The following is a 461,373-nucleotide window of genomic DNA, read 5'->3' as shown; positions in this document are numbered from 1 at the left end:
TTGCCTGCGCCACCGATCATTTGCTGGGCGAAATTCAGTCGGGCAGTTCGGAGACGCTGGCCGGCTCGCGACGCTCGACGCCGTTGCGCGCATGCCGGAAATCGCTGGAGGCGTCGTAGACCAGCTTCTTGAGACGGTTGATCGAGCCCAGCGGACGGTGCGCGGCCAACCCTCGCCACGAGTTGAACGAAAGCACGTCGTCGCCGTACTCCCGCCGCTCCTTGGTATCCGGGTTCTGGGCGGGGAAGGTGAGCTTCGCGACGCCGCGGTGAGGCGAGAGTTCCTCTGGCCAGTCGACGGACGCGTCCTCGACGGGCATGGCGTCGAGGTCGGTGCACAGCTGAACCTGAAACTCATACTCGGCCCCGTCGGTGCGGAAGTAGTCCACCACCATGTCGCGGTGGGCGTCGTCGCCTGCCATGGGCGGAACCACTTCGTGCTGAAGTAATTTCACCGCCTCCGACAGCGGGACCACGGCGAATCTGGCGATGTAGTCGCCGTATTGCAACGCCGATGACGAGAAGTACGACTCCCCGAGCACCGGTGTGTTCGGCCTGGCGAACAGCTGCAGCGCCATGGGCAACTCCAGCCCGACGCGCGGCAGTATCCGGTTGCCGAGGAACGCGAAGATGCGGCTCGCGAACTGCAGCACGCCGTCGGGGGTGCGCGCCAGCAACTTCGCCAACGGCATGCCGCGCTTCAGGTAGGCCGCGGCGTCGGCGAACGGAAACTCGCGGTGTGTGACGAGGATGAAGTCCTGAACGGCGGTGTCGTCGTCGGGCAGGATCTTGGCGCCGGGGACGCCGACGACCTTGATTCCAAGACCCCTGATGCCCTTGGTCTGATCGCTGCGCATCGCTCCCGCAGTGCTCGACAACCGGGCCACGACGGGGTAGCTGGCCGGCTCGGCGAACAACCCCTGCCTGAGCTCGTCGGGAAGGTCGGAGTAGACCGTCAGTTCGCCGCGCAGCAGCCCGTGCCCCTTGGCGTGGGCGTCGCGGATGCCGTGGCGGTACTTCTTGAATGCCCACACGTTGTTGCCATGCAACGAGGCTGCGATCGCGTCGACCAACCCCGCCTCGTCGACGCCGGGTCGTTCCACATCCTCGCGGTAGCGCACGTAGGTGGGCTTGCTCATGGCTGCTCCGTCCTTGCGGACCGCCGGGGTCCACGGCGCAAAGGGATTCTTCACTCCCGCCAGCGCGGGCTCCAGTTCGGGGAAGTGGCGCAGCAGCACGGTGCGCATCGAGTTGTGGGCGATCCAGTCCATTCCGGCCGGCGTGTAGACCTCGGGCCGGAAGTCCCTGGTGAAGAAGCGGTCGCTTTCCAGTCGACGTGACGCCATCAGGATGAAGACGCGAAAGGCGGTGTCGCTGAACCCGAATCCCGGTGGCTTCGGCTCGGCGTACATGCCGACGATGAGGTCGACTCGTTCGACGTCGCCGTAGACCTCCTCGAGCTCGCGGGCCCACACCGGGTCGTCGGTAAGATCGGCGAAGGTGGCGGCCGGCTTGAGCCGGAACAGGCGACGAAACTCGTTGTAGCGCGGCACTCCTCGCTCGCGGACCCGGAGTACGTCCACCGCGGCGAGGTCGATCTTCTGGTCGCCACGGGCCATATTGGTGAGTTGCACGGGGTAGTTGTGCAACGTGATGGCGCCGGGGTGCGACCGCCCGAACGAGTAGAGCAGGTCGGCCATCGGCGTCTCGGCCAGCCGTTCGCGGACCTTCGTGAACTCGAGGTCGACGAGTTGGTGCTTGGCGAGCACGCGATCATCGGTCGCAGAACGGAATTCGTAGTCGTCGGGTAGCAGGGGATGCATGCGGTACACCGCCACGAACTCCTCGGTCAGGGAGTAGGGGACGTCGTGGTGGTCGGTGGGCGAGCCGGGGATGCCGGTAAAGACCTCGTTGTCGGTGAACCGGCGGACGAACGGGTTGAGCCGTTCCCCAAAGATGCCAAACCAGTTGGCGCGCATCGCAAATGTCGTCGTGGGATGGGAGATGATCGCAGGCGTCCAGTCGACCGTGTGGATCTTGGCCATCAGCGCCGCGTTGACCAGGCGGGCCCTGTCGTACAACTCCTGATCGGTCAGATGGGGATAGTGCCCGGCGAGGACGTCGCAGATCGCGTTGTGTTCGCGCATGAACAACGAGTGCAGCAGTGCCAGCCCGACCCAGAAGTTGCCGACCACGCCGGAGGGGTCGAGGGTCGCCTCCAGCGCGGCGGGCGGGAGGCCTAACTCGTCGACCTGCAGTTTGCCGTTCTCCAACGAGCGCAGCGCGTCAGCGAAGTCGGAAGAGCCGCCGTAGATTTGGGATCCGTCCCACCAGTGGGTGTCGTCGGTGACGAAGGTCGGCGGGCCGTGGGGATCGGCGTCGGGATCGGTCTTGGTCCGCTTGATCTCCATCTCGTGCTCGTTGCCGTTGTCGTCCTGCGTCGCGATCCGCCAGGGGTCGTCGTCCGCGGTCGGGTGGCTCAGCCAGTCATGGACTTCGAACTGGATCCAGGCCGCCGCCAGCAGGTTGAGCGTCGTGGCCGGCTGAAACTCCTTGCGGCGCAACAGGCTGCGGCTGACCACACTGGGGCTGGGACTCAGCAGCGCGTCGTCGTCCTCCCGGTGCACCTCGGCGAGGGGCACGTTGCGCCCGAATCGGCAGCCCTGGGCGCCCATCAGCGGGTCGACCAAGTCGTTGTAGGTGCCGTCGACGGTGCGGGCGGTGCGGTAGCGGCCGTCGTGGACCGGTGGCGGCGCCTTGCCCGGGTCACGCCCGGTGTCGTACAGATTCTCTGCGCGCAGTCGGTAACGCAGACCCACCAATACCGGGATGCCGAGCGCGGTGGGCAGTCGCGACCACCCGATCGTGGCGTCGACCCGCTCGGCGGCGCGGCCCAGCAGCTGAGCCGAACGTCGTCGCAGAGGAGGCCTGGCACCTGCCATTCTCGAACGCTACTGCCGCTGGCCCCGTCGTCGGAGACTTTTCGGCCGCGTCAAGGGTGGGCGGGGTGCAGGGCTCGGAAGGTAGTCCGTGACACGACGCTCACGGCAGGGGATCCGCACCGCGGTGCGACGGGTCGGCGGTCAGGATCCGACCGCCGATCTTGATGTTCGGGGTGCGGAAGTAGGCCCAGCCGCCCATCAGGACGACGGCCATCGCGGTGAACGCGATCGAGCTCTGCACGTCCGGCCAACCCGCGGCGAACAACACCGGAATCGCGACGATCGTCGCGCCCCAGTAGACGCGACGCTTCACCGCACGCTTCGGCAGCGCCGCGGTGTCCCACCCCGGAAGGAACATCCCGACGAGGAGGATCGCCAGACCGGCGAAGAACAGACTCAGCGACAGGGTGCTCACGCCGCCCAGCCTATTCGGGGCCGCGAACCGCTAGCGCCAGTCCCGGAAGGCGTCCATCAGCCGGCTGCGGAACGCCGGGTCGACGTCGTCGCCGGTCTTGCCGAGGGTGTCCACGGTGACCCGGAACTGCTGCAGGTAGTTGTCGCAGCCGTCGCAGTCCAGCAGGTGCAGGTCGAACCGAGCCCGGGTGTCGGGGTCCAGCGAGCCGTCGAGATAGGCCGTGACCAGTTCGACGAGGTCACGGCAGTCCATCGGTTCGGTGCTCATCGTGCATCCCCCAGGTAGTCCTCGAGCTGGGCCCGGACGACGGCCCTGCCCCGGTGCAGCAGCACCCGTTGGTTCGCGACGCTGATGTCCAGCAGTTGGCACACCTCGGCCGAATCGAAACCGAGCATGTCGCGCATGGTCACCACGACGCGTTGGCGTTCGGGCAGAACCTCGAGTGCGCGTCGCGTCACGGCCACCAACTCCGCGCCGAGAGCGGAGCCCTCGGGTGTCTCCGGGAACGGCGACGGCTCCTCGGTCTCGCGCCAATGCCCGGACCACTGTTCCCCGTCGGCACGGAACCGGGCGGGGTCGACGGTCCCGCCGGTGAACGCCGCGATCGCGACGTCGGCGTCGCGGCGTTCGCGGACGCCGCGACGCTTGGCGATGTTGATCATCACGGCAAAGAGCCACGTCCGCAGCGACGATCGTCCTTCGAAGGCGTCGATCCCCTTGAGCAGCGCGATCCAGGTCTCCTGAACCACTTCCTCGGCGATGGCGGCGTTGGGCACGTACCCCCGCGCGACACTCAACATCGACGCAGTGTGGCGGTCCACCAACTCGGCGAAGGCCACCTCGTCACGGGCCCGCAACGCCGTGATGAGGGTGGCTTCGTCGGGTGGCGCGCAGGTCATCTGACGGAGCGTAGCCGTTCATCCGGGCTCACCGCCGCCGTAGCGCGTCACTGAGCGTCCACACCGAGATCCCCAGCAGGGCTGCGTCCTTGATGAGGAACTGACCCGTCGAGCCCAGCATCGGGAAGCCACCTTCAGACGACTCGAACACACCCGGTGCGGTGAACAGGAAGCTCAGCGTGGCGACGAACAGCCCGACGGCGATCACGCTGCCGACGGCCGAAATCCTCGGCCACCACGGTCCGAGGGCCAGCAGCACCGCGGCCGCCACCTCCACCGCCCCGAGCAGCGCCGAGAACGCGGTCACCGAGAACACGTCGTAGACCCAGCTCATCAGGGGGCTGGTGGCGACCAGTGGCTCGATGCCCTTGGCCTCGTAGGTGGTGAACTTCATCAGCCCGATCCAGCCGATCACGACGACGAGGCCGTATCGGGCCAACAGCCCGCCGACCTGGTCGATCCTCGCCACGGCGGACGCACGCTGCTCGCTGATGGTGGTCATGACTTGTCCCTTCGACGAATTGCACTTCTTTCGATGAAGGGGAGTGTCGGGACCGACGTCGACCGTTACGCCGCGGGCGGCTCCTCGCCAAGCATGCGGTGCAGGAACTCGTAGATCAGCGCCGACCGAAACGCCGTCTGCGCGTTGTCCGCTGCGCCGGCATGCCCGCCCTCGACGTTCTCGTAGTAGCGCACCCGGTGCCCCGCCGCCTCGAGCGCGGCCGTCATCTTCCTGGCATGGCCGGGATGGACGCGGTCGTCGCGGGTGGAGGTCGTCATCAACAGGGCGGGGTAGTCCCGGTCGGCCGAGATGTTCTGATAGGGCGAGTATTCGCGGATGAAGGCCCAGTCGTCGGGATCGTCGGGATCGCCGTACTCGGCCACCCACGACGCCCCGGCCAGCAGCAGGTGGTAACGCTTCATGTCGAGAAGCGGCACGCTGCACACCAAGGCGCCGAACAACTCTGGGTACTTCGTCAGCATGATGCCCATGAGCAGGCCGCCGTTGCTGCCGCCCTGGGCGCCCAGCTGGTCGACGGTCGTGATGCCGCGCTTCACCAGATCGGCTGCGACGGCGGCGAAGTCCTCGTGCACCAGGTGCCTGCCCTCGCGCATCGCCTGGGTGTGCCACGTCGGCCCGTACTCTCCGCCGCCGCGAATGTTGGCCAGCACGTAGGTGCCGCCCCTCGACAGCCACAGCTTGCCGAGCACGCCCGCATAGCCGGGCGTGTTGGAGGACTCGAAGCCGCCGTACCCACCGAGCAACGTCTTTCCGGGTCCCGTCGAATCGCGGTGGCCTACGACGAAGTACGGGATCATCGTGCCGTCGGCGGACGCGACGAAGTGCTGCTGCACCTCGACGTCCGAGGCGTCGAAGAACGCCGGTGCGCTCTTGATCTCGGTGAGTTCGCCGCCGACGTGGCCCCACAGGAGCCGTGACGGACTGTCGAAACCGCTTGAATCCAAGAAGATTTCGTCACCGAGCTCGTCGGCGTCGACGATCACCGTCGTCGCGTTGGCAGGCAGGCCCGCGATCGGCTCGCGGTGCCACGAACCGGGGGTGACGACCTCGACGCGGGTGGCGACGTCGACGAGGGTGCCCAGAATCAGCCGGTCCCTTGTCCAGGTGAAGGTGTCGAGGCTGGTGTGCGCGTCCGGCTCGAAGACCACGTCCAACGCGACTGTGCCGGAGAGGTAGTCGTCGTACTTCGCGGCCAGCAGCGTGCCCGCCGGGTAGGTCGCCGTACCGACCGTCCACGGGGAGCGCGGCCGGATCAGCAGCCACTCCCGATGAATCGAGATCCTGGCGTCGGTGGGGACGTCGATCCGCACCAGCTCGCCGTCGCGAATCTCGAAGTACTCGTGGTTGAAGAAGTCGACCGACCGCGAGGCGATCAGCCGCTCGAACCCCGGTGTCGGGTCGAATCCCACGCCGACGCTGACGTCGGACGGGACGCCCTCGAACACCGTCTGCGCCTCGGTGAGCGGCTGGCCCCGTCGCCAACGCTTCATGACGCGCGGGTAGCCGGACTCCGTCAGGGAACCCGGGCCGAAGTCCGTTCCCACCAGGACGGTGTCGTGGTCCTCCCAGGAGATGCTGGTCTTCGCCTCGTCCACCGTGAAGCCGTCCACGACGAATTCCCGTGTGGTCAAGTCGAATTCGCGCACCACCGTGGCGTCGGACCCGCCTCGGGACAGTTCGACCAGCGCCAGGGTGTAGTCGGGTTCGATGACATCGGCGCCCGCCCAGACCCACTTCTCGCCGTCTTCGGCGGCCAACGCGTCGAGGTCGACGATGACGTCCCAGTCGGGATCGTCGGTCCGGTACTGCTCCAACGTGGTGCGCCGCCACAGCCCACGGGGGTGGGCGCCGTCGCGCCAGTAGTTGTAGAGGAAGTCGCCGCGCCGCCGCACGTAGGGGATGCGGGCATCGGTGTCGAGGATCTCGAGGGCCTCGCCGCGCATCTGCTCGAACCGCTCACCGCCGAGCTCGTCGAGCGTTGGCTCGTTGTGGCGTCGCACCCACTCGAGCGCGTCGTCACCGGTGATGTCCTCGAGCCAGAGCTGGGGGTCGTCGTCCACGTGGTCCATTGTGACCGTCGGCGTACTGTGAGCTGTGTAACACCTGGTCGACGGACCGTGAGAGGGGAAGACGATGGTGGACGTACCCAACCGCGCACTGATCACCGAGGCTGCGGCCGAATTGCTGCGCACGCTGCAAGGTCGTCACGGAGCGTTGATGTTCCACCAGTCCGGTGGGTGCTGCGACGGGTCGTCGCCGATGTGTTACCCCGACGGCGAGTTCCTGGTCGGCGACCGTGACGTGCTGCTCGGCACGCTCGACGTGGGCGACGCGGACGCGAGGAGCAAAGGGACGTTCGGCGTGCCGGTGTGGATATCGGGCAGCCAGTTCGAGGCGTGGAAGCACACCCAGCTGGTCATCGACGTGGTGCCCGGCCGTGGTGGCGGCTTCAGCCTCGAGACGCCGGAGGGCATGAGGTTCCTCAGCCGAGGGCGCGCATACACCGAGGAGGAGAACCGGTTGCTCGACGGCGATCCGCCGGTGACCGGATCGCGGTACGAACGTGGCGAGCGGCCGCGTGACGGTGGCACCCACGTCGTCGCGGAGGCGTCCGACGCCTGCCCGATTCCCGCGGCCCGCCCCGCGATCGCGCACAGCTGAAGCATCGACCGCAGACGGCGTAGCCGCGACCATTAGGCTGGGGTCGTGACTCACTATGACGTCGTCGTACTCGGTGCCGGTCCCGGCGGTTACGTGGCCGCCATTCGCGCTGCCCAGCTCGGCCTCAACACTGCCATCGTCGAGCCGAAGTACTGGGGTGGGGTGTGCCTCAACGTCGGCTGCATCCCGTCCAAGTCGCTGCTGCGCAACGCCGAGCTGGCGCACATCTTCACCAAGGAAGCCAAGACGTTCGGCATCAGTGGTGACGTGTCGTTCGACTACGGGTCGGCGTTCGACCGCAGCCGCAAGGTGGCCGACGGCCGCGTCGCCGGTGTGCACTTCCTGATGAAGAAGAACAAGATCACCGAGGTCCACGGCAAGGGAGCGTTCACCGACGCCAACACGCTGTCGGTCGAGCTCAACGACGGCGGCACCGAGACCCTGACCTTCGACAACGCCATCATCGCGACGGGCAGCCGCACCCGGCTGGTGCCAGGCACCGAACTGTCGGAGAACGTGGTCACCTACGAAGAGCAGATCATGGAGGGCGAACTGCCCAAGTCGATCGTGATCGCCGGTGCCGGCGCCATCGGCATGGAGTTCGGCTACGTCATGAGCAACTACGGCGTGGACGTCACCATCGTCGAGTTCCTGCCCCGCGCCCTGCCCAACGAGGACGCCGAGATCTCCAAGGAGATCGAGAAGCAGTTCAAGAAGCTGGGCGTCAAGATCAAGACCGGCACCAAGGTCGAGTCGATCACCGATGAAGGATCGTCGGTCAAGGTCGTCGTCAGCAAGGACGGCAAGACCGAGGAACTCGTCGCCGACAAGGTGATGCAGTCCATCGGCTTCGTTCCCAACGTCGAGACCATCGGCCTCGACAAGGCCGGCGTCGCGCTGAACGACCGCAAGGCCATCGAGATCGACGAGTACATGCACACCTCGGTCCCGCACATCTACGCCATCGGCGACGTCACGATGAAGCTGCAGCTCGCCCACGTCGCCGAGGCGCAGGGCGTCGTCGCGGCCGAAACCATCGCCGGCGCAGAGACATTGGCGTTGGGTGACTACCGCATGCTGCCGCGGGCCACGTTCTGCCAGCCGCAGGTCGCCAGCTTCGGGCTCACCGAGCAGCAGGCCCGCGACGAGGGGTACGACATAAAGGTCGCGAAGTTCCCGTTCACCGCGAACGGCAAGGCGCACGGCCTCGGCGAACCGGGCGGCTTCGTCAAGATCATCGCCGACGCGAAGTACGGCGAACTGCTCGGCGGACACCTCATCGGACACGACGTGTCCGAACTTCTGCCCGAGCTCACCCTCGCCCAGAAGTGGGACCTCACGGTCAACGAGCTCACCCGCAACGTCCACACCCACCCAACGTTGTCGGAGGCGCTGCAGGAGTGCTTCCACGGCCTTGCCGGCCACATGATCAACTTCTGAGCGACGACACGTGAGAGGGACGGTCGTCGCGGGTGTCGGCGGCTTGATCATCGGTCACATGCTGTGGCTGACCGCGATTTCGTTCGCGACGAAGACGACGACCGTCGACGTGTGGGTACTCGTCATCGCGGCCGCGACGCTGGTTCTCGGCGTCGTCTGCGTGCTCTTGGGCCGGACGTTCCACCGCCGCAAGGCGTTCGCGAAGGCGGCGTTTCTGTGGTGTCTGCCCGTCTCGCCGTTTCTGTTTTCGCTCAGCGTGCTCGCGGTGACCTACCTGTAGCGGCGGTCAGTTCGGGAAGTCCAGCGGAATCTTCAGCGTCGCCATCGTGGCGGCCAACCCGTCGTATTGGCTTGCCAGCATGCAGAATTCGATCAGTTGCTTCTTGGTCAGGTACGTCGAGAGGGCCGTCCAGGTCTCGGCCGACATGGACCGCGTGATGACGAACTCGTCGGTCGCGGTGATCAGCACCCGCTGCCGGTCGGTGAGTCCCTCGGCGTCCGGGCCCTCGAAGATCCGAGCTTGAGTCTCGAGGTCGACGCCACGGCTGCGCGCGAGGCGCCGGTGCTGCTGTAGCTCGTACTCGCAGTCGCGGAGATGTCCGACCCGCAGGATGACCAACTCGGCTTCCTGGCGGGGCAGCTTGCCGAGGCCGAGCAGCATCCCCGAGTAGGGCAGCCAGGCCAGGAACAGCAGCTGGTGCTGCCCGATCACGTTGAACAGCGCGAATCGGGGGGCGCGGATCGCCCGCGCGCCCAGCTTGGCGATGATCCAGTTCAGGGGTCCGAGTTCGCGGAAACCTCCTGGCCGGATACGGGCGGGGACAGTCTCGGAGGCGCTCACCTCTTGGAGTGTAGGTGGGCTCAGGTGCGCCTGACCGGATACGGCGACACCGTGCTGCGGTGCTCGTCGAGATCGAGCGCCCGGCCGAGCGCGGGGAAGGCCCGTTGCGGACAGTTGTCCCGCTCGCACACCCGGCAGCCCGCACCAATCGGCGTCCCCACTTCGCTGGACAGGTCCAGCCCGTCGGAGTACACCAGCCGCTGTGCGTGCCGCAGCTCGCAGCCGAGGCCGATCGCGAAAGTCTTGCCCGGCTGGCCGTACCGCGACGCGCGGCGCTCGACGGTGCGGGCCACCCACATGTAGTGCCGGCCGTCCGGCATCTGGGCGATCTGCACCAGGATCTTGCCGGGGTTGGCGAACGTCTCGTAGACGTTCCACAGCGGGCAGGTGCCGCCGCTGGAGGAGAAGTGAAAACCCGTGGCGGACTGGCGCTTCGACATGTTCCCCGCGCGGTCGACACGGACGAACGACAGCGGAACGCCCCGCATCGACGGCCGCTGCAACGTGGACAGCCGGTGGGAGATGGTCTCGTAGCTGACCGAGTAGAACGCCGAGAGCCGCTCGACGTCGTAGCGGAAGTTCTCGGCCACGTCGTGGAACTGGCGGTACGGCAGGATCGTGGCGGCCGCGAAGTAGTTGGCCAACCCGAGGCGCGCCAGGGTGCGGGACTCGTCGCTGGTGAAGTTGCCCTCGTCGGCAAGGGTGTCGATGAGGTCGCCGAACTCGAGGTAGGCCAATTCGGCGGCGAGCTTGAACACCGTCTGGCCGGACGGCAGATGCCCGCCGATCTCGAGTGTCTTGGTGGCGGGGTCGAAGCGGTGCAGCACGGTGTCGCCGAGATCCATCCGCTTGACGATGTGAACGCCGTGCACCCGGACCAGCCGGTCGGACAGTTCGGCCGCGAGGTCGGCGCGGTTCATCCGCATCCGGACGGTGAGGTCCTCGGCGGCCGTGTCGAGCTCGTGCAGGTAGTTCTGCCGTTGGTAGAAGTAGTCCCGCACCTCCTCGTGCGGCATCGTGATGGATCCCCACCCGGAGCTCGGGCCGCTGCCGTCCGAGAACCGGCCCTCGGTGGCGCCCGCCAGCTGGGTGATCGTCAGCCGGTAGCGCCGGTGCAGGTTGACCATTGCCTGCGCCAGCGCGGGGTGGGCGTTGACGACGTCGGCGACCTCGGACGGGGCGACGTCGATGCCCACGTCGCTGTCCATCGTCACCTCGCGCAGTTCGGCCACCAGACGGGTGTCGTCCTGTGAGGCGAAGAACGTCGCGTCGACGCCGAACACCTCGGTGATGCGCAGCAGAACAGCGACGGTCAGCGGGCGGACGTCGCGCTCGATCTGGTTCAGATAGCTGGGGGAGATGTCGAGCATCTGAGCCAACGCGGCCTGGCTGAATCCGCGCTCACTGCGGAGCTGGCGCACCCGTGATCCGACATAGGTCTTGGCCACGCGACCAGCATAATGAGCCTGCGAAGACGTCCTTCGCAGGATTGGCACGGGCATCGCTCGTGGCATCATTTGGACCCGTGAGTACCACGGTCGGATTGGGCACCGGTCTGTCGAAGTCGATGATGCCGGTCCCCGATCCGCATCCCGACGTCTTCGACGTCGAATGGCCGCTGCGGGTCGCCGACGTCGACCGCACTGGCAGGCTGAAGTTCGACGCCGCGACGCGGCACATCCAGGACGTCGGGTCAGATCAGCTGCGCGAGATGGGCTTCGAGGAGACGCATCCCCTGTGGATCGTCCGTCGCACCATGATCGACATGATCGAGCCGATCGAGTTCAAGGACATGCTCCGGTTGCGCCGGTGGTGTTCGGGCACGTCCAACCGGTGGTGTGACATGAGGGTCCGCATAGAAGGTAGGCGGGCGGGCCTCGTGGAATCCGAGGCGTTCTGGATCAACATCAACCGCGAGACGCAGGGGCCGGCGCGCATCTCGGACGACTTCATCGCAGGGCTGCAGAAGACCACCAGCGTCGACCGGCTGCGCTGGAAGGCCTACCTGAAGGCGGGCGCCAGCGAAGATGCGGTCGCGGTTCGGGCATATCCCGTCCGCGTCAGCGACATCGACATCTTCGACCACATGAACAACTCGGTGTACTGGAGCGTGATCGAGGACTTCCTCCACGACAAGCCGGAACTGGTGGCCAAGCCGCTACGGGTGGCCATCGAGCACGATCTGCCGGTGGCGTTGGGGGACCAGCTCGAGATCATTCAGCACGAGTATCCGGCCGGCTCGACCGACAGGTTCGGCACGGACCTCGTGGATCGCACTGTTACAACGCTCACATATGCCGTCGGCGACGAGGTCAAGGCCGTCGCCAGTCTCTTCTCGCTCTGAATCGATCGGGTTTAACAGTACGAGCGTACTGACCTGCGCCGTTGCGTTACTCCGCGGTAACTTCTGAACCGTTTCAGTCAGCCGAACCTTCGCAATCTTCGCAAGATGCGCGTAATGCTTGGCGAAAATTGGCATGCGAAACGGGTGGACCTGCGACTATGCACTGTGTCATGGTCGTGTCAGCAGAAAAGCTAATGCGCGGTGGCGTTAACAACGAACGAAGGCAACGTCGCCGGCACTCGTAATCGAAGGAGCCCGATGTCCACCGTTGGCACGCCCAAGTCACCCGAACAAATCCAGCACGACTGGAACACGAACCCCCGCTGGAACGGCATCGAGCGCACGTACTCCGCCGAGGACGTCGTCGCTCTGCAGGGTCACGTCGTCGAGGAGAGCACCCTTGCCCGCCGCGGTGCCGAGGTGCTGTGGGAGCAGCTCCACGACATGGACTACGTCAACTCGCTTGGCGCGCTGACCGGCAACCAGGCCGTGCAGCAGGTCCGCGCGGGCCTCAAGGCCATCTACCTCTCGGGGTGGCAGGTCGCCGGCGACGCCAACCTCTCCGGCCACACCTACCCGGACCAGAGCCTCTACCCGGCCAACTCGGTGCCGCAGGTCATCCGCCGGATCAACAACGCGCTGCTGCGCGCCGACCAGATCGCCAAGGTCGAGGGCGACCGCTCGGTCGAGAACTGGCTGGCCCCGATCGTCGCCGACGGTGAAGCCGGCTTCGGTGGCGCGCTGAACGTCTACGAGCTGCAGAAGGCCATGATCGTCGCCGGTGTCGCCGGTTCGCACTGGGAAGACCAGCTGGCCTCGGAGAAGAAGTGCGGCCACCTCGGTGGCAAGGTGCTGATCCCGACCCAGCAGCACATCCGCACGCTGACCTCCGCCCGTCTCGCGTCCGACGTCGCCGACGTGCCGACGGTCGTCATCGCCCGCACCGACGCCGAGGCAGCCACGCTGATCACCTCCGACGTCGACGAGCGCGATCAGCCGTTCATCACCGGTGAGCGCACCAAGGAGGGCTTCTACCACGTCAAGAACGGCCTGGAGCCCTGCATCGCCCGCGCCAAGGCCTACGCGCCGTACTCCGACCTCATCTGGATGGAGACCGGCACCCCGGACCTGGAGCTGGCCAAGAAGTTCGCCGAGGGCGTCAAGAGCGAGTTCCCGGACCAGATGCTGGCCTACAACTGCTCCCCGTCGTTCAACTGGAAGCAGCACCTGGACGACGCGACCATCGCGAAGTTCCAGAACGAGCTGGGCGCGATGGGCTTCAAGTTCCAGTTCATCACCCTCGCCGGCTTCCACGCCCTCAACTACTCGATGTTCGATCTGGCCCACGGCTACGCCCGCAACCAGATGAGCGCCTACGTCGAGCTGCAGGAGCGCGAGTTCGCCGCCGAGGAGCGCGGTTACACCGCGACGAAGCACCAGCGCGAGGTCGGCGCCGGCTACTTCGACCGGATCGCCACCACCGTGGATCCCACCTCGTCGACCACCGCACTCGCGGGCTCGACCGAAGAGGGCCAGTTCCACTGAGCGCAGCGAAGGGAACCATCGGCGTAAGCCACTAATCCACTACCGCCGAGTGCACGGTTGTTGAACGCAAACGTCGAGAAGACGTGTCAACAACCGTGCACTCGGCGTATGTAAGGGTGACGGTATGACTATCGAGCGGGTGGGCGTCGTCGGCGCCGGACAAATGGGCGCGGGCATCGCGGAGGTCTCGCTGCGCGCGGGTGCGGACGTCCGCATCTACGAGCCCACCGAGGAGTTGGCCGCGGCGGGCCGCGACCGCATCACGAAGTCCCTCGAGCGGGGTGTCAGCAGAGGCAAGCTGACCGAAGCCGAACGCGACGAGGCGCTCGCGCGGTTGAGCGTCGCCACCGACATCGGCGATCTGGCCGATCGCGACCTGGTGATCGAGGCCATCGTCGAGGACGCCGCCGTCAAGGCGAAGGTCTTCGCCCAGCTCGACGAGGCGATCACCGATCCCGACGCCGTGCTGGCGTCGAACACGTCGAGCATCCCGATCATGAAAATCGCTGCGGCGACGAAGAATCCGGGCCGCGTGTTGGGGCTGCACTTCTTCAACCCGGTGCCGGTGCTGCCGCTGGTCGAACTCGTCCCGACGTTGGTCACCACCGACGCGGCCTTGGCGCGTGTCGAGCAGTTCGCCGGCGAGCGGCTCGGCAAGAAGGTGGTGCGCTGCACCGACCGTTCGGGCTTCGTCGTCAACGCGCTGCTGGTGCCGTACCTGCTGTCGGCGATCCGGATGGCCGAGGCCGGCGTCGCGACCGTCGAGGACATCGACACCGCCGTCGTCGCCGGGTTGTCGCACCCGATGGGACCGTTGAAGCTGAGTGACCTCGTTGGGCTGGACACGCTGAAGTTGATCGCGGACTCGATGTTCTCCGAGTTCAAGGAGCCGCTGTACGGGCCGCCGCCGCTGCTGCAGCGGATGGTCGAGGCGGGGCAGCTCGGCAAGAAGTCGGGTCGGGGTTTCTACACGTACTGACTCCGACGCCGAGACTGCAGAAGATGACGGGCATCAGCTGATCCACGTCATCAAGTGAAGTCTCGGCGAATCGCAAGGGAACCGATCGGCGGGCTGCTGCGCCTAACGGGGTGTGGAGCAAGTCGTGCTGGCGTCGGAAGCCCTCGCCTCTGGCGCCGTCACTCGACACCAGCTGCGGTCGGAATACGTCAAGCTCCATCGCGACGTGTACGCGCCGCGTGGGCTCGAGCTCACCGCACGCCATCGGGCAATAGCGGGCTGGCTGTGGTCACGCCGGGAAGCGGTCCTGGTCGGCAATTCAGCGGCGGCGCTGCTCGGTACCAAGTGGATATCAGCCGACGAGCCAGCCGAACTCGGGCGGTCACGATTCACCTCGGCGCGCGGCATCGTGGTCCGCAGCGGTGTGATCGCACCCGATGAGCTGTGCACGATTCGAGGCATCCCGTGCACGACGGCGCCGCGAACCGCGTACGACGTCGGCCGAACCATGTTGGCGGACAAGAGCATCGTGCGCATCGATGCGCTGTTGAACGCGACCCGCCATGTCGTCGCCGACGTCGAGACGATCGCCGGACGGTATCCGAAGGCCAGGGGGATCCGCCGCCTGCGGGCCGCACTCGCACTGGCCGACGGCGGCGCGGAGTCCCCGCCGGAGACCCGGTTGCGGTTGCTGCTGGTGCGCTCCGGATTGCCGCGGCCGACCACCCAGATACCGGTCGCCGGCGATCACGGCCGGATCGTGCGGCGGATCGACATGGGATGGCCGGAATGGATGGTGGGCGTCGAGTACGACGGCGCGCAGCACTTCACCGGCGCGGAAGACTATGCCGCCGACATCGAACGGCTGGAGTTCCTCGCCCATCGTGGCTGGCTCATCGTTCGCGTCGGCGGTCGCCACATGCGTGCTCCCGGTGTGGTTGCGGAGCGGGCGCGACGCGCATTGCTGAGCCGCGGTTATCGCCGAGACTGCAGAAGATGACGGAAATCAGCTGATCCACGTCATCAAGTGAAGTCTCGGCGCAACTAGGCGCCCTTCAGCCGCTTCTTCTCCGCCTCGACGTCGAAATCAGCGGTGGGCCAAGACAAGTCGAGCCCTTCGAGCGCCTCGATCAGCAGCTCGGTGACGGCGAGGCGGGCATACCACTTGCGGTCGCATGGGATGACGTGCCACGGCGCGATGTCGGTCGACGTGCGTTCCAGCATCGCCTGATACGCCTCTTGGTACCGGGGCCACAGCAGCCGCTCGTCGACGTCGGCGGGGTTGTACTTCCAGAATTTGTCCGGACGGTCGAGGCGCTCGGTCAGCCGCGCCTTCTGCTCGTCGAGCGACACGAACATCGCCACCTTGACGATCGTGGTGCCGTCGAGGGTGAGCCGCTTCTCGAAGTCGTTGATGGTGTCGTATCGGGTGCTCCACACCTCGGGGGCGACGAGATCGTGCACCCGCACGATCAACACGTCCTCGTAGTGCGAGCGGTCGAACACCCCGACGTGCCCCGGCGTCGGCACCTTGCGCTCGATGCGCCAGAGGAAGTCGTGTGCGAGTTCCTCCTCGGTGGGCTTGCCGAAGTTGGCGTACTGGATTCCTTGCGGATTGCCTGCTCCGACAACGTGTTTGACGATTCCTCCCTTGCCCGCGGTGTCCATGCCCTGAAGCACCAGCAGCACCTTGCGGTTGTCGCCGGAGAGGCTGTTGGCGTACAGCATCTCCTGCAGCTCGGCGAACCGCGCGGAGCGTTCAAGCAGCAGGTCGGGCGCATCGCCCTTGCTGCCCTTGAAGCCGGGCGTGGCATTGGTCTCGATGGCGGCGACGGAGTCACCGGGTTTGAACGCCAGGTGGACGTGGGGTTCGTGGGTCCACAGCTCGGGCAGATCCGGCGATTCGGAGTCGGTCACGACCTCAGTCAAGCAGGCGCGAGGGCAATATCGGGGAGGGATGCGGCGCCGAGTTGAACTTCTCCAGCGATCCGTTGGCTTCGACGATGCCCCGCAGCGCGTTCCACGACAGCATCGTCAGGTAGTCGATCAGCTCGTCGGCCGTCATCCGCGGATGCGACATCCACGAGTGGGTGGCCAACTGCACCCCGCCGACGATCATGAACGCCCACGGCTGCGCGCCACGGGTGTCCATCCCGACCGACGCCATTCGCCTGCGCAGCATCACACCGAGCATGCGCGCGATGATCTGCTCGGACTCCGCGACCGCCTTGCTCTTGCTCGCCGAGCTGTTCGCCATCACGAACGGGTAGATCTCCGGCTCTGCGGCCACGGTGGCGACGTAGACGCGGATGATCTCTCGCGTCAGGTCGTACCCGTCGAGGTTCGACGACAGCGCGGCAGCCATGTTGGGGATCAGGGTGGTCTGCGCGAACCGCATCATGACGGCGGTGGTCAGATCGTTCTTGTCGGCGAAGTAGCGGTACAGCACGGTCTTGGAGACGCCGATCTCGGCGGCGATCTCGTCCATGCTGACGTTGCTGCCGCGGAGCCGGATGGCATCCAGCGTCCCGTCGACCAGTTCGTTGCGCCGGTCGACTTTGTGTTGGTGCCAGCGCCGCTTGCGCCCGTCGGTCTTCACCGGTCCCGCCGGACCGTCCCCTGCCACTTCCGCCGTCATTCCATTCCCTCGTCCGGAGTAGATGATACGGCCGAATTCGGCGGTTGCCTCGACGGGACGGAGCTACCACTGGCGACATGCAGGATGATGGAGGTGTGGTGACCACGTCCGGCCAGCGGCCGAGCTTCGCAGAATCCATCGCAGGCGTCGACTCCGCGGCTGACGCCGAGCGTCGGCGCGGACTGCGCAGGATGAAGGTCGTCGCCGTCGGCTTCCTGGTTGGCGCGACCGTCGTCTTCCTGGTGTCGACGTGGGCGCAGTCCCAGGGTGCCCCGGGGTGGGTCGGTTACGTCCGAGCGGCGGCCGAGGCCGGCATGGTGGGCGCGTTGGCCGACTGGTTCGCCGTGACCGCGCTGTTCAAGCATCCGCTGGGCATTCCGATTCCGCACACGGCGATCATCAAGCGCAAGAAGGATCAGCTCGGCGAGGGCCTCGGCGACTTCGTGCGGGAGAACTTCATGTCGCCCGAGGTGGTCGCCACCAAGCTGAGTGACGCCCAGGTCGCCGAGCGCACCGGCAAGTGGCTGGCCGATCCGAGGAACGCCGAGCGGGTCGCGGCGGAGGCGTCGACCGCATTGCGGGTGCTCGTCGAGATGTTGCGCGACGACGACGTCCAGCAGGTGCTGGACAAGATGATCGTCAAGCGCATCGGGCAACCTCAGTGGGGCCCGCCGGCGGGTCGGGTGCTGTCCAGCCTGTTGGCGGAGCACCGGCAGGAGGCGCTGCTGCAACTGCTCGCCGACCGGGCGTTCGAATGGTCCCTGAACGCCGACGAGATCATCGAGCGCGTCATCGAGCGGGACTCCCCGACGTGGACGCCGCGCTGGGTCGACGGTTTGGTCGGTGATCGGATCCACCGGGAGCTGATGGACTTCACCGACAAGGTGCGCCGCAACCCCGACCACGAGCTGCGCAGGTCGGCGACGAAGTTCCTCTTCGAGTTCGCCGACGACCTGCAGAACGACGAGGCGACGATCGCCCGCGCCGAGAAGGTCAAGGACCAGATCATGGCCCGCGACGAAGTGGCGAAGGCTGCCGAGACGGCGTGGACCACCGCCAAGCGGATCTTCCTCGAATCCGTCGACGACCCGACCTCGACCTTGCGCACCAGGATCGCCGACTCCGTGGTGCACATCGGTGAGGCGTTGCGGGACGACGCGCACCTGCGCGAGAAGGTCGACAACTGGATCGTGCGGGCCGCACAGCACCTCGTCTCGCAGTATGGGACGGAGATCACAGCGATCATCACCGAGACCATCGAACGTTGGGATGCGGACGAGGCCAGTCGCCGAATCGAGTTGCACGTGGGCCGTGACCTGCAGTTCATCCGAATCAACGGCACCGTCGTTGGTTCGCTCGCGGGGTTGGTCATTTACTCGGTGGCGCAGATTCTGTTCTGATCCGCCAGCAGGTGCTAACAAGTGCTTGCAATAGCTAGCACCCCGTCCTACCGTTGTGTTCGAAGCAATTCCTTGGGCCGACGCGAAGGGGGACGGACATGCCGCAGGACGAAAACCTTGCCGCTGTCGTATCCACCGCAGCGCAGGACATCGGAGGCTTCATCCGTAGCCAGCGCGAATTGGCGCAGGTTTCGGTGCGGCAGTTGGCCGAGAAGGCCGGCGTCAGCAATCCCTACCTCAGCCAGATCGAGCGGGGACTGCGGAAGCCATCCGCGGAGGTTCTCAACCAGATCGCCAAGGCGCTCCGGGTCTCCGCGGACGTGCTCTACGTCAGAGCGGGACTTCTCGAACCCAGCGAGCCGAGCGAGGTCCGCGACGCCATCGTCATGGACACCGCGATCACCGAGCGGCAAAAGCAGGTGCTGCTCGACATCTACACCTCGTTCCGAGAGCAGAACGAAGCCCTGGACGAGGCGCGTGACGTGGATGAGGAGCCAGCCGCTGACTGACCTCCGATCAACTGCTGACCAGCCACACCCAACCCAAATTTCGAAGGGAAATGAACACCATGGCCGAGAAGAACCAGCCCACCGTTGAAGACCTGAAGGCCCCGCTGCTCGCCGCCGTCGGCGCCGCGGACCTCGCGCTCGCCACCGTCAACGAGATCGTGGCCAGCCTCCGTGAGCGCGCCGAAGAGGCCCGCACCGACGCGACCGCCCGTGTCGAAGGTCGTCGTGCACAGCTGACCAAGCTGCAGGAAGAGCTCCCGACGCAGGTCGGCGAGCTCCGCGAGAAGCTCAGCTCCGAAGAGCTGCGCAAGGCCGCCGAGGGGTACGCCGAGGCTGCCACCGTGCAGTACAACAAGCTCGTCGAGCGTGGCGAGGAGGCGCTGACCCGCCTGCGCAGCCAGCCCGCCATCGAAGACGCCGCCAACCGCGTCGAGAACGTCACCGATCAGGCCGTCGAACTCACGCAGGACGCGTTGGGCACCGTGGCAACGCAGACCCGCGCCGTCGGTGAGCGTGCCGCCAAGCTGGTTGGCGTCGAACTGCCGAAGCGCACCGAGCAGGCTGCCGCCCCCGTGAAGAAGGCCGCTGCCAAGGCGCCCGTCAAGAAGGCGCCCGCCAAGAAGGCTCCGGCCAAGAAGGCGCCCGCCAAGAAGGTGACCCAGAAGTAACGGTTCGCCACCGCTGCACCAAGGCAAGTCGACTGAGGGGACGTAACCCGCATAGGCTTGAAGCGTGATGCTTCAGGACCTGGCGAGTTACGTCCTCTTTGCCATTCAGGTGGGCGTACTTCTGATGGGGTTGTACGCTTTCGTCCATGCCGCGCTCCAGCGGACCGATGCCTTCCCCGCCGCCGAGAAGCTCAGCAAGCCCATCTGGTTGGCCATCCTCGGTGGCACCGCCCTGGTTGGACTCTTCCTACCGCCTCCGGTCGGTTCGGCGATCGCCGCGTGCGCCGTCGGCGTCTACCTCGTGGACGTGCGACCGAAGGTCCTCGAAGTCCAGGGAAAGTCGCGATAGCGGATGCGCAGACTGCTCGCCGCAACGACGGCTGCCGCGATCGTGGCGTGCACACTGGCGACCGCCGGAACCGCTGCCGCCGATCCCGTCCCAAGCCCGCCCTTCGTCGACCACGCGCAGTGGGCGCACTGGGGTGACCTCTCCAGCCTCCGCGTCTATCCCACCCCGGCGGGACGCCAGGCCTCCGGTCAGCTGAACAACACCGCCCAGGGCGGTGAGGCGTGGGGCGAGGTCCTCGCCCTCGCGCCCGACGCCGACATCCCTGGCATGCGTGACCAGTTCATGTGCCATTGGAGCTTCGCGGAGATCGCGGAGCCCGGTAAGACGAGCTGGAACCTGGAGCCGTGGCGGCCCATCGTCGACGACGCCACCATGGTCGACACCCGTTGCAATCCCGGTGGCACCGAGGAGCCGTTCTGACATGATCTGGACCCGAGACATCGTCGCAGGCATGGTCGACCACACGCTGCTCAAACCGGAGGCCACCGTCGACGACGTGGCCGCCCTCCTCGAGGAGGCGGCCGACCTCGGGGTGTACGCGGTGTGCGTCTCGCCGTCGATGGTCGCCGCGGCCATGCGAGCCCGGTCGGCGGGCACTTTGATCGCGACGGTCGTCGGATTCCCTTCCGGCAAGCACGTTTCGGAGATCAAGGCACACGAGGCCGCGCTTGCCGTCGCAGCAGGCGCCGCCGAGGTCGACATGGTCGTCGACGTCGGCGCGGCGATCCGCGGCAACCTGGACGCCGTTCGCTCCGACATCGAGGCGGTGCGCGCAGCCGTGCCCGATTCCGTGCTCAAGGTGATCGTCGAGTCGGCGGCCCTTCTCGAACTCGCCGGTGAACAGACCCTGGTCGACGTGTGTCTGGCGGCTGCCGAGGCGGACGTCGAATTCGTCAAGACCTCGACCGGATTCCATCCCGCCGGTGGAGCGTCGGTACGCGCCGTCGAGATCATGGTCGCGACCGTCGGACCGACCGTCGAGGTGAAGGCAAGCGGCGGCATCCGCACCGCCGAGGCCGCCGTCGCGATGCTGAACGCCGGCGCCACCCGGCTGGGGCTGTCCGGGACGCGCGCGGTGCTCGACGGACTGGCCTCAGTGGCCCCTTAGAACCCGGTGATGCAGGGCTGCCCCTCGTTGCCGCCGGGAATCGACGCGTTGCGGGCCGAGAGCTTCGTGACGACGCCGGTGTCGGTGACCTGGACGTCGTCCACCTTCAGAGCCAGGGGCGAGTTCGTCGTCAGCTGCGAGCTGACCGCGTCCAGCGCCGGCTGGACGGCCTCGCGCGGCAGTGTGAAGCCCAAGCCGGTCAACTTCTGAACCTGCAGCGACAACTTGTCGTCGACGATCTGTGGCTTGGTCACGATGCTGCCAAGCGGGCCCTCGATGTCGACCGTGCCGTCGGCGGCGTTGGTGGTGACCCCGCTGACCAGGCCGCCGAGCAGGGGAATGGCGTTCTGGATCGTCTGCTTCATGCCGTCGGTCGACCAGGTCGCCGTGACGTCGATCGCTTCGAGGGTGCCCTGCGAGCTGGGGTCGCTCGACGGGCGGGCGCCGTCGATGTCGATCTGGACCTTCATGCCCTTCATGTCGCGGATCTGGTTGCCGGCGGACGTGATGGAGACGTGCTGGTAGTCCTTCGTCAGGTGCTGCCACAGGAACGGCGGGAAGGCCCCGAAGGACACGGTGACGTCATCTTGGAGGACGCACTTCAGGGTGCCCTCGACGATCGTGGCTCCTCGCTGGCGCGCGTAGATTTCGCCGCCGACCAGGCCCGCCGCGGCAAGGGCGAGCACGATGACGAAGACCAGGGCGATCGACATCGGGTCGCGGACCAGGCGCCCGAACTTCGATCCCGACTGTTCGGCCGGTTCGCTGGGGTCGACGCCTGGTGGCGGTCCCTGAGGTGGTCCCTGAGGCGGCGGCCCCACGTACTGCGGTCCGGCCTGCCCTGGCTGGGGCTGATACGGCTGGGGCTGCTGCGGAGGCTGTTGGCCTTGGCGGGCCCAGGGATCGGAGGGGTCGGTCACCCCAGCGATTGTGCCCTACCGACGCGAGCGAACTCGGTTCGGTTGCGCAGCACGGCGACGGTGTCGCGGGCCTTCTCGACCGAATCGAGGTCGACGTCCACCACGAGAAGGTGCGGATCGGCACCCGCGGCGGCCAGCACGTCACCGGTCGGGGAGCAGACCAGGCTGCCGCCGACTCCGGTCGGTCCGACGGCGGCGACCTCGTCACCCGGATAGGCCTGGCCGACGGCTGCGACGACGCTGGTGGCGTCGATCGCGCGGGCCCTGGCGAGCAGGGTCCACTGGTCCAGCTTCCCCGGGCCCGACCCCCACGATGCGTGCACGGTGAGGACCTGGGCGCCTCGTTCGGCGAGTTCGACGTACAGCTCGGGGAACCGGACGTCGTAGCAGGTGGTGAGGCCGACGCCGACTCCGTCGACCGTGATCACGACCGGCTCGAAACCCGGTGCGACGGAGCGTGATTCGGTGAAGCCGAACGCGTCGTAGAGATGAATCTTGTGATAGTGCGCGTCGACGCCGAGGCCCGTGGCGACCAGCGTGTTGGTGACCCGACCGTCGTCGCCGGGGCAGAACATGCCCGCCACGACGACGATGCCGTATCGCTCGGCAACGGCGCGAACTCCCGACGCCCACGGGCCGTCGAGCGGTTCGGCGACGGGCTTCAAGGACACCCCGAAGCGGCACATCGTGGCTTCGGGGAACAGCACCATGGCGGCGCCCGCGTCGGCGGCCCGTCGGCTGTAGTCCTCGACGAGTTCGAGATTGGCCGACGGATCGGTGCCGCTCTGGATCTGCGCAAGGGCAATCCGCATGGCCACATCCTAGTGCCGCGAGCCTAGTGCCGCGCCTCGCTACAGGGGCGCGACCGCCGGCCACGGCACGGTCAGTACGCCGTCGCGCAGGCGGCGCCGTGGCGGCTCAACGGGATACCCGGCGGCGGCCAGCGACTCCACCATCGCCCGCCAGCGCACCCGTGGGCCGAACACCCCGTGCCCCGCGGCCGCGGCCCAGGCCCGGTCGGCCGCGGTCAGAAGGGCGTGGATCGGCTGGCCGGGCACGTTGTGGTGGATCAGCACCTTGGGCAGGCGCTCGGCCAGATCCGACGGCTCGTCGATCGCAAACGGATCGCACGCCAGCGTCAGGCTCACCGGGCCGGAGGCGTCGAGAAGTACCCAGCAGCAACGTCTTCCGAGTTCGTCGCACGTCCCGTCGAGGATCAGCCCGCCGGGCGCCAACCGCGTCCGCATCTGCGACCACGCATCGGCCACCTCGTCGACGTGGTACTGGCGCAGCACGTTGAACGCCCGCACCAAAACCGGTTGCAGCCCGGCCAATTCGAACCCTCCAAGCCCGAAGTCGACACCCTGCTGCGATGGCACGACGCGGTCGGGGTGAATCTCCAGCCCGACCACCCGCACGTCGGGCCGGACCGTCCGCAGCCGCGCCGCCAACTCCAACGTCGTCACCGGAAGTGCGCCGTACCCCAAGTCCACGACGAGGGGCTCGGCGGTCGAGAGCAGCGCCGCCCGCACCCGAGGCTCGTGCACTAGCCAGCGGTCGCTGCGGCGCAACCGGTTGTACCCGGTCGTCCCCCTGGTTGGCTGCCCGATGGGCACGTCAGGCGTTGGCCTTGATCCACGCCGTGGTGAAGTTCTGTTCGGCGGTCAACAGACCCACCAACTGGCCGCCGACGAAGCTCTCCACCTTGCCGCCGACGAGCGGGATGCGAACCTCCACGGTCGCGGTGAACTCCAGCCGCGACCCGCTGCCGGTGGGGGAGAGCACCGCCGTTCCCGACAGCGTCGCCGGGGCGCCGGGGATCGTCCCCTTGACGGTTGCGGTGGCCCTGCCGTCCCGAACCGGGGTCCAGACTTCCTCGCGTACGAAGCTCAGGTCGCCTCGGTGAAACTGCGCGACGACGCCGGGCAAGCGGTCGGCGCGCATCGTCTGGGTGGTGACGACGTCGACGCCGCCGTCGACGCCGGAGGTGATCGAATCCAACGTCGCCTCGTCGGCACCCGACTCGGCCAGTCGTTCGAGCCAATACCTCTGGTCACCGAAGGCGTGATGGATCTGTTCGACGGTGCCGTCATAGTCGGCTGCCATGTCGAAGGAACGCGGCATAGCCGACCACGCTACCGTTAGCGCCCGTGGTCAGTTCGGATATCGGTGGCGTCGAGGTGGCGGTGTCCGTTCCCGTCGCGCCCATGACCACGCTGCGGCTCGGACCCGTTGCCAGCAGGGTCCTGGTGTGCGACACCACCGACAAGGTCGTCGACGTCCTGCGCGAACTCCCCGCCGGTGACCCGAGGGAACGCACCCTGATCCTTGGCGGGGGCTCCAACGTCGTCATCGCCGACGACCTCGCCGACCTGACGGTCGTCCGGCTGGCCAACACCGAGATCACCGTCTACGACGACGTCGTGCGCGCCGAGGCGGGCGCGTCGTGGGACGACGTCGTCGTGACGTCGCTGGCCCACGGGCTCGGCGGCCTGGAGTGCCTGTCGGGAATCCCCGGCTCGGCCGGCGCGACCCCGGTCCAGAACGTCGGCGCCTACGGCGTCGAGGTGTCCGACGTCATCCGCCGCGTCCGGTTGCTGGACCGGCGCAGCGGCGAGGTGCGGTGGGTGGAACCCGACGCGCTGCGCTTCGGTTATCGCACCAGCGTCCTGAAGAACTCGGCGGACGCCGTCGTGCTGGAAGTCGAGTTCGCGCTCGACGCCGAGAATCGCAGCGCGCCCCTGAGGTACGGCGAGTTGGCGAAGGTGCTCGGCGTCGAACCCGGCACGCGGGTGGTGCCGACCCAGGTTCGCGACGCGGTACTCGCCCTGCGGGCCAGCAAGGGCATGGTGCTGGCCGACGGGGACGCCGACACCTGGAGCGTCGGCTCGTTCTTCACCAACCCCGTCGTGTCACCGGCCGAGTTCGCCAGACTGAGCGCGCAGGTCGACGGCCCGGTGCCCAACTACCCGGCGCCGGACGGGGTCAAGCTGGCCGCGGGGTGGCTGGTGGAGCGCGCCGGATTCGGCAAGGGATACCCCGGTGACGGTGCGTCCGCCCGCCTGTCCACCAAGCATGCGCTGGCTGTGACCAATCGGGGGACCGCGACCACCGCAGAGCTGTTGGCGCTGGCCAGAGACGTGCGGGGCGGCGTCTTGCGGGCATTCGGGGTACAGCTCATACCGGAACCGATTCTGGTTGGGTGCGAACTCTAGGTACCGTGTGTACACGTGACCCTCAATCGGCGCCAAGCGCTGACCGCCATCGCCGTGGGCGCCTCCGGCGTACTCGCCGCGTGTAGCGGTAGGACCACGACCGGTTCGCCGGCCTCCACCGAGCCCCCCGCCAAGGCAGAGGTGGCCTTCAAGCCCGCCAAGGACGCCACCAACGTGGCCCCGACCGACCCCGTGGGCGTCGAGGTCACCAACGGTTGGCTGCAGCGCGTGACGCTGACCAACGCCGAGGGCGGCGTCGTCCGCGGCGCGCTGAACTCCGACCGCACCGCGTTCAAGACCACCGAGCCACTTGGCTACGGCGTCACATACAGCTGGGGCGGGTCGGCGGTCGGACGCGACGGCAAGGCGATCCCGTTGAAGGGGAGTTTCACCACCGTCGACCCGCAGACCAAGGTCAACGGTCAGTTCCAGCTCGCCGACGGCCAGGTCGTCGGTGTCGCGGCGCCCATCATCATGCAGTTCGACGCCTCCATCGGCGACGATGCGAAGGCAGCCGTCGAACGGGCGCTGGTCGTCACCACCACCCCGCCCGTCGAGGGCAGCTGGGCCTGGTTGCCCGACGAGGTCGGCGGCTCGCGACTGCACTGGCGCACCAAGGACTACTACCCGCCGGGCACCAAGGTGCACGTGGCCGCCAACACCTACGGAATCCCGTTCGGCGACGGGGCATTCGGCGCCGCCGACTCCACCCTGGACATCGAGATCGGCCGTCGACAGGTCGTCAAGGCCGAGGCGTCGTCGCACCAGATCGAGGTGATCACCGACGCCGGCACGATCATGACCCTGCCGTGCAGCTACGGCGAGGCCGACCTGCCGCGCAACGTCACCCGCAGCGGAATCCACGTCGTCACCGAGAAGTACGAAGACTTCTACATGTCCAACCCGGCGGCGGGTTACACCAACGCCCACGAGCGGTGGGCGGTCCGGATCTCCAACAACGGCGAGTTCATCCACGCCAACCCGTCCAGCGCGGGAGCTCAGGGCAACACCAACGTCACCAACGGGTGCATCAATTTGTCCACCTCGGACGCCGAGCAGTACTTCAACACCGCCATCTACGGCGACCCGGTCGAGGTGACCGGCACGTCGATCGAACTGTCCTACGCCGATGGCGACATCTGGGACTGGGCCATCGGGTGGGACGAGTGGAAGTCGATGTCGGCGCTCAACGACTCGACGCCCCCGTCCAACGTCCCCAGCAGTGCCCCGGCGACCCCCACCGACGCCCCGACGCTGTCGGGTACGCCGACGACGACGCCGCCGTCTGCCGTGACCGTCACCCCGACGGAGACCACGGAGACCACGACGGCTACTCCGGGCGGGTGAACTTCCTCGTCGCGGTGGCTTGATCACGCGGCCGGATGACGATCTGGTCCAGGTTGACGTGCGACGGTCGTGACGCGGCGAACCCGATCACCTCGGCGACGTCCGCGGCGGTCAGCGGGGTCAGGCCCTCGTACAGTGCGTCCGCCCGGGCCTTGTCGCCGCCGAAGCGCACGACGGAGAACTCGGTCTCGACCATTCCCGGCGCAATCTCGGTGAGCCGCACCGGTTTTCCCAGCAGTTCGCCGCGCAGCGTCTGATGAAGCGCGGCCTGCGCATGCTTGGCCGAGGTGTAGCCGGCGCCGCCGTCGTAGATCTCGAACGCCGCGATGGAGGTCACGGTGACGATCAACCCGTCACCGGAGGCGACCAGCTTGGGCAGCAATGCCCTCGTCACGCGCAGGGTGCCCAGCACGTTGGTCTCCCACATCCAGCGCCAGTCGTCGAGGTCGGCGTCGGCAACCGACTGCACGCCCTTGGCGCCGCCGGCGTTGTTCACCAGGACGTCGACCCGGTCGAGCCCGGCCGCCAACTTCTGCACCGCGGCGTCGTCAGTGACGTCCGCCACAATTGCGGTGCCCGCGATCTCCGCTGCGAGGGCCTCGACGCGGTCCTGGCGGCGAGCTACGCACACCACGTGGAAGCCAAGTCCTGCAAGTGTTTTCGCCGTGGCCTCGCCAATGCCGGAGCTGGCACCCGTGACGACCGCGACGGGCTGAGGAGATTCGAGTGACGTCATTCGTCCAACATTAGTTGGCGTGCTAAATTCGCAACGTGTCCGTCAGTCAGGGTTTCAACGTCGCCGCATCGCGTGCGTGTTGTTGTTGTCGCAGCCAGCTTCGCCGCGCCTGACTGAACCCGGACACATCCGTCCTGCTGAGTCGCCAGGTGAGGCAATCACCCACCGGCCGACCTCACGCAAGGACTCCCATGAGCACTCCCACTGTCATTCGCAAGACCCCCGCCGTCATCGCGACGCCCCGCACCAAGCGGGCGCTGTTGGCCAGGCATCACATCGTCGCCCCCTCGCTGCGCGTCGCCGAAGCCGCGGCGGCCTCGGTCTTCGGCGCGGCCAGACTTCGCGGACCCATCGCCCGTGACGTCATCGCACAGACCACCGGCCTGAGTATTGCCACGGTGAACCGCCAGGTCACAGCCCTGCTCGACGCCGGCGTCCTTCGTGAGCGAGCCGACTTGGCCGTCTCCGGCGCCATCGGGCGACCGCGGGTGCCGGTCGAGGTCAACCACGAACCGTTCCTCACCCTCGGTATCCACATCGGTGCCCGCACCTCGATCATCGTGGCCACCGATTTGTTCGGCCGCACCCTCGACGTGGTGGAGACGCCGACGCCGCGGGGTTCACAGAACTCGGCGCTGGCGGCACTTGCCGGCAGCGCGAGCCGATACCTGAGCCGCTGGCATCGTCGCAGGCCACTGTGGGTAGGCGTGACCGCAGGTGGGGTCGTGGACAGCGCCAGCGGCCACGTGGACCACGCCCGGCTCGGCTGGACGGACGCCCCGGTGGGCCCCGTTCTCGCCGAGACCCTGGGGTTGCCGGTGTCCCTGGCCTCCCACGTCGACGCGATGGCGGGCGCGGAGCTGCTGCTCGGCGCGCGCCGAGTGAACGGTTCCGCCGCGTCCAACGCTGCCGCCAACATCGCTCCGGTCACCAGCCTCTACGTCTACGCCAGGGAAACCGTCGGCTACGCCCTGTCGATCGGCGGCCGCGTGCACTCGCCGACCAGCGGACCCGGCACGATAGCGGCCCTGCCCGTGCAGTCCGAAATGCTAGGTGGCAGTGGCCAATTGGAGTCGACCGTGAGCGACGAAGCGGTGCTGACCGCGGCGCGCCGGCTCCGGATCGTGCCCGCCGACGGCCCGTCGTCGACCATCGGCGCGGTGTTGCGCGCGGCGCGACAGGGCAACCAGCCTGCCGTCGACCTGCTCGGTGAACGCGCGCGCGTGCTCGGTGAGTCGGTGGCGCTGCTGCGGGACATGCTCAACCCCGACGACCTCGTCGTCGGCGGTCAGGCGTTCACGGAGTACCCGGAGGGCATGGCCGAGGTCGAAGCCGCCTACGCCAGGCGCTCGGTCCTCGCGCCGCGCGACCTCCGTCTGACCTCGTTCGGCAACCGGATTCAGGAAGCGGGCGCCGGTGTCGTGTCGCTCGGCGGTCTCTACGCCGATCCGATCGCCGCGATGCGGCGCGCGGCCCGCGACAAGACCGCCTGACGCCGTCCGGCGACCCGGTGTAAGTATGAAGTTGTGCGCGTAGCCGTTTTGTCGGTCCATACCTCTCCTCTGGCCCAGCCGGGGACGGGTGACGCGGGCGGCATGAACGTCTACGTGCTGCAAAGCGCGCTGGAACTGGCGCGCCGCGGCGTGGACGTCGAGATATTCACCAGGGCGACCACCTCGTCGGATGCGCCCGTCGTGCGGGTGGCACCTGGTGTGCTGGTTCGCAACGTCGTGGCGGGCCCCTTCGAGGGCCTCGACAAACACGACCTGCCGACGCAGCTGTGCGCGTTCACCGCAGGCGTCCTGCGCGCCGAGGCGACCCACGAACCCGGCTACTACGACGTCGTGCACTCCCACTACTGGCTGTCGGGTCAGGTCGGCTGGCTGGCGCGGGACAGATGGGCGGTGCCGTTGGTGCACACCGCCCACACCCTGGCCGCGGTGAAGAACGCGTCCCTTGCCATTGGTGACCAGCCCGAGCCGCCGCTGCGGTCGGTGGGTGAGCAACAGGTCGTCGACGAGGCGGACCGGCTCATCGTCAACACCGAATACGAAGCGCGCGAACTGGTTTCGCTACACCAGGCGGACCCCGACCGCATCGACGTCGTGCACCCCGGGGTAGACCTCGCGACGTTCACGCCCGGTGACAGGATGCAGGCCCGGCGGGCACTCGGCCTCGGGGCCGACGAGAAGGTGGTCGCCTTCGTCGGTCGGATTCAGCCGCTCAAGGCGCCCGACGTCCTGCTGCGCGCGGCGGCCAAGCTGCCGGACGTCCGCGTGGTGATCGCCGGCGGGCCGTCGGGCAGCGGACTGGCCAATCCCGACTCGTTGGTTCGGCTGGCCGAGGACCTGGGTATGTCCACACGCGTGACCTTCCTCCCTCCCCAATCCCGCGACCAGCTCGTCGGCCTGTACCGGGCCGCCGACATGATGGCGGTGCCCAGCTACGCCGAGTCCTTTGGTCTCGTCGCCGTGGAAGCCCAAGCCTGCGGGACGCCGGTGGTGGCGGCCGCGGTCGGCGGACTACCCGTCGCCGTGCGGGACGGTGTCACCGGCGTCCTCGTCGACGGGCACGACCCCGACGACTGGGCAGCTGCCATGCGGGGGTTGTTCGACCGCGGGCCGCAGACGATGCGTGCCGCCGCTCTCGAACACGCCGCGACGTTCTCGTGGGCCCACACCGTCGATGCGCTGCAGGCCAGCTACGGCCGGGCGATCACCGACTATCAAGCCCGCCACCAGCGCGCCGAGGTGCCGTCGCGGCGCAACGGTCGCCGGTTCTCGATTCGCCGCGGAATCCGGGCATCATGAGCGCGGGCACCGTGAATCCGGCACTCGACGTCATCGAAGCCACCCTCAAGGAGTCCGACCTCGAATACGCCTTCCACGAGGGCTCGGACGGCGCACCGTCCGGGGTGGTCGTCGCGGTTCCCGGTGAGCGGCGGTTGGTCACCAACACGATCTTCACGGTCGGCGACCATACCGTCCGCGTCGAGGCGTTCATCTGTCGCAAGCCCGACGAGGACTTCGAGAAGGTCTACCGCTATCTGTTGCGGCGCAACCGCCGATTGTTCGGCCTCGCATACACCCTCGACAACCTCGGTGACATCTACCTGATCGGCCGGATTGCGCTGGAGTCGGTGAGCCCCGACGTGATCGACGGCATCCTCGGCCAGGTGGTCCAAGCCGTCGAGGCCGACTTCAACATGTTGCTGGAGTTGGGCTTTCACTCGTCGATCCAGAAGGAGTGGGAGTGGCGGGTCAAGCGTGGGGAGTCGCTGAAGAACCTGAAGGCCTTCGAGCACCTGATCGACGACGGCGACGACGACTGAGCGTCGGCCACCGAGTCGGGGCCTAACCGTCGCGAACGCCGCGTCCTCGATCGCGGCGGGATAGCATCGTCGCCATGGCGACACTGGTGCTACTGCGTCACGGCGAAAGCGAATGGAACGCGCTCAATCTCTTCACCGGCTGGGTTGACGTCGACCTCACCGAGAAGGGGCGCGCCGAGGCCGTCAGGGGCGGCGAGCTGATGAAGTCCGAGGGCGTGCTGCCCGACGTGCTGTACACCTCGCTCATGCGGCGCGCCATCACCACCGCCAACCTCGCGCTCGACGCCGCCGACCGGCACTGGATCCCCGTGGTCAGGGATTGGCGGCTCAACGAACGCCATTACGGCGCGCTGCAGGGCCTCGACAAGGCCGAGACGAAGGCCAAGTACGGCGAAGAGCAGTTCATGGCGTGGCGTCGCAGCTACGACACGCCGCCGCCGCCCATCGAGAAGGGCAGCAAGTACAGCCAGGACGCCGACCCGCGCTACGCAGGCATCGGCGGCGGCCCGCTGACGGAGTGCCTCGCCGACGTCGTTGCCCGCTTCGTGCCCTACTTCACGGACACGATCGCGCCCGACCTGCTGGCAGGCAAGACCGTGCTGGTCGCCGCGCACGGCAACTCGTTGCGCGCGCTGGTGAAGTACCTCGACGGTATGTCCGACGCCGACGTGGTCGGCTTGAACATCCCTACGGGGATCCCGCTGGTGTACGAGCTCGACGAGTCGCTCAAGCCGACCGTGCCCGGCGGCAGATATTTGGATCCCGGTGCCGCCGCGGCAGGTGCTGCCGCCGTCGCCGCCCAGGGCGCCAAGTAGTCGACGGGGGCAGGCGGGGCGAACAATGGGTGAACTCCGGTGAACGGAGCCCGAACTCCTGTGTTTGTCTTTGTGACTTGTCCCGATTTGGCCGCACGCTGCTGGGATGACGTTCACCCAGTGCGTACGATTTTCGCGTGAGTGGGGTAGCGGCGCTGCTGTTGACGGCAGTCGTGTCCCTTGTCGCGTTGGGACTTGGCGTGGCGCTCGGATTGTCGCTGGCGCCTCGGATCGCCGAACGCCGAAAGCGACGGTCGACGGACCAGGACGGCATCACCGTCTCCCAGATGCTGCAGCGGATCGTGTCGCTGTCGCCGGTGGGAACCGTGGTCGTCGACAACTACCGTGACGTCGTCTTCATGAACGACAAGGCACGCGAGCTCGGCCTGGTGCGCGACCGACTGCTCGACGACAGGGCCTGGGCGGCCGCGCAGCGCACGCTGGCCACCGGTCACGACGTCGACTTCGACCTGGCCCCGGTGCGACGCCCAATCCCCGGTCGTTCCGGGTTGTCCGTCGGCGGGCACGTACGCCTCCTCAGTGAGGATGACCGACGTTTCGCGGTGGTCTTCGTCGACGACCAGTCGGAGTTCGCCAGGATGGAGGCCACCCGACGGGACTTCGTGGCCAACGTCAGCCACGAGCTCAAGACCCCGGTCGGAGCTATGGGCGTGCTGGCCGAGGCGCTTCAGGCGTCCACCGACGACCCGGCGACGGTCCGCCGGTTCGCCGACATGATGATCACCGAGTCCAACAGGCTGGCCAACATGGTCGGTGAACTCATCGAGCTGTCCAGGTTGCAGGGGGCCGCACCGCTTCCGGATCTGGAGGCCGTCGACGTCGACTCAGTCGTCAGTGAGGCGTTGTCGAGGTACAAGGTGGCGGCCGACAATGCCGACATCGCGATCACGACCGACGCCCCGACCGGCTTCAGTGTCCGCGGCGATCAGGGTCTGCTGGTGACCGCGATCGCCAACCTGGTGTCCAACGCAATTGCATACTCGCCCAAGGGTTCTCCGGTGTCGATCAGCCGGCGCAGTCGCGGTGACAACATCGAGATCGCGGTCACCGACCGCGGCATCGGCATCGCGCGCGACGACCAGGAGCGGGTCTTCGAACGGTTCTTCCGCGTCGACACGGCGCGGTCCCGGGCCACCGGTGGCACGGGGCTCGGATTGGCCATCGTCAAGCACGTGGCGGCCAATCACAACGGATCCATCCGGCTGTGGAGTCAGCCCGGTACCGGCTCGACGTTCACCCTGTCGATCCCGGCCCATCCCGAAACCGACGACGAGTCGGATGAACGAGAGGACCAGACGCAGCTATGACGAGTGTGTTGATCGTGGAAGATGAAGAGTCGCTGGCGGATCCGCTGGCGTTCCTGCTCCGCAAGGAGGGCTTCGAGGCCACCGTCGTCAGCGACGGGCCCTCTGCGCTCGCCGAGTTCGAGCGGTCGGGCGCCGACATCGTCCTGCTGGACTTGATGCTCCCCGGCATGAGTGGGACCGACGTGTGCAAACAACTGCGCTCGCGGTCTAGCGTGCCGGTCATCATGGTGACGGCCAGGGACAGCGAGATCGACAAGGTCGTCGGGCTGGAGCTGGGTGCCGACGACTACGTCACCAAGCCGTACTCCGCGCGAGAGCTGATCGCCCGCATCCGTGCGGTCCTGCGCCGAGGCGTCGACAACGACGATTCGGGGATCGGCGACGGCGTGCTCGAGGCTGGACCGGTCCGGATGGACGTAGAGCGGCACGTCGTCTCCGTCAACGGCACGTCGATCACCTTGCCGCTCAAGGAGTTCGATCTGCTGGAGTACCTGATCCGCAACAGCGGCCGGGTGCTCACCCGTGGCCAGTTGATTGACCGGGTGTGGGGCGCGGACTACGTCGGCGACACCAAGACCCTCGACGTGCACGTCAAACGGCTCCGGTCGAAGATCGAGGGAGACCCGGCCAACCCGGTTCACCTGGTGACGGTGCGCGGGCTGGGCTACAAGCTCGAGGGCTAGTCTCCCGATCTCACACTTACGTATCGCGGTGCAATTTCAGCAATTGCTCGCGGATTAGCCAACCGTGTTACGCTCCATCCCAAATCGTACTTTCGGTATGGAGCTGTCCGTTGTCCCACACGTTGCAGAGCATTGCCGGTCAACCGGATTGCGTGGTCCGCGCCGTCGGCGGCATCCCGTCATCCCTCGGTGAACCGACCCCAAACCTCGATGCGCTGAATCTATTGCAGCAAACGTTTCCCTTCATCTGCCGTGATACGTGGGGGCGCTCGTCATGCGGAAGGTGAGACTTAGGTTCGGAAGGTGTCCCCGTCGATGAAGGTGTTGGTCACCGGTCACCAGGGCTACCTCGGCACGGTCATGGTGCCGCTGTTCCAAGTCGCAGGCCACGACGTGGTCGGCTTGGACAACGGCTACTTCGCCGACTGCATTCTTGGCGTTGCACCGACCGAACCGCCCTGTCTCACAGTCGACCTGAGGGACGTCACCGTCGATCAGCTGCGTGGTTTCGACGCTGTCGTCCACCTTGCGGCGTTGTCCGACGACCCGCTCGGTGCGTTGGCGCCCGACATCACCTACGACGTCAATTACCACGCGGCGGTTCGTCTTGCACTGCTGGCCAAGGAGGCGGGCGTCGGCAGATTCCTCTTCGCGTCAACCTGCTCGATGTACGGCGCGGCGGGAACCGATTTGATGTTCGAGGACGCCGAGCTGCATCCCATCACGCCATACGCGATCAGCAAGGTGCGCGTCGAGGCCGACGTCGGCGCCCTCGCCGACGCCGACTTCGTGCCCGTGTTCCTACGCATCGCAACGGCTTTCGGCTTCTCACCTCGATTGCGGGCCGACACCGTGTTGAACAACCTGGTCGGTCAGGCCGTCCTCACTGGAGTGGTGCGAGTGGTGTCCGACGGCACGCCGTGGCGTTCACTCGTGCACGCACAGGACGTCGCGCGGGCCTTTGAAACGTGCCTGACCGCGCCTGCCGAGATCGTCAGCTGCCGCGCGTACAACGTGGGTGCCGAGGCCAACAACGTCACCGTGGCCGAAATCGCCCAGACCGTCGTTGACACGGTGCCCGGCTCGACCTTGCTGATCGCTGGGGATACCGGGTCCGACCCGCGTTCCTACCGGGTGGACTTCGGCCGCGCGCGGGACGAGCTGGACTTCGAGGCGACGTGGTCGGTGGCCGACGGTGCTGCCGAACTGTACGAGGCGTACCTGGCAAACGGTTTGAACGGCAACGACTTCGACGAAACCTTCACGCGACTCAAGAGGCTGGAATGGCTCGCCACCCACGGTGTCATCGACGAGACGATGCGCCGTCTCAGCGCAATTGCATGACCAACTGAGCCCCGCTGCCCACCGCGGTGGGCAGCGCTCGGAACCCGTGCAACACGCGGCCACGGTCGACGTGCCGCCTGGCGTCACTTCCCGCGGATGATTGCCAGGATCAACCGGGCGTTGCCAAGAAGGTGCTGTCGCCGAATTGGGCTGCCGGTGAACAACAATCGGTACGCCCAGGAGAGGCCGGAGTCTTCGATCCACGTCGGCGTTGGACGCACTGATCTGGCGACGGAGTGGAGATCGACACCGACGTCGATGTAGACGCCGGGTAAGCGTTCCGCGAGCGCTGCGACGGCGACTTCCCGCTCCGGGGAATCCAGGCCAACCCAGACGATGTCGGCTTTCGCCTCGGCGATGCGCTCGATGCAGTCGTGGTTCACGACGTTCCTCGCGGCGCCGAGTGGTGGTGCGTAGGCGCCCGCGATGGTGACGCCCGGGTAGCGAATCGTGGCGTCACCGACGACCTTGGTCAGCGCGCCGTCGCTAGGGCCGATCATGAAATGGCGTAGATCGTCGTCGCGTCCGTGATCGAGAACCTCGACGAAGAACGACGGCGCCCGTACCCGAGCACCCTTCCGAGGAGAGCGGGCTCGGAGGCGCATCGCCCATGCCAACGGTGCTCCGTCGGGAAGGCTGATGCCTGGTCTTGACACGAGTTCGCGGTACTCGTGATCTTGACTGGCCCGCGCCACGGAGTATGCGCTGAACAGACGCACCACGAGACCCCGGTCCGACGACCCCGCTGCGATCGTGACCACGTCGCGGACCGCTGTGTGAAGGTCCGTGACCTCGAACGGCAGGCCGCCGATCAGGACAGACTCCCGAGCGCTGCTCAAGTCGGTCTCTTTGAAGTCGGTCACCCTAGGCCTCGTCGATGCTCGTCATTCGTTGTTTCCGCAAACTCTGACACACGCGATGCTTGATCGGCAGGCTTCGGAAGCGTGGAACTAATCTGAGAACGACGAAGCACGCACGGATGTGCCGTAGTCGCCATGAGTATCTGTTTCTGCACCCCGACAGTCATTTATATGCCTCAATAATCGTTGCCAGCGGTGTGCGTGATCGTCCCGACTTCCTTGATTCGTACTTAGAGTATGGATCTCAAACTTAACGCTGTCCAGCAATTCTGGCAAACTCACAGTGACCAATGGGTGCTGGAGGTGATCGACCGTGAACCGACCGGACCACGGAGTGGCGGGTGACTCGACGGCCGGCTAAACCAGTCCTGCTTTCACATAGGCGGTCAGCGTCACGTCCACGTCGTCGGGTGTGAAGCCGACGGATTGGATTTTGGTCAGGTCGAGGGTGCTGTTGGTGGGTCGTGGTGCGACGGGGTGGGTGGCGTTGGCAAAGTACTGCGCGGTGCTGACCTTGGTGACTCGGGTGGGGTCGTGGCCGGTGAGGGTGAATACGCGGGTGGCGACGTCGGCCCAGGACATGACGGGTCCGGTTCCGGTCACGTTGTAGGTGCCGTAGGGCGGTCGTTCGTCGAGGAGGTGGCCGATGGCGCGGGCGAGGTCGGTGGTGAAGGTGAGGCGTCCGTATTGGTCGTCGACTACCGACGGGTCGACCCCTCGTCCAGCCAGCGATGCCATGGTCTTCACGAAGTTGGTGCCGTCGCCGATGACCCACGAGGTGCGCAGGATGTAGTGCCGTCCCACGGTGGCGACGATGAGGTCGCCGGCGGCTTTGGTCTGTCCGTAGACCCCGAGCGGGGACACCGGGTCGTCTTCGCGATACGGGCGTGGCGTGGTGCCGTCGAAGACGTAGTCGCTGGAGACGTGGACCAGCGTGATGCCGTGGGTGGTGGCGATCCGCGCGAGGGCGGCCACTGCGGTGACGTTGGTGGTCCAGGCCGCGGTGCGGCCCTCGGGTGTTTCGGCGGTGTCGACGGCGGTGAACGCGGCGGCGTTGACGATGGTGTCGTAGTCCTGCCAGCGGCGGGCGGTCTCCAGATCGGGGGAGCACAGGTCGATCTGGGTGCGGTCGGCGAATTCGACGCCCGGTTGGTCGGCGTAGGCGTCGCGCAGCGCGGTGCCGAGTTGTCCGCCGGCGCCGAGGATCAGGGTGGTGCGTGGCGGGATGGGGGTGACGTCGGCCAGCCGCGGGTGGTTGCGGTCCTTGTCGGACAACTCCGCATCCTCCAGCGGGATGGGCCACTCGATGGCCACGGTGTCGTCGGCGAGGTTGAGAAAGGTGTAGGACGCGTCGGGGGAGTAGTGGTCGTTGACCAGGTAGGCGTACGCGGTGTGGGGTTCCAAGGTTTGGAAGGCGTTGCCGACGCCGCGGGGCACGAACACCGCTCGTGACGGGTCGAGTTCGGCGGTGGCGACGGCGCCGAAGGTGGGGCCGTCGCGCAGGTCGACCCAGGCGCCGAAGATGCGGCCGGAGGCTACGGAGATCCATTTGTCCCAGGGTTCGGCGTGGATGCCGCGGGTGGTGCCGGCCGTGTCGTTGAACGAGATGTTGTTTTGTACGGGTGCGAAGTCGGGGAGCCCGGCGGCGATCATCTTGTCGCGTTGCCAGTTTTCCTTGAACCAGCCGCGGTTGTCGCCGTGGACGGGTAGGTCCCAGATCGTCAGTCCGGGGATGGCGGTGGGGTTGGCGTGCAACGGTTTTCCGTACTCGGTCACGGCGATGTCTTCCTGGTCCTGGTCTCCGTCATTGGCCGAGTTCGGCGTAGAACGCTTCGGTGGTGTCCTTGGTGGGGGCCCACCAGTCGTGGTGGTCGCGGTACCAGTCGACGGTGGCGGCCAGGCCGCGGGCGAAGTCGCCGTAGCGGGGCTGCCAGCCGAGTTCGGTGCGAAGTTTGGTCGAGTCGATGGCGTAGCGCAGGTCGTGGCCGGGTCGGTCGGTGACGTGGTCGTAGGCGTCGGCGGGTTCACCCATGAGCTGCAGGATCAGTTCGACGACGGTTTTGTTGTCCTGTTCGCCGTCGGCGCCGATGAGGTAGGTCTCGCCGATGCGGCCTTGCTCCAGGATGGTCAGCACCGCTGAGGAGTGGTCGTCGGCGTGGATCCAGTCGCGGACGTTGCGTCCTTCGCCGTAGAGCTTGGGCCGAACTCCCTGAAGGACATTGGTGATCTGGCGGGGGATGAACTTTTCGACGTGCTGAAAGGGGCCGTAGTTGTTGGAGCAGTTGGAGATCGTCGCGGCGACACCGAAGGACCGCACCCACGCCCGCACCAACAGATCACTACCGGCCTTCGTCGAGGAGTAAGGCGACGAGGGATTGTAGGGAGTGTCTTCGGTGAACCTGGCTGGATCGTCGAGCTCGAGGTCGCCGTAGACCTCGTCGGTGGAAATGTGGTGGAGCCGGGTGTCGTGCTTGCGCACCGTCTCCAACAACGTGAACGTGCCCACGATGTTGGTCTGCACAAAGGGGTTTGGATCGTGCAGCGAGTTGTCGTTGTGCGACTCGGCGGCGTAGTGGACGACCGCGTCGACGGAGGCGACCAGCTCGTCGACCAGGGGTGCGTCGGTGATGTCACCTCGGATGAATGTCACGCGGTCGGGGGGCAGACCGTCCAGTGAGGCGAGGTTGCCGGCGTAGGTGAGTTTGTCCAGCACTGTCACGTGATGGTCGGTGTGTTCCACGACGTGGTGCACGAAGTTCGACCCGATGAAACCCGCACCACCGGTCACCAACAACCGCATCATCGCGTGCTTCCGGATGGAGTCGCCAGTTGGGCGCCCCGGAAAGGCTTGCGCATCAGTGCTCTTCGATTTCGTCGAGAAGGCTGAGTAGGTAGGCCCCATACCCCGACTTGTATAGCAACTCGCCACGCTCCCGCAGTTCGTCATCGGTGATGAAACCGCGTCGCCATGCCGATTCCTCCGGCACTCCCACCTTCAAACCCTGTCGTTGCTCGATGGTCCGGACGTACGCGCCGGCGTCGAGCAGGGAGTCGAAGGTCCCGGTGTCCAGCCAGGCAGTCCCACGCGGCAAGACCTCGACCGACAACTTTCCTGCGTCCAGGTATGCCCGGTTCACGTCGGTGATCTCGTATTCACCGCGATCGGACGGTTTGATGTCCGCGGCGATGTCGACCACGTTGTTGTCGTAGAAGTACAGGCCCGGAACCGCATACTGCGACTTCGGCCGCTTGGGCTTCTCTTCGAGTGACACGGCACGGCGATTTTCGTCGAACTCGACGACGCCATACGCCGTCGGGTCTGCGACCCGGTAGGCAAAGATCGTTCCGCCGCTGAACTTACTGAATCGGCCGAGCTGCGTTCCCAACCCCGCACCATGAAAAATGTTGTCGCCCAACGCTAGTGCGACGTTCTCGGTCCCAATGTGTTCTCGCCCGATGGTGAAGGCTCGCGCCAGGCCATCTGGCACCGACTGGACGGCGTAGGTGATCGAGATTCCGAATTGGGACCCGCCGCCCAGCAGTCGCCGGAAAGCCGTCGCATCGGACGGAGTCGTGATGACCATGACGTCGCGAATTCCGGCGAGCATCAGGGTCGACAACGGGTAGTAGATCATCGGCTTGTCGTAGACAGGCAGCAGCTGTTTGCTGGTGCCAACGGTTATTGGGTGCAATCGAGAGCCGGTCCCCCCGGCCAGAATGATGCCGCGCATGGGTATGAGTGTGACCTGTAAAGCCCCCGGATATCAACTCCAGCGGAAAAAAAATACGTTTGCCAAACATTCGTCGGGCTACTTCATGGGCTTCCGGACAACATATCGGTCGAGGGTAGCCAGTCCGCCGTGCGTGCCGCGCTGAGGTGTGGGTCCCGCGTCGGGGTGTCGCCCGATCGGGTGACGAGCCCGTTGTTCGACCCGGTCCGTTCCTGGCATCCAGAGCAAAATCCGCTGGCAAAAATGTGCATCGCAATGCAGATCTAGTACACATTGATTTGGTCGGGCGAAGCATCAAAAGTCCAGCATAAGACCAGTACAAACCGCTTAAATCTGACATCACACGACAACAGTTGCCGATTTTGGCAAACTCGCGCATACTATGTGACGGCTGACCCGAGCGAGCGTGATCGCGTTGCGCGGAGTCGGCCGACGGGGGAGGTGGTGGGGAAGTGGGAACGTTCAGCGCGTCGGCGCGCGCTTCGGCTCGACCGCGCCAAGACCACATCGGCCACCGACCACATGGTCGACGACTTCAACACGGCGGCAGAGATTTAGTGAATCATTTAGCAATAGCTACACAAGGCCGCCTCGCAGGCGAGGCGAGACGCCGATGATGACGGATGCGGCCGGCTCCTCGGCGTCCACCAATTCGGGTGTGCGGACCAAATCAGGAAGGGTCCAATCGCTCAGCGTCGGCGCGACGTCGCAGATCTTGCCGCTGCTCGCCAGCTACGGCCTCAACCTGCTCGCGACCCCGTACGTCGTCAGTCGACTCGGACTACACGACTTCGGCATCTGGGCGCTGACCGGCGCGATGGCGCAGTACGCCGCTCTCCTGGACATGGGTGCGGCGCGAGCGGCGCAGCGATTCGTGGCGTTGTTCCACGCCCGCGGAGAAACCGAGAACGACCGTGCTGTCGTCGGAGTTTGCGTGAGCCTCGCGCTCGGGCTCGGCGCGGTACTGGGAACGATCGCCTTCTTCGGAGCGGAACTTGCCCAAGCCGTCCTGCACACAGGCGATGTGGCACTCACCCGCTTCTTGTTGCTGTGCTCGGTGTGCATCCTCACGTGCGGTCTGGTGGCTCGAGTACTGGCCGCAGCATCGTTTGGCCGAGGTCGCCAGCTCCCGCCGAACATCGGGCTGGCCCTCTTGGGTGTCTTGCAGATGACCGGCGGGGTCACGGGGCTGGCAGTCGAGGGCACCTTGCGCGGCTTTGCGGTCGGCACCGCCGGTGGGGCCGTCGTTGGGCTTTGTGCAGTCCTCATCGGGATCTACCTCGACGAAGGCCGAATCACCATCGGCAGGCCACGGATTGGTCTGACCAAGGAAGTCGTGATCTTCGGTGTGCACAGCCAGGTTGCCGGAGCCTCCGACGTCGTGCTGTTCCAGTCCGGCAAGCTGATCGCGGGCATCTTGATCGGGCCCGCCGCAGCTGGTGCCTATGAACTTGGAATCCGTCTGGTGCAGGGTGTCCAAGCCTTTGGCGGCGCGGTCTCCGTCGCCATCAACACGCATCTGACCCGGGCGTATGCCACGGCGGGAATGGATGGCATCCGGGAGCAATTCGCGCGGCTCACGCGGCGAAACGCGGCCGTCGCGATATTCCTGCCCTTCTTACTCGGTGCGACTGCGGTATCCGCGGTGCCGTTATGGCTCGGCGCTGGCCACCAGTCGGCGATAATCGTCGCCAGCGCACTCTCATTCGGCATCGCCGTGAACGTGGCAACCGGGGTATGTGCGGCAACGATGTACGCCATCGGACGGCCAGACCTCGCCGGGATTGAGGGTGCGGTATTTGCCGCCGTCTCCGTCGCTTTGGCTGTTCCCTGCGCGGTCGCGTTCGGATTCAACGGCCTCGTCGCCGCTTACGCCTGCTGGATTCCGCTGGGCAATTTGCTCGGAGTGTGGTTTCTGCAGTCGAGGGTCGGCATCTCGCTCAAGACCTTCGTCAGCGCCGTCGCCGGACCGTTCGGACTAGCGATATTCGCAACTGCGCTGTCGCTACCGATCAACCTGTGGGCGGCACCCGAAACTCGCGGTGAGGCAGTCGGACCGTTCCTGGCCTCGACGGTGGTGTTCTGCGTCGTCTACATCACCCTCGGAGCGAAGCTCGACTATCTGCCAAGTCTCCCTCTGCGAGCACTGGTGCTGCGATTCCGGGACAGGGAGCCAGAGCCGGAGGCCGAGATCGCCGTGGCTGCAGTGGATCCCGCCCTCACGTCGAACCTGGTCACCGACGCCACCCGTCGCGGAAATGGTGGGTGACGGCACATGCCCTCGTTACTCAGCATCAACAATTACCACTATCGCCGCGGTGGAGGCGACGGGGTCTACCTGGATCATGCCGCGCTCATGGAAGACCTTGGTTGGCGCAACGGCTTCTTCTCGATGCACCACCCAGAAAATCTTCCGACTCCGTGGAGTCGCTACTTCATCGACGAACTCGAATTCGGCGGTGCCTACTCGCTGCCGCAAAAGATCTCGATGGCCGCGAAGTCGGTGTATTCCTTTGAGGCGCAGCGAAAACTGCGAACACTGCTGCACGATTTCCAACCCGACGTGGCGCATTTGCACGGCATCTATCACCACCACTCCCCGTCGATCCTGCCGGTGCTGAGCGAGGCAGGAATCCCGGTCGTCATGACGGCGCACGACCTCAAGATCGCGTGCCCGAACTACAAGATGCTGAACCGAACCGGGGTCTGCGAGCGTTGCAAGGACGGCTCTGTGCTCAACGTGATTCGCAATCGTTGCGTCCGAGATTCGCTGACGGCCAGCGTGATCGTGGCGACGGAGAGCGGCTTGCAACGTTCGATGAAGACCTACCGCAAGCACCTGACGAAGGTTGTGGTGCCGAGTCGGTTCTATCTGGACAAGTTCGTCGAATGGGGTTGGCCACGTGAACAATTCGTGCACATCCCGAATTACGTCGACGCGCCACGGTTCACGCCCAAATTCGAGCCCGGCGACTACTTCCTCTACTTCGGTCGCCTGGCCCCGGAGAAGGGCATCGCCACGCTGATGCGGGCGGCCAAGCTGGCCGGCGTGAAACTGAAGATCGCCGGCTCGGGACCGATGGAAGCCGACTTGAAGTCTCTGCAGGTCGAATTGCGCGGCGACACGGAGTTTCTCGGCTTTCAAACCGGTTCGGCCCTGCATGACCTGGTGCGCGGAGCGCGTGCTGTGGTGCTGCCGTCGGAGTGGTATGAGAACGCGCCCCTGAGCGTGCTCGAGAGCTTCGCTCTCGGAAAGCCGGTGATCGGTGCCCGTATCGGTGGCATCGCCGAAACCATCGACGAGGCCGAAAACGGCTGGACCTTCGACAGCACGGACATTGCGGGCTTGGCGCAGGTGCTGAGCACGGTCCAGACGATGCCCGACTCCCGCGTCGCTCAGGCGGGGCGGACGGCCCGGGCGCTCGTCGAACAACGCTTCAACCCAGCGGGCTATGCGAACGCAACGCTCGCCCTTTATTCGAGCCTTGGTGTCAAGACGTCATCAACGCGATTGCTCAGTCAAGAGAGGAACAAATGAGAATCTATGTTGCCGGCAGTGGCGGAATGCTCGGAGAGGCGATGCATCGCGTTCTCTCGGAGCGCCACGAGCTCAAGTGCACGGACATCGATCTGAATGTGCCGTGGCTCGACATGTGTGACTTTCGGGACTTCGACGCATACAAGAGGTCAGTAGAGGCCTTCCGTCCGGACGCGCTGTTCCACTTGGGCGCTCACACCAGTCTCGAGTATTGCGAACAGAATCCAGACGACGCGTACCGGACCAACACGCTCTCGGTGGAACATGCTGCGACGTTGGCAAACGCTCACGGCATCCCGCTCGTGTACATCTCGACGGCAGGCATCTTCGACGGCGAAAAGCAGCTGTACGACGATTGGGATACGCCGGCACCACTCGGCGTCTACGCCCGCAGCAAGCACCTTGGCGAGATCCTGGTCCAGCGTCGGGTGGACAAGCACTTCATCTGCCGTGCGGGCTGGATGATGGGTGGCGGCCCCGGCAAGGACAAGAAGTTCGTCTCGAAGATCATGGACCAGCTCGCTGCCGGCGTCACGGTTCTCAACGTGGTCGACGACAAGCTCGGGACACCCACTTACACAGTCGATTTCGCCCGCAATCTGGAGACCTTGATCGGTACCGAGTTCTACGGCCTGTACAACATGGTGTGCGGTGGTGAGACGGGACGTTTGGAGGTCGCTCAAGAGCTCGTCAGCATTCTCGGTCTCGAGAACCACGTCGAGATCAGGGCCGTCGGGTCGGACTTCTTCGCCAAGGATTACTTCGCGCCGAGGCCGCCGTGCGAACGTCTGGTCAACAACAAGCTCAACCTGCGCGGGCTGAATCAGATGCGCGATTGGCGTATCGCCCTCGAGGACTACGTCACCGATTACTACGCCGATTACGCCGAGCACTTCGCGCCGGCATTCCAGCAGCGGCTCAAGGTGAGTTGATGCATCCGCTACGCATCGCGGCCTTCGGCTTTCGCAGCTACCCGCCCCGCGCGGGTAGCGCGGGAGCTGACAAGTTCGCGATGGAACTACTGCCCCGTCTTGCCGCCCGCGGGCACAAGGTGGTCGCCTACAACCGCCTCTATCCCGGTATGGAAGCCGACGTCCCGACCGACCCCCAGGGTGTGGACGTGATCTCGTTCCGTACCACGCAACGCAGCGGCTTCGACACGATCCTGCACTCCGCGAAGGTCACCTACGACATCATCAGGCACAACCGAGCCGACGTCGTTCACATCCAGAACGGTGGCAACAGCGTCTTCGGTGCGGTGTTGCGACTGTTCGGGAAGAAGACGTTCCTGAGTCAGGACGGCTTGGATTGGAAGCGCGACAAGTGGTCCTGGTACGCCAAGGTCTTCCTGTGGATGTCGTCGTTGCTGACGGCCCGAGTCCACAACGCGGTGATCTTCGACAACATCTACGCGCGGGAAGCTTTCGAGACTCGTTTCAAGAAGAAGTACGACTTCATTCCGTTCGGCGCTGACGTCAAGTACGACGAAGACGCCGAAAGAGTGCTCCAACGACTAGGTCTCGAGGCCGGTGATTACTACCTCTTCGTCGGACGTTTCATCCCCGACAAGGGACTGCACTGGCTCTTGCCCGCCTTCGAAGCGCTCGAGACCGAGAAGAAGTTGGTGCTCGTTGGTGGTTCGCCGAACGGGTCGTCCTACGAAGACCAGTTGAAGGCTACGGAAGATCCACGAGTCGTCTTCGCCGGATTCCTCTACGGCCCAGAGGTACACGCCCTCATGCACAACTCGTACGCGTACGTGCAACCGTCTGCCATCGAGGGCTTGTCGCCGGTGATCCTGGAGGCCGCCTACGTCGGAGCGCCCATCGTGTGCAGTGACATTCCGCAAAACCACTATGGAATAGCCGAATACGGCACGTACTTCGGTATGGGTGATGTCCAGGATCTGACTGCGAAGTTGAAGTGGACGTTGGATGATCCCGCAGAATTGGCACGCCTTGCCGCCGAGGGTTCAGCTCACGTCGCCAAGAACTTCAGCTGGGACACCGTGGTCGACAAGCACGTCGAAGTCTTTGGTCGATGACCGGCGCGGCTGACTCGCCAACTCGCTCCATGGCCGTCCTCATTGTCGCCTACCGCTCGGCGGACAAGCTGGCGCGCTGCATCGAGTCGGTGCAAAGATACCTACCGGATCTCGAGGTTCACGTCTGGGACAACTCCGGGCCGGAATGTTCGGATGTCCGTGACCTGGCATCCAGCATGCCGCACGCGCACTGGTATCTGCATGGGGCGAACATCGGGTTTGCAGCCGCGGTCAACAATCTGGCAGGAATGGTTCCCGGCCAAGACTTCCTTCTCCTGAATCCGGATGCCGAGCTCGTCGGACCGCTGTCGCTGACACGCGCTGCGATCGCCGAGCGAGGCACGGCCGCTGCTGCGCCGCTGATCTGGGATGACGACGAACTCACACCGTCGCGCCCACTGTCGCGCAGGCACCAACCCTGGGACGTCGCGCACCGTCGTCGAACGGTTCTCAATGCCCTCGGCGAGAGAGCCGTGGCTGCCGAGCGCCTGCGCGGCACGTGGCTGTCCAACCTCTACTGGTCTCGTCCAGGGGACGTCGAGGGATATCTGACGGGCGCATGCCTGGCGGTCCGGCGTGAGGCGTGGGACGCCCTCGGCTCGTTCGACTGCGAGTTCTTTCTGTACGGCGAAGAGGCCGACTGGCAGACTCGTGCGCTAGCCGCAGGCTGGCGGGTGCGCCTCGAAAACGAGAACGGCGTTCGTCACTCGGCACAGGGCACGGTTGCCGGTGACGCGACGGCGTCCACTCGATCATCAGATCTGGTCGATGCCAGCATCGCGCTCCAGGTGGAATACCGCCATGGAACGCGGACCGCAGAACTGTACATTGCCGGTACCTACGCGATCGACACCGTGAAACGTGCCATCCGCCGGGGCGGGCTGGGCCGATCGTCCTCCGACGTGGTGGTCATCGTCGACGGACCGCGATCGGTGTCGGCGCCCGAATTGATCTCCCGCGCTGCGGAGTTGGCTCGAGATGGCCACGGAGTCACGGTTGTGTCGCTTCGCGGACTTGGCGCCCTGCCACGTGAGTTGTCGCCGTCGATCCGCTTGCTGCGGAGACCATGGTGGTGGCCACGGACCTGGCCGGGCGACTCGTCGACCGTGCTCGTCACGGGAACGGCCAAGAGGGAACGAATGTCTGCACGGCTGTTTCGGTTCCGTCGTCACGACCTCCGCGTCGAAGCGGTCGACTGCGTCGGTCACCCAGACTTCCTCAGTTCCAATGTCATCGTCCAGAACCTCGATTTGGAGAGTATCTAGTGCGAATCCTCCTGTTGGCTCCATGGTTGCGGCCCTTGGCGCGGATACACGCCGAGAACCTGCAGTCGCTCGGCGCCGAAGTGATGATGGTGACCTCGAACCTCCACTTCGAGTCCGACCAGGCGCGTCCGTATGAGACCGTGCTTCTCGGTCGCCCCATTCCCTGGTCTGATTGGCTGCCGTTCATCGACGCATACCGCGCCGCGGAGCGCTTTGAACCCGACGTCGTCGTGACCGAGATGTTCCGCGATCCGCGGTGGCGTCTGCTCGCGGGGCTCGCTCCGCGTATCCGGATGCTGCATGACGACAAGCCTCACGACGACACCCACGTCCTGCCATGGTGGAACCGGCTCTTCTTCGATCGATGGGACGAAAAGGCCGACGCCACAATCGTCTTCAGTGAGTACGTCGCCGAAAGCCTACGTGCGCAGGGGCGAGCGGAGGCACCGCTCTACGTCGCCCCCCTGATCAGTGATCTGGCGCCCGCGATGATGCCCGGGTTCGTCCCTGCCGAGGAGCGGAAGAACTTCCTCCTGATCGGCAGACAGCAGCCCTACAAGAATCACGACGTGGTCTTCGCCGCGTGGGACGCACATACCAGTGGCCCCGCCTGGCAGGGCGATGAATTGGTGTTGCTCGGGGGCGGGGACCTCACCTGTCCGCTACCGAAGCACGTTCGGTGGCAGCAGTCGGAGTTCCAATACCGGGAAGTCATCGAGGAACTCGCGCGGGCGAAGGGGTCGATCTCGCACTATCGCACCGCCTCGCAGAGTGGGGTTCAAGTGTTGGCAATGCAACTCGGCGTTCCGACGCTGGCGTCCGACGCCGGCGCGCTGCCCGAATATCAACCGTACGGCGCCAGTGTCACGGGCATAGACGACGTTCAGGCGCTGTCCCAGGCGATGGATGCCTTGGCCAATCCCGAAGAGGCCGTTCTGCAGGGCAAGTTGGCGCAAGAGCATTACCGGAACCACTACGACTCGCCGGTCGCGGCCAAGCGGCTCCTCGAAATCTTCGAGGATGTGGCCGCCCACGCACCCGTGGGGTAGAAGTCAGGTAATTCCGGCACCGGCACGGCGACGGGTTCTGCGGCATGATGTATGTGACTGCGTGAATACCTGGGTGCGTTGGCTTTACGCCGGGCAGCCTCCCGACAGCATTACGATTCGGAGCTCGATCGATTTCCATGTCCGAGCATTCAAGGCCGCCGCGACGGCACCTTCGTAGCCTTCGATTCGGGTACGGCGTCTTCGCCGTCATCGTCCTCCTCCTGGGGCTCGCCATCTTCGCCTCCCACTCCACGCAGCACGCCACGGAGCCGACGCCCGCCGAGCCGACGGCTACCGCCACTCCCGCTCCGTTGCCGCCCCCAGGCCATACGGCCTACCACGTCTCACCGCAGGGCGACGACGACAATCCCGGCACGGTCGACAAGCCATGGCGGACGATCGCAAGGGCCATGGCGCAGACGTACACCGCCGGTGATCAACTGCTCTTCCAGCGCGGTGGAGAGTACTTCGGGATCATCGACCGAGTTCCCACTCCGGACGGACCGCGTCGATGGTTGATCGGCGCGTACGGCGAGGGCGAAAAGCCCGTCATCAGCAATGCGAAGATTCTGAACGACCCTGCCGCGTGGGCCCCGACCGCGCCGAACATCTGGCGAATCAACCTCAACGACGCGACGACGCACGGGGGGTGGGATGGCGACGGGACGAACGTCGGCTTCCTGGCCTCGGGAGACACCATTCGCTCGGCGAAGAAGACTGCAATCAGCGATCTTCGGACGCCGTGGGATTTCTTCGACGACAGCACGTACCTGTATGTGAGGTCGACGCAAAATCCGTCCGTGGCGGCCCCCGGTCTGCGGGCTGCTCCTGACGCGGTCCTGATTCGACTGCACTCCAACACCGAGATCGACGGCATCGAGATGAAGGACTGCGGCGGACATGCGATCCGCGGCGAAGACAACCCCGTCGTGAACGTGCGCGTGCTCAACAATTACATCCACCACATTGGCGGGTCGTTCCTGATCGGTTACGCCGACGACAAGGTCCGCTATGGCAATGGCATCGAGTGTCTGGACTCTTGCTCCGATTGGCTGGTGCAGGGCAACGAAGTTCACGACGTCTACGACTCGGCGTTCACGTGTCAAGGATCCGGCACGACCACCAACATTCGGGTGACGAAGAACTTCTTCCACGGCAACGCGCACAACTTGGAGTTCTGGACGGAACAGCCCGGCGGTGGCCTTCACCAGATTCTGATCGACGACAACGACTTCGTGGACGGCGGGGGCGGATGGGGCGGCCAGGCCCGACCCGACCAGGACAACCGGGCACAGTTCGTTTCCTACGGCTGGGTGCTTCCGGCGGACATCGTCGTGACGAACAATCGCGTGACCGGTGCGTCGGGTTCCTACGTCTATCACGACCCGGTGGCGCCGAACCCTCCGGGATGGGTGTTCACAGACAACGACGTCAAGCTCGAGTCGGGCACGTTGATGCAGAACGGTCAGCGCTACACGATCGACGACGCTGCCGCCTGGGCACGGGCGAACGAGACGGAGTCAGGCTCGACGTTCGAGGTCTTGGGTCGGCCCTGACGTCCACCAGGTACTGCAGTGCGCAACTCCTGGTGTGCGGAGCATGCGCGTGACTGGCGCTGGGCGTCGTCGCGAGCCTGTCTGGCCGCTGGCAAACGAGAACGGGTAGACCGGCGCACAGATCCGTCATATTCGTTGCTCATGCTGTTTCAGCAAACTAGCTGTCGGTCCGGCTACGTGTTATCGTCTGTGGTGAAACAGGACATCTAAGCTGATGAATGCACAGGAGAGCCATGAGTCTCAATACGTTGTGGCGACGACTGATACGGCGACCGTTCGTATTGGTGATCATCGCCCTCTTCGCTGCCACCGCAGGATATGCGGGATTCAAGAGCACCAACGGCGAAGCTCAGAGCCAAATGTCGGTCCTGGTGGTCCCGCCCTGGTACCTGGAAGACACAACGGCACCCAACCCGATGCTCAACCTCACCGACAGAACCACGCAGTTGGCCAGCACCTTGGTGGTCGCGCTCCAGGGCAACGACACAGCGACTTTCGTCGAGGGCGCTGGTGCGACCAGTTACTCGGTCACCAACCTCCGGGACAACCTGCGGTTTCCCGAGCCCTCGTCCGTGATCCAGTTCGACGTGACCGGGCCTGACGCAGCGAGTGCACACGCGGGAGCGCAGAGGTTGGCAATCAAGGCGGGCCAGATCCTCACCTCGCTGCAGATCGACGCGGCGGTTGGCCAACAGACGAACATGGCAAAGCTGCAGGAGATCGTTCCGCCGCAAGAAACGGTGTCGGCCGTTGCCAAGCAGCAGATTCGTGCGGCCGCCAGCTTCGGTGCGGCGACGCTGATCGCCGGATTGCTGCTGGCCTGGGGTATCGAAGCCATCTTCGATCGCCGACGCCGTTCCGGCACAGGCAATCTCGATGACAATAGTGCCGCACCGGGCCGTCACGAAGAACACGCGCACGCGCTCGAAAGAATCGACCCTCCTGTCGAGGAAGAGTCTCGCCCGCTGGTGAGGAACGGACACTCCGTGCAGGAATCAGCCAGCTGATCGAAGTCGGCGCGTGGACGAAACCATGGTCAGTTCATCGCATGGCGTCAATCCATGGCATGTCGCGATGGCCGTGGTCTTCACTCTCGGCTTTCTGTTCACCGTTGTTTTCGAAGTATGGCGCAGCACTCGAGGGGCAACTCTGCTCTCATCGATTCACGCTCGGCTGCAAGGGATTACAAAGATGTTGACGGCACCTGTGGGCGATACGGTCGACGTGCTGGCCTCCGCTGGTCGCTCACCTCGAACCGAAGTGGGCTCTTGGATAGTGGCGGTAGCCGCATTCCTGCTCATCGCGTTGCGGCAGACCGACCTGCTTCCACTCGTTCCCCTCGGGCTCAGCCCGGCGCGCTTCATCTTGATCGCAGGCGCCGTCCTGTGGGTGCTCACCCGTTTGATGGGGCAGCGGTCCGGTTACCGGGTGGCAGCGCTCGGCCCGATCCTCACGATCTATGCATTGAGCCTGATCGTGGCTTACGGCGCCCAAATGACGCGTCCGGCACAGGCACCCGACACCGATCCGATCTTCGCCGCCCAGATACTTCTCGTCTTGGTCGTCCCCTTCTTCGTCGCCGTCATTCACGGATACGACGGGTTGCTGCGAGTGGTCAAGGGATTGATCGCGGGTGGCGTCGTGAGCGCGACGCTAGCGGTTCTGACGAGTCTCACCGGCAATACGGATGGTCTTCATCTGCGCATTCCCGGGCTCGTCGACGGGGCCGGCATCCCCTTCACCGTCGACGACGTCTTTCGCGGAGGCATGATCCGGGCGCAGGGAAGCGCTTCTCACCCACTCGAACTCGCGTGCGTGCTGACGGTCATCTTTCCCCTTGCGCTCGCCGTCACGCTCAGCCTTCGGGCGGAAGGCAAGCGGTGGTGGCCCTGGGCTGCGGCTTCGGCCATCATCGTGGCGGGCATCGCCGTCACCCTCTCCCGGTCGGGTGCGGTCGGGTTGGTGATCGGGCTTGCCGTCATGGCGTCCTACTGGCCGATTCGTCGAACCTTGACCGTATTCGCCGTGGCCTGTGGGCTGGTCGCCGGTGCGGTCTTGTTGCAGGTGCCGTTCATCTCGAAGTACGTCACGATCTTCAGCGCGGACAGTTCGGTCGCGCAGCGCGCGGCAGTGACGAGTGCCCTGCCCTTCGACATCACACCGTTCGGCATGTACGCGCGTGCGGCCGGTGGAAGTTCCTCCGGCGCAGGGGTTCCGACGCTGGACGACCAGTACCTGAAGGCGCTCTCCGAGACGGGTGTCTTCGGTTTCGTCGCCTATTTGCTGGTCGTGGGGATGACCCTGGTTCTCGCGTTCCGCGCGTTCAAGAATGCGCGCAACTCGCAAGCTGGTCGACGACATGCCCAACTGTTCGTGGGCATCGCCGCGTCGTTCTCGGCGTTCGCCGTAGTCAGTCTGTTTCTCGACATGGCTGGGTTTCTCCAAGTCTGGACGTTGATGTGGGTGCTGATCGCCTTGTCGGCAGTGGCATACCGAATCTCGCGCACGACGAGTAGCGCAACCATGGCGGTGGGCAATTCGCAACCCGAGCCCGTTCGTGTCGGCTAGCGGGTCTGCCGTCACCGACCTACCTCGCTAGCGGCGATGCACCGCCCGCGCAATGAGTCGCGGGTTGACGTTGTGCCAGTGAGGCCTTCGCATGAACCGGACTTCGCCCGGCGTCGTGGGCTTCTCGGGTTCTCAGAGCAGGGTGATCCCGCAGATTGATCGCCAGTCGAGGAATTCACAGCCTGCCCGACGGGCCCAGGTGACGGTGGTCGTTCCCTGACACAGGGCTGGCGCCGCAGCAGGTCGTCTGCCGCCGGCGGTCAGCCCGTGGTCGGTTGAATCAATTGCTGCGGAGCATGTTTCGGAGCTTGCTCCGAGCGCCGCGCAGCTTGGCGCGGCCACGATCCTTCGTCCGCTTCACGGCCACGACGGCGGTGTCGGCCGCCATCGCCAGCTTGAACCCTCTCCGCGTTGGATCGACTGCCCGGTAGCAATTGGTGACGCCGGCAAAATTGTGGGTGCGGACGAAGCCGGCTGCTCGAAGGCGGTGGTCGACGTCGTAGAAGTCGTCGTACAGATGCCACTGGGAACCGTGGCCGTCGTCCTTGCGAATGTCGAAATTCGCCAGTAAATAGCCACCGCGCCGGATCGCGCGATGGAGGTCACGGGCGGTCGCGTCGAAGTCGGTGACGTGGACCAAGGTGTCGAGCGCGGTGATGACGTCGTAGGCATCGGTGGGTAGTTCGGCGGTCGTCAGATGAATCTGCTTCGCCTGGTCGCCATGCCGTTCCATGCGCCAGGCGGCGTACTTCAGCAGCGGGGCCGAGATGTCGGCCATCGTGGTACGGAAACCGAACCGCATGAACAACTGAGCCGTGGTGCCCGTGCCGGAGCCGAAATCCAAGTGGTCGCGGCCGGTCACCATGCTCTTGGCGAACCGCACGGCGATGACGGAGCCCGGGAAACCGTGACCGGAGCACTGCAAGTACGCGTACCACATGAGGTCGAACGCCCAAGATTCGACGGACTGGTAGAACTCTTGAATCGCCTCCGGTGTGGACCGATCGGCGGCGGACCACTCCTCGACGCTCCAGTCCTCCCAGTGCAGGCATCGCTCCAGGCATTCGTCCGGGGTGTAGCCGTGGTACTCCGCAAGCTCCTGCAGTACCGAGGTACGCACGTCCTGATCACCCACCGTCAGCACTGACCGAAAGGTTGCCATCTCGGGGCTGTCCACCGCCTCGGCGATGTCCGGATGCCATGCCGGCGATGCGGACGTGTTCAACGTCGGGTCGACATGAACGCCCTGTGATGCCAGCGTGTCGTTGATGGACAAGGCGGTTCTCCTAGCATTGGTGGTGCGCATGCGGCGGCACGCGACGAAGTTCAGGTCAGCTGAGTTCTTCGAGTCGAATACGTCGACCCGTTCCGACGTATCGCAGGTTGGCGAAGAAGCTGTGGACACACTTCGACCTGAGGTCGCGTGGTGTGTTGAGAATCAACTTGGGCAGCGCTTTGAGGGTTCTCAGCCAAAGTGCGAAGGCCCGCAGACGTAATTCCGAACCCAGCGCGTCGGAACGGACGAGGCTCGAGAGAACCCACAGTTTGTCGAGAGTCGTCGTCCCGGCGAACTGGTCCGTCGCAGAACCGGCATGGTGCCAACGCACCGACAGTTCCTTCTCGACGAACGCCGCATCACAGCGGCAGAGCACGCGCAGCCAGGTGTCGATGTCGGACAATTGCGGAACCTCCGGCGGGAGGCCACCCGCTGCGAAGAGCGTTTTACGGCGCAACATCACCGTCGTGGGTTCACCGATGGGGTTACCGTTTGCGCCTGCGTCGAGATACTTGCGTACGAGGTCGCGGCCCTCGTTCACCGGAGCGAGGGGCTGAAGTGGGCCGTCGAGAATGGTGAAGTGCTCCTTCCACCAGGTGTTCGTCGTCTCGACGCGTCGGCGGGCGAATGCCATTCCTACGGTCGGAGACTCGAAGGAGGGCACCAGCACCTCAAGGCATTGGGGGAGTAGCCAGTCGTCGCCACCGACGAACTGAATGAGTTCGCCGTGGGCGATGCGCACACATTTGTTGTGGTTGCCCACCATGCCAAGGTTCGTGTCGTTCCGGACGAGTCGTACGCGCGGATCCGTGAACGCCGCGACTGCCTCCGCCGTCCCGTCGTTCGAATGGTCGTCGACGACGAGGCATTCGAAATTCGGATACGTCTGCGCGAGAACGCTTTCGACGCTTCGTACGATCGTGTCCACACTGTTGTAGACGGGGATGCATACGCTCACCATCGGCGTGAAGACCTCGTCGCGGGCAATGGTGGACGGCCGGGCGTCGATGTTGCTTCGTCGGATCGTGCGTCCCCTTGCGCCCGTTGCCTCACTGGCTAGTGATGTGACCTCCACGGTGTTGCCCCTCCCCATCGTCTCGTCGACCAGCTTCCCCACACCGGCGGGACAATATTAAGCACATTGCCAAAAATGCGCAATACGTTGCGTTTGTGGGTGGTGGTCATCTAAAGATGCAGCTAGATATGGATAAATCGGCACGTGTGGATGACTGGGCAATGTTGCGAAAGCGTCGCGGTTGACAGCCGTAGCTAATTTTGACGCAGACATGTGGAAACTGCGAAGCGGATCGCGCGGCGTCAGATGGCCGGACCCGTCAACCTCGACAGCCCTGCGTTCCCGTGCAGGTAACGAAGCCCACAGGAACAGTTCAAGTCCTCGGGCAAGCGCAGGCCGCACTCGCAGGCCCACCCGATGATCCGACCCGGATTGCCGACGACGAAGGCGTGGGCGGGGACGTCCCGGGTGAGCACGGCACCGGCTCCGGCGAAGGCATGCTCGCCGATCGAAATCCCGCACACCACGACGACGCCCGCGCCGAGGGTCGCGCCGCGTCGGACCACCGTGGTGCTCAAGTCGGATCCCCCGCGCTTGATGGAAGCGCGGGGATGGAGGTCGTTGGTGAAGATGACGCCGGGGCCGAGAAAGACGTCATCCTCCACTGTGACGCCCTCGAAGAGCAGGACGCGATTCTTGATCGTGACGCGGTCGCCAACGGTGACGCCGTTCTCGACATAGGCGTGATCGCAAATGTTGCAGTCATTGCCCACCTTGGCGCCCGCGAGGACGTGAGCAAAGGCCCAAATCCTGGTTCCCGACCCGACATCCGCACTATCGCAAATTCCGTGCGAATGAACGAAGACGTCAATTGGGTTGGCCTCGGACACGCGGTCACCACCATCTTTTCGCTGGATAAGTCGAGCTCGAGAGCACGATATCACTCCAGGTGTTGTCGCGAGCCGCGCGAAGAGGTTATGCTTTCTACGCATCTGGACGCGGAGTTAGCGAATAAATACCGATGCAACGAATCGAACGGGGGAACATCGACGTGAAGCGGCGTTATAGCGTTGCCGTCATTGGCGCGGGTTACTGGGGACCGAAGCTGGTGCGCAACTTCAGTAGCTCGCCCGACTGGGATCTCGTCGCGGTATGCGACCTCGACGAACGTCGGGCCAGGAAGATCGTGGGGGCGCGTTCGACGGTGGAGGTCGAGACCTCAGTCGAGCGCCTGCTCGCGCGCGACGACATTGACGCCGTCGCGATTGCGACGCCGGCCGACAGCCATGCCGCGCTCACGCTGGCCGCATTCGATGCCGGCAAGCACGTCGTCGTCGAGAAGCCGCTAGCCCCGAGTTCTGCCGACGCGGCACGGATGATCGAGGCCGGAGCTGCCGCAGGTCTGACGCTGATGGTCGACCACACCTACTGCTACACCCCGGCCGTCGAGTACATCCACGACATCGTCGCCAAGGGCATCCTCGGCCACGTCCTCTACGTCGACTCGACCCGCATCAACCTGGGCCTCGTTCAGCCGGACGTGGACGTGTTCTGGGACCTGGCGCCGCACGACCTCGCCATCCTGGACTACGCCCTTCCTGGCGGATTGGTTCCGGACCACGTGTCTGCCACCGGTGCCGATCCACTCGGCGCGGGGAAGGCGTGCATCGGGTACGCCACGATGCCGCTTGCGAACAGAGGAGTGGCGCACGTGAACGTCAATTGGATGTCTCCCACCAAGATTCGGCGAATGGTCATCGGCGGAAGTCATCGCACCCTGGTGTGGGACGACCTCAATCCGCAGCAACGGGTAGCGATCCACGATCGTGGCATCGACCTTGCGGCAAGTCGCGATGTCGGGGACGTCGACAAGCGGCGTGCTTCCGCCGTGTCCTACCGGTTGGGAGACATCACCGTGCCTGCCCTCCCGGAGACCGAGGCACTGTCCTCGATGGTCACCGAGTTCGCTGCCGCCATCCGGGAGCAACGGCCGCCGCGCACGGACGGCGCCGCGGGGCTGCGGGTGCTTTCAGTGCTGGAGGCAATCTCCGAGAGTCTGGCCGCACATGGTCAACCGATGCGTCCCCAACATCCTGAGTTGCTGCTGAACGGAGTTCTGGCGTGAGTTCTCTAGCGGGCGCGTCCGTCCTGGTCACGGGTGGAGCGGGCACCATCGGGTCGACCATCGTCGATCAACTGCTCGACGCCGGTGTCGGCGACGTGCTGATTCTGGACAACCTGGTGCGCGGTCGACGTGAGAATTTGTCGGCGGCACTTGATGATTCGCGGGTGAAGTTGGTCGTGGGAGACATCCGCGACGTCGACCTGGTCCATGACGTGACCAAGGGCCGGGACCTCGTCTTCCACCAGGCTGCCATCCGAATCACGCAATGCGCCGAGGAACCTCGCTTGGCGCTGGAAGTTCTCGTCGACGGCACGTTCTCGGTGCTGGAGGCGGCAGCGCGGTACGGGGTGCACAAGGTAGTGGCGGCGTCGTCGGCCTCGGTCTACGGGATGGCTGAGCACTTTCCGACCGGCGAACGGCACCATCATCACAACAACGACACCCTCTACGGGGCCGCGAAGAGCTTCAACGAGGGCATGTTGCGTAGCTTCCACGCGATGAACGGCCTGCCCTACGTTGCGCTGCGGTACTTCAACGTCTACGGGCCGCGCATGGACGTACACGGGCTCTACACCGAGGTACTCGTCCGCTGGATGGAGCGAATCGTCGACGGACTGCCACCGTTGATCTTCGGCGACGGAAGTCAGACCATGGACTTCGCCTATACCGAGGACATCGCGCGCTCCAATATCCTTGCGGCGGAGAGCGATATAACCGAAGGCGTGTACAACATCGCGAGTCAGGTTGAGACCAGTCTCGACGATCTCGCCAAGGCGCTTCTGCGTGCCATGGATTCAGACCTGTCTGTGGAATACCTGCCTCCTCGGGCGGTCAACGGTGTCGTCCGTCGCCTCGCCGACACGTCTGCGGCCCGGAGCGACCTCGGCTTCTCCGCGCAGGTCTCGTTGGAGGATGGCCTGCGTCGGCTCGTCGAATGGTGGGCACCGCAACGCGATTCGATCGCGTTCTCGAGGTCGGCTACCGTCTGATGGATCGCATCAACGTCATGAAGCCGTGGCTCGGTGCCGAAGAAGTCGCTGCGGTCACTGCGGCGATAGAGTCGGGATGGATCGCCCAGGGCCCGCGTGTCGCCGAGTTCGAGACCGAGTTCGCTCGCGCGATGTCGGCCGAACACGCGGTGGCGCTGTCGAGTTGCACCACGGCACTGCATCTCGCGCTCGTCCTCGCGGACATCGGTCCCGGTGACGACGTCGTCGTTCCCTCCCTCTCGTTCATCGCCACCGCGAATGCCGTCGTCTACGTGGGCGCACGTCCGGTGTTCGCCGACGTCGACCCCGTCACGGGCAATCTCACGGCCAGTTCGGTCCAGGCGGCGTGGACGCCTGCGACGCGGGCGGTCATCGCCGTCGACCAGGGCGGTGTCCCAGTCGACCTCGCGCCGATTCGCGAGATATGTGACCCGCGAGGGATCGTCGTCGTCGAAGACGCGGCCTGCGGTGCAGGATCGCGCTATCGCGGCCGGCCCGTCGGCGCAGGCGCGGACATCGCGGTGTGGTCCTTTCATCCGCGCAAGATCCTGACCACCGGTGAGGGCGGGATGCTCACCACCAACAACGCCGAGTGGGCCGACCGGGCCCGCCGCTTGCGCGAGCACGGCATGAGCGTCGGCGCCGCCGAGCGTCACCGCAGCACGTTGCCGCCTGCCGAGCAGTATCTGGAGGTTGGCTACAACTATCGGATGACCGATCTTCAGGCAGCCATCGGCCTCGTCCAGCTGGGCAAGCTCGACACGGTGATCGCCCGTCGACGCGAGTTGGCCGCCACCTATCAGTCCCAGCTGGCCGGCGTCCCCGGTCTCCGCTGCGTCGTCGACCCGCAGGGAAGTCAGGGCAACTATCAGTCGTTCTGGATCGAGGTCGGGCCGGAGTATCCCGCTGAGCGCGAGCAACTGCTGGAAAAGCTTGCCGCGTCCAACATCTCGGCTCGTCGCGGAATCATGGCGGCACATCGCCATCCCGCCTACGCTGGTCGCGCCTACGGCGACGCCGACCTGTCGGTGACCGAACACCTCACCGATCACACACTGATCCTGCCGATGTTCCACGAGATGACCGACGACGAACAGCAGCGTGTCATCCACGAGCTGCGCCAGTACTGACGAAAGACGTTTGGGGGGTAGACGAATGATGAAGGTACCGCTTGTCGATCTGGTCGCACAGCAGCGGGAGATCGCAGACGACGTGACGCCGCGCATTCTCGAGGTACTCGAGCGCGCCGCATTCATCGGCGGCGCGGCCGTCGCCGAATTCGAGCGCAGCTACGCGGAATACGTGGGTGTCGAACACGTCATCGGCGTCGCCAACGGAACCGATGCACTCGAGTTGGCGCTCCGGGGCGCAGGCGTAGGGGTAGCCGACGAGGTGATCCTGCCTGCCAACACCTTCATTGCCACGGCAGAGGCGGTGAGCCGTATCGGAGCGAATCCGGTACTCGTGGACGTCGATTCCGAACGACTGTTGATCGATCCGCTGTTGGCCGAACAAGCGATCACGGCTCGCACGAGGGCGATCGTGCCCGTCCATCTCTTCGGTCAGACCTCGCCGATGGAAGCACTGGCGAAGCTGTCCGAGGAGTATGGCGTCGCCATCGTCGAGGACGCCGCTCAGGCGCAGGGTGCACGCAGGTCGGGAAAGCCGGCAGGCGGATTCGGCATCGCAGCGGCGACGAGCTTCTATCCGGGCAAGAACCTCGGGGCGGCGGGGGACGCCGGCGCGGTGCTCACGAACGACGCCGACGTCGCGGCCCGCGTCCGCATGACCTCGGCACACGGCAGCGATCGCAAGTACGTCCACGACGTCGTGGGTTTCAACTCGCGCCTCGACGCCGTGCAGGCGGTGGTGCTTTCTGCGAAGCTGAGCAGGCTCGAAGCCTGGAATGACTTGCGCCGCAAAGCCGCTGCCCGCTACTTCGAGTTGCTCGCCGACGTGCCAGGTGTGGGCATGCCGACGCCGGACCCGGCGAACCAGGACGTGTGGCATCTGTTCGTGGTGCAGGTCGACGAGCGGGACCGTGTCCTGGCGGAACTAAACGAAGCCGGGGTCGGAGCGGGTGTGCACTACCCGACCCCCGTGCACCTGACCGGTGCCTACGCCCACCTCGGCCTCCCTCGTTCCAGTTTCCCGGTGACCGAAGGGGCGGCGGACCGCATCCTGTCCCTGCCGCTCTACCCGCACATCACGCAGGAGCAGCAGGAGTACGTCGTCGACGTGGTGCGCCGCGCGTGCTCGGCGCGCCGCTGACGTGGCTGCTCTGAGGCGCATCGCAGGCAAGGTGCGGGTCCGGCGACATCACGTCGCCGCCGCCCGCATGTGCTGCGAACGGAACGTGCGCGCCGTCGCCAATCGCGCGCCGGGCGACGACCTCCCGCGAATCCTCGCCTACCACGCGGTGGGCACTCCGTACGTCGGCAACAACGATCTCGCTCCGCGTCGTTTCCGGGAGCAGCTCGAGCTCGCGCTGCGCGCCGGATACACCTTCGTCCCGGCACACGAGATCGTCGACGGGAGTGCCCCCGCCAAAGCGCTGGCCATCACGTTCGACGACGGAATACGCAGCGCGGCAACGACGGCGGCGCCCGTGCTGGCAGAACTGGGGATTCCCTGGACGCTGTTCGTCGTCAGCGGTTGGGCCGACGGCGACGCACGCGACTGGGCGGGCGACATGCTGATGGACTGGCGGGACATCGAATCCCTTGCCTCGCAGGGCGTTCGCATCGGCAGCCACTCCGTCACACATCCGAACTTTTCCCGAATCGACACTGGGCAAGCCACATTCGAACTAGAGGAATCTCGCCGGGTCATCGAGTCGCGGCTCGGCATTGCAGTCGACGAGTTCGCGATACCGTTGGGTCAGTCCCGGGACTGGACTCAGCACGCAGCCAAGGCGGCGAAGGATGCCGGTTACGCCCGGGTGTATTCGCAAGCCGAGGATACGAGGTTCGCGGGGACCGTCGCGCGTACCTTCATCACCCGTTGGGACAACCGCCTGGTCTTTCGTGCCGCGCTCGACGGCGTCTACCGCCGTTGGGAGGAGTGGTACTGATGCCGGTTCGGACCAACGCGACGCCGCGCTGAACGGAACCGGGGCTACTGCGCAGCGCGGGTGGCCGGATGAATCGCGATCAGGCCCAAGCTGCTGCGGCGCTTGCACATCGCCGCGAGCTCCGCATAGGCCTTGGCGCCGAGAAGCTCGGTCAGCTCGGGGGCGTAGGACTGCCACACCTGACGGGCCCCGACGTGGGCCTTGGGGTCGCCGGTGCAATACCAGTGCAGGTCGGCGCCGCCCTCACCCCAGCCACGGCGGTCGTACTCGGTGATGGTGGTCCGCAGAACCTGGGTGCCGTCGGGCCGCTCCACCCATTCCTGGCTGCGCCGGACCGGCAGCTGCCAGCAGATCTCGGGTTTCATGGTCAGCGGTTCCACACCCAGTTTGAGCGCCTTGGAGTGCAGTGCGCAGCCAATGCCGCCCTCGAAACCAGGCCGATTCAGGAAGATGCAGGCGCCCTTGTACTTCCGGGTCCGCAGGTTGTCCTTGCCCTCGTATTCGTCCATCTCGAGATAACCCTTGCGGCCCAAGCCCTTGTCGCGGAACTGCCAGTCCTCGTCGGTGAGCAGCTTGACCGCGTCGTCGAGCTTGGCAACGTCGTCGTCGTCGGACATGAAGGCGCCGTGGCTGCAGCAGCCGTCGTCGGGGCGGTTCTCGACAGTGCCCTGGCACGCGGGCGTGCCGAACACGCACGTCCACCGCGAACACAGCCACGTGAGGTCGGCCAAGATCAGATGTTCGGGGTTGTCGGGGTCGAAGAACTCCACCCATTCTCGGGCGAAGTCCAAGTCGACCTCACCGTTCTTGGCACCGGGGCGCGATCCGCTCACGGAACGCAACGGTAGACCCGTTAACGTGGGTCTCGTGCGATTGGGCGTGCTCGACGTGGGCAGTAACACGGTTCATCTGCTCGTCGTCGACGCCCGGCGAGGTGGACACCCGACTCCGATGAGCTCGACGAAGGCCGCGTTACGCCTCGCCGAGGCCATCGACGGTTCGGGCAAGCTGACCAGAAAGGGTGCCGACAAACTGGTCGACACCATCGACGAGTTCGCCAAGATCGCCGCCAGTTCGGGGTGCATCGAACTCATGGCGTTCGCCACCTCCGCGGTGCGCGACGCGACGAACTCCGAAGACGTGCTGGCGCGGGTGCTTGCCGAAACCGGGGTGGCGCTCAAGGTCCTCTCAGGCGTCGATGAATCCCGGCTGACGTTTCTCGCGGTCCGACGTTGGTACGGCTGGAGCCCCGGCCGCATCATCAACATCGACATTGGCGGCGGATCCCTCGAACTGTCCAGTGGCGTCGACGAAGAGCCCGAGGTGGCGCTGTCGCTTCCGCTCGGCGCAGGCCGGTTGACCAGGGAGTGGTTGCAGGACGACCCGCCGGGTCGTCGCCGGGTGGCGATGCTTCGTGACTGGCTGTCGACGGAGATGGCCGACGCCGGCGCGAGGGTGCTCGAGGCGGGCGCTCCCGACCTCACGGTCGCGACGTCCAAGACCTTCAGATCGCTGGCGCGACTCACCGGTGCAGCGCCTTCCGGCGCTGGGCCCCGGGTGAAGAGGACACTGACTGCATCGGGGCTTCGTCAGCTCATAGCTTTCATCTCTAGGATGACGACGGCCGATCGAGCGGAGTTGGAAGGGGTGAGCGCCGAGCGAGCGCCACAAATCGTGGCGGGAGCGCTGGTAGCTGAAGCGAGTATGAAGGCCCTTGCGATCGATACCGTGGACATTTGCCCCTGGGCGTTGCGAGAAGGGTTGATCTTGCGGAAACTCGACAGTGAGGCCGACGGGACCGCCTTGTTCGGAACGTCGGCGGGCTTGGCCAGAGCCAGAGGCGCGAGACGATGACTGATTCAGACGACACCACCTCCACTCGACCCATCTCGGTCGCGGAGCTCCTGGCCAAGAACGGCACCATCGGTGCGCCACCGGCTGGCGGCCGACGTCGCCGTCGTCGCGGGAACAGCGACGCCGTGACCGTCGCCGAGCTCACCGGTGAGATCCCGATCGTCAACACGGGTTCGATGCGCGCGCTGCGGGAGCCGGTCGCGGAACCCGTTGCGGAGGTCGTCGAGGCACCCTCCGCGAAAACTCCCGTGGAACGATCCGTCGAGCCGCCCGTCGAGGAGCCCTCCGTCGAGGAGCCGGCCGCCGAAGACGTAGCACCAGAACCCGAAGCCGAACCGGAGCCGGACGCCGAGGTCGAGGCAGAACTCGAACCAGAACTCGAAGCCGAGCCGGAAACCGAGCCCGAGGCAGAACCCGAACTCGAGCCCGAACCCGTTCTCACCGAGGCGGAGCTGGACTACCAGGCCCACCTCGACCGCCGTGACGTCGACCACGACCCCGTCGACTTCCTCCCGCGGCCCCGTCGTCCGAAGGCCTCGACCACCGGCGCGTTCGCCGCCCAGAGCGGCGCCGAGCAGATGAGCCCGGACCCCGTCGTCGACGACGACGAGATGCTGGACCTCGGGCCGGACGTCGACTTCGGCGAGGTCTTGGACAAGCACACCTCCGACGACGACGACGAACTGCGTCAGGAGACGCCGTCGTACCTGCGGTCGAACACCGACACCCTGTTCGGCGGTCAGTCCGTCGCCGACGACCTGGCTCGCCGGGGACGCACACCGGGCCCCGAGGACATCGATCTCGGTGACGACGACTCGTCCGTGGCGGAAACCGTTGCCGTCACCGTCGACGAGGGCACGGCACGGGAATCGGCAGAGGCGCCCACGCGGTCCGACGACGAGGGCTCGGCGTTCGTCAGAGGCGTGTGGGTGGTGGTGCAGTGCATCCTCGCCGTCGCGTTCGGCGCTGGCCTGTTCATCGCGTTCGACCAGCTGTGGCGGTGGAACACCATCGTCGCGCTGGTGTTGTCCGTGCTCGTCATCCTCGGCTTGGTGGTCGGCGTCCGCGTCGTCCGCAAGACCGAGGACATCGGCAGCACGCTGATCGCCGTTGCGGTCGGTGCGCTCGTCACGCTGGGACCCCTGGCACTTCTGCAGTCGCACTGACGCGTCACACTGTCGGCTAGTGCGCCCCGCAATCAAGGTCGGTCTCTCGACTGCCTCGGTGTATCCCTTGAGGACCGAGGCGGCCTTCGAGTACGCCGCCCGCCTTGGGTACGACGGGGTGGAACTGATGGTGTGGGCCGAGTCCGTCAGTCAGGACATCGCGGCAGTCCGACGAATGTCCGAGAGTTACGGCATACCGGTGTTGAGCGTGCACGCGCCGTGCCTGCTGATCTCGCAGCGGGTGTGGGGCGCCGATCCCGTCTCCAAGCTCGACCGCAGCGTTCGCGCCGCCGAAGAACTCGGCGCGCAGACCGTCGTCGTCCACCCGCCGTTCCGTTGGCAGCGGCGCTACGCCGACGGCTTCACCGATCAGGTCGCCTCCCTCGAGCAGTCCAGTGACGTCTTGGTCGCGGTGGAGAACATGTTTCCGTTCCGGGCCGATCGCATCTTCGGCACGGGCCAGCCGTCGATCTCACGGATGCGCAAGCGCGGTGGCACGCCGGGCATAGCGGTGTCGGCGTTTGCGCCGTCATACGACCCGCTGGACGGCAACCACGCCCACTACACACTCGACCTGTCCCACTCGGCGACGGCGGGCACCGACGCGGTGGAGATGGCGGGCCGGATGGGTGACGGGCTGGTCCATCTCCATCTGTGCGACGGCAGCGGCGCGTCGACCGACGAGCACCTGGTGCCGGGGCGCGGCACCCAGCCCACCGCCGAGATCTGTCAGATGTTGGCCGCAAGCAATTTCGCCGGCCACGTCATCCTCGAGGTCACGACCTCAGGTGTGCGAACGGCGATCGAACGTGAGCAGTTGCTGATCGAGTCGCTCGAATTCGCGCGGCGTCACTTGTTGCGTTAGGAGTTTGGTCGTCGTGGGTGAGTCAACGTCGTTCGTCGACGCGATGAAGCTGACGCAGGTGTCCTCGGGGGATGACGCCGCCGTCTCCTCCGTTTTCGAGGGGGAGCTGAACAGGCACTGGACGATCGGACCCAAGGTGCACGGCGGCGCGATGCTGGCGCTGTGCGCCAATGCGGCGCGCATGGCACTCGCTCTCGAGGGGGTCGAGCCGATCGCGGTGTCGGGCAGCTTCCTGTGGGCGCCCGATCCCGGACCCTTGCGCGTGGTGACCACGATTCGCAAGCGGGGACGCCGTGTCAGCCTGGTGGACGTGGAGCTGAACCAGGGTGACCGCACGGCGCTGCGAGCAGCCATCACCCTGGCCGAACCCGAGCACCACGCCCCGCCCTTGCTGTCGGTCAACCCGGTGGTGCCGCTGATGACGCCGGAGCCGCCGCCCGGGCTCGAGCCGATCGGGCCGGGGCATCCGATGGCCGACGTCGTGCATCTGGCGCACGGCTGCGACATCCGGCCGTCGCTGACGACGATGGCGCCGAGGGCCGACGGCGGGCCGCCGCGCACGCGAGGAGCAGATGTATCCCCCGTGATCGAGTACTGGGTCCGGCCGAAGGAGGGTTCGCCGGACGTGTTGTTCGCGTTGCTGTGCGGCGACGTCTCGGCGCCGGTCACATTGGGAGTGAACCGATCCGGTTGGGCCCCAACGGTTCAACTCACCGCCTATCTTCGCGGCATGCCCGCCGACGGCTGGCTGCGGGTGATGTGCACGACGATGCAGATCGGCCAGGAGTGGTTCGACGAGGACCACGTGGTGGTCGACTGCGAGGGGCGCATCATCGTGCAGACCCGACAGCTCGCGTTGGTGCCGCAGGCGCAGTGACCAGGCCGCCGAGTGCACGGTTGTCGCACCCAAACCGCGAGTAGGGGTGCGAACAACCGTACTTTCGGCGAGGCACCACGGTCGTCGGTTCTCCCACCTCCCGTGCAATGCTTGCCGACGTGGCGAGAATTGCGATCATTGGTGGCGGAAGTATCGGCGAGGCACTGCTTTCCGGGCTGCTCCGCTCGGGTAGACAGGCCAAGGACATGGTCATCGCGGAACGACACCGCGACCGTGCCAAGTATCTCTCCGAGACGTATTCGGTCTTGGTGACGACGGTGGCCGATGCCGCCGAGAATGCGGCCTACGTCATCGTGGCGGTGAAGCCGTCGGACGTCGAGCTGGTCATCGGTGACATCGCCGATGCCGCGGCGCGCGCCGAGAACAGCAGCGCGGAGCAGGTCTTCGTCACCGTCGCCGCAGGCGTCAGCACGGCCTACTACGAGGCCAACCTCCCGGCTGGCTCGCCCGTCATCCGGGTGATGCCCAATGCGCCCGTCGTCGTCGGTGGCGGCGTCAGCGCCCTGGCGGCGGGCAGGTTCGCGACGGCCGATCAGCTCAAGGAGGTCTCGGCGATATTCGACGCGGTCGGCGGTGTCCTCACAGTGCCCGAGTCGCAGCTCGACGCGGTCACCGCGGTCTCGGGTTCGGGTCCGGCGTACTTCTTCCTGATGGTCGAGGCGCTCGTCGACGCCGGTGTCGCAGCGGGCCTCCCGAGGGCCGTGGCGACCGACCTGGCGGTCCAGACGATGGCCGGCTCGGCGGCGATGTTGCTGGAGAGCCTCGACCGGGCCAACCCGTCGGGGGACGGCGCGATGGGCACGGCGATGGACACCAGCCCCGCCCAGCTGCGGGCCACCGTGACCTCGCCGGGTGGCACCACCGCCGCTGGTCTGCGGGAATTGGAGCGTGGTGGCCTTCGTGCCGCGGTAGCCGAGGCCGTTGCAGCGGCAAAAACACGCTCTGAGCAGCTAGGAATTACACCGGAGTAGTTAGGGCAATTCAAACGGATTAGCCCACACCCGTCGCAATAACCCCAGTGGCCACGCTATTCTCCCTGAGGTATGCGCGCTCCTGCGCCAGCGGTGGGGAAGCCGTTGGACAAGGCGTGCCTGATTGATTGGGTTGCGATGACGTCTATGAACGGGCCATCGGCACGTGATTCCGTTAGTGGTAAATCGTCGCGCGACGGCTCCGGTGGCGAGCCAGCACGACAGCAATTCCTCACCGTCGCCGAGGTGGCGAGTTTGATGAGGGTCAGCAAGATGACGGTCTACCGACTCGTGCACAACGGCGAATTGCCCGCGGTGCGCGTCGGTCGCTCGTTCAGGGTGCACGCCAAGGCCGTCCACGACCTCCTGGAGACGTCGTACTTCGACGCAGGCTAGGTTTCCGGTCGGTTCGACCACCCGGGTCGTCAGCATGGCGACCCGGGAAAACACGGCCGTTTTCGTCCGCCCGAGCATCCCGGGTAAGGTGACGAGTCGGTTCTCCTGGCACAAATGTCGGGAGCTGTCTTAGGTAGCGGAGTTCATGGGTTCAGTCATCAAGAAGCGTCGCAAGCGCATGTCGAAGAAGAAGCACCGCAAGTTGCTTCGTCGCACCAGGGTGCAGCGTAGAAAACTCGGTAAGTAGCCTCACAGGCTTCTGCCGTTAGTCTGTGCCGATGGATGCCACGGGTGACGCGAAGGATGCCGCCGAGCATCCGAAGGTCGTCTTGGTCACCGGCGCATGCCGGTTTCTCGGCGGATATCTCACGGCCAGGCTGGCGCAGAACCCGGCGGTCGACCGCGTCATTGCGGTCGACGCCGTCTCGCCAAGCAAGGATCTGCTTCGGCGGATGGGGCGAGCCGAGTTCGTGCGCGCCGACATCCGAAATCCGTTCATTGCGAAGGTAATTCGCAACGGGGACGTCGACACCGTCGTGCATGCCGCGGCGGCGTCGTACGCACCGCGAGCGGGCGGTAGGGCGGCGCTCAAGGAGCTCAACGTGATGGGCGCGATGCAATTGTTCGCGGCCTGTCAGAAGGCTCCCTCGGTGCGGCGGGTCATCCTCAAGTCCACGTCCGAGGTGTACGGGTCGAGTCCACGGGACCCGGTCATGTTCACCGAGGACGGTAGTTCGCGCAGACCTCCCGGTGAGGGCTTCGCACAGGACAGCGTCGACATCGAGGGCTACGCACGTGGTCTGGCGCGTCGTCGCCCGGACCTCGCCGTGACCATCCTGCGGCTCGCCAACATGATCGGTCCCGCGATGGACACCGCGCTCTCGCGGTTCCTCGCCGGGCCCGTAGTGCCGTCGGTGCTCGGCTACGACGCGCGACTGCAACTGCTGCACGAGCAGGACGCCCTCGGCGTGCTCGAGCGGGCGACCATGGCGGGAAAGTCCGGCACGTTCAACGTCGGTGCCGCCGGAATCATCATGATGTCGCAGGCAATTCGGCGTTCGGGGCGGATCCCGCTGCCGGTGCCTCGTTCGGCGTTGTCTGCCGTTGATTCGCTGAGGCGCGCGACCAGCCACACGGAGCTTGATCGAGAGCAGCTGAACTACGTGAGCTACGGGCGGGTGATGGACACCGCGCGCATGCGCAAGGACCTAGGTTACAACCCGAAGTGGACCACGGCGGAGGCTTTCGACGATTACGTCAGGGGCCGAGGTTTGCAGCCGATCCTCGATCCGCGCTGGGTACGCTCGGTCGAGAGTCGGGCCATTTCAGCGGCACAGCGGTTGCGGCGCTAGTCTTGTGCTTTGAAGCGGGGGGAAGGTAGGGACGTGGCGGGCGAGTCAAAAGCGAAAGTCATTCCGCTACATTCGAATTCGACGAGAGCGTCAGCTCAGCGGCGGGCCGCGGCGCGCGAGGGGGCCAGAAGGCATCCGTCGCTGCTCGACGATTCGGGGTCTCGAGCGTCAGCCGAACAGATTGCTGCGGTGGTCCGCGAGATCGACGACAGGCGAGGGTTCGCCGGTAGTGTCGCAGACGTCGACGAAGGCCCCAACGAGCTGGCCCAGCGCATCGCCTCGGTTGCCGAATTCGTTCGCAAACGGATGTCGGGCGATTACACCGTCGACGAGTTCGGCTTCGACAAGCACCTCAACGAAGCAATCTTCCTGCCTTTGCTGAGAGGGTTGTTCCGCAACTGGTTCCGGGTCGAGGTCAGCGGTATCGAAAACCTTCCGGAGACCGGTGCGGCCCTCGTCGTGGCCAACCACGCCGGCGTGCTCCCGATCGACGGGTTGATGGCGTCGGTCGCCGTCCACGACAACCACCCGGGCCACCGGGATCTGCGGCTGCTGGCCGCCGACATGGTCTTCGACATGCCCGTCATGGGACATGCGGCGCGCAAGGCCGGGCACACGATGGCGTGCACCGCCGACGCGCACCGACTGCTGGCCGCCGGCGAGCTCACCGCGGTGTTCCCCGAGGGGTACAAGGGGTTGGGCAAGAACTTCCGCGACCGCTACAAGCTGCAGCGCTTCGGCCGTGGTGGCTTCGTCTCCGCGGCGCTTCGCGCCGGCGCGCCGATCGTGCCGTGCTCGATCGTCGGGTCCGAGGAGATCTATCCGATGCTCGCCGACGTGAAGCTGCTGGCGCGCCTGTTGGGCCTGCCGTACTTCCCGGTGACGCCGCTGTTCCCGCTCGCAGGCCCGCTCGGCCTGGTTCCGCTCCCGTCGAAGTGGCACATCCAGTTCGGCGAGCCCATCTCGACCGACGACTACGACGAGTCCGCGGCCGACGATCCGATGGTTACCTTCGAGCTGACCGACCAGGTGCGCGAGACCATTCAGCAGACGCTCTATCAGCTGCTGGCCAACCGGAGGAATCCCTTCCTCGGGTGAGGTCCGTCAGGCGCCGGTCTTGCTTTGCCCGGCAATCATCCGCTTCATCGCGGCGTCGCGTCCGGCGGCGATCTGTGCCGTGACTTCGTCGTGCTCGTCGGTGTTGGTCGACTCGCCGAACAGGGTGACGATGCTCGTCAGGATCGGGGTGCCGTCGTCGTCGGTCACCTCGCCGCGGATCTCGGTGATGATGGCGCCGTGGGATTCGATGACCGAATCCAGGTAGGAGTCGAACCACAACTTGTCGCCGACCAGGATCGGGCGGTGGAAGATCAGCTTCTGGTCGCGGTGCAGTACGCGCTCCATGTTGATCGGCACGTCGAACTGGTTGAAGATCTCGTCCTGAACCCGACGTCCCGCGACGGCGACGAAGGTCAGCGACGCGATGAGCGCATCCTGGCCGCACTCGGCGGCGGCGGCCTCGGTGTAGTGGGCCGGGTGGTCGTCCTTCACCGAACGGGCGAATTCACGGACCTTCTCGCGGTCCACCAAGAAGTAGTCGGGATACCGGAAATGGGTCCCGATGATGTCTTGGGCGATGCTCATGGTTCGGTTCGGCTCCCCGGCTTGGTCCCTGGTTCTGCGGCGCGAGCCTATCAGCGCGCCGTCAGCCGCCATTCCCACGACGGGACACGACCGCGGCCAGCGCCCCGCCGGCGGCGCCGAGGGCCAACGCCGACGGCACCCCGATCCTGGCGGCCTTGCGGGCGGTGCGGAAGTCGCGGATCTCCCAGCCTCGCTTGCGGGCCACGTCGCGCAGGGCGGCGTCGGGGTTGATGGCGACCGCGGTTCCGACCAGCGAGAGCATCGGCACGTCGTTGATGCTGTCGGAGTAGGCGGTGCAGCGGCGCAGGTTGAGTCCCTCGCGGATGGCCAGCGAGCGCACCGCGTGGGCCTTGCCCGCCCCGTGCAGGATCTCTCCGACGAGCCGTCCGGTGAACACCCCGTCGACGGATTCGGCGACGGTGCCGAGTGCGCCGGTCAACCCCAGCTTCCTGGCGATGGTCGCGGCGAGCTCATACGGCGTCGCGGTGACGAGCCACACCTGCTGGCCGGCGTCGAGGTGCATTTCGGCAAGCGCACGCGTGCCCTGCCAGATCTTGTCGGCGATGATCTCGTCGTAGATTTCCTCGCCGACCTCGGTCAGCTCGGAGGTGGGTCGGCCCTCGATGAATGCGAGCGCCTTGCTGCGGCCGGCCGCGACGTCGTCGCTGTTCTCCTTGCCGGTCAGCTGAAACTTGGCCTGCGCGTAGCCGAACCGCGCCAGATCGCCGTAGGTGAAGTACTTGCGTGCCGCCAGCCCGCGCGCGAAGTGCACCAGCGACGAGCCCTGGACCAAGGTGTTGTCGACGTCGAAGAACGCGGCGGCCGTCAGGTCGGGCGGTGGTGGTTCGGTGGCGGACGCCTCGTCGGACACGATGTAGTCGACGGCGTCGGCTACCTCATGAGCCCAGTTGCCGGCCCCCGGATCTTCCTCAGCCCCTGACTCGGACACCCTTCAACAGTAGGGCACGGGATACTCGGTGCCGTGGAGCACGTTGCGAGCAGACACACCGTGGAGTTGTTGACCCGCGCCGGGTGCAGCATGTGCGAGAAGGCCGGGGCCGTCCTGACGCGGTTGGCGGGGGAGCTGGGCTTCGAATTCTCGAGCACCGACGTCGACGCCGCGGCCGCCGCCGGGGACCCGTCGTTGCGGGCCGAGTACGGCGATCTGGTGCCCGTCGTCATGCTCGACGGGGTGCAGCACGGTTACTGGGAGGTGGACGAAACGCGTCTGCGCGCCGATCTCGCGAGCTAGTGACCCTCACCTCGAATTTGGTCGGCGGACAGATGGCCGACTATCTTCGATGTCATCCGGGGCGGCGAGGCGACGGGAAAGTAGCACGGTGACGAGGCCATGAGCGTTCTTCTCTTCGGGGTTTCGCATCGCAGTGCACCCGTGTCCGTCCTCGAGCGTCTCAGCACGGACGAGTCCGATCAGGCCAAGATCGTCGACGAAGTGCTGCAGTCCCCGCTCGTCACCGAGGCCATGGTCCTCTCCACCTGCAACCGGGTCGAGATCTACGCCGTGGTGGAGGCCTTCCACGGCGGGCTTTCCGTCATCGGGCAGGTCCTCTCCGACCATTCGGGATTGTCGCTCGGCGACCTCACCAAGCACGCCTACGTCCGGTACGCAGAAGCCGCCGTCGAGCACCTCTTCGCGGTGACCAGCGGTTTGGACTCCGCGGTCATCGGCGAGCAGCAGGTACTCGGCCAGGTGCGCCGCTCGTATGCCTCGGCCGAAGCGCACCAGACCGTCGGTCGCACGCTGCACGAGCTGGCGCAACGCGCGCTGCAGGTCGGCAAGCGCGTGCATTCGGAGACCGACATCGACGCGGCGGGCGCCTCGGTGGTGTCGGTGGCGCTGGACATGGCCGACAAGAAGTTGTCCGGTTTGGCCGGTCGGTCGGCCGCGGTGATCGGCGCCGGGTCGATGGGATCGTTGGCCGCCGCCCATCTGGTGCGGGCCGGCATCGGGCGGGTGCACGTGGTGAACCGCTCGCTGCCGCGTGCCGAGCGGCTCGTCCAGAATCTGAGGGCTCAGGGCGTCGAGGCGCAGGCCTTCCCGTTCGACCACATCCCCGCCGTGCTCGCCGACGCCGACGTCGTCGTGTCGTGTACCGGGGCCGTGCGCCCCGTCGTCTCGCTCGCCGACGTGCACCGCGGTCTCGCGCACGGCCAGGAACCCAAGCAGTTGGTGGTGTGCGATCTCGGCATGCCGCGTGACGTCGACCCCGCGATCGCCGGTCTGCCCGGCGTCTACGTCGTCGACATGGAGCGCATCCAGCGCGAGCCAGCCGCCCGCGCCGCCGCGTCGGACGCCGAGGAGGCCCGCGCGATCGTCGCCGCGGAGGTTGCCAACTACCTTGCCGGGCAACGGATGGCGGAGGTGACGCCCACCGTGACGGCACTTCGGCAGCGTGCCGCCGACGTCGTCGAGGCTGAGCTGCTGCGGTTGGACAACCGGCTGCCCGGCCTCGAGGCGGCCTACCGCGACGAGGTCGCACGGACCGTGCGCCGCGTCGTCGACAAGCTCTTGCACGCCCCGACCGTCCGTGTCAAGCAACTGGCCAGCGCGCCGGGAGGCGACAGCTACGCCGAAGCGCTTCGCGAGTTGTTCGAACTCGACCCGCAGGCCGTCGATGCGGTCGCCGGTGGCGAATTGCCGCTTGTGGCAACGGATTTGATTCCGGGCAACACCCGGTTCGACCTTGGTCAGGCTGAGTAGACACTTGTCATTCTCGCGCGATACGGCCATCCGGATCGGCACACGGGGCAGCCTTCTGGCTACCACCCAAGCCGGCCTCATCAGGGACGCTCTGATCGCCAAGGGCCACGCCGCCGAACTCGTCATCGTCTCCACCGCCGGTGATCGGTCGAGCGGCCCCATCGCCGACATCGGCATCGGCGTATTCACCGCGGCCCTTCGGGATGCGATCGCCGACGGCGCGGTCGACGTGGCGGTGCACTCCTACAAGGATTTGCCGACCGCCGCCGACGACCGGTTCGTGATCGCCGCCATCCCGCCACGCGAGGACGCCAGGGACGCCCTGGTGGCCCGCGACGGGCTGGTGCTGGGGGAGTTGCCAGCCGGGTCGGTGATCGGAACGTCGAGCCCGCGGCGGACGGCGCAGCTTAGAGCACTGGGTCTCGGTTTGGAAATTCGCCCCCTAAGAGGCAACCTAGACACCAGGTTGAACAGGGTAAGCAACGGTGATTTCGACGGCGTGGTCGTCGCCCGGGCGGGGTTAGTCCGCATCGGACGTCAAGACGCCGTCACCGAGACTCTGGAGCCGGTGCAGATGTTGCCAGCGCCGGCCCAAGGTGCGCTCGCGGTGGAGTGTCGCGCGGGCGATTCGGAGCTCATCGCGCTGCTGGCGGAGATGGACCATTCCGACACGCGCGTCGCAGTCACCGCGGAGCGAGTCCTGCTCGCCGAGCTCGAAGCGGGGTGTTCAGCGCCGGTGGGTGCGATCGCGGAAGTGGTCGAGTCCATCGACGAGGAGGGCAACGTCTTCGACGAGCTGTCGCTGCGCGGCTGCGTGGCGACGCTGGACGGATCCGACGTGATCCGGGCGTCCGGTATCGGTAGCCCCGAACGGGCCAGGGAGCTAGGGCTCTCGGTCGCCGCGGAGCTGTTCGACCTGGGAGCACGGGAGTTGTTGGATCAGCGGACGACAGAGCGGGAGTGAAGGATGACGACCCGAGGGCGCAAGCTGAAGCCCGGCCGCATCACGTTCGTCGGTTCAGGCCCCGGTGATCCGGGCCTGCTGACGACGAGGGCGCGCACGGTTCTAGCCAACGCGGCATTGGTCTTCACGGACCCTGACGTACCCGAGGCGGTGCTCGCCATAGTTGGCTCCGAGCTGCCGCCCACGTCGGGGCCTGCGGAGGCGGCCGCACAGGATGACGCGGCGGCCACCGATGCCGCACCAGCGGCGGCCACGATCCCCGGCGGCGCGGATGTCCGCCCCGCACTGGGTGATCCGACCGAGGTCGCCAAGCTGCTGATGCACGAGGCGCGCACCGGTGTCGACGTCGTGCGACTGGTGGCGGGCGACCCGCTGTCGGTGGACTCCGTCATCACCGAGGTGAGCGCATTGGCGCGCACGCAGGCGCAGTTCGAGATCGTGCCGGGCCTCTCGCCCGCCGCCGCGGTGCCGACCTATGCGGGCCTGCCGCTCGGCTCGGCGCACACCGTCGCCGACGTTCGCGGTGACGTGGACTGGGCTGCCCTTGCGGCGGCACCGGGACCACTGATCTTGCACGCCACCGCATCTCACCTTCCGGATGCCGCGCGCACCCTGATCGAATACGGGCTGACCGAGTCGACGCCATGCGTCGTCACCGCCAATGGCACGACGTGCCAGCAGCGTTCGGTCGAGTCCACGCTGTCGGGATTGCTCGACAAGGCCACGCTGGTCGCCGCCGAGTCGACGGGGCCGCTCAACGGCCCGCTGGTCGTCACGATCGGCAAGACCGTGTCCAACCGCGCCAAGCTGAACTGGTGGGAAAGCCGGGCTCTGTACGGCTGGACCGTGCTGGTGCCGCGCACCAAGGACCAGGCAGGCGAGATGAGCGACCGACTGGTCGGCCACGGCGCCCTGCCCATCGAGGTGCCGACGATCGCCGTCGAGCCGCCCCGTAGCCCTGCCCAAATGGAAAGGGCCGTCAAGGGTTTGGTGGACGGCCGGTTCCAGTGGGTGGTGTTCACCTCCACCAACGCCGTGCGTGCGGTGTGGGAGAAGTTCAACGAGTTCGGTCTCGACGCCCGCGCATTCTCGGGTGTGAAGATCGCCTGCGTCGGACAGGCGACGGCCGACAAGGTCCGCGCCTTCGGGATCAACCCCGAGCTGGTGCCATCCGGCGAGCAGTCCTCGCTGGGCCTGCTCGACGAATTCCCGCCGTACGACGACATCTTCGACCCGGTGAACCGGGTGCTGCTGCCCCGTGCCGACATCGCCACGGAGACCCTCGCCGAGGGGCTGCGCGAGCGCGGCTGGGAGATCGAGGACGTCACGGCCTACCGCACCGTCCGTGCGGCGCCGCCGCCAGCGCAGACGCGCGAGATGATCAAGACCGGCGGCTTCGACGCGGTGTGCTTCACCTCAAGCTCGACCGTGCGGAACCTGGTCGGCATCGCGGGCAAGCCGCACGCTCGGACCATCGTCGCGTGCATCGGGCCGAAGACTGCCGAGACCGCAGCCGAATTCGGGCTCAGGGTCGACGTCCAGCCGGAGACGGCTGCCGTCGGTCCACTGGTCGAGGCGCTGGCCGAGCACGCCGCACGACTCCGTGCCGAGGGCGCCCTGCCGCCACCGCGCAAGAAGAGTCGCCGGAGGTAACGGAGGCCGGCATGCCGTACCCAAACCATCGACCACGTCGCCTACGCTCGACGCCGGCCATGCGTCGGCTCGTCGCGCAGACGTCCTTGGAGCCACGGCACCTGGTGCTGCCGATGTTCGTCGCGGACGGCATCTCGGAGCCGCGCCCCATCGGGTCGATGCCGGGAGTGTTTCAGCACACCCGTGATTCGCTGCGCAAGGCGGCTGCCGAGGCCGTCGCCGCCGGTGTCGGCGGGCTGATGCTGTTCGGTGTGCCGACCGACGGGGACAAGGACGCGACCGGGTCTGCCGGGGTGGCCGAGGACGGCATCCTCAACGTGGCGCTGCGCGATTTGGCGGCCGATCTCGGCTCCGACACGGTGTTGATGGCCGACACGTGCCTCGACGAGTTCACCGATCACGGGCATTGCGGCATTGTGGACGGGTCGGGCCGAGTTGATAATGACCTGACCAACGCGCGCTACGTCGAACTTGCCGTCGCACAAGCCAATTCGGGTGCCCACGTGGTGGGTCCGAGCGGCATGATGGACGGTCAGGTCGCCGCGATCAGGGAAGGTCTTGACGCCGCAGGCCACGCCGACGTGGTCATCCTGGCTTACGCCGCGAAGTTCGCCTCCGGTTTCTACGGCCCGTTCCGCGAGGCCGTCGGGTCGAGTCTGCAGGGTGACCGCCGGACGTATCAGCAGAGCCCCGGCAACGCGCGGGAGGCGCTGCACGAAGTCGCACTCGACATCGACGAGGGTGCCGACATGATCATGGTCAAGCCGGCGATGGCCTACCTCGATGTGGTGCGCGCCGCCGCCGAGATTTCGCCGGTTCCGGTTGCGGCGTATCAGGTTTCGGGTGAGTACTCGATGATCGCCGCCGCCGCCGCCAACGGGTGGATCGATCTTCAAACGGTCGCGCTCGAGACGTTGACCAGCATCCGCAGGGCCGGCGCCGACATCGTGCTGTCCTACTGGGCGGCCGACGTCGCGGACTGGCTGGCGTGACCGGACCATTCCAGGGCCCGCCGCCCGGCCCACCGGTGCAAGAGACCGGGCCCGTCACCCGTCCCGACGACGTCGACACCGGCTTCTGGCTGTGGCTGATCGCGACGACGGCGATGGTGATCGGCTACGTCGTGGACCTCGCGACGCTGCCCGTGGCCGGACCCGGCGCGTTGGTCTACGGGGTGTCAGGGATCTTCCTCTTCGTCGTCGCATCGGTCGTCGTGACGTTCCTGTTCCTGATGCGCGAGGGGTACCGCTTGGCGCGGACCGTGCTCACCGGTGGTGGGGCCGCGACGATCGTCTACGCACTCACGAACCTCTTCGGTGTCGACCGGCCCGCGGTGGCGGCGTTCGTCTTCGCGGTGACCGCGATCATCGGTGCGGTGTGCGTCGCGGGCGGCGTCTACCTGTTGCACCGCCAGGATGCGCACGCCTTCTTCACGCGCTGAGCGTGCCGCTAGGCTGACCCGACCATGCCCGACTCGCCTGTGCCAGATACCACTCGTCGTCCGCGCACCGTGACTGCGGCCTTTTGGTGCTGGATCGTCGCCGCCGTCTTCGCCGCGGCCTTCGGCATGCTGATCTCGACCTTCACCACCGCGGTCGTCTTCCAGGTGGCCGGGCTGATCCTCGTCGTCGTCGGCCTGGCGCAGGGCTTTCTTGCGGGGCGGGCGCGCAAGGGGTCGAAGCGTTTCGCAAGTGCCGCAGTGGGGCTGGCGATGGCGGCGGTGGCCTATCTCGGGGTGCTGCTGGTGTTCGCCGGCATCGCTCCCGTCGGCGTCCTCATCGTCGCGGTGATCATGGTCCTGTTCATCACCGGCTCGGCGATGAACCAGCGGCCAACGGCTCAGCAGTGGTACGACGCCCAGGACCGCCCGTGAGCGCCGATGCGGACGTCCTCTACCACGAGCCAGGTGCCACCCTGTGGTGGTTGGCGGCCGGTCCGGTGGCCGCGGCGACGATGATGTTCATCCAGGTGTCCTCGGGATACGGCTGGCAGCCGCTGCTGCCGGGAGTGTTCCTGATACTCGTCACGGGATTCCTTGGGCTGCAGGTGAAGGCGGCTCGCATCCACACGTCGGTGGAGCTGACACCGGAGTATCTGAGGCAGGGAGCCGAGACCATTCTCATCTCGGAGATCGTCAGGATCTATCCGGAGGCGGACGGCCCTGAACTGCCCGCGTGGCAGGCCTCCCGGGCGTTGGGGGAGCTGACCGGTGTGCCGCGCGGTCGCACGGGCATCGGCGTGAAGCTCACCAGCGGTCGCCGGGCGCAGGCGTGGGCGCGCAGGCACCGACAGCTGCGGATCGCGCTGGTCTCGGTCGTCGAAGGGGAGGCGACGTGAAGTTGCGCCCCGTGGTGGAACTGGTGCTCGCCGCGCTGGCCTTGGTGGGTTGCGTCCTGAGTTGGCTGGCGGCCAGGTCGGCTGCCGTGGCCGCCCCCGTCATCCCGTCGGAGCCGTCGATGCCCACGGTGACCTACGACGCGTCGTTCGTCGTGCTGTCGATGCTGTTGTTGACGGTGGCCGCCGTATTCGCCGTGCTCGGAATCGTGGGGCTCCGGCGCCGCTGAACTCGCGTGAGCCCGCCCACACCCGCATTGGTACAAAGTACGAAATCTGTAACACTGTGTCGTATGACCGAACTTGCCGAGAACGACGCGCTCGCCGACGCCCTTCCGCTTGGCCCCGAATCGCTGGTGTGGAAGTACTTTGGCGACAACCGGATGTACCTGATCGGTCCGCGGCCCGCCGTGCTGCAGAACATGTTGGCCGAGCTGGGCCAGGGCGTGCTCGACCACTCGGTGTTCTTCGACGACACGGCCGCCCGCGTCAAGCGGTCGATCCCGCCGATCATGATGACGGTGTACGGCGCGGAGGACTCGGGCGAGGGCACGCGCGTGCGCGACTTCCACAAGGACATCAAGGGGGACATGCCTGACGGCCAGCGGTATTCCGCCCTCAATCCCGACACCTATTTTTGGGCGCACGCCACCTTCGTCGAGCAGGTGCTGTACTTCGCGGACACGTTCGTCAAGCGGCTGACCTACGACGAAAAGGAACGCATCTACCGCGAATCGAAGACGTGGTACCGGCGCTACGGCGTCAGTGACCGGCCCATGCCCGCGGATTACGCTGGCTTTCAACAATATTGGGACCGCATGATGGATCAGATAGTCGTGGCCCATCCCACCGCCCGGTACGGCGTCGGCTACGTCACCAAGGGCTTCCCCCGGCCGAAGGGTGTCTCACCGCTCGCGTGGCGGCTGGTGTCCCCGGTGTTCAACCCCGTCGCAGCGTTCCTCACCACAGGCGGCATGCCGCCACGGGCCAGGGTTCTGCTCGAGCTCCCGTGGGGTCCGCGACGTGAACGCGCGTACCAGGCATTCGCGGCGGTGTGGCGGTCGAAGCCGGTCAACTGGGCGTGGGGTCGACTGCCGATGACGGTGCGCTACAACAAGTTCGCTCAGGTCGGCTATGGCCGCGGCTGAGTCGGCGACGGAAGCGATCCTCGACGCGGCGCTCGTCGAGTTCGAGCGGCACGGCTTCCAGCGGGTCGCACTCGACGACGTGGCCCGCCGGGCCGGGGTCAGCCGAACGACCATCTACCGCAGGTTCGCCAATCGCGACGAGTTGGTGGCTGCCGTCATCGAGCGCGAGAACGTCGTGCTGTTCGCCGACATCGCGGCCGAGTTGAAGCGGGCCGCCAAGCCGGCGAACTACTACGTCGAGGCGTTCACGCAGTCGATCCTGATGTTCCGTAGGCATCGGGTGCTCAACCAGATGATGACCGACGAGCCCGCGCTGGTGCTGGAGTTGGCCCGCAGGCACTACGGTGCGGCGATCGAGCGGATGGCCGACGCGTTGCGCGTGATCTTCCCTGCGGGGTTCGCCGACCGCATCGGCGCGGCCGCAGTCGACGACCTCGCCGACACGATCCTGCGCTACGCCGCGGTGGTGCTGTTGTTGCCGAGCGCGGAGCGGCTCGACACCCCCGATGAGCTTCGCGCCTTCGCCGAGCGGCACTTCGTCCCGAGTCTTCCGGCAGCGCTGCGCGCGGTGCCGGTGTAGCTGGCGACTGTTTCGCAGATCACACTTTTGGGCAGCCCATGGGCATGGGAGACGACGAGCACGGCACGATTCCGAAGCCAGACGTGACTGACGAACACCGCGAGAAGGCCAAGGAGATGGCCAAGGCCTACGAGGACGACCGTCCGACCATCGGTCTGCCCGGCTCGAGCAACACCGTGACGGGTCAGGCGGTCGCCGATTGGGTCGACGAGGACGGCAATCCCAAGTTCGGCGAGGTCGAGAACGGTGAAGGCGTCAAGCGCGAGGACGTCATGGGTGTCCGCCAGAAGAACATGGGTGACGACGACTGAGTGAGGACCCGATGGCACCGCTCGACCAGGTCGCTCCGGCCTTTCGCGACATGGCCCACCAAATCGTCTGGGCGTCGGTGGCGACCGTCGACCGCGACGGCCGACCGCGTTCCCGCATCCTGCATCCCTACTGGGAGTGGGACGGCACCGACCTGACCGGGTGGATCGCCACGGTGCCGACGCCGGTGAAGCGGGCGCACATCGAGGCGCATCCCGAGGTCTCGGTCAGCTACTGGGCGCCCAGCCACGACACCTGCAGCGCCGAGTGCGCGGTGCAGTGGCATCTCGACGACGACACGTGCCGGACTGTGTGGGACACGTTCGCTTCCGCCCCGGCGCCGGTCGGGTACGACCCGTTCATCATCCCGATGTGGAGTGACGGGCCGATGTCGGATCAGTTCGCCGTGCTGCGGTTGACGCCCCGTCGGCTGCGGGTGATGGCAGGCACCGTGATGACCGCGGGCGTCGGCCAGCCGCTGGTCTGGACGGCGTCCTAGCACCGCTTTGCCGTTTGCCAGCAATCCAGACCACAATGCCTCCCATGGTCGCGTCGGACGTCAGTCGACTCCCCAAGGTGCCGAAGAATCCGCTGTCGCTGCTGGAGCTGCTCGAGGCGGTGCGGGTCTTCAACACCGGGGGCGAGGTGCTCAGCGCGGCGGGCGGACCGGTCACCAGAATCGAGTTCGGCCCGAAGTGGCTGATGCCGCCGCTGGTGTTGGTGACCTCACCGGCCGGGATCGGCGACGTGCTTGCCCGCAACCACGTGCTCGGCGAGCGGTGCATCGTGCACGACGAGGTTCGCCACCTGGCAGGCGACAGCCTGTTCGTCCTTCCCAACGAGCGCTGGGTGCCGCGCAAGCGAGCCCTGCAGCCGGTGTTCACCAATCACAACGTGCGCCGCTTCGGTGGCCACATGTCCCGGGCGGCGCACGAGCTGGTCGACGACTGGCGCGCCGCCGGCCTGGACGACGGTCTGGACACCGACCTCGACCTGGCGTGCCGCCGCCTGACCATGCAGTCGCTGGGGCGTTCGATCCTCGGCGTCGACCTCAACGAGCGGGCCGACGTGATCGCCGAGTGCATGCACGTCGCCTCGGGCTATGCCGCCGACCGTGCGCTTCGCCCGGTGCGCGTGCCGCGGTGGCTGCCGACGCCCGCCCGCCGGCGCGCCCGCACGGCCGTTGCCACGATGCTGCAGGTCGCCGACGAGATGTTGCAGGCCTGCCGCGCCGACCCCGATCGCGACGCCCCGCTGGTCCGGGCGTTGATGGCGGCGACGGATCCGGTGACTGGCGCGGCGCTGTCGGATCGCGACATCTGCAACGACCTGCTCATCTTCATGCTCGCGGGGCACGACACGACGGCGACCGCGCTCACGCACTCGCTGTGGTCGCTGGGGCACCACCCCGAGCTGCAGGACCGGGTGGCCGCGGAGGTCGCCGCGATCGGTACCCGCGAGTTGACCCCCGCCGACGTGCCCAGGCTCACGTACACCCGCCAGGTGCTCAACGAATCGCTGCGGCTGTGTCCGCCCGCGGCCGGTGTCGGCCGGTTGGCGCTAGAGGACTTCGAGGTGGCCGGCTACCGGGTGGAGGCGGGCAGCATCGTCGCCGTCGGCATCCAGGCCGTACACCGCGATCCTGCGCTGTGGACCGACCCGATGACATTCGACCCGGAGCGGTTCGCCCCCGAGGCGGCGTCGACGCGTCAGCGCTGGCAGTTCGTCCCGTTCAGCGGCGGTCCGCGGTCGTGCATCGGGGAGCACTTCGCGCTGCTGGAGACGACGCTGGCGCTGGCGACGATCGTCTCCTCGGTCGAGATCCGTTCCCTCGACGACGACTTTCCCGTCGAGGTGCCCTATACGACGGTTGCCAAGGGCCCGATCCCGGTTCGACTGGCCACGCGGTGACGAAGTCCTCCTACACCCTGTAGTTGACGGCAGGGGACCGACTGGGACACTGGTTGGCATGCGTGCTGACCCAAAGACGGCCACCTCGGCACGGCTCTTCGCCGAGGCCTCCGCCGTCATTCCCGGCGGGGTCAACTCGCCGGTCCGTGCTTTCAACTCGGTGGGCGGGACGCCGCGGTTCATCACCAAGGCCGCCGGCTACTGGCTCACCGACGCCGACGACAACCGCTACGTCGACCTGGTCTGTTCGTGGGGGCCGATGATTCTCGGTCACGCGCACCCGGCCGTCGTGGAGGCGGTTCAGCGGGCGGCCGCCGACGGGCTGAGCTTTGGGGCGCCCACGCCGTCGGAGAGCGAGCTGGCCCGCGAGATCGTCGGCCGGGTCGCCGCGGTGGAGAAGATCCGGTTGGTCAACTCCGGCACCGAGGCGACGATGAGCGCGATCCGGTTGGCCAGGGGCTTCACCGGCCGGGCGAAGATCGTCAAGTTCTCGGGGTGCTACCACGGTCACAGTGACGCGCTGCTGGCCGACGCGGGCTCCGGCGTCGCGACGCTGGGACTGCCGTCGTCACCCGGTGTCACCGGTGCGGCGACCGTCGACACGATCGTGTTGCCCTACAACGACATTGGTGCCGTGGAGCAGGCGTTTGCCGAGTTCGGTGACGACATCGCCTGCGTCATCACCGAGGCCGCGGCTGGCAACATGGGCACCGTGCCGCCGCTGCCCGGCTTCAACGCCGCACTGCGACGGGTCACCGCCGAGCACGGCGCGCTGCTCATCCTCGACGAGGTGATGACGGGCTTCCGAGTCAGCCGATCCGGTTGGTACGGAGTCGATCCCGTCGACGCCGACCTGTTCGCGTTCGGCAAGGTGATGAGCGGCGGCCTGCCTGCCGCCGCGTTCGGCGGCCGCGCCGAGGTGATGGAGCGACTGGCTCCGCTGGGGCCGGTCTACCAAGCGGGCACGCTGTCGGGGAACCCGGTCGCGATGGCCGCGGGCCTCGCCACGCTGCGCGCCGCCGATGACGCCGTCTATGCGGCGCTGGACGCCAACGCCGACCGACTCGCCGGTCTGCTCACCGCGGCGCTGACGGAAGCGTCGGTGGCACACCGTATTTCGCGGGCCGGCAACATGCTCAGCGTCTTCTTCGCCGAGGGCGAGGTAGTGGACTTCGCCGGGGCCAAGGCGACCGAGACGTGGCGCTTCCCGCCGTTCTTCCACGCCCTGCTCGACGCGGGCGTCTATCCGCCGTGCAGCGCCTTCGAGGCGTGGTTCGTCTCGGCGGCGCTCGACGACGACGCGTTCGACCGCATCGCGTCCGCCCTCCCCGCCGCGGCCCGCGCCGCAGCCGAAGCGCAGAGGCCAGCGTGACCGACGTCGACCCCCGCAAGACCATCGTGCACGTGATGCGACACGGCGAGGTCTTCAACCCGGACAAGATCCTCTACGGCCGCTTGCCCGACTTCCACCTCTCCGACAAGGGCCGCGCCCAGGCGGCGCGGGTGGCCGACTGGTTGGCGACCCACGACGTCACCTACGTCGTTGCCTCGCCCTTGGAACGCGCGCAGGAAACGGCCGGACCCATCGCGGCGACGCACGGCCTGGCGATCGACACCGACGGCGACCTCATCGAATCGGAGAACGTCTTCGAGGGCGAGCGGGTCTCGCCGGGGGACGGCGCGCTGCGCAACCCTCGCAACTGGTGGCACCTGCGCAATCCCCGCAGTCCGTCGTGGGGCGAGCCGTACACCCACATCGCCGAGCGCATGCAGGCCGCGCTGTTCCGGGCCAGGGACAAGGCAATGGGCCACGAGGCGGTGTGCGTCAGCCACCAACTGCCGACGGCGACGCTGCGGCGCTCGCTGACCGGGCAGACGCTGCACCACCTGCCCACCGCGGCGAACCGGATGTGCAACCACGCGTCGCTGACGTCGTTCTACTTCCACGACGAAGCGCTGGTCGGCTGGAGTTATGCGGAGCTGGCTGGCCGGTGAGATGTCGCGCGGCTTCCCTGGTGGCCCCTCTGATGACGGCGGCCGTGCTGCTGACCGGATGCGCGACCGGTGACGACGCCGTCGCCCAGGGCGGCACCTTCGAATTCGTGGCGCCGGGCGGCAAGACCGACATCGTCTACGACCCGCCGGACAGCCGACACCGACCCGGCAAGATCAGCGGCCCGCTGCTGACCGACCCCGCCAAGACCGTGTCCGTGGACGACTTCGCAGGCAAGGTCGTCGTCGTCAACGTGTGGGGACAGTGGTGCGGGCCGTGCCGTTCGGAGATCCCCGAACTGGAGAAGGTGTACGAGGCCACCCGTGCCCAGGGCGTTGAATTCCTGGGCATCGACGTCCGCGACAACAACCGGGACGCCGCAGTCGACTTCGTCACCGACCGCAAGGTCACCTACCCGTCGATCTACGACCCGGCCATGCGCACCATGATCGCCTTCGGCGGCAGGTATCCGACGACCGTGATCCCGTCGACCGTCGTGCTGGACCGCAAGCACCGCGTCGCCGCGGTGTTCCTGCGCGAGCTGCTGGCCGAGGACCTGTTGCCCGTCGTGCAGAAGCTGGCTGCGGAGAAGTGACGGGCGAAGTGACCGTTCTCGCGGCTGGTCTCGACCAGGTTGGCACCCTGGTGTCGGCAGGGCCGTTGGTCCTCGCGGTTCTGGTCAGCGTGCTGGCCGGGTTCGTGTCATTCGCCTCGCCGTGCGTGGTGCCGCTGGTGCCGGGCTACCTGTCCTACCTCGCGGCCATCGTCGGGGTGGACGACCGTGACGCCTCCGCCGTCGCGGTGAAGACGGCGCGGTTGCGCGTGCTCGGGGCGGCCGCGCTCTTCGTGGCCGGGTTCACGGTGGTGTTCGTGCTCGGCACCGTCGCGGTGCTCGGGTTGACCACCACGCTGCTGATCAATCAGCTTCTGCTGCAACGCATCGGCGGGGTCGTCACCATCCTGATGGGGCTGGTGTTCATCGGCTTCGTCCCGGCGCTGCAGCGCGAGGCGCGGTTCACCCCCAAGTTGTTGTCCACGATCGGTGGCGCCCCACTGCTCGGCGCGGTGTTCGCCCTCGGGTGGACGCCGTGCCTCGGCCCGACGCTGACCGCGGTGATCGCCGTGGCGTCGGCCACCGACGGCAGCAACGTGGCAAGGGGCGTCATCCTCGTCGTCGCCTACTGCCTCGGGTTGGGAATTCCGTTCCTGCTGCTGGCCTTCGGGTCGGCGGGCGCGGTGCGGGGGCTTGGGTGGCTGCGCCGTCACACCAGGACCATCCAAATCTTCGGCGGCGCGTTGTTGATCGTCGTCGGCGTCGCCCTGGTGACCGGGGTGTGGGCTGACTTCATCTCCTGGGTGCGCGACGCGTTCGTCAGCGACGTGCGGTTGCCGATATGAGGGTGCTCAAACGCCTTGGCGCATATACGCGGAACACCTGGCGCGCCCTGACCTCGATGGGCACGGCCCTTGCGCTGCTATTCCTGCTCGCCCTCGCGGCCATCCCCGGCGCACTGGTGCCGCAGCGCAGCCTCAACGCGGCCAAGGTCGACGAGTACCTCGCCGAGCACACGCTTATCGGACCGTGGCTGGACCGGTTGCAGGTGTTCGACGTGTTCTCCAGTTTCTGGTTCACCGCCATCTACGCGCTGCTGTTCATCTCGCTGGTGGGGTGTCTGACGCCGCGCCTGGCCGAGCACGTCCGCAGCATGCGGGCAACGCCGGTCGCCGCGCCGCGCAACCTGGCGCGGCTGCCCAAGCATCAGACCCTCGTCGCGGCGGGGGACGTGGAGACTGTCGCGGCCGGGGTCGAGGAGCGGCTGAAGGGCTGGCGAAAGACGAGCCGCCGCGAGGGTGACGTCATCGAAGTCTCTGCCGAGAAGGGCTATTTCCGCGAGTTCGGCAACATCGTCTTCCACTTCTCGCTGCTCGCCCTGCTGCTCTCCATCGCCGCGGGCAAGCTGTTCGGTTACGAAGGCAACGTCATCGTCGTGGCCAACGGCGGTCCCGGGTTCTGCTCGGCCTCACCGGCCGCGTTCGACTCGTTCCGGGCGGGCAACACCGTCGACGGCACCTCCCTGAGTCCGATCTGCCTGCGTGTCAACGACTTCGACGCGGAGTATCTGCCGAGCGGGCAGGCGCTGAGCTTCGCGGCCAACGTCGACTATCAGGCCGGCGACGACCTGACCAGCGACACCTGGCGGCCCTACCGGCTCGAGGTCAACCACCCGCTGCGCCTCGCCGGGGACCGGCTGTACCTGCAGGGCCACGGGTACGCCCCGACGTTCACCGTCACCTTCCCCGACGGCCGCACCCGCACGCAGACGGTGCAGTGGCGGCCGGACGACCCGATCACGCTGCTGTCGTCCGGCGTCATCCGGGTGGACCCGCCCGCGGGCACCTACCCCGACGCCGGTGAGCGGCGCAAGAACCAGATCGCCATCCAGGGCCTGTTCGCGCCGACCGAACAGCTGGACGGCAAGTTGTTGTCGTCGAGCTTCCCCGCGCTGCGGGATCCCGCGGTGGCCATCGACGTCTACCGCGGTGACACCGGTCTTGATACCGGGCGCCCCCAGTCCCTGTTCACGCTCGACCCGCGTCTCATCGAGCAGAAGCGGCTCACCAAGCAGGTCCGAGTGAACCTCAAGGCGGGCGAGTCGACCCGGCTGAACGACGGCACCGTCGTCACCTTCGACGGCGCGGCACCGTTCATCAACGTGCAGGTCTCCCACGACCCGGCCCAGATCTGGGTGCTGGTGTCGTCGATGACGATGATGGCCGGGCTGCTGGTGTCGCTGGTGATACGGCGGCGCCGCATCTGGGTTCGGGTTTCCCCGGCGTCGCCGGGTACCGTTGACGTCGAGCTGGGCGGCCTCGCGCGCACCGACAACTCCGGTTGGGGCGACGAGTTCGAGAGGTTGACGGCGCGGCTGGTGCCCTCGGCGGAAGAAGGCGGGAGAGAGCGCGCATGAACGGTCCCCACATCGACATTGGGCTGGCCCGGTACTCGGATCTGGCGTTCACGTCCACGATCGTCGTGCTGGTCATCGCCCTTCTGCTGCTGGCGGTCGAGCTGGCCTACAGCGGCAGCCGCAAGGCCGACGCCCGCGAACTGGTGACCGCCAACTCCGCCGCCGTCACCGCGGACAGTGGCACGCCCGGTGTCGTCGTCGACGCCCCGAGGCGTCTCGTCGACGAGCGGATCGGACGGGCCGGCCTGGCGTTGGTGTACGTCGGGACGGCGATGCTGCTGGCGTGCATCGTGCTGCGCGGACTGGCGACCTCACGCGTGCCGTGGGGCAACATGTACGAGTTCATCAACCTGACGTGCTTCTGCGGGCTCGTTGCGGCGGCCGTCACGCTGCGGCAGCCGAAGTTCCGGGCGCTGTGGGCGTTCGTGCTGCTGCCGGTGCTGATCTTGCTTGCGGTGTCGGGGAAGTGGCTGTACTCCAATGCGGCACCGGTGATGCCCGCATTGCAGTCCTACTGGTTGCCCATCCACGTGTCGGTGGTCAGCCTCGGCTCCGGGGTGTTCCTGGTTGCGGGCGTTGCGAGCATCCTGTTCCTTGCCAAGATGTCACCGTTGGGCGAACCCGGCCGTACTGGTCGTCTGGCCGCCGTCATCGCACGGCTGCCCGACGCGCAGACCCTTGACCGAATCGCCTATCGCACGACCATCTTCGGGTTCCCGATCTTCGGTTTCGGCGTGATCTTCGGCGCCATTTGGGCCGAGGAGGCGTGGGGCCGGTACTGGGGCTGGGACCCCAAGGAGACCGTCGCGTTCATCGCCTGGGTCGTCTACGCCGCCTACCTTCACGCTCGTTCGACGGCGGGGTGGCGCGACCGCAAGGCCGCCTGGATCAACGTCGTCGGATTCGTCGCGATGGTGTTCAACCTGTTCTTCATCAACCTGGTCGTGACCGGGTTGCACTCCTACGCAGGGGTGGGCTGAGGTTGATCCGGGCGTCCGAACCACAGAGTTTCCGCGCGCAGCAGCGATTCAGCGATCCCTCGCAAGCGATCCCGCCGGAGTGGACCGCGCCGACCCCGCCGCACGGCATGCCCGTCGTCACGCTGCCGCCGGCGCAACCGGCACCGCCGCCCGAACCCGACGCGACGCCGCCGTACCTCGACCTGTCGACCGTGGCCCTGCTTGGCCAGCCCAAGCGCACGCCGAGTGCTGGCTGGCGGCGCTGGCTCTACCTGGGTTCGTTCACCCTGGTCAACCTGGGCGAGGGCCGTAAGGCCATCCGCCGCAAGGAGCTCACCGCACAGGCCAGCCGGCCCCTTCGCGGGTGCTACCGGATCGCCATGCTGTCACTGAAGGGCGGCGTCGGAAAGACCACGATCACCGCCACTCTCGGTGCGACGTTCGCCTCCGCGCGAGGGGATCGCGTCATTGCCGTCGACGCCAACCCCGACCGCGGCACGCTCAGTCAGAAGGTGCCGCTGGAGACCCCGTCGACCGTGCGGCACCTGCTGCGCGACGCCGAGGGCATCAACAGCTACAGCGACGTCCGCAACTACACCTCACAGGGTCCGAGTCGGTTGGAAGTGCTTGCCTCCGAAAGTGATCCGGCCGTCTCGGAGGCGTTCAGCAGCGACGACTACAAGCGCACCGTCGAGGTGCTCGAGCGCTACTACAGCCTCGTGCTCACCGACTGCGGAACGGGCATGCTGCATTCGGCCATGTCGGCGGTGCTGAACACCGCCGATGCGTTGATCATCGTCAGCTCGGGATCGGTGGACGGTGCCCGCAGTGCGTCGGCGACGCTGGACTGGCTCGACGCCCACGGCTATCAGCAGTTGGTGGTCGACTCGGTCGCCGTGATCAATGCCGTTCGGCCGCAATCGGGTCGGAATGGTTCGCGGGTCGACCAGAGCAAGGTGGTGGACCACTTCTCGCGCAGATGCAAGGCGGTGCTTCAGGTGCCGTTCGATCCGCATCTGGAGGAGGGGGCGGAGATCAGCTTGGAGCGGTTGAAGCCGGAGACACGCGACGCCTTCACCGAATTGGCGGCCGTCGTCGCGAGCGGTTTTCCCGGCGCCCACTAGGCACGCGCCGTCACCGCCGAAGACCGGGCGCTAGCGAGGATCCTTGCCGTGGTTGAGCCGATTGAGGAACTCGGGATCGTCGTCGGGCCCGATGGTCCTCGTTCTCGGCCGATTGGCAGTCGCGCGCACCAGGCGCCAGGCCCCGTAGGCCAGACCCGCCAGGATGACGACGAGGAGAACGAACTGAAGCACAAAAACCTCCTTGCAGTAAATAATACGCGTCGTCGGTAGGCTCGGGTTCGTGTCTGGTGCTGCAGAGGGTGGAAGCGACGCGACTCGGGCGGCGACGCGCCCCGGATCGCGTCTGGTCGTCGACGTCTTGGTCTACACGATCGCTCGGATCCTGCTGGTCGCCGTCCTGGCCGCCGCCATCTACTTCGGCGGAAAGGCCCTCGGCATCGGCGAGTTCCCGATCGTCATCCCCATGTTGTTCGCGATCGTCCTGGCGCTTCCGCTGGGAATCTGGCTGTTCGCCCCGCTGCGCAACCGGGCCACCGCCAGCATCGCCGTGTTCGACGAACGTCGCCGCCAGGACCGCGAACAGCTGCGCTCCCGCTTGCACGGTGACGACCCTCGGAAGTAGTGACCGAATGGTGACGACGACGCCCCGCTCCGCCTTTGGAGCTCAATTCGTCGGTGCGGCAGGTTTTCTCAACTCCTCGACCTACGGGCTGCCGCCCACGTTCATGTTCGACGGTCTCGCCGAGCGCATGGGGGAGTGGCAGGCGGGCACCATGGACGTCCCCTCGTTCGACCAGTCGGTGGACCGTGGGCGCGCCGCGTACGCGGACCTCGTCGGGGTGGCCGTCGACTCGGTGACCATGGGTGGCAGCGTGTCGGCCCTGCTGGGTCTCGTCGCGTCGGCGGTTCCCGACGGAACCAGCGTGGCCACGCTGACCGGCGAATTCACCAGTACCACCTTCCCGTTCGCCGCCCAGGCGGCCCGCGGCGTGACCGTCACCGAATTGCCCGCCGACGAGTTGATCGCCACCGCAGCGGACTACGACGTGGTGGCGGTGAGCCTGGTGCAGTCGGCTACCGGGGACGTGCTCGACGTCGACGGATTGCGCGCGGCGGTGACGGGCACCGACACCGTTACCGTGCTCGACGCCACCCAGGCGGTCGGCTGGAAGGTGCTCGACCTCGGTTGGGCCGACGTCACCGCGTCCGCGGTCTACAAGTGGCTGCTGGCGCCTCGGGGTACGGCCTGGATGTCGTTGAGCGACAGGGTGTCCGGGCTGATGACGCCGCACCTCGCCAACTGGTACGCGTGCGAGCAGCCGTGGTCGTCCATCTACGGTCTGCCGCTGCGGCTGGCCGAGGACGCCCGGCGGTTCGACACCTCACCCGCGTGGTTCGGCGTGTTCGGGGCGGGCCTGACCATGCCGTGGTTGGCCTCGCTGGATCGCCATGACGTCGAGGCGCACTGTCTGGGGCTGGCCGCCCGCTTGCGCGCCGAGTTCGACCTGCCGAGGGTCGACTCCGCGATCGTGTCGCTGCCGTTCCCCGACGCGGCGACGGCCGCGGGGCGGTTGACGGCGGCTGGCATCCGGGCGTCGGTCAGGGCCGGTGCGGTGCGGGTCGCCTTCCACCTCTACAACACCGAGGACGACCTTCAGCTGCTCCTCGACGCGCTGGCCGGTTAACGCGTTAGCCGTCGAGCTGTCCGGCGATCCCGCGCTCGATGCCGGCCCGCGTGGTGGGCGGCAGCACGACAAGTCCGTCGAGTTCCTTGGCCGCCAGTTCGTAGGCCTGCTCGCGCTCGTGCTGCGTTGCCGCGGTGTCCGACGCGACGCTCAGCAGGCTGCGCGCGCGGGCGATCCGCTGTTGCTGCTCGGCGGTGAAGTCGCTGCGGCGTCGACGGATGGCCTCGGTCTCGGCCGCCTCGAATGCCGTCGTGTAGTCCTCGACGGCCGCGAGGTACTGGGCGGCGGCTTCCCGGTCGTCGACCAGATCCTCGGCCTTGCCGGGGCGTAACAGGTCGGCACGCAGCTTGGCCTTGTGGAACTCCGTCGTCAGCGGGGCCCGCAGGTCGGTCATCAGCGGGAAGTCGAGCAGCTTGCCGGTGTCGAGCTCGTACTCCAGCCAGCGGGTGTCGGTGCGCGCGTGTTCTTCCAGCGTGCGGGTGACGATGCGCCACAGTGCCGCCGGATTGGCCGGCGCGGGCTGCTCCTCCTGCTGCGGGGCTGGTGCGGCCGAGGTGCCTTGCACCCGCTTCCACACGCCGATCCCCGCGAACACGACGCCGGCCACGGGGACGAGCATCAGCAGAAGCTCCGCCAACCGGAACACGATGCCCATGAAGCCAGGATGCCATCAGGGAGGAGTCAAGGCCCCAACGTCAGAGCCAACGCGACCGCGATCGACCACACCAGCATCGTCAGGCCGGTGTCGCGCAGCACGGGGATGAGGTCCTTGCCGCCGAGGCCGGACCGTACGGGGGCGGCGGCCCGCACCGCCAACGGCAGCGCCACCAGGCCGACCGCGCACCACGGCGTCGCGAGCATCAGCACCAGCGTCAACACGAAGGCCAGAGCGACGAGCACCTGGAACAGCAGCCGGGTGCGGCGATCACCGAGGCGCACCGCCAGCGTGATCTTGCCCGAATCCGTGTCGGTCGGGATGTCGCGAAGGTTGTTGGCCACCAGCACGGCCGACGACAGCGCGCCGGTCGCGACGGCGAGCGCGGCACCGACCCAGTCCACCCGCTGCGCCTGGGTGAACTGCGTGCCAAGGACGGCGACCAGACCGAAGAATACGAATACCGCGATCTCGCCGAGGCCGATGTACCCGTAGGGCTTGGACCCTCCGGTGTACAGCCAGGCCCCCGCGATGCACACCGCGCCGACGGCGATCAGCCACGGCTGGCTGACCAGCGCCAGCGCCAGGCCCGCGGCGGCGCCGACGCCGAGGCTGAGACCGGCTGCGGTCGCGACGGCGCGGGGTGAGGCCAGGCGGGAGCCGACCAGGCGCAGCGGCCCGGCGCGCACGTCGTCGGTGCCGCGGATGCCGTCGGAGTAGTCGTTGGCGTAGTTGACGCCGACGATCAACGCGAGCGACACCACCAGTGCGAGCAGCGCCTTCCACCACACCGCGTCCCCGAGCCACGCCGCTGCTCCCGTGCCCGCGATCACCGGGGCGACGGCGTTGGGCAACGTACGGGGACGGGCGCCCTCGACCCATTGCGCAAGACTTGCCACGCCGGTCATCGTCCCATGGGTTGCGTTCACCGCTCGGGTGGCAGGTGCTCGACGCCGCCGCTGCCCGGTACCAAGGTGCGGGTCACGGTGCGTCGGTACGCGTCGCGCGTCACGTCGCCGGTCAGCTTCACGGCGCCCCAGTCGACGTCGGGCCGGCCGACGAGCCTGCTGGGAATCTCGTGCAGGGTGCCGAACACCGTTAGGGCGGCGAAGACCCCGCCGATGTCCCGGCGCCGGTCCTCGGTGAGGAACGGCCGCGGTGACTCGATCACCGCCAGGGGCGTCGTGGCCACGCCGGCCCGCACCGTCGCGATGTCGTGGATGCAGGGAAACAGGAACGCCATGGGCCAGCTGATCAGCACCGGCCCCTTGTCCGCCAGGAACTCGGTGAGCCCGATGGACGACCTCAGCCTGGGGCCGGTGAAGGCCAGCCAGCCGAGGGCGTCGGTTCTGCCGTCGACTGCGTGGATGCGCATCCGGTCCGCACCGGCGGGGATGACGGTGGCGTCGACGCCGAGGGAGCGCCAGAGGGGGTGGGCCGGATCCTCGTCGGAGGCGGGTCGGTCGACGGGAGTGCGGTCACCGAGCGGGGCGACACCGCCGCCGCCGTCGGCCCGGCCGAAGTCGAAGGCCAACTGGTTGCCACCGTCGGTGCGACCAGCGACCGACACGGTGACTCCGCCATTGGCGGGCTGCGGGGGGAGCACGAACCAGGGGCTGGTCATGCTGCCGGTCGCCTGGACGTCGGGAGCGTGGCTGCCCCAGAGGAACGTCGACGCTCCGGTGCCCGGTGGGTCCGGTGGCGGGGCGTCGGCCGGGTAGCCGGTTTGCGGGTCGAAGCCGGCCAGTTGCTCGGCGGCCTCACTCGACGGGGCCAGTCTCGGCCCGTCAGGCAGTACGTCGACGTCGTCGGCCAGGCCGCACACCCGGGTGCCCGCGACGCGGTCCAGGTTGATCTTCGCGAGCGAGCCCTCGGGCCGTCGCAGCGGCGCGGCGACGAAGGAGCCCAGCAGCAGGGCGAGCACGACGCCGACGGCGATCAGCGTCGTGACCGCGGGGCCGGCCGCCGGGGCTTGCGAGAGGCGGCGGCGGTAGAGCAGTACCGAGACCACGACGACCGCGGCGAGCCACGGCCACGGCTGGTTCAACGGAAGGCCTAGCGGCCGTGGTGGTTCCGACGGCCACGGCACTGCGTAGACCACGGGCAGCCACCACGCGTTGGGCCCGTCGAGCGCCACCGCGGCGGCGCCGATCAGCAGCGCGGTGCTGGCGACGCCCACGACGGTGAGGTACCGGTTGGGAGTTCGGGCGCGGCGCGTCACCAGCACCACCCCCACCGTCAGCAGCGCCGCGATCGGCCCCGCCGCCGCCCCGAGGTGATAGGACCACTTCGACGGCGACACCGCGAACAACAGCAGTGCGACCACGGCCACCGCGGCCATCCGCAGCGCCGCGCGACCGACGAAGTCACGGTGCGCCCGTGGCAACGCCAGCAATCCGACGACGGGAATAATGGCCGCCGTCAACAGGATTGGCATCCGCTTCGCGACGCTGCCCTGCTGATCGGACCCCAGAAGGTAGCGGTACCGATCGGGCTCGTCCCACCACGGCAGCGCCGGGCCGAAGAAGGTGTGCCAGTCGCTCGCGATCAGCAGGGCGTCCCACGTCTGGTCGGCGAAGACGGCGGTGAGTCCAACGGCCGCAACGCAACTCAGCGCCGCGACGTGGGCGGTCAGCTGCCACCGGGTGGGAGAGGCGCCCCGCAGTGCCGCCAGCAGGCGGGGCGCGAACACCACGATGGGCGCCAGCACCAGGAGGCCGTTGGGGCTGATGGGCACCGTCAGGCCGACGGTCAGCGCCAACAGAGCCAGCTCGCGCAGGCCGCGCGCCCGCATCGCCAGCGACAGCGCCACGACGACCGCGAGCGCGACGTAGGACTCCGGCCGAGTGCCCAGGTTGAACGGCAGCCAGGCGGCGAGAAGACAGACCGCGGCGAGCGACCGCACCCGTCCCGTCGCCGCGCGGACCGGCAGCGCGGCGCCCAGCACGCCGCGGCTGAACACCAGCCAGGTGGCCACGGCCAGCAGCGTGCTCGGAAGCCGCAGCCACAGGGGTGCAATGCTCACCGCGGTCCACGGTGCGAGCAGTTCCTGGCTGAACGCGAACGGCACCTCGGCGGCGTTCCACCAGCGGTAGTAGTTCCCGGGGTTACCGGTCGCGGCGACGTTGCGCGCGATCGTCGACGCCCATCCGTCGTCGACGGCCAGCGGTCCGATCACCGCCCACGCCGCCAGCGTCGCGACGACGGCGACGTCGACCCACCACGACGGGCGCCACCGCACGCGGCGACGGCGGGCGCGGGACGGCCGGATCAGCAGCATCAGCACGCCGGCCGCGGCCCCGAGCTGAATGCCGATCAGGCCGTACTTCAGCGCACCCGGCGAGGTGCTGAACGGATCGGCGACCTCGATCGTCACGGCCAGCCCGACCGCGTCGGCCGGGTCGAGATCGGTGTGGAAGCCGAACACCTGCGGAACCGGCTCGCCGGGAAGGTCCGTGCGCCGTCCGTCCGGCGCGTCGACGCTGATTCCGTCCCGACCCGCCGTGATCACTGCGCGACAGTTGGGCGCGGTCGTCGGGCGCAGGTCGACGGTGGAGCCGCCGACCCGAGCGGCGCGGTCCGTGACCACCAGCCCGCCCGGCTCGGGCCCGGTTGCGAGCGCCACGGCGGCCGGACCGGCCGCCCGCAGCGCCGAGCACGGCACGGTGGCCGTCAACGCGTTGGGCCGGTACGGCGTCACGATCGCCGTACTCGAGGCGACCGGTGCACCGGCTACGGGCCAGGTGACGGTGGAGGTGTCGAGCCACGTCGGCGCGAACGGCAGCGCCACCGCGGCCAGCACGCCGAGCAGGCCCAGCAGCAGCGTCGGCCACGTGCGCGGGCTCCGGTAGTCAACCGTGGGGGACGTAGTCAGTGCATGCCTTGCCGGATCGGTGGGGGAGTGTCAACGACGAGGTTCTCAGCAGTTGCCGCGATGGGGCGAGCCTCCGGGCCGCTCGTCACAGCAGCGTCACCATGCGCCCGGCGACACTTCGTCGGGCGCATGGCCGACAATGAACCCATGCTCGCAGTGATCGGTGGCAGTGGCTTCTATACGTTCTTCGGCTCGGATGCGCGCAGCATCAGCGTCGACACCCCCTACGGCGCGCCGAGCGGTGCCATCACCGTCGGGACCGTCGGTTCGCACGAGGTCGCGTTCCTGCCGCGGCACGGCGCCAACCACGAGTTCTCCCCGCACACCGTGCCGTACCGCGCGAACATGTGGGCGTTGCGCGCGCTTGGCGTGCGGCGGATCTTCGCCCCGTGCGCGGTGGGCAGCCTGACCCCCGAGCTGGGGCCGGGGTCGATGGTGGTGCCCGATCAACTCGTCGACCGCACCAGCGCCCGCGCCGACACCTACTTCGACGCGGGCGGCATCCACGTCGGGTTCGCCGATCCCTACTGCCCGACCCTGCGTGCCAACGCCGCGGAGCTGCCCGGGGTGGTGGACGGCGGCACGATGGTGGTGATTCAGGGTCCGCGCTTTTCGACCCGTGCGGAGAGTCGCTGGTTCGCGTCGCAGGGCTTCACGCTGGTGAACATGACCGGCTACCCGGAGGCGGTGCTGGCTCGCGAGCTGGAGATATGTTACGCCGCAATCGCATTGGTCACCGATCTGGATGCGGGCATCGACTCCGGGGCCGGGGTGACGGCCGTTGACGTGTTCGCCGAGTTCGAGAAGAACCTGGTGCCGTTCAAGAAGCTGGTGCACGAGGCCATCGAGAGCGTGGCGCCGGATCGCACGTGCACGCACTGCCTTGCCCACACGGGTGTCACCCTGCCGTTCGAGCTGCCGTGAGGGTCCTCGTCACCGGTGCCGCGGGGTTCATCGGCTCACAGGTGTGTGCGGCGCTGACGGCGCGCGGCCACGACGTCGTCGCGGTCGACGCGATGCTGTCCGCGGCGCACGGGGACGCCACGACGCCGCCGGAGGGCGTTCTCGAGGTCGACGTCCGCGACGCGTCTGGCATGGCGGCGCTGCTGCCCGGGGTCGACGTCGTGTGCCATCAGGCGGCCGTGGTGGGGGCCGGGGTCGACGCCTCCGATGCGCCGAACTACGGCAGTCACAACGACTACGGGACGACGGTGCTGCTCGCGGAGATGTTCGCCGCGGGCTGCCGGCGGCTGGTGCTGGCGTCGTCGATGGTTGTGTACGGGCAGGGCGGCTACGACTGTCCGGTGCACGGCCCCGTCGACCCGCTGCCCCGCACGACGGCGGACCTGGACGCAGGCGTCTTCGAGCATCGCTGCCCTATCGGCGGTGAGGAACTGGACTGGCGACTGGTGCCGGAGGACGCGCCGCTGCGGCCGCGCAGCCTTTACGCGGCGAGCAAGACCGCGCAGGAGCACTACGCCCTGGCCTGGGCGGAGGCCACCGGAGGCTCGGCCGTCGCCCTGCGCTACCACAACGTCTACGGTCCGATGATGCCGCGCGACACCCCGTATTCGGGCGTGGCCGCGATCTTCCGGTCCGCCATCGAAAGGGGCGAGCCGCCAAGGGTTTTCGAGGACGGCGGTCAGATGCGGGACTTCGTCCACGTCGCCGACGTGGCTGCGGTCAACGCGGCGGCGGTGGAGGCGGACGCCAGTGGCTTCGCGGCGTTCAACGTGTGTTCGGGGCGGCCGATCTCGATCATGGACGTCGCGACGAGGATCTGCGAGGCCCGCGGCGGGCAGCCGCCGGTGGTCACCGGCCAGTACCGTAGCGGCGACGTCCGCCACATCGTTGCCGATCCCGCCGCTGCGGCCGAGGTGCTCGGTTTCCGGGCGGCGGTCGACCCGGCTGACGGCCTTCGGGAGTTTGCGTTCGAGCCGCTACGCGGATGAGTGTTGGAATTTGACACGCGTCAAGTAATACTGACGTGGTGAAGACCTCGATCTGCGACCAGTACGGTATCGACTTCCCGCTGTTTGCCTTCAGTCACTGTCGGGACGTCGTCGCGGCGGTCACCAACGCCGGCGGCCTCGGCGTGCTCGGTGGCACCGCGTTCACCCCGGAGGCGCTCGAACAGGAGCTCACCTGGATCGACGAGCAGGTCCGCGGCAAGCCGTATGGCGTCGACATCATCGTGCCAGCCAAGTTCGAGGGCAAGGGCGAGAAGCTCGCGGCCGGTGCCCTCGTCGACCGCATTCCCGCCGAGTATCGAGAGTTCGTCACCGAACTGCTTGCCTCCCATGACATTCCCGACGATCACAAGCGTCGCGTCGGCGGCAGCAGCCTCTCGGGTGACACCGGCGAGGCGTTGCTCGAAGTGGCGCTGCGGCACCCAATCAAGTTGATGGCCAACGCCCTTGGCGTGCCACCGCCCTACATGATCGAAGCCGGGCAGTCCTCCGGCGTCCCGGTCGCAGCGTTGGTGGGCGCCCGTGAACACGCCCTCAAGCAGGTGGCCGCCGGGGTCGACCTGATCATCGCCCAGGGCACCGAGGCCGGCGGGCACTGCGGTGAGGTGTCGACGCTGGTGCTGGTGCCCGAGGTGCTCGACGCCCTCGCCGAAGTCGGCAGCGACATCCCGGTGCTCGCGGCAGGCGGCATCGTCACCGGACGCCAGATGGCGGCCTGCGTGGCGATGGGTGCCGCGGGCGCCTGGACCGGGTCGGTGTGGCTGACCACCGAAGAGGCCGAGACCGCACCGCACACCGTGCAGAAGATGCTCACGGCGACCTCGCGAGACACGATTCGTTCGGCCGGGCGCACGGGTAAGCCGTCGCGGCAACTGGTTTCGGACTGGACCAACGCGTGGGCGCCGAATCCCGGTGGGCAGAAGCCGCTTCCGCTGCCGTTGCAGTCGATGCTGGTGGAACCGACCCTGCGGCGCATCGACAAGCTGGCCGCCAGCGGCCATCCCGGCGCGCAGGAGCTGGCGACCTACTTCGTCGGGCAGGGCGTGGGTCTGATGAACAAGGTGAAGCCCGCGCGCACCGTGGTGCTCGAATTCATCGAGGACTATCTCGCGGCGGCCCAGCGGCTGGGCGATTCCGTCCCCGACTGACACACTTCCTTCCCGCCGAGTGTGGAGTTTTGCTACGCCGCGGAGTATTTCGGCGTGACGAAAGTCCACGCTCGGCGGAGTGGTTATTCGCCCGCCAGCGGGAGTCGCACCTCGAAGCGGGCGCCGTTCTCCAGGTTGTAGGCCGACACCGTGCCGTGGTGGGCGTGCACCAGGCCGGCGGCGATCGCCAGCCCAAGCCCCGAACCGCTTGGCAACGAAGAATCTTCGCGTGGCACCCGGCCGTTGGACCCGCGGTAGGCGACGTCGAAGACGCGCGCCAGATCGGCCTCGTTGATGCCGACCCCGGTGTCGTCGACCCGCGCCCAGGCGCCCTCGCCGTCCGAACCGATGGCGAGTTCGACGGTGCCGCCCTCGGGGGTGTGGGCGATTGCGTTGGCGACCAGATTGGACAGCACCCGCACCAGGGCGCGGTCGCTTCCGATCACCCCGACGGGGGTGGCGGGCACCTTGGCGTGCAGTGCGACACCCGCGCGTTCGGCGGCGATGCGGTGCGCCGAGACCACGTCGTCGACCACCTCGTCGAGTGAGACCTTGTCGTAGGCGGGTTGGACGGCGCCCGCGTTGATCTTCGACATCTCGAAGAGGTCGTCCACCATTTCGGAGAGCCGGATCGTCTCGTGCTCGATGTGCTTGGCGTGCGAGCGCACCTCGTCCGGTTCGACGACGCCGTCGGCGATCGCCTCGGCGACGGCCCGGATCCCGGCCAGCGGCGTGCGAAGGTCGTGGCTGACGAAGGCGACGAGTTGGCGGCGCGATTGCTCGGCGGTCTCGTCGGCCTCGCGGATCTGTTGTTCCCAGACGGTGCGCCTGGCCTGGAACCGGGCCAGCATGATCGCGGCGGGGATCGTCACGACCGACACGATGACCAGCACGACGGCGATGCCCTCGTACCGCGGTGACAGCATGAACCCGCTCGCGCCGAAGACGCCGGTGAACGTCGCCACGGTGGGGATCAGCACCAGCACCACCATGCTGAGCGTCAGGGACCACGACCGTGCCAACCGAATCAAGACCGCGCCAGCCACCACGACCGGCACCGAGCACGCCAGCGCCAAGCCGGCGATTTCCCAGGTGTCAGTCGACGGCATACCGTTCCTCGCTCCACATGTAGCCGCGGCCCCACACCGTCTGCACCCGGTGCTCGGCACCCAGCTTCGAGCGCAGTCGCTTGACGTGGACTGTCACAGTGGACAGGTCGCCAAAGTCCCACTGCCACACCAGTTTCAGCAACTCTTCCCGGGTGAAGACGGTGCCGGTGTGGGTGAGGAAGAACAGCAGGAGGTCGAATTCGCGATTGGTCAGGCTCACCGGCTGACCCTTGATGGTCACCGACCGGGCCGCGGCAGACACCGTCATGTCTCCCACCGTGACGACGGCAGGTTGCGCGCCCGGGGATGAGGGCGCCCGGCGCAGTACCGACCGCACCCGCAACGCGAGCTCGCGCGGGCTGAACGGCTTGACGAGGTAGTCGTCGGCGCCCGCCTCGAGCCCGGCGATGCGGTCGTCCTCCTCGCCGAGAGCGGTCAGCAGGATCACCGGAACCGCGTAGCCGCCGCGCTCGCGGAGCACGCGGCACAGGGCGAGCCCGTCCGGTCCCGGCATCATCACGTCGAGGACGGCAACGTCGATCTGCTCGGAACCCAGCATGCGCAGGGCCTGGTTTCCGTCGCGCGCGACCAAGACGTCGAGGCCGTCACGCTCGAGGTATCGGCGGACGACGTCGCGGACGACGTTGTCGTCATCGGCGATCAGTACTCGGGTCACAACGTCCCAGACTAGTCCGGCAAACGTCGTACCTGCGTAGACGTCACTGATTCGTTAGCGTTGAGAGCGCGCCCTGCCAGCGACTGTGGTTAACCTCTAGCCCGTGGATCCTTCTCGCGTCACGGTGGTGATGCCGTGCCTCAACGAGGCGGAATCGTTGCCGGGCGTACTTGCCTTGATCCCGGTCGGATACCAGGCCCTCGTGGTCGACAACAACAGCACCGACGGCACCGCCGAGGTGGCACGACGTTGCGGGGCAACGGTCGTCGAGGAGACGGTGCCGGGATACGGCGCGGCCGTGCACGCGGGCATCGTCGCGGCGTCGACGCCGATCGTCGCGGTGATCGACGGCGACGGGTCGCTGGATCCACGTGAACTTCCCAAGCTCGTCGAGGACCTCGACCGCGGAGCCGACATGGCGGTGGGCCGTCGTCGCCCGCTGCCGGGGGTCGGCTGGCCGTGGCACGCGCGCCTCGGCACCCAGGTGGTGTGCTGGCGCCTGCGTCGGCGACACGGCATCGAGGTGCACGACATTGCGCCGATGCGGGTAGCTCGCCGAGACGCCGTCGTCGAACTGGGTGTAGAAGACCGCAGATCAGGGTATCCGCTGGAACTGTTGGTCCGGGCAGCCGCCGCGGGCTGGGTGGTTGCCGAGCGGGACGTCGCCTATGGGTCGCGGACCGGGGGGAAGTCAAAGGTCAGTGGCTCGGTTCGCGGCAGTGTCTTTGCAATACTTGACTTTTGGCGGGTGATTTCGTGACGGGGGAGTTGTCCGTTGCGGTGCTGGTCGTCGCGAAGGCGCCCGTGCCCGGGCTGGCGAAGACCCGCTTGGCGGCGACCGTGGGCGATGCGGCGGCTGCCGATGTCGCCGCGGCTGCACTGCTGGACACGTTGGACGCCGTCGCCGCCGCTCCGGTCGCCGCACGGGTGGTCGCCATGACCGGTGATCTGGCCGCCGCGAGCCGCAGCGCTGAAATCCGTTCGCGGTTGGCCGATTTCACGGTCCTCGAGCAACGGGGCGACGGCTTTGCCGAGCGGCTCGTCAACGCCCACGCCGACAGCGCGGCGGCGACCGGCGGGCTTCCCGTCATCCAGATCGGCATGGACACTCCGCAGGTGAGCGCCGAGCTGCTGGCTGAGTGTGGCACCGCGCTGCTGTCCACCGACGCGGTGCTTGGCATGGCCGTCGACGGTGGATGGTGGGTGCTTGGGCTGACCGATCCCCGCGGCGCCGAGTGCCTGCGAGACGTGCCGATGTCCACCGCCGAGACCGGCGCCGTAACGCTTGCCGCCCTTCGTGACACTGGGCTCACTGTGGGATTGGTATCAGAGTTGGCAGACGTCGACACCGTCGACGACGTCGAAGCAGTTCGCCGGGCGTGCCCGCCGGACAGTCGATTCAGCCGGGTGACCCTGGCTGTGGAGGTGGGACGTGCTGGGTAACCTGTATGACGAGGCGTTGACGGGCGAGCGATGTTGGATTCGCCGCGACGACGGCAGCATTCAAGGGCTTCCCGTGCACAGCTGGCTCCCGGGCGGCAAGCGGCTCGACAAGGCCTTCGACGCGGCGGTGCTCGACATGTGCGACGGGCCGACGATCGACTTGGGTTGCGGGCCAGGGCGTTTCGTCGCCCACCTGACCAAGCTCGGCATCCCGGCGCTGGGCGTGGACCAATCGCAGACCGCCGTGGAGTTGGCGCGCCGCAGCGGTGCCCCGGCCTTGCGGCGAGACGTCTTCGACCGGCTGCCCGGGACGGGCCGGTGGGGGACCGTGCTTCTGGCCGACGGCAACGTGGGCCTCGGTGGCGACCCGTTGCGGGTGCTCCGTCGGGCCGGTGAGTTGATGCGCACCGGGGGACGTTGTGTCGCCGAATTCGACCCCAACATCAGTGGCGTGCAGTCCCGCTGGGTCCGGCTGGAGTCGGCCACCACCGTCGGGCCGTGGTTTCCGTGGGCGTCGGTCGGAGTCGACTGCGCCATGCGGTTGGCCGAGGAGGTCGGGCTCGCGGTCAAGGAGGTCCTGCCGATCGGGCAACGGGTGCTGGCCAGCCTCGTCGCCGCCTAGCCAACTCTCCCGCGAGCGTGCGTGTCTGCGGCCGACACCCCGCTTCTAAACCGGAGTTCGTGCACGCTCGGCACGAGGTCTGGTTACCAGTTCGTCAGTATCAGGTGGTTAAGCGCCAGCGCACCAATCACGTTGAGGCCCAGCCACCATCGCTGAGACCGCGGCGGTAACAGGGCCCCGGCGGCGGTCAGCCAGATGGTGTACGGCAGCCAGATTCGTTCCACCTCTGCCTTGCTGAGCATGCTCAGGTCGGCGCAGACGATGGCCAGCAGTGCGCCGAGGACTACCAGGTGGACGCCGGAGCGGGCCTTGATGGGCGTCAGGTCGAAGGCGCGCGACACCCCCGCTACGGTGCCGAGACCGACCGCGCACACCACCGACGCGAAGTTGGCCCACGCCCAGTACTGGAACGGCCGGTTCATCGCGATGCCCTGCCAATACCGTTCCTGCACAAGGACGTAACCGTCGAACCACCAGAATCCCGCCAGTGCAAACACCCCGACGACGGCCAGCGCGGCGACCACCGCGGGAACCAGCCCTCGCAGTGCGGATCGGACGTCCTTGGCGGCAATCAGCACGGCCACCGCGGGCAGGGCGATCAGGCCGAGACCGTAGTTGAGGAAGATTCCCCACCCCAGCAGCAGCCCCGCACCGGCACCTGCCAGGAGGGACAGCCGCGTCGTGCCGCGGACGGCGAGTGCCAGCAGGGCCAGCCCCCATGCCGCCACCCCGGCGAAGTACCCGTCAGCCGACACCGCGATCCAAATGGCCGTCGGGGCCACGGCGACGAACGGTGCCGCGCTGCGGGCGATCTCCGCACCGGAGAGGGCCCGCAGCGCCACCACGATCGCCGCGGACGCACTCGAGCCGACGAGCAGGCACAGCAGTCCCGCCCACGCACCGCCGCTGAGCCCGATGCGGTCCAACCACACGAAGGTCAGTAGGGCGCCGGGCGGGTGGCCGGAGACGTGCGTGATCCACGAATCGGGTTGGAAGTCAAGAATTCTCGACGAGAAGGATCGAACCGCGTACGGAATGTCGGTCACCGACGGCACCTGGCGGAGGTACTCGTTCGACGTCTCGAGGCGGCGGGCAAAGCCGAGCGACCAGCCGTCGACCATGGCAAGGGCGAACGCCCACGCGCAGGCCGTCGCCCACGTCACCCAGGGCACGGCCCGCCACGGCAGCCGCCGAGCCACCGCGGGTCCCCACAGTGTGGTCCCGAGTCCGATCGCGATCGCCGGGATGGTGCCCCACCCCACGTGGGCGTCCCACCACCCGAAGATCGGTGCGGCCTCGGCGAACATCTCGATCTGGCGCGGCGTGCTGTTGATCAGCGGCGTGACGATCCCAAGATTCAGATGGGGGACCGCGAACGCCGCAGCAACCAGCACGACGGCCACGACGGCGGCGACGATCTCGCGGCGAGCTGACTTCACGCCTACCCACCCTAGGCGTGGCGGCTGTCGGGTTGCCGTGACGTGTCTCTGACGGCGGCCTCGGGCTACCTCAGTTGTCGCGCCACTTCACCATCTGTTCGATGGTCGTGAAGTCGTATCCGTCGGAGTCGGGGTGGATTTCGGTGGTGAACAGCGTGACGCCGGCGTCGCGGTAGGCGTCGGCACTCGCGACGTCCTCCCAGACTGACGAACGCTCGACGTCGGAGTCCTTGCGGCCGTTGGCTTCGGCCAATTCCCCGACGACGTCGCTGGCCTTGCGGAACCTCTCGACGGGCAGGAAGCTGTGCCAGATGTCGGCATGCTTGGCGACCGCGGGGATGGTGCGCTTGATACCCGATCCGCCGATCAGGATCGGAATGTCGCGTACCGGGGCGGGGTTCAGTACGCGCAACCGGCGCTCGATGCGGTCGAGGCTCTCGTCGAAGAGGTCGAAGCGCGACTTCACCGTGCCGAAGTCGTAACCGTATGTGGTGTAGTCCTTTTCGTACCAGCCGGCGCCGAGGCCAAGGACCAGGCGGCCTTCGCTGATGTGGTCGACGGTGCGGGCCATGTCGGCGAGTAGGTCCGGATTGCGGTAGCCGACGCCGGTGACCAGCAGGCCGATGTCGGCGCGCGAGGTGATCTCGCCCCAGGAAGCCAAGGCGGTCCAGCCCTCGAAGTTCGGGATGTCCGGCTGCACGTCCGAGAGCACCGGTGCGGCGTCGACCATGCCGTCGAAGGCCGGGGCGTGGAAGTGGTCGTAGCCGAAGATGACGTCGACGCCGATGTTCTCGGCGCGCAGCACGGCCTCCCGCCAACTGCGGTAGTCGGGTGCTCCACCCGGCCAGAGTTGGACGCCTACGCGGGTGGGTCGGGTCATGCGCGCTCCTGGGACTGGACGACGGGTCACCCAAGGCAAGGGGGCCCGTGGACCGTTTATTCCGAGATCGTCACGATGCCCAGACGTTCCACGAGGAACAGGAAGGCCGTCGCGAAGTCGTTGTCGGCGGTCGCGTCGCGGACCACGGCCCAGTCCACCTGCTCGCGGACGGCTCTGGTGGCAGGCAGGAGCGCGGCGAAGTTGCAGTGGTGCTCGTGAAGGGACTTGAGCTTCTGGCACATCACCACCGTCGCCGAGAGCACCGGCATGGCGATCGCGAGGACGTCGTGGCCGTCGGCAGTCGACGCCTTGAACAGCCAGTCCTCTGGGGTTCGTTCGATTGCGAAGCCTGCGTCGGCGAGGGTCTCGGCCGCTGCGCCGGCGTCCACCTCGGCGACGACGAAGTCCACGTCGTGGACCGGCTCTGGGGCGCCGTGCACCCATAGCGCGTAGCTGCCGGCCAGGGCGAAGTCCGGTCCCGCCGCCTTCATGGCGGACGCGGCACGTTTCAGCGCACCGCGCAGGGCATCTTGGTGGGTGTCCATATGGGGTATCAAGTACCCCATGCGGCTCGCGACATTCAACATCCTGCACGGCAGAACGGTGCATGACGGCGTGGTCGACGTGCAGCGGCTCCAAGACTGCGTGCGGGCCCTCGACGCCGACGTCCTGGCGCTCCAGGAGGTCGACGTCGACCAGCCGCGCTCCAACCTCGTCGACCTGACCGCCGCGGCGGCCGAGGCGATGGGTGCCGTCTCCCATCGGTTCGTCGCGGCGATCGCCGGAACGCCCGGCGCCACGTGGAGCGCCGCCACCGGTGACGAGCAGCCGGGCGCGGCCGCGTACGGCATCTCGCTGCTGTCCCGGTTCCCCGCGACGTCGTGGCAGGTGGTGCGCATGCCGCGACTCCCCGTCAAGGTTCCGGTGTATCTCCGGGACGCCAACCGGGTGATCGTCATCGACGAGGAACCGCGCGCCGCGGTGATCGGCTGCTTCGAGACCCCGCTCGGCCCGCTTACCGTCGCCAACACCCACCTGTCCTTTGTTCCGGGGTGGAACCGGCGTCAGCTGCGACGGCTCGTTCGCGACCTGCGCGGCCTGCCCGGCCCGCACGTACTCGCCGGCGACCTCAACCTCGGGCCGGCCGCGGTGCGGCGCTACTCGGGTATGCGGGCGCTCGCCGCGGCGCCGACCTTTCCCCATGACGCGCCGAGCCGGCAGCTCGACCATCTGTTGACTGACGACGACGAACTCATCGCGACGGGAGCCCTGGCGCCGGAGATGCCGATCTCGGACCACCGGCCGCTGATCGTGGAGATCGAGCGTCGGTAGGCCACGATCTGTGATTTAGTATGTGCGCATATTAAATCTGAGAGGGCCGTATGTGGGTAAGGGAAGTCACGGGTGAGTGCGCCGCTGCGCCAGCGGAGGTCTTCGCGGTGATGGCCCAGCCGAGTACGTGGTCGGAGTGGAACGAGGGTGTCTCGGACATTCGCGTCAGCGGGCCGTTCGAGGCAGGCACCACCGCTGTGATGATCTTCCCCGACGGGACCGAGCTGCCGTTCCACCTGGCCTGGGTCGACGAGGGGCGTGGATTCGAGGACGTCACGCCCATTCCGGATGCCGGCGTGACCGTGCGGGTCGTTCACGAGGTGGAGGCGACCGAGACGGGCGCCCTGATCACGTACCGGTGCATGGTCGAAGGCCCGCCTGAGGTGGCGGCCGAGGTCGGCGCCGAGGTGAGTGCGGACTTCGGCGAGGTCATCGCCGCACTAGGCGCGCGTGCGGAGCGGCTGCGTGGCTGACGCGCTGGAACCCGGACAAAGTCCCGGCCTGCAACTGTGGCGGGCAACCCTGAGCTGGCAGCGGTGCGTCACCGCCGCCCTCAAACCGTTGGGGCTGACCCACGTGCAGTTCGTGTTGGTCGCCAGCACCTGGTGGCTCAACCGGGTAGCCGGCGAGCGCCCCAGCCAGCGGCGAATCGCGGAGCACGCGAACACCGACCCCATGATGACCTCCCAGGTCGTCCGCGCCCTGGCCGCCAGGGGCCTGCTGCAACGCACCGCGGACCCGGACGATTCGCGCGCCCGCCTGGTCGACGTCACCGCAGAGGGTGCGGCACTCGCAGTCCGTGCGATCCGACTCGTCGAAGAAACCGACCGCAGTTTCTTCGCGGCCGTCGGCGACCAGGGAGCACTGGTGGAAATGTTGACGGCGCTCGGGCGATGACCAGGCCGGCATCCGCTCCCAAATGTGTTTGGAACCACATGGCGCGGGTAGGACGCCATGGCACGTTACGACAATCAGGAGCCCAGGTGCGGACGGACTTTCGACAGCAGCTCGAGTCGTTGCAGGCCGACCTTGGCGCGATGTGCGCATTGGCCGGCGATGCCGTCGGTCGGGCCACCCGCGGACTGATCGAGGTGGACGCCGAGGCGGCCGGCGAGGTGTCCCACGACATCGAGCGGCTCCGCTTCCTGCACAACGCGGTGGAGCGTCGCACCCTCGGAATCCTTGCGAAGCAGGCGCCGGTGGCCGGTGACCTCCGCAGGGTGGTGACCGCGATCCACGTCGCGGCCGACGCCGACCGCATGGGAGGACTCGCCGCGCACGTCGCCAAGGTCAGCCTGCGCCGTCATCCGGAATCGGCGATACCGCGGGAACTCCGCGCCCGGTTCGACGAAATGGGTTCGACGGCAGTGGGTCTCGCCGAGTGCTGCCGCGACATCCTGACCACGGGTGACTATTCGCAGGCGCACCGGGTCAGAGCCGAGGATCGCGTGATGGAGACGATGCACCGGGAGTTGTTCGGAGAGGTGATGGGTCCCGGGTGGGCGCACGGTGCCGTGGTCGCCTCCGACGTCGTCCTCCTCGGGCGGTTCTACGGCCGGTTCGCCGACCACGCCGACGAGATCGCGCGAAGGATGGTGTTCCAAGCCAGCGGTGAGGCGCTCGCCCGCGACCAGGCCATCTGACACTGCTTCGACTGCCGGCCCTAGGTTGCGGTTCGAATCGTCTCCACCGGCGCGGGTCGGCCGTCGGCGATCAACCCTTCGCCGAGGTCGTAGTCGTCGTCGGCGTTGCACGTCAACACCCCGACGGTCTTGCCGCCCGCTTCGTACCAGACCGTGAACCCGTCGCCGTGGTCTATGACCTGACTGGCGTCGTAGCCGTCGCCCCAGGCGTGGTATTTGACCGCCGTGTCGCCAATCGTCGACCAGAAGCCGGGCACCGCATGCCAGGTGGCGGTGACGCCAGCCGCCTGAGCGCCCGCGACCTCGCCGTGGTCGACGGCGTCCTGCCAGTGCTCGACGGCGACGTGCCGGCCCGCGGCGGTGTTGAAGGCGAACGCGACGTCCCCGGCGGCGTACACGTCGGGAGCCGAGGTCCGCATGTCCGCCCCGACGACGATGCGGGAGTCCCTCGTGTTGAGGCCGGCGGCGGAGGCGATCTCGCTGTGCGGCGTGACGCCGGTGGCCGCGAGCACCAGGTCGCAGTCGACGGTGACGCCGTCGTCGAGTCGCACACCCGACTCGTCGACCGACGTCACCGACGTTCCCGCGACGTACCGCACACCCGTTGCGGTCACCAGGTCGAGCAGGCGCCGGCCCGCCTCCGCGCCGAGCCGCTTCTCCTGCGGCACCTCGTCAGGGGCCACCAGGGTGACCGACAGGCCGCGCATGGCCAGCGACGCCGCAGCCTCGCATCCGATGAAGCCTGCGCCGATGACGACGGCCGACTTCGCATCGGCGGCGGCGCCGCGGAGCCGACGCGCGTCGGCGAGGGCGCGCAGCAGAAGCGCCCGTTCGCCGCCGGGCACCGTCAGTGGCGAGGGCCCGGCACCGCACGCAAGGACCAAAGCGCCGTAGGGGATTCGCTCGCCGTCGACTGTCACGGTATGTGCCTCGACGTCGATCTCGGTGACGGGCTTGCCGTGGCGGAGGTCGACGTCGCGCTCGACGAACCATTCCGGCGGATGAAGCGCGACGTCCTGGGTGTCACCGCGCAGGAAGTCCTTGCTCAGCGGCGGTCGCTCGTACGGCAGGTCGGGGTCGGCGCTGAACACCAGGACCGATCCGTCGCCGCCGTTGCGGCGATACGACTCGGCGGCGCTGATGCCCGCTGGACCACTTCCGACGACGATCAATCCGGCTGCGCTCATCCTGGGCTCATACCCACTCGCCGGCGCCACACACTCACCGCTGACGACGCTGCGGCCTGCAGCCCACCGGTTGTCGCGGCTCCGGCAGCGACGGTGTGCGTTGCTTCAACCGCACGGTGGTGGGCTGGTCGCTGCTCAGGTCGAGTTCGGCCCCGGCGTGGCGAATGGTCAGACTGCCGCTGTCACGACCGTCGCAGGGGGACAGGCCGTAGACCACGTCGCCGTGATTGGCGTCGACGGTGACGCGAAGGCCTCGCCACCGGACGCGGAACCGCAGCCGGGTGATCTGCTCGGGCAGGTGGGGGTCGAGTTCGAGCACGCCGTCGTCGTCGCGCAGGCCGCCGAAACCGGCGACGATCGCCGTCCACGCCCCCGCGAGTGATGCCATGTGTAGCCCGTCGCGAGTGTTGTCGTGCAGGTTGCGAAGGTCGATCAACGCCGCTTCGTACGCGTAGTCGTGGGCCAGTTCGAGGTGTCCGACCTCGGCGCACAACACGGCCTGGGTGGACGCCGACAGCGAGGAGTCGCGCACCATCCGCGGCTCGTAGTAGTCGACGTTGCGGGCCTTCTGCTCGGGGGTGAACGCGTGGCTCTGCCAGTGCATGGCCAGGACGAGGTCGGCCTGCTTGATCACCTGCGCCGGGTAGAGCCGTACGTAGGGTTCGTGCAGGAGCAGGGGATACGACGTGTTGTCGTCGAAGTCCCACTCGCGCAACGTGGTAAACCCCTCACACTGCTGGTGCACGCCAAGGCCTTCGTCGATCGGCACGTGCACGGCGTCGGCCGCGTCGCGCCAAGCCGCCGTCTCCTCGGTGGTGACGCCAAGGGCGCGGGCGCGCTCGGAATGGCGACCGCACGCCGCCGCCGCGATGCGCAGGTTGTCCGCGGCCATCAGGTTGGTGAAGACGTTGTCCCGCACCACCGCCGTGTACTCGTCGGGCCCCGTGACGCCGTCGAGGTGCCAGCGGCCGTGGCGGTCGTGGTGCCCGAGGGACACCCACAGCCGAGCGGTCTCGATGAGCACTTCCAGACCGCACTCCTCCTCGAGGGACTGGTCCCCGGTGACGACGCGGTAGCGCTCGAACGCGACGGCGATGTCCGCGTTGACGTGCCAGGCCGCCGTTCCGGCCGGCCAGTATGCCGAGCACTCCTGCCCGCGGATCGTGCGCCAGGGGAAGCTGGCGCCTGCCAGGTCCAGTTCGGCGGCCCGGGCCCGGGCCAAATCGAGGGTGGACGCCCGCCAGCGCAGCGCGTCGGCGGCGGCGTGTGGATGGGTGTAGGTCAGCACCGGCAGCACGAAACCCTCGGTGTCCCAGAAGGCGTGCCCGTCGTAGCCCGTTCCGGTGAGTCCCTTGCCGGGGATGGCTCGCCGCTCGGCCCGCGTGCTGGCTTGCAGCACGTGGAACAGCCCGAAGCGCACCGCCTGCTGAATCTCCGGATCGCCCTCCACCTCGACGTCGGCGTTGTCCCAGAAGTCGTCGAGGTAGGCGCGCTGTGCGTCGAGCAAGCCCTGCCATCCGGTGTACCGCGCCCCCGTCAGCGCCCCGGCGACCTGGTCGTGCATCGCCGGCCGCGAGCGCAGGCTGGACCAGCCGTACGCCAGATACTTGACGACGCGCAGTTTCTGGCCGGCGCGCAGGCCGCAGATCACCGTCGTGCGGGCCACGTCGTCCCAGCACTCGGAGTTCACCTCGACGCGGCCGGGGACCTCGACGTCGTGGTCCATGGCGGCGGCCATGGTCAGTTCGCTCTGCCGGGTGCCGTGGATCAGCACCGCCCGCGCGCCGTCGCAGTCGTGCGACACGGCCTGCAGTGGCCTGTCCAGCAGGGCCGCTGCCCGTGGGTCCTCCGACGTCTCGGGCTGGTCCTCGTTGGCCACCAGCTCCGATTGCAGTGTCACCCTGGTGAATTCGTCGACGGCCTCGACGACGTACTCGATCGCGGCGACCCCGCGTTGGGCCAGGGACACCAGCCGGGTGGTGGTCACGTCGACCAGGCGCCCCGCCGGTGAGCGCCACCGGACGCGGCGGGTCAACGTGCCGGCGCGGAAGTCGAGGGTTCGTTCGTGGTGCTGCAATTCGCCGTACCGGACGTCGAACGGCTCGTCGTCGACCATCAGGCGCAGAATCTTGCCGTTGGTGACGTCGACGAGGGTTTGGCCTTCCTCCGGATAGCCGAAGCCCGCCTCGGCGTAGGGCAGTGGCCGAATCTCGAAGAACGAGTTCAGATAGGTGCCCGGCGTGCCGTGCGGTTCGCCCTCGTCGAGGTTGCCGCGAAGTCCGATGTGGCCGTTGGACAATGCAAACAGCGACTCGGATTGGGCGAGTACGTCGAGGTTCAGCGACGTCTCCCGAAGGCACCACGGTTCCACCGGATAGGTGGCGTCAACCGTCATCGGTCACCGAGCAGGTCGGCGAGGTCGGTGACGACGACGTCGGCACCGTGTTCGCGCAAGGCGTCGGCCTGCCCGACCCGGTCGACGCCGACGACCAGGCCGAACCGACCCGCGCGTCCCGCCTCGACGCCGGAGAGCGCGTCCTCGAACACCGCCGCCTTCGCCGGCTCGACACCAAGTCGGCGGGCCCCCTCCAGATAGGAGTCGGGAGCGGGCTTTCCGGCGATGTTCTGCTCCCGGATGGTGACGCCGTCGACGCGCTGGTCGACGAACTTCGCCAGGCCGGTCAGCTCGAGCACCTCGCGGGTGTTGGCCGACGACGAGACCACCGCCACCGGAAAGCCTTGTTCAACAACGGCTTCCAGGTACCTGCGGGACCCGTCGAACACCGTGATGCCGTCGGCCTTCATGGTCTTCAGGAACGCGGCGTTCTTGCGGTTGCCCAGGCCGGTCACGGTCTCGGCGCCGGGTTCGGCGTCGTCGCCGTCGTCAGGGTCGCCCTCCGGCAGGGTGATGTCGCGGCTTTGCAAGAACGACCGCACGCCGTCGCCCCTGGTCTTCCCGTCGACGTAGCGCAAGTAGTCGGCGTCGGCGTCGAACGGCACGAAGTTCGGCCCGAAGCGCGACCGGAGGAAGTCGTCGAACATCGCCTTCCAGGCCCTGCGGTGGACGCTTGCGGTGTCGGTCAGCACCCCGTCGAGGTCGAACAGGCAGGCGTGAACTCCGTCGGGCAGGCCTAACACATGGCACCTCTTCACTCGCGGCTCGCGTTCGTGGCACCGGGTTGGGACCATCGCGGGACCGGGTACCCAATTTGGCAGATTGCTTTCGACTTGGTGACACGGCACTCTCGGCGGGGCGTTGCCAGGGACTCCCGAGACGGGGAGGCATAGCCTCTCGGGAGTAGTCGCAGAGATGGTCGGGCGGGGGCCCGCAGATTCGGAGGTTGGACAGTGAAGCTTGCGCTCAGTGACGACGAAGCCGCGTTCCGCGACGAGTTGCGGGAGTTCTTCACCACCAAGATTCCGGCGGACATTCGGGACAGGGTCCGCAACGGCGAGCTCAAGCTGCCCGACGACGTGGTGACCACGCAGCGGATCATGAACGAGCACGGTCTGGCCGTGCCCAACTGGCCCGTCGAGTGGGGCGGCAAGGACTGGACGCCCCTGCAGCGACAGATCTGGTCCGACGAGATGCGGCTGGCATGCGTGCCGGAGCCGCTGGCGTTCAACGCCAGCATGGTCGGACCGGTGATCGCCCGATTCGGGTCCCAGGAGCTCAAGGAACGCTTCCTCCCACCGACCGCCAACGTGGACATCTGGTGGTGCCAGGGGTTCTCGGAGCCGGAGGCCGGTTCGGATCTGGCGTCGGTCCGCACCACCGCCGTCCGTGACGGGGACTCGTATGTGATCAACGGGCAGAAGACGTGGACCACGCTCGGCCAGTACGCGGACTGGATCTTCGTCCTCGCTCGCACCGATCCGACCGCGCCGAAGCGTCAGGCGGGCATCTCGTTCCTGCTTGCCGAGATGTCGACGCCGGGCATCACGCTGCGCCCGATCAAGCTGATCGACGGCGGTTACGAGGTCAACGAGGTCTTCTTCGAAGACGTCCGGGTGCCCGCCGATCAGCTGGTCGGTGAGGAGAACAGCGGCTGGACCTACGCCAAGTTCTTGCTGAGCAACGAACGCACCGGCATCGCCAGGATCGGGACGACGAAGGTGTGGCTGGCGCAGGTGAAGGAGCATGCCGCGCAGACGGTCACCGAAGACGGCACGCTGCTTCAGGATCCGCTGTTCGCCGCCCGCGTTGCCGAGATCGAGAACGAGCTGCTGGCGCTGGAGATCACGCAGTTGCGGGTGAGCGGTTCCGAGGCGGACGGCAAGCCCAACCCGGCGTCGTCGATTCTGAAGCTCAAGGGCAGCCAACTGCAGCAGGCGGTGACCGAGTTGCTGGTCGACGTCGCGGGCCCCGACGCGCTGCCGTTCGACGCCGGGGACGGCATCGGCTCGCCGCCGTGGGCGCAGCACGCCGCCCCGAAGTACTTGAACTACCGCAAGGTGTCGATCTACGGCGGCACCAACGAGGTGCAACGCACGATCGTCGCGTCGACGATTCTGGGACTGTGAGGACGCCATGGACTTCGATCTGACCGACGAGCAGGACCTGCTGCGCAACATCACCAGCGAGGTGCTGACGCGCAACTACGACGTCGAGAAGCGCCTGAAGGTGATCGACACCGATCTCGGCTGGAGCCGCGAGGTTTGGGGGCAGTTGGCCGAGATGGGCATTCTCGGACTGGGCTTCGACCCCGACGAGGCGGGCCAGATCGAGCTGACGGTGGTGCTCACCGAGATCGGTAGGCGCCTCGCGCCGGAACCCGTCGCCGCCGCCGCACTGATTCCGGGCGGCGTGATCGCCGAACTGGGCGACGACGCGCAGCGGAAGCTCCTCGACGACGTCGCCGAGGGGCAGACGCTGCTGGCGCTGGCTCATCACGAGCCCGGCATGCGGGGTGTGACGATGCGGGTCGCGACTCGGGCTGAGCGCCACGGTGATTCCTGGACACTGACCGGTCGAAAGAACCCCGTGCTCGCCGGTGACTGCGCCGACGTGTTCGTCGTCAGCGCCGCGCTGCCCGACGACGGTGGTGTCGGACTGTTCGTCGTCGGCGCGGATGCGGTGAGTCGCACAGCCTTTCGCACGTTCGACGGGCAGCGGGCGGCGCAGCTCGACCTAGAGGCTGCACCGGCCGAACCGCTCGGGACCGGCGGTGACGCCACCGAGGGCCTGCAGAACGCACTCATCCGGCACCAGTCGGCGCTGTGCTCGGAAGCCGTCGGCGCGATGGCTGAGGCCCTGCGGCTCACCACCGACTACCTGACCAGCCGCAAGCAGTTCGGGGTGCCGCTGAGCACCTTTCAGACGCTGACCCAGCGTGCCGCCGACATGTACGTGTCCCTCGAATTGGCCCGCAGCATGAGCCTCTACGCGGCGATGTCGATCGCCGACGGCACCTTCGACCCCGTCATCGCCGCCCGCGCCAAGCTGCAAATCAGCCGGTCGGGCCGACACATCGCCGAGGAGGCGATCCAGCTGCACGGCGGAATTGGCGTCACCTCCGAATACCCGGTGGGGCACTACGCCGCCCGGCTCACCGCCATCAACCAGACGCTTGGCTCGGCCGACGACCAGTTGCGGGTGCTCAGCCGCGGCTTGGACACCTACGGCACGGTGTCGCTGTAGGGGCACTGATTGACCATGCCGTAAGTGGGGAATGTTCCGGGTCGCTCTTACCCCGGAAAGGTGATCGAACCCCCTTGGCGCTCGTGCTGCTATTGGTCATCGCGACCGTCCTCCTCGCCCCGCTTGCCGAACGGATGACGGTTCCGTATCCCGTCGTCATGTTGATGTTCGGGCTGCTGGTCGCCGTCGTGCCGGGGGTGGAGGTGCCCACGGTCGACGGCGATTGGATCTTGCCGCTGGTCCTTCCGCCGCTGCTCTTCGCGGCGGCGCGCCGGACGTCGTGGCGTCAGTTCCTCGACAACAGGCGCGCCATCGGCCTGCTGGCGGTAGCGCTGGTGGCGGTCACCGCGTTCGCGGTCGGGATGGTCGCCGTCGCGGTGGTGCCGGGGCTTCCGTTCATCGCGGCGGTGGCACTCGGAGCGGCGGTGGCCCCTCCGGATCCGGTCGCCGCCACCGCCGTCGCCCGAAAGCTGCGGCTACCCCGACGACTTCGCACGATTCTCGAGGGGGAGGGGCTCTCCAACGACGCCACGTCGCTGGTGCTGTACGAGGTCGCGGTGGCGGCGACGATGACCGGCGCCCTCTCCCCGGCGAAGGCAGCCGGGTCGCTGGGTCTCGCCGTCGTGGTCGGCATCGGGGTGGGTCTGCTGATCGCGGTCGTGGTCCGCTGGTTGCTCACCCGGCTGCCCGCCCATCCCGCGGGCAGCGGGCTCGTCCTGGTCTTGCCGTTCGCGGCCTACGCCGCGGCCGACGTCGCCCACGGCAGCGGCGTGCTCGCCGTCGTGACGGTGGCCCTCGGGTTGAGCAGGTACGGCGACGTGGAATCCGCCCAGACCCGACTGGTGTCCGGCACCACCTGGGAGATCGTCGAGCTGCTGCTGACCGGTGCCGCATTTGCGTTCGTGGGCTTGGAGATTCGCAACGTGGCCGGCAGTTTGTCCGGCCCGCTGAACGTGGCGATCTGGCAAGCGCTGGCCGTCACCGCGGTGGTCGTCGTCATCCGGTTCGCCTGGATCTTCCCGGTGGCGGCGATCGACGAACGGTTGCGGCGACGCAAGGGTGTTGACGGCGAACCGGTCGGCTGGCGGGAGATGTCGGTCGCCTCCTGGGCTGGGATGCGTGGCGTGGTCACGCTGGCCGCGGTCCTCGCGCTGCCCGCCGGGACGCCGGCCTTTCCGGAACGCGACCGACTCATCTTCATCGCCTTCGTGGTGATCGTCTCGACGATGGTGATTCAGGGGCTCACGCTGCCGCTGATGGTGAAGCGCCTCGGGGTCATCGCCTCGGACGACGAAAAGAACGATGCGACACAGGATCTCATTCGCCGTGCCAGGGATGCCGGTTTCCGGCGGCTCGACGAACTGCGCACCGACGGGAGTATGGATGCCGAGACCATCGGTCAGGCAGAAGACAACGCCGACCGCATGTGGCATTCGATCGGGTTCACCCCCGGTGAGCAGTCCGTCGAGGAAAACACCCGCCACGCCGACGCCCTGAACGCCGTCAAGGATCAGATCTTGGCGGCCGCGCGGGAGGAGATCAGTTCGGCGCGTGCGGAATCCGGCGTCGACCCCGTCGTGGTGGACGGGGTGCTCAAGCGGCTCGACACGCGCGGAACTCAGCCGGAGTAGGTCACCGTCAGGCGGGGGAGGGCTGGGGTTCGTCGGACCCCGCGTCTACCAAGGGCCCGTCCTCGTCGCCGAGCGCTTTGGTGCGTGCGCGGGGGTCGTCGGCGGACAGCACACGAATGAAGCTGTTGAAGAACGCGATGGCCGGCACGGCGAGAAGTGCTCCGATGATGCCAGCGAGCACTCCGCCCGCGGTGAGTCCGAGCACGACCGCCAGCGGATGGATGGACACCGCCCGGCCCATCACCAGCGGCTGCAGCACGTGCGCTTCCAGCTGCATGACCGCGACGATGACGCCAAAGGTGATGAGCGCGTAGATGAAACCCTTGGCCAGCAGTGCCACGATCACGGCGAGTAAGCCGGTGACCAAGGCGCCGATCACGGGGATGAACGCGCCAAGGAAGATCAGCGACGCCAGCGGCATCGCCAGGGGGATGCCCATGATGGCGAGCCCGCTGCCGATCGCGACCGCGTCGACGAAGGCGACCAGCGAGGTCGCGCGGGCGTACCCCGCCAGCGAGTGGAAACCGGCGGCGCCCGCATCGTGGACCCTGGCGCGGTGCTCCGGCGGGACGACCCGAATGACGAAGTGCCAGATGTTGCGCCCGCCGAGCAGAAAGAAGATGAGGGCGAACAGCAGAAGGAAGGCGCCGGCGAGGATTTCGACGATGGTGCCAGCGGTGGACAGTGCCCCGCTGGTTAGTTGAGCTTGATGGGTCCGCAGCGCCTCGGTGAACGTGTCCACGGCCTTGTTGATCTGGTCACCGCTGAGTTCGGCGGGCCCGTTTATCAGCCAGTCGCGGGTGCCCTCGATACTGCGGGTGACCTGCTCGACGAGTTGTGGTGCGCCCTCGATGAATTGGTTGACGACGAAGGCGAGGATGCCGCCGAAGACGGCGAGACCGAAGACTAGGACGAAGGCGACGGCGCCACCGCGGGCCGCACCGTGCCGGTCGAGGAAGTCGACTGCGGGAAGGGCGAGGGCGGTGAGTATGAGCGCCAATGCGACGGGTACGACTACGACACCGAAGAGTCGAAGGACTTCCAGGAGGACGTACGCGGCGGCGAGGAGGAGAAGGAGGCGCCATGCCCACGCCGCGGACGCACGGACGAGGGGACTGACCCATTTGTCGGTGTGGTCCGCAGCGAGGGGCACGGCGGCGTTACTGCGCTAGAACCAAACTTTTCGGCCACCGACGGGGCGGCCGACGGCACCGAGGATGAACAGAATGATGCCGATTACCAGGAGAATCCAGCCGATGGTGATCAGCAGGGGCAGGGGCAGCAAGTAGCCGGCGACGAGAAGGATGATTCCGAGGACGATCATGCTCAGTCCGATCAGTAGAAGCGAGTGAAACTGTCGGAGAAGGAATTGCCACATTCGTCAAAACCAAACCCCTTCAGCCTCACGAGTTCTTAATAAAGGACTTTTCGCCTGTTTCGCCGGGTCACCGGGTCAGTAGAGGATCTTCCGCATGTTGTCCTCGGCGTAGTACTCGTCGAGTTGTTGGTCACTCATGTCCGGCTTGATGGCCTTGGCCAGCTGCGCGACGGTGGGCACCGCGGTGGGGTTCCACGTCTCCGGCTTCCAGGCGTCCGAACGGAGAAAGGCCTTCGCGCAGTGGAAGAACACTTCGTCGACGTCGATCTCCAGCGCCAGGATCGGACGCTTGCCGTCGACGGTCATGGCGTCGAAGTACGGGGCGTCGGCCATGATTCGCGCGGTGCCGTTGATCCGGAGGGTGTCGCCGCGGCCGGGGATCAGGAAGACGGTGCCGACGCGGGGTCGCTGCAGGACGTTGACGAAACCGTCGACGCGCTTGTTGCCCGGCCGCTCCGGGATGGCGATCGTGGTGTCGTCGACGACGTGCACGAAGCCCGGCGGGTCACCCTTGGGCGAGACGTCGACCCGGCCGTCGGCGTCGGTGGTCGCGACGAAGCCCAGCGGCGAATGGGCGAGCCAATCCTGCTGGGCTTCGGACAGCCGGTCCTTCACCTTGTTGGCGGTGGCCGGTGCGGGGAACCCGACTATGGCGCGCAGATCCTCGACGGTCGTGACTTCACGGGACATGCCCCAATCATCCACCGGTGTCGAATCGTTTTGTGAGCTCTCGTCGGTCGAGCTTGCCGATGCCGCGCCGAGGTAGCTCGTCGACGACGTGCACCTCGCGCGGGGCGGCGGTGCCGTCCAGGGTTTGTTCGACGTGAGCCCGCAGGTCGGCCACCGTTGGCGACGCGACGGTGGCCGCCAGCACCACCGCGGCGACCACGCGCTGGCCCAGCCGTTCGTCGGTCACGCCGAACACCGCACAGTCGGCGATGGCGGGATGCGTCAGGAGGGCCGCCTCGACCAGCTGCGGCAGGACGGTCAGTCCGCCGGTGCCGATGGCGTCGTCGATCCGCCCCAGGATGCGCAGCGCACCCGAATCGTCAACCACCCCAACGTCATCGGTGCGGAACCAGCCGGATTCGGCGAACGGGTCGGGATCGGTCGGATGCCGGTACCCCTTCGCCAGGGTGGCCCCGCCGAGGATCACGCGGCCGTCGTCGACGCGCAGCCGGACGCCGTCCAGCGGCACGCCGTCGTAGACGCAGCCACCCGCCGTCTCGCTCATGCCGTAGGTCCGCACCACCCGGATGCCCGCCGCGGCCGCCGCCTCGCCGACGGTCGCGGGCATCGGACCGCCCCCGATGAGGACGGCGTCGAGTTCGGCCAGCGCCGCGGTGGCGGCCGGATCGCCGAGCGCCTTGGCCAGTTGCACGGCAACCAACGAGGTGTAACGCGGCCCCGAGCCCAATGCCGCCACGGCAGAGGGTAATTCGTCGACGTTGAAGCTCGGGTCGACGGCGACGGGAACGGTGCCGGCGAGAAGGCTGCGCACCATCACTTGCAAGCCGGCGACGTGATGGGCCGGCAGAGCCAGCAACCAGGTGCCTGGGCCGCCGATTTTGTCGTGGGTGGCCGACGCGCTTGCGATCAGCGCACGAGCCGTGAGCATGGCGCCCTTCGGTACCCCGGTCGTGCCCGAGGTGGACACCACCAGCGCCACGTCGTCGTCGATGTCCTCGCCGATCCCGAGCGACGACGTCAGCAACTCCGCCGACCGGACGTCCGCGGGAACCGGGAGGATCGCCGACTCACGACCGTCGAGCACGCCTTCGAGCACCGCGAGCAGTGGCTCGGGTGAGGGGATCGGTGGAACGACGACTGCGCGCAGTGGAGCTATGCGGATCCCTCGCCGTCTTCGGTGATCGCGGCGTCGTCGACGCGCGGGTCGTCGAGCGGCCAACCCTTGGCGGCCAGACGTTCCCTGATCCGTTCGACGTCTTCTTCCTGAGGCAGTTCGTCGGTCATCTGCGTGATGAACACGCCGATGTCGATCCGGTCGAACTCGCCTCGGTCCATCAGTCCCTGCGCCACGGCCTTGACCTCTTCATTGGAGAGGCGTCGGTTCAGCAGCGACATGAGCGGCACACGATCCGGGCCGGGCACGCCTTCGGGATACCCGGCCGTGATCCAGGCCACGATCTTTGCGACGAATGCGTTCACGTGTCGACTTCCCGTTGATGCCGCGGCGAGAACCTGACCACGGCGATGTATCGATGGTAGTTCCGCGCCGAGGCGATGTCGTTCCGGCGGGGCACCGTCGGAAGTTTTCGGCCTCGAAGGCGAACGCGCCCCGCCCATTGGATGAACACTGGATGAACAGCGCGGCGGGATCGCCAAACTCCCAGGTGAGGCAGACGATTGTGAGCTTCACCGGCTGGTCAAAACGTCCTGCGAAGCCCCACAATCTGAGCCATGGACACAACCATGATCATCTTGGTGCTGTTGATTGCCACCGCGTTGGCCTTCGACTTCACCAACGGCTTCCACGACACGGGCAACGCGATGGCGACGTCGATCGCCACGAACGCCCTGAAGCCGAAGACCGCCGTCATCCTGGCGGGCGTTCTCAACCTGGTCGGCGCCTTCCTCTCGGTCGAGGTCGCGATCACGGTCACCACCTCGGTTCTCAAGATTCAGGACGGCAAGACGGGGTCGCTGCTGGCAGGCATCGACCCGTCGACCGGCCTCACCATCATCTTCTCGGGCCTCATCGGCGGCATCCTCTGGAACTTGCTGACGTGGCTCTTCGGCATTCCGTCGAGCTCGTCTCACGCCCTGTTCGGCGGCCTCATCGGCGCCGGCCTCGCCGCGCTTGGCCTGGCGGGCGTCAACTGGAGCGGCGTCTTCGGCAAGGTCATCCTGCCCGCGCTGGCCGCACCGTTCATCGCCGGCCTCGTCGCTGCGTGCGGCACCTGGATGGTCTACCGCCTGACGCGCAACGTCGCGAAGAAGCGCCGCGAGGACGGCTTCCGCTGGGGCCAGATCGCCACCGCGTCGCTTGTCGCCCTCTCGCACGGCACCAACGACGCGCAGAAGACCATGGGCGTCATCGCCCTGGCGCTGATCACCACCGGACACCTCACCGGCAACGTCAAGGAAGACGGCCTCCCGTTCTGGGTCATCGCCTCGTGTGCACTGGCCATCGGCCTCGGCACCTACATCGGTGGCTGGCGCGTCATCCGCACGCTCGGCAAGGGCCTCGTCGAAATCGAATCCCCCCAGGGCCTGGCCGCAGAGGCGTCGTCCGCAGCGATCATCCTGAGCTCCAGCGCGGCAGGCATGGCGCTGTCCACCACCCACGTCGCGACGGGCTCGATCCTCGGCAGCGGTGTCGGCAAGCCCGGCGCGCAGGTTCGCTGGGCCGTGGCAGGCCGGATGGCGGCCGCCTGGCTGATCACCCTGCCCGCCGCCGCTCTGGTCGGCGCGCTCTCGTTCTGGCTGTCCAACGTCGTCAAGAACGCCTCGGGATCCGATCTGGCCGGCGACGGCCTGATCTTCGTCATCCTGGTCGGGCTGTCCGGCTTCATGTACTGGCGCGCCCAGCAGCAGAAGGTCGACCACAACAACGTCAACGCCGACTGGGACGACACCAGCAATTCCGTGGTGCCCGTCGACGAGCGCAACGCCAAGGTCGCCGACCAGCCCACGGCCTCGGTCTGATCCGGCAAGAGACATAGGGAACTGACATGAACTATCTGGAAGCCATTCTCAAGGTCCTGGCCGTCGGGCTGATCCTCGGCGCAGGTCTGCCTGCGGTCTTCGCCATCGGACTGGTCGCCTTCTCGAAGGGGTCGGGCGGAGTCGGCAACGACGGCACCACCACGGCACCCAATCCGGCGCTCAAGGTCGCCGGCCTGCTGCTGTTCACGCTCGTCGCAGCCGTGGTCGTGATCGCCATCCTCTGGATCACCAAGGGCACCATTCAGCACCACTTCGGTTTCAACCCCGTCGCCTTCATCCCGAGCTAGGACACTCATGCCCGAGAACAAGAGCTCCATGGAAAACGTCGTCAACTGGCTCGTCGCCGGATACCCCGAGGGCGTGCCGCCCAAGGACTACTTTCCGCTGCTGGCCCTGCTGAAGCGTTCGCTCACCGAGGACGAGGTCGTCAAGGCCGCACAGTCGATTCTGCGGTCCACCAACGGTGACACGGTGACCGAGGCCGAGATTCACGCCGCGGTCCAAGGTGTGATCGACAAGCAGCCCAACCCCGAGGAGATCCACCAGGTCGCATCGCGACTGGCCTCCGTCGGCTGGCCGCTGGCGACCGCGTCGCGCTGAAAGTACTTGCACTGCACGTCCCCTCGGCTCTCCGGAGTCGGGGGGACGTTTCAGTTTCTGGAGTCTCGGCGTAGGGGATGGGTCTCCGGCACCTGAACGAAGATCAGGGTGACGCCGTCCGGGTCGTCGACGTGCATCTCGTGCAAGCCCCACGGTTCCTCGGCGGCGGCCCTGGCGATCGCCACGCCTCGCTGCTCGAGTTCTTTCTGGGTGGCGTAGACGTCACGCACCTGCAGCCACAGCGCGCCGGGGAACGGCGGCGCCCCGGCCGGCGGCTTCCCGTGGCCGGCGAGTTCGATGAGCGACTGTCCGGCGTAGAACACCGTGCCCGCTCCGTAGTCGCGAGCGATGGCCAGGCCGATGTCGTCGCGGTAGAACGCCAGCGACCGCTCGTAGTCGGCGGGCCGGAACAACACACGACTCGCCAGGATCTCCATGCCACGGTTCTAACACGAGGCCGACGAGCCGCCGCCGGCTCCGTCCCGGGTGGGTGTCCGACATCGGCGCTACGCCCGTTCCCTGCATCACGGTCGTGATGTCACCTGCAGCCACGAAATTCGCAGCCCTGGTGCGGAAAACGCGCCTAGCGTCGCGCGCGGAACCATCCGGACAGACCCGTCCGGACAGACCCATCCGGACAGACCCATCTGGACAGACCACGTCCCGGACGTCACTCCTAGGTGGGTTGAATGTGCTGACGCTTCATCAGCGCGTCCACCGCGGCGGGCGCGAAGCTGTTCACCGCATGCGCGGTCACGGCCATCCGCGGGGCGATGCGCACCGGCCTGCGCCGGACTGCGGTGACCATCCAGTCCGCGGCCTCGTCGGCCGACAGCCCAGGCAACCCGTCGAAGGCCCGGGTCGGGGCGATCATCGGCGTCTTGACCAACGGATAGAACAGCGTCGTCGAATGCACGCCCTCGTTGCCCCATTCGGTCTCGACCACGCGACTGACCGCGGTCAGCGCGGCCTTCGAGGCGTTGTAGACGGCGAACAGCGGCGACGACTCGTTGAGCACACCCCACGTCGAAACGTTCACGATGTGCCCGTCGCGGCGTTCCCGCATGCCGGGCCCGAAGCCGCGGATCAACCTCAGCGGTGAGTAGTAGTTCAACGCCATCGTCCGCTCGACGTCGTGCCACCGGTCCAGCGACTCGGCCAGCGGGCGCCGAATGGACCGGCCTGCGTTGTTGATTAGGACGTCGACCCCGCCGAAGCGCTCGTCGACGTCGGCGACCAAGGCGTCCACGGCGTCGAGGTCGGACAGATCGCAGGCGATCGCGGTCGCGTCGCCACCGGCCGCCTCGACCCGCTCGACGACCGAGTCCAGCAGGTCCTTCCTGCGTGCGACGACGATCACCCGCGCGCCCTCGGCGGCGAGCTTCAGCGCTCCCGCTTCACCGATGCCCGACGAGGCTCCGGTGATCAGAATCCGTTTGCCTGCGGGGTCGACTTCGTGCCGGGGAGCGAACAATTGGGCGGCCAACGGTGGCCGCATGCTGGCGAGCACCAAGGTGTCGGCGAGGCGGCGTAGCGGGTTCTTACTCACGCCGAGAGCTTAGGGCCGGCGAATCGGCCCAGATTCGCGACCGCCAGCGTCTGCTGCTCGCCGAACTCCTCGAACGTCATGGCAGGTAGGAAACCGAGCCGTCGCGCGAGGTTCAGCGACCGGGTGTTGGCGCTCTGGGTGACGACGATGACCGGCTCGTCGCGCAGTTCGGCGGCTGCCGTCCGCAGCAGGGCGCTGGCAGCCTGGTAGGCCAGTCCACGGCCCCAGAATCGACGGTCGAGGGTGTAGGCCAGTTCGAGTTCCTCACCGGACGGTCCGAGGTGGCCTGGGTGGTGAAGGCCTCGACGGGTCAGCGACACCGTGCCGATGAACGCGTCGGTCTCCTTCTCGGCGATCAGATAGGAACCAGCCGAGTTCGTCGCCGCGGCGACGCCGGCTTCGTCGAGATCGCGGGTGACGGTGAGCCGGGGCTGAGGCCCGCCGAGGTGAGCGTGGACGTCCGGGTCGACGAGGTGCTCGATGATCGATCCGCGGTCGTCGTCGCGGGCCTTGCGGAGCACGACGTCGCCGGCGTCGATCCGCAGCACGGTGAGCGTGGTCATGCGTCCTGCCGGGGTGCAGGGCGGAGGACGCAGCGCGCGTATCCGATCCAGCACACGATGGTCGACGTCAGCCCGATTCCGAGCAGTGCGAGCGGTGCCGCCGCGACCTCGACGGCGACCGATCCGCTGCCGGGAACGTGCCGGTCGACGGCCCGCATGACGAGGAACGGCAGGATCGCCACCGCGAACGTGGCCATGGCGCCGACGACGGTGAGGCCGAACGCGCTGCGCACCGCGCCGTAGACCATCGAACCCGAGGCGGGGAGGACCAGCAGCGCCAGCGGAAGCGGCCGCAGTCCGGCGTCGACGTCACCCGTGGTGGTCCAGGCGCCCCATCCGGCCATGTCGGCCGACCCGCCTACCGCCTCCGCGGAGTACCACGGGAGGACGATGGCCACTGCGATGGCCAGCAGGCCGAGGGTGCCGATCGCCCACCTGGTGAGTGTGGCTTCGATGAGCTGTCCCCTCCCGAGTTCGGCGCGCCAACGATCGTCACCGAAACGTTAGCGCGCCCGAACCGGGCGGTCGCAGCTAGCCGACACCCTCCAGGACGTCGGTCTCGGTGTTGCCGATGTTGGCGACGATCTCGGGCCGCCGCGCCACCCGGAACCGATACCAGGCAACCGCCGCGATCATGGTGGCGAGGAACAGATAGGGGATGACGTTCAACGGCCAGGCAGGCACCGGCCAGACATTGGCGAAGAACACGTAGGACATGGCGAGCACGACGACGACGGCGCAGGTCCACACCAAGCCGTTGGGCATGCCTTCGCGCCGCGTGTAGACGACGCAGGCGATGGCCACCAAGGCGTAGGCGACCATGTATCCGTACGTGCCGTAGGTGTCGACCCACACGACGATCTGCATCGGGTCGACGCCCGACGCGAGCAGCACCAGGTTCAGCACGATGGCCGTCGGGCCTGCGATCAGCAGGACTCGATGCGGTGTCAGGTGACGCTCGTGGGTGCGGCCGAAGTGGTCGGCGACGACACCCTCCTTGCCCATCACGTAGACGATGCGGCCCACCACGTTCAGCGGTGCCACGACGACGGCGAAGAAGGACGCTCCGACGCCGAAGGTGAGGATCGGGGCGAACCACGACGGCATGCCGATGAGCGTCGCGATGTCCTCGAGCGGGCTGGCGCTCTCGGCGAGCCCGTCGCCGAGGACGGCGATCTGGGTGTAGGCGGCGAACACGTAGAGGACGCCGACGGTGACGGCGCTCCACATGATCGCCCGCGGAATCGTGGTGTACGGATTCTTGGCCTCCCGGCCGAGGGCGTCGGCCGAGGAGAACCCGACGAAGCCGAGGATGCCGAGGACCATTCCCGCGGCCACGCCCTGCAACGGTGCGCCCTCGAGGCTGAACTGCGCGGGGTCCCACGCGCCTGCGCCGGCCCAGACCAGGGCGAGCACCAGGAGGACGACGATGATCGTGACCGACACCAACTCCAACACCAGTGAGACGCGCGCCGAGAGCCGGATGCCGCGGATCGTGAACAGCGTCGCAAGACCGCCGAGCACGACGGCAAGGCCCAGCTGCCAACCGATTCCGGTGGCGGGCACTCCGAGTAGAACCAGGAACTGATTCATGTAGGACACCGCGCCGCCGAGCGAACCGGCCGTGATGCCCCAGCAGCCGACGACCAGTGCGACGCCGGCGAGATAGGCGCCGGTGGGGCCGAGCCCCTTGGCGACGTAGGTGTACAGCGATCCCGCCGAGGCGTGTTTGCGCGCGAAGACCAAGACGCAGTAGCCGACTGCCAGAATGACCAGCGTCGCGAGCAGGAATGACAACACGGTGCCGTTGCCGGCGCCAAGGTAGATGGCCGCCGCGGTGAAGGCGATGACCGCGCTCGGCGCGATGTTCGCGATCGCCTGGGCCGACACTTCCGGCGCGGACATCACGCCGCGACGCAATCCGGCGTCGGTCGGTGCCTGGGTCGAGGACCCGGCTGGCGTGGGTGGTGCAGACATGGGGTCTCCATTGGACGGCTGGATCGGGAAGGGAATTTGGTGAAGCGTTTTGATCAGGGGATGAGCAGGGTGCGCAACGCTTCCCCGGTCTCGAGGTCGGCGAACGCCTCGGCGGCCTCGATTAGCGGGCGGTGTGCGGAGATCAACGGGTCGAGCTTGAGCTGACCGTCCATGTACCGGTCGACCAACGCGGGGATGTCGATCGACGGGCGGACCGATCCGTAGTTCGATCCAAGGATGCGTTGGTCGGCTTCGGCCAGGACCAGAGGTTCGAACGACGCCTTGGCGCCGGTGGGCGGCAGGCCGACGATCACCGCGGCGCCGCCGAGGCCAAGCATCCGGATCGCCTGCTCGGTGGTCGACGTGCGGCCGATGGCGTCGAAGGCGTAGTCCACGCCGTCGGGGAGCAACTCGAAGAGCTGCTCGACGACGTCGCCGTCACTGGCGTCGACGCGGTCGGTGGCGCCGAATTGCATTGCCAATTGGGTCTTTGCGGGCAGGACGTCGACTGCGATGATGCGTTCGGCGCCTGCCAGCCGGGCACCCTGGACGACGTTGAGCCCGACGCCGCCGCAGCCGATCACGACCACCGTCGAACCGGGTTCCACGGCGGCGGTGTTGAGGACGGCACCCACACCGGTCGCGACAGCGCAGCCGACGACGGCGATCACGTCGAGCGGGGCGTCGTCGCGCACCTTGATCGCGCCTGAGGCTGGGACGACGACCTCCTCGGCGAAGGATGAGACGCCAAGGTAGTGGTGGAGCATTTCGCCGTCCTTGGACAGGCGCGAGGTGCCGTCGTACAGGACGCCCTTGGGGGCGACGACGGTGGCGACCTTGTGGCAGCGGGCCTCGTGGCCTGACCGGCAGTACCGGCATTCCCCGCACGGCGGCACCCAGCTGAGCACCACGTGGTCGCCGACGGCCAGCGAGTTGACGCCATCGCCGAGTTCGACGACGACGCCGGAGCCCTCGTGGCCCATCACCATCGGCGCAGGCGCGTCCCACTCGCCGCGTTTGACGTGCAGGTCGGAGTGGCAGACCCCGGCGGCGGCGATCTTGACGCGGACTTCGCCGGCCTTGGGGGCGGCGAGCTCGACGTCGGCGACCTCGATGGCCGTTTCGGGATCGCGGAAGACGATGGCTTTCATGCAGCTCCAGGGTCGGTGGTGGTCGGATCGGGGTGATCGTAGGCACGATGAGCCCTCGGAAGCACTGTGAATTTTGGTGGATGTGACGGTGCGGTTTCGACATTTCGTACACTCACGAGATGTCCCGGGATCTGACCGCCGTCGCCCGCGTACTGGGTGGGGACCTGTGCCTCGACGGTCGGGTGGACGCGTCGACGCCGGTGGACGCCGCCGTGCGGCTCGACGAGTTCGCCGTCGTCGGCCATCCGTCGTACGCAACCCTGGTGGTCGCGTCGGCATCGGCACTCGAGTCGACGATCCTGGCCGGCGGCGAGCACGCCGTGGCGCTGACCCACGCGGTTCTCGTCGTCGGGGGAGACCGCGACGGACTACGTGACCTGTTGTCCGACAAGGGCTTTTGCGCGATCGTCGTGGCCGAAGCCGACGAGGAGCTGCTGCACGCCAGGCTCGTCGCGCTGCTGGCGGCCGACCAAGCGTCGGAGGACCGGCTGGTCACCACGGGCACCAAGGTGCTCACCCAGGTGGCCCGCCGCGGCGGCGCCCAGGCCGTCGTCGCCCAGCTCGCCCATCGCATCGACGGCTGGGCGGTGCTGCTTGACGCCCACGGGCAGACCATCACCACCGCCGGTGCAGGCGGCCTGCACGTCAAGGACGCGGTGACGGTGGCGTTCCACCGGCCGGTGCGCCTACGGCACAGCGGCCTGCAGGTGCACGTCGTCGGCTCCGACGAGGACCTGACGGGCTACCTCGTCATCTCCTCGCGCAACGCCTCGACCAGTCGCAGCCGTGACCTTGCGTCGCAGGCCGCCGCGCTGCTCGACCTGGTGCTCCGCACTCACGACTACACGGGTACCGAGCGGCTGGGGCGCGAGGTCATGGTTGGGACGCTGCTCGCAGGCGGCGACCCCGCCGTGGCGTTGCTCCGCCGGTGGGGGGTGCACGAGCTGTCGTTGACCGCCTTCGTGCTGACTGCGCGATCGAGGTCGCTCGACTTGGAGCGTCTGGTGGTTCGGTGGCTCGACGAATTGGGCGCCGTGCACATGGTGACCGTGGAGCGCGGCACGGTGCTCGGCTTCGTCCGCGACGAGCAGACGGACGCTCTCGCCGAGCGGGTGCAGAACTCCACCGTTGCCCCACGGCTGCCGCTGCGGCTGGGCCTTGGCACCCCGGCGCCGACCGACGTGCTGACCCGCAGCGTGGCCGAGGCCCGCCAAGCGCACGAGGTGGCGGTCGCCGACGGCCGCGACGTCGTGCGCTACCGGGCGCTGCCGACAGTCGCCTACGTGCTCGACCGGCTCGACCCGGTCGACGGCGGGCGGCTGGCGGCGGTGCTGGACCCGCTTCGCGACGGCGACGGCTCGCATGGCGACCTCACGGCCACGCTGCGGACGTTCTTGGCGCAGAACGGAGTATGGGGGATGGCGGCCGAGCGCCTCGGCGTGCACCGGCAGACGCTGACCAACCGGATTCGTCGGGTCGAGGACCTGACTGGGCTGTCGATGGCGAGTCCTGACGACCGCGCCGCCGCGTGGCTGGCCCTGCGCGCGCTGGAGCGTGATTTCGGCGCGCAAACGTTCGCTCAGTGAACGTTAACGCGCCGAAATCGGTTGGGAGACAAGGGCGCGGGCGGCCGCTTCGATCTGGTTTTCGGACAGAAGCACCGTCAGCGCCGCGTCGCCGAGGGGGATGAAGCTGTCCTCGCTGGCCACCCTCGCCAGCGCACCCGCGTAGCCGTTGTCGACCAGCGCGGCGAGCACGCCCTCGGAGACGCCGCCGGAGGCCCTCGTCTCGTCGACCACCAGCGTGCGGCCGGTGGCGTTGGCTTCCCGCACCACGTCGGCGACGGGAAGCGGTGCGAGCCAACGTAGGTCGACGACCCGCGTCGCGATGCCGTCGGCCTCGAGACGACGCGCGACCCGCAGGCTCATCGGCACCCCGTTGCCGAACGTCACGATCGTCAGGTCGGACCCGTCGCCGTAGGTGCGGGCGCTGCCGATCGGCACGGCCTCCGTCGGGTACGGGGCCAACCACCCGTCGTCACCGCCGTCGTGGAGATCCCGAACATGGTACAGCGCAATGGGTTCCAGGTAGACGCACAGGGTGCCCGCAGTGTGGGCGGCCGCGGCACAGGTGCGCATCATGGCCGCGGCGTCGTCGGGCCGGGACGGTGAGGCGATCACGATGCCGGGAATGTCGCGCAGCGCGGCGACGGCGTTGTCGTTGTGGAAGTGCCCGCCGAAGCCCTTCTGATAGCCGTAACCGGCGACGCGGACCACCATGGGGTTGCGATACTGCCGGTCGGAGAAGAACTGCAGAGTGGCTCCCTCGCCGCGGATCTGGTCGGCGGCGTTGTGCAGATAGGCCAGGTACTGAATCTCGGGGATGGGCAACAGCCCTGCGAGCCCGGCGCCGAGCGCCAAACCCAGGATGGCCTGTTCGTCGAGGATGGTGTCGAAAACCCTTGCCGGGCCGAACTTCTGCGCAAGTCCGCGGGTGACGCCGTAGACGCCGCCCTTGCGTGCGACGTCCTCGCCGAAGACCAACGCCCCCCGGTGTTCGGTCAACACGTCGGCCAGCGCGCGGTTGACCGACTGTGCGACGGTCAGCGGTTCGCCGCCGGACGCGGCAGTTGGCGGTCGGGCGGCGACGGCGTCGGCCAACGCGTCTACCAACGGCCTCATCACCGCTGCGGCACTGGACAATTGGGGAAGCTCGGCGACCTCCTCGGCAAGGCCGATGACCTCGGAGCGCTTGGCCTCGTAACGGTCGAGGATCTCGGCGGGGGACAGGCCGCCGTGCTCGACCAACAGTGCCGCGGTTCTGAGCACCGGGTCGCGGTCGTAGTCTCCCGCGATCTCGCCCGGGGTGCGGTAGGCCGCCTCGACGTCGGAACCCGCATGCCCCATCAGCCGCACGGTGCGCAGGTGCAGGAACGCCGGCTTGCGGTGCTTGCGCACCCAGTCGACCGCACGGGTCGCCACCGCGTGGGCGTCGACGACGTCGGAACCGTCGGCGGCGAAGTACTCCAGACCCGCCCGGCTGCCGAAGCTCGCAGCGATCCACCCGGCCGGGGTCTTGGTGCTGATGCCGATGCCGTTGTCCTCGCAGACGAACAGCAGGGGCAGTGGAAGTCCTTGGTAGGAGGCATGAGTCGCGGTGTTGACGGCGCCGACGGCCGTCGAGTGATTCGCCGAGGCGTCGCCGAGGCTGCACACGGTGACGGCGTCTCGCGGCCACGGCGTGTCGATCCCGAGCTTGGCGGCCCGGCCGATCGAGAAGGCCACCCCGACGGCGCGCGGCAGGTGCGAGGCGATCGTCGAGGTCTGCGGGATGACGTTGAGGTCGCGGCGGCCGAACACCTTGTGCCTGCCGCCGCTGATCGGCTCGTCGGTCGCGGCGCAGAGCCCCAGCAGAACGTCGCGCAGCGGGTCGCTGCCGTCGACCTGACGGGCGCGTTGCAGGAAGAAGCCGCCCGAACGGTAGTGCAGCAGGGCGGGATCGGTGTACCGCAGGGCCGCGGCCACAGCGGCGTTGCCCTCGTGCCCCGACGATCCGATGGTGTAGAAACCCTTGCCGCGGGACCGCAGCCAGCGGGCAGCCAGGTCGAGGTGCCTGCTGCCGAGTTGCGAGTCGAACAGGTCGAGGACGTCTCGAACCGTCAGGGTCGACGTCGCCACGATGGGGGCGCCTCTGTCGGCCCGGGTTGCCCCGGCGGTCAGCGCACCCACCGCGTCGACGAAGTGCTCGTCGATCTTCTCGGCCATGGCGTCCCCTCTAGAAGTGGCGCGGGAAGCTCGACCAGTCGGGGTCGCGCTTCTCCAGGAACGCATCTCGGCCTTCGACGGCCTCGTCGGTCATGTACGCCAGCCGTGTCGCCTCGCCGGCGAAGACCTGCTGGCCGACGAGTCCGTCGTCGAGCAGGTTGAACGCGAACTTGAGCATCCTGATGGCCTGCGGCGACTTGCCGTTGATTTCGTGCGCCCATTGCAGCGCAACGGTTTCCAGTTCGGCGTGGTCGACGACCTCGTTCACCGCGCCCATGGCCTTCATCTGCTCGGCGGTGTACGGCCTGCCGAGGAAGAAGATCTCGCGGGCGAACTTCTGGCCCGTCTGCCTGGCGAGGTACGCACTGCCGTAGCCGGCGTCGAAGCTGCCGACGTCGGCGTCGGTCTGCTTGAAGCGGGCGTGCTCCCGGCTGGCCAACGTCAGGTCGCACACCACGTGAAGGCTGTGTCCGCCGCCGGCAGCCCAGCCGTTGACCAGACAGATCACGGGCTTCGGCATGAATCGGATCAGCCGCTGAACCTCGAGGATGTGCAGCCGGCCCGCCTGCGCGGGGTCCACGGTGTCGGCCGTCTCGCCCGCCGCGTACTGGTAGCCGGTGCGGCCGCGGATGCGTTGGTCGCCACCGGAGCAGAAGGCCCAGCCGCCGTCCTTCTCCGAGGGCCCGTTGCCGGTCAGCAGGATGACGCCGACGTCGTTGCTCATCCTGGCGTGGTCGAGCACGCGGTAGAGCTCGTCGACGGTGTGGGGGCGGAACGCGTTGCGCACCTCCGGCCGGTCGAACGCGATGCGCACCGTCGGCTTCGCGACGCCGTCGACGACGTGGCGGTGATAGGTGATGTCGGTCAGCTCGAAGCCCTTGACGGGCTGCCACACGGTCGGGTCGAACGGATTGTCAGAACTCACCCGGTTGACTGTAGCCAGGGCTACATCGGGTCGAACCGGAACACCGCGCACCGACCGGCGAGCGCCTCGAAATCGTCCGGATTGGGGCCGGTCACCAGCCCGGAGCGGGTCATGAAGCTGACGCCCGTCGGAACAAGGACGGGAAACTGGCGTAGCAACGGCCGCGCTTCGTCGGCGGACAACTCCACGACGCGCACCCGCTCGTCCTTGCGGCCCTGCGTCAGCGTCGCCTCACCGGCGGCGCGCAGGTTCTTCACCCAGTCGGCCTTGGGGAAACCGCCGACGACGTAGCGCTTTCCGTCGACGGTGAACGGGGTGATCGGCGTGGGGCGGGGAGTGCCGGAGTTGCGTCCGACCACGCTGAGGACCATCGGGCCCTCGCGCATCAGGCCCACCCGCATCGCGGCCATCATGACCTTGTTCATCGGTTTGAGCCACCAGGGCGGCCGAATGTCGTCGTCGCTGGTCATACCCAAAATTCTAGACCGCGAGACCGGCACTCTCGATGGCCTCGATCAGCCCGGTCGGACGCTGGTTCGTCGGCACCGGGTCGACGAGGGCGAAGCGACACCCCACCGCCAGGGCACCGCCGTCAGCCTCCTCGCTGTCGCCGACCATGAGCGCGTCCCCGGCCGCGACGCCGAGGCGTGACAGGGCGGTCTGGAAGATCTCGGCGGTGGGCTTCACGGCGCCCACCTCGTAGGACAGCACGAATTCGTCGACGTCGTCGGCGATGCCGAGCCGGGCGAACGCAGGCCTGATGTCGAACGCGATGTTGGACACCACCGCGGTCCGGATGCCCTGGCGGTGCAGGCCGGCGAGCACGGCGGCGGTATCCGGGTACGGCGTCCAGCTGGCCGGGTCGACGACCTTGTCGTAGAGCCGTTTCGCGTGGTGGTCGGCCACCCCGGATTCGCGCAGCACGTGCAGGTAGGCCTCGCGGTGCAGATGCGGTTCGAGGTCGCGGTTCGTCCAGGCGCGGTGGGCGGCTTCGTCCATGTCGACCGACGCACCCGTCGGTGCGGTCAGGCGTCGCATCAGCTCGGCCTGGACGTGGCCGTCGACCGCCTTCTCGTCGACCTGGATTCCGGCGAACCAGCTGTCGTCCTCCTCGAGTCGGAAGAGGGTTCCGGAGAAGTCGAAGAGCACGGCGCGGGTGTTGGTCACGGCATCATTGTGCTCGCGCGGGGTCAGACGTACCGATTCCGGCCCGCCAGTGCGCCGGCGACGATCTGCACCACGTACACCACGAGGAACATCGCGAACGGGATGGTCCAGCCGTCGGAGACGTCGTGCAGCAGTCCGAACAGGAACGGCCCGAGGCCGGCGAACAGGTAGCCGAATCCCTGCGCCATCCCGGACAGCTGGGCGGTGTCCTCGGCGTTGCGCGCCCGCAGCGCGATGACCGTGAGCGCGATGGAGAACGCGCTCATGCCGACGCCGATCAGCACGCTCCACACCCACGGCGCTGCGGCGGGCGCCACCAGCAGGCCGACCGCACCGCCGAAGCCGAGGACGCCGAGTGCGACGATCCATCCGCTCTGGTTCGCCGATCGGGCCGCCAGCGGAGAGATGATCAGCGCGACTGGAACGCCGATCAGCGACACCAGGCCGACGAGGATCCCGGCCTGCACCTTGCCGATGCCGTTGTCGATGAATATCTGTGGGAGCCAACCCATCACGATGTAGGCCAGGAATGCCTGGCAACCGAAGAACAGCGTCACCGTCCAGGCCAACCGGCTGCGCAGCAGGGACCTCGGCTTGCCGGTGAGTTCGGTCGACACGGCCCACGAGCTTCGGTGTCGACGGGATGCGGGCAGCCACGCCAGAAGGGCGAGCACCGCGATCGCCGCCCATGCCGCCAAGGCCATGCGCCAGCCGCCGAGCGGTTCTTCTAGACCGGGGGTGACGGCCGATCCGAGCGCGCCGCCGCCCTGCAACGCGGCGGTGTAGATGCCGGTCATCAGGCCGACCCTGGTGGGGAAGGACCCCTTGATGACGACGGGAATCAGGACGTTGATCAGCGCGATTCCGGCACACGCCAGCAGCGTCGCCCCGATCACGACGTGTGGCCCGTCGACGGTCCGCAGCACCAAGCCGGCGGTCAGCACCACCAGCGCCGCCGAGATGACGCGGCCGAGGCCGAAGCGGCTCGACAGCCGGGGTGCGGTCAGCCCGGCCGCGGCGAAGCACAACCCGGGCATCGTCGTCAGCAGGCCGGCCCAGGTGGCGGACGTTCCCAGTTCATCGCGCATGTCGCCGAGCAGCGGGGCGACGCTGGTGACGGCGGGCCGCAGGTTGAGGGCCACCAGGATCACCGCGACCGCCAGCAACGTTCCGCCTGCTACGAGAGGCACGCCGGCGGGTGCAATTGCGGCGGACTGGTCGAGTTGAACCGCCACCGCAGGTTCGGATCGTTCGTCTCGCTGGTCGCTGGGCACGCTGCTACATTGCCATACATCCCATGATTGGTTGAAAGGATGTTGCTGTGCCCTTGAGCACTGCCCGTCGGACCGGACTGGTCGACCAGGTCATCGACCAGCTCCGGCAATCGGTCGCCAGCGGGGAGTGGCCTGTCGGTCAGCGCATTCCCAACGAGACCGTCCTCGTCGAATCCCTTGGCGTCGGCCGCAACACCGTCCGCGAGGCGGTCCGCGCCCTGGCGCACGCCGGGATTCTCGAGGTTCGGCAGGGTGACGGCACCTACGTGCGGGCGACCAGTGAGGTGTCCGGTGCGTTGCGACGGCTGTGCGGCGCGGAGCTACGCGAGGTGCTGGAGGTCCGCCGCGGCCTCGAAGTGGAGGGCGCGCGGCTCGCGGCGGCCCGTCGCACCGATGCCGACGTCGCGGAGATGCGCGAACTGCTGGCCCGTCGGGACGCGTTCCTGGCGGCCGGCGACACCGACGACTTCGCCCGCGCCGACACCGAATTCCACCTCGCCGTCGTCCGCAGCTCGCACAACGTCACGCTGACGGAGTTGTATCGCGGGCTGGTCGAGGCCGTCACCGCCAGCGTCGCGACCACCCACGAGGCGCCGGTCGAGATCGTCGACCACGGCGTGCTGCTCGACCACATCGCCGCGGGCGACGTCGACCAGGCGGCCCGGATGGCGGGCGAACTGCTCGACCGCATCCTCGACGGCCTGGCTTAACCCCCTTTCCCGCGAGCAGACGCAAAAGGCCCACGATTGGCGCTATTCAGGGCCCTTTGTGTCTGCTCGCCGGGGAGGCGTTACCCGACGCGGCGGTCCGCACCCTCCCAGAACTGCGCGCGCACGGCCTTCTTGTCGGGCTTGCCGAGCGCGGTCACGGGCACCGAGTCGACGATCACGATCTGCTTCGGCGACTGCACCGACCCCTTGCGCTCCTTGACAGCGGCCTGGATCTCGGCGGTCATGGTGGCGATCGACGCGTCGTCGGTCGCCGCGTCCGGCCGCAGCACCACGACGGCGGTGACGGCCTCGCCCCACTTCTCGTCGGGCGTGCCGATCACGCACACCTGCGCCACCGAAGGATGTTCGGCCACAACGTCTTCCACTTCCCGCGGGAAGACGTTGAACCCGCCGGTGACGATCATGTCCTTGGTGCGGTCGACGATGAACCAGAAGCCGTCCTCGTCCTCGCGGGCCAGGTCGCCGGTGTGCATCCAGCCGTCGCGGAACGTTTCCGCCGTCGCCTCTGGCTTGTTCAGGTAGCCGCCCGCCAACAGCGGACCCGACACGCAGATCTCGCCGACCTCGCCGCGGGGCACCGGCTCGCCGTCCTCGCCGAGCAGCGCGGTCCGCGCGAACAGCGTCGGCCTGCCGCACGAGGTGAGCCGCTTCTCGTCGTGGTCGCCCTTGGCCAGGTAGGTGATGACCATCGGCGCCTCGGACTGCCCGTAGTACTGAGCGAAGATCGGCCCAAATCGGTTGAGCGCCTCCTTGAGTCGCACCGGGTTCATCGCGGACGCGCCGTAGTAGACGGTCTCCAGCGACGACAAGTCCCTGGTGTGCGAATCGGGGTGATCCATCAGCGCGTAGATCATCGACGGCACCAGCATCGTCGCGGTGATCTTCTGCTCCTCGATGGTCCGCAGCACCTCGGCAGGGTCGAACTTGGACAGCACCACCATCTCCCCGCCCTTGACGATCGTCGGCAGGAAGAAGGCCGCGCCGGCATGCGACAGCGGCGTGCACATCAGGAACTTCGGATTCTCCGGCCACTCCCACTCGGCGAGTTGGATCGTCGACATCGTGGTGGTCGCCTGCGACGTCATCATGACGCCCTTGGGCTTGCCGGTCGTGCCGCCGGTGAAGGCCAGCCCCGTCACGGTGTCGGGTGCGAGATTGGCGGCGACGAGCGGCTGCGGCGGGTACTTGGCCGCTTCGGCGTTGAGGTCGACCGCGACGTCGGCCAGCTCAGCGGGCACCGGCCCGATCGTCAGCACCTGCTTGAGCGACGGCACCTTCTCGAGCAATCCGACCGCGCGTTCGACGAACATCGGATTCGGGTCGACGATCAGCGACGTGACCCCGGCGTCGGTCAGCACGTAGGCGTGATCGTCCAACGAACCCAGAGGGTGTAGTGCCACGCGGCGGTATCCCTGCGTCTGCCCGGCGCCGACGATCATCAGCACCTCGGGCCGGTTGAGGGCCAGCAGTCCGACGACCGCGCCGGTGCCCGCGTTGAGCGCCTCGAAGGCCTGAACGTACTGGCTGATGCGGTCGGCAAGCTCCCCGCCGGTCAGCGTGGTCTCCCCGAGGAACAGCACCGGCTTGTCGCGGTGACGCTTCAGTGCGCCGACGGTGAGGTGGCCGGAGTGGATCGGATGGCGCAGCATTGCATCGCTCATGAGTCCAGATTAGAACGTGTTACAGAAATCCTGGCAAGGGGCGCGGATTGCGGCTTCACTGGAGGGCGTGAACCAGCGACTGCGCACCACCATCCTGGAGCTGGCCCGCGAACGTGGACCGGACAAGACCATCTGCCCGTCCGACGCGGCCCGGGCGATCGGCGGTGACGACTGGCGGGACCTGATGCACGACGCCCGTGACGTCGCGCGGGCGCTGGCCAGGGAGGGTCTGGTCGACGTCACCCAGAAGGGCGACGCGCTCGACCCGGACGCCACGTGGCGTGGTCCGATTCGCATCCGCATCCGCTGACAGATCGCTTGGACTTATGAAGCGAGATGGTCAATTTCCGGTGGGGATGGAGGCCACGTCGTCGGCTGGGACCTCGTAGCCGAGGTCGTCGATGAAGGCGACGTGGACGGGGCGGTCGGTGCGCATGGCCCGGCGCGTCATGGTCGGCCCCTCCGGTCGCGGTAGGTGCTTGTCGCCCCATTGTTGGTACGCGCCGACGATGACGTGCAACTCGCGTCCCGCGGGAGTCAGGTGATACGCAGGGCGGACGCGCTGACCTGGCTCTTGATAGGTGTCGCGGGTCATCACGTCGTACTCCACCAGCGTGGACAGCCGATCGGTCAGCACGTCGGGCGCGATGCCGAGGTTGGCTTGGAAGTCGGCGAAGCGAGTGGTGCCCAGCAGCGCCTCGCGCAGGATCAGCAGCGTCCACCGGTCCCCGAGGATCGTCGCGCTGCGGCCCACCGAGCACTGCCAGTCCTCCACCTGCTTTCGTGCCACCCGACGATGTTACGCCCTGGCTTGGTATTGCCCGGGTAGCTCGGGCGCCGACGGGCGACATGGTCCGTGGCGTGAACCGAACGCTCCGCCTGGACGACGGTGACTAGGAAAATCCTAGTTAGGTGGTACGGTCAGCGCCATGGTCTTCCTCGACGACTTCCGTCCATCCCATCTCCGGGTCACCGCGCACTCGCCGACCCTGTGGGAGGTGACCTTCGACAATCCGCCGGTCAACGTGATCGGGCCCGACATGATGCGCGACCTCAAGGATTTGTTGACCGAGTTGGAGTCCAACTCGACGGTCAACGTCGTCGTGTTCGACAGCGCCGACCCCGACTTCTTCCTCGCCCACTACGACCTCGGTTCGGACCCGGAGATCGCCGAGGCGCTGCCAAGCCCGACCGGATACGCCGCGTGGGTGGACATCACCGTCCGCATCAGCAAGCTGTCCGCCGTGACCATCAGCGCGATCCGCGGAATCGCCAGGGGCGCGGGAAGCGAGTTCGCGCTGGCCACCGACATCCGGTTCGCCAGCCGTGAGAAGGCGGTGCTCGGCCAGATGGAAGTGGGGTTCGGCGCGGTGCCCGGGGGCGGCGCCGCCGGCCGGCTACCCGCCCTGGTCGGTCGCGGCCGGGCGTTCGAGATCCTCTTGGGCGGAGAGGATTTCGACGGAGACACCGCGGAGCGGTACGGCTACGTCAACCGCGCGGTCCCCGATGCCGGATTCGTCGAATTCGTGCACGCCTACGCCACCCGGGTGTCCCGCTGGGATCATCGGGCGCTCGGCGAGATCAAGGCCTTCGTGAACAAGTACACCCGCCTGCCCGATTCCGAGTACCCCCTGCACTCGGACGCGTTCTGGGGGGCGGCGCGACGCGACGGCTTCCAGTCGGTCGCCGCGGCACTCTTCGCCGAGGGATTGCAGCAGCGAACACCGCTCGAGTACCACCTCGGCTCGGACATCGCCGACATCACCCAAACAGCAAGGAGCGCAACATGATCGTCACGGGAAAATCGCAATGGAACGGATCCTTCTTCGACGGCACCGGGACCCTGGAGACCGTCACCTCCGACACGGTGCCCAGCACGCCGTACACCTTCGCCAGTCGCTTCGAAGGTGCTCCCGGCGCCATTCCGGAGGAGTTGCTTGCGGCCGGCCACGCCGGGTGCTACAACCATGCGCTCGCCAATATCGCTCGCCAGCAGGGGGTTTCGGTCGACTCGATCACCACGACTGCCGAGCTGACCATGGGTGGCGACGAACGCGGCTACTCCGTCGACGGGATCCACCTCGTCGTGACGGCGACCCTGCCCGGTATCGGCGTCGAACAGTTCGACGCGATTGCGGAGGGTGCGCGCTCGGGGTGCGCAATCTCGAAGGCGCTACGTGTCCCCGTCACCCTCGACGCCAGGTTGACCGCCTGACGCGCGGAGTCCCTTCTCGAATCGGGTAGCGCACTACTCGCGCCCGCCGGTGTCTCCGTCAATAGCGTCGACGACAGATGTACTGGCACATGCCCTTCCGGGGGCATTCGAGGAGGAATGAATCATGCTTCGACAACTCGCGACAACGGCCGCACTCGCGGCACTCCCGGCGGCGGTGCTGACCGCACCGGCGTCGGCGGATCCGTTGCCCTACGGTCCGGACACCTGCATTCAGGGCTTCGTCTGGCGCGACGGCCGCGCAGGCGACCACGTGTGCGTCACCCCCGACGTGCGGAGTCAGACGGCGGCGCAGAACGCTGCCGCCGCGGCGAACCGGGAGCCCAACGGCGGCACCTACGGACCGAACACGTGCAAGCAGGGGTTCGTCTGGCGCGATGCGTGGGGCGGGGACCAGGTGTGCGTGGTCCCCGCGGTGCGCGACCAGGCCGCCACCGACAACGCCGCGGCGGCCTCGCGCAGGCAGACCAGCGTGCCCCAACCCGTACCGCCACCCCCGCCTCCGCCGCCGCCAGCGCCGCCAGCGCCGAAGCAAGGCCCAGGGGTGTCCTGGCAGCCCAGGCTCGGCGGACTGACCGCGCACATCACCGACCGCAGCGGTGTCGCGTCGCAGTGCACCTACACCTCGGACTTCTACCAGCGCAGCTTCTTCCTCCCCGCCAATGCGACGTTCGACCTGGTGATCGTGCCGGCGATCCCGAAGTTCCAGAATTGGAACGTCACCGTGAAGTGCGACAACGGCACCACGACCAACACCAGCGAGTTCTTCTAAGCGGCGCGATCCCTCGGAGGGCGGCGATTCGACGAATTCTCGGACGCCCTCTGCGAGGATGTCGGGATGCCCGCTGACCTGGCTTTCTTCGGTACCGTCCTGACCGTCGACGACGCCATGCCCACCGCCGGTGGGCTCGCCGTCGCCGACGGGCGCATCGTCGCCGTGGGCGACCGGGCCGCCGTCGAGAGCTGGGTCGGACCCGACACCGAGGTCGTCGAGCTGGCCGACGGGTGCGTCATGCCCGGCTTGATCGAGGCGCACGGGCACCCGCTGATGGAGGCGATCGTGCTGGCCGATCGCATCGTCGACGTTCGACCGGTCACGATGGGCGACGCGGATCGGGTCCTGTCCGCCATCCGGGCCGAGGTGGCCGCCCGCGGCGATTCGGGCGCCTACCTCAACGGGTGGGATCCGCTGCTTCAGGTCGGGTTGCCCGAGCCGACGCTGGCCTGGCTGGACGGGATGGCCCCCGGCACGCCGCTGGTGATCATCCACAACTCGGGTCACAAGGCGTTCTTCAACTCGGTGACCGCGCGCAACCTCGGGTTGAACCGCGACACTCCCGATCCGAAGGGCGCGAAGTTCGGGCGCGACGCCGCGGGCGAGCTGGACGGCACCGCCGAGGAGACGGGCGCGGTGTTCCCCTTGATCGGCGGTGCCATCGACCCGGCCGGGTACCCGGCGATGCTGCTCGCCGAATGCGGGCGGCTGAACGAGGCCGGTCTGACGACGTGCTCGGAGATGGCCTTCGACCCGATGTTCCGGCCGGCGTTGGACGCCCTGCACGACGACCTGACCGTGCGGCTGCGCACCTACGAGATGTCGACCGCCGCGATGTCGACCACCGAGGTGCTCGACAACGGTGACGACGTCGTCCGTCAGGTCGGCATCAAGATCTGGGTCGACGGGTCGCCGTGGATCGGGAACATAGACCTGTCGTTTCCGTATCTGGACACCGCAGCCACTCGTTCGATCGGGGTGACGCCGGGATCTTGCGGGCACGCCAACTACACCCGCGAGCAGCTCACCGAGATCGTCGCCGCCTACTTTCCGCTGGGGTGGCAGATGGCCTGCCACGTGCAGGGCGACGCCGGAGTCGACACCATCCTCGACGTGTATTCCCAAGCGCTGCAAGATCATCCGCGCGAGGATCACCGGTTGCGGCTCGAGCACGTCGGCGCCATCACGGACGAACAGCTGCAACGCGCCCACGACCTCGGCGTCACGTGCAGCATCTTCGTCGACCAGATCCACTACTGGGGCGACGTCCTCGTCGACGGTCTGTTCGGGCCCGAACACGGGTCACGGTGGATGCCCGCCGGCTCCGCCGTCGCCACCGGCATGCGCATCTCGCTGCACAACGACCCGCCCGTCACGCCGGAGGAGCCGCTGCGCAACATCAGCGTCGCCGCCACCCGTGTGGCTCCGAGCGGGCGAGTGCTCGGGCCGGAGGAGCGGCTGACGGTCGACCAGGCGATCCGGGCGCAGACGTTGGATGCGGCGTGGCAGCTGTTCTCCGACGACGTCATCGGCTCGTTGGAGGTGGGCAAGTACGCCGATCTGGTGGTGCTCTCGGCCGATCCGCGTGCGGTGCCGCCGGCGACGATCGCCGACCTGGACGTCCGCGCGACGTACCTGGCCGGGCGGCGCGTTTATTCGAAATCCGGCTAGCGGTCGGGTCGTCATGGCACGCTGGCGCTCATGTCAGAGTTGCCAACACCTCGCTTCCTCGACGAACGCACCGCTCACTGGGCCAAGACCAAGCCCGACGACGAAGCCGTCACCTTCAAGGACCGCACCTGGACCTGGTCGCAGTGGTACGACCGCATCCGGCACCTGGCGGGAGCTCTGACCGAGCTGGGGGTCAACCGCGGTGACGTGGTCGCGTTCCTCGACAAGAACCACCCGGCGTGTGTGGAAACCACCTTGGCCGCAGCGTCTTTGGGTGCGGCGACCGCGATCGTCAACTTCCGGCTCGCCGCCGACGAGCTGGACTACGTGCTCAACGATTCGGGCGCTAAGGTGCTGATCGTCGGAGCGGAGCTCAAGCCGGGCGTCGAGAAGATCAGGGACAAGCTGACCCACGTCGAGCGCGTGGTAGAGGTGACGGCCGACGGGGGCGACGGTGACGAGTACGAGGCGATGCTGGCCGCGGCGAGCCCGGTCGAGCGGTCGGAGGACGTCGAGCCCGACGACGTCGCGATCATCATGTACTCCTCCGGCACCACCGGCCGGCCCAAGGGCGTGTCGCTGACGCAGGCCAACCTGATCGCACACACCGAGAGCGCGTTCGCAGGCTGGGAGCTCGACGAGGGCGACAAGAACCTGGTCGCCATGCCGCTGTTCCACGTCGGCGGGTCGTCGTACATGCAGCTGGGGCTGCACACCGGGGTGGCGAGCTACATGACGCGCGACGTCGACGGCGCGCAACTGGCCGGCGGAATCTTCGCCGGGGCGAACCGGACCTTCCTGGTGCCCGCAGTGTTGGCCAAGGTGCTGGAGTCCGGTGAGGACGCGGTCAAGTTGTTCAGCGCGCTCAAGACCTACGGGTACGGCGCGTCGCCGATGCCGCTGCCGCTGCTGCGCAAGGCGCTCGAGGCGTGGCCGGACACCGACTTCATCCAGGCGTACGGGCTGACCGAGGTAGGCGGCGTCATCAGCCTGCTGGCACCGGAGGATCACCGCAACGGCAACGAGGAGCGCATGGGCAGCGCCGGCCGGGTCGTCCCCGGTGCCGAGGTGCGCGTCGTGGATCCGGACAGCCTTGAGGACGTCGAACAGGGTAAGCAGGGCGAATTGTGGTTCAAGTCAAGGCAATTGATGAAGGGATATCACAACAAGCCCGACGCCACCAAGGAGGCCATCACCGACGACGGATGGTTCCGCACCGGTGACATCGGCAGGGTCGACGACGAGGGCTACATCTTCGTCGAGGACCGGCTCAAGGACATGATCATCACCGGCGGCGAGAACGTCTACTCGATCGAGGTCGAGCGGGTCATCGCCGAACATCCCGCCGTTGCCGAGGTCGCCGTCATCGGCGTCCCCGACGAGAGGTGGGGCGAGTCGGTCAAGGCCGTCGTCTCCCTTGAGGGGGAGGCCACGGAGGCGGAGATCATCGCCTACGCCAGGGAGCGGCTGGCCGCCTACAAGTGCCCCAAGACCGTCGACGTCGTCGATGAGCTGCCCCGCAATCCCACGGGCAAGATCCTGAAGAAGGATCTGCGCCAACCACATTGGGAGAAGGCCGGCCGCAAGGTCTAAAAGGTCTAGGGCGAGGCGGCGGCGCTGCGCGCCCAAGGCGCCAGCTGACGGTAGGGATCGCCCGAGCGGATCTCCAGCAGTGCGGCCAGCTCACCCTCGAGTGCGGCCTTGGCCCGCTCGCGCACCGTGGCGGTCCACGTCTCGGCGTCCGCGCCCTTGGGTCGGGTGGTGTCGATCGGCGTGCCGAAGCGCAGATACGTGCGTTGTGGCCGCGGGATCATGGTCGGTCCGATGCCGCGCACCAGGGGCATCCCCATGTCCGTGGTGCCGGTCAGGCGTTCGGCGAGGGGCTTGGACCACCGTGCCCAGCGACCGTCGCTGGTGGTGAGTACGTGGTAGACGTCGTCGCCTCCCACCAGGGCGGCGGGGACGATCGGATAGTCGTGCTCCACTGCGAGCCGGGCAAACCCGTTGCGGCCCTGCCACATCAGCGTGTACAGCTGATCTCGGGCCTTTCCGACCTCGCGCCCGCCGCCGGGGAACACCAGGATCGGCTCCCCGGCGGTCATGAGTTCGCGCGCCGTCTCCGGCGTCCCGATCACCGCCCCCGCGGCGGCGAAGAGGTCTGCGGGCACGCCCTTGACGTTGCCGAACCTGCGGTCGGCGAGCGGCCGCACCCGGATGCCGATCTGGCGTCGCACCACGTACGGAATCAGCAGGGCTTCGGTGCCCGCCTGCGTGTGGTTGCCGACGAGGAGGAAGCGGCCGTCGCCCGGAAGGTTGTCCAACCCGTCGAGGTAGGGCTTGGAGGCGGCGACGAGAGGGTCGATGCGGTCCGCGACGTTCTCGATCCACCGCTGATACGTCGACACCTCGATGAGTGGCATCACCCGAGTGTAGGTTTCGAGCAGTGGACGACACCGACGTCTTGATCATCGGCGCTGGCCTTGCCGGCCTGCGCTGCGCCGCCGTGCTTCGCAGTGCCGGCCGCGACGTGCGCGTCTGGGAGGCCTCCGACGACGTGGGCGGTCGGATCCGCACCGACGTGGTCGACGGCTTCCTGTGCGACCGCGGGTTTCAAGTGCTCAACCCGGCCTACCCCGAGCTCGAGCACGCCACCGACGTGGCGGCGTTGCGTCTGCAACCGTTCGGTGCGGGTGTCGCGGTACGCCGCGAAACCGGCTCCGCGGTGTGGGTACATCCGCTGCGTTCGCCGACCAAGGTGCCCGCGATGCTGGCGAGCGGCGGCCTCGGCCCAAGGGACGTCGTGGCGGTCGCGCGCTGGGCGGCTGGCGCGCTGCGGCCGAATCGGCTGAAGGCAGCCGGTCACGGCGACACCTCGCTGCGGGCGGCGCTGGACCGCGCCGGCGTCTCCGGGGAACTGCGGCGGGTAATCGATCGGTTCCTGGCGGGCGTGCTCCTCGAAGACGACGGCGTCACGTCCAATGCCTTTGCGCTGCTGCTGATTCGCATGTTCGTCCTCGGTGTCCCCGCCCTGCCCACCGAGGGCATGCAGGCCCTGCCCCGACAGCTCGCGGCCGGTCTCGGCGACTCGATCACGTTGCAGCGCAACGTCACCGAGCTCGCCAAGTCCGCGGCCGGCTGGCAGGCAAGCGACGGTACTCACGTCATTCGGGCCCGGCACGTCGTCGTCGCCACCGACGCCGTTGCGGCGGCCGGCCTGATCGGGGTCACCGCCCCGCCGATGCACGGCGTGGTGACCGACTGGTGGGCGGCCGACGAGGTACCGCCAGGACCGCCGATGCTGTGGGTCGACGGTCGGGTGAATCCCCGTGGCCCGGTGCTCAACACCTCGGTGATCAGCGCCGCCGCGCCCAGCTATGCGCCCGCGGGCCGGCACCTGATCGCGGCGTCGGCGCTCATGGCCGCCGACGGCACGGCGCCCGACGAATCTGTCACCCGCGCCCACGCGGCCGGCATCCTCGGCGCCGACGCGACGCGATGGAGCCTGCTGGTGCGGCATCGGGTGCCCCGCGCGCTGCCCGAGCAGTCGGCGCCGTTGGCCGTCCGCCGCCCGGTGCGCACCGACGACGGCGCATGGGTGTGCGGCGACCACCGCGACACCGCCTCGATCCAAGGTGCACTGGTCAGTGGGCGCCGCACGGCAGAGGCCATCCTGAAGGCGGGCGGATGACGCCCACCCTTGACGATCTGCTGCAGCGCATGCACGTCGTCTCGTTGCCGATGCGAGTTCGCTTCCGCGGCATCGACGTTCGTGAGGTCGCCTTGATCGAGGGCCCCGCCGGCTGGGGTGAGTTCGGTGCCTTCGTCGAGTACGAGCCCGCCGAGGCGGCGTATTGGTTGGCCTCGGCGGTCGAGGCGGCCTGGGTCGCACCGCCAACGCCGCTGCGGCAGTGGATCCCGATCAACGCCACCGTCCCCGCCGTACCGGTGGCCCGGGTGCCCGAGGTGTTGGCCCGCTTCCCCGGTGCGCGCACCGCCAAGGTCAAGGTCGCCGAGCGGGGGCAGACCCTCGCCGAGGACGTCGCCAGGGTCAACGCCGTCCGCGAGCGGGTGCCGCTGGTCCGGGTCGACGCCAACGGCGGGTGGACGGTCGCAGAGGCGGTGGCGGCCTGCGCGGCCCTCACCGCCGACGGCACGCTGGAGTACGTCGAGCAACCCTGCGCGACGGTGGCCGAGTTGGCCGAGGTGCGAGCGCTGGTCGACGTTCCGGTGGCCGCCGACGAGAGCATCCGCAAGGCCGAGGACCCATTGCACGTCGTGAAGTCCGGTGCCGCCGACGTGGCAGTGGTGAAGGTTGCCCCGCTCGGTGGTGTCGCGCCGCTGCTGCACATCGCCAGCCAGATCGACGTTCCGATCGTGGTGTCCAGTGCGCTGGACTCGGCGGTCGGCATGGCGCGGGGCCTGCTGGCCGCGGCGTGTCTGCCCGAATTGCGGTACGCCTGCGGGCTCGGCACCGGCGGTCTGTTCGTCGAGGACGTCGTCGACCCTGCGCCGGCCGTGGACGGTCGGCTGCCGGTCGGAGCCGTGGCGCCCGACCCGGCGCGGCTGTCCGGTCTGGCCGCGTCGCCGGACCGGCGCCAATGGTGGGTCGATCGGATTAGGGCCTGCTACCCGCTGCTGTCCTCGGAGAACTGATCCAGATCGCGATGATGGGCCGCGACCTGATGAAACCCTGAGCGCCGGGACTCCCGCTTGGGTGTCCCGAACCGCGTCCTACGGCCGTTTTCTGCACCACGGTCGCGCGTCCGGGCCGCGGACCGCAACCCACGACCCTGATGCAGAAAATGCGCATAGCGCCTCATTCGGATGACCGCCCAGAGGCTCGCGCCGACCTGCGGCAGTTGGGACACCCCACACCGCCCCAAGTAGGGTCGGCCGGGTGAATCTGGCGTACGACGACCGCGGCTCGGGAGAGCCCGTCCTGTTCATTTCCGGCCGCGGGGGAGCGGGCCGGACGTGGCATCTCCATCAGGTTCCCGCGTTCCAGCGGGCCGGTTATCGCATCATCACGTTCGACAACCGCGGTATCGGCGCCACGGAGAACGCGCAGGGCTTCACCACCGAACAGGTGGTGTTCGACACCGCGAAGATGATCGAGAAGCTCGACGCGGGCCCCGTTCGGGTGGTCGGCGTGTCGATGGGGTCGTTCATCGCTCAAGAATTGATGCTGGCCAGGCCCGACCTGGTGTCCGCCGCGGTGTTGATGGCCACCCGCGGCCGCGAGGACCGCACCCGGGAGTTCTTCAGCGCCGCCGAATACGAATTCCTGCAGGCGGGCGTCGAGCTGCCGCCCAAGTTCGAGGCGAAGCTGCGGCTCCTGGAGAGTTTCTCGCCCAAGACGCTGAACGACGAGGCCGCCGTGCGCGACTGGATCGAGATGTTCACGATGTGGCCGACGAAGACGACTCCTGGCCTGCGCAGCCAGCTGAGAATCCGACCGGAGGGCAACCGGCTGCCTGCTTACCGGAACATTACGGCGCCTGCCCTGGTGATCGGGTTCGCCGACGACGTGGTGCTGCCGCCGCACCTCGGCCGTGAGGTCGCCGACGCCCTGCCCAACGGCCGCTACCTGCAGATACCCGATACCGGGCACCTCGGATTCATCGAGCGTCCCGACGTCGTCAACGCCGCCATGCTCGAATTCTTCGCCGCGGGGGTATGACAGGCTGTCAGAGTGAACCCGTCGACGATCCAGGCACGCATCGTCGTCGACGAATTGATCCGCGGCGGCGTCCGAGACGTCGTTTTGTGTCCTGGTTCGCGCAACGCTCCGTTGGCGTTCGCCCTGCACGACGCGGACCGCGTCGGACGGCTGCGGCTGCACGTGCGCATCGACGAGCGCACCGCCGGGTTCCTGGCGATCGGGTTGGCCGCCTCCGGCTCGCCGGTCTGCGTGGCGATGACCTCGGGTACGGCGGTCGCCAACCTCGGCCCCGCGGTGGTGGAGGCCAACTACGCCCGTGTGCCGCTGGTCGTGCTGAGTGCCAACCGGCCCTATGACCTCCTCGGCACGGGCGCCAACCAGACGATGGAACAACTGGGCTACTTCGGCACCCAGGTCCGCGCAACGATAAGCCTCGGGTTGGCCGAGGGTGCCACCGAGACGATGGCGGCGCTGAACGCCCAGTGGCGCTCGGCGACGTGCCGAGTATTGGTGGCGGCCAAGGGTTCTCGTAGTGCCAACGCTGGACCGGTGCAGTTCGACGTCCCGCTGCGCGAACCGCTGGTGCCCGGCGTTGACGAGGCGGCCGAGTACGCCCCGGCCGGCAGGCCCGACGGGCGGCCGTGGACGTACACGCCGCCGGTCACGTTCGACCAGCCGTTGGACGTCGACGTCACCCCCGACACGGTCGTGATCGCCGGCCACGGTGCCGGCGTCCACCCGAACCTGGCCGGACTGCCCACGGTCGCCGAACCCACCGCGCCGCCCACGGAGAACGCGCTGCACCCCTTGGCGCTCCCGTCCCTGAAGCCTCGCCAGGTCATCATGTTGGGCCGGCCCACGCTGCACCGCGGGGTGTCGGCGCTGCTGGCCGACTCGTCGGTGCCGGTGTTCGCCCTGACCACCGGCCCGCGATGGCCCGACGTGTCGGGCAACTCGCAGGCGACCGGGACTCGCGCGGTGGTCACCGGGACGCCCGACGAGGGCTGGCTGCGCCGCTGCGCGGACGCCAACGCCCACGCCGTCGCGACGGTCCGCACCCAGCTCAAGGCCCACCCGCTGACCACCGGTCTGCACGTCGCGGCCGCCGTCGCCGACGGGTTGCGCCCGGGTGATCAGCTGGTACTCGGCGCCTCCAACCCGGTGCGCGACGCGGCGCTGGTCGGGCTGGACGCCCACGGCATCAAGGTCCGGTCCAACCGTGGCGTGGCGGGCATCGACGGCACGGTGTCGACGGCGATCGGGGCGGCACTGGCGCATGACCGCGCCGGTGGGGGCCGCACGGTCGCCCTCATCGGTGACCTGACGTTCGTCCACGACAGCTCCGGACTGTTGATCGGTCCCACCGAACCGATCCCCGAGAACCTGACCATCGTGGTGTCCAACGACAACGGCGGCGGCATCTTCGAATTGCTCGAACAGGGCGACCAGAGGTTCTCCGACGTGTCCTCGCGCGTCTTCGGAACCCCGCACGACGTCGACGTCGGCGCACTGTGCCGCGCCTATCACGTCGAGTGCAGGCAAGTGGAGCTGGACGGCCTCTCCGCCGAGCTCGACCAACGCGTCGACGGTATGCGCGTTCTGGAGGTGAAGGCCGACCGCTCGTCGCTACGGGCGCTGCACGCATCGATCAGAGCAGCGCTGTGAGGACGGCGGTCGACCAGCTGGTGCGGTACCTGAAGGCGTTGTGGCAGGGGCTGATTCCACACCTGTACGGCGATCCGAGCGAGACGCGCGCGCAGCGCATCATCCGCCGGGTCCGGATCGGCGTCGTGATCGTGGCGTGCCTGGTGACGCTGCAGTCGGTCCTGCTGGTGCTCGGCGCGTGGCGCAACGATCGCCAGATCGAGGCTGACATGGGCGTGGCTGCCGCAGAAGTCCTCGACGCAGGCCCACGCCGGTCGACCATCGAATTCGTCACCCCCGACCGCGTCACCTACCGGCCCGAACTCGGCGTGCTGTACCCGTCGGAGTTGGACACCGGCATGCGAATCTACGTCGAGTACGACAGGTCCAATCCCGATCTCGTTCGCGTGCAAGACCGCAACGCGTCACTGGCGATCATTCCCGCCGCGTCGATCGCGGTTCTCGGTTGGTTGGCCGCCGCGGCCATCCTCGGTGGGCTGGCGGTTCTACAGCGTCGGCTGGACCGTCAGGACTCCATGATCTTGGTCAGCCAGTCGTCCTCGTAGATGTCGAGCTTCTCGCCGGCGTTGAGGTCGAAAACCGTTGGCGTGCCGGTGTTCAGCGGGTCGACCTCGTAGAGGAATTCGAAGTTCGTCGACTCCATGTCGGCCAGATCCGACGAACTCTTCTCGGTGGCGCCGGATTCGAGTTGGCGCACTTGGAAGGCGGGGACGTCCGCGGCGCGGGCGAAGTCGGCGATCTTCGAGTCGTCGGGTCCCGTGCCGCCGGGCTCCTGGTGGGCCCACAGTTGTTCGACGAAGTGCTGGAACTGCCGTCCGGTGGTGGCGACTTCGCCGCCGGGGGTGGCCGCGACGAACATGGCGTTGGCCACCCGGGCGGAGTGGCCGTCGGTGTCGGGGGTGTCGAGGAACGTCATCGGCCGGTAGGTGACCGCGAGCTGACCCGTGCCGATGTAGTACGCGAACTGGTCGCCGAAGTCGTGCTGTAGATCCGCGCAGTGGGTGCACTGCGGCTCGGTGTAGATCTCCAGCTGCACGGGTGCATCTTCCAGACCGGCGCGGATGCCGAACGCATCCTCAGTCACCGCGACACGCGGTGGGTTTGGATCACCAAGGGCGGTGCCGCTGACCGCGCGGGTGCATCCGCTCACCGCGCAGACGAGGCTCAGCGCGACGGCGGCCACGACGACGACGAGCTTGCTTCGCATTCACGCATTATGAGGCAGTTGCCAGTCTTCGCGCGTCGTATCCCCGCGCGCAACCTCCAGTACAACCGGAGCTGTCAGCCTTCTGGGGTGCGCGTTGCAATAGTCGCGGAGTCGTTCCTCCCGAATGTCAACGGAGTCAGCAACTCGGTACTCCGGGTGATCGAGCATCTCCGAAGGACGGGCCACGAAGCACTCGTCATCGCTCCGGACACCCCACACGGTCAGCCGCCCGCCGACCGGGTCCACGACGGTGTTCGAGTCCACCGGGTGCCGTCGAAGATGTTCCCCAAGGTCACCTCCCTACCCCTCGGGGTGCCGCGTCCGAGGATGGTCGGCGTGCTGCGCGGTTTCCAGCCGGACGTCGTCCACCTGGCCTCGCCCGCGTTGCTCGGGTACGGCGGACTGTTGGCCGCCCGGCACCTGGACGTGCCGACGGTGGCCGTGTTCCAAACCGACGTCGCGGGTTTCGCCCAGAGCTACGGCGCGGGGGTGATGTCACGGGCGGCGTGGGCGTGGACCCGTCACCTCCACGGCAAGGCCGACCGGACGCTCGCACCGTCCACCTCGGCGATCGAGAACCTCGTCGCGCATCACGTTCCGCGCGTGCACCATTGGGGTCGGGGCGTCGACGTCACGGGCTTCGTTCCGTCGGCACGCGACGACGCGCTGCGGTCGGCGTGGTCACCGGCAGGCAAGCCGATCGTGGGCTTCGTCGGACGGTTGGCACCGGAGAAGCACGTCGAGCGGCTTGCGGTACTGGCCAGACGCGACGACCTTCAACTGGTCGTCGTCGGAGATGGCGTCGACCGCGGGAAGCTCGAAATGCTCATGCCGTCAGCAGTTTTCACCGGGGCGCTCTACGGTCACGAGCTGGCCGCCGCGTACGCCAGCATGGACGTATTCGTCCACGCCGGCGAGCACGAGACGTTCTGCCAGGCCGTGCAGGAGGCGATGGCGTCGGGCGTCCCCGTCGTCGCCCCCGACGCCGGTGGCCCGCGTGACTTGGTGACGCCGATGCACACCGGGCTGCTGTTGGGGGTCGACGAGTTCTCCGACCGGCTGCCCGGTGCCGTCGACCATCTCCTCTCCGAGCGGCAGCGCTATTCGACCGCGGCCAGGCGCAGCGTATTGACTCGCACCTGGCCCGCGGTCTGCGATCAGCTCCTCGGCCACTACGAGGAGGTGCTCGGCCGGCGCGGCGCTAAGGCGGCCTGACAGACGCCGCCTCCGTTTGACGATCGGCTCTCGGAACTGCTTGCGTATCCGCACCGGGCCCGCCCACCACGCGGGTCCACGACAGGTGGGATACCGATGACGACGTCCAGTCCAGACCCGAAGCATGCCCACGACGGCGTGCAGGGGTCGGTGGTCGTCTGTGCGGTCGCCATCGTGGCGGGTGCCTTCATCGGATTCGTCGGTGGTGCGTTCCGGTGGTGTCTGGAGTATGCCGACGCCCTGCGAATCGACCTGTCCGACTGGGCACATCGGCTGGCTGGTCCGGGCTGGCTCGTCCCGATGGCGGCCACCGCCCTCGGGGCCGCCCTCGCCGCGTTGATCGTGCGGTGGCAGCCGTTGGCCTCGGGCAGCGGCATCCCGCACGTCGAGGCGGTGTTCCGCGGCGATGCCGCACAGCCGCAGTTGCGGTTGCTTCCCGCCAAGTTCGTCGGCGGTGTGTTGGGCATCGGCTCGGGTCTGGTTCTTGGCCGGGAGGGACCGACCGTGCACATGGGTGCCGCGATCGGTGCCGCCGTCGCACGGTGCGCCCGGCTCGGCGACGAGACGGTCCGGATGCTGCAGACGGCGGTGGGCGGCGCCGGCCTGGCCGTGGCGTTCAACGCTCCGATCGGTGGAGTCCTCTTCACCCTCGAGGAGGTGACGAAGGGCTTCCGTCTGCAAACCGTCCTCGCGACGGCCTTCGCGGCTGCCACAGGCGTCGGCTGTGCACGGCTCGTCGTCGGCGATCACCCCGACTTCACCCTGCCCGAGGTGAATTCACCCGGCCTGGGGTGGCTGCCGTTGTTCGTCGTCTTCGGGTTGGCCACCGGCTGTCTCGGTGTCTTCTACAACCGACTGGTGTTGGGCTTCGTCGACCACGTTGGGCTGGTGCCCCGGATACCGACGGTCGCGAAGGCCGCCGTCATCGGTGCGGTGATCGGCCTGCTGATGTTCGTGCAACCGTTGGCCACCGGTGGCGGTGACGACCTGAACCAGTCGATCCTCGGCGGGCGGAGTCTGGAGCTCTCCGTCGTCGTCGGCTTCCTGGCGTTGCGGTTCCTTGCCGGTCCGCTGTCCTATGCCGCGGCCGTCCCCGGCGGGTTGTTCGCGCCGCTGCTGGCCGTTGGCACACTGTGGGGTGTGCTGTTCTCCGGCTGCGTCGACGCCTTCTTGCCGGGAAGCCATGCGTCGCTTGCCATTCCGATGGCGATCGTGGGGATGTCGGCGTTCTTCGCCGCCACGGTCCGAGCTCCGGTGACGGGGATCGTGCTCGTCGTGGAGATGACGGCCACGACGTCGGTGTTGGTGCCGATGCTTGCGGCGACCGCAGCAGCAGTGCTGGCGGCCGAGCTGCTGGGGTCACCGCCGATCTACGACAGCCTGCGCGAGCGGATGCCTCCCGAACCCGCGTAGGTCAGCCCTGCGCGAGTTCGGCGACCGGCTGCCATTCCTCCCACGTCTTGATGCGGCTCTCGTAGTCGGCCTTGGCCAGCTGAATCGGCAAGCTGCCGAAGAAGACTCGCAGCGGCGGCTTCTCGGCGTCGACCACCTTGAGGATCGCAGCGGCTGAGGCCTTCGGGTCACCGGACGCCGACGTGCGCTGCGCGCGGGCCTTCCTGGCCGCCTCGTGAACCTCGGCGTAGTCGGCGATCTCCTCGGCGTGCTTGGCCGACGATCCCGCCCAGTCGGTGGAGAAGCCGCCCGGCTCGACGAGCGTCACGTGGACGCCGAACGGTTCGACCTCCTGTGCCAAGGACTGCGAGAAGCCCTCCAGCGCCCACTTGGATGCGTGGTACATGCCGACGTTTTGGAACGCGGTGATGCCGCCTATCGACGACACCTGAATGACGTGGCCGCTGCGCTGGGCCCGCAGGAACGGCAAGGCGGCCTGGGTGATCCACAGCGCGCCGAACACGTTGGTTTCGATCTGGTCGCGCGCCTCGGCCTCGGAGAGCTCCTCAATGAAGCCGAACTGGCCGTAGCCCGCGTTGTTGACGACGACGTCGAGGCGGCCGAAGTGCTCGTGGGCCCGTTGGACGGCGGCGAAGTCGGCGGCGCGGTCGGTCACGTCCAACGCGATGGGCAGTAGCGCGTCGCCGTACTTCTCGGTCAGGTCGTCGAGCGTCGAGGTGTCGCGGGCCGTCGCGGCGACCTTGTCACCTCGTTCGAGCGCGGCGATCGTCCACTCCCGGCCGAAGCCTCGCGACGTCCCGGTGATGAACCACACCTTTTCGGCCATGCCTTCTCCTCTGGTCTTCCCGCACGCGGTGGACTGCTCGCGAGGGGTCTCGAGTCGTACCAACGTCTCACCCGCTTACCCATTCCCGGGACGTGCACATTCACAGGTAGCGTCGGAGGCGTGAGCCGTGCGACGTTGGAGAAGAACCCCCGCGAAGTGGCGTCGATGTTCGACGGCGTCGCCCGTCGCTACGACATCACCAACACGGTGTTGTCCCTGGGCCAGGACCGCTACTGGCGGCGCGCGACGCGGGCCGCGCTGGAGATCGGTCCCGGCGACGCGGTCCTCGACCTCGCGGCAGGCACGGCCGTGTCGACCGTCGAGCTCGGTCAGTCCGGGGCGTGGTGCGTCGCCGCCGACTTCTCGGTGGGCATGCTGGCCGCAGGCGCGGATCGCCCGGTGCCCAAGGTGGCCGGTGACGCGACGAAGCTGCCGTTCGCCGACGGCGTCTTCGACGCGGTGACCATCAGCTTCGGGCTGCGCAACATCGTCGACCACGTCGAGGGGCTTCGCGAGATGGCGCGGGTCACGCGCCCCGGCGGCCGGCTGGTCGTGTGCGAGTTCTCCACGCCGACGAACCCGTTGTTCGGCACGGCGTACAAGGAGTATCTGATGCGGGCATTGCCGTCGGCTGCGCGCGCGGTGTCGAGCAATCCCGACGCCTACGTCTACCTGGCGGAGTCGATCCGCGCCTGGCCGGATCAGGCTGCGCTGGCTCGACGGATCGCCGACGCCGGGTGGTCGGCGGTGCGCTGGCGCAACCTCACCGGCGGCATCGTGGCCCTGCACGCCGCCACCAAGCCTGACGCCTAGAGCTCACCCGAGGCCAGCATCGCCGCGAGTTGGGCGCGCGACCGGATACCGAGCTTGCGGTAGATCTGCGTCAGGTTCGCCTCGACGGTCTTGAGGCTGACGTAGAGCGTCGCCGCCACGTCCCGGTTCGTCATCCCCGACGTGGCCAGCTCGGCGATCCGCTGTTCGGATGCGGTGAGCGTGGGCTTCTGCGGGGCCGCGACCTTGGTCCGGCCGAGTTCGTCGCGTACTCGGTCTGCCCACAGCGCTGCGCCGATCCGCTCGAACTCCCGTAACGCCTCGGCGAAGGTGTCGGCGGCCGCCTGCTTCAACCGTTGCCGACGCTGCACCTGCCCGAGCACGAGCAGTGTGCGGGCCCGTTCGAACGGCATCGGCAGCCGGTCGTGCTGCGCCAGCGCGTAGCCGAGGGCACGGGCGGCCTGGTCGAGCTCGCCCTTGGCGGTCAGCCACATCGCCCGCCCCCTGGCGCCGGTCGCCAGCAGCCACGGCCGATCCAGTCGGCGACCGTCGTTCTCCAGCTGTTCGATCATCGGCTCGGCATCTTTGGCCCGGCCGTTGGCGATGAGCGCCTCGATCGCATACGGCACGTACTCGAGGTTGCGCATCTCGCCGCGGGGCAGCACCCCGAAGGCGTCGATCAGCGGCTGCAGGGTGATCAGTGCCTCGGCGTGGTTGCCCACGGACAGTTCGACGAAGCCGAGAGCCGTCAACGCTCGAATCCCGAGCTGCGGTGCGCCCGTTCCCCGGGCGATTGCAAGCGCGGCGTTGGCGTCGTTGCGGGCGTCGGCCTCCTGCCCTTGGTGGGCAAGGACGGTGGCGCGGATCATGAGTGCCACGCCTCGAAGGTTTTGCGTGTCAATGTGTTCCGCGCGTTCGATGGCCTCCTCGGCGAGCACTTCCGCGGCGGCGAAGTCCCCTCGCCACACGTCGGCGAGTGCGGTGTGGGCGTCGAACATCATCACGTCGCTCTCGGCGCCGCGGGCCAGGCAGAGCTGCCGCACGGTGGCCGATTCCGCTCTCGCCGCTTCGAGTTCACCCGTCCACGCGTGCGTGATCGCCCTGACCGCGCAGGCCCGGAACTGCATGAGGGCGTCGGCGTCGAGGTCCTCCAATTCGAGGGCGCGTTGCAAGCTAAGTTCGTCGACGCCGTCGCCGCGCGTGCACTTCGTCAGGACCGACATCGCGAGGATCTGGCTGGTCAGCTCGGGCAGCGAGAGGCCTCGCGCCCGTTCCAGCGCCTCGTCGGTGCGTTCGACGGCGGCGTCCAACTGGCCCGAGTACATCAGCGCAAAGGACGACAGCAGAAGGATTCGCACGGTCAGTGCAAGGTCGTCCTCGGCGTCGTCGCGCGCTCGGTCGAGCAATTCGATGGCCTCGACGATGCTGTCGCTGTAAATGCGAATGGAGGCAAGCAGATTCAGCGCAACCGCCCGAAGCGAGCCCGGGGGGAGTTGGTCGACCGTCGGCACCAGCAGCTCGCTGGCGCGTTGAGCCTCCCCGGCGCGGAAGTGGTGGTCGGCGCAGCGGATTCGGCGGTCGGGCGTGTCGCCGCCGAGGTTGATGGCGAGGTCCAACAGTTCGGCGGCGGCCGCCGGGGCCCCTCGCACGCGGGCGGAGTCCGCCGCAGTGTCGAGGGCCAGCAGGGTCGCGGGATCCGCGCTCGAGGCGGCGAGCGCCAGGTGGCGTGCACGCATCTCCGGTTGTTCGACGATGCCGGCCAGGGCGCGGTGCATCTGTCGGCGGCGGGCGGGTCCCACCACGCTGTAGACGCCGCGGGCGAGCAGCGGATGGGCGAACCTCACCCGGTTTCCCGCGATGTGCACGATGCCGTCGGTCTCGGGCACTTCGAGGAGTTCGACGACGCGTTGTGGGGTCTGTTCGGTGACCTCGGCCAACAGGTCCACCGTTGGTGTGCCCACGCTGGCCGCGGCGAGCAGCACGGTTTGGGTGTCCTCCTTGAACTGGTCGAGTCGGGAACGGACCAGCTCGGCCAACGACCCCGGAAGCGCGGCGTCGGCGAGGCTGGACTGCCCGTCGATCGCCCGCGCCAACTCGAGGGCATAGAAGGGGTTGCCCCCGGAGAGCTCGCTGATTCGCCCGATCGTCGGCCGGGAGAACGAGCGGCCCAACTTGCTCGAGATGACTTGCCGCAACCCGCTGACGCTCAACGGCCCCAACGAAATTCGTTCCACGCCGTCGAGCCGGCTGAGCTTGAGCCAGTCTGTGCCGTGCAGCCCGTCGGCCTCGGTTCGTTCCGTGGCGAGCACCCCGATGCGGCCCTTGAGCCGACGGGTCGCGAACGCGACCACTGCCTGGCTCGAGGAGTCCAGCCACTGCACGTCGTCGAGTGCCACGATCACGGGCGCGTCGGCGGCCAGTCGGTCAAGCAGCGTCAGGAATGCCGAGGCGACCACCCGTTCGTCGGTGACCGGACCCGAGCCGTCACCTTCGAGCAGCACGCGGTCGACAGCCACTCGTTGGAGATGGGGCAGCGTGTCGAGCACCTCGGCGGTCACGGGCTCCAGAAGGTCGGCGAGGACCGCGTAGGTCAGCCCGGACTCGGCTTGGCCGCCGCGGGCCGACAACACGTGAAAACCGTTGTCCCTGGCCTGGTCCAGCGCAGCCAGCCAGAGGGTGGTCTTGCCGATGCCAGCCTCGCCCCCGATGACGAGTGCCGACGGTCGCGCCGCGGTGGACTCCAGAAATGCCGTCACCGCACGCGTTTCGGCCGTCCGTGAGCGCACCACCTACTGGGCCCCCCGTCGTCGGATTTCGCCCTTGGTCGCCTGTAACCACTGAGGGCAAATGACAAACCGATTATGGCTTACGTCAACGTAGATTTAACACGTAAGCGGTCCATACCCGCAGCGGCAAGTTTGGCAAACACGGTGCGCTCTGCTCAACTGAATGGTTTTCGGTCGTCGATTCGGCGTGATCCGGCCCCTGCCATGCGCCATGCCCTGGCAACCCAATCCGCGTCGTCGTCGGTCACCAGATTGCCCATCACACGGACGGCGACCTCCATGAGGAATGACGAGCGCATCGCGACGGGACCGACGGTCGGCAGGAAGCGGGGGATCGTCAGCAACAGAGCGAGCCGGCGCGCCACCGAGAACCCGCGGGCGTAGTGCCGGTGCAGTTCGGCGGGCCACGCCTTGGTCAGATCGCCCGTGCCCAGCATCTCGGCGGCCATTCGGCCGGTCTCCAGTCCGTAGTCGATGCCCTCGCCGTTGAGGGGGTTGACGCACGCCGCGGCGTCGCCGATCAGCATCCAGTTCGGGCCCGCGACACCGGAGACCGCGCCGCCCATCGGCAACAACGCCGACAGTGCCGCCCGAGGTTCGCCGTCGAAGCCCCACTCGTCGCGTCGCAGGTTCGTGTAGTGCGAGAGGAGCGGACGCAGGGCGGCGTCGGCGGGTCGCTTCGCCGACGCGAGGGCGCCGACGCCGATGTTCACCTCACCGTCGCCGAGGGGAAAGATCCAGCCGTAGCCGGGAAGGACCTCGCCGGCGGGGGAGCGCAGTTCGAGGTGCGAGGTGATCCACGGTTCGTTGGTGCGTGGGCTCGCGATGTAGCCGCGGATCGCGACGCCGTAGACGGTCTCCTTGTGCCATTCGCGGCCCAGCACGCGGCCCAGCGTCGAGCGGACACCGTCGGCGACGATCAGCTCTCGGCATCCGACCGTGGTGCCGTCCTCAAGCGTCACCGACGTCGCGCGACCAGTTGAATCATGTTCCACGTCAACAGCTTTGACTCCGAGAAGCATCTGTGCCCCGTCGTCGACGGCGACCTGACGGATGCGCTCGTCGAGCTCGGTCCGCGGGACGGCACTGCTGGTGGGCGGGAACGACGGGCCTGGCCACTCGATTTCCACGTCGGCGCCGAAGCCCGACATCCGCAGCCCGCGATGGCGGACCCTTCCGTTCAGCCACGGCCCGAGGCCGAGCAACTCGAGTTCGGCGATCGCGCGGGGGGTGAGGCCGTCGCCGCACGCCTTGTCCCTCGGGAAGTCTTGACCGTCGATCACCAGCACGTCGCGGCCGTTGCGGACCGCCCACGCGGCGGCTGCAGAACCGGCAGGTCCAGCGCCAATCACCACCACGTCATGTTTGAGGTCCACACCTCCCAGTATGTTGTAGCAATGAAGACACCAGCGACCGTGGTCGCCGGCGTGGAGTTCGGGGACGCAATCTTCGCTGCGAGTGTTCGCGACGGGGTGGCGCGCATCGAAGAACTCATGGCCACCGAGCTGGGCAAGGCCGACGAGCTCATGGCCGAGGCCGTTCAGCACCTCTTCCAAGCCGGCGGCAAGCGGTTCCGCCCGCTGTTCACCGTGCTCTCGGCACAACTGGGGCCCGAGCCCGACGCCTGGCAGGTCACCGTCGCCGGTGCCGTCATCGAGGCGGTGCACCTCGCGACGCTCTACCACGACGACGTGATGGACGAGGCTCAGGTGCGACGCGGCGCCGACAGCGCGAACGCGCGCTGGGGCAACAACATCGCGATCCTCGCCGGTGACTATCTCTTCGCGACGGCCTCGCGGCTCGTCGCCCAGCTCGGTCCCGACGCCGTCCTCGTCATCGCCGACACGTTCGCGCAGCTGGTCACCGGCCAGATGCGCGAGACGCGCGGTGTGGTCGACGGTGCGGACTCCGTCGAGCACTACCTCAAGGTCGTGTACGAGAAGACGGCCTGCCTGATCGCGGCGTCCGGCACGTTCGGCGCGACGTTCTCCGGAGCCGACGACGAGCAGATCCAGCGGCTCGGCAGGCTCGGCGGCATCGTCGGCACGGCCTTCCAGATCTCCGACGACATCATCGACATCGACAGCGACCCCGACGAGTCCGGCAAGCTGCCCGGCACCGACCTTCGCGAAGGCGTGCACACGCTGCCCGTGCTGTACGCGTTGCAGGAGACCGGGCCGGACGCCGACCGCCTGCGCCAGCTGCTCAAGGGGCCCGTCGAGGACGACGCGGACGTCGCCGAGGCGTTGGCGCTGTTGCGTTCGTCACGCGGCATCGTGCGAGCGAAGGAAACCGTCGCCGACTACGCCGCGCAGGCCCGCGACGAGCTGGCCAAACTCCCCGACGTGCCCGGCCGCCTGGCGCTGGCCAACCTGGTCGACTACACGATCAACCGACACGGCTGATTGGAACCAGACACGGCCTCCCGTGCGTTGGTTCAGCGAACGACTCCCAAGGTTTGAGTAGTCGGTGGTTTGAGTAGGAGGGCCAATGACTTGGCATCCCCACGCGAACCGGTTCAAGACGTTCGTGTTGCTCGCCGTCTTCTCCGGGCTGATCGTGTTCGTGGGCGCGCTGTTCGGCAGATCCATCATGTTCCTCGCCGTGCTGTTCGCGGTCGGCATGAACGTGTGGGTCTACTTCAACAGTGACAAGTTGGCGCTGAAGGCGATGCACGCCCAGCCGGTCAACGAAATGCAGGCTCCCGCGATGTATCGCATCGTCCGCGAGTTGGCGACGACGGCGCACCAGCCGATGCCGCGGCTGTACGTCAGCGACACCGCCGCGCCCAACGCCTTCGCGACGGGGCGCAATCCCCGCAACGCGGCGGTCTGCTGCACCACCGGGATCCTTGACATCCTCGAGGAGCGCGAGCTGCGGGCCGTGCTCGGTCACGAGTTGTCGCACGTCTACAACCGCGACATCCTGATCTCCTGCGTGGCGGGCGCAATGGCGTCGGTCATCACGGCGCTGGCGAACCTCGCCTTCTTCGCGAGCATGTTCGGCGGGAACCGCGAGGGTGGCACCAATCCCTTTGCGATCCTGCTGGTTTCGCTGCTCGGTCCCATCGCGGCGACCGTCATCAAGATGGCCGTGTCGCGGTCGCGGGAGTTCCAGGCCGACCAGTCCGGAGCCGAGCTGACCGGTGACCCGCTCGCGTTGGCCAGTGCGCTGCGCAAGATCTCCCGCGGCGTGGAGTTGGCGCCGTTGCCTCCCGAGACGCAGCTGGCCGACCAGGCGCACTTGATGATCGCCAACCCGTTTCGGGCCGGCGAGAAGATCGGCAAGCTGTTCTCCACGCACCCTCCGATGGAGGAGCGCATCGCGCGCCTTGAGCAGATGGCCGGCCGGGGCCCCGGGCAGTACTGACGCCACGGTTAACGTTTCGTCGGCGTCGACCGATGACCCCGGTGTGACGACTACTCCGTTTGGTAAGCCCGCACCCGAGGGACGCCTGCTCTACGCTGATCGCGTGCTAAGCAGACTTCTGATCGGCCTGGTCGCTGTGGGGGCAGCCGTGATCGGCGTGCCCGGAATTGCGGCCGCCGATCCGGAACCAGGGCCGCCGCCCTCGCCGCCGGCTCCCAACGTGATGGGCTTTGCGTCGGTCAAGCCGTCGGAGTTCCTGCTGCAGGACGGGTCGCTCTACGGCTTCGCCGTGCCGGGCGACGTCGCCTGCATCATCAACCGCAATTCCGGCAACTACGGCTGCAGCGGGCCCCTCCCGGCCGCGCCGAACGGCGCCAACGTGGTCACGGGTCAGCAGGTCGGCCCGGCGGGCTTCTCGAGCTCCGATCGTCCGCTGTACGTATTCGACACCTTGCCCAAGCGCCTCGAGCCCGGGACGAAGATCAGCTTCCGCAACGTCACGTGCGGCACCGACGGCACGACGACGACGTGCACCAACAACTACGACGGCGGCGGCTTCGTCCTGAGCCCGGCGGGAAGCTTTGCCGTCGACCCGAACAACCCGCTGATCGACCGGCCGCAGCCGTCGAACCCGTACGCCAACTGACGGGCCGCTAGAAGCCGGAGCCGTGCACCTCGTGGCCCGGCTTCTCGGCCGCGAGGCCGCGGTAGGCGTCCTCGACCGTCGACCCGTGGTTGATGACGCGGTCCACCTCGCGGGCGATCGGCATGTTCAGGCCGTGCTTGTCGGCGAATTCCATGATGACGCTGGCGGCCTTCACGCCTTCGGCTACCTGATTCATCGACGCGATGATCTCGTCGATCGACTTGCCGGAACCCAGCTGTTCGCCGACGTGGCGATTGCGGCTGCGCTGGCTGGTGCAGGTGACGATCAGGTCGCCCATGCCCGCCAGCCCGGCGAACGTGTCGCGGTGACCGCCCATGGCTTCACCGAGCTTCGACATCTCCCGCACGGCGCGCGCCATCACCATCGCGCGGGTGTTTTCGCCGATGCCGAGGCTGTAGCCCATGCCGACGGCGATCGCGTAGACGTTCTTGAGCGCGCCGGCCATCTCGACGCCCACCACGTCGTCGGTGGTGTAGGTGCGGAAACGCTGGGTGCGGAACAGGTTTCCCAGGTTTGCGGCCAGCAGTTGGTCGGGCATGGCGAGCACCGCCGCGGCGGCGTAGCCCTCGGCCACCTCGCGAGCGATGTTGGGGCCGGCGAGGATTCCGGCCGGGTGACCGGGCAGCACCTCGTTGACGATCTCGCTCATCCGCATGTTGGTGCCCTGCTCGAGGCCCTTCACCAAGGACACGACGGGCACCCACGGCCGCAGTTCCTTCGCCAGTTCCTCCAGCACGCCACGGAAGCCGTGTGACGGCACGCCCATCACCAAGACGTCGGCGCAATTGGCGGCCTCGGCGAAGTCGGTGGTGGCGCGAAGGCTCTCGGCGAGCTCGACCTCCTCGCCTAAGTATCGGGAGTTGCGGTGGTTGTCGTTGATGTCGTCGGCGGTTTGCTGGGAGCGAACCCACTGCAGGGTTGGGCCGCGGCGGGCGCAAATGGAGGCCACCGTGGTGCCCCAGGACCCTCCACCTAGGACGACGACGTTCGGTTTGCGCTGCGCAGGTGCCATGGCGAACAGGGTATGGCCGACGGCCTCGACGAGTGAATGCTTTGGCGACGCAAGGCTTTTCTTTCACGGTCAAGATCGTTGATTAGTACGTCAATTATGGTTGCCAGGCGGCCTGATGACGAACTTGCATTTTGGTGCGCTACTGAGGCTCTCAGGGGGTTATGCTATGGCGCATCGCACACGCGCTCGTTGCTCATACTTAGGAGAATCCGTGATTTCAAAGTTCTTGGCGGCTCTGGTGATCGCCGCCGCCGGTCTCTTCGCCGGCTTGTTCGCGGGGATGGCCGCGCCTGCGTCGGCAGCCTGCGCACCTGGACTCACGTCCATTCCGTGCACCATTGCGGACAACGTCGCTGCGGCGCCGGCGCAGCTCGCCGGTCAGAGTTGTGCGGAATACACCGCCGGGGGCAAGGGCACGGGCACCTTTTCCAAGTGTGGTCTTGCCAGTGTCGAGAACCTCGCAGGTGTGGGATGCCCGCCCAATGAGGATGGTTCGAACCCGGGCGACGGCAGCTGTGGTCTCGTAGCCGTGCCCGGACAGTTCGCCGCTGGCGTGGCGGGCCTTCCGAGCCAGTTTGCAACAGGCGCAGGCATCATCGCCACCTCGCCTGTGATTGCCGGTGGAGCTTTGGCTGCCGCGCCGGGAACCCTGGCCAACAGCCTCGCGAACGCCCCCGGCCAGTTCATCCGCGCGATCCAGAACGGTGGGTCGGACCCCGAGTCGTAATAGGCCTTACCTCGCCCTAGCGGGCGCTGAACCAACAACGAGCCCGGAGACGTCCAACGTCTCCGGGCTCGTTGCATTCACGGGTGCTGGGGCGGCTGGCCGTCGCCCATTGTGATGCCACTGCGAGAAAGCCGCGCCATTCTCACCGTGGCGTCACGTTCGGCGCGCTACCGGTAGTTGACGAACTGCAGAGCCACCTCGAGGTCGGCGCCCCGCAGCAGCGACTGCACGGCCTGCAGGTCGTCGCGCTTCTTGGAGCTGACGCGGATCTCCTCGCCCTGAATCTGCGCCTTGACGCCCTTGGGGCCCTCGTCGCGGATGAGCTTGGTGATCTTCTTGGCGTTCTCGCTGTCGATGCCCTGCTTGATGCTGCCGATGACCTTGTAGGTCTTGCCGGAGGCCTGAGGGTCGCCGGCGTCGAAGGCCTTCATCGAGATGTCGCGTCGGATGAGCTTTTCCTTGAAGACGTCGACGGCGGCCTTCACGCGCTCCTCGGTGGAGGAGACGAGGATGATGCCCTCCTCACCCTGCCATTCGATGGTGGTCTCGGTGCCGCGGAAGTCGAATCGGGTGGACAACTCCTTGGCAGCTTGGTTGAGCGCGTTGTCGACCTCTTGGCGATCGGCCTTGCTGACGACGTCGAAGCTGGAATCCGCCATGGATGGCTCCCTCCTATGTTGATGCGTTTTCGTGTTGGGACCATCCTCGTTGTACCCTGCTAGTCGCACCAAACCGGGGTTCCGGATTGGTGCGAATCCCGGCAGGTTGCCCGAGCGGCCAATGGGAGCGGACTGTAAATCCGTCGGCTAACGCCTACACAGGTTCGAATCCTGTACCTGCCACACCCAGCCAGGCCCCCTTTCGAGGGGGCCTGGCTGCGTTGTGGGGTCTGGGTCTTCGCGAACGGCTCGACCTACACGTGCGCAGCGGAGTCGCGTGGCAGAGCGCAGGTGAGGGTCTCCCGGTGACGGCGCGTAGGGCGTCCACGAGTCGGTGCGCTTCTCGGAGCTCTCGACGCAACTCGGACTGGTGACGGTGAACGTAGGCGATGCCGCGAGCGGACCTGGACTGATTTCGACGATCTCCAGCTTGCGAGACACCGTCTCGACCTGGTCGCGCAATTCCTTCAGGAGCGTTCGAGCCTGAAGGGCCTTCGCGTCTTCCGACCTCGTGCCGCTACTGGTAGAGCGCAGGGTTCGCGCCGACCTGGCAAACGTTTAGCTGGGAGCGGCGATCAGAGCCCATGGCGGGCAGGCCGTCAGCCGACCGCGCCGTACTCAGACTGGAACGAGTCGTAGGCGTGGTTGATCAACTCGGTTGCGGCTTCGGGATGATTGCGCGCGATCGCCTCGATCGCCGCCCAGGTGTTCGCGCGCAACGGACAACTTCTGCCAGGAAGGCGTCCATCGGTGATGGCGCACATCAACGCGTGCTGGAACGCCGACCGGACGTCACCGGTCGGTGCGTCGTAGGTCACTGTCGGCGGAGTCATTCGGCCACGGCGGCCGACGCGACCCGCGCCGGCAGCAGGTGACCCCAGACGAGGGCTGCCTCGGTCTGATGGGGAACTCCGTCGCGCTCGCCGCCGACCAGGTGCACCAGGGCCGTCGCCAGAGCGGCTGGGCCGATGCCGGTTTCGTGGACCGCCTTGACGAGGTCGTCGAAGGCGTCACGCTCCGAGCATCCGCGGAGTCCCATCAGCATTCCGGTGGCCAGGTCGATCATGCGTCGCGACGACGGATCCTCGCGTCGGCTCGGTGTGGTCATGGCATCGCTCCTGCAGTCTTCGTCGGCACGGATCCGGTGTACCTCGCGCAGATGAACGTCAGTTGACGTTCGCCCGCGCCCGGCACTGGCGGCTACTCCTTCGGGTGAATCGCGAGCACCTCGTGCACGGCACGTGCGACGTCGTCGGGGGTGAAGCCGAAGTGGCGGCGCAGATCCGCGGCGGGCCCGGAGGCGCCGAAGCCGGTGACCGCGATGATTCGACCCAGCGGCCCGACGTGGCGTTCCCAGCCGAAACCGGACGCCGCCTCGACGGACACCCGCGCGGTGAGGCTCGGCGGCAGGACCGAGTCGCGGTAGTCGCGGTCCTGGGCGTCGAACAACGCCCACGACGGCATGCTGACCACGCGGACGGCGACGCCGGACTCGGCGAGGAGCTCCCGTGCCTGCATCGCCAGTGCCACTTCACTTCCGGTGGCGATGATCAGCGCGACGGGCTGCGCACCGTCGGCCGGGTCGGCCAAGACGTATGCGCCGCGGGCCACGCCTGCCGCCGACCCGAGTGTCGTCCTGTCGAAGACGGGACCGTCCTGTTTGGACAGCACCAGCGCGACGGGCCCGTCGACGACGGACATGATGACCCGCCAGGCTTCGCGAATTTCGTTGGCGTCGGCGGGGCGCAGGTCGACCATGTTGGGCATCGCGCGCAGCGAGGCCAGCTGCTCGACGGGCTGGTGCGTGGGACCGTCCTCACCCATGCCGATGGAGTCGTGGGTGTAGACGTGGATCACCGGTTGGCCCATCAGGGCGCCGAGGCGCAGAGGTCCCCGCTGGAAGTCGGAGAAGACGAGGAAGCCGGCTTGGAAGGGGCGTAACCCGCACAGCGCCAACCCGTTCGCGGCTGCCGCGGCCGCGGCCTCGCGCACCCCGAAGTGCAGATTCCTCCCGGCGTAGTCGGCGGGACCGAAGTGCCCGCAGTCGTCGAGCGCCGTCTTGGTCGACGGTGCCAGGTCGGACGCGCCGCCCAGCAGCCACGGCACCGCCGTGGCCACCGCGTTGAGGACTTGGTGATTGGCCATTCGTCCGGCCATCGGGCCGTCGTCGGGGGTGAATTCGGGCAGGTCGGCATCCCAGCCGTCGGGCAGCGTCCGGCTGATCATCGAGGCGAGCCCGTCGGCCAGCTCGGGATGGGCGGTTTGGTATCGGGCGAGCATGGCGTTCCAGTCGGCGCGCTTCCTGGTGCCTCTGGCGGCGACTCCGAGCGCGAACTGCTCGTAAGCGACGTCGGGGACGAGGAACTGGGCGTCCACCGGCCACTGGTAGAAGCGTTTGGCAGCGCGCGCCTCGTCCGCGCCGAGCGGTTCACTGTGCGCCGACGCGGTGCCCTGCTTCGTCGGTGCGCCGTAGCCGATGATGCTGCGGACGATGATGAGCATCGGAGATCCGGTGTGCGAGGCGAATTGACCGAAAGCCCTTTGCAGCGCGCCGATGTCGTTGGCGTCCGCGACGTAGGTGACGGCCCACCCGTAGGCGCGGAAGCGGGTCGCCACGTCCTCGGTGAACGCCAGCGACGTCTCGCCCTCGATGGTGATCGCGTTGCTGTCGTAGATCCAGCAGAGGTTGTCCAGTTTGAGGTGCCCGGCCAGCGACGCCGCCTCCTGGCTGATGCCCTCCATCATGTCGCCGTCACCGGCCAGGGCGAACACGCGGTAGTCGAAAACGTCGAATTCCGGCCGGTTGAACTGTGCCGCTTGCCATTTGCCGGCCATCGCCATGCCGACGCTGGTGGCGACGCCCGTTCCCAACGGCCCCGTCGTGCACTCGATCCCGTCGGCCAGTTCGTATTCGGGGTGTCCTGCGCACGGGCTCCCGAGTTGACGGAACCGGCGGATGTCGTCGAGTTCGATCGTCAGTCGGTCGCGTTCGGCGCAGCGGACGCGAGCCAGGTGCAGCAGCGCGTAGAGCAGCATCGAGGCGTGCCCCGCCGACAGCACGAACCGGTCGCGGTTGACCCAGCGTGGATCGTCGACGTCGTAGGTCAGTGCCCGGTTCCACAGCGTGTATCCGACCGGAGCCAGGGCCATCGCCGCGCCGGGGTGCCCCGACTTCGCCTGAGCGACGGCGTCGATGACCAGTGTTCTGATCGTGTTGACGGCGACCGTGTCGGCGTCGAAGGTGACGGGGGTGGCCAGATCGGTCATGGGAATTCCTTTGAGTGTCATGGGTTGTCGAGCACGATGGGGTTGGCGGGAGTCACCAGATGTCGGAAATTCGCCCCGAGAACTGCCATCGCGGCGAACCCCGTTCCGCCGGCCGCGCCTGCGCCAGGGGTCAGCGTCATGTCCGTGCCGGTGGCGGCGTTGACCAGTTCGCTCCACCCGCGGAGTCGGCGCTCGAGGATGACGACTTGGGCGTGGGTGGCACCCTTCGACGGGCCGAAGGCCGTCGCGGCGCCGTAGGGGCCGAGCAGCGGGTTGGTGACGTCGGCGACGACGGTGAACGTCGTGTTGGCGACTCGCGGGTCCAACCCGGCCAGGTCCAGGTAGGCGGCGTTGCCGATCGCGTTGATCCCTAGTGTCAACGGGCGGCCGCGAAGAGAGTGCAGCATCGCGCCGAGCGCGTGCAGCATGCCTGCGCCGCCGTCGGTGCTGACGCTGCCGCCGAGCGCGAGGACGATCTCGGTGCACCCCACGTCGAGCGCGTGCTTGACCAGGTGGCCGAGGCCGAGAGTGGTTGCGTTTGAGCGGATTGTCGCCGCGTGTGACGCTTCCCACCGCGGTGGCGAGCTCGACGACGGCGGTCTGGTCCCTGACGGCGATCCTGGCTGCGCGGCGTCGGGTGTCCCAGGGCCCTGCTGCCGTCGCGGGGACCGCCGTGAACCCCTCGGAGAGGCTGCCCTCGAGCGTGTCGGGCGTGGCGATGACGGCGGTCACGGCGTCGGGTGGCCGGAGAGCCGCTCGACGAGCCGGAACAGGGCGGAGTGGTCCAGGTCGCCGTCGCCTTGAGCGTGGGCGGTCGACACGAGTTGGGCGACGACCGCACCGAGGGGGGTGGCTGTCCGTGACGTCCGGGCTGCAGCGGTGAAGATGCCGAGATCCTTGTCGTGCAGGGCAATTCGGAACCCTGGATTGAACTGGCGGGCGACCATCGTCCGTGCCTTGCGGGCCATGACGGTGCTGCCGGCCAGGCCTGCCTCGAGTACCGAGATCGCCTTCTCGGTGTCGACCTGTTGCGCTTCGAGGAACACCAGGGCTTCCGCCAGGAGTTCGATGTTGCCCGCCACGATGAGTTGGTTGGCGGCCTTGACGGTTTGGCCGGCTCCGACCGGGCCGACGTGGACGATGGTCGTGCCGACGTGCGCGAGGACCGAGGTGGCTTCGGCTACCGACTCTGCCGGTCCGCCGACCATGATCGACAACGTGCCGTCGACTGCGGCTTGCTCGCCACCGCTGACCGGGGCGTCGAGGAAGCGGAGTCCGCGCGTCTCGGCTGCCGCGCCGACGGCTCGCGCGGTGTCGGGTCGGATGGTGCTCATGTCGACGAACAGCGCGCCCGGCGTGGCCGATGCGAGGATGCCCGCGGACCCGAGCGCCACCGATTCGACGTCGGGAGAGTCGGGGAGCATCGTGATGATGACGTCCGCGTCGCGGACGGCGCTCGCGACGTCGTCGGCGGCGCGCATGCCCTTGGCCACCAGCGCGTCGTCCTTGGCTCTGGTGCGGCTGAAGCCGACGACGTCCAGCCCGGCGGCGCACAGCTTCGCCGCCATCGGCGAGCCCATGATGCCGAGTCCGATGAAGGCGACGGTTGGTTTGTCGGTTCGTGGGGTGGTCATCGGGTCACCTCGGCGACGGTCGAGGTGGCGTCTGCGCTCGGGCTCGAGGTCAGTTGGTGCAACCAGGTGAGTCCGGCAACGGTGTCACCGGTCGGGATGTACTCCAGGCCAAGCCTTCCCGTGTATCCGGATTGCGCGAGGAGTTCGACCAACTCGACGAGGGGGGCGTCTCCTGAGCCGGGCTCGTGGCGGCCGGGGGCGTCTGCGATTTGGACGTGTCCGATGTGGTCGACGTGTTCGGTCACCACGCGGCGGACGTCGTCGCCGTTGACGGTCAGGTGGTACAGATCGGCCAACAGCGCGATCCTGCCGCGCTGGGTCCGCTCCCGTACCCCGCGGATCACCGCGAGGACGTCACCGGCCAGCTTGAGTGGGTAGGCGTCCATGCCGCTGACCGGCTCGACGAGTACGGTCGCCCCGATCGAGTCGGCGTGCTCCGTGGCCGCGGCGAGGGCGTCGAGCGCGGCCTCGTCCTGCTCGGCGACGCTCAGCTCCGGCAAGCGGTTGCCGTAGAGCGCGTTGAATGCGGTGACGCCCAGGCGGGCGCCGACGTCGACGGCGACGGCGACGCTGTCGTCGAATTCGTTCCTGCGGTGCGGGTTCGACGCGATGCCGCGATCTCCGGCCGCCATGTTTCCTGCGAAGAAGTTCAGGCCGCGCAGCGTCACGCCCGCGTCGGCGACCGTCGCCACGAATGCGTCGACCTCGGCGGTGGGTGGTGCGGCGACGGCGAATGGCCACCAGCACTCGATCGACTCGAAGCCGGCGGCGGCCGCGGCTGCGGCCCGTCGTTCGAAGGGAACGTCGCCGAACAGCAGGGAGATGTTCGCCTGCGACGTCGCCCACAATGCGGAAGCCACCACGTCCTCTTTTCAAAACCGTTGGGCTGCATGGATGTCGCAGCGTCAACGACACTAGGTACCGGCGGGGCATTGAACAATGACGAACACCGTCGACGATTATTCGCCGATGACGAACAGTTGGGCGGCTGGCCGAGTAGTCTTTTGCCGCATGACGCAGCCCAACATCAACCTGCGCCAGTTGCGCGCGTTCCTGACCGTCGCGGAGCACCGCAGCTTCTCGCGTGCGGCCGAGCAGTTGTTGGTGTCCAACCCGTGGTTGAGCGAGACGATCAAGGACTTGGAACGCCAGCTCAAGGTGCAGCTGTTCGTGCGCACCACCCGGTCGGTGGAACTGACCGACGCCGGTGCGGTCTTCTCCCACCTCGTCGCCAGGGTCCTCGACGATCTTGACTCGGCCATCAAATCCGCGCAGCGGACGGCCGACCGGGACGGGTCGGCGTTGACGTTGGGGTACACGATCGGCGCGGGCCTGGAGGTCATCCCGTGGCTGTTGCGAACCTTCGCCGCGGAGTACCCGCAGCGGCTGTTGCGATCGGTGGAATACGACTTCGCCGACCCCACCGCCGGTTTGCGTGACTCCTCGGTCCACGCGGCGATCATCCGGCCGCCGACCGGTCTTGCCGGTCTGACCACCCTGGAATTGGTCAGCGAGGACCGGGTGGTGTGCCTTCCCGACGGGCATCCGCTGGCGAGTCAGGACACCGTGTGCGTCGCCGATCTGCTCAAGGAACCCATCATCGCCGCGCCGAAGGCGCCCGGCCCGTGGCGGGATTACTGGCTACTCAACGAATACCGCACCACCCCGGCCCTCGTCGTCGATGAGGCCAGCACTCGCGACGCCGAGCTGCACCTCGTCGCCCGCGGCGTTGGCATCAGCGTGACTTCTGCTGGAGCGCAACGCTTTTACTCCCGACCAGGGGTGGCGTTTCGGCGCATTCGCGACATCCCGCCGTGCGTGGTGGCGTTGGCGTGGTGGCCGGAGCACACCGCCAAGGTCGCCGATCTCGTCGCCATCGCCACCGGATTCAGTGCCATCGCCGAACAGCTCAAGGCGGCCAACCGGCTCGCCATCCCGTGAGCATCGTTCGGGACCACCGAACAATGGTCGGCCAGGTTCGTCATTGTGTCGGGCGGATCCCGGCCATACGGTCGACCCACTCCGATTGGTGGTTTCGGCGCAACGTCGTGTTGGCGTGACGGCCACCGAGTAGGTGTCAGCACATCCCCAGCCGCTACTAGATGCAGTGGCACTTCGGCCCGAGGGTCGCCGCACGAGAAATGGGAAGCATGACTTCACCAGCAGAATCACCTGGCACACAACCGAAGCTAAGACGATCGTTGGCGACCTGGGCGGCGATCTCGCTGTCCGTGGCCGCGATGGGCGCCAGCTTGGCCGTCAACATCAACCCGCAGGGCGCAGGTGCGACCGTCGGCAGGGCCGTCCCGCTGACGTTCATCCTGGCTACCGTCGGGGTGCTGCTGGTGGCCTACGGATTCGCGAGGATCTGCAGTCGCCTCAGCCACGCGGGCTCGGTGTTCGGCTTGACCGGCGTGACGATCGGTCCGCGGGCCGGTGTGGTGGCGGGGTGGTCGCTGCTGGGCGCCTACCTGAGCTTCATGCTGACCACGTCGATGACGGCGGGCATCTTCGGCGCTGAATTCCTTCGCGGATTGGGCCTTTACGAGACCACCCCCGACATCGTGCCGTGGGTCATCGCACTGGTGTCGGTGGGAATCGCGACTCTGCTGGCCATCTCGCCGGTGAAGAAGTCGATGGCCACCCTGCTGTGGGTGGAGATCTGTACGACCGCGGTCATCGTGGTGATCGCCGTCGTGGTCGTGGTCCGTGTGGTCGGCGGTACCGCTCCCGGTGGGCAGCGGTTCAACCTCGACATGTTCAGCGTGCCGCCGGGCATCTCGACCAGCACGCTCTTCCTGGGCATCGTGTTCGGCTTCCTGTCGTTCGCCGGCTTCGAAGCGGCCGCCGCCCTCGGTGAGGAGACGACCAACCCGAGGCGGGCCATCCCGATCGCCATCTTCGGCGTGGCCCTGTTCGGCGGGCTCTTCTACATCGTGGGCACCACGGTGGAGATGCTCGGATTCGGCACCGATGCCGCTGGCGTCGAGGCGTTTTCGAAGTCCGCGTCGCTGTTCGGCACGTTGGGTGAGCAGTACGTCAGCCCGGTCGTCGGAGATCTGGTGACGTTGGGTACCGCGATCTCCGCGATGGGGTGTGCACTGGCCACTGCGGTCGCCGCGTCACGGCTGCTGTTCGCGCTCAACCGCGGGGCCTTCGAACGTCGCGGTTTCACGAAGGTCTCGGCGAAGTCCGGCACCCCGATCAGCGCGACGCTGTTCGTCTGCGGGCTGGCCGCGGCGATCATCGTGCTGATGCGGGTGTTGGTCACCGACACCGCCTTCGACCTGTTCGCGTGGTCGGGAACGGTTGGGACGCTGGTGCTCCTGGTCGCCTACGCGTTGTTCTCGGTCGGCGCGTGGTACTACCTCTGCATCCGCGCCCCGCGGCTGGGGCACAAGGCCGCCGCGCTCGACTACGTGGTGCCGCTGCTGGCCATCGCCGTGATCGGCTACACCATGGTCCGCAACGTGTCGCCGTGGCCGGCGACGGGTGCGGGACGCGCCAACATCGTCATCGCGGCGGTATGGGTGATCGCGATCATCGTCGTCATCTTCGCTGCCCCCAAGACCACGCGCCGGATCGCGGAGTCGTTGAGCCGCGACGAGGGACTCACCACCGATGCGGGTTACCTGGCCGTCGCGGTCGAGGAAGTCGAGGAGCATGTGCACCGCGACTCGACGCCGCGGGTGACCGGTGGCTTCCATGGTGAGACTCCGGAGGTTGCCAAGTCATGACCCGTGGGACAACGCATCTCAGCATCGACGACGACTGGACCTACCACGGCATGCGGGTCGTCCGGATGCAGAACGAGCACCTGGCCGTCGACGTGTTGCCCGAACGCGGCGCCAACATCTTTCGGGTCGTCGACAAGAAGCGCGACGTCGACCTGTTGTGGAAGTCGCCACGGGTCGCCCCCCACGTTGCGGCGGTGCACTCGGACTTCGACGACCATTGGGCGGGTGGCTGGGACGACGCCTTCCCAGGGGGCAGGGCGTGCCGCAACCGGTACGGCGACCTGTTGCCGTACATGGGGGAGGTGTGGACGGCGCGGTCGGACTACCAAATCCGTTCCACGGCAGATGAAGTGGTGCTCACCACCACGGTTCGCACCCCGATCACGCCTGCCGAGCTGACGCGCACCATCACCCTGCGTGCCGGCGAGCAACGCTTCACCCTCGGCTACTCGCTGCGCAACATCGGCACGATGCCGTTCGACTACAACTGGGGCGTGCATCCGAGCCTGGCGCTGAGGTCCGGTATGCGCTTCGACATCCCGGCCACCAGGGGCCTCGTCGACGAGGCGGGTGGCGAGTTGCTCGGCCTCCCGGGCGACGAATACGACTGGCCGATGCTGCGCGGACACGACCTGCGCCGCGCCGACGACATCGACGTCGGAGCCTTTGCGTTGCATTATCTGACCGGGTTGACGGCGGGCTGGGTCGCGGCCACCGACGTCGCCGACCGGCGCGGCTTCGGGTTGTGCTTCGACCACGAGCTGTTTCCCGTGGTGTGGTTCTGTCTGGTCTACGGCGGCTGGCGCGGCTATCACCAGGCCCTCATCGAGCCCTGGACCGGTTATCCCAGCCCGCTCGACGAAGCGGTGGCCGCGGGGCGGGCGCGCCTGCTCGGCCCCGAGGAATCCGAGTCGACCGAGGTCGTCGCCGTCGTGTACGACGGCGTCGCCGAAGTCGCCGACCTGCAGGCCGACGGAACGGTGCGATAGATGACGGTGAAGGATCCCACCCGCGTCGTCCACGACACGATGGTGCGAGTCGGCAGAACCGCGCTGGAGGTGACAGCCCTCGGCTTCGGGGCGACCGCCATCGGTGGCATGTACACCGAGGTCGGCGACGACGCCGCGGTCGACACCGTTGCGGCCGCATGGGACGCCGGGCTGCGCTACTTCGACGCCGCCCCGCAGTACGGGCGTGGCAATGGAGAGGTCCGACTGGGACGCGGACTGGCCGGCCATCGGCGCGAGGACTACGTGCTCTCGAGCAAGGTCGGCCGCCTGCTGCGCGCCGACGCCGATCCGCACCCCGACGACTTCGACTCCACCGGTCGCCCCTATGACGCAGGTGCGCCGGATGTGGCCACCGTGTACGACTATTCGCGCGACGGCGTGCTGCGGTCGATCGAGGAGAGCCTCAACCGGCTCGGCACCGACCGTCTCGACATCGCGCTGGTGCACGACCCCGACGACTACGTCGACGAGGCGTTGGCGACGGCGTTCCCCACCTTGATCGAGTTGCGGGAGCAGAAGGTGGTGTCCGCGATCGGCGCCGGGATGAATCAGACGGCGGCGCTGGAGCGTTTCGCCCGCGAGAGCGATCCGGACATCTTCCTGCTGGCAGGCCGCTACACCCTGCTGGAACAGACTGCGCTGCAGTCGTTCCTGCCGCTGTGCGCCGAACGCGGAATCGCAGTGGTGGCCGGCGGCGTGTTCAACAGCGGCCTGCTGGCCGACGCCGGGCCAGGCGCGCGGTACGACTACGACCCCGCCCCACCCGAGATGGTGGCGCGCGCCCACCGGCTCTTCGAGGTGTGTCAACGGCACGACGTGCCCCTCAAGGCCGCCGCGTTGCAGTTCCCACGGGCCCATCCCGCGGTCGTCGCGGTCCTGACCGGTGCCCGCAGTCGGGCCGAGATCGTCGAGAACGCAGCGCTGTTCGACCGTCCGATCCCCGACGAACTGTGGGGCGATCTGGTGTCGGAGGGGTTGCTCGACGAGGGCGCCCCCGTGGGGAACGACGTCGAGAGTGATTGACGCACACCATCATCTGTGGGACCCCGACGTCGGCGACTACCCGTGGATGACGGGTGACTTCGCGGCTCTCCGGCGGCGCTACGACGTCGAGGACCTTCGTCCGCACCTGGTCGCCAACGGTGTGGCTGCGACGATCGTGGTGCAGGTTCGCGCGGATCTGGCCGAGACCGTCGACCTACTCGAACTCGCTTCGCGTACGGCAGAAGTCGTCGGAGTGGTGGGGTGGGTCGACCTGACGTCGTCGGACGTCGCGGGACAGATTGACCTGCTGCGCAGTGGTGTCGGCGGTGAGCACCTCGTCGGGGTGCGCCACGCCGCGGCCGACGAACCCGACCCCGACTGGCTCCTTCGCGACGACGTCGACGCGGGAATGCGGCTGGTGGCGGCGAGCGGGCTGTCCTTCGACCTGGAGATCACCGCTCGGGAGCTGCCCGCCGCCGGCGTACTGGTGCGCAGGCACGCGGGCGTCCGCTTCGTCGTCGACCATGGGGCCAAACCTCCCGTCGCCACGGGATGGTCCCAGGGATGGGCAGACGGAATCGCCGCCCTGGCAGCGAACGCGAACGTGTGGTGCAAGCTCTCGGGTCTGGTCACCGAGGCATCGTGGAGCTCGTGGACGGTCGCCGACCTGCGGCCGTACGTCGACCACTTGCTCGCCGCGTTCGGCGCCGAGCGGCTGATCTTCGGCTCCGACTGGCCGGTGTGTGAGCTGGCCGCGAGTTACGGCCAGGTGACGGCCGCCGCGACGGAGACACTCGCGGAAATCGACCCTGATGATCGACACAAAATCATGTACGGCAACGCATTACACGTCTACCGACCACCCGGCATCGGCCCGAAGGAAGATCGCTCATGAACGGCGCCACCACCATTCAGCAGGACCTCCAGGAACGCGCCATGCGGGCGCTGGCAGGCGGTGTCAGCAGCAACACCCGATTGCTCAACCCGCACCTCATCGTCGAACGGGCCAGTGGCTGCCGACTGTGGGACGTCGACGGCACCGAGTACCTCGACTATCTGCTTGGCCAGGGGCCCAACTTCTTGGGCTACGGTCCGCCGCGGGTGGTGGAGAAGATCGTCGCGGCACAACACGACGGCATCATCTACGCGGCGACCCATCGTCGTGAAATCGAAGCGGCCGAACGGGTTTTGAGCGTCCTGCCGTGGGCGGATCAGCTCCGGTTCGGAAGTTCGAGCAGCGAGATGATTCAGGCAGCCATGCGGATGGCGCGCAACGCGACCGGACGTCGCAACGTCCTCCGCTTCCACGGGCATTACCACGGGTGGTTCGACAACATTCAGATCCGCTCGGACGGTGACCGGGTCATGCCGGGGAGCCTCGGGCAGGTTCCGGACGCGCTCGATCCGATGCTGACCATCGAGTGGAACGACGCCGAGGCGTTCACCGCCGCGCTGCGCGATCACGGCGACACGGTCGCCGCGGTGGTGATGGAACCCATGATGCTCAACGCGGGAGCCATCGTGCCTGCCGACGGCTACCTGGAGCACGTGCGCGAGCTCTGCACTCGGCACGGCATCGTGCTGATCTTCGACGAGACCATCTCCGGCTTCCGGGTGGCACTGGGCGGGGCCGCCGAACGTTTCGGTGTGACGCCGGATCTCGCGGTCTACGGCAAGGCCATGGCGGCGGGCTGGCCGTGCGCTGCGTTGGTCGGGCGGGGCGAGCTCTTCGCGGACGTGGCCGTTGGCGCGCTGACGCACGCAGGCACCTTCAACGGAAACACCATTGCGACCGCCGCGGTGCTCGCGTCACTCGACGAACTGGAGGACCGCAGCGTCTACCGCCACGTCGAGTCGGTGGGCAGCGCTCTGGTCGACGGTCTCACCGAGCTGTTGACGCACCACGACGTGCCGATCAGGCTGCAGGGCTTGCCGATGGCCTTCCACGCGCGCTTCGACACCGGCACCGAACCCGTCACCAGGTACGCCCAGGTGCAGGCACTCGACGCTGAGCGCTACGGACGGTTCGCGACCAAGCTGATCGCCGCCGGGATCTGGGTGGCCTACCGCGGCATCTGGTACGTGTCGGCGGCCCACACCCTCGACGACGTCGACGAGACCGTCAAGCGGTTCGACACGGCGCTGACCGACGTCGAGTACGACTGAGCGGGGCGCTGCGCCTTCGCATCTGGGCCACTGTCGTCTGGCGGAGGCACTTCGTCGGCATACTGTCGCAGTGCAACTCGACGACTTGGACCGCAGAATCGTCGGGGCTCTTCAGGTCGACGGTCGCGCGTCGTGGCGGCGCATCGCCGACGTTCTGGAGACCCCGGTCAGTACGGTGACCCGACGCGGCACGGCACTGTTGAGCTCCGGTGCCGTCCGCGTGGTCGCGTTGCCGGGGACGACCACCACCGCGATCCTGGAGATCACCACCGTCCCGCAGCGAGTGGACGCCGTGGCGCGGGCGCTGGCCGCCCGTAGCGACACGATCTTCGTCTACGTGCTCAGTGCGCCCGCCAGGATCGTCGTCGAAGAACAACAGTTGACCAGTGGCGCCCTGGCCAGAGCGGTCATCGAGGAGATCCCCGCGATCGACGGCGTCACCGGGGTGTCGGCCAGCCCCATCCTCGACTACTACCGAACGCTCAGCTCGTGGATGCCCGGTCAGCTCTCGGAGGCGGAGGCCGCCGCGCTCAACGACGGGTTCGGGCGCCTACCTCCGGTGGGCACGGCGCCGCTCGTCGAGGTGGACCAGCAGATCCTCGCCATCCTCGAGCGTGACGGACGGGCGCCCTTGACCGACATCGCGGCTGCCGTCGGCCAGTCGGAGGCCAGTATCCGCCGGAGGCTTTACGGTCTGGTCGGAACGGGGGTCGACGTGCGCGCCGTCGTCGCCCCGACGCTGCTGGGCTTGGACGTCTCGGCGTTCCTGTGGATTCGTGCGACGCCGGGGGCCGTGCGGACCGTCGCCGCGGAGATCACCGAGTCGAACTACGTGCGCTACGCCGCGATGACGATGGGCGAGCACCAGCTGGTGATCGACGTGGCCGTCGAGACGCTCGAGGACTTTCGGCAGTTCGTCACCGAACAGCCCTGGACGGGGAAGGTGGAGTCGATTCGATCGTCGCCGGTGCTCTCGGCGTACAAGCGCAGCGGAGTGGCGGTGACGGAAATCAGCCCGTTCAACCGCTGAGGACTGTGAACCATTTACGCCAAAAAATTCGCACTGATGGTTCATTCGGTACTGCCTTATTGGTAGCGTGACTCATCACGTCACACCCGCCGCTGTCGCACGCTACGACTCGGGCAGAACTGGAGTTCCTCGATGATCCACTACCGCAACGGCCGCATCTTCACCACGGCTGAACCCGCATGGGCGGAGTCGATGGTGGTCGACGACGGCGTCCTGACGTTCGTCGGCGACGACGCCGCGGCCCAGGCCGCGGCCCCGGATGCCGAAACAGTCGACCTGGACGGCGCATTCGTGTTGCCCGGGTTCATCGACTCCCATACCCACCTGGTCGCATTCGGCGAGTCCTTGAGTCAGGTCGACCTCATGGGCACGGCGAATCTCGCGGAGATGCAGCCCCTCGTCGAGGCGGCCGCCGCAGCCGCCCCGGACGCGGTCCGCATTCTGGGTCGCAACTGGTTGCCGACCTCGATCCCCGGCGGCGCACCGGACCGTCACATGTTGGACGCGATGGAATCCGAGAAGCCGGTGTACTTGGACTGTTTCGATTCCCACTCGATGTGGCTCAACACCGCGGCGCTACGGGAGCTCGGGGTCGACGACGACACCCCGGATCCGATCGGCGGCCGCATCGCCCGTGACGCCGATGGTGTCGCCACCGGATTGCTCTACGAGACGGCATCGTTGAATTTCGCCGCACGCTTCCTGACCTCTCAGGTCACCGATGACGACCGGGATCGGGCGCTGCAGTCGGCGTTCTCGCAGTACCTGGCGTCCGGTGTGACCGCTGCCGTCGACATGTCCGTCGGCACGGCCGAATTGGATTGCCTCGAGCGGCAATTGGCGCACGGCAACGGAACGCTTCCGATCCGAGTCGCCGTCCACTGGCTGGTCGACCTGTGCGCCACCGAGGCCGAGAACGTCGCCCAGGTGCAGCATGCGGCGAAGCTCGCCGAGCGCCTGAACGGGCCGTGGCTCCGCGTCACGGGCATCAAGATCATGGTCGACGGTGTGATCGACAGTTGCACCGCGGCAATGAAGTTGCCGTACGCCGACGGCAGCAACGCCGGACCTATCTGGAGCCTGGATGCGCTCGGTCCCGTCGTCGCGGCCGCCGATGCCGCCGGTCTGCAGGTGGCCATGCACGCCATCGGTGACGACGCGTCCGACATCGCGTTGTCGGCCATCGAGCACGCCCACGCGGAAAACGGCCCCATTCCTCGCCGCCATCGCATCGAGCACCTGGAAACCGTGACGCCGGAGAACATTTGGCGCCTGGCGGGTCTCGGCGTGGTTGCGTCCATGCAACCCGTGCACGCCGATCCGGCGATCATCGACAACTGGGTGGCCATGCTCGGCGACGACCGTGCCAAGCGCGGCATGCCGTGGCCCGAGATCACCGCGGCCGGTGGCGTGCTCGCGTTCGGTACCGACGCACCGACCGCTCCTCATCGTCCGCTGCCGAACATGTACGTGGCCACCACCCGGTGCTCGGCGATCACGCCCGGGCTCCCGGCCAACGTTCCGGAGCTTTCGCTGCCCATGGCAGAGGCACTCGCCCACGGCACCAAGGACGCCGCCTACGGCGGGCGCTTCGACCACTTGACCGGTCAGCTGGTCGCGGGAAAGGCCGCCGACTTCGTCGTCCTGGATCGCAATCCGTTCACCGGCGAGGAGGTCGAACTGCTGACCACCAACGTGACGTCGACCTACGTGGCGGGCAAGCGCGTGACGGTCGAGGTCTGACCGATGACCGACTCGTTGGTGATGCGCAGCGCGCGGGAGCAGCTGCGCGGGCTCGAGGATCGCGAGTTCTCGGCCCGTGAGCTGCTCGACGCCCACGTCGAGCAGATGGACCGGTTCAACGGCACGTTGAACGCCGTCGTGTCGCAAGACCTGGATCGGGCGGTCGACGCGGCCGCCGCGGTCGACTCGGCGCGCGCCGCCGGTTCGCCGTGCGGGCCACTGGCCGGCCTACCGATGTCGATCAAGGACACGCACGCCACCGCCGGGCTGCGAACGACCTACGGCTCCAAGCTCTTTGCCGACAACGTGCCCACCGTCGACGACGAGATCGTCGCGCGGCTCCGCGCCGCCGGGGTCGTCGTCGTCGGCAAGACCAACGTCCCGGAAATGGCGGCGGGGTCGCACACGTACAACCCGGTCTTCGGAACCACCGTGAACCCGTATGACACCAGCCGTTCGGTCGGCGGAAGCAGCGGCGGCGGCGCCGCGGCGCTGGCCGCGGGGTTCCAGCCGTTGTCCGACGGCAGCGACATGGGCGGCTCGTTGCGCAACCCGGCGTCCTTCTGCAACGTCGTGGGTCTGCGACCGACCCCGGGCCGGGTGCCCGACCCCACCGACGGGCTGCCGTTCTTCCGGTTGGCGGTGGCGGGTCCGATGGCGAGGACCGTTGGCGACGTGGGCCTGATGTTGTCGGCGATCGCAGGCCGGCACCCGGGGGATCCGACATCGCTGTCGGAGGACCCGCGCCACTTCGCCGACGTCAGCCCCGTAGACCTGCGCGGCCTTCGGGTGGCGTGGGCGCCGACGCTGGGCGGACGGATCGCGGTGGAGCCCGAGGTCGTCTCCGTGTTGGAGGACGCGGTGGCGGTGTTCGAGGCCGGGGGTGCCCGGGTCGACGTGGCGTGCCCCGACCTCGACGGCGCGGACTTCGTCTTTAGGACGCTGCGTGCCGCGGACTTCGACCTCACCTGGGGTGACCTGCTCGAACGTCAACCCCATTCGTTCAAGGCGGACATCGCCTGGAACGTCAGGCAGGGCGGCAAGCTCGGCGGGCGACAGGTCACGCGAGCGGTGGCGGAGTTGGCTCGGCTTCACCGCGCTGCCGAGCAGTTCTTCGACGAGTACGACGTGCTGTTGGCGCCGGTGGTCCAGGTGGCGCCCTTCGACGCGTCGTGGGATTGGCCGCACCAGATCGGGGACACCGCGATGGCGACCTATCTGGATTGGATGGCGGCGTGCTATCTGATTACGCCGCTTGGGGTTCCGGCCATGTCGGTTCCCGCGGGCTTCACCGCGCAGGGGTTGCCGGTGGGTGCGCAGATGGTGACCAGGGCGCGCAGCGAGTCCCGGCTGTTGGGGATTGCGGCCGCGTTCGAGGAGTTGACGTGGCATGGGCGCCGCACCCCGCCGCTGCTTGACGTAACCTGATTAGCGGTACTACCTAGTCGAGTGCGAGGAGGACGCCGTGGATCTCGGTCTGTGGGGTGTTCTGACCGTTCTCGCGGCGGTGGCGGGGCTGTCGTTCGCCGCCTGCGTGTTCGTCTACGTGCGGCGGTTGGAGAATCGGACGCCGGCTCCACTGGGCGAGGAGGTCGGCGCCCACAAGGCGATCCTTGCCAAGGTGCGCAAGGGTGAACCGTTGTCGCGGGAGGAGTTCGACTACGCGACGGAGCTCGTCACCGACGCCAGGTCACCGCTGGCCCTCGCGATCCCCGCGACCCTGTTCTGCACGGGCTTCTTCTACGTGGTGGGTTGTCTCTACGAGCTCCACCTCTACGGTGGTGACCCGTCCTTCCGCACCTTCATCGGCGGCATCCCGATGCTGACGTCGATGAACATCGCCGTTCAGCTGCGCAAGGTCGCCCGGTTGAGGGGCCGACTACGCGAGGTCGTCCCGCTCACGCCCGAGGCCGCCAACACCTGACCCCTCGGAAGCTCCGCTGACCGCGCCGAGCACCTTGGGGCGCCCGAAGTGATAGCCCTGGCCGTATCCGCACCCCATCTGCCGCACCCGGGCCGCCGACTCCTCGGTCTCGATGCCCTCGGCGATGACGTCGAGTCCCATTTCGCCGCAGATCCCGATCAGCGAGCGGTACAACCTGACGTCGTTCTGGGGAGCTACCCACTCGGTCATGCTGCGATCCAGTTTGATGACGTCGACTGGCAACTCGTGAAGATAGTTCAACGAGTTGTACCCCGTGCCGAAGTCGTCGAGCGCGAGCCGGATCCCGAGGCTCTGTAGCCGCCGGATCGCCGCGGCCGCCTCGCCGAGATTGGCTACCGCTTCGGTCTCGGTGATCTCGAACAGCAGGCGTCCTGGTGGCACGTGGTGCGTCGAAAGTGTTTCCTGGACAGCCGATTCGAATGCCAGATCGCCGAGTCTGGCCGCTCCGACGTTGACGTGCACGGTGAGATGCGGCGGCAGGTCGGCGATCTCGCCGCAGACGGCGTTGACCACCATCGTGTCCAGGACGCGCCCGAGCCCGGCACGTTCGGCCGACGGTACGAAGATGCCGGGTTCGACGTCGCTGCCGTCGGCGGCCTTCCATCGTGCCAGCGCTTCGAAGCCCACCACCTCGCCGTCCAAGAGCCTGACCACGGGTTGATAGACCATGAAGAAGCCGACCGGCCGCTCGCCGAAGGCGGCGCGCAGCGCGCTGGGGAAGTCCGGTGCGTCGCCGAGCGCCGGCCGGTAGATCACCACGGTGTCCTTGCCCGTGCGCTTGCCGGCGTACATCGACGCGTCGGCGCGGCTGAGCAGCACGTCGCCGTCGAGGAACGGCTCGTCGACGTCCGGCAGCACCACCCCCATGCTGACCCGCAGCCGAACCTGGACGTCCTTGACGGCGACGGGGGTCCGGAGCGCGGCCCGAATCCTCGAGACCAGCTCGGTGGCCGTCGCCGGCTCGCCGACAACCAGGATGGCGAATTCATCACCGCCGATTCGGGCGACGGTGTCGCGGGGGCTGACGGTGGCCTGCAGTCGCGTGCCGACCTCGCAGAGCAGGCGGTCGCCCTCGGCGTGCCCGAACCGGTCGTTCACGTCCTTGAAGTCGTCGATGTCGACCAGCACCAGCGACAGCGGCTGATGTGACGCTAGCGCGCCGTCGAGGCGTCTGGCGAAACTCAGTCTGTTGGCCAGCCCGGTCAGCGAGTCGTGATACGCCAGATGCAGGAGCAGGTGCTGGTTGGCGTAGACGCGGTTGATGAGTCGTCGGTTGTGCAGGGCCGTGAGCAGCTGGTTGACGATCACCAGCGTCACCACGAGCAGTCCCGTGACCGTCGTGACGGGGTCGAGGTTGATCTCGTGGCCGGTGACCCACCGCCCAATCACGACTGCGCCGACGGCGGCGAGGCCAAGGTACGGAAGTCCCAGCGCCCACCTGTCGGCGTTCTCGACGGGTCGGACGGCTGCCCCGCCGCCAGATCCACGTTCGAGTACGGCGCAGGCGACGAGCAACGGCCCGATGACGAAGCCGGCGTTCTCCCACGGCGTCATCGTCGCCGCGTCGACGGAGATCAGGTAGGCGTAGATGCTGTCGGACGTCGCGAGGGCCACCACTCCTGCGATGAGGAACTGGAACCCGGCACGATCGGCCTCCCGGATGCGTCCGAACACCACCATCAGCACCGCGACGACGACCATGACGAGGTCGGTCACGGGGTAGGCGAGCGCCACCGCGAGGGTGACCCGGTCCGGTGCGCCGGCGGTGACGATCGTTCCGAGGGCCCCAGACCAGCTCAGGAAGAACAGCGACGCCGTGACGATCAGTCCGTCGAGGACGAGCTCGACGGAACGGTAACCATGGCGGCCTCGCTGACCGTCGACCGGTTGGGCGTTGCGAGCCGCGGCCCGTCCGAGGACGGACATCGCCGCCAAGCCGAAGACGGGGTAGGCCAGGAACCCGGCGTCGGCCAGCGACGGCGACGGCAAACCTTCACCGTCGACGATCTGGTACCAGGACCAGATGATCAAACCACCGGTCCACGCCGCCATTCCCGTAGCGATCAGCAGCCGCCACGTTCGCTCGGACCCGCGTCGGCGAAGTCCACTGATCACGCCCGTGACCACCGCTGTCGTCCCCGCGGCGAGCTGCATCGCGTTGTCGAGCGCGTTCGCCGTCGCGTAGCTCCACGGCGCCGCGCCGTTGACCAGCACCAACACCGCCGCCCCGGCCAGAATCGTCATCAGCGGAAGGCGCGTCGTCAAGGGCACCTCCGCGGGTTGCGGCACGACGAGCCCGGGATGGTCCGCTGCGCTCTAGCAAAGTTCGCACCAGCTTAACAACGGCGGATCGTCACAACCGAGCACTGGGCCAATTGCCAACCAACCCCAAGGGCGCGGCCTCATGGCTACCGACTGGCGCGGGCGGCCACCACGGGCTACGCGTCCTCCCACAGCGGTAGCTGACGACCGGCCTGGCGCGACTCGTCGGCCTTCGGCCAGTTTCGGGCGGGGCGGGGCCGGACCACCAGCGGCCACCAGAACCAGCGCCCGAGCAGCGCGGCAATGGACGGCGTCATGAACGACCGCACGATCAACGTGTCGAACAGCAGACCGAGGGCGATGGTCGTTCCGATCTGACCGAGGATCCGCAGGTCGGCGAACACGAACGACGCCATGGTCGCCGCGAACACCAGCCCGGCGGCGGTCACCACCGATCCCGAGCCGGCCATGGCCCTGATGATGCCCGTGTTCAGGCCGGCGTGGATCTCCTCCTTGAACCGTGAGATCAGCAGCAGGTTGTAGTCCGATCCCACCGCCAACAGCAGAATGATGGCCAGCGCCAACACGATCCAGTACAGGTCGATGCCGAGAAGGTCCTGCCAGATCAACACCGACAGGCCGAACGAGGCGCCAAGCGACAGCGCGACGGTGCCCACGATGACGAACGCGGCCACCAGCGAGCGGGTAATGAACATCATGATGAGCAGGATCAGGCTCATCGCCGCGATCGCGGCGATCATCAGGTCGTACTTGGCGCCGTCCTGAATGTCCTTGTAGGTGGCCGCGGTACCGGCGAGGTAGAGCTTCGATCCCGCCAACGGGGTGCCCTTGACGGCTTCCTGCGCCGCGTGCCTGATGCCGTCGATGTGCGAAATCCCTTCGGGCGTCGCGGGATCGCCCTCGTGGGTGATGATCATCTGCGCGGCCTTGCCGTCGGGGGAGAGGAACAGCTTGAGCCCGCGAATGAACTCGGGGTTGGTGAACGCCTCCGGCGGCAGGTAGAAGGAATCGTCGGTCTTGGAGGCGTCGTAGGCCTGGCCGAGGGCCGTCGCGTTCTGCAGCGACGCCGCGGACTGGTTGTTGATGCCCGAGTTGGTGGCGTAGTTCGTCATCGTCAGGTCGCGGTTGGTCTGTTGATTGGCCAACTGAGGGGGGAAGAGCGCGAGCAGTTTCGGCTGCAGTGCGTCGAGCTTGGCGATGCTGCCCGCGACGTCACCCAGCTGATCGGTCAGTGCGTCGATGCCGTCGAGCGCATCGAAGATCGACCGCAGCGCCGCGCACACGGGAATGTCGAAACAGTGTGGCTCCCAATAGAAGTAGCTGCGCAGCGGCCGGAAGAAGTCGTCGAAGTTGGCGATCTTGTCGCGGAGGTCTTGAGCGGTGGCGACCGTCTGCTGGAACGCCTTGGCCTGTTCGTCGGTGACCTCGGCGGACTGCTGCTGCAGGGCGTACTGCTGGCGGAGCACCCGGACGCCGTCGTCGATGGTGGCGACCTGTTTGAGGAGATCGTCGGCGCGGGCCTGTTGGAAGGGCAGGTTCTGGATTTGGGCCGAGCTGCCCGCACTGATCTGGAACGGGATCGAGGTGTGGTCAAGCGGCGTACCCAGCGGTCGGGTGATCGACTGCACCTGCGCGATTCCGTCGGTGTGGAAGACCGCCTTGGCCACCCGCTCGAGAAGGATCATGTCGGTCGGGTTGCGGAGGTCGTGGTCGGCTTCGACCATCAGCAGTTCGGGGTTGAGGCGGGCCTGGGAGAAGTGCCGCTCGGCGGCCGCGTAGCCGACGTTGGCCGGTGCGGTGGCGGGGATGTAGGGGCGGGCGTCGTAGCTCGTCTTGTAGGCGGGCAGGGCGAGAAGGCCGATGAGGGCGACGGCGATGGTCGCCACCAGGATCGGTCCCGGCCAGCGCACGATCGCCGTGCCGATGCGTCGCCAGCCCCGGGTGTTCAGCGGGCGGGCGGGTTCGAACAGGCCGAAGTGCCGTCCGATGGACAGCAGCGCAGGCGCCAACGTCAGCGCGGCCACGACGGCGACGAGGACGCCGGTCGCGGCGGGCACGCCCAGGCTCTGGAAGTAGGGCAGCCGGGTGAAGGTCAGGCAGAACACGGCGCCTGCGATGGTCAGACCCGACCCAAGGATGATGTGCGAGGTCCCGCGGTACATCGTCGCGTAGGCCGTCACGCGGTCTTCGCCGACGTGGCGCGCTTCGTGGTAGCGACCGAGGATGAAGATCGCGTAGTCGGTGCCGGCCGCGATGACCAACAACGTCAGAAGGTTGGTCGAGTACGTCGACAGCTCGATGATGCCGGCGTTGGCCAGGACGGCGACCACGCCGCGGGAGGCCGTCAGCTCGATCATCACGGTGAAGATCACCAGGAACACCGTGGTGAGACGGCGGTAGATGAAGAACAGCATGAGGGCGATCACCCCGAGGGTGATCAGGGTGGTCTTCAGGGTGCCTTGCCTGCCGACCTCGAACTGGTCGGTGACCAGGGGAGCGGCGCCGGTGACGTAGGCGTGCACTCCGGGCGGCGGCGTCGACCGGTTCACGATGTCGCGGATCGAGTCGACGGATTGGTTGGACAACGATTCGCCCTGGTTGCCGGCGAGGTTGACCTGAAGCAGCGCCGCCTTGCCGTCGGAACTCTGGGATCCGGCCGCCGTCAGCGGATCGCCCCAGAAGTCCTGGACGTGTTCGACGTGGGTGGTGTCCTGGGACAGCTTGCGCACCAGGTCGTCGTAGTAGTGGTGGGCGTCGGCGCCAAGCGGTTGGTCGCCCTCGAGGACGATCATCGCCGCGCTGTCGGAGTCGTACTGCTGAAACTTCTTCCCGATCTCCTTGCTTGCCTGCAGCGATGGTGCATCCTGCGGGCTCAGCGAGACGTTGTGGGCTTCGGCGACCTTCTCGAGTTGCGGGACGAAGACGTTGGTGGCGACGGCGAGCGCCAGCCAGAACAGCACGATGAGCGGTGAGAACCGCCGGATCGTGTGTCCGATGCGGTCGGTTCGGGTGGTGCCCTCGGCGTGGTGGGTGCTCATCCGGACTTGTCCAGGCAGTAGGTGTAGGCGTTCAGCGTGTTCACCGTTCTCTCGTCCTTCACCACGTCGTCGATCTTGATGCGGCAGCCGAGGGTGCTGCTGTCACCTTGGGCGGCGACGTTGACGAAGACCGACGGTTGGGTGGTCGTCGCGTCGTAGGCCCACGGCAGCGGGACGGCGTCGGCGCGCTGCGGTTGCGCGTTCACGTCCAGGTACGTGATGGTCGCGACCGTGCCGGGCGGGCCGAATACCTCGAGGACCACGTGTTTGGGGTTGAACGGGACGATTTCGTTGGCGCCCGCGCTGGGCGTCGAGACCACGTCCTGGGAGGCGAAGACGGCCTGCAGGCGGTACACCGCGAAGCCGGCCACCAACACGACGAGGACGGCCACCAGTGGCATCCACCGTCGACCCAGGCGCCTTCCAATCGAAATCCCGTGCAAGCGTGGGCCTTTCGGCGAGCGGGGACATGTGGACGGTGGTAGGAGCTGCCGACCACGCGGTCGTTAGATCAACTAGGTTGACAGTACGATACGGGACCGTACGCCGCAATGAATAGACGCACAGCGCATTCACAGCGGTATTTGGCAAAGGAATTCAACTGCAGATCACGATTGAATCTCGGAAAGATTACTGTTTAGGGGTCGAGACCTCGTAAAGTGCTCTCGTGGGCAGACATCAGCTGGTCAAGCAACGGCGTAAACCGCCGCTGCTCTTGGCTGCCGTGATGACCTCCCTCGCCGTCTTGGCGACTGCAGGCGCCAGTCCCCACCCCGTTGCGGTCGAGGTGGCGGCGGAATCGGCCGCGCCGGCGACGGCCTCGCCGTGCTGCCTCGAGGTCGTCCCCGCGTCGCAGGTCGACGCCCACTCGGCGCTTCCGGTCAGCATGGCGTTGTTCTCGTCGGCCGCACCCGCCCGCAGCGCTGCGGCACCCGTCGCGGCGTCGCGGTGGCGGGTCATCGACAGTCATCGGATCCTGCCAAAGGGGGTGGCCCCCGAGGCCGGGCTCCAGGTGAAGACGATCTTCCTGGCTCGCAGCCTGAGCGTGGTATTCCCCGAGATTCACAGCATCGGTGGCATGCGCGCCGATGCGCTCCGGTGGCATCCGGACGGCCTGGCCCTCGACGTCATGGTGCCCAACCCGAGTTCACCAGGGGGCATCGCGCTGGGGAACCGGATCGTCGCGTACGCGTTGCAGAACGCGGCCCGGTTCGGACTACAGGATGCGATCTGGCGAGGCGTCTACTACACGCCGAGTGGTCCGCAGAACTCCGGCGCCGCGCACTTCGACCACGTGCACTTGACGACGTTCGGCGGGGGATATCCCACCGGTGACGAGATCTATTACCGCTGAGGGTGATTGGGCCCGAACGTCAGGCGACGACGGCCACGGGGACGAGAATGGGAAGCTCCAGGCGCACCGGAGCGGCGGGGCCGATCGAGCTGATGCATGCGTGCGTCAGGTGCCCGAACGGATGGTCGCAGACCGAACAACCCTCGTCGCCGGTGCTGATCGAGGCGCCCCGTGTCGTGAACATTCCGGTGATCCAGCGCCCCATGCGAACTCCCCCGTTTAGCAAATCCATCCCAAATATGGGACAAACTTAGCTGTCAGCAACGGTGACGTCAATCACCGTTTGACGTCGGCCGTGACTCGAAACGGCGGCGCCCACATCAGCGCTTCTTGCGGATGGCGTCCTCGGTAGCCGAGGTGGTGTCGGCCTTGGTGCGCTTGTCGGCGCGCTTTTCCTTCAGCGACTTGCCGGCCTTCTTGGACATCGCGGATCTGGGGGACTTGTCAGACATCGGTGGCCCTTTGCATTGGGGGCCTGAATGGTCCCGATTCCACGACCATACGCCCGCCACGGGCAAGGCTACGGTGGCGGCGCCGAAACGCGTTCTCCGGCAACGGGTTTTGCCCACGGTTCGGGTGGCGCATCGGTGGGGGCGTCGCGGGCATAGTCTGGAGGTCGTTCTGCTGCGGTTCGCGGCACTCCACGGCTGGCAGGTAGGGCATGACGGAAGTCACGGCATCCGATGCCGACGTCGCCGACCTCCGGGCCGGAATAGACGCGTTGGCGGGTCTCCTCGCGGGCAGCCTCGGCTTGCCCGAATTGCTGGCGCAGGTGGCGGCGTTCACGTGCCGGGCCATTCCCGGGGCCGACGGCGCCGCGGTGACGCTGCTGCGGGTGGACGCCACCGACACCGCGGTGGCTGCGCTGGCGGCGAGCGCTCCGTTCGTCGCCGCGATCGACGAAATCCAGTACGTCACGCTTGACGAGGGGCCCGGAATCACCGCGGCCCGCGACCGGCGGCCCGTGCGTTCCGGTTCGTTGGGCGGGGAGAAGATGTGGCCGAGGTTCGGCCCCCGCGTCGGCCGGATGGGTGTGCACAGCGTGCTCGCGTTGCCGCTGCTGCTGCCGGACCGCGTGGTCGGGGCCATCACCGTCTACTCCTACGGCAAGGACGTCTTCGACGCCCACGCCGAAGAACTGGGTGAGCTCTTCGCGAGTCCGGCGGCCGCCGCCGTGCACAACGCCCAGGTGCTCTCCGAGGCCTTGACGCTCAACGCCCAGCTGCAGCGGGCCCTGTCGTCGCGCCCCGTCATCGACCAAGCCATCGGGATCATTCGGGCCCGGACCGGGCGGACTGCGGAGGACGCGTTCGTCCAGTTGCAGGGGATGAGCCAGAGCGAACACCGCAAACTGGCCGACGTCGCGGCGCACGTCGTGGACGAGGCGGTACGCCGTGCGCATGCCAGAAACAAGACGCCCTGAGGTTGCCCGTCAGGCCCTCTAGCTGTGGGAATGGGCAACACTGGGCAGGTTGGAGCACGTCGAAGGTGGTAAAGTCGGGGTCGTTGGGACCCCAACCAGTCCGGGATTGAGACAGCTGTCCGCCGCTGTTCTCTAGGAGCATCCGCTCACGCCGGGCACTTCGGTGTCATCCGCCAGTCGGGACCACCTTGAACGTTCCAACCCGTTTTCCGTCCTTCATCGGCCACATGGCGCCGGAACGACGCTTGAATCCGACCTTCGGCATTCTCACGAGCTTTCCGCCGACGCCATGTGGCCTCGCCACGTTCAGCGCGGGGTTGGCCAACGGTCTGTCCAGCAATGGATCAGACGTCGGAGTGATTCGCGTCGCCGATGGTGCCGAGCCGACGAGCAAGGCGGTCATCGGGGAGTTCGTCAACGGTTCGTCCGCATCGGTCAGCGCGTGCATCGAACTGCTGAATCAGCGTGACGTCGCCGTCATCCAGCACGACTACGACGTCTTCGGCGCCGAGATCCTCGACGTCGTCGAGGACCTGCGGGTCCCGACCATCGTCGTCGCCCACAAAGTACTCAAACACCCGACGCCGCAACAGCGTTCGGCGATGGAGACCCTGGTCGCCAAGGCAGACCGGGTCGTCGTCATGTCCCGCTCGGCCAACGAGCGCCTCTGCGCCGACTACGCGGTCGACGCCGGAAAGGTCGTCACCATCCAGCGCGGCGCGACGCTGCCGACGGTGGCCCCGCTGAAGCGCTCGGGCCGACCGACGCTCCTGACGTGGGGCCTGATGGGCCCCGGCAAGGGTGTCGAGCGGGTCATCGACGCCATGGGCGGGCTCAAGGACCTGCGCGGCCAGCCGCGCTACCTCGTCGCCGGTGCCACGCACCCGAACGTGCTTGCCGCCGAGGGTGAGGCCTACCGGGAAGCCTGCATCGAGCGGGCCAAGGCTGCCGGCGTCGCGAGCGCGGTGAGCTTCGACTCCATCTACCGCAGCACCGCGTCGCTGTCGGCGCTGATCCAGACGTCGGCCGCTGTGGTGTTGCCGTACGACTCCACCGATCAGGCCAACTCCGGCGTGCTGGTCGACGCGCTCGCCGCGGGACGGCCGGTCGTCGCCACCGCCTTCCCACATGCCGTGGAACTTCTCGGCAGCGGAGCGGGCATCGTCGTCGACCACGACGACCCCGAAGCGCTGGCAACGGCGTTGCGCCGCATGCTGACCGACCCCCGGATGACCGGTGACATGGCCGCGGAGGCGCGACGTTTGGCGCCGTCGATGGGCTGGCCAGAATCGGCGACCGCGTACCTGGCGCTCGCTCGCCGGGTCGTCGCCGATCGCGCGGCGATGGTGTGACCGAACCACATTCGACACCGCTTCCGGTCTTCGACCATCTGCTGCACCTCTCGGACCGGCGCGGCACGTTCGAACACGCGTTGCTGACCGAGCCCGAGCGCAGCGGCGGCTACCGCACCGACGACATGGCCCGGCTGCTGGTCGTCGCCACCCGTCAGCCGGACCCGGACGGCGCCGTCAACGGTCTCGCCGGTCTCGCGGTGCGCTACCTCAACGACGCGCAGTCGTACGCGGGTCCGTGCCGCAACCACATGGACAGCAAGGGCAACTGGGTCGACCAGCCGTCCCTCGAAGTGTGGTGGGGCCGGTGCCTGTGGGCGCTCGGCACCGCCGCCGCGCACAGCAGCGTGGGTCTGGTCCGTCGGGTCGCCGTCATCCAGTTCGAGCGCTCGGGCAAGGTGCGGTCGCCGTCTCCGCTCGCGATGGCGTACGCCGCACTTGGTGCCGCCGAGGTCCTCTCGGTGGAACCCGACCACGCGATCGCCCGCGCCCTCTTGACCGCCTTCGCCGATTCGGAGTCGTCGGCGCAGGCCCCCGGCGCGGCCGTGATGGCCGAGGCGATGATCGCCGCAGGCACCACGCTGGACCGGCCCGCACTGTGCCAGCAGGGGTTGGACCTGTTGAACGGCTTGCTCGACGACGAGGTGGTCGACCGTCAGCCCGCAGCGGTCGCCGAGATGTCGGACGCCTGCACCCGAGCGGCAGGCGTCGACGCCAGCCCGAAGTGGCCGGACGCCGTCCGCGCGGCTGCCGCGTGGTTCGAGGGCGCCAACGGCTCCGGCGAGCCGATGTGGGATTCGCTGACCGGCGGTGGTTTCGACGGTCTCGGCAGCGAGGGCGTCGACCGCAACCAGGGTGCGATGTCCACGTTGGCCGTGCTGTCGGCGATGCAGAACGCGCAACGCTTTTCGGCCGTCGCTGAATGACGGGTGACGTGATGCGGCGTGAGGTGGCCTGCGGGCTCGACGTCGACGTCACCGCGCCGACCACGTTGGAATTCCAGGTCGCGATCGCGCCGCATCCGAACACCGAGGTGTGGGAAGCGTTGACGTTCGTGCTGGACGGCGTTGCCGTGCCGGCCAAGGAGATCAGCGGTGAGCACGGCAACCGGATTCACCAGCTTCAGGTGGCCGGGGGCAATCTGCAGGTGAACTACTCGGCCACCGTCATCGGCCAGACCGATCCGGCTCCGGTGACCGACTACGACCTGTCGCGGTATCTCCGGCCGACCCGATATGCCGAGGCCGACAAGTTCTACGGTTTCGCCGCAACGGAATTCGGCGGTTACGCCGACTCGGCCACCGTGTTGGAACACGTGTCGTCGTGGGTGGGCAGCCGGCTGAACTACGTGCCGGGGTCCAGTGACCCGATCGACGGGGCGGTCGACACGCTGCTCGCCGGCGCCGGGGTGTGCCGCGACTTCGCCCACCTGGTCGTCGCGCTGCTGCGTGCGGTCAACGTGCCCGCCCGCATGGTCGCGGTCTACGCGCCGGGGCTCTATCCGATGGACTTCCACGCGGTCGCCGAGGCGTTCGTCGAGGGGCAGTGGCGCGTCGTGGACGCGACGTTGCTCGCGCCTCGCCAGAGTTTGGTGCGGATCTCCACCGGGGGCGACGCCGCAGACACGGCCTTCCTGGTCAACCACAAGGGCGCCATCACCCTGAACTCGATGTACGTCACGGCGATCGTCGACGGGCTCTTGCCACGCGACTCGATCGACCAGCTGGTCTCGATCCGCTGACGCGGATCATTCCTCGGTAGCGGGACGGCTCTCGCGCTGGGCGCGCACGTCGTCGCGATGCTGGACGACCGCCGCTTCGGCGGCCATTTCGCCGAGGACGGTGGCGCCACCGAGTAGTCGGCGATCGGAGCGGAACTTGCGCGAGAAGATCGCCACCACGCCGGCGAGGGCAAGCGTGACGAATACGGCGACGACGATCAGAACGATCGAATTGGTGGTCACGAACGGCGCCTCGAATTCTTGATAGGTCTCCAGTAGACGCGGATATCGGCGAGGTGTCAATTTCGTTGACACGTGGGCGAAATGGGATCGCCGACGGCTGGTCGAGTACGGTCTAATCACCGAGTCGGCATCCCGGCTTCGGGGATGACCATGCCTCGGGAGGGCCACGTGAGCGAACTCAAGCTCGGCGTCATCGCACGTACGCACAAGGAGAACGAGCACCGGCTGCCGATCCATCCGGAGCACCTCGACCGCATCGACAAGAGCGTCATCGGGCAGATCTATCTCGAGCGCGGCTACGGCGAGCACTTCGGCATCTCCGACAAGAAACTGTCGCGTTCGGTGGCGGGCGTGCGGTCGCGCGAAGAGCTGATCGCCGAGTGCGACGTCATCCTGTTGGCCAAGCCGGATGCCGGCGACCTCGCCGAACTTCGCGACGGACAGATCCTTTGGGGCTGGCCGCACTGCGTGCAGGACGCGGAGTTGACGCAGCAGGCGATCGACCGCCGCCTGACGTTGATCGCGTTCGAGGCGATGAACCTGTGGCGCAAGGACGGCTCGTTCAAGCTGCACGTGTTCCACAAGAACAACGAGATGGCCGGCTACTGCTCGGTCTTGCACGCGCTGGAGATCATCGGGTCGACCGGCACCTACGGGCGACGGCTGCGCGCCGCGGTGATCGGATTCGGCGCCACCGCCCGCGGCGCGGTGACGGCGCTGAACGCCATCGGCGTCCACGACATCGACATCCTCACCAACCGCAACGTCTCCGAAGTGGCGTCGCCGATTCACTCGGCGGAGATCGTGCAGTTCGAGTCCGACGAGCAAGGCTCGAGCTTCGCGCTGACCGACGACGGCCGGGTGCGGCTGGCCCAGTACTTGGCCGAGCACGACGTCGTCGTGAACTGCGTGCTTCAGGACCCCAACGCCCCGTTGGTCTTCCTGCACGAGGCCGACCTCGAAGCGTTCCGGTCGGGGAGCCTGTTCATCGACGTATCGTGCGACGCCGGAATGGGTTTCAGCTGGGCGCTGCCGACGTCGTTCGACGATCCGACGTTCATCGTCGGCAACAACATCACGTATTACGCGGTCGACCACAGCCCGTCCTACCTGTGGAACGCCGCGACGTGGGAGATTAGCGAGGCGTTGATCCCCTACCTGTCAACGATTCTGGCCGGGCCGACGGAGTGGGACGACGACGAGACGGTACGTCGTGCCATCGAGATCCGCGACGGCAACATCGTCAATCCGGACATTCTCGCATTTCAGAAGCGGTCGGCGGAGTATCCGCACGTGAGGTAACTTCTATCGACAGCCACGGGGGTGGCTGCCGCCAAGGAGTAGACGGTGGACGCGACGTCATTTGGTCACTATCAGCTGCGCGAGCTGCTGGGCCGCGGTGGAATGGGCGAGGTCTACCGCGCCTATGACACCAGAACCGATCGCGTCGTCGCGCTCAAGGTGCTCCCACCGCACATGGCCGAGGACAAGGTCTTCCAGCAGCGGTTTCGCCGGGAATCGCAGGCCGCGGCCAGTCTGACCGACCCGCACGTGGTGCCGATCCACGGGTACGGCGAGATCGACGGCCGGCTGTACCTGGACATGCGACTGATCGACGGCAAGACCCTCGGGGACATTCTCGCCGAGCGCGAAGGGCCCGTCGACACGACGCTGGCCGTCGAGGTGGTCGAGCAGGTGGCCACCGCACTGGACGCCGCTCACCAGGAACACTTGATCCACCGGGACGTCAAACCGTCCAACATTCTGCTCACCAAGCAGCAGTTCGCCTATCTGATCGACTTCGGTTTGGCGCGCACCGCGGGCGAGCAGGGCATGACGACGGCGGGCAACACCCTCGGCACGTTGGCGTACATGGCGCCGGAGCGGTTCGACGCGGGGCAGAGCGACCCGCGGTCAGACATATACGCGTTGGCCTGTGTGTTGTACGAGAGCTTGACGGGTTCTCGGCCCTTCCCCGCCGACAGCCTCGAGCAGCAGATTGCCGGGCACATGGTGCAGGCGCCGCCGCGGCCGTCGGCGTTCGACTCGCGACTGGCGGCCTTCGACGACGTAGTCGCCAAGGGGATGGCCAAGAAGCCGGCTCAGCGGTATCAGACCGGTGCCGAACTGGCCGCCGCCGCGCGTCGCGCGCTGAATGCGCCCGTGCGGGGCAGCGGCCGTTCCGGTCGGCATTCTGCGCGCCGGGTTCCGACCCGCGGCGTCTGGCGTCCCACCCGGACGATGGTCGCAGTCGTGTCGGCGGTGGTGTTGATCGCCGCGGTCGGCACGTTCGGAGTCGTGCAGTGGCGCAGCGGATCCGAGCAGGACGACCCCCGGCAGGCCGCCGTCGAGGACAGCACGGCGCCGCCGGATCCGAGTCTGCGGGCTGGCGCGGTGCCGTCGATCGCGGCCACGGTGCCGGCGGACATCCGGCAGTCCGGCCGGTTGGTGATCGGGATCAACGTTCCGTACGCCCCCAACGAGTTCAAGGATTCGCAGGGGAACATCGTCGGCTTCGACGTCGACCTGATGAACGCGATCGCGCGAACGTTGGGGCTGGAGGCCGACTATCGCGAGACGGCGTTCGCCAGCATCATTCCGTCGGTGCAGGGCGACAACTTCGACGTGGGGGCGTCGTCGTTCACCGACACCGCCGATCGGGAGCAGGACGTCGACTTCGTGACGTACTTCTCGGCAGGCAACCTGTGGGCCCGCCGGGCGGGGACGTCGGTGGAGCCGTCAGCGGCGTGTGGACTGAAAGTCGGTGTGGCGCAGGGCGGTTTGCAGGAGACCAAGGAGATCCCGGCCAAGAGTGACGAGTGTGCAGCGGCGGGGCTGTCGCCGATCGACATGGTCGTGTTCACCCGGCAGGACGATCTGACCAAGGCGTTGGTGGCAGGCGAGGTCGACGCGATGTCGGCGGATTCGCCGGTGACGGGTTTCGCGGTGAAGCTCAGCGCCGGTGTGCTGGAGACGGCGGGGGAGGTGACGGACTCCGCGTCGTATGGCTGGCCGGTGGCCAAGGGGTCCGGCCTGGCGGAGTCGTTGAAGCAGGGGTTGGAACAGTTGATGAAGACGGGTGAGTACCGGACCATCGCGACCCAGTGGGGCATCGAGAAGGGGCTGATCGACGCACCGGTGATCAACGGGGCCCGCTAGCGCCGGCCCAGACACGTTCTGGGAGTTGATGTCACGGGTGATATCGAGTCTGGCCGGGTGTGTCGACCTGGGTTTCCGGCGGCGTCGGATGGAGTTGTTGGCCCCTCGGTCTGCGGCCGCGTCAAGCCAGGGTGCTTGCCCCCAGCGGTAACGTGACCTTCATGGACCTCGTCCTCGGCTTGTCGCTCACCACGGCGGCGCTGCGCTGGGTGCTCGTCGAGGGGTCGACGGGCGAGGGCGACCCGATCGACCGCGGTGAGCTCGACATCCCCGCGATCGACGACGTCGACGCCGATCTGCTGGTCCACGCGGTGTTGAACCCCGCCGTCGTCGCCGAGGACCGGATCCGCGTCGTCGGCGTCACCTCCACCGCGGACGCCGGTCCGGCCGCGGCCGCCGTCGTCGACGCCCTGGTGGCGCGGGGTCACCGCGACGTCGCGCCCGTCTCGGACACTGCCGCGGTCGCCGCCCTGGCCAAAGGCGTCGCCGACATCACCGACTACGACGACGTCGCCGTGTGCATCGTCGAGCCGGACTCGGCCTTCGTGGCGGTGGTCGACGGCGGCGAGGTGACGGTCCACTACGTCGACCGCCCCGCGGACAGGGACGACGCGCTCGAACTCACCAGCAGCGTCATCGCCGTGCTGGACCGCGAGCCCGCCGCCATCTTCGTCATCGGCTCCGACGACGTCGGGGTCATCGTGACCGCCTTCGAGGCCATCACCGAGGCGCCCGTCTTCTCGGCCGCGGAGGCCGACCTCGCGCTGGCCCGCGGCGCGGCACTGGTCGCCGCCAGGACGCTCGACATGTCGGGCCCTCCGCTCGGGGACGTGCCGCCGCGGCGAGCCGGCGTCCTGTTCGGTGTGCTCGCCGTCGCGGTGGTGACGTTCGTCGTCTCGTTGTCGATCGCGATCGGACTCAACCTGAGTGAGGACGAGCCGGTCGAGAACCTCAGTGCCGCAGCGCAACCCGAACGCGTTGTGGCACCGCCACCGCCGGCCGGCCGCTCGGCCGTTCGATTCCCCGACATCCCGAACGTCGTCGCGAAGACGATGACCGTCGCGGTGCCGCAGGCACCCCCGCCCGCTGCCGCACCGGCGTACGTCCCGCCGCCCGCCGCCGCGCCGCCGCCCCCACCGGTCTACGTGCCCCCGCCACCGCCGCCGCAGCAGCCTCGGTTGCGCGACCGGATCATCGAACGCATCCCGATCATCGGCCGCTTCCACGAACCGGGTCAGTAAGTTTTGCGAAAGCGCGTGCGCAAGCGCTTGCCTAGCGCTTAGGCTCCCCAACATCGCGCGACGACCAGCGTCGCATAGAGGACAAGGGAGTCCACATGTTCGCAAGGCCCTCGCACGTCGTCGGAGCGGTTCTGATGGCAGGCACGCTGGTCCTCGGCCTCTCCGGGTGCGGCGGATCCAGCTCCGACGAGGTCAAGGTCGGCTTGATCACCAAGACCGACTCCAACCCGTACTTCGTCAAGTTGCGTGAGGCCGCCCAGGCCCAGGCCGACAAGGACGGCGCCAAGCTGATCGCGCTCGCAGGAGCGTTCGACGGCGACAACGAAGGCCAGGTCGCGGCCATCGAGAACATGGTCGGCCAGGGCGTCAAGGGCATCCTGATCACTCCGAACTCCTCGACCGGCGTGCTCGACGCCATCAAGAAGGCGCGCGACGCCGGCGTGGTCGTCATCGCGCTCGACACCGCGACCGATCCCGAGGACGCGGTCGACGCGACGTACGCCACCGACAACAAGGCCGCCGGCGTCAGCCAGGGCAAGTGGGTCAAGGCCGCGCTCGGCACCGCGGCGCCGCAGGTCGTCATGCTGGACGGAACCCCCGGCGGCACCGTCGACACCTTCCGTCACGACGGCTTCCTCGAGGGCTTCGGCATCGCCAACGGCTCACCGGAGATCGTCGGCCAGGAGAACACCAACGGCGACCAGACCAAGGCTCAGACCGCGATGGAGAACATCCTCCAGCGCGCGCCGGGCATCAACGCGCTGTACACGATCAACGAGCCGGCGGCCGCCGGTGCGTACCAGGCGATTCAGGCCGCGAACCGCGCCAACCAGATCACCATCGGCTCCATCGACGGCAGCTGCACCGGCGTCGCCGACGTGAAGGCCGGAAAGATCGGCGCGACCGTCATGCAGTTCCCGGCCAAGATGGCCGAACTGGGCGTGCAGGCCGTGGTCAAGTTCGCCAAGGACGGCACCAAGCCCAGCGGATTCAACGACACCGGTTCGCAGCTCATCACCGACAAGCCCGTCGCCGGCCTCGAGTCCAAGGACACCGCCTGGGGCGAGCAGAACTGCTGGGGCAAAGCGGGCGCATGACCACCGACGCTCCTGCGACGGCATCGCCATCGGTCTCGAGCCGGTTCAACGCGGGCAACCTCCTGCGTGAACCGTTGCTCGGCCCGCTGGTGGCGCTGTTCATCGCGATCATCATCTTCAGCTCGGTCTCCAACTCGTTCCTCAACCCGCAGAACGTGTCGCTGATCCTGCAGCAGTCGGTCGTCGTCGGCATCCTCGCCGTCGGCCAGACGCTGATCATCCTCACCTCAGGCATCGACCTCTCGATCGGTGCGGTGGCCGTCTTCGGCACCATCGTGATGGCCCAAACCGCCGGCGCGAACGGGCCTTTCATGGCCCTGGGGTCGACGCTGCTGGTGTGCGTGGTGTTCGGTGCGATCAACGGTGGACTCGTCACGGCACTGCGACTGCCGCCGTTCATCGTCACCCTCGGCACGTTCACCGCGATCCAGGCGGCCACCCGGCTGCTCGCGGGTTCGGAGACCTACCGCGTGGAGCCGGGCCTGCTCACCTTCCTCGGCACGTCCTTCCGCGTCGGGTCGTTCTCGACCACCTACGGCGTGGTCGCGATGCTCCTGGTCTACCTGGTGATGTGGTACGCGCTGTCCCAAACCGCTTGGGGTAAGCACGTTTACGCCGTGGGTGGCAACCCGCAGGCGTCGAACCTGTCGGGCATCAAGTCCCAGCGGGTGCTGTTCTCCGTGTACATCACGACGGGGGTGATCGCGGCCATCGCCGCGTGGGCCGCGCTCGGTCGGATCCCGAACGCCGACCCGAACGCGTACCAGAACGCCAACCTCGAGTCGATCACCGCGGTGGTCATCGGCGGCACCAGCCTGTTCGGTGGCCGTGGCGGTGTCGGCGGGACGTTGGTCGGCACGTTGATCGTCGGCGTCCTGCGCAACGGCCTCACCCAGGCAGGCGTCGACAATCTGTACCAAAACATCGCGACCGGCGTCCTCGTCATCGTCGCGGTCGCCGTCGACCAATTCGCTCGCAGGAGGTCACAGTGACTGGCGCACCGGTTCTGGAAGCCCGCGGACTCGTCAAGAAGTACGGCAACGTCACGGCGATCAACGGGGCCGACTTCGAACTGCGCGCGGGCGAGGTGCTCGCGGTCATCGGCGACAACGGTGCCGGAAAGACCAGCCTCATCAAGGCATTGGCGGGCGCGGTGGTTCCTGACTCCGGTGAGATGCTGATGAACGGCTCGCCCGTGTCGTTCAAGAACACCCGCGACGCCAGGGCGGCCGGCATCGAGACGGTGTATCAAGACCTCGCGGTCGTGCAGGCCCTCGACATCGCGTCGAACCTATACCTCGGACGTGAGGTGCGCCGAAAGGGTCTCGCGGGCAGCCTCTTCCGCAGACTCGACATGCCGAGAATGCGCGAGGAGGCCTCCCAGCACCTCGCCGACCTGAAGATCGGCATCAAGTCCGTGAACCAGGCCGTCGAGACGTTGTCCGGTGGGCAGCGTCAGGGTGTCGCGGTGGCGCGGGCCGCCGCGTTCGGCAAGGGCGTGATCATCATGGACGAGCCGACGGCAGCCCTCGGCGTTCGGGAGTCGGGACAGGTCATCGACCTGATCCGGTCGATCCGCGACCGCGGCATCCCCGTGGTGCTCATCAGTCACGACATGCCGCACGTGTTCGAGGTGGCCGACCGCATCCACATCCACCGGCTCGGGCAGCGCGCCGGCGTCGTCGACCCGAAGTCGCGGTCGATGTCCGAGGTGGTGGCGCTCATGACGGGTGCGGAGGAGCCGACCGATGAGGAACGCGCCGGGCTCTGAGAGGGCCGCGGTCGGGGTCTTCGTCGGGTTGGCGACGCTCGACGTGATCCACCGCATCGCGAAAGCGCCTGGGGCGAACCAGAAGATCACCTCGAGTGAGCAGTTCGTCTCCGCAGGGGGACCGGCCGCGAACGCGGCCGTCACCTTCGCGGCACTCGGCGGCGACGCGACCCTGGTGACCGCGCTCGGTGACGATCCGGTCGCCGACCTGATCCGAGCCGACCTCCTTGCGTACGGCGTGACCGTGGTCGACGCGGCGGCGGGTACCACCCGGGCGGTGCCGGTGTCGGCCGTGTCGGTGGTCGAGTCGACGGGCGACCGGTCAGTCGTCTCGCTGGACGCGGTGAACTCCGACGCGGTGCCACCGGGGGAGCTCGACGCCCTGGTGGCAGGCGCCGACGTGGTGCTGGTCGACGGGCACCATCCCCTGATGGCGCGGGCCGCCGCCCGGCATTCGCGGGACCGGTCGACCACGCTCGTCGTGGACGCCGGCCGGTGGAAGCCGGTGATGGGCGACCTCGTCGAGTATGCGACGGACATGGTGTGCTCCAACGACTTCCACACGCCGGGCGACGAGACGTCGGAGGCCACCGCGGCGACGCTGGTGGCTGCCGGGGTGCGGACCGTCGTCGTCACCCACGGCGGTGACCCCGTTCAGTGGTGGTCGGACGGCGAGTCCGGCTCCGTGCCCGCGGAACCGGTAGTGGTGGTCGACACACTCGGGGCCGGGGATGCCTTCCACGGTGCGTATTCGTACTTCGCGACGCGGGGCGACGGCAGTGTCGCCGAGCGCATCGAACGCTCCGCTCACGTGGCGGCACTACGGTGTTCGATGGTCGGGCCGCGGGCCTGGCTGAGTGAATTTTCCAGTGAACAGATTCGGAAGTGAGAACGGTGAGCATCGACCACGACGTGCAGGACGCCACCCTCGACCAGTTGGTCACCTGGGCCAGGGCGCTCGTCGTCGACGGCGAGCGCCGCATCCTCGGTCTCACCGGCGCACCGGGAGCCGGAAAGTCCACCGTCGCCGAGCAACTCGTCACCGCGCTCGGCCCCGACGTCGCCGTGCTGGTGCCGATGGACGGCTTTCATCTGGCCAACGAGGTGCTGCTCGACCTGGGGCGCCGGGACCGCAAGGGTGCCAACGACACGTTCGACGACGGCGGGTACGCCCGGCTGATCGCGGCGCTGCGGGCGCAACGCGTCGACGGCCCGGTCGAGTACGCGCCGCGGTTCCGCCGGGAGATCGAGGAGTCGATCGGCTCGTCCATCCCCGTTCCGCCGACGGTGCCGCTCGTGGTCACCGAGGGCAACTATCTGCTCCTGGAGTCCGACGCGTGGCCGGCGGCCCGGTCGTGCATCGACGAGGTGTGGTTCTTGGCCCCCGACACCGACATTCGGCACCAACGGCTGCTGCGGCGCCACGAGGCGTACGGAAAGTCACCGCAGGACGCGGCGTACTGGGCCCTGGGCCCCGACGAGCGCAACGCTCAATTGATCGAGTCGACTGCCGGTCGAGCCGATCGGATCGTGCGTCTCCGGTGACCACGATGGGCGACGTCGCCCGCCTTGCGGGTGTCTCCGCGTCCACCGTCTCGCACGTGCTCAACGGCACGCGCAAGGTCGACACCGCCACGCGGGTCCGCGTCGAGGCGGCCATCGTGAAGACCGGCTACCGGCGCAACGTCGTCGCGCGATCGCTCGCCGCCGGGCGCACGCACACGGTCGGGCTGTCGATCTCGGCGTTGACGAATCCGTACTTCGGGAGCCTGGTGCACGCCGTGGAGCGGGCCCTGTCGAACGCCGGGTACGTGCTGATCGTGGGGGACTCCCACGACGAGGTGGTGTCGGAGAAGCGCGTCATCGATTCGCTCCTTGACCGCCAGGTGGACGGGATGATCGTGGCGCCTTCGGCCGGCTCTGAACGCGGCACCCTTCCCGAAATCGCCAGGACGGGAACACCTCTGGTGCTGATCGACCGTGGCGTCGACGTCGAGAGTGACCAGGTCGTCCCGGAGAACTTCGCGTCGTCTCGATCGCTGACGGCGCATCTGCTCGACCTTGGCCATCGCCGGATCGGGGTGCTCCGCGGGCTGGCCGGCATCTCCTCGACCACCGAGCGGTTCGACGGTTACTCGGCGGCGCTCGCCGATCGTGGCGTCGCCGTCGACCCGGCGCTGGTCCTCGAGGGCGCATCCAACACCGACGTGGCCGATCGCGAGGTACGAGCGCTGATGTCGGGCGACGACCGCCCCACCGCGCTGGTGTCGCTGAACAACTCCATGACCATCGGGGCCATCAAAGCTATTCGCGGCCTTGGCTTGTCGATCCCGGCGGACGTCGCGTTCGTCTGCTTCGACGACTTCGAATGGTCGGACCTCTTCGAGCCACGGCTTACCGCCGCGGCCCAAGACGTCGAGACGATCGGCGCCACCGCGGCCGAGTTGCTTCTGGCCCGCATCCGCGGACACGACGGTGCCCCGCAACGAATTCACGTGCCGACCACGTTCCATCACCGCAACTCGTGCGGCTGCACCTAACCATTCAGCTCAACACCCACCGACAGGACGTTCGACCATGCCGATTGCCACCCCCGACCACTACGTCGCCATGCTGGACCGAGCCAAGGAGGGCGGGTTCGCGTACCCGGCGATCAACGTGACCAGTTCGCAGACGCTCAACGCCGCCCTGCAGGGGTTCGCGGAGGCGGAGAGCGACGGCATCATCCAGGTGTCGCTCGGCACGGCACTCTATTTGTCCGGCAACAGGGTTCAGAGCCGCTTCGCGGGGTCGAAGGCGCTCGCGCTCTACGCTCAGGAGGTCGCATCGCACTACTCGGTGACGGTCGCCCTGCACACCGATCACTGCCCCGCCGAGAACCTCGACGACTGGGTCCGGCCGCTGATCGCCGACGCGACGGAACGCCGCGCCCGCGGCCTCGACCCGCTCTACCAATCGCACATGTGGGACGGATCCGCGGTGCCGCTCGACGAGAACCTGCGCATCGCAGCGGGATTGCTGGAGGCGTCGGTGGCGGCGAACACCATCCTCGAGATCGAGGTCGGGGTGATCGGTGGCGAGGAGGACGGCATCTCCCACGAGATCAACGAGCAGCTCTACTCCACGGTCGACGACGCGCGGGCCACCATCGCGGCACTGGGGACCGGCGAGCGCGGGCGGTATCTGACGGCGTTGACGTTCGGCAACGTACACGGCGTGTACCACCCGGATTCGGTTCACCTGCGCCCGGAGATCCTCGAGGAGATCCAGACGGTGATCGGCGCCGAGACCGGCACGGCCAAGCCGTTCGACCTGGTCTTCCACGGCGGATCCGGTTCGAGCGCTGAGGACATCGCGTCGGCCGTGGCTAGCGGCGTGGTGAAGATGAACGTCGACACCGACACCCAGTACGCCTTCACCCGGTCCATCGCCGGTCACATGATCTCCAAGTACGACCAGGTGCTCAAGGTCGACGGCGAGTACGGCAACAAGAAAGCCTACGACCCGAGGTCGTGGGGCAAGCCTGCCGAGAATGCCATGGCTGCAAGGGTTGTCGAGGCCGCCCAGATGCTGGGGTCGGCCGGCCGGGCGATGCGGTAGGTCCACCGGCAGGAACTCTCCACGCAATCTCCAAGCTAGCCGGACCTTCGCGGGGCACCCTCGAGGTGAGGTCAACAGGTGGCCTCGCCGCACCGAAGGAGATCGAGTCGTGTTCGCAGAGAGTGAGAAGGGTGCCCTGCTGGCCGCGCTGGCCACCACCGCCCCGGGGCCCACGCTGGACTGCTACGGCGGCTACGTCGAGATCCTCAGCAAGTCAGCCGACTTCTGGGTACTGCGCGGCATCGTCCCGCCGGGCTCGGTCGTGCCTGCGCACAGCCACGAAGACCCCGAGGACTTCCTGATCCTGTCCGGCAGCCAGCAGGTCCTGGTCGCCGACGGGGACACGATGGTGTGGCGCGACGCCAGCGCGGGCGACTACATTCGGGTGCCGGGCAACGCCGTCCACGCGCATCGCAACGTGACCGACCAGCCGGCCGTCGACCTCATCATCACCTCACCGCGGCTGGGCCGCTTCTTCGAGGAGATCGGCAGGCCCGTCACCGCCGACCTGCAGCCGCCCACGCCCGAGGAGGTCGCCCAATTCGTCGCCAAGAGCGTGGAATACGGCTACAAGCTGGCCACGGTCGAGGAGAACGCCTCCTACGGAATCGATTTGCCCGTCTTCTCCGGTTGAGGCGGCTAACCGGTCACTCGTTGTCGCCGCCCGTGGACTCGGTGGCGCCCACGGCGCCGAACGTCGCGCCGTGGGCCGCCGGCCACACCCAGTCGCGCACCTCGGGGATGTCGTCGCCGTGGGTGCGCGTGTACTGCCGGGCTTCGAGTCGCTTGTCGACCATCTGCTGGCGCAGCGTCGCGTACGAGGCCTGCAGCGACGGCACGCGGTCGATGACGTCGATCACCAGGTGGTAGCGGTCCAGGTCGTTGAGCATCACCATGTCGAACGGTGTCGTGGTGGTGCCCTCCTCCTTGTAGCCGCGCACGTGCAGGTTCTCGTTGTTGGCGCGGCGGTAGGTCAGGCGGTGGATCAGCCACGGGTAGCCGTGATAGGCGAAGATCACCGGCTTGTCCCTGGTGAAGAGCATGTCGAACTCGCGGTCGGACAACCCGTGCGGATGCTCCTTCTCGTCCTGCAGGCGCATCAGGTCGACGACGTTGACGACGCGGATCTTCAAGTCGGGCACGTTCTTCCGCAGCAGATCCACCGCGGCCAGACCTTCGAGGGTCGGGACGTCACCGCACGTCGCGACGACCACGTCGGGCTCTTCGCCGAGCACCTCGCTGCCCGCCCACTCCCAGATGCCGAGGCCGCGGGTGCAGTGTGCGACGGCCTCGTCCATGGTGAGGAAGTTCGGGCTGGGCTGCTTGCCTGCCACGACGACGTTGACGTACTGGCGTGAGCGAAGGCAGTGGTCGTAGGTGGAGAGCAGCGTGTTGGCGTCCGGCGGCAGGTACACCCGGACCACTTCGGCCCGCTTGTTGACCACGTGGTCGATGAAGCCGGGGTCTTGGTGGCTGAAGCCGTTGTGGTCCTGACGCCAAACATGGCTGGACAGAAGGTAGTTCAGGCTGGCGATCGGGCGGCGCCACGCAATGTGGTTGGTCACCTTGAGCCACTTGGCGTGCTGGTTGAACATCGAATCGATGATGTGGATGAACGCCTCGTAGCAGTTGAACAGGCCGTGGCGTCCGGTCAGCAGGTAGCCCTCCAGCCAACCCTGGCACTGGTGCTCGGAGAGCATCTCCATGACGCGGCCGGCGCGGGCGAGGTGTTCGTCGACCTCGGGGTCGACGTACTCGGCGTTCCACTGTTTGTCGGTGGCGTCGTAGACGCCCTGCAGGCGGTTGGACGCCGTCTCGTCGGGCCCGAAGATGCGGAAGTTGTCGGGGTTGAGCCGCACCACGTCGGTGAGCCAGCTGCCGAGCACCCGAGTGGACTCGGCGATCGTCGCCCCCGGTGCCGGCACGTCGACGGCGTAGTCGCGGAAGTCGGGCAGGCGCAGGTCCTTCAGAAGCAGTCCGCCGTTGGCGTGCGGGTTGGCGCTCATCCGAAGATGGCCCGCAGGAGCGAGTTCGGCGATCGTCGGGTCGAGTCTGCCGTCGGCGTCGAAGAGTTCGTCGGCCCGGTAGGACGCCATCCAGTCGGCGAGCACCTTGAGGTGTTCGGGGGTGTCACGTGCGTTGGCGAGCGGAAACTGGTGTGCGCGCCACGATCCGGTGGTCTTCTTGCCGTCGATGGTGGCGGGTCCCGTCCAGCCCTTGGGGGTGCGGAAGACGATCATCGGCCAGCGGACGCGCTCGTCGTGGTCGTCCGGTAGTGCCTTGAGTTCGGCAATCCGGTTGAGCACCGTGTCGAGTAGCTCGGCGAAGTCGCGGTGCGCGTCGGCGAGGTCGGTCTCCTCGGTGGCCTCGAAGAAGTACGGCTCGTGGCCGTACCCGACCATCAGGCTGCGGAGTTCGTCTTGCGGAATGCGATCCAACACAGTCGGATTGGCGATCTTGAAGCCGTTGAGGTGCAGGATGGGCAGCACCACGCCGTCCTGCGTGCGGTTGACGAACTTGTTGGAGTGCCAGCTGGTCGCCAACGGGCCAGTCTCCGCCTCGCCGTCGCCGACGACGGCGGCCACCAGCAGGTCGGGGTTGTCGAAGGCGGCGCCGTAGGCGTGCGACAGCGCGTACCCGAGCTCGCCGCCCTCGTGGATGGAGCCGGGCGTCTCGGGGGCGACGTGCGACGGGATGCCGCCGGGGAAGGAGAACTGGCGGAACAGCCGCCGCAAACCCTCCGCGTCGGAGGTGATGTCGGAGTAGGTCTCGGAATACGTGCCGTCGAGGTAGGCGTTTGCGACCAGACCGGGCCCGCCGTGGCCGGGACCGGTGACGTAGATCGTCGACTGCGAGCGTTCCTTGATGGCCCGGTTGAGGTGCGCGTAGAGGAAGTTCAGCCCCGGCGTGGTGCCCCAGTGGCCCAGCAGGCGCGGCTTCACGTCGTCGCGGGCCAGCGGGGTCCGCAGCAGCGGATTGTCCAGCAGGTAGATCTGGCCGACGGACAGGTAATTCGCCGCCCGCCACCAGCCGTCGAGTTGAGCCAACGTGTAGTCGCTCAACGGTTTTGCTTCGGCCGAGTTCCAAGCCGTGGTCACTGCGCTCATGGAGACGTCCATTCCCTTGTCGTGACCGCCTCATCGTACGGCTGGTGCGCCCCGGTGACCTGGGCGTCGTCGAATGGCAACCGACTGTTGGTGTTGGCGTCGGCTACACCGGCAGCCCGACGAGCGCGCGACGTGCGGTGAGCCGCCCGGCGATGATGCGCATCGCCTCGCCCACCGAACCGGTGACCCTGATGTCGTCGGACGTGAGGGATGCCCGCCGCGCCGGGTCGAGGACCAGCGTTAGGTCGGCGACGGGACTCAGGCCACGCACGAACTCGTCGTCGACGCCGCCGGCCTCCAGCAGATCCAGCACCAGCGCGCCACCGACCAGGGTGAACCGTCTCACGTGGTTGGTTATCAGGGTGCGGTTGGCGGCGCCAAGGTGGCCCGTCACCTGAACGACGACGGCGACGCTGCGCAGCTGTGCGCGCAGCTGGACGCCGTGGCATTCCGTCACGGAACCGAGGGCTGCGAGCGACGAGGCGTTGCGGTTGGTGAGCACTAACGGGAGCCGATCTTTCGGTCGGGCGGACCTAGGATGTCGGCTGCGGGCTCAACCGTGGAGGCCAGCTTAGCCGGTACTGAGGTCTGCTGCCGGGTCGAAACTTCAAAGAGACTGCACGCCAACGGATTAACGTCGGCACACTTCGTTTGGTGGCTCGTCGCCCGTTTTGGGTGTCGGACTGTGGGTAACTCGTCGGTGTATTAGCCGCACACGAAGGAGCGACGATGACGCAGCCCGATCAGGACGACACCAACTCCGACGACGGCACGCCGGGGGAGGTGCCGCCCGCCAATCCGGCGTACGCCACGCCGCCGCCGGGAGGCATCCCCGACGCCGACGACGACTAGGTCGTCGCGCGGAGCGGGGCGGGGCTGGACCAACGGTGGACCACTGCTCCCGCAGCCACCGCTAACGGTCGCCGTTCTGGGCGTGGACCCGCTCGCGAAGTCTCTATCACCGGCGATATCACTGCATGAGTGATATCGCCGGTGATAACGAGTTCCAGACCGGGTGGGCATACCCCCGGCGACGATCCGGGCGATCCTGGCGAGAACGCACGCGGCCGTGCGGCCCTGTACCCTGGGCACGAATCAATTGGCTTGTGCTGCTTCGGCTTCGGTATCGCGCCAGGTCACCCAGGAGTGAGCCCCGAAACGAAGTGAGGGAAGGATCGGTTATGGCGTCCCCGGGTGCTGGACCGCGTCCGAGCACGCGATTCGGACCCTACGAGCTGCAAGAACTCATCGGCATGGGCGGCATGGGTGAGGTCTACCGTGCCTACGACACGGTGCGTGAGCGGACGGTAGCCCTGAAGATCCTGCGGGCCGACGTCGCCACCGACCCGAGTTACCGGGACCGGTTCCGGCGTGAGTCGCGCATCGCGGCCCGACTGCAGGAACCCCACGTCATCCCCGTGCACGATTTCGGCGAGATCGACGGGGTCCTCTACATCGACATGCGCCTGGTCGAGGGCGGCAGCGTCAAGGACGAACTGCGGGTCAAGGGTGTCCTGCCCCCGCAGCGGACGGTGGCGATCGTCAGCCAGGTCGCCGCCGCGCTGGACGCCGCCCACGCCAACGGCCTGGTGCACCGCGACATCAAACCCGAGAACGTGCTGCTGACCCCGGAGGACTTCGCCTACCTGGTGGACTTCGGCATCGCCAACGGCGGCGGCGAGGCGACGGTCACCAGGACCGGGATGATCATCGGGTCGTGCGCGTACATGGCCAGCGAGCGGCTCGGCGGCACACCCGGCGGACCGCCGTCGGACGTCTACTCGCTGACGTGTCTGTTGTTCGAGTGCCTGACGGGCCGGGCGCCGTTCGAGGCGGCCGACATCCGCCAGGTCATGAGCGCGCACATGTTCGCGCCGCCGCCGCGGCCCAGCGAGGTGCGGCCGGGCGTCAACCCCGCGTTCGACGCCGTGGTCGCCAAGGGCATGGCGAAGAGCCCCGGTGACCGGTTCACCACGGCGGGCGAGCTGGCCAGGGCGGCGGCCGCCGCGGTCCACGCGTCGCCCCCACCCGTCGCACCACCCCACACCAGGCAGTTTGCGGCCGAGCGGCCGCCGGCGTACGTGCCGCACCCCGCCGTCGCCACCCCTGCACCGGTGACCCGCTCGCGGTTCGGTCGCACCCAGAAGCTGCTGCTCGCCGGGACCGTCGCGACCCTCGGGCTGGCAGCGGGGCTGGCCGCGGCGATCGTGTTCACCGGGGGCAGCGCCGACCCGCAGCCGCGGACCCCCCTCGCAGCGCCGCCCAGCTCGACGTCGGAGACCGAGACGTCCACCGCCACGCCGACCACCACCACCGCGAAGCTGTCCGGGGTGTCCAACGTCGACGCGAAGGGCTTCGTCGGCGAGGCCGCCCGCTGCGACACGGGGACGGCGGTGGCGGCGATCAGGACGGCGTCGTCGCTGGCAGTCATCTGCCAGGAGTCGTCGGGCAGCTACTACTACCACGGCCAACGGCTGCGCGACGGCGCCAACGTGCGGCTCTCCAACGCGGTGCCATCCGGCAGCGGCTTCGACGCCGTGAACCCGGCCGACGGCGCCAGGTACCAGGTGCGACCCGACGAGCTGACCATCATCAGCAACGGGCACGTCGACTCGGCGGAGCCGGCGTTGGAGTTCGGTTCTACAGACTGACGGGATTACCGCAGGCGTTCGGCGGGTACATTGTTAGGTCGCGTAACTAACGCCGACATCAACTGACACCCGGAGCGAGGACCACTGCATGACGGCCACGATGACCGGTCCACCCCCACCCGCTGACGTCGAGGTCGCCGGTCCCAAGCGCAACCTGATCTTCACCGCCGTGGTGCTCGGCATGCTGCTTGCGGCGCTGGACCAGACGATCGTGGCGACGGCGCTGCCGACCGTCGTGGCCGACCTCGGCGGCGCGGGCCACCAGGCGTGGGTGGTGACCAGCTACCTTCTGGCCTCGACGGTGGTCACGGCGATCGTCGGCAAGCTCGGCGACCTGTTCGGCCGCAAGCCCGTCTTCATCGCGGCAGTGCTGTTCTTCATGGCCGGGTCGGTGCTGTGTGGCTTGGCCGGGTCGTTGCCGATGCTCGTCGCGGCACGGGCGCTGCAGGGCATCGGCGGCGGCGCCATCATGGTCACCGCCACCGCGGTGATCGGCGAGGTCATCCCGCTGCGTGAACGCGGCAAGTACCAGGGCGCGCTCGGCGCCGTGTTCGGCGTGACGACGGTGATCGGCCCGCTGCTCGGCGGCTTCTTCACCGACCACCTGAGCTGGCGCTGGGCGTTCTGGATCAACGTGCCCGTGGCCGTCGTCGTGCTGATCGTCGCCGTCATCGCCATCCCCAACCTGGGCCGCAAGGCGCGCCCGGTCATCGACTACGCAGGCATCGTGCTGGTCGGCCTCGGCGCCACCGGCCTCACGCTGGCCACCAGCTGGGGCGGCAGCGAGTACGCCTGGGGCTCGCTGATGATCATCGGCCTGTTCGTCGGGTCGGTGGTGGCGATCGCCGCCTTCATCGCCGTCGAGCTGCGGGCGAAGGAACCCATCCTGCCGATGCGGCTGTTCCGCGAGCCGGTGTTCGCGGTGTGCTGCGCGCTGTCGTTCGTCGTCGGGTTCGCGATGCTCGGCGCGCTGACGTTCCTGCCCACGTTCATGCAATTCGTCGACGGCGTCTCGGCCACCACGTCGGGGCTGCACACCCTGCCGATGGTGCTCGGGCTGCTGACGATGTCGATGAGCAGCGGCGTGATCGTCGGCCGCACCGGAAAGTACAAGATCTTCCCGGTCGTCGGCACCGCGGTGATGGCGGTCGGCTTCGTGCTGTTGTCGCGGATGGGCCCGGACACCTCCACCCTGGTGCAGTCGCTGTACCTGGTGGTCCTCGGCGCGGGCATCGGCATGTGCATGCAGGTGCTCGTCCTGATCGTGCAGAACACCGTCGACTTCGCCGACCTGGGCGTCGCGACGTCGGGTGTCACGTTCTTCCGGACCATCGGCAGCTCCTTCGGTGCAGCGGTGTTCGGGTCGTTGTTCAACAACTTCCTGAAGGATCCGCTCGCCGACGCCGTGGCCAAGAGCGGTGCACCGGCCGCGGCGACGCAGTCACCGGACGCGTTGCACGCGTTGTCCCCGGAGATGGCCGCCCCGATCGCGTCGGCCTACGCCGAGGCGCTCGACCAGGTGTTCCTCTACGCCGCCCCGGTGGCCGTCGTGGGGTTCGTGTTGGCGTTGATGCTCAAGCAGGTTCCGCTGCGCAGCAACGACGTCAGCATCGCCGCCGACATGGGCGAGGGCTTCGCGATGCCGACGACCGACTCGCCGGACCAGCTGCTGGAGAACGCGGTCGGCCGGTTGATCCGCCACGGCTCGGGCGCGCAGTTGCGGGCCATCGCGGAGCGGCCGGGCGGCAGCAAGCTCGACATCAGCAGGCTGTGGGCGCTGCTGCAGGTGTACCGGTTCGGCCAGGCCGCGGGGCAGGCCAAGCTCAGCGACATCGCCGAACACGTGCGCGTCCCTCGAGAAATCCTCGAACCGGCCTTCGACAGGTTGGCGCTGACCGGCTACGCCGAACGCACCCAGGACCAGTTCTGGCTGACGCCGGTCGGGGCTCGCGAGGTGGAGTTGGTGCGCGCGCAGACCTTGGAGTGGTTGACTAACGGGCTCACCCAGTCCGCCGGGCTGCACATCCAGCCCGACCGCACGCAGGTCCGGGAGGCCTTGGACCGGATATCGCAAAACGTGCTGGTGCAACGGGATTACACGGAGGACGCGACGCAGGCGATGCGGTTGCGGCCACCGCGCCGGGCGCCGCAGCCGCCGCGTCGACCCCCGGCGCCGAAGCCTGCTCGTGCGCAGCCGCCGCGCGGCCAGCAGCCGCCACGTTCGCAGCCGCCGCGTCCGCGACCGCCGCAGCAGCCGCCGCCCCCGTCGGGAGAGGCGCCGACCACGCGGTTCCGCCCGCCGGGGCCGCCGCCGCGTGGACCGCGGCCCCCGCAGCGTTAGGCGGCCGGAGCGGGAACCGGTGCGATGCGGTCCACCGCGTACGTCGCCGCCTCGTTGGTCATGCCGTTGAACCCGTAGGTGATGTGTGCGAACGAGGGCTGCCCGCCGGGCGTGCCGTCGCAGATGGTGTCGCCCTGCGCGCAGAGCTGAAGGGTCTTGCCCGCGTAGTTGGGCCCGATCGTCATCTGGGGCGCGTCGTACTGCTGCAGGAACTGGGGCGACGGATTGCCGAACAGCGTCACCGCGGCGACGTGGTCGGCGACGCTGGAAGGCAGGGGCTGCGGTGCCACCGCGGCGGGCACCCCGGCCGGGACCTCGTTGGCGGTGACGAAGCCGGCGACGATCGCGCCCTGCGAATATCCGCCGAGGACGATCTTGGTGGCGGGGCAGTTGGCCGCGGTGGCCTGCACGTGGTTGCCGGCGTCCCTGACACCGTCGATCACGGTGCTGGCGAACGCCTCTCGGTTGTTGAAGTCGTCGCTGGCGGCGTAGTTCACCGGGTAGACGTCGAGGGTCCGCGGGCCCAGCTGGGCGCGCAGCGCGTCGACGTAGGACTGGCCGACGCCGCCCACGCCGGGTGCCTCACCGGTGCCGCGCGCGAAGACGAGCTCGACGTCGGCGCAGGGTTCGGCCGTTGCGGTGGGTGCGGTGGTGGTCGCGAGAATCGCTCCTGCGGAGACGACGGCGGCGCTCAGCAGGCGTGGAAGGTTTCGAAGTGTCATTGGCCCGACGTACCCCGGGGTTTGCCAGCCAAACCCCGGGGTCGGCGGTGAACAGGCGCCAATGGGGGTATGACGAGCTGATGACCAGTGAAAACGCGCCACGCCCGTGACCGAGACCGACCGGCGCGACCTCGGTGATTCCGACAGCCCCATCGAGGACGAACTGGAGGACGCCTTCCAGCGGATGATTAGCGAGGGCACCCAGCGGCTGCACCGTCCGTGGCGTGAAGTGCTCACGACCGGCTTCTTCGGCGGCACCGAGGTGGCCCTCGGCGTGCTGGCCTATCTGGCGGTGATGAACCAGACCCACAACCCGTTGCTGGCGGGCCTGGCCTTCTCCATCGGGTTCCTGGCACTACTGCTGGGCCGCAGCGAGCTGTTCACCGAGGGCTTCCTGGTGCCGGTGACGACGGTGGTCGCCAAGCGGGCCAGCGTGGCTCAGCTGCTGAAGCTGTGGAGCGGCACGCTGGTGTCCAACCTGGTCGGCGGCTGGCTGGTGATGTGGCTGATCATGACCGGCTTCCCGAAGCTGCGGGCGCAGACCGTCGAGTCGGCGAGCCACTACATCGACGCACCGATCGGCCCGGAGTCCATTGCGCTGGCGGTGCTCGGCGGCATGGCCATCACCCTGATGACCCGCATGCAGCACGGCACCGACTCGATGCCGGCCAAGATCGCCGCCGCCGTCGCCGGCGCCTTCCTCCTGGCCGGCCTCCAGATGTTCCACTCGATCCTGGACTCGCTGTTGACCTTTGGCGCCCTCATCTCCGGTGAGGCGCCGTTCGGGTACCTGGACTGGCTGGCCTGGTTCGGCTACGTCGCACCGCTCAACGTGCTCGGCGGGTTGGCGCTGGTGACGCTGCTCCGTCTGATCCGCAGCAAGGACCGGTTGAAGGACGAGCGGGAGGACGCCGAGTCCTAGGTCTGGACGGCTTCGTCGACGAAGGTTTCCCGAATCTCCTTGGGGCCGAAGGGCCAGGTGGTTTCGGCCTTGGCGTAGATCAGGAAGGCGACGCAGCCGATGACGATCCAGCCCAGCGACAGCGCGATCGAGAGCCAGGTCGCCGAGTAGTAGACGTACACCCAGCCGACCAACGCGACGATCGTCGGCACCGGATACAGCCACTGCCGGTAGTGCCGTTGAAGATTGGGCTGGCGGCGGCGCAACACCACAATCGCGGCCACCTGCGCCAGCGACTGGATGATCACCAGCGTGGCGACCGCGGCGTTGATGATCGTGGTCAAGGTGAACAGCGACCCGATGATGGTGATGACGCCCATGGCGATCACGCCCGCGGTGGGCAGGTTCAGCTTCGGGTGCAGCTTGGCGAACACCGACAGGAAGACCTTGTCGCGCGCCGCTTCGAACGGCACGCGGGACCCGCCGAGTAGGCCGGCGAACACCGAGCCGATGGCGGCGATCACGATCAGCGCGGTAATGATCTGCGCCGCAGTCGAACCCCACGCCTGTTCGAGCACCGACGAGGCGACGGAGGTGGACGACTTGATCTCCTCGAGCGGCAGGGAGCCGAGCACGCCGATCTGCAGCAGGAAGTAGATGCTCATGATGCCGAGGATGGAGAAGACGATGGACCTCGGGATGGTGCGGCCGGGGTCGCGCATCTCACCGCCGAGGTAGGCGGTGGTGTTGTAGCCGAGGTAGTCGTAGACGGCGATGATCAGGCCGGCGCCGAGGCCCGCCCAGAAGGTGCCGTGGGACCCGAAGGCGCCGGGGGTGAAGTCGAAGGCCTGCGCGGCGCTGAAGTGGCTGTACGCGGCGATGATCGTGCTGAACACGGCGACGAGCATGACGACGAACAGGACGGTGGTGAGCTTGCCGATCTGGCCGATCTTCCGGAACAGCGCCGCCATGATCAGCAGCGTGATGCCGACGCCAATCAGCTTGCCCAGCGGCGTGTTTCCGCCGTCGCCGCTCACGCCGGGGATCAGGTAGCCCAGGTACTGGACCAGGCCGATGATGCCGGTGGACATGATCAGCGGGATGAACAGCACCGCGCTCCACACGAAGAGGAACGGCATGAGCCGGCCGGTGCGGTACTGAAAGGCTTCGCGGAGGTAGATGTAGGTGCCGCCGGCGCCGGGCATGGCGGCGCCGAGCTCGGCCCAGATGAGGCCGTCGGCGAGGGCGAGGAGCGCGCCGATGATCCAGCCGAACATGGCCTCCGGCCCGCCGAAGGTGGCGACCATCGCGGGGATGGTGACGAAGGGTCCGATGCCGCACATCTGGGTCATGTTGATCGCGGTGGCCTGCAGCGGGCCGATTTGGCGTTCCAGCGCCGGCTGCTGGGGCGTCGAGGCTCCGGTCGACGGTGAGCTCATCACGCACCTCCTTCGTTGTAGTTTGTTAGTAAAGTTTCTTAACATACTCGGCGCAAGTGTGCGAGAGTTCGTGTGTAAATTCTGGAGTCGACGAGGACGGGGAGGTGGCGGTGGACGGCCGTACGGCACCGCAGGCGGGGACCCCGGCGAGCATGCGCGCACTCAACCAGCGGCTGGTGCTCGACCGGCTGCGCGAGCACGGCGAGGCGACGCGGCCGGAGATCGCCGGCCACACCGGGTTGTCCAAACCCACTGTTGGACAGGCACTTCTCGACCTCGAACAGCACGGCCTGGTGCAGGCGATCGGCCGTCGGCTGGACCGTCCCGGCCGCGCCGCGGTGGTCTACCGCACCGCGCCGGACGCCGGTCACATCGTCGGAGTCGACGTCGGACGGCGAGTGGTGCACGTCGCGGTCGCCAACCTGGACGGTGTCGTCGTGTCTCGCGTCGAGCAGCCCAACCGGAGCCGCTCCGGTGCCATGCTGGTGCGCATCGTTGGCGAATCGGTCGCCCGTGCCGTCGCCGAAGCCGGGCTGACGGGGGACGACATCGTCGTCACCGTCGTCGGCACGCCGGGCATCCCCGACACCGAGACCGGCACCGTGCACCGCTCGCCGAACCTGCCCGGCTGGGAGCGGCGCGGACTGCTCGGGGAGCTGATGGCGTTGCTCGGTGCCAACGGCTCGACGGTGTTGGTGGAGAACGACGCGAATCTGTGTGCGGTCGGCGAGCACGCCCGCGGCGCGGCCCAGGGCGTCGACGTGGTGGCGTGCCTGACCGTGGGTACCGGCATCGGCATGGGAATCCTGGTTGGCGGCAACCTGTTCCGCGGTGCGCGCGGGGCGGCGGGGGAGATCGCCGACCTGCCCTACGGCCGCGTTCCGGCGGGAGTGACGTCGCACCGGCCCGGACCCGTGGAGGTGGTGGCGGCCGGTGACGCGGTGGTGTCGGCGGCCCGCTCGGCGGGGCTCAGCCTGTCCACGGCGAAGGCGGTCTTCGAGGCGGCCCGCGCCGGCGACGAGCGCGCGGTACGCGTGGTGGCCGACGAGGCGTCCAAGCTGGCGCGGGTGGTCTCGGTGATCACCGCCGTGCTGGACCCGGGGCTGATCGTGTTGGCGGGCGGCATCGGCCGCAACGTCGATCTGCTGGCCGACCCGATGCGCCGCGAACTGGCCGAGACGATTCCGTTGGTGCCCGACATCGTCGGGGGAGAACTGGGGGACGACGCCGTCCTGGTTGGGGCGATCGCCACGGCGATGGACACGGCGTGGGACTTGGTGTTCGAGCGAAGGGTGTTGGGGCGGTAGTGGACGTCATCGTTGAGCGGGACGAGGCGGCGTGCGGGCGCACGGTCGCGGACGTACTCGACCGGGCTGTGCGGTCGGGGGCTCGGACTTTGGGGTTGGCGACGGGGTCGTCGCCGCTGTCGGTGTACCGCGAGCTGATCCGGCGGCACCGCGAGGATGGGTTGTCGTTCGCGGCGGTCCGGGCGTTCCTGCTGGACGAGTACGTGGGGCTGCCGGCGGAGCATCCGCAGTCCTACGCGCAGGTGATCCGGACGGAGTTCGCCGACCACGTGGACCTGGGGGGTGTGTTCGGTCCGGACGGGAATGCCGGGGACTTGTGTTCTGCCGCAGCGTCATACGATGCGTTGGTCGTCGAGTCGGGGCCGGTGGACGTGCAACTGTTGGGCATCGGTGCCAACGGGCACATCGGGTTCAACGAGCCGGGGTCTGCCTTGGACTCGCGGACGCGGGTGACGACGCTGACGCCGCAGACGCGCCAGGACAACGCGCGGTTCTTCGCGAGCATCGACGAGGTGCCGCACCGCGTCATCACGCAGGGGTTGGGCACGATCAGCTCGGCCCGGCATTTGGTGTTGATCGCGACGGGGGAGCACAAGGCGGCGGCGGTGGCGGCGGCGTTGCAAGGGCCCGTCACTCCGGAGTGCCCGGCGTCGGTTCTGCAGTTGCATCCGCGGGTGACGGTGGTGGTGGATGAGAGGGCTGCGGGGAGGTTGGAGGGAAGCGGCAGACGGCCGGCTAACGGAGTAGACCATTAACTTCCCATTTGTAGTCACGACGTTTGTCGGACTGACGCTTCCCTTGTTCGCATCGACCAAGAACCCCCTACGTGGCCGACGGCTGTTCTGGTCGGGTCTGGCGATTGCGGTCGGATCGGCATTCTTCATCGCATACCCACCGGACTGGAAGTCGGGCCTGGGATTGTCGGCCTTTGTAGCCGCGATGATGTTGTTTACCGCGTTCTTCACGACTCCGTATCTCAAGATCGGTGGAAAGGTGTTCGCGTTCTTCACCGTTGACACTGAATCGGAGAAGAGGACGGGTGACGACGCTCAGGGCGCCGAGCCGCGAAGAAGTCCTGCACAGCCCACTGGTGTGCTCACATCGGCGCGCAGATTTTGGTGGCTCATGGTGCCCGCGATGGCCCTATGCGCTTTCAACGTCGGGCAGTACGTGGTCGCCGGAGAAAGCCCACGGCTGGCGGTGGCGATGGCCGCCGTCATCGTCGCCGTGGCGCTCACTCTTGGTTATGGCGATGGCCGAGCGAATTTCGGATTTTCTCGGAGGCAAACCCTCCAGTTCGTGATCGTGTCGGTCATAACGCTGGGCACGTTGACCGTTCTCTATGTCGGTGCTTATGCGGTGGGCCGACAGCTGTGGCGACGACACCAAGACCGCTCTCGTCAACCCAGGCTGTCAGGCTGACCGCCGGAACGCCAGGCCCGTCGACCGCGCGCAAATAGATTCCGTCCACCGAAGGATTTTGCTTCGGCCCGACGTTTATCAGAGCGCTAGCTTGAACTCGCCGAAGCGTTCCGCAAGCCGCTCTTTCGAGGGCCTGTCATTACGTCTCTTCGGCAGAGTGATCGGCCGCCCATCCATCTCCTGAAGCCCGTATCGGAGCATCGGTCCGTCGACCTCCTCCATGAGGTCGACGTTGATGCGCACGACGTAGTCCGGCGAAATCCCCAGGAGATTCGCATCGTATGCGGCGTGGTGAATCTTGCACATGCTGAGGCCGTTGTCGGTGACCGGAACGCCATGTGGCTTGTCGTCTCCGATGATGTGTGCAGCATCGAGTAGGCGGCCGTGCTTAAGTGAGCACACAGTGCAGCTTTGCCTGTACGCCAACATAATTCGCCCGCGAAAGTCTGGTTGGTGAAGTCGCTGTTTGATCGCGAATCGCGTATTCACGCTCGATTGGTTTGAGGTGAAGCGGATCAGACACAAACCGCAGGCCCTCGTCGAGAGTCAGCATAAATTGACGATTGTCGAAATCATCGTGCACGACGTATACGGGGAAGACTGGTACGAAGACACCTTGCCGAATGGATCGCAGCAAGATGATTGGCAATCCGAGCTCAAAAGCTCGCCGCATCTTCTTGTTATCGCCATCGGTGCTGCCCGCGCGGTAGTCGTAGGCAAAGAGGGAATCTCCTACGTCGGCGTCGGCATAGCGTCCGGATGGACTCGATATGACCGACAGGGTTGCGAGCATGCCGCGTGGATTCCAGATCCCGCGATTTCGATCGATGATTCGCCGGACTTCGTTGCCAACCTGAAGGGCTTCAAGCTCCGTTCGCGTAACCACGCCGTGTTCGGCAACGATCTCGGTGAGTCGATCAAAGATTAACCGGCGAAGGTGTAGCTCAACCTCGCTTTCCATGGGAGAAGTGTGCCACGGCGATGGCGATATAAAAGTCAAAACGCTCGTCGGCGTTGCAGAAGATGGCGACCTTGGAAGTCCGCCGAACGCCGCGAAGTTAGGACCGCAACAGGTCTCAAGACGTAGGGTGATCAGACCCCTCAGGTCCGTCCCGTGACGCAGTCCGGGCCATTTAGGAGAAACCGCAATAGAGCGCCGTTCGCGCCTCGACGAGCGCCTCAAACAGCGAATGCACCGAGAAATTGGCTATCGTCCACATACGAAAAATTGCTAAACTTTACCGCTTTAGAGTGTGTATTCAACTTCTTTGCGCAACGGGTGATGGAGGCCTACCCTACGTTCGATCCCGCTAGGAGCGTTTAAGGCGGTTTAAGCGGAAGGATGGTTGAGCGAGACCTACACACTGTCGGGCGAACCGTACATCGCTTAGCTTGGCCTGATTCCTGATCGCGGCACCTACTTTTGCGGTGTCAGCCTCATTTGTGGCCGCGACTCCAGTTGAGCTTCTCATTGATTCACCGCGCTGAAGCAACTTCGTCACTTCGTCTACCTTGGTTATTCCAGATCGGGCTAACTCTTCGACAAATTCAGAATATTCAGCATCGCTGCTTTCGCTCCTATGAACATAGAGTGCGCGCAATAAAGCTTTGAGCGTACTTCGATCGATCGTGATGGAAGCCGAGGTCGGCCCATCCTGTACGGGGCTCAGTCCTTTGGTAACTTCGAGCGACGCTTTGGCGACCACATCCTGTAGGAGTGCCGTATCACGAATTTGTTGAAACGTTTTATCAGCCAAATGGAATAGGCCAACGAGCGCGCCAAAATCGTTCTGAGACTCTGCCGGAATGCTGTTCAGGCCTTTATAGCCAAGATAGTGCTCGACGACAGCCCATGCGTCCTGAAGAATAGTGCGGACTTGTACCTCGAACACCAGCGATTTGATATGATCGTAGTAGGGTCCGCTATAGTTTGACCGAATCTGGCAATCATAATGAACCGAGCGGTATCCGAACCGATCAGGCGTAGATCCTTTGGTCTTATCTTCGTACTTTCGAACATCAAATTTCTCGCGGACGACTTTGTCGACGAGCTCGAGGTCACTGAGGAAAAGGCATACGACTCGAACTCCTACAATGTCATGCATTTCATCGAAAGGATCGGCATATCGTTTCTTTGCCGCCTTCTCGATAAAGCTTTCCTGCTCCTTAACCCTACTTTCGCATGTATGGAACTTTAAAGGAAGTGCTTCAAGGGCACTCCGTAATTCTTTCTGGGCCTCGAAGGCAAGATCCTCGTAGGTCTGTCGTTGGGATGCGAACTTGTCTTTCAGATTGGCGATCTCGCGGTCGGCGACGAATTCCGCGGGGTCGAAGTTGTTCATGATTTTTTTTTAGTTCTGGTATTACCGGCCGACAACCGCCAATTGGTGGATACCTCGCGAGTGCCGCGCGAAGGTTTGCCAGCACGAACGCCGTCCGGTAGGTACCCATCCAGGAAGGTGCGGGCAGGGTGGGCGATGTGCATTTGAGCGAGCAGGTTAAAGGCGCGGGGACGGCACACATCAAGAGCATAGCTGTCATCAGCTGCCTCTGCGTCAGGCGAACTCGTTGTTAGAACAAACCGGCGCAGTGCCGTCCGCGTCGTGTTGGAGATTGGGTGGAGTTGCGGGCCGCAAGCGCGTCGGAAGATCCGTGTGCCGGAGTCGCGCGACGCTTGACCGCGCTGGTGAAGGTGACCTGACGAAAGGGCGCTCATGATTGAAAAGTTGGTGCGGTTGCTGATACCGAGTGAGGGCCGTCGCACCGCCGAGGCCCGTTATAGCGACAGGCGATTCTGTAAGCGAGTTCCGGCTTGCCCACGGATGTCACCGCTTGGGCGCCGCGACTTCGATACGATGTTCTCGCCCTTGGTAGTTCGGGTCTGATTGGTATATCGTGCCGCCGATGTCGAATTGCTTTGACAGTTTCGTTAAGCACTGGACGTTAGTATTGTTCGACTGGGCTATAAGGAGATAAGAATGCACCTCGAGGTTCCTGTTCTCGAATTTCATCAGTACGGTTCCTCGGAACCCGATGACAGGCTGCTGATGTTCGCGGCAAGTGCGTCAGATCTGTGGTCATGGGCTGGCGTCCCTCGAAAAGGATGGCGTGTGCGTATGCTTTATCAGCGCTGGATCACTGAGTCTCGCCAACAAGAGGTGATCGGATTCTGGAATCAGGCTTCGAAACGCCGGAGTGACGAGCCGCGTAAGTACCTCGTTGGGCCGAACGCGATTACAGCGGCACTTTTCGACGATCCTATTATCGACAACGGCAAACTTATTTTGAGTTATGACAGACCGTTTCGCGACGAGGACTCACTGACCGACAAGTTAGCGGCATGCGCTGGTATTGTTATGAATCGAATGCGGCCTAGGCTGACTGTCGATGAGCTTTCGGTGCTATCATCAGGCCCGCCTTGGCCAGATCTCGCATTCGCCCATAACTATGTGCTCGAGTCGCTATGTCAGATTCAGTGGGCGTTTCTCGATCCCCAGGACTTCATCGACAAGAATGAAATTGAGGAGTCGAGTGTTCGACAGCTGGTCGAATCGCTCGAGGCGTTATGCCGCCCCGCGTTGATCGTCGATGGCCAGCATCGATTATTTGGAGCGGCGAATGCGGATGCGGAAATCCTCTTGCCTGTGGTGGCGATTCCTAGCAGCCCTTGGATGGAACAAATCTACCAGTTCGTTGTAATTAACGAAAAGGCGAAAAAGGTGGATTCGTCTCTTCTTACCGACATCTTCGGCAGTTCACTGACTCCCTCTGAACAGACATTGATTCGTCGACAGCTGGTGGCCGCCGGCGCGTCAGTAGACCCACGTATCGCGGCGGTTGTCGCATCAAGGGACGTTGGCTCGCCGTTCTATGGAATGGTGAAGATCAACCTCGACGGCGATCCCCCAGGCATTGCTAAAGGTTTTATTCCGGATGCGACGATCCGCCAGTTAATAGATGGGGGTAGTGGTAGCAAGGGGTGGCGGTCCGACGACAGCTTCTACGAAAAGTTTGTCAGCCCAACTTTTCCTGACAGGCAGGAGTGGGATTCATATTCCGATGGACTTTGGCGACCCTACTGGTTCGCTTTCTGGTCTGCGGTGAAAGAGTGGTACAACGCGGAAGCGTCACTCGACCTGTGGAGTGAGAAACAGTCAAATCTGACAAAGGCGGTGACGCTGAAACTATTTCAAAAGCTATTCATGGCGCAGGCCGCCACACGTGTTGAGGGAGTCCTAGTTTCACGTGCGACTCTGGTCGATGTGTTGGGTGAGGAAGTCGCGGACGAGAAACTGCTCGAAAGCATCGAGAAGGTCGCTATTCCACGGACGCCCGAAGAATTTGCTGAGATGGTTCGCTCATGGTTTCTGCAAGATGGGGTTCCCGTTCGGGTGTTCGAGTACCCATGGGTTTCGAGCCTCGATGATTCCTCGGGCCAGCAGGCGCTTTATGAAGAACTAGAAGAAGCCTTTAAGCACAGCAAGGATCCGCTGAAAAAGTATCGCGCCCAAAATAACAAAATATTCACCACTCCTGATAAGTAGAGGGCGCTCTGTGGACATGGATCGCCTTAGTTCTCAAATGACGGCGCTCAACAAGGTCGTAGATGATCGCTCTTACTCAGGTATATACGACAGCATTTCCTCATTGATTGACCGCGCGATCATTGGTCAGCTGGCCACTGACGCGAGCTTCATGCCAATCCGCGATTTTCCGGCGATTTACGCGGGTGAAAGTTTGCGCAGAATCGACGCCAGACTGCTCGAAATGGGAGTCGATGCCGAAACGAGACTGCGCCTGGCGCCGCAGGTGAAACGCATCTTGGTGCGCGGGCAGGCTTTGGGGTCGCGGTATGCGCCAGTAAGTGACGCGGTACTGAGGTCTGTGTTTGCGAGGTTCGCGGAGGAGGGTCGGAACCACCTGAGGTGCACGGCATGCGGTTATCACTTCACGTCTACCGACATGAGCGAGTCTAGGCGAAAAATTGTGGATGAATGTGGGCTCGCCCTCAGTCAGCGTATGCGCATGGAACGCGCGGCCGATCCTATTAAGACGTCATGGTTTACAGGTATGCATATCGACCACGTCGTCCCCCGGGCGGGATGGGGGTCAACGGATTCGGTTAATTTGCAAGTTTTGTGTGAATTATGTAATCAGGGGAAGCTAATTTTCCACAACGGTTGGGAAGCGCTCTCTGTCTTGTTAGCCGGAGCATATAGCCTTTACTTCTCCTGTGGCTACCGACCGAACAGAACTATCTTCTATGCCTGTATGGTGGTAAATGAGTCGCGATGTAAGCGATGTGAGCGTGGTGCTGTTGAAACCGAACTTACAGTACGCCCCGCCTCCGAGTGGTTCACGCCCTGGACGGCAGATGTTATTTGTTACGGCTGTGTAAGCGAGTCGGGTAATTTCAGATCGCTCGATTAGTCGCCGGAGGTTGTCCGGAAAGACTTATTGCTGAAGCGTTGTCAGCAGCAGATTCGTGAGCAGTTTAATGTCGTTGGGCGTGTTTTGCAGGCCGTTCCAACGGCGCTGATCATCTCGGCCCAGGTCCCAAGTACCGGCACACCACGCGGTTACGTCGGCTAGGACGAATAGGTGGTTGTCGAGTCGTGCTTCCGGCAACGCGTCCGCCACACGACCCTCAGTGAGCGCATCCATTACATAGCCCATTGATTGGATCCCGACCCCATGGGTCAATCGCGACTTCCGCGGGATCATCTTCCACTCGATGGGCCAGGTGGCCTCAACGAGATTCCAGAATATCTTGAGATGCAGAACCATCTGCTCGATGTCGCCGGTGCCGTCTTCGGGATCGCGGTACTGGTAGAGGGCCCCGTCGTAGAGGCTGTTCTCGATCATTCGGAGGACGCTGTTGTCCTTGATGTAGCCGTCCGGCGATGTCGGCGTCGCAATTGCGCCACGAAACGGGCTGTCAGAGTCGTGATTAAGTCGAACCATGACTTGAGCGGGTAACTGGCGTCTCGCATACTTGGGTGGTAGATGGCCAGTCGCGTCCGGTAGAAGCTCGTGGATGAGGCCCTTAGGCAACGGCTTGGTGTTGTTGACCAGGATGAACTGGGATCGCTGTTCGTCCGTGCCGGCCGCAATGAACGCGACTGCTGCTACAGGAAATTCGGCGACATCCGCGTCTCGGATGGCAGCGATCCGCTGCTGGCCGTCGACTAGCAACGCCGGCTTGTCCGCGTCGTCCAACGCTTCGTCCACGGGAATTACTAATTCGCCCATCACGGAGTACTCGACAGGGCTGCACTTACGTGCGGGAAGGAAGCGGACTCTCTCGTCGAACGCCAGGACGACGGCGTTCGGCAACATGGCATCTGGCGACTCGATGTAGCGCCGGATGGCCCGGATGTGGTTCATCACTTCTGGGCGTTGGTAGCCGTGGAGGTCACCGTTGTCGCTTCGCTTGACTCGGGAGACGGCGGTGAAGTCAAGGAGGTGCTTGCCGTCGACCGCAAAGCAGTAGATTCGTCGCTCTCCTTGACGAACCTCCAGCGCGGGAACTTTGATCTCGTAGCGGTCAGCCACTCGATGTCCTTTCAAGCAAGGCCGTCTTCGACGGGCGGAGTCGTTTCATCTTCTCTGCAAGGACCGACAGGTTGTGGAAGCCTCGCCGCTTGTTGCGCTCACTGGCACGGAAGATAATCATCTCGATTCCGTGCTTCTCACAGAGTCCGCATCCGCACCGCTTCCACGGGGAGGCCCGAAGCGTCTCGGCGTACTGCTCTCGGTAGGACTTCTTGGTACCGACGATGCTCTCGTACGCGATGACAGCGTCTAGTGTCTCGTCGAGGGATGCATCGCCACGATCGAATGCACGCAACGCCTGCAGACTCATCCGTTCGCCGTCGATGGCTGCGCGCTGTGACACTCGGCCGGACAAAATGGCTCGCTTTAATGACACGTTGCCGTCGACCTGGGGCACTTTGATGGCGGCGTATGTTCTCTCCAAACTGTGGTAGTTGTCCCGATCGTCCATGAACGACTGGCGGAAAGACGACGTGCTGTCGAAGCTTCTCACGCCGAGTGTCTCGAACTCGGCCATTGCGTCGATGCGAGTGATACCGAGAAGGTGCAGGCGCGTGCTCGGAAGCCGAATACGGTCGATGGTTAGTAGACAGGCGAGGATGTCGGTGGTCTTGAGCGGCACCATCCCGCCAAGTGCGATGTGGTCGTACCCCATGTCTTGAAGTTGACGGACGCTGTCGGCGTAACTCGCGGGGTCCCAACCCTGTGCGGCCCCATAGAGTCTGAGCGTTGTCCCGCGTTCGTCAGCAGCCGCCTTGCACTTCTCGGCGAGGGAGAGGGATATTCGGCGCCTCTCCTTCCACTCGTCGGGAGCATCGCTGAGATCCCGACGGAACCCAAGGATGATGTGGTCGATGCTAACGCCGGCATCGAACCCGCACTGCTCGTAGAAGTCGAGAACTTCGTTGACGTTGTATGGCGGTTCGGGTTCGTTGACGTAGTTGAATGCCCCGCAGTCGCCAAGGGTTTGGACATCCGACGGAAGGCGAAAGAACCCGCGGACACCGAGTCGGTACAAACGTTGTCGCTGGGGCATTGAGTACTTGCCCACGCCCTTGATGGAACCATCGACGATCGCCTTTGACACCAGGATGCCGTTGTAGGCCGGCACTGTCAGGACTTCGTGGGCGTATTTGTCGTCCCGTTGTCTCACCCTCAATGGGGAGTGCTCATCGTGAACGAAGTCGTACGTCGGACTAACCTGATCTTGGCTGTCAGGGAAGTAGAACTTCACGACTGTTCCTTACGCGCAGTCACATAGGCCCGTGCAAGATAGTTTGATAGCGCGGAGATGTGCTTAGAAACGTTCTGCAGTTCGTCCCATGGCAGTCCAAGTTCCTCCCATGTGCCACTAGTCCAATGGCACTTCGAAACGATGCGCGAGAGCTCCCTCTTAGTGTCGGCTTCGGCTGTCAGCGAAGTGACGTCTATGTGGACCATCACTCGATCCATGAGCCGACTCATGGCTCGTATTCCGACCCCGCCCATCAGCTTGGACTTAGTAGGTGGCTTGCCCCAGGCCTCGGGGAAGAGGTCGCGGACGGCATTCCAGTAGGTCAGAAGTACGCGCCGTATGCCGTCAGTGTCGGTCGAACCCGTCGCCATGTTGCGGTAGGGGAACAACACGCCGGAGGGCGATTCAAGGGACTCCTTGAGTGCCTCGACAAGACTCGTATCCGTCACGACACTTTGGCGTCGATCATCTACGTCGGTTGATGCACGCTTGACCAATCCGAAGAACGGTGAATCAGGTTCGCGGTTCAGCATGTCGACCAAGGCAGACGGCATGCGGCGTTGTGACAAGCGCGGCGACGGGGCCGAAATCACCTCGGGGAGAAGCTCAGTGACAAGATTCGACGGCAAGGGAGCAACAGTATTGACCCGAAGAAATTGATCTCGCTGCAGTTCTAGGCTCGGGGCCACGAATCCGGCCACCGGAACTGCCAGGCGGGTGTTAGAAGTGCGGGCCAGCGCGAGACTTCGTTGTTGTCCATCGACGATCCACGCCGGGCGCGGTTCGTCGGGGTCGCTGGGTATCGGAATCTCGAGCGTGCCCGAAGTTGCCAGACCATCAGTGGTAGTCGGCCCTCTGCTGGACCGGAATCGCACCGTGTCAGGCAAGGCGAGGATGAGGCCGTTGGGAAAGAGGACTTCCCCGGAGTTGAGGTAGTCGAGTATTTGCTTCACATGGCTACGTCGTTCTGGCCGTTGATATCCCAGAAGCTTGCCGGCCGCGTCGCGGGAGATGCGTGCGACGTCCGCAACAAGGTCGACTTCTTCGGCGGCCAATGCGAACAGATACAAGGGCATCTCGGAGTTTTGCTCGATGCGCAATGCGCGCCGTTCCAATACCCGGTCAGATTGATCGCTCATCCACGTGCCGCCTGTCGTCGGAACAAATCGCCAAATCGCTTCTGCTCGCAGGCAATACCGCCGTCTCGGAGCAGGCGCAGTGCGCGACTCGCAGAGATGGCGGGGTCGTCGACTACGATCCGCTTAATTAGCGCGCTGATGTCGGCGTCCGTCATGGGTGCTCTGTCGTACCTCTCAACCAGTGCGACCGATGAAGCCCACGTTGTCCACTTGGCTAACGCCTTCGCGTCGTGGAGGGCGGATCCGCTATGGCATTGCAGCCATCGGCGGGCCATCCGGATGGTGACACTGGACGCCGTCCCGCCCAGATTGGCTCGCAGCGATCGGTCGGACGGTAGTCGAGGCAATCCCTCGATGGATCGAGCCCCACCCACCAAGAGTAGGTCGCCTCCGCGTTGTGCGAGGCAGACGAGGTCGTCGTCCATACAGCGGGCGTATGTCTCTGAGAGGACGACCAGGACGCGATCGTTCGAATCCTGCGATAGGGATTTGGTGAAGTCGAGTGAACCGAGACGCTGCCACCAGTCCCGAAGGTTAGGCGTTCCCGAAGCCACTGAATCGGCGTGTCCGGCAGAGAATGTCGCGGCATAGGCCGGGGCGCGTGTGGATACGTCGCGTAGGCCGAGGCCCGCCGACGCCACAAGTAGTTGCACGGTGTAACCGGCGCGTCGTGCGTCGGCAGCAAGTCCACGCACCTGTTGCCAGGCCTCGCCTTGGTAGAGGTCGATTAAGGCGACTTGCGGTTCGGCGGTGGCGACACGCTGGTGCCATGTCTCGAACCGCGCCGCATTGTCGCCTGGGGGTAGAGAGCCGACTCGAAGGCGAGGTGCAGGAGCAGCCGATTTTCTGTCCGTGCAGTTCACTACGATCGTCAGTTTGTGCATGTTCCACCTCCCCTGTCGGGTTTCGAAACTACACACTAGATGTGTCGGCTCGCGACTGTAGTTTCGGTTACTATAGCCGCACACACCCACAGGGTCGGGAGGATGTCATGGAAACACCCGCAGTAGTTCTTCTTAGTGGGGGGCTCGACTCAACGACAGTCTTGGCTATCGCCAAGAGTCGCGGATTCACCCCTTACGCGTTGTCCTTCCGCTACGGACAGCGGCACGCCGTGGAGCTCGTCTCAGCGCAACGGGTTGCTGAGGCGCAATGCGTAGCACGGCACGTGGTGGCCGATATCGACCTCCGCGTCTTCGGTGGTTCGGCACTCACGGCAGACATCGAGGTCCCGAAGCACGACGCAGTCAGCGACCTCACCGATGACGACATTCCGTCGACCTACGTACCGGCTCGGAATACGATCTTCTTGTCGTTCGCGCTTGCGTACGCGGAAACGGTGGGAGCGAAGGACATCTTCTTGGGAGTCAACGCCCTCGATTACTCGGGTTACCCGGACTGCCGCCCTGAGTACATTGCCGCGTTCCAAGCTATGGCGGACCTGGCGACTAAGGCTGGTGTTGGCGGCGCCGGTTTGACGATCCATACCCCTCTCATCGACATGACGAAGGCCGACATCGTCCGCGCTGGAATTCAATTGGGCGTTGACTACGGTCTGACCTCGTCTTGCTATGACCCAAACTTAGCGGGACATCCATGCGGACGATGTGACTCATGCCTGCTTCGCCTGAAAGGATTCGAGGAAGCCGGCCTTCCTGATCCGCTTTCTTACCAGGCTGCGTAATGACCTACACGGTCAAGGAGATCTTCTACACCCTGCAGGGTGAGGGGCACCACACCGGCCGGCCGGCGGTGTTTTGCCGGTTCGCGAGTTGCAACTTATGGACGGGCCGTGAACGTGACCGCCCTCGAGCGGTTTGCCAGTTCTGCGATACCGACTTCGTCGGCACTGATGGCGTTGGGGGAGGGCACTTTCGAAGCGCAGTCGAACTCGCTCAGGCCGTTGGTCGGACGTGGCCGGAAGCTAGTCGAGACGATCGCATGGTGGTCTGTACGGGCGGTGAGCCACTCCTGCAGCTCGACTCAGAGCTCGTAAGTGCACTGCACGACGAGGGGTTCTACGTCGCGATCGAAACGAATGGCACTCGCCCTGCGCCGGAGGGGATCGACTGGATCTGCGTAAGTCCAAAGATCGGGGCGCCTCTCGTCCTCACGGCAGGTGACGAATTGAAGTTGGTATATCCCCAGGACGGCGGTGACCCGTCTCAGTTCGAGAAGCTCGATTTCAAGTCGTTTCGACTTTCGCCGATGGACGGCCCTGCTGTCCGTGAAAACACCGCCGCGGCGGTGGAGTACTGCTTGATGCGGCCGAAGTGGCGCCTGAATCTGCAAACCCACAAGTTCTTAGGAATCCCATGACCGACGTGATGGAAATTTTCTGCGAGTTCAAATTTGAAGCCGCACACCGCCTTCCGAACGTGCCGAGTGATCACAAGTGCTCCCGCCTGCATGGACACTCGTACCAAATTCAGGTGCACGTGAAGGGCCCGATCGAGGACCGGTCTGGTTGGGTGATGGACTTCGGCAACGTCAAGGATGCATGCAAGCCCGTCATTGGTCGACTGGATCACTACTACCTCAACGAGATCGATGGACTCGAGAATCCGACCAGCGAACACCTCGCCGCTTGGATCTGGAACGAACTGGCGTCGTCGCTGCCGATGATGTCCGCTGTTCAGGTGCGCGAGACTTGTACGTCCGGATGCGTCTACCGCGGACCAAGCAAAGACTGATTATGGGCGGGCTAGCCGACATACAGTCAGCACGGGATGCGCGTGGCGTAGACATCGACGAAGTGGGGGTGTCGAATCTGCGGTATCCACTCATTTTCGACGACGGCGACCTTGTCCAGTCTGGCATCGCGGAACTCGAGATGACGGTCGCGCTACCCGCAGATCGCCGCGGGACCCATATGAGTCGGATGGTGCTGGCAGTCGATGCGCACTTGGACCGTGTGAACCCACGCGAACTTCACACGGCGTTCAAAGCCATCGCGAATCTGCTGGACACCACAGATCTCCGCGTGGCGCTCACTTTGCCGGTAGCAACCAGGGTCGACTCGCCTGCAACGGCGAACAGCGGATATCAGGTCCATGACCTCAGTCTGCGTGGACGGCTCGCGAGCGATTCGTTCCTGCTCGAAACCACTGTGACTACTGAAGTGACAACCCTTTGTCCTTGCAGCAAAGCGATCAGCGACTACGGCGCGCACAACCAGCGCAGTAGGGTCTCGCTGGCGGTCGACGGCCACGACGACGCCGCATATCCATTGCCCGCGTCTGATCTTATTCAGCTGATACGAGATTCGGCGTCGTGCCCGGTGTATCCGGTTGTCAAGAGGCCCGACGAACGCGCAATCACCATGGCCGCCTACGACAACCCAAAGTTCGTCGAGGACCTTATTCGCGACCTCACCCTGAACTGCCGCGGCCTCGGGGTGCCGCATCGAATTGAGGCTCGGAACATCGAGAGCATCCACAGCCACGATGCCGTCGCAAGACTCGAATGGACGGGATCGGCCTAGACCGTCAGCGGCCCTCGGCGCGTTTCGCTGCGCTTGTCAGAGCAAGTTCGTAAGCTGAGCGAACTATGTCTGGAGCAGTTCTAGTATCTCAACAACGGTATCGACGGGTGCGCTACCTCAAGCGCGATGCGAATTCTTCCGCGCTTGCAACCCGGCAATGTGACCGTGAGTGGTTCGGGAGGTGAGCGGGGTTCGCGTTGGAGATCTGGTAAGCACGGCGACCTTCGGAGTCGGGAGGTTGCTAGCGGTCCAGGACGACGCCGTGAGGGTTAGATACTTCACCGGGCCGAACACATCGCCATACACCGAACGAGTGCACGACAAAGGCGCAGTTGCGAATGCTGTGCTTGCGCCGCACACTCGGGTCTACCTGAACGACGGTCGACGGTGGCGCATCGGTCGTATAGATGGACGGCCGGACGAGCAGAAGCGCTATACCGTCGCCTTTCCCAACCTCGAAGGCGCTGTGTTGGGAGTAGATGCGTTCGAGGTCCGGTGGAGCGTTGCGGCGGACGACCCGTTCCCCGTGCTGGAGTGCCTCGGGGGCGATAGTCCCATCGTGTACGAGTCCCGTCTCGGATTCGTTCGAGAGTGGACGAAGCAGCGAGCGGCCGCGATGGGCGTCGAGGGCCTACTTCTAGCTTCGGTCGAACTCCATCGCCACCAGTTGGCGGTGGTACGGCGAGTGGCGGGCGATCCCATCAAGCGGTACCTACTGGCCGACGAGGTAGGGCTCGGAAAGACCATCGAGGCGGCGGCGCTTATATGGCGCTTCCTAGCCAAGAATCGGAATGGACGCGTGCTCGTCCTGGTTCCCGAACACTTGCGCCACCAATGGGCGGTCGAACTGCTGGACCGATTCCGCACCGGCCGTTTCTCTGATGCATCGGTGCGGATACGGTCACTCGCTGACGATTCGCGATGGCCGGCGGATCCAGTCGACATGCTCGTCATCGACGAAGCGCATCGAGTGACGCGCAACGGATCGCTCCCCCTCGACTTGAGGAACCGAATAGCGGGCATTGCCCACGCCGCAGAGGAACTCTTGTTGCTTTCGGCGACACCGGTGAGGTCCAACGAGGCGGGTTTCCTCGATTTGCTCCACCTACTGGACCCGGCCCACTATCACCCAGACCAGGTCGAGGCCTTTACCCGTCGAGTGGAAGACCGCGACAAACTCGCCTTGATCGGTCAGGGCTTGACTTCAGACATCGACGAATTCGATCTGACGCTGTATGCCGAACAGTTGGAGACCGACTATCCCGAGGACACCCTGCTGGCCGACCTCCTCGCCTCGGCCACCTCGGCAGACGACGACCATCGGTCGACCGCGGTTGCCCGAGTGCGAGAACACCTTTCGGAGGCCTACCGCCTGCACCGGCGGGTACTCCGTACCCGCCGTACTCCCGAAGTGATGGCCAGTTTCGGCGTGCGCGGCCGAAAGCGCGCGAAGCCATTCGTCGTGTTCGCCAAGGACCCCACCGACGTCCATCGGACGGAGTTGCTCGATCAAATTCGCCTCGACCTCATGGCGGCGGTCGAGGGTGGACAGTTAGACCTGCAGGACTGCGTCGATCTCTTCCGCGAGGTAGCACAGCGATGCGGGTCGCTGCCGCAAGCACTGCTGCCACTGCGCTCAACAGAGCGGGGCAAGCAGTCGGGCTTAGTAAGTCGGCTAGGAGATCTGGTTGGTCGCGAAGTATTGACGAGCTTCGACTCGTTGCTTGACGCAATCTGCGCTGACCTTGAGGACCAAACCAAGTCCGTCGTCGATGCTCTGACACCGATCACCGGATCCAAGACTCAGTCGCGCGTGGTGATCGCCACGTCGTTCACCGAATCCGCGATTGCCTTGGCGGCTGAGATGACCCGTCGTTGGGGAAAGACGCGAATCGCTACGCATCTCAGCGCGAATGGTGAACAGGACAACCGTGACGCCATCGCGCGCTGGACGAACGGCGGATCCTGCTCAATTTTGGTGGTGGACGCGAGCGCTGAAGAGGGCGCCAACCTACAGATTGCCGACGCTCTGATTCATCTGGATCTGCCGTGGGAGTCCTTTCGGATCGAACAACGAATCGGACGCTGCGATCGGCATGCCCCCACGCCTATGGGACCTATCGAGTCCACCGTGGTCGCGTTCGGCGACGAACCGTATGCGAATGGCTGGTTAGAGTTCGCCGCCGACGGATGCGACGCGTTCACGAGATCGCTGTCTTCGCTGCAGTACGTGCTCGCCGATACGGAGCGCACGGTGCAGGCCGGGGCATTGCGCGAAGGGCCGGATGCATTGGGGGATGCAGTACAAGAACAGAAGGCAACGCTGCGGGCGGAGAAGACCCGGATCGTCGCTCACGATGCCCTCGACCAGTTGGAGGTGTCAGACGCGGTTGACGACGAGGGAGAGACTGTCGACGACCGCCTGATCAAGAGCGATCAGAATCCGGCGTTGACGCGCAGGCTTACGACGTGGCTCGAGGGCGTGGGCGCGAGCCTCAGTTTCGAAGAAAAAGACATCCTCCGGATCGGCAAACATCCTCGCCCGCAGGTCCCGTTCGCGCTCGAAACAAAGATCATGGGCGCATCCGGCGCACCCTTGGCCGTCGCGCGACCGGCAAGCGTGCAGCGTCGTCTGCCCATTCTGCGGGCTGGCCTTCCCATGGTCGACGCGGTAGGCGAACATCTACTGCGCGATGATCGCGGTATTGTCTTCGCGATGTTTCGGCCGTGGCCCGGGATGTGGCCTGTACAGGTCGCCTTTCGCGCCGAGTTCTTGATTTCGACGTCCTTTGGCGATGAGTTTGTCGACGAGGCGGACGCGCTCGGTTTGCTTCCCTGGATGGATCAGATACTCCAGGAAGTTTCTCCGCCTGTTGTCAAAAGGGTAGTAATGAACCCCGAAGGCGAGTTGGCAACGGGTGCTCAACTGTTGAGGCCGTACGAGCCGAAGAAAGGCGACCAAAATGTCGTTGCCAGGCCGCAACTTTTCGAACAACTCACCAAAGCGCTCGACTGGACTGCACTGTGCCGCAATGCTTCCGAGCAGACGCGGCGACTGGTCGAGGTACGTTCGTCAGTGATCGATAGACCGCAGGCAGCGGCAACTCAGGTTCGAGAGGCTATCGGGCGTCGAATCGACCGTAGTCGCGCCCGAAGATTGGCGGGACTGTCCGATTTCGACGGTGACGCCGGCAGTCTCGAGGCACTAGTGCCTGAGCGTTTGTCCTTGGAGATACTACCGCTCGGGTGCGGCGCCATCTTCATCGGTGATCCTTCAATGCTTGGGAAGTCGTGATATCAACGTCGGAGGCCCAGGTGATGCTGGACGCGTGGGCCTCTGGCACGCCCTTCGCCGTCACCAGTCGGTTCGCGTCGGCGTTATCCGACACTGCGCCAGGTGCTTCCGTCGGTGCCGCGGACGTCGCAGTCTTACTACGGCAGTGCCTGCGATCTGACGATGAATACCGCCTTGCTTCGATGGCAGACCACGGCTCGTTTGTCCGAGCGTGGCTCGAAGTCCCTTTCTGTCAACTGTTTCCAGAGTCCTTCGCTTGGTCGAACTACGGACTGCTCGCACAGTCCAGGGGAGAGCGAGGGGTGCGCATCAGCGCCGATGCGTGGCGCCCCGAGTGGCTCGACGTTTCCCCGGGCATAAGCGTCGACGGGGACTCCGCCGCCGGCGTCACGTGTCGCACCAATGAAAGTGTCCAGGGCGATCCCTTTCTGCTGGCCATCGATAGCGAATTTTTGATGTACAAAACGCCAGGGCAGCGCGCCTCTGTGCGAAGTGCCATGGTGCTACCGGCGGGGGCGACGCTGGTGGTGAACTTGCCGACCGGGGCGGGCAAGACGTTGGCGATGCTCACGGCGGCGGAGATGGCGGCCTCGGGAATGACGTCGGTCATCGTGGTGCCGACCGTCGCACTGGCTCTGGATCAGGAGCGTAGGTACCGGGCCCAGAACCCTGACTCCCCGGGGACGGCGTATTACGGGGGTCTGTCCGCGTCGGCGAAGAAGGGTTTCAGAGACCGACTCTGGGCGGGGGAACAGCGTGTCATCTTCACCAATCCCGAGGCAGTCGTTTCCTCACTTGCCCGACCACTCGCCTATGCCGCCGCAGGCGGTCGTCTGGCCCTCTTAGGCGTAGACGAAGCACACGTCGTGGGCTCTTGGGGGGATGCTTTTAGGCCCCACTTTCATAGCCTGGCCGGCTTGCGTCGGTTGCTGCTGCGAGCGGCAGAGGACGCCGGCCACCCGCCAATGAAGACCATCCTGGCCAGTGCGACGCTGACCGAGGACGTCCTGATCTTGCTCGAAATCCTGTTTGGCGAGCCCGGACCATTCCTGCACGTGGCGGCCGCGGCGCTGAGACCAGAACCAAGCTACTGGCAGGCCACCGACCTCGAGCCTGCTGCGCGGGAGGCGTACCTACTCGAGACACTGTGCCACGTACCCCGGCCAGCGATTGTCTACACCACCCTGCGTCAGGAGCAGCGATTTGGCACACTCACTCCTTCGCGGATAGCGGATCTCCTTCGTTTGCAAGGCTTTCGGCGTCTGGAGGTCGTCGATGGCGGCTCATCCACCGCCCACCGGGAGAAGGTGCTACACGGGTTGCGGGCGGAAGGCAACGTTCAGTCCAACATCGACGTGGTCGTGGCGACCTCTGCCTTCGGACTCGGAATCGATGTGTCCGACATCCGTTCGGTCGTGCACGCCTGCATCCCAGAGGGCATCGACCGCTTCTACCAAGAGGTTGGACGCGGCGGTCGAGACGGTAAGGCCTCGACATCCGTATTGCTAGCCACGCCCCAGGACGAGGATCTGGCACAACGTATGGCGTCACCCAAGTATCTGACATCGGAACGCGCGCGGGAGCGATGGACGGCGATGATGGCTGCCCGCCGAGACGTCGGCAACGGGCTTCATCGCCTTCCGTTGACGGCGATATCGGGCGACGTGAAGGTCAACAGTGAGTACAACGAGCGCTGGAATCTGTTCACGGTGATCTTGATGGCTAGGGCTGGCGCGATCGAGTGGGACTTCTCATTTTCGGGCCGCGACGCGGACGGCGAGTTGGAGTCCGACAGCGGATGGCTGACGATCAGAGTGATCCGGGGCGATCATCAGACCGATGATTTTTGGCGGGACGTCGTCGACCAGACTCGCCGCTTGATGGTCGAGAATTCGCACAAGAGCCTGCTTCAACTCCGCAATGCCATGAACGGCACCGGTTGTGCTGGCGTGTTGGTCGCTGAGAGTTTCACGATCGACGAACCGCCCGAGCTACGCACTACTTGCCTGGCGGCCTGCGGGGGGTGTCGCTGGTGTCGTGCACATGGCAAGCCGCGCTGGGCCTCGCCTTCACCCACCCCGGCTGCGATCGCAGTCGCCCCCACCGACAGACCCACGTTAGATCGGTGGGCCGTCGATGGCCTGTACGGGCGGCGGATCGCGATCTACCTGGACCTGTCGATTTACGCCAACCGTCGCGGCAACCTACTTAGATTTCTAAGCGCACTGGTCTCAGCGGCAAACATCGGTCTGATCGTCGCAGGCAGCAGCGTGGTCGAAACGGTGCGCGGCGTGGTCTCCAAGTCGCCGAGTCTCCGACGGTCAGTGATGGTAGATACGCTGCGCGACTATGACCCAACCACGGCGGTCGGGGTGCCGACGCTCATCCTCTTGTCCGAGGGGGAGGACGCCGAGGAGTGGCTGAATGGCAGTAGCCGCGCCCCCCTGACGGTCGTCTGCGGGGCGCCTGACTCGCCCGTAGGCCGCCGCAGTGGCCTCACCTTGCGTGATCATGATGGCTCCTACCCGGCCGCCGAAATTGAAGAACTTCAATAGGAGAGGACTGTCCATGGCTCTGATGAATCCACCAGAACTTCGGCCCAGTGGTGTGGTGTTAATCCTTCGGTATCTGGCCGAGCAGCGCGCCCAACAGGACGTTGTGGCACGACTGCTGGCCACAGTCGCACCGCCAAGCCTGAAGGGCGATGCACAATCCGACGTTAGCCACAATCTCCGGGCGGCCACAGACTTGGGACTCGTTGTCAGAGACGGAGAAAAGGTCGTCTTATCCGAGAACGCATGCGTGGCCGTCAAACGCAGCCAGGGCGCGGTGGTTGAACTTCTTCGGCAGCGGGTTCTCGACGACTCCCTCAACACCGCTCCGTGGCGAAGTCAAGCCGGAGCGAGGGACCTGACTAATGCACTGAGTTGGTACCTCACACTGGCGCCGAGTGGCGCTCCCATTCAGATGGAACGCGGGCCGCGCTCGGCAGAAGATCTACAACTCAAGGACTTTGGCCCTCGGCAGGAGGCGGACGGCGGACGATCTTCGAACTGGCCGATCAATAACAACACCCGGTGGGGTCCCTTTCGCCGCTGGGCGTGCTCACTCGGCTTTGCGTGGGTGAATCCAAACGGACACCTCGTCCCCGACCCGACGGTGGCGATTCGCGATTCACTGCGCGAGGTGTTTTCCGGTCAACCGGAACTGACAGCCAGGGACTTCGTCAAGAACCTAGGCGAAGCCTTGCCCGTACTGGACGGCGGCCGCTATCGCGAGTTCGTCACCAGCAACTGGCAGCGCCCGCCAACTGAAGAGCGAGGCTTGACCGCCCCGTTGTCCGACGCGCTGGAACGGTTGGCCGGGGAGCGGTCCATCACCCTATACGACCGCGCAGATGCCCCGCGCGTCGCGAAGGCGGACGGCACGACGTTCTCTCATGTGGAGGTGGGTGCGCGCGCATGACCGAGACGTTCCAAAACTTCGTTTGCTGGGATGATGCCGCGGTGCTGGCGGTAACTCCCCGTGACGCAGCCAGCCTCACCGACGGACGCTTCCAAGCAATCCACCATCCGCTGCGATTGCACGTGCGTCGCATCGACGCACGTGACGGCGAGCAATGGGCCACCGAAGCCGATGTCCTGGCGGCGCTGCGCGGCCCGTTGCGGTCAGACGGGTACCTGTTCATCCCGGTCGTCGGCGGGTCCGGTACCGGTAAGTCTCACCTCGTCCGATGGGTCAAGGATCAAATCGAAGGGGAACCCGACTGGGAAGTCCGTTATCTGCCGAAGAACCGCACCGGCCTGCGGCGTGCTATCGAAATAATCATTCGCGATCTCAAGGGACCACGGATCGACGAGGCCCGTGAAGCGCTTGAGTCGGCACCTGCATACACCGAGTCCGACGAAACTCTCGCACAGAGGCTCCTGGACGAGTTAGCCCTTCTCATCGGGAATTTGGATCAATTCCAACCCGAGCCGCCGAAGGACGCGCGGACCACCCAGTTGCGCGAGAAGGTGTCCCGTCAACTGCCCGACCTACTGCGCGACCCCGTCGTGCGACGAAAGTTGGTCGCTGACGGCGCCGTCGTGCAGCGACTGGTGGGTTTGGCGCTGCGCGGGCGCGCCGAAGGTGACGGTCTTGACGATGACGCAACGCATTTCCTTGCCAGCGACCTTCCGCTCAGCTTCGAGGAAATCGGGGACGCGACGACCGGAGCGAAGAAACTGTTGAGCCAACTCGCCGCGGTGCCGGCGCTCAAGGACACGGCCGTCGCGATGATCAACGAGGCCTTGCCCGAGGCGGAGAAGCGCATCGCAGTGTCCACTCAGGTCGACCTTGTGGAGGTATTCCGGGAGGTACGGCGGGCATTGCACACCGACGGAAAACAGCTTGCGCTGTTCGTCGAGGATCTCACCGTGTTGCACGGTGTCGAGCGAGAGTTCCTCGATGCAATCGTGGAACCGGTCCATTCCAGCGACGGCGACATGTGCAGTTTGCGGATGATCTTTGCCGTGACCGAAGGCCATTTCGACGATCTCGACACCGTGAAAACGCGCTGCGACGACGCGTATTGGCTCGATGCCCCCTACGGTGACGACGGCGTAGATGAGCAAGAGGCCGTGTCTTTCGTGGCGCGCTATTTCAACGCTGCGCGACTCGACCCCAAGGAAATCGACGGTGAGTGGGCCGGGCGGAGCAAAGACGACGACAAATGGCTTCGCAACGCTTGCAAGATTTGTCCTCAGCAGATCGTTTGCCATGAGACGTTCGGAGCCAGTCGCGAGGGTTATGGCCTATACCCCCTTAACGACGCCGCGGCAAGCAGATTCGTGCGGGCGCTGTCGACCGAGAGATTTGATCCGCGGGACATCGTGCGGGACGTGATTAGCCGACTCCTACGGCAAGGTTCGGCGGACATGCGACAGGGCCGGTTTCCTTCGACTTTGACGGTGTCCCCGTTCGAGCAGAACACTGCGCCGCTGGCTCCCTTGATCAAGGACACTGTCAGAAGATTGAGACCCATTGACTCCGAGCGGGTCAACAACGTTCTTCAGTACTGGTCCGACGAGACCTCTCCGGCTGATGTGAGCGGCGCCGTACTCGAGGCGTTCGGCGTGGGCGACTTCGCGACTGAGATGGCCTCGTTGCGAGCACTCGACGCTTCGGATGTGGACCCGGCCGAGACACCCACACCGGATGACAAACCCAAGCCCCGCCGGAGCGCCATTGAGGAACGTCTCAAGCTCGAACCTCGGAAGCAGTTCGCAGAGCTCGCAAAATGGTCCAGCAGTCAGAGCGAGTTGTCCGCCTCGACGTTCCGTGAACTTCGGAAATTGATTCTTGTCACCATCCAGCAGAACCTCGAATTTGGTTCCGTGCCGGTCAATTTGGGGGAGGAGTTCGATACTTACTGCCTGCGTGACATAGATATCTTCATCAAGGGCACGGTTACCCGACAGGCGGTTGGCACGCCAGTCATAGCGGTTGATCGCGACGAAGCGAGCGCACTTCAAGCGCTGATTCTGGCGAAAGAACTTGGGTCGGAAGATTTTCCGCAAGCTGCGGAGTTCCGCAGGATTCTCGCGGGCGCGATCGAGAGATGGACGAACGCCGTCACCGCTAGGTTGAGTCGCCCAACGACGCCATCGACGACGGCCGCGGTGTCAGCCACGATCGTCGCGTCCGCACTCACCGGTAACCTTAGTCGTGCAACCGCACCCGCCGACTATGTTTCGGCGCTGTTCTCGGTCGGCGACGCGCCAGCATTCTCGCCTGAGCGGTCGACGAAATGGACAGCATTGGTAGCCAAGGCCTTTGAGGTCAAGGCGCGCAACCAGAAGCAAATCGAGGCGGAATTCGGCGAAGCACGAGGACGAACCGGCGGTATCCGAATGGTGCAGGCCGATCGCTTGCTGCCAATCGTGAAGAGATTCACCTCCACGTGGGAAATCGACAGCAGCGATCCCGCGATCGCTGGTTTCATGCGCTCGGTTGCACCCGTTGTCGACCAGGAATGGCAAGCTCTGCAAGTACGAGTGACCGAGGTGCAACAACTGCTGGACCTTGAACGTCAACGGTCATGGACCGATCAAACAGGCAAGGTGTTGACCGTTTTACGGATAGCGCATCAAGCGGGGCGACTCAACGATCGCAACGCGGTGGAAGAACTGACCAGCCTCGCAGCACGCGATCCTGACAGCGTACTTCGCTCGTTCGCCGACGCCGCCAACCTGCTCACGGTCGATGCCACACTGCAGGACAAGCTCGCACTGTTGGCTAGCGACGCACCGGTGCACGTGGCGGTAGTTCATGGTTTCGCGGTTCGGGCTGCGACGGCTATCCAGAGCGTGGAACGCGACCTTGCTGCACGACAAACCCAAGCTGGGGGCGCCACCGATATGGAGAAGGCGGTTACACGAGTGCTGGAGGCCACTAGTCGGTTCGACGACGCAGTCAAGGGACTGCTCCAATGACCCTTTACGACCAGTCGGTTGAATTGCAGTTGAAGCTGGAAGCCACGCAGTCCGCGGATTCTACTTTGGAACTCGTCGCCGCGGCAGCCCGCTTCGTGCACGCCATGGACGCCGCCTCCGACCATCTGAGCGGTACCGCCAGATTCAGGGCACGGCTGTCCCTCACGGACTTTCCATCCATTGAAGTCAAGGCAACATCGGCGGCCATCGGCGCGTTCCGTGCTGGACTATCGCGGTACGGCCTCAAGGCTGTTCAACAACAGCCGGCCTCCAAACTCGCTGAGGTAGCCAAGGATCAAACTGCGCGGTCAACGAGATGGGCTACAGCGCGCTGGCGAGGCGTCTTCGACGTGTATCAGTCGCTACTCGAGGAAGCACAGTCCGGCCGACTGCTCGGCGGATCTAGCCATCGCTACGCGGCAGAAGGACGTGCCGCAAAGATGACCTTGCTGCAGCGGCAAGATCCCGTGGCCGACGAAGCGATGGTCACAGCTCAACTTTGCCAGGGCGACGAGAGCGCCTCATGGCTCGAGAGTCTCCATAAGCTAGGTGACGAACTTGCCAGCGCGCTGCAGGCGGTAAAGGACGAACGCGCAGCGCTCACACCAGAAGTGCAAAAGGCACTTGAATCGGCCGCATCAGAAGACGGGCTTTCGCTGGCTGATGTGTCCTCCACACTGCTCGAGTTGTTGCGCGCGTCCGGTGTCGATGACGACCTGGTGGTGCGTCGCCGATGATCGACGATGTCCTGCGCAATGTCCTTAACGGAATCGAAAGCCACGAGATGCCGTTGCTGAGTTGGGGCGTGACCAGTGGCTCATTGAGCGAGTCCGAATTGGAGCAGTTGGTCGAGCGTCATGCTCCGGGCGAAGACGTCGATGCGGTGATCGATGCACTGCTGGAACGCGGCCTCGTTTTTGCATCGGGGGTAACCGAACAGCGCTTTCGGAGTCGTATGGCCGAGACGGTGCGCCTCGCCGCGCATCTACGCCAATGGATGCATGGTCGGCCATGGACGGCCGCTGGGCAGTTGGTATCCGACATTCGGTTCCTCAGTCGACCCCGGACAGTCCCTCGACGCAACATCGGTGCCGCTGCGCTTTGCGCACGGGTACGCACCAGCGGCGCGGTGTGGACGGACCGCCACCAAGCTGTCGCAATAAAACTGCTTGGAACGCGCGATGTTTCGGAGTTCCAAGCCCGCTCGCTGGTTCGGCTGGCGCAGGGCCGCGGAGGGCAGCGGGGAACGGTTATCGCCGCTGGCACCGGATCGGGAAAGACCTTAGCGTTCTATCTTCCGGCGCTGACTCAGCTCGCCGCGACGCCACGCCCGGGCGGAGTGCCTCGGATCATCGCGATCTATCCACGCGTCGAACTGCTTCGCGACCAGTTGCGCAGTCTGCTGATCACCTGCAGCAGTCTGGGCGGGGAGACTCCCAATGTCGGAGTCCTCTACGGCGCGGTTCCAAACAACCGCACCGCTGCCGAACACTCGCCATATACGGCGTGGGAGAAAGCTTCCGATGGCCTGGCATGCCCGATCATCGAATGCCTCCAAGATGGTTGCCGCGGCCAACTCATATGGCCGAATTCAGCCGGGGCGACTGAACGTTTGGTCTGTGACAGATGCGCCTCGGTGATCGGGCCCGAGACATTGACGTTCACCCGCGACCGACTCAAGGCGTCCCCCCCGACGATCTTGTTCACCACCACCGAGATGGTCAACAGGGAACTCGGCTCGAAGGATTTCCGCCGAGTGCTCATAGGAGACGACACCCGGTCACCGGAGTTCGTATTACTGGACGAAATTCACACCTATTCGGGGACCCACGGCGCGCAGGTCGCGAATCTCCTGCGGAGATGGCGAGCCGAGGTGGCGACGCCGCCCCATATCGTCGGACTGTCGGCAACCCTGGCCGACCCGATCGGATTCTTCGCTGACCTTACGGGCCTACCCACCTCAAACATTGCTGTGGTGCACACCGAGAACGCGGAGATGGAAGAAGTCGGACGCGAATACTTCCTTGCGTTACGCGGCGACCCCGCAGCTCGAATGGCATTGCTGTCGACCACCATTCAAACGACTATGCTGATACGGCGGATGCTCGACCCAGCCCCCGACGGCCCTAGTGCTGGCGCCTTCGGATCGAAGCTTTTCGTCTTCATGGACGATCTTGACATCACCAACAGACTCCACTCCCAACTCCAGGACGCCGAAGGGTGGCGGTCCGGCGGAGTCAACCGCAAACCGGAGGGCAGTCTCGCCACACTTCGCGCCTCGACCGGACCCGACGTACGGGCGCGCGACGAAGCGGGACAAGTGTGGCAGATGGCCGAAGAACTCGGCACCCTCGACCGACCCGTACGCGTCGCACGGACGACTTCACGAGACGGCGGAGTCGATGCCCGTGCCGACATCGTGGTCGCCACCGCGTCACTCGAAGTAGGCTTCGACGATCCGTCAGTGGGTGCCGTCATTCAGCACAAGGCACCTCGAGATCCGGCACAGTTCATTCAGCGTCGTGGGCGCGCGGGACGTAACCCCGCCATGCGACCGTGGACGGTGGTGGTGTTGTCCGACTTTGGCCGTGATCGCCTCGCGTTCCAGTCCTACGAGGCACTCTTTGATCCCGTCGTGCCGCGGGTGGCGTTGCCGCTGAGGAACAGGAGCATCCTAAAGATGCAGGCGACGTGGTGGCTGTTGGATCGGCTGTCGCGCTTTGGTCCAGGTACCTCAATAGCCAGCGTCATCGACAAGCCGTGGAGCACCTCGTATCGGCAGAGCCAACGCGACCAGGCGACAAGACTATTGGGCCATGTTCGAGATCAGTTGCAGGCCACTTCCTTAGAGCGGATGGGGCGTCAGTTGCAAAGGGCGTTGTCGTTGACTGACGAGGACTTGCGTGCAGTCTTGTGGGATTACCCACGCGGGCTCATCCCATCGGTCTTTCCCACGCTGATTCGAGGCCTCGAGGTGGCGGCCTCCGAACTCCCGTTGAGTGAACACGACTGGCCGCGGCCCCTCGCGGACTTCCTCCCGCCCACATTGTTCTCGCCACTTCAGACACCGGCGATCGAAGTGTCGACTCCGTGGCAACGCGAGAGTCCCGAATCGGAACCGGTGTCGCAGGGGATGCGTCAGTTCGCGCCCGGCCGGGTCAGTTACCGATACGCCCACAACGGGCGGCGCGACCGTCTGTGGGTGGAACCACCGTTGCCGGAGGCACAAGCTCTCGACCTCGGGGCGTTCTGTGACGACTACGTGGACTTGGAACCACCGCCCAATAGGAGCGCCGCCCGACTCGTCCAACTGCGGGCACTTAACGTGATCAAACCTTCGGAGACGACGCCAGATTCATCGTTCGCCGAGTGGACGTGGGACGTGGCTTTTCGGCACGACGGAGATCCCGCCGTACTGGACATACCTGGCGGAACACCCTGGGGAAGGGTGGTCGCGGGATTCGAGGCGTTCACCCATCGCCATCGTTGCGCGCAGACCGTGTGGCGCTACGCGGACGCGTTTGTGGCGGAACGCAACCTTGCCGGTGCTCCGCCGAAAACGCGGCACTCGGTCACCGTCGACGGCCATGAGGTCAGCGTCGGGTTCGTGCTGGATGTCGACGCCGTGGCACTGACAGTCCGCTTGCCGGAGTCGCTTCCGGACAGTTTGGCGCTCGTCCGGTCATTGCGCGTCGCGCGCATGGAGTTCCTCATACGCAACGCCGGTCCAGTCGTCGACCTAGTTCCGTCGGTGTTCACTCGGGAGTGGCTACACCAAATCTTGCTGTCGGTGCTGGTCGTGGGGAGCGACGGGGGATCGATCGACGCCACCCTAGATGGGTTGTCCGACGAGGAACTGAGGACGTCGATGCTCCGCGGTGCGCGAGAAGTTTTTGGCGCCCTCGACATGAGCGAGCAGTCGGGCGGCGACGGACAACCGGACGCCAACCTCATCGGCGAAATTGCGGCAGCGCTGGACGTATCAGGCGTGACAGCGGAGTTGCGAGCGGCCGCAAGCGTTTTGTCGTGCGAACCGAACCCGGAGTGGCAAGCCTGGCTGGATGAGCGCTACCTGACGACGCTGGCGTCGGCAGTAGCGGAAGCAATTCAAAGCTCGTGCCCGGAAGTGGATGCGAGCGAACTTCGCATCGACATCGCTGCAGCGGCGGCGGGGGAGGGTGAGAGGGTCGCACGGATCCACATCAGCGAGGACGAACCCGGAGGACTCGGCGTGGTGGAGGCCTTGGTGGATCGCTACGTTGAGGACCCGCGCAACTTTTGGTCGCTCGTTGAGACCGCGCTCAGTGCTTGCGACGGCGAACGCGTTGACGAGAACATGCGGCGTTTCCTAGCTTTGGCGAGCAGCAGTCCGATCGCTGACCGGCTAGCGCACATCCGTGCCGCTGGGGATCTCGCCAGCCTGACCGAGGGTTGGCGTCAACTGCGCACCGTCATGTTCGAGGTGGGGTTGGCCTGCGATCACTCCATTGTGTCCGCCCTGTCGACCCGGTTACTTCGTCCTGGGAGCAGTCCAGCTCTCGAAGGGTTGGTGGCCGACCTGGTTGGTCGTTGGGACGCGATCGAATCCCGACTCGGAGTCGATGTCGAACTGAGAGTGTTCGCGTACGTTGCTGCATCTGATCCCGAGATCCGACGGCGACTTCAGGGCATTGCAATGGTCCGTGCCGGCCAACCCGGCTGGGAGATTGGTCAGATAGTTGGTCTCCTGTGGTCACGGGGGTACCGCCTGAGATCCTCTGCGTTGCAGTCCTACTCGCCGTTCCGAAATTACGAGCCCACCGATCGTCTCCTCTTCGCTGACGTAGTTCGGCCCCCTGAGTCGATAGTCGATTCAACCGACCCGCAGTGGCGCGATGCAGTCGACACGCGACTCCGAGAGGCCGCCACGGTGACGGTCCGTGCTCCCACCGACGATTCCGCGGCTGGCGTCATCCGCGAGTTCTTGACCGTGCCGACGAACGTGGATGTCCTGGAGTTCCACCCGCGGGTCGTTGGCTTGTCGCGATCGACTGACGGCATCGATGTCAAGATCGAGCTAAGGGAGGCACGCCAGTGACTTCGAGAAGCCTGCGTACGTCGGCGCTTTCGTCCCGTGAGGAATTGGCCGACATACTGCAGGCTATGTTCGTTGCGGAACTGCTCACACCCAGCGCTCCGATCTGGATCGTTACCCCCTGGATCTCGGACGTCGTTGTGCTCGACAACAGGAGTGGACTCTTCACCGGATTGCTGCCAGACCTGCCGAGGCGACCTCTCCGGCTGGCCGAAGTGCTAATCAATCAACTCCAGCGCGGCGGTTCTGTTGTCATTGCCTGCAGACCAGACGACCACAATCGTTCTTTCGTCGAGCAGCTTCAATTGAGCGTCGCCGCCGATGGTGAATTGAGTCGCCGACTGACGTGCAGATACGCCAGCGAATTACACGAGAAGGGGATTCTGTCCGGAAGGGTGTTGTTGAGCGGATCAATGAACTTGACCTACAACGGGATTCGCCGCCTCGAGGAGTCGATTCTGATCACAGATGAGTCCGATCCCGTCGCCCGCGCGCGCCACGCTTACCAGGACAGGTGGGGTGTCGCTTGACCGACCAAACCACGGCCTTCTTTGCCCCGCCCAACGAGATCGATTTGAACGTCCTGGACGTCGAGTCGACTCAACTGCTCGATCTGCTGCGCGGCCGCCTCGAGCGAGGCAATCAGCGGACATTACTCCCGGCCAATATCACGGGAATTACGCGTTGGTACGCGCTTGCGCCAACTCATCGAGACGGGCGACTGCTGCGCGAAGAAGTTCAATGCTGGCTCAGTCGACCCCTCATCACCAGCAGGGTCGACGTGTCCAGGACATCACCGGATCCGGTGGACCAGGCGGCACTAGGACTCGTCCATAATGGTTCGGTTCTACGCCTCGACGTTGCGCAGGGGTGGGTGGGCCGCGCACGGCAGAACGTCGATTCGCTGACTACCGTGTGGTCGATCGAACCTGACCGGGCCGTCGACCAACCGCGGCCCGTGGGCCGAATCCTTCGCCAGTTCTATGAGAGCCTCGTCGGACTCGACCGCGAGCAGGCGGACGCGGCCCTCGAGGAGTTGCGTGGGCGAGCACTGCTCAGCGCTACCAACCTGAGGTTCCTCCGAGTAGAGCTATTGAGCTCGTTGGGTGCGCCCCAAGACCTGCTCGATGACCCACTGCTGCAGGACGTCTCGTCTTTGGCTCGTCCTCCGGCAGTGACCGAGAGTTTGGCCGAAGCTGCCGATGCGCTGTTCATGAATCGTCACGCGACAGACGGGCTACTTAACGCAGCAGCGCGATTGGACGTTGCGTGGCCCGGCCTCGTAACCCAGGCCTATCAGGTAACTACTGCTGCTACGGCGCGTTGCTATGCACTGGGACAACTCTTGCTCGAGAGGCCTGAGGCCGCACAACTACGCGAGCTGTCGCTGCGCTATCCCGATGACGCAGTCATAACAGGAGTGCTGGCGACGACGGACTCCGAACAATCCTCCGCACCACCGTCTGCATCCCCGTTGAACTTGTACTACGACGGAAACTACGAAGCGGCGCTTGAGCTTGCGGCCACTCAGCCACCCGACAGGTCGTTCGCCGCCATTGCACTTGCTGCTGCCGCGAATCTTCAAGACTCACCATCGGCGGTCCGCGCACTGGGGGTGGTCGACCGGTTGTCTGAACCTGATCGGAACGGTCTACTGCAGAGTGTCGTTGAACGAAACTTCTTTGAGAGTCTGCGCGCGCTGACCGCCGCGGATCGCGTGCCCTCCGGATGGCTCGACTGGTTCACCGGTGACTGGCCGGATCGGCCGGACCTCCTCGCCGAATGGTCTCGAGCGTGGCGACGTACGCCGGACGCGCTCACCTCGACTGCAGACGATCTCGCGGTTGCTCTGATCGAGGCTCTGAACGACGCGAGACGCCCGCGAGTCCGCAACGGTATTCCGCTGTTCATCGACTGGCTGACGTCGGGCGGGGTTCCTACCTCGGGAGTGGGCCTGGCGACCACGACCTTCGACATCATGTTGTCCAGTGAGCCAGGAAAGAACGAACGTCAGGTAGCCCTCTCACTGCTCGACGGGGTACTCGCGGTCGGATGCTCTTCACCGGAGTACCGCGAGATGCTCGGCGCGGTAGCACGCGAACTGCCGATCATCGGACCCCGGGATGGCTCATGGTTGGCGCAGGTAGTCGACTTGCTTCTGCTATCAGCGTGTCCTGACCCGGTAGAACGGGCGACTCTGATTGCACGTGCAGCAGGCGTAGCCAGTTCTTGGGGCGATCGAATTGATTCGCGCGACGCAATTCTGCTCGGGCTGCTCTTCCGGAACGCGGGCGTTGACTTTCAGGGGCAGGACAATGAGTCCAGGGAGGACGCGCGACCATTCGACTCGGTCGGAGTGTACTCATTGATGGAAGGTGCAGTACGCGTCCTAACCAGTTGGATTGAGGAACGTTGGCCGGGCGTTACTGTGAGAACTTCTGCTGCACATGGCAATAGCGATGCACTAGCAGCGTTGGTCAAGGGTGTCGATGTCATGCTCGTTCAGACCAGTCATGCAAAGCATGCCGCCACTGGAGCCATCAGTATGGCTATCGTGGATCCGAGTCGACTTGTTCTGGTGAGTGGTCGCGGCGCTTCCGCGTTGATGCGGTCTCTGCTCACCTGGTCTGAGCAGGCGACCGACTGAGTCGTCTAATCCTGACTTGGCTCACGGTTTGAGTTTTGATCGGGCCGCGACGATGTGACCTGGTGTTTTCGTCGGCTGGTCGGCGAAATGTGCGCACGAAATGTTGGTTCTAAGCTGCGCTGGTGCCCTATGCGCGGACCGTGAAGACGGCTTCAGGGGCCACGGCGGTGCAGATAGTGTGGTCCCCGCGGCGCGGGTCATCTCGTTCGAGCACCTCGGATCCGCGTGTTAGATCGTTTTGGCGTCGGCAATTAACAGCAACAGCGTGTTTCGTGACTTGGGGTTGGCGCGGATCATCGAGCCGACCAGCAAGGTCAACAGTTTCCGTGTCCTCGGAGGGAGTCGGTGTCACCCCCGCGTCGCACGCCGCCACAAGCGTCGCCCAACCATCCTGCTTCCTGTTTTTAGTTGTGCCGAGCTTGGATTCGCCGCAATCACGCAACAGGCTCATCCCGATAATGTATTTACGAGGCACCTGAGCCAAGATCGCTTAGAAATCTATTCACGATGTAGCCGACACTGTCCACTGGCGATCGGCGCGTCACCTCGACCAAATCGGCTAGCAGATCACGTAATTCGACTTCATCTTGAGAGAGGCTGCTGTAGGTCAAGTCAAGGAAGAAGGGCGCAGAGGTCGTTGACAGGTAGCCGACGAGATCGAGAAATAGCTCTAGTTGACGCGCGGCCTCGGCTTGGAGGTCCTCCCGGTACGGTATCGCCAGCATCGGTACGACCTCTAAGTCGTCTGCCCAGAGTTCTTGCTCCAACTCATCGCGAAACAGCGTTAGGACAGTCCCTCTGCCTCCGTCGGCTGCAGGGCCGCCTCGAGCCGCCCGAACTTCGTGAACCACTTCGTGAAAGTCTTCGTCCTGCAACGAATAGCCGACAAACATCATGTGCCGCATGAGTAGGAGGCCCTGCACGAGGCCCATCAGTGCACCGTACTGACGAGGCATGTCGATGAAGTCTGATCTGCTCAACACGATTTTCTCAGGTTCGCTAACGGATCCGTGCAACTTGAGCAACCACCTGCCGTCTGTCTCCAAAGGGCTGGCCGGCAGGACTGCTAAATCCTGGCCACAGATCCGAGCAGCGGACTCAAACATGTTGTCAAAGTTGGTTGTAACGGCTTCCTTGCTCGATAAGGAGGCGAGGAGACCGTGTTGCAATGCGTAACGGCCGGGCCTGTCTAGATGGTCAGCCACCACTTCCCGCAGTTTGAGTCCGGCCATCGACAAACGTCGCTCGAGAACGGTAGCTTGATCTCGAAAGTCTTTCTTGGACAGGGCGTTCATTACATCTGAATCCATGCTCGCAGCCACCGCGAGGTCGCTAAGCAACTTGCTCCACGTGGGAAGGCCGGCGCCGGCACTCACTCCTGCTCCGATGAACAGCACAAGTTGGTTGTCGATTGCCGCCTTCGCCAGGCGTTGTGCTTGATCGACTAAGTCCTTCGACGACAGCTCATCGAAATTCCAGTAGTAGGCGATCCGAGTGTCGCCGCCGACCAGACGGCGCCGCGCCCTTTGCGCTGCGGCATAAGGCTTCTCGCCGAAGGCAACAAGAACGATATCCACGTCGTACTCGACGACAAGACCGTCGAGCGTCTCGACGAGCCCCTCGACAAGCTCGCCCTTCCTATTTGACCCGCCCCCGTCGCCGGAGCCGACCATGTTGACGGCAAGCCGGCGCTTGGGCCAGGGGTAGATGCGGTCGTCCTCACTGACAGTTCTAAGCTGCTCAACTGCCTGCTTCACGAACTCGCGGACGGTGGGCTTGAAGACCTCGAAGTCCGATTCACTACCTGCCTGGCCGACGTTGCCCAGCCAGATCTGCGGTTGTCCATTTCCGGAACGGATGTGCATCAACAGCTTCTTACCAAATGACTTCGGCGCGTGCTTGCCACGCATGATCAGGTTCCACGAATCGGTGATGTGGACAGTCCCGTCGGTGGGTATCAAAACGGCGTCACATGCGACCTGGTTCAGGTCACCGTTGATGATGAATAGGTGTCCACTCATTTTGTCCCCGCTCGATTCGTTGCTGTTCTCACGAAAGGCCTGCTGCGACGCTGACCGGTCTGGCTACGGCCACTCCGGGCCTTAGGAACAGCAGCAGTGCCCCAGCGACTTCACGGTCGACGGATGTGCGAACGGCGTCAGCGTAGGCCTGCAGCTGAACACTGTAGAGCTCGACCTTCGCATCGAGCTCGGTCTCAGTGCGCCATGCATCCGTCTTGTAGTCGACCACCACCAAACCTCCACCGTCCTCATAGAGCAGGTCGATGTACCCCTCGAGAACTCCAACTCCCCAGGGCACTCCGACGTAGACCTCGCGCCAATGGCGTTGCGTGGCAGCAAGCTTTATGACTTCCGAATCCAGTGCAGCCTGCGCGAGCGCTCTGATGACGTCCTCTTTCCCGAGGACACCCTCTGCGGCGGCTTGCGCTGCGCAGGCCGCGGTGAGGCCGGTGCCAGTTGCAAGGTCTACGGTCTGCAGCACCCCATGAACGGCACGCCCAATCGCACTGCCGTAGCGACCCTTCTGCCAGGGTGGCAGGTCTATGTCACGCGCACCCTTGGCGAGGCCTGGATCGCCCACGGCGGTCTTACCCGCGGCAGGGTCGAGGGCCTTCTCCGCGGCCCTCGCTCTAGCCAGCCTGGTGGCGGACGTCGCCAACGGACGTGACGCACTCGTCAACGCAGCATCGTGTACGGCCTGCCATCCATCGAGAGTCGGTAGGTCCCTAAGCTCGGAGCCGCCTTCGGGCTCTCGAGGCAGTCGCGGTGGCTCGCCTACCAGGTCGAGTTCGTTGGCCAGCGCAAGATCCCATCCCGCGTCGTGGAGAACTTCGGCTGAAGTCAGGGTGGTGCGGGTGCCCCGTTCCTTGCGATGAGCAGATATCACTAGGTGGTCGCGAGCACGGGTGGACGCGACGTACAGCAGCCTGAGCCGTTCATGGTGGTCCATTTGCTCTTCGACCGGTTGTGTGTCTTCGAAATCCATGGTGGACAACCGTTTCGAAAGCTTGACGGCCCAACCCGCTGACTCAGGAAACCTGACCTCGACGCCCCGCGGTTGGGGGTTCATCTGTGTCGTCAGGCCCGAGAGAATCACGATAGGGAACTCGAGGCCCTTCGCGCCGTGAATGGTGAGAATGCGGACTGCGTCGTCGTCGGTCTCGGGAAGTACGGTTTCGACCACTCTCGTTCCTTCCCCGGATTGGCCTTCGGCCCACTGGAGGTATTCACGCAACGTGCTGCCGCCAGCTTCCTCCCATGCGCGGCACTGGTCGACGACGAAGCGGAGTCTGCGCCACAGGTCGCGAGGCCGCCGTTCTGCTGCGGCGAGTTCGTAGAACCGCCTTTCGCGCAATATCCGGTCGAGTACTTGGCTGGGCGACAACCACTGGCGTTCTCGATGAATGCCGCTCAACCATGCGATGCCTTGTGCAACGGGGTGGGCAACGGGCGCCTCTTCGGGTATTGCTGCCTGGTGATCCCAGCTGCCGCGATAGCGCTTCTTCCAGACGAATAGATCATCGTCCCCGCATCCGAAAGCGGTTGTCCGCAAGGCGCTCACGACGGCGAGGGAATCGGTGGGGTCGTCCACGGCGCGAACCACCAGCATCAGCTCGCGAATCTCGCGAGTTCCGTACACCAACGAGGAGGTTTCGGCGCGGAAGGGGATGTGCGTCTCATCGAGCGCGCGTTCCAGGAAGGGCAGTGACGTGCGTGCTGGCAGGAGGACAGCGATATCGCTCCAACGCGCCGGGCGCCAAGAGTCGACGCGCGCGGATGTCCGATCCGCGACGGACCAAGCTTCACCAATCGCCTGCCGAATGGCCGCAGATACGTCGGCGGCCTCTTGACTTCGGAGCTCGTCGGCCGGCAGTCGGCGATCGTGTTCGCGGCCAATGAACGCAACCGGTGGCCCAATCTCGGGGCGCCCGCGCTCGGCCAGGAGCGCTTGATACTCGGGCTGTGAATTCCCGTCGCCGACAATGAGCTTGGCGAATGTTGCATTGACCCAGTCGATGATGGGTTCCCCAGTGCGGAAATTTCGGCTGAGTTGTAGAGACGCACCCACCAGTTCGTCCCGAGCGGTCATGAACATGCCAATGTCCGCTCGCCGGAACCGATAGATCGACTGTTTGGGATCTCCGACGAAGAAGATGCGCCCGGGCTCCGTCCGGATCGCAGACCAGTGCTTCTGACCCGCTTCCTGATCGTCCGATGCGATGAGCACCGCGATCTCGATTTGTACCGGGTCGGTGTCTTGGAATTCGTCGAGCAGTAGTCGTTCATACCGCTGTGCGAGCGCGCGTCGCACGTCCGGCCCCGTGACGTCGCTCCGGAGCATGTTTCGAGCAAGCACAAGGAGGTCGTGAAACTCGAGTTCGCCAGCCTCTCGTCGTGCCGTCGCACTTTCGGCGGTAAACTGAGCGAGCGACGTCGCGAGTCGCTGAAGCACGCTTTCGAGAATCTCAGAGCGCAAAGCCGCGCAAGCATCTTGAAGGTCACTGAGTCGGCCGCGGACAACGCCCACGCCGATGCTCGTCCAGTTCTTCGCTTGGCCGCGTTTTGATTTGAGCTTTGGTACGTCGAGCAGTTTCACGCGACCGTCATCGTCGATGGCTGCGCGCAGCCGCGCCTCGAAGTCCGTGACCACATCGGTGAGGTGACGAAACAGAAAGTCATCTTCGTCGGTGCAATGCTCGGCGAGGTCGATGACGGCTTTGAGATCCGTCAGTAGGTCGCGCACGTCCACCGAGGGGACGGCCGGTGGCGCGACGTCGATGCGATCGACGACTAGGTCCCAGTTGGCGTTGAAGGCCACGGCGACGTCGCGAAGGTGCTTGGGCTTGCCGCCACTCGCGAACAGGAGCCGGAGTGGCATCTCGAGACTTTGATCGTTGAGCAGTCCGTCGGCAAACAGCTCCCAGCGTGTTTCGAAGGCCACCTGCGAGGCGATCTCGTCGTGGACTATGAACCGCGGAGGTAGCCCCGCCTCGATCGCGTGTTCGGTGAGTATCCGCTGTGCGAAGGCGTGCAGGGTGCCGATTGCAGCGCTGTCGAGCGCCAGCAGCGCGTCGCGGCAGGCCTCGTTGTCCGGAGCACGACGGCGAAGCTCCGTTCGGATGCGATCGACCAATTCAGCGGCGGCCTTTTCGGTGAAGGTGATCGCGGCGATGTGGTCTGCGGGAATGCCGGATTCGACAAGGGCGATGAATCGGCCAACCAGGCAGGAGGTCTTGCCCGAGCCGGCGCCGGCCTCTAGGAAGAGGGTGCTGTCCAGGTCGTTGGCGACGGCATCACGTGCCGCCTGGTCTGTTTCGAGCTCAGTCGACGTCATCGTCGTCTTCCGCGTCGATGAGTGCGACGTATCCGGCCAGCGCGGGATAGTCCTTCTTCCTCTCCCATTCGCGTCGCACGTGTTGGTCGCTCTGACCGTCGGGGGTGCAGAACCAACAGTCGACCCAACCCCAGGTTGGTTGATCCGACGGATGCGCAGGGAAGACGCCCGAGCCGATGCCGGTTGCAATCGTATCGATGGCTCCCGTCACAAGTTCACGCACGCGGTCGGTGATCGGGTAGCCCCTGTGCTTGTCGTCTCTGGTGAACCAGTAGTCGGCGCGCACCTCGGGCGCCCCGGGGAATCTAGCCTGTGCTGCTTGCGAATACACGAAGAGTTGAAGTCGTCGACCGTGGTGATGCGGGTTTGATTCACTCAGGTTGTTGTACGAGCCCACACTTCCCGTCTTGTAGTCGATGACAGCTAGTGACCCGTCAGCGCCGCGATCGACGCGGTCGATCGAGCCTCGCATCCGGATGGTGTGACCGCCGGGAAGCTCAATTCCTAGGTCGTCGAACGCCATCTCGGCCGCTATGGGGCGGAGTCCTTCGGCGAGCCGCTGCGCGTCGGAGTCGAGCAGGCGGTCGAGGTCGTTCGCGAGGCGGATTCGTTCGGCGCGCCAGAGGATCGCGCGGCCGGTGTTGCCCTCTTGCTCCGCGCGATCGAACTGGAGGGCGGCAATCTCATGTAGACGGGTGTGGTCGTCCTGGGTCCACGTATCCAATGGATGACCTGATCCAATGGCCTCAAGAATGAACTCCTCGAGAATCTTGTGGACGATCGAACCGCGGGTGAGCGGGTCGATTTCGAAGCGTCGTTCGGGTTCTTCGACGCGTTCGACTCCGAGTACATGACCGAACAGATAGGACCGTGGACACTTCGCCCATGCCTCCAGCCTCGACGTCGAGATATGTTCGGGTAGGCCGATTTCGGCTGCGACACCGTCAAGATTGCCGTCGAACCGGGTGAACTCGCTGCTTCGTCGTGCCCGTACTACCTGCAAACCGACTTGCGTTCGTGCGTCCCCGCTCAGGAGTGGATGGTCGGGGGAGCGCCGTGCGATCGCGGCGAGACGAAGCTGCTGAATGCTCGAATACGACTGGGCGCCAGCTAATCCACCTGCAAAGGATGCGACGTGAGTGAACCACGGTTCGCTGGCGTGATCGACCAGATGGCCAGACTCGATGGTGTCGACATCGGCTAGCCGCGCGGCGTCGGCCAGTAACCACCGCGACGCAGGTCGATCCATCGATCGCCGCAAGTCACCCCGAGGATACGAGAGCAAGGCACGGTCGGCGCTCGCGATCGCGGCAAGTAGGTCGCGATGATCGTCCAGCACGCGATGCGCACGCAACTGCAGGTGCCCCGCTGCTGCGTCACGCTCCGCATCGGGCAACAGCGAATCCTCTAGCCTGCGCGGGGGAAAGCGGCCTTCCGAGAGGCCGAGTATTGCCGCACGATCGAACACCATCCCTGCGGCCACTGAAACGTGGCCGATGAGAACGCCGTCGCCAGGCCGACCCACTCGGCGCAGGGCCACTGACAGTTCACTGTCGAGCGTCCGTCGGAACAGGTCGATGCTTGGGGCGGTGCCGCTCAGGGCGTCCAATCCGGCAAGCCGGTCAATCGCTTCCTCGACACGGTGCGCAGCGTCAACCTCATCGTCGGGCCAGGCCGAACGGCGTTGATCGCTGCCGAGGTACTTCTGGGCGAGGTCCGTGAGCCAGGCGACCATCGCCGTCCATGATTGCGCGGGACCGTGGCCTTCGAGATTGCGTCGGAGCTCAATGATGAAGGCGGACAGTGCATCCGCGTGGTCGGCGTCGCTTCGGCGGTGCTTTGCGCGCCACTCCAATCCGGCAGCAAAATCGGCGTGGGCCAGCTCGCGCTGTGCAACGGCCCATCGCGGGAGTTGGGCGTCCCAATCGCTTCCGTGGACGACGCCCGCAGCGCGCGACACCCTCTCCCACGCGCGGCTGGGGACACGGTCGCCGTCGCTCAGGATCGGTGCGTCCGAAAGAAGCCCAAGCACGTCGGCCCGGCGGAAATCGCGCTCGGACAACTTCAGGAGATTCCGGATGGTGCGTCCGTACAGCATGTCGCCGATGTTGCGCACCGGGCTGCCGTTGAACGCAATGCCCGCCCCATCAAGCTGTTCCTGCAGCAGGCGTGCGTATGGATCCGCTGTCGGGTAGAGGACCGCGATGGTCCCGAGACGGACTCCCTCCTGCATCCAGCCTGTGATTGCTTGGATGACCGCCCGGACCTCGTCGTCCGGGTCGCTGGCGCTGATGATGTGGGTGGTCAGCGGCGGAGTGATCGGGTCATGTTGTGGGAGGCGGATTCCCGCGAGCTCGTATGCTGCGGCAGTGGCTGCGTCGACGTCGGGAACCCCGGTGATTCCGACGTTGACCGTGAGTTGACCTCCGTCGGCGAGCGCTTTCACCAACGCCGCCTCACCGACTGTGAATGATGACAGCAGGTGGATCACGACGGGATCGTTCTGAGTTGCTTCGCGGGATGCGAGAAGGCGGGACGCCGTGCTAAGAAGGTCTTCTTCGTCATACCAGTAAGCTACGAGCCTTTCGCGGGCAGCCCGCTGAATGCGTACGACGTCGGCGGCGCGAGGGGAACGCGCTGAGACTGCGTCAAGGCTTGAATCCGGCGCCTTCCTGAGTTCGCGATAGGCACTGGCGAGAGCTTGCTCGGTCGCGGAGTGGGCGGCGGCTGAAGCAAATATCCCGGGCTCCTCACCCAGGACTGCGCGAATCGCGGAGGCGATCAAGGAAGCGGATGTCGGCCGTCGATCGCCCTCGGCAAGACTGGGACCTGCGATCTGTTCTGCGAGGCGACGCAAGGTCAGGAAATTGACGTTGGCGATGCCGCCTGGACGCGCTGCCAAGGCCCGGCGGGTCGCTACGGACACGTGATTCGATCTGACAACCACGGTGACTGGTGCGAGTGGGTCCTCGCCCTTGAGCGCTGAGAGTTGAGCGCCCAGGTGTTTGATGGCGGGCCGTCCGTAAGCCGTTGTTGTCGTATCGATCTTGAGTTCCCCTCGGTAGCCTTCGGGTGCTCGCCCGTCCGCGCTCCTGTCGATTAAAGCGAATGAACACGGAGAGTGCGCCATAGTGGTCGACAGAGCGAGGGTCGCTACTGCAAGCCGCTGGCAGCCACATATCGGGCTCTCGGGCGCTGAGCAGCTGCGTTGGCTCAATATTTCAGTGGCCCTGTCGGACCAGAGCGGTAGTCTCTAGCTAACGTTCAGGTGGGCGCTCGCACTGGTCTCGCCGCAACTGCATCTAAATCGCGATGGGGACTATGTGACAGCGGACGGCAATGAACACGTACCTGCATTCGAACCGGGCGGGGCTGCGGTCGGGGAATCGCCAGCGTCCGCGCGCAACACCCATCAACTTATCTGGGATCGGGACGCGGCCCACCTCGACGGCGACGACTTCTTGGAGGCACAGGGTGACGATTGGAAATACACGATCTATCCAGTGTGCGGGCACGACGGCGAGACAATCGGGTATCACGTTTCGGGTGGGGACAACGACTCGCGCGACGATATCGGCTCAACACTTCTCTATGGCAAGAGAGGTGAGTTGACTCTGCCAAAGGCTAGGGCCGCGGCGGAGGCGAACTATGTGTCCCGTTATCGCGAGGCAGAACAATTCTTGGATGACCTTCTCGACGACTGGGAAGACGACGACGGTGATCCGCTAACCCGTCGAAATGATAGCGGCCGCATCGTGTGTCGGGTGGACGTAGCTGGCATCGACGAAGTCGAAGTGGTTGTCACTCTTCACGATTACGGAGACGGTTTCGACGCCACCAGCCGTCGCGCCACCGTCAGTTTGCGCACCGTATTGGCGTACAGCTACAACGGTGATCGCGAGGGGCTGATAGACGACCTGGGCAGACTCATCCGGCTCGAGAGTCGACGCTCCGACAAGTAGTCCAACGCTTCGGCGAGTTCAGATCGTGCTTGTGGATGCTGGCTCCTCATGGATGCGTCCTGCAGCCCCTATTGCCAAAAAATTGCCGGCTGCAGATTGAATGCGTACCGCGAACCGTTTGCCCATCACGCGCTGAGTAAGGGGCTGCTACGTGCTTTCGGAGAAAGGTTCTCTGGAACCTGAAACCTGCAGCGCTGCTCAGTGTTGGCCGCGCCAAATGCGGTATTGGACGGCAGCATTCATAGCCGTTTGCCGCTCGGCCCGGCGTCGCTCCGTCTCGCCGGGTGGAACAGCCGACCAAAAGGTGGTCTCCGCATACCCCGTGGTGAAATCCCAGCCTCGACCCGGTAACGCCGGCACCGGTGCCAGGCTCTTTGCGGTCAGTTCGTCACGCAGTTGTTCGCGAATAGTGCGCCAGGCCGCGGCAGTCTCTGGGCTCGCCGTTCCCCTAACGTAGGCCACAGCGGCGATCTCACCATCATTCGTCGTGGTTGCCGCAACCGCCGCTTCCGCGGCAACGACCTCGTGCGCCGCCGGTGCCGAGTCGACCTCGAGACCGGTGTAGAGGTCGGGGCTCACCTTCTGTCGATCACCGCCGGCGTACACGGCGTGGGTATCGAACGCCGTCGGGCCGACCACGCTGACAAGTACGTAATCCTGGTTAGATTGGTTGTCGCACAAAATGATTCCCTGGCTAAGCGTGGAACCGAGCTCATCGCCAACAGCTCCGACCAGCGCTGACATTAGCGGGTGGCCGGGCGCGATCAACTCAGGCGGGTCTGTCGAGAAGATCTGGTCGTCGGGGTATCCAAATGCCACCCTGTCGTAGCGGGTCATCAGCGATGAACCGAATACTTCACGCAACTTCGTAGGAACGTACGCAACCCGCCACGCGTCACCCTGTTCTGCTATGTCTACATGGAAGAGTGGCGCGGCACGCAACGTGAAGTCGCGCGCAACGTCGGGCTGGAAGCTCATCGCCTTCGCGATCTCCATCTCGCGGCGAAGCCCGGCTAGTTCATCGAGTGTCAGCGTGCTCACCGACGCGGCACGTTTCGTGACAGCCGATTCAAGACGTTCGGACACGGTGTCGAGTTCCGCTTCGATCTCGCCGTGGTCCGTCTCCCTGCCGACCGCCCGTGTGAGCAACTGACTGAGGCTGATGTCGGTCAGCACCTCTCCGAGCACGTCAAACACCTGATCACCGAGCGCCAGACGCTGCACCTCGACCTTCTCAAGCAGTTTCACGAAGACGTCACCTTCTCGCGTATCGGCCGCGACCAAGTTCCACAAGTGGCAGGTGTGCCGTTGGCCGATGCGATGGATTCGCCCGAATCGCTGCTCGAGTCGGTTCGGGTTCCACGGGACGTCGTAGTTGACCATCAGGTGAGCCACCTGCAGGTTGACGCCCTCGCCCGCCGCATCCGTCGCGATCAGGACAGAGCTGCTCGGTTCCGTGATGAATCTGGCCTGTGACCGGCGCCGATCCGGCCACGTCATCGCACCGTGGATGACTTGGACGTCAACGGTTTTAGCAAGCAGTTCGCCGAGACGGTCCTCGATGTAGTCGAGTGTGTCGCGATTCTCCGAGAAGACGATTATCTTGCGGCGCTGTCCATCTGCCTCGTACATGTCCTCGCTCATGAGGAGCTCGGCGAGCGCTTCCCACTTCGCGTCGACCTGCGCACCGTAAACCGCCTGGGCTCGCGCGACGAGCCCATCGAGCACCAGGATCTCCGTCTCGAGTTCCGCCAGCGTGCGCGCGTTCGTCGCGACATTGACCACCTCGTCCTGGTAGGTCTCGGCCCGGACACTGCTCATCTCATCGGGATCGTCGCTACCAAGCGCCAGCGTGGCGGCCAGGTCGGCGGCGAGTTTCCCGTCGGCATCGTGGGCCTGGTTCGCCTGTGCGCGGAGCCGGTCGCGTCGTCGAGTGAGCGACCGCAGGATCGCCTGCGGAGAGGACGCCAGTCGACGCTGGAGGACAACCAATGCGAATCCGACGCTGCGTCTGGTGTCGTCGTCGGAGACCTTGTTCATCTCCTCGCGTACGTACTCACTCACCGCCTCGTAAAGCTCGCTCTCCATCGAGCTGAGCCGGTATGGGACGGTGCTGGCGCGACGCTCGGGGAATAGGGGCGATCCGTCCAGGTGGACCAGCTGCTCCTTGACCAGACGACGCATCAGGCCGTCGTTCGCCGGGTCCTCGACCGCGGGCTCACCCACCGACCGCAGGAGGGTGAGGAACTCCCGGTAGTCCGCGTCCTTGCCGTTGTGTGGGGTTGCCGTCATGAGCAGTGTGCTCGGGACCGCGTCGCGGATCGCCTCGGCCAGCATGAATCGCTTCGTTTTGGTGATGGTGCTACCCCAGGCGCTCGCGGCTAGTTTGTGCGCCTCGTCGAAGATCGCAAGGTCGTACTGCCCGTCGACTGCCAGCGCCGTGAGTTCCTTGCTTCGGCTGAACTGGTCAAGACGAGCGATCAGGAACGGCAAGCCCGCCACTGACCCGTCTGACGAATCGCCCAGCAGCGACCTTTCGAAGACCTCGAAATGGAGTGCAAACTTCTCCCTCAGCTCGGTCTGCCACTGCTCGACCAGACTGCCGGGCACCATGATGAGACACCGCCGGACCCAGCCCCGTGCAAGTGCCTCCTTGATGAAAAGCCCTGCCATGATCGTCTTTCCGGCACCGGGATCGTCGGCGAGCAAGAATCGCTTCGGATAGTCGGTGAGCATGCAGTCGTAGACGGCTTGAACCTGGTGCGGTAAAGCCTCGACGTTGGACGACGACACGGCGAGCAGCGGGTTGAGTAGGGACGCGTGCCGCAGGCGCAAAGCTTCGATCGCGAGCCAGAACTCGTCTGGATTGGCGGCAAGTGTTGGGCCTCCTCCACCTACCGGCCGAACTTGCTTCAGCTCGTCAGCGGAGAGGAGTCGTGATTCCTCGATGCCGAAGTCGTCCCGGTAGCGGACGAACACAGCCGATCCGGCAGGCGTTATCTCGACGATCTCGACGACCGCGTCGAGGACCAATCCCTCGACCGTCGTTCCCGGTGTCAGGTCAGCGAACCCGTCCGGCATCGCTGTCTCCAATCTTCCGGGATGGCTACCCCGCATGATAGACAGCAAAGGGGAGGAATCAGGCCGTGGACATCATGATCGTGAGCGGGGTGCATCTCGACCACGCGTGGACTGGCCTCGGCACCCAATTCGGGTCCGCCTTGCGCGGTTGGTCACGCCACGTCCTCGCGCTCGTCGTCGAAGAGGCGAATCGGCGGAACGCGGGTGTCTTGCTGGTTGCGGGTGACCTCTTCGACCGTTCGTTTGCCCTACCCGCCACCGTCGATTACGCGTCCCAGATACTCGGTACGTTCAGCGGCGACGTCGTCATCGTTCCCGGCAGGACCGACTGGATAGACGGCACCAGCCTTTACAGCACTCAAGAGTGGGCCGCGAATACCTCGATCTGCTCGTCTTCCGACTACCAAAGCTGTTCGGCTGCATCCACTTTGTGGGTGAGCGCATGGACGGCGCCAGGCGGTTCCGCCCCGCGGGTTCCCGTCGCCACGGGGCCGCGTGTTCTCGTCCGCGCCGGGATGGCGGACGACGACGGGGTCCTGGCCGTCCCCGAACTCGTCCACGATCCACGCGAACCCGGAGGATCCGCCCTGCTGATCAACAGTGCGACGCCGAACGAGCCTGCCCGGCAAGTCGATCTGACCGGCCAACCCGGATCCCTGGTCGACGTCGACGTCACGGACCTCTTGGACACCGACGCGCTCGCCGATGCCATCGACGCAGTGCTGATGCCGGGAAATCCCTTGCTACTACGACTGCACGGCACGCTGGCACCCGGGGTGCTGTTGCCGGGCTTCGGCGACCCGGAACACAGCCTCCCGCCGGGGGTGGTGCTCGATCTCGATTCCCTCCATTTCGCAACGGCATCACTCGACCCGGCGGACCGCAGTGCCAGAGGAGAGTTCCTCCACGCGATGGCGTATGCGAACACCGCTGATTTGCAACGGCATCAAACAACCGCGCTGGGGCTTGCCGCCCTCGCTGCCTCCGCTCAGGGAACCTGAGACGTGTACATCACCAAAGTGATCGGAACCGCATTCGGGCCGTTCCGAGGCGAGGCCTTGGACTTCGCAACAGGACTCAACGTCGTGCACGGGCCTAACGAGGCGGGTAAGTCCAGTTGGTTCAACGCCATCTACACGGGTCTTGCCGGTCGGCGGAAGTACAAGGGAAAGGGCTTCGCCGCCGAGACCGACTTCAAGAACCGGCACAAACCGTGGTCTGGGTCGAAATGGGCTGTTGGGCTTGCCATCAGGACCGACGACGGCAACACCCTGGTGATTGAACAGGACCTGGCCAAGGGCGAATGGAAAATCGTCGACGCTTCGACCGCACAGGTCGTGTCCGACGCCGACTTGCTCACGGACGCGAGCCTCGACGGAACCAAGCTCCTAGGCCTCAACCGCCACTCGGCACGGTCCACCATCTTTACCGGTCAGGCCGACATCCTCAGAGTTCGCGACGACGCGAACGCGCTGCAGGAGCTGCTGGAGAAGGCCGCGTCAACCGGGGCCGCCGATGCGACGGCCGACGCGGCGTTGGCCTGGCTCACGGACCAGCGACGTGAATGGGTGGGCGTGGCACATGGAAAGAAGCCGCTCGCGATCGCTCACGCAGCTTTTGGCACCTCGCGAGCGCTGGCAGAGGCACGCAGAGACGATCTTGTCGAGCTACTCGAAGCCATCGGCAACCGTCAGAAACTTGCCGGTGTACTCGCAGAGGCGCGGGCGAAGGTCGAACTGTCCAACCGTCTGGTGCAGTGGCAGCACGTGTACGAGATGCGGGGCCGAGTCGAGAACGCCGTCGAGCTGTCAACGAAGCTGGCCGAAACAAGCGAGGCCGATCTGGTCGTCGATGAAGCGAAGCTGACAGCCGCAACGAAAGTCCTCGTCGTGTTCGACGGCGGGGCTGACGTCGTGCCACTGAGTGATGGCCCCACGGCGGCCGATCTGCAGACCCAAATAGACGAGCTGCCCCACGCGCCGGAAGGCGATCTCGAACCAACTCCAGAGATCGTCAATGCCCACAGTGAACTGGTCAAGGCTGAGACAGTGCTGGGCACCCACCTGGAGGCCGTGCCACCCGACGTAGCTCCTTCTCCGACTACGACACTCTCCGCGGACGAGTTGCGCACGCTCGCCGACGTTCTCGCGTCGACGCCGCCCGAAGTCGACGCAGCGGCCGTGACTGAATTCGAGCGGACTAAGGACGAGCGGGCGGCACAACTGGCAGCCCTGCAGCATGAGGTCGAGGCGGCCGACGCCGGCTACCGGCAGGCGAAGGCCGACTACGACGCCGCAGTGCAAAACGGTTTACAGGGTGTCGAACTCGCCCTTCTCCACAGTGCCGAACGATCGGCCGCCGAACAGCTCATTTCCGCCGTTCGCAGACAGTCCGACTTCCTGTTGGGCGCGCTTTCGGCACAGGAACTACAGGCGGGAGTGATGGCGCAGGAGGTCGCGCTACGCCAACATCAGGAACGCGTCGGCGCCGCGCGAGCGCAGGTGCTGGCCGAATCTCTCGAGCCCGAATCGCAAAAACTGAAGGAGTTCGCCCGGGCGATCGATGACGCCGTTACGGCGCGGAAAGGGGCTACACGGCACGCGGAACGTACCGCAGAATTTCAAGCCGCACGCGACGATCGCGCCCGAACTCTGTCCCGACTCCTCGGCCAGGCTGCGCACGCCGAAGTCACGGACGACATTGTGGCACAGGCATATCGGATGTTCGCTGAGTACGTAGACACTTGTAAGGTGCGTGCCGCGACCGCGCAACAGGCCGCTCGTCGTCCCGATCTCCTCGAGGCGCTCACTCAGCGACAGCAGCGCGAAGCGAGCCACCGGCAGGCGCTCTCCGCTCGGGAAGCTCAGAGTCGCGACGTCGTCGAGTTCGCAGCGACCATCGGCCTGAACGCCGAGCCACTTGAGGTCGCCGTCGACGAGCTTCGCCGGTGGGCGCGCGAGCAGGAGTCGCGGCGGGAAGCATTCGCCAAGCGGAAGACGGATGTCGCCCTGCTCGAACAACTGCTGGGCGGCCGCGAACTGTCCGACATGAAGTCCGAACTCGCCACGCAGTTGGCGGACCTTGGCGAAGAGCCGGACGTGCCAATGCCGCCAGATTTGAACGCATTCGGCGCGGCGGCCAAGGACCGCTACGACGGGGCGATCAGTGTCGACGGACAGCTCAAGGGCAAGATTCAGACACTCGGCAACGACCTCGGATCGGTGGCTGAGTCTGCCGAAGCCTACGCAGACGCACAGCGGGCAGTGGCACAGGTCGAGACACTGGCATCTTGTTTGGACGCGGCCACCCTAGAACTTAAGAACGCCAAGGAGCGGGCCAACGCCTCCATCGCGCCTGCTCTTGCGAACAGGATGCGTCCCTGGCTGCCCAGGGTGACCAACGGTCGATACCACGATGTCACCGTCGATCCGAGCGACCTCACGATGCAGGTGACCGAGACCACTGGACAAGTGCGCCAAGCAGATCGGCTGTCGCTAGGCACGACCGAACAGATCTACCTGCTGCTCCGCGTAACGCTTTCGCAAGTGCTCTCCGGTGGCGCCGAGACCGCACCGCTGATCTTCGACGACGTCACCACGCAGTCCGACAACACGCGCACGGTCGCGGTCATGGAACTGCTCCGCGAGCTCAGCGCCGAGCATCAGGTCATCCTCTTTACTCAGGAGGACGAGGTCGTCGACTGGGCGCATCAACACATCGATCCCAATCGCGACAAGATAATCCCGCTGGCTGCGCCGTGACCAACCCTGGCTGTAATCGTTAGCATCGCGAGTGCGTCAGCTTCGAAAGGCGCTCTGCTGACGTCGCTTTGCTTTTGTATCCCCCGTTTGTCAACAGCGGTTAGCCTCCGCCGTCACCGGAAAGCGGCCTGCGGCCAACTGCCGCGACCTCAACGATGTGTTTTGTGTTGTGCTGCTATTCGTCGCAGTTGTCGCATACGCCAGTCAATGACTGCTGCTGGCCGCAGCCACCGCAGAAGGCGGCCTCTCTCGTCACCTTGCGGCCAACCTTGCCTCGCTCGTCGAGGTGACCGTGTTCGGGGTGAGAGATAAACCAGGCGTTGTTCTTACTGCTCTGTCGAACGGTATCTGCGCCAACTCCTATACGTGTCGCTTCTTCCTCGGTGAAGCCGACCGTGTAGCCCGAGTAGATGCGGAGTTCCCCGCTTCCGTCCCGTCTGTAGGCGCAGACGTACCGACTTGACGCATCAATAGCAAGGCATCCGGAGATTCCGATGGCGTTTGTAATGCGTTGTATGTAGCCGTGGTTCGCCAATGGGATGCGCGCCTTAGTCAGGGCCGAGATGAGCGAGTCGTGCGACTCTTCTGTTGTCTCCATCGCTGCCAAGCGTAGGCGGAGCTCACTCACTCGTCGGACAAATCGGCTCGCTGCTCAGCCGTGAACGCAGGCATTCCCGCTACCGAATCGACCATCTTTGCGGTTCGGTACCCGCGCACGTTTTCAGACATCGCGACCATCGCCTCCCGCGACTTGCCCCGGCCATAGGTGACAGCTTGCTCTGCGGGGACACCGAGACCCTTGCCGACCTCGACGGCATCCTGATCGGCGCCCATGTACAGGAATTGCCAACCGAATTCAGCGGTCTGCTGCTCAACGAGCGATTTGATGGCAGGCCGATTCCACTCATGGCTTGCGTTCTCCAAACCGTCCGTCATGATCGCGACGATCACGGATCCGGGTTTGTCATCCTCTGGCAGCGCCGCGATTTCAGCCGCCGTGTCGGTAATCAGCCGACCCATCGAGTCCAGCAGTGCGGTGCTGTTGCGTGGATGCAGCACCAGGGTAGGCACATCAGCGACAGGAACGGCGTGATAGACGACTTCGTACTCATTGTCGAACTGTGCGAGGGTGACGCGGCATTCACCTTCGCCCGCGCGCTGGTCGCTCAGGAAGGCATCGAAGCCGCCGACGACGTCGGACTTGATCGACTGCATCGACCCGGACCGGTCGAGTAGGAAGTTGACGAGAGTGAGATTGAGGTTCGACACAGTGGTCATTTCCCTTCGGTAGTTGCTCAGCGAGGCTTGCTGTTTCGGCGTGGTCTGAACCGCATCGGCTCAGCTGCAGGCGACGGCGGGAGGGGACTGCTGGCGTGCTTGTCGTTTCGGGCGCGTTTCACGTCTTCGGCGGTGATCCGGTCACCGCTGGTGACGTACGGGTTCAATCGGGGTGTGCTGGCCAAGCGTGGACCGACAGCGTTCTCGGTGAGCCCGGCGCTCTTTCCCGCTGCTGCGATTGACATTTCGTCGTCGACCACGGCGCGGGCTAGCTGCTCGTCGAGCAGTTGGCCCACCTCCTCCAGCACGGACCGTAGGTGTCGTAGAGCTAGTTCGGCGGATTCGGCAGTCTCGGCTTGCTGGAGGTCTATGTGGATGCGTTCGTACCGGCTGGACACGTCTGACCATACCGCAGAAAGTGCGGACTCCCCAATAACTGCGGATAAAGATGTCAGCCGTTCGTCGCCCCCGAGCCTTCAGCCAGCCTCGAAGATCGGATCCCCACGAGTATCAGCTCGCGCCGCGGCGGAACGGCCAATACCGTCTTCGGCCCCTCGGCGACGTCGAATGCGACGGCTCAGCCGTTTTGGACGTTGGCCCGGGGTGCAGAAGTCTCAGCGTCTTGGGATCACGTTCGCCGCGGTAGTACCGGCGCAGCACCTCGACGAAGTCTTGGTCGTCCTCGGCGACTGATGCAAAGAGGGTCATCGATGACCGCAACTTCAGGTCGTCGGGGTATCCCATCAGAGTGTTGGCGTTGACCGCCCCGGACTGAATGACCAGTCGAGCACAGCGATGCAGGCGCTGACCGAGGACGTCGTGTGCCAGATAGGCGGCTGCCTCGTCCATGGAACCGATGCCGTAGCGCTCTGCATACGAGCTTCCGCCCAGCCCTCGCATTTGCGGGAAGATGAACCACATCCAATCTGACTGCTTCCGCCCGGCGCGCAGTTCCTTTGTGGCCCTGTCAAAAGTGAAGTCGGCATCTTGTGCGATGACGAAGCGCTCAAGTTCATAGGTATCAGTCATCGACTCTCGCCTTCCCAGCGATCCGGGGTTGTCCCAACTTGCTTCCTTGTGTGAGAACGGCGGTCGCAACGGATTCCCAACGTAGCGCTGAGGTGGACTCGGGTTGGCTCCGCGAAAGTCGTTGAGCCACTCTGGCCATGGGCGGTAAGCGAATCACAGCCGTTGTTGCCGACATCGTGACACGTCAGTCTTCACTCGGCTCATCGCCTTGGCTTGGCTTCTCGCGACGTAAAGACTTGGACTTCTCGCGTGCACGCCCGAGGAATCCGCCCAATCGGTCGATGCCCTCGCTCGCGGCGCCCAACGCAAGTGTCGCGGTCTCACTGGCGAGGCCATAAGCCGTCGTCGCAGTATCAGTCACACGGTCCAGGGCGGCGGTCGCGGCTTCCTTCGCACTCGGCGCCTTGAAATCGTCCCATTCGTGGATATGGGCACGGCGTGCCTTGGCGAACCGGTCAAGATCTGCACGCAGTTGGGGCAGGTCGCGCTGAAGCCCCTTGACCGACAGGAACCGGAAGCCGTCTAGCGCTTCGGTCTTGGCGACGGCTTCGAGAATTTCTCGCGCCCGCTGGAACAGCGCGTCGTCCTCGACCAGTTGCCGTGCGAGCAGTTCGCGTGCGTCGTCCATGACTTGCTGAAGATGCTCGGGTTGAGTCTCTTCGACGCGCGACAGGCGCAGACGCTGCCAGTTGAACAGCGACTCCTGTGCTACGACCAGCAGGCTGAGCGTTTCCCCGAGCTGATCGCCCTCCACCGCCTTCACGATGAACTCGGCGCGTTCCTGTATCGGCTTCGCCGGATCGAAAGACTTCAAAGTTCGGTCAGCGTGATGACGAAGTTGTTCGACGGTCCGGTTCAGCGCCGGGCCGATGCCCGCGATCGAATCCCAGTCTGCGTCGGAAAACGATCCGTGCCGGTCTAGGTAGGCGACCATCCGGTCGATGGTGACCCGGTCGCCGAGTACATCGCCCGACCTGTTCGCGTGAGCGAGCCGAAGCACTTCCTCGACCTTGCCCTCAACGCGTTGGACGGACTCCTCCACCTCGGCGATCGCTGTCTTCAAAGCCATTTGCACTGCCACCATTTGCATCGACGCCAAGCGCGCCGGAGTGACGTTGGTCTTCTGCCACTGCAATTGCTTGACGAATTTGTTGTCCGCGCCGCGGGTCATCATCCGGTAGAAGCCAGGATCGCCCGAGATCAGCCGGCCCTTTTCGATCGCCTTGACACTGTCGGGATGCAGCTTGACGAACGTCGCAGACTGCCCGAGAAACGCCGCGGCACCCGCCGCGAGTCCGGTGGCATTGCCGACCGTCGCTTTGTTCACACCGATGACATCGACGGCGTTGCCTGCAAGGCCGCGGATCCGGTCGACGTATGCCTCGATCTCCGTAGGATCACCTGCGACGAGCAGACCCTCTGCCTGCACCGAGACGGCGATTTCACCCTCTCGGAGAATCACTGCTGGCAAGGCTTCATCGGAGCCATCGTCTGGCCCGTCCATGTTCCCGTCGACCACGTTGGCCCTCCCCGTCGTTGCTGGCGCCAGTCTAGGCAGGAGTGCATACCCGCTAGGGGCGACTGCTTGAACCTCCCGAGCCAACACCACGGGGAGCGGGCGCGACCGGCCCGCCCCGGTATGGGGAGTGCAACTCATTCGCCGGCAACGCCGCCGATTTAGGGATACAGTCGCGCCTCGCTGATACAGGTTTCGGCGCGAAATCGGGAGTCGCACAGGGGAGGGCTTGCGTGTCCACGGTCGTGAGGAAGTTCTGGCGAATGGATTCCGGCAGCGTCGAGGCGGTAACGGACATCATCGACACGCCATCGCTCACGGTGCCCGCAGGCATGGACGACTTGCGTGCTGGACATGGCATTCTCGTCGCTACGTGGGATGAGGCTCGGTTACAGGGCCGCATCCATGCACTTGGCGTCGTCACCGCGGTCGACAAATCGACAATGGTCGCCACAGTCGAATGGCGACGCGCGAACTTCACGCTGCGGCCGAATCCGTCAGGACGTACCCAGTGGCGTACACGCCCGAACTTTGGGTTCAGCCCGGGGCCGGCGGAGCGCTACGGGTTGAAGAATTACTTCACCGAAGGTGACTCGGCGCCCGGCGATACCGCGGCACCCCCGACTCGGAACGGATCGACAGAAACTAGCGACGGTCCGTCGGTGTCGGGACCGGCAGGGCCTTCGGCGGCTGAGAAGTCCAGATCGACTGCACCGCAGTGCAACCGAGTGAGTCCAAGCGGAGAGCTCGTCGCCACCACCGCGCGTGGAACATTCATGGGGAACAGGGCGTACGGCAACAGATGGCTGGTCTGCGAATTGCACTTCGAGCGGCAACTTAGGGAGCCCCGGAAGTACGCGAAGCTCTTCTTCCTCGATGAGGCCGTCGCATTCGCCGCCGGCCACCGGCCGTGTCCCACGTGCAGACGACACTCCTACAAGCCCTACATGGATGCACTGAGGTTCGAGTACGCCGTTGACACTGCTGCCGAGCTCGACAACCTGCTCACCGGCCTACGGCGAGCGCCACGTCCGCGCATGGCCTTCGGCGCCTTACCCGACGGCGCGTTCTTCGAACTCGACGACGGGGACTACCGCGTTCTATGGCGAGGAGCGCTACACCGCTGGACGCCCGAGGGCTACACCGATCCTGTCGCGGTCGGCTCCTTGGACATCGATGAGGCAGTAGTTCTCACGCCAGATCCGTCAGTGGTCGCGCTCCGCCATGGTTATCCCATCGTTGTGCACCCATCGATTGGCGATGCATCGTGAGTGGGTCCGACCGCACATGTGAGCTCGATGACGAACTGCTGGAACGTATCCTGGCTGTGGTGGCTCCGGGAGACGAGATCTACACGTTGACTTCAACGGGTCTCGATAAGATCGTGTCGGCTACTTATGAGACGGTGCTGACGCACCCTGCGTGATCGGTAGCTCGGCGCGAATTTCGTTGACGGCCGTTCGGAGCGGCTCATGCTGACCGACCCGAAGGCCGCTGACAATCTCAGCGAGCGGAATTCCCAGGGCGCTAACTCGAACCTTTCGCGCACCGACATCAGTCGGGATGGTTAGTTCAACGACCACAGGTGACGTCATTCGTTTGGAGGCCGGGTAAATGAGGTAGGAGGTCGGGATCGCCGTGAACCCGGTGTAGCACTGTGCATATAGCAGTAGCTGGTAGACGTCTGACGCAGAGATGTCCGATTCGTCGTACTTCTTGTATTTGGCATCTATTGCGACCTTCCGTCCGGACTGCGAGAGGACCACATCGGGAGCTATGGATTGCCGATGGCGCCCGTTGACGGTGATGAGTGAGCGGTTGCGTTTCTGAGCCTGAAGATCAATGCCGTCTTCAGGGAAGGCAAGCGCGAGCAGCCAATCGACGAATCGTTCGAACAGTGCGTTCATGTTGATGAGAAATGTCTGAATCTCGGACGCGGCAGGTGCATCGACGTCATCGACCTGGCCTTGGCGCAGCAGAGATCTGCACCACGTGTGAGCCACGCGATAATGGCCGTTGCGACGCCCGTACACAATTGCAGTTGCCGAGATCAGTTTTCGACGGGAGGGGAGCGTTGGAGCAACGTCGGCCAGTCGGCGTTCCAGATCTGCTGCACGCCGTCGCACGCTCGCGGAGGTCGTCGTCCAGCGGGCGGCTCGCACTCCTGCCAGCAGGATGTGGTTTTCGATCGTGTCGCGATCGAATTCATTATATTCGCAAGCGAATTCGGTGAACTTCCCGAAGTAGACGGTCGCCTGCCGGTACGCATCGAGCCGCCCACGGAGATATGGCAAATCATCGGCGTGGCCGCGATAGTTTCGGACGAGTCCCCGACTGAGGACTTTCTCGGTGTGAGTCACGACGAGTCGGCACAACAACTGTGTCGCGTCCTCGTCGGGGTCGTCGGACAGACCGCGAAAATACTGGGGAAGGTCAAGCAGTGGGCTGCCATCGGTGATCGCAAGCATCGTCAGCACGCCCAAGCTGTTGCCGGCCAGCTTCGGAATGACTCGTACCTGTAGGTCCTGGGTGAGGTGGATGCTCCCCACCCATGAAGACGAGCGGATTTGGACTCGTTTGTCGGACAGCCACGTGATGCCGAGCCGGTTGCCCAAGACGTTGGCCATCTGCTCTTGTTGATCAACGGGAATGGTTGTTGTTTCGGAGATTTCGGTGTCGTGCTCGGGCAACTCGATCATTCGGGTGTCGACTGAATTATCAGGTTGTAGTCGTCGGCCAAGGCGGCTACTAGCTGAGCGTCGTCGTTTACGATGGGAGTGAGCCGCGACCCACCAGCATCGACGACGGCGCTGCCAAGGAATTCCTTCAGCTGGGTGTAGTCGTCGTAGACGATTTCTTGGAGCAGCGGAATGATGTCCGATCTGATGATTTGTCCGAAGGCCTCAGCGGACTCGATCGGCACCCCGTTGTCGAGGAAGAACGAGTGCCCGATTTGGCGCTCGCGCCCGGCGATGCGGACGATGCGTTGGTTGAGTGCCTGAAGGAACTGGTCAAGCGGCAGGCCGTCGATCGTCGCATCCAATACGTCCTCGTCCGGCATCAGCTCGATGAACCCAAAGCGTCGACGTAGTGCGGCGTCGAGCGATCGAATGCTCTGATCGGCGGTATTCATGGTCCCGAGCACGACGACGTTCTTTGGGATCGTCAGCGCCTCGCCGCTGGTGGGCAATGTGACCGACTCCCCGCGCCGTCCATTTTCCAGGACTGTCATCAGCTCTCCGAAAACCCTTGGCACGTCGGCACGATTTATCTCGTCGATGATGAGGATGAACAACTTGTGGGGATGGGCCAGTGCGGTCCTGGCCACTCGCTTCATGATGCCGTCCCGCAGTTCTAGCTTCAGTTCCCGCTCACCGCTGACAGGCCGAAAGCCTTCGATGAAGTCCTCGTAGGCGTAGGAGGCGTGAAACGTGACCTCGGTTAGGCGAACTGGAAAATCGTCACGCCCCGTGGATTCGCGGCGGAGCAACCAGGCCGCGAAGCCCTTTGCCGCGCGAGTCTTTCCGGTCCCCGGAGGCCCGTAGAAGATGACTTGGCCCTTTCGGTCGAGGATGTCCTTCCACATGATGTAGGCGAGCTCGTCGTCATCGGCCGCAGTGATTGTCGGCTCCGAGGCTTCCGACGTCCCCCCGGCAGTCGGGTTGAGCAGCTTGCCGACGTTGGTCGAGGCGATCTTGGAGACCGTCGTGGTAGCCCACCGCTTCACCGGTTCAGTGAGCACACGAGCAGCGCTGATGTCCCAGTCGACGTTTACGGTGTGCTGGTACTCGACCCGTTCCGGGCGATATTGGTACGCACTTGCAGTGACGGTGCCGACGCCGAGTATCTCGGTCGTGCCACGGTTGGCGATGATCTTGTCGCCCTCGGCCATTTCCATCATTCGCCAAAGTTCTTTTGACTTTTGCGTGATGGCCGACTTGTTGCCGTTGTACTCGTTGGCGTACGCCGCGGTGAAGGCGACCTTGAAGTCGTCTTCGGTATTGAATAGCGAGAGATCGCCGACTTCGTCCCATCCGACGCAGATGTAACCGCCGGCGAGGCACTCGTCCCACAGCCGTCCGCGCGCTCCAGGCGCAACCTTCCAGTACTTGACGGCCCGCGCTCCGGGCGGCGGAGACCAGGCGTACAGGAAGCCAGCCAAGGTCAGCGAATCGAGCCCGCCCAGGGCGGGGAGATTCGTCAAGTAGCGAAGGACCCGTCGGTTGATGTCTATGGCATCACCGGACGCATCGAGTCCGAACTTGTCCGCAAAGTAGGATAGGTGAGTTGTGCTGTAGATGGGCAGAACTTGATCGGGGAAATAGAGGAAGAGCGACTTCAGCCGGACCACCTTGGCTCCGCGCAGGATGTCGATTTCCGACGTCGAGGTCCAATCGCCTTGCTGTGCGAGTTCGAACATCTTCACGAAGGCCGAACGCAGACCGTCCCAAGCGGATTCGACGTTGCCGAACCCGCTCGGGTATGCCCACTCGCCACTGTTTCGTTTGAAGATGACGTGCTTCTGCGCGCTTCCGCCGGAAATGCTGCCGAGGTCTGGTGTCCCCCACTCCAAATAGTACGAGTAGCTGTTCCGATAGTCGGGGGAGTTCAACGCATAGGCGTCGAGCTCCAGCTGGGGCCACGCTGCGAGGGGAAAGCGGTTGAGGAAGGCCGACCGTTGCTGGTCTTGTTTTGGACGTAGCGCCGAACCGCGAGGGAGAAAAATCTTGAGCGCTTCCTCTAACTCCACTCGAACCCCTTCATCGCACACGCCGCAGTTAGCATCGTTACCGCCGTCGTTAGCCAGACTACGAGCAGACGAGAGCCCCGCCGACCTTGGTCGGCTATTCTGGCGCCAGGACCGCCTCGCTCGTTTGCCGCCGAGGCGGCAATGGCATCGATAGCATCGTTGAATCCGTAAACTCGCCTCGCGTCGAGCAGGAGGCGCGGACATGCAATCAGTGGAAGTGCCAATCAAGCAGGGCTGAGAGAACTTGACCATCACCGTCACAGAAACACCCCGCCTCAACAGCTCTGAACGCAGCACCTGGCGGGCGCTCGTCGATCAGCTCGAGGCCAACGACTTGGTGATTCCCGGTCAGCGCGTCACCGACCACCTCAAGGATCACGAGGTCGACTTCGCCGTCGCCATCGAGGGTGCCGGCATCGTGTGCCTCGAAGTCAAGGGTGGCGAGGTCTGGCACGACGGCGAGGGTTGGTGGCAGAAGCGCGGCGGTCGGGAGTTCCAGATTGAACCCGTCCGCCAGGCCAGGGAAGCTTGCTATGCCCTGCGGGACTTCATCGAGAAGGACCCGCGCTGGACACAGGGCCGACTGCGGTGGGATCACGTCGTCGTTCTGCCCAACACCGAACTGCCGGCCGACTTCGACCTCCCTGAGTGCCCGCGCTGGAAGGTCATCGACCGCACCGACCTGCCAAACCTCGTCGGCAAACTGCGCGAAATCTTGGTCCGCCAAGAGCTCGACCGCCCGCTGCTGACACAAGACGGTGTCGAGCAACTCAGAACATCGCTGAGCGGCAGAGGATTACCGCAACGCGACGTCGTCGCCCGCGCCCTAGCCAACGAGGATGCCGCCGACGCGCTCACCGAACATCAGGCCGTCATCCTCGACGCCACTCGTCTACTCACCCGCGTCGAGGTCCGCGGGGGAGCGGGCAGCGGCAAGACCTTCCTCGCCATGGAGCAGGCCCGTCGGCTGGCCCAGAAGGGACAGCGGGTCGCGTTGGTCTGTTACTCCCACGGCTTGGCGTCCTACCTCGAACGCATCGCCGCCACCTGGCCGCGGCGCCAGCAGCCGGACTACGTCGGCGAGTTCCACGACCTTGGCAAGAAGTGGGGTGCGCCTGCCGGCCCTGACGAGTCGCTCCGCAACGACGAGACGGTGCAGTTCTGGGAGCACGACCTGCCGCTCCAAATGGCCGACCTCGCAGCCCAACTCGAGCCCGGCCACCGCTTCGACTCGATCGTCGTCGATGAGGCGCAGGACTTCGCCGACGCCTGGTGGGACCCGCTGCTCGCCGCCCTCAAGGATCCCGTCGAGGGCGGTATCTACGTCTTCTCCGACGAAGGTCAGCGCGTCTTCAACCGACACGGCTCCCCACCCGTGCCGCTGGTCCCGCTCATCCTCGACCACAACCTGCGCAACACCCGTCAGATCGCCAACGCGTTCCAGCCACTCGTCGACCACCCCATGCGTTTCCTCGGCGGCGAAGGCCCAGCCGTCACCTTCGTGCCCTGTAGCCGTGACGAGGCACTGGGCGTCGGCGACGATCAGATCGACCTTCTCCTCGACGAAGGTTGGCGCCAACAGGATCTCGCGCTCCTCACCACGGGCAGCCGTCACCCCGAGCAGACCGAACGGCAGCGCGACGGGCACAAGGCGTACTGGGACACCTTCTGGGACAACGATCAAGTCTTCTACGGCCACGTTCTCGGCTTCAAGGGTCTCGAGCGGCGCGCAGTCGTGCTCGTCGTCAACGAGGATGCCAAGTTCGAGCGCTCCCGAGAGCGACTCTACGTCGGATTGTCCAGGGCCCGAGATCAACTGGTCGTCTGCGGAGACCCCGACTTCATCCGCGAGGTTGGCGGCCCGGAACTCGCTCGCCGGCTCAACGTCGACTGACTGTCGGCCCACCGCGCTACTCTGAATTAGCTTCACGAGACACCGTCGCCAAGCTCCGACTGGGCGGTGCGCCAACCCCACGCTCGTGGGTGGCTCGGATGACGAAGCGGCGGGCGCCAATCGGCGTCGGCAAGAGCGCCTCCCGGGCGGAGGCTCGCGCGAGGAGTTGACCATGACCGACGACGACGCCCGTGAGGTACCGCTGTACTGGGGCCCAGGCGGTCCGCCGGCGAAGCCAGAGCTCGTCGATTCCTGGACTCCGGGAAGATCAACAGCTCATTCGTGGGGTCCGTACCACGACGTCCTCTTTCCAGTGTGTAAGACGAGTCCATGGATCAGCTTCAAGATCATGACCACCGGTGTCAACGTTGCCCAACGCCTCTGGAACGAACGCGAGGCACTGCGCACCGAATACGAGGCAGCCTATGGTTTCAACCCCGAGAAGTGGCCGACGCGCCACCCCGGCATCGTGCTCGAATCGGTGGAGTCGGTCGCTCACGCAGCGTGCCTCGGGTGCCATTGGCTGAGGCATGAGGGGACGTCCATGGGTGCCGACGACTGGCGGAACACGGCAGTCGGCCACGCGACGGAACACCAGAACGGCGGATCTCGACCCTGACGCGCGTCGATGAGGCGTTGATGACCGAGAGACGCATCGCAGCGACTTTGGCCTCGGCGTCAGCAGCCCGCCAACCACTTCTAGGGCGCGGGCTCATACGCCACCGCTGATTGTTCCTGGCTACGTGAGGCAACGCCGAAATGTCATACCTTACTTGGAGAATGGGCTCATGGAGTTACCTCCCCACCATCGCTTGCACATCCTCAAGTCGACCGACTGGAAGGACGCGGTGATCACGCTGCTGGAGCCGCGATCGCCCTATCGGCCGTGGCGCGACTGGCCAGACGAGGGCCAGAAGGGCGACACCGTGGCGTTCGTCTTGAACACGGACCCGCCGTCGATCCTGGCCGACGTCGCGCATGTGGACGAGTCCCGCGAAATACGCCGAGCCGCCTTTTCTCGGACGCTCTGTAACCCCAACGTGGTGGACTTCTACACGCTCATGAGGGTGCTCGGGTTCGGGTTCGGTTCGCTTCCATACCAATTCGACGGTGATGACGCCGTCAAGGTCGAGCTCTCGCTGGATGAGTGCCGCTACGCCGGTGCTCCAGAGTCTCGTTTCGGCCACAACGCCATGGCCGAAGTGCGGACGCTTCTGCGGTTCAGCGGGCGGTGCGACGGCTGCAATCAAGTGATCGATCTGACCGGCGAGGAAGCCCGCGATCGGCTGTTCGTCCATACTGTCGACCCGCAGATGCAGAGCGAGTCGCCGAGTCTCGGTTTCCCCGACTGGCCGGCAGTGGTGTGCCGTCACTGTCGCGACCGCATGGCCGACGACGGCCATGCGACATTCGTCGACTACAAGTTCTCGCTCAACCCATCCTGCCCCCAGTGCCGTGGGCGCCGTGCGAGCGAGATCTTCTACGGCATGCCGTCGGATTACCCCAACATTCCGCCCTGGGAGCAAGCCGGTGGGTGCTGTGAGACGTCCGAGAACTGGTGGTGTGGAATCTGCTTCACCAGGTGGTGAGCGCGAGACATCAGCTGGCATTGCATGCGGCTGTGGAGGATCCGCTAACCCCCCCCGGATGCAGGGCAGCGGCATCCGGGGAGAGGCGGGCGGCGAACAGGACCCCTAGGCCCGCCGCTCGTATCCACCCACACCAAGCGGTTGCACCACCAGCCGGGTCAACACGTAGTGCACCAGACCCGCGACGAGGAACGCGGGGATCGACGCCGTGGTGTAGCGGAACAGCTCGCTGGGTTCGTATGAAACCGGGTTCAGCAGAAGCGAATACGTGACCGCACCGGCCGCGACCGCGACGAAGGCCGCCACGTTCACGCCCTTCCAATATCTGTAGCGCGACTCACTCGGCGGCAGGAACAGATCGCGGACGTGCAGCTGGCGCCGACGCAGGATGTAGTAGTCGACCAGCTGGACGCCACACAGCGGCGCCAGCACGACGGCGCCCCAGGACAGGAATCGGCCGTAGTTGTCGTACACCGCGGCCGGGAAGAAGACCAGGATCGCGGCCGGCCCGAGGATGACCGCGATCAGCCACGGCCACGCCGCGGTGCGGAACACCCGGCCGCCGCCGCCCTTGAGCGCCACCATCGACGCGTAGCCCTGCGACAGGATGGCGGTGACGTTGGCCAGGCACACGATGACCAGCGCCACCACGCCCAGGACGACGCCCGCGAGCGGGATCATCCACTGGGTCGGGTCGTCGATCTGCAGGGAGAGGGCGGCGAGCGCGCCGACGGCGGCGGCGACCACCGACGCGCCGAAGATGCCCATCCAGTTCGGCCAGAAGCCCGCGCGGGACGTGCGGCTCAGGCGGGCCAGGTTGCCCATGTTGGGCCACCAGGCGAAGCCGCCGGCGATGTTCAGCTCGATCGCCAGCAGGAAGCTGAGGTGGTTGTCGTCGCTGACGCCGCCCAGCGGTTCCAGCGCGGCGAGCTCGGGCCAGGTGTTGTGGGTGAACACGATGACGATGATGCCGACGAGGATGACCACCAGCATCGGGGCGATGATCCGGCAGACCGCTTCGACCGACACCGGCCCGCGGGCCAGGATCAGGGCCGAGACGATGATCGCGACGAGCGCGAGAAGGCTTGCGGCCGTTCCGGCTTGGGACAATTCGACCCCGAAGATCTGGTTGACGACGGTCACCAGTCCGTGGCCGAACATGATGGCCAGCACGGCCGACCATGCCGCGGCCAACACCGTGGACGCGGCGACCATCACCAGTCGTGCGCCGTTCTTGCCGAACGCGCTGCGCAGCCCGACGAACTGCTCGATGCCGTACTTCACCGACGGCATGCACGGCGCCAGCGAGATCAGCAGGACGCTGATCCCGTAGCCGATCACGATCGACGCGATGGCCTGCACGACGCCGACGTAGTAGGCGACGGCCGCGCCTTGCAGGAAGGCCCAGGTGGCCACCGCCAGGCCGATGTTGACCCAGGAGTGCTGCCAGAATCCCCAGATCCGTTCCTGGGGGAGCAGGGGGAGTTCGGTGAGGGTGGCGTCGAAGTCGTCGGTGGCGACGGCGGTCTTCGAGGCCTTGCCGCCGCGGAGGAGATGGGTCATCAGTATGCCCACCACATCAGTGCGGCGATGACGACGACGAGCGAGATGACCGCAACCAGAAAGTCTTTCAGCGGCAGGTCGGGCACGATGATCGTCGGCCCGTCCGGGTTGTCGACCAGGTGCAACCGTTCGCGGAGTTCCCGGTCGAACGTGACGTCGTCCATGCAGACCTCATTCTTGATTGGCGGACCAGTTTATTTACTTTGTGGCTCCAGTCACGTTCTGTCAAGCGGGAGAGGCAACTCACGGGAAATACTTGACTGGCGCGCCAGTTATGAATAGCGTCGACCGCATGTCGAATGTCGTACCGCCGCCGACGGCCACCGTCGTGGTCGTCGGAGCCGGGTATGCCGGTCTGTCAACAGCATTGGCGCTGCACGACGAGGGCGTCGACGTGCTGGTGCTCGAGGGCTCGGACCGCGTCGGCGGCCGGGTGCTGTCCGAACGCGTCGCCGGCGACCTCGTCGTCGACCACGGTGGGCAGTGGGTCGGCCCGACGCAGACCCGTTTTCTGGCCGCGGCCGAGCGTTTCGGCTGCACCACGTTCCCGACCTACAACACCGGCGACCACCTCGAACTGTGGTCCGACGGTGTCTGCCGCCCCTTCCACGGCGCCGGACCCGACGGCGCGCCCGGCGTCGACGCCTACGTGGCGGCCGCCGAGGTCATCGACGAGTGGGCCGCGACGATCGACCTGAACGATCCAACGGCGCACCCACGCCTGGTCGAGTGGGACTCCGAGACCGTGCAGTCCTACCTCGACCGCACCGTCCCCGACGAGGACGCGCGTCTGCGCCTGGCGCTCGCCGTGCAGGGTGTGTGGACCGTCGAACCCCGCGACATCTCGTTGTTCCACTTGCTGTTCTACGTCGCGTCGGCCGGCGGTTTCGACCAGCTGATGGAGACCGAGGGCTGCGCGCAGGAACGCCGTTTCACCGGTGGCGCCCAAGCGGTGGCGCTGGCGATCGCCGAGCACCTCGGTGACCGGGTCGTCCTCGAGACCCCCGTGTGGCACGTCGAGACCCTCGACGACGGCCGCGTCGGCGTCGACACCGACCGCGGGCAGGTGCTCGCCGACCGCGTGGTCGTCGCGGCGTCTCCCGCTGCCGCCGTACGCATTCGGTTCAGCCCTCCACTTCCGCAGGCCCGCAACCGGTGGATGGAGCGCACTCCGATGGGTGACGTCGCCAAGATCCACACCGTCTACGACACCCCGTTCTGGCGCGCCGACGGCTACTCCGGCGAGGCCACCGCCTACGGCGACAATTCGGTCGGCGTGGTGTTCGACAACTCGCCCGACGACGGCAGCGTCGGAGTCCTGGTGTCGTTCGTCTACGCCGACCGGCAGCACCGGTGGTCGGCGCTCGCCCCGGAGCAACGGCGGGCCGACGTGTTGGCGACGCTGACCGCCATCTTCGGTGAGCGCGCGGGAAACCCGTTGCAGTACCACGAAAAGGTGTGGCCCGACGACCCGTGGGCGCGCGGCGGCTACGCGGCCAACCCGGCACCAGGAGTCTGGACCGAGCACGGTGCCACCGGCTGGCGCACCGCGTGCGGACCCGTGCACTGGGCCGGCACGGAGACGTCAAGCGTGTGGAACGGCTACATCGACGGTGCCATCGGTTCCGGGCATCGTGCGGCGGCCGAGGTGACGGCGGCACTGCGGTCATGACCACCGATCTCGCCGTCTTCAGCGATCCGACGTCGGTGGCCGTCGTCGGTGCCTCCGACGATCCCGCCAAGTGGGGTTACTGGCTGGCCTCCGGGGCTCTCCAGGCCGAACACCGCCGCCGAATCTCGTTGGTCAACAGTCGATCCACGTCCGTTCTCGGACACCCCTGCGCGACGAGCGTCGCCGCGCTCGACCACACTCCGGACCTCGTCGCACTGTGCGTGCCCGCAGGCCACGTCGACGCCGTGGTCGACGAGTCCCTGGACCGCGGCGTGCGCGGCTTCCTCGGGATCACGGCGGGAGTCGCCGACGACGCCGCCCTCGCCCGCCGCATCACCTCCCGCGGCGCCCGACTGATCGGCACCAACAGCCTGGGGATCTACGACTCCACCACCGAGCTGCAGCTCATGTGGGGCAGGCCGACGCCCGGCCCGCTGGCCGTGGTCTCCCAGAGCGGGCAGCTCGGTTCGGAACTCGTGGCCGTCGGGCGCAGGCACGGCCTCGGGATCTCCCGGTTTGTGTCGATCGGCAACCAATCCGACGTCACCGCAACCGAATTGCTCGACGACCTCGCCACCCACGACGCCACCCGCGTCGTCGCGCTGTACCTGGAGAGCTTCACCGACGGCGAGGCACTGTTCCAGACCCTTGGCAGGCTGCGCGCGGCGGGCAAGCCGACGATTCTCCTGACGGTCGGCGCGAGCGCCGCGAGCGCGCGGCTGGCCCGCACACACACCGGCTCGCTGACGTCGTCGCTCGACGTGGTCGACGCCGCCTGCCGCGCCGCCGGCGTGATCCGCGTCGACACCCCCACCGAGGTCGTCGATGTCGCGCGGACCCTGCTCGCGGCACCCTGGCCCCGCGGCCGCCGAGTCGCCGTCGTCGGAGACAGCGGTGGGCAGAGCGCCATTGCGGCTGACGTGGCCTCCGCTGCGGGACTTGAGGTTCCGACGTTCCCGCCCGCGCTCACCGACGCCTTGACGGCCGAGTTGCCCGCCGGTGCCGCCTGTGACAACCCGGTCGACCTGGCCGGTGCCGGCGAGCGGGATCTGCAGAACTACGCTGCCTTCGTCGAGCGCGTCATCGCCGACGGAGACGTCGACGCGGTCGTGATGACGGGGTACTTCGGCTGCTACGGCGACGACACCGCGTCCCTGGCCGACGCGGAACACGCGGTGGCCAAACGGCTCGGCGCCGCGGTGAGCGCCACGGGAGTACCCGTACTCGTCCACACCATGGCGCGGCAGTCCGCGACCGCGATGGTGCTGGAGCAGTGCGGCGTCCCCGTCTTCGACCGCATCGAGTCGGCGATGCGCTCACTGGCCGTGATCGGCCGTGCGGCAACGGCTGTCCGCACCGACTCGATACGGACGATGACGTCGCACGCGCCCGTCGCGCCCGGCTACTGGGCCGCCCGTGCCCTGCTGGCCGACGCGGGGGTCCCGTTCCCGCGCGGTGTGTTGGTGCGCACGGCGGCCGACCTGGCCGAGGCGACGCGTCACCTGCAGTCGCCCTACGTGCTCAAGGCCGGTTGGCTGGAGCACAAGAGCGAAGTCGGTGGCGTCGTCGTGAATATCGCTGGGCCCGAACAGTTGTCGGCCGCGTTCGACGACATGCGGGATCGCCTCGGCGACGGCGACTACGTCGTCGAGGAACACGACACCCGGGCCGCCGCCGTCGAAATCCTCGTCGCCGGACGCCGGGATCCCCAGCTTGGAGCCGTGGTCGTCGTGGGGGCGGGCGGCACCGACACCGAGATTCACCGGGACGTCCGGATGGAGTGCGCACCGGTGACCCACGCCACGGCGACGTCCATGCTCGAAGGTCTGCGCTGCGCGCCGCTGCTTCACGGCTGGCGCGGACGACCGCCCGTCGACGTGGCCGCGCTCGCGGAGCTGGTGGTGTCGGTGTCCCACCTCGTCGCGCACCGCCGCGACATCGCCGAGATCGAACTCAACCCGGTGCGGGTGACCGCCAGCGGCGTCCTCGCCGTGGACGGACTCATCATGGGAGACAACGCATCATGACCCAGTTCACCCTGGACCTGTCGGCCGAGTTCGCCGGTCGCGTTGCTCTCGTCACCGGCGGCGGGTCGGGCATCGGACGCGCCATTGCCGAGCGGTGGGCCCGGGCGGGCGGCACCGTCGCGGTGCTGGGCCGTCGGCAGGAGGCCCTCGACGAGACGGTGCGACGCATCGTCGACGCCGGCGGATCGGCCGAGGCGGTGGTGTGCGACGTTCGCGACCACGCCGGAGTCGCGGCGGCCGTCGACGCCCTGTTCGACACCCACGGCCGGATCGACGCGCTGGTGAACAACGCGGCGGGCAACTTCGTCGTCCCGTCCGAGGACCTGTCGCCGGGCGGCTGGAAGGCGGTCACCGACATCGTGCTCAACGGCACGTACTACTGCACGCATGCCGTCGCCCGGCACATGTTGGCGCAGGGCAGCGGTTCGATCGTCAACGTCATCGCGAGCTACGCCTGGCACGGCCATCCCGGCACGGTGCACAGCGCGGCGGCCAAGGGCGGCGTCGTCGCGATGGCCCGCACGTTGGCCGTCGAATGGGGCGGCCGGGGAGTCCGCGTGAACTGCCTGGCTCCCGGTCCCACCGAGACCGAGGGCGCCGGGGCTGCGCTGTGGGGCAACCCGGAAGCCCGCCGCGAGGTCCTGGCCAGCGTTCCGGCCAACCGGTTCGCCGCACCGGAGGAGATCGCCGAGTCGGCGGCGTTCCTGCTCGGCGACCGCGCGGGCTACGTCACCGGAGAGGTGCTGGTCGTCGACGGCGGTCAGTGGCTCGGCAAGTCCCTCTACACCGATTCATCCAAGCGCACCTAGCACTTTCAGCACACCGAGGAGAACGAACATGGCCATCGCCACCAACCCCACCACCAACATCCCGGCCTGGCCGCTCACCGACGAGCAGCGCCAAATCGTGGAACTGTGCCACGACTTCGCGGCCAAGGAGATCCGGCCTCGGGGCCGTGAGGTCGACGAGGCCGACGTCGTGACCCCGGTCGACATCTTCGCCAAGGCCGCCGCCGTCGGCATCACCGACTTCATGATCCCCGAGGAGTTCGGCGGCGGCGGTTTCACCGACGTCTTCACCCAGTGCCTGGTGCAAGAAGAGCTGTGCTGGGGCGACCCCGGCATCGGAAACCTGGTGTGCTCCAACGGCTTCTTCTCCGACCCCATCATGGTGTTGGGCACCGAGGAGCAGAAGAAGCGGTGGCTGACACCGCTGACTGGACCCAAGGCCGTGATGACCTCACTGGCCACCACCGAACCCGAATCCGGTTCGGACGCAGCCTCTATCGTCACGACCGCCACCCGGGTCGACGGCGGCTACCGCATCAACGGGCAGAAGGCCTGGATCTCCAACGCCGGCGCCGCGGAGTTCTACGTGGTGTTCGCCAAGACCGACACCACCAAGCGCTCGGGGGGCATCTCGGCGTTCCTCCTGGACAAGGACACCGAGGGTCTGAGCTTCGGCGAGCCGATGAAGAAGATGGGCCAACGCGCCATCGTGTGCCGCGAGATCTTCCTCGACGACGTCTTCGTGCCCGAGGAGGACCGCCTCGGTGAGGAGGGGCAGGGCTTCTACGGGCTGATGGGGACGTTCGACATCTCCCGGGTGGTGCTCGGTGCGGCCGCGGTCGGCGCGGCGCGGGCGGCGTACGAATACGCCCTGGAGTACGCGAAGACGCGCAAGCAATTCGGCGTGGCGATCGTCGAGCACCAGGCCGTGGCGTTCCGGCTCGCCGACATGGCCACCCGCATCGAGGCGGCGCGCCTGTTGGTGTTGCACGCCGCTCGGATCATCGACAGCGGTGCCCCGGCCCGCGGAATCGCCGCGATGGCGAAGCTGACCGCGTCGGAGACGGCGATGTTCGTCACCCACGCAGCGGTGCAAACCCTTGGCGGATGGGGCTATTCACGTGAGTACCCCGTGGAGCAGTGGATGCGCGACGCCAAGCTGGAGGAGATCGAGGAGGGCACCAGCGACATCATGAAGCTGGTGATCTCCCGCAACCTGGGCTGAAGTTGACCGGCCCGCCAGTCAACGGACTTGTACGATCGGAGCGCCAGTAGCACCAGCCGACCGGAGGGCCCCGATGCCGCGTCCCAGCGTGGAAGCCGAGCGGCGACCGCAGATCCTCGCCGCGGCGTGTGCGGCGATCGCGTCGATGGGCGTGCCGGCCCTGCGATTGTCCGACGTCTCGAAGCAGGCCGGTGTGAGTTCGGGGACGATCCATTACTACTTCGAGACGAAGAAGGACGTCATCACCGCGGCGTTCGAGTTCAACCTGACGGATTCCCTGGCCCGGCGGCACGAGCTGCTGGCGTCGGGCAAGGACAGCCTGGCGATCCTGCACGACCTGGTCGACTCGTACCTGCCCAGTGACGACCTCTCGGTGCGCGCGTGGAAGGTGTGGCTCGCGCTGTGGGCGGAGGGCAGCCGCGACCCCGTGCTGCAGGAGATCAACGAACGGCTCTACGGCCAGTGGCGCGACGTCGTCGCCGGAGTGATCGGTGCGGCGCAGGGCGAGGGCACGGCTCGGGCCGGAGATCCGGTGTTGTTGGCCAACATGCTGATTGGCATGCTCGACGGGCTGGCAGTGCAGGTGCTGCTGGAGTCGTCGAGCATGACCCTGGCGACGATGCGCGAGACGTGTCAGGCATTCGTGAGTGGTGTGATCGAGGGGTAGGGTTGCCCCCGATTCTGTACCGCTGAAGTGCTCTTTCGCTTGCCAAGTGACGCGCGTCGGCCCGGGCACGCGCACTGCGCCTGGCAGTCGCCCCACAGCCGGCACCGGAATAAATCATAGCTTGGCTATGTAGTGTTTCTTTGGGTCGGGTGACTCGGAGCAACCGCTCCGGACTAAGGAGCAATGACGATGAACCTCAAGAAAGCCGTCGCAGGGGTGACCTTTGCCGGCGGGATCGGGCTGGCCCTCATCTCGGGCAGTTCAGGGGTCGCCTTCGCGGCTCCTGGCGGTGGTGGCGGAGGTTGCCAGCCGCCGTTCTGTGCGGGAGGGCCTGGCCCAGGTGGAGGTGGACCGGGTGGCCCGCAGGGACCCCGTGGCCCGGGTGGGCCGGGTGGAGGTGGTCCGGGTGGACCAGCTGATTTCCGCGGGCCGGGTGGGCCCGGAAACGACCGTGGACCTGGCGGCCCAGGTGGCCCCGGCGGACCTGGTGACTTCCGCGGGCCGGGCGGACCTGGAGACTTCCGTGGTCCCGGTGGTCCTGGCGACGACCGCGGGCCCGGTGGACCTCGTGGACCCGGTGGACCCGGCGACTTCCGTGGCCCCGGCGGACCGGGAGACAACCGTGGACCGGACGGTCACGACTGGGGTCCGCGGCCCCCGGACGCGTTCGGTGGCTGGCGCGACGCGCCGTGGGGTGGCGGACCAGCGCCGTGGGGATGGGGAGCACCGCCGCGGGCCGGCTGGGACCGGCCGCTGCCGCCTCCGGGTGCGTTCTGGAACTACGGGCCCGTCAACTACTGGGGTTATAACGAGACCCCGATCTGGGAGCCCAATTTCAACGCCTGGGGCTTCTACTTCTTCGGAATCTGGATCCCGCTGTAAACCGACCTGATTGAAGGGGCGGCCGTCTCGCGACTACGCGAGGCGGCCGTTCTGCCATCCGCCGCGGCCCTCACCTCACGTTCACGTAGTGATCCTCGCGGATCTCCCGCTCGCCGCTCCACCGGTAGGCGACCAGCGCGCCGGACTTGACCGCGCTGAAGTCCACACATGCGGTGCGATCGGTGAAGTCGACTCCGCGCTGCGGTCGTCCCTCGCGCCAGTAGTGGCCGTAGAAGACCGGCACGTCTCCGCGATAGGAGTAGGACTGATCGCCAGCCTCCACCTCGGCGTCGGGAAGTAGCGGATACGGCTCGCCGTCAACGGTTTTGAAGTTCGTGCCCATAACGGCCAGCGCGCGGAGGGTCGTGGCGCCGTCGTCCCACCACGCCACCCTCGCTCGGATGCGCCCGTTGCCGTCCTTGTCGAAGTACGGCTGCTGCCCATGCCCGACGAGGTCGATCTCCGGCCCCTTAAGGAGTACCTCGACGGCCTCGTAGAGGGGATCGCCCTTCGCCGTCGCTCGGACGAGCTGATCACGTGACGTGAACCGGTTCGCCCCCAGCACCTCCTCGATGACTCGCATCGACGGTTCGTGCCAGCAGGCGTGCACCACCCGCAGACCGCCGAGGTCCAGCCACAGCGGCAGTGTCGTGAACCAGTCGAGGTACTCGGTGCGGGTGTCGCCGTCGACCTGGTCGAGGAACGCCTGGTGTTGACCAGTGTTCTTCTCGGTGTGCGGCCGGAGAAACCCGCCATCGGGTGAAGGGGTGTCGTAGGCAATGGCGTTGAATTCGTGGTTGCCCATGACGATCTGGGCGCTCCCGGCGTCGACCATGCCCTTGACGATCCGCAGCACCTCCAGTTGGGCGGGCCCTCGGTCGACCAGGTCGCCGACGAAGATGGCGTGCCGGGTCGGATGCTCGTATGCGCCGCTCGACGGGTTCGCCCGATAGCCCAAACGGTCCAGAAGTACCGTCAGCTCGGTCGCGCAGCCGTGGACGTCGCCGATGACGTCGTAACCCTTCTCGTCGAACCTGGCGGTGGACTCTGCGGACGCGGGCATGGCGTCTCCTTCTGTTGGGGCCTCCGGCTCCGTCGCGCAGAGCACGTCGATCAGCAGCTCGCCGAAATCATCGGGCCGCGAACGGGATTGACGACTGGCTTACCGACGTCCGGGAACCGGTGGTCAACCCCTCAAACAGAATGTAGCGCAGAAGTGTGACAGTGCTCAGCCCTGGGCCCCATTCGCGTCGCACCGCTGCTGGTCCGCGCGCTTCCGGTAACGGTGATAGGCGTTACCGGAAGCGATTCCGAGGGTGTCACCGATCTTGGTCCAGCCGACACCCACGTCGCGGGCGGCGTCGACCGCTGATCTGAGTTGCCGCCGGGAGGCGGTGGTGTCGGCCTTCTTGACCTCGCTTGCGGCGTCTGCCAGTCGTCTCAGTGCTGTGTCGTGTTCGGCGGTCCATACGATGTGGGACTTGTTCTTTCGGCGTGGGGTATCCATGTCTGCTCCTGCGATTCCCCAGGCACGTGCCGGGGGTGACGTGGGCACCGCGGCAGCGGTGCTCGTAAATGGTGAGTGGGCGCGGCTCAGGACGAGGTCGACTGAGCGTGGGCGAATCGCCGACGACGGCGTTCGCGTGCGAGTTCTAGACGGCCGGCCGGATGACGGTCGGAGGGTCCTGAATGTAGGGCCAGAAGCGGCGGCCGATGCGATGCACCTGCGTCTCGAGCGTCACCGGACGAGCGGTGGCGGGTTCGTCGGGACGGAGTGCGTTCATGGCCTTCCTTGGGTCAACCCTGCGGTGCCGCAGAAGTTCTACCTCAAGGATGGTCGGTGGGGTACTGGCGCGTCTTGACGTTCTGCGACACACTTTTATCATTTCCCGACAAGGAGCGACGGGTATGGGCAGTCTCATCCGTGCGACCGCGCTGTGGGGATATCGCGAGTTGGTCCACCAACTCGGAGGTGACGCGAACCAGTTCCTGTCACGGTTTGGCATTCCCCGCGACGCCGACGCGCAGGAGGGCGCGTTCATCAGCTTCGACGCCTACGTTCACATGCTGGCGGCCAGCGCCGACGAATTGAGTTGCCCCGACTTCGGTTTGCGCCTGTCCAAATGGCGAGGGTTGGACGTCCTGGGTCCCATTGCGGTCGTCGCCCGCAACGCGCGCACCGTGCTCGACGCCGCGGATGCGATCGCGCGCTACCTCTACGTGCACTCACCGGCGCTCCGGTTGGCGCGGGCGCCGTGGTCCACGGGGCCCGACGTCGCGTTTGCCTTCGAAGCGACCGAATGTCAGCTCCCGGAGTTGGCGCAGGGCTACGAGGTTGGCATGGCAGTCGCCGTGCGCATCATCCAGACGCTGGGCGGCCCGGGCGCCGTGCCCGCCTCGGTGTCCTTCCTGCACGCGCAGATGGGTGCCGACGCGGCGTATCAGGAGGCGCTGGGGTGTCCGGTGCGATTCGGTCAAACCTGGTGTGGCTTCGAGCTTTCCGCTGAGCTTGCTGCGACGACCATCGAGGGTGCGGACACGGCAACCAGGCGGATTGCCAGGAAGTACCTCGACGCTCGCTATCTGCCGCCGGCGGCGCGGCTGTCCCAGCGAGTGGCGGATCTCGCCGGAAACCTGCTTCCGACAGGACAATGCAGCGTCGAGGTGATCGCAAGCGAACTCGCGATGCACCCCAGGACGTTGCAGCGCCGCCTCGCGGAGGAGGGCACGTCCTGCCAGCAGGTCATCGAGGCGGAACGGCGAGCACACGCCGGCCGGTATCTCGCCGAACCCGACCTGACTCTGGGGCACGTCGCCGGCCTCCTCGGCTACTCCGAACAGAGCGCGTTGAACCGTTCCTGCCGACGATGGTTCGGGATGACGCCGCGGCAGTATCGGGCCGGTTTGGGGAGTCAGCGGTTGCGGAGCGGCGCGTAGGACTGGCCGGGCTGCTCAGCTGAACCGCTCTTCGATCGCCCGGAACGAGTCGTGCACGCGGCCGTGGCTGACCAGCCGAATGTCCAACCCTGCGTCCGTCACGATCTCGATCGCCCGCACGATCGCGTCGTCGATCCACGCGTCGGCGTTGCCGAACACCCCGCCACCCAACCGGGTCAACAGCACGACGTTCGACTCTGCGCCGACGGCCGCGAGCACCGTCGCCTCGTACGCCGCCTCCAGGACGAGCCGCGCGAAGGCCTCCCATTCCGCCGGCCGTCCTTCCCCGTACGCCACCGGCAGCGCCGAGCAGAACGCCTGCGACACCCGACGAGGCTCGGCCACATCGGTCACCTGAACGTCGCGATGGAGGCCGATGGCAAGCCGCGCGCGAAGGTCGTCACGGTCCTGCTCGGTGCCGCGCTCGAGGAGATCGGTGATCACCCGCAGCCCCTCGCGCGTACACAACGCGTACCCGTTGCGCATCGCCCACAGCTCCGTCACGGGCCGGTTCAGCGTCGCCGACAACGCCTCACCCATGTTGGCCAGGGCGTCGATCTGGCGGTCCCGCGTCTGGCCGCACTCGTCGCCGACGGGAGCAAAGTAGTTGCGGTAGATCGTGGCCGCGCCCGCGGCGACCGCACAGGCCGGGCCCTGCGTGCGATCGGTGACGTACCGCGTGACGCCGTCCTCGGGGGTGACGCTCGGGCTGGTCATCTCCAGCAGGTTGAACTGCGACGCCACCTGGAACAGTGCGCCTGCGAGCTCGGGGTCGGCATGCATCGACCGGGCCTCTCCGGTCACGCATCGCACCGTGGAGCGTTGTGGGACAGGGAAAGTCGTGCCACCGCGTACCTGTGCCAGCGTCGGTACCGCCAGGGTCCCAATGCCGTGCCGTGCCCCGGTGACCGTCGAAACCAGCTGGTTGCCGTCAACCGTCAGCAAGCCGCGGGTGACGTCGTAGGCTCCCTCGGGGAATCCCGTGAGGCGTGTGAACCAATCGTCGGTCATGTCCTCGATGGTGGCACGCACGTCTGACAGATGAGTTTCGCCGACCGCACGGGTCTGCCCCACGTCACCCCATACGCTCTCCACCGGAGGACCCATGCCGCGCACCAATCTCTCGATGTCGATCTCCGCCGACGGATACGTCGCGGGTCCCGATCAGAGCGAGGAACATCCGCTCGGTGTCGGCGGCCAGCTGCTGCACGGTTGGCACATGGGGCCAGATGCGGATCACCCCGTCAACCGACAGGTGGTCTCGGAGATGCTCGACGGCATGGGCGCGACCATCATGGGCCGCAACATGTTCGGACCGGTGCGCGGTGAATGGGGCGACTCGGACTGGACCGGGTGGTGGGGCGACGAACCGCCGTACCACTGCCCGGTGTTCGTGCTGACCCACCACTCCCACGATCCGATCGCGCTGAAGGGGACGACGTTCCACTTCGTCACCGACGGCGTCGAGTCGGCCTACGCGCAGGCGCTCGAGGTGGCGGGGGACCGGCCCATCAGCATCGCCGGCGGCGCGTCGTGTGCTCGGCAGGCGATCCGCGCGGGCCTCGTCACCGAGATCGACCTTCAGGTCAGCCCCGTGATCCTCGGAGCGGGGGAGCGGCTGTTCGACGGCTTCGACGCGGGCAGCCCGCGGTTGGAGTTGGCGCGCGTCCTCGAGGCGCCCGGGGTGGCGCACCTGCGCTACCGCGTCTTCGGGTGAGCTCCTCACCCTGGGATTTGGAGTCGGAGGACCTGGACTTGCGCCGTTCGGTACGGGTGCGTGAACCCCAGGTGCGATGACCTGCTTCCGCCGCCGTCAACGCAAACAGGTCCTGTCCCCAGTCCGCCGATCGTCCCGAGGCTGAGGATTCAGGCCAAATCCGCGATGCCGGACGGTGACGTCGCCCCTCCGCGAGCGTGCGTGTTACTACGTCGGACGGGCTCGTCGCGGCGGGCAGCGCACGCTCCGCCGGCCATGCACGTCCTTGTCCGAGCTATGGCCGAGACGTGCGTGACGGTTGTTGTTTCGCGTTCAGTCGCGAAAACCACGACCGTGGCGTAGGTCTCGCGCTTAGGACCCGAGAAGGACAGTGGGGCCAGAGTCCCCGGCAGTCAACCGGCTTTCGTGGTGCTCGGCGCCCAGCACGAAGACATGCCACCTGTTCCCTCGCACCTCGCGCGCATCAGCTCATGCAAATGTGCATGTTATGATGCGCTTATGCCGAAGACCGTGCAGATTCGTGACATCGACGATGATGTCTACGCCGGTTTGGTGCGACGTGCCGCTGAGGACGGGATCACAGTCCCCGAGTTGCTACGCCGTGAGGCCACGCGCCTTGCTTCTCGGCCGTCTGTTGCCGAGTGGTTACGCCGCACGGGACGACGGCCGTCGCAGATCACCACCGCGGACGTACTGGCTGACCTGGACGCCTGGCGCGGCGAGTGGCCCGATGCTCGTCGTTGACGCGTCGTGCCTTTTCGAGGTCGTGGCCGATACCCGTCGGGCACCCGAAATTGCGGCTCGACTCGCGGCCGAACCCGATCAAGCGGCGCCCGAGGTCGTCGACGTCGAAGTCCTCGGCGTGATTCGTGCCCAGTACATGCGTGGTGGTCTCGACGGAACCGCAGCCGCGCAGGCGGTGGCCGATCTACGCGAGTGGCCGGGTGAGCGGCATTCGCATCGGTGGATGCTTGACCGTGTGTGGCAGCTGCGGGACTCGGTCCGAGGATGGGACGCCTTTTACGTCACGCTCGCCGAGGCGCTCGACGCCACGTTGGTGACCTTGGACGGCAGGCTGGCGCGTGCGCACGGACCCAAGTGCCGTATCGAGGTACTCGGCGGCCCAAGCTAGCCGTCGGTGCGCAACGCCCTTCGCGCCAATGCGGCCGCCGCCGGGCTGACGATCCTCGGGCCGGTCAGGGCGGCTGGTCGGTCGGTCACGTTGAGCAGGGCATGGTGGGCGGGCAGCTGGTAGAGGACTGATGCGTTGGGAGCTTGACCGCTCGGGTGGCGCCACCCGAGTTCGGCCAGTAGCGCCAAGATCGTGGGAAACGGAACAGCGGCACCGGGGGACGCCGCGGCGTACGCCAGCATCAGCAAGGTCGCTTGGACGTCGAACTCGTCACCGGACTTCGGAATCAGTCGGCTTGCCAGATGCTTGACGAGCTTGCCGGTGTCGCCGCGCGCCGCCTCGCCGACCTTCGTCAGCACCAGCGTGCCCTTGCTCTTGCGTAGCAGTCCCATCGACTGCACGCCTTCGCGGAACCGTAGCAGCGGGTAGCAGTGGGTCTCGCGATTCTTCTCACCGAACCAATCATGCATCGCAGGAACGACATTCGACACCACTTCGACGTCGGCCGGTTTCAAGTATCCGGCCGTCGTCAACGGAATGCCGCCGTCGCCGGCCCGGTCGAGGAACCACTGATAGGCCCGAAGATGCGCGGTCCAGTCGATGGCGTCCACCGGTTCCGGCCCGGCCAGTGCGAGCGCTGTCGTGGTCAGATCGTCGCCATACGTGGTGTACGTGAGCTGATGGACCATGTCGACCAGTCGGACGTCGACGCCTGCTTCGCGCAGAACGAAGTACGCATCGCCGAATCCCTTGTTCAGTCGCTCCGGCTCGAACAGCGCGGGGTCGGCCACTACCTCGGCGAGGCTCTCGGCGTCGACCAGGTGCCCACAGTCCTCGGGTGGCGCGGCACGCTCACCGTCGATGACGAGAGCTGCGAGACAGTCGCTCTCGGCGGGTAGTACTTCTTCCAGGCGAAGCGTCAGTTGCCAGTTGTCGCCGTAGTCATAGAGGTAGTGGAGAACGTCGCCCGGCTCGGTGAGGGTTTCGTCGAGTCGGGTCGCGGCGGCGGGTAGACCGTCGTCGTCCTCGTCCCACTCCTTGTCGTCGACGTCGTAGGGGCAGAGGAACAGTTGGCTGTCGTGGTCGAACGCGCCGCCACCGAGTGAGAAGCGATGCAGGTGCGAGTCGGTCCAGTCGAACGCCACCTGGAGCACCTGGTGTAGTAGATCCAACGTCAGGTTCGAGCGCACGTCTAGGCGTCGCCAGATCGGTGGGGTCGCATCGTCGATGTCTGCCCGGATCCGGTACACGACGACGTCGCGCCGTCGTGTTCGACGCAGATCGGGGCGCGACACCGGTTCCGGCACCAGACGGAGATACGGTCGCTCGCTCACCCCGCTCACTTTAGATCGGTTCGACTGGACCGCAGCCGCAAGCAGCTACCCCAACGCCGCGGTGATCTCCGGTATCGGGCGCAGGTGCTCGTCTAGCAGCACCGCCACCCCGTCCACGTCGTTGCGGGCCAGGGCGTCGACGATCGCGCGGTGCTGGCGGTCGATCTCGGGAACCCGCTGCGGCCGGATCTGCAACGCACGCACCGCCACCCGCTGTTGGCGCGACCGGAGCGCGTCGTACAACTCGGTCAGGACGGAGTTGTGGTGTGCCTCCACGATGGCGCGGTGAAATGCGCGGTCCAGTCGGGCCACGGTGAACCAATCCTGCTCCTGTCCAGCATCTTCCATCCGCTGAGCCAGCCCGTCCAGGGGCTCGGGAGCGCCGGATTCGGCCAGGCACAGCTCGCGCGCTGCGTGCCCCTCGATCAGCCGTCGTGAGGCATACACCTCTTCGAGTTCGCGCGAGGTCACGCTGCGCACCTGCGCGCCCCGCCGCGGCAGCAGGTCGATGAACTTCTCGGAGTTGAGTCGGTGAAACGCCTCGCGCACCGGGGTCCGGGACGTGCCGACCAGTTCGGACACCCACACCTCGTCCAGGAACCGGCCTGGAGGAAGCGTGCCCTTGATGATCTCGTCGCGAACCCACTGGTAGACCCGGTCGCGCGCTGACGGGGTCGCCCCCGACTCAGAGACCTCGACGGCCATGTCGACTCCTTCCGATGCTCGCAGACTACTGGACACTTGACGCACACCTTGTGTATACAAGAGATGTACAAGCGCTGCGCCCTTCGCCCCACCACTTCAGGGAGAGACCGTGGAACCGAATCGTCGCTACGCCGTCTGGCTGTCCGGCCCCAACGTCGCCGCCGCCGAAATCGCCCGCCAGATCGGCTACGGCGCCGCCGTCCTCGACATCGAGCACGGCACCTTCGACCTCGCCGACCTGGAACGCTTCATCCCGTTCCTCAAGGCCATCGGCCTGGAGGTCGTCGCGAAAGTGCTTGGACCCGAACGCGGCCCGATCCAACAGGCGTTGGACTTCGGCGCCGACGTCGTCGCCATCCCGCACGTCGAGAACGCCGCCCACGCCGCCGTCGTCACCGGGTACGCCAAGTTCCCGCCGCTGGGCGACCGCAGCTTCGCCGGCGGGCGCACCTCCTCATACGGCGGGTTCACCGACGAGTGGGTATCCGCCCAGGATGCCAAGACGCGGTGCTACCCGATGATCGAAGACGCCGGCGCGATCGGGGAGATCGACGCCATCCTCGCCCTCGACACCGTCGACGGCGTCTTCATCGGCCCGTCGGACCTCTCCCTGCGACGCGAACGCGGCGCCTACGCCCGCACCGACGGCGACTTCGCCGACCTGGCCCGCATCGCCGCGGCCGCCCGCACCGCAGGCAAGCCCTGGCTGCTACCCGCCTGGAGTCCCGAGGAGAAGCGGTTCGCCGTCGACCACGGCGCCGACCAGATGGCCCTGACCATGGAGCACGGCGCGCTGCTGGCCGGGCTGTCCGCCGCCCACGACGTGATGACCGGCATCGACCGCAGCCCCGCCCTGAACGGCAGCAACTGATGAGTGACGTTGAGGCGCAACAGCTCACCGACACGCCGACGACCAAGAGCCCGGGCCGCTTCCGCTGGCAGATCGGCGGACTGCTCGGCGCCGGAATGTTCGTCAACTACATCGACCGGGTGAACCTGTCGGTGGCCACCCCGGCCATCATGGACGACTTCGACATCAGCGCTGCCCAGATGGGCGTCCTCGCGTCGGCCTTCCTGTGGACCTACGCCCTGTTGCAGATGCCGATCGGCAGCATCATCGACAAGATCGGCGTGCCGTGGGTCAACCGCGTCGGCGTCTTCCTCTGGGCGCTCGCGTCGTTCCTCTCGGCAGCCGCGGGCGGCCTCGGCCTGATGATCGCCGCCCGCCTGATGCTCGGCGTCGGCGAGGCGCCCACGGTGCCGGCCGGCTGGAAGGCCATCGGCCAGTGGTTCCCCAAGCAGGAACGAGGCACTGCGACAGCCATTTTCGACGGCTGCGCGAAGCTCTCCAACGTCATCGGCATTCCCATCATGGCGTTCCTGGTGTCGACATTCAGCTGGCACGCGGCGTTCCTGTTCACCGGGGTGCTGAGCCTGGCGTACCTGGTCGCCTGGTGGCTGCTGTACCGCAGCCCGGCGCAAGCCGTCGCCGACGGCAAGATGTCGGCCGAGGAGCTGGCCTACCTCAAGGCCGGGGACGCCGAGAACGAAGAGAACATCACCGAGGGGTCCCTGCGCGGCATCGGTTACCTGTTGCGCCGTCGCAAGACCTGGGGGCTGGCGCTCGGGTACGCGTCTTACACCTATGCCTACTACGTGTTGCTGACCTGGCTGCCCGGCTACCTCAAGCAGGAGTTCGGCGTCAATCTCCTTCAGGGCGGCCTGTATTCGATGATCCCGTGGCTGGTCGCGGTGATCGCGCAGTTCCTGATCGCCGGACTGCTGATGGACTGGTGGATCAAGCGCACCGGGCAGGTCACCAAGGTGCGACGCATCGTGCTGGTGGTCAGCATGCTCGCCGCGCTTGCCGTCACCGGCGCCGCCTACGTCGACACCATCGGCATGGCCATCCTGTTCATCTCCATCGGCGCCGCCGGGCTCGCGGTGTCGGTGCCCGCCGGCTCGAGCATCGTCTCGCTGATCGCACCCGAGGGTCTCACCGGATCACTCGGCGGCATCGTCAACTTCATCGCCAACCTGATCGGCATCGCCGCCCCGATCGTCACCGGCATGGTCGTCGACGCCACCGGTTCGTTCGCCGGGGCCTTCATGGTCACCGGCGCGGTGCTGCTTCTCGGAATCGTCTGCTATACCGTCGTTCTCGGACGGATGGACCGCATGGCCCCGCCGCCCGTCCCCGCCTGACCCAACCCAGGAGGTCCCCATGGTCACATGTTCGGTCGCCCAGTTCGCCCCCGGCGACGACAAGGCCGCCAACCTGACGTCGATCCGCCGGCTGGTGTCCGAGGCGCGGGCGCAGGGCAGCGAGCTCGTCGTGTTCCCCGAGTACTCGATGTTCACCGTCCCGGCGATGGACGAGCGGTTCGTCGCCTCGGCCGAACGCCTCGACGGTCCCTTCGTCGCCGAACTCACCGCGCTGGCCGCCGAGCACGGGATTGCCATCGTGTGCGGTCTCAACGAGGCCACCGACGAGGGCGACCGCATCCACAACACGCTGCTGGCAGTCGACGGGTCGGGCAAGGTCGTGGCCACCTACCGCAAGCTGCACCTCTACGACGCGTTCGGCTTCACCGAGTCCAGCCTGGTGCGGCCCGGCGAGATCGAGCCGCCGCAGACCTTCACCGTCGGCGGCCTGCGCTTCGGCTTGCAAACCTGCTACGACCTGCGGTTCCCCGAGGTGACCCGGCGGCTGGTCGACGCCGAGGCCGACGTCGTGCTGGTGCCCGCCGAATGGGTGCCGGGCCCGCTGAAGGAAGACCACTGGACGACGCTGCTGCGGGCCCGCGCCATCGAGAACACCGTCTACCTGGCCGCCGCCGACCAATGCGGAAAGAACGGTGCCGGCAACAGCATGATCGTCGACCCGATGGGCGTCGTGCTGGCGTCGGTGGGGGAGGAGGAGGGGCTCGGCACTGCCACCCTCGACCCCGAGCGCATCGAGCGAGTGCGGGCCAAGAACCCGGCAATTCGGTTGCGGCGCTTCAGTGTCGTGGCGGCGACGGCCTGAGCGGGGGCCGTCACAGGAGTGTGTACTGCGCTCCAGCGTCGCGCATTCTCTGGGTCAATCCATCGACAGCCAGTGGTTCGCATGCCAGAACTGATTGAAAGGCCATCCGTCTTTCGCCGAGCGCGCTGAAAACGATCTCTTCAGCCCCGATGTGTCAGGCAACCGGTGCGGTCGCGGGCAAGAATGCTAAGGGGTGTCAGAGCAGCACCCAACTCGTGCCGGTGTTGTTGATCCTCGTCGCGAAAGCGTCAACCGCATCTGGGGCACAAGCGAAGACGGATTGAAAGGAAATCGGTTGGCGCCCATGCGCGCCAAAGTCTGCCGTCTCCTGATACCAGCGGTCATGTGCCTTTACGAGCACCTCGAGCAGCAGCTGGAACCCGCGATCAGATTGCGACAGGAGGTACTCGGATGAGTCGAACACAATAAGAAAGCTCGATCCCCTAAGCCAGTTGAGGTCTGTGACGCAGTCCCACACAGCGCTCCAGTTTTCGCCGAAGTAGTACGGAAATTGCAAGGCCGCGGCGATCTCGTCGAAGAAGTGAGCCTCGTCTATCGACTTGTGCCCGCGGACACGAAGGACATCCCACTCGGCATGCACCGGCGTCCAGTTCATAAGGCGTGTCGCCACCTCGAATGGGGTTTCTGCCAAGACGGAGACCGCCGGCCCGTCGGGATTGAAGAGTTGGTCGCTCATGGTGGTGATCCTCAGAACTTGGTGAAGGTCTTGTAGTGGTCGCTGGTGAAGTATCTGCTGCCGTCTGTGCCCATGACTATCCGATCGGAGTTTCGAGGAACGCCGGGCGTGTACGGAGCTCGGTCGTACTCGCGGTAGGCGATCGGCGAACCGGACGAATCAACTTGCGGCAGGTTGTTGAAGTTGTTCTCGAATGGGTCGCCGCCGATGTACTGCCTGTCGTTTATGAAGAAGGTTTGCTTCGTGGTTTTGCCGATTGTTACCGGTGGCCCCGCCGGCGCCTCAGGGATTTGACCAGCCAGATACTGCACGTCTGGCGGTACTTCCCCACTGCGCACCGGCCCGACCGGAATCTTCGGAATGTCGGCCTCGCTGGCGATCGCCGGACACGGGACCATTGGGTCGCCGACGTCTGTCAGCGCCGCACTGACAGAAGAATGGTATTGGGCCGCAGCCGTTTCCGCCTTCTTGTATAGCTCGGCGTACCGCTCAGTGGCTCGCTCGTACTGAATCATGCCGATCACGGGTGAAATGGCCATGAGCGCACCCGCGGCGACGACGTCGGATTCAGCATCGGTGAATTCGTCGGGAGTTGGCGTGTCTTCTTTCGCAACTTCGAAGGCGTGAGCGACCGCTTCGGCAGCTACCGACAGCCGCTCGGCCCACTTCGCCGCGGCGTCCAACCACTTTGCATGGCCGAATATGTTCTGGGCAGCCGTTTAACCAGTGGACCAGTGTTCGTTGACCTGGACACCTACTGCCCGCGTCTCGTCGGCGCATCGAGTGATGTCCTGGCCGTGGTCGTGCCACGTTCGCGAAAAGTCCCTCATGTCGCTGGGTCCCGGGCCTGAGTGTAGGTCGGCGGCAAACTGATCTGCGCCTATCGACGGCAGGGGCGGCAGCTCGGGAACGCTCGGGATCGGTGGCTGGTGAGTTGCCGGCGGCAGAGTTGGCATTTGCAGCAGAATCCCGGGCGATGCGATGGGTGGCGCACCAGTGTCGTCGATGCGGCGGATCGAGTCAGCACCGGCTCGATCCGCGAGTTCATACGTCACTGCAGCCGACCTGAGAACGGCCCCGCCGTACTCGCGGACCTGCTTCGCGTAGCGCATCATGTCGATGAGGGCCATCTCGTGGACGTTGAGCACTCTTGCGGCTCCGAGAGAAACCGGGTCGGAGCCAGGCGCCGCAGCGTTCGATTCCCTAAACGGATCTCCGATGGACTCGAGTCGCCGGCCATCGGCGTTCAGTGCATCGACGTCAACCTCAAGCACCGGTCCCGTCATGGCACCGGGTTCGCGTGACGGTGATGTTGCATTAAGGATCTACGCTCCCCCCGAGCGTCTGGCGCACCAATCTGGCCCTCGATCGCCTGGCCCGGGAATCGCTCGAGGACTGTCTAAGCGCGCTGTGATGATCGTCGACCCGATGGGCGTCGTGCGTTTGACCAAAATGTCACTTAGTGACACAGTGGTCCTGTCGCTAAGTGACAGGAGGTCCCCACATCGACACCGCCGAGACATCGAGCACCGCCGACGACAAGCAGTCGCAAGCGCGTCTTCGGGTGTCTCGTCATGCCTGCGAACTGTTCTGGGAGCGAGGCGTCCCCGCGACCACCGGTGACGACATCGCCGCTGCCGCAGGGCTTTCCACCAGAACGATTTGGCGCTACTTCCGCTCCAAGGAAAGCTGTGTGGAGCCGGTGCTGGCGCAGTCGGCGAATCGCTTCATCGCGTTGGCCGGTCGCTGGCCCGACGAGCTGTCCCTGGCCGACCACATGGCGGCCGACATGATCGAAAACCCCCTCACCGAAAGGGAACTCGCCGACGAGATCGCCTCGCTGCGGATCGCCACCATGTCGGCGACGGAGCCGGCCCTGCGCACCGCGTACCTCATGGTGCACGACGAGATGGAACGTGGTTTCGTCCCCGTCGTCGCCAGGCGGTTGCGACTTCCCGAGGACGACCTCACGGCGCGCTTGTGCGCTGCGGCGGTCACCGCGGCGTTCCGCGTCGTCGACGAGGACGTCGGCCGCCGCGCCATCGTCGAGAAGGAAAAGGTCAGTCAGCAAGAGGCTCTGGCGTTGATCGACCGGGCCATCAGGGATGCCACCAACGGCCGTCTCGGCGGGCCCGTGGAGCCTCTGACCTAGATCAAATCGCAATGGCCACAACCACATAGACCACCATCGTCATCGCCAGGAGGTCATCGCCTGGCGGCTCGTTCAACCATGCCCACAATCGCCCGTGAAAGGACCGTCATGGCACTGCCCGAACCCATTTCCGTAGAGGACTTCTTCCGCCCGCCGACCCGCGCGGCCGCCACGATCTCTCCGGACGGCACCAAGATCGCCTTCCTCGCACCGTGGAAGGAACGCCTCAACGTCTGGGTCCAGAGCCTCGACCCCGAGGCTGACGAGGCCCGATGCGTGACTGCCGACGCCAATCGCAGTGTCATGCACTTCGAGTGGACCGACGACCCCCGATGGCTGATCTACCTCCAGGACACCAACGGCGACGAGAACTGGCACGTCCACCGAGTGGACCTCGACGACCCCGATGCCGCCGCCGTCGACCTGACGCCGTTCCCGGGCGCGATGGGCTTACCTCTGCGGGAGGTCAAGAACGGTAGGACGACCGTCATGACCAATAACCGGGAGGCCACCCTGCTCGACGTTCACCAACTCGACGTCGCCACAGGTGATCTCACCCTGCGGGCCACCAACCCGGGACACGTCAACGGCTGGCTGTGCAGCGACGGCGGCGACCTGTTCGCCACCACGCTGACCCCCGGCGGCGACCTGGAGCTGTCCGCATGGGACGACGCCACCGCGACGCTGCGACCCATCGTCACCTTCGACGGCGGCGACTACCCCGTCGGCATTCACCCGCTGGTCGTCACCCCCGACGGCACCGGCGTGTGGATGGGGTCCAACCGTGGCACAGACCGCACCCGCCTGGTGCGCGTCGACTTGACCACCGGCGAGGAGACCGTCGTCGACGAGCATCCGGAATTCGACGTCGACCCGCGGGCGGTCGTCAGCCCCACGATCCCGGCCCCGCTCATCCAGGACCGCCGCACCGGTGAGTTGCTCGGCGTGCGCTATTTCGGTGAGCGCCAAGTAATCCAGGCCGTCGACGCCCGCTTCGGCGACGTGCTGACGAACTTGGAGAAGCTGTCCGACGGAGACCTCGGTCGTCTCTCGTCCGACGAGTCCGGCCAGCGATGGGTCGTCGGGTTCAACCACGACCGCAACCCCGGCAACACCTACCTGTACGACCACGGCACCGGGGAGAGCCGACTGTTGTTCCGCCCGCTGCCGCACCTCGACCCCGAGCAGTTGGCGCCCATGCGTCCGGTCACCATCACCTCGCGCGACGACTTGCCGTTGCACTCGTATCTGACGCTGCCGATCGGGGTGGAGCCGAAGGGGCTGCCGCTGGTGCTCGTCGTCCACGGGGGACCGTGGTACCGCGACAGTTGGGGTTTCGACGCGGGCGTGCAGTTGCTCGCGAATCGTGGATATGCGGTGCTGCAGGTCAACTTTCGCGGGTCCCTGGGATACGGCAAGGCCTTCCTCCGGGCGGCGATCGGTGAATTCGCCGGCAAAATGCACGACGACCTCGTCGACGGGGTGAACTGGGCGGTCGAACAGGGCTACGCCGACCCCGACCGCGTGGCCATCTTCGGCGGTTCCTACGGCGGGTATGCATCCCTGGTCGGTGTGACGTTCACGCCCGACACCTTCGCCGCCGCAATCGATTACGTCGGAATCTCCGATCTGGCCAACTTCATGCGGACGCTGCCGCCGATCGCGCGCCCGCACCTGGCCAACAACTGGCACAAGTACGTCGGGGATCCCGAGGACCCGCAGCAGTTGGCGGACATGATGGCCCGCTCGCCGATCACCAAGGTGGACCAGATCCGCACCCCGCTGCTGGTGATCCAGGGCGCCAACGACGTGCGGGTTGTGCAGGCCGAGTCCGACAACCTCGTCACCGCGCTGCGTGCTCGCGGGGTCGAGGTCGACTATCTCGTCCAGGCCGACGAGGGCCACGGAGCAGTGAACTCGGAGAACGTGTTCCGCATGTGGCACGCCATCTCGGGGTTCCTCTCTCGACACCTTGGCGGGCGCGCATGAAAGAGGCTGTCGCAGAACGGAAGCCCAGCGTACTGCAGCAGGTGGGAGGCGTGCCTGGGCTGATCTACGCCAGCGTGCCCAGTGTGGTGTTCGTGGTGGCCGAGGCCGTCACCGGACTGCACGCCGCGACGGCTCTGGCGGTCGGCGCCGGTGCGGGTATCACGATGCTGCGGCTGCTGCGGAAGGAGCCGTTGCAGCCAGCCGTGTCCGGTCTGCTGGGCGTGGCGATATCGGCGTTCATCGCCTACCAGAGCGGTGAGGCGAAAGATTATTTCCTGGTGGGCATTTGGGGGAGTCTGGCGTTCGCCGTGGTGTTCTTCGCCTCGGTTCTGGTGCGTTGGCCGCTGGTCGGCGTCATCTGGGGTGCGATGAGCGGAGGCGGCCAGGCGTGGCGCTCGGACAGGTCCGCACGCATGGGCTACGACGTCGCGACGCTCGCCCTGGTGGCGACGTTCGCGGCGCGGTTCGTGGTGCAGAACTGGCTCTACGATCTCGACGCGACGGGGTGGCTCGCGTTCGCCCGGATCGCCATGGGGTATCCGCTCAGCGGCTTGGCGCTGGTGGTCGTGGTCTGGGCGGTCCGACGGGCAGATCGGCGGATGGCGTTGCGAGTGAGCGACGACGGTCCGTACGTTCTACGAGAGTGACTCGACCAAGGCGGCAAGGTCGTCGGTGTGGAGGTCGAACCGATCGTCCGCCGACGGGCGTTGGGCGCCAGGCCGGGCAACGTACGCGGTACGGAACCCGTGCTCGGCCGCGGCGCGAAGGTCCCAAGGATGCGCTGCCACGAAGAGCGTCCGTGCCGGATCGAGGCGGAGTGCTTCGATCGCATACTGGTACGCGGCAGGGGCGGGTTTGAAGGTGCGCACCGACCCGGTGGACAGTGCAGCGTCCCAGCTGATCGCGTTGGTGTTCGTCAGTCGCGCAAGCGAATCCAGATCGCCGTTGCTGACCCCGGCGACGAGAAAGTCCTTGCGGAGCGCCGCCGTCGCGGGGGCCACGTCCGGCCACGCCGGGTATTCAGAGTCCAGGTTCTGCACCAGGGCCAAGGCGGCAGGCGAGGGGTTTCCGCCAGCCTGTGTGATGGCCTCTCGCGCGGAGTCGGTGACCAACTGTCGATGCGGCCGCCAGGACGTGGTGCCGTCGACGACGGCGTTCATGTGCCGTTCGAGGATCTCCGCCCACGCCGTGTAGAGAGCGTCACCATCGTCCACCCCAGCTTCGGTGGCGAGGCGCCTGGCGACCGTCGCCCATGTCCCGTCCTCGTCGACGAGGGTCCCGATGACGTCGAAGACGATGGCGTTCACTTGGTCGGCGTCCACGACTTCCACTGAAGCAGACTCGTCCGTCGGTTGCCGACCGACGGTCACTCGTCTGGGCCGCGCACCGTCGATCGTTGGTACCATGGCGGGGGTAGAAAGGTACCAACATGGCTATCAACATCAAGGATGCTTCGGTTCACGAGACGGTCAAGCGCATTGCCGGGATCACCGGTGAATCCCAAGCCGAGGTCGTCGCGAAGGCGGTAGACGAACGCTTGGCCAGGCTGCAACGGGACGATCTGGCGGCCCGGTTGCTGGCCATCGGCCATGAAACCGCGACTCGAATGACCCCGGAAGCCAGGCAGTTGGACCACGGCACGATGTTGTACGACGAGCAGGGCCTTCCGTCATGATCGTCGACACGTCGGCCATCATCGCGATCCTCAGGGACGAGGACGACGCCGAGGTCTACGCACGCGCCCTTGCGGCCGGCGACGTGCGACGACTGTCCGCCGCGAGCTACCTCGAGTGCGGGATAGTCCTTGACAGGCAACGGGATCCGATCGTCAGCCGGGGCCTGGACAATCTGCTTGAAGAGGCAGAGTTCGTCATCGAACCGGTCACCGAGCGCCAGGCCCGCCTGGCCCGGGTGGCCTACGCCGACTTCGGCAAGGGAAGCGGTCACCCCGCCGGTTTGAACTTCGGCGACTGTTTGTCCTACGCGTTGGCGCAGGATCTTCGCGAACCGCTCCTGTGGAAGGGCGATGACTTCGGGCATACGGGGGTTCGGTCGGCACTCGAAGGGCGATGACAACGGGTTTGCGGAACACAGAGTGGCGAGGACGTAGTCCATCCGCGCTGCCAACGTGTCATACGCCCGTCGTAGCGTCCGCGCCATGAACGAAGCACGTAGGCGGCGGGCCGCCAAGCAAGACCGGCGGGACGCCCGCCGTGCGCTCAAACGCCGGCGAGTCACCGTCGACGACAACGTCTTGATCACGACGATCCGCACCGTTTTAGCGGGTCATCCGCTGGACCTCCTCCAGTTGGCCAGCTACGTCATAAGCCTGTTCCCGGGGGAAGAACGTTCCTTGGCGGATGCCGTCAATGGTCTCGCCGCATGGCAGTGTCGCGAGACGACCGCACTGCTCGCCGTCGTCGGTGAACTGCTCGTCGACGACGATGCGCTTCGTGAGCGGTGCCGCCAGGAGGTCGTCAAGCGAGGTGACCATCTTCCGAAGTGGATCGTCGGGCTTCGGCAGGTTCAGGTGAATCGGGCGGCGCGTCGAACAGATGTACTCGGTGATGGTGACGAGCTGTTCGTTGGGCTGATGATGGCTGATGCGACGGAGCTGACGCTTGGAGTCATTCTCGACCACAACGTCCTGTCGTCGGTCACGGATTTCGTAATTCTTGCCGAACCGCTCGAAGAGGTAGTCGCACGTCAGCTCGAAACATTGGATTCAACAGCCTCTTTCGAACCAATGGACCTTGCGGACGCACGAACGTGGATCGACGACGGTCTGAGATGGAGTGCTCTTCTGCAGATGTCTGGGTCGGCCGAGGGGCGCGAAGCCCTGCTGATTGCGAAGTGGGTGCTCGCTCAGCTCCCGGGCGGTGGGTGCGGGTACCAGCGGCCCGAGTGGGAGGAGGACGACGCCGCCGACTTGCTCGACGGGTTCCTGTCGTCGCCGTCGGGTGCGCCGTTCGCCGACGTCGACTATCGAGTCTTGCTGCGTGAGCTGTGGGATACCGGCTGTGGTGATCCCCTGAGGTGGAGTTCGTCTCGGATATCGGACATCCTCCGATCCCGGTTCAACGACTACGACCTCCCACTGGAGATCGTCCTGGACGCCCCAGCCTTCCTGCGCGCCTTCGTTCCATTTGCCCACGAGCAGAGCGGAATTGCGCAACATCTGACTGACGAAGCCGTCGCGACGATCGACAGGTTGGGCCTTGGGTATCGGCGACAGCTTCTGGCCAACGCCATCGAACACGACGACGACGATGCGTGGCTCAGTTACCTCGACCGGGCGTCGTGATTACTGCTGGGGCGTTGGCTGCTGCTAGCTACTTGCTACTTGCTAGCAATACGATTGCTCCGCGCATACAATTGGCTCATGCGAACACTGCACTTGCGAAACGTCCCGGATGACGTGATGGACCGTCTTGAACGACTGGCCCGCGCTGCGAGTACCTCAGTCACCGCGGTGGCCATTCGCGAGCTGGATGCGGCGACGCGTCGAGTGGACAATGCGTCCTTGGTAGCGACGCTCCCTGACCTCAACCTGTCTACGGAGGACATCGTGTGGGCCGTTGACTCTGATCGCAGATGATCGTTCTCGATGCGTCTGCCGCGGTTGCGGCACTCCTCAACGACGGTCAGGCGCGCCGATACCTCGCCGACGAGCCGATCCACGCCCCGCACCTGGTGGACGTCGAGGTGGTCAGCGCCTTCCGTCGACAGGCGGGTGCGGGGCAGCTCGCGGAACGGCCTGCGCGCCAAGCGCTCTCCGCGTGGAAGCGCGTCGGCCTCATCCGGTACGCAACCACACCGCTTATGGAACGCATGTGGGAGCTCCGCGACTCGGTGACCGCGTACGACGCGGTCTACGTTGCGCTCGCCGAGAACCTTGGGTGCGCATTGGTGACGGCGGACGCCCGCTTGGCCGCTGCTCGTGGACCTCGGTGTGCTGTCGTCGTAGTCCCGAACTAAAACCATTCCGATCGCCCACCATCGGTGCCACCATGGAACGCATGGCTGACGAGATGACGTCCGAACGCGAGTTCAACGAGCGCAACATCGCGGAGTTCCGCGGCAACGGTGGAAAGGTAGGCGGGCAGTTCGAGGGCTTCCCGCTGCTGATCGTGACCTCGACGGGTGCCAAGAGCGGTGAGCGACGCGAGAACCTCATCGGCTACTTCGACATCGACGACACGATCTACGTCGTCGGCTCGGCGGCCGGCCGCGACGCCAGCCCGGGTTGGGTGTTCAACTTCCGCGCCGACCCGACCGTCACCGTCGAGCTCGGGGCAGATCCGCCGACGCAGATGGTCGCCCACGAACTGCCGAGGGCCGAGCGCGACCGCGTCTACGACCTCATCGTCGAGCGGGCGCCCGGCTTCGGTGAGTACCAGAAGAAGACCGACCGGGTCATCCCCGTCTTCGAACTCGCCGCCAGCTGACGCGGACTACTCCGATTCGAGGGTGACGCGGTCCCCGCTCCGAATGGTGCCCGCAGTGACGACCTCCAAGTACGCCCCCGCACACGGCAACACGCCCATGTCCAGTGCGGCAACTCGGTTTTCGGCTGCAGGGGTGCGTAGCGCCCCGGGATCCCGTGGCAACGAGCCGTGCTCAAGCGTCGGGATGACGCATCGCGGCGTCGGGCCGATGGCGCGTAACCGTACGTCGCCGACGACGAGGGTGCGACCCGTCCACTCGTTCTCGGCGTAGGCCGGGTAGCCGGGCGGCGTCGAGATCACCAGATTGGGGCGGTAGCGCTGCGCTTCGGTGCCGATCTGCTCGAGGGTCGCGGTGGTAATGACGTGCACTGGCGCGTAGTCGGTGAACGAGGTGCCCGGGGTGGCCTCCGCCAATTCCAGGATGGGGGCGTCGACCTCGGCGTCCACACCGAATTCGAGCACCTGCTCGGGATCGGCCCGCTCCACCGAGGCGCCCGCAGGTCGACTGCGCGACAGGCGAACCGGTCGGGCGACAAGTGCGGACAGCCGCGCGTCCACCTCGTCGGCATCGGCCGATACGACGGCTCCGTCGGGCATCTGGATGCTTACCCGGCCGGAATCGACTGTGGCGCTGCACGTTAGGAGGCTCCGCCACAGCCGCGCCTGCTTGGCGCTGGCCACCCGGCCGGTCTCCTCGTCGATCAGTGCCAGCCGGCGGTCGTTCTCGACCCCCTGCTCGTCGACGAACATGACGTCCACGGCTTCACCGAGCATCGACTTCACCGGATAGCGGTACAGGGTGCCAACCTTCATGTGCACGTCCACGGCGGCAGTGCTCATGTCGACACCCTAGTGTCGACGAACAGCTCGCCCCACTCGTCCGCCACGGCTGCGCCGGCGTCGGAGTCGGGGACGGGGTGGCCGCTGGCCGCCGCCACCAAGGCCCGGCCGAGTGCGAACGGCGACAGCCCGCGTCGGGTGCTCACGTCCACCAGCTCGGAGAAGGCCTCCTTGGCGTCGCACCGCCGCAAGCCAACCAGCACCCCCAGGGCCAGGTCGAGAGTCCGGGTTCCAGAATGCTCGTCTGCCCACGGGTCGGCGACGCGGCTACTGCCATTCACTAGCGGTTCTCCTCTTCGGCGACGGCCCGGAGCCTTACGCGAATGGGGCCGTTCTCCCAAACGATAGCCCCGGTCGCGGTCCCGCAGACGGCTTTTGACCTTGGAGATCGCTGTCCGATCAGGCCTGTCCGGTGGACATACGCGGCGCACGCCGTCAACGAACGATGACGATCGTCAACACGCGATGACGCCCCCGCCCGGGCCATGCCCAACCCTCGCGCCAACACATTGTGGGCGGATGAGCCCACCGTTTAGCGGCACGCCGTCGGCCCTGGTCACGCCAGAAACAATGGCCACACGGGTATCTTCGTATGCACGATGACCACCGCAGATGCGTCGGCGAACCGGAGTTTCACCGCGAAGGGGCTCGCGACGCGCGAGCGCATCCTGCGGTCGGCCGCCGACGTCCTGCTCGCCGACGGACTGACGACCTTCAACCTGGACAAGGTGCGACAAGCCGCGTCGGTCAGCGGTTCCCAACTCAACCACTACTTCGACGACCGGCAAGACCTGATCCGCGCCGTCGTGAAACGCCAGGTCGAGATCGTGCTGCAGTTCCACCGCCAGCCGAAGCTGGGGGGACTCGACACCTTCGAGGATTGGGAGCAATGGGCCACCCTCAACGTGCGCTACCTGCGCAAGGTCGGCTACCGCGGCACGGCCACCTATCACGCGCTGGCCGGTCAGCTGGCGAAGTCGGATGACGCCACCCGGCAGACGTTCGCCGACGGATACTGGCGCTGGGTAAACCTTCTCGAAGACTCGTTCGCCCGGATGAAGAGTCGAGGCCTCCTGGTCAACTCGGCCCAACCTCGACAGCTCGCGCTGGTGGTGGTGAGCCTGCACCAGGGCGCCGGGTTGCTGGCCTTCTCCTACCGGCAGGAGTGGCCCCTGGCGGACGTCACCAGATTCGTCGTCAACTACGTGCGCATGTTCGCGAAGGACCCCGACGAACGCGTCCCGCGCCCGGCACGCAAGTCCCGACCCCGCCGCCGCCCGCACCGCGTGGACCCGGACGCGGCCCCACGGTTCACCGCCAAGGGCATGGCCACCCGGGCCCGGATCATCGACGGCGCCGCCGAACTCATCTTCGAGCACGGGGTCAACGGCACCAGCCTCGACGACGTCCGCCGCGCCGTCGGCGTCAGCGGATCGCAAATCTCCCACTACTTCACGGACAAGCAAGATCTCACGCGTCAGGTGATCGCGGCGCGCACCGACTTCGTCGTCGCCTTCCACACCCAGGAGGCGCTCGGTCGCCTGGACAGCCTCGAGTCGTTGCGCGCCTGGGCCGATCTGTGCTGGACCCAGGCCGGCGAGAACTACCTGCGGGGCGGCTGCGTCTACGGCTCGCTCACCGGCGAACTGCTCGAAGCCGACGACGCGGTGCTCGACGATCTCGCCGACGGGTACGAGCGGTGGCTGCAGGTGTTCGAGGACGGCCTGTCCGCGATGTGCCGGCGCGGTGAGCTGACCGACAATGCCGATCCGCGTCACCTCGCCGTCGCGATGGTCGCCGCGCACCAGGGCGGCACGTTGCTCACCCACGTGACCGGATCCGTCGAACCCTTTCGAGCTGCCGTCGACGCGTCGCTCGACTACGTCGCCGGCTTTGCCGTGACGACGCGCAAGCGGCCCTCGAAGACGAAAAAGTCCTCCTAGCAACCCTTTCACAGCACATTGGTAGACATCGCTCTGGACGATATGGGTGGCATACCCCAGAATAATGGGACGTGACGCCCAATCAGTCGTAAGTCATTGGCCCGGCGTCGTGGATCGGTACGACGAAGGGGCTCATCATGGGACTGGCATGGCAGCAGGGGCCATTGGCCTCCCGTTCGGCCGGTCACTTCCTCACCCCCGAGCCCTTGCCGACGCTGTTGTTCGCCGAACCCTTGCGCCGTCGGATGCGGGTCCGATTCGGCGACGCCTGGATCGCCGACAGTCAGGACGTGGTGCTGTTGCACGAGCCCGGCCGTTATCCGGTCGCCTACTTTCCGCGCGAAGACGTGACACCGGGGGTGCTCGTCGACGACGGCCACGTCACCGAACACGCCGACCTGGGGCCGGTGACGTGGTTCGGCGCCCGGGTCGCCGACCGCGAGGCCAAGCGGGCGGCCTGGCAGTACGCGGCACTGCCCGACCATGCGAGCGCGCTCGGCGGGCGCGTCGCCTTCGCGTGGCGGGCGATGGACGCCTTCTACGAAGAGGACGAACGCATCCTGGGGCATGCCACCGACGCCTACCACCGAATCGACATCCGAAGCACTTCAAGGCATCTGGTCGTCCGCGACGGTGAGCGCGTCGTGGCGGACACCGCCCGCCCGCTGGCGCTCTACGAATCGGGCTTCGCGCCGCGTTGGTACGTGCCCCGCGAGGACGTCGACGAGACTGCGCTGCAACCGATGGAGGGGCAGACCTTCTGTCCCTACAAGGGATTGGCGAGCTACTGCGCCGTCGGCGACCGTCCGCGGGCGGCCTGGTCGTACCCGAACGCCTGGACCGAGGTGCAGCGCGTCAGCAACTTCGTCTCCTTCGAACCGGACAAGGTCGACGTCTTCCTCGACGGCGTGAAGCTCAACCCCGAGCCTGGGCAAACCGTAATCGCCCACGGGGTCGACCGCGGCCTCGACGCCGACGAAATCCGCGCACGAACCTAGAGCAAAGACGTTGGGAGAGAGCATGGCAAGGGTTTACGACGTCATCGTCCTTGGCGGCGGACCGGTGGGCATCAACGCCGCCGACCGTGCCCACGCGGAGGGTCTGTCCGTCGCGCTCGTCGAGCGTGAACTCGTCGGCGGTGAGTGCAACTTCTGGGGATGCGTGCCTAGCAAGTCGCTGCTGCGCCCGGTGCTGGCCGTCGCGGAGGCACGTAAGGTCGACGGCGCCCGCGAAGCCGTCGTCGGCGCGATCGACGCTAAGGGCGTCTTCGCCCGCCGCGACCGGTACGTCACCAACTGGGACGACGCCCCCGTCGCCGACGTGGTTCTCGGCATGGGCGTCGACCTGGTTCGTGGGCACGCCCGCCTCGACGGGGCACGACGCGTCGTCGTCACCACCGCGGAGCGACGGCTGGAACTGCACGCCCGCCACGCGGTGATCGTGTGCACCGGCAGCACCGCCGCGGTGCCCAACCTTCCCGGCGTCGCCGAGGCCAAGCCGTGGACCAACCGCAGGGCGACCGACAGCAGTACGGTCCCGGCGCGGCTGGCGGTGGTGGGGGCCGGGGGAGTGGGCGTCGAAATGGCAACCGCCTGGCACGGTTTGGGCTCGCGGGTCACGCTTTTGGCGCGTACCGCCGGGCTGCTTCCGAGGATGGAGTCGTTCCTCGGCGAGCACGTCCACCGGGGCCTCGTGGAGGCAGGCGTCGAGGTGCGTACCGAAGTGCTCGTCACCGAGTTACACCGCCCCGGTGGAACCGGACCGATTCAGGTCACCCTGGACACCGGCGAGCGGCTGGAGGTCGACGAGATCCTCTTCGCCACCGGTCGGACACCGAACACCGCCGACATCGGGTTGGAGACCGTCGGGCTCGCGCCCGGTTCGTGGCTCGACGTCGACGACACCTGCTTGGCCCGCGGGGTCGACGGCGACTGGCTGTACGCCCTCGGCGACGTCAACCATCAGGCGCTGCTGACCCACCAGGGCAAATACCAGGCGCGCGTCGCCGGTGCGGTGATCGGGGCCCGCGCCCACGGGCGAACGTTGGACTCAACCCCGTGGAGCGCGCACGTGGCCACCGCGAACGATCTCGCCGTCCCACAGGCCTTCTTCACCGACCCAGAGGCGGCGTCGGTGGGGCTCACCAGTGCCCAGGCGACGCAGCGGGGGCACCGGGTGCGGACGGTCGACGTCGACATGGGGCAGTCGGTGCCCGGCGCGAACTTCTACGCCGACGGCTACACGGGACAGGCACGCATGGTCGTCGACGAGGACGACCAGACGTTGCTCGGGGTCAGCTTCGTGGGGCCAGGGGTGGTGGAGATGTTGCACTCGGCCACGGTCGCCGTCGCGGGTCGGGTGCCGATCACCCGGCTCTGGCACGCGGTGCCGTGCTTCCCGACGATCAGCGAGGTGTGGCTGCGGCTGCTGGAGGCGTACCGGGACGGCGTTCCAGCAGGTCAGCGAGCTCGGTGATGTTGGTGGCCAACAGGTTTGGGCGGGGGACGCCGTCTGCGATCAGCGGCGCATTGCCGGGCCGGGTGATCAAGGCGCTCTGCATGCCTGCGCCTTGAGCTCCGATCGTGTCCCAGGTGTGCGCCGCCACCATCATGCAGTCCGAGGCGTCGACCCCGAGCTGCGCGGCCACCCTGCGGTAGAGGTGAATCGACGGCTTGAACACGCCGAGGGTGTCCACGGTGAACTGGTGCTCGAAGAAGTCTCCGAGCCCGGCGTTGTCCAGCGGCGAGGCCACGTCGGGGCGATGAGGCGAATTGGTCAGGGTGACCAGGCGGTAGCCGTCGGCCTGCAGGCGCGCCAAACCCGGGGCGACGTCGGGGTGCGCGGGCATCGTGCGCATTCGCTCGGCCAGTGAGTGCAGGTCGTCGCCGGTGGGCACCACGTCGCGGATCGTCGCGACCATCTGCAGGACCGCTCGGCCGAGGGTGAAGAAGTCGACGTAGTAGCCGGACAGCGTCAGCGTCATCGAGTAGGTGACGAGCTCGCCGAACCACGTGCGAAGGACGTTGGCGTCGCCAAAGATTCGCTCGAAGTGCGGCCCGAGGGATTCGATGTCGAGCAGCGTCTCGTTGACGTCGAACACCAACACCGACGGTGTGCCGGCAGCAGACGGGGAGTCGAAGTTCGTCATCATTCCACTATGGGTGGCGTCACCCAATTTTGCGAGTGTCAGGACCCGTTTATTTGCGTCGCCGCAGGTGGTTGACTGACGACGAGATGAAACCGAGTGGCTACGACCCCGACGTGCTGGCCCCTGGGCTGGACGTGGTGTTCTGCGGCATCAACCCGGCCTCCAGCGCCGCCGCCGACGGACACAACTTCTCGAACGCGAGCAATCGCTTCTGGCCGGTTCTGCACCTGGCCGGGTTCACCGACTCGCGCGTGCGGGCCGAGGACGAACGCCAGCTGCTGACCTACGGCTGCGGCATCACCGCGGTGGTGTCGCGCCCGACGCCGACGGCGGCCGAGATCAATGCCGAGGAGTTTCGCGACGCGCGGCCCGCCTTCGAGGCCAAGATGCGCCGGTATCGGCCCCGGGTCGTCGCGTTCCTCGGCAAGCGTGCGCTGTCGGCCATGCTCTCGACGCCTGACGTCGCCTGGGGCAGACGGCCAACGGCTTTCGCCGGTGCGACCGCCTGGGTCCTGCCGAACCCCAGCGGCCTCAACCGAGGCTTCACCCTCGACGCGCTCGTGTCGGCCTACACCGAACTCCGCACCGCCGTACCCCGACGCTGACGACGTCCCCAACGATCACCACGAGTCAAACCATCGTCTGAACACCGTTCTCTCCCTTACCGTCCTCCCACGTGACCACCGCCAACCTCAACCGCCGCCGCGCGCTCCAACTACTCGGACTCGCCGGCGGAGCACTGGCATTCGCGCCAGCTCTCGCCGCGTGCGGCTCCGAGGGCAGCACCGCGGCCCTGTCCACCACCGCCCCGACGGGCGGACGCTTCGACGGCGTCACCCTCAAGTTGCTGGTCAACCAGCCGCACGTGACGTCCTTCCGCGACGTCCTCGCGCCCAAGTGGAAGGACGCGACTGGCGGCACGCTCGAGGTCACCGCCGCGCCGTATGACCAGCTGACCAGCAAGCAGATCCTCGACGTGCAAAGTGGCACCGGTGAATTCGACGTCTTCGACTACTTCTACTTCGGCCTCGGCGATCTCGTCGACGCCGGCGCGCTCACCGACCTCACCGGGTGGATCGACGCCAACGGCGACAAGATCGGCACCAGCTGCTATCTGAAGTCCATCTACGACCCGTACACGCTGCTCGACGGCAAGCGCTACGGCCTGCCCTACGACGGCGACGTCCACATCCTCTTCTACAACACCGAACTCTTCGACCGGTACAAGGTGACCCCGCCGACCACCTGGGACGAGTACGACGACGCCGCCGCCAAGATCACCACCGACGCGAAAGGCGCCGCCTACGGTGCCATCGTCTCCGGCCAGCAGGTCCCGATGATCCTCGGCTGCTCCTACATCAACCGGCTCACCGGCTACGGCGGAAACCTGTTGGACGCCAAGGGAAAGCCGGAGCTCACCTCCGACGCCTCGGTCGCCGCGCTGACCCACCTCGTCAAGGTCAACCCCGTCGCGTTGCCCACCCCGCTGCAGATCGGCTTCGACCAGGCCAACACCGCCTTCCTCACCGGGCAGGGGGCGATGCTAGACACCTGGACCGACATGGCCCTGCGCGCCGAGGATCCGACGGCGTCCAAGATCGCCGGCAAGTGGGGCGCGCTCTCACTGCCGGTGGGCGGAAGCAACAAGACCCCGCGCACCGCGCTCGACGCCGGCTTCGGGCTCGGCATCTCCACCGCCACCAAGAATCAGGACGCCGCGTCGGCCTTCATCGCCTGGGCCACCGCCGCGCCGCAGAACCTGGTCATCTCCTCGACCGCAGGCGCCGGCATCGACCCCATCCGCGGCGAGGTGCTCGACTCCGACGGCTACGCCAAGGTGGTGACCAAGGCCATCGGCCCCATCCGCCAGGGTCTCAACGGCGACCCGCTGGTGTGGCCCAAGGAGGCCGGCGCGCCCCAGTTGTTGCAGGGCTTGGTCGACCAGCTTGCCTTGGCCGTCAACGGCACCCAGACGGTCCAGCAGTCGCTGGAGAACTCCCAGAATCAGTGGGACAAGGCCCTGGCCTAATCGTCGAGTTCGATTGCCGCCTCATCCCGCCCATACGTCCTCCACGTAGTGGTCGGACGCCACCAACCCCTCGAGCCATTCCTTCGCCGCCGCGTCATCTGCACCCGTACGTGCGCTGTAGATGGCTCGGAACGCCGCCCGCACCGCCGGCGCCATCCGACCCCCGTCACCACAGATGAACACGTGGGTGTTCTTCGCCGGATCGCCCAGCAACTCCCAGACGTCGTCCGCATCGGCGGCGATCCGATCCTGCACGTACTTGACCCCGTCCACGGGAGCCCGCGAGAACGCCGGACGCATCCGCACGATGCCCTGCCGCTCGCCCTCCTCGAACGCCTCGCGGAAGATGTAGTCCACGTCCGGATCGCGAACGCCGAAGAAGCACAACGCCGGTGAGAACGGTTCGCTCGCCTGCTTTGCCGCCAACCTGTCACCGAGGAAGCCGCAGAACGGTGCGACGCCCGTGCCAGCACTCACCAGGATCACGTTGCGGTTCGGCTCCGCGCCCGCCCGGAACGCCTGCCGCGCCGGGTCGATCCTCGCCCGGATCCGTGTACCGGGCGTGACCCCCGCCAGATGATTCGACGCCACCCCCTTGAACAGCCCGTAGCCCGACCGCGCCGGAGTGTCGAGCACGCTGACGATCAGCGCCACCTCGTGCGCCGACAACTTCGACGACGACGCGATCGAATAGTGCCGTGGCGTCATCGGTTCCAGTAACTCCAGCAGTTCGGCACCGGTCAGTGCGCACGCCGTGAACTGCGCCAGGCACTCCAGCGGGCTCAGCGCACACGGATCGTCCGAGTCGGCCAACGCCTCGAGCGCCTTCCGTTCCGGCTCGCAAGGGTTGACCGCCGCCATCTTCTTCAGTTGGCTGCGCGTCGCCGGCTTCCGCAACTCGACGAAGTGCGTCAGCAACTCGCGCACGCTCACCTCGCGGTCCAGCGCGATCAGCCGTCGCGACGTGCGCCGCGGATTGATCGACAGCCGCAGCTTCGGGTCGATCTGCAGCAGCTCCAGCACCGTGTCCACCACCTCGGGCGGATTGTCGGCCAGCACCGTCAGATGGTCACCCGTCGAATACGACACGTCCGCGGGAAGCGCCACCCGGACATAGTGTTTCGCCTGACCCGGCACGTTCACCAACTCGTCGTTCAGCGTGACCGTCATCGGCTGCACCGCGAACCGCTCGTCGATCGCCGCCGTCAGCGGGCCCCCGATTAAGCGCAGGTCGTACAGCGGCTCGTCGTTCGTGGTCAGCGATACGGCATCCGGATCGCCGTAGTGTTCCGCCAACGCCGACCACAACGCCGTCTCGAACTCCTCGAGCGTCCCCGTCAGGTCACCCGACGTGTCCGCCGCCGCCCTCGGCATCAGCTGCCGTCCACCGAGCGCCGTCAGCCGCTCGTCGTAGATCTTGGGCACGGCCTGGTACGTGTCCGCCCAGTTGTGATCGCCGACGCCCAGCACCGCGAACAGCGGCTCATTCGGGAGGACGGCATCATCGGACTGCAACCACGAGTAGAACTCCCGCGCGTCATCCGTCGGCTGACCGTTGTACGACGACGCGACGATCAGCACCGCATCGGCCTTGGGTAACCCGCCCACCGCCGTGTTCAATGCCGCTACCGTTGCGACGCAACCGATGTCGGTCGCCTCCTCGGCGAGCTGCTTGGCCAGTGCCCGGCAGGTGCCGAGATTCGAGCCGTGCAGCACCGCCAGCGTCGTCCCCGCCCGAACTGGCGCCGACGCCGACGTGGCGACCGCCGTGGCAGGAGCAGTCGCCACCACCACCCGCTCCTCCGACGTTCGCCGCACCAGCTCCACGGAGAACTCGACGGGACGTCGGCTCATCCCCTCCCACTGCAACACGTAGTGCTGCGAGTCGATCAGCCGGTAGCGGTGCACCAGCCGCGCGAGCAGCATCGCCGCCTCGTGCAACGCGAACTGCCGCCCGATGCACGACCGCTCCCCGGTGCCGAACGGCTTGAACAGCGCCGTCGACCGGCCCTCGGCGACATCGGATTCGAACCGGGACGGGTCGAACAGCTCGGGGTTGTCGCCCCACTCCGGCTGCCGGTGCAGCGCGCCGGTCAGGATCGTGACGGCCTCGCCCGCCTTGACCGGATAGACGCCGCCGATCACCGTGTCCGCCAACGCCATCCGATCGAAGTTCAGCACCGGTGGCGACAGGCGCAGCGTCTCGCTGATCACCTGACGCAGGTAGGCGAGCTTGCCGATGTCGTCGTACGTCGGCAGGTAGTCGTCGTCGGTACCGAAGACGGCGTCGACCTCGGCCTGCACGCGGGCCAGTACGGCGGGGTGGTGCACCAGGTTGTAGACGGCGTTCGGCATGAGCTCCGACGTCGTCAGCTGCCCGGCGATCAGGAACGTCATGATCTGGTTGCGGATGTTGTCGTCGGACAGGGCTCCATCGGCGCCGAGCATCACGTACAGCAGATCGCCGGTACCCCCGCCGGAGTGTCCGGCGATCAGCTCGTCGAAGTACCCGTGCAGGGTGGCCAGCTCCGCCTCGAACGCCGGGGACTCGCCGTTGGTGAAGACCTCGGTCAGCGCGTTGGTGAAGCTCTGCGGAATGGGTGCCAGGCCGTCGTAGTCGTACGACTCGAACTGCGCCCCGAATCCCGCCAACCCGACGGTGTCCATGGCCAGCTTCTGCAGATCGCCGGACACGTCGACCGGCCCCACCCCGACGCGCGCGTCCCACCGCGCGACCAGCTGCTGGTTGATCGCCAACATCGCGTCGTGGTAATTGCGCAGCCCGGAGTAGCTGAAACCGGGCATCAGAACGTCGTGTGCCGTCTGCCAATTGGGCTCGCCGTGGAAGGCGGTGAACAAACCGTCCCCGGCCAGCGGCCGGACCCGCGCCAGCGACGCCGTCAAGTTCTTGGCGAACCGGCTCTCGTCGCACAGCTCCTCGACGAGTTCTCCGGAGCACGCGTAGAGCTTGCGGCCGCCGCTCCAGTCCCCATAGAAGAGCGGGCCGTACGTCTCGGCGAGCACGTCGATGGGCAGGGCATAGGGGCGGCCTGTCAGTTCCGCGGTGGGCAGGGACGCGGTCGGGACGTCGGCCAGCATCGGGGGAGGGGACGGCGCGAACTCGGGCATTGGCGCAGCATAAGCGGGCCGGCCCGCCGATTTGACGACAACGTCACTAATTGCGGTGCGCGAGCCCCGCCTGGAAAGCCTGGTGAACAACCGTCGTGGGGAGCCGGAGTTCGTCGGCGCGACGGCAGGGAAAGCGGGTCCGCGATTCGCAGTGCTGAAATGCGTCGGAAGGGGGTACTCCCGCCTGCACACGACGGCAGCGAGAGACGGGGTCCGCCATGGTCCAGTGGCTGGACGGGTTGCAGCAGCGCAGCCGGGCAGCGGGGTTCGTCATCGGCGTCGTCTACAAGTACGTCGACGACCAGGGTGGCTACCTCGCCGCGCTGATCACTTACTACGCCTTCGTGTCGCTGTTCCCCCTGCTGCTGTTGCTGACCACCACGCTCGGCGTGGTCCTGGCGGGCCACCCCGAGCTGCAGCAGCAGGTGCTCGAGACGGCCGTCAGTCAGTTCCCGGTGATCGGTCAGCAACTCGGGCAGCCGCAGCAGCTGTCCGGTGGCACGGTCGCGGTGGTCGTCGGCATCGCGGGTGCCCTCTACGGCGGGCTTGGCGTCGGGGTGGCCGTGCAGAACGCGATGGACACCGTGTGGGCCGTGCCGAAGCACCGCCGTCCCGACCCGATCCGCGGCCGTGTCCGCAGTCTCGTGCTGCTGCTCGTCCTCGGTTCGGCGGCGATCGCCACGACGGCGCTCGCGGCGATCGGCCGGTCGGCGGAGTTCCTCGGATGGTGGGGCAAGGCGGGGTGCGTGGTGGCGGCGGTGGTCATCAACGCCGCGATCTGCCTCATCGCGTTCCGGGTCACCACCACGCGCAAACTGACTGTCCGACAACTACTTCCGGGTGCCGCCGTGGCCGCCGTGGTGTGGCAGCTGCTGCAGTGGTTCGGAGCGGCCTACGTCACCCGCACGGTGACGTCCGCCAGTGCGATCAACGCCGTGTTCGCCGTCGTGTTGGGGCTGTTGGCGTTCCTGTTCCTCATCTCGGTGACGCTGGTCATGTGCGCGCAGATCAACGTCGTCCGAGTGGACCGGCTGTACCCGCGCGCATTGTTGACGGTGTTCACCGACGACGTCGAGCTGACCCCGGCGGACCGCAGGATCTACGCGCGGAAGGCGAGGGCCGAGCAGGCCAAGGGCTTCGAAACGATCCGCGTCAGATACGAGGAGGACGCGGACGAGGAACGGTAATCAGTACACGTCGCGCACGTAGCGCTTCTCCCGCTTCAACGAGTTGACGTAGTCCGTGGCCGCGTCGTCGTCCATCCCGCCGTGCGCGGAGACGACGGTGTGCAGCGCGTGGTCGACGTCCTTGGCCATCCGCGTCGCGTCACCGCACACGTAGAAGTGCCCGCCCTCTTCGAGCCAGGCGAACAACTCGCGGCCGTGCTCCAGCATCCGGGTCTGCACGTAGATCTTCTCCGGCTGATCGCGAGAGAACGCCAGCTCCAACCGATTCAGCAGTCCCGACTCCTGCCAACCGGTGATCTCGTCGGAGTACGCGAAGTCGTGCGCGCGGTGCTGATCGCCGAAGAACAACCAGTTCCGGCCCTTGGCCCCTCGCAGGGCACGCTCCTGCAGGAACGCCCGGAACGGCGCCACGCCCGTGCCGGGGCCGACCATCACCATCGGCACGTCGTCGTCGGCGGGCACCCGGAAGGACTTGTTGGGCTGCAGGAAGATCTTCGCCTTGGCTCCGCGATCGGCCAGGAAGGTCGAGCAGACGCCACCGCGCTCACGGCCGTTGGACTGGTACCGCACGGCCGCGACCGTGAGGTGGATTCGATCTGGATGCGCCAGCGCGCTCGAGGAGATCGAATACGCCCGGTGCTGAAGCGGTTTCAGCAAGCCGAGGAATTCCTCGACACTGAGGTCGTCACCGGCGATCCGCAGTATGTCGAGCACGTCCTTGCCGTACAGCCAGCGGTCCAGCGTGTCCTTCACGCCGCCGCGCAGCACGTACGACAGCTCCTCGTTGTCGGCGCGGTTCTCGACCTCGCCAAGCAGATCCTTCGACGGCGCACTGATCTCGTACTTCTGGCTCAACAGCTTCCCGAGAGGTTCGCCGTCGACGAGCGTGCCGACCGACATCCGGAAGTGCTCGACGATCGCGTCCACCAGTTCCGGGTCGTTCTCCGGGATGACGGCCAACGCGTCGCCGGTCTCGTACTCGATTCCGCTGTCCGCCAACGCGAATTCGACGTGCCGGATCTCCTTGTCCGAACCCGGCCCCGACAGCAGCCGGTTGGTGGCGACCTCCGCGGTGAACGGGTTCTTGCGCGTCCACCCCGACCGGGCGACCGCACTCGGCGCAGGCGTGCTCGGCATCCCCGTCGCACCCGAGGTCGGCACTAAAGCGGTCAGCGCATGCTGAATCCACGCCGCGGCATCGGTCTCGTAGTCGACGTCGCAGTCCACCCGCTGCAACACCCGCGTCGCCCCCAGCTGCTCGAGGCGCATGTCGAACAGCTTGCCCGCCTGACAGAATCCGTCGTACCCGGTGTCGCCGAGGGCCAGCACTCCGAACGACACGCCCTCCATCCGTGGCGCGACGTCGGCTGCCAGTGCCTCCCAGAACAACTCGGCGTTGTCGGGCATCTCGCCCTCGCCGTAGGTCGACGTCACGATCAGCACGTACTTCAGGCCCGCGAACTCTTCCAGCTCGATCTCGTCGAGCCCGCTGACCGTCACGTCGAACCCCTGCGACTTCGCCGACGCGGCAGCATCGTTGGCGACACCCTCGGCGTTGCCAGTCTGCGTCCCGTAGAGAATCCGCAGCGACGGCCCCGGCTCAACCTGGTCGGCGACGGCGGGAGGCGGCGCGTTGACGCTCATCGCCAGCCGCGAGTGCAGCCCGGCCAGGAAGCCCGAGATCCACGCGCGCTGATCCTCGTTGAACGGCGCGTCCTGCGGGATGTAGGCGATCTTCGTCATGCGCTCTCCAACGACTCGAACGACGCCGCGACGTCTGGGATCGACTGTGCGGCAAACAACTCCTCGAACGACGGCAACCTGCCGATCCGTTCGACGTTCTTGCTGTCCTGATGCAGGATCCACCCGTACGTGCCGGGGCTGTCCGTCGACAGCACGTTGCGCTGGGTCAGGGCCGCCTTGTAGTCGGTGATCCGCTTGTTCGCGACGAACACCGCGAGGTTCTCGTCGGTGAAACCGTCGACGGCGTCGCGGGCGTACTTCTGCAGCTTCTGGATGAGGTAGAAGTCCTCGGTCAGCACCAGGTTGCGCACCGCCTTGCCGACGCGTGCGTCGGTGACGTCGGTGACACCCGGCAGGCGTGAAAGTGCCAGTTGCTGAGCCATGTTCAGCACCGTGTACGTGTTGAGCAGCGCATACATGTCCTCGGTGTCTGTGACGCCGTAACCGGGCACCGCGCCTCCGAGCACGTACTCGTCGGCACGGTAGGACCGCTTGAACTTCGCGACCTGATGGCCCGCCAGTGCAGTGGCCAACTCGTCGAGCAGCTCCTTGCGGGTCTTGGACGACAGGATCGCGTCGGCGTCCTGGTACTGCAACAGTGCCCGCGGCATCGCGTACACCACGTGCGTGCGAGTGGTCTCCCAGTCCGCCAGCAGGTCGGTGGCCTTCACCGAGCCGGTGGCCGCCACGTGCCACTCCAGCAGCGTGCGGGCGGCCACCTCGTGGAACGGCGCGTCGGTGATCGACCCCAGCTTCACCGAATCGGCGCTCACCTTCGACGGCAGATCGCCTGCCGGGTCGTACTGGTAGAGGAAGCCGCCGCTCATCCCGTTGGCGACGCCCTTTCCGAAGCCGCCGATGTTGAACACCGCGCCGTTGGTCATGTACTCGCACAGGAACTCGCCGACGCCCTCGACCACCGCGGTCGCACCCGAGTTGCGCACCGCGAACCGGTCGCCCGCCTCACCCTCGACGAACAGCCGCCCGCCCGACGCGCCGAACAGCGCGAAGTTGCCGATCAGCACGTTGCCGCCGGGATGCGCTGAGCCACCGCCGGGGGAGCGCACGGCGATGGTGCCGCCGCACTGGCTCTTTCCGACGCCGTCGTTGCAGGTGCCCTTGTGCGTCAACGTCATTCCGTCGTTGCAGAACACGCCGTAGCTCTGGCCCGCCGACCCCGTCGTGGTGATGACGACGCTGTCCGGCAGCAGGTAGCGCCGACCGCGGTCGTCGGTCGCCACGGCGAGACCGTCCGCAATCCCGTCCGGTCCAGGGTGATTCAGCATCCGCTCGATGTCGATCGCCAACTGGCCGCCGACGCTCTTGTTCATGTTGCCAAGTGCCACCGGGTCGGTGACGACGCCGTCCAGGTTCAGCTGAGCCAACAGCGCGTCGTCGACCGCGTAGTCCTTCTCCAGGTAGATCGGGTCCTCGGGCACGAAGCCGTGCGCGGACGCGAGCATGGCCCGCAGGTCCAGCTGGCCGATGCTGGAGGGGTGATCCAGCAGGTGCAGCAGATCGCTGCGCCCACGGGCATGTCGGAGCGACGGCAGCCCGAGCGTTGCCAGGATCTCCCGCACCTCGTGGGAAATGTTCAACAGGTACTGGGCCAGCGCGCGCGGATCGCCCTCGAACGCCTCGGCGTTGGTGGTCAACCCGGCCGGGCACTTGATGTTGCAGTTCTTGGCCATCACGCACTTGAGCATCATCAGCGCGGTGGTGCCGAACTCGTAGCTGTCGGCCCCCAGCAGAGCGGACTTCACGACGTCGCTTGCGGTCTGGTGTGCGCCGGACGCCCGCAGCACCACCTTCTGCCGAATCCCGTTGGCCACCAGCGCCTGATGAACCTCGGCGACACCGATCTCGGCGGAGCGGCCCGCGTACTTCAACGACGTGACCGCCGCGGCGCCGGTGCCGCCGGTGTTGCCCGCGACGTTGATGACGTCGGCACCCGCCTTGGCGACGCCAGCGGCGATGATGCCGATGCCTTCACTGGAGACCAGCTTGACGATGACGCGGACCCTCGCGGCCTTGCAGTCGTGGATGAGCTGCGCCAGGTCCTCGATCGAGTAGGTGTCGTGATGCGGTGGCGGTGAGACGAGCTCGACGCCGGGGGTGCCGCCGCGGGCCGCCGCGATCTGCACCGTGACCTTGGGTGCCGGAAGCTGGCCGCCCTCACCAGGTTTGGCGCCTTGACCGATCTTGATCTCAAGCTCACGCAGCATCGGATCGGCGAGGTAGCCGGCCCACACCCCGAACCTGCCGGAGGCGAACTGCTTGATGCGGGAGCCGCGAATGGTGCCGTAGCGGGTGAGGTGCTCGCCGCCCTCGCCGCAGTTCGACAGGCCACCGACCATGTTGGTGCCGTGCGCGACGGCCTCGTGGGCCGGCGCCACCAGCGCGCCGTGGCTCATCGCACCCGAGGTCAGCGTCGCGGCGATCTCGTCGGCCGGTTGCACGGACGGCAGCGGGATCGAGTCGGGCGCCGACCGCAACTGCCCCAGATACTTCCGTGCCCGGCCGCGTGCGGTCAGCCACAACCGGTCACCGACCACGTCGTGGTCGACGATCTCGTCGCCGAACCGGTGCACCAGCGAGTCCGCCAGCGCAGTCAGCCGCCCCGGCGAGTGAGTCAGCCGCAGCGTGAACTCGTCGCCGACCCGAACCAGCGTCAACCCCCGCACCAGATAGGAGTTGTTGCCGAACTGCGCGAACTGGCCCATCTCGGAACGGAATTCCTCGGCCGTGTGCACGAAGTTGACGTCCGCCGGAAACGCCAGCACGTCGCGAAGGGCAGCCGGGCGGCGCGTCCGCTCGGCGTTGACCGCGAACACGAAGCTGCGGTAGCCGGGCGTGATGTCGAAGCTGTTGATCGCCCGCGGCGTCATCTCGTCGAAGCTGTTGTTGCGATAGGCCTCGTCGTCGAGACCAAACGCACCCTCGAGTTGGTGCAGCGGCAGCGTCCTGAGGAACAGGGGATCGGCCATCTGCGCGTTCTTGGGCCTGGCCTCGTCGCCGAAGGAAATGGCTTCCTCCGTCATGTCGATGAAGCCACGCACCGCGGTCGTCCCGTAGGAGTGCCCGGCGCCCTCGGCCCGCTCCTTGAACAGACCGAGCAGCGGCACGTCCTTCTCGTCGCCGACTTCGACTGCGCGGGCGTGCCATTCGGCGGAGGTGTCGGACAGCGTGCGGAATCCGACGCCGCCGACGACCGAGATGACGTTGGGGAAGTACTTGTTCAGCACCGGCCCGTTGGTGTCGAGGTAACTGGGTTCGAAGAACTCGCCACCGATGTAGCTCTCCACCGTGCACAGCCCGACGCGACCCATGGTCTTCATCAGCGACTTCTCGGCCGCCTTCTTGAACCGCTTGAACGCCGTCGTGATCGCAGTCTCGTCGGAACCGAACTTCTCCTCCGCGCGCATCTGCACGCTGAGTGAGTAGACCGCCGACGCCCCGAATCCGAGGATCGTCGCGACGTGATGCGACGAGCAGACCTGCCCGCTCTCCACGATCACCGACACCCGGCGGCGGAGGCCCTGTTCGATGAGCCGCTGGTTGACCGCCGAGATCACGATGGTCATGGGCATCGCGGCGAGCTCGCTGGTGACGTGGCGGTCCGACATGACCGCGATGCCGCCGGATTCGCGGGCGAAGGCCTCGACCTCGTCGCATAGCTCGTCGATTCCGGCGATCAGCGCGGCGGCGTTGGCCGCCCCGTCGTCGAGCACCACGCGGTACCGACTGCCGAACCGCCGCACCGGCGTCTGCTTCTGGTCGCGGATCTTCAGCATGTCGAGATGGGTGAGGATCGGCGAGTTGATCACGATCTGCGGCGCTGGCGTCGCACCGCTGTTGGGCTTTGCGCCGAGCGCCACCCGCAGCGTCATCCCGTCGGCCTCGCGGATGCTGTCCAGCGGCGGGTTGGTCACCTGGGCGAACCGCTGCGAGAAGTACCGCGCAATGCCGCCTTCGTGATTGGACAGCGCGTTGATCGCCGCGCCGTACCCCATCGCGGAAATCTTCTCCTGCCCGGTGGCGAGCATCGGGTCCATCAGGAACTTGAAGCTCTCCTGGTTCAACGAGTACGCCACGTACCGCTGATAGCGGTTCAGGTCGCCGTTGTAGCGGGCGGGGGACAGCTGCCCTTCCGGCGGGACGGCGGGCAACTCGTCGAGGTTGACGCGGGACTCGGCCACCATCGCCGGGTAGTCGTGTTGCGCTGCAAGCATTTCCAGCGCCTCGACGGTGGTGAACGAACGCCGCCGGGAGTGGTCGTAGTACAGCATGCCGCCGGCCTCGATCCGGCCGCGCTTGGTCACCTCGTCGGGCTCGAAGTACAGCTGGCCGGCCTCCGACATGACGCCCAGATACTCGGCGGTCTCGACGGTTCGCAAGGGGCGCAACCCAAGTCGGTCGAGCCGGGCGCCGATGTAGCGACCGTCGCCGAAGATCAACGCCGCGGGCCCGTCGTTCTTCTCCTCGTAGAGGCTGAAGAACTCCAGCATCGCCCGCACTTCGGGGGACAGTGTCGGGTCGTTCTCCCACGCCGGCGGCATCATCGCGACGACGGCGGTGACGAGGTCGAGATCGTCCTCGAGGACGCGGTTCTGCAGCGTCTGGTCGAGCCGGCAGCTGTCGGACTGGCCGTGCGGCCGGATGATCGCGCGGTTGCGGGCCAGCGCGATGGCGTTGTCGGAGAGCCGGTTCTTCTTGTCGGTGTTGAGCTCGCCGTTGTGAGCCATCAACCGAAAGGGTTGGGCCATGGTCGCATTCGGCGCGGTGTTGGTGGAGAACCGCGTGTGGAAGAACATCGAGTGCACTTCCATCGACGGGTCCGACAGATCGCTGAAGTAGGGGACCACTTCGCCTGAGTTCAGCCGCCCCTTGAGCACCTGCGTGCGGGCGCTCAGCGACAGCGGGTACATGCCCTGAAGTTCGGGGCGGGTGTAGGCGACCTCTTCGATGGCCATCAGGGCGTCGTGGATGCTGCGGTCCGACAGCGGGCCGCCGTTCGACGTGGCGAAGACCCACTGGCGGATGGGCAGCTGATACTTGACCGCGGCCGGCCTGATGGCTGTGTCGTCCACGGGCACCTCGCGTTCGACGAGGATGTCGAAACCGCGATCGGCGAGTGCTTGTCGGACGACCTGCTCGGCCTCGGCGTGGAACGCCGGGTCGTTGGGCAGGAAGAAGTTGCCGACGCCGAAGACACCGAGGTCGAGGTCGGGGCGGCCGGTCACCCTGCGGAAGAACCGCAGCGAGAGGTCGAGGTTGACGCCAGCGCCGTCACCGACGCCCTCCGACGACATGCCGCCGCGGTGCGGGACCGCGCACAGCGCCTCGTGCAGCTTGCGGATGACCTCGTGGGTCTGGCGGCCGTCCTTGCGCGTCAGGAAGCCGACGCCGCAGCTGCTCTTCTCCTGATCCGGGTCATACAGTCCGACCACCGAGGCTCACCCCTTTGCACGTACGTGGCATGTAGCAACACCCGGGGCCTCGTCGTTGAGCATGGGCGAGCACAAACACCTTAGGGTACCCTGATCAGGCATTTAGCGCAGAGCTCGGCGTCTGTGACGGCCCCTCCTGGACTCGTCACGAGTTAATCCATCGCCGCGGGTGCGGTGCTGCGCATAGCGTGCCCCCACGTGACTCGACGCGTTCCTCCCTGGTTGGCCGCCCCTGCCGTCGCCGGACTGGCGCTGCTGTTGGTCTATCCGACGATCTGCCTGGTCGCGCTCGCTGTGACGAAGTCCTCACTCGCCAAGCCGCTCAACCGCTTCACCGGACTCGCCAACTTCACCGGAGCGTTCGCCTCGCCCGCGTTCACCCCGTCGCTGTGGAAGTCGACGATCTTCGCGGTCCTCGTCGCCGTCGTGACCACTCTGCTGGGACTCGGCATCGCGCTGCTCCTTCGCCATCGCGGTGGCGGCTTCGGTGTCGTCGGCGCGCTGTTCCTCCTGCCGCTGGTGACCGCGCCGGTGCTCGTCGGCGTCGCGTGGAAGCTGCTGCTGGCACCGGTCGGCGGCGGGCTCGCCACCGTCTTCAAGGCCGTCGGGTTGGCGGGCTTCAACCCACTGGGGTCCGACGTGGGGGCGTTCGTCGTGCTGGTGGTCATCCACGTCTGGCAGTGGACGCCGTTTGCGACGTTGATCGCCTTCGCCGCGCTCGGCGTCGTCCGCCCCGAGCTTCTCGAATCCGCCCTCATCGACGGCGCCACCGCGTGGCGGTCCTTCACCACGGTCACCTGGCCGGCGATCGCCCCGAGCATCTGGGCCGTCGCCGTGCTCGAACTGGTCATCGGCTTCAAGGTGTTCGACCTCCTCGTCGTCATCACCGCCGGGGGACCGGGCTTCTCGACGAGCCTGTCGCCGTTCGTGATCTACCAGACCGGCCTGCGCGGCAGCTTCGACATGGGCACCGCCGCCGCCCAGACGCTGGTGTTCGGCCTCGTCGTCGGGGCCGTCGCCACCGTCGTCACGACGCTGCGGGCTCGCGCGCTCAAGGCCGACGCGTGAAGGCTCGGGCCGTCCTCGTCGGCGCGGTCGTCGTTGCGCTGCTGCCGATCGCGTATCTGCTGTCGCTGGCGCTGCGCCCGGCAGGCGAGGTGCTCAACTCCAGCCTGCTTCCCGACACGGTGTCCTTCGACAACTTCGTCAAGGTGTTCGACACCATCGAGCTGGGCACCATGCTGACCAACTCATGGGTCTCGGCGGTCGGCGCCGCGGTGCTGGCTGTCGTGATAGCCACGCCTGCTGCCTATTTCACGGCGCGGCACGTGCGGGGCGAAAGACTGCTGACGGTCTTGCTGGCCAGCTACTGCGCGCCGCCGATCGTCGCGATCATCCCGCTGTTCTTCCTGTTGCGCTACGCCGGGCTGACCAACGGGGTGGCCGGACTCATCCTCGTCAACGGCATCGCGGGTGTGCCGGTCGCCGCCTGGTTGCTCGACGGCTTCGTGCGGCGCATCCCCGTCGAGATCGACGAGGCCGCCGCGATCGACGGGCTCTCCGTGGTCGCGACGCTGCGCAAGGTCGTCATCCCGCTGCTGTGGCCCGGCATCGTCGCCGCGCTGCTGGTCACGTTCTTCCTGTCCTACAACGACTTCCTGTTCGCCGTGTACCTCGCGGTGACGAAGGAAAGCCAAACCCTGACTGTCGGACTGTCCCTTTTCCAAGGCGATCGCAACGTGCAGTTCGGCCAGCAGGCCGCCGCCGGACTGCTCGGCGTCGCCCCCGTCTACGTGCTCGCGCTGGCCGCCCAGCGCTACCTCGTCGGCGGACTTACCACCGGAGCCACCAAATGAGCAGTGCCACAGGTGCGGTCGAGATCGCCGGCCTCACCAAGACCTACGACGACCACGCGGTCGTCGACGACCTCACCCTCACCCTCCCCGACGGCTCGTTGACGGTGCTCGTCGGTCCGTCCGGCTGCGGCAAGTCCACCACCCTGCGCATCGTCGCCGGGCTCGAGACGGCCGACGGTGGCACCGTGTCGATCGGTGGTCGTGACGTCACCGCCGAGTCTCCGCGGACCCGCGACGTCGCGATGGTGTTCCAGAACTACGCGCTGTATCCGCACTTGTCGGTGGCCGCAAACATCGCCTTTCCGTTGCGCAACAACGGAGTTGCCAAGGACGAGGCGGCGCGGCGGGCGCGCGAGGCCGCCGACCGGGTGGGCATCACCGCGCTGCTCGACCGCAAGCCGCGTCAACTGTCCGGGGGCCAGCAGCAGCGGGTCGCCATCGCCAGGGCATTGGTCCGCACGCCGAAGGTGTTCCTGTTCGACGAACCGCTGAGCAACCTCGACGCCAAGCTGCGCGTCGAGCTGCGTTCCGAGATTCGACGGCTGCAACAGGATTCGGGCATCACCGCGCTGTACGTCACGCACGACCAGGAGGAGGCGATGACGATCGCCGACCAACTCGTCGTCCTCGACGCGGGGACCATCGCGCAAGTCGGAACGCCCGAGGAGCTCTACCGTCGGCCCGCCAACACGTTCGTCGCGGGGTTCATCGGCTCGCCGAGCATGAACCTGCTCGCCGGCACCGTGCGAGACGGGACGTTCGAGGGTGACGGGGTTCGGTTCGCCGCCCCCGGTGCCGACGCGGCTGCGGTCACGTTGGGGGTGCGGCCCGAGGACATGCTCGTCGCACCGTCGGACCACGGCAACGGCACCGTCGAGATCGTCGAATTGCTCGGGCCGCGTTACGTGTTCATCGTGACGGCGGGTGCGCACCGGTTGACCGCGGTGGTCGAGGCGGCCACCGTCGCGGGTTGGGGCCGGACCCCCGCGCCCGGTGACGCCGTGACGGTCGACGTCCGGCCGGATCGAGTGCACCTGTTCGACGGGACCTCCGGCCGCCGGCTCGCGTAGCCCTCGCCACCCCCCGCGAGCAGTCGCAAAAATGCCGCGACACGCCGCATTTAGCGCACTTTTGCGACTGCTCGCGGGAAAGGGGGAGGGGGTATCGCGGGGGAAGGCGTGGATCCACTGCAGAACCTGATAGCACAGGCGATATCAAGTTCTGAGGGGTGTCATGGCCCTCCGGACCGGCACCGGAGTGACCGATGTGACCGCGTCAGCGTTGCGTGCGGCCGATGCCCCACGCGTACGGCGGGGGAGTGCCGTTGACCTGGAAGGCGCCCAGCACCTTCGCCTTGAGGATGCGCGGGTTGTGCGACGCCACCGTGCGGGCGTTGCGCCAGTGCCGGTCCAGTCCGCGAGCCGTCGAGGTGCCCGACGCGCCAAGGGTGTCGAAGAGATCCGACGCCGCGTCGATCGCCAACTGCGAGGCCGTCACCTGTGCGGCCGAGGACTCCAATTCGGCGCGCTCACTTGCCTTGTCCAAGCCGTCGACGTCCGTGGGATCCACCAACGCGGCGGCGTCGATCGCCTCGGCGACCCTCAACGCCAACGCCTCCGTCGTGTAGGCCGCCGCCCAGATCTCGCCGACGCGGGCCAGCACCTGCGGGTCGTCGCGCACCCGGGAGCTGTTGGCGTGGCTGAAGTTTCGCTCTCGCTGCTGCACCTCACGGGTGACGTCGACCAACACCGCGCGGGTGATGCCCGCCAGCGACGCCAGGTGATTCAGTTGGTAGAGCGCGGTCTGGTACGGGTGCCGCTGGCCGAACGGCACCAGGTCGTCGACGCGGGCGTCGTGAAACTCCGTCGTGCCGGTCCCGGTGCCCCGCTGCCCGAACCCGTCCCAGTCGTCGTGCACCACGACCCCGGGTTGGCGGGTGTCGACGATCGCGATCGCCGGATCCTCGCCGACGCGGGCGTACACGTCGGCCCACTCCGCGAAGATCGTGCCGGTCGAGTAGAACTTGCGGCCGTTGACCACCGGCTGGCCGTCGACGTGCGTCACCTCGGTCTGCACCCGGTCGATCGACGTCGAGCCCGTCTCGGTCCAGGCATTGCCCGCGATCTCCCCGTCGACGAATCGCTCGAACCACCGCCGCACGTCCTCGCCGCGACGGTGCCGGAACAGCACGTCCTCCGCGAAGACGAAGTGCCCGCGCAGCGCTTGCGCCAGGTTGGCGTCGGCGGTGGCGACGTCGATCCACAGCGCCGTCACCTCACGCCAGTCCAGCCCCCAGCCGCCGAACTCGGTCGGGACGCGCAGAGCACCGAAACCGGCCCTCTTCAAGGCGTTCACCGCCTCGACCGGCAGCTCGCGGTCGAGGTCACGCTGACGTGCCCCGGCCGCGATCTCCTCGAGCACGGGGGCGAAATGAGCGCGAGCGTCCTGGACACGATCTTCGGCGATGATGGTCACAACGCTGGATTGAACTGCGAAAACGCGAATATTGCGCGGCTTTGACTCTGCCAGAGTGCAACCCGACGGCCTCGAAGGTTGGCGTCTTAGGGTGGCGCGGTGACACGTACGCCCTGGACCACGCTGCCCACCGACGACGAGACCGACCGATGGGATGCCGTCGCCGACGAGACGGGCCGACTGCTCGCCGACGACGCGCTCGCCCGCGACCGCGCCAACGCCGAGCCAGCGGCCGAGCTAAAACTCCTCAAGGACTCCGGCCTCGCCAACCTGCTCATCCCACGTCAATTCGGTGGGCACGGCGGGCACTGGTCGACCGGGTTGCGCGCGGTGCGCATCCTCGCCAGGCACGACGCGTCGATCGCGCAGATCCTGAGCTACCACTACTGCAACCAGGCGGCCATCGTCTTCTTCGCCGAGCCGTCGCGCTGGGAGCACTGGTACGGGGAGTCGGCGCGGGGCAGCTGGTTGTGGGGCGACGCGGTCAACCCCGTCGACCCCGATCTGGTGCTCACCCGCGACGGGGAGGGCTACCGGCTCAACGGCCGCAAGCGGTTCGCCACGGGCGCCTCGACCGGTGACGTCACCCTCGCCATGGCCGCCGACGGTGAGCCCGGCGCCCGGATCCTCGCCACGGTGGTAGGCCACGATCGTGACGGCGTCGAGTTCAGCGGCGACTGGGATGCGTTGGGGCAGAGACTGTCTGCCAGTGGCAGCGTCGACTTTCACGACGTGGCCGTCGCCCCCGAGGACATTCTCGGCGAGGTAGGCGAGGAACCATACTCGACGCTCGTCACGCCGGGTGTGCAGCTGGGTTTCGCCAACCTGTACCTGGGCATTGCCGAAGGCGCGTTGGCGCGGGCCCGAGAGTTGACGCTGCAGCGCCGTGGGGCCTGGCTGCTCGGCACCGCCGAGCACTATTCGCGAGACCCGTTCGTGCAGCGCGTGTTCGGTGAACTGCTGGCGCGCACCGCGGCCGTCGAGGCGCTGGCCGACCGCTGGAACACCCGCTTCGACCGGGTGATCGCCCGCGGCGCCGACGTCACCGCCGACGACCGCACCGAGGCCGAGATCGGCATCGCGAAGCTGAAGGTCGTCGCCACCGAGACCACACTGGACGTCGCGCACCGCATCTTCGAGGTCACCGGCTCGAGCTCAGCACGCAGCGACGTCGGCCTCGACATCTACTGGCGCAACATTCGCACGCACTCGCTGCACGACCCCGTCGACTACAAGAAGCTCGAGGTCGGCGCCAACTATCTCACCGGCGACGTACAGCCGATCACGTTGTACACCTGATTCCCGCTAGGGTTCGCGCACCGCGAGGTAGTGCTCGGAGACCGGCACTCCTTCGGTGTAGCGCTCGACGGCCTGCTCGATCATGAGGTCCTGACCGGTGAGCCGCGTGTAGTGCTGGTGCATGTGCTCACCCCAGGAGCGCACGATGAACGTCTCCTTGAACGTGGACTCGTGTTCGACGCTGCGGAACAGTCGCCACTGCGAGGCGCCGGTGCGTTGGCGCGATCGGCCGAGCACCTTCATCGCGGCCAGGAAGTTCTCTTCGTCGGCCGGGTCGACGCGGTAGGAGGTCAGCACCAGCACCGGACCGTCGAGCGGTTCCGGCTCGAAGATCAGCGTCGGCTCGGGCCAGTGCGACGACGGCGTCAGGTCGAGGCTGCTGGTCTTCGCGTGCAGTGGCCACCACAACGACGACAGCGAGCACACCACCAACAGGCCCGAGCTGACCAGCAGGCTGATCGAACTGGTCGAGGCGCCTGCAACCAGGCCCCACACCACCGAACCCAGCGCCTGCCCGCCCATGAAGATCAACTGGTACACCGACAGCCCGCGGGCCCGCACCCACGCGGGCAGGCTCAGCTGCATCGAGGCGTTGAGCGTCGACAGCGACAGCAGCCACGACGCGCCACCAATGATCAACGCGAGCAACACGATCCAGAACACAGTCACCAACGCCAGCGTCACGGTGGCGACCGCGAACCCGGCCGCGCCTGCGGTCAGCAGGAGGTTCTGGCCGAAGCGGGAGCGCAGGCGGCCCAACAGGAACGCGCCCATGACGGCACCGAGGCCGAGCGCGCCGAGCAGCAGACCGTAACCCGACGACGACAACCCAAGACGGTTCGCCGCGATCACCGGCAGCAGTCCCCACAGTGCGCTCGCCGGGGCGATGAACAACGCCGCGCGCAGCAAGATCCGCCGCACGATCGGCGAACTGCGGATGAACCGTCCGCCCGCGCTCAGGGCGGCCAGCGCGCGCTCGGGTGGGTAGTCGCGTTCGACCGCGGGCCGGCGCCACCACACCAGCACGACGACGATCCCGACGAAGGACACGGCGTTGAGTGCGAAGACCGACGTCGGGCCCGCCACCGACACCAGCACGCCTGCGATGGCGGGGCCGATCGCCCGGGCCCCGTTCAAGCTCATGCTGCCCAACGCGGCCGCCGCCGGAATCTGCTGGGCGGGAACCAGATCGGGCTGAATCGCCTGCCACGCCGGGGCCGTCAGCGCCTGCCCGCACCCGATGACGAACAGCAGCATCAGCAGCACCGCTGGCGTCGTCAGCCCGAAGCCGGTCAACGTGGCGAGCAGCCCGACCCCCGCGGCCATCGCCCCCTGCGTCGCGATGAGCAGCCGGCGGCGGTCGACCAGGTCAGCCAGGACACCCGACGGCAACGCGAGCAGCAGCACCGGCAGCGTGGTCGCGGTCTGCACCAACGGAACCAGGATGGCCGCGCGTGGGTCGCCAACCAACATCCACTGCGCCCCGACGGTCTGCATCCAGGTGCCGAGATTGGAGACCAGTTGCGCGATCCACAGTGCACGGTAGACCGGTGAGCGCAGCGGCGCCCACGTCGAGATGGGCGCCGTCACTTAGCCCTTGACCAGAGTGAACTGCCCCAACTCGCTGATGCCACGCTTGAAGAAGTCGCTGCAGCCCACCAGGTACTTCATGTACCGCTGGTAGACCTCCTCGGAGGTGGCCACGACCGCTTCGTCGTGATGCTCCTCGAGCGCGGTGGCCCACAAGTCCAGCGTGCGGACGTAGTGCTCGTCGAGCAGCTGCTTCTCCGCGACGGTGAACCCGGCGGCCTCCGACAGGTTGACGATGTCGTCGTCGCACGGAACCGAACCGCCGGGGAAGATCTCCTTGGCGATGAAGCGCATGAACCGCAGGTCGGTCATCACGATCGGGATGCCCATCTCGGGCCAGCGCTTCAGCGGGTGTCCGAGGATCGCCTGGATCAGCATCCGGCCGTCAGCGGGCAGGATGCTGCTGCAGAACTGGAAGAACGGCGCGTACCGCTCCTGAGGGAACGCCTCGATGGCTTCGAGGCTGACGATGCGGTCGACGGGCTCGTCGAACTGCTCCCAGCCCATCAGCAACACCCGACGCGACCGCTGAGTGTCGATGCCGTCCAACAGTTCCTGCGCGAACTTCGACTGGTTCTTGCTCAGCGTCAGCCCGACCACGTTGACGTCGTACTTCTCGATAGCGCGCTGCATGACCGAGCCCCAGCCGCACCCGACGTCGAGCAAGGTCATGCCGGGCTTCAGGTCGAGCTTGCCGAGGGCAAGGTCGATCTTGGCCATCTGCGCCTCTTCGAGCGTCATGTCGGCACGCTCGAAGTACGCGCAGCTGTAGGTCCGCGACGGATCCTGGAACAACCCGAAGAAGTCGTCGGACAGGTCGTAGTGCGCCTGTACCTCTTCGAAGTGTGGCTCCATTGCCGTCGACTTCTTCGTCGATTCGGCCTTCGTCTCAACCATGTGCGACATTCCTTCACCCGATGGAGCGGACCAGGTCGCTACGGTCCTCGTTCAACAAAACTTCAGTGTGCAAAAACTACTACACCGCCGTCAATTACGCCTTCACGCAAGTGAATTGGACGACGTCGGTGTAGCCCTCGCGGAACAGGTCGGCGCAGCCGGTGAGGTACTTGAGGAAGCGTTCGTAGATGACCTCGTTGGTGATCTCGATGGCCTCGTCCTTGTTGGCTTCGAGATTGGCCGCCCAGGTGTCCAGCGTCTTCACGTAGTGCGGCTGAAGGTGCTGTTCTTGGGTGACCTTGTAACCGGCCTTGATGGCGTGGTTGGTCACCATCGACGCCAGCGGCAGACGACCGCCGGGGTAGATCTCGTCCATGATGAACTTGATGAAGCGCACCCGCGACATGGTGAGCGGCAGCTTCTTGGCCTTGATCTCCTCATCCTCGGGGATGGTGATCGTGTGCAGCATCTGCACGCCGTCGTCGGGCAGCCAGTCGTAGGTCTTCTTGAAGTAGTCGTCGTACTTGTTGAAGCCGAAGTGCTCGAAGGCGCCGATCGAGACGATGCGGTCGACCTTGCCGCTGAAGTCCTCCCACGGCTGCAGGCGGACGTCCATCGTCCGGTTGCCCTTGTAGTTGGCGAGCCAGCGCTCTTCGATGTGGCGCTTCTGGTTCTCCGACAGCGTCAGGCCGATGACGTTGACGTCGTACTTCTCGACGGCGCGGTTGATCGTGGCGCCCCAGCCGCAGCCGATGTCGAGCAACGTCATGCCGGGTTCGAGGCCGAGCTTGCCGAGCGACAGGTCGATCTTCGCCAACTGCGCCTGCTCGAGCGTGTAGTCGTCCTTCTCGAAGTACGCGCAGCTGTAGACCTGGTTCGGGTCCTGCCACAGCTTGAAGAACTCATTGCTGATGTCGTAGTGGAACTGGACTTCCTTCTTGTCCGACCCACGCGTCTGTGACGCCGACTTGGACAGCCACTGGGACTGCGCAGGTGACGGGGTTTGCGTCTCGCTCGAAGAATTCATGAACCAACCTGTCGGCTATCGATCGTGGCTTCGGGGCCGTGCCGCCCAGCGTCTTCTTCACCATGCCGGCCCATCGACTCTATCCCCGCGCCACCGCCAGTTCGACGCCGACGCGGCGAGGCGGGCGACCTTTTAGTCGGCCAGATCCACGGCGTGGTTTGCGGAACCGCGGCTGACGAGTTGCTGAAAATGCGTTCGCCGGACCCGAGGTGACACTCGGCGAGCGCGCGGCCCAGACTGAACCCATGACAGAACGTGAGGACACCCGCGTCGCGGTCTACCTCGATTTCGACAACATCGTGATCTCGCGATACGACCAAGTGAACGGTCGCAACTCGTTTCAGCGCGACAAGACCAAGGGGCTGGAGGTCGACCGGCTGGCCCGCGCGACGGTCGACGTCGGCGCCATCATCGACTTCGCCTCGTCGTTCGGGACCCTGGTGCTGACCCGCGCCTACGCCGACTGGTCGGCCGACGTCAACGCCGGTTACCGCGGTCAGTTGGTGAGCCGGGCGGTGGACCTGGTTCAGCTGTTCCCCGCCGCGGCGTATGGCAAGAACGGCGCCGACATCCGGCTCGCGGTCGACGCCGTTGAGGACATGTTCCGCCTGCCCGACCTGACGCACGTGGTGATCGTCGCCGGCGACTCCGACTACATCGCGTTGGCTCAGCGGTGCAAGCGGCTCGGCCGCTACGTCGTCGGCATCGGGGTCGCGGGCTCGTCGAGCCGGTCCCTCGCGGCGGCGTGCGACGACTTCGTCATCTACGACGCGCTGCCCGGCGTCCCGGTCTTCGAGCCGACCCCCGCTCCGGTCAAGGCCGAGGCCGACGGCGAAGGCACGGTCGAGGGCGAGCCGGAACCCGAGCCCAAGAAGCGTGCGCCGCGCCGCCGCGCCACCCGGCCGCAGGCCGTGGAGGAGGAGCCCGAGGCGCCGGACCCGCAGGCCGACGCGACGGGGTTGCTGCGACGCGCATTGCTGATCGGCTTGGAGAAGGACGACGTCGAGTGGCTCCACAACTCCGCGGTCAAGGCGCAGATGAAGCGGATGGACCCGTCGTTCAGCGAGAAGTCGCTGGGTTTTCGGTCGTTCAGTGACTTCCTGCGCTCACGATCCGACGTCGTGGTGCTCGACGAGAGCTCCACGACGCGGATGGTGAAACTGCGTAACGAGTCCTAACCCTGCCCGCCGAGTGTGGAGTTGATGCACGCGCCGAGGTGTCTCGGCGTGGAACGACTCCACACTCGGCGGAGGTAGCTAGCCGATGGTGCGGATGATGTCGGGCTTCATCACGTCGAGCTGCTGACTCCAGTACGCCCAGGCGTGGCTGCCGTTGGGTGGGAAGTTGAACGTCGCGTTCCGCCCGCCCGCGTCGGTGTAGGCATTCTGGAAGGCCTGGTTGCTGCCCTGGGTCAACCCTTCCAGCGTGGTCGCCGGCAGGTCGCCGCCGCCCAGCTCGTTGGGCCTTCCGTTGCCGGTGTAGACGTAGATCCGCGTGCCGTTGGAGGCGAGCCTGCCTGCCTGCAGCGTCGGGTCGTTGCGCTGCCAGTCCGGTCCTCCGCCGGGGCCCCACATGGCGCCCGCGTCGAACCCGCCCGCGTCGCGCATGGAGAAACCGACCAGCGTCGGCCAGATGCCCTGCGACAGGTTCAGGAAGCCCGACTCGGAACCGGCGAAGCTGAAGTTCCCGGGGTGGTAGGCGGCCAGGATCAGCGCGGCGCTGCCCGACATGGACAGTCCGACGACGGCGTTGCCGGACGGCGAGATGCCCTTGTTCTGCGACAGGTAGGCGGGAAGCTCCGAGGTCAGGAACGTCTCCCACTGATAGTTCTGGGTCTGGCCGTTGCCGACGGCCGGCTGCTCCCAGTTGGTGTAGAAGCTCGACATGCCGCCGACGGGCATCACCACCGAGACGCCCGAGCCGTTGAACTTCTCGAACGCGTTGGTCTCGATGTCCCAGCCGCTGTTGTCGTCGCGGGCCCGTAATCCGTCGAGCAGGTACACCGCGTGCGAGCCACCCGGCTGGAACCTGACGAGCACGTTGCGGCCCATGGCGGCCGACGGCACCTGCAAGTCCTCGACCGGCAGCCCCGGGGGTGAGTACGCCCCCGCGGTCGCCGATCCGCCGGTGATGCCGATCAGTCCGGGAAGCACGGCCGTGACGAGGGCGGCCACCGCCAGTCGTCGACGCCAATTCCGCAAGCTCTCAACCATCGTCACGTATCACTCCGTTCTCGGGACCCCCGGCGAACGCAGCTCTTTGGCCTCGCGGAGGTGTCGGCCGTCACCTTGTTCCTCGGCGTGTCTTACCCGTTCGTTACTCGTTGACACGTAACCGGATCGTGCCGTCACACATGTTGCGAATAGTGGCTTCCGACCACCTACCATTGGGGCTCGTCTTCTCGTCAGTTCGTGAAATCAATGGAGTTTTGTTGACGTCTATTCGTCGTGCCCGTGGAACGTGGTTGGCCGCCTCCTTCGCGGTGCTGGCCGTCCTCGGTGGTGTCGTGGTGAGCGGGTCGGAACGGTGTGTGCACGGCTGCCAGGTGCTGGCCGCGCCGAAGAACCTCGTCGAGGCGGCGCAGCCCGCCGCAGTGCCCAGCTCGGCGCCCGCCGAGCTGTCGGTCGTCCCGGCGCCCGCCGCCGGAAAGGTCAATCCCGCGAGCCCGGTGATGGTCACCGCCACGACGGGCACCATTACCGACGTCACCATGACCAATGACGGCGGGAAGGTCATCCCGGGTGTGTTGACGCCGGACCACACGACCTGGAAGCCGACGATTCAGCTCGGCTACGGTCGCGCCTACACGCTGACGGTGCTCGCCAAGGGCCCCAACGGCATGCCGTCGCGGCAAGAGTCCAGCTTCACCACGGTGTCGCCGAGCAATCAGACCCAGGTCTACTTCGAGACCACCGACGGCGGACTCCTGCAGGACGGCGCCACCTACGGCGTCGGCGAAGTGGTCGTCGCGCACTTCGACGAGGCGATCGACAACAAGGCCAACGCCGAGCGGCACCTCTCGGTCACCACCAACCCGCCGGTCGCGGGCTCGTGGAACTGGATCGACGACCAAACCGCGCACTGGCGGCCGGAGAAGTACTACGCGCCAGGCACCACCGTGACGGTGGCGGGCAACGTCTACGGCACGCCGCTGGGCGACGGGCTGTACGGCGAGGAGGACGAGCACGTCTCGTTCAAGATCGGCGATTCGCACGTCTCGATCGCCGACGACACCACGCACATGGTCAGCGTGTTCGACAACGGGAAACTGGTGCGCACCATGCCGACGTCGATGGGCATGGGCGGCATCCAGACCATCGCGGGCACCACGTTCTCGTTCTTCACCCCGCCCGGGGTGTACACGGTGCTCAACAAGGCCAACCCGGTGATCATGGATTCATCGACGTTCGGCCTGCCGACCAACTCGCGGCTGGGCTACAAGGAGTCGATCTCCTACGCCACCAAGATCAGCACCGACGGCATCTACCTGCATCAGCTGAACTCGACGGTGTGGGCACAGGGCAACACCGACACCTCGCACGGGTGCCTGAACCTCAACGGCGACAACGCCGCCTGGTTCTTCGACTTCTCGGTGCCCGGTGACGTCGTCGAGGTTCGCAACACCGGCGGCAAGCCCCTGCAGGTCTCGCAGAACGGCGACTGGACCGTGCCGTGGGATCAGTGGCTCAAGGGCAGCAAGCTGACGTAGTCGGCTCCCCACCGGGTCGGCGGCTCTCCTCTGGGTGTCACCTGATCCGGCCGCTACGCGCGTTTTCTGCACCACGGCTGTGCTCTGGCGCTGAGCCGCTGAAATTGCGACCGTGGTGCAGAAAACGGAGCTAGCGCCGGGAGTCGGACCCTCACCCGAGAGCCGCGTACGCACCCAACTCATCGACGAACCCTTCGGGAAACCGCAGCGAGCCCTTCTGCGTCCGCCGAATGAATCCCGTTGCGGCCCTGGCTGACAACGGCTTGCCCGGATACTGCAAGAAGTCCACCAACGGCAACCGCGGCTCCCACACCGGCCACGGTCCGACGTCCGCCACGTGTACAACGCCGTCGAGGTCGGCCCAGGCCGCCCGGCGCGACCACTTCGTGCCGTCCCACGGCAGGTCGGCCGACGAGTCGTAGCGTCCCGGGTGCCCGAGTCGACTGCCGATCCACGCCGCGACGGGCACGCTCACCGAATTGCCGACCATCCGCCACCGCTCGCCGGGTCGGGCGGCTTCCTCGGCGGGCAGCGTCCAATCGGCGGGAAATCCTTGCAGCCGTTCGGTATCCCGAAGATCGGGGGTCACGTACGCGCCGGACGGCAGGCGAATAGCCGGGGGAGAGGGCACCCCGATCGACGATCCGCACTTGATCGGCGGGACGGCGTCCACCGCCCAGCCGAAGGATCGCATGCCCTCGGTCCAGTAGAAGCCGCAGGCGACGTCCGGATACCCGTAGGCGACGGGCGGTTTCGCGCAGTCGTCGGCCAGCAGCACGTCCCGCGGGTCGCCGACCCGTGACCCGACCAGATACCAGCGGTTGCGCCGCTGCGGCAGGCCGAAGGCATGGGTGTCGACGACCCGGTAGGCCCACCGGTAGCCGAGCTCGGTCAACGCCGACGTCACGACCTTCAGCGCGGCGCCGCGGCCCAACGAGATGAGGAACGGCACGTTCTCCAGCACCACCCACGGCACGTCGCCGCCCTCGAGCAGTCGTAAGACCTCACCGACCAGACTGCTTCTGGCGCCGACGATTCCGGCCTTGCGGCCGACGCTGCTGAGGTCCTGGCAGGGAAATCCCGCGACGACGAGATCGGTGCCCTTCGGCAGCGCGGCGACGTCGCGGACGTCGGCCTCCAGCCTGGTGTCGGGGAACCGTCGGCGCAGCACGTGCATGGCGGGCGAGGAATTCTCGACAAGCAGGTGCGCGTGATGGCCGCTGGCCGCCATGCCCAACTCGAGGCCACCGATGCCCGCGAACAGCCCGGCGACCCTCAGGCTCACCGCAGCCATTCGACCGCGACGGCATAGCTCAGGCGCGAGGGCACTGCGTTGCCGATCATGCGGGCCAGGGCGGTGCGACGCGTGACACCGTCGAAGGAGAACCAGTCCGGAATGTATTGCAGCCGTGCGGCTTCGTGCGCGGTGATGGTCCGACGCCGGCTGGGGTGCACGTAGCGTCCCATGCACATGCTGTAGAAGCCGGTGGTGATGGTCTGCGACGGCCGGTCCCACGCCAACCGGCCGTAGATGGCCTTGTAGCTGTGACCGCCCGAGGCGTGGCATGCCGGACGCTGCCGGTCGGGCAGGTCGAAGTCGCCGTTCTCGAAGAGATAGTCGATGCGCTGGCGCGTCGCCGGTGCCGAGCGGGCGGCCTCGTCGACCAGCCGGCCCGACTCCGGAACCGATTCGAGGTCCTGGAAGGCCCACGCCACCGAACGGCCCTCTCTGCGATGACGATCGGTGACCTCGGCGACGGTCACCGAGTGCGTCAGGCTCGCCATCAAGACCAGTCGTCGTCGGCGTTGGGGGACGCCGATCTCGCTGAGGTCGACCACCCCGACGGAGACGTGATACCCGAGTGCGACGAGGGCGTCGGCGGTGCGCTGCACGACTGCCCTGCGGTCGTTGACGGCTCCCGGGACGTTCTCGATCAGAATGTGTTGCGGGGTAAGCACTTCGGCCGCCCTGACCATGGTGCGGTACAACTCGTTCTTGTCGTCGGAGTGGCGGGTGCGGTTGTTGAAGTCGCTGTGCCCCTGACACGGCGGTCCGCCGACCAGCACGTCGACGTCGGAGTGCCGCTTGGCCAGTAGGCGTTCGGCCGGGTTCAGCCGGGCGCCGACGCGTCCGGGGAACACGGCCTCCACGTCCTGGGTGAGTGTGGTGGCCGACGGGAAGTTGGCGGCGTAGGTCTGCGCGGCCACCGCATCGACGTCGACGGCGAGCACCGGGTCGAACCAGCGGTTCAGCGCGCGCGCCGCCTCGGCCAATCCGATGGACAAGCCGCCGCAGCCGGAGAACAGGTCGACGACGCGCAACGACGTCCTGGCGGAGCCGAAGGGCGGTGCGACGCTGCTTTGCAACCAGGCGCGCTCGGCCTCGTCGGCACACGTCGCCCTGGTCTCCGTGCCGCGATAGCCGGCCATCACGCTGGCGACTGGCCTGCCGTCGCGCCGGGACAGCACCCGTTCATAGCTGCCGTTGCGGGTCCGGAAGCGCTCGAGCCCGACGTCATGCGCGACGTCGGCGATGGTGCTCACCTGCCGATCGTATGCAGCGAGTTCGCCAATAGTGTGGAGGCATGGCCGAGTCCTGGGCGTCCTCACCCGAGGCGCGGGCGCGCATGCGGTCCAACAAGAGCCGCGACACCAAGCCGGAGCTGGCGCTGCGCTCGGCGGTGCACGCCAGGGGGTTGCGCTACCGGGTGTCGGCGAAACCGCTGGCTGGGGTGCGGCGGACGGCCGATTTGGTGTTCACGCGAGCCAAGGTCGCGGTGTTCCTCGACGGTTGCTTCTGGCATGGCTGCCCCGAGCATCACACCGTCGCGTCGGCCAACGCCACGTTCTGGGCCGACAAGGTCGAGGGCAACCGGAAACGCGACCGCGACACCGACGGTCGGCTGGCCGAGGCCGGTTGGGTCAGCGTGCGGATCTGGGAACACGAGGACGTCGTGGAGGCCGCCCGGCGCGTCGAGAGAATCGTCCGCGCCAGGGTTTGACGAGCCGCGGTGGCGGTGGTCACATCTGTCTCGCGGAATAGATCCGACATATGGTTAGTTGTGCTCGGTAGTTCTCTTCGAGCAACGGGGTGCACCATGATCGATCTCAAGGCCATTGCAGTTGGAATCGCCGCAGCGGGCGTTCTGGCGCTCGGACCCTTGGGCGCCGGCGTCGCCAACGCCGCACCCACCGATCCCAGCGCGCCGTCGGTGCAGGGCACCAGCAGCCAGACCGACGCTGTGACGCCGTCGCCGTACGCCGCCTACGGCGGATACGAGCTGTGCTCCATGCCCGGCATGTACTTCGCGAACATCTGCGTCTGAGCGGATCGCTCGCTACCGCAGTGAGTCGATGATCTCGCGCGTCGGGCGGTCGACGATGTCGTCGAAGTCGTGGTGCTTCTTGAGGTAGGCGGCGACCATCGGACACAGCGCGACGATGCGCCTGCCGTCGGCCCGGGTCGCGGCGCTTGCCCTGGCGATCAGCATCGTCGCCAGGCCACGGCCCTCGAAGGCTGGCTCGACCTCGGTGTGCACGAACACCCGGTGGTCGTCGCGCTCCACGAAGCGAGCCAGGCCGGCGCCCTCGCCCTCGACCTCGAGGGTGAACGTGTGCCCCGCACGAGCGATCTGGACCGGTGCTCCGGTCTTGTCCGTCAGCTCGGTCATCGCGCCCCCTTGGCTCCGTACGATCGCCCCGACTTTAGTCCCGACCGTGGCACTGTGACCCAGCTCACAATCGGCGTACGATGGGGCATCTCCCCTGGAAGGAGATGCAGATGAAGGGTGCCCATCGAGATCCCACCGACCATTGCCGCACGACCCAGCCGCATGCCGGTGAGTCGTTCATCGACACGCTCTGGTTGCCAGGACTCATACTCATCATGCTCGGCACCGCCACGATCGCGGGGTTCCTGGCGGCGACGGCGTACAACCGTCCCGAATGGCAACTGCCACTTGGCTTCATCGCCGGTGCACTCGTCACCGCGGGCGCAATTCTCATCACGTTGGAGCATCATCGCGTCAAGCGGGTCGAGGAGCGCTGGCTGGCGGACCATCCGCTGCTCCGCTAGGTCGAATTCGCTAGTTCGCACCGAACTGTGTTGCCAGCGGCAGGAACACGTCGTCGACGATCTCGACGATGGTCTCCGGCTTTGCCGCCGTCATCGTCATGAACAGTTCGTGCCGGAGCAGGTCGACCGGCAGCATGACGATGCGCGGTGACGGCATCGCGGCGATGTCACCGCGGGTGACGGCGCGCTCGAGCACGGTGTCCATCACCGACGGGCCGTCCGGCACGAACCACGCGCGAATCTCCCGTGGCGACCCGCCTGCCTCGTCGTAGAACGCACCGAGTCGCGCGGCGATCAGACCGATTATGCGCGAACGTCTTTCGTTGAATTCGGTCAGCGTCGCCAGCACGTCGCCGCGCAGGCTGCCGGTGTCCGGGGTGGAGATCGAGTCGATCGCGCCGCGGTGGTGGATGACCGCCTTGAGCAGGTCCAGCCGGGACGGCCATCGCCGGTACAGCACCGAGCGGGCCGACGACGAACGTTCGGCCACCGACTCGATGGTGAAGCGCTCGTAGCCGCCGTCGAGGAGCTGATCCCATCCCGCGTCCAGGATCGCGGTTTCGAGGGCGGCTCCGCGTCTGCGCAGCCCCTGCGCTTTGGCGGACGGTGCCTTAGAGGACATTTGCGTATCTTATCGCGGGCGTCTACCGTCGATAAGCAACACTCATGTAGCTAAAGCTCAGAGGACTTCCCATGACCACACGCAGCGCCCTGATCTCCGGAGCGAGCATCGCCGGACCCGTCCTCGCCTACTGGCTGGCCGAAGCCGGGTGGGACGTCACGGTCGTCGAGCGTGCCGAACACCTGCGCACCAGCGGCTACCCGGTGGACGTCCGTGGCACCGCGGTCGACGTCGTCCGTCGCATGGGCCTGCACCGCCAGCTGGTCGCGGCGCACTACCGTCACGTCCCGGTCCAGCTGCTGACCCCCGGCGGACGTCGTCTGTGCACGCTGGACTTCGGCAGCCTGCTCAACAGCTCAGCGGCGGGCGACGTGGAAATCACCCGCGGCGCGCTTGGCGAGATCCTCTACGCCGCCACCAAAGACCGGGTGACCTACGTCTTCGACGATTCGATCGAGAGCCTGACCCAAAACGACGACGGGGTCGACGTCACCTTCCGGCACGGCCAGCCCCAGACCGTCGACGTGGTCGTCGGCGCCGACGGCATCCACTCCAACGTCCGTCGACTCACCTTCGGAGACGAGTCGCAATTCGTCCGCCATCTGGGCCCGTACGCGGCGATCTGGGACCTTCCCGGCGAGATGTTCACGCCGGGGCAGGGCTTCATGCACTCACACGCGGGCCGCACCGCGATGGTCGAGCGTCCGGCCGACGGCGGTCCGACCCGGGCGTTCCTGGCGTTCGTCCACCCCGAGCCGGGCACCGTGGACCGGCACGACGAAAACGCCGTCCTCGCCGCGGTGCGCGAGGCGTTCGCCGAAGATCGTTGGCGCACAGGCGAGGTCGTCGACACGATGGCAGCCGCCGAGGACCTCTACTTCGACACCGTCAGCCAGGTTCGGATGGACGGCTGGAGCTCGGGCCGGGTGGCGCTGGTCGGCGACGCCGCGTACGCACCGGCGTTCCTGTCCGGGCAGGGCACCAGCATCGCCATCGCAGGCGCCTACGTGCTGGCAAGTGAACTCGTCCGCGCCGACCGGCCGGAGGCGGCGTTCGCAGTCTACGAACGCCGGCTGCGCGACTACGTGCAGAAGAATCAGGACCTGGCCTTGCGGAGCGACTCGTCGGTGATCTCGCGGACGCCCGGCCAGCTGCTGCGCCGCAACGCCAAGCTGGTGACGGTGCCGTGGCTGCAGCGCCTTGGCCTCGTGGATCTGCTTCAGGGCCAGCTACGGACGGCCGCCACCGACCTGTCGCTGGCCGACGACGACCTTCGGATCGCGAGCGCCTCGGGGGTCTAGCCGGAATCGCGAAGCCGCAGAGCCAATCCCGTCGCCCGGACCGCGCGCTTCTCGATTGCCGCCCGCACCTCGTCGGCGGACCCCACCACCCGAACCTTGGACTTGGCTCGGGTCACCGCGGTGTAGAACAGCTCCCTGGTCAGCAGGCGGGAGTCGACGGGCGGCATCAGCACCGTCACCTCCGCGGCCTGCGAGCCCTGACTCTTGTGGATCGTCATCGCGTACATCGTCTCCAGGTCGGGCAGTCGACTGGTGGCGAAGGCCCGCGGTTCGCCGGCGCCTGCGATCGCGGCGCGCAACCCGTCGGGCCCGTTCACCGTCACCCCGGTGTCGCCGTTGTACAGACCCAACCCGTAGTCGTTGGCCGTCACCAAGACCGGCCTGCCCGCGTACCAGTCCGACCAAATCGGCTCGCCGGTCGACTCGGTGAGCCACCGCTCGACCTGGTGATTCCAATGCTGCACACCGTGCGGTCCGCGGCGGTGGGCGCACAGCAGCCGATGCTCGTCGAGGATCTCCAGCGCCGTCTTGGCGTCGCCGAGGATGGCGGCCTGTCGTAGCGCAAGGGCTTGCGGCAGAACGACTTTCCGCAGCCCGGCGGACGGGTCGTCGTCGACGATCCACTCGACGTGGTCACCGCCCGCGGCGAGCACCTCGATCGCCGCGTCGGCGTCACCGTCACGGATCGCCGACGCCAGCGCCCCGATCGACTCGCCAAAGCGGTGCGACGTCCGCAGCGCGACCACCGGTGACCCCGTGCCCGCGCCGAGACCGTCGACCAGGTCGGCGAGGACGGCCCCGGCGTCGACCGAGGCCAACTGGTCAGGGTCGCCGACCAACAACAGCCGGGACTGCGGACGCACGGCTTCCAGGAGTCGGGCCATCATCGTCAACGACACCATCGACGTCTCGTCGACCACGATGACGTCGTGCGGCAGACGGTTGCCGCGGTGGTGCCGAAACCGCGACGAACTGTCGGGCCGGCTGCCCAGCAGGCGGTGCAGCGTCGTCGCCTGCAACCCCGAGAGCCGCCGTTGGTCGACGAGGTCCAACTTGTCGATCTCCTGGCGAACGGCCTCCTGGAGTCGGGCGGCCGCCTTACCGGTTGGCGCGGCAAGCGCGATCCGCAGCCGCGCTCCCGACGCCGCCTGCCCGGCGAAGAGGGCCAGCAGCCGCGCGACCGTGGTGGTCTTTCCGGTGCCGGGGCCGCCGGTCAGCACCGTGACCCGTTGCGACAGCGCGATTTCGGCGGCGTCGCGCTGCTCCTCGTAACCGACGGGGAAGAGGCGCTCGACGTCGGCCGCCGACACCACCGCGCCACGCGACACCATCGCCCGCAGGTCGTCGGCGACCTGCTCCTCCTCGCGCCAGTACCGGTCCAGGTACAGCAGGTGCTCCTGGCGGCGCAGCGCGTGCGGCGCCTCCAGCAGCGGGCTGGCCCACACCGCCGCCAACCAGCCGTCGACCGCAGGCCACGGCAGGTCCGCGACGTCGACCTGAGCCTCGACCGACCGCAGGTCCAGGCACACCGACCCGGCCCGCAACCCACGCACCACCAGGGCGAGGGCGAGCATCACGCGCTCGTCGTCCTCCTTGGCCAACGCGCTGAGCCGCTGGGCGACCAGCACGTCGGCGGCGTCGATCACCGCCGCCTCGTTGAACACCGCCAACAGGCCGGTGGCGCCGACGGCCCGCCGCCAGGTGGCGGTGTCGACCGGTTCGACCGAGGTCATGCGGTCACCGTCCCCTCGTCGAGCAGTTCGGACATGGCCACCACCAGTGACGCCGGCGGCTGCCAGTCGAAGACCCCCGCCGGATGCCCGTCGACGACCGGGGTGTCCGCACCGCACATGCCGCGGACGAAGAGGTACAGCACTCCGCCCAGGTGTTCCTCCGGTGAGTAGCCGGGCTGCCGCCACCGCAGAAAGCGATGCAGCACAACGCTGTACAGCAGGGCCTGCAGCGGGTAGTCGGAGTGCAGCATCGCCTCGACCAAGCGCGCGCGTTCGTAGTCCGCCGACGTCAACGAGCCGTCCCCGTCGCCCAGCCAGTTCGACTTGTAGTCGACTACCACGTAGCGATGACCATCGGGGGAGGGGATGCGCAGCACCGCGTCGACTGAGCCGTTGAGGTACCCGCGCAGCGGTTGGTTGCCGAGGGCGTCACCGGTGAGCCGCTCGGCGTAGCCGGCCAGCGGGTCGTCCTCGGGCAGGTGCTCGGCGACCAGGTCGCCGACGTCGCGCAGGTGTATCCGTGGCGCCGTCGCGCCCAGGTCACCTCCTGCCAATGGGAACTCGAAGTCCAACTCCCGCAGGCGGTCCCGCAGACCGATCTGGCGCAGCGTCAGATTTCCGGCCAGCGGACCCAGCGGGGTGTCGTTCATCGGCACCAGTGCGGCTGCCAGGTCGGCGGCGGGCACGTCCACCGGCCACCACACCGAATGCTCGACGATCTGGGCCTCCAGTTCGGCGGCGAGATCGGCCGCGAACGGATCGGCGGTCTCCAGCACCGCGTGCATCAGGGTGCCGAACTTCGCGCCCTTGGGCAGGTCGGCCATCGGAGACGGCAACGCGGGTCCGGTCGAGGGTTGCAGCAACGGAAGCTCGCCGACCTCGTCGTCGAGCGCGACGACCTCCGGTTCGCTGCTGACGCCCGACGTCTCGGCCACCCGGATCAGCCCGGAGTAGGAGGTGCGACGCCAGGTGGTGTCGATGGACCGGTGAAAGTGCCTGGCGTCCAGGCCCGTCGGCACCGGCTCGGCGGGCGGTCGCGGTGCCGGGGTGAGGACCGACTGCTCGAGCACCGGTCCACCGGCGGCCTCCCACTGGCGCAGGCGCGCGAGGGCGTCGTCGTCGGTGATCTTGCTCGGCACGCACCGGTTGGGCACCGCCGCGTCGCCGGGTTGCCTGCCGCGCAGCAGCCGCGACAGTCCACCGTTGGGTTCGTCGTTGGCAGGCGCCCACCACGCCACCACCTGGGACTGCGCCCTCGTCATCGCGACGTAGGTCAGCCGGCTGTCGTCGCCGGCGGACTCCTCGCGACCCAGGCGTTCGACGTCGCGGTAGTCGGGGCTTTCCTTGCCGCCGATGTGCAGGCAGCGGGTCGGCCCGTCGTGGAACAGGATCAGGTCGCGTTCGGGCACCCAGCGGTTGAACGCGAACGGCAGGTACACGATGGGGTATTGCAGCCCCTTGCTCACCCACACCGTCATGATCTGGACGGCCGCGGCGTCGCTGTCCAGTCGCCGGTTGCGCTCCGCCGTCCCGCCGCGGTCGTCGCGCTCGGTGCGCAACCAGTCGCGCAGGGCGGGCAGCGAATGGTGCTCCCGATGCGCCACGTCCTGCAGCAGCTGCGTCATGTGCGCCAGGTCGGTCATGTGCCGTTCACCGTCACGCCAGGACAGCACGCGTTTGAGCATGCCGCGCAGCTGGGCGGCTTCGAAGATCGCCGCGACCCCGCGTTCGCGAGCGTGTCCGGCCCACTCCCGCAACGTCTCCGCGATCTCGTCGGTGAGGTCGTCGCCGCCGTCGACCAGGTCCTCTGCGGTCTTGCCGAAGAACATCGTCGCCGCGGCGGCGCGCACCACCCCGGCGCGGTGCGGCTGGTCGAACGCCTCCAACAATGACAGCCAGTCGTCGGCGGCTTGGGAGGCGAAGATGTCGGAGTCGCCGGTATAGACCGCCGGGATCCCGGCCCGGCCCAGTGCGAGCTGACAGATCCTGGCGTCCTTGTGCGTCTCGACGATGATCGCGACGTCACCCGCCTGCACCGGCCGGCCGTCGAACGTGGCTCCGCTGGCGAGCAGCGCACCGATGTCTCCGGCGAGGTCCTTGCCGATGTGCTGGCGCAGGTCGTTGATCGACACGTTCTGGGTTCCCCTGCGCCCGAACGTGGTTCGCTCGACGACCCGCAGGCGGAACGGTTCGACGTTGGGTGCGCCGACCAGTCGGCACCCCTTGTTGTGCGCGTCCACGTCGTGCACGACGATCGCGGGGTCGCCGAGCTCTGCGCCCCTCAGCACGGCCTGCAGCCGGTCGACGAGCGCACTGTCGCTACGCCAGTTGGTGCCGAGGGTCTTCTTGGCACCCGCAGTCTCGGCGGCACTGAGATAGGTGACGATGTCGCCGCCGCGGAAGGCGTAGATCGCCTGCTTGGGGTCACCGATGAGGACGACGGTGGACCGGCCGCTGAAGGCCCTGTCGATCACCTGCCACTGGACGGGGTCGGTGTCCTGGAATTCGTCGACCATCACGATGGGCCAGCGCCGGTGCATCCGCAGCCGGGCGGGGGAGTCCTCGGCGTCGAGGGCCTCCGCGAGCCGGGTGAGCAGGTCGTCGTAGCCCAGGATGCCCAGCCTGCGCTTGCGCGTCTCCAGTTCGGCGAGAACGTGATTGGCGAAGCTCGTGCAGACTGCGGCCCGCGACTCCGGCGGCGGATCGATTGGCCGCAACTCGGTGGCCGGGTTGTTGACGACCTCCCTCGCGAGCTTCAGCGCGTCGGGGTAACTCAGCGCCGGGTCGTCGCGCTGCTGACCGAAGTGCGCAAGGTAGAGGTCGTCGACGACCTCGGTGACCAGATCGGTGAGACTCTCCACCAGCGTCACGTGAGAGTCGGAGTCGCCGGCGACGCCCAGCGACTTGAGCACCAGTTGGCAGAACTGATGGGTGGTGGCGATCGTCGCGGCGTCGAAGTCCGCCAACGCATCTCGCAGGTTTCGCTTGCGGTCGGCACGTTCGGACTCGGTACCCGTCACCAGGTAGTCGACCAAATCGTTGTCACCGACCGGGGGCGGGTCGTCGAAAGCCGCTGCCGCGTCGGTGATCTGGCGGCGGACGCGGTCGCGCAGCTCCTGGCTGGCCGCCCGGCCGAAGGTGATGAGCAGCATCTGGTCGAGCGTCGCCACCCCGTCGGCGACGTAGCGCGTCACCAATCCGGCCAGGGCGAACGTCTTACCCGTTCCCGCACTCGCCTCGAGCACCGTCGTGGATGCCGCGGCGGGGAGGTCGCCAAGGAGGTCGAAACGTTCCATCAGACGGTCACTTCCGCGCGCAGCATCGGCAACCAGAGCCGGGATGAGTAGGCGCCGAGTCGATGCGTCTCGCCGTCGACCTCCTCGCCGGGCCGCAGGGGTTGCATGAGCTCCTTGAGCCAGGCGTTCGCGCCCCAGGCCCGAACCTGGGCGGGGTCCTGATCCTCGGCGGGATACATGCCCGACTTCCACCTGAAGGAGGCCTCCCGTTCGGGGTCGCCACCCTCCAGGCGGGCGCTCGCCCACGCGTAGGACGTCTTCACGGGCAGCGGCAGGGGCTCGCGGCGGCCGGCGTCGTAGATCGCCACCAGGTCGCGAAGCAGGTCGGCCGCCGGCTGCCGCGGTTGCCCGAGACCCCGCTGGCTTGGCCGGGCCGACCGCCGAGCCCGCCCGATGCAGACGGCCGTCCAGTCCCGGTCGGGATGCTGGGCGTACAACGCCAGCAACGGAATCCACGACGCAAGTAGATGCTTGCCGTCCAGCTTGGAGTAGGTGACCGAGACCAGGTGGTCGTCGAAGACCGGCGACACGGTGCCAGTCAGCCGGCGGCCGGCACCCAGGTCGACGTCCACGTCGTAGGCCTCCGGGTCGGCCGTGCGATGGGCGAGTGCGGTGCTGGCGAGCACGGTCGCCTGCTCCCGCAGCTCCCCGGCCTTGCGCCACCCGAGTTGCCCCGGCGGCAGGGTGCCCCGGCGCCACTCGGCCTGCCGGGCGTCGTCGGGACTCATGCCACGCAGCATGTCGGTGAGCATCCGGTCGCCGACCGCCCACTGCTCGAGGGCGTCGATGTCGACCGAGATCTCGTCGGAGACGCCGTCGACGTCCCACGGCAGGGTGTACTCCAGCGCCCGGAAGAACCCCTTCACCGGATCCTTGAAGAAGCCGACCAGATCGGCCAGCGCGACGTCGTCGTGCGGCTGGGCGGGCAACGGACCGGAGATGAACTTCGGCTGCTCGGAGCGCTCGCTGCTGCTGGCTCTGGCGGCCTTGAGCACCGTGGAGTCGAAGGTGAACGGCACGCCGGGCACCAGCTTGCCGGGCATCACGTTGCGAATGTCGAAGGGCTGCAACGGGTGATGGACCACGACCTGCTCGCGGACGCGCTGCGGCGTGGTGGCGTCCAGGGCGTCGAGCAGCTCGGCCAGCGGCACCGCGGGCGGCCGCGGTTGCCCGGAGTTGGCGTTGGCACCGGTGTAGGTGACCACCAACTTCTCGGTGGCCGCGCCGACGGCGTCGAGCAACAGTTGCCGGTCCTCGGAGCGACTGTCCCGCTCACCGGTCAACGGATTGCGGGCCAGCACGTCGTCCCCGTCGGTGACGCCCTGGCGGGGGAAGACGCCGTCGTCGAGACCGACCAGACAGACCACCCGGTGAGGCACCGACCGCATCGGCACCATCGTGCACACCGTCAGCGTGCCGGTGCGGAAGTTGGCCCGGGTCGGCCGGCCCGCCAGGTGACGTTCCAGCAGCGCCTTGACGTCGGGCAATCGCAGCACGGTGCTCGCCCGCGGCCCCGCGTCGGTGAGCACCCGACCGAACTCACGCTGCATCTGACTGGTCTGCCACGCGTCGGCGTCGTCCACCCGGGTCATCATCGTGATGCCCTCGGTCAGCGCGTGCAGCCAGTGCTCGAGCGGATGGTCGCCGGTGAGCGCGACGACGGTGCGCTCCAACCGGTCCACGAACTCGGCGAGCTGCCCGGCGAGCTCCACGCGGTTGCTGCCGACGTCGTCCAGCGGCAGGGTGGCTCCGACCCAGGCGTGCGCATCGTCGGACATGGCCACCCCGGTGAGCACCCTGTCGACGCCGAAACGCCATGTGTTGTGGACGAAGTCGACGCCGTAGGGCTGACGGTGCTCCTGGTCGAACCCCCAGCGGACGTTCGCCTGGCGTACCCAGCGGGTGATGTCCTCGAGGTTGTCGTCGGTGAATCCGAAGCGGGCCCGCACCGGGGCGGACTGGGCGAGGTTGAGCACCTCGCTGGCGGTCACCCGGCTGCCGGCCAGCGCGAGCAGCTGGGATGCGACGCCCAGCAACGGATTCGTTTGCACCAGTGAACGATCCGCGAGCCGCATCCTCAGTTGGTGGGCCGGGTGGGCGCCGCGCAGCACGTCGCCGAGGCCGAAGTCGGCGTTGATCAGCGGCGCGTACGCCTCGACGTCGGGGCACATGACCAGGATGTCGCGGGGCTCGAGCGTCGGGTCGTCGGTGAGCAGGCCGAGGAGCACCTCGCGCAGCACGTCGACCTGCCTGGCCTGGCCGTGGCACGCGTGCACCTGGACGGATCGGTCATCCGCCGTCGCCGTCCGCCCTTGCGGCCGAACGGTATTCGCGGCGATGTCGGACTGCAGCCAGCCCAGCAGCGTGGCGGGATGTTCACGGCCGCCGAGGCTTTCGTCGGTGGCGAGGTCGGTGGGCAGGATCATCTGCAGCTCGCGCAGATCCCTTCCGAGGGTGGCGAGCAGCGGGTGGTGCACGGCGCGATGGCTGGCGTCGTCGCGACGGGGGACGGGACCGCGAGCCCCCGCCAGAGCGCGCCACATGTCGTCACTGGGATGCGGCAGCCACAGGTGCACGTCGTGGTGGGTCGACAACGCGTCGACGAGCTCGATCTCGGTGATCGGCAACCTGGTGTGGCCGAACAGGGACAGCCGCGGCGGCAGGTCGGACGGCGACTTACGAAGGCGGGCAACGGTTTCCCGATTTCGTACGTGCGGAGGGTCGGCGTCGACCCGGTCTACGAGCGCCTGCCACAGCGGAGGTTGCCAGCCGAGGTCGGCGTCGAGGTCGACGGTACCGGCGCGCCAGTCGGCGAGAAGCTGCGGGCGCTGGCGGGCATACGACGCGAACAGCCCCGCGATCCGGCGGGCCACGGAGTAGCGCCTGCCCTGCCGCAGCTCCATCTCCTCGCCGGTGGTGAAGTGGCCGAGGTGCGTGGCCAGCGTCCGGCACCACGGCTGGTCGAGGCTCTCGTCTATGACCTCGAGCAGCGGCCACACCATGGCGTCGGGTGACCAGGGATCGTCGTCGGCGGTGCCGGTGATCTCGGCAATCAGCGAGTGCGGGTTCCGGAACTGGACCCCCGCACACACGCCGTCGGCACCCGTACCGCGGCCGAGGACGTGGGACAGGCGCTGGCTCAGCCACCGCTCGACGCCGCGGGCGGGCACCAAGACCAGCTCCATCGCGAAGGGATCGTCGAGGGGTCGGCTGAGAAGGGCGCCAAGACCGTCGGCGAGGAGGTCGGTCCGCTCGGCACGGTGAAGGTGAAGCGACATTTGACGCCAGCCTAGGGGGCGCCACCGACAGAGGTCGCGGCAATTGCCATCGATCCAGGCGCCGCTTCACAGTAATTGCCCAGGAACACCGCATACCGTATGCGGCGGAGCTCCCCCCAGCTCCATAGATGGCTCGGCCCCGTCACGACCTCCCCCCCTGTAGTGACGGGGCCGACATCGTCTATAGGGTCCATGGCGATGGCCGACCAACAGCTCAGGGACCAAATCCTTCGGCGAGCCGCTGCCGACGACGACCTCGGCGCACGTGCGCGGCTGGTGGTGTCCGCCGCCTGGAACGACCTTCCCGCCAACGCCCCGCTGACCGCGGCCACGGATCGGGTCGACGCCCAGGTCGAGCTGCTGGAGCGACATCACGCCGCCGCCTCGACCGCACCGGATGCCGACGGAGTCGAACGAGCCTGTGCGGCAATGCGATCGGCGGCCAGTGGGCAGGCTGACGCGGAGCGCGTCGCGGACGCCCTCTCCGCCGACCGCATCCAGTTCCTCGAGACCAGCCTGGAATTCCACGCCAGGCACGGGACCCAGCCGTGCCCGGTGTGCGCGGCGAGCGCACTGGACGACGAATGGGTGGGGCGGGCACGCGCCGCGCTGGCCGCGGAGAAGGACGCCGCGAGCGCGTTGCGGGTCGCCAGGTCCGCGGCGCACCGGGCTCGCCAAACGTTGACCGCACTGGTCCGCGCGGTGCAGGCGCCACCCGCCGAGGACGCCGGGCTGTCGGAGATCGTCGCGGCCCGCGTCGCGCACCAGTCGTTCACCATGCTGCCGACCGACGACGACGGCGCGCTGGCCGATCACGTCGCCGGCGCATTACCTGAAATTTCCGCGGCCTACGACGCGCTCGGGACGGCCGCTGCGGCCGAACTACAAGCCGCCCGCCAGGCGCGGGCGTGGCTGCAGGGGTTCCCGTCACCGCGCGAGCAGACATAAAGGGCCCTCATTCGCGGCAAATGAGGGCCATTTATGTCTGGTCGCGGGAAGGGCTGGCTAGCTGCGGGTGAACTCCTCGGGCAGGCCGTCGATGCCCGCTTGGATCGCCGCGATCGCGTCCGCGCGGGCCTTGAGCTTGCTGGCCCGGTGGGCCTTGGGGTGCAACCCGGCGGCGGCCTCGGCGGCCACGTCGTGGGCGCGGGCCAGCACGTTGCCGTCCTCGACGATCTCGTCCAGCCAGCCGGCGCGCACCGCGTCCTCGCCGGTGAACACGGCCGCCATGGAGACCGCACGCTGAAAGGCCGCGCGCGTCAACCGGTTTCGCATGATCTCGATGGCCGAGATGGGCAGCACCATGCCAATGGCAACCTCGTTGGCCTGGAACCGCGAGCTGGGCGACCCGACCCGGTGGTCACCGGTCAGCATCAGGAATGACCCCATGGCGATGGCCGGACCCGTCGCCGCCATGATCACCGGTACCGGAAAGCTCAGCAGCCGGATCGACAGCTCGAACCCGCCGGAGAGCATGCCGAGTGCGGCGGCCGCGTCACCGGAGTTGAAGACGCTGAGGTCGAAGCCCGCGCTGAACACCCGCGAGTTGCCCGCGATGACGACGGCCTTGACCTCGCCGTCGCCGGCGGCCTTCTCCGCGCGGTCGAGCGCGGCGTTGACGTTCTGCTGCATCGCCGGCGACAGCACGTTGACCTTGCCGTCGTCGAGCGTGATCGTGGCGACGGATTCGGTCTGCTCGTAGGCAACGGTGCTTGTCATGAGCCGATCGTACTTAGCGCGAGTGCGCGGAATGACGGCCAGTCGACCCGTTCTTCTGGATCCACGGGAGGTCGAGCTCGGTGGTCTCGTCGAACTGCCGCGTGCGCCAGCGGTCCTGGGTTTCGGCCGTGGCCTTGTTCATCCGGTCGATCTCGGCGCGGAACACGTCGGGCTGGGTCTCCTTGGACGCGTAGTGGAAGTAGGACAGCACGCTGCGCAGCAGTTCGAGTTTCTGCTTCTCGCGCTTGGCCAGGTCGTGGGTGGTCATCAGCTCGATGCGCTGTACCGGCGGCAGGGTGCCCCAGTCGAGACGGAACTTCGTCTCGAAGGTCTCCCTCTTGTTCCACGGCCCGGGCTTCTTCGCCTTGGACTTGGGACGCGGTTGGTCCGAGTAGGTGAGCGTGCCCTCGAACCGGTCCTGGATGGCCCCGCCGAGCTCCGCACGACTGATGGCGGAGTCCCACACCGTCCGCCACTCCTGCCCCGGGGCTAAAGACAGCAGTTCGCTGGGCAGGTCGAGCTCGGCCACCTCGGGTGGGCCGTCGGGCCGGGCGTCTTCGTAGGCGGCGACTGTCGGATGAGTGACGAAGTCGAGGCGGATGTCGTGGGCGGCGGTCTGGCCGAAGTTGCGGACCACCAGCTCGATGACGTGCCAATCGGAGGCGTGCGGTTCCATGTACATCGAGACCTGGGGGCGCACCTGCTCGGTTTTGAGCTGCCTGTTGCGCTTGAGCTGCCGGTTTGCCCACACCAGCACGACGATGCCGAGCGCCAGGGCAGCCCACGCAGCGATCGCCAGCCAACCCCCGGATCCGAGGTTGCTCAGATCGGTGAGCCGATCGTTGATCCAGTCCACTGCGCCCCTGCCTCATTGCATTGCGTTTGCCCAAGACTTTAGTGCGTCACTGACGGTGGCGTAAACACGAAACGGCGAGCCTGTTAGCCGACTGTCAACTGTTCGAACCCAGCGGGGAGTCGGGCCGTGCGTCCGGAGCGCAATTTGCTCGGTGGGCCGGTCGGTGGAATGCCCCGGTGCCCGCCCGCGTGGGGGCGGTGTGCCCTGACCTCAACCGCCGCAGAATGCGTTGTGTGGCAAGCTCTTTCGATTCCAGGCGTTGCGGGGCGGCGACTTTTCGTTTCCGGCGGCAATTTACCCCCGTGCTGATAACATTGCTGCGCAAATGAGCAAGGCCGATTCTCAACCCCATGACAGCGGGCCCGCGCCCTTGCGTCTGGCTTTCCTGACCGAGCTCTACCATCCGCACCTCGGCGGTCAGGAAGTCTTCTTCCAGGAGCTTGCCGAGGCATTGGTCCGACGCGGACACGCCGTCGACGTCTTCTGCATCACCCACGACGCGGCCCTGCCGGCCAGCGAATGGCTGAACGGGGTTCACGTCCACCGCACCCAGGGCAGTGGCGTCTACCCGCGGCCGGTGATTCCGTTCCTCCGCCGCAACTGGTCCGACATCTTCCGCTACAGCGCCGAGGTGCGACGGATCGCCCGCGACGGCGGGTACGACTTTCACCTGTTGAACCAGTGGCCGCTGTTCCACGTGCCCGCGCTGAGCAAGCGCGCGCGGGCGCGCAGCGCCATCCACTGGTGCGAAGTGCGCACCGCCGACCCCGTGATGATCCTGCAACGGGTCTTCCCGCGGATGGTTGCGACCAACTTCGCCGTCGGGGAGGCCGTCGCCGCCGAGATCGGTCGCCAGTCCGGTCGGGACTTCACGGTCCTTCCGAGTGGCATCGAACTCGACCGCTACCGATCGGTCGACCGCAGCACCCGCTCCGGGGTGCTCTACGTCGGACGCCTGGCCCCACACAAGAACATGCCGCTGCTGGTCGACGCGTTCGACATCGCCGTCGCCCGCGGTCTGGCCGGCGATCTGACCATCGCCGGTGACGGGCCGTCGCGCGCCGACGTCGCCGAGTATGCGAGCCGCTCGCCCAACACCGCGCGGATCAAGGTGCTCGGTTCGGTATCCGAGGCGCAGAAGATCGAACTCCTCTCGCACGCTTCGGTTCTGGGGATGCCCAGCACCCGCGAAGGGTTCCCCCGGGTGATCGCCGAGGCCATGGCGAGCGGGCTTCCCGTCGTCACGCCCAGCTTCGAGGAGAACGGCGGCAAGGACGTCGTGGCGCAGTACGGCGCCGGCATCGTGTGCGGCACCTCGGCTGCCGACCTCGCCGAGGCCCTGCTGGCCGCCGAAGCCGGCTGGGACGGCTTCTCCCGGGCCGGGCTCGACGGTGCGACGTCGTTGGACTGGTCGGGCATCGCGGCGACGTTCGAAACCCGGGTTCGGCAGACGATCTCGACATGACCTGTGACGGAAAACGATTCGAGGAGTGCCCATGCGCATAGTGGTGACCGGTGGTGCCGGCTTCGTCGGCAGGGAGCTGGTGCGCACCCTGCAGCCCAAGGCCGAGGTGTTGGTGGCCGACCGCCTGCGTTACGGCATGCCCGACTGGCTCGCGAGTCCACCTGACGGGGTTCGCTTGAGCCAAGTCGACATTCGCGACGCCGCGGCGATTCGCGGGGTGGTCGAGGAATTTCGGCCCGACGCGGTGATACATCTGGCGGCGATCCACTACATCCCGGAATGCGACGCCGATCCACCGCTCGCGGTTTCGACCAACGTCGTAGGCACCGTGAACGTGCTGGCGGCCTGCCCGCCCGGGACCCGCTTCGTCTTCGCCAGCAGTGGTGCGGTCTACGAGCCCGACGAGGCGCCGCATCAGGAGCTGGTGTCGTCGTTGAAGCCGGCCGACATCTACGGCATCACCAAGCTGCAGGGCGAGGCCTACGTGCGCGCGTTCGCCGCGGACCACGGCCTGTCATGCGGAATCGTGCGCCTGTTCAACGTGATCGGTCCCGGTGAGACAAACCCCCATCTGCTGCCCGCGATCATCGCCCAGTTGCGCGAGGGGGCGACGTCGATCGACCTCGGCAACACGTGGCCCAAGCGGGACTACATCGACGTTCGGGACGCCGCGGCCGGATTTGCCGCGGTCGCGATTGGCACGAACCCGCCCGGGGTGGCGTGCGAGGTGGTGAACCTCGGTAGCGGCCAGCAGTATTCGGTTGACGACATCCTCGGACGCATGCGGTCGGTGCTGGGCTTGACGTTCGAGGTGCGCCAAGATCCGAAGCGCATGCGGGCGGTCGACCGCCCGTTCCTGGGTGCCGACATCTCTCGCATCAGGGACGTCTTCGGGTGGGCCCCGGCCAACGACGTCGACTCCACCCTCGAACGGACCTGGGCCACCCCCGACTTCCTGCCGGACCTGCAGGGGCGGCTGACATAGCTGGGCACGCTCGGGTCGACCTGCTGTTCGACGCCCGACACATCCGCCAGAGTGGGATCGGCACGTACATCAGTACCGAATTGCCGCATCTGGAGTACGTCTTCGCCGAACGGGGGTTGGCCCTGGCCGTGCTCGTCGACCGGGACAAGATGCCAGAACTGCGGTCGACCACCGTGGTCGTCGAGTCCCGTCCGGTGAACGCGCCGATGTACTCCAGGGACGAGCAGCGAGCCTGGGACGTCGCGCTGAAAGCCATCCGACCCCGGGCGATGTGGGTGCCGCACTACCCCTTTCCGCTTACACTGCTGCGCCCGCGCAACCGGCGCACACGACTCTTCGTGACGGTGCACGATCTGCTGCACGTGCAGGCGGGTCATGTCACCGGCCAGAATTCGGCGTTCCGGGCCTACGCGCGCACCATGCTGAAGGCCGACGTGCGCAGGGCCACCAGGATCTTCACCCCGTCGCACTCGACCGCCGCGTCGTTGTCGGCGGTGGCTCCGAACGCGCCGGTGACGGTGACGCCCCTCGCAGTAGACGAAGCGTGGTTTGCCCCGGTCGACCCCGCCGCGTCGCCGGTGCCGGGGCGATACGTGCTCTACGTCGGAAACACCAAGTGGCACAAGAACTTGACGGTGTTGCTCAAGGCGTTCGGCGAGGTCGCGCAGGGACTGCCGCAGAACCTGGTGATCGCCGGCGGGGGTGCGTTGGTCAAGAACTCGGATGCCCGGGTCGACCAGCTTGCCGGCGACCAGGCGGACCGGGTGCGGATCGTCGGGCGGGTCGACTTCGCGGCCTTGCGTGCGCTGGTCGCCGGTGCGGACCTGCTCGTGATGCCGTCGCTGTACGAGGGGGTCGGGCTGCCGCCGCTGGAGGCGATGGCCTCGCATACCGCCGTCCTCGCCTCGGACATCCCCTCGCTGCGGGAGACGTGCGGCGACGGGGCCGAATACTTCGGCCCCCAGGATCACCGCGCGCTTGGCGAGCTGCTGCGCACGTACTGCACCGACGACGCCGCCCGGGCCGACCTTGCCGACCGCGGTCGGGCGCGTGTCACGCAACGGCAGTCGGGCATCTCGCTCACCGCGGCCGCCGAGGCCATCTGCGCCGAACTGGCCGGAGCATCAACGTGACCCATCCGAGGATTGGCATCGCGGTCACCACCGTCGGCCGCTGGGACGACCTTCGTCAATTGCTCGGCGACCTGTCCCGACAGACCCGACCGCCGCACGCGGTCGCGATCGCACACCACGATCCGAGCGCCGCCGGCGAGCTCGACACACTCGTGAAGTCGTTCGCCGACACGTTGGCGATCAGCACCGTCGTCAGTCCACGCGGAATCTCCAACGGCCGCAACGCCGCTGCCGCGCTGCTCGGCGACGACGTCGACTGGCTCTACTTCCCCAACGACACCAGCCGCGTCGCCGACGACTTCCTGGAACGCGTCGGCCGCTATGCCACGCCCCAGGTGACGGCGTGTGCGGTGCAGCTGGTCGACCGCGAGGGTGTTCGAAATGCGCTGCCGGCCCCGGGTTCTCCGTTGACGAAGCGCAACGTGTGGGGAGCGATCGAGCCGGCCACGTTATTCGAGCGCTACGCGTTCTACCAGGCTGGCCGGTTCAGCCCCGCGCTGGGATCGGGTGCGGACACACCATGGCAGGCGGGGGAGGGCACCGACCTACTGCTCCGCATGTCACTCCTGGACGCCTTCGCCGTCGAGTGGATTCCCGACATCGAGGTGCGCGCGCACACCGAGTTCTCCCACCTGACGCCGAGGGAACGCCGCCGCAAGATCCGCTTCTACGGGCGCGGTAGCGGTTATGTGTACCGCAGCTGGGACTATCCGGCCTGGGACAAGTTTCGGCACGTCTTCGGCGCCGCGCTGGCGCCGCTGCTGAAGCGCGACAAGTTCCGGCCGCGAGATGGGTTGGCGCTCATGGTCGGCCGTGCCGAAGGGGTGCTCGGGCGCGTGGCCGGCGGCGATCGGGATCACCGGGCCGTCGTCCGGTGACGACGTGGCGGCGACGGCTGGCGCAGGTGGTGTCGGTGCTGGTGGTCGGCGTCGCCATGGTGTCGTGCCAGGCGGCACCGCCGAAGGTCGAGACCGGGATGACGGTGCATTTGCGCGGTGCGGACGCGGCGTCCCTCTCCCGGCAGTTCGACCTCATGGCGGACATGCACGTGACCTGGGTGCGGGTGGACGTCGACTGGTCGGTGGTGGAACCCGGCCGGGGACAGTTCGATTGGACCTACCCCGACACACTGGTCGACGCGGCCACCGCTCACGGCATGAAGGTGCTGATCGTCGTGGCGTTCAGCCCGGCGTGGACACGCGCGGTCGCCGCCGACCCCGGTGCCGAACCCGCGGCCAAGGCCAGCCACCTTAGGCCCGACCAGATCTCCGACTTCGCCGACTTCGCACGGCTCGCCGCCGAGCGCTACGCACCTCGCGGCGTGGGTGGGTGGGAGATCTGGAACGAACCCAACAGCACCAAATTCTGGCCGCCGGCACCCAACCCCGACGAGTACGGCGGACTGTTCCGGGCGGCGGCATCGGCCATTCGCAGCGTCGACCCGAAAGCCACCCTGCTGATCGGTGGGCTGGCTCCGTGGTACGCCGGCCCCGAGGCGGGCGTGACCCCCACGGACTATTTGGAACGGCTCTACGCCAACGGCACGGCGCAACTCGCCGACGCGATTGCCGTCCACCCGTACAGCTTTCCTGGGCTGCCGATGGACGCGAGCCCGAAGAACATCATCGGCGGGTTCGCCGACCTACCCGCGCTGCACGGGGTGATGGTCAAACACGACGACGGCGACAAGAAGATCTGGGTCACCGAGTTCGGGGCGCCCACCGGAACCGGACCGAACGCGGTGTCGGAGGCCGACCAGGCAAAGGCGCTGGTGCAGGCGCACGACCAAGTCCTCGGCTGGGAGTGGGCCGGACCGCTGATCTACTACGAATTGGTCGACGGGGGAACCAATCCGACCGAGATCGAGGAGAACTTCGGCGTCCTCCGCGAGGACCTGTCCCTCAAGCCGGCGGCCATCGCGTTGACCGACGACGAGAAGGAGTGACGGTCAGTCCGGGACGTTCAGGAGGCGTCGGGTCAGCGGCCTGAACCGCTGCGGCACCTTCCCGACGAGGCGGCTCATCAGCTCCGGGTCGATCAGTCGCGCGACCGAGAGCAGCCGCAGGACGATCAAATACACGACGATCGCCGCGGGAAGCGACACCAACAGCGACACCGCCCCGCCCAACTCCGCACCAATGGCGTAGGCGACCGCGCCCTGTGCCACGGCGGCCAACGTGATGGCGCCCAAGGCCCGGTACGGCGGGGAGATGCCCAACCGTCGTGTCACGTACCAGGTTTCGATGAGGACGACCATCACCTGAACCACCCCTCGCGACCAGGCGGCGCCCATCAGTCCGAAGTGGGGAACCAGGAGGAAGCCGAGGGCCACCGTGCCCACCAGGCCAATCCCGTTGGACACCAGCAGGAACCCGGTCTTACCCATGCTCTGCAGCAGATAGAACGTGGTGACGCCGAGGCTGCTGACCGCCGCGGCGATCAGCAGAACCGACGCCACGGGGCCGGCGTCGGTGAACTCCGCCCCGAAGAACGCGGGCACCAGTACGGGAGCGATCGCCGCGAGGCCGAGGCACAGCGGCAGGATTACCACTGCCAGTAGTGCGGTGATCGTGCGGTACAGCCGTTGCATGTGTTCGTGCGCGCCGAGCCCGAATTGCTCGCTGAACCGGGGGAGCAGCGCGGACAGCAGCAGGGGCGGTAGCTGCACCGCCACTTCGGCGATGGTCGCCGCCGCCGCGAACAGGCCGACGGCGGCGAGGCCGGTGTAGTGCTGGAGGAAGACGATCTCCGTCCGGCCGAACACCAGGCCGCCGATCACCGCGGTCGCCCAGCTGGGCAGGGCAAACCTGATGACCTGACGCCGAAGATCCTGGCTTACCGCGGGTTTGGTGCGCAGCAGCCCGAAGGCCCTTGCTGCCGGCAGGAGGTTACCCGCGACGTAACCGGCGAGTGCGCCGGGAATGCCGAACAGCCAGGCGCCGAGCCCGATCACCACCAGCTTGAGCAGCGCCGAGACGCCGGAGAGGCGGGCGAGTTCACCGAATCGCTGCTCGCCTCGCAGATAGAACAGGTAGAGGTCGGCGAGCTTCCAGCAGATGAACCACGTCACTGCGAGCGCGATCACCACGTCGTGGGACGAGGCGGACGCGCCGTCGGTCGCGCTGCGTCCCGGCCAGAACAGGTAAGCGAACAACAGCAACGCCCCGATGACGGCGGCACCGACCGACCACCGGGTGGTGGCGCCAACCAGCCCGTCCGCTTCGGCATTTCGGCCCTCGGCCCGAAGGTTCGGGATGAACCGTTGCTGAACGATGCTGATGCCGAGGCCGGCCAACATCGAGGCCAGCGTCACGCACCACACCACGTAGGCGAGCACTCCGAGCTGGTCGGGTCCGAGGAGTCGGGCCGTGATCGCGTTGCCGATGAAACCGGCGAGTGCGACGGAGGCGCCGGAACCGAAGCCGAGGAGGGTGTTGCGGACGAAGCTGGGGGACATCAGCGGAACACGGCCCTGAGCCGTCCCCGGCCCAATTTCAGGATCGACTTGGTGACGCTGGCCCACGCCAACGGGCCAGGGCGCCCACACCGCACGGCGGCGACAATCGAACGGGCAACGCCGCCAACGGAACCGGCCCCCAGGGCCGAGCCGACCGGCGAGGTCAACAGGTAGTCACCCCGCACGCGCTTCGACTCGTCGGCGAGTTCGCGGATGCCCCAGTCGATCAGCTCTTGGCTGCGGTCCACCCCGGAGCGGGACAGTGATCCCGCGGTCCATATGACGTCGACGAGTGGCTCGGGCACCTGGATGATCGGCAGGTCCGGGAAGGCGCGCCGGACTTCGATCAGCCATTTGGGGTCGTCGTGAATCGAGCCTGCGGCCACTGACATGGGCACCGTCCGCGTCAACGCGGCGGGAAAGATCAGGGTCGACGTCTGGACCATGTTGTACGCGCGCTGCTCGCGGAACTCGAACAGGAAGGGCGCCACCCGTTCGTCGCGGGTGATGGGGGTGCGCGGCCCGACGATCGGCTCGTCGTCGCCGACGTGCACGTGGAACCGGGACGCTACGATCCACTGGTCACCCGCCGGCGCGGCGGCCAGCTGCACTTCGAGTTTGTCGTCGTGCCACACGTCGTCGTCGTCGAGCAGCGCGATCACGTTGCCCGTAGCCGCCTGGACGCCAATGTGTTTGGCCATGCTGGCACCGACCCCGCCCGTCGTACGCACCACCCTTACGGCGGGGGACTCGGGCAGCGAAGGCTCGCAGTCGGCGTCCAGCACGACGACGATCTCCTTCGGAGGAAAGGTCTGCCGCAGGGCCGACTCGACCGCGTTCCGCAGGCTCGCTCGGCCGATGGTCGGAATGACCACGCTGACCTCGGGGGTCATGGCGTGAGCTCCTCGGCGCGGTCGCCGTGCCGATTCAGGATCAGCATCGCGAACACCATCCCGCTGATCGGAAAGAGTTGCACGTTCGGCAGCAGGGCCCACACGGCCTCAGTGGTCGCGACGACGAAGAATCCCATCAGGAATCCGAAGCAGGCGATCTGCTGGCTGGTGACGCGCAGCGAGCGCGCCGCGAGGATAGCGCCGAGCACGACGGGCACGAGCAGGGCGAACCCGACGAGACCCGACTTCACCAGGGTGTCGATCGCGAGGTTGTGACCGGTGCCGACGTAAGCCCAGGCGGCGACGTTGCCCGTCGACTGGGCGTCGGTCATGAACCAGTTGACGCCCAACCCCAGGATCGGGGACGTTCCCCACTCGACGATGCTCGCCGCCCAGATCCCCGCTCTGTCGGTGAATGCGCTTGGATCCCAAGGCAGGAAGGGGATGACCACCATGGCGGTCGCCCCCGTCAGGGCGCCGACGGTGCCCGCCAGCCGAACGGAGATCACGCGCCGGACTGCGCACGCCGCCCACCAGATCAGGACGACCAGGCAGGCCAACACCGCCGTCCGCGACGCCGACAGGACGGCGGTGGCGAAGATGATCGTCGCGCACACGACTCGCCACCGGTTTGCGTCGACCAGTGGAACCAGCGCAAACGCTGCGGCGCAATACATTCCGAGGACGTTGCCGTGGCCAAACGGGCCGGCCAATTCCCACCCGGGAACGATGGCCTTCACCGACACGACGTTGTACATCATGTAGTCGGGGATGACGAGGCCGCCGATGATCGAGTAGACGCCGATGCAACTGACGATGATCGGTAGCCACTTCAGCTGGGTGATCGAGGCGCCGGTGTTCCAGAGGGCGAGGACCATGGTGTTGGCCAGCACGACCTTGATGAGGTCTGCCGGCGCGGGCACCACCGGGCTGATCAGATAGGGCACGTTCACCGCGAGTAGCAGGACGAGCACCCCGGCGAAGTGCCGGTTCGGGTGGCCGCGTTTGACGGCGACGACCGAACTGAAGAAGAGCAGCAGGGCCGAGCCCGCCAGGCTGGCAAGGTGCGCGAGCGGGAATTTCGACGAGGCGGCTTCGTCCTCGAGTGGCGGCAGGTCGGGGGTGTGCTTGACGTTGAGATGGGTGATGACTTCTGGCACGACGGCCAGCCCGATCGCCACGATGATCAGTGCCGCCAGCACACGCCGGTTCTGTCGAACGGTGGGCGTCCCGGATGCGACGACCCGGGTCGGCGCCGCCAGAAACGTGCGGGCCGACGCCAGCCGACCTGGTGAAGAATTCACTCCCAGTTCGGCTTTCGGCGCGGCGGCTACGAACGTAGTCCCGGGCTGGTGTCGTTCGGATCCGTTGATGCGTCGACCCGACTACTTCTCGGGCCCACTATGACGCCCATGGGCTGCCGGCGGGTCGGAAGGTGCACCCGGAGCAGGGGCGGTCTTGGCGTAGTAGGAATCGGCCGAGCGTCGCTTCGGTGCCGGCGTCATCGTCATGACCGAGCCGAGCAGGGGCGCCCCGGCCCGGGTCAGCGCGGTGATCGCCGGGACGAGTTGCTTGGCCGTGGTGTGGCCGAACCGGGCGACGACGACCACACCGTGCGCGTTGCCCGCCAGAAGCGCCGCGTCCTTCGCCAGCAGCGACGGAGAGTCGACTACGACGTAAGCGAAGCGACCCCCCAGTTCGCGCAGAAGTTCCTTGGCGGCTTGGGAGCCGAGTAGTTCGGTCGGATTGGCCGGCACCACTCCGGACGCCATCACCGAGACGCGCGGAAAGCGGGTCTCCTGCAGCGCTTCGTCGACGGTTGCGGCGCCCGTCAGAACGGTGCTCAGGCCGACCTGACCGTCGACGCCTAGGCAGGAGGCAAGCTGGGGACGTCGGAGGTCACCGTCGACCACTACGACGTCGCCGCCGGTTTCGGCGAGCGCCAACGCCAGATTGACCGCCGTCGTCGACCGGCCCTCGCGCGGCATCGGGCTCGCGACTAGCAGGACGCGGGGCCCGTCGGCGACCTGGAGGACCTGCAGGTTGACCCGCAGCTCCCGAAAGGCGTCGGCGAGCGTGGGACGATCGCCGCCGAACGCGATCAGCGGTCCCTCTTGCCGCTGCCCGTCGGCGGGGATGTTGCCGATTTCGCCGACGCCGGTGGCCTTTTCGAGCGCCTCGGAGTTTCTGATTCTGTCGTCCAGGAGGTATCGGACGATGGCGATGAGGAGGCCGATCAGCGCACCTGCAACTGCCGCGATCGCAACGAGTTGAAGCGTCTTGGGCGCCACCGGGGTGTCGGGGATGTTGGCGCGCTGCTGGACGACCACCCGTGCGTTGGGGCGAGCGCCAAGGTCGGGAGTCTCCAGTCCGGCTGCCATGATGACGAATTCGTCGGACAGCGTGTTGGCGATGTCGCGGGCCCTGGCGGCGGAGGTGTCGCGCACCGTGACGTCGATGAGGACCGTGTCCGTCGGCGCGGTGGCGGTGATCTCGTGCTGCAGCTCGGCGGCGCTCATGTCGAGGCCGAGCTTGTCCACGGTGCGCTGAGCGAGGATCTCGCTCGTCAGGAGCTGGGTGTAGGACAGGACGCGGCGTTGGGCGAACAGACCGCCGTCGTTGGTCTGGGTGTTGGTCCCGTCCGACGTCGTCGACACGAACAGCCGCGTCGAGGCCACGTACTGCTTGGGCACGAGTTGGGAGTAGCCGACCGCGGCCAGCACGGCGATGACGATCGTGCCGATGATGACGACCCACCGAGTGCGCAGAATTTGTGCGAAGTCCTGAACAGTCAAGTGCGATCCTTCATCGCTGATTTCCCCCTAGAGATTGCTACCTGCACGCCAACCGGTCGGCAATCGCGCAAGTTCGTGTGCACGCTATCCCACGAGGCAGGCCATTGCCGAGGGCACCGTCAATATGGGCGCCGCCATTGTCGGCGAGCGACGCATTGGGCCGGCCGTCCCGGTGCCCCGATGGTGGACACCCGCGATGCCGGGGCGAAAGGCGCTTGGCGTCATCGGCGTTCGTCCCGCCCGGGGGCGCGGCCTGCGAAATGTCGAGGTGTCGGCACGCAGTTCGCTGGCCGTCGAATAACGCGCCCACCGACGGTGTCCGCCGGTATAGTCCCAAAGCCCATTGCGATTACGTTGCTCGAAGAGTCCGAAAGTGGAATAGCGTGCACCCGGTGAATTCAGTCTTGCTACCCATTCGACGGCGCCTCCGAGCGAGGGGCCGAGCGGTGCTAGTGGCGACTCTGATTCTCCCGGCCCTGCTCGCCGGTTCGGTTGCCGGCTCGGCGCATGCGGCGCCCGGCGACCCGCCCCCGGCAGACGGAGCAGGGGTGACGATGGCCTGGCCCACCCTTGGGCTGGCCACCGAGGTCTTTCTCGGACCCAACAGCAGTACGAGCTTTAGCGTGCCAGTTCCTTTGGGGCTCAACGCGTCCCGCTTGAGCGGGGTGTTTCACCTGCCGATGAACATCGGTGCCGGATACCTCGAGATCGACGACGGCGACGGCAAGCTCCTCGCCTCGGTCAACCTGCCGCCGGCGGGGGCCGCCGCGGTGGTCACTCCCTTCGACGTCGACGTTTCGGGGGCGCGGGTTCGGGCCTCGGCGGTTGACTTGTCGTTCACCGTCCGCCCGATCGACAGCGCAAATCAGTTCTGCGGCCCCCTGCAACAGCTGACCCTCAGTGATCTGGCGACCACGTTCACCGGGATCGAGCCTCCGGCGACGACGATCGCCAGCTTTCTGCCACCGGTTCTCGAGCAGGTGACGATCTACTCGCCCACCGACGCCGACGCCTCCGAACAGCAGTCCGTGCTGACGCTGGTCTCCACGCTGGCTCGGCTCTACAACCCGCAGCCGCTGAGGATCACCGTCGTCAGCCAGCGCCGCGGCTCGATCCCTCCGCCGAGTGCGCAGCTGGCGCGCTCGATCGTCGTCGAGACCGGCGACCCCGGCCTCAGCGTCGAAAAGCCCGGTGACCCAGGCGCGTTCCTCCGCGTCTCCGGTCATGGCGACGAACTGACCACCCAGGTGTCACTGCTCATCAACGAGCTCCAATCGCTGGCACAGGTGGCATCGGTCCGGATCGACCAAGCGGGATCGGACACTGAGCCGACGGGCGACACGGTGACGTTCGGTCAGCTGAAGCTCAATGGCAAGGCGGACGTGCTTCGGACCGCCAACTTCTCGATCGGTGTCGACCGCGCCACGCTCGGCGGTGGTCGCGTCGACGGCGTTTCGGTGCACCTGTTGGCCGACTACACGCCCGTGCCGCGCGACGACGCGGCAGCGGTGATGATTCGTTCCGGCGGAGTGGTCGTCCACCGCGCGACACTCGACGACACCGGAGTTCTCGACGCGACGTTCGACCTGGACGCCACGACGCTGGGCCAGGGGATCAACCTCGACTTCGCGCTGACCTACACGCCGCACGAGGCGTGTGGACCGCTGATGGCTCCCATCACCTTTCAGGTCAACCCGAAGTCGACGATGACGCTGCACCGCGGTGGTCCGCCGCTTGGCGGGTTCAGTGGCCTTCCCTCGGAGTTCAGCCCTGCCTTCCTCGTTGCCCTCGACGGCAGCAGCCCCAACCAACTCGGCTACGCCGCCCGGGTCGTCGGCGCCGTCGCGCGGCTCACCGGCAAGCAGTTGATGCCACAGGTGGTGGATGTCAAGACCGCCGCCGACGCGACCACGGGCGCGCTGATCGTCGCCAACGCCGAGGCCATGGGCAAGACGTCGCTGAATCCGCCGCTCAGCGGCAACGGCAAGGAGGTCGACGTCGCCCTTCCCACCGCGCTGCGGGCGGACGTCGGCGACGGGCTCGGTTCGATCCAGGCCTTCGCCGACGCGCCACGCAACCGGTCCGTCGTCCTGGTGACGACCACGGGGTCGTGGACACTCGTGGACCCACTGTTCACCTACCTCGGCGGGCTGGGCGGCGGGTGGTCGCAACTGACTGGCGACGTTCTCGCCGCAGGTGCGGCAGGCACCCCGGTCAACGTCGCGGTCCGCACCGCCGAGGACCCGACGGAATCGGCGCCGCCGTCGGCCGAGTCGCACGCGTCGGTGTCCAGTGGGACGACGATCGCGGTGGCCGTGGTGCTCGTCCTGGCGGTGCTGGCGGCGGTCATCCTGTGGCTGCGTCGGCGCCGGACCACGTAGGAGGGAAAATCGTCTTGAGCTCTATGGTCCTACGCAGTCGTCGATTTCGGATAGCGTGAACTGGTGGCAAGCTCTCTGACGGGGTTCGACGATTGGCTCAACCGCCAGCTCGAGGAGTGTGCGCGCGCGGCCGGGGAGGACGTTCGCACCTATGTGGCGCGGGCCGTCGCGTCACGCATGGTGGCCGAGCAGCGGGGGGTCGACAGCCCCGGCTTCATCGAACTGATGACGCACCTCACCGCCTCGGGAACGTTTGCTCTGCCGACGATGCCGGACACTTCGGCGACCATAAACGACCCCTCCCGGCTACGGGCCCTGTATGCCACCAACTTGTTGGACAGTCCGCCGGAGGAGGCCTTCGACCGGATCACCAGGGCTGCCGCTGCCGCCTTGGACGCACCGCATTCTGCGGTGTCGCTGATCGACGTCGACCGACAATTCTTCAAGAGCACTGTTGGAATGGGTGGGACGTCGCCAGAAGAACGGCAGACCCCCCTGGAGCGGTCGATGTGTCAGTACGCCGTGGCAAAGGGCACTCCGCTGCTCATCGAAGATGCTCGGGTCGATCCCATTTACAAGAATCACCCGGCCGTCGTCGACGGCAGCGTGGTGGCCTACCTCGGCATACCGCTCGTCGACGGCGAGAAGAACGCCATCGGCACGCTGTGCGTATTCGACGACGTGCCACGGCTGTGGACCACCGGGCACGTTCAGATCCTGGGCGACTTCGCCAGCCTCGCCGCCGAGCGAGCCTTCGGTCCTGGGGCTGGTTCTGCGCGCTGACGGCGCCGGTCGAATACTCTGGGACCCGTCGAACTGACGTTGTTCGGCAAACACGCGGCATTGTCTGGGAAATACCCTGCGGAAGCGTCAATACCCACTAGAGTCGCATTTTGAGATTTGCCCGGGGGGATCGAGGTGTTGTTGACGTGAACGTGACGACGCACGTCCCCAATGCGCCTGCCGCGGTGCCCCTGGCGGACTCCCCGGGGGCGGCTGTGCGCCGTGTCCCCATGAACGCGCCCCGCTGGATCGAACGTTTCCGCGCCGACCGCTGGCACGTGACGATCACCGTGGTGCTCGACCTGTTGGCGGCTTCGGCAGCGGTTGCTACGGCGCACGCGTGGCTACCCTCCACCGACGACCAGCGCTACGTTCTGGTGTACTCGTGGGCCTTCGTGCCCTTGATCGTGCTCGTCCTGAGTACCCGGTCGCTGTACATGCGCAAGTTGGACTTCAAGTTCCTCGACGACTTCGAACCGGTTGAGACGGCCGTCGCGGTGGCGGCGCTCGGGACCTTGACTCTGATCATGGTGTCGGTGCCCGCGCTTGCGCCGGGCGAAGTGGTCCAAAGCAGCGTCCGCCCAAGCGATCTCGTCGTCCGGTTGTGGGTGTGCGCAGCGATCTTGATGCCTGCCGTGCGTCTGGGCAGATCCCTGGTCTACCGCTATCTGCGGCGGAAGTACCGAGTCGGCGCACCGGCGCTGATCCTTGGGTCGGGTCCGATAGCCCACCAGCTCGTCGCCCGGATGCGGCAGGTGCCGGAGTACGGTCTGCATCCCGTCGGGATGCTCGACGACTTTCGGCCGCCCGACATGGAACTCGTCGACTTGCCGTATCTGGGCACGACCCTCGATCTCGAAACCGCTGCGCGAAGCGTCCACGCCGAAGACCTCATCGTGGCGCCGTCGTCGGTATCCGACGAGCAGTTGGCTCGCGCGGCGCAGTTGGCACAAACCCTCGGGCTCCGAGTGTTCGTGGTGCCTCGACTGTTCGACGCCGTCGGAGTCGGCACCCGCGTGGAGCACCTCGGCGGAATCCCGCTCTTGGTGCTCACCCGCGTCGACCCCAAGGGGTGGCAGTTCGCGCTCAAGCATGGGTTCGACCGGACGATGGCAGGCCTGGGACTGCTGCTCATCTCACCACTGTTCCTCGGGCTCGCACTGCTGGTGAAGACGACCTCGCCGGGCCCGGTGTTCTACCGGCAGGCGCGAGTTGGGCGTGACTCCAAGGTGTTCGACTGTCTGAAGTTCCGCAGTATGCGTCCCCTCGATCCGTCGGAGAGTGTCTTCGCGCCAAAGGCCGGGGACGCGCCCGGTGGGGTGGAGGGGGTCGACCGCCGCACTCGAATCGGCAAGATCATGCGCAAGACGTCGTTGGACGAACTGCCCCAGTTGCTCAACGTGCTCAAGGGCGACATGAGTCTGGTCGGGCCGCGTCCGGAGCGGCCGGCGTTCGTCGAGTTGTTCGAGATGCAGGTGCGCCGCTATGGGGATCGGCACCGGGTCAAGGCCGGCATCACCGGTTGGGCGCAGGTCCACGGCCTGCGCGGCCAGACGTCGATCGCCGATCGGGCCGAGTTCGACAACTACTACATCGAGAATTGGTCGCTGCGGCTCGACTTCCGAGTCCTGGTGCTGACCGTCCTGGCGGTGTTCCGTAGCGTAGAGGACTGACCGCCCGCCGCGGGTCGATTACCCTGCGCATCAAGCGTTTTCAGGAAGGGTCCGTCAATGGGTGATCCTCGCGAAGTGGAGTCACCGGCGGTCTACGACGTACCCGGTCACGTGGGCTTGATTCCCGACGGGATGCGCAGATGGTCCCGACTCAACGGCGTCGACCTCGCAGACACATACCTCAAGGGTGCCCACAAGGTCGTCGACCTCATGGCCGGCTTGCAGCGACTCGGCGTACGGACCGTGTCGGTCTACAACTTGAGCGGCGCCAATCTGTCGCGCCGCGACGACGAGTTGGAGGCAGTGTTCGCGGCCTCCGTGCAGTTCTTCACGACGCTGATCCCCGCCAGGTTCGATCCGGCCGTCTGTACCGTGCGGCTGCACGGTGACCGGACAGCACTGCCCGAGTCGTACCTCGCCGCCGCGGAGAGCGCCGAAAGCGCAATGAACGGACCGGATTTCACGATCAACGTCCTCGCCGCCTACGACGCCCGCGATGAGCTGCGCAACGCTCACGTCAGGGCTCGCGAACTCGGGTGTGACATCAACGACGCGTTCGACATCGGCGACGTGGATCTGGTCATCAGGACCACGTCCGAGCCGCTGCTCAGCGGGTTCCTGCCGATGCAGTGCCAATATGCACATCTGCTGTTTCTCACGACGCCGCTCAACGAGCTCGAAGTCGAGCAGGTCGACGACCTGGTGGCGAATTATCGACGATTGCCGCAGCTCCGTGGGAAGTGACGCCCGTGGAGTCCAGTCGTAGGCCCATCGTCATCGGCGCCGGTCCCGCCGGGCTCACCGCAGCCCTGCGGTTGGTGCAGAGGGGGGTTGAGCCCCGGCTTCTCGAGGCGACTGGCCACGTGGGTGGCTTGGCCCGCACGCCCCGTAGCGGCGACTGGTGCCTCGATCCCGGCGGTCATCGCTTCTTCACCAAATACGAAGAGGTGCTGGACCTTTGGAACTCGCTGCTGCCGCCGGATCAATGGTTGTCGGTGCCGCGGAGCTCGGCGATGCTGGTCGACGACGAGTACGTCAAATACCCGCTCGTCGGCCGTGACATCGTGACCAAACTCGGAATTGGCCGGGGGTTGCGTGGGTTGAGCAGTTTCGCCGGATGGCGAATGCTGCGGAGCGGCTCGCCCAGTGGACAACCCGCGAATTTCGAGGAGTGGGGTACCCACGAGTTCGGTCGATACTGGTACACCATCTTCTTCGACGGCTACGTTCGCAAGACGTGGCTTGCCGATCCCGCGGAATTGGCCAGCGACTGGGCGAACCAACGCATCAAGCCCATCGACTGGACGTGGCGGAGCAAGCGAAAACACCCCGGCGAGGACGTCTTTCGATACCCACGGCGCGGCCCAGGCCAGCTGTGGGACGCAGCCGCCGCTGCACTGGTCGACGCGGGGGTCACCCCGACGCTCAACGCCCGGGTGGAGCGGCTCTGGACCCACGACGGCACCTGGTACGTCGAGCTGCACGACGGTGAGGTGATCGAGGGTGACGCAGTGTTCTCCAGCATGCCCCTGCAAACACTGATCGAGGCGCTGCCGGAGGCGCCTCGACGTGTTCGGGTGGCTGCCTCGACTCTGCGTCACCGCGGGCTGATCACGGTCGCCGTCGCGTTGCGCGACCGCCACGACATCCCGTTCAACTGGGTGTACACCCCCGGCGGAGAATTCTCGTGCGGTCGCATCCAGAACTACGGCCGATGGTCGAAGGACCTGCAGCCAGCGGGCTGGGACGGCACCTTCTTGGGATTCGAGTACTTCGTCCGTCCCGACGGTGACCTCATGAACGCCGACGAGAGTTCCCTCAGCGACCTCGTCCAAGCCGACATTCGGGCGTTAGGCCTTGGCGACTCCCTCATCGACCAAGTCATGGTGCTTCGTTCTCAATGTGCCTATCCGGTCTACGACCCGGTGCGCGAACGCAGCGTCGGCCGCATTCGCGACTACCTGCGCCGCCGGTACCCCACCCTTCATCCGATGGGGCGCAACGGCATGCACCGCTACGACAACCAGGATCACGCGATGCTGAGTGCCATGCAGAGCGTGGCCAAGTACTTCGGCAAGGACGTCGACCCGTGGCAGGTGAACGCCGACCGGGAATATCACGAAGCGGGCCTGCTCAAGAAATGAATACCGGATGCACGTTTCTCATGATTCGCTCAGCTTGGCCAAGGGTTCCCCACAGAAGGCTCGGTTAGATTTCAGTTCGTGAGCCTCCCCCCGGGCTCCGAACGATCGGCCCCGCCACCCAACCCCCCCTTGGTGGCGGGGCCGAGTTCGTTTCAGCGGCAGCGGCGCCAAAGGCGTTGGCGCCCAGTCGTTTAACCCAGCAGCCACCTAACTCAGCGGCAGTTCGACGCCCGCCGTGACGGGGTCGGCCCGCAACAGGATGCCGGTGGGCACGGTGTCCACGGGCACGTCGTAGACGAGCGGGGTCTCCTTCGTTTCCCCCGGCTCGATCTGAGCGATGGTGCCCTCGAGGAGCGCGGTCGCCTGGTCGTCGAGAGGAAACGTCTGACCCGCCGCGTTGAGTTGTTGGAACGTCGCCACGAACGTGATGGGTGCGGCCCCGGTGTTGGTGACGTTGAGGTAGACGACGTAGTACATGCCCTGGGCGGTGCTCTGCACCGACTCGTTGACGATCGCCGTGACGGTGTCGCCGGTCTCGGTGCCGGCGACGGCGAAGGTGAAGTCGCCGTCACTGCCCTGCGCGCCCGGAGGGGGCGGCGTGAGGGACTCGGTCGGCGTGGGTTCGGCTTCGGTCTCCGAGGTGGTGGTCTCGCTGGAGGTGGTCGCTTTGTCCGTCGGGGTCGTGCCCTGAGACGTCACGGTCGGCTGGTCGGTACGCATCACCGCGAGGGTGACGACGACGGCGATGACCACCAGGATGACGGCGGCGCCACCGAGGATGCCGGCCACCAGTTTCATGTTCGGCTTGTCGCCGGACGGTCCCGTCGGCGTGGGGGAGGAGTAGTACCCCGGCGGCGGTCCGGATGGCGGCGCGAAGCGGGCCGGCTCGTATGAGGTCGTCTCGAAGCGGGCCGTCTCGAAGGGCGGTGGCTCGTACGAAGGCTGTCCCGACTGCGGCTCCGGTGCGTCGGCGGCTGGCGTCTCGGAATCCGGGGTCTCTGACGACGGTGCCTCGGACGTCTGCTCGGGCTGGGTGTACGTAGATGGCGAATCCCACGACGGCAGTGGCGGGTTCCACGGCGTGGAGTCGGCCGAGAAGGGCTCGTAGGACGCCGGCGGGTGGGTGTCGTACGGCTGGACCGGTTCCTGTTGAGCGCCCTCGGGCGTCGGCTCCTGCTCGACGGGCCGGGTGGCGTAGACGTTGGTCGCCTGCTCGTCGGCGGGAGGCGGCTCGGCGGGATTCTGTTCGTCGGCAGGCTGATCCGCGGGAGGCTCGTAGGCGGGAGGCTGGGCGGCGCCCGGTGCGGGGGCCCGATGTTCGGTCCAGCTGAAGCCGTCCCAGTACCTCAGACCGCCAGGATTCTCGGGGTCTGGATACCAGTCGGCCGGTGTAGGCGGTGTCGTCATCGCAGGGGCCTCCCGATCCTGCGCCCCGGTGGCGCGCTGCGCACCGAACTTAGCGCAGGCTGTGAGCCGTTGCGTTACTTCGGGGCACCGAAACGGCGTCGAAAGCTGCAGGGACGCCGAAATTCAGACGGACGCGGCGTCGTCGAGGGCGACATTCGCTACGAGGCGGGCCGCGCGCACATCTGCCAGGTCTGGGACCTACCGGGGCTCAGCCGCCCATCGCCGTGCGCCACTGGTCGAGGCTGCTGGCGCGGTAGACGTAATTGGTGTCGCGCACCTCGGACAGCGCGGCGCTCGGCTTGGCCGAATACCAGTGCCCCGGATAGACGGTCGGATCGCCGGGCAGCTGCGAGAGCGCCTGCAGGCTGCGGTACATGTCGTCGACGTTGCCGCCGGGGAAGTCGGTGCGCCCGCAGCCCTCGAGGAACAGGGTGTCGCCGGCGACGAGGCGGCCGTCGAGCAGGAAGCACTGACTGCCCGGCGTGTGCCCGGGGGTGTGCAGCAGCTCGATGTCCACGGCACCGACGGACACCTTGTCGCCGTGGGCGTGGGGGGTCAGGTCGCCGAGGGCGATGCCGGTGACGCGCGAGACCCAGTCGGCCTCGTGGGTGTTGACGTGGACCGGCACGCTGACTCGTTCGAGCAGCTCGGCCAGGCCCTTGAGCTCGAAGCCCATCATCGAGCCGCCGACGTGGTCGGGGTGGTGGTGGCTGACGAGCACCCCCGACAGATGCATGCCGTCGGATTCGAGGGCGTCGAGCAGGTCGTTGGCCGCATAAGCGGGGTCGACGACGACGCAGTCGCCCGTCTCGCGGTCGCCGATCAGGTAGGCGAAGTTGCGCATCTGCTGGGCGATCGCGTCGCTGGCCGCGAAGTCGGTGCCGGACAGCAGCTGCCTGAAGTAGAGGCGATCGGTGCCGGGGGAAGTCATCGTCGCAGCCTATTTCCCCGTCGGATATCCGATAACCGCAGGTGTAAAAACCGCACGTCAGGTGGTGTTTGAGCGCACATCGCAAAAACACGCATTCCCGCTGCATGTTTACTACCGTCAGTCGTATGCAATTGACGCGGTTCACCGATCTGGGCCTGCGGACGATGATGCTGCTGGCCTCCGGAGACGCCACCAACCGACGGGTCACCATTCGCACCGTCGCCACCGCGGCCGGGGCCTCGGAACACCACATCGCCAAGGCCGTCGCCCGGCTCGTCGACCTCGACATGGTTCACGCCAGGCGCGGGCGCATCGGCGGGCTGAGCCTCACCGACGCCGGCCGCACGGTGTCCGTCGGCTGGCTCATCCGCCGGCTCGAGGGCGACCAAGAGGTCATCGAGTGCGAAGGCGCCACGCCGTGTCCGCTGCTGGCCGGCTGCCGCCTGCGGCGTGCGCTCGCCGACGCCAAGGAGGCGTTCTACCGCGAGCTCGACCGCCACACCGTCGACGACCTCGTCAGGGACGCCACCCTCCCGATCGTCCACCTCCAGCTCCACACCACCGATGAAGGGATCACACGATGACCAGCACAACCGCCGTAGCCACCACGGACGAGCTGACACCAGCGCACGCCGAGATGGTGAGGGCGACGCTGCCGCTGATCGGCGCGAACATCGACGAGATCACGTCGGTCTTCTACGGTCGCCTCTTCGCCCACCACCCCGCGCTGCTGCGCAACCTGTTCAACCGCGGCAACCAAGCCCAAGGCGCCCAGCAGCGCGCCCTTGCGGCGTCGATCGCGACGTTCGCCAGCCATCTCGTCGACCCCGCCCTGCCGCATCCGGCGGAACTGCTGTCGAGGATCGGCCACAAGCATGCGTCGCTGGGCGTGACCGCCGACCAGTACCCGGTCGTCCACGAGCACCTGTTCGCCGCGATCGTGGAGGTGCTCGGCGCCGACGTCGTCACCGCCGAAGTCGCCGAGGCGTGGGACCGGGTGTACTGGATCATGGCGCAGACGCTGATCGACCTCGAGGTCGAGCTCTACGCCGAGGCCGGGGTGAGCCCGGGTGACGTGTACCGGCGGGCGCGCGTGCTCACGCGGGTCGACGACCCGTCCGGCGCGGTCTTGCTGACCGTCGCCGCCGTCGGCGGTAATCCGCTTGCGGCGCAATATGTTTCGGTGGGCGTGACGCTGCCCGACGGGGCGCGCCAGCTCCGGCAGTACAGCATCGTCTCCGCCGGCGGCACCGACGAGATGACCTTCGCGGTCAAGCCCGTTGAGGCGATCGGCGACGCCCCGGCCGGTGAGGTGTCCAACTGGATCCGAGACAACGTCCGCGTCGGCGACCTGCTCGACGTCACCCTCCCGTTCGGTGATCTGCCCACCCCGACGCCGGGCGCACCCCTGGTGCTCATCTCGGCGGGCATCGGCGTCACTCCGATGATCGGCATCCTCGAGTCGCTTGCGGCCGACGCCCCTGACACCCGGGTCCAGATCCTGCACGCCGACCGCAGCGCCGACACCCATCCCATGCGGCAACGCCAGCAAGAGCTGGCGGCCCGACTGCCCGGCGCCAGCATCGACATTTGGTACGAGGACGGCGGCGCCGACGGCGACCCGGGCGTCCATACCGGCCGGCTCGCGCTGGCCGCCAAGCACCTACCCGAGGCCGCGGAGGTCTACCTGTGCGGCGGCAACGGATTCGTCAGGACCGTCCGTGAGCAGCTCGAAGCCCGTGGCGTCCCCGCCGAGCGCGTGCACTGCGAGCTGTTCTCACCCGACGCGTGGCGGTTGTGAAGGGCCGCTCGAATTGGCCTTGATCACCTGCGGTTTGGTGACGCCTGCACCCGGGTTGTACCCTCTCTAAGTCCCACGGCGCGGAATTTTCCATGGCCGCGGGCGGTTGCCCCCTTAGCTCAGTCGGTAGAGCGCTTCCATGGTAAGGAAGAGGTCAACGGTTCGATTCCGTTAGGGGGCCCGGGTGGTACCCATGGCGGTGTAGCTCAGCTGGTTAGAGCGCACGACTCATAATCGTGAGGTCGGGGGATCGAGCCCCCCCACCGCTACAAAACGACAACGCAAGTGAATGAAGAAGGACGACTGACGTGGCCTCGAGTACAGACGTACGGCCCAAGATCACCTTGGCCTGCGAGGTGTGCAAGCACCGCAACTACATCACGAAGAAGAACCGGCGCAACGATCCCGACCGCCTCGAGATCAAGAAGTTCTGCCCGAACTGTGGGACGCACCGTCCGCACAAGGAATCGCGCTAACGGACGACTCCTGGGCCTCCGGCTCGGGGTCGACCGACAAGGGAACTGATTCGTGCCGCTGTCTCCAGAAATCGTTGGTATGCACTACCGCTATCCCGATTTCTACGAGGTCGGGCGCGAGAAGGTCCGCGAGTACGCCGTCGCGGTCAAGAACGACGACGCGGCCTATCACGACGAGGCTTCCGCCTCGGATCTCGGCCACGAGGCGCTGCTCGCACCGCTGACCTTCATCTCGGTGTTCGGCTATCAGGCGCAGACGTCGTTCTTCGCCAACGCCAACATCGGCATCACCGACGCGCAGATCGTGCAGGTCGACCAGGAACTGAAGATCCTGCTCCCCATCAAGGTGGGTGACCGCCTGTACTGCGACGTCTACCTGCACTCGTACCGGCAGGCACACGGCACCGACATCATCGTCACCAAGAACATGATCAGCAACGACCGTGGTGAGGTCGTGCAAGAGACGTATACGACCTTGGCGGGTCGTTCAGACGAGAGCGGAGAGGGCTTTTCAGATGGCGCTACGTGAGTTCAGCTCGGTCAAGGTCGGTGACGAGCTTCCGGAGCGTGTCATTCCTCTGACGCGGATGGACCTGGTCAACTACGCCGGTGTGTCCGGTGACCTCAACCCGATCCACTGGGACGACGAGATCGCCAAGCAGGTCGGCCTCGACACCGCGATCGCCCACGGCATGTTGACCATGGGCCTCGGTGGCGGCTACGTCACCTCCTGGATCGGCGACCCGGCCGCGGTGACGGAGTACAACGTGCGGTTCACCGCCGTCGTCCCCGTGCCCAACGACGGCGTCGGCGCCGAGATCGTATTCAACGGACGCGTGAAGTCGGTGGATCCCGAGGCGAAGTCGATCGTCATCGCCCTGTCGGCCACCACCGGCGGCAAGAAGATCTTCGGTCGCGCGACCGCGACCGCGAAGCTGGCGTAGAGGTGCCGCTCAAAGCCGACGTCCTGGGAATGGTGCATCACTATCCCGAGAGCTTCAAGATCGGCCGCGAACAGGTCCGCCAGTACGCGCGGGCGATCAAGGCCGACGACCCGGCGACGTTCGACGAGGCCGCCGCCGCCGAACTCGGCCACGACGACATCATCGCGTCACTGACCTTTCCGTCGATCCTCGCGCTGCTGGTTCAGCAGGACTTCTTCCGCAAGGTCGACGTCGGCTTGACCACCATGCAGATCGTGCAGGTCGACCAGAAGTTCGTGTTCCACAAGCCGCTCGAGGTCGGCACGACGTTGACCGCGTCGCTGGAGATCCAGTCCGTCGTGGAGCGGTTCGGCGCGGACATCGTCGTCACCCGCAGTGTCTGCGTCGACGCGAAGGACGAGATGGTCCTCGAGGCGTTCACCACGCTGATGGGCCACGAAGGCGACAACTCGATTCAGGTCCAGTGGGACGCGGAAAGCGGTCAGGTCGTCCGTACCGCGACCACGGATTAGTAACTCGCAACAGGGCCGTTGTACACTCGGTCCTCGGGGTTCCTCCCAATCACGCGCTGTCCGTCGGTTACTGATCGACCGATCGGGGAGCGCGTAAATTGTGTAAAACCCCGAAAAAGGATGGTGCTGCCAGCAGTTCCGTCTGTGAAGGGGCGTAGCTCAACTGGCAGAGCAGCGGTCTCCAAAACCGCAGGTTGCAGGTTCAAGTCCTGTCGCCCCTGCTGCATCGAATTGAAGAATGTGGACACTGGAAGGTGACCACCACCAGGAACCGACGAAAGGCATGCGGTGAGCGACGATCGCGACGGTGCCGACTCCCCAGTCGACGACATCGATTCTGACGTCGACTCTCCGGTCGACGCCGTGGACGCATCCGACGATGCCGCTGACGCGACGACCGGTGTAGCCGGCGCTCGCAGCCAGACCGCGGTGGCCACTCGGCCGCAGCGGCCCACCGGCAAGCGCACGCGCCGCGAGGTCACCGGCTCCGCCGCCGGTACCGCACCGGCCACCAAGTCGGATTCCGACGACACCAAGAACGGCGACGGCAAGAAGCCCAAGACTGACAAGAAGCAGTCGGGCCCGTCACGCAACCCGTTCCTCTTCGTCTTGAACTACCTCAAGCAGGTCATCGCCGAGCTCCGCAAGGTGATCTGGCCGAACCGCAAGCAGATGATCAGCTACACGACCGTGGTGCTGGTGTTCCTGGCTTTCATGGTCGCGCTGATCGGCGGAGTCGACCTGGGCCTGGCCAAACTCGTGACGCTGGTATTCGGCTGACGTACGTTGGCCCACCAGCCGTGAACGAGCGAAAGATTTAGAGAGGATAGACAACCGTGACGACCTTCGATGGCGAGACGCCCTCGGGTGAGTCCGACGTGTTCGCAGAGGCCGCCGATTCGGCGACCTTGACCGACGCCGAGACTGGCCAGACCGTCGAGATCAACGAGGAACCGACGCCTGAGGCGACGGACTCCGAAGCAGTCGCGGACGAGGATGCCGAGGCCGACGCAGAGTCTAAGGCCGACGCAGAGTCCGAAGCCCCAGCGTCTGACGCCCCCGCCGAGGAGACCCCGGAGGAGGACGAAGAAGACGTCGACCCCGCCGTGGCGTTGAAGAAGGACCTCCGCAAGAAGCCCGGCAACTGGTACGTCATCCACTCCTACGCGGGCTACGAGAACAAGGTGAAGGCCAACCTCGAGACGCGTGTTCAGAACCTCGACGTCGGCGACTACATCTTCCAGGTGGAAGTGCCGACCGAAGAGGTCACCGAGATCAAGAACGGCCAGCGCAAGCAGGTCAACCGCAAGGTGCTGCCGGGCTACATCCTGGTGCGCATGGATCTCACCGACGAGTCCTGGAGCGCGGTCCGCAACACCCCCGGCGTCACCGGCTTCGTGGGTGCGACGTCCAAGCCGTCGGCGCTGACCCTCGACGACGTCGTCAAGTTCCTGCTTCCGCAGGGCGCGGCGAAGAAGCCGGCCAAGTCCACCTCCGGCGGCGCCTCGGCGGCTGCCGAATCCGGTGGTCTCGAGCGGCCGACCATCCTGGTCGACTTCGAGGTCGGCGAGTCGGTCACCGTCATGGACGGTCCGTTCGCCACGTTGCCCGCGTCGATCAGCGAGGTCAACGCCGAGCAGCAGAAGCTCAAGGTGCTGGTGTCGATCTTCGGTCGCGAGACGCCCGTCGAATTGAACTTCACCCAGGTCTCCAAGATCTAAGAACAACGAGAACAGGAAAGAACACGTCATGGCCCCGAAGAAGAAGAAGGTCACTGGGCTGATCAAGCTGCAGGTCCAGGCAGGCGCGGCCAACCCCGCCCCGCCCATCGGTCCTGCGCTCGGTCAGCACGGCGTCAACATCATGGAGTTCTGCAAGGCGTACAACGCCGCGACGGAATCCCAGCGTGGCAACGTCATCCCCGTGGAGATCACGGTCTACGAAGACCGCAGCTTCACGTTCGTGCTGAAGACCCCGCCCGCCGCCAAGCTGCTGCTGAAGGCTGCTGGCGTGCAGAAGGGCTCCGGCGAGCCGCACAAGACCAAGGTCGCCAAGGTGACCTGGGATCAGATCCGCGAAATCGCGGAGCAGAAGAAGGAAGACCTCAACGCCAACGACATCGACGCCGCGGCGAAGATCATCGCTGGCACCGCCCGCTCCATGGGAATCACGGTCTCCTAGTTAGACGTTGTAACCAGCTAGAACGTGGGAGGGCCCGCTTCGGCCCGCACGAAGACCACGACCCAACGCATGTGATTGGAATCCAATGAGCAAGAACAGCAAGGCATACCGCGAAGCGGCCGAGAAGATCGACCGCGACAACCTGTACACGCCGCTCCAGGCCACCAAGCTGGCCAAGGAGACGTCGTCGAAGAAGCAGGACGCCACCGTCGAGGTCGCTATCCGCCTCGGTGTCGACCCCCGCAAGGCCGACCAGATGGTGCGTGGCACCGTCAACCTGCCGCACGGCACGGGTAAGACCGCCCGCGTCATCGTCTTTGCCGTCGGCGAGAAGGCCGAGGCCGCCGTGGCCGCCGGCGCCGACGAGGTTGGCAGCGACGACCTGATCGAGAAGATCCAGGGCGGGTTCCTGGACTTCGACGCCGCGATCGCGACGCCCGACCAGATGGCCAAGGTGGGCAAGATCGCCCGCGTGCTGGGCCCGCGTGGTCTGATGCCCAACCCGAAGACCGGCACCGTCACCCCCGACGTGGCGAAGGCCGTCAACGAGATCAAGGGCGGCAAGATCAACTTCCGCGTCGACAAGCAGGCCAACCTGCACTTCGTGATCGGCAAGGCGTCGTTCGACGAGACGAAGCTCGCCGAGAACTACGGTGCTGCGATCGACGAGATCATGCGTGCGAAGCCGTCGTCGTCGAAGGGCCGCTACCTGAAGAAGGTCGTCGTCTCGACCACGACCGGCCCCGGCATCCAGGTCGACCCGTCGATCACGCGCGGTTTCGCAGAGGCGTAGAGCCACAAGAACTTTCGCTATCAGAGCTCCCCGGCACCCAGGTGCCGGGGAGTTTTGCGTTAGCGGGTCGGCACCATCACGGTGGTGAAGAGTGCGCGGTGGTCGGTCCCCGGCAGCTTCAAGGTGGTGGTGGACACTGCGGTGGCGTTCCTGGTGAGGACGTGGTCGATGCCGAGCACCGGGGGAAAGGGTTTGTTCGCCGGGTAGGTGAAGTTGCGGCCGGAACCCGCTTGACGCGCGGCATCGGCGTAACCGTTGGTCAGCAGAGCGCGGAACGGCAGCATGTCGAACGTCGAGTTGAAGTCGCCGCCGACGATCACGGCGCCGTCGGCGGCTTCGGCCGCCACGTCGTCGAGGGTGCCGGGGAACTTCTTGATGTCCCTCTGCCAGCCGATGATTGGGCGCGGCCACGGGGCGTCGAGGTGGACGGTAAGCAGCGACACGTCGTGGGACACGCGGGGGACTCGTACGACGGCGCTGACCATCGCCAACTGGTAGCCCGAGATGCGGGTGGAGTCCTTGATCGGGTACCGGCTGTAGATGCCGACGCCCGCCGACTCCGGGCGCGCGTCGAGAGCCTGGTACGGGAAGGTCTTTTCGATGCCGGCCGCGGACAGTCCGCGGGCCGCTTTGGGGGTTAGTTCCTGGACCATGACGACGTCGGCGTCCTGCGCGGCTGCCCGGGTGAGGGCGCCCGGCTCGGCGAGGCCGTAGAGCATGTTGACCGTCATCGTCCTGACGGCGACGGACGAGGGGTCAGCGGTGGCGCTCAGGAACCACGGCACCTGCAGCGCCAGCAGCACGGCGGTAAGGAGGGCTGCGACGACGACGAGGAGGCGTCGCCGTGCCCACACCCCCAGGACGACGGCGACCGGTGCGCCCAGCATGAGATACGGCACCGCGATGACGACGTACAGCACGCCATGGGTGGGGATGGGCGTGAAGCTGACGACGAGGGCCGCCGCAGCCGCGAGGAGGAGAGCGACCCCCACGCAGGGGGCGACGACTCGGCGTGCGGTACTCAGGCTTCCCCCTCGGATGGCGCCAAGCCGTACCTACAGCGACGCGGTGTTCAGACCAGTATCCCTGCGTCCAGCCGGGCCGGCATTGCAGACTCGTACCGTGACCGTGCCCTCGAGATGGATCGCCGCCGTTTTGGGCGTAATGTGCGCCGCCATGACCAACGTTGCGTCGGCGTCCGCCGAGCCGCCTCCGGTGTCGGCGCAGGCGCAGGCGGCGGGTCTGGTCGACGTGCGGTCGGTGGTTCCGGACGCGAGGATCGACCTGCGGTATGCGACGGCCGACAACTTCGTCGGCGTGCAGCTATACCCTGCCGACGCGCGGTGTCTGGTGCACGAGTCGATGGCCGGGGGTTTGGCCACGGCGGCGAATCAGCTTCGCGCGCAAGGCAAGCAGCTGGTGTTCTGGGACTGTTACCGTCCGCACGATGTTCAGGTGCGGATGTTCCAGGAGGTCCCGAACCCCAATTGGGTTGCGCGACCGAGTGATTACGCCCGCAGCCACGAGGCGGGCCGCTCGGTCGACGTGACCGTCGCCGACGGGCACTACGGGTGGCTGCTCGACATGGGCACCGGTTTCGACGACTTCAGCCCGAAGAGCCTGGCCTACGCCACCGACGGGGTCACCGCCGAGCAGCAGTCCAACCGCGCGCTGCTGCGTACGGCGATGGAGGCCGGCGGCCTGACCCCGTATGCGGGGGAGTGGTGGCACTTCGACGGACCGGGCGCAAAGGATCCTCGGCCGATTCTGGACGTCCCGCTGTACTGAGCTGAACTAGCGCTCAGCAGGCGATCTGCTCGCCGCTGCCCAGGCAAGGGTGCGACAGATTTGCGAACGGAAAGTCGCAGGTCAGGCACGCACCGTCGGTGCGGATCGGTGGTGGCTCCGGCTTCTGGCCGGTGTGAATCCAGGCGACCCACGCGTTTCCGTGTAGTGCCAAAAGACCGTTGATCATGACTTCCCCCGAACTTCATCGGGCCAGCTCCCCCAACCCGATGGACAAACATTAGCCGATGGCAACGTCGGTGTGAATCGGCAACGACCCTAGAGTTCTGGCGCGATATGCGGCGCCGCAGCAGCCCAACGTCGCTGGTCAACGAATTAACGCTTGCGGTCAAACCGGTTGGCAAACCTCGAAAATGGGCGGCAGCAGGTGGGCGATCTGGGAACCGATTTCAGCAAAGACTTCGGGTGATTGCCCGATGGGGTCACGGATGTCCAGGGTCTCATCGACGGTCAGCAAGGAGCGGCGTTCCGCGAGATCGGCGACGGTGTGTGCGCCGTGCTCGGAGATCAGCCGGGAGGCCTCCGCCAGCGTGAACGTGCGATGAAGCCGGTGAGGTGCCAGCTCCAACACGGCGCCGCGGTGTGCCCTAGTCATGGTCAGGATGAGATCAGCGGACGACGCGATCTTCGCCGTGAGCTGGCGGGCGGCGAAGTTGGAGGGGTCACCGCCTAAGCGCTCGAGGACGGGAGCGGCTTCGGGGTGAATCGGGTGTCCGATCACGGCGCGGGTCCCAGCGCTCGATGCTGCGATGGTGACGTTGTGAGGTTGGGCGATATACGCAGCTGCAAGTCTCTCTGCGGTTGGCGATCGGCAGATGTTCCCAGTGCAAACGAACAGGACGTGCAATCAGAGCTCCTCACTTAGCCGTATCCGATAGTTCAGTTCTGTTGTACCTTTTGCCGGAAAGGTCGATGACAGTCTGTAACACGTACCAACATCGCGCGTCCGCCGTGACAACCTTGCACTTGTCGCGAAGCGCCCCGTGCAACATGTCGGCTGTGGCGGGATTCCAGCTAGGCCAGGGGTTCCGAGTCGGCGGCCTATGAGCGCTCTATGCATCCAAAGGGGACGAAATCCGTAGCCGGGCGGTGTCACGGTCAACCGGAATTCCCAATGTCAACAGCCCGTTCGAGAAAAAATCCCCGATGCAGCTAACCTTACGATCGCAGCTTCGTAGTGAAAAGTGGTGTTCGGAACGATCCAGGCGCTGGAAGGCGCGACATCCGCAAGCAGTCGTCACATCCGGTCAGGATCATTCGCACACCTAACTTGGGTGCTGCGGGATGCACAGAGCAGCCCGCTGGCAGCTAACGCTGAAGGTACCCCCCTATTCCCTTTGACGACTCACAGGAATACGCTGAGGAAGTTAAAACGGGGGTGCACAAGTTGCTGGCGGGAAACTTGCAACTGGCCATCGGGGGAAACGCTAGCTGGCATGGCGCTGATCGTCTCGCCACTGGTTAATCGCCTGGGCCTAGACATTCGCTGCCTGAAAGGACCGTCGAAGGGGCCGGTCGCACTTCAGTGATTGCTGGATTGGACGACGTGCGAGCGACTAGGGCTTACGGGCTCACCCAACTCGCGCAGGGGGGATATTTCTATGCGCTTGGCCGTCTATGGCACCGGCTATCTCGGCGCCACTCACGCAGCTTGCATGGCCGAACTGGGGCATGACGTCATCGGAGTCGAGATCGACCCGAGTAAGTTAGCGAAGTTGCGTGCGGGTGAGCTGCCATTCTTCGAACCCAGTCTTACCGAACTTCTGCAAGCACAGCTGGGAAACGGACGCCTGCAATTCACCGACTCGTACGCTGAGACGGCTAACTGGGCGGATGCGCACTTCATATGTGTTGGCACACCTCAGAAAAAGGGCGAGTTCGGCGCTGACATCTCGTATGTCATGACGGTCGTGGAAACGCTCGCTCCCTTGCTATCAGGAGACACTCTGATTATCGGAAAGTCGACCGTGCCAGTGGGAACGGCCGTGCGGCTTGCCGAGGTAGCGCAAGCTCTCGCTCCAGATGTCACCGTTGAAATATGCTGGAATCCGGAATTTCTCCGTGAGGGACATGCCGTGGAGGACACCCTGCATCCCGATCGCTTAGTTGTGGGCGTCGAAGCGGGCGGTCAGGCGGAGGCGGTCACGCGCGAAATATACGCACCGATTGTTGACGAAGGCGTTCCGTTTCTGGTGACGAATCTTCCGACGGCCGAGCTCGTCAAAGTGTCGGCTAACGCCTTCCTCGCGACGAAGATCTCGTTCATCAACGCGATCGCTGACGTGTGCGAGGCGGCGGACGCGGACGTTGAGGCCGTCGCCGACGCCATCGGGCACGATCCACGAATTGGACGGCAATTTCTCAACGCAGGCTTAGGGTTTGGTGGCGGCTGCCTCCCCAAGGACATCAGAGCCTTTATGGCACGGGCGGGTGAACTGGGCGCTGGTAGCGCGCTGACTTTCCTGAGGGAGGTCGACACCATAAACATGCGGAGGCGCACGCGTATGGTTGAGCTAGCGCGCCACGCATGCTCCAATTTCATTGGAGCGCGGGTTGCGATACTCGGCGCGGCCTTCAAGCCAGAGTCAGATGATGTTCGCGATTCGCCGGCGCTAAATGTAGCCGGGCAGATCCAGCTGCAGGGCGCTGCGGTCACTGTCTACGATCCACAGGCAATGGACAACTCTCGCAAGCTCTTTCCCACGCTTGACTACGCCACGTCGGCGCTTGATGCGTGTCGTGGCGCGGACGCAATCCTCGTCCTGACGGAGTGGAGTGAATTCACCGCGCTAACCCCTCAGGCGGTGGGAATGGTAACCGAAGGGCGCAACATCATTGACGGCCGACAATGCTTGAAGCGTTCAGTTTGGGAGAGCGCCGGCTGGACATACACGCGTTAGAAGGAAGAGGCTTAAGTACGCCAAAGCCAGTACTCTTGTCTAAATCACATTGACTCCGAATGTGTGGCATTCCAAGATGGCGACTGCAGGCCGTATTGATACGACTATGTGTTGGCGCGGCAAGGCAGTGGGCAGTTTGCCAAAGCGGACGCAGTTCACATCGCGGAAACTAGGGCGGGCGTCTGAGCAAGCGTCGGGACGGTCCGCCGCACTCCGGAAGGATCTGACACTGTGCGACCGCTCAACGCGGCCCAGCAAGTCTGGAATCCATAGGTCATTTCGACCGAGCGAGAATGGCGCGTGTCTCGTACCCATGGCACTGAGTGCTGGCGCGGCAGGATTGACCTCAGTCTGTATTCAACCTCCGCCGGTCATGGTCTCCGGCACGCGGCTGTCCTCTTGCTGTGGCAAGATTTGATTCGTCGGCGACCTGAAGTGTCGGCCGACCTGGGGGTCTAACGAGGGTGTGGCTTGTGATCGGCGAACAAAATGGGGGTAAGTTCATTGACTATTCTTGTGACCGGAGTCGCGGGTTTTATAGGCAGTACGCTAGCCGAGCGATTGATAGCCGATGGAGCTGAAGTCGTCGGCATCGACAACTTCAGTGACTATTACGATCGAGAGACGAAAGAGTCAAACCTGTCTCGAGTGTCGGGCGCTCCCGGCTTCACTCTGGTTAGAGACGACCTCAATACCGTCGACTTGAACGGCATCTTGGAGGGAGTAGATGTCGTATACCACCAGGCCGGACAGCCTGGTGTGCGAAAGTCATGGGGCGACGACTTCGCGCAATATATTTCCGACAATATATCAGCAACGCAACGCCTTCTTGAAGCAGTTCGTCACACCGCGCCACATCTGACACGATTTGTTTATGCGTCGTCGTCTTCGGTTTACGGCGATGCTGAACGTTATCCCACTCGAGAGTCTGACAGGCCGCAGCCGCGTAGCCCATATGGTGTCTCGAAACTGGCCGGCGAACACCTCGTCAATCTCTACGCAGCGAATTTTGGAATTCCTACTATAAGTCTGCGCTATTTCACCGTTTATGGGCCGAGGCAGCGGCCTGATATGGCTTTTAATCGGTTCATTTCCATGGCGCGCCGTGGCCAGCCGTTGCCGATCCATGGCGACGGAAATCAAATCCGCGAGTTCACGTACGTTGACGACATAGTCGAAGCGAACGTGCGCGCAGCCTCATCTCCTACCGAACCAGGGTCAGTTATTAACCTCTCTGGCGGCACGGCGAATTCGTTAAACGATGTTTTGGCGCTGCTCGAAAGGATACACGGAAAGCCTCTGACCCTAATTCGAGGAAAACCGTCCCTAGGCGACGTATTACGCACTGGCGGTAGCACCGAACAGGCGAGGGTCCTACTCGATTGGGAGCCAAAGGTTACGATTGAGGACGGCTTAGTACGTGAGTACGACTGGCTGGCGGCGCGGGATGGATAAGCGTACCGCCGCGACCGCGCTTCACTCGGAGATTGAACAGTCGGCACGTATAGGTCGGGCTTATCGGGCTCCTTATCGGGTGGTATTCGTAGTCAACAACGATCGATTGTTCCTCAGCCATAGAACCACTTGGGGGGCGGCTCTCAGGGCCGCCGGCGCTGAGGTGACGATAATTGCCGAAGACACCGGTGAGGCCGGGTCAATCCGCGATCTCGGGTTCGATTTTATAAATCTGCGTGTCGGGCGCGAAACGTCAAGTCGTCGCGTGCTTCTAGTATCGGCCTGTCGAATCTTAGTCACTCTGCTTAGCATGAGGCCACATGTGGTGTTCTTAAATGCGCAGGTTGCCTACACGCTCGGATGGCCGGCTGCACTTTTCTTGAGGAGGTGCAGGTTCATTCGGGTCGTTGGCGGCATGGGGCGGGGCCTAGACCCGGCGGTGCTAAAGACCGCAGCAAGCCGAATCGTTCAGTTGTCCGGAAAGCTAGCTTCTCGCCTTTCCAATGTATTCACATTATTCCAAGTTGATCATGACCGTGCTGAGTTCATCAGACTTGGGATCTTAGCCGAGGTTAGGCGATCGCTGGTGATTCCCGGCACAGGAATAGACGTAGACGCATGGCGTCGCGAGAATATGCGAAATTTCGAGGCTCCCATTATCTTATACGCGTCGAGGCTGTTCCGCGAAAAGGGAATATATGAATTCGTCGAGGCTGCACAGAAATTGGGCGGCCGGGGCTGGCGATTTCAGGTGGCAGGCGACCCTGACCGTGGTGTCGACAGCGCGGTGACTACAGACGAGCTAAAGAGGTGGAGTCAGGACGACGCTGTCGAGGTCCTTGGTCACCGCAAGGACATGGCAAGTTTATTGGCTAGCGCCACTCTGTTCGTATTGCCGACACGGCATCCCGAGGGAACGCCAAAAGTACTAATAGAAGCCAGCGCATCTGGGTTGCCTTCGGTAGTCTCCGGGCACCCAGGCTGTTCGGCAGTGGTAGAACACGAAGTCACGGGCATTGTATTGGACACGGACCCTTCCGTGGCGGAGCTGGCAACCGCTATAGAGACCTTGGCATCCGATCCGTCCAAGGCCGCCGCAATGGGCGCTGCTGCGAGCAGACGTATGGCGGCTTCGTTTTCGCTGGAGGCCGTCTTAGACCGTCTGTTGGAATGGGAAGCGGTTGGAGCGTCACGCTTGTGAGGATCGGATGCAGCGGTCGAGTGAGCGAGATGTCTGGCATAGGGATTGTGCAAAAACATCTGTATGCGTTTCTGGCCGAAGGTGGCCACGAATTGGTGTTCAGTAAGCCACGTGACGTCGGTGGGGCACCGTATGAGCGGGTAATGGGGCTTATGCGGGGGTTTCGACCGGCCGTCGGGTCGGTGGATGTCTACCTATCGGTAGTACCGCCACTTCCCTACGGTGTGGACGCCCCCTTGCTGACACTTGTCCACGATCTACGCTGGCTCCGCACTCGCTCGAAGATCGGCACGGCCTATCGAGCGTGGGACCTCCGCCGCACGGTCCGCACTAGCGATTCACTTATATGTATCAGCGAGAATACCCGCACCAATCTTGTCGAATTTGTACCCACGGCGTCAAAAAAGGCAACCGTGCAATGGCTTGGCGCTGGGCTGATCCCAGATCGTTCGTTCGAGGAGAGCGACTCCGGGCTGGTGATGCTCGTCGGTGGCGCCCCCCACAAGTGCAACGAGCTAGCAGCCGAGGCGCTCTCCCGAGCACGTCCGGCATGGGTTCAAGGCATCATCGGAGTTGGAGTTAGTGAGAGGGTCCGTGACACCCTCTCCAATGTCTTTCCATGCGAGTGGCCTCGCAAGGTCTCTGAATCGGACATGATTGCGCTATACAGACGCGCGCAGTTTTTCATGATGCTAGGAACTGACGAGGGCTTTGGGCTTCCGTTCGTCGAGGCGCTCGCTGCGGGCTGTCAAGTGATAGCCACCGATCATTCGCTTACTCGGGAGGTGGTTGGCAGCGCAGGGACATTGCTCCTCCCTGGCGACGCCGATGCGGTGGCCCGCCAACTGCAATTCCGTCCCAGCGTCCCGGTCGCCGAGCGAGTCGGCCACGTGCAGAACTTTTCATGGCGGTTGTTCGGCGAAGCCTGCGAGGCGGCATTGATCAAAATACTGCATGAGAGCGGATCTCCGACTGCTCGCAACAAAGCAAACTGAAGCAGTCCGTTGGCTCGATCGAGGCAGCACGGATGTGGAGCTTCGAGAAGGCAGCTAGATTGACCCGCGGTCTCTACGAACCGGTGTCACAAGTCGACGGGAAGGTAAGTAGCAACTATAGGCCCTTCAAATTCTAGGTACTATAAAGCTTTCGCTGACTGGGTATCGTTCCGAGCGCGACACATCGAATCGGATCTGCTTGAGAGGAAAGAGCGGTCTCTTGATGAAACATCCTTCGTCGTCAGTAGTGGTTCACCTTTTTGCGGCGGCGGGTGGGGTAAGTCCGTTCGGTGCGGTAACCATCGCGCTAGGCTGGGAGTCTTCACGCTGTGAGCGCCTTTTGGCAGATCCCAAGCTTGGTGCCGAAGCAGCACGAACGATCAGACTCGCCGCAGTCCATGGTCAGACGTGACCACCTTAGGTCTAATTTTCGTCGTTGCCTACGCGCTCGGATTCGTCTTCGGGCGGCGTGTGGGCTTGCTCGCTGTGGCGGCGGCTGCCGTGCCATTCAACGATTCTTCCGCGATAATCTTCGGCGATATTACAATTTCACCTTTCTACTTGGGCATGCTTGCCTACCTTCCGCTCACGTACCTGCGTAATGGCGTCCCTCGCCCAGGATCGAGCCTCCCTGTCTTGCTTGGCGTTTGGGCGACCGCCATCACACTCGTAGGCCCTGCGCTATTCGCTGGTATGCCGGTGGTCGCCTCAGGCATGGGCCTTGACGAGCAAGTGAGCAGGCTGTCAGAACTGGGGTATACAAGTTCTAATTTTGCCCAGGTGACGTATCTTTTATTGAATCTTGCCCTGCTTGTCGCGCTCGCCAGTTCTCAAGACACGAAACGCTGGATCCCGCCAATAGCGGCTGTGGTCGGGACGTTGGTCGCCACACTCGCATGGTCGTTCGAGAAGGCCGGTATGGAATGGCCTGACGAAATTTTCCATAACAATACCCGAAATGCCTATGCCTATGTGGCCAGCCCACGCCTAGCAGCCCAGTTTTCAGAACCGTCTCATCTCGGCGCCTTTGCGCTGACGTCGGCCGTTATGCTAACGGCTATTGCTCTACTGCAAGAAACCCGACCGGTCGCAAAAGTAGTACTCCTAGCGCTGGTAGCTGCGGACGTTGTGCTGATAGTTGAGTCTGCATCGGCGACTGCACTGGGTGGCGCGGGCATATTTGCTTTGATCGCTATTTTGTGGGGTCTCTACCGTATGACTATTAAAGGCGGCAGGGTCTCACCGACTGGAATACTCACGGTATTGGTATTCGCAGCGTTCACAATTCTACTTATGCCGCGAGCGGTTGCACTTATAAACGATGTCGTCGAGTACAAATTGGCCCGGGGCACCTCCATCCGGGGCCGCGGGTCAGCCGATGCGAGCGGTTGGCGCGTCTTTCTTGACTCCGGCGCCCTTGGCGTAGGTCTGGGGTCCAATCGATCGTCTTCACTGCTTATCTTGCTCCTCAGCGCCGGCGGTCTGCTAGGAACATTGTTGTTCTTGCTGATCATGGGCAGGGCCATCCGCGATGGGCTTCGCGAGCGAACGCGCATCCCTTGGGCAGCAGGACTTGTCGTTCTTCTTCTGGCGGAGTTCTTCTCGTACGCAGATTTGGTGTCTCCGATGATGTGGCTCCTGGCCGGCTTCTGTTGGAATGCATCGGCAGTGTTCGAGGGGAGACCAAAGCAAGTGAGCCGTGTTCAAGCTCGCTCACAGACGGATACGCAACTGGTAGCTGAGCCGTAGTACGAAGTGTTCTTGTGCAACCGGCTGTTGTAGGGGACGTTTGCTCTGCGCAATATTACTCGATTGCCGAATTAGTATGTGGACGTTTTGAGATTTCCTAAGGCTCCGGTCGATCCCCTAAGAATGAATTAATCCGAGACTGTCAACCCGCCATCAGATATTGACGTGCGATCTCCGTGATCCAGAAACACATCGGCAGGGCGGGGACCCGAGCCTATATTCGCCGCAACGACACTGTCGTCACTCGGCGGTTCGATCCTGATCCACGAACTCCCTCGGTCGCCTCGAAAGGTGTTGTCCCGAATAATTGTTTTGTCGCTAGATTGCACAAGTAGGTGCTCGACAGCGTCGGACGGAGTGAGCGCGTTGTTGAGGAGGCGGTTGCTATGCACAACAGCTGCCTCGGACTTGTAAATAAGGATTCCTTGATATTCGTTCATTTGCACCGTGACATCATTGACCTCAGGCGCTGTGCAGTTGGTCAAAAATATCCCGCGACCCTTTCCGAGTTCTACAAGCCCGCCGGTGACGACCGGTCGTTCAACCGATCGCAAGAAGATCTGGCCCGATTTTCCGTTAGGATCGTCGTCAAAACCGGAGCCCCGCACAGTGTTGCCGGAAATTAGTGGAGCCTGGATTGCAGCGATGTGAATGCCATTTGTCTGGTACGTTGTGAGCTTTTGACTAGTCAGGCCGCAATCGACGACTTCGTTATCGCTGACGACCAAGTTACTTACCGGGCCAGGATTGGCGGAAATATATATCCCGCAGCCGGCGGTCCCATGAATAGTGTTTTTCTCGATAGTTAAACCATTGACGTACTGGCCCTCATTCGGCTCGCAATCTATTCCGGACCCAGGTCCGTTCTCCGCATTCAAGGTCGAACCCGTATTGGATATCGTGCAATTTCGAACAACGCATCCATCAACGAAAAATGGTGCGATGCCCTCACGTCGACAGTCGTCGACATTTATTCCGTCTATGAGAACGTCGTAATTGACGCTCGTTCCGTCGCCGATGTAGATGCCATCGCCCCATGCCTGCTTCAGTAATAATGGGCCGAGCACTTTGATGTTCGATGACCCCCCCGTGATGTGTATCAAGTGGGACCATTCTCCGGTGGTCCCAGTGTGGGTGAGAACATCCCCAAGTAGAGTGCCGGAACCTTCGATGGTGACATTCTGAACGGGACCGTCGCGCCCGATGTCAATTAGTCGGCCAGTGCTGTTCCCGTTGGGTTTGACACTTAGCACAGCACCATCCTCAACTATGATGCGTGTGCCGGATCGAGGTGATATACCACCGATTCCAGGAGAAGGGTCAACTGTCCAACTCTGGCCCGACGTAAACACCACTTCGCCGGGTCCTTCATCCAGAATCGCCTGGATCACAGCGCTGTCGTCGACACCATTCGTCGGTGGTACGACCCGCATTTGGCCTTCTGCGCTTGCTCTGGCAACGATGGTCCTACCAAATCCCGCACCGGCCAACGCGAGCACGCCCAGAGCGCTATGCCTCAAGAATTGTTGACGGTCCATGAACCCTCTATTGCTGGAAAATGCCTCAGGCATACACATCCCTCACGGATTAATACTTCCCGTTGCTCCAGATGTTCGGGCTTCCGGTGCCGGCCCTGTAGGAGGCTTGATCGTCGCGTCAGGCATCAGACGTCATGGTCTGTTGCCAGGGTAGTTGTACGGGCGGCCGTCAGCAATGTGAGGAGGCTTGAGGGCGCTGTCATGGGCGGTCATCTGTCCTGCGACGTGGATGATGACAGAAACCTGTGAAATGCGGAGACAGAGCTTATGGCGGTGTCACTAAGCCACCCGGGGCTACATCGTTTGACAGGAGCGTGTTTTCCTCAGCACTCGCGTCTGCCAGCAACGCCGAACGGCCGCCCTTCAGTCCTGGATCTATGAAGCGCTGGGTTGCCTGCATGCACCTTGGCGACCTGGCGTGAGGAGCGCCCTTGGATGCGTCCGACAGCCCATCTCAGGATGAAATATGCCAATTTTGCTCAAAGTTATCCGCAATGTCCCCCTTACAGTTGACTTGGCAAGTCGCGTAGCCTGCAGTTCGACTCGAACGGACTTAGATAGAAGAGCCTTATCGTTCATGCTCCACGTGCTTCGGTCACCTCTGCCCGAACCGACCAGCGGCGTACTGGTTGTCGAAGACAAAGTGCAGAATCAAGTCAAAAGGTATGCCGAGAATGATCGTGCAGGACTGTGCAGATCGCGAGTCGCTTCCCACTTTTTAGAATTTGCATGTTTGCCGGCGCGGCGATCACTCTCAAATACTTACTGCGGCTGCGTCTGGCTTGCCCGGTAGCCGCAGACACCTCTGAGAAGCTGTGGGTTCCCTGATCCGTCATGACATTGGAAAGTGCTGATGCTAGGTTGGGACGGTCGTCACGCCTCATGCGCGACGTCGGGCTCACTTACAGATTGCCAAAGTGGGCGAGGGGGCGCTGCGAGTAACGCGCGCGTTGAATGGGGGGTTTTACTATGCAAAAATTCACCGTCCGTATTGCAGGCGTGCTCGTTGCACTCGTTGCGGCCGTTGCAACCTTTGGTGTGGGTACATCCGCAGCTAAAGATCCCTATATAGGCTCGACTTACGCGCAAGCATCAGGGAAGATTGCCGAGCGCGGCGGAAATCCTGTGATCTCTACGGTAGTAGGGGACCAACTCTCTACGGATGAGTGCATTGTAACGTCTTGGAGGAAGGCTACTTTCGCGAAGACCGACAATTTTGACCACGGCAAGGATTACTTGCTCTCGATCAACTGTTCCGCCAAAGTTGCAAAGGCTGGAGTTCCAGGCAACTCGCTGGCCTCACCGGAGGGGCAAAAACAGAAATCGCTAGACGAGCAGGCTGCGGGTATCAACCGGAATCATACATGGTGTGAAAAGAACCTCGATCGTTGTGAAGCATTCTGCGAGAAAAATGACGGACTCTGTTCTAAAGAGGTTATGGCGTTGTTCTGATTTTGTGCTCGCTGAAGGTCCTGACAATAGTAGGCGAAGCGACTCGCCTTCCCTAGCCGGCCTTAGCGGAGTTCAAGGCTGCGAGTTAGCCACGTTGATCAGAGCGGTGAGGTGACTACCTATTCGCCTGTCGATACGCGACGTGTGCACATCGACCCCGATGAATGGGTTCGCGCGGCTCGACGGCATCGCTAAACCTTGCTGTTCCGGCTTGTGGCCAGCGTCTGAGAGCGTCGCTTCTTTTTCGACTTTCCATATTGGTTTGGGAATGGGCGGAGGTCTGCCCCGAACGGATGGCCGTGGTTGGCTATTTGGTCCGATAGCTGCGCAACGCCATCGTCGCGCGATTATCGGCGACCAGTCCTAGCGTATTTGGGCGCCGAGCGGCGAGGGTAGGGACCCAACAACCCGAGACCTGCCGCACACGGCGGGTGCTTGGAGTCCAATGACCCCGGTCAAGCCTGCAATTTTGCAGTAGCAGCGGTCATCACGTCCGGCACGCGCCGCTTTCGCTGCGTGGTGCTGGAGCTACGGTCGCTTGGGCCAGCGGTCCGAGACCTTCGGGTGCCATTCTTTCCAAGCAGAACGAGGTCACAGAAATTCACTAGATCGCTGGGCGGGTAGCTTCACGCAGACGCTTCAGTCCGTATACGACAAACCAAATATTACCGACCAGCATCGCGGCGGTTGTGCCGCCGATAAACACATATACCTGCCCTGTCATTTCGGCAAAAATTGCCGACACGATACAGATGGCGACAGAGAGGCAAAGGTATGGCAGGTCAATCGTAGGAATGCCGATACCGTTCCCAACGAAGGAAATGGGTGCCGCGGTTGCTACTGCTCCGTGAGTTACCAGAAGCAGCAAGAATGCGGCCCATGCGATGTTGATGCCTGTGATCGACGGTAGTAATGCATATAAAAGTGCTGCACCGGCCGAGACTGCGGCGAGTAGAATGGCCGTGAAGCGCATCGAGTAAGTCACGCTAGCTGTCAGCTCCGCGTCTGAAGAGGCCCGCACTCTCGCTGCGTCGAGGCCGACAATGAACGTCAGATTCTCGGCAAGAAACCGCGGTAATGCCGCTACGCGCCAGGCGATCTCGTAGGCCGCCAAGACTGACGGTCCACCGATGGCCCCTACAATCCACCGGTCTGCCTGCATAAGAAAGCCGCGCAGCACGTTTGCTATCGTGCGAGCCCATGCGTAGGTCTTGACCGAAGCAACTCCAGCTGTTTCGATCTGCCAATCAGTGTCTAAATGCCTGTGGACCGGACGGATCAACACTACCGATCCAATCACGCATCCAGCCACCCCGGCTACCAGCCACGCTATTGGTAGGGCCCAGGCAGTGCGCTCTGTAATCAAAAGTAACAACGCAATTGCGAGTGCCGTAGCTGCGTGTACTAGAAGAAGCGTATTGCGCAAAACGAACCGACGATCGAATAGTGCCACCTGAGCCTGAAGCTGGATCACGCTCCGTAGTGCGGAGCCGCATGTGATCGTCGCGATAGCGCCCACGCCAGAGAGGAATGGAAAGGATTCGCCGGCATCCGTTCGGGAGAACGGGATCCAGGCGCACATACTAAGCAAGCCCACCGCCGCCGTCCCTATACAAGTCATAGCGGTCGCAGCTATAAATGGCTTGTTGCGGTTGCGCGGATCAAGTCGCGAGGCAAGATAGGCTGGTCCGCCGAAATCAAGTGATAGCGCGAGGGTCGAAATTGATCCGAGGATACTCCACATCGCGAACTGGCCAGACGGAAGTAAAGCTGCGCCAGCCAAAGGAAGCGCAAACAGCGGTAAGGCGCTCGTCACTGGGCCAGTTGCGCCCTTGACCATCTGAGCGACTAGGCCGCCGCGCTTCTGTTCAGATTTCGACTTCGTCAACTTCTCAAGTTTCGAGAGATGGGGGAGAACTGCCTACCTCCACGCTGCGGAGTACCACCGCATCAGCAACTACACGCTTCTGCGCGTCTGGAGCGGCCGCAGGTACGAGATGTGCTCGGCCAGTTTCGTAAAGACCGACGCCTAGGTTCCAACGTGGATGGCTCGAGAGCAACGCCTCCCAGTCGTGAATGGTCATTCCGTTCCCGCGCGAGTCGGCGTCCACCTCTGCGTCAAATTTGTCAGAAGGATCAAGGAAGCCGTAGGGGTTTTTCTCGAAATCGCGATGGTCACGTAAATCGACTTTATGTATCTGCGCTGCCTGACCATTTTCGCGGGATTTAAGCGCATCCAGTAGCGCGATCATAAGCGATGGCTGGATATGCTCCAACACACTCGTCGACACCAGTAGATCAAACTTCGGTACTAGAGACGGCGAGGCAATGACGTCGGCTGGGGCAATGTATCGGTAACCTGGAGGAAAGCCGTTGTTTCCGCCCTGTGCCCAGTCGGTCAGTTGAGTGAGTCGATTCGTTGAGTCGATCTCTAGTGTTTTAAGCTGTCGTGCTATGCGGCTTGCATCGGCTGCGCGTACGGCCCGGGCAATTTCGCGAGGTTTGGCAATGTGGTTGTAGTCGACTCCGTAGACTTCGCTCGCGCCCATTAACCACAGCGCCAGCCCGTCTGTCGGCACGTAGCCTGCGCCGAAGTCAATGCACGTTTTGCCCGCCACAGCTTTGGCCAGATCTAGGCCGAGCGTCCCAAGGATGTCGTCCAGCGCGCGGTCCAGTCGCTTTTTCCCTAGGGCATCTTTCCGAGCAGTGATCCCGTCAAATGTGCTACTTCGATGTCCCTCGGATTTGAGTGCCCGCTTGAGCGCGGTACGCCATGAAGGTGGTAAACGACGGAATCCCGAATGCAGTCCACCGTATAGGCTGCTCAATATACCGCTCCCATCTTCGTGAGCCTCATTCTACGGGGCCGCCGGGGGCAACCTGTGCGTTGCCCGTGTTCCGCGTGACGTGGCTTTGGGTGTCCTGCGTAGGGGACACCTGGCGACTGCTTGTCGACTTTGACGCTCCGCCATATCCGTAGTAGCCGTAGTTGTATGTGGAATGACCGCGTTCAGGGGTCATCGTAAATATCGCTCCAAGTGGCGTCGCACCGACATCGTCAAGGTTGCGCATCGCATGAGCCAATTGATCACGCTTAGTCTGACCAAATCGAGCGATCACAAGCACACCGTCGGAAATAGTGGAAATCACCGCGGCGTCGGTCACCGCGAGCAATGGCGATGAATCTATGATGACGTAGTCGAAATTATCACGCAGTTCGCGCAGAAGTTTTTGTGCAGCCTTTGACCCAAGAAGTTCGCTTGGATTGGGCGGTATTGCTCCCGAAGTCAATACCGTAAGCCCAGGAAAGGAACTCTTTTGCAGCACTTCGGCGAGGGGTGCGGCACCGCTAAGGACTGTGCTGAGTCCCACCTGGTCCACCAGGTTGAGATAGCTGCCCATCTTAGGTTGCCGCATATCGCCATCCACCAGCAATACGTTATGATCTGCCTCGGCCAATGACAGTGCAATATTTATAGCTGTTGTGGTTTTCCCCTCGTTAGGTAGGGAACTAGTAACGACAATTATTCGTGGCGGATTATCCACAGACAGAAACTGCAAGTTTGTTCGGAGTTTTCGGAAGGCCTCGGCTATTGCGGTGTTATCGGTCGCGAACGACACTGCAGGATTCTTACGCCGCTCTTTGTCGGCTGGGATGCTACCAACGACGCTTACGCCGGTAATTTCCTCGAAGGGCTGACGGTCCTTGATCGTGTTGTCAAGGAGGTCGCGGAGCACGGCGATGCCTACTCCCAGTAGTAGGCCGAAGGCCAGACTAATGGAAATGTTTCTAACCGGCTTAGGCGTGACCGGCCGTTCGGGAAGCGATGCCCGCTGTTCTACTACAACTCGAGAATCTGGAACTCCGCTTTGCTCAGGAGTTTCCAACTCTCTCACCATTACGACGAATTCGTCAGACAGGGCGTTAGCAATGTCGCGCGCTTGTGTGGGCGACACATCAGTGACCGATACGTCTATGAGAACCGTGTCTGGCTTCGCGCTCGCCTTTATGTTTTGTTGCAGTTCTGCAGAACTGATGCTTAAGCCAAGTTTATCGATTGTGCGCTGGGCTAGGGTTTCGCCTTTTAACAGTTCGGTGTAGGAAAGTACCCGCTCCTGGGAGTAACGATTGCCTTGATATGCTTCGTTCGCGGTTGTACCAGCAGTGGCCGAGACGAAGAGTCTGGTCGTCGCCTCATACAACGGGGTGGTCAAGAGCGTCACCGCGACTCCGCCAAGTATTGCAACCACTACCGTTGCGCAAATCGTCATCCAGCGCGAACGCAGTAGTTTTGCGAAGTCTTGCAGATTCAACGTTGGCCCCCTCATGACTGGTCGCCCAGCCTCCCGTGCTTCGGCATTCGACACCGCGGTTGCGGAGTTCCATCCTCGAAGGCTTCTGAACAGCCCTTAGAACAGGGTTAGAGCAAGTAAGACGAAGCCCCCCCAGATACTTCTCCGGCTCTAAGCCATTCAGCTTCTCAACTCCCGGCCCAAATACTACGGGAGTTGCAGCATCCGGCAACAACACAACGGAAGTTGCTTCGCTTGTGTTCAGGTTGCGTTCCGCGAGTACGGATTCGCCGAGTGGGAACCCTTACATCCCATCGCAGCGGAAGATCAGCACGCCCTTGATTCCATGGTCGGCGATACTCGCGCCTCCTTCGAAGGCCAGAGCACCGCTTCTTCCTCGGGCTGCAGCCAGGTACGGAGTACGTGCTCGATGGAGAATCGATCAGAGTCTTTCGGCACGACCGATACTTCTGACATACGACTTACGCAACAAACTTCACCGGCACGACTGTCTGTCGCGGGTTGCGCTCTATCCGGAGCAGGTTGGCACCAAAACTGTCGGAGTCACATTGTCGATCAACGGCTGAACCGGTACGCGCGCAGCACCCGGAGCCGACGGCTCGGAGAGCCGGAATGTTAGAACGGCAGTCTTGCCGGGCGGTATTGCCACTTGGGCTTCGAAGCTGGGGTGGCCGCGCTCCGCTGCCCCGAAGACACGGATCCTTGTGTCATTAGCGAGGACACCAATTAGTTGCGCACCCTTGGTAGCAAGAAGGCGGACCGAGGTGACCATTGTTCCCTTAGGAAGATCATCTGCGAGTCCCGTGAACAATCCCGCTCGACCTGCGACGTAATCCGACAAGGGTGTTGCATCGGCGAGAGTGTTAGTCAACCGAACCGTAACGGTTGACAGTCTTGTGTCGTCCTCGCATCCGTCGGCGACGTACTCGATCTGCCGCTTGAGGTAGTAGTCCATCTTGTTGCCGCCCAGGTTATTGATTACGACTCCGGCGTACGGCGCGGGATCGTCTGGAACCTCATGGGCAAGCGGCGTTTCCTCTAGAAGTGTTTGATTGGCAATCGACGAGCTCCAGACCGCAATTCGGCGCTCGCTAACTGCTCGACCCAAGGCATCGAACAGCTTGCGAGGAGACTCCACCGGACCGCTGACCTTCTTGACCACCTCACTAGCAACATCTTGAAGATATTGCTTCCGTGCGAGTTGGTCTGTAGGGAACCGGTCATACACAGTCGACTCGGTCAATTCGACAACATTGGCTTCAGTAATTGCTTCGCCACCTGGCATCGCCACAGGACCGGTAGCGCCAAGGATGTAGCTCAACGCGACCGGGTCGATAGCGATGACTCCGTCGACGTCCACTCCAGACTGTTGGGCCCACATCGACTTCCAGATCTGCGCCGCATAAGGAAAGTGCGAGCTCTGATTGCTGTTCTTGAAATCAGTGGTCGGTTTCGTGAACCCGTACTGCTGGTCGAAATCTTGGCCGAGGCTGATAGGTGTAAACGGCTTGTCGAGGTCGTTGTTCCGCCCCAGCGTGTCCACGCTAGGCTTTCCGTCGTCGAATCGTAGGATTCCGAATCCCCCGAGGAAGCCCCCGGTGCCTCGCGCTTCGGCGTTGGTCTGAAAACCCATGAAATAACTGCGCGGCCCGTCGGCGCCCATCATCGACGGCGCCAGTTTGGCAGCAAGGGCGGTGCCTCCGAGCAGGTGTGCGACGTCCGATGTCTGGGCTTGCAGCTTTGACCGAGCATCTCCGAGCGCGGATATGTACCGCGGGTCCGAAATCGCGTTGGCGTCAGCGTCGAGCCGGGCCGCGGCTGCCGCGATTTTGGCTAGCGCTGGCTCTTCTCGGCGCAGCGCCTCCACATCCAGCCGGCCGTCAGCCAACAGCTGACTCGGTGCGACGGTCGCGCCGGCATCCGCCGCGGGCGTCAACACCTCGGCTGTCAGCCCGAGCACCACGTCGGATATCTGCTGACCGGTCTTGAATGGGCTGCCCAACCACGGCACCACGGAAGCGATCTTCCACGGCAAGCTGTGCGTCGCGTTCCGAGCCGCCTGTGCGTGAGACTGCGCATCACCTGCAAAGCGCGTTGCGTCAGCCGTATTGCCCTGCAGCAGAGCATCTTTGGTCTGCTGCGCGCTTGTGCGGGCTTGCTCGAGATTGGTCTTGGCTGTTTGCGCTCGGAACCCGAGCCAGCAGCCGAAGGCGATGACGACCACCAGCACCGCAAGCCCTGCCCAGGCAACAGGGCGCCGCCTGAGTCCGCGCAGCCCCTCATGATCGTCGTCCGTGATCCCAGCAGCGTCGTCTGTGACCGAGTCGTCGTCAGACCGACGGCGTGAAAAGAGGCCCACTCAGTACATTCCCCGTGTTCCGGTTGCAGTCTGCACCAGTAGAACAGCTACAAAAGTTGGCCAATGAAAAACAACTCGCCAGATGCCCGCTGGCATTGACTGGCGAGTTGCCTTCCAACCTTGTTTCTACTGAGCGGTCTGGTATGGCCCGACCTGGAAGGTGATGGCGATCTGGTTCGCGAAGGCGCTCACGCCGTTGCCCACGTTGGTGAAGAAGGTGCCGATCGGACCCGGAAGAACGCTGCCGATGACCTTGAAGAGCTGACCGGTGCTCGCGGCCACGACGTAGGCGGTGGTTCCGATGAAGACGACCGCCCCTCTGATGATGGATTGCGTACCGGCGGCGAATCCCTGCACCGCGTAGCACCCGATCGAGAAGTCGACCGTCGCGCAATTCACCGGCGCCGCGGAGGGCGTGATGACCGGATCGACGAGCGCCGAAATGGAATTACCGACGTTCTGGCTGATTGTCGTGACGTTCGGAGATGCATAGGCCATGGTCGGCGCGAGTGCAGCCGGCGTGAGCACGGTGGCGGCGGTGAGTGCCGCTGCGGCGGCGCCTACCTGGAACTTTGTGTAGCGAGTGGCAACGGTCGACATTTCTCCCCCAGCTGTTTGACCAAGCTAATTGCGATAAAGATCCCAGACTGTGAGCCTCTTGTCAACAGGAAACGCGGGCTGAGGTGGGACGATGATGGGCACAATGTGGCCGGGAATCTAGAAAAGCGCTGTTCCGCAGGCCCGCTGTGCAAACGGAATTGGCGCTTGTCTTGCGGAGCAGTAGCGCAGGGTTAATAATCATCGAAGCTAGCGCCACCGGGGGGTGGTGTCCGTGGCCGGCGCAGGGGGACTCGAACGTGATTGCTTGGTTTTTCATCTACGGGGCCGGAATCTTGCCGGCGCTTGCAGCTATGTCGCTGATCGCATTTGTGCGTCGCGAATCCCATCAGATGCCGCCGCGCGCTGTAGCCCAACTGACGATGTCCGCCAGTCTCGTCTGGCCATTGTTGGCGGTCGCGGGAGTCCAAATCGCTGGGCTGCTGATTCTCAAGACTGCGCTCGGCTTGGTTCGTAGCGGTGGCGACAAATTGCCGCCGACCGCTGACACGGATGCCGCGCCGATGCTTCAACCTCTCGCCGCAGCTGCCGCCTGAGGCAACGCCGCGCTCGTATCTTCAGCAACTGCACAGGTTCCTGACACGACCGTCAATCGGCCCCTCTGGCGCCCAGCGCTGTGCGAGCATTCCCGATGGGTCAGCGCTCGCGAGGCCCTTGGGCGCGGTAGGTGGAGGTCGGTACATGCGTCGCACGGTTCGTTCAATTGGGGTCCTCTTCGTCGCGATGCTCGGGGCCGTCGGCCTGGTTATCGGCTCGGCCTTCGCGGCCGCGTTGGCCTTTGGTGCAACCGCACTGATCGTGCCCGGCACCGGAACCCACAACATCCTTCCGCCGAACGCGGTCATCGGCTACAAAGAGAACGCGGCCGACCGTTACATCAACGTCTCGGGCCAGCCTTGTACCTCGACCGACGGTTGCAACCTTGTTGGCGTCGACTATCCGGCGAGCTTCTTCCCGTTGGCCATCATTCCGGGGTGGTGCCCAGGGCTGAAGTGCGACACCTGGGACAAGTCGGTGGGAACTGGCGTCACCAACCTCGGCATTGCGCTGAATACGGCCCTCGGCCCGGACCCGTCGAGTACGGACCCGATCATCATCTTCGGGTATTCGCAAGGCGGAGCGGTGGTTTCGCAGGAGATGTACAACATCGCCGACGAGGACAAGGATCGCATTTCCGTCGTCACTATCGGCAACATCAACAACCCGCTTGGGGCGTGGTCGCGGCTGAGCTTCCTACCCCACATTCCGTTTTTGAACATTTCGTTCGGCCCGCAGCTGCCCACGGACATCGGCATCAAGAGCACCAACTACAGCTTCGAATACGACCCGGTCGGCGACGCTCCGCAGTACTGGGGCAATCCACTGGCGGTGCTGAACGCGTTGGTGGCGTTGGAGTACGTGCACGGCTACTACCTGGATCCGACGACCAACTCGCCGAAGGACTCGCTGCCGTACGGGTACGACGACGGGACGTTGGCGACCGCCATCAAAGACGCGCCGAAACGGGAACATGGCGACGCCACGTTCGTCCTCATCCCTCAGCAGGGGGCGCTCCCGCTGTACCTGCCCGTCCTCGACATCGGAAAGCAGCTGGGCATCAGCGGACTCGTCAAACCGCTTGTCGCACTTCTCAACCCGGTGACCAAGTTGCTCGTCAACCTCGGGTATGACCGGATCACCAATCCTGGCATCGCCCGGACGCTGTCGATACTCCCGTTCAACCCGCTGACCTTCAACCCGGTCGACTTCTCCGTGAAGTTCGTGGCCGCGATCGCACAGGGCATCCAGGATGCGATCGCCGGTGGCGCGTCGTTGACCCCAGCCAAGACACCGGCGACGACGCTCGCCGCCCGCAGCGCCGCCCCGCAGACCGTCGAGCCCGTCGAGACGAAGAAGGTCACCCAAGTCTCCTTGAACTCCAGCACGCCCGGTACCGACGTGCCGCAGGCGTCGGGGGAGAAGGGCTCCACGGATCTGGACGCCGACGCGAACGCAAAGGCAGCGGCGGAAAAGGCTGCGGCCGATGCCAAGGCTGCGGCGGAGAAAGACGCTGCAGACAAGGCTGCTGCAGAGGCGAAGGCGGCTCAAGAGAAGGCCGACGCCGACGCCAAGGCTGCCGCGGCGAAGGCCGCCAAGGAGAAGGCTGCTGACGAAAAGGCCGCTGCCGACAAGCTGAAGGCCGCTAAGGAAGCCGCCGAGAAGGAGCAGGACGCCGCGGCGAAGGCTGCCGCGGACAAGGCGAAGGAAGCGGCCGACAACGCCAAGGCAGCTGGTGCCGCAGGCGACAGCCCGACGAAGGTCACCGGCACAGACACCGGCACCACCGCCGCTCCCGCTCAGGACACGGGCGCCGGCGACACGGAGAAGCAAGCCGCCTGACCCGACGCGGATACGAAAGAAGCCCGGCACTCCGTGAGGAGTGCCGGGCTCTTTTCGTCCGTGACCGTCAGGCGACGGTGGCGGCGCCAGGCTTGAGGTAGGTGACCAGGCTGACGTCGATCGACTCGTCGACGAAGTAGTACTGGCACCCCTTGAGGTACTTCATGTACCGGTTGTAGTTCTCCTCGTCGGTCGCGGCGATCGCCTCGTCCTTGTGGTTCTCCAACGCGGCGGCCCAGATACCGAGGGTCTTGATGTAGTGGTTGCGCAGCGACATCGCCTCCGGCACCACGAAGCCGGCCTTCTCGCCGTGTTCGACCATCATCTTGGTGCTCGGGATGCGGCCGCCGGGGAAGATCTCGGTGATCATGAACTTGATGAAGCGGGCCATCTCGAAGGTCAGCTTGCGACCGCGCGCCAACAAGTCGTCGGGGTGGTAGCCGACGCTGCTCTGCAGCGTCATCCGGCCGTCGTCGGGCATGACGTCGAAGCACATCTTGAAGAAGTCGTCGTAACGCTCGAAGCCGAAGTGCTCGAAGGCCTCGATCGACACGATGCGGTCCACGGAGCTGCCGAACTGCTCCCAGCCCTCCAGCCGCACGTCGAACTTGCGGTCGCTGTCGAGCTTGCCCAGCAACTGTTCGCAGTAGGCCTGCTGGTTCTTGCTCAGCGTCAGTCCGATGACGTTTACGTCATACTTCTCCATCGCGCGCTGCAGCGTCAGACCCCAGCCGCAGCCGACCTCGAGCAGCGTCATGCCCGGCTTCAGGTCGAGGCGGTCGAGGTGCTGGTCGACGTTGGCGATCTGCGCCTCGGACAGCGTCGCGTCCGGGCCGGTGAAGAACGCGCAGCTGTACTTGCGCGTCGGATCCTGAAACACCCCGAAGAAGTCGTCCGACAAGTCGTAGTGAGCTTGAATGTCCTCGAAGTGCGGCGTCATGTCCTTGATGCCGGTGTTGTCAGCCATAGTTCCTGCTGGGCCTTTCTTCATCGCTGCAGCGGGTGCGCAGATGTGTCGTCGTCGTGGTCCCGTTGGTCGGACCCTACCCGCGGATAGGGTCCGCAACGCGCAAACTCGCCCCTGAGGCGCTACAGAGTATCGGTTAGTGGGAGGTCGACTCCAGGTCGACCGGAGCCTTCGTGAACGTGAACTGGTTGACGTCGGCCTGCCCCAGCTTGAACAGCCGGGCGCATCCCGTCAGGTAGTGCATGTAGCGGTCGTACACCTCTTGGGACTGCAGCGCGATCGCCTCGTCGCGGTGCGCCTCGAGCGCCTCGGCCCAGAGATCCAGCGTCCGCGCATAGTGCGGCTGCAGCGACTGGGTCCTGGTGAGCGTGAAGCCGGCCTCGGCCGCGAGCTCGCCGACCATCTCGGTCTTGCACAGCTGCCCACCGGGGAAGATCTCGGTCATGATGAACTTGATGAAGCGGACGAGCTCCATCGTCAGCGGGACGCCGTTGGCCCTGGCGTACTCCATGGACACCCCGCAAATGGTGTGCAGCATCATCACGCCGTCGTCGGGCAGCACCCGGTAGGCCATCTTGAAGAACTCGCCGTAGCGGTCGAAGCCGAAGTGCTCGAAGGCCCCGACGGACACGATCCGGTCGACGGGCTCGTCGAACTGCTCCCAGCCGTTGAGCAGCACCCGCTTGGACCGCGGGCTCGACGAGTCGGCGAACAGCTTCTCGACGTGAGCGTGTTGGTTCTCGCTCAACGTGAGGCCGACGACGTTGACGTCGTACTTCTCGATGGCGCGCATCATCGTCGCGCCCCAGCCGCAGCCGATGTCGAGCAACGTCATCCCCGGTTGGAGGCCGAGCTTGCCCAACGACAAGTCGATCTTCGCGAGCTGCGCCTCTTCGAGCGTCATGTCGTCGCGCTCGAAGTAGGCACAGCTGTAGGTATGCGTGTCGTCGAGGAACAACCGGTAGAAGTCGTCGGACAGGTCATAGTGCGACTGCACGTCGTCGAAGTGGGGAACGAGGTCGGCCATGAGATGGATCCGCCTTCCGGGTGATGGGACGCGAAACCAGGTGGTCGAGGGGAGTCGAACTTCCGCGATTGGGGGAGTTACTTTTCGAGCGTGAACTGACAGACGTCGATGTAGCCCTCGTGGAAGCCCTTGGCGCAGCCGGTGAGGTAGTGCATGTACCGGTCGTACACCTCTTCGGACTGGATGGCGATGGCCTCGTCCTTGTGTGCTTCCAGCGCCGCCGACCAGGTGTCCAGCGTCCTGGCGTAGTGCTTCTGCAGGGACTGCGTCCTGGTCAGGTTGAAGCCGCCACGGGTGGCGAACTCCTGAGCCATCTCGGTGGTGGGCAGGTAGCCGCCCGGGAAGATCTCGGTGAGGATGAACTTCACGAACTTCGCGATGCCGATCGTCAGCGGCAGTCCGGCGGCGGTCATCTGCGGCAGCGTGAGCGCGGTGATGGTGTGCAGCAGCATCACGCCATCGTCGGGGAGCGCCTTGTGCGCCATCGTGAAGAAGTCGTCCCAGCGGTCCTTGCCGAAGTGCTCGAAGGCGCCGATCGACACGATGCGGTCGACGGGCTCGTCGAACTGCTCCCAGCCCTGCAGCAGCACGCGCTTGGTCCGCGGGCTCTCGTGCTTGGCGAAGACGTTCTCGACGTGGGCCTTCTGGTTCTCGCTGAGGGTGAGGCCGACGACGTTGACGTCGTACTTCTCCAAGGCCCGAAGCATCGTCGAACCCCAGCCGCAACCGACGTCGAGCAGGGTCATGCCCGGCTCGAGGCCCAACTTGCCCAGCGCCAGGTCGACCTTGGCGAGCTGAGCTTCCTCCAGCGACATGTCGTCGCGCTCGAAGTAGGCACAGCTGTAGGTCTGAGTGGGGTCGAGGAAGAGACTGAAGAATTCGTCCGACAGGTCGTAATGGGCCTGGACGTCCTCGAAGTGCGGCTTGAGGCCACCCTTCTTGCGGGTAGTCGACATGGTGAAAAATGCCTCTCTTGGCTGATCAGTGGCTCGGGGATGTCGCCGATGACGTACCGAGCCGGCCGATGCGCTCAACACGGCACTCTACGCCGCCCTCCCGTGGGCAGCCGAATCGAGCGGGTGCCGGGCGATCGCGTCGTCCGCCCCGAATCAGGGAACTTCAGCAAACGTGGTCTTCAGCTCGCCGACGATGTCGTCCCACAGCGGTTCTGGCAGATCGTGGGCCATTCCGTCGAACAGTACGAATCGGGACCGGCGAATCGCCTTGGCGATCGCGCGCCCACCCGCCGGGCGCATCAGCTTGTCGGCCCGACCGTGGATCACCACCGTCGGCGCGGTGATCTGCTTGTCGTAGTGCAGCAGGCTGCCGCTGCCGAGGATGGCGCTGAACTGCCGTGCCACCCCGGCCGGGTAGTAGGAGCGGTCGTAGCTCTCCACGGCGTCGGCCGTGGCCCGATCCTCGGGCACGGGGTAGCCCGGGCTGCCGATGATCTTGCCGACCCGCACGGAGTTGGCGATCACGCCGTCGCGGGAGGTGTCCTTGGGGCGCGTCGTCACCGCGCGGAGTTGCTTGGGTCCGGGCGGGGGGAGCATCGCCTGGTTGTTGCTCGAGAAGATGACGGCCAGCGTCTTGGTGCGCTGTTGATACCGCGCGGCAAAGATCTGCGCGATCATCCCGCCCATCGACGCGCCGACGACGTGCGCCTTCTCGATCTGCAGGTGGTCCAGCAGCGCCGCGGCGTCGTCGGCCATGTGCTCCAACGTGTAGACCGCCGGATTGCGCAGGCCGAGCTGAGACCGCGCCATCCTGGGCAGCAGCTTCGCCCCAGTGTGGCCGCCCTCCACCTTGCTGGACAGGCCGACGTCGCGGTTGTCGTAGCGGATGACGCGCAGCCCCTGGTTGACCAGCAACTCGCAGAAACCCTTGCGCCAGAACACCAATTGCGCACCCAAGCCCATGATGAGCAGGACGGCGGGGTCGTTCACGTCGCCCATGTCCTCGTAGGCGATGTCGAGCTCACCCGACTTGGCGGTGCCGGCGCGGATGTCCACTAAGCGTCCAACTCGTCGGAGGTCTGACTCTCTTCGCGCAAGCGCTCATCGGTGTGCTCGCGGGACACCTCGACCATGAAGTTGGCGAAGTACCCCGTCAGCTGCGGGTCGGTCATCATCTGCCACTTCGGTGCCAGCAGCTTCATGTACCGCTCGACGTAGAGGAACTGCTTGCCGATCAGAACGAGCTCGCGCGGCAGCTTCACGTCATAGGCCTCGGCCAACGTCGAGAGCTGCTTGCCGATCTCGGCGTAGGACAGATCGCCGAGTGAGGTCATGGTGAGCGGAGTGGCAAATGCCTCAAGGTCTTTCGCGGCTGCGTCCCCCGGCGTCACGTTGCCGACGGCGCCCATCAGGACGACGATCTTGCCCGCCGCGGCATGGTCCTTCTTGACCAGCAGCGCGTACACCAACTCCCGCAACAGCCAACGGGTGCGGGGATCGATGCGGCCCATGATGCCGAAGTCGAAGAACACGATCTTGCCGTCGGGGTCGACGTAGAGGTTGCCCGCGTGCAGGTCGCCGTGGAACAAGCCGTGCCGAAGCCCGCCCTCGAACACGCTGAACAGCAACGCCTTCACCAGATCGGTGCCGTCGAACCCGGCCTTGCGGATGGCCGCGACGTCGTCGATGCGGACGCCCTGGATGCGCTCCATCGTCAGCACGCGCTCGCTCGTGAGATCCCAATAGACCTGCGGCACACGGATGTTCTTGCCCAGTGGGGAGGCGTGCATGTGCGCCACCCAGGCGTCCATGGACTGCGCTTCGAGCCGGAAGTCGAGTTCCTCGGCGAGGTTGTCGGCGAAGTCGGCCACGACGTCTTGCGCCGAGAGCCGTCGACCCAGCTTGGCCATCTCGACCAATTGCGCGCCGCGCTTGAGGATTTGGAGATCGGCTGCCACGCGCCTGCGGATGCCGGGCCGCTGAATCTTGACCACGACCTCCTCACCGGAGTGCAGCGTCGCGTAGTGCACCTGGGCGATGGACGCCGAGGCGAACGGCAGTTCGTCGAAGCTCTTGAACAGATTGGCGGGGTCGTCGCCGAGCTCTTCCTTGAACAGCTTGTGGACCTGCTCGGTGTTGGCCGGCGGCACCCGGTCGAGGAGGGTGCGGAACTCGCGGCTCATGCCCTCGCCGAACGCGCCGGGGCTCGAGGCGATGATCTGGCCGAACTTCACGTAGGTGGGGCCGAGGTCGGCGAACGTCTGCGGGATCTGCTTGACGATCTTCTGCTGGAGGGAGCCGCGGGCGGCGAGGTTCTTGACGACCCGCGCTCCGGTGCGGGCAATCTGCCATCCCGTCACTCCGACGCGGGCGGCCTCGACTGGTAACGGCACCCGATCCAGCCGGGCTACCTCGCGGTGCTTGGTGGTTGTCATACCTGCAGTGTCTCAAAGGTGCCGAGTGCGCGGAAATTTCGTGTGGTACGCGTCACAGCCGCCTCAGGCTTGCTGCGCCTCGGAATCCTCGGGCTCCGCCTCGGGATGCAACACCACCAGTCGCCCGCGGTGCGGCGTCGGGGGTGGCGGCGTCGCCCGGTTGATCCCCAGGACGTCGCCTATCTCGGTCCAGGTGGCGCCGGCACCGTGAGCGGCCTCGGCTGCAACCTGCACGGCGTACGCGGCGACCTCGAGCTCCGAGGCGGTGCTTTTCCGTCGCCACCGCGATTGCTTCTCAGGTTGCCGCCTGGCGCGTTCCAGCGCTGCCTGTGCCTCGGCGAGACGACTCATCTGATCGCTGTGAACGGTCACAGGCGGATCGACCGCGTCGTCAGCCTGACTGTGCCTACCCATTGAATTTGCCGCCCCCCGACTGGTGAAGATCATGATGTCAGGACGGGTCGCCCTAATCAAGCCGAAGGACGAGGTCAAGGCGTGTCATTAGGGAAGAAGTCGACGGACGATTGCATGTTTGGCAACGTTTTCGACCTGTGTTCGTGCGACACCGGACCTGTCGCGTTTATTCCCAGATTCGCTGGCAATAGCCTGCCGACTTGCGCCGGGGTTCCTTGAGAACTCTGTCGCAAGCCTGGTGGGCGCTACAGACTCCCAGCAACCACTCAACGGAGTGCAACCAACCGGCGAGGTTGGACGGCGAAGAACGACAAGGGGATTGAATTCACATGGCGCTGAAGCAGGTACACGGAATGCGCGTCAAGGCCGCTGCCGCAGCGGCGGGCGGGCTCGCCGTCGTGGCGATGGGCCTCATCGGCGTGATGACCAGCGGCGCCCCCGACGCGAGCGCATCCTCGGGAACGCCGGCGATGAACGTCGGCGCGACGACGACCATCACCACCCCCGGCGAGGACATGCCTGCGAAGGCGGTGCCCGTCGTCAAGGCTGCGCGCTACGGGAAGAGCTAGCGGCGTTCTCGACCACCGCGTCGACCACGGGCCGCCACACGGGCGCCGGCAGATCGTGGCCCATGCCGTCGACGACGATGAACCGCGCGCCCTTGATGGCGCGAGCGAGGTTGCGGCCGTTGCGAATTCGCATCATCGGATCGTGCGACCCGTGCACCACGACGGTCGGGGCGGTGATGCGGCGGGTGAAGCGCAGCAAGCTTCCGGTGCCGAGGATGGCGTCGAACTGCCGAAGGCCGCCCTGCTTGTAGTCGCTGCGCGCGGTCAAAGTCTCGACGCGATGCCGCAGCTGGTCGTCGGTCGGCAAGAAGTTGGGGCCGTTGATCACCGCGATGTTGCGCATCTCCACGGCGACCTTCGCGGCCCGTGGCGCGTCCTTGCCCGGCGCGTTGAGCGCCAGCCTCATCACCCGCCACGACGGCAGCGCCGACAACGGCTTGCCGGAACTGGTCATCAGCAGCGCGAGTGATCTGACCCGCTCGGGGTGCATGCCGGCCAGGATCTGCGCGATCATGCCGCCCATCGACGCACCGACTACGTGGGCGGCGTCGACCCCGAGGTGATCCAACAGGCCCTCGGCGTCCTGCGCCATGTCCACCAACGTGTACGGCACCGGGCTGGGCCGGCCCAGCAGATAGCGCCCGATCCGCGGCACCACCGAACCCTCGGCACGCTGACCGCTCATCTTCGTCGACAGCCCGACGTCGCGGTGATCGAATCTGATGACGCGGTATCCCCGTTTGACCAGCAGCTTGCAGAAACCGTCCGGCCACATCGGCAACTGCGCGCCGACGCCCATGATCAGCAGGACAGCCGGTGCGGTGCGAGGGCCGATGTCCTCGTAGTACAGCTCGACGGGAGCGGAGGGATCTCCGCAGATCGCTCGTCCTCTCCGTGCGCGCATCGTTCATTTCTACCGGGAACGCACAACGGGACTCGACGCCGCAGACGACGTCGAGTCCCGCTGGGTGCTGACTAGCGCTTATCCGGTGCCGGGGATCGGCGGGGTGCACACGCCGCCGGCGCAGGCCTGCGTGCCGTTGGGGCCGGCACCCGCACTGGCGCCTGGGACGGCCGCCGTCGCCCCGCCCGGGCCGGCACCCGCGCCGCCGCCGGGAACGGTTGCCGACGCGCCACCGGGGCCCGCACCTGCGCCGGTGTCTGCGCCGGGAACGCTGGCCGACGCGCCACCTTCACCCGCACCCGCGCCAGGAGCGCCCGACTCCGTGCCCGACGGCGCCGGCGCCATCGTGGACTCCGACGGAGCCGTGGTCATGGTCGTGGTGGTCGTCGTCTCCGTGCTGGTGCTGGTGGATTCGGAGGTGCTGCTCGAATCGGAACCGCTGCCGCTGTCACCGCAGGCCACGGTGAGCGTGCCCACCGCGAATGCCGCGGCGATGCCTGTCGCGACTCGGAAACGAACGGATCTGCGATCGGAGATCATGTGTGGTCTCGATTCTGTGTAGATGACTTCTCCCCAATGAGGACCTGAGGGGCTGTTACCCGCCCAGGCCGCAAATCAATCGAGATCGTTCGAGTTTGCCGGTGTGAACGGCTTGAGCCAGTCGGTCTCCGGCCACCCTTCGAGGCCTGCCAACAGCTCATACATCGTCGCTCCGTCGATGCTCTCCCTGATGACGTCGCCCTGACCGGCGTGCCGGGCCAACTCCTCGATCATGTGGAACACGACCCACCGCACCGACCACGCGTCGACGTCCTTGGGAAACCACGGCGCATCGCGCGGTACGGGCACCGCGGCGTCCAAGTCGGCCGTCTCGACGATGCGCAACGTCTCTGCGCTCTGCGTCGTGAACGCCTCGAGCAGCGACGCCAGCGTTTCGTCCGGCCGCATCGTGAATTCGTCGGCGTACTCCGCCTGGCGCTCCTCCATCGGGCGCTCGTCGGCCGGTGGCGGTTCGGGTGCAGCGGTGACACGCGCCATCCAACTGCGCTGACAGCCGGTGGCGTGCTTGACGAGCGCGCCGACCGACAGGGCGCTGACCGACGGCGTCGACCGCGCCTGGTCGTCGGTCAAGCCGAACGCCATCGCATGAAACGCGTACTGCTGCTGAAACAGGTAATCGCGCAACGCTTGACGTTCGTCGGCAACGGGACCGGGCATGGCGGGCATGGTCAGTTCTCCTTCGTGGTGGTGTGGGCGTACAGGTCTCGGAGTAGCGCAATCTCGGCGCCGTGGTGGATGACTTCGCGGTTGATGTGCAGGATCAGGTCGAGCATCGGACGGTCGGCCCATGGGCCTTCGGCGGGGCCGATCGGCGACTCGAGCTCGGCGGTCGTCACGGTGCGCACACCGGCGATCCAGTTGGCGTACGCGGCGTCGAGTTGGCTCAGTGCGTCCGCCGCGGTGGTCGCGTAGCTCCACGTCTCGTAGTCCGCGGGCGGCCCGCCGAAGTGGGAGTGAGCCCGAACCGCGAGGACGCCGACGATGACGTGAGCCAGCCGCCACGCGATGGTGGTGACGGGCTCGGGTTGCGGCGGCGGGTAGGCGAAGTCGACGGTGCCGTCCGGGTGCACGGTCCAGCAGTCGGGCACCGGCTGCCAGAAGTACTCCTCGTCGGTGAGTCCGTCGAACCGGGGGCGGAGCTGGTGTTCCCAGTGCCAGTCGAGTTGCTCGGAGAGCTGGGCTGTGAGGTTCATGCCGTTTACTCTCGCAGCCCCATAGGACTGTTTCAGTCCTAAGAGAACCGTCCGTTCAGGACTGTGGTCGGACGCGGATGCGCGTACCGACCAGAGCGACGGTCAATTCGGCGATGGACCGCGGATCCTGCAGCCGTTCACCGTAGGCATCGCGGAGTTGGCGAAGCCGGTAGCGCACCGTGGAGGGCGACACGTAGAGGTCGGCGGCGATCTCCTCTCGGCGACCGTGATGCACCAGCCACGAGCGCAGGGTGTCGGCGAGCCGCTCGCGAGCGGAGTCGCCAAGGCCATTCAGCGGTGCGAGCGCGCGCGCCCGGAGATCGGTCAACGCCTCGCCGTCGGCCCCGAGCACCAGCTCCATCAGGAGTTCGTCGGTGTCGAGCACCCCGGCCGGGTCCGTCGGCGCGAACTCGGTTGCGTGCAGGACGCGGTACACCGAGGACTTCACCCGCATCCACGCACGGGCGGGTCCCACCACCGCGCCCGAGTCGGCGATCGACTCGAGGAACGGGCCCCGGGCCTTCCCTCCGACGTTGGACACCAACAGGATTCGCATCCCACGCGGTAGCTCGACGGCGTCGTCGGGTACCTCCAAGGTCTGCGGGTCGGCCGTGAGAACTCCGCGGCTTTCGTGGTGACGACGGTGAACGGCGACCGCGGTCAGCGTCGCAGGAGGGGGCCACGACGCCTCGTCGGCGGCCAAGCGCAGGTCGTCGGCGGACGCGTCGCGCAGAAGGGCACGCACCAAGCGCTCCCGGTGTCGCTCGCGCGCCAACCCCAGTCGCGACAGTTCGTCGGCGTGACCCGCCACCCCCGCCGCCGAGATCCGGTCCAGGTAGGCAAACGACGTCTCGGCGAACACGCTGACCTCGTCGCTGCCGACGCCGTCGCGGACGGCCAAGGCGGACCAATCGCGCCAGATCTCCCGGACTCCGACGCGGTAGGCCGCGAGCTGCACTTCGGTGGGTCGCCCCTGGCGGGCCTCACGTCGGCCAAAGTGGTAGGCGGTGTTCAACACTTCCTGCATCGACACGTCCTGTACCGACGCTGCCGTCAACGACGCGGGATCCGCCGCCCCGCGCAGCTGCTCGATCAACGCGGTCAACAACTGATCCGCCGACGCGTAGATCACCGGTCGCCACGACTCGTCCGCGGCCAGCGCGAAGGCCGGAACTTCGTCGATCACCGCTCCGACCATGCGGTCCGTCAGCGCGGGCAGTCCAGCCCTCATCGCCTCCAACGTCCGTGCTGGCAACTTCGGCATGCTCGTCGGCGAAGGCGCAACGTTCGACATGGCCGTGATGATAGGACCGCATTGTCCGGAGCGGACAGTCTCGACCGGAATGTTGGCCCGCTCGAGGCGAGAAACTGGCCGCAGAAGTCGTCATGCTGGTCCCATGACCGCACCACCAACGACCACCCAGATCGGCCGCGACGAATTCGCCCTGCGTCTGCTCAAGGGTTCGGCGAAGAAGTCCTACGAGCCGATCGTCGACATCGACTGGGACGCGCCGCTTGCCGAGGACCGGTACTTCCTACCGCCGGAGATGGTGAGCCTCTACGGCACGCCCATGTGGGACGGGATGGACGACGGCCAACGCGTGGACTTGTCGCGGCAGGAATTCGCCAACTACATCTCCATGGGAATCTGGTTCGAGAACATGCTCAACCAGTCTCTGTTGCGGGCGATGATGCACTCCTCGCCGACGTCGCACGGCACGTTCTACGAGTTGACCGAACTCGGCGACGAAGCCCGCCACATGCTGATGTTCGGCAAGGCCATCGAGCGCGTGGGCGTCGAGCCCTTCTGGCCAGGCAAGCGTGGCGCCCGCAGGGTCAACACGATGGCGATGATCTTCCGAGGCCCGATGCTGTGGGTCGGCGCGCTCGTCGGCGAGGAGATCTTCGACGCACTGCAACGCCAAATCCTCGACGGCGGAGACGATTTGCAGCCGCTGGTTCAGCGCGTGATGCGCATCCACGTCACCGAGGAAGCCCGCCACATCCAGTTCGCCCGCGACGGCATCCGCCGAGACGTCGGCGAGCTGTCCGCACCGACCCGCTGGGCCGTCGCCAACCTGCACGGTTTGGGGGCGTCGCTCTACTTCGGGCACTTCACCCGCCGTGCCCTGTACGACCGCATCGGCCTCGACGGCCGGGAGGCGCAGCGTCAAGCCCGCGCCAACCCGCACTTCCACGCAGCCCTGCGCGCCGGGTTCGCGCCGTTGGCCGCCTTCCTCGACGAGGTCGGCCTCATGGGTCCCCTCGCGCGGCGCAGGTGGACGAAGTACAAGTTCCTGTGACTGCACACGACGACGGCGTCTACGCCGGCCCGGCGAGTCTGGTGGTCGACGACCAACGCCATCCGGTCCGCATTCGCCTCACCGGACACCTGAACGCGTTCGACGGCCACTACCACTGGCAGGGCACCGTGCACGACGCACCGGCGGAGGTCAAGGCCGGTCGGGCGGTCGTGCTGTGCATCGGCGATCGGGATGCCCCCGCGCGACTACTCGAGCACACCGCCGCTGGAGACCTGATGATCAGCGGTACGGGGTGCCCACCGTTCTGGCCCTGAGGGAAACGCTGCCGACGGCGTCGGCCAGGCGCGAGATCTCGTCGAGGTTGTCGGTGCCGGGGATGAAGACGATCTCGTCGACGTCGAGCTGTGTGTATTGGTCGATCAGCTCTCTGACCGTGGAGCGCGACGTGCAGACGACGACACTGCTGGCGATGTGGTCGGGCGCCACCTGGTAGAAGTGCCTCACGTTCGCCAAGCCGACCTCGGTGTCGGCCAGGGAGAAGTAGGCCAGCACAACCAGTTTGGGCTTGCCGGGGCGGTCCGCTTCGCGCCAGGCGCGCTTCGCCTCCGCAAAGGCGGGTGCCGTCATGCTCAGCGGAAGCGCACCGCCGATGTAACCGTCGCCCCAACGCACCATGCGGGGCATGGTCCTTGCGGAGTATCCGCCGATCAGCACGGGAACTTGTCGGGTGCCAACGGGCACAACGGGATTCGATCCCGCTGCGCTCCACGACTCGCGATAGGTGTCGAGGTCTGATTCCAATCGTCGGCCGCGTCCGGCGAGCCCCAGTCCTGGCGCGACGAACTCTTCGTCGCGGGAGCCCACGCCGACGCCCAAGGTGAGTCGGCCGCCAGAAACGCCGTCGATCCCGGCGATCTCCTTGGCCAGCAACGCGGCGGGCCACGTCGGGGCGAGCAGAACTGCAGTCAGTAGTTTGATCGTCGTCGTCGCTCCCGCGGCGGCGGCAAGCGCGACGGTGTCCATGACCCCGGGGTACGCGAACCGCCCGAGGGTGGCGAGCGTCGAGAACCCTGCACGCTCGGCGTCCGCGGCCCAGCGGGGAATGACGGACGCGTCGACGTTGCGAACCTGGTTGGGAAGTCCGATGCCGATGTCCACGAGCACGTCCTGTTCACGTTCGGTGGGTGGATTCGCGGGCGCGGCGCTTCACTGCCGGCGTCACGCATGACAGCATGTTGTCATGACGGACTATAGCGCCACACGACAGCATGCTGTCAAGTCTGGCGACCCGGCGTGCGTGGCCTTCGCCGAACTCATCGACGAAATCGGCAAGCTGGCGACCGTCATCGAGGCCATCGGCAACGGGCTCGCACGGCCGAGCGGTCAAAGCCTGGCGCGCTGGCAGGTTCTCGCCGCGGTCGACGCCCAGCCGGCTCCTGTCTCGGGCATCGCCGAACGCCTCGGGCACAGCCGCCAAAGCGTGCAGCGCATCGCCGACCTCCTCGTCGAGGACGGACTGGGTCTCTACCGTCCCAATCCGGCGCACAGACGGGCCAAGATGCTCGAGATCACGCCCGCGGGACTCACGGCACTGCATCGGATGCGGGCGTTGTTCGATCAGCTCGCCGAGCGGACGAGCGCAGGTCTGGAACCCGAGCACCTCGACCGCGCCCGCGACACCCTCGACGAACTCCGTCAACGTCTGGAGGCGGAGTTGCCAGGTCTCCCCAAGAGTTGAGCAACCGCGCGTTGGGGCGCGTCAGTGGTCGAGTCGAGCGGTCACGGCGCCCACTTCGCGAACGACGTCCATGACGATGGCCTCGAACGAGCGCTGTTCGCCCTCGGCGATCCAGTGCGCAAACGCGATGCCGAAGGCCATGACGGCGATCTGGGCCGCCACCTCGGCCGTCATGTCTGCGACGCCGCGGTCCCGTAGGGCACCGCCGAGGGCCTGGCCGAGCCCGACGAGCTTGAGTGCCTCCCGTTCCTGGAGCGCGGGATTGGCGTCGATGACGGACTGGCGCAGACGAGAGTGCGGCCGGCGCTCGTCGTCGAAAAACCCCGAGGACGACCGTAATGCGCTGACCGCCAAGTCGATTGGCGACGCATCGGGGGACGCGTCGTCCAGTCCGGCCAGGAAGGCGTCGGTCAGGGCCTGCTGGCCGTGGAAGAGCACCTCACGCTTGTCGGCGAAGTGGCGGAAGAACGTGCGCTCCGTGAGACCGACGGCCTGGGCGATCTCGGTGGCCGTCGTCTGCTCGTAGCCGCGGGCGGCGAACAGCTGGAGGGCGGCGTCCTGGAGCCGCTCGCGAGTTCCCGGCTCCCACCTGACCATGGGAGCAGTGTAGTGATGACAGGAACTGACTTCGCGTGTACGGTCGACTATGTCAGCAACTGACATCAACTGAGGAGAGTTCATCGTGCACGTCTTCATCACCGGAGCTTCGGGTTGGATCGGTAGTGCCGTCGTCGACGAACTGCTGGCAACTGGCCACGCCGTCAGCGGACTGGCCCGCTCCGACGCGTCCGCCGCCGCTCTCGAGGCCAAGGGGGCCGGCGTTCGCCGCGGCGACCTCGACGATCCGGACGCCATTCGAGCCGGGGCGCAGGAGGCCGACGCCGTCATCCACCTCGCCAACAAGCACGACTGGTCGGACATGGCGGGAACCAACGCTGCCGAGCGCGCCACCACACAGACCATCGGAGACGCACTCGTCGACACCGGCAAGCCGTTCCTCCTGGCGTCGGGGCTCGCCGGTCTGACCGACGGGCGGGCGGCGACCGAGGACGACGCGTCCCCGTTCCGCGGACCCGAGGCGCCGCGCGGGGGGAGCGAGAACCTTCTGCTCGACTTCGCCGACCGCGGAGTGCGATCGGTGGCGCTGCGCTTCTCGCCCACCACGCATGGCACCGGCGACCACGGTTTCATCGCCACCCTGTGCCAGGTCGCCCGCGACCGAGGCGTGTCCGGATACCCGGGCGAGGGCCACAACCGCTGGGCCGCAGTGCACGTCGCCGACGCCGCGCGCATGGTGGTGCTCGGCCTGGAGAAGGCACCCGCCGGCTCACGGCTGCACGCCGTCGGCGAAGAGGGAATCCCCACCCGGGTGATCGCCGAAGCGATCGGTCGCGCGTTCGACGTGCCCGTCGCGGCCATCCCTGCCGACAGTGTCCAGGAGCACTTTGGCTGGATCGGCGGATTCTTCGGCTATGACATGGCCGGCAGTAGTGCTGCGACGCAACGACTCCTGGGTTGGACCCCCACTGGACCCACTCTGGTCGACGACATCGACGGCGGTGCGTACGGGCGGGCGTCGTGACGACTGCCGCTGTTGCCCGGTTCGAACATCTGCACCTGGAGACGCAGCGCCATCGCTTCGCACTCGCTGGCGCCGGAAGCTGACGCGCGCATCGCGGTGCGGCCACCTTCGCCGACGACTCACGGCGCCGGTCCGGGCGGGGACCCACTCTCGAAGTCTCTATCACCGGCGATATCACTGCCCGAGTGATATCGCCGGTGATACCGAGTTCCAGACCGGGTGATGCCCGACCCCCGGGAAAGAGCAGTCGACGACGACGTAGTTCGTCGCGGGTGACCACGTGCAGCCATGCCATCGCGGGCGATTTACCATTCACTCGGTTCGGGGGTGGGGCAGCCATGGTGAGTGAGCGTGACGGGGTTCGAAGTCGGGCTTGCGGGTCGCGGGTGCTCGCCGGTGTCGCGGTGCTGCTCGCAGTGGCCTTCGTGGTCGCGCCCGTCGGGTTGGCAGGCGGCGGCCACGGCGGTGGCTTCTTCGGCAGTGCCGATTTGTCGAGTTCGGTCGCCGACGACTTCGTCGCGTTCTGGCGCTCGGGTGGACAGGCGCTTCCGGCGGGGATGAACGACCTCGTGCGGTACTGGCTCCGATATCACGTCGCGAAGGCCGCCTTGGCGGCTCTGTTGTCGATCGTGCTGGCGGCGTTGGCGACTCGGCTGTGGCGGCGACGCTCGGCTGGCGTAGCGGCAGCAACAGCCACCGTGGGCGCTTTCGGGGCTGCACTGTTGCTGATGGCCAACGTGCAGGGAGCGGTCGCTCCGTTGTCGTCGGTGCTCACGCTGCTGCCGTCGGCGGCCGACGATCCCGCCGTTGGACTGGTGAAAGCTCAAGTAGTGCAACAACTGCAAGCTCGCGGTACTCCTCGCCCCGCACTTGCGCACCTGATCAGTGATTTCGGCACCTACCATGCCGTCTTGGCGGTGTCGGCCGTCGTGCTGGCGTGTGTCACTTTGGTGGTCAGCGTCGTCGCCGGGCGGTCGTTCATGACGACCGCACGCCGCACGATGGGCCTGACGAGTGCGGTGTTCGCGATCGTCGGGATCTGTGTATTCATTCTGGCCGCGGCCAACATTGGCAGCGCCATCGACCCTGCCGACGCCCTGCTGCTGTTCTACGCCGAGTAGCGGGACGGTCGCGGTGACGTCGCCGGTCGTGTCGGACCTCCCCGCCACGATCAGTGCCATGAAGAATTACACCTACCGGGCACACTGGTCGATGGAGTCGGGCGACTACGTCGGCGTCTGCCTCGAGTTTCCGCTCGAGGAAACGCACGCCCCGACCGCACTCGAGGCAATGGCAAGGATCACGGAGAGAGTCACCGTCATCCTCGAGGAGTGCGAGAGGGACGACGCGGATCCGCCGCCGTCGCTCACCGACCGGCACTACAGCGGCAACTTCATCGTCCGCACCTCGTCGATGCTGCACGCGCGGCTGATGGTCGAATCGGCCGAGCAGGGCGTCTCACTCAACCACTGGGTGGTCCAGAAGCTGGCGGACCGTGGACCGGTCGCCACCACCGACCCGTTCTTCTGAGCGTGGTCAGCCCCGGACCTCGTTGAGGTAGTTGTAGATCGTGTAGCGGGTGACGTCCAGCTGACCCGCGACGTGGTCGACCGAATCCCGGATCAGGAAGAAGCCGGCTTCGTCGAGCTCGCGGACGACCGCGGCCTTGTGGTGCTTCTTCATCTCGGGGGTTTGGACGCCGACCTTCGCGATGGCGCGGTCCACCAAGAACCGCTGCAGGCTGTCGACGTCGGGCGGGAAGGACTCCTCACGCTGCGGCACCTCGACCGAGACCGCCTCGGGCTCAACACTGTTCACGCACAGGCAACCGATCGCGAGTCCGTCGGCGTCCCGCAGAAACAGGGTGGACGATCGGATCGGACGACCGTCGGGACTGTTGGTCCGGTAATTGATGAGGTCCTGGGTGGTCCCTCGACGGATCAATCCCAGCAGCAGGTCGGTCATCGGACCACCGACCGTGCGGTGCGTCAGATCGCCGGCGATCGCGGCAATCGAATCCGGCAACCGGGACAGGTCGTGCAACAGCACCTCGTTGCCGGGACCCAGCATCGCCGCAAGGCCGTGGACCGCCGGCACCAGTGACGCGAGCAGGTCGTGGGTGGCACCACTGGCGGTGACGGGAGCCGGCGTGGGATCCGGCCGCCTCGGCTGGGTCAGCGTGAGCAGCGCAGCGCCAAGGCGTTCGACGGTCTCCGCCGTGGTGGTGACGTGGGGCGAGAGTCGAATGTGTTCGGGCCGAACGGTTGTCGCGATACCCGCCGCGGTCAACGCGGCGCCAATTTGCTCGGGGGGATGCTCCGGCATGGTGAACGCCAGAATGCCCGCGCGCCGCTCACGGGCGGAGACGATCTGCGCGCCCCGAGACAGGAGCACCTCTTCGAGCTCCGCCACCCGGGCGGCGACGTGCGCGGCGATGACGTCGACGCCGGTCTCCTCGACCAGCTCCAGCGCCGCCGCGAAGGCACCGGAGGTCACCGGGCTCAGATTGGAGATCGACCAAGCCGCCGCGGTGGTCTCGGCGGGGTGGATCTCGTCGTCGAACAGACCGGGATCGCGCGCACCCGTCCAGCCCGACAGCACCGGGTCCATCCGCTCGAGCGCGCGGTCCGAGAGCACGGCGAATCCCGTTCCCCACCCGGCCCGCAACCACTTCTGGCCGCCGACCACCAAGATGTCGGCCACTTCCCACGGCGCCTCGATCACGCCGAAACCCTGGATGCCGTCGACGACCAGAATGCGGTCACCGACGACCTCGCGGAGCGCGGCGAGGTCGGCCCGGTAGCCGGTGCGGTAGTCGACGGCGCTGACCGAGACGATGGTGATCTCGTCGGTGAGGGCCTCGGCGATCCGGTCGGCGGTGACGTAACCGCCGGGCAGCCGCCGGACCGTCAGCCGGCCCGCCTGTTCGGCCCTGGCCCACGGGTACGTGTTGGCCGGGAACTCGGCGGCCGACACCAGCACGGTGCCCCCCGCCGCGTTGAACGCGGCCTGCAGCAGCCCGAGGCTGGTGTGCGGCTGCAGCACGACGTGGTCGACGTCGCTGTGGCACAACCGCGCCGCCGCCGCCTTCGCGCGGGTCTCCTCGCGCATCAACTCGTCGACGGTGGCCGGCCCGGCGTGCGTCGCCTTCTCCAACAGCCGGGCGGTGGTGTCCAGAACGGCGTGCGACGGCGGTCCGAAGCGCGCGAAGTCGAGGTAGCCCGCCGGCTCGGAGAACTGCATGCGGTAGCGCGGCGAGATCGGCGTCATGCGAGCACCCGCGCCAGGAACTGGCGTGTGCGTTCGTGTTCGGGGGATTTGAGGATGCGCTCGGGCGGGCCGGTTTCGACGACCGCGCCGTCGGCCATGAAGACGACTTCGTCGGCCGCCTCTGCGGCAAAGGCGATTTCGTGGGTGACGACGACCATCGTCATCCCCTCGGCGGCCAGGGAGTTCATCACGGCCAGCACCTCGCCGACGAGCTCGGGATCCAAGGCGGAGGTCGGCTCGTCGAACAGCATGAGCTTTGGCTTCATCGCCAGGGACCGGGCGATCGCGACGCGCTGCTGCTGACCGCCGGACAGCTGCGCCGGGTAGGCGTCGCCGCGTTGACCGAGGCCAACCCGGTCGAGCAGTTCGAGGCCTTCCTTGCGGGCGACGTCGGGCGCGGTGCCCAGCACCCGGATCGGGCCCTCGATCACGTTCTCCAGTGCGGTGCGGTGGCCGAACAGGTTGAACCGCTGGAACACCATGCCGATGTTGCGCCGCTGCTTGGCGACGTCACGCTCCCGAAGCTCGTGGAGCTTGCCGTTGCGCAGTCGGAACCCGATCGGCTCGCCGTCCACCCACACCTCGCCCTCGTCGACGGTCTCGAGGTGGTTGAGGCAGCGCAGGAAGGTGCTCTTGCCCGCGCCCGACGGACCGAGCAGGCACACCACCTGGCCGCGGTGCACCTCCATGTCGACGCCGCGTAGAACTTCGGTGTGGCCGTAGCTCTTTCGGACGCCGACGGCACGCAGCAGTGGCTCAGACACGGGCGCCTCTCGTCAACGGGATGGCTCGCAGCGCCTTCGCGGCCTGCGCGGCGACGCTACGCTCGGCGGAACCGAAGGTGCGCTCCAGGTAGTGCTGCCCGACGCCGGCGATCGTCACCACCACCATGTACCAGATGGCCGCGGCGAACAGTGTTTCCATGACCAGCAGGTTGTGCGAGGAGATGTTGTTCGACGCGTGCAGCAGCTCGGTCACGCCGATCACCGACGCGATCGAGGTGCCCTTCAGCATGTCGATGAAGTCGTTGCCCGTCGGCGGGATGATGACCCGCATGGCCTGGGGGAGCACCACCCGTCGCAGCGTCAGCCCCGGCGACATGCCGATCGACTTGGCGGCCTCGGTCTGTCCGCCGTCGACGCTGTTCAACCCGGCCCGCACGATCTCGGCCATGTAGGCGCTCTCGTTGAGGGCCAAGCCGAGTAGCGCGGCGGTGAACGCGCTGACGAGGACGTTGGTGGGCTCGTTGAGCAGATATCCGCCGAAGGGCAACGGAATGGAGATGGTCGGAATGACCAGCGCCAAGTTGTACCAAATGAGGATTTGCAGCAGGACGGGCAGACCGCGGAACAGCCAGATGTATCCCGTCGCAAACCATTTCGCGACGGGATTGGCGCTGCGTCGCATCAGGGCGATGACGATCCCGATCACGATGGCGACCGTCTGCGCGATGACCGCGAGCAGCACGGTGTTCAACAACCCGACGAGCATCACGCGATAGATCACGAAGTCGGGCACCGACGCCCACTTGATCCGAGCCTGCGACAGGACGACGAATGCTGCGACGAGCAGCGCCAGGATGACGACCGCGCTCACCCATCGGCCCCAGTGGCGGAGCCGGACGATCTCCAGCGGCTCCCGGGGAGCCTCGGCGACCTCAGGCGCCATTGATCGCGGATTCCTTCAGCGCGCCTTGCTCGACACCCCAGCTCTGCAGGATCTTGAGATACGTGCCATCGGTGATCAGCTCGCCCAGCGCCTTGTTCACCGAGTCACGAAGGGCGACATCGTCCTTGGCGAAACCGATGCCATAGGGACCGCCGTCGATCGGCTCACCGGGGACCACCTCGAAAATGCTGCCGTCACCCGCGGTGCGCGAGATGTACGCGGCGCTGGGGAGGTCGTTGAGGATCGCGGCGACCCGGCCGGTACGGAGCTGGTTCTGGTTCTGGGTGTCGCTGTCGGTGGCGGTCACGTTCACGGCGGGCTTGCCCTCCTTGACGCACTTGTCGCTCTGGGCGGCCGCGAAGGTCTGGTGGCTGGTGCCCTGAACGACGGCAACGTTCTTGCCGCACAACGCGTCTGCGCCGGTGATGCCCTCCGGGTTGCCCTTCTGCACCATGATGGTGATGCCGGAGGAGAAGTAGTCGACGAAGTCGATCTGCTGCTGGCGTTCCTTGGTGTCGTTCATCCCGGCCATCGTCATGTCGATGCGCCCGGACTGCAGGCTGGTGATCAACGAGCCGAAAGCCATGTCCTGGTAGGCAGTCTGGACACCGATCTTCTTGGCGATGGCCTTGGCCAAATCCACCTCGAAGCCGATGGGCGTCTTGCCGTCCTCGGCGTAGAAGTTGTTGGGCGCCGACTGGACGTTGGAGCCGACGTTGATGGTCTTGGACTGGGCGACCGCGGGAGGCAGTCCTGCGGCGAGGGCCTCGTCCGGCGTGATGGCCGCGATGAGGTCGGCATTGTCGGGGATCGCCGACTGCTTGTCGCTGGCGGCGGGCGATTCCGCGGTGTCGCCGCCGACACCGTTGCCGCAGGCGGTGACGCCCACGGCGAGGACTCCGACGAGCAGCAGGGAGAACCGGGTACGGACCGGCAGCGGTGAACGCATCATGACCTCCAAGGTGTGATGCGGGCGACGTTACAACATTTTGTTGAAGTCGTCTCTACAAACTGTTGAAGAAGTCTGAAGGCTGGCGACCGTGCCCGCGAGCAGGCCAAGGGTGTCCGCCGAGGGCGACCTGGGAGCGGTGGTGACGATGCACACCGACTGGCCGGTGGCACGGGCGACGACGAGATTGTGTTGGGTGACGGTCAGCGGACCCACCGCCGGGTGCTGCAGGTGGTAGGAGTCCGCCTCGCAGGGCTTGACTCGATGGTCACGCCACAACGTGACGAATTGTGGACTCTTCATGGACAATTCGCCGATCAGGGCCGCCAGGGCGGGGTCGTCGGGATGGCGGCCGGCGACGAGGCGGAGGTTGCCGACGACGGCGCGCGCCTTGCGCTGCCAGTCGACGTACAGGTCGCGGGTGTGGCCGTCGAGGAACAGCATGCGCGCCAGATTGGGCCGCTCCGCGGGGCGGTTCACTGCGTGGGGGTCCAGGTGACCCGCCAGGAGGGCATGTGCCAGCGGGTTCCACGCCAGGACGTCGAGCCGCAGACCCACCACCAAGGCGGGCAGATCGGACAGGGAATCGAGGAGGTCGCGGGTCAGCGGGTCGACCCGTTCGGTGACGGGTCGGCTCGGCCGCGCGGGCCGGGCCTGCGCCAGCGTGCGCAGGTGCTGCTGTTCGTGGTCGTCGAGGCCCAGCGCCCTGGCGATCGCATCCAGGACCGCATCGGAGGCGTTCACCGACTGGCCCTGCTCGAGACGGGTGTAATAGGACACGCTCACTCCGGCCAGCTGGGCCAGTTCTTCGCGGCGCAACCCGGCGACCCGGCGTCGCCCGCCCACCCAGGTGAGTCCGACCTCGTGTGGATCCACCTGAGCCCGCCGGGCCCGAAGGAACTCCCCGAGGCTGGTGTGGGTCATCCCTCCACTATGCGCCGAGGTGTCGCGGTCTGCCTGACCCTCTCAGTGGTAGGCACGACCGGGGCTGGTTGCCCCGTCGAAAGCGCCCGACGCTGGAACCCATGAACGACATCGTGTTGGGTGACGTCTCGGTCACCCGGGTCATGGAGTACTTCGGATCCGTCGAGCTGACGCCGGTCACCTTCTTCCCCGACAGCCGCCCCGAATCCTGGAAATCCAGCGACGATTGGCTGATTCCCGACTTCTACGACCCCGGCTCGGGGATGGTCGTCGCCGCCCTTCAGACGTGGGTCCTGCGCAGCGCGGGCGCGACGATCCTCGTCGACACCGGCGCCGGGAATTCGAAGCACCGTCCCGGCACCAGGTGGGACCACCTCGACACCGACTTCCTTGGCAACTTGGCGCGCGCAGGAGTCCACCCCGACGACGTCGACGTCGTGGTCAACACCCATCTGCACGACGACCACGTCGGGTGGAACACGACCCTCGACGACGGGCACTGGGTACCGACCTTCCCGAACGCCAGGTACCTGATGCCCCGGGCCGACTTCGAGTTCTGGAATCCCGCCAACGGCAACAGCTCTCGACTAGGCGTCGCCAGCCACGTCGTCTTCGAGGACAGCGTTGCGCCGGTGCACCAGGCCGGGCTGGTCGACTTGTGGGACACCTACCTCGACGTCGACGAGAACCTGCGACTCGAGCTCGCCCCCGGTCACACCCCTGGGTCGTCGCTGCTCACCCTCCAATCCGGCACGGACCGGGCGGTTTTCGTGGGCGACCTGTTGCACACCCCGCTGCAGCTGGGTGAACCGGACGTCAACAGTTGCTTCTGCGAAGACCCCGCCCAGGCCCGGACCACCCGTCGTCGTGTCCTCGGCCGCGCCGCCGACACCCACACCCTGGTGTTCCCGGCCCATTTCGGTGGTCACGGAGCGGCCGAGGTTCGCCATCGAGGCGACGGCTTCGCGGTCACGCAGTGGGCCGACTTCGCGAAGGCGACCCGTGGCTGAACCGGTCGTCGACACCACATCCGGGCCCGTGCGCGGAGCGAGCACGGCCGCAGGGGTGGTCTTCCTCGGCATCCCGTACGCCGCCCCACCGGCGGGTGCCGCCCGATTCGCCGGGCCCACAACGCATCCGGGCTGGACGGAGGTGCGCGACGCCACCAGTCCCGGTCCGGCCGCACCGCAGAAGGCTCGCACCGGATTCGGTGCGTTGAACATGGCCCCGTACTTCGGGACCCTGCGGACGGGCGAAACCGACTATCTCCGCGTCAACGTGTGGGCACCGAGAGACGCCACCCGACTGCCGGTGATGGTCTTCGTGCACGGTGGCGGATTCGTCTCTGGCGGCACCCGGTCACCGCTGTACGACGGGGCTGCCTTCGCCCGCGACGGTGTGGTGCTGGTGACGGTCACCTACCGGCTCGGCGTCGTCGGCTTCCTGGACGTCCCCGGAGCGCCACCCAACCGCGGACTGCTCGACGTGCAGGCCGCGTTGCAGTGGGTGCAGACCAACATCGCCGCCTTCGGAGGTGACCCCGACAACGTGACCCTGTTCGGGCAATCGGCGGGGGCCACCCTCGTCGGCGCGCTTCTCGCCACACCCGGCGCAGGAACGCTGTTTCACAGGGCAATCATGCAGAGCGGCAACGGAACCGGTGCATTCGATCCCGAACAGGCAGCTCGGGTCACCCGTCGGGCGGGCGTCGTCCTCGGCGCGGCGCCCACCCCCGCCGCGCTCGAGGCGCTGTCCGACGAAGCACTCGTCGAGCTGGGAGCCCAGCTGGCCGGCACCGACCTGCGCACGACCCGGCGATTCGATCCGCTCGTCGGGCTCAGCCCCTTCAGCGTGGTGTTGGAGCACCAGCCCGCCGACTCCGTCGCGTCCGGAGAGGGGGCGCAGGTCCCCCTCCTGATCGGTGTGAATGCCGACGAGGGCAACCTCTACCTGGCGCCGCAGGGTGACCTCGACGGCTCCTCCGAGAGTGGCGTGCGCGAACTGGCGGGCCGAAGTCACGCGAACCCCGACGTGGTGGTCGCCGAACTGCGCACCCGCCAACCTCGGTGGTCGTGGGGTCAGATGCGGTCCGCGCTGCTCGGCGACGCCCTGTTCGGCGCGGGCACGCGACGTCTCGTCGACGGGCACCGATCATGGTCGGCGTCCCCGCTGCACGAGTACCGATTCGATTGGCGCTCAGGGGCTCTCGGCGGTCGACTGGGTGCCGCTCACACCGTCGAGTTGCCGTTCGTCTTCGACTGCCTGGCCGAACCCACGCTTGGCGGACCGGTCGGCCTGCTCGGCCCGCAGACGCCGCCGCAATCACTGGCGACGGAGATGCACCAGGCCTGGGTTCGGTACGCGACCACCGGCAACCCCGGGTGGGCGCAGGCATCCCGCCACACGTTCGGCGGGTGAGTCAATCCGCGGCGCCGCACGCTGGGAGTCAACGGGTGCGTTGAAGGTCGGGTCCCGGCGTCCGCCGATCGTGCGGGTGACCGCCTGCGAATCGGCAGCGGCGGTGGGCGTCGGCCAATTAGAGTCGACCGGGCGGCGACACGATTGGGGTGATGTCGGTGGACGAACTGCCTGGGCGGTTGCAACACGTCGGACGCGACCGGGAACTGCCGAGTCGTGAAGACCTCCCGTCGATCTTCGACGAGCTCGACTACCAGATGGCGTGTCAGGCGTACCTCTGGGCGTTGCCCCTGGTGGCCTCTGCGCAGTGGCAGAAGGTGTCCGTCGAGATATTCGGGGCGACGGCTTCGGACCTCGTGGTGTACCGCACGTACCGCGACCGACTCGGCATCATCACCGCCAACGCCACCACGCCGTACATCCTCAGCTTCGTCGACCTGGGCGCGACCGGGCCGCTGGTGATCGAACTTCCCGCCGGTCCCACGGCCGGTGGAATTTCCGACTTCTGGCAACGGGAAATCGCCACCCTGGGCGAGATGGGCCCCGAGAAGGGCGCGGGCGGTAAACATCTCGTCCTTCCTCCCGGTGCCGAGGAGCCCGAGGACTCCGATGGATTCACGCGACACCGTGCGACCGGAATGAACATCCTGTTCGGCTTTCGCGCCCTCGATACGGACGCCGACCGAGCCCAGGCGCTCGTCGAGAACGTGAGGATCTACCCCCTTGCCGACCGACAGAACCCGCCGCCTACCCGACTGCTCTCGCCCGGTGGGCGTCCATGGTCGGGAGACCAACCCCGGGGAATGCAGTACTGGGAACTGTTGCACGACGTCTACCAACGCGAGATCGTCGACGAACGCGACCGGTTCTACCTCGCGATGCTCGCCGCACTCGGCATCGAGAAGGACAAGGCCTTCGACCCCGACGAGCGGCTCACCCGGATCCTCACCGCAGCCGCGGCCGACGCAGAACTGATGGCCCAGGCCAACACCTTCGCCAAACGCTTCCCAGGCTCTGCCTACTGGCCCGACCGCCGGTGGGATCTGGTTCTGGCCGTTGACGACTCGAGTCAGCGAGCGGTGCACTACGACCAGCTCCTCGAACGTGCCTCCTGGTTCTACGAAGCCTTCAGCTTCTCCTCCGCCATGAAGAGCCAAACTCCCGGGGTGGGACAGGCATACCTGAGCTGCTACACCGACCGTGACGGCCACTGGCTGGACGGCGGCCGGGAGTACACCTTGCACATCCCGCCCGATCCGCCGGCCAAGTTGTTCTGGTCGATCACGGTGTATTCAGCCGACACCCGCTGCCTGGTCGACAACCCCCAGCAGCGCGGCGACCGCGGATCGCGCAACGCGGACGTCGTCGACAACGACGACGGATCGGTCGACTTGTACTTCGGACCCAACGCGCCGGAAGGCCGTGAATCCAATTGGATACAAACGCTTCCCGATCAGCACTGGTTCGCCTACTTCCGCCTCTACGGACCGCTCGAGCCGTACTTCGACCGCAGCTGGCGACTCGACGACATCGCCGCCAGCGGCTAGGCGGAGTCATAGGACGATAACGGTCCTAAGACTGGGGCAGACTTGGGTCGTGTCCGAAACGACGAGCCGCGTGCTGCAACTGCTCGGCCTGCTGCAGTCGCGCCGGGTGTGGGGCGGCGAAGAACTCGCCGAACGCCTCGGGGTGACGGGGCGAAGCGTGCGCCGCGACGTCGAACGTCTGCGCGACCTGGGCTATCCCGTGCACGCCAGCAAGGGCCACGGCGGCGGCTACCAGCTGGGCGCGGGTGCGGCCCTGCCGCCACTGCTGCTCGACCCCGAGGAGGCCGTCGCCATGGCCGTCTGCCTGCGGGTGGCCGCGGGCGGGAGTGTGGCAGGCGTCGGTGAGTCCGCGCTGCGGGCGTTGTCCAAACTCGACCAGGTCATGCCGTCGCGGCTGCGCGCGCAGGTCGCGGCGATTCACGACGCGACCACCACGTTGGCCCCCGGCCAGACCGACGAGCTCGTCGACCCCGACGTCCTCATGACCTTGGCGCGCGCCACCCGCGACCACGAACACGTCGCCGCCGGATACGTCGACCGCGGTGGGACGACGACCGACCGCCGCCTCGAGCCGTATCAACTGGTCACGACGGGCAGGCGCTGGTACCTGCTGTGCTTCGACCGCGACCGCGACGACTGGCGCAGCTTGCGCCTGGACCGGATGTCCGACGTCACGGCGCGCGGCACCACGTTCCGGCCGCGGAAGGCGCCCGACGCGGCTCAATACGTGCGGCGCGCGATCACCGCGTCCCCGTACCGCTACGTCGCGCGGGTGCGGTACTTCGCGTCGAAGGAAATGGTGGCCCAGTGCTTTTCGGATGCCTCGGCCGAGATCGAGGCGGACGGTCCCGACGCGTGCATCATGACTGCGGGCGCCGACGACCCCGAGCGGATGGTGCCGTGGCTGGCGATGCCCGGCGTCGACTTCGAGGTGCTGGAGCCGCCCGAGGTGGTCGCCGCGGTGCGCACGGTGGCCGAACGCCTGTCGCGGGCAGCCCCCTGACCCCCGTCCCGCCGAACGTGTACTTCTGCCACGCCTGCGACGCTGCCGCCGTGGCAGAAGTACACACTCGCGGCGTGGTTAGTGGTTCGGCTTCCGTCAAAACGCGGTGCCCAGGGACAAGCGGATGTCACGGGCCTGCGCGATATGCAGTTCGGCCAGGGCGCCAGCGCCCAGTTCATCACGCTGCTCGACGAGTTCGATGATCTGACGATGCTGCTCGTGTGCTTGGTGCCAGCGACCGGGTGCGCTCAGGGTGGTGGCCGGCAACTGCGCAACCTGCAGAGTGAGACGAGCCTGGAGGTCTGTCAGGGCCGCGTTGTGCGCTGCGGCTGCCAACGCCTGATGGAACACCCGGTTGGCGATCATGAGGTCGAGCGGCGTCGCGTCGGTGGGATCGAGGCCGTCCTCGTTCTGCCACGCGGCGCGGAGTCGAAGCAGGTCGGTTTCCCGGTGTCGCGTGGCCGCGTCCTGGGCGATGGCACGTTCGAGCCAGGTCCGGGCGCGGTAGATGTCGTTGATTTCCTCAGCAGTCCGGACCCTGATGCGCGCCATGCTGCCCTGGCGCACGATCATCCCGTCCTGCTCGAGTCGGGTGAGCGCTTCGCGGATTGGGGTTCGGCTGACGCCGTAGCGTTCACTGAGCGCGTTCTCCGACAGTCGATCGTTGACGCCGAGGCGTCCATGAAGGATGTCCTCGGAGAGCTGGTGGTAGAGGGCCAACGAGCCTCCGGTCCTCGCCGTGCCGGGGATCTCGGTGCTCATCTCGCTCCTCTGCAGAATCAGCATGGCGCTGTATGCAGGCAATCTATATGAGTCGGCCGATGCCGACCGCGCCACGTGGCGGAGTCGTGATCATGGGCAATCCATCTCAAGACACGGGAAATTTGGCGTTCACTTGGACCGTCGTTAGGGTGTATACAAGACCATGGCGAGGGATACATCCGACGGTGAAGGAAGCCAGATGGCGGGATATACCGACGATCAAAAGCAGTTCGCCGCATCGATTCGCGCGTTCGCCCAGAAGCACCTTGCGCCAGGCGCGTTGAATCGGGCGCATGACCAGAACTACTCGTGGAGCACGGCCAAACTCCTCGCGGAGCAGGGTCTGCTCGGGTTGACCATCGCCGAGCGCGACGGCGGTCAGGGCGCCACGCTGATGGACGCCGTGATCGCGATTCAGGAACTCGCGATGGTCTGCCCGAAGAGTGCCGACATCGTGCAAGCCGGAAACTTCGGTGCCATCCGTACTTTCGCCGAGTTCGCCACCGACGAGCAGAAGGCCAAGTACCTTCCTGGGCTGCTCCAAGGCAGCGCCTTGATCGCCCTCGGGATGAGCGAACCCGAAGCCGGATCGGCGGTCACCGAGTTGAAGACCACCGCCATGGAAGACGGTGACGACTACGTCCTCAACGGCACCAAGATTTGGTCGACCCACAGTGCCGACGCCACGCTGTACCTGGTCTACGTCCGATTCGGGCCGGGCACCGACGGCATCGGATCGGTTCTCGTCGAACGCGACACACCCGGCCTCCAACTCGGCGAGCCCAGCGCCTACATGTCCGGAGAAGTCTGGTCACAGCTATACCTGGAGGACTGCCGGATCCCCAAAGCGAACGTGCTGCTGGGTGAGGGCGGTTTCAAACGGCAGATGAGCGGGTTCAACGTCGAACGGATCGGCAACTCAGCCCGCTCCATCGCAATCGGCCGGCTGGCCTTCAACCTCGCCCGTGACCACGTCAGCCAGCGTGAGCAATTTGGCCACACCCTCAACGAATTCCAAGGCCTGCAATGGAAATTCGCCGAGTCGGCAGTCGCCCTCGAAGGTGCACAACTCTTGCTCGAACGTGCCGTCGCCGGCGCCGTCGACGGACTACCTTCGGCCTACGACACGGCCGTGGCCAAGCTCGCTGCCAACGAAGCGGGCTTCTTGGCCGCGAACAATGCCATGCAGGCGATGGGCGCGATGGGATACAGCACGGAAACCCTGGTCGAATACTGCATGCGCCGTACCCGGGGATGGATGATCGCCGGGGGATCGACGGAAATCCTCAAGAACCGCATCGCAGAGTCGGTGTTCGGCCGCCGCTTCAGCCAGCGGGGTTGAGGTGGAATCAACGACGCGGGCGGAACTGTCGACGGCGCTGTTTGCCCCACGATCCATCGCCCTGCTGGGCGCGTCGTCGGATCCGGTAAAGGCCTCGTCGCGACCACTGGCGTTCCTTCGGGCCAGTGGCTATGCCGGCGCCGTGTACCCGGTGAACATCAAGGGCGGCACCATCGACGGCGCACGGGTCTATCCGACCCTCGACGTCCTGCCCGAGGTTCCCGAGCACGCGTTCATCATGACCCCCACCCCCTCGGTCCTCGAGGCCGTCGAAAACTGTGGCCGCGCAGGGGTGCAGGTCGCCACGATACTGTCCGGCGGGTTCGGTGAGGCGGGTCCGGCAGGCCAACGATTGCAAGACGAAATCTGTGTCGCGGCTGCGGAATCGGGACTCAGGCTCCTAGGACCGAACAGTCTTGGAGTCGTCAACACCCGCAACGGTTTGACGCTCACCGCCAACGCCGCCTTCGCGGAGTCCGACATCCCCCGCGGCGGACTCTTCGCGGCGTCGCAGTCGGGCAGCATCATCGGCGCATTGTTGTCGCGCGGCGTAGGACGAGGAGTGGGTTTCTCCCGCCTGGTCTCGGTCGGGGCGGAGATGGATCTGAGCATCGGCGAGATCTGTGCCGCCACGCTCGACGACCCCGAGGTCACCGGGTACGTCTTGTTCCTCGAGACCATCCGCCACGCCGAGCGTTTCCGGCAGTTCGCCCGTGGCGCGGCAGAGCGGGAAAAGCCCATCGTGGCCTACAAACTCGGCCGCTCGGCTATGGCCGCACAACTGGCGGCGTCTCACACGGGAGCCCTTGCCGGCGAAGACGACGTCGCCACGGAATTCCTGGCAGATCTAGGCATCGTTCGGGTGCGCACCCTCGACGCCCTGCTCGAAGGCGCTCCGTTGGTGGCCGCGGTGCCGCCAAGGCGGCCACTGCAACGCCGCCGCGTCGGCGTGGTGACGACGACGGGTGGCGGCGCTGCCATGGTGGTGGACCAACTCGGCGTCTACGGGGTCGAGGTCGTCGGGCCCACCGAGCAGACCCTGGATCGGCTTCGCGCCGGCGGAGCTGCCGCCGATCCCGGGCTGGTGACCGACTTGACTCTGGCCGGCACCCGACCCGAAATAATGCGGGCCGCACTAGACGTCCTGACCACGGCTCCAGAATTCGATCTGGTCCTGGCCGTCGTCGGATCTTCCGCCCGTCACGCGCCCCAACTCGCGGTGGCACCGATTCTCGACATCGTCGGTGATGCCACGCTATCGCGACATCCGATAGCGGCCTTCCTGGTACCCGATGCGCCGCAGGCTCTTTCGATGCTGTCCGATGCCGGAGTGCCCAGCTTCCGCACTCCCGAGGCCTGCGCCGACGCGATCGCGGGCAGTCTGGCTCGTCGACCGGCACGAGATGTCCGTCCGGTGGCCCTGTCGCAGCGGCCAGGACACCTGGTCGACGAGACCACGTCGTACGAGATCCTCGCCAACGTCGGGGTGGTAGCTGCCCGACATACGGTGCTCGGCATCGACGACCTCGTCGCCGGGACGGCCGAGACGACGCTGCGCTTCCCCGTTGTGGTCAAAGCACATTCGGATCACTTGGCACACAAGAGCGACGTCGGTGGCGTCGTGCTCGGTGTGCACACCGTCGAGGAGCTCACCCAGGCAGCCGTCGGCATCCGGGCCGACGTCGCGCACCGGGCGTCCATCGCCCTCGACGAGGTTCTGGTCCAGGAGATGTCCGACTCCGTCGGCGAGGTGCTGGTGGGCTATCGAGTCGACCCGGTTACCGGACCACTGGTGGTCGTCGCCGCGGGTGGTGCTCTTGCCGAGCTGTACGCCGACCGCAGTATCCGGATGGCCCCGTTGGATCGGGCCGCGGCCGAGGAGATGCTGGGGGAGATCCGCGGAGTCGACGTGCTGCGCGGCTTCCGTGGCGGCCCGCACGCCGACCTCGATGCCCTGGTCACCTTGATCGTGAACATGTCAACCCTGGTGCAATACAGCAACATCGAGGAAGCAGAGGTGAATCCCGTGCTGGTGAAGAAGCAGGGCGAAGGGGTGGTCGCCGTCGATGCGGCAGTGCGTGTCCGCGGCGAAACCAACGATCTGGACCAGAAGGAGGACGCAGTCCGATGCTGACCGTCGATGCGTTGGCTGACCACGTCAACACCCAGCCCAACCTCATCCGGCGTGGCCGATTCCTGACTGCCACCATGCTTCTGGATCTCGGTGACGCCAGCTACCTGATCCACTTCCGTGACGGAAGGGTGGAGACCGTCGATTCCACGCCGACCGTCATGCCCGTGTGGACCTTCGCCCTCCGCGCGCCCCGCGCGGAGTGGGACAAATTCTTCGTCGCGGACCCGGCGCCGGGCTCACACGACATCATGGCGCTCATGCGTCGTCGGGTGCTGACCGTCGAAGGCGATCTGCATCCCTTCATCGCCAATCTGCAGTACTTCAAGGATGTTCTGGCGACGCTCCGAGACCGGGAGGTTGACTGATGAGCGCACGAATCGAACCCGTCACCGGCCACTATCTTCACGTCGAGATCGACGGAGTGGAACAACGAATCTACTTCGAGGAGGCCGGCTCGGGCATCCCGTTGCTGTGTCTGCACACGGCTGGCTCCGATGGCCGCCAGTACCGTCATCTGCTCAACGACAAGACGGTGACCGACCGGTTCCGGGTCATCACCTTCGACATGCCGTGGCACGGCAAATCCTCTCCCGCGCCAGGGTGGCGCGACACCGAATACCAGCTCACCGCAGCTACTTACAGCGCGATGATCCTCGCGTTCGTCGACGCCCTAGACCTGCAGCAGCCCGCGCTCATGGGGTGCTCCATCGGCGGTCGTATCGTCCTCAAACTCGCCCGTGAGGCCCCGGAACGTTTCCGTGCCCTGATCGGCCTGCAGTCCGGCCCGCATGTGGCGCCTTACTACGATCGTGAATACCTGCATCGCCCCGACATTCACGGCGGCGAGCTGTGTGCGGCATTGATGTCGGGACTAATCGGTCCACACGTGCCGGCTGTCGATCGTGACGAAACCCTCTGGCACTACTCGCAAGGCGGCCCCGGCGTCTTCAAGGGTGATCTGCACTATTACAAGGACGACGGCGATCGTGACAGCGATCTGGCTGCCATCGACGTTCGCAAGTGTCCGCTGTACTTCTTGACCGGCGAGTACGACTACTCCTGTATGCCCGAGGACACCCTCTACCTGGAGAAGATGATCCCGGGGACCAAGGCCGTCATCATGACCGGGCTCGGTCACTTCCCGATGAGCGAAGATCACGAGCGGTTCATGACGTATCTGCACCCGGTGCTCGACGCCATCGAGGCGGCGGGCCCGACGCCGGTCGGTCCATGACTGTGACCACCGGGCAGTCGGCCACCGTGTCTTACGACGTGGTGGACACGGTGGCCGTGGTCCGATTGGACAACCCTCCGGTCAACGCCAGCACGGCTCAGCTGCGTGCCGAGATCATCGCTGCCGTCAGCCGGGCCGGTGCGGATCCCGAGGCCGCCGCAGTGGTGCTCATCGGCAATGACGCAGCATTCGTGTCGGGATCGGACCTGCGTGAGTTCGATTCGCCGGAGCTTCCTGAACCCCAACTCCCGCAGGTCATCTCGGCCATCGAGGACTGTGTCAAACCGGTAGTCGCCGCCCTCAGTGGTGTCGCGCTCGGCGGTGGACTCGAACTCGCGCTGGGGTGCGACGCTCGGCTGGGCACCGCCACGGTCACGGTGGGGCTACCCGAAGTCACCCTCGGGATGATTCCCGGTGCCGGCGGAACCCAGCGCCTACCCCGGCTCATCGGCGTCGCCGCCACCATCGACCTGGTGTGTAGCGGGAAGAGGCTGACCGGCACGCAAGCGCGGGACATGGGCATCCTCGATGCCGTCTGTCCGCCAGAGCGGGCCCTGCTCGACTTCGCGGTCGGCTATGCCAAGAACGTCGCCACCAAACGGGTCCTGATTCGGCTGGATACCCCCACCGGCGAGCCGGGTGCGATCGAGTCGGCTGCGGCCGCGGCGACGCGCGCGTACGGCGTTCGTCCGCAGGTTCTCGCCGCAATCGGCAGCACCATGTTGGCCGCGTCGGCGTCCGCGCGCACTGCCCTGAACCATGAACGACATGAGTTCCACCGGCTGCGGTTGGGCCGCGAAGCGCGCGCCCTCCGGCACCTGTTCTTCGCCGAACGCGCTTCCGGCCGAACGTATCGCGATGTGGCCGCCACCCAGATCCAGACCGTTGGTGTCGTCGGTGCGGGCACGATGGGCGCCGGGATCGCGCGGACATTCGTGGACAAGGGCTTCGACGTCACGCTGGTCGAGATCGATCAGGACCGGCTCGACGGCGGACTCCGACGACTGCGCCAAGGCTACGAGCGCGGCGTTGCCCGTGGCCAGATCAGCGCGGATGACGCGCAGCAACGACTCGCCCGGGTGACGCCGACGACCCGGTACGCGGATCTGCAGGCGTGCGACCTGGTCGTCGAGGCGGTGTTCGAAGACTTCGACGTCAAGACTCAGGTGTTGCGGCAGATCTCAGATGTGGTGCAGCCGCACACTGTGATTGCCACCAACACCTCCTATCTCGACATCGAGGAACTCGCACGGTCCATCGACGATCCGCACCGCATGATCGGTATGCACTTCTTCAGCCCGGCCCACGCGACCAAGGTGCTCGAAGTGGTCCGCGGTCCCTCGACGGATGCCGCGACCGTGGCCGCGGTGGTCGCCGTCGGACGCGGGGTGGGCAAGACCCCGGTGGTGGCGGGTAACGCCTTCGGCTTCATCGGCAACAGGATCTTCAACGCCTATCGGCAGCAGTGTGAACTCATGCTCGAAGAGGGTGCGCTGCCGCATCAGATCGACGCTGCCCTGGAGGATTTCGGCTTTGCCATGGGACCGTTCGCGGTCGCCGACCTCGCCGGGCTGGACATCGCATGGAGGATGCGACGCACACGGGCGGCCGCGCGTGATCCTCGGCTGCGGTACGTCGATGTCGCCGACCGGCTGTGCGAACAGGGACGCCTGGGCCAGAAGGCGGGACTCGGATGGTATCGATATGCCCCGGGATCGGTTGTGCGGCTTCGTGACTCCGCTGTCGAAGACCTGGTGGTCGCAGAGTCGGAACGCAAGGGTATTGCGCGCCAAGGCTTCACCGATGCCGAGATAGTGCGCAGGGCGCTGGTCGCGATGGCCAACGAAGCCGATCTCATCCTGGCCGAACAGATTGCGGAGCGTGCCTCCGACATCGATCTGATGATGGTTCTGGGTTACGGCTTTCCTAGGCATCGCGGTGGGCCTGCGTTCTGGGCTCAGCACGAAGAGGTCGAGGTATTGCAGACGGAACTGGTTGCCCTGCGCGACGCCACGGGCCCGACCTACCGTATCGGTGACATGACTCATCTGTTGGCTCGCTAGAGCTGCACACGTGAGCGAGAGAGAACAGGGAGCTGTGACGAAGGTGAGCAACCACACCGACGATTATCCGGAGATCGCGTCATTCATCGACGGTGTCTGGACTCGAGGTTCCGGTGACCAGCAGATCGCAGTACTCAACCCGGCCACGGGGGAGCAACTCGGTGTGGTCCCGGTCGCGGCGCCGTCTGACATCGCGTCTGCGCTCGATGCTGCCGACGCGGCATTTGCGCACTGGCGCAACGTTTCTCCATTGGTTCGATCGGATACCTTGCGCCGGGCCGCGGCGCTCCTGCGTCAGCGATCCGCTACCGTGGCCGGCCTGGTCACCTCCGAACTGGGCAAGCCGACGGCCGAAGCGCGCCAAGAGGTGATCACCGCCGCCGAGCACATCGAATGGGCTGCCGAGGAAGGCCGTCGCGGTTACGGCCGGACGATCCCGGCGCGCGCGGCGGGCAGCATGCAGAGCACCCGGCACGAGCCTCTCGGCCCGGTCGCGGGCTTTGCGCCGTGGAACGCGCCCGTCATCACCCCGGCACGCAAGATCGCCTACACCTTGGCCGCTGGCTGCACGCTGGTTCTGAAGCCGTCGGAGGAGACCCCTGCGTGCGCGGTTGCGTTGACCCAGGCGTTCGCCGACGCTGGGGTGCCCAGGGGCGTCCTGAACGTAGTGTTCGGCGATCCCCGGGAAGTCAGCGCCTACCTGCTGGGCGAATCACGAATCAAGGCAGTGACATTCACCGGGTCGACGAGCGTCGGACGTCATCTCGCAGTCCTGGCCGCGCTGTCGATGAAGCGGCTGGTGCTCGAACTCGGCGGTCATGCACCCGTCATCGTCACCGCGGACGTCGACGTGCAGCAGGTGGCGGAGTCCGCCGTCGGTGCCACCTACCGCAACTCAGGTCAGGTCTGTACCTCACCCAGCCGATTCCTGCTGCACGACAGTGTGCACGACGAATTCGTCGACGCGTTCATCCGGCGGGCCGAACAGTTGGTGGTCGGCGACCCTGGCGACGAGCGTACTCAGATGGGACCGGTCGCCAACGAGCAACGCATCACGGCGATGCGGCGGTTCACCGAGGATGCCAGGAACCGCGGCGTGAGCGTCCCGATCGGTGGCGATCGCATCGACCGACCCGGGACGTTCTGGCGTCCGACACTTCTCGCCGACGTGACCGACGACGTCTTGGCCGTCAACGTGGAACCCTTCGGTCCGCTGGCCACCACCCAGCGCTACCAGGACCTCGACCAGGCCATCGCGACAGCCAACCGGTTGCCGGTCGGATTGGCCTCCTATGCCTGGACCAACAGCCTCGGTGACGCCAGGCGCCTGCTGGACGGCATCGATGCAGGTTCCGTCGTCGTCAACCAGTGGCAGGCGTCGCTTCCGGAAACGCCCTTCGGCGGCTACGGCGACAGTGGAATCGGTACCGAGGGCGGCATCGAAGGACTCGCCGCCTTCCAGCGGATCAAGTACACCGCGTTGGCATGACGTCAGCGCGAAGGTCGGGGATTCGCATCGCTTTTTAGTTCCCGGGTTTCAGGCGACGAGCACGATTCGACCGTCGACGGTTCCGTGTTCGAGCGCGTCCAAGGCGTTGTCGATCTCACGGGGCTCAAGGTGTTCCGTCCTTATCGGAACTCGGGGGAGGTCATTCCGCCGCGCCATCTCGACCAGTTCGTTGAGATCGTCGATGCTCCCGACCAAGCTGCCGCCAATCGTGATGCCCATCAGCGCCACATAGGCGTTGGGGACGACCAAGTCGCCGCCGAACAAGCCGACCTGGACCAGTCGGCCGTTCTTGCCGAGCGAATCGAAGGCAAGCTTCGCGGTTGCTGCGCTGTTGACGAAGTCGACCACGGCGTCGGCGGGCCCTCCCAACAGCGACAGGAGTGCCTGAGCGGGGTCACCCTTGGTCGTGTTGACCGTTCCGGTAGCACCGAGACTCTCGGCGATGCGGAGACGATCGTCGTTGATGTCCACTGCGACGATGGCGCGGTGGCCACGTGCGACCAGGATCGCGATTGCCATCAGACCGACGCCTCCCGCACCGATGACGACCAAGGGAGTGTCAGCATCTCGAGGCAGGGCCTTGCTGATTGCCGAATATGAGGTAACGCCCGAACAGGCAAGCGTTGCAGCCAAATTCGGGTCAACACCGTCGATGTCGACTAAGTAGTCTTCGTGGGGAACGAGGGCCATCTCGGCGAAGCCGCCTTGGCTGCGCATACCCATTGCCCTACTTGCCTTGCAGAGGTGTTCATCGCCGCTGACGCAGAGCGCGCACACTCTGCAGCCCTGCCACGGGAACACCAAGCGTCTCTGTCCGACCTGTGTGGTGGTGACCGCATCGCCGACGGCCACGACGTCGCCAACCATCTCGTGACCGGCGACGATCGGATAAGACGAGCCGCGAGAGGTGACCTCGAGATAGCCCGCGCTGCCGAGGTCGTAGCCGCCTGAGCGCATGTGTACGTCGGTATGGCACACACCTGCATGGGTGATCCGCAGCAAGACTTCGTGTCGCTCAGGTTGCGGCGTCGCGACTTCTTTGGTGGTTACGGACGCCCCGGGCTCGGTGAACTCGTAGACGTGCATGTGGTCCTCTCAACCGGCGGGCAGCAGGCTCAGATGCCCGGTGAGTCCTGATCGCGCCGTAAACCGTCATTCGTCGTCGGCTACCGGGAGGGAACTGATTCCTGGACCCGACGGCGTGCGTCACCGGTATGTATACAGCACCATAGTGATGTGCACAACTGCGCTCTCGAGCCGCCGAATGTGGACTCGAGCCACGCCTGCGACTCTGACGCCGTGGCAGAAGTACACACTCGCGGCGGTGGTGAACCGTAGGGTGGCGACATGCACGTCACCTCGGCGGAGTCGACGGAGCTGTTCACGGGCCCGGCCGACCACCCACTGCAGGTGGTGCGGGTCTCCTACCGCTTCTGTTCCCACGAAACGCCGGTGCGCGTCGAGGGTCCCGGCTTGCACACGGAGGTTGACGCGACGGCGGTGCCACGTGGTCGGGTCGTCGAGGTGTCGGTCCGGGTGGCCAACCCCGTCGTCGGCGAGCGGCGGAGGGCGGAACTCGTCGTCGGCCGGCACATCACCGAATTCGACTTCGTCGTCGCCGAGCCCGGGTGGACCATGTACATGGTCAGCCACTTCCACTACGACCCGGTGTGGTGGAACACCCAGGCCGCGTACACCAGCGTCTGGACCGAAGACCCCCAGGGCCGCTGCCGGCAGACCAACGGATTCGAGCTCGTCACCGCACACCTCGAAATGGCAAGGCGGGAACCTGAATACAAGTTCGTCCTCGCCGAGGTCGACTACCTCAAGCCCTACTGGGACACCAACCCCGAAGACCGCGACGACCTGCGCCGGTTGATCGCCCTCGGCCGGGTGGAAGTGATGGGCGGCACCTACAACGAGCCCAACACCAACCTCACCAGCCCCGAAACGGCGATCCGAAACTTCGTCCACGGCATCGGCTTTCAACGCGACGTGATGGGAGCCGATCCGGCGACCGCGTGGCAGCTCGACGTCTTCGGTCACGATCCACAGTTCCCGGGGATGGCCGCCGACGCGGGGCTGACGTCCAGCTCGTGGGCGCGGGGCCCGTACCGCCAGTGGGGTCCGATGGCCGACGGCGGCGATCCCGAACGGATGCAGTTCGCCAGCGAATTCGAGTGGATGGCGCCCTCGGGCCGTGGTCTGCTGACCCACTACATGCCCGCCCACTACGCCGCCGGGTGGTGGATGGACTCGTCGGCATCGCTCGAGGACGCCGAACACCAGACCTACGAACTGTTCTCGAAGATGCGGAAAGTCGCGCTGACCCGCAACGTGCTGCTGCCCGTCGGCACCGACTACACCCCGCCCAACAAGTGGGTCACCGACATCCACCGCGACTGGAACGCGCGCTACACCTGGCCGCGTTTCGTGTGCGCGTTGCCCAGTGAGTTCTTTGCCGCGGTGCGGGCCGAACTCGACGAGCGTGGGGTGTCGCCCTCGCCCCAGACCCGCGACATGAACCCGATCTACACCGGCAAGGACGTGTCGTACGTCGACACCAAGCAGGCCAACCGTGCCGCCGAGAACGCCGTGCTCGAAGCCGAACGGTTCTCCGTCTTCGCCGGGTTGCTCTCCGGCGCACAGTATCCGGAGGCGGCGCTGGCCAAGGCCTGGGTGCAGCTGGCCTACGGTGCGCACCATGACGCCATCACCGGGTCGGAGTCCGACCAGGTGTACCTCGACCTGCTCACCAGCTGGCGCGACGCCTGGCAGCTGGGGACAGACGCGCGCGACGCCGCCCTCGGGCTCCTGTCCACCGCGGTCGACGGCTCGGTGGTCGTGTGGAACCCGCTGGCGCACAACCGGACCGACGTCGTCACCATGCACCTCGACGAACCGCTCACCGGTGCCGTCGTCGACGCCGACGGGGCGCCCGTGGACGTGCTCACCGAACACGACGGGCACTCGGTCAGCTGGCTTGCCCGCGACGTTCCGTCGCTGGGCTGGCGGTCCTACCGCTTCGTCGACGGCGCCCCGTCGGGCTGGGAACCGCTGCCGGGGGACGAGATTGGCAACGGGTTCTACCGGTTACGCGTCGATGCGGAACGCGGCGGGGGAGTGTCGTCGCTGACCGTCGACGGTCACGAACGGATCGCCGCGGGCCGAGTCGGGAACGAACTGGCGGTCTACGACGAGTATTCGGCGCATCCCAAGGCAGGTGAGGGGCCGTGGCACCTTCTGCCCAAGGGGCCCGTCACCACGTCCGCCGCCGCCCGCGCCACCTCGACGCAGCGCTACCGATGCGCACTGGGCGAGCGGATCGTCGTCACCGGCCGGATCAAGAACCTGCTTCGGTACACCCAGACCATCACGCTGTGGAACGGCGTCGACCGAGTCGACTGCCGCACCACGGTCGACGAATTCACCGGCGAGGACCGCATGCTGCGGTTGCGCTGGCCGTGCCCCGTCCCCGGCGCGATGCCGGTCAGCGAGGTGGGTGACGCGGTGATCGGCCGCGGATTCGGGCTGACCCATGACCGCGGGGCCACCAAAGCCGTTGACACCGCAAAGTTTCCGTCCACTCTAGACAACCCGGCATACGGGTGGTTCGGGTTGTCGTCGGCGGCACGGGTGCGGTTCCGCGGCGAGCAGCACCGTACCCGGGCGATCGCCGTGGCCGAAGTGGTGTCCCCCGGCGGGGACGCCGACCCAGTGGTCCGCGAGCTGATGGTGGCCCTTGCGAGGGCTGGCGTCACGGCCACCTGCACCGCCGCGGCGTCACCCCGCTACGGCGACCTCACCGTCGACTCGAACCTGCCCGACGTGCGAATCGCCGTCGGCGGACCCGACGACAACGCCTTCACCGCCGCGGTCCTCGGCGGCAGCGAGACTGTCGCCGAGCGCATCTGGATTCCCGCGGCCCGGCCACTCAAGGACGTCTGGGTGCCAGGGGCGGACCTCCGCCGCGTCGACGCGTTGCCCGTCCTGATCGTCGACCTGGCCGCGGTGGCCGCGCTGATCGCCGACCTCGAGGATGCGGAGATCATGGTCGACCAGGACGCGCCCGACGACCTCGAACGGTTCGAGCACCGGACCGTCGCCGTGTTCAACCGCGGCGTACCCAGTTTCGCGGTCGACGCCGACGGAACGCTGCACACCTCGCTGATGCGGTCCTGCACCGGCTGGCCGTCCGGCACGTGGATCGACCCGCCGCGGCGCACCGCACCCGACGGATCCAACTTTCAGCTTCAGCACTGGACGCATACCTTCGACTACGCCGTGGCCTGCGGCGACGGAGACTGGCGCGACTCCGCAATTCCGTCGCGCAGTGCGGAATTCGGTCAACCCCTGCTATGCGTCGCGGCCAACCACGACCCGTCGTCCGGCGGCCTGCCGTCATGGGGGTCGCTTCTCGAAGTCGAGCCGGAGCGTGACGTGGCGCTGGGCGCGCTCAAGGTCATGGGCAACCCGATCGCCGGCGGCAGCGGGCGACGGGTGCACGCAGAGGACGGCATCGCGCTGCGCCTGGTCGAGACGCGTGGCAGGACCACCGACGTCGTGATCCGCTCAGGCCTTCGCAACGTCTCGGCGCCGCAACGGCTCGACCTGTTGGAGCAGCCGCTGGTCGACCAGCGGGCGGGCCTGACGCTGCACGGCTACGAGATCGCCACCTTCGGGGCTCAGCTGAACCTGCCCCGGGTGCTCGACGCCGACTACGTGGTGCTCGGGCCCAATGCCGAACCGGCGCAACCGCTCTACGCCCGCTACTGGCTGCACAATCGCGGGCCAGCCCCGCTCGGCGGTCTCCCCGCGGTCGCGCACCTGCACCCGCATCAACTCGCCGTCGACCCGGGCGATCAGGTCCGCCTGCAGCTCACCGCCGTCAGCGACGCCACCGACGTTGCGCTGCACGGCAAGGTGCGGCTCCTCGTCGCCCCGGGGTGGACCGTCGAGATGGACGAGCTGCCGTTCGTGTTGCCGCCGGGGGACTTCCTGGAATCGATCGTCGACCTGACGATGCCGCCCGACACGCCGCCCGGTCTCTACCCGGTGCGCGCCGAGCTGGGGGTGACCGGAAGTGCCATCCCGGAGTCGTGGCGCCAGGTCGTCGAGGACGTGTGCGTCATCTCCGTCGGCGCGACCGACGACCGCGTGCTGCGGTTCGTCACCGACCCGGAGCCAGTCGTCCTAGCGGCGGGGGAGACCGCCACCCTGAGCGTGACCGTCGCAACCGACGCCCACGCCGACCTCGTGGTCGAGGCACACCTCATCAGCCCATGGGGTACGTGGGAGTGGATGGGGCCCAACATCATCGGAGCCGACCTGGCTGCCCGCGGGACGGTCGACCTGGAGTTCGAGGTCACCCCGCCGGCGTGGCAGGCGCCAGGCGAATGGTGGGCGCTGATCCGCGTGGCCTGTGCGGGAGAGCTGCTATATTCGCCAGCGGTCAAGGTCGTGGTGTCGTGAGCGTCGTCGCCACCGTCGGGGACGACGCGGTCCTCGTCGGCGACGTGGACGCCAGCGAAGACCGACTGCGCGCGACCCGGTTGGCCACCGCCCTGCCCCAACCGGGCACCAGCGAAGGCCGACAACTGCGTCGCTGGCTCGTCCAAGTACTCGTCACCGCACGCGTGGTCGCCGCCGAGGCCGCGTCTGCCGGCCTGACCGCCCACGGGGCGCCGACCGAGGAGGAGCTCTTGCCCGACGTGCCAGCACGACTCGAGATCGGCAGCGTTGCCGCGGCCGCGTTGGAGGAGGAGCTGGCGCGTGCGGTGTTCGTCCACGTCACCTCGGGCGTCGCGGTGACCGATCACGAGATTCGGGACTACCACGCCCGCAACCCCTTTAGATTCGGAGGCCGCGCCGTCGGTACCTGCGGTTGGCGGGGTCGCCCCGTCGAGGCGGTCTTCGAAGACGCCCAAGCGGAGATCGCCCAGCACCTCCTCGGCGTGGCCCGGCGCCGGGAGTTCCGCCGCTGGCTCGACGTCCGTCGCGCGCAGCTGGTGCACCTGTCGCCTGGCTACGAGCATCCCGGCGACCCCCGTCAACCCGACAACACCCACAAGCACTGATGGGCGACCTGACTCTTGCCGTCGACGTCGGCGGCACCAAGATCGCCGTCGGTCTCGTCGACTCCGACGGGAACCTGCTGCACCACGCCCAGCTCCCGACACCGCGCACGGACGCCGAAGCCATCTGGTCGGTCACCGAGGGACTCATCACCGACGCCATGGCGACGGCTACCGGCGACGTGCGGGGCGTCGGCATCTCGTCTGCCGGGCCCGTGGACTTACCGAGCGGCACCGTCAGTCCCATCAACATCACGGCGTGGCAACGGTTTCCGATCGTCGAGCGCGTGGCCGCGGCCACGGGGCTGCCGGTGCGTCTCGGCGGCGACGGGCTATGCATGGCGATGGGGGAGGGCTGGCGTGGCGCGGGCCGCGACGCCCAATTCCTGCTTGGCATGGTGGTGTCGACCGGCATTGGCGGCGGACTGGTGCTCGACGGCGCACCCTACGACGGGCGGACCGGCAACGCCGGACACGTCGGCCACGTCGTCGTCGAACCGGAGGGCGACCTCTGCACGTGCGGTGGCCACGGCTGCGCGGAGACGGTGGCGGCCGGACCACATCTGGCGCGGTGGGCCCGCGCCAACGGCTGGGACGCCCCGCTCGAGGCCAACGCGAAGGAGCTCGCCGACGCGGCCAATGCCGGTGACGCCGTGGCACTCCGGGCCTTCGATCGTGGAGCTAGCGCGATCGCCCGGATGATCGCATCGGTGGCGGCGGTGTGCGACCTTGACCTGGTGGTCATCGGCGGCGGAGTAGCGAAATCCGGTGCGCTGCTTTTTGATCCACTGCGCGAGGCGCTGGGCCACTATGCGGGACTGAGCTTCATCAAAGACCTGCGCGTGCTCCCCGCCGAACTCGGCGGGGACGCGGGGCTGGTCGGTGCGGCAGCGTTGTTCAACGCCTCCGCCTGAGCGATTTGGGCGCGTTCAACCGCGGTGACCGCGGATTTCCGCGCCGAAAACGGGGGTGGTGGGGAGGAGGTCGGCGGGCTTGGGCGCGGTGGCCATCACGGTGCGGTCAGGCCTGACGAGAGCGGCGGTGGTGCGACCCCGACGAAGCCAGCGGGCCAACTCCGAACCCGGCGCGGCGAAGAACACCGTGGCGCAGCGCTGGTCGGCCAACTCTTGCTGGGCGGCCGTGAACGGCACCGCGGTGACGATCGAAAAGCCCATCCCCAGAACGTCGTCGAGCCGGCGACCGTCCGGCAGCGCGGGGTTGGGGCACAGCGTCCCCGTCAGCGACTTGGGGCCCAGTCGACGCTGAACCAGAGACGACCGGTGCAGCGCGGGGGTCGACGAGTCCACGATCCGACTGCGCACGCCGGGAATCAAGCCCAGTCGCGGTACCACGACCCGACGCAGCAGGCTGCCCAGCTCACCACCGGCGGTCATGGCTCGACCGACCGCGAGAGCGAGCTGGATCATGGCTCGCGCGTGCGGCTTTCGCTCCTGTTGATAGCTGTCGAGAACCTCGGGCGACAGCTGGCCCCACAGCACGCCGGCCAACTTCCACGCGAGATTGTGAGCGTCACGAAGTCCGGCGCCCATGCCCTGGCCGATGAAGGGCGGCGTCAGATGGGCGGCGTCCCCGAGGATGAAGACGTTTCCCGCCCGCCACCGGTCGGCGATCTGTGCGCGGAAGGTGTACTCGGCGACGCGGATCAACCGCAGCTGGTCGGTGCGAATGCCGCGCGTCCACGGCGCGATCAACGGTTCGACCGCGGACAGCTCGGCGTACTGGTCGGCGGACTCACCGGGCAGCAGCTGGAACTCCCAGCGGTACCGCGTGCCCCCGACGCGCATGTACGTGGCGGCCCGAACGGGGTCGCACACCTGATGGACGCCCTCCCACTGCTTCAGATCCGCGTCGGTGTCGACGTCGACGACCAACCAGCGTTGGTCGAAGTGCATGTCCTCCATCCGGGAGCCGATGCTCGAGCGCACGAAGCTGTTGGCGCCGTCGCATCCCAAGACGTAGTCCGCGTCGACGCTCGTCGTGGTGTCACCCGCGTGGTCGTGGTAGGTGACGCGGACGCGGCCGTCGACCTGCTCGACACCGGTCACCTCGGCGTTGCCGCGCAATTCGACGCACCGCTGACGCATCAGCTCGTCGCGCAGCACGGCCTCGAGCTCGGGCTGGTCGAACATGTTCGCCTGCGGGTAGCCCTGTGCGCTGGGGGCGGTGTCACGGCTGAACTCGGCCAGCACGCGGTGGTGTTGGTCGCGGAGCTGCAGTCCGTGCGCCGGCCGTGAGATGGCCGCGAACCGGTCGGCGAGCCCGAGTCGCGCCACGACGCGGCACACCTCGTCGTCCATGTGCACGGCACGGGGTTGGGGATACACCCCGTCCCAGCGGTCGAGGACCAAACTTCTGATTCCGTACTGCGCCAACAGTATTGCCGCGGTGGCACCGGTGGGTCCGGCGCCGACGATGACGACGGGCGCACGGTGAACATCGCTGTGCTGCAGCATGTTCAACGTCAGTCCGTGATGGCGACGTGGTACGGCACCGCGTAACGCGACAGCACGCGGTCGACGTCGTCCCAGTGTGTCGGGTTCGTGATGCCGACGGTGAGCGCGGGAGACCCGCCCTCGACGTCGGCGTCCACGGTGACCCCCGGCTGCCCGGCGAGTGCCTCGACGACGACTCGGCGGGCGGCGTCTGCACGCAGCGGCAGCTTGTAGGGCTTGCCGATTGCGGTGACCGGCAGAGCGTCGAGGACGGTGACGGACTTCGGCGCGGCGGCCCGCTCGCTTACTTCGGTGGCGGCCCACGTGGCCAGCTCAGAGCCGCTGACGTCGGACCCGGGGTGCAGCGTGACGTAGGCGACCGGTACCTCACCGGAGTGGACGTCGGGAGCGCCAACGGCCGCGGCGGACGCCACCGCGGGATGTGTCAGGAGGGCGTCCTCGATTTGTGCGGGGTCGATGTTGTGGCCGCCACGGATGATGAGGTCCTTGGCCCGCCCCGTCAGGTAGACGAAGCCGTCGTCGTCCACCCAGCCGAGGTCGCCGGTGTCCAGGCGTCCGTCGACCAGGCTGCCGAGTCCGTCGAGTCGAAGGCCGTGCTCGTCACGGCCGGACACGTAGCCGGCGAACACGGTCGGTCCCTCGATCAACAGGGTGCCGATCTCACCGGACGGCAGATCGTCGTAGCGCCCCTGACCGTCGGGTCTGGCCGCGGTGATGCGTTGGTACGGAAAGCGCTGTCCCACAGAGCCCGGACGCCGATGGTCGGGGAAACTGCGGGCGCTCGCACACGTGGCCTCGGTCAGGCCGTACCCCTCGACCAGGGTTATGCCGGTGGCGGATTCGAAGTCCTTGCGCACGGCCTTCGGCAGGGCAGAAGCGCCGACGATGGCGATCTTCATGCTCGAGACGTCGGCGTCGACCGGGCATTGCGCCAGCACGGCGTACACCGTGGGGACCGCGCTCATCGCCGCGATTCGGTAGTGCTGCACCATCTTCCAGAAGTTCGCGTACAGTTGGGGATCCCGGTAGCCGAGCGGCCCGGCCCAGACCACCTGCTGGCCGCGCAACATCGGTGCGAGGAGCGTGACGATCACGGCGTTGACGTGAAAGAGCGGAAGTGCGGCGAAGGCCACCGACTCCCGGTCCAGCACCGTGTCGGCGGCGGCGACCATCCACGCGTCGACGACCTCGTTGGCGTGCGAATGGGCCGCGAGCTTGGGCGTGCCGGTGGTGCCGCCGGTATGAAAGATCGCCGCCACGTCACCGGCTTCAGGCGGCTGCCCGTCGAAGACGGCGCCGTCGTAACCCGACGCCATCACCGAGAGGTAGCCGACGCTGGCACCGTGGAGTGCGGGCGCGGGCTCGGTCGGTTCCGTTCCCGTCGGGGACAGCAGCAACACGGTGTCGATCAGCCCCGAGGACACCAGTGACTGCGCCAGATCCCAACTCGCGGAGTCGAATTCGGGCGACGCACAGATCAACGTCCGCGCACCGGAGCGGTTGAGCAACTCGGCGACGTGGGCAGCGCCAAGGCCGCTGTTGACGGGGGCCGCGATGCCGGCGAGCTGCGCCGCCAAGGTCGCGGTGATGAGACCCTCACAGTTCGGACAGAGCAACGCCACGACGCTGTCGCGCTGAACTCCGATGGCCCGAAGGAAGTTTGCACTTCGGCGCACCTCGGCGGCGAGCTCGGCGAATGTCCGGGAGACGCCGTGCGCCCACCGTGCCGCATCCGGGAGCACGGTTACCGCCGTGGCTTCGGGCCACAGGGCTGCGGCGCGCTCCAGGATGGCGTAGGTCGACGTGGGTAGCTCACGGTGCTCCAGCGGAACGCCTTCGACTGCGACGAGGTCGTCCGGACCGGTGTAGCGCGGCCACAACGACGCGTTGTCGGTCACGCGTAGACGACCTTCATCCGCTGCGCACCGAGGTCGATCGCGCCGTCGTCGGTGGCCACGGTGGCCTCCACGACGTCACCGTGCTGGAGGTACTTCTGATTTCCGGCCTGGCGCTTGAAGAACACCTTCCACTTCACCGCAGGCGGCAGGAGCGCGCCGATCATCTCGATGGGCTTGGGCGGCGCCTTCAACGCGGTGCCCGCCGGGGTGCCGGTCAGCACGAGGTCGCCTGCGGCGAGGTCCTGGAACCGGGTCAGCGACTGCAAGGCGGCCAGCGGCCGGAAGATCATGTCGCCCTCGACGACTGAGTTCTGCCGTTCGTCGCCGCTGACGCTCAGCGTGAGCCGCAGGTCGCCGAAGCGGGCGAGTTCGGTGCCGTCGAGCAGCACCAGTTCGGGGCCGACCGGGGTGAACGTCGGGTAGGACTTGGCCTCGTAGAACTGGGTCTGGGGCAGCTGAATGTCGCGTGCCGACACGTCGTTGGTGATGACCAGGGCGGCGACGTAGTCGCCGAGGTTCGCGTCGGTGAGGACGGTGCCCGCCGGCATGTCGCGTCCGATGACCAGACCGATCTCCACTTCGTAGTCCAGCAACTGAACGTGTTGGGGCTTGACGATGTCGTCGAACGGACCGCTGATCGACGCGGAGGATTTCCGGAAGAACGTCAGCGGAATCGTCTTGGGATCCATCCCCGAATCCCTCACGTGGGACTCGAAGTTGGTCATCTGGGCGACGACGCGACAGGGCCGCGTCACCGGGGATACGAGGTCCAGTCCGTCCACCGCGACGGAGTCGCCCGAGGCGGCGGCGGTGATCGCCGCGCGGTCGGCGAGAAGCTCCCCGGTGGTGACGGCGGTGGTGTCGATCTTGGTGGCACGGTCGGCGTTCTTGACCCACCAGGCGTCGGAGGTGCGGATGACGGAAGTGCTCATGAGCGGGCAACTTTCAGTAGGCCGATGAGGCGGTGGACGTCGAATTCGTTGCGTCGGGGCAGCGCTCGGAGAATGGACAGGGCTTCTTCGCGCGCCCCGCGCGGGCTGGTGCCGAGGAAGTCGCCGCTGACCGGCGGACCCCACTGGGCTAGGCCGCTGGCGGTGAACGGCGCCCAGCCCGGCTCGAGGGAGTCGTCGAACATGTCGCCGTCGGCGAAGTGCTCGACGAGGAACCCGTCGGGATCACGCCAGTAGTCGAAGAGCTGGCTGCCCTGAATGTGGCGGCCGATGCCCCACGACCTGAAGTAGCCACGGTCGCGCAGGTATTCGCCGCCGGCGGCCAGCGCGTCCAGGTCGCTGACTTGGAACGCGGAGTGCACGTATCGGTTGGCCGGGCCGAGCGCCATCGCCAGGGTGTGGTGGTCGGCGAACTCCGAGCCGCGGTCGCAGCGAATGAAGCTCATGGCCGGACCGCGCTCGCGCTGGCCGGGGAAGAACAGGAAGTCGCTGACGATCATCCCGAGGTTCTCGAGATACCAGTTCAACGCCGCGACGTACTTCGTGGATTGCAACACCACGTGCCCGAGCCGCTGAACCCGGGCCGGCGCCCGCGGGGGTCGCTGGGTGACGTTCGCGCGGATGACGTCGTGTCCGGCGTTGACCAGAAGTGGCTTCTGCGTGGGCAATTGGGGTAGGTCGTGGAGGCCCGCGACGACGCGTACCGGGATGCCGCTCGGGTCGACCAGCCGAACCTCGGACCCGCCGACGTCCTCGGGCACGGGTTGTACCGTCGCGCCGGTCTTGGCGGCGAGACGACGGACGTCGGCCTCGTCGGCGGCGCGGAAGGCGATACCGGTGAAGCGTGACCGGTCGCCGCGCCGAAGGAGCACGCAGGGAGCGCCGGAATCGGTTCCCCGTAGGTGCAATTCGTCGGGTCCGCGCGACGACGTCTGGAATCCGAATGCGCGGGCGAAGGCCTCGGCGCGAACCAGGTCGGGCTTGTCGAACTCGAGCCAGGCGATGTCGCGGATCTTGATGACGGGATTCACCGCGCGGCCGGGGTGGTCGCCGCGGACGGCACCCTGCTCGCTGTGCAAATCGCTGTGGCTACCAGCCATGGGCGGGTCGCTCCTCTCGCTTACTGATGAAATCGTCACATACGACGCCATGCTCAGTCAAGGTAGTTGACGAAATCCTCAATAATGAGCCGACTGGTATATTCACCGGGTAGCCCAGAGACGGTGAGGTAGTGATGCAGGAGTCGGCCGAGCCGGGCGTCAGTCGAGTAGAGCGACGCAAGCAACGCACCAGGGCGGCGCTCATCACCGCGGCGCAGGGATTCATCGCCCAAGGCAGGCTCAGCGTGCCGGTGCTCGACATAACCCAGGCCGCCGACGTCGGAATGGGCTCGTTCTACAACTACTTCGACAGCAAGGAAGAGCTCTTCGCGGTCGCCGTAGGTGAGGCGCTCGACGCCCACGGCGCGCTCCTGGACGCGTTGACCGCCGACATCGACGATCCCGCAGAGACTTTCGGCTGCCGGTTCCGGCTCACCGGGCGGCTGTTTCGCCGCCGTCCCCAGGAGAGTCAGATCCTGCTCGCCAACGGCGTCGCCCTGTTGACCTCGGACCGGGGACTGGCACCCCGCGCGCTGCGCGACATCGAAGCCGGCGTCGCCGCCGGTCGCTTCACCGTCGAGGATCCGCAGTTGGCGCTCGCCGTGGCCGGTGGAGCGATCATGGGCTTGGGCGCGCTGTTGAGCAACGATCCGAATCGCGACGACGCCGTCGCGGCCGATTCGGTCACCGCGGACGTGCTGCGGCTGTTCGGCATGTCCGCCGCCGACGCGGCCGACGTCTGCTCCCGGCCGCTGCCCGACCTGGACGCGATCGCCCCGGCTACTCCTCGTTGAGCAGGGCTGCAACGGGACAGACGTCGGCGGCCTCGCGGGCCGCCGGAGCCAAGTCGTCGGGCACGTCGGCGTCGGCGAAGGCGTTGGCCAGTTCCCCGTCGTCGTCGAAGGAGAAGATGGTCGGGGCGGCCTGCGTGCACAAACCGTGGCCTTCACAGCGGTCGTGATCGATGGTTACGCGCATGGGGTGGTCCCTTCTAGGCCGGGACCAGCTCGAGGGGCAGCTGGTCGTAGCGGTGGATGATGTTGTTGATCGCCCAGGTCGGCGTGCCCGTGAGTTCGATGCGATCAACCCGGGCGGCCAGTTCGCGCAGAATTGCCTGCGACTCCAACCGGGCCAGGCCCTGGCCGGCGCAGCCGTGGGTGCCGTAGCCAAACCCCAAGTGACGGTTGACGTCCCGGGTGATGTCGAACGTGTCGGGATCGTCCCACTCGCGCTCGTCGCGGTTGGCGGATGCGTAGACCACCAGAACCCGTGACCCCTTCGGAATTCGGACGCCACCAACGTCGGTGTCGGTGACGGACTTTCGGGTGAAGGCCCGAAGCGGGGACTCCAGGCGCACCACCTCGTTGAGTGCGTTGGCCACCAACGACGGGTCCTCGCGCAGGGCCTGCCACTGGTCGGGATGAGTCGCGAAGAGGTGCAGCGCCGAGCTGATGGCACTGATCGTGGTGTCGAGAGACGGCGCCAGGTAGTCGATCATCAAAGCCGAACACTCCGAGCGGGGGAGTGCACCGTCGTCGGCCGCGCGCAGCACGTCGTCGCCCATGCTGCCGGCCAGCACGCTGCGGTCGCGGACGACGCGTCGCGAGAAGCGCAACATCGACAGGGCAGCGGGCGTCGTCCGCAGCCACTGCCGGTTCAACGGTCCCAGCGAGTCGAACGTCGCCCCCGCCCACGTCAGCAGGTTGTCGCGGCCGTCCTCGGGCCACCCGACGAGGTCCGGCACCACGGCCAGCGGCAACGTCATCGCCACGTCGCGCACCCCGTCGACGTAGCGCCGGGCGACCGCGGCCTCGACGACCGCCTCGGCCTTGGCGTCGACGGCCTCACTCATCGCGCGCAGCGCCTTCGGGGTGAGGCGGTGGGCGAGCAGCTTGCGACGGCGCTGGTGGTCGGCGCCGTCGCTGTTGAGGGTGGTTCCGCGGGACAGCCGATTGGTCAGCCGATTCAACGCCACACCCTCGCCGGAGATGAAGTTGACGTCGTCGCGCAGCACCGCCTTGCACTCGGTGTAGCGGGGCAGCGCGTAGACCCGCTGGCGGCTCAGCCACACCACCGGGCCAAGCTCGCGGAGCGCTGCGTAGTGAGGGTAGGGATCGCGGATTCCGCTGCGGGAGAACATGTCCCGGCGGTATACCGGAGCGTGGGCGGCGTTCCCCATGGCAGGTCCTTCCCTCGAGCGTGTGGCGCTGACGAGGTCAACCAAACCAAAGAATGACGATATCGTCAAGTATGACTAAATCTGGCAGCCGTCGAGGTGCGGCCGGTCAGTCCGGCTCGTCGAGCACCGAGAACGGCTCGGTCGGCGTCTCCACCACCAACAACCGCGCCGCCGAATCGCTCGGTACGACCTCGTTCGCCAGGGCGATCAACGCCCGCTCGGTGCCCACGTCCCGACCGGCCTGCTCCGACAGCAACCACCGCACCTCGAGCAGATCGCAGTACGCCTGAATGGCCGTGCCCCTGCGCCCGACCGCCGCATGCGCGCGGTCCATCGTCGGCCTGACGAGTTCCATCAGCCACAGCTGGGCGGCAGTCGGCAGGTCGACGTCATGGCCGGCCTCGCTGCACAGCTGCGCCTGATAGGCGTGCAGATCGCCGAGCAGGTGCGTGGCCTGGCCCTCGCCGACCTCGACGCCGGCCAGCTCGCGCAACTGGGTGGCGTGGTAATTGCGATCTCCCACAGCCACTTTCAGCCGCAGCTGGTCGCTGCCCGCCTCGTCGTGGCGCAACGACACCTCGTCGACGGCAAAGCCCAACTCGTTGAGCTTGCGGATTCGGCTCTCCACCCGGTGGCGATCGGCGTAGGCGAACACCGGCTCGTCGTGCAGCAGCTCCCACAGCCCGACATAGCGCGTCCGCAGACTCAACGCCTCGCCAATCAGCTGGTCCCGCAACGCCGTACCGCCATCCATCCGGGCAGCGATGTCCATCAGGCCCGCCGCGACGTTTTCCACCATCACGTCGACGTCGAGTTCACGCTGCCCGTCCGACAGGTGCGGGTGGACCTCGCTGGTCTCCGCGTCGACCAGGGACGCCTGCAGCACCTGACCGTCCCGCGAGAACAGGGTGTTGGCCAGCGAGCAATCCCCCCAAAACACCCCGCGTCGATGCAGTTCCACCAACAACGAGGCCATGCCGTCGAGCAACCGGGACCGCTGCTTGGGCGCGTCGGGAGGCAGCCGCAGGAACAGCCGCCGATACTGCCAGGACCCCTCCAGATAGCGGGTCAGCAGGATCGAGGTGTCGAAGTCGGGCTGTCGCACCACACCGGCTCGCCGCACCGCGTTGAGATGCAACTCCTCGATGCGGCCCAACGCGTCGTACTCACGGACCGCGATGCGCGGCGGCAACTCCTTGAGCGCCCACAGCGCACCGTCGCACTCGACGAACTTGACCAGGTGCCTGCTTGGCCCGACCGCCATGTCGCGCAACGGAACCTCGGGTACCAACCACTCCGCGAGCGGCCGCTCCCACGGCAGGCCGAGGAGCCCCGGGGACGGGGTCCGTAGCCGCAGCTCGGGCGCGGCCACGACGGAACTCGGGTCAGCCCGCGGCGGCGGCGTGGCGACCCGAGGCGTCGCCGGCGTCGCTTGACGCCTGGACCCGGGTCAGGTTGTCGCCGGACGCGGGATCGAAGAGGTGGATCCGTTCGGCGTCCAGCCACAGCGTGGCCTCGTCGCCGTTGCGGACCCGGCTCAGCGGGTCGAGCTCGACGCAGATCTGGGTGCGCATCTGTTCGCTGTCCAGGTCGTTGGCGAGTTCGGCCAGCTGCGAGACGATTTCGGCAGGCGCCTCGAACGGGACGAACGCGTACTGCTCGTTGCCCAGCCACTCCGTGACGTCGATGGTGACGTCGAAGGTCACGCCACGCGACTTCTTGCCCGCGTCGACGAACTCGGCGTCCTCGAACGCCCCGGGACGAACACCCGCGATGTAGATCTTCCCGTCCTCGATCTTGTCGCGCCATTCGTCGCGCAGCGGGATCGTGACGAACGGCAGCTCGATCGAGTCGCCGTTGACGCGCGCGGGCACGAAGTTCATCGGGGGAGACCCGATGAACCCGGCGACGAACAAGTTGACCGGCTGGTCGTAGAGCTCCCGAGGGCTGGCGATCTGTTGCAGCACACCCTTCTTCAACACCGCCACCCGGTCGCCAAGGGTCATGGCCTCGGTCTGGTCGTGGGTGACGTACACGGTGGTGACGCCGAGGCGGCGCTGCAACCGAAGGATCTCGGTGCGCATCTGACCGCGCAGCTTGGCGTCGAGGTTGCTCAACGGCTCGTCGAACAGGAACGCGTCCGCTTGCCGCACGATCGCCCGGCCCATCGCCACTCGCTGACGCTGACCGCCGGAGAGGTTCGCAGGCTTGCGGTCGAGGTGCTCTCCGAGCTCGAGCGTCTCGGCGGCCTCGGACACCAGCTTGCGGATCTCGTCGTCGGAGTGCTTGCCCGACAACCTAAGTGGGAACGCGATGTTCTCGAACACCGTCAGGTGGGGGTACAGCGCGTAGTTCTGGAACACCATCGCCAGATTGCGCTCGCGCGGAGCCTTGTCGTTGACGCGGGTGTCGCCGATGATCATGTCGCCGGAGGTGATGTCCTCGAGACCGACGATCATCCGCAGCAGCGTGGACTTTCCGCAGCCCGACGGACCGACCAGAATCATGAACTCGCCGTCGGCGACGTCGATGCTGACGTCGTTGACGGCGGGAAAGCCGTCACCGTACTTCTTCACGATGTTGCGCATGGTGATTGCTGCCATGGTTATCCCTTCACTGCGCCGGAGGTGAGGCCGGCGACGATGCGGCGCTGAAAGACGAGAACGAGGATGACGACGGGGATCGTGACGATGACCGACGCCGCCATGATGTAGGGCACCGGCGACTCGAAGTACGAGGCACCCTGGAAGAACGCCAGCGCCGCGGGAACGGTGCGGGCACTGTCGGTGGAGGTCAACGAGATCGCGAACAGAAAGTCGTTCCAGCAGAAGAAGAACGTCAGGATCGCGGTGGTGAACACCCCTGGCGCCGCCAACGGCACGATGACCTTCCGGAACGCCTGCCACGCCGTCGCACCGTCGACCTGAGCGGCTTGTTCCATTTCCCACGGAATCTGCCGGAAGAACGCCGACATGGTCCAGATCGACAGCGGCAACGCGAAGGTCAGGTACGGGATGATCAGACCCAGCCAGGTGTCGTAGATGCCGAGCCCGCGCCACATGTCGAACAGCGGACCGACCAACGCCGCCTGCGGGAACATCGCGATGCCCAACGCCAACGACAAAAGCACCTTCTTGCCCGGAAAGTCCAGGCGCGCAATCGCGTACGCGGCGAACATCGCGACCACCACCGAGATCAACGTCGCGATGACCGCGATGCCGATCGAGTTGATCAACGCGCGCGTGAACAACGGGTTGGCGAAGATCTGGGCGAAGTTGTCGAGGGTGAAGGTGCTCGGCAGGAACTGCGGCGTCCCCGAGACGATGTCCGACGGCGGCTTGAAGGCCAGGCTGATCATCCACAGCAACGGCACGAAGCTGTAGAGCACGATCACGATGCCGGCGATCGTCCACCACCGGGCGCTCTTGGCGCTGCTCACTGGTCACCCCTGACTTGCGAGAGATCGGTCTTGAACACCTTGATGAAGATCCAGGCGATCGCGACGACGGTGATGAACAGCAGCACCGAAATCGCCGACCCCATCCCGAGATTCACCAGCGTGACGTTCTGCCGGTAGGCCAGGAAGGAGATCGTCTCGGTGTTGTTGGCACCGGCGGTCATGACGTACGGATTGTCGAAGATGCGCCACGCGTCGAGCGTGCGGAACAACAGCGCCACCATGATCGCGGCCTTCATGTTGGGCAACGTGATCTTCCACAGCCGCTGCCACGCCGTCGCCCCGTCGACCTTGGCGGCCTCCTGCATGTCCTCGGGCACCTGCACCAGACCGGCCAGCAGCAGCAGCGAGATGAACGGCGTGGTCTTCCAGATCTCCGAGAGGCAGATGACGAAGATCGCCGACCACCGGTTGCCGAACCAGTCGAAGTCGGTGAGGTTGAGCCACTGGTTGACGAAGCCGGAGTCGGTGGCGAAGGCGTACCGCCAGATGAAGGCCGACACCACGGTCACGATGCCGTACGGGATCAGGATTGCCGTGCGCAGCGGACCGCGGCCCCGGACGATCCGCAGCATCACGAATGCGAAGCAGAACCCCAGCACCAGTTCGATCGCGACGGTGACGATGGTGATCGCCAGCGTCGTCACGAAGTCGTTCCACCACACCGGGTCGGTCAGGATGACCCCGAAGTTGCCCAACCCGACGAAGGTGCGGCCCTCCGGGTCGGTGAGCCGGAAGTTGTACAGCGACAACACCAGTGCATAACCCAGCGGGTAGGCGGTGACCAACAGCATCACCACGTACGACGGCAGGGTCAGATAGATGCCGAGCCGCCGCTCGCCGCGGACCCGCTCACTGACGACCTTCTTGCCCGCGTCCTTCTTCTGGACGGGCGCGTCCTGAACCGCGGTCACAGCAGCCGCCTTCCCGCCAGCACGTCGGCCACGAATTGATCTGACTCCTTGGGTGTTTGCTCGGTCACTGACGCCGGCGGGTGCCACGTCTGGGTGATCGCTCCCGCGACGTCGGTGTAGTACGGCGTCACCGGACGGGGACCGCCCTCGCCGATGGACTCCCGAATCAGGTCGGCGTTGGCGTACTCCTCGCGGACCTTCGGATCGTCGTATGACGCGGCGTACGGCGACGCCTCACTCTCGTCGAGCATGTACTTGGTGGCCTTCGGTTCGGCGTTGATGCACTCCACCAACTGGACCGCCTGGTCGGGATGCTTAGAGTAGGCGCCGACGCCAAGGTTGGCCCCGCCGAGCGGGGGAGCGCTGGGGCGGTCGGCGAACACCCGTGGGTAGCGGGCCCATCCGATGTCGTCGACGATCGCCTGGTCGAGCGTCCCGGCTTCGGCAGCGGTGCGGGCGGCCGCCAGAACGTACGGCCAGTTCAGCATGAACATGCCCTGCTCCGACTGGAACGTCGCGCGGGCCTGCTCCTCGGCGGCGTTGGACAAGTCGACGGGCGCGGCGCTGGACCGCGCGAGATTGCCGACGATCTCGGCGGCCTTCTCACCGGCGGGACTGTCCAGCGACGGCTTGGCGTTGCGTCCCGCCTCGACGTCCTGAAGCACCTCGCCACCACCGGAGAGCACCAGCGCGTTGATCCACACCATGTAGCCCTCGTAACGCTGGCCCTGGGTGGAGATCTTCTTGCCTTGCCCCACAGCGGCTTTCATCATGTCGTCCCACGTGAAGTTCGGGCTGGTGGGATCCACGCCCGCCGCAGCCGCCAAGGACTTGCGGTACCAGAGCAGCTGGGCGTTCGACTTGTACGGTGCGCCGAAGAGCTTGTCCTCCCACATCCCGGTCTTCACCGGTGCCGGCAGCATCCCCGCGGTGAGGCGGGCGGTCTCCTCGGCGGTGTACGGCCGCAGGAAGCCGGCATGGGAGAACTCCGCGGTGAACACCACGTCGAGGCTCACCACGTCGATCGAGCTATCCCCGGCGGCCAGGCGCCGCACCATCTGCTCCCGCTGCGCGGTGGCGGTGCTGGGCAGCGACTCGATTCGCACCTTGTATGCGCCACCCGAGGCGTCCGCACACTGTTCGGCACGCGCCGCGGACCCGCCGTTGTCCGGCAGGATGTACCACGTCAGCGTCGGGGGACCGCTCTCACTCCCGCAGCCGGACAACAGTGTTGCGGCCAAGATCGATGCGCTGGCCAGCGCGATTGCCCGTCGTATCGGTGAATGGGCGAACTGAATTCGTTTCATGCATCCTCGTCTGTCGAGCAGCAGCCATCTCAACCTGCACACGAGTGTGGCACACCTCACAACGTCTTTGGGCAGGTTGCCTATGCTTGACGGCGATGGTCGTCGAAAGCCGTTGCAGAACTGAAACTCCCGACAGACCAGCGGTGGGGGGTATCGCCAGCCCGCTCAACGGGTAGTCCTCGACGACGTTCACCCAAACCCGATCCGAGGAGAGCCGTGGCACCCGCAGAATCCTGGTGGCAGACCGCCGTCGTCTACCAGGTCTACATCCGCAGCTTCGCCGACGGGAACGGCGACGGCGTCGGCGACATCGCCGGGCTTCGGGACCGCTTGCCATACCTGGCTCAACTTGGCGTCGACGCCATCTGGATCAACCCCTGGTATCCGTCGCCCCTGGCCGATGGCGGGTACGACGTAGCCGACTACCGCGACGTCGAGCCGCTCTACGGAACCCTGCCCGAGGCCGACCTGGTGATAGCCGAGGCGCACGAGGCCGGCATCCGCGTGCTGCTCGACATCGTGCCCAACCACAGCTCCGATCAGCACCGGTGGTTCGTCGCGGCACTTGCCGGTGACCCAAAGGCCAGGCAGCGCTACCACTTTCGCGATGGTCTCGGCCCCGACGGGGCGCTGCCGCCCAACGACTGGCAGAGCGTCTTCGGTGGGCCCGCTTGGACCAGGGTGCCCGACGGGCAGTGGTACCTGCACCTCTTCGCACCCGGCCAACCCGACTTCAACTGGGACAACCCGGAGGTGCGTGCCGAATTCGAGGACGTCTTGGCGTTCTGGTTCGACAAGGGCGTCGACGGCTTCCGCATCGACGTCGCGCACGGATTGGTGAAGGCCGACGGGCTGCCCGACGGCGGCCCCGGAAACGACGCCGCACCAGGGTTGGTTCAGCACAACGAGTCCCACCCCGCCTGGGACCAGGACGGCGTGCACGACGTCTACCGAGGGTGGCGCACGGTCGCGAATCGCTATGCGCCCGAACGGATCTTCATCGCCGAGGCCTGGGTGCCCAACAACGAACGCCTGGCGCGATACCTGCGCTTCGACGAGTTGCACACCGCGTTCCAGTTCGACTTCCTTCGGGCGCCATGGCGGGCGAGCATCCTGCGGACCGTCGTCGACGACGCCGTCAAGGAAGCGGCATCCGTCGGCGCCCCGCCGACCTGGGTGCTGTCCAACCACGACGTCACCCGCACCGTCACCCGCTACGCCCGGTCCCAACCCGACCATCTGATCGAGACGGACTGGGAGCGGAGCCGGTGGGCCGAGGAGCCCGCCGACTACGCGCTGGGTTTGCGTCGAGCCCGGGCGGCGGCCTTGATGCAGTTGGCGCTGCCGGGAACGGCGTACGTGTACCAGGGCGAGGAGCTCGGTCTCGAGGAGGTCGAGGACCTGCCCAACGAAGTCCGGCAGGATCCGATCTGGGAGCAGTCGGGGCACACCGACGTCGGCCGCGACGGCTGCCGCGTCCCGCTCCCATGGAGCGGCGACACCGCGCCCCTTGGCTTCTCGACCAATCCCGACGCGACGACGTGGCTGCCGCAGCCGCAGCACTGGGCGTCACGCACCGCCGCCGTACAAGACAGCGATCCCGATTCCACGCTGAACCTGTATCGCCATGCGCTGGCCGTGCGCGCCACGACGTGGGTGGGCGCCGGTGAGCTGGAGTGGATTCCCACCGCACCGGAGGTCGCGGCATTTCGGCGCGGCGATGCCCAATGCTGGGTCAACACGGGGGAGCAGACGGTGGAGCTTCCGACCGACGCGACGGTGGTGCTGGCATCTGCCCCGGGAACGGCGGGTCAGCTGCCGCCGGATGCGGCGGCGTGGCTAGTGACCGACTAGTTCGCGGCCCACTGCCTCTTCTCGGGGAAGAGGTGCTGGGCGGCGGTGACGACATGGTGATTCCGGTGCCGGGCGGGGTCGAGTTCGGTGACGACCTCGAGCACGGGCGCTGGTGCGGGACTAGGAGTTGGCACTGGTACGACGCTCGCGGTGGTCGGCTGCGGCATCGCGCGCTCGATCCCCAGGACGTCGCCGATCTCGGCCCACCCGATCCCCGCGTCGTGCGCGGCCAAGGCTGCCACCTGCACGGCATGAGACGCCGACTGCAGGTTCTTGCACTCGCGCTTCCACTTCGCATTGCGCCGGGCAAGGTCGAGTGTGGCCTGCGCGGCGGCGAGTCGTTCCAGCTCCGGGCTGTTCCGAGATGTTGAGCGAACCACTGCGTCCGCGTCATGACGACGCCCGTTGGAACTGTTCATGTGTTTGCCGATCCCCCAATCAGTGCACCAAGCATTACAGCCCCCAACTGCAATGGCAATGCGGAAATTATTACGTGTTACCTGCGATGATCTTGATTTATTGCGAGCGCCCGGCGTGCCGCTCCCGCGGACGATGGCTGCTCTGGCGGCGCACGAGGGTTAGCTGAGGAATGCGATTGCCAGCATTCGTCCAGGTTCGCGGCCGCGTTCGGTCCGTGCTCGACGTCGCCACGGACCGGGGGACGACGCCGCGTTTTGGCTGATCGGCGCACCGCGCGCTATTCTTTCCCACGTTCCACCGAAGACCGTCGGTCACCGAGCAATCGGTTGAAGGTCCCGGAATCACCCGGGCGGCCCACGCAGGAGGACGAGGCACCACCGTTGACTCGCGTCAGCGGATTTTCACGCCCCGGCCGCACTGCGCCCGGGGCGTTCGTCGTTTTCCGGGGTTGACTGACGGACCCACACCTAGATAGGAGGCATGCATGGCCAGAGCTGACAAGGCCACCGCCGTTGCCGACATCGCCGAGCAGTTCAAGGAGTCGACCGCCACGGTCGTCACCGAGTACCGCGGCCTCACCGTGGCCAACCTTGCGGATCTGCGCAAGTCCCTCGGTGGCTCCGCGTCCTACGCGGTCGCCAAGAACACCCTGGTTAAGCGTGCCGCGTCCGAGGCGGGTGTGACGGGTCTCGACGACCTGTTCACCGGTCCGACCGCCATCGCGTTCATCAAGGGTGAGCCCGTCGATGCCGCCAAGGCAATCAAGACGTTCGCCAAGGATCACAAGGCCCTCGTCATCAAGGGCGGCTACATGGACGGCAAAGCGCTGTCCGTGGACGAGGTCAACCGCATCGCGGACCTCGAGTCGCGCGAGGTGCTGCTGGCCAAGCTGGCCGGCGCGATGAAGGCAAAGACCAGCCAGGCTGCGGCGCTCTTCGCTGCCCCGGCGTCGCAGGTCGCCCGCCTCGTCTTCGCGCTTCAGGAGAAGAGGGAGGCCGCCGAAGGTGGCCCCGCCGCCGCTCCTGCTGCCGCCGCGGACGAAGCAGAAGCAGAAGCACCGACGGACGCCGTGGCAGACGCCCCGGCCGACGCCGAATAAACCACCCACCAAGAACCAAGCAAGAAATCTAGGAAGGACCACACCATGGCCAAGCTCAGCACCGAAGACCTGCTCGACGCGTTCAAGGAACTGACCCTGTTGGAGCTCTCGGAGTTCGTCAAGGCCTTCGAGGAGACCTTCGACGTCACCGCAGCTGCCCCCGTCGCCGTTGCCGCCGCCGCTGGCGCAGCCGCGCCTGCCGAGGCCGCTGAGGAGCAGTCGGAATTCGACGTCATCCTCGAGGGTGCCGGCGAGAAGAAGATCGGCGTCATCAAGGTCGTCCGTGAGATCGTCTCGGGCCTGGGCCTCAAGGAGGCCAAGGATCTCGTCGACAGCGCCCCCAAGCCGCTGCTCGAGAAGGTCAACAAGGATCAGGCAGACGACGCCAAGGCCAAGCTCGAGGCCGCCGGCGCCACCGTCACCGTCAAGTAGTAATCCTTACGGGAAAGCCGCCTGGGATCATCACGATCCCGGGCGGCTTTTTCATGTCTGGAGGCAGGTCGAGCAAAGTTCGGCGTCACGGGCTGGCGGTTGCCCGAATGGCGGACAAAGCGAAGAGGGCCCGGAGTCGGTGCGCTACAGTGACTCAAACCACAGGCGTGTGTGTCTGTTTGGCGAGCAAAAGCACTGGCGGAAGGGTCGCGCGTGGGCATTGGTATTCAGGTAGAGGGATTGACGAAGTCCTTCGGGCCCCAGCGAATCTGGGAAGACGTCACCTTCGACATCCCGCACGGTGAAGTCAGCGTGCTGCTGGGCCCCTCCGGTACCGGCAAGTCGGTGTTCCTGAAGTCGTTGATCGGTCTGCTGCGTCCCGAGCGCGGCAAGATCATCGTCGACGGCACCAACACTGCACGGTCTGTCTCGGACGCTGGTCGCCAA

General features: G+C 66.3%; 423 protein-coding genes, 4 tRNA genes, 2 pseudogenes and 1 riboswitch. Of the genes and pseudogenes, 255 read left to right on the top strand and 174 right to left on the bottom strand.

Going from position 1 to position 461,373, the window contains the following annotated elements; translation table 11 throughout:
• Positions 1-34: 34 nt before the first annotated feature.
• The 7 genes and pseudogenes from ASD37_RS31975 to ASD37_RS09890 form a co-directional block, all read right to left on the bottom strand.
• Positions 35-1,138 (bottom strand): catalase family protein, encoded by a 1,104-nt coding sequence (locus ASD37_RS31975; protein ID WP_200959862.1) that lies wholly within the window; start codon positions 1,136-1,138, stop codon positions 35-37.
• Between the two features lie 24 nt (positions 1,139-1,162).
• Positions 1,163-2,941, bottom strand: a pseudogene (locus ASD37_RS31970) (peroxidase family protein); the annotation flags it as partial.
• Positions 2,942-3,041: 100 nt separating this feature from the next.
• Complete coding sequence (locus ASD37_RS09910; protein WP_056550781.1) at positions 3,042-3,356, bottom strand: hypothetical protein; 315 nt, start codon at positions 3,354-3,356, stop codon at positions 3,042-3,044.
• A 30-nt stretch (positions 3,357-3,386) separates the two neighbouring features.
• Positions 3,387-3,623: an anti-sigma factor gene (locus tag ASD37_RS09905; protein WP_200959824.1), complete on the bottom strand. Its 237-nt coding sequence runs from the start codon at positions 3,621-3,623 to the stop codon at positions 3,387-3,389.
• Positions 3,620-4,255 (bottom strand): RNA polymerase sigma factor, encoded by a 636-nt coding sequence (locus tag ASD37_RS09900; RefSeq protein ID WP_056550780.1) that lies wholly within the window; start codon positions 4,253-4,255, stop codon positions 3,620-3,622. Before ASD37_RS09900 ends, ASD37_RS09905 begins: the two co-directional genes overlap by 4 nt.
• A 28-nt stretch (positions 4,256-4,283) precedes the next feature.
• Positions 4,284-4,757, bottom strand: coding sequence for a YkgB family protein (locus ASD37_RS09895; RefSeq protein WP_056550779.1), 474 nt, complete (start codon positions 4,755-4,757; stop codon positions 4,284-4,286).
• Positions 4,758-4,822: 65 nt separating this feature from the next.
• Entirely contained in the window at positions 4,823-6,847 is a 2,025-nt protein-coding gene (locus ASD37_RS09890) for a prolyl oligopeptidase family protein (protein ID WP_056550778.1), read from the bottom strand.
• A 64-nt stretch (positions 6,848-6,911) separates the two neighbouring features.
• On the opposite strand from ASD37_RS09890, the gene ASD37_RS09885 reads away from it, so the two are divergent.
• Genes ASD37_RS09885 through ASD37_RS09875 form a run of 3 tightly spaced genes read left to right on the top strand, consistent with a single transcriptional unit; the run spans position 6,912 to position 9,159 of the window.
• A complete protein-coding gene (locus ASD37_RS09885) occupies positions 6,912-7,439 on the top strand; it encodes a DUF779 domain-containing protein (RefSeq protein WP_056550777.1) in 528 nt (175 codons plus the stop codon).
• A gap of 45 nt (positions 7,440-7,484) precedes the next feature.
• Entirely contained in the window at positions 7,485-8,879 is a 1,395-nt protein-coding gene (lpdA, locus tag ASD37_RS09880; RefSeq protein ID WP_056550776.1) for a dihydrolipoyl dehydrogenase, read from the top strand.
• 10 nt (positions 8,880-8,889) lie between these two features.
• Positions 8,890-9,159, top strand: coding sequence for a hypothetical protein (locus ASD37_RS09875; protein WP_056550775.1), 270 nt, complete (start codon positions 8,890-8,892; stop codon positions 9,157-9,159).
• A gap of 6 nt (positions 9,160-9,165) precedes the next feature.
• Here ASD37_RS09875 and ASD37_RS09870 read toward each other — a convergent pair whose 3' ends face one another.
• Both ASD37_RS09870 and ramB read right to left on the bottom strand, forming a co-directional pair.
• Positions 9,166-9,720 carry a carboxymuconolactone decarboxylase family protein gene (locus ASD37_RS09870; RefSeq protein ID WP_056550774.1) on the bottom strand — a complete coding sequence of 185 codons (555 nt, stop codon included), beginning with the start codon at positions 9,718-9,720 and terminating at the stop codon, positions 9,166-9,168.
• 20 nt (positions 9,721-9,740) lie between these two features.
• On the bottom strand, positions 9,741-11,168 hold the full coding sequence (gene ramB / locus ASD37_RS09865; RefSeq protein ID WP_056550773.1) for an acetate metabolism transcriptional regulator RamB: 1,428 nt from the start codon (positions 11,166-11,168) through the stop codon (positions 9,741-9,743).
• Between the two features lie 119 nt (positions 11,169-11,287).
• Between ramB and ASD37_RS09860 the strand changes: the two genes are divergently transcribed.
• The 4 genes from ASD37_RS09860 (at position 11,288) to ASD37_RS09845 (ending at position 15,567) form a co-directional block, all read left to right on the top strand.
• Positions 11,288-12,064: an acyl-[acyl-carrier-protein] thioesterase gene (locus ASD37_RS09860; protein WP_156720846.1), complete on the top strand. Its 777-nt coding sequence runs from the start codon at positions 11,288-11,290 to the stop codon at positions 12,062-12,064.
• A gap of 258 nt (positions 12,065-12,322) precedes the next feature.
• Positions 12,323-13,609 (top strand): isocitrate lyase, encoded by a 1,287-nt coding sequence (gene aceA / locus ASD37_RS09855; RefSeq protein WP_056550771.1) that lies wholly within the window; start codon positions 12,323-12,325, stop codon positions 13,607-13,609.
• A 124-nt stretch (positions 13,610-13,733) separates the two neighbouring features.
• Positions 13,734-14,588, top strand: a complete 855-nt coding sequence (locus tag ASD37_RS09850; protein WP_056550770.1) for a 3-hydroxybutyryl-CoA dehydrogenase — start codon at positions 13,734-13,736, stop codon at positions 14,586-14,588.
• A gap of 112 nt (positions 14,589-14,700) precedes the next feature.
• Positions 14,701-15,567, top strand: a complete 867-nt coding sequence (locus tag ASD37_RS09845) for an endonuclease domain-containing protein (RefSeq protein ID WP_056550769.1) — start codon at positions 14,701-14,703, stop codon at positions 15,565-15,567.
• Between the two features lie 44 nt (positions 15,568-15,611).
• On the opposite strand, the gene ASD37_RS09840 is transcribed toward ASD37_RS09845, so the two are convergent.
• A complete protein-coding gene (locus tag ASD37_RS09840) occupies positions 15,612-16,484 on the bottom strand; it encodes a polyphosphate kinase 2 family protein (protein WP_056550768.1) in 873 nt (290 codons plus the stop codon).
• 4 nt (positions 16,485-16,488) lie between these two features.
• Positions 16,489-17,205 carry a TetR/AcrR family transcriptional regulator gene (locus tag ASD37_RS09835; protein ID WP_056550767.1) on the bottom strand — a complete coding sequence of 239 codons (717 nt, stop codon included), beginning with the start codon at positions 17,203-17,205 and terminating at the stop codon, positions 16,489-16,491.
• 98 nt (positions 17,206-17,303) lie between these two features.
• Here ASD37_RS09835 and ASD37_RS09830 point away from each other — a divergent pair, with 98 nt between their 5' ends.
• From ASD37_RS09830 to deoC, 6 genes are all read left to right on the top strand, one after another.
• Positions 17,304-18,605, top strand: a complete 1,302-nt coding sequence (locus ASD37_RS09830; RefSeq protein ID WP_235568041.1) for a DUF445 domain-containing protein — start codon at positions 17,304-17,306, stop codon at positions 18,603-18,605.
• A 98-nt stretch (positions 18,606-18,703) separates the two neighbouring features.
• Complete coding sequence (locus tag ASD37_RS09825; RefSeq protein WP_056550765.1) at positions 18,704-19,114, top strand: helix-turn-helix domain-containing protein; 411 nt, start codon at positions 18,704-18,706, stop codon at positions 19,112-19,114.
• Between the two features lie 59 nt (positions 19,115-19,173).
• Entirely contained in the window at positions 19,174-19,782 is a 609-nt protein-coding gene (locus tag ASD37_RS09820) for a hypothetical protein (RefSeq protein WP_056551039.1), read from the top strand.
• Positions 19,783-19,849: 67 nt separating this feature from the next.
• The gene (locus ASD37_RS09815; RefSeq protein ID WP_198952088.1) at positions 19,850-20,131 is read left to right on the top strand and encodes a DUF2516 family protein; all 282 of its coding nucleotides are present in this window, start codon (positions 19,850-19,852) and stop codon (positions 20,129-20,131) included.
• A gap of 3 nt (positions 20,132-20,134) precedes the next feature.
• Entirely contained in the window at positions 20,135-20,551 is a 417-nt protein-coding gene (locus ASD37_RS09810) for a DUF2599 domain-containing protein (RefSeq protein ID WP_056550763.1), read from the top strand.
• Between the two features lies 1 nt (position 20,552).
• A complete protein-coding gene (gene deoC, locus ASD37_RS09805) occupies positions 20,553-21,239 on the top strand; it encodes a deoxyribose-phosphate aldolase (RefSeq protein ID WP_056550762.1) in 687 nt (228 codons plus the stop codon).
• On the opposite strand, the gene ASD37_RS09800 is transcribed toward deoC, so the two are convergent.
• From ASD37_RS09800 to ASD37_RS09785, 4 genes are read right to left on the bottom strand one after another with little or no spacing between them, the layout of a single operon-like run.
• Entirely contained in the window at positions 21,236-22,159 is a 924-nt protein-coding gene (locus tag ASD37_RS09800) for a DUF2993 domain-containing protein (protein WP_082570054.1), read from the bottom strand. The genes deoC and ASD37_RS09800 overlap by 4 nt on opposite strands.
• Positions 22,156-22,971, bottom strand: coding sequence for a carbon-nitrogen hydrolase family protein (locus ASD37_RS09795; RefSeq protein ID WP_056551038.1), 816 nt, complete (start codon positions 22,969-22,971; stop codon positions 22,156-22,158). Before ASD37_RS09795 ends, ASD37_RS09800 begins: the two co-directional genes overlap by 4 nt.
• Positions 22,972-23,010: 39 nt before the next feature.
• The gene (locus ASD37_RS09790) at positions 23,011-23,769 is read right to left on the bottom strand and encodes a hypothetical protein (protein WP_056551037.1); all 759 of its coding nucleotides are present in this window, start codon (positions 23,767-23,769) and stop codon (positions 23,011-23,013) included.
• 7 nt (positions 23,770-23,776) lie between these two features.
• Positions 23,777-24,283, bottom strand: a complete 507-nt coding sequence (locus ASD37_RS09785; RefSeq protein ID WP_056550760.1) for a DUF2505 domain-containing protein — start codon at positions 24,281-24,283, stop codon at positions 23,777-23,779.
• 83 nt (positions 24,284-24,366) lie between these two features.
• On the opposite strand from ASD37_RS09785, the gene ASD37_RS09780 reads away from it, so the two are divergent.
• Complete coding sequence (locus ASD37_RS09780; protein ID WP_370072722.1) at positions 24,367-25,374, top strand: UDP-N-acetylmuramate dehydrogenase; 1,008 nt, start codon at positions 24,367-24,369, stop codon at positions 25,372-25,374.
• Positions 25,375-25,389: 15 nt separating this feature from the next.
• Positions 25,390-26,721 carry an Ig-like domain-containing protein gene (locus tag ASD37_RS09775; RefSeq protein WP_056550758.1) on the top strand — a complete coding sequence of 444 codons (1,332 nt, stop codon included), beginning with the start codon at positions 25,390-25,392 and terminating at the stop codon, positions 26,719-26,721.
• On the opposite strand, the gene ASD37_RS09770 is transcribed toward ASD37_RS09775, so the two are convergent.
• Entirely contained in the window at positions 26,705-27,457 is a 753-nt protein-coding gene (locus ASD37_RS09770; RefSeq protein ID WP_056550757.1) for an SDR family NAD(P)-dependent oxidoreductase, read from the bottom strand. The two genes, ASD37_RS09775 and ASD37_RS09770, sit on opposite strands and share 17 nt — an antisense overlap.
• A gap of 191 nt (positions 27,458-27,648) precedes the next feature.
• On the opposite strand from ASD37_RS09770, the gene ASD37_RS09765 reads away from it, so the two are divergent.
• The 7 genes from ASD37_RS09765 to ASD37_RS09735 all read left to right on the top strand — a co-directional run bounded on the left by ASD37_RS09765 (position 27,649) and on the right by ASD37_RS09735 (position 34,958).
• Positions 27,649-28,950: an ROK family protein gene (locus tag ASD37_RS09765; protein ID WP_056550756.1), complete on the top strand. Its 1,302-nt coding sequence runs from the start codon at positions 27,649-27,651 to the stop codon at positions 28,948-28,950.
• A 33-nt stretch (positions 28,951-28,983) separates the two neighbouring features.
• Positions 28,984-30,267: a D-inositol-3-phosphate glycosyltransferase gene (mshA, locus tag ASD37_RS09760; protein WP_056550755.1), complete on the top strand. Its 1,284-nt coding sequence runs from the start codon at positions 28,984-28,986 to the stop codon at positions 30,265-30,267.
• Entirely contained in the window at positions 30,264-30,788 is a 525-nt protein-coding gene (locus ASD37_RS09755) for a YbjN domain-containing protein (protein ID WP_056550754.1), read from the top strand. Before mshA ends, ASD37_RS09755 begins: the two co-directional genes overlap by 4 nt.
• A gap of 74 nt (positions 30,789-30,862) precedes the next feature.
• Complete coding sequence (locus tag ASD37_RS09750; protein WP_056550753.1) at positions 30,863-31,603, top strand: phosphoglyceromutase; 741 nt, start codon at positions 30,863-30,865, stop codon at positions 31,601-31,603.
• Between the two features lie 137 nt (positions 31,604-31,740).
• A complete protein-coding gene (locus tag ASD37_RS09745; RefSeq protein WP_056550752.1) occupies positions 31,741-32,931 on the top strand; it encodes a cell wall metabolism sensor histidine kinase WalK in 1,191 nt (396 codons plus the stop codon).
• Positions 32,928-33,614, top strand: coding sequence for a two-component sensory transduction protein RegX (gene regX / locus ASD37_RS09740; protein ID WP_056550751.1), 687 nt, complete (start codon positions 32,928-32,930; stop codon positions 33,612-33,614). The genes ASD37_RS09745 and regX overlap by 4 nt, the downstream gene beginning before the upstream one ends.
• A 315-nt stretch (positions 33,615-33,929) precedes the next feature.
• On the top strand, positions 33,930-34,958 hold the full coding sequence (locus tag ASD37_RS09735) for an NAD(P)-dependent oxidoreductase (RefSeq protein WP_056550750.1): 1,029 nt from the start codon (positions 33,930-33,932) through the stop codon (positions 34,956-34,958).
• 83 nt (positions 34,959-35,041) lie between these two features.
• Here ASD37_RS09735 and ASD37_RS09730 read toward each other — a convergent pair whose 3' ends face one another.
• From ASD37_RS09730 to rfbA, 4 genes are all read right to left on the bottom strand, one after another.
• Positions 35,042-35,821 carry a WecB/TagA/CpsF family glycosyltransferase gene (locus ASD37_RS09730; RefSeq protein WP_056550749.1) on the bottom strand — a complete coding sequence of 260 codons (780 nt, stop codon included), beginning with the start codon at positions 35,819-35,821 and terminating at the stop codon, positions 35,042-35,044.
• A 354-nt stretch (positions 35,822-36,175) separates the two neighbouring features.
• Positions 36,176-37,594 (bottom strand): bifunctional dTDP-4-dehydrorhamnose 3,5-epimerase family protein/NAD(P)-dependent oxidoreductase, encoded by a 1,419-nt coding sequence (locus ASD37_RS09725; RefSeq protein WP_082570053.1) that lies wholly within the window; start codon positions 37,592-37,594, stop codon positions 36,176-36,178.
• Between the two features lie 28 nt (positions 37,595-37,622).
• The gene (rfbB, locus tag ASD37_RS09720) at positions 37,623-38,618 is read right to left on the bottom strand and encodes a dTDP-glucose 4,6-dehydratase (RefSeq protein ID WP_200959860.1); all 996 of its coding nucleotides are present in this window, start codon (positions 38,616-38,618) and stop codon (positions 37,623-37,625) included.
• 55 nt (positions 38,619-38,673) lie between these two features.
• Complete coding sequence (gene rfbA / locus ASD37_RS09715) at positions 38,674-39,549, bottom strand: glucose-1-phosphate thymidylyltransferase RfbA (protein ID WP_056550747.1); 876 nt, start codon at positions 39,547-39,549, stop codon at positions 38,674-38,676.
• Positions 39,550-40,162: 613 nt separating this feature from the next.
• Here rfbA and ASD37_RS09710 point away from each other — a divergent pair.
• The 9 genes from ASD37_RS09710 to ASD37_RS09670 all read left to right on the top strand — a co-directional run bounded on the left by ASD37_RS09710 (position 40,163) and on the right by ASD37_RS09670 (position 51,569).
• Positions 40,163-41,818 (top strand): lipopolysaccharide biosynthesis protein, encoded by a 1,656-nt coding sequence (locus ASD37_RS09710; RefSeq protein WP_156720821.1) that lies wholly within the window; start codon positions 40,163-40,165, stop codon positions 41,816-41,818.
• A gap of 6 nt (positions 41,819-41,824) precedes the next feature.
• Positions 41,825-43,087: a glycosyltransferase gene (locus tag ASD37_RS09705; RefSeq protein WP_056550745.1), complete on the top strand. Its 1,263-nt coding sequence runs from the start codon at positions 41,825-41,827 to the stop codon at positions 43,085-43,087.
• Positions 43,084-44,019 carry an NAD(P)-dependent oxidoreductase gene (locus tag ASD37_RS09700; protein WP_056550744.1) on the top strand — a complete coding sequence of 312 codons (936 nt, stop codon included), beginning with the start codon at positions 43,084-43,086 and terminating at the stop codon, positions 44,017-44,019. The genes ASD37_RS09705 and ASD37_RS09700 overlap by 4 nt, the downstream gene beginning before the upstream one ends.
• Positions 44,019-45,131: a glycosyltransferase family 4 protein gene (locus ASD37_RS09695; RefSeq protein ID WP_056550743.1), complete on the top strand. Its 1,113-nt coding sequence runs from the start codon at positions 44,019-44,021 to the stop codon at positions 45,129-45,131. Before ASD37_RS09700 ends, ASD37_RS09695 begins: the two co-directional genes overlap by 1 nt.
• Before the next feature lie 29 nt (positions 45,132-45,160).
• Positions 45,161-46,396, top strand: coding sequence for a glycosyltransferase (locus tag ASD37_RS09690; RefSeq protein ID WP_056550742.1), 1,236 nt, complete (start codon positions 45,161-45,163; stop codon positions 46,394-46,396).
• Entirely contained in the window at positions 46,396-47,445 is a 1,050-nt protein-coding gene (locus ASD37_RS09685) for a glycosyltransferase family 4 protein (protein WP_235568040.1), read from the top strand. Before ASD37_RS09690 ends, ASD37_RS09685 begins: the two co-directional genes overlap by 1 nt.
• Before the next feature lie 137 nt (positions 47,446-47,582).
• The gene (locus tag ASD37_RS09680; protein ID WP_056550741.1) at positions 47,583-49,001 is read left to right on the top strand and encodes a right-handed parallel beta-helix repeat-containing protein; all 1,419 of its coding nucleotides are present in this window, start codon (positions 47,583-47,585) and stop codon (positions 48,999-49,001) included.
• A gap of 284 nt (positions 49,002-49,285) precedes the next feature.
• Positions 49,286-50,008 carry a hypothetical protein gene (locus ASD37_RS09675; RefSeq protein ID WP_056550740.1) on the top strand — a complete coding sequence of 241 codons (723 nt, stop codon included), beginning with the start codon at positions 49,286-49,288 and terminating at the stop codon, positions 50,006-50,008.
• Positions 50,009-50,276: 268 nt separating this feature from the next.
• Positions 50,277-51,569, top strand: coding sequence for an O-antigen ligase (locus ASD37_RS09670; protein ID WP_056550739.1), 1,293 nt, complete (start codon positions 50,277-50,279; stop codon positions 51,567-51,569).
• Positions 51,570-51,849: 280 nt separating this feature from the next.
• On the opposite strand, the gene ASD37_RS09665 is transcribed toward ASD37_RS09670, so the two are convergent.
• From ASD37_RS09665 to ASD37_RS09655, 3 genes are all read right to left on the bottom strand, one after another.
• Entirely contained in the window at positions 51,850-52,845 is a 996-nt protein-coding gene (locus ASD37_RS09665) for a bifunctional 2-polyprenyl-6-hydroxyphenol methylase/3-demethylubiquinol 3-O-methyltransferase UbiG (RefSeq protein ID WP_162253254.1), read from the bottom strand.
• 55 nt (positions 52,846-52,900) lie between these two features.
• A complete protein-coding gene (locus ASD37_RS09660) occupies positions 52,901-53,962 on the bottom strand; it encodes a glycosyltransferase (protein ID WP_056550737.1) in 1,062 nt (353 codons plus the stop codon).
• A 200-nt stretch (positions 53,963-54,162) separates the two neighbouring features.
• On the bottom strand, positions 54,163-54,750 hold the full coding sequence (locus ASD37_RS09655; protein WP_235568039.1) for an acyltransferase: 588 nt from the start codon (positions 54,748-54,750) through the stop codon (positions 54,163-54,165).
• 161 nt (positions 54,751-54,911) lie between these two features.
• Between ASD37_RS09655 and ASD37_RS09650 the strand changes: the two genes are divergently transcribed.
• Genes ASD37_RS09650 through ASD37_RS09630 form a run of 5 tightly spaced genes read left to right on the top strand, consistent with a single transcriptional unit; the run spans position 54,912 to position 60,047 of the window.
• Positions 54,912-55,985, top strand: coding sequence for a Gfo/Idh/MocA family protein (locus ASD37_RS09650; protein ID WP_200959822.1), 1,074 nt, complete (start codon positions 54,912-54,914; stop codon positions 55,983-55,985).
• On the top strand, positions 55,982-56,974 hold the full coding sequence (locus ASD37_RS09645) for an NAD-dependent epimerase/dehydratase family protein (protein ID WP_056550735.1): 993 nt from the start codon (positions 55,982-55,984) through the stop codon (positions 56,972-56,974). The genes ASD37_RS09650 and ASD37_RS09645 overlap by 4 nt, the downstream gene beginning before the upstream one ends.
• On the top strand, positions 56,920-58,104 hold the full coding sequence (locus tag ASD37_RS09640) for a DegT/DnrJ/EryC1/StrS aminotransferase family protein (protein WP_235568038.1): 1,185 nt from the start codon (positions 56,920-56,922) through the stop codon (positions 58,102-58,104). Before ASD37_RS09645 ends, ASD37_RS09640 begins: the two co-directional genes overlap by 55 nt.
• A 28-nt stretch (positions 58,105-58,132) precedes the next feature.
• A complete protein-coding gene (locus ASD37_RS09635; RefSeq protein ID WP_082570077.1) occupies positions 58,133-59,245 on the top strand; it encodes a DegT/DnrJ/EryC1/StrS aminotransferase family protein in 1,113 nt (370 codons plus the stop codon).
• Between the two features lies 1 nt (position 59,246).
• Complete coding sequence (locus tag ASD37_RS09630) at positions 59,247-60,047, top strand: polysaccharide deacetylase family protein (RefSeq protein WP_056550733.1); 801 nt, start codon at positions 59,247-59,249, stop codon at positions 60,045-60,047.
• Between the two features lie 44 nt (positions 60,048-60,091).
• Here ASD37_RS09630 and ASD37_RS09625 read toward each other — a convergent pair whose 3' ends face one another.
• On the bottom strand, positions 60,092-60,889 hold the full coding sequence (locus tag ASD37_RS09625; protein WP_200959820.1) for a hypothetical protein: 798 nt from the start codon (positions 60,887-60,889) through the stop codon (positions 60,092-60,094).
• 25 nt (positions 60,890-60,914) lie between these two features.
• Here ASD37_RS09625 and ASD37_RS09620 point away from each other — a divergent pair, with 25 nt between their 5' ends.
• From ASD37_RS09620 to ASD37_RS09585, 9 genes are all read left to right on the top strand, one after another.
• Positions 60,915-61,901: a Ppx/GppA phosphatase family protein gene (locus ASD37_RS09620; RefSeq protein WP_056551032.1), complete on the top strand. Its 987-nt coding sequence runs from the start codon at positions 60,915-60,917 to the stop codon at positions 61,899-61,901.
• Positions 61,898-63,067 (top strand): hypothetical protein, encoded by a 1,170-nt coding sequence (locus ASD37_RS09615; protein ID WP_056550731.1) that lies wholly within the window; start codon positions 61,898-61,900, stop codon positions 63,065-63,067. Before ASD37_RS09620 ends, ASD37_RS09615 begins: the two co-directional genes overlap by 4 nt.
• Before the next feature lie 19 nt (positions 63,068-63,086).
• On the top strand, positions 63,087-63,932 hold the full coding sequence (locus ASD37_RS09610) for a sugar phosphate isomerase/epimerase (RefSeq protein ID WP_056550730.1): 846 nt from the start codon (positions 63,087-63,089) through the stop codon (positions 63,930-63,932).
• Between the two features lie 13 nt (positions 63,933-63,945).
• Complete coding sequence (locus ASD37_RS09605) at positions 63,946-64,809, top strand: thioesterase family protein (protein ID WP_370072625.1); 864 nt, start codon at positions 63,946-63,948, stop codon at positions 64,807-64,809.
• 119 nt (positions 64,810-64,928) lie between these two features.
• On the top strand, positions 64,929-65,801 hold the full coding sequence (proC, locus tag ASD37_RS09600; protein ID WP_200959818.1) for a pyrroline-5-carboxylate reductase: 873 nt from the start codon (positions 64,929-64,931) through the stop codon (positions 65,799-65,801).
• A 138-nt stretch (positions 65,802-65,939) separates the two neighbouring features.
• Positions 65,940-66,197, top strand: coding sequence for a helix-turn-helix domain-containing protein (locus ASD37_RS09595; protein ID WP_056550728.1), 258 nt, complete (start codon positions 65,940-65,942; stop codon positions 66,195-66,197).
• Positions 66,198-66,342: 145 nt separating this feature from the next.
• Positions 66,343-66,444 carry a 30S ribosomal protein bS22 gene (locus ASD37_RS30900; protein WP_003402602.1) on the top strand — a complete coding sequence of 34 codons (102 nt, stop codon included), beginning with the start codon at positions 66,343-66,345 and terminating at the stop codon, positions 66,442-66,444.
• Positions 66,445-66,475: 31 nt separating this feature from the next.
• A complete protein-coding gene (locus ASD37_RS09590; RefSeq protein ID WP_056551030.1) occupies positions 66,476-67,549 on the top strand; it encodes an SDR family oxidoreductase in 1,074 nt (357 codons plus the stop codon).
• Between the two features lie 9 nt (positions 67,550-67,558).
• Positions 67,559-68,647, top strand: a complete 1,089-nt coding sequence (locus ASD37_RS09585) for a lysophospholipid acyltransferase family protein (RefSeq protein WP_235568037.1) — start codon at positions 67,559-67,561, stop codon at positions 68,645-68,647.
• A 6-nt stretch (positions 68,648-68,653) separates the two neighbouring features.
• On the opposite strand, the gene ASD37_RS09580 is transcribed toward ASD37_RS09585, so the two are convergent.
• A complete protein-coding gene (locus tag ASD37_RS09580) occupies positions 68,654-69,193 on the bottom strand; it encodes a MaoC family dehydratase N-terminal domain-containing protein (RefSeq protein WP_056550726.1) in 540 nt (179 codons plus the stop codon).
• Between the two features lie 61 nt (positions 69,194-69,254).
• Positions 69,255-70,142 (bottom strand): HAD family phosphatase, encoded by an 888-nt coding sequence (locus ASD37_RS09575; RefSeq protein ID WP_056550725.1) that lies wholly within the window; start codon positions 70,140-70,142, stop codon positions 69,255-69,257.
• Between the two features lie 33 nt (positions 70,143-70,175).
• Between ASD37_RS09575 and ASD37_RS09570 the strand changes: the two genes are divergently transcribed.
• The 21 genes from ASD37_RS09570 (at position 70,176) to ASD37_RS09470 (ending at position 87,859) form a co-directional block, all read left to right on the top strand.
• Entirely contained in the window at positions 70,176-70,445 is a 270-nt protein-coding gene (locus ASD37_RS09570; protein WP_082570050.1) for a glutaredoxin family protein, read from the top strand.
• Between the two features lie 99 nt (positions 70,446-70,544).
• Positions 70,545-71,915 (top strand): glutamyl-tRNA reductase, encoded by a 1,371-nt coding sequence (locus ASD37_RS09565; protein WP_056550723.1) that lies wholly within the window; start codon positions 70,545-70,547, stop codon positions 71,913-71,915.
• Positions 71,916-71,943: 28 nt separating this feature from the next.
• Positions 71,944-72,879 carry a hydroxymethylbilane synthase gene (hemC, locus tag ASD37_RS09560; RefSeq protein ID WP_200959856.1) on the top strand — a complete coding sequence of 312 codons (936 nt, stop codon included), beginning with the start codon at positions 71,944-71,946 and terminating at the stop codon, positions 72,877-72,879.
• A gap of 3 nt (positions 72,880-72,882) precedes the next feature.
• Positions 72,883-74,532: a bifunctional uroporphyrinogen-III C-methyltransferase/uroporphyrinogen-III synthase gene (locus ASD37_RS09555; protein WP_056550721.1), complete on the top strand. Its 1,650-nt coding sequence runs from the start codon at positions 72,883-72,885 to the stop codon at positions 74,530-74,532.
• Between the two features lie 11 nt (positions 74,533-74,543).
• Positions 74,544-75,524: a porphobilinogen synthase gene (gene hemB, locus ASD37_RS09550; protein ID WP_056550720.1), complete on the top strand. Its 981-nt coding sequence runs from the start codon at positions 74,544-74,546 to the stop codon at positions 75,522-75,524.
• Positions 75,521-75,973 carry a hypothetical protein gene (locus ASD37_RS09545; protein ID WP_235568036.1) on the top strand — a complete coding sequence of 151 codons (453 nt, stop codon included), beginning with the start codon at positions 75,521-75,523 and terminating at the stop codon, positions 75,971-75,973. The genes hemB and ASD37_RS09545 overlap by 4 nt, the downstream gene beginning before the upstream one ends.
• Before the next feature lie 24 nt (positions 75,974-75,997).
• The gene (locus tag ASD37_RS09540) at positions 75,998-76,405 is read left to right on the top strand and encodes a hypothetical protein (protein WP_156720820.1); all 408 of its coding nucleotides are present in this window, start codon (positions 75,998-76,000) and stop codon (positions 76,403-76,405) included.
• The gene (locus ASD37_RS09535; RefSeq protein ID WP_056550718.1) at positions 76,402-76,869 is read left to right on the top strand and encodes a hypothetical protein; all 468 of its coding nucleotides are present in this window, start codon (positions 76,402-76,404) and stop codon (positions 76,867-76,869) included. The genes ASD37_RS09540 and ASD37_RS09535 overlap by 4 nt, the downstream gene beginning before the upstream one ends.
• The gene (locus ASD37_RS09530) at positions 76,866-77,096 is read left to right on the top strand and encodes a hypothetical protein (RefSeq protein WP_056550717.1); all 231 of its coding nucleotides are present in this window, start codon (positions 76,866-76,868) and stop codon (positions 77,094-77,096) included. Before ASD37_RS09535 ends, ASD37_RS09530 begins: the two co-directional genes overlap by 4 nt.
• 63 nt (positions 77,097-77,159) lie before the next feature.
• The gene (locus ASD37_RS09525; protein WP_056550716.1) at positions 77,160-78,014 is read left to right on the top strand and encodes an oxygenase MpaB family protein; all 855 of its coding nucleotides are present in this window, start codon (positions 77,160-77,162) and stop codon (positions 78,012-78,014) included.
• Positions 78,001-78,594 (top strand): TetR/AcrR family transcriptional regulator, encoded by a 594-nt coding sequence (locus tag ASD37_RS09520; protein WP_056550715.1) that lies wholly within the window; start codon positions 78,001-78,003, stop codon positions 78,592-78,594. The genes ASD37_RS09525 and ASD37_RS09520 overlap by 14 nt, the downstream gene beginning before the upstream one ends.
• Positions 78,595-78,677: 83 nt before the next feature.
• A complete protein-coding gene (locus ASD37_RS09515; RefSeq protein ID WP_370072618.1) occupies positions 78,678-78,905 on the top strand; it encodes a hypothetical protein in 228 nt (75 codons plus the stop codon).
• Positions 78,906-78,916: 11 nt separating this feature from the next.
• Positions 78,917-79,402 carry a pyridoxamine 5'-phosphate oxidase family protein gene (locus ASD37_RS09510; protein WP_056550713.1) on the top strand — a complete coding sequence of 162 codons (486 nt, stop codon included), beginning with the start codon at positions 78,917-78,919 and terminating at the stop codon, positions 79,400-79,402.
• Between the two features lie 44 nt (positions 79,403-79,446).
• On the top strand, positions 79,447-80,814 hold the full coding sequence (locus ASD37_RS09505) for a cytochrome P450 (protein ID WP_056550712.1): 1,368 nt from the start codon (positions 79,447-79,449) through the stop codon (positions 80,812-80,814).
• A 58-nt stretch (positions 80,815-80,872) separates the two neighbouring features.
• Positions 80,873-82,186 carry a glutamate-1-semialdehyde 2,1-aminomutase gene (gene hemL, locus ASD37_RS09500; RefSeq protein ID WP_056550711.1) on the top strand — a complete coding sequence of 438 codons (1,314 nt, stop codon included), beginning with the start codon at positions 80,873-80,875 and terminating at the stop codon, positions 82,184-82,186.
• Positions 82,187-82,221: 35 nt separating this feature from the next.
• Positions 82,222-82,809 carry a histidine phosphatase family protein gene (locus tag ASD37_RS09495; protein ID WP_056551028.1) on the top strand — a complete coding sequence of 196 codons (588 nt, stop codon included), beginning with the start codon at positions 82,222-82,224 and terminating at the stop codon, positions 82,807-82,809.
• A 32-nt stretch (positions 82,810-82,841) separates the two neighbouring features.
• Positions 82,842-83,402, top strand: coding sequence for a TlpA disulfide reductase family protein (locus ASD37_RS09490; RefSeq protein ID WP_056550710.1), 561 nt, complete (start codon positions 82,842-82,844; stop codon positions 83,400-83,402).
• A 47-nt stretch (positions 83,403-83,449) separates the two neighbouring features.
• Complete coding sequence (locus ASD37_RS09485) at positions 83,450-84,205, top strand: cytochrome c biogenesis CcdA family protein (protein WP_056551027.1); 756 nt, start codon at positions 83,450-83,452, stop codon at positions 84,203-84,205.
• Entirely contained in the window at positions 84,202-85,776 is a 1,575-nt protein-coding gene (locus ASD37_RS09480; RefSeq protein WP_056550709.1) for a cytochrome c biogenesis protein ResB, read from the top strand. Before ASD37_RS09485 ends, ASD37_RS09480 begins: the two co-directional genes overlap by 4 nt.
• The gene (gene ccsB, locus ASD37_RS09475) at positions 85,773-86,756 is read left to right on the top strand and encodes a c-type cytochrome biogenesis protein CcsB (protein ID WP_056550708.1); all 984 of its coding nucleotides are present in this window, start codon (positions 85,773-85,775) and stop codon (positions 86,754-86,756) included. Before ASD37_RS09480 ends, ccsB begins: the two co-directional genes overlap by 4 nt.
• 2 nt (positions 86,757-86,758) lie before the next feature.
• Positions 86,759-87,859: an AAA family ATPase gene (locus tag ASD37_RS09470; protein ID WP_235568035.1), complete on the top strand. Its 1,101-nt coding sequence runs from the start codon at positions 86,759-86,761 to the stop codon at positions 87,857-87,859.
• 30 nt (positions 87,860-87,889) lie between these two features.
• On the opposite strand, the gene ASD37_RS31965 is transcribed toward ASD37_RS09470, so the two are convergent.
• On the bottom strand, positions 87,890-88,051 hold the full coding sequence (locus ASD37_RS31965; protein WP_185934645.1) for a hypothetical protein: 162 nt from the start codon (positions 88,049-88,051) through the stop codon (positions 87,890-87,892).
• Positions 88,052-88,100: 49 nt separating this feature from the next.
• Between ASD37_RS31965 and ASD37_RS09465 the strand changes: the two genes are divergently transcribed.
• Complete coding sequence (locus tag ASD37_RS09465; protein ID WP_056550707.1) at positions 88,101-88,442, top strand: DUF4229 domain-containing protein; 342 nt, start codon at positions 88,101-88,103, stop codon at positions 88,440-88,442.
• A 7-nt stretch (positions 88,443-88,449) separates the two neighbouring features.
• Positions 88,450-89,505: an aminotransferase class V-fold PLP-dependent enzyme gene (locus ASD37_RS09460; RefSeq protein WP_056550706.1), complete on the top strand. Its 1,056-nt coding sequence runs from the start codon at positions 88,450-88,452 to the stop codon at positions 89,503-89,505.
• 4 nt (positions 89,506-89,509) lie between these two features.
• Here the strand turns inward: ASD37_RS09460 and ASD37_RS09455 are convergent, their stop codons facing one another.
• The 3 genes from ASD37_RS09455 to ASD37_RS09445 are packed head-to-tail and all read right to left on the bottom strand — an operon-like array spanning position 89,510 to position 93,962.
• Positions 89,510-90,160, bottom strand: coding sequence for a hypothetical protein (locus ASD37_RS09455; protein WP_056550705.1), 651 nt, complete (start codon positions 90,158-90,160; stop codon positions 89,510-89,512).
• A gap of 26 nt (positions 90,161-90,186) precedes the next feature.
• A complete protein-coding gene (locus ASD37_RS09450) occupies positions 90,187-91,059 on the bottom strand; it encodes a 1,4-dihydroxy-2-naphthoate polyprenyltransferase (protein WP_056551025.1) in 873 nt (290 codons plus the stop codon).
• Between the two features lie 26 nt (positions 91,060-91,085).
• Positions 91,086-93,962, bottom strand: coding sequence for an arabinosyltransferase domain-containing protein (locus ASD37_RS09445; RefSeq protein ID WP_056550704.1), 2,877 nt, complete (start codon positions 93,960-93,962; stop codon positions 91,086-91,088).
• Between the two features lie 219 nt (positions 93,963-94,181).
• Here ASD37_RS09445 and ASD37_RS09440 point away from each other — a divergent pair, with 219 nt between their 5' ends.
• The 3 genes from ASD37_RS09440 to ASD37_RS09430 are packed head-to-tail and all read left to right on the top strand — an operon-like array spanning position 94,182 to position 97,152.
• Positions 94,182-94,958, top strand: coding sequence for an S-methyl-5'-thioadenosine phosphorylase (locus ASD37_RS09440; RefSeq protein ID WP_056551024.1), 777 nt, complete (start codon positions 94,182-94,184; stop codon positions 94,956-94,958).
• Positions 94,955-95,986 carry an NAD(P)-dependent oxidoreductase gene (locus tag ASD37_RS09435; protein ID WP_056550703.1) on the top strand — a complete coding sequence of 344 codons (1,032 nt, stop codon included), beginning with the start codon at positions 94,955-94,957 and terminating at the stop codon, positions 95,984-95,986. Before ASD37_RS09440 ends, ASD37_RS09435 begins: the two co-directional genes overlap by 4 nt.
• Positions 95,987-96,024: 38 nt before the next feature.
• The gene (locus tag ASD37_RS09430; RefSeq protein WP_056551023.1) at positions 96,025-97,152 is read left to right on the top strand and encodes a nitronate monooxygenase; all 1,128 of its coding nucleotides are present in this window, start codon (positions 96,025-96,027) and stop codon (positions 97,150-97,152) included.
• Positions 97,153-97,235: 83 nt separating this feature from the next.
• Here the strand turns inward: ASD37_RS09430 and ASD37_RS09425 are convergent, their stop codons facing one another.
• Together ASD37_RS09425 and ASD37_RS09420 are read right to left on the bottom strand one after the other, a co-directional pair.
• Complete coding sequence (locus tag ASD37_RS09425; protein WP_056550702.1) at positions 97,236-98,261, bottom strand: cell wall metabolism sensor histidine kinase WalK; 1,026 nt, start codon at positions 98,259-98,261, stop codon at positions 97,236-97,238.
• Positions 98,248-98,937: a response regulator transcription factor gene (locus ASD37_RS09420; protein WP_056550701.1), complete on the bottom strand. Its 690-nt coding sequence runs from the start codon at positions 98,935-98,937 to the stop codon at positions 98,248-98,250. Before ASD37_RS09420 ends, ASD37_RS09425 begins: the two co-directional genes overlap by 14 nt.
• Before the next feature lie 103 nt (positions 98,938-99,040).
• Here ASD37_RS09420 and ASD37_RS09415 point away from each other — a divergent pair, with 103 nt between their 5' ends.
• The 3 genes from ASD37_RS09415 to ASD37_RS09405 are packed head-to-tail and all read left to right on the top strand — an operon-like array spanning position 99,041 to position 101,002.
• The gene (locus ASD37_RS09415) at positions 99,041-99,697 is read left to right on the top strand and encodes a glycosyltransferase family 2 protein (RefSeq protein ID WP_255354835.1); all 657 of its coding nucleotides are present in this window, start codon (positions 99,041-99,043) and stop codon (positions 99,695-99,697) included.
• Positions 99,694-100,380: a DUF2064 domain-containing protein gene (locus ASD37_RS09410; protein ID WP_235568033.1), complete on the top strand. Its 687-nt coding sequence runs from the start codon at positions 99,694-99,696 to the stop codon at positions 100,378-100,380. The genes ASD37_RS09415 and ASD37_RS09410 overlap by 4 nt, the downstream gene beginning before the upstream one ends.
• Positions 100,370-101,002 (top strand): methyltransferase domain-containing protein, encoded by a 633-nt coding sequence (locus tag ASD37_RS09405; protein WP_056550700.1) that lies wholly within the window; start codon positions 100,370-100,372, stop codon positions 101,000-101,002. Before ASD37_RS09410 ends, ASD37_RS09405 begins: the two co-directional genes overlap by 11 nt.
• A gap of 83 nt (positions 101,003-101,085) precedes the next feature.
• On the opposite strand, the gene ASD37_RS09400 is transcribed toward ASD37_RS09405, so the two are convergent.
• From ASD37_RS09400 to ASD37_RS09390, 3 genes are all read right to left on the bottom strand, one after another.
• Complete coding sequence (locus tag ASD37_RS09400; RefSeq protein ID WP_056550699.1) at positions 101,086-102,441, bottom strand: hypothetical protein; 1,356 nt, start codon at positions 102,439-102,441, stop codon at positions 101,086-101,088.
• A gap of 70 nt (positions 102,442-102,511) precedes the next feature.
• Positions 102,512-103,321 carry an LLM class F420-dependent oxidoreductase gene (locus tag ASD37_RS09395; RefSeq protein ID WP_056550698.1) on the bottom strand — a complete coding sequence of 270 codons (810 nt, stop codon included), beginning with the start codon at positions 103,319-103,321 and terminating at the stop codon, positions 102,512-102,514.
• A gap of 56 nt (positions 103,322-103,377) precedes the next feature.
• Positions 103,378-103,866, bottom strand: a complete 489-nt coding sequence (locus ASD37_RS09390) for a hypothetical protein (RefSeq protein WP_056550697.1) — start codon at positions 103,864-103,866, stop codon at positions 103,378-103,380.
• 19 nt (positions 103,867-103,885) lie between these two features.
• Here ASD37_RS09390 and ASD37_RS09385 point away from each other — a divergent pair, with 19 nt between their 5' ends.
• The 4 genes from ASD37_RS09385 (at position 103,886) to phoU (ending at position 106,296) form a co-directional block, all read left to right on the top strand.
• Positions 103,886-104,653, top strand: coding sequence for an endonuclease/exonuclease/phosphatase family protein (locus ASD37_RS09385; RefSeq protein WP_056550696.1), 768 nt, complete (start codon positions 103,886-103,888; stop codon positions 104,651-104,653).
• A 50-nt stretch (positions 104,654-104,703) separates the two neighbouring features.
• Positions 104,704-105,126 carry a hypothetical protein gene (locus ASD37_RS09380; protein WP_056550695.1) on the top strand — a complete coding sequence of 141 codons (423 nt, stop codon included), beginning with the start codon at positions 104,704-104,706 and terminating at the stop codon, positions 105,124-105,126.
• A complete protein-coding gene (locus ASD37_RS09375) occupies positions 105,119-105,550 on the top strand; it encodes a MarR family winged helix-turn-helix transcriptional regulator (protein ID WP_056551020.1) in 432 nt (143 codons plus the stop codon). Before ASD37_RS09380 ends, ASD37_RS09375 begins: the two co-directional genes overlap by 8 nt.
• Positions 105,551-105,636: 86 nt before the next feature.
• Positions 105,637-106,296, top strand: coding sequence for a phosphate signaling complex protein PhoU (phoU, locus tag ASD37_RS09370; RefSeq protein ID WP_056550694.1), 660 nt, complete (start codon positions 105,637-105,639; stop codon positions 106,294-106,296).
• Positions 106,297-106,316: 20 nt separating this feature from the next.
• On the opposite strand, the gene ASD37_RS09365 is transcribed toward phoU, so the two are convergent.
• From ASD37_RS09365 to ASD37_RS09355, 3 genes are read right to left on the bottom strand one after another with little or no spacing between them, the layout of a single operon-like run.
• Entirely contained in the window at positions 106,317-107,483 is a 1,167-nt protein-coding gene (locus ASD37_RS09365) for an NAD(P)/FAD-dependent oxidoreductase (protein ID WP_056550693.1), read from the bottom strand.
• A 34-nt stretch (positions 107,484-107,517) separates the two neighbouring features.
• Positions 107,518-109,878 carry a glycoside hydrolase family 65 protein gene (locus tag ASD37_RS09360; RefSeq protein ID WP_056550692.1) on the bottom strand — a complete coding sequence of 787 codons (2,361 nt, stop codon included), beginning with the start codon at positions 109,876-109,878 and terminating at the stop codon, positions 107,518-107,520.
• Positions 109,875-110,672 carry a beta-phosphoglucomutase family hydrolase gene (locus tag ASD37_RS09355; protein WP_056550691.1) on the bottom strand — a complete coding sequence of 266 codons (798 nt, stop codon included), beginning with the start codon at positions 110,670-110,672 and terminating at the stop codon, positions 109,875-109,877. Before ASD37_RS09355 ends, ASD37_RS09360 begins: the two co-directional genes overlap by 4 nt.
• 159 nt (positions 110,673-110,831) lie before the next feature.
• Between ASD37_RS09355 and ASD37_RS09350 the strand changes: the two genes are divergently transcribed.
• The 3 genes from ASD37_RS09350 to ASD37_RS09340 all read left to right on the top strand — a co-directional run bounded on the left by ASD37_RS09350 (position 110,832) and on the right by ASD37_RS09340 (position 114,755).
• The gene (locus ASD37_RS09350) at positions 110,832-112,007 is read left to right on the top strand and encodes an acyl-CoA dehydrogenase family protein (RefSeq protein WP_056550690.1); all 1,176 of its coding nucleotides are present in this window, start codon (positions 110,832-110,834) and stop codon (positions 112,005-112,007) included.
• Between the two features lie 7 nt (positions 112,008-112,014).
• Positions 112,015-113,124, top strand: a complete 1,110-nt coding sequence (locus tag ASD37_RS09345; protein ID WP_056550689.1) for an acyl-CoA dehydrogenase family protein — start codon at positions 112,015-112,017, stop codon at positions 113,122-113,124.
• A gap of 83 nt (positions 113,125-113,207) precedes the next feature.
• Entirely contained in the window at positions 113,208-114,755 is a 1,548-nt protein-coding gene (locus tag ASD37_RS09340) for a Na+/H+ antiporter (RefSeq protein WP_235568065.1), read from the top strand.
• A gap of 7 nt (positions 114,756-114,762) precedes the next feature.
• Here the strand turns inward: ASD37_RS09340 and ASD37_RS09335 are convergent, their stop codons facing one another.
• The 5 genes from ASD37_RS09335 to ASD37_RS09315 all read right to left on the bottom strand — a co-directional run bounded on the left by ASD37_RS09335 (position 114,763) and on the right by ASD37_RS09315 (position 118,302).
• Positions 114,763-115,908: an AI-2E family transporter gene (locus tag ASD37_RS09335; RefSeq protein WP_056550687.1), complete on the bottom strand. Its 1,146-nt coding sequence runs from the start codon at positions 115,906-115,908 to the stop codon at positions 114,763-114,765.
• A 15-nt stretch (positions 115,909-115,923) separates the two neighbouring features.
• Positions 115,924-116,079: a DUF6131 family protein gene (locus ASD37_RS31960; RefSeq protein ID WP_185934646.1), complete on the bottom strand. Its 156-nt coding sequence runs from the start codon at positions 116,077-116,079 to the stop codon at positions 115,924-115,926.
• 129 nt (positions 116,080-116,208) lie between these two features.
• Positions 116,209-116,823, bottom strand: coding sequence for a pyridoxamine 5'-phosphate oxidase family protein (locus tag ASD37_RS09325; RefSeq protein ID WP_056550685.1), 615 nt, complete (start codon positions 116,821-116,823; stop codon positions 116,209-116,211).
• A 7-nt stretch (positions 116,824-116,830) separates the two neighbouring features.
• A complete protein-coding gene (gene menE, locus ASD37_RS09320) occupies positions 116,831-117,928 on the bottom strand; it encodes an o-succinylbenzoate--CoA ligase (protein ID WP_082570072.1) in 1,098 nt (365 codons plus the stop codon).
• A 47-nt stretch (positions 117,929-117,975) separates the two neighbouring features.
• Positions 117,976-118,302 (bottom strand): DUF3349 domain-containing protein, encoded by a 327-nt coding sequence (locus ASD37_RS09315; protein ID WP_056550684.1) that lies wholly within the window; start codon positions 118,300-118,302, stop codon positions 117,976-117,978.
• A gap of 252 nt (positions 118,303-118,554) precedes the next feature.
• Here ASD37_RS09315 and ASD37_RS09310 point away from each other — a divergent pair, with 252 nt between their 5' ends.
• The 3 genes from ASD37_RS09310 to ASD37_RS09300 are packed head-to-tail and all read left to right on the top strand — an operon-like array spanning position 118,555 to position 120,423.
• Positions 118,555-119,802, top strand: coding sequence for an inorganic phosphate transporter (locus tag ASD37_RS09310; RefSeq protein WP_056550683.1), 1,248 nt, complete (start codon positions 118,555-118,557; stop codon positions 119,800-119,802).
• 26 nt (positions 119,803-119,828) lie between these two features.
• The gene (locus ASD37_RS09305) at positions 119,829-120,110 is read left to right on the top strand and encodes a hypothetical protein (protein WP_056550682.1); all 282 of its coding nucleotides are present in this window, start codon (positions 119,829-119,831) and stop codon (positions 120,108-120,110) included.
• A gap of 7 nt (positions 120,111-120,117) precedes the next feature.
• The gene (locus tag ASD37_RS09300) at positions 120,118-120,423 is read left to right on the top strand and encodes a DUF3349 domain-containing protein (RefSeq protein ID WP_056550681.1); all 306 of its coding nucleotides are present in this window, start codon (positions 120,118-120,120) and stop codon (positions 120,421-120,423) included.
• Positions 120,424-120,473: 50 nt separating this feature from the next.
• Here ASD37_RS09300 and ASD37_RS09295 read toward each other — a convergent pair whose 3' ends face one another.
• The 6 genes from ASD37_RS09295 to ASD37_RS09270 form a co-directional block, all read right to left on the bottom strand.
• Positions 120,474-120,860, bottom strand: a complete 387-nt coding sequence (locus ASD37_RS09295) for a VOC family protein (protein ID WP_056550680.1) — start codon at positions 120,858-120,860, stop codon at positions 120,474-120,476.
• Positions 120,861-121,099: 239 nt separating this feature from the next.
• Positions 121,100-121,972 (bottom strand): SDR family oxidoreductase, encoded by an 873-nt coding sequence (locus ASD37_RS09290; RefSeq protein WP_056550679.1) that lies wholly within the window; start codon positions 121,970-121,972, stop codon positions 121,100-121,102.
• Positions 121,969-122,535, bottom strand: coding sequence for a GNAT family N-acetyltransferase (locus tag ASD37_RS09285; protein ID WP_056550678.1), 567 nt, complete (start codon positions 122,533-122,535; stop codon positions 121,969-121,971). The genes ASD37_RS09290 and ASD37_RS09285 overlap by 4 nt, the downstream gene beginning before the upstream one ends.
• Positions 122,532-122,933: a hypothetical protein gene (locus ASD37_RS09280; RefSeq protein ID WP_056550677.1), complete on the bottom strand. Its 402-nt coding sequence runs from the start codon at positions 122,931-122,933 to the stop codon at positions 122,532-122,534. The genes ASD37_RS09285 and ASD37_RS09280 overlap by 4 nt, the downstream gene beginning before the upstream one ends.
• Before the next feature lie 133 nt (positions 122,934-123,066).
• Positions 123,067-124,512, bottom strand: a complete 1,446-nt coding sequence (locus ASD37_RS09275) for an APC family permease (RefSeq protein ID WP_056550676.1) — start codon at positions 124,510-124,512, stop codon at positions 123,067-123,069.
• A 53-nt stretch (positions 124,513-124,565) separates the two neighbouring features.
• Positions 124,566-125,663 (bottom strand): alcohol dehydrogenase catalytic domain-containing protein, encoded by a 1,098-nt coding sequence (locus tag ASD37_RS09270; protein WP_056550675.1) that lies wholly within the window; start codon positions 125,661-125,663, stop codon positions 124,566-124,568.
• A 119-nt stretch (positions 125,664-125,782) separates the two neighbouring features.
• On the opposite strand from ASD37_RS09270, the gene ASD37_RS09265 reads away from it, so the two are divergent.
• The gene (locus tag ASD37_RS09265) at positions 125,783-127,249 is read left to right on the top strand and encodes a CdaR family transcriptional regulator (RefSeq protein WP_056550674.1); all 1,467 of its coding nucleotides are present in this window, start codon (positions 125,783-125,785) and stop codon (positions 127,247-127,249) included.
• Positions 127,250-127,252: 3 nt separating this feature from the next.
• On the opposite strand, the gene ASD37_RS09260 is transcribed toward ASD37_RS09265, so the two are convergent.
• Genes ASD37_RS09260 through ASD37_RS09240 form a run of 5 tightly spaced genes read right to left on the bottom strand, consistent with a single transcriptional unit; the run spans position 127,253 to position 132,754 of the window.
• Positions 127,253-129,427 carry a thiamine pyrophosphate-dependent enzyme gene (locus tag ASD37_RS09260; RefSeq protein ID WP_056550673.1) on the bottom strand — a complete coding sequence of 725 codons (2,175 nt, stop codon included), beginning with the start codon at positions 129,425-129,427 and terminating at the stop codon, positions 127,253-127,255.
• A 10-nt stretch (positions 129,428-129,437) separates the two neighbouring features.
• Positions 129,438-130,352 (bottom strand): 1,4-dihydroxy-2-naphthoyl-CoA synthase, encoded by a 915-nt coding sequence (locus ASD37_RS09255; RefSeq protein ID WP_056550672.1) that lies wholly within the window; start codon positions 130,350-130,352, stop codon positions 129,438-129,440.
• Positions 130,353-130,372: 20 nt separating this feature from the next.
• Entirely contained in the window at positions 130,373-130,822 is a 450-nt protein-coding gene (locus ASD37_RS09250) for a nitroreductase family deazaflavin-dependent oxidoreductase (protein WP_056550671.1), read from the bottom strand.
• A gap of 10 nt (positions 130,823-130,832) precedes the next feature.
• The gene (locus ASD37_RS09245) at positions 130,833-131,519 is read right to left on the bottom strand and encodes an HAD family hydrolase (RefSeq protein ID WP_056550670.1); all 687 of its coding nucleotides are present in this window, start codon (positions 131,517-131,519) and stop codon (positions 130,833-130,835) included.
• 23 nt (positions 131,520-131,542) lie between these two features.
• Entirely contained in the window at positions 131,543-132,754 is a 1,212-nt protein-coding gene (locus ASD37_RS09240; protein WP_056550669.1) for an MFS transporter, read from the bottom strand.
• An 86-nt stretch (positions 132,755-132,840) separates the two neighbouring features.
• Between ASD37_RS09240 and ASD37_RS09235 the strand changes: the two genes are divergently transcribed.
• Entirely contained in the window at positions 132,841-133,503 is a 663-nt protein-coding gene (locus ASD37_RS09235; RefSeq protein ID WP_056550668.1) for a FadR/GntR family transcriptional regulator, read from the top strand.
• Positions 133,504-133,583: 80 nt separating this feature from the next.
• Here the strand turns inward: ASD37_RS09235 and fadD8 are convergent, their stop codons facing one another.
• Entirely contained in the window at positions 133,584-135,185 is a 1,602-nt protein-coding gene (gene fadD8 / locus ASD37_RS09230) for a fatty-acid--CoA ligase FadD8 (protein WP_056550667.1), read from the bottom strand.
• A gap of 67 nt (positions 135,186-135,252) precedes the next feature.
• Between fadD8 and ASD37_RS09225 the strand changes: the two genes are divergently transcribed.
• Complete coding sequence (locus ASD37_RS09225) at positions 135,253-135,495, top strand: DUF3253 domain-containing protein (protein ID WP_056550666.1); 243 nt, start codon at positions 135,253-135,255, stop codon at positions 135,493-135,495.
• 30 nt (positions 135,496-135,525) lie between these two features.
• Here the strand turns inward: ASD37_RS09225 and ASD37_RS09220 are convergent, their stop codons facing one another.
• Positions 135,526-135,975, bottom strand: coding sequence for a helix-turn-helix domain-containing protein (locus ASD37_RS09220; RefSeq protein ID WP_056550665.1), 450 nt, complete (start codon positions 135,973-135,975; stop codon positions 135,526-135,528).
• Between the two features lie 139 nt (positions 135,976-136,114).
• Here ASD37_RS09220 and ASD37_RS09215 point away from each other — a divergent pair, with 139 nt between their 5' ends.
• From ASD37_RS09215 to ASD37_RS09195, 5 genes are all read left to right on the top strand, one after another.
• Complete coding sequence (locus ASD37_RS09215) at positions 136,115-136,975, top strand: enoyl-CoA hydratase/isomerase family protein (RefSeq protein ID WP_056550664.1); 861 nt, start codon at positions 136,115-136,117, stop codon at positions 136,973-136,975.
• Positions 136,972-137,400 (top strand): OsmC family peroxiredoxin, encoded by a 429-nt coding sequence (locus ASD37_RS09210; RefSeq protein ID WP_056550663.1) that lies wholly within the window; start codon positions 136,972-136,974, stop codon positions 137,398-137,400. Before ASD37_RS09215 ends, ASD37_RS09210 begins: the two co-directional genes overlap by 4 nt.
• A 124-nt stretch (positions 137,401-137,524) precedes the next feature.
• The gene (locus ASD37_RS09205; protein WP_056550662.1) at positions 137,525-138,190 is read left to right on the top strand and encodes a hypothetical protein; all 666 of its coding nucleotides are present in this window, start codon (positions 137,525-137,527) and stop codon (positions 138,188-138,190) included.
• Positions 138,191-138,256: 66 nt separating this feature from the next.
• Positions 138,257-139,864 carry an amidohydrolase gene (locus ASD37_RS09200; RefSeq protein ID WP_056550661.1) on the top strand — a complete coding sequence of 536 codons (1,608 nt, stop codon included), beginning with the start codon at positions 138,257-138,259 and terminating at the stop codon, positions 139,862-139,864.
• 30 nt (positions 139,865-139,894) lie between these two features.
• Entirely contained in the window at positions 139,895-141,457 is a 1,563-nt protein-coding gene (locus ASD37_RS09195; protein WP_056550660.1) for a long-chain-fatty-acid--CoA ligase, read from the top strand.
• A 5-nt stretch (positions 141,458-141,462) separates the two neighbouring features.
• Here ASD37_RS09195 and ASD37_RS09190 read toward each other — a convergent pair whose 3' ends face one another.
• Positions 141,463-142,284 carry a lysophospholipid acyltransferase family protein gene (locus ASD37_RS09190; RefSeq protein WP_056550659.1) on the bottom strand — a complete coding sequence of 274 codons (822 nt, stop codon included), beginning with the start codon at positions 142,282-142,284 and terminating at the stop codon, positions 141,463-141,465.
• Between the two features lie 23 nt (positions 142,285-142,307).
• Here ASD37_RS09190 and ASD37_RS09185 point away from each other — a divergent pair, with 23 nt between their 5' ends.
• From ASD37_RS09185 to ASD37_RS09165, 5 genes are all read left to right on the top strand, one after another.
• Entirely contained in the window at positions 142,308-143,552 is a 1,245-nt protein-coding gene (locus ASD37_RS09185; protein ID WP_156720818.1) for an FAD-dependent oxidoreductase, read from the top strand.
• The gene (locus ASD37_RS09180) at positions 143,549-144,517 is read left to right on the top strand and encodes an o-succinylbenzoate synthase (RefSeq protein ID WP_056551018.1); all 969 of its coding nucleotides are present in this window, start codon (positions 143,549-143,551) and stop codon (positions 144,515-144,517) included. Before ASD37_RS09185 ends, ASD37_RS09180 begins: the two co-directional genes overlap by 4 nt.
• A gap of 244 nt (positions 144,518-144,761) precedes the next feature.
• Positions 144,762-145,544 (top strand): alpha/beta fold hydrolase, encoded by a 783-nt coding sequence (locus ASD37_RS09175; RefSeq protein ID WP_056550658.1) that lies wholly within the window; start codon positions 144,762-144,764, stop codon positions 145,542-145,544.
• 12 nt (positions 145,545-145,556) lie between these two features.
• A complete protein-coding gene (gene menD / locus ASD37_RS09170; protein WP_056550657.1) occupies positions 145,557-147,191 on the top strand; it encodes a 2-succinyl-5-enolpyruvyl-6-hydroxy-3-cyclohexene-1-carboxylic-acid synthase in 1,635 nt (544 codons plus the stop codon).
• Positions 147,188-147,736 (top strand): DUF3592 domain-containing protein, encoded by a 549-nt coding sequence (locus ASD37_RS09165; protein ID WP_056550656.1) that lies wholly within the window; start codon positions 147,188-147,190, stop codon positions 147,734-147,736. Before menD ends, ASD37_RS09165 begins: the two co-directional genes overlap by 4 nt.
• Here ASD37_RS09165 and ASD37_RS09160 read toward each other — a convergent pair.
• Entirely contained in the window at positions 147,697-148,398 is a 702-nt protein-coding gene (locus ASD37_RS09160; RefSeq protein ID WP_056550655.1) for a thioredoxin domain-containing protein, read from the bottom strand. The two genes, ASD37_RS09165 and ASD37_RS09160, sit on opposite strands and share 40 nt — an antisense overlap.
• 87 nt (positions 148,399-148,485) lie before the next feature.
• Here ASD37_RS09160 and ASD37_RS09155 point away from each other — a divergent pair, with 87 nt between their 5' ends.
• Together ASD37_RS09155 and ASD37_RS09150 are read left to right on the top strand one after the other, a co-directional pair.
• Complete coding sequence (locus ASD37_RS09155; protein WP_056550654.1) at positions 148,486-149,613, top strand: glycosyltransferase family 1 protein; 1,128 nt, start codon at positions 148,486-148,488, stop codon at positions 149,611-149,613.
• 96 nt (positions 149,614-149,709) lie between these two features.
• Complete coding sequence (locus ASD37_RS09150) at positions 149,710-151,026, top strand: ClC family H(+)/Cl(-) exchange transporter (RefSeq protein ID WP_056550653.1); 1,317 nt, start codon at positions 149,710-149,712, stop codon at positions 151,024-151,026.
• Between the two features lies 1 nt (position 151,027).
• Here the strand turns inward: ASD37_RS09150 and ASD37_RS09145 are convergent, their stop codons facing one another.
• Positions 151,028-151,852, bottom strand: a complete 825-nt coding sequence (locus ASD37_RS09145) for an SDR family oxidoreductase (RefSeq protein WP_056550652.1) — start codon at positions 151,850-151,852, stop codon at positions 151,028-151,030.
• Between the two features lie 120 nt (positions 151,853-151,972).
• On the opposite strand from ASD37_RS09145, the gene ASD37_RS09140 reads away from it, so the two are divergent.
• Positions 151,973-152,665: a demethylmenaquinone methyltransferase gene (locus ASD37_RS09140; protein WP_056550651.1), complete on the top strand. Its 693-nt coding sequence runs from the start codon at positions 151,973-151,975 to the stop codon at positions 152,663-152,665.
• Here the strand turns inward: ASD37_RS09140 and ASD37_RS09135 are convergent.
• Both ASD37_RS09135 and menJ read right to left on the bottom strand, forming a co-directional pair.
• Positions 152,662-155,409, bottom strand: coding sequence for an AAA family ATPase (locus ASD37_RS09135; protein ID WP_370072717.1), 2,748 nt, complete (start codon positions 155,407-155,409; stop codon positions 152,662-152,664). The genes ASD37_RS09140 and ASD37_RS09135 overlap by 4 nt on opposite strands.
• A gap of 155 nt (positions 155,410-155,564) precedes the next feature.
• Positions 155,565-156,785, bottom strand: coding sequence for a menaquinone reductase (gene menJ, locus ASD37_RS09130; RefSeq protein WP_056550649.1), 1,221 nt, complete (start codon positions 156,783-156,785; stop codon positions 155,565-155,567).
• 21 nt (positions 156,786-156,806) lie between these two features.
• On the opposite strand from menJ, the gene grcC1 reads away from it, so the two are divergent.
• The 3 genes from grcC1 to ASD37_RS09115 all read left to right on the top strand — a co-directional run bounded on the left by grcC1 (position 156,807) and on the right by ASD37_RS09115 (position 159,424).
• Complete coding sequence (grcC1, locus tag ASD37_RS09125) at positions 156,807-157,814, top strand: nonaprenyl/(2E,6E)-farnesyl/geranylgeranyl diphosphat synthase (RefSeq protein ID WP_162253253.1); 1,008 nt, start codon at positions 156,807-156,809, stop codon at positions 157,812-157,814.
• Positions 157,815-157,899: 85 nt separating this feature from the next.
• Complete coding sequence (gene htpX / locus ASD37_RS09120) at positions 157,900-158,778, top strand: zinc metalloprotease HtpX (RefSeq protein WP_056550648.1); 879 nt, start codon at positions 157,900-157,902, stop codon at positions 158,776-158,778.
• Positions 158,779-158,881: 103 nt separating this feature from the next.
• Positions 158,882-159,424 (top strand): hypothetical protein, encoded by a 543-nt coding sequence (locus tag ASD37_RS09115; RefSeq protein ID WP_056550647.1) that lies wholly within the window; start codon positions 158,882-158,884, stop codon positions 159,422-159,424.
• A 7-nt stretch (positions 159,425-159,431) separates the two neighbouring features.
• Here ASD37_RS09115 and ASD37_RS09110 read toward each other — a convergent pair whose 3' ends face one another.
• On the bottom strand, positions 159,432-160,457 hold the full coding sequence (locus ASD37_RS09110) for an NAD(P)H-dependent glycerol-3-phosphate dehydrogenase (protein WP_056550646.1): 1,026 nt from the start codon (positions 160,455-160,457) through the stop codon (positions 159,432-159,434).
• Between the two features lie 211 nt (positions 160,458-160,668).
• Here ASD37_RS09110 and ASD37_RS09105 point away from each other — a divergent pair, with 211 nt between their 5' ends.
• Positions 160,669-161,184 carry a hypothetical protein gene (locus tag ASD37_RS09105; RefSeq protein WP_056550645.1) on the top strand — a complete coding sequence of 172 codons (516 nt, stop codon included), beginning with the start codon at positions 160,669-160,671 and terminating at the stop codon, positions 161,182-161,184.
• Positions 161,185-161,351: 167 nt separating this feature from the next.
• Here the strand turns inward: ASD37_RS09105 and ASD37_RS09100 are convergent, their stop codons facing one another.
• Positions 161,352-161,843 (bottom strand): YajQ family cyclic di-GMP-binding protein, encoded by a 492-nt coding sequence (locus tag ASD37_RS09100; protein WP_056550644.1) that lies wholly within the window; start codon positions 161,841-161,843, stop codon positions 161,352-161,354.
• A gap of 100 nt (positions 161,844-161,943) precedes the next feature.
• On the opposite strand from ASD37_RS09100, the gene ASD37_RS09095 reads away from it, so the two are divergent.
• Positions 161,944-162,026, top strand: a tRNA-Tyr gene (locus ASD37_RS09095).
• A 416-nt stretch (positions 162,027-162,442) separates the two neighbouring features.
• Here the strand turns inward: ASD37_RS09095 and ASD37_RS09090 are convergent.
• The 6 genes from ASD37_RS09090 to ASD37_RS09065 all read right to left on the bottom strand — a co-directional run bounded on the left by ASD37_RS09090 (position 162,443) and on the right by ASD37_RS09065 (position 167,604).
• Positions 162,443-162,676: a hypothetical protein gene (locus ASD37_RS09090; protein ID WP_156720817.1), complete on the bottom strand. Its 234-nt coding sequence runs from the start codon at positions 162,674-162,676 to the stop codon at positions 162,443-162,445.
• On the bottom strand, positions 162,673-162,951 hold the full coding sequence (locus ASD37_RS09085; protein WP_056550642.1) for an ANTAR domain-containing protein: 279 nt from the start codon (positions 162,949-162,951) through the stop codon (positions 162,673-162,675). Before ASD37_RS09085 ends, ASD37_RS09090 begins: the two co-directional genes overlap by 4 nt.
• Positions 162,952-163,043: 92 nt before the next feature.
• Positions 163,044-165,110, bottom strand: a complete 2,067-nt coding sequence (gene tkt / locus ASD37_RS09080) for a transketolase (protein ID WP_056550641.1) — start codon at positions 165,108-165,110, stop codon at positions 163,044-163,046.
• 17 nt (positions 165,111-165,127) lie between these two features.
• Entirely contained in the window at positions 165,128-165,658 is a 531-nt protein-coding gene (locus ASD37_RS09075; protein WP_082570048.1) for a glycerate kinase, read from the bottom strand.
• A 180-nt stretch (positions 165,659-165,838) separates the two neighbouring features.
• A complete protein-coding gene (locus tag ASD37_RS09070; RefSeq protein WP_056550639.1) occupies positions 165,839-166,744 on the bottom strand; it encodes an NAD(P)-dependent oxidoreductase in 906 nt (301 codons plus the stop codon).
• A complete protein-coding gene (locus tag ASD37_RS09065; RefSeq protein ID WP_056551016.1) occupies positions 166,741-167,604 on the bottom strand; it encodes a hydroxypyruvate isomerase family protein in 864 nt (287 codons plus the stop codon). Before ASD37_RS09065 ends, ASD37_RS09070 begins: the two co-directional genes overlap by 4 nt.
• Before the next feature lie 151 nt (positions 167,605-167,755).
• On the opposite strand from ASD37_RS09065, the gene ASD37_RS09060 reads away from it, so the two are divergent.
• From ASD37_RS09060 to ASD37_RS09015, 10 genes are all read left to right on the top strand, one after another.
• Complete coding sequence (locus tag ASD37_RS09060; protein ID WP_056550638.1) at positions 167,756-168,685, top strand: LysR family transcriptional regulator; 930 nt, start codon at positions 167,756-167,758, stop codon at positions 168,683-168,685.
• Between the two features lie 260 nt (positions 168,686-168,945).
• Complete coding sequence (locus ASD37_RS09055; RefSeq protein WP_056550637.1) at positions 168,946-170,481, top strand: APC family permease; 1,536 nt, start codon at positions 168,946-168,948, stop codon at positions 170,479-170,481.
• Positions 170,478-171,470, top strand: a complete 993-nt coding sequence (locus ASD37_RS09050) for a hypothetical protein (RefSeq protein WP_056550636.1) — start codon at positions 170,478-170,480, stop codon at positions 171,468-171,470. The genes ASD37_RS09055 and ASD37_RS09050 overlap by 4 nt, the downstream gene beginning before the upstream one ends.
• Positions 171,471-172,514, top strand: coding sequence for an aldo/keto reductase (locus tag ASD37_RS09045; protein ID WP_200959816.1), 1,044 nt, complete (start codon positions 171,471-171,473; stop codon positions 172,512-172,514).
• Positions 172,507-173,370, top strand: a complete 864-nt coding sequence (locus ASD37_RS09040; protein WP_200959814.1) for an amidohydrolase — start codon at positions 172,507-172,509, stop codon at positions 173,368-173,370. Before ASD37_RS09045 ends, ASD37_RS09040 begins: the two co-directional genes overlap by 8 nt.
• A complete protein-coding gene (locus ASD37_RS09035) occupies positions 173,367-174,641 on the top strand; it encodes an aspartate aminotransferase family protein (protein ID WP_056550635.1) in 1,275 nt (424 codons plus the stop codon). The genes ASD37_RS09040 and ASD37_RS09035 overlap by 4 nt, the downstream gene beginning before the upstream one ends.
• Before the next feature lie 70 nt (positions 174,642-174,711).
• Positions 174,712-175,671, top strand: coding sequence for an Lrp/AsnC family transcriptional regulator (locus ASD37_RS09030; protein WP_056550634.1), 960 nt, complete (start codon positions 174,712-174,714; stop codon positions 175,669-175,671).
• A 132-nt stretch (positions 175,672-175,803) separates the two neighbouring features.
• Complete coding sequence (locus ASD37_RS09025; RefSeq protein ID WP_056550633.1) at positions 175,804-177,414, top strand: amidohydrolase; 1,611 nt, start codon at positions 175,804-175,806, stop codon at positions 177,412-177,414.
• Between the two features lie 3 nt (positions 177,415-177,417).
• Positions 177,418-178,842: an amidase gene (locus tag ASD37_RS09020; protein WP_056550632.1), complete on the top strand. Its 1,425-nt coding sequence runs from the start codon at positions 177,418-177,420 to the stop codon at positions 178,840-178,842.
• A 37-nt stretch (positions 178,843-178,879) separates the two neighbouring features.
• Positions 178,880-179,338 (top strand): hypothetical protein, encoded by a 459-nt coding sequence (locus tag ASD37_RS09015; protein ID WP_056550631.1) that lies wholly within the window; start codon positions 178,880-178,882, stop codon positions 179,336-179,338.
• On the opposite strand, the gene ASD37_RS09010 is transcribed toward ASD37_RS09015, so the two are convergent.
• The 3 genes from ASD37_RS09010 to ASD37_RS09000 all read right to left on the bottom strand — a co-directional run bounded on the left by ASD37_RS09010 (position 179,294) and on the right by ASD37_RS09000 (position 185,081).
• Entirely contained in the window at positions 179,294-181,624 is a 2,331-nt protein-coding gene (locus ASD37_RS09010) for a bifunctional diguanylate cyclase/phosphodiesterase (protein WP_200959812.1), read from the bottom strand. The genes ASD37_RS09015 and ASD37_RS09010 overlap by 45 nt on opposite strands.
• 173 nt (positions 181,625-181,797) lie before the next feature.
• The gene (locus tag ASD37_RS09005; protein WP_056550630.1) at positions 181,798-184,680 is read right to left on the bottom strand and encodes an RND family transporter; all 2,883 of its coding nucleotides are present in this window, start codon (positions 184,678-184,680) and stop codon (positions 181,798-181,800) included.
• On the bottom strand, positions 184,677-185,081 hold the full coding sequence (locus ASD37_RS09000) for an MmpS family transport accessory protein (protein ID WP_056550629.1): 405 nt from the start codon (positions 185,079-185,081) through the stop codon (positions 184,677-184,679). The genes ASD37_RS09005 and ASD37_RS09000 overlap by 4 nt, the downstream gene beginning before the upstream one ends.
• A 266-nt stretch (positions 185,082-185,347) precedes the next feature.
• On the opposite strand from ASD37_RS09000, the gene ASD37_RS08995 reads away from it, so the two are divergent.
• The gene (locus ASD37_RS08995; protein WP_056550628.1) at positions 185,348-186,034 is read left to right on the top strand and encodes a hypothetical protein; all 687 of its coding nucleotides are present in this window, start codon (positions 185,348-185,350) and stop codon (positions 186,032-186,034) included.
• Positions 186,035-186,053: 19 nt separating this feature from the next.
• Here the strand turns inward: ASD37_RS08995 and ASD37_RS08990 are convergent, their stop codons facing one another.
• Together ASD37_RS08990 and ASD37_RS32515 are read right to left on the bottom strand one after the other, a co-directional pair.
• On the bottom strand, positions 186,054-186,239 hold the full coding sequence (locus tag ASD37_RS08990) for a hypothetical protein (protein ID WP_056550627.1): 186 nt from the start codon (positions 186,237-186,239) through the stop codon (positions 186,054-186,056).
• Between the two features lie 115 nt (positions 186,240-186,354).
• Positions 186,355-186,486, bottom strand: coding sequence for a hypothetical protein (locus ASD37_RS32515; protein WP_255354829.1), 132 nt, complete (start codon positions 186,484-186,486; stop codon positions 186,355-186,357).
• A gap of 209 nt (positions 186,487-186,695) precedes the next feature.
• Between ASD37_RS32515 and ASD37_RS08985 the strand changes: the two genes are divergently transcribed.
• The 4 genes from ASD37_RS08985 (at position 186,696) to ASD37_RS08970 (ending at position 190,550) form a co-directional block, all read left to right on the top strand.
• Entirely contained in the window at positions 186,696-187,457 is a 762-nt protein-coding gene (locus ASD37_RS08985; RefSeq protein ID WP_056550626.1) for a GAF and ANTAR domain-containing protein, read from the top strand.
• 227 nt (positions 187,458-187,684) lie between these two features.
• A complete protein-coding gene (locus ASD37_RS08980) occupies positions 187,685-188,809 on the top strand; it encodes a glycosyltransferase (RefSeq protein ID WP_056550625.1) in 1,125 nt (374 codons plus the stop codon).
• Complete coding sequence (locus ASD37_RS08975; protein ID WP_056550624.1) at positions 188,806-189,735, top strand: hypothetical protein; 930 nt, start codon at positions 188,806-188,808, stop codon at positions 189,733-189,735. Before ASD37_RS08980 ends, ASD37_RS08975 begins: the two co-directional genes overlap by 4 nt.
• On the top strand, positions 189,732-190,550 hold the full coding sequence (locus tag ASD37_RS08970) for a transglutaminase family protein (protein WP_370072586.1): 819 nt from the start codon (positions 189,732-189,734) through the stop codon (positions 190,548-190,550). The genes ASD37_RS08975 and ASD37_RS08970 overlap by 4 nt, the downstream gene beginning before the upstream one ends.
• 6 nt (positions 190,551-190,556) lie before the next feature.
• On the opposite strand, the gene ASD37_RS08965 is transcribed toward ASD37_RS08970, so the two are convergent.
• Positions 190,557-190,772 (bottom strand): hypothetical protein, encoded by a 216-nt coding sequence (locus tag ASD37_RS08965; RefSeq protein WP_156720816.1) that lies wholly within the window; start codon positions 190,770-190,772, stop codon positions 190,557-190,559.
• Positions 190,773-190,922: 150 nt separating this feature from the next.
• On the opposite strand from ASD37_RS08965, the gene ASD37_RS08960 reads away from it, so the two are divergent.
• The 11 genes from ASD37_RS08960 to ASD37_RS08910 all read left to right on the top strand — a co-directional run bounded on the left by ASD37_RS08960 (position 190,923) and on the right by ASD37_RS08910 (position 202,274).
• Complete coding sequence (locus ASD37_RS08960; RefSeq protein ID WP_200959848.1) at positions 190,923-192,074, top strand: N(5)-(carboxyethyl)ornithine synthase; 1,152 nt, start codon at positions 190,923-190,925, stop codon at positions 192,072-192,074.
• Positions 192,075-192,119: 45 nt separating this feature from the next.
• The gene (locus tag ASD37_RS08955; protein ID WP_056550622.1) at positions 192,120-193,931 is read left to right on the top strand and encodes a bifunctional serine/threonine-protein kinase/transporter substrate-binding domain-containing protein; all 1,812 of its coding nucleotides are present in this window, start codon (positions 192,120-192,122) and stop codon (positions 193,929-193,931) included.
• 161 nt (positions 193,932-194,092) lie between these two features.
• The gene (locus ASD37_RS08950; RefSeq protein WP_082570071.1) at positions 194,093-195,172 is read left to right on the top strand and encodes a hypothetical protein; all 1,080 of its coding nucleotides are present in this window, start codon (positions 194,093-194,095) and stop codon (positions 195,170-195,172) included.
• 95 nt (positions 195,173-195,267) lie between these two features.
• On the top strand, positions 195,268-196,269 hold the full coding sequence (locus ASD37_RS08945; RefSeq protein ID WP_056550620.1) for a substrate-binding domain-containing protein: 1,002 nt from the start codon (positions 195,268-195,270) through the stop codon (positions 196,267-196,269).
• Positions 196,266-197,261 carry an ABC transporter permease gene (locus ASD37_RS08940; protein WP_056550619.1) on the top strand — a complete coding sequence of 332 codons (996 nt, stop codon included), beginning with the start codon at positions 196,266-196,268 and terminating at the stop codon, positions 197,259-197,261. Before ASD37_RS08945 ends, ASD37_RS08940 begins: the two co-directional genes overlap by 4 nt.
• Positions 197,258-198,040, top strand: coding sequence for an ATP-binding cassette domain-containing protein (locus ASD37_RS08935; RefSeq protein WP_056550618.1), 783 nt, complete (start codon positions 197,258-197,260; stop codon positions 198,038-198,040). Before ASD37_RS08940 ends, ASD37_RS08935 begins: the two co-directional genes overlap by 4 nt.
• Positions 198,018-198,929, top strand: coding sequence for a PfkB family carbohydrate kinase (locus tag ASD37_RS08930; RefSeq protein WP_056550617.1), 912 nt, complete (start codon positions 198,018-198,020; stop codon positions 198,927-198,929). The genes ASD37_RS08935 and ASD37_RS08930 overlap by 23 nt, the downstream gene beginning before the upstream one ends.
• 5 nt (positions 198,930-198,934) lie before the next feature.
• Positions 198,935-199,585: a nucleoside/nucleotide kinase family protein gene (locus tag ASD37_RS08925; RefSeq protein WP_056551010.1), complete on the top strand. Its 651-nt coding sequence runs from the start codon at positions 198,935-198,937 to the stop codon at positions 199,583-199,585.
• Between the two features lie 5 nt (positions 199,586-199,590).
• Positions 199,591-200,580 (top strand): LacI family DNA-binding transcriptional regulator, encoded by a 990-nt coding sequence (locus ASD37_RS08920; protein ID WP_235568064.1) that lies wholly within the window; start codon positions 199,591-199,593, stop codon positions 200,578-200,580.
• A gap of 37 nt (positions 200,581-200,617) precedes the next feature.
• Positions 200,618-201,640, top strand: a complete 1,023-nt coding sequence (gene fbaA, locus ASD37_RS08915; protein WP_056550615.1) for a class II fructose-bisphosphate aldolase — start codon at positions 200,618-200,620, stop codon at positions 201,638-201,640.
• Positions 201,641-201,749: 109 nt separating this feature from the next.
• Positions 201,750-202,274, top strand: a complete 525-nt coding sequence (locus tag ASD37_RS08910) for a cupin domain-containing protein (protein WP_235568031.1) — start codon at positions 201,750-201,752, stop codon at positions 202,272-202,274.
• Between the two features lie 13 nt (positions 202,275-202,287).
• Here ASD37_RS08910 and ASD37_RS08905 read toward each other — a convergent pair whose 3' ends face one another.
• Together ASD37_RS08905 and ASD37_RS08900 are read right to left on the bottom strand one after the other, a co-directional pair.
• The gene (locus tag ASD37_RS08905) at positions 202,288-204,747 is read right to left on the bottom strand and encodes a phosphoketolase (protein ID WP_200959808.1); all 2,460 of its coding nucleotides are present in this window, start codon (positions 204,745-204,747) and stop codon (positions 202,288-202,290) included.
• 103 nt (positions 204,748-204,850) lie between these two features.
• A complete protein-coding gene (locus ASD37_RS08900; RefSeq protein ID WP_056550614.1) occupies positions 204,851-205,249 on the bottom strand; it encodes a hypothetical protein in 399 nt (132 codons plus the stop codon).
• A gap of 227 nt (positions 205,250-205,476) precedes the next feature.
• Between ASD37_RS08900 and ASD37_RS32510 the strand changes: the two genes are divergently transcribed.
• The 3 genes from ASD37_RS32510 to ASD37_RS08890 all read left to right on the top strand — a co-directional run bounded on the left by ASD37_RS32510 (position 205,477) and on the right by ASD37_RS08890 (position 209,739).
• Entirely contained in the window at positions 205,477-205,599 is a 123-nt protein-coding gene (locus ASD37_RS32510) for a hypothetical protein (RefSeq protein ID WP_255354828.1), read from the top strand.
• Between the two features lie 329 nt (positions 205,600-205,928).
• Positions 205,929-207,398 (top strand): serine/threonine-protein kinase, encoded by a 1,470-nt coding sequence (locus ASD37_RS08895; RefSeq protein WP_056550613.1) that lies wholly within the window; start codon positions 205,929-205,931, stop codon positions 207,396-207,398.
• A gap of 88 nt (positions 207,399-207,486) precedes the next feature.
• A complete protein-coding gene (locus ASD37_RS08890; RefSeq protein ID WP_056550612.1) occupies positions 207,487-209,739 on the top strand; it encodes an MDR family MFS transporter in 2,253 nt (750 codons plus the stop codon).
• Here ASD37_RS08890 and ASD37_RS08885 read toward each other — a convergent pair.
• Positions 209,736-210,461 carry a cutinase family protein gene (locus tag ASD37_RS08885; protein WP_056550611.1) on the bottom strand — a complete coding sequence of 242 codons (726 nt, stop codon included), beginning with the start codon at positions 210,459-210,461 and terminating at the stop codon, positions 209,736-209,738. The two genes, ASD37_RS08890 and ASD37_RS08885, sit on opposite strands and share 4 nt — an antisense overlap.
• A gap of 106 nt (positions 210,462-210,567) precedes the next feature.
• On the opposite strand from ASD37_RS08885, the gene ASD37_RS08880 reads away from it, so the two are divergent.
• Positions 210,568-211,383: a formate/nitrite transporter family protein gene (locus ASD37_RS08880; protein ID WP_056550610.1), complete on the top strand. Its 816-nt coding sequence runs from the start codon at positions 210,568-210,570 to the stop codon at positions 211,381-211,383.
• On the opposite strand, the gene ASD37_RS08875 is transcribed toward ASD37_RS08880, so the two are convergent.
• Positions 211,380-212,801: an APC family permease gene (locus ASD37_RS08875; RefSeq protein WP_056550609.1), complete on the bottom strand. Its 1,422-nt coding sequence runs from the start codon at positions 212,799-212,801 to the stop codon at positions 211,380-211,382. The two genes, ASD37_RS08880 and ASD37_RS08875, sit on opposite strands and share 4 nt — an antisense overlap.
• A 104-nt stretch (positions 212,802-212,905) precedes the next feature.
• Here ASD37_RS08875 and ASD37_RS08870 point away from each other — a divergent pair, with 104 nt between their 5' ends.
• From ASD37_RS08870 to ASD37_RS08860, 3 genes are read left to right on the top strand one after another with little or no spacing between them, the layout of a single operon-like run.
• Positions 212,906-214,108: an ROK family protein gene (locus ASD37_RS08870; protein WP_200959806.1), complete on the top strand. Its 1,203-nt coding sequence runs from the start codon at positions 212,906-212,908 to the stop codon at positions 214,106-214,108.
• Positions 214,108-214,863, top strand: coding sequence for a glucosamine-6-phosphate deaminase (locus ASD37_RS08865; protein ID WP_056550608.1), 756 nt, complete (start codon positions 214,108-214,110; stop codon positions 214,861-214,863). Before ASD37_RS08870 ends, ASD37_RS08865 begins: the two co-directional genes overlap by 1 nt.
• Before the next feature lie 43 nt (positions 214,864-214,906).
• Entirely contained in the window at positions 214,907-215,530 is a 624-nt protein-coding gene (locus ASD37_RS08860; RefSeq protein ID WP_156720815.1) for a hypothetical protein, read from the top strand.
• Positions 215,531-215,608: 78 nt separating this feature from the next.
• Here ASD37_RS08860 and ASD37_RS32185 read toward each other — a convergent pair whose 3' ends face one another.
• From ASD37_RS32185 to ASD37_RS30895, 3 genes are all read right to left on the bottom strand, one after another.
• Positions 215,609-215,932: an HNH endonuclease gene (locus ASD37_RS32185; protein ID WP_235568030.1), complete on the bottom strand. Its 324-nt coding sequence runs from the start codon at positions 215,930-215,932 to the stop codon at positions 215,609-215,611.
• Positions 215,919-216,491: a hypothetical protein gene (locus ASD37_RS32180; protein ID WP_235568029.1), complete on the bottom strand. Its 573-nt coding sequence runs from the start codon at positions 216,489-216,491 to the stop codon at positions 215,919-215,921. The genes ASD37_RS32185 and ASD37_RS32180 overlap by 14 nt, the downstream gene beginning before the upstream one ends.
• Before the next feature lie 349 nt (positions 216,492-216,840).
• A complete protein-coding gene (locus tag ASD37_RS30895; protein ID WP_082570044.1) occupies positions 216,841-217,872 on the bottom strand; it encodes a GTP pyrophosphokinase family protein in 1,032 nt (343 codons plus the stop codon).
• A 636-nt stretch (positions 217,873-218,508) separates the two neighbouring features.
• Here ASD37_RS30895 and ASD37_RS08845 point away from each other — a divergent pair.
• A complete protein-coding gene (locus tag ASD37_RS08845; RefSeq protein WP_156720814.1) occupies positions 218,509-220,074 on the top strand; it encodes a hypothetical protein in 1,566 nt (521 codons plus the stop codon).
• Between the two features lie 16 nt (positions 220,075-220,090).
• Complete coding sequence (locus tag ASD37_RS32670; protein WP_156720813.1) at positions 220,091-220,960, top strand: HNH endonuclease; 870 nt, start codon at positions 220,091-220,093, stop codon at positions 220,958-220,960.
• Positions 220,961-220,984: 24 nt separating this feature from the next.
• On the opposite strand, the gene dbpB (ASD37_RS08840) is transcribed toward ASD37_RS32670, so the two are convergent.
• The 3 genes from dbpB (ASD37_RS08840) to dbpB (ASD37_RS08830) are packed head-to-tail and all read right to left on the bottom strand — an operon-like array spanning position 220,985 to position 224,458.
• Positions 220,985-222,085: a DGQHR domain-containing protein DpdB gene (gene dbpB, locus ASD37_RS08840; protein ID WP_056550604.1), complete on the bottom strand. Its 1,101-nt coding sequence runs from the start codon at positions 222,083-222,085 to the stop codon at positions 220,985-220,987.
• Positions 222,078-223,319: a tRNA-guanine transglycosylase DpdA gene (gene dpdA, locus ASD37_RS08835; RefSeq protein ID WP_056550603.1), complete on the bottom strand. Its 1,242-nt coding sequence runs from the start codon at positions 223,317-223,319 to the stop codon at positions 222,078-222,080. Before dpdA ends, dbpB (ASD37_RS08840) begins: the two co-directional genes overlap by 8 nt.
• Positions 223,316-224,458: a DGQHR domain-containing protein DpdB gene (dbpB, locus tag ASD37_RS08830; RefSeq protein ID WP_056550602.1), complete on the bottom strand. Its 1,143-nt coding sequence runs from the start codon at positions 224,456-224,458 to the stop codon at positions 223,316-223,318. The genes dpdA and dbpB (ASD37_RS08830) overlap by 4 nt, the downstream gene beginning before the upstream one ends.
• Positions 224,459-225,449: 991 nt before the next feature.
• On the opposite strand from dbpB (ASD37_RS08830), the gene queC reads away from it, so the two are divergent.
• From queC to dpdD, 12 genes are all read left to right on the top strand, one after another.
• Positions 225,450-226,142 (top strand): 7-cyano-7-deazaguanine synthase QueC, encoded by a 693-nt coding sequence (gene queC / locus ASD37_RS08820; RefSeq protein WP_056550600.1) that lies wholly within the window; start codon positions 225,450-225,452, stop codon positions 226,140-226,142.
• Positions 226,142-226,777 (top strand): 7-carboxy-7-deazaguanine synthase, encoded by a 636-nt coding sequence (queE, locus tag ASD37_RS08815; RefSeq protein ID WP_056550599.1) that lies wholly within the window; start codon positions 226,142-226,144, stop codon positions 226,775-226,777. The genes queC and queE overlap by 1 nt, the downstream gene beginning before the upstream one ends.
• Positions 226,778-226,785: 8 nt before the next feature.
• On the top strand, positions 226,786-227,151 hold the full coding sequence (gene queD, locus ASD37_RS08810; RefSeq protein ID WP_056551006.1) for a 6-carboxytetrahydropterin synthase QueD: 366 nt from the start codon (positions 226,786-226,788) through the stop codon (positions 227,149-227,151).
• A gap of 2 nt (positions 227,152-227,153) precedes the next feature.
• Entirely contained in the window at positions 227,154-227,942 is a 789-nt protein-coding gene (folE2, locus tag ASD37_RS08805) for a GTP cyclohydrolase FolE2 (RefSeq protein WP_156720812.1), read from the top strand.
• A gap of 169 nt (positions 227,943-228,111) precedes the next feature.
• A complete protein-coding gene (gene dpdE / locus ASD37_RS08800; protein WP_370072574.1) occupies positions 228,112-231,237 on the top strand; it encodes a protein DpdE in 3,126 nt (1,041 codons plus the stop codon).
• Between the two features lie 23 nt (positions 231,238-231,260).
• On the top strand, positions 231,261-233,792 hold the full coding sequence (gene dpdF, locus ASD37_RS08795) for a protein DpdF (RefSeq protein WP_304438707.1): 2,532 nt from the start codon (positions 231,261-231,263) through the stop codon (positions 233,790-233,792).
• 13 nt (positions 233,793-233,805) lie between these two features.
• A complete protein-coding gene (gene dpdG, locus ASD37_RS31395; protein ID WP_156720809.1) occupies positions 233,806-234,702 on the top strand; it encodes a protein DpdG in 897 nt (298 codons plus the stop codon).
• Positions 234,699-237,713 carry a protein DpdH gene (gene dpdH / locus ASD37_RS08785; protein ID WP_056550594.1) on the top strand — a complete coding sequence of 1,005 codons (3,015 nt, stop codon included), beginning with the start codon at positions 234,699-234,701 and terminating at the stop codon, positions 237,711-237,713. Before dpdG ends, dpdH begins: the two co-directional genes overlap by 4 nt.
• Positions 237,710-238,450, top strand: coding sequence for a hypothetical protein (locus ASD37_RS08780; protein WP_056550593.1), 741 nt, complete (start codon positions 237,710-237,712; stop codon positions 238,448-238,450). Before dpdH ends, ASD37_RS08780 begins: the two co-directional genes overlap by 4 nt.
• Positions 238,447-242,790 (top strand): protein DpdJ, encoded by a 4,344-nt coding sequence (gene dpdJ / locus ASD37_RS08770; RefSeq protein ID WP_082570043.1) that lies wholly within the window; start codon positions 238,447-238,449, stop codon positions 242,788-242,790. Before ASD37_RS08780 ends, dpdJ begins: the two co-directional genes overlap by 4 nt.
• Positions 242,787-243,317, top strand: coding sequence for a phospholipase D-like domain-containing protein DpdK (gene dpdK, locus ASD37_RS08765; RefSeq protein WP_056550590.1), 531 nt, complete (start codon positions 242,787-242,789; stop codon positions 243,315-243,317). The genes dpdJ and dpdK overlap by 4 nt, the downstream gene beginning before the upstream one ends.
• Positions 243,314-245,434: a protein DpdD gene (dpdD, locus tag ASD37_RS08760; RefSeq protein WP_156720807.1), complete on the top strand. Its 2,121-nt coding sequence runs from the start codon at positions 243,314-243,316 to the stop codon at positions 245,432-245,434. The genes dpdK and dpdD overlap by 4 nt, the downstream gene beginning before the upstream one ends.
• A 464-nt stretch (positions 245,435-245,898) precedes the next feature.
• Here the strand turns inward: dpdD and ASD37_RS08755 are convergent, their stop codons facing one another.
• Genes ASD37_RS08755 through ASD37_RS08745 form a run of 3 tightly spaced genes read right to left on the bottom strand, consistent with a single transcriptional unit; the run spans position 245,899 to position 253,715 of the window.
• Entirely contained in the window at positions 245,899-247,455 is a 1,557-nt protein-coding gene (locus tag ASD37_RS08755) for an SIR2 family protein (RefSeq protein WP_056550588.1), read from the bottom strand.
• A 28-nt stretch (positions 247,456-247,483) separates the two neighbouring features.
• Positions 247,484-250,789, bottom strand: coding sequence for an exodeoxyribonuclease V subunit beta (locus ASD37_RS08750; RefSeq protein ID WP_056550587.1), 3,306 nt, complete (start codon positions 250,787-250,789; stop codon positions 247,484-247,486).
• Positions 250,776-253,715: a PD-(D/E)XK nuclease family protein gene (locus ASD37_RS08745; protein WP_162253250.1), complete on the bottom strand. Its 2,940-nt coding sequence runs from the start codon at positions 253,713-253,715 to the stop codon at positions 250,776-250,778. The genes ASD37_RS08750 and ASD37_RS08745 overlap by 14 nt, the downstream gene beginning before the upstream one ends.
• A 397-nt stretch (positions 253,716-254,112) precedes the next feature.
• On the opposite strand from ASD37_RS08745, the gene ASD37_RS08740 reads away from it, so the two are divergent.
• Positions 254,113-254,751 (top strand): hypothetical protein, encoded by a 639-nt coding sequence (locus tag ASD37_RS08740; RefSeq protein WP_056550585.1) that lies wholly within the window; start codon positions 254,113-254,115, stop codon positions 254,749-254,751.
• 198 nt (positions 254,752-254,949) lie between these two features.
• On the opposite strand, the gene ASD37_RS08735 is transcribed toward ASD37_RS08740, so the two are convergent.
• Positions 254,950-257,832: a DEAD/DEAH box helicase gene (locus tag ASD37_RS08735; protein ID WP_056550584.1), complete on the bottom strand. Its 2,883-nt coding sequence runs from the start codon at positions 257,830-257,832 to the stop codon at positions 254,950-254,952.
• A 74-nt stretch (positions 257,833-257,906) separates the two neighbouring features.
• On the opposite strand from ASD37_RS08735, the gene ASD37_RS08730 reads away from it, so the two are divergent.
• Together ASD37_RS08730 and ASD37_RS08725 are read left to right on the top strand one after the other, a co-directional pair.
• On the top strand, positions 257,907-258,833 hold the full coding sequence (locus ASD37_RS08730; protein WP_235568063.1) for a hypothetical protein: 927 nt from the start codon (positions 257,907-257,909) through the stop codon (positions 258,831-258,833).
• Positions 258,834-258,836: 3 nt separating this feature from the next.
• The gene (locus ASD37_RS08725) at positions 258,837-261,593 is read left to right on the top strand and encodes an AAA family ATPase (RefSeq protein WP_056550582.1); all 2,757 of its coding nucleotides are present in this window, start codon (positions 258,837-258,839) and stop codon (positions 261,591-261,593) included.
• A gap of 175 nt (positions 261,594-261,768) precedes the next feature.
• Here ASD37_RS08725 and ASD37_RS08720 read toward each other — a convergent pair whose 3' ends face one another.
• From ASD37_RS08720 to ASD37_RS08700, 5 genes and pseudogenes are all read right to left on the bottom strand, one after another.
• A complete protein-coding gene (locus ASD37_RS08720) occupies positions 261,769-262,191 on the bottom strand; it encodes a hypothetical protein (protein ID WP_156720805.1) in 423 nt (140 codons plus the stop codon).
• Positions 262,192-262,217: 26 nt separating this feature from the next.
• Complete coding sequence (locus ASD37_RS08715) at positions 262,218-262,862, bottom strand: vWA domain-containing protein (protein ID WP_056551005.1); 645 nt, start codon at positions 262,860-262,862, stop codon at positions 262,218-262,220.
• Positions 262,863-262,888: 26 nt separating this feature from the next.
• Positions 262,889-263,269 (bottom strand): hypothetical protein, encoded by a 381-nt coding sequence (locus ASD37_RS08710; RefSeq protein ID WP_056550580.1) that lies wholly within the window; start codon positions 263,267-263,269, stop codon positions 262,889-262,891.
• A gap of 208 nt (positions 263,270-263,477) precedes the next feature.
• Positions 263,478-263,900: pseudogene (locus ASD37_RS08705) on the bottom strand (DUF1810 domain-containing protein); the annotation flags it as partial.
• A 184-nt stretch (positions 263,901-264,084) separates the two neighbouring features.
• Positions 264,085-265,419: a hypothetical protein gene (locus tag ASD37_RS08700; protein ID WP_235568027.1), complete on the bottom strand. Its 1,335-nt coding sequence runs from the start codon at positions 265,417-265,419 to the stop codon at positions 264,085-264,087.
• Positions 265,420-265,649: 230 nt separating this feature from the next.
• On the opposite strand from ASD37_RS08700, the gene ASD37_RS32170 reads away from it, so the two are divergent.
• The gene (locus tag ASD37_RS32170) at positions 265,650-266,687 is read left to right on the top strand and encodes a hypothetical protein (protein WP_235568026.1); all 1,038 of its coding nucleotides are present in this window, start codon (positions 265,650-265,652) and stop codon (positions 266,685-266,687) included.
• Positions 266,688-266,807: 120 nt separating this feature from the next.
• On the opposite strand, the gene ASD37_RS08690 is transcribed toward ASD37_RS32170, so the two are convergent.
• Together ASD37_RS08690 and ASD37_RS08685 are read right to left on the bottom strand one after the other, a co-directional pair.
• Complete coding sequence (locus ASD37_RS08690; protein WP_056550578.1) at positions 266,808-268,115, bottom strand: McrC family protein; 1,308 nt, start codon at positions 268,113-268,115, stop codon at positions 266,808-266,810.
• Complete coding sequence (locus ASD37_RS08685) at positions 268,112-270,166, bottom strand: AAA family ATPase (RefSeq protein ID WP_162253249.1); 2,055 nt, start codon at positions 270,164-270,166, stop codon at positions 268,112-268,114. The genes ASD37_RS08690 and ASD37_RS08685 overlap by 4 nt, the downstream gene beginning before the upstream one ends.
• 244 nt (positions 270,167-270,410) lie before the next feature.
• On the opposite strand from ASD37_RS08685, the gene ASD37_RS08680 reads away from it, so the two are divergent.
• The 3 genes from ASD37_RS08680 to ASD37_RS08670 all read left to right on the top strand — a co-directional run bounded on the left by ASD37_RS08680 (position 270,411) and on the right by ASD37_RS08670 (position 273,649).
• Positions 270,411-272,060 carry an ATP-binding domain-containing protein gene (locus ASD37_RS08680; RefSeq protein WP_056550576.1) on the top strand — a complete coding sequence of 550 codons (1,650 nt, stop codon included), beginning with the start codon at positions 270,411-270,413 and terminating at the stop codon, positions 272,058-272,060.
• 30 nt (positions 272,061-272,090) lie between these two features.
• Positions 272,091-272,202: riboswitch (SAM riboswitch) on the top strand.
• Between the two features lie 30 nt (positions 272,203-272,232).
• Positions 272,233-272,679, top strand: coding sequence for a hypothetical protein (locus tag ASD37_RS32165; protein WP_156720803.1), 447 nt, complete (start codon positions 272,233-272,235; stop codon positions 272,677-272,679).
• 169 nt (positions 272,680-272,848) lie between these two features.
• The gene (locus ASD37_RS08670; protein WP_056550575.1) at positions 272,849-273,649 is read left to right on the top strand and encodes a hypothetical protein; all 801 of its coding nucleotides are present in this window, start codon (positions 272,849-272,851) and stop codon (positions 273,647-273,649) included.
• A 105-nt stretch (positions 273,650-273,754) separates the two neighbouring features.
• On the opposite strand, the gene ASD37_RS08665 is transcribed toward ASD37_RS08670, so the two are convergent.
• Positions 273,755-275,212, bottom strand: a complete 1,458-nt coding sequence (locus ASD37_RS08665; protein WP_056550574.1) for a cytosine permease — start codon at positions 275,210-275,212, stop codon at positions 273,755-273,757.
• A complete protein-coding gene (locus ASD37_RS31390) occupies positions 275,212-275,376 on the bottom strand; it encodes a hypothetical protein (protein WP_156720802.1) in 165 nt (54 codons plus the stop codon). The genes ASD37_RS08665 and ASD37_RS31390 overlap by 1 nt, the downstream gene beginning before the upstream one ends.
• 110 nt (positions 275,377-275,486) lie before the next feature.
• On the opposite strand from ASD37_RS31390, the gene ASD37_RS08660 reads away from it, so the two are divergent.
• The 6 genes from ASD37_RS08660 to ASD37_RS30890 all read left to right on the top strand — a co-directional run bounded on the left by ASD37_RS08660 (position 275,487) and on the right by ASD37_RS30890 (position 282,473).
• Positions 275,487-276,884: an FAD-dependent oxidoreductase gene (locus ASD37_RS08660; RefSeq protein WP_156720801.1), complete on the top strand. Its 1,398-nt coding sequence runs from the start codon at positions 275,487-275,489 to the stop codon at positions 276,882-276,884.
• Entirely contained in the window at positions 276,881-278,911 is a 2,031-nt protein-coding gene (locus ASD37_RS08655; protein ID WP_056550572.1) for an acetate--CoA ligase family protein, read from the top strand. The genes ASD37_RS08660 and ASD37_RS08655 overlap by 4 nt, the downstream gene beginning before the upstream one ends.
• Positions 278,908-279,720: an SDR family oxidoreductase gene (locus ASD37_RS08650; protein WP_056550571.1), complete on the top strand. Its 813-nt coding sequence runs from the start codon at positions 278,908-278,910 to the stop codon at positions 279,718-279,720. The genes ASD37_RS08655 and ASD37_RS08650 overlap by 4 nt, the downstream gene beginning before the upstream one ends.
• A gap of 28 nt (positions 279,721-279,748) precedes the next feature.
• Complete coding sequence (locus ASD37_RS08645) at positions 279,749-280,924, top strand: acyl-CoA dehydrogenase family protein (protein WP_056550570.1); 1,176 nt, start codon at positions 279,749-279,751, stop codon at positions 280,922-280,924.
• Positions 280,925-280,997: 73 nt separating this feature from the next.
• Positions 280,998-281,591 (top strand): TetR/AcrR family transcriptional regulator, encoded by a 594-nt coding sequence (locus tag ASD37_RS08640; RefSeq protein ID WP_056550569.1) that lies wholly within the window; start codon positions 280,998-281,000, stop codon positions 281,589-281,591.
• A gap of 189 nt (positions 281,592-281,780) precedes the next feature.
• Positions 281,781-282,473 (top strand): hypothetical protein, encoded by a 693-nt coding sequence (locus ASD37_RS30890; protein WP_082570040.1) that lies wholly within the window; start codon positions 281,781-281,783, stop codon positions 282,471-282,473.
• A 70-nt stretch (positions 282,474-282,543) separates the two neighbouring features.
• On the opposite strand, the gene ASD37_RS08630 is transcribed toward ASD37_RS30890, so the two are convergent.
• The 3 genes from ASD37_RS08630 to ASD37_RS32505 all read right to left on the bottom strand — a co-directional run bounded on the left by ASD37_RS08630 (position 282,544) and on the right by ASD37_RS32505 (position 284,257).
• Positions 282,544-283,536: a metallophosphoesterase gene (locus tag ASD37_RS08630; RefSeq protein ID WP_056550567.1), complete on the bottom strand. Its 993-nt coding sequence runs from the start codon at positions 283,534-283,536 to the stop codon at positions 282,544-282,546.
• A gap of 165 nt (positions 283,537-283,701) precedes the next feature.
• Positions 283,702-283,980: a hypothetical protein gene (locus ASD37_RS08625; RefSeq protein ID WP_056550566.1), complete on the bottom strand. Its 279-nt coding sequence runs from the start codon at positions 283,978-283,980 to the stop codon at positions 283,702-283,704.
• Positions 283,981-284,125: 145 nt separating this feature from the next.
• Positions 284,126-284,257 carry a hypothetical protein gene (locus tag ASD37_RS32505; protein ID WP_255354825.1) on the bottom strand — a complete coding sequence of 44 codons (132 nt, stop codon included), beginning with the start codon at positions 284,255-284,257 and terminating at the stop codon, positions 284,126-284,128.
• Positions 284,258-284,381: 124 nt separating this feature from the next.
• On the opposite strand from ASD37_RS32505, the gene ASD37_RS08620 reads away from it, so the two are divergent.
• A complete protein-coding gene (locus tag ASD37_RS08620) occupies positions 284,382-285,410 on the top strand; it encodes an AraC family transcriptional regulator (RefSeq protein WP_056550565.1) in 1,029 nt (342 codons plus the stop codon).
• A gap of 15 nt (positions 285,411-285,425) precedes the next feature.
• On the opposite strand, the gene ASD37_RS08615 is transcribed toward ASD37_RS08620, so the two are convergent.
• A complete protein-coding gene (locus tag ASD37_RS08615; protein WP_056551003.1) occupies positions 285,426-286,421 on the bottom strand; it encodes a hypothetical protein in 996 nt (331 codons plus the stop codon).
• A 94-nt stretch (positions 286,422-286,515) separates the two neighbouring features.
• Here ASD37_RS08615 and ASD37_RS08610 point away from each other — a divergent pair, with 94 nt between their 5' ends.
• The 3 genes from ASD37_RS08610 (at position 286,516) to ASD37_RS08605 (ending at position 288,259) form a co-directional block, all read left to right on the top strand.
• Positions 286,516-287,127, top strand: a complete 612-nt coding sequence (locus ASD37_RS08610) for a dihydrofolate reductase family protein (RefSeq protein ID WP_056550564.1) — start codon at positions 286,516-286,518, stop codon at positions 287,125-287,127.
• A 498-nt stretch (positions 287,128-287,625) separates the two neighbouring features.
• Positions 287,626-287,871, top strand: coding sequence for a hypothetical protein (locus ASD37_RS31385; protein ID WP_156720800.1), 246 nt, complete (start codon positions 287,626-287,628; stop codon positions 287,869-287,871).
• Complete coding sequence (locus ASD37_RS08605; RefSeq protein ID WP_056550563.1) at positions 287,858-288,259, top strand: type II toxin-antitoxin system VapC family toxin; 402 nt, start codon at positions 287,858-287,860, stop codon at positions 288,257-288,259. Before ASD37_RS31385 ends, ASD37_RS08605 begins: the two co-directional genes overlap by 14 nt.
• Here the strand turns inward: ASD37_RS08605 and ASD37_RS08600 are convergent.
• A complete protein-coding gene (locus tag ASD37_RS08600) occupies positions 288,256-289,593 on the bottom strand; it encodes a plasmid pRiA4b ORF-3 family protein (RefSeq protein ID WP_056550562.1) in 1,338 nt (445 codons plus the stop codon). The two genes, ASD37_RS08605 and ASD37_RS08600, sit on opposite strands and share 4 nt — an antisense overlap.
• A gap of 45 nt (positions 289,594-289,638) precedes the next feature.
• A complete protein-coding gene (locus tag ASD37_RS08595; protein WP_056550561.1) occupies positions 289,639-290,298 on the bottom strand; it encodes a GntR family transcriptional regulator in 660 nt (219 codons plus the stop codon).
• 109 nt (positions 290,299-290,407) lie between these two features.
• Between ASD37_RS08595 and ASD37_RS08590 the strand changes: the two genes are divergently transcribed.
• From ASD37_RS08590 to ASD37_RS08580, 3 genes are read left to right on the top strand one after another with little or no spacing between them, the layout of a single operon-like run.
• A complete protein-coding gene (locus ASD37_RS08590) occupies positions 290,408-291,169 on the top strand; it encodes an aldolase/citrate lyase family protein (protein ID WP_056550560.1) in 762 nt (253 codons plus the stop codon).
• A complete protein-coding gene (locus tag ASD37_RS08585) occupies positions 291,169-292,503 on the top strand; it encodes an MFS transporter (protein WP_056550559.1) in 1,335 nt (444 codons plus the stop codon). Before ASD37_RS08590 ends, ASD37_RS08585 begins: the two co-directional genes overlap by 1 nt.
• Before the next feature lie 19 nt (positions 292,504-292,522).
• Entirely contained in the window at positions 292,523-293,326 is an 804-nt protein-coding gene (locus ASD37_RS08580) for a carbon-nitrogen hydrolase family protein (RefSeq protein ID WP_056550558.1), read from the top strand.
• A 196-nt stretch (positions 293,327-293,522) separates the two neighbouring features.
• Here ASD37_RS08580 and ASD37_RS08575 read toward each other — a convergent pair whose 3' ends face one another.
• The 3 genes from ASD37_RS08575 to ASD37_RS08565 are packed head-to-tail and all read right to left on the bottom strand — an operon-like array spanning position 293,523 to position 295,309.
• A complete protein-coding gene (locus tag ASD37_RS08575; protein WP_056550557.1) occupies positions 293,523-294,023 on the bottom strand; it encodes a barstar family protein in 501 nt (166 codons plus the stop codon).
• Positions 294,024-294,034: 11 nt separating this feature from the next.
• Entirely contained in the window at positions 294,035-294,706 is a 672-nt protein-coding gene (locus tag ASD37_RS08570; RefSeq protein ID WP_056550556.1) for a ribonuclease domain-containing protein, read from the bottom strand.
• Positions 294,707-294,742: 36 nt separating this feature from the next.
• Positions 294,743-295,309, bottom strand: a complete 567-nt coding sequence (locus tag ASD37_RS08565) for a hypothetical protein (RefSeq protein WP_156720799.1) — start codon at positions 295,307-295,309, stop codon at positions 294,743-294,745.
• A gap of 278 nt (positions 295,310-295,587) precedes the next feature.
• Between ASD37_RS08565 and ASD37_RS08560 the strand changes: the two genes are divergently transcribed.
• The 3 genes from ASD37_RS08560 (at position 295,588) to ASD37_RS08550 (ending at position 298,811) form a co-directional block, all read left to right on the top strand.
• On the top strand, positions 295,588-296,175 hold the full coding sequence (locus tag ASD37_RS08560; RefSeq protein WP_056551002.1) for a TetR/AcrR family transcriptional regulator: 588 nt from the start codon (positions 295,588-295,590) through the stop codon (positions 296,173-296,175).
• Between the two features lie 108 nt (positions 296,176-296,283).
• Positions 296,284-298,164 (top strand): S9 family peptidase, encoded by a 1,881-nt coding sequence (locus ASD37_RS08555; RefSeq protein WP_056550554.1) that lies wholly within the window; start codon positions 296,284-296,286, stop codon positions 298,162-298,164.
• A gap of 50 nt (positions 298,165-298,214) precedes the next feature.
• Positions 298,215-298,811, top strand: coding sequence for a DUF3159 domain-containing protein (locus ASD37_RS08550; RefSeq protein ID WP_235568025.1), 597 nt, complete (start codon positions 298,215-298,217; stop codon positions 298,809-298,811).
• Here the strand turns inward: ASD37_RS08550 and ASD37_RS08545 are convergent.
• On the bottom strand, positions 298,800-299,486 hold the full coding sequence (locus ASD37_RS08545) for a haloacid dehalogenase type II (protein ID WP_162253247.1): 687 nt from the start codon (positions 299,484-299,486) through the stop codon (positions 298,800-298,802). The two genes, ASD37_RS08550 and ASD37_RS08545, sit on opposite strands and share 12 nt — an antisense overlap.
• Before the next feature lie 107 nt (positions 299,487-299,593).
• On the opposite strand from ASD37_RS08545, the gene ASD37_RS08540 reads away from it, so the two are divergent.
• Both ASD37_RS08540 and ASD37_RS08535 read left to right on the top strand, forming a co-directional pair.
• Entirely contained in the window at positions 299,594-299,839 is a 246-nt protein-coding gene (locus ASD37_RS08540; RefSeq protein ID WP_056550551.1) for a type II toxin-antitoxin system VapB family antitoxin, read from the top strand.
• Positions 299,836-300,237, top strand: coding sequence for a type II toxin-antitoxin system VapC family toxin (locus ASD37_RS08535; RefSeq protein ID WP_056550550.1), 402 nt, complete (start codon positions 299,836-299,838; stop codon positions 300,235-300,237). Before ASD37_RS08540 ends, ASD37_RS08535 begins: the two co-directional genes overlap by 4 nt.
• A 205-nt stretch (positions 300,238-300,442) precedes the next feature.
• Here the strand turns inward: ASD37_RS08535 and ASD37_RS08530 are convergent, their stop codons facing one another.
• Entirely contained in the window at positions 300,443-300,805 is a 363-nt protein-coding gene (locus ASD37_RS08530) for a hypothetical protein (protein ID WP_056550549.1), read from the bottom strand.
• Between the two features lie 168 nt (positions 300,806-300,973).
• Here ASD37_RS08530 and ASD37_RS08525 point away from each other — a divergent pair, with 168 nt between their 5' ends.
• The 3 genes from ASD37_RS08525 to ASD37_RS08510 all read left to right on the top strand — a co-directional run bounded on the left by ASD37_RS08525 (position 300,974) and on the right by ASD37_RS08510 (position 302,612).
• Positions 300,974-301,468, top strand: coding sequence for a hypothetical protein (locus ASD37_RS08525; protein WP_156720798.1), 495 nt, complete (start codon positions 300,974-300,976; stop codon positions 301,466-301,468).
• A 290-nt stretch (positions 301,469-301,758) separates the two neighbouring features.
• Positions 301,759-302,142, top strand: coding sequence for a type II toxin-antitoxin system VapC family toxin (locus ASD37_RS08515; RefSeq protein WP_056550546.1), 384 nt, complete (start codon positions 301,759-301,761; stop codon positions 302,140-302,142).
• A 41-nt stretch (positions 302,143-302,183) separates the two neighbouring features.
• Positions 302,184-302,612 carry a nitroreductase/quinone reductase family protein gene (locus ASD37_RS08510; RefSeq protein ID WP_056551001.1) on the top strand — a complete coding sequence of 143 codons (429 nt, stop codon included), beginning with the start codon at positions 302,184-302,186 and terminating at the stop codon, positions 302,610-302,612.
• Positions 302,613-302,618: 6 nt separating this feature from the next.
• Here ASD37_RS08510 and ASD37_RS08505 read toward each other — a convergent pair whose 3' ends face one another.
• Both ASD37_RS08505 and ASD37_RS08500 read right to left on the bottom strand, forming a co-directional pair.
• Positions 302,619-303,452, bottom strand: coding sequence for an MOSC domain-containing protein (locus tag ASD37_RS08505; RefSeq protein ID WP_056550545.1), 834 nt, complete (start codon positions 303,450-303,452; stop codon positions 302,619-302,621).
• Entirely contained in the window at positions 303,449-303,733 is a 285-nt protein-coding gene (locus tag ASD37_RS08500) for an ANTAR domain-containing protein (RefSeq protein WP_156720797.1), read from the bottom strand. Before ASD37_RS08500 ends, ASD37_RS08505 begins: the two co-directional genes overlap by 4 nt.
• A gap of 318 nt (positions 303,734-304,051) precedes the next feature.
• Between ASD37_RS08500 and ASD37_RS08495 the strand changes: the two genes are divergently transcribed.
• From ASD37_RS08495 to ASD37_RS08485, 3 genes are all read left to right on the top strand, one after another.
• A complete protein-coding gene (locus ASD37_RS08495) occupies positions 304,052-305,395 on the top strand; it encodes a TetR/AcrR family transcriptional regulator (RefSeq protein WP_056550543.1) in 1,344 nt (447 codons plus the stop codon).
• Between the two features lie 137 nt (positions 305,396-305,532).
• Positions 305,533-306,393, top strand: a complete 861-nt coding sequence (locus ASD37_RS08490; protein ID WP_056550542.1) for a DUF427 domain-containing protein — start codon at positions 305,533-305,535, stop codon at positions 306,391-306,393.
• Between the two features lie 22 nt (positions 306,394-306,415).
• Entirely contained in the window at positions 306,416-307,870 is a 1,455-nt protein-coding gene (locus ASD37_RS08485) for an NAD(P)/FAD-dependent oxidoreductase (RefSeq protein WP_056550541.1), read from the top strand.
• On the opposite strand, the gene ASD37_RS08480 is transcribed toward ASD37_RS08485, so the two are convergent.
• Complete coding sequence (locus ASD37_RS08480; protein WP_056551000.1) at positions 307,800-308,543, bottom strand: haloacid dehalogenase type II; 744 nt, start codon at positions 308,541-308,543, stop codon at positions 307,800-307,802. The genes ASD37_RS08485 and ASD37_RS08480 overlap by 71 nt on opposite strands.
• An 86-nt stretch (positions 308,544-308,629) precedes the next feature.
• On the opposite strand from ASD37_RS08480, the gene mug reads away from it, so the two are divergent.
• Together mug and ASD37_RS08470 are read left to right on the top strand one after the other, a co-directional pair.
• Complete coding sequence (gene mug / locus ASD37_RS08475; RefSeq protein WP_056550540.1) at positions 308,630-309,148, top strand: G/U mismatch-specific DNA glycosylase; 519 nt, start codon at positions 308,630-308,632, stop codon at positions 309,146-309,148.
• Positions 309,149-309,219: 71 nt separating this feature from the next.
• Positions 309,220-310,572, top strand: a complete 1,353-nt coding sequence (locus ASD37_RS08470; protein ID WP_056550539.1) for a sugar ABC transporter substrate-binding protein — start codon at positions 309,220-309,222, stop codon at positions 310,570-310,572.
• A gap of 21 nt (positions 310,573-310,593) precedes the next feature.
• Here the strand turns inward: ASD37_RS08470 and ASD37_RS08465 are convergent, their stop codons facing one another.
• On the bottom strand, positions 310,594-313,701 hold the full coding sequence (locus ASD37_RS08465; protein WP_056550538.1) for a cytochrome P450: 3,108 nt from the start codon (positions 313,699-313,701) through the stop codon (positions 310,594-310,596).
• Between the two features lie 218 nt (positions 313,702-313,919).
• Between ASD37_RS08465 and ASD37_RS08460 the strand changes: the two genes are divergently transcribed.
• Positions 313,920-314,888 carry a YihY/virulence factor BrkB family protein gene (locus ASD37_RS08460; protein ID WP_056550537.1) on the top strand — a complete coding sequence of 323 codons (969 nt, stop codon included), beginning with the start codon at positions 313,920-313,922 and terminating at the stop codon, positions 314,886-314,888.
• Here the strand turns inward: ASD37_RS08460 and ASD37_RS08455 are convergent, their stop codons facing one another.
• Together ASD37_RS08455 and ASD37_RS08450 are read right to left on the bottom strand one after the other, a co-directional pair.
• Positions 314,889-316,631 carry a sulfite reductase subunit alpha gene (locus ASD37_RS08455; protein ID WP_056550536.1) on the bottom strand — a complete coding sequence of 581 codons (1,743 nt, stop codon included), beginning with the start codon at positions 316,629-316,631 and terminating at the stop codon, positions 314,889-314,891.
• A complete protein-coding gene (locus ASD37_RS08450) occupies positions 316,628-322,081 on the bottom strand; it encodes a glutamate synthase-related protein (protein WP_056550535.1) in 5,454 nt (1,817 codons plus the stop codon). Before ASD37_RS08450 ends, ASD37_RS08455 begins: the two co-directional genes overlap by 4 nt.
• A 198-nt stretch (positions 322,082-322,279) precedes the next feature.
• Between ASD37_RS08450 and ASD37_RS08445 the strand changes: the two genes are divergently transcribed.
• Genes ASD37_RS08445 through ASD37_RS08435 form a run of 3 tightly spaced genes read left to right on the top strand, consistent with a single transcriptional unit; the run spans position 322,280 to position 325,007 of the window.
• Positions 322,280-323,149: a carbohydrate ABC transporter permease gene (locus tag ASD37_RS08445; RefSeq protein ID WP_056550534.1), complete on the top strand. Its 870-nt coding sequence runs from the start codon at positions 322,280-322,282 to the stop codon at positions 323,147-323,149.
• Entirely contained in the window at positions 323,146-323,937 is a 792-nt protein-coding gene (locus tag ASD37_RS08440; RefSeq protein ID WP_056550533.1) for a carbohydrate ABC transporter permease, read from the top strand. The genes ASD37_RS08445 and ASD37_RS08440 overlap by 4 nt, the downstream gene beginning before the upstream one ends.
• Positions 323,934-325,007, top strand: coding sequence for an ABC transporter ATP-binding protein (locus tag ASD37_RS08435; RefSeq protein ID WP_056550532.1), 1,074 nt, complete (start codon positions 323,934-323,936; stop codon positions 325,005-325,007). Before ASD37_RS08440 ends, ASD37_RS08435 begins: the two co-directional genes overlap by 4 nt.
• A gap of 205 nt (positions 325,008-325,212) precedes the next feature.
• On the opposite strand, the gene ASD37_RS08430 is transcribed toward ASD37_RS08435, so the two are convergent.
• Positions 325,213-326,412: an acyl-CoA dehydrogenase family protein gene (locus ASD37_RS08430; protein WP_056550531.1), complete on the bottom strand. Its 1,200-nt coding sequence runs from the start codon at positions 326,410-326,412 to the stop codon at positions 325,213-325,215.
• 99 nt (positions 326,413-326,511) lie between these two features.
• On the opposite strand from ASD37_RS08430, the gene ASD37_RS08425 reads away from it, so the two are divergent.
• The gene (locus tag ASD37_RS08425) at positions 326,512-327,711 is read left to right on the top strand and encodes an acyl-CoA dehydrogenase family protein (protein ID WP_056550530.1); all 1,200 of its coding nucleotides are present in this window, start codon (positions 326,512-326,514) and stop codon (positions 327,709-327,711) included.
• Positions 327,712-327,717: 6 nt separating this feature from the next.
• Here the strand turns inward: ASD37_RS08425 and ASD37_RS08420 are convergent, their stop codons facing one another.
• The 3 genes from ASD37_RS08420 to ASD37_RS08410 form a co-directional block, all read right to left on the bottom strand.
• On the bottom strand, positions 327,718-329,301 hold the full coding sequence (locus ASD37_RS08420) for an MFS transporter (RefSeq protein WP_056550529.1): 1,584 nt from the start codon (positions 329,299-329,301) through the stop codon (positions 327,718-327,720).
• Complete coding sequence (locus tag ASD37_RS08415) at positions 329,302-330,198, bottom strand: cyclopropane mycolic acid synthase family methyltransferase (RefSeq protein ID WP_056550999.1); 897 nt, start codon at positions 330,196-330,198, stop codon at positions 329,302-329,304.
• Positions 330,199-330,292: 94 nt separating this feature from the next.
• The gene (locus tag ASD37_RS08410) at positions 330,293-331,225 is read right to left on the bottom strand and encodes a cyclopropane mycolic acid synthase family methyltransferase (protein WP_056550528.1); all 933 of its coding nucleotides are present in this window, start codon (positions 331,223-331,225) and stop codon (positions 330,293-330,295) included.
• A gap of 245 nt (positions 331,226-331,470) precedes the next feature.
• Between ASD37_RS08410 and ASD37_RS08405 the strand changes: the two genes are divergently transcribed.
• Positions 331,471-332,403 (top strand): NYN domain-containing protein, encoded by a 933-nt coding sequence (locus ASD37_RS08405; RefSeq protein WP_056550998.1) that lies wholly within the window; start codon positions 331,471-331,473, stop codon positions 332,401-332,403.
• Positions 332,404-332,481: 78 nt separating this feature from the next.
• On the opposite strand, the gene ASD37_RS08400 is transcribed toward ASD37_RS08405, so the two are convergent.
• On the bottom strand, positions 332,482-333,438 hold the full coding sequence (locus ASD37_RS08400) for an esterase family protein (RefSeq protein ID WP_056550527.1): 957 nt from the start codon (positions 333,436-333,438) through the stop codon (positions 332,482-332,484).
• A gap of 215 nt (positions 333,439-333,653) precedes the next feature.
• Here ASD37_RS08400 and ASD37_RS08395 point away from each other — a divergent pair, with 215 nt between their 5' ends.
• The gene (locus ASD37_RS08395) at positions 333,654-334,934 is read left to right on the top strand and encodes an Ig-like domain-containing protein (protein ID WP_370072550.1); all 1,281 of its coding nucleotides are present in this window, start codon (positions 333,654-333,656) and stop codon (positions 334,932-334,934) included.
• Between the two features lie 151 nt (positions 334,935-335,085).
• Here ASD37_RS08395 and ASD37_RS08390 read toward each other — a convergent pair whose 3' ends face one another.
• Complete coding sequence (locus ASD37_RS08390; protein WP_056550526.1) at positions 335,086-336,228, bottom strand: DNA cytosine methyltransferase; 1,143 nt, start codon at positions 336,226-336,228, stop codon at positions 335,086-335,088.
• A complete protein-coding gene (locus ASD37_RS08385) occupies positions 336,216-337,478 on the bottom strand; it encodes a DNA cytosine methyltransferase (protein WP_056550525.1) in 1,263 nt (420 codons plus the stop codon). Before ASD37_RS08385 ends, ASD37_RS08390 begins: the two co-directional genes overlap by 13 nt.
• Positions 337,479-337,519: 41 nt before the next feature.
• On the opposite strand from ASD37_RS08385, the gene ASD37_RS08380 reads away from it, so the two are divergent.
• Positions 337,520-337,936, top strand: coding sequence for a very short patch repair endonuclease (locus tag ASD37_RS08380; protein ID WP_082570037.1), 417 nt, complete (start codon positions 337,520-337,522; stop codon positions 337,934-337,936).
• A 96-nt stretch (positions 337,937-338,032) separates the two neighbouring features.
• Complete coding sequence (locus tag ASD37_RS08375; RefSeq protein WP_056550524.1) at positions 338,033-338,260, top strand: hypothetical protein; 228 nt, start codon at positions 338,033-338,035, stop codon at positions 338,258-338,260.
• A gap of 12 nt (positions 338,261-338,272) precedes the next feature.
• Here ASD37_RS08375 and ASD37_RS08370 read toward each other — a convergent pair whose 3' ends face one another.
• Positions 338,273-338,605: a GNAT family N-acetyltransferase gene (locus tag ASD37_RS08370; protein WP_056550523.1), complete on the bottom strand. Its 333-nt coding sequence runs from the start codon at positions 338,603-338,605 to the stop codon at positions 338,273-338,275.
• Between the two features lie 110 nt (positions 338,606-338,715).
• Between ASD37_RS08370 and usfY the strand changes: the two genes are divergently transcribed.
• Positions 338,716-339,009: a protein UsfY gene (usfY, locus tag ASD37_RS08365; protein WP_056550995.1), complete on the top strand. Its 294-nt coding sequence runs from the start codon at positions 338,716-338,718 to the stop codon at positions 339,007-339,009.
• Positions 339,010-339,019: 10 nt separating this feature from the next.
• Here the strand turns inward: usfY and ASD37_RS08360 are convergent, their stop codons facing one another.
• On the bottom strand, positions 339,020-339,631 hold the full coding sequence (locus ASD37_RS08360) for a TetR/AcrR family transcriptional regulator (protein ID WP_056550522.1): 612 nt from the start codon (positions 339,629-339,631) through the stop codon (positions 339,020-339,022).
• 71 nt (positions 339,632-339,702) lie between these two features.
• On the opposite strand from ASD37_RS08360, the gene ASD37_RS08355 reads away from it, so the two are divergent.
• On the top strand, positions 339,703-340,932 hold the full coding sequence (locus ASD37_RS08355) for an FAD-dependent monooxygenase (RefSeq protein ID WP_056550521.1): 1,230 nt from the start codon (positions 339,703-339,705) through the stop codon (positions 340,930-340,932).
• On the opposite strand, the gene recD is transcribed toward ASD37_RS08355, so the two are convergent.
• From recD to recC, 3 genes are read right to left on the bottom strand one after another with little or no spacing between them, the layout of a single operon-like run.
• Positions 340,929-342,665 (bottom strand): exodeoxyribonuclease V subunit alpha, encoded by a 1,737-nt coding sequence (gene recD, locus ASD37_RS08350; protein ID WP_056550520.1) that lies wholly within the window; start codon positions 342,663-342,665, stop codon positions 340,929-340,931. The two genes, ASD37_RS08355 and recD, sit on opposite strands and share 4 nt — an antisense overlap.
• Positions 342,662-345,961 carry an exodeoxyribonuclease V subunit beta gene (recB, locus tag ASD37_RS08345; RefSeq protein ID WP_056550519.1) on the bottom strand — a complete coding sequence of 1,100 codons (3,300 nt, stop codon included), beginning with the start codon at positions 345,959-345,961 and terminating at the stop codon, positions 342,662-342,664. The genes recD and recB overlap by 4 nt, the downstream gene beginning before the upstream one ends.
• Positions 345,961-349,239 carry an exodeoxyribonuclease V subunit gamma gene (recC, locus tag ASD37_RS08340; protein WP_056550518.1) on the bottom strand — a complete coding sequence of 1,093 codons (3,279 nt, stop codon included), beginning with the start codon at positions 349,237-349,239 and terminating at the stop codon, positions 345,961-345,963. Before recC ends, recB begins: the two co-directional genes overlap by 1 nt.
• Before the next feature lie 198 nt (positions 349,240-349,437).
• Between recC and ASD37_RS08335 the strand changes: the two genes are divergently transcribed.
• Positions 349,438-350,187 (top strand): hypothetical protein, encoded by a 750-nt coding sequence (locus ASD37_RS08335; protein ID WP_156720794.1) that lies wholly within the window; start codon positions 349,438-349,440, stop codon positions 350,185-350,187.
• A gap of 57 nt (positions 350,188-350,244) precedes the next feature.
• Here the strand turns inward: ASD37_RS08335 and ASD37_RS08330 are convergent, their stop codons facing one another.
• Positions 350,245-350,958, bottom strand: coding sequence for a crotonase/enoyl-CoA hydratase family protein (locus tag ASD37_RS08330; RefSeq protein WP_056550516.1), 714 nt, complete (start codon positions 350,956-350,958; stop codon positions 350,245-350,247).
• Between the two features lie 13 nt (positions 350,959-350,971).
• A complete protein-coding gene (locus ASD37_RS08325) occupies positions 350,972-351,814 on the bottom strand; it encodes a hypothetical protein (protein ID WP_056550515.1) in 843 nt (280 codons plus the stop codon).
• A gap of 325 nt (positions 351,815-352,139) precedes the next feature.
• Between ASD37_RS08325 and ASD37_RS08320 the strand changes: the two genes are divergently transcribed.
• The 5 genes from ASD37_RS08320 to ASD37_RS08300 all read left to right on the top strand — a co-directional run bounded on the left by ASD37_RS08320 (position 352,140) and on the right by ASD37_RS08300 (position 357,342).
• Positions 352,140-353,279 carry a glycosyltransferase family 4 protein gene (locus ASD37_RS08320; protein WP_235568023.1) on the top strand — a complete coding sequence of 380 codons (1,140 nt, stop codon included), beginning with the start codon at positions 352,140-352,142 and terminating at the stop codon, positions 353,277-353,279.
• A gap of 31 nt (positions 353,280-353,310) precedes the next feature.
• Positions 353,311-354,264 (top strand): NAD(P)-dependent oxidoreductase, encoded by a 954-nt coding sequence (locus ASD37_RS08315; protein ID WP_056550513.1) that lies wholly within the window; start codon positions 353,311-353,313, stop codon positions 354,262-354,264.
• Between the two features lie 80 nt (positions 354,265-354,344).
• Positions 354,345-355,397 (top strand): glycosyltransferase family 1 protein, encoded by a 1,053-nt coding sequence (locus ASD37_RS08310; RefSeq protein ID WP_235568022.1) that lies wholly within the window; start codon positions 354,345-354,347, stop codon positions 355,395-355,397.
• On the top strand, positions 355,394-356,275 hold the full coding sequence (locus ASD37_RS08305) for a glycosyltransferase family 2 protein (RefSeq protein ID WP_235568021.1): 882 nt from the start codon (positions 355,394-355,396) through the stop codon (positions 356,273-356,275). The genes ASD37_RS08310 and ASD37_RS08305 overlap by 4 nt, the downstream gene beginning before the upstream one ends.
• Positions 356,272-357,342, top strand: coding sequence for a cellulase family glycosylhydrolase (locus tag ASD37_RS08300; RefSeq protein ID WP_235568020.1), 1,071 nt, complete (start codon positions 356,272-356,274; stop codon positions 357,340-357,342). Before ASD37_RS08305 ends, ASD37_RS08300 begins: the two co-directional genes overlap by 4 nt.
• Positions 357,343-357,345: 3 nt before the next feature.
• On the opposite strand, the gene ASD37_RS08295 is transcribed toward ASD37_RS08300, so the two are convergent.
• The 4 genes from ASD37_RS08295 to ASD37_RS08280 form a co-directional block, all read right to left on the bottom strand.
• The gene (locus ASD37_RS08295) at positions 357,346-358,854 is read right to left on the bottom strand and encodes a lipopolysaccharide biosynthesis protein (RefSeq protein ID WP_056550512.1); all 1,509 of its coding nucleotides are present in this window, start codon (positions 358,852-358,854) and stop codon (positions 357,346-357,348) included.
• Complete coding sequence (locus tag ASD37_RS08290) at positions 358,854-359,747, bottom strand: glycosyltransferase (protein WP_056550508.1); 894 nt, start codon at positions 359,745-359,747, stop codon at positions 358,854-358,856. The genes ASD37_RS08295 and ASD37_RS08290 overlap by 1 nt, the downstream gene beginning before the upstream one ends.
• On the bottom strand, positions 359,744-361,051 hold the full coding sequence (locus tag ASD37_RS08285; RefSeq protein WP_056550507.1) for an O-antigen ligase: 1,308 nt from the start codon (positions 361,049-361,051) through the stop codon (positions 359,744-359,746). Before ASD37_RS08285 ends, ASD37_RS08290 begins: the two co-directional genes overlap by 4 nt.
• Before the next feature lie 81 nt (positions 361,052-361,132).
• Positions 361,133-362,542, bottom strand: coding sequence for a polysaccharide biosynthesis tyrosine autokinase (locus tag ASD37_RS08280; RefSeq protein ID WP_056550505.1), 1,410 nt, complete (start codon positions 362,540-362,542; stop codon positions 361,133-361,135).
• A 452-nt stretch (positions 362,543-362,994) separates the two neighbouring features.
• On the opposite strand from ASD37_RS08280, the gene ASD37_RS08275 reads away from it, so the two are divergent.
• From ASD37_RS08275 to ASD37_RS08255, 5 genes are all read left to right on the top strand, one after another.
• Entirely contained in the window at positions 362,995-364,923 is a 1,929-nt protein-coding gene (locus ASD37_RS08275; RefSeq protein WP_235568019.1) for a hypothetical protein, read from the top strand.
• A gap of 63 nt (positions 364,924-364,986) precedes the next feature.
• A complete protein-coding gene (locus tag ASD37_RS08270) occupies positions 364,987-365,706 on the top strand; it encodes a GAF domain-containing protein (protein ID WP_235568018.1) in 720 nt (239 codons plus the stop codon).
• A 230-nt stretch (positions 365,707-365,936) separates the two neighbouring features.
• Positions 365,937-367,379 carry a sugar transferase gene (locus ASD37_RS08265; protein WP_056550503.1) on the top strand — a complete coding sequence of 481 codons (1,443 nt, stop codon included), beginning with the start codon at positions 365,937-365,939 and terminating at the stop codon, positions 367,377-367,379.
• A 57-nt stretch (positions 367,380-367,436) separates the two neighbouring features.
• Positions 367,437-368,123, top strand: coding sequence for an undecaprenyl diphosphate synthase family protein (locus ASD37_RS08260; protein ID WP_235568016.1), 687 nt, complete (start codon positions 367,437-367,439; stop codon positions 368,121-368,123).
• A 5-nt stretch (positions 368,124-368,128) separates the two neighbouring features.
• Positions 368,129-369,523, top strand: a complete 1,395-nt coding sequence (locus ASD37_RS08255) for an FAD-dependent oxidoreductase (protein ID WP_056550988.1) — start codon at positions 368,129-368,131, stop codon at positions 369,521-369,523.
• 207 nt (positions 369,524-369,730) lie between these two features.
• Here the strand turns inward: ASD37_RS08255 and ASD37_RS08250 are convergent, their stop codons facing one another.
• Both ASD37_RS08250 and ASD37_RS08245 read right to left on the bottom strand, forming a co-directional pair.
• Positions 369,731-370,930, bottom strand: a complete 1,200-nt coding sequence (locus ASD37_RS08250) for a DUF2510 domain-containing protein (RefSeq protein WP_056550501.1) — start codon at positions 370,928-370,930, stop codon at positions 369,731-369,733.
• A gap of 208 nt (positions 370,931-371,138) precedes the next feature.
• Positions 371,139-371,861: an MBL fold metallo-hydrolase gene (locus ASD37_RS08245; protein WP_056550499.1), complete on the bottom strand. Its 723-nt coding sequence runs from the start codon at positions 371,859-371,861 to the stop codon at positions 371,139-371,141.
• Positions 371,862-371,986: 125 nt separating this feature from the next.
• Here ASD37_RS08245 and ASD37_RS08240 point away from each other — a divergent pair, with 125 nt between their 5' ends.
• The 13 genes from ASD37_RS08240 (at position 371,987) to rplA (ending at position 378,568) form a co-directional block, all read left to right on the top strand.
• Positions 371,987-372,445 carry an Rrf2 family transcriptional regulator gene (locus tag ASD37_RS08240; protein WP_056550497.1) on the top strand — a complete coding sequence of 153 codons (459 nt, stop codon included), beginning with the start codon at positions 371,987-371,989 and terminating at the stop codon, positions 372,443-372,445.
• Positions 372,442-373,662, top strand: coding sequence for a globin domain-containing protein (locus ASD37_RS08235; protein ID WP_056550496.1), 1,221 nt, complete (start codon positions 372,442-372,444; stop codon positions 373,660-373,662). The genes ASD37_RS08240 and ASD37_RS08235 overlap by 4 nt, the downstream gene beginning before the upstream one ends.
• Positions 373,663-373,770: 108 nt before the next feature.
• Positions 373,771-373,843: transfer RNA gene (locus tag ASD37_RS08230), tRNA-Thr, on the top strand.
• 14 nt (positions 373,844-373,857) lie between these two features.
• Positions 373,858-373,931, top strand: a tRNA-Met gene (locus ASD37_RS08225).
• A gap of 39 nt (positions 373,932-373,970) precedes the next feature.
• Positions 373,971-374,138 carry a 50S ribosomal protein L33 gene (rpmG, locus tag ASD37_RS08220; RefSeq protein WP_056550495.1) on the top strand — a complete coding sequence of 56 codons (168 nt, stop codon included), beginning with the start codon at positions 373,971-373,973 and terminating at the stop codon, positions 374,136-374,138.
• A 52-nt stretch (positions 374,139-374,190) separates the two neighbouring features.
• Positions 374,191-374,667, top strand: coding sequence for a (3R)-hydroxyacyl-ACP dehydratase subunit HadA (gene hadA, locus ASD37_RS08215; protein WP_082570035.1), 477 nt, complete (start codon positions 374,191-374,193; stop codon positions 374,665-374,667).
• Complete coding sequence (gene hadB / locus ASD37_RS08210) at positions 374,654-375,082, top strand: (3R)-hydroxyacyl-ACP dehydratase subunit HadB (RefSeq protein WP_056550490.1); 429 nt, start codon at positions 374,654-374,656, stop codon at positions 375,080-375,082. Before hadA ends, hadB begins: the two co-directional genes overlap by 14 nt.
• Positions 375,083-375,084: 2 nt before the next feature.
• Complete coding sequence (hadC, locus tag ASD37_RS08205) at positions 375,085-375,594, top strand: (3R)-hydroxyacyl-ACP dehydratase subunit HadC (protein ID WP_056550485.1); 510 nt, start codon at positions 375,085-375,087, stop codon at positions 375,592-375,594.
• Between the two features lie 148 nt (positions 375,595-375,742).
• A tRNA-Trp gene (locus tag ASD37_RS08200) sits at positions 375,743-375,815 on the top strand.
• A gap of 67 nt (positions 375,816-375,882) precedes the next feature.
• Positions 375,883-376,374, top strand: coding sequence for a preprotein translocase subunit SecE (gene secE, locus ASD37_RS08195; protein ID WP_056550483.1), 492 nt, complete (start codon positions 375,883-375,885; stop codon positions 376,372-376,374).
• 56 nt (positions 376,375-376,430) lie between these two features.
• Complete coding sequence (nusG, locus tag ASD37_RS08190; RefSeq protein ID WP_056550481.1) at positions 376,431-377,315, top strand: transcription termination/antitermination protein NusG; 885 nt, start codon at positions 376,431-376,433, stop codon at positions 377,313-377,315.
• 28 nt (positions 377,316-377,343) lie between these two features.
• Positions 377,344-377,775, top strand: a complete 432-nt coding sequence (gene rplK, locus ASD37_RS08185) for a 50S ribosomal protein L11 (RefSeq protein WP_056550480.1) — start codon at positions 377,344-377,346, stop codon at positions 377,773-377,775.
• A gap of 85 nt (positions 377,776-377,860) precedes the next feature.
• Positions 377,861-378,568 (top strand): 50S ribosomal protein L1, encoded by a 708-nt coding sequence (gene rplA / locus ASD37_RS08180; RefSeq protein WP_056550479.1) that lies wholly within the window; start codon positions 377,861-377,863, stop codon positions 378,566-378,568.
• 59 nt (positions 378,569-378,627) lie between these two features.
• On the opposite strand, the gene ASD37_RS08175 is transcribed toward rplA, so the two are convergent.
• Positions 378,628-379,560, bottom strand: coding sequence for an endonuclease/exonuclease/phosphatase family protein (locus tag ASD37_RS08175; protein WP_056550478.1), 933 nt, complete (start codon positions 379,558-379,560; stop codon positions 378,628-378,630).
• A 184-nt stretch (positions 379,561-379,744) separates the two neighbouring features.
• Here ASD37_RS08175 and ASD37_RS08170 point away from each other — a divergent pair, with 184 nt between their 5' ends.
• The gene (locus tag ASD37_RS08170; protein WP_235568015.1) at positions 379,745-380,356 is read left to right on the top strand and encodes a M15 family metallopeptidase; all 612 of its coding nucleotides are present in this window, start codon (positions 379,745-379,747) and stop codon (positions 380,354-380,356) included.
• A gap of 346 nt (positions 380,357-380,702) precedes the next feature.
• On the opposite strand, the gene ASD37_RS08165 is transcribed toward ASD37_RS08170, so the two are convergent.
• Positions 380,703-381,221: a protein-tyrosine-phosphatase gene (locus tag ASD37_RS08165; RefSeq protein ID WP_056550474.1), complete on the bottom strand. Its 519-nt coding sequence runs from the start codon at positions 381,219-381,221 to the stop codon at positions 380,703-380,705.
• Positions 381,222-381,969: 748 nt separating this feature from the next.
• On the opposite strand from ASD37_RS08165, the gene ASD37_RS08160 reads away from it, so the two are divergent.
• The 5 genes from ASD37_RS08160 to ASD37_RS08150 all read left to right on the top strand — a co-directional run bounded on the left by ASD37_RS08160 (position 381,970) and on the right by ASD37_RS08150 (position 388,674).
• Positions 381,970-383,274: a UDP-glucose/GDP-mannose dehydrogenase family protein gene (locus tag ASD37_RS08160; RefSeq protein ID WP_235568059.1), complete on the top strand. Its 1,305-nt coding sequence runs from the start codon at positions 381,970-381,972 to the stop codon at positions 383,272-383,274.
• A gap of 504 nt (positions 383,275-383,778) precedes the next feature.
• On the top strand, positions 383,779-384,729 hold the full coding sequence (locus ASD37_RS30885) for an NAD-dependent epimerase/dehydratase family protein (protein WP_156720793.1): 951 nt from the start codon (positions 383,779-383,781) through the stop codon (positions 384,727-384,729).
• Positions 384,722-385,930 carry a glycosyltransferase gene (locus ASD37_RS30880; RefSeq protein WP_082570032.1) on the top strand — a complete coding sequence of 403 codons (1,209 nt, stop codon included), beginning with the start codon at positions 384,722-384,724 and terminating at the stop codon, positions 385,928-385,930. The genes ASD37_RS30885 and ASD37_RS30880 overlap by 8 nt, the downstream gene beginning before the upstream one ends.
• A 29-nt stretch (positions 385,931-385,959) precedes the next feature.
• On the top strand, positions 385,960-386,925 hold the full coding sequence (locus ASD37_RS30875) for a glycosyltransferase (RefSeq protein WP_235568058.1): 966 nt from the start codon (positions 385,960-385,962) through the stop codon (positions 386,923-386,925).
• A 408-nt stretch (positions 386,926-387,333) separates the two neighbouring features.
• The gene (locus ASD37_RS08150) at positions 387,334-388,674 is read left to right on the top strand and encodes an O-antigen ligase (RefSeq protein ID WP_056550463.1); all 1,341 of its coding nucleotides are present in this window, start codon (positions 387,334-387,336) and stop codon (positions 388,672-388,674) included.
• 128 nt (positions 388,675-388,802) lie between these two features.
• Here ASD37_RS08150 and ASD37_RS30870 read toward each other — a convergent pair whose 3' ends face one another.
• Positions 388,803-390,245: a right-handed parallel beta-helix repeat-containing protein gene (locus tag ASD37_RS30870; RefSeq protein ID WP_162253244.1), complete on the bottom strand. Its 1,443-nt coding sequence runs from the start codon at positions 390,243-390,245 to the stop codon at positions 388,803-388,805.
• Positions 390,246-391,181: 936 nt separating this feature from the next.
• On the opposite strand from ASD37_RS30870, the gene ASD37_RS31380 reads away from it, so the two are divergent.
• Entirely contained in the window at positions 391,182-391,664 is a 483-nt protein-coding gene (locus tag ASD37_RS31380) for a hypothetical protein (RefSeq protein ID WP_156720792.1), read from the top strand.
• Positions 391,665-392,268: 604 nt separating this feature from the next.
• Here ASD37_RS31380 and ASD37_RS31375 read toward each other — a convergent pair.
• From ASD37_RS31375 to ASD37_RS08135, 5 genes are all read right to left on the bottom strand, one after another.
• Positions 392,269-393,552, bottom strand: a complete 1,284-nt coding sequence (locus ASD37_RS31375; RefSeq protein ID WP_156720791.1) for an oligosaccharide flippase family protein — start codon at positions 393,550-393,552, stop codon at positions 392,269-392,271.
• Positions 393,553-393,556: 4 nt separating this feature from the next.
• The gene (locus ASD37_RS31370) at positions 393,557-394,492 is read right to left on the bottom strand and encodes a hypothetical protein (protein WP_156720790.1); all 936 of its coding nucleotides are present in this window, start codon (positions 394,490-394,492) and stop codon (positions 393,557-393,559) included.
• Positions 394,493-394,517: 25 nt separating this feature from the next.
• Complete coding sequence (locus ASD37_RS30865; RefSeq protein ID WP_082570068.1) at positions 394,518-395,978, bottom strand: polysaccharide biosynthesis tyrosine autokinase; 1,461 nt, start codon at positions 395,976-395,978, stop codon at positions 394,518-394,520.
• Positions 395,979-396,486: 508 nt separating this feature from the next.
• Positions 396,487-398,208 (bottom strand): DUF4012 domain-containing protein, encoded by a 1,722-nt coding sequence (locus ASD37_RS08140; protein WP_235568014.1) that lies wholly within the window; start codon positions 398,206-398,208, stop codon positions 396,487-396,489.
• A 255-nt stretch (positions 398,209-398,463) separates the two neighbouring features.
• A complete protein-coding gene (locus ASD37_RS08135) occupies positions 398,464-398,937 on the bottom strand; it encodes a hypothetical protein (RefSeq protein ID WP_056550456.1) in 474 nt (157 codons plus the stop codon).
• A gap of 257 nt (positions 398,938-399,194) precedes the next feature.
• Here ASD37_RS08135 and ASD37_RS08130 point away from each other — a divergent pair, with 257 nt between their 5' ends.
• Both ASD37_RS08130 and ASD37_RS08125 read left to right on the top strand, forming a co-directional pair.
• Positions 399,195-399,491: a hypothetical protein gene (locus ASD37_RS08130; RefSeq protein WP_056550451.1), complete on the top strand. Its 297-nt coding sequence runs from the start codon at positions 399,195-399,197 to the stop codon at positions 399,489-399,491.
• Positions 399,492-399,636: 145 nt separating this feature from the next.
• Positions 399,637-401,334: a PE-PPE domain-containing protein gene (locus tag ASD37_RS08125; RefSeq protein ID WP_082570028.1), complete on the top strand. Its 1,698-nt coding sequence runs from the start codon at positions 399,637-399,639 to the stop codon at positions 401,332-401,334.
• 67 nt (positions 401,335-401,401) lie between these two features.
• On the opposite strand, the gene ASD37_RS08120 is transcribed toward ASD37_RS08125, so the two are convergent.
• From ASD37_RS08120 to ASD37_RS08095, 6 genes are all read right to left on the bottom strand, one after another.
• Positions 401,402-402,301 (bottom strand): cyclopropane mycolic acid synthase family methyltransferase, encoded by a 900-nt coding sequence (locus ASD37_RS08120; RefSeq protein WP_056550449.1) that lies wholly within the window; start codon positions 402,299-402,301, stop codon positions 401,402-401,404.
• Positions 402,302-402,437: 136 nt separating this feature from the next.
• Complete coding sequence (locus ASD37_RS08115) at positions 402,438-403,328, bottom strand: cyclopropane mycolic acid synthase family methyltransferase (protein WP_056550448.1); 891 nt, start codon at positions 403,326-403,328, stop codon at positions 402,438-402,440.
• Between the two features lie 77 nt (positions 403,329-403,405).
• Entirely contained in the window at positions 403,406-404,284 is an 879-nt protein-coding gene (locus ASD37_RS08110) for a cyclopropane mycolic acid synthase family methyltransferase (protein WP_056550446.1), read from the bottom strand.
• A gap of 153 nt (positions 404,285-404,437) precedes the next feature.
• The gene (locus ASD37_RS08105; protein ID WP_056550444.1) at positions 404,438-405,340 is read right to left on the bottom strand and encodes an alpha/beta fold hydrolase; all 903 of its coding nucleotides are present in this window, start codon (positions 405,338-405,340) and stop codon (positions 404,438-404,440) included.
• Positions 405,340-406,719 (bottom strand): AarF/ABC1/UbiB kinase family protein, encoded by a 1,380-nt coding sequence (locus tag ASD37_RS08100; RefSeq protein WP_056550442.1) that lies wholly within the window; start codon positions 406,717-406,719, stop codon positions 405,340-405,342. Before ASD37_RS08100 ends, ASD37_RS08105 begins: the two co-directional genes overlap by 1 nt.
• Positions 406,720-406,782: 63 nt before the next feature.
• Complete coding sequence (locus tag ASD37_RS08095) at positions 406,783-407,091, bottom strand: hypothetical protein (RefSeq protein ID WP_056550441.1); 309 nt, start codon at positions 407,089-407,091, stop codon at positions 406,783-406,785.
• A gap of 371 nt (positions 407,092-407,462) precedes the next feature.
• On the opposite strand from ASD37_RS08095, the gene ASD37_RS08090 reads away from it, so the two are divergent.
• Positions 407,463-407,702: a hypothetical protein gene (locus tag ASD37_RS08090; RefSeq protein WP_056550440.1), complete on the top strand. Its 240-nt coding sequence runs from the start codon at positions 407,463-407,465 to the stop codon at positions 407,700-407,702.
• Here the strand turns inward: ASD37_RS08090 and ASD37_RS08085 are convergent.
• Entirely contained in the window at positions 407,674-408,606 is a 933-nt protein-coding gene (locus ASD37_RS08085) for an alpha/beta fold hydrolase (protein ID WP_056550439.1), read from the bottom strand. The two genes, ASD37_RS08090 and ASD37_RS08085, sit on opposite strands and share 29 nt — an antisense overlap.
• 64 nt (positions 408,607-408,670) lie before the next feature.
• On the opposite strand from ASD37_RS08085, the gene ASD37_RS31365 reads away from it, so the two are divergent.
• Positions 408,671-409,168 carry a hypothetical protein gene (locus tag ASD37_RS31365; RefSeq protein ID WP_156720789.1) on the top strand — a complete coding sequence of 166 codons (498 nt, stop codon included), beginning with the start codon at positions 408,671-408,673 and terminating at the stop codon, positions 409,166-409,168.
• Positions 409,169-409,221: 53 nt separating this feature from the next.
• Here ASD37_RS31365 and ASD37_RS08070 read toward each other — a convergent pair whose 3' ends face one another.
• Genes ASD37_RS08070 through ASD37_RS08060 form a run of 3 tightly spaced genes read right to left on the bottom strand, consistent with a single transcriptional unit; the run spans position 409,222 to position 411,654 of the window.
• Entirely contained in the window at positions 409,222-409,833 is a 612-nt protein-coding gene (locus tag ASD37_RS08070) for a DinB family protein (RefSeq protein WP_056550436.1), read from the bottom strand.
• Positions 409,834-409,835: 2 nt separating this feature from the next.
• Positions 409,836-410,360: a DinB family protein gene (locus ASD37_RS08065; RefSeq protein ID WP_056550435.1), complete on the bottom strand. Its 525-nt coding sequence runs from the start codon at positions 410,358-410,360 to the stop codon at positions 409,836-409,838.
• Between the two features lie 55 nt (positions 410,361-410,415).
• Positions 410,416-411,654 carry a CdaR family transcriptional regulator gene (locus ASD37_RS08060; protein WP_082570027.1) on the bottom strand — a complete coding sequence of 413 codons (1,239 nt, stop codon included), beginning with the start codon at positions 411,652-411,654 and terminating at the stop codon, positions 410,416-410,418.
• 103 nt (positions 411,655-411,757) lie between these two features.
• Between ASD37_RS08060 and ASD37_RS08055 the strand changes: the two genes are divergently transcribed.
• Together ASD37_RS08055 and ASD37_RS08050 are read left to right on the top strand one after the other, a co-directional pair.
• Positions 411,758-412,663 carry a diiron oxygenase gene (locus ASD37_RS08055; RefSeq protein ID WP_056550431.1) on the top strand — a complete coding sequence of 302 codons (906 nt, stop codon included), beginning with the start codon at positions 411,758-411,760 and terminating at the stop codon, positions 412,661-412,663.
• The gene (locus tag ASD37_RS08050; protein ID WP_056550429.1) at positions 412,660-412,938 is read left to right on the top strand and encodes a DUF4873 domain-containing protein; all 279 of its coding nucleotides are present in this window, start codon (positions 412,660-412,662) and stop codon (positions 412,936-412,938) included. The genes ASD37_RS08055 and ASD37_RS08050 overlap by 4 nt, the downstream gene beginning before the upstream one ends.
• Here ASD37_RS08050 and ASD37_RS08045 read toward each other — a convergent pair.
• Complete coding sequence (locus ASD37_RS08045; RefSeq protein ID WP_235568013.1) at positions 412,904-413,788, bottom strand: LLM class flavin-dependent oxidoreductase; 885 nt, start codon at positions 413,786-413,788, stop codon at positions 412,904-412,906. The two genes, ASD37_RS08050 and ASD37_RS08045, sit on opposite strands and share 35 nt — an antisense overlap.
• A 76-nt stretch (positions 413,789-413,864) precedes the next feature.
• Between ASD37_RS08045 and ASD37_RS08040 the strand changes: the two genes are divergently transcribed.
• The gene (locus ASD37_RS08040) at positions 413,865-414,362 is read left to right on the top strand and encodes a MarR family winged helix-turn-helix transcriptional regulator (RefSeq protein ID WP_056550424.1); all 498 of its coding nucleotides are present in this window, start codon (positions 413,865-413,867) and stop codon (positions 414,360-414,362) included.
• 21 nt (positions 414,363-414,383) lie between these two features.
• Here the strand turns inward: ASD37_RS08040 and ASD37_RS08035 are convergent, their stop codons facing one another.
• On the bottom strand, positions 414,384-414,959 hold the full coding sequence (locus tag ASD37_RS08035; RefSeq protein WP_056550421.1) for a TetR/AcrR family transcriptional regulator: 576 nt from the start codon (positions 414,957-414,959) through the stop codon (positions 414,384-414,386).
• A gap of 85 nt (positions 414,960-415,044) precedes the next feature.
• Between ASD37_RS08035 and ASD37_RS08030 the strand changes: the two genes are divergently transcribed.
• The 3 genes from ASD37_RS08030 to ASD37_RS08020 all read left to right on the top strand — a co-directional run bounded on the left by ASD37_RS08030 (position 415,045) and on the right by ASD37_RS08020 (position 417,474).
• Positions 415,045-415,944, top strand: a complete 900-nt coding sequence (locus ASD37_RS08030) for an SDR family oxidoreductase (protein WP_056550419.1) — start codon at positions 415,045-415,047, stop codon at positions 415,942-415,944.
• Between the two features lie 338 nt (positions 415,945-416,282).
• On the top strand, positions 416,283-417,065 hold the full coding sequence (locus tag ASD37_RS08025; protein WP_156720788.1) for a hypothetical protein: 783 nt from the start codon (positions 416,283-416,285) through the stop codon (positions 417,063-417,065).
• 58 nt (positions 417,066-417,123) lie between these two features.
• A complete protein-coding gene (locus tag ASD37_RS08020) occupies positions 417,124-417,474 on the top strand; it encodes a type II toxin-antitoxin system HicB family antitoxin (protein ID WP_056550985.1) in 351 nt (116 codons plus the stop codon).
• 6 nt (positions 417,475-417,480) lie between these two features.
• Here the strand turns inward: ASD37_RS08020 and ASD37_RS08015 are convergent, their stop codons facing one another.
• From ASD37_RS08015 to ASD37_RS07995, 5 genes are read right to left on the bottom strand one after another with little or no spacing between them, the layout of a single operon-like run.
• Complete coding sequence (locus ASD37_RS08015) at positions 417,481-419,214, bottom strand: aminotransferase class V-fold PLP-dependent enzyme (RefSeq protein ID WP_056550415.1); 1,734 nt, start codon at positions 419,212-419,214, stop codon at positions 417,481-417,483.
• Positions 419,211-419,978, bottom strand: a complete 768-nt coding sequence (locus ASD37_RS08010; RefSeq protein ID WP_056550410.1) for an amino acid ABC transporter ATP-binding protein — start codon at positions 419,976-419,978, stop codon at positions 419,211-419,213. Before ASD37_RS08010 ends, ASD37_RS08015 begins: the two co-directional genes overlap by 4 nt.
• The gene (locus ASD37_RS08005) at positions 419,971-420,882 is read right to left on the bottom strand and encodes an amino acid ABC transporter permease (RefSeq protein WP_056550408.1); all 912 of its coding nucleotides are present in this window, start codon (positions 420,880-420,882) and stop codon (positions 419,971-419,973) included. Before ASD37_RS08005 ends, ASD37_RS08010 begins: the two co-directional genes overlap by 8 nt.
• Complete coding sequence (locus ASD37_RS08000; protein WP_056550406.1) at positions 420,872-421,834, bottom strand: ABC transporter substrate-binding protein; 963 nt, start codon at positions 421,832-421,834, stop codon at positions 420,872-420,874. The genes ASD37_RS08005 and ASD37_RS08000 overlap by 11 nt, the downstream gene beginning before the upstream one ends.
• Before the next feature lie 27 nt (positions 421,835-421,861).
• Complete coding sequence (locus tag ASD37_RS07995; RefSeq protein ID WP_056550405.1) at positions 421,862-422,755, bottom strand: helix-turn-helix transcriptional regulator; 894 nt, start codon at positions 422,753-422,755, stop codon at positions 421,862-421,864.
• A 101-nt stretch (positions 422,756-422,856) separates the two neighbouring features.
• Between ASD37_RS07995 and ASD37_RS07990 the strand changes: the two genes are divergently transcribed.
• From ASD37_RS07990 to ASD37_RS07975, 4 genes are all read left to right on the top strand, one after another.
• Positions 422,857-423,765: an MBL fold metallo-hydrolase gene (locus tag ASD37_RS07990; RefSeq protein ID WP_056550400.1), complete on the top strand. Its 909-nt coding sequence runs from the start codon at positions 422,857-422,859 to the stop codon at positions 423,763-423,765.
• On the top strand, positions 423,758-425,173 hold the full coding sequence (locus tag ASD37_RS07985) for a carboxylesterase/lipase family protein (protein ID WP_056550399.1): 1,416 nt from the start codon (positions 423,758-423,760) through the stop codon (positions 425,171-425,173). Before ASD37_RS07990 ends, ASD37_RS07985 begins: the two co-directional genes overlap by 8 nt.
• 152 nt (positions 425,174-425,325) lie before the next feature.
• On the top strand, positions 425,326-426,720 hold the full coding sequence (locus ASD37_RS07980; RefSeq protein ID WP_056550396.1) for a DUF1254 domain-containing protein: 1,395 nt from the start codon (positions 425,326-425,328) through the stop codon (positions 426,718-426,720).
• 49 nt (positions 426,721-426,769) lie between these two features.
• The gene (locus tag ASD37_RS07975) at positions 426,770-427,723 is read left to right on the top strand and encodes a YafY family protein (protein WP_056550393.1); all 954 of its coding nucleotides are present in this window, start codon (positions 426,770-426,772) and stop codon (positions 427,721-427,723) included.
• Positions 427,724-427,819: 96 nt separating this feature from the next.
• On the opposite strand, the gene ASD37_RS07970 is transcribed toward ASD37_RS07975, so the two are convergent.
• A complete protein-coding gene (locus ASD37_RS07970) occupies positions 427,820-428,443 on the bottom strand; it encodes a GntR family transcriptional regulator (RefSeq protein WP_162253243.1) in 624 nt (207 codons plus the stop codon).
• 241 nt (positions 428,444-428,684) lie between these two features.
• On the opposite strand from ASD37_RS07970, the gene ASD37_RS07965 reads away from it, so the two are divergent.
• From ASD37_RS07965 to ASD37_RS07940, 6 genes are read left to right on the top strand one after another with little or no spacing between them, the layout of a single operon-like run.
• Positions 428,685-429,827 (top strand): acyl-CoA dehydrogenase family protein, encoded by a 1,143-nt coding sequence (locus tag ASD37_RS07965; protein WP_056550386.1) that lies wholly within the window; start codon positions 428,685-428,687, stop codon positions 429,825-429,827.
• A gap of 1 nt (position 429,828) precedes the next feature.
• Positions 429,829-431,961, top strand: coding sequence for an acetate--CoA ligase family protein (locus ASD37_RS07960; protein ID WP_056550384.1), 2,133 nt, complete (start codon positions 429,829-429,831; stop codon positions 431,959-431,961).
• Positions 431,955-432,326, top strand: a complete 372-nt coding sequence (locus ASD37_RS07955) for a hypothetical protein (RefSeq protein ID WP_056550381.1) — start codon at positions 431,955-431,957, stop codon at positions 432,324-432,326. Before ASD37_RS07960 ends, ASD37_RS07955 begins: the two co-directional genes overlap by 7 nt.
• Positions 432,326-433,195 (top strand): alpha/beta fold hydrolase, encoded by an 870-nt coding sequence (locus tag ASD37_RS07950; RefSeq protein WP_056550380.1) that lies wholly within the window; start codon positions 432,326-432,328, stop codon positions 433,193-433,195. The genes ASD37_RS07955 and ASD37_RS07950 overlap by 1 nt, the downstream gene beginning before the upstream one ends.
• A complete protein-coding gene (locus tag ASD37_RS07945) occupies positions 433,192-435,258 on the top strand; it encodes a 3-hydroxyacyl-CoA dehydrogenase NAD-binding domain-containing protein (RefSeq protein ID WP_056550379.1) in 2,067 nt (688 codons plus the stop codon). The genes ASD37_RS07950 and ASD37_RS07945 overlap by 4 nt, the downstream gene beginning before the upstream one ends.
• Before the next feature lie 43 nt (positions 435,259-435,301).
• On the top strand, positions 435,302-436,747 hold the full coding sequence (locus tag ASD37_RS07940) for an aldehyde dehydrogenase family protein (protein WP_056550375.1): 1,446 nt from the start codon (positions 435,302-435,304) through the stop codon (positions 436,745-436,747).
• A gap of 48 nt (positions 436,748-436,795) precedes the next feature.
• Here the strand turns inward: ASD37_RS07940 and ASD37_RS07935 are convergent, their stop codons facing one another.
• Entirely contained in the window at positions 436,796-437,854 is a 1,059-nt protein-coding gene (locus ASD37_RS07935; RefSeq protein WP_056550373.1) for an alcohol dehydrogenase, read from the bottom strand.
• Positions 437,855-438,115: 261 nt separating this feature from the next.
• Between ASD37_RS07935 and ASD37_RS07930 the strand changes: the two genes are divergently transcribed.
• Genes ASD37_RS07930 through ASD37_RS07920 form a run of 3 tightly spaced genes read left to right on the top strand, consistent with a single transcriptional unit; the run spans position 438,116 to position 443,756 of the window.
• Entirely contained in the window at positions 438,116-442,240 is a 4,125-nt protein-coding gene (locus ASD37_RS07930; RefSeq protein ID WP_056550372.1) for an NEW3 domain-containing protein, read from the top strand.
• Complete coding sequence (locus ASD37_RS07925; RefSeq protein WP_056550371.1) at positions 442,237-442,845, top strand: hypothetical protein; 609 nt, start codon at positions 442,237-442,239, stop codon at positions 442,843-442,845. The genes ASD37_RS07930 and ASD37_RS07925 overlap by 4 nt, the downstream gene beginning before the upstream one ends.
• Complete coding sequence (locus ASD37_RS07920; RefSeq protein ID WP_056550370.1) at positions 442,845-443,756, top strand: ROK family protein; 912 nt, start codon at positions 442,845-442,847, stop codon at positions 443,754-443,756. The genes ASD37_RS07925 and ASD37_RS07920 overlap by 1 nt, the downstream gene beginning before the upstream one ends.
• Before the next feature lie 15 nt (positions 443,757-443,771).
• Here the strand turns inward: ASD37_RS07920 and ASD37_RS07915 are convergent, their stop codons facing one another.
• From ASD37_RS07915 to ASD37_RS07900, 4 genes are read right to left on the bottom strand one after another with little or no spacing between them, the layout of a single operon-like run.
• The gene (locus ASD37_RS07915; RefSeq protein ID WP_082570025.1) at positions 443,772-445,316 is read right to left on the bottom strand and encodes a bifunctional 3-(3-hydroxy-phenyl)propionate/3-hydroxycinnamic acid hydroxylase; all 1,545 of its coding nucleotides are present in this window, start codon (positions 445,314-445,316) and stop codon (positions 443,772-443,774) included.
• A gap of 8 nt (positions 445,317-445,324) precedes the next feature.
• Positions 445,325-447,214 (bottom strand): acyl-CoA synthetase, encoded by a 1,890-nt coding sequence (locus ASD37_RS07910; RefSeq protein WP_056550369.1) that lies wholly within the window; start codon positions 447,212-447,214, stop codon positions 445,325-445,327.
• Complete coding sequence (locus ASD37_RS07905; RefSeq protein ID WP_056550368.1) at positions 447,211-448,146, bottom strand: fumarylacetoacetate hydrolase family protein; 936 nt, start codon at positions 448,144-448,146, stop codon at positions 447,211-447,213. The genes ASD37_RS07910 and ASD37_RS07905 overlap by 4 nt, the downstream gene beginning before the upstream one ends.
• Entirely contained in the window at positions 448,143-449,264 is a 1,122-nt protein-coding gene (locus ASD37_RS07900; RefSeq protein ID WP_156720787.1) for a VOC family protein, read from the bottom strand. Before ASD37_RS07900 ends, ASD37_RS07905 begins: the two co-directional genes overlap by 4 nt.
• 134 nt (positions 449,265-449,398) lie before the next feature.
• On the opposite strand from ASD37_RS07900, the gene ASD37_RS07895 reads away from it, so the two are divergent.
• On the top strand, positions 449,399-450,058 hold the full coding sequence (locus ASD37_RS07895) for a TetR/AcrR family transcriptional regulator (protein WP_056550983.1): 660 nt from the start codon (positions 449,399-449,401) through the stop codon (positions 450,056-450,058).
• On the opposite strand, the gene ASD37_RS07890 is transcribed toward ASD37_RS07895, so the two are convergent.
• The 7 genes from ASD37_RS07890 to ASD37_RS07860 form a co-directional block, all read right to left on the bottom strand.
• A complete protein-coding gene (locus tag ASD37_RS07890) occupies positions 450,045-450,242 on the bottom strand; it encodes a ferredoxin (protein ID WP_056550364.1) in 198 nt (65 codons plus the stop codon). The genes ASD37_RS07895 and ASD37_RS07890 overlap by 14 nt on opposite strands.
• A 13-nt stretch (positions 450,243-450,255) precedes the next feature.
• Positions 450,256-451,443 (bottom strand): cytochrome P450, encoded by a 1,188-nt coding sequence (locus tag ASD37_RS07885; RefSeq protein WP_056550362.1) that lies wholly within the window; start codon positions 451,441-451,443, stop codon positions 450,256-450,258.
• A 106-nt stretch (positions 451,444-451,549) separates the two neighbouring features.
• Entirely contained in the window at positions 451,550-452,815 is a 1,266-nt protein-coding gene (locus ASD37_RS07880; protein ID WP_056550360.1) for a DUF4032 domain-containing protein, read from the bottom strand.
• Positions 452,816-452,828: 13 nt separating this feature from the next.
• Complete coding sequence (locus ASD37_RS07875) at positions 452,829-454,046, bottom strand: ABC transporter ATP-binding protein (protein ID WP_056550357.1); 1,218 nt, start codon at positions 454,044-454,046, stop codon at positions 452,829-452,831.
• 2 nt (positions 454,047-454,048) lie between these two features.
• The gene (locus tag ASD37_RS07870; protein WP_056550355.1) at positions 454,049-454,882 is read right to left on the bottom strand and encodes a carbohydrate ABC transporter permease; all 834 of its coding nucleotides are present in this window, start codon (positions 454,880-454,882) and stop codon (positions 454,049-454,051) included.
• Positions 454,879-455,814: a carbohydrate ABC transporter permease gene (locus ASD37_RS07865; RefSeq protein ID WP_056550353.1), complete on the bottom strand. Its 936-nt coding sequence runs from the start codon at positions 455,812-455,814 to the stop codon at positions 454,879-454,881. Before ASD37_RS07865 ends, ASD37_RS07870 begins: the two co-directional genes overlap by 4 nt.
• Entirely contained in the window at positions 455,811-457,121 is a 1,311-nt protein-coding gene (locus tag ASD37_RS07860) for an extracellular solute-binding protein (RefSeq protein ID WP_056550349.1), read from the bottom strand. Before ASD37_RS07860 ends, ASD37_RS07865 begins: the two co-directional genes overlap by 4 nt.
• A gap of 216 nt (positions 457,122-457,337) precedes the next feature.
• On the opposite strand from ASD37_RS07860, the gene ASD37_RS07855 reads away from it, so the two are divergent.
• The gene (locus ASD37_RS07855) at positions 457,338-458,975 is read left to right on the top strand and encodes a glycoside hydrolase family 13 protein (RefSeq protein ID WP_056550343.1); all 1,638 of its coding nucleotides are present in this window, start codon (positions 457,338-457,340) and stop codon (positions 458,973-458,975) included.
• Here the strand turns inward: ASD37_RS07855 and ASD37_RS07850 are convergent.
• Complete coding sequence (locus tag ASD37_RS07850) at positions 458,972-459,355, bottom strand: hypothetical protein (RefSeq protein ID WP_056550341.1); 384 nt, start codon at positions 459,353-459,355, stop codon at positions 458,972-458,974. The two genes, ASD37_RS07855 and ASD37_RS07850, sit on opposite strands and share 4 nt — an antisense overlap.
• Before the next feature lie 524 nt (positions 459,356-459,879).
• On the opposite strand from ASD37_RS07850, the gene rplJ reads away from it, so the two are divergent.
• The 3 genes from rplJ to ASD37_RS07835 all read left to right on the top strand — a co-directional run.
• Complete coding sequence (gene rplJ, locus ASD37_RS07845) at positions 459,880-460,494, top strand: 50S ribosomal protein L10 (RefSeq protein WP_056550339.1); 615 nt, start codon at positions 459,880-459,882, stop codon at positions 460,492-460,494.
• A gap of 45 nt (positions 460,495-460,539) precedes the next feature.
• Entirely contained in the window at positions 460,540-460,926 is a 387-nt protein-coding gene (gene rplL / locus ASD37_RS07840) for a 50S ribosomal protein L7/L12 (protein ID WP_056550331.1), read from the top strand.
• A 213-nt stretch (positions 460,927-461,139) separates the two neighbouring features.
• Positions 461,140-461,373, top strand: a 234-nt coding sequence (locus ASD37_RS07835) for an ATP-binding cassette domain-containing protein (protein ID WP_156720786.1), incomplete at its 3' end; no start/stop codon positions are given.

It is taken from the genome of Mycobacterium sp. Root135, from assembly GCF_001426545.1.
In the GTDB taxonomy this organism is placed as follows: Bacteria; Actinomycetota; Actinomycetes; order Mycobacteriales; family Mycobacteriaceae; genus Mycobacterium.
The sequence above is the reverse complement of the archived record's forward strand: the minus strand, read 5'-3'. Positions and strand labels throughout refer to the sequence as shown.

Excerpts from the sequence above, each read along its gene's own strand:
- ASD37_RS31975 (WP_200959862.1), bottom strand. The coding sequence starts at position 1,138 with ATGAGCAAGCCCACCTACGTGCGCTACCGCGAGGATGTGGAACGACCC.
- ASD37_RS09905 (WP_200959824.1), bottom strand. The coding sequence starts at position 3,623 with ATGAGCACCGAACCGATGGACTGCCGTGACCTCGTCGAACTGGTCACG.
- ASD37_RS09900 (WP_056550780.1), bottom strand. The coding sequence starts at position 4,255 with ATGACCTGCGCGCCACCCGACGAAGCCACCCTCATCACGGCGTTGCGG.
- ASD37_RS09895 (WP_056550779.1), bottom strand. The coding sequence starts at position 4,757 with ATGACCACCATCAGCGAGCAGCGTGCGTCCGCCGTGGCGAGGATCGAC.
- ASD37_RS09890 (WP_056550778.1), bottom strand. The coding sequence starts at position 6,847 with ATGGACCACGTGGACGACGACCCCCAGCTCTGGCTCGAGGACATCACC.
- ASD37_RS09885 (WP_056550777.1), top strand. The coding sequence starts at position 6,912 with ATGGTGGACGTACCCAACCGCGCACTGATCACCGAGGCTGCGGCCGAA.
- ASD37_RS09860 (WP_156720846.1), top strand. The coding sequence starts at position 11,288 with ATGATGCCGGTCCCCGATCCGCATCCCGACGTCTTCGACGTCGAATGG.
- aceA (WP_056550771.1), top strand. The coding sequence starts at position 12,323 with ATGTCCACCGTTGGCACGCCCAAGTCACCCGAACAAATCCAGCACGAC.
- ASD37_RS09850 (WP_056550770.1), top strand. The coding sequence starts at position 13,734 with ATGACTATCGAGCGGGTGGGCGTCGTCGGCGCCGGACAAATGGGCGCG.
- ASD37_RS09835 (WP_056550767.1), bottom strand. The coding sequence starts at position 17,205 with ATGACGGCGGAAGTGGCAGGGGACGGTCCGGCGGGACCGGTGAAGACC.
- ASD37_RS09825 (WP_056550765.1), top strand. The coding sequence starts at position 18,704 with ATGCCGCAGGACGAAAACCTTGCCGCTGTCGTATCCACCGCAGCGCAG.
- ASD37_RS09820 (WP_056551039.1), top strand. The coding sequence starts at position 19,174 with ATGGCCGAGAAGAACCAGCCCACCGTTGAAGACCTGAAGGCCCCGCTG.
- ASD37_RS09815 (WP_198952088.1), top strand. The coding sequence starts at position 19,850 with ATGCTTCAGGACCTGGCGAGTTACGTCCTCTTTGCCATTCAGGTGGGC.
- ASD37_RS09810 (WP_056550763.1), top strand. The coding sequence starts at position 20,135 with ATGCGCAGACTGCTCGCCGCAACGACGGCTGCCGCGATCGTGGCGTGC.
- deoC (WP_056550762.1), top strand. The coding sequence starts at position 20,553 with ATGATCTGGACCCGAGACATCGTCGCAGGCATGGTCGACCACACGCTG.
- ASD37_RS09795 (WP_056551038.1), bottom strand. The coding sequence starts at position 22,971 with ATGCGGATTGCCCTTGCGCAGATCCAGAGCGGCACCGATCCGTCGGCC.
- ASD37_RS09785 (WP_056550760.1), bottom strand. The coding sequence starts at position 24,283 with ATGCCGCGTTCCTTCGACATGGCAGCCGACTATGACGGCACCGTCGAA.
- ASD37_RS09780 (WP_370072722.1), top strand. The coding sequence starts at position 24,367 with ATGACCACGCTGCGGCTCGGACCCGTTGCCAGCAGGGTCCTGGTGTGC.
- ASD37_RS09770 (WP_056550757.1), bottom strand. The coding sequence starts at position 27,457 with ATGACGTCACTCGAATCTCCTCAGCCCGTCGCGGTCGTCACGGGTGCC.
- ASD37_RS09765 (WP_056550756.1), top strand. The coding sequence starts at position 27,649 with ATGAGCACTCCCACTGTCATTCGCAAGACCCCCGCCGTCATCGCGACG.
- ASD37_RS09755 (WP_056550754.1), top strand. The coding sequence starts at position 30,264 with ATGAGCGCGGGCACCGTGAATCCGGCACTCGACGTCATCGAAGCCACC.
- ASD37_RS09750 (WP_056550753.1), top strand. The coding sequence starts at position 30,863 with ATGGCGACACTGGTGCTACTGCGTCACGGCGAAAGCGAATGGAACGCG.
- regX (WP_056550751.1), top strand. The coding sequence starts at position 32,928 with ATGACGAGTGTGTTGATCGTGGAAGATGAAGAGTCGCTGGCGGATCCG.
- ASD37_RS09735 (WP_056550750.1), top strand. The coding sequence starts at position 33,930 with ATGAAGGTGTTGGTCACCGGTCACCAGGGCTACCTCGGCACGGTCATG.
- rfbB (WP_200959860.1), bottom strand. The coding sequence starts at position 38,618 with ATGCGGTTGTTGGTGACCGGTGGTGCGGGTTTCATCGGGTCGAACTTC.
- rfbA (WP_056550747.1), bottom strand. The coding sequence starts at position 39,549 with ATGCGCGGCATCATTCTGGCCGGGGGGACCGGCTCTCGATTGCACCCA.
- ASD37_RS09710 (WP_156720821.1), top strand. The coding sequence starts at position 40,163 with ATGATGACGGATGCGGCCGGCTCCTCGGCGTCCACCAATTCGGGTGTG.
- ASD37_RS09705 (WP_056550745.1), top strand. The coding sequence starts at position 41,825 with ATGCCCTCGTTACTCAGCATCAACAATTACCACTATCGCCGCGGTGGA.
- ASD37_RS09700 (WP_056550744.1), top strand. The coding sequence starts at position 43,084 with ATGAGAATCTATGTTGCCGGCAGTGGCGGAATGCTCGGAGAGGCGATG.
- ASD37_RS09695 (WP_056550743.1), top strand. The coding sequence starts at position 44,019 with ATGCATCCGCTACGCATCGCGGCCTTCGGCTTTCGCAGCTACCCGCCC.
- ASD37_RS09690 (WP_056550742.1), top strand. The coding sequence starts at position 45,161 with ATGGCCGTCCTCATTGTCGCCTACCGCTCGGCGGACAAGCTGGCGCGC.
- ASD37_RS09680 (WP_056550741.1), top strand. The coding sequence starts at position 47,583 with ATGTCCGAGCATTCAAGGCCGCCGCGACGGCACCTTCGTAGCCTTCGA.
- ASD37_RS09640 (WP_235568038.1), top strand. The coding sequence starts at position 56,920 with ATGGTGGGCACCGCAACGCGATTCGATCGCGTTCTCGAGGTCGGCTAC.
- ASD37_RS09635 (WP_082570077.1), top strand. The coding sequence starts at position 58,133 with ATGAAGGTACCGCTTGTCGATCTGGTCGCACAGCAGCGGGAGATCGCA.
- ASD37_RS09615 (WP_056550731.1), top strand. The coding sequence starts at position 61,898 with ATGACTGATTCAGACGACACCACCTCCACTCGACCCATCTCGGTCGCG.
- ASD37_RS09595 (WP_056550728.1), top strand. The coding sequence starts at position 65,940 with ATGACGTCTATGAACGGGCCATCGGCACGTGATTCCGTTAGTGGTAAA.
- ASD37_RS30900 (WP_003402602.1), top strand. The coding sequence starts at position 66,343 with ATGGGTTCAGTCATCAAGAAGCGTCGCAAGCGCATGTCGAAGAAGAAG.
- ASD37_RS09590 (WP_056551030.1), top strand. The coding sequence starts at position 66,476 with ATGGATGCCACGGGTGACGCGAAGGATGCCGCCGAGCATCCGAAGGTC.
- ASD37_RS09580 (WP_056550726.1), bottom strand. The coding sequence starts at position 69,193 with ATGAGCATCGCCCAAGACATCATCGGGACCCATTTCCGGTATCCCGAC.
- ASD37_RS09565 (WP_056550723.1), top strand. The coding sequence starts at position 70,545 with ATGAGCGTTCTTCTCTTCGGGGTTTCGCATCGCAGTGCACCCGTGTCC.
- ASD37_RS09555 (WP_056550721.1), top strand. The coding sequence starts at position 72,883 with ATGACGACCCGAGGGCGCAAGCTGAAGCCCGGCCGCATCACGTTCGTC.
- hemB (WP_056550720.1), top strand. The coding sequence starts at position 74,544 with ATGCCGTACCCAAACCATCGACCACGTCGCCTACGCTCGACGCCGGCC.
- ASD37_RS09540 (WP_156720820.1), top strand. The coding sequence starts at position 75,998 with ATGCCCGACTCGCCTGTGCCAGATACCACTCGTCGTCCGCGCACCGTG.
- ASD37_RS09525 (WP_056550716.1), top strand. The coding sequence starts at position 77,160 with ATGACCGAACTTGCCGAGAACGACGCGCTCGCCGACGCCCTTCCGCTT.
- ASD37_RS09520 (WP_056550715.1), top strand. The coding sequence starts at position 78,001 with ATGGCCGCGGCTGAGTCGGCGACGGAAGCGATCCTCGACGCGGCGCTC.
- ASD37_RS09510 (WP_056550713.1), top strand. The coding sequence starts at position 78,917 with ATGGCACCGCTCGACCAGGTCGCTCCGGCCTTTCGCGACATGGCCCAC.
- ASD37_RS09505 (WP_056550712.1), top strand. The coding sequence starts at position 79,447 with ATGGTCGCGTCGGACGTCAGTCGACTCCCCAAGGTGCCGAAGAATCCG.
- hemL (WP_056550711.1), top strand. The coding sequence starts at position 80,873 with ATGCGTGCTGACCCAAAGACGGCCACCTCGGCACGGCTCTTCGCCGAG.
- ASD37_RS09495 (WP_056551028.1), top strand. The coding sequence starts at position 82,222 with ATGCGACACGGCGAGGTCTTCAACCCGGACAAGATCCTCTACGGCCGC.
- ASD37_RS09490 (WP_056550710.1), top strand. The coding sequence starts at position 82,842 with ATGACGGCGGCCGTGCTGCTGACCGGATGCGCGACCGGTGACGACGCC.
- ASD37_RS09480 (WP_056550709.1), top strand. The coding sequence starts at position 84,202 with ATGAGGGTGCTCAAACGCCTTGGCGCATATACGCGGAACACCTGGCGC.
- ccsB (WP_056550708.1), top strand. The coding sequence starts at position 85,773 with ATGAACGGTCCCCACATCGACATTGGGCTGGCCCGGTACTCGGATCTG.
- ASD37_RS09460 (WP_056550706.1), top strand. The coding sequence starts at position 88,450 with ATGGTGACGACGACGCCCCGCTCCGCCTTTGGAGCTCAATTCGTCGGT.
- ASD37_RS09455 (WP_056550705.1), bottom strand. The coding sequence starts at position 90,160 with ATGGGCATCGTGTTCCGGTTGGCGGAGCTTCTGCTGATGCTCGTCCCC.
- ASD37_RS09440 (WP_056551024.1), top strand. The coding sequence starts at position 94,182 with ATGCTCGCAGTGATCGGTGGCAGTGGCTTCTATACGTTCTTCGGCTCG.
- ASD37_RS09425 (WP_056550702.1), bottom strand. The coding sequence starts at position 98,261 with ATGCCGTCGACTGACACCTGGGAAATCGCCGGCTTGGCGCTGGCGTGC.
- ASD37_RS09395 (WP_056550698.1), bottom strand. The coding sequence starts at position 103,321 with ATGACCCGACCCACCCGCGTAGGCGTCCAACTCTGGCCGGGTGGAGCA.
- ASD37_RS09390 (WP_056550697.1), bottom strand. The coding sequence starts at position 103,866 with ATGGACACCCACCAAGATGCCCTGCGCGGTGCGCTGAAACGTGCCGCG.
- ASD37_RS09385 (WP_056550696.1), top strand. The coding sequence starts at position 103,886 with ATGCGGCTCGCGACATTCAACATCCTGCACGGCAGAACGGTGCATGAC.
- ASD37_RS09380 (WP_056550695.1), top strand. The coding sequence starts at position 104,704 with ATGTGGGTAAGGGAAGTCACGGGTGAGTGCGCCGCTGCGCCAGCGGAG.
- ASD37_RS09365 (WP_056550693.1), bottom strand. The coding sequence starts at position 107,483 with ATGAGCGCAGCCGGATTGATCGTCGTCGGAAGTGGTCCAGCGGGCATC.
- ASD37_RS09360 (WP_056550692.1), bottom strand. The coding sequence starts at position 109,878 with ATGACGGTTGACGCCACCTATCCGGTGGAACCGTGGTGCCTTCGGGAG.
- ASD37_RS09355 (WP_056550691.1), bottom strand. The coding sequence starts at position 110,672 with ATGGTCCCAACCCGGTGCCACGAACGCGAGCCGCGAGTGAAGAGGTGC.
- ASD37_RS09345 (WP_056550689.1), top strand. The coding sequence starts at position 112,015 with ATGGACTTCGATCTGACCGACGAGCAGGACCTGCTGCGCAACATCACC.
- ASD37_RS31960 (WP_185934646.1), bottom strand. The coding sequence starts at position 116,079 with ATGATCGTCCTCGGAATCATCCTTCTCGTCGCCGGCTACTTGCTGCCC.
- ASD37_RS09325 (WP_056550685.1), bottom strand. The coding sequence starts at position 116,823 with ATGTCCCGTGAAGTCACGACCGTCGAGGATCTGCGCGCCATAGTCGGG.
- ASD37_RS09310 (WP_056550683.1), top strand. The coding sequence starts at position 118,555 with ATGGACACAACCATGATCATCTTGGTGCTGTTGATTGCCACCGCGTTG.
- ASD37_RS09305 (WP_056550682.1), top strand. The coding sequence starts at position 119,829 with ATGAACTATCTGGAAGCCATTCTCAAGGTCCTGGCCGTCGGGCTGATC.
- ASD37_RS09300 (WP_056550681.1), top strand. The coding sequence starts at position 120,118 with ATGCCCGAGAACAAGAGCTCCATGGAAAACGTCGTCAACTGGCTCGTC.
- ASD37_RS09295 (WP_056550680.1), bottom strand. The coding sequence starts at position 120,860 with ATGGAGATCCTGGCGAGTCGTGTGTTGTTCCGGCCCGCCGACTACGAG.
- ASD37_RS09285 (WP_056550678.1), bottom strand. The coding sequence starts at position 122,535 with ATGACCACGCTCACCGTGCTGCGGATCGACGCCGGCGACGTCGTGCTC.
- ASD37_RS09275 (WP_056550676.1), bottom strand. The coding sequence starts at position 124,512 with ATGTCTGCACCACCCACGCCAGCCGGGTCCTCGACCCAGGCACCGACC.
- ASD37_RS09270 (WP_056550675.1), bottom strand. The coding sequence starts at position 125,663 with ATGAAAGCCATCGTCTTCCGCGATCCCGAAACGGCCATCGAGGTCGCC.
- ASD37_RS09265 (WP_056550674.1), top strand. The coding sequence starts at position 125,783 with ATGTCCCGGGATCTGACCGCCGTCGCCCGCGTACTGGGTGGGGACCTG.
- ASD37_RS09260 (WP_056550673.1), bottom strand. The coding sequence starts at position 129,427 with ATGGCCGAGAAGATCGACGAGCACTTCGTCGACGCGGTGGGTGCGCTG.
- ASD37_RS09250 (WP_056550671.1), bottom strand. The coding sequence starts at position 130,822 with ATGACCAGCGACGACGACATTCGGCCGCCCTGGTGGCTCAAACCGATG.
- fadD8 (WP_056550667.1), bottom strand. The coding sequence starts at position 135,185 with ATGAGCGATGCAATGCTGCGCCATCCGATCCACTCCGGCCACCTCACC.
- ASD37_RS09215 (WP_056550664.1), top strand. The coding sequence starts at position 136,115 with ATGGTCTTCCTCGACGACTTCCGTCCATCCCATCTCCGGGTCACCGCG.
- ASD37_RS09210 (WP_056550663.1), top strand. The coding sequence starts at position 136,972 with ATGATCGTCACGGGAAAATCGCAATGGAACGGATCCTTCTTCGACGGC.
- ASD37_RS09205 (WP_056550662.1), top strand. The coding sequence starts at position 137,525 with ATGCTTCGACAACTCGCGACAACGGCCGCACTCGCGGCACTCCCGGCG.
- ASD37_RS09200 (WP_056550661.1), top strand. The coding sequence starts at position 138,257 with ATGCCCGCTGACCTGGCTTTCTTCGGTACCGTCCTGACCGTCGACGAC.
- ASD37_RS09195 (WP_056550660.1), top strand. The coding sequence starts at position 139,895 with ATGTCAGAGTTGCCAACACCTCGCTTCCTCGACGAACGCACCGCTCAC.
- ASD37_RS09190 (WP_056550659.1), bottom strand. The coding sequence starts at position 142,284 with ATGCCACTCATCGAGGTGTCGACGTATCAGCGGTGGATCGAGAACGTC.
- ASD37_RS09180 (WP_056551018.1), top strand. The coding sequence starts at position 143,549 with ATGACGCCCACCCTTGACGATCTGCTGCAGCGCATGCACGTCGTCTCG.
- ASD37_RS09160 (WP_056550655.1), bottom strand. The coding sequence starts at position 148,398 with ATGCGAAGCAAGCTCGTCGTCGTCGTGGCCGCCGTCGCGCTGAGCCTC.
- ASD37_RS09150 (WP_056550653.1), top strand. The coding sequence starts at position 149,710 with ATGACGACGTCCAGTCCAGACCCGAAGCATGCCCACGACGGCGTGCAG.
- ASD37_RS09145 (WP_056550652.1), bottom strand. The coding sequence starts at position 151,852 with ATGGCCGAAAAGGTGTGGTTCATCACCGGGACGTCGCGAGGCTTCGGC.
- grcC1 (WP_162253253.1), top strand. The coding sequence starts at position 156,807 with ATGAAGACACCAGCGACCGTGGTCGCCGGCGTGGAGTTCGGGGACGCA.
- htpX (WP_056550648.1), top strand. The coding sequence starts at position 157,900 with ATGACTTGGCATCCCCACGCGAACCGGTTCAAGACGTTCGTGTTGCTC.
- ASD37_RS09110 (WP_056550646.1), bottom strand. The coding sequence starts at position 160,457 with ATGGCACCTGCGCAGCGCAAACCGAACGTCGTCGTCCTAGGTGGAGGG.
- ASD37_RS09100 (WP_056550644.1), bottom strand. The coding sequence starts at position 161,843 with ATGGCGGATTCCAGCTTCGACGTCGTCAGCAAGGCCGATCGCCAAGAG.
- ASD37_RS09090 (WP_156720817.1), bottom strand. The coding sequence starts at position 162,676 with ATGACTCCGCCGACAGTGACCTACGACGCACCGACCGGTGACGTCCGG.
- ASD37_RS09085 (WP_056550642.1), bottom strand. The coding sequence starts at position 162,951 with ATGACCACACCGAGCCGACGCGAGGATCCGTCGTCGCGACGCATGATC.
- tkt (WP_056550641.1), bottom strand. The coding sequence starts at position 165,110 with ATGACCGATCTGGCCACCCCCGTCACCTTCGACGCCGACACGGTCGCC.
- ASD37_RS09070 (WP_056550639.1), bottom strand. The coding sequence starts at position 166,744 with ATGACCACCCCACGAACCGACAAACCAACCGTCGCCTTCATCGGACTC.
- ASD37_RS09060 (WP_056550638.1), top strand. The coding sequence starts at position 167,756 with ATGACGCAGCCCAACATCAACCTGCGCCAGTTGCGCGCGTTCCTGACC.
- ASD37_RS09050 (WP_056550636.1), top strand. The coding sequence starts at position 170,478 with ATGACCCGTGGGACAACGCATCTCAGCATCGACGACGACTGGACCTAC.
- ASD37_RS09045 (WP_200959816.1), top strand. The coding sequence starts at position 171,471 with ATGACGGTGAAGGATCCCACCCGCGTCGTCCACGACACGATGGTGCGA.
- ASD37_RS09035 (WP_056550635.1), top strand. The coding sequence starts at position 173,367 with ATGAACGGCGCCACCACCATTCAGCAGGACCTCCAGGAACGCGCCATG.
- ASD37_RS09025 (WP_056550633.1), top strand. The coding sequence starts at position 175,804 with ATGATCCACTACCGCAACGGCCGCATCTTCACCACGGCTGAACCCGCA.
- ASD37_RS09020 (WP_056550632.1), top strand. The coding sequence starts at position 177,418 with ATGACCGACTCGTTGGTGATGCGCAGCGCGCGGGAGCAGCTGCGCGGG.
- ASD37_RS09005 (WP_056550630.1), bottom strand. The coding sequence starts at position 184,680 with ATGAGCACCCACCACGCCGAGGGCACCACCCGAACCGACCGCATCGGA.
- ASD37_RS09000 (WP_056550629.1), bottom strand. The coding sequence starts at position 185,081 with ATGCCACTGGTGGCCGTCCTCGTCGTGTTGGTGGCCGGCTTCGCGGTG.
- ASD37_RS08990 (WP_056550627.1), bottom strand. The coding sequence starts at position 186,239 with ATGGGGCGCTGGATCACCGGAATGTTCACGACACGGGGCGCCTCGATC.
- ASD37_RS32515 (WP_255354829.1), bottom strand. The coding sequence starts at position 186,486 with ATGTCTGACAAGTCCCCCAGATCCGCGATGTCCAAGAAGGCCGGCAAG.
- ASD37_RS08985 (WP_056550626.1), top strand. The coding sequence starts at position 186,696 with ATGACGGAAGTCACGGCATCCGATGCCGACGTCGCCGACCTCCGGGCC.
- ASD37_RS08980 (WP_056550625.1), top strand. The coding sequence starts at position 187,685 with ATGGCGCCGGAACGACGCTTGAATCCGACCTTCGGCATTCTCACGAGC.
- ASD37_RS08970 (WP_370072586.1), top strand. The coding sequence starts at position 189,732 with ATGACGGGTGACGTGATGCGGCGTGAGGTGGCCTGCGGGCTCGACGTC.
- ASD37_RS08960 (WP_200959848.1), top strand. The coding sequence starts at position 190,923 with ATGCCTCGGGAGGGCCACGTGAGCGAACTCAAGCTCGGCGTCATCGCA.
- ASD37_RS08950 (WP_082570071.1), top strand. The coding sequence starts at position 194,093 with ATGGACCTCGTCCTCGGCTTGTCGCTCACCACGGCGGCGCTGCGCTGG.
- ASD37_RS08945 (WP_056550620.1), top strand. The coding sequence starts at position 195,268 with ATGTTCGCAAGGCCCTCGCACGTCGTCGGAGCGGTTCTGATGGCAGGC.
- ASD37_RS08940 (WP_056550619.1), top strand. The coding sequence starts at position 196,266 with ATGACCACCGACGCTCCTGCGACGGCATCGCCATCGGTCTCGAGCCGG.
- ASD37_RS08930 (WP_056550617.1), top strand. The coding sequence starts at position 198,018 with ATGAGGAACGCGCCGGGCTCTGAGAGGGCCGCGGTCGGGGTCTTCGTC.
- ASD37_RS08920 (WP_235568064.1), top strand. The coding sequence starts at position 199,591 with ATGGGCGACGTCGCCCGCCTTGCGGGTGTCTCCGCGTCCACCGTCTCG.
- fbaA (WP_056550615.1), top strand. The coding sequence starts at position 200,618 with ATGCCGATTGCCACCCCCGACCACTACGTCGCCATGCTGGACCGAGCC.
- ASD37_RS08905 (WP_200959808.1), bottom strand. The coding sequence starts at position 204,747 with ATGAGCGCAGTGACCACGGCTTGGAACTCGGCCGAAGCAAAACCGTTG.
- ASD37_RS32510 (WP_255354828.1), top strand. The coding sequence starts at position 205,477 with ATGACGCAGCCCGATCAGGACGACACCAACTCCGACGACGGCACGCCG.
- ASD37_RS08895 (WP_056550613.1), top strand. The coding sequence starts at position 205,929 with ATGGCGTCCCCGGGTGCTGGACCGCGTCCGAGCACGCGATTCGGACCC.
- ASD37_RS08890 (WP_056550612.1), top strand. The coding sequence starts at position 207,487 with ATGACGGCCACGATGACCGGTCCACCCCCACCCGCTGACGTCGAGGTC.
- ASD37_RS08885 (WP_056550611.1), bottom strand. The coding sequence starts at position 210,461 with ATGACACTTCGAAACCTTCCACGCCTGCTGAGCGCCGCCGTCGTCTCC.
- ASD37_RS08875 (WP_056550609.1), bottom strand. The coding sequence starts at position 212,801 with ATGAGCTCACCGTCGACCGGAGCCTCGACGCCCCAGCAGCCGGCGCTG.
- ASD37_RS32180 (WP_235568029.1), bottom strand. The coding sequence starts at position 216,491 with ATGGAAAGCGAGGTTGAGCTACACCTTCGCCGGTTAATCTTTGATCGA.
- ASD37_RS30895 (WP_082570044.1), bottom strand. The coding sequence starts at position 217,872 with ATGAACAACTTCGACCCCGCGGAATTCGTCGCCGACCGCGAGATCGCC.
- ASD37_RS08845 (WP_156720814.1), top strand. The coding sequence starts at position 218,509 with ATGCACCTCGAGGTTCCTGTTCTCGAATTTCATCAGTACGGTTCCTCG.
- ASD37_RS32670 (WP_156720813.1), top strand. The coding sequence starts at position 220,091 with ATGGATCGCCTTAGTTCTCAAATGACGGCGCTCAACAAGGTCGTAGAT.
- dbpB (WP_056550602.1), bottom strand. The coding sequence starts at position 224,458 with ATGAGCGATCAATCTGACCGGGTATTGGAACGGCGCGCATTGCGCATC.
- queC (WP_056550600.1), top strand. The coding sequence starts at position 225,450 with ATGGAAACACCCGCAGTAGTTCTTCTTAGTGGGGGGCTCGACTCAACG.
- queE (WP_056550599.1), top strand. The coding sequence starts at position 226,142 with ATGACCTACACGGTCAAGGAGATCTTCTACACCCTGCAGGGTGAGGGG.
- queD (WP_056551006.1), top strand. The coding sequence starts at position 226,786 with ATGGAAATTTTCTGCGAGTTCAAATTTGAAGCCGCACACCGCCTTCCG.
- folE2 (WP_156720812.1), top strand. The coding sequence starts at position 227,154 with ATGGGCGGGCTAGCCGACATACAGTCAGCACGGGATGCGCGTGGCGTA.
- dpdF (WP_304438707.1), top strand. The coding sequence starts at position 231,261 with ATGCTGGACGCGTGGGCCTCTGGCACGCCCTTCGCCGTCACCAGTCGG.
- dpdG (WP_156720809.1), top strand. The coding sequence starts at position 233,806 with ATGGCTCTGATGAATCCACCAGAACTTCGGCCCAGTGGTGTGGTGTTA.
- dpdH (WP_056550594.1), top strand. The coding sequence starts at position 234,699 with ATGACCGAGACGTTCCAAAACTTCGTTTGCTGGGATGATGCCGCGGTG.
- ASD37_RS08780 (WP_056550593.1), top strand. The coding sequence starts at position 237,710 with ATGACCCTTTACGACCAGTCGGTTGAATTGCAGTTGAAGCTGGAAGCC.
- dpdJ (WP_082570043.1), top strand. The coding sequence starts at position 238,447 with ATGATCGACGATGTCCTGCGCAATGTCCTTAACGGAATCGAAAGCCAC.
- ASD37_RS08755 (WP_056550588.1), bottom strand. The coding sequence starts at position 247,455 with ATGAGTGGACACCTATTCATCATCAACGGTGACCTGAACCAGGTCGCA.
- ASD37_RS08750 (WP_056550587.1), bottom strand. The coding sequence starts at position 250,789 with ATGACGTCGACTGAGCTCGAAACAGACCAGGCGGCACGTGATGCCGTC.
- ASD37_RS08735 (WP_056550584.1), bottom strand. The coding sequence starts at position 257,832 with ATGCCGGACGGGTTCGCTGACCTGACACCGGGAACGACGGTCGAGGGA.
- ASD37_RS08730 (WP_235568063.1), top strand. The coding sequence starts at position 257,907 with ATGATCGTGAGCGGGGTGCATCTCGACCACGCGTGGACTGGCCTCGGC.
- ASD37_RS08720 (WP_156720805.1), bottom strand. The coding sequence starts at position 262,191 with ATGGAGACAACAGAAGAGTCGCACGACTCGCTCATCTCGGCCCTGACT.
- ASD37_RS08690 (WP_056550578.1), bottom strand. The coding sequence starts at position 268,115 with ATGATCGAGTTGCCCGAGCACGACACCGAAATCTCCGAAACAACAACC.
- ASD37_RS32165 (WP_156720803.1), top strand. The coding sequence starts at position 272,233 with ATGACCGACGACGACGCCCGTGAGGTACCGCTGTACTGGGGCCCAGGC.
- ASD37_RS08670 (WP_056550575.1), top strand. The coding sequence starts at position 272,849 with ATGGAGTTACCTCCCCACCATCGCTTGCACATCCTCAAGTCGACCGAC.
- ASD37_RS08665 (WP_056550574.1), bottom strand. The coding sequence starts at position 275,212 with ATGACCCATCTCCTCCGCGGCGGCAAGGCCTCGAAGACCGCCGTCGCC.
- ASD37_RS31390 (WP_156720802.1), bottom strand. The coding sequence starts at position 275,376 with ATGGACGACGTCACGTTCGACCGGGAACTCCGCGAACGGTTGCACCTG.
- ASD37_RS08660 (WP_156720801.1), top strand. The coding sequence starts at position 275,487 with ATGAATAGCGTCGACCGCATGTCGAATGTCGTACCGCCGCCGACGGCC.
- ASD37_RS08655 (WP_056550572.1), top strand. The coding sequence starts at position 276,881 with ATGACCACCGATCTCGCCGTCTTCAGCGATCCGACGTCGGTGGCCGTC.
- ASD37_RS08650 (WP_056550571.1), top strand. The coding sequence starts at position 278,908 with ATGACCCAGTTCACCCTGGACCTGTCGGCCGAGTTCGCCGGTCGCGTT.
- ASD37_RS08645 (WP_056550570.1), top strand. The coding sequence starts at position 279,749 with ATGGCCATCGCCACCAACCCCACCACCAACATCCCGGCCTGGCCGCTC.
- ASD37_RS08640 (WP_056550569.1), top strand. The coding sequence starts at position 280,998 with ATGCCGCGTCCCAGCGTGGAAGCCGAGCGGCGACCGCAGATCCTCGCC.
- ASD37_RS30890 (WP_082570040.1), top strand. The coding sequence starts at position 281,781 with ATGAACCTCAAGAAAGCCGTCGCAGGGGTGACCTTTGCCGGCGGGATC.
- ASD37_RS08630 (WP_056550567.1), bottom strand. The coding sequence starts at position 283,536 with ATGCCCGCGTCCGCAGAGTCCACCGCCAGGTTCGACGAGAAGGGTTAC.
- ASD37_RS08625 (WP_056550566.1), bottom strand. The coding sequence starts at position 283,980 with ATGGATACCCCACGCCGAAAGAACAAGTCCCACATCGTATGGACCGCC.
- ASD37_RS32505 (WP_255354825.1), bottom strand. The coding sequence starts at position 284,257 with ATGAACGCACTCCGTCCCGACGAACCCGCCACCGCTCGTCCGGTGACG.
- ASD37_RS08620 (WP_056550565.1), top strand. The coding sequence starts at position 284,382 with ATGGGCAGTCTCATCCGTGCGACCGCGCTGTGGGGATATCGCGAGTTG.
- ASD37_RS08615 (WP_056551003.1), bottom strand. The coding sequence starts at position 286,421 with ATGACCGACGATTGGTTCACACGCCTCACGGGATTCCCCGAGGGAGCC.
- ASD37_RS08610 (WP_056550564.1), top strand. The coding sequence starts at position 286,516 with ATGCCGCGCACCAATCTCTCGATGTCGATCTCCGCCGACGGATACGTC.
- ASD37_RS31385 (WP_156720800.1), top strand. The coding sequence starts at position 287,626 with ATGCCGAAGACCGTGCAGATTCGTGACATCGACGATGATGTCTACGCC.
- ASD37_RS08605 (WP_056550563.1), top strand. The coding sequence starts at position 287,858 with ATGCTCGTCGTTGACGCGTCGTGCCTTTTCGAGGTCGTGGCCGATACC.
- ASD37_RS08595 (WP_056550561.1), bottom strand. The coding sequence starts at position 290,298 with ATGGCCGTCGAGGTCTCTGAGTCGGGGGCGACCCCGTCAGCGCGCGAC.
- ASD37_RS08585 (WP_056550559.1), top strand. The coding sequence starts at position 291,169 with ATGAGTGACGTTGAGGCGCAACAGCTCACCGACACGCCGACGACCAAG.
- ASD37_RS08580 (WP_056550558.1), top strand. The coding sequence starts at position 292,523 with ATGGTCACATGTTCGGTCGCCCAGTTCGCCCCCGGCGACGACAAGGCC.
- ASD37_RS08575 (WP_056550557.1), bottom strand. The coding sequence starts at position 294,023 with ATGAGCGACCAACTCTTCAATCCCGACGGGCCGGCGGTCTCCGTCTTG.
- ASD37_RS08565 (WP_156720799.1), bottom strand. The coding sequence starts at position 295,309 with ATGACGGGACCGGTGCTTGAGGTTGACGTCGATGCACTGAACGCCGAT.
- ASD37_RS08555 (WP_056550554.1), top strand. The coding sequence starts at position 296,284 with ATGGCACTGCCCGAACCCATTTCCGTAGAGGACTTCTTCCGCCCGCCG.
- ASD37_RS08540 (WP_056550551.1), top strand. The coding sequence starts at position 299,594 with ATGGCTATCAACATCAAGGATGCTTCGGTTCACGAGACGGTCAAGCGC.
- ASD37_RS08535 (WP_056550550.1), top strand. The coding sequence starts at position 299,836 with ATGATCGTCGACACGTCGGCCATCATCGCGATCCTCAGGGACGAGGAC.
- ASD37_RS08525 (WP_156720798.1), top strand. The coding sequence starts at position 300,974 with ATGTCTGGGTCGGCCGAGGGGCGCGAAGCCCTGCTGATTGCGAAGTGG.
- ASD37_RS08515 (WP_056550546.1), top strand. The coding sequence starts at position 301,759 with ATGATCGTTCTCGATGCGTCTGCCGCGGTTGCGGCACTCCTCAACGAC.
- ASD37_RS08510 (WP_056551001.1), top strand. The coding sequence starts at position 302,184 with ATGGCTGACGAGATGACGTCCGAACGCGAGTTCAACGAGCGCAACATC.
- ASD37_RS08505 (WP_056550545.1), bottom strand. The coding sequence starts at position 303,452 with ATGAGCACTGCCGCCGTGGACGTGCACATGAAGGTTGGCACCCTGTAC.
- ASD37_RS08495 (WP_056550543.1), top strand. The coding sequence starts at position 304,052 with ATGACCACCGCAGATGCGTCGGCGAACCGGAGTTTCACCGCGAAGGGG.
- ASD37_RS08490 (WP_056550542.1), top strand. The coding sequence starts at position 305,533 with ATGGGACTGGCATGGCAGCAGGGGCCATTGGCCTCCCGTTCGGCCGGT.
- ASD37_RS08485 (WP_056550541.1), top strand. The coding sequence starts at position 306,416 with ATGGCAAGGGTTTACGACGTCATCGTCCTTGGCGGCGGACCGGTGGGC.
- ASD37_RS08480 (WP_056551000.1), bottom strand. The coding sequence starts at position 308,543 with ATGACGAACTTCGACTCCCCGTCTGCTGCCGGCACACCGTCGGTGTTG.
- mug (WP_056550540.1), top strand. The coding sequence starts at position 308,630 with ATGAAACCGAGTGGCTACGACCCCGACGTGCTGGCCCCTGGGCTGGAC.
- ASD37_RS08465 (WP_056550538.1), bottom strand. The coding sequence starts at position 313,701 with ATGCCCGAGTTCGCGCCGTCCCCTCCCCCGATGCTGGCCGACGTCCCG.
- ASD37_RS08460 (WP_056550537.1), top strand. The coding sequence starts at position 313,920 with ATGGTCCAGTGGCTGGACGGGTTGCAGCAGCGCAGCCGGGCAGCGGGG.
- ASD37_RS08455 (WP_056550536.1), bottom strand. The coding sequence starts at position 316,631 with ATGACGAAGATCGCCTACATCCCGCAGGACGCGCCGTTCAACGAGGAT.
- ASD37_RS08435 (WP_056550532.1), top strand. The coding sequence starts at position 323,934 with ATGAGCAGTGCCACAGGTGCGGTCGAGATCGCCGGCCTCACCAAGACC.
- ASD37_RS08415 (WP_056550999.1), bottom strand. The coding sequence starts at position 330,198 with ATGGTTGAGACGAAGGCCGAATCGACGAAGAAGTCGACGGCAATGGAG.
- ASD37_RS08410 (WP_056550528.1), bottom strand. The coding sequence starts at position 331,225 with ATGAATTCTTCGAGCGAGACGCAAACCCCGTCACCTGCGCAGTCCCAG.
- ASD37_RS08405 (WP_056550998.1), top strand. The coding sequence starts at position 331,471 with ATGACAGAACGTGAGGACACCCGCGTCGCGGTCTACCTCGATTTCGAC.
- ASD37_RS08400 (WP_056550527.1), bottom strand. The coding sequence starts at position 333,438 with ATGGTTGAGAGCTTGCGGAATTGGCGTCGACGACTGGCGGTGGCCGCC.
- ASD37_RS08390 (WP_056550526.1), bottom strand. The coding sequence starts at position 336,228 with ATGGCTGCGGTGAGCCTGAGGGTCGCCGGGCTGTTCGCGGGCATCGGT.
- ASD37_RS08380 (WP_082570037.1), top strand. The coding sequence starts at position 337,520 with ATGGCCGAGTCCTGGGCGTCCTCACCCGAGGCGCGGGCGCGCATGCGG.
- ASD37_RS08375 (WP_056550524.1), top strand. The coding sequence starts at position 338,033 with ATGATCGATCTCAAGGCCATTGCAGTTGGAATCGCCGCAGCGGGCGTT.
- ASD37_RS08370 (WP_056550523.1), bottom strand. The coding sequence starts at position 338,605 with ATGACCGAGCTGACGGACAAGACCGGAGCACCGGTCCAGATCGCTCGT.
- usfY (WP_056550995.1), top strand. The coding sequence starts at position 338,716 with ATGAAGGGTGCCCATCGAGATCCCACCGACCATTGCCGCACGACCCAG.
- ASD37_RS08360 (WP_056550522.1), bottom strand. The coding sequence starts at position 339,631 with ATGTCCTCTAAGGCACCGTCCGCCAAAGCGCAGGGGCTGCGCAGACGC.
- ASD37_RS08355 (WP_056550521.1), top strand. The coding sequence starts at position 339,703 with ATGACCACACGCAGCGCCCTGATCTCCGGAGCGAGCATCGCCGGACCC.
- recD (WP_056550520.1), bottom strand. The coding sequence starts at position 342,665 with ATGACCTCGGTCGAACCGGTCGACACCGCCACCTGGCGGCGGGCCGTC.
- recB (WP_056550519.1), bottom strand. The coding sequence starts at position 345,961 with ATGGAACGTTTCGACCTCCTTGGCGACCTCCCCGCCGCGGCATCCACG.
- recC (WP_056550518.1), bottom strand. The coding sequence starts at position 349,239 with ATGTCGCTTCACCTTCACCGTGCCGAGCGGACCGACCTCCTCGCCGAC.
- ASD37_RS08335 (WP_156720794.1), top strand. The coding sequence starts at position 349,438 with ATGGCCGACCAACAGCTCAGGGACCAAATCCTTCGGCGAGCCGCTGCC.
- ASD37_RS08330 (WP_056550516.1), bottom strand. The coding sequence starts at position 350,958 with ATGACAAGCACCGTTGCCTACGAGCAGACCGAATCCGTCGCCACGATC.
- ASD37_RS08320 (WP_235568023.1), top strand. The coding sequence starts at position 352,140 with ATGAGCAAGGCCGATTCTCAACCCCATGACAGCGGGCCCGCGCCCTTG.
- ASD37_RS08315 (WP_056550513.1), top strand. The coding sequence starts at position 353,311 with ATGCGCATAGTGGTGACCGGTGGTGCCGGCTTCGTCGGCAGGGAGCTG.
- ASD37_RS08295 (WP_056550512.1), bottom strand. The coding sequence starts at position 358,854 with ATGTCCCCCAGCTTCGTCCGCAACACCCTCCTCGGCTTCGGTTCCGGC.
- ASD37_RS08290 (WP_056550508.1), bottom strand. The coding sequence starts at position 359,747 with ATGACCCCCGAGGTCAGCGTGGTCATTCCGACCATCGGCCGAGCGAGC.
- ASD37_RS08265 (WP_056550503.1), top strand. The coding sequence starts at position 365,937 with ATGAACGCGCCCCGCTGGATCGAACGTTTCCGCGCCGACCGCTGGCAC.
- ASD37_RS08260 (WP_235568016.1), top strand. The coding sequence starts at position 367,437 with ATGGGTGATCCTCGCGAAGTGGAGTCACCGGCGGTCTACGACGTACCC.
- ASD37_RS08250 (WP_056550501.1), bottom strand. The coding sequence starts at position 370,930 with ATGACGACACCGCCTACACCGGCCGACTGGTATCCAGACCCCGAGAAT.
- ASD37_RS08245 (WP_056550499.1), bottom strand. The coding sequence starts at position 371,861 with ATGACTTCCCCCGGCACCGATCGCCTCTACTTCAGGCAGCTGCTGTCC.
- ASD37_RS08240 (WP_056550497.1), top strand. The coding sequence starts at position 371,987 with ATGCAATTGACGCGGTTCACCGATCTGGGCCTGCGGACGATGATGCTG.
- ASD37_RS08235 (WP_056550496.1), top strand. The coding sequence starts at position 372,442 with ATGACCAGCACAACCGCCGTAGCCACCACGGACGAGCTGACACCAGCG.
- hadB (WP_056550490.1), top strand. The coding sequence starts at position 374,654 with ATGGCGCTACGTGAGTTCAGCTCGGTCAAGGTCGGTGACGAGCTTCCG.
- rplK (WP_056550480.1), top strand. The coding sequence starts at position 377,344 with ATGGCCCCGAAGAAGAAGAAGGTCACTGGGCTGATCAAGCTGCAGGTC.
- rplA (WP_056550479.1), top strand. The coding sequence starts at position 377,861 with ATGAGCAAGAACAGCAAGGCATACCGCGAAGCGGCCGAGAAGATCGAC.
- ASD37_RS08170 (WP_235568015.1), top strand. The coding sequence starts at position 379,745 with ATGACCAACGTTGCGTCGGCGTCCGCCGAGCCGCCTCCGGTGTCGGCG.
- ASD37_RS30880 (WP_082570032.1), top strand. The coding sequence starts at position 384,722 with ATGGATAAGCGTACCGCCGCGACCGCGCTTCACTCGGAGATTGAACAG.
- ASD37_RS30875 (WP_235568058.1), top strand. The coding sequence starts at position 385,960 with ATGTCTGGCATAGGGATTGTGCAAAAACATCTGTATGCGTTTCTGGCC.
- ASD37_RS30870 (WP_162253244.1), bottom strand. The coding sequence starts at position 390,245 with ATGCCTGAGGCATTTTCCAGCAATAGAGGGTTCATGGACCGTCAACAA.
- ASD37_RS31380 (WP_156720792.1), top strand. The coding sequence starts at position 391,182 with ATGCAAAAATTCACCGTCCGTATTGCAGGCGTGCTCGTTGCACTCGTT.
- ASD37_RS08135 (WP_056550456.1), bottom strand. The coding sequence starts at position 398,937 with ATGTCGACCGTTGCCACTCGCTACACAAAGTTCCAGGTAGGCGCCGCC.
- ASD37_RS08125 (WP_082570028.1), top strand. The coding sequence starts at position 399,637 with ATGCGTCGCACGGTTCGTTCAATTGGGGTCCTCTTCGTCGCGATGCTC.
- ASD37_RS08120 (WP_056550449.1), bottom strand. The coding sequence starts at position 402,301 with ATGGCTGACAACACCGGCATCAAGGACATGACGCCGCACTTCGAGGAC.
- ASD37_RS08115 (WP_056550448.1), bottom strand. The coding sequence starts at position 403,328 with ATGGCCGACCTCGTTCCCCACTTCGACGACGTGCAGTCGCACTATGAC.
- ASD37_RS08110 (WP_056550446.1), bottom strand. The coding sequence starts at position 404,284 with ATGTCGACTACCCGCAAGAAGGGTGGCCTCAAGCCGCACTTCGAGGAC.
- ASD37_RS08100 (WP_056550442.1), bottom strand. The coding sequence starts at position 406,719 with ATGACAACCACCAAGCACCGCGAGGTAGCCCGGCTGGATCGGGTGCCG.
- ASD37_RS08090 (WP_056550440.1), top strand. The coding sequence starts at position 407,463 with ATGGCGCTGAAGCAGGTACACGGAATGCGCGTCAAGGCCGCTGCCGCA.
- ASD37_RS08085 (WP_056550439.1), bottom strand. The coding sequence starts at position 408,606 with ATGCGCGCACGGAGAGGACGAGCGATCTGCGGAGATCCCTCCGCTCCC.
- ASD37_RS08070 (WP_056550436.1), bottom strand. The coding sequence starts at position 409,833 with ATGCCCGCCATGCCCGGTCCCGTTGCCGACGAACGTCAAGCGTTGCGC.
- ASD37_RS08065 (WP_056550435.1), bottom strand. The coding sequence starts at position 410,360 with ATGAACCTCACAGCCCAGCTCTCCGAGCAACTCGACTGGCACTGGGAA.
- ASD37_RS08060 (WP_082570027.1), bottom strand. The coding sequence starts at position 411,654 with ATGTCGAACGTTGCGCCTTCGCCGACGAGCATGCCGAAGTTGCCAGCA.
- ASD37_RS08055 (WP_056550431.1), top strand. The coding sequence starts at position 411,758 with ATGACCGCACCACCAACGACCACCCAGATCGGCCGCGACGAATTCGCC.
- ASD37_RS08040 (WP_056550424.1), top strand. The coding sequence starts at position 413,865 with ATGACGGACTATAGCGCCACACGACAGCATGCTGTCAAGTCTGGCGAC.
- ASD37_RS08035 (WP_056550421.1), bottom strand. The coding sequence starts at position 414,959 with ATGGTCAGGTGGGAGCCGGGAACTCGCGAGCGGCTCCAGGACGCCGCC.
- ASD37_RS08025 (WP_156720788.1), top strand. The coding sequence starts at position 416,283 with ATGGTGAGTGAGCGTGACGGGGTTCGAAGTCGGGCTTGCGGGTCGCGG.
- ASD37_RS08020 (WP_056550985.1), top strand. The coding sequence starts at position 417,124 with ATGAAGAATTACACCTACCGGGCACACTGGTCGATGGAGTCGGGCGAC.
- ASD37_RS08015 (WP_056550415.1), bottom strand. The coding sequence starts at position 419,214 with ATGACGCCGATCTCGCCGCGCTACCGCATGCAGTTCTCCGAGCCGGCG.
- ASD37_RS08005 (WP_056550408.1), bottom strand. The coding sequence starts at position 420,882 with ATGGCGCCTGAGGTCGCCGAGGCTCCCCGGGAGCCGCTGGAGATCGTC.
- ASD37_RS08000 (WP_056550406.1), bottom strand. The coding sequence starts at position 421,834 with ATGATGCGTTCACCGCTGCCGGTCCGTACCCGGTTCTCCCTGCTGCTC.
- ASD37_RS07995 (WP_056550405.1), bottom strand. The coding sequence starts at position 422,755 with ATGACCCACACCAGCCTCGGGGAGTTCCTTCGGGCCCGGCGGGCTCAG.
- ASD37_RS07990 (WP_056550400.1), top strand. The coding sequence starts at position 422,857 with ATGAACGACATCGTGTTGGGTGACGTCTCGGTCACCCGGGTCATGGAG.
- ASD37_RS07980 (WP_056550396.1), top strand. The coding sequence starts at position 425,326 with ATGTCGGTGGACGAACTGCCTGGGCGGTTGCAACACGTCGGACGCGAC.
- ASD37_RS07965 (WP_056550386.1), top strand. The coding sequence starts at position 428,685 with ATGGCGGGATATACCGACGATCAAAAGCAGTTCGCCGCATCGATTCGC.
- ASD37_RS07955 (WP_056550381.1), top strand. The coding sequence starts at position 431,955 with ATGCTGACCGTCGATGCGTTGGCTGACCACGTCAACACCCAGCCCAAC.
- ASD37_RS07950 (WP_056550380.1), top strand. The coding sequence starts at position 432,326 with ATGAGCGCACGAATCGAACCCGTCACCGGCCACTATCTTCACGTCGAG.
- ASD37_RS07945 (WP_056550379.1), top strand. The coding sequence starts at position 433,192 with ATGACTGTGACCACCGGGCAGTCGGCCACCGTGTCTTACGACGTGGTG.
- ASD37_RS07935 (WP_056550373.1), bottom strand. The coding sequence starts at position 437,854 with ATGCACGTCTACGAGTTCACCGAGCCCGGGGCGTCCGTAACCACCAAA.
- ASD37_RS07930 (WP_056550372.1), top strand. The coding sequence starts at position 438,116 with ATGCACGTCACCTCGGCGGAGTCGACGGAGCTGTTCACGGGCCCGGCC.
- ASD37_RS07920 (WP_056550370.1), top strand. The coding sequence starts at position 442,845 with ATGGGCGACCTGACTCTTGCCGTCGACGTCGGCGGCACCAAGATCGCC.
- ASD37_RS07915 (WP_082570025.1), bottom strand. The coding sequence starts at position 445,316 with ATGCTGCAGCACAGCGATGTTCACCGTGCGCCCGTCGTCATCGTCGGC.
- ASD37_RS07905 (WP_056550368.1), bottom strand. The coding sequence starts at position 448,146 with ATGAGCACTTCCGTCATCCGCACCTCCGACGCCTGGTGGGTCAAGAAC.
- ASD37_RS07900 (WP_156720787.1), bottom strand. The coding sequence starts at position 449,264 with ATGGCTGGTAGCCACAGCGATTTGCACAGCGAGCAGGGTGCCGTCCGC.
- ASD37_RS07895 (WP_056550983.1), top strand. The coding sequence starts at position 449,399 with ATGCAGGAGTCGGCCGAGCCGGGCGTCAGTCGAGTAGAGCGACGCAAG.
- ASD37_RS07890 (WP_056550364.1), bottom strand. The coding sequence starts at position 450,242 with ATGCGCGTAACCATCGATCACGACCGCTGTGAAGGCCACGGTTTGTGC.
- ASD37_RS07885 (WP_056550362.1), bottom strand. The coding sequence starts at position 451,443 with ATGGGGAACGCCGCCCACGCTCCGGTATACCGCCGGGACATGTTCTCC.
- ASD37_RS07875 (WP_056550357.1), bottom strand. The coding sequence starts at position 454,046 with ATGGCAGCAATCACCATGCGCAACATCGTGAAGAAGTACGGTGACGGC.
- ASD37_RS07860 (WP_056550349.1), bottom strand. The coding sequence starts at position 457,121 with ATGAAACGAATTCAGTTCGCCCATTCACCGATACGACGGGCAATCGCG.
- rplJ (WP_056550339.1), top strand. The coding sequence starts at position 459,880 with ATGGCCAGAGCTGACAAGGCCACCGCCGTTGCCGACATCGCCGAGCAG.
- rplL (WP_056550331.1), top strand. The coding sequence starts at position 460,540 with ATGGCCAAGCTCAGCACCGAAGACCTGCTCGACGCGTTCAAGGAACTG.